At 44.8% G+C, this 406,006-nt stretch carries 384 protein-coding genes, 11 tRNA genes, 1 pseudogene, 6 riboswitches and 1 other annotated feature; of the genes and pseudogenes, 181 read left to right on the top strand and 215 right to left on the bottom strand.

The annotated features are described in order from the left end of the window. Positions 1 to 135 precede the first annotated feature (135 nt). Both RTR76_RS01975 and RTR76_RS01970 read right to left on the bottom strand, forming a co-directional pair. Positions 136 to 546, bottom strand: coding sequence for a DUF2000 domain-containing protein (locus RTR76_RS01975; protein WP_312516131.1), 411 nt, complete (start codon positions 544 to 546; stop codon positions 136 to 138). A 96-nt stretch (positions 547 to 642) separates the two neighbouring features. Continuing rightward, positions 643 to 1,461 carry an AraC family transcriptional regulator gene (locus tag RTR76_RS01970; RefSeq protein WP_312516128.1) on the bottom strand — a complete coding sequence of 273 codons (819 nt, stop codon included), beginning with the start codon at positions 1,459 to 1,461 and terminating at the stop codon, positions 643 to 645. Between the two features lie 135 nt (positions 1,462 to 1,596). Here RTR76_RS01970 and RTR76_RS01965 point away from each other — a divergent pair, with 135 nt between their 5' ends. Then, on the top strand, positions 1,597 to 3,612 hold the full coding sequence (locus tag RTR76_RS01965) for a Na+/H+ antiporter (RefSeq protein ID WP_312516127.1): 2,016 nt from the start codon (positions 1,597 to 1,599) through the stop codon (positions 3,610 to 3,612). On the opposite strand, the gene RTR76_RS01960 is transcribed toward RTR76_RS01965, so the two are convergent. Continuing rightward, entirely contained in the window at positions 3,602 to 4,213 is a 612-nt protein-coding gene (locus RTR76_RS01960; RefSeq protein WP_312516125.1) for a LysE family transporter, read from the bottom strand. The genes RTR76_RS01965 and RTR76_RS01960 overlap by 11 nt on opposite strands. A gap of 5 nt (positions 4,214 to 4,218) precedes the next feature. Next, positions 4,219 to 4,677 (bottom strand): Lrp/AsnC family transcriptional regulator, encoded by a 459-nt coding sequence (locus tag RTR76_RS01955; protein WP_312516122.1) that lies wholly within the window; start codon positions 4,675 to 4,677, stop codon positions 4,219 to 4,221. Between the two features lie 155 nt (positions 4,678 to 4,832). Between RTR76_RS01955 and RTR76_RS01950 the strand changes: the two genes are divergently transcribed. Next, positions 4,833 to 5,540: a GNAT family N-acetyltransferase gene (locus RTR76_RS01950; protein WP_312516119.1), complete on the top strand. Its 708-nt coding sequence runs from the start codon at positions 4,833 to 4,835 to the stop codon at positions 5,538 to 5,540. An 81-nt stretch (positions 5,541 to 5,621) separates the two neighbouring features. On the opposite strand, the gene RTR76_RS01945 is transcribed toward RTR76_RS01950, so the two are convergent. The 4 genes from RTR76_RS01945 to RTR76_RS01930 are packed head-to-tail and all read right to left on the bottom strand — an operon-like array spanning position 5,622 to position 8,340. Beyond that, positions 5,622 to 6,149, bottom strand: coding sequence for a 2-oxoacid:acceptor oxidoreductase family protein (locus RTR76_RS01945; protein ID WP_312516116.1), 528 nt, complete (start codon positions 6,147 to 6,149; stop codon positions 5,622 to 5,624). A 1-nt stretch (position 6,150) separates the two neighbouring features. Then, positions 6,151 to 6,972 (bottom strand): 2-oxoacid:ferredoxin oxidoreductase subunit beta, encoded by an 822-nt coding sequence (locus tag RTR76_RS01940; RefSeq protein WP_312516174.1) that lies wholly within the window; start codon positions 6,970 to 6,972, stop codon positions 6,151 to 6,153. A 32-nt stretch (positions 6,973 to 7,004) separates the two neighbouring features. Continuing rightward, positions 7,005 to 8,141: a 2-oxoacid:acceptor oxidoreductase subunit alpha gene (locus RTR76_RS01935; RefSeq protein WP_312516113.1), complete on the bottom strand. Its 1,137-nt coding sequence runs from the start codon at positions 8,139 to 8,141 to the stop codon at positions 7,005 to 7,007. Positions 8,142 to 8,157: 16 nt separating this feature from the next. Next, positions 8,158 to 8,340 (bottom strand): 4Fe-4S binding protein, encoded by a 183-nt coding sequence (locus tag RTR76_RS01930; RefSeq protein WP_312516110.1) that lies wholly within the window; start codon positions 8,338 to 8,340, stop codon positions 8,158 to 8,160. 461 nt (positions 8,341 to 8,801) lie between these two features. On the opposite strand from RTR76_RS01930, the gene RTR76_RS01925 reads away from it, so the two are divergent. After that, positions 8,802 to 9,665, top strand: coding sequence for a LysR family transcriptional regulator (locus RTR76_RS01925; RefSeq protein ID WP_312516107.1), 864 nt, complete (start codon positions 8,802 to 8,804; stop codon positions 9,663 to 9,665). A gap of 182 nt (positions 9,666 to 9,847) precedes the next feature. On the opposite strand, the gene RTR76_RS01920 is transcribed toward RTR76_RS01925, so the two are convergent. Then, positions 9,848 to 10,708: a DMT family transporter gene (locus RTR76_RS01920; protein ID WP_312516104.1), complete on the bottom strand. Its 861-nt coding sequence runs from the start codon at positions 10,706 to 10,708 to the stop codon at positions 9,848 to 9,850. A gap of 126 nt (positions 10,709 to 10,834) precedes the next feature. On the opposite strand from RTR76_RS01920, the gene RTR76_RS01915 reads away from it, so the two are divergent. The 3 genes from RTR76_RS01915 (at position 10,835) to RTR76_RS01905 (ending at position 13,167) form a co-directional block, all read left to right on the top strand. Continuing rightward, positions 10,835 to 11,725, top strand: coding sequence for a LysR family transcriptional regulator (locus RTR76_RS01915; protein WP_312516101.1), 891 nt, complete (start codon positions 10,835 to 10,837; stop codon positions 11,723 to 11,725). 178 nt (positions 11,726 to 11,903) lie between these two features. Beyond that, complete coding sequence (locus RTR76_RS01910; protein ID WP_312516098.1) at positions 11,904 to 12,641, top strand: 3D domain-containing protein; 738 nt, start codon at positions 11,904 to 11,906, stop codon at positions 12,639 to 12,641. Positions 12,642 to 12,711: 70 nt separating this feature from the next. Beyond that, positions 12,712 to 13,167, top strand: a complete 456-nt coding sequence (locus tag RTR76_RS01905) for a hypothetical protein (protein WP_312516095.1) — start codon at positions 12,712 to 12,714, stop codon at positions 13,165 to 13,167. 32 nt (positions 13,168 to 13,199) lie between these two features. On the opposite strand, the gene RTR76_RS01900 is transcribed toward RTR76_RS01905, so the two are convergent. Next, positions 13,200 to 15,125 (bottom strand): bifunctional diguanylate cyclase/phosphodiesterase, encoded by a 1,926-nt coding sequence (locus tag RTR76_RS01900; protein WP_312516093.1) that lies wholly within the window; start codon positions 15,123 to 15,125, stop codon positions 13,200 to 13,202. A gap of 395 nt (positions 15,126 to 15,520) precedes the next feature. Between RTR76_RS01900 and RTR76_RS01895 the strand changes: the two genes are divergently transcribed. Then, positions 15,521 to 16,987, top strand: coding sequence for a PAS domain S-box protein (locus RTR76_RS01895; RefSeq protein ID WP_312516090.1), 1,467 nt, complete (start codon positions 15,521 to 15,523; stop codon positions 16,985 to 16,987). A gap of 15 nt (positions 16,988 to 17,002) precedes the next feature. Here the strand turns inward: RTR76_RS01895 and RTR76_RS01890 are convergent, their stop codons facing one another. Then, positions 17,003 to 18,844 (bottom strand): tetratricopeptide repeat protein, encoded by a 1,842-nt coding sequence (locus RTR76_RS01890; RefSeq protein ID WP_312516087.1) that lies wholly within the window; start codon positions 18,842 to 18,844, stop codon positions 17,003 to 17,005. Positions 18,845 to 19,172: 328 nt separating this feature from the next. On the opposite strand from RTR76_RS01890, the gene RTR76_RS01885 reads away from it, so the two are divergent. Beyond that, a complete protein-coding gene (locus tag RTR76_RS01885) occupies positions 19,173 to 20,507 on the top strand; it encodes a Na+/H+ antiporter NhaC family protein (protein WP_312516084.1) in 1,335 nt (444 codons plus the stop codon). Between the two features lie 35 nt (positions 20,508 to 20,542). Here the strand turns inward: RTR76_RS01885 and RTR76_RS01880 are convergent, their stop codons facing one another. The 10 genes from RTR76_RS01880 to RTR76_RS01835 form a co-directional block, all read right to left on the bottom strand. After that, positions 20,543 to 21,040 (bottom strand): isochorismatase family cysteine hydrolase, encoded by a 498-nt coding sequence (locus tag RTR76_RS01880; RefSeq protein ID WP_312516081.1) that lies wholly within the window; start codon positions 21,038 to 21,040, stop codon positions 20,543 to 20,545. Between the two features lie 11 nt (positions 21,041 to 21,051). Then, positions 21,052 to 23,664: an ATP-binding protein gene (locus RTR76_RS01875; RefSeq protein ID WP_312516078.1), complete on the bottom strand. Its 2,613-nt coding sequence runs from the start codon at positions 23,662 to 23,664 to the stop codon at positions 21,052 to 21,054. A 186-nt stretch (positions 23,665 to 23,850) separates the two neighbouring features. Next, entirely contained in the window at positions 23,851 to 25,053 is a 1,203-nt protein-coding gene (locus RTR76_RS01870) for an MFS transporter (protein WP_312516075.1), read from the bottom strand. After that, positions 25,043 to 25,504, bottom strand: a complete 462-nt coding sequence (locus RTR76_RS01865) for a MarR family winged helix-turn-helix transcriptional regulator (protein WP_312516072.1) — start codon at positions 25,502 to 25,504, stop codon at positions 25,043 to 25,045. The genes RTR76_RS01870 and RTR76_RS01865 overlap by 11 nt, the downstream gene beginning before the upstream one ends. Positions 25,505 to 25,639: 135 nt before the next feature. After that, the gene (locus tag RTR76_RS01860; RefSeq protein ID WP_312516069.1) at positions 25,640 to 26,278 is read right to left on the bottom strand and encodes a hypothetical protein; all 639 of its coding nucleotides are present in this window, start codon (positions 26,276 to 26,278) and stop codon (positions 25,640 to 25,642) included. A gap of 3 nt (positions 26,279 to 26,281) precedes the next feature. Next, the gene (locus RTR76_RS01855; RefSeq protein WP_312516066.1) at positions 26,282 to 27,022 is read right to left on the bottom strand and encodes a ferredoxin family protein; all 741 of its coding nucleotides are present in this window, start codon (positions 27,020 to 27,022) and stop codon (positions 26,282 to 26,284) included. Between the two features lie 11 nt (positions 27,023 to 27,033). Continuing rightward, complete coding sequence (locus RTR76_RS01850) at positions 27,034 to 28,254, bottom strand: FAD-dependent oxidoreductase (RefSeq protein WP_312516063.1); 1,221 nt, start codon at positions 28,252 to 28,254, stop codon at positions 27,034 to 27,036. Then, on the bottom strand, positions 28,251 to 29,666 hold the full coding sequence (locus RTR76_RS01845; RefSeq protein WP_312516060.1) for a hypothetical protein: 1,416 nt from the start codon (positions 29,664 to 29,666) through the stop codon (positions 28,251 to 28,253). The genes RTR76_RS01850 and RTR76_RS01845 overlap by 4 nt, the downstream gene beginning before the upstream one ends. Beyond that, positions 29,663 to 30,214, bottom strand: a complete 552-nt coding sequence (locus RTR76_RS01840) for a 4Fe-4S dicluster domain-containing protein (RefSeq protein ID WP_312516057.1) — start codon at positions 30,212 to 30,214, stop codon at positions 29,663 to 29,665. The genes RTR76_RS01845 and RTR76_RS01840 overlap by 4 nt, the downstream gene beginning before the upstream one ends. A 115-nt stretch (positions 30,215 to 30,329) precedes the next feature. Continuing rightward, the gene (locus RTR76_RS01835; protein WP_312516054.1) at positions 30,330 to 31,136 is read right to left on the bottom strand and encodes a MetQ/NlpA family ABC transporter substrate-binding protein; all 807 of its coding nucleotides are present in this window, start codon (positions 31,134 to 31,136) and stop codon (positions 30,330 to 30,332) included. Positions 31,137 to 31,476: 340 nt separating this feature from the next. Between RTR76_RS01835 and RTR76_RS01830 the strand changes: the two genes are divergently transcribed. Beyond that, positions 31,477 to 32,037, top strand: coding sequence for a nitroreductase (locus RTR76_RS01830; RefSeq protein ID WP_312516051.1), 561 nt, complete (start codon positions 31,477 to 31,479; stop codon positions 32,035 to 32,037). Between the two features lie 66 nt (positions 32,038 to 32,103). Here RTR76_RS01830 and RTR76_RS01825 read toward each other — a convergent pair whose 3' ends face one another. From RTR76_RS01825 to RTR76_RS01805, 5 genes are all read right to left on the bottom strand, one after another. Next, a complete protein-coding gene (locus RTR76_RS01825; protein WP_312516048.1) occupies positions 32,104 to 33,276 on the bottom strand; it encodes a GGDEF domain-containing protein in 1,173 nt (390 codons plus the stop codon). A gap of 285 nt (positions 33,277 to 33,561) precedes the next feature. Continuing rightward, positions 33,562 to 34,380: a DUF169 domain-containing protein gene (locus tag RTR76_RS01820; protein WP_312516045.1), complete on the bottom strand. Its 819-nt coding sequence runs from the start codon at positions 34,378 to 34,380 to the stop codon at positions 33,562 to 33,564. 21 nt (positions 34,381 to 34,401) lie between these two features. Then, positions 34,402 to 35,220 carry a MetQ/NlpA family ABC transporter substrate-binding protein gene (locus RTR76_RS01815; RefSeq protein ID WP_312516042.1) on the bottom strand — a complete coding sequence of 273 codons (819 nt, stop codon included), beginning with the start codon at positions 35,218 to 35,220 and terminating at the stop codon, positions 34,402 to 34,404. After that, positions 35,217 to 35,915 carry a methionine ABC transporter permease gene (locus RTR76_RS01810; protein ID WP_312516039.1) on the bottom strand — a complete coding sequence of 233 codons (699 nt, stop codon included), beginning with the start codon at positions 35,913 to 35,915 and terminating at the stop codon, positions 35,217 to 35,219. The genes RTR76_RS01815 and RTR76_RS01810 overlap by 4 nt, the downstream gene beginning before the upstream one ends. After that, positions 35,905 to 36,903: an ATP-binding cassette domain-containing protein gene (locus RTR76_RS01805; protein ID WP_312516036.1), complete on the bottom strand. Its 999-nt coding sequence runs from the start codon at positions 36,901 to 36,903 to the stop codon at positions 35,905 to 35,907. The genes RTR76_RS01810 and RTR76_RS01805 overlap by 11 nt, the downstream gene beginning before the upstream one ends. Before the next feature lie 316 nt (positions 36,904 to 37,219). Between RTR76_RS01805 and RTR76_RS01800 the strand changes: the two genes are divergently transcribed. Beyond that, positions 37,220 to 38,065 carry an HD domain-containing phosphohydrolase gene (locus RTR76_RS01800; protein WP_312516033.1) on the top strand — a complete coding sequence of 282 codons (846 nt, stop codon included), beginning with the start codon at positions 37,220 to 37,222 and terminating at the stop codon, positions 38,063 to 38,065. A 507-nt stretch (positions 38,066 to 38,572) separates the two neighbouring features. On the opposite strand, the gene RTR76_RS01795 is transcribed toward RTR76_RS01800, so the two are convergent. From RTR76_RS01795 to RTR76_RS01745, 11 genes are all read right to left on the bottom strand, one after another. Continuing rightward, positions 38,573 to 39,175 (bottom strand): class I SAM-dependent methyltransferase, encoded by a 603-nt coding sequence (locus RTR76_RS01795; protein ID WP_312516030.1) that lies wholly within the window; start codon positions 39,173 to 39,175, stop codon positions 38,573 to 38,575. Between the two features lie 13 nt (positions 39,176 to 39,188). Further along, entirely contained in the window at positions 39,189 to 40,676 is a 1,488-nt protein-coding gene (locus RTR76_RS01790; RefSeq protein WP_312516027.1) for a TonB-dependent receptor domain-containing protein, read from the bottom strand. Continuing rightward, the gene (locus RTR76_RS01785) at positions 40,616 to 41,200 is read right to left on the bottom strand and encodes a TonB-dependent receptor plug domain-containing protein (protein ID WP_312516024.1); all 585 of its coding nucleotides are present in this window, start codon (positions 41,198 to 41,200) and stop codon (positions 40,616 to 40,618) included. Before RTR76_RS01785 ends, RTR76_RS01790 begins: the two co-directional genes overlap by 61 nt. 3 nt (positions 41,201 to 41,203) lie before the next feature. Continuing rightward, positions 41,204 to 41,737 (bottom strand): ECF transporter S component, encoded by a 534-nt coding sequence (locus RTR76_RS01780; RefSeq protein WP_312516021.1) that lies wholly within the window; start codon positions 41,735 to 41,737, stop codon positions 41,204 to 41,206. A 167-nt stretch (positions 41,738 to 41,904) separates the two neighbouring features. Continuing rightward, positions 41,905 to 42,699 carry a DUF4198 domain-containing protein gene (locus tag RTR76_RS01775; protein WP_312516019.1) on the bottom strand — a complete coding sequence of 265 codons (795 nt, stop codon included), beginning with the start codon at positions 42,697 to 42,699 and terminating at the stop codon, positions 41,905 to 41,907. 16 nt (positions 42,700 to 42,715) lie between these two features. After that, the gene (locus RTR76_RS01770) at positions 42,716 to 43,039 is read right to left on the bottom strand and encodes a hypothetical protein (protein WP_312516016.1); all 324 of its coding nucleotides are present in this window, start codon (positions 43,037 to 43,039) and stop codon (positions 42,716 to 42,718) included. Further along, positions 43,036 to 43,482, bottom strand: coding sequence for a hypothetical protein (locus tag RTR76_RS01765; protein WP_312516013.1), 447 nt, complete (start codon positions 43,480 to 43,482; stop codon positions 43,036 to 43,038). The genes RTR76_RS01770 and RTR76_RS01765 overlap by 4 nt, the downstream gene beginning before the upstream one ends. After that, positions 43,479 to 44,288 (bottom strand): ATP-binding cassette domain-containing protein, encoded by an 810-nt coding sequence (locus RTR76_RS01760; protein WP_312516010.1) that lies wholly within the window; start codon positions 44,286 to 44,288, stop codon positions 43,479 to 43,481. The genes RTR76_RS01765 and RTR76_RS01760 overlap by 4 nt, the downstream gene beginning before the upstream one ends. Before the next feature lie 19 nt (positions 44,289 to 44,307). Further along, entirely contained in the window at positions 44,308 to 45,036 is a 729-nt protein-coding gene (locus tag RTR76_RS01755) for an energy-coupling factor transporter transmembrane component T (RefSeq protein WP_312516007.1), read from the bottom strand. Beyond that, complete coding sequence (locus RTR76_RS01750) at positions 45,033 to 45,665, bottom strand: CbiM family transporter (protein WP_312516004.1); 633 nt, start codon at positions 45,663 to 45,665, stop codon at positions 45,033 to 45,035. Before RTR76_RS01750 ends, RTR76_RS01755 begins: the two co-directional genes overlap by 4 nt. Before the next feature lie 415 nt (positions 45,666 to 46,080). Then, complete coding sequence (locus tag RTR76_RS01745; RefSeq protein ID WP_312516001.1) at positions 46,081 to 46,404, bottom strand: hypothetical protein; 324 nt, start codon at positions 46,402 to 46,404, stop codon at positions 46,081 to 46,083. A gap of 417 nt (positions 46,405 to 46,821) precedes the next feature. On the opposite strand from RTR76_RS01745, the gene RTR76_RS01740 reads away from it, so the two are divergent. Further along, positions 46,822 to 47,337 carry a hypothetical protein gene (locus RTR76_RS01740; protein ID WP_312515998.1) on the top strand — a complete coding sequence of 172 codons (516 nt, stop codon included), beginning with the start codon at positions 46,822 to 46,824 and terminating at the stop codon, positions 47,335 to 47,337. Between the two features lie 28 nt (positions 47,338 to 47,365). Here the strand turns inward: RTR76_RS01740 and RTR76_RS01735 are convergent, their stop codons facing one another. Continuing rightward, on the bottom strand, positions 47,366 to 47,587 hold the full coding sequence (locus RTR76_RS01735) for a DUF551 domain-containing protein (RefSeq protein WP_312515995.1): 222 nt from the start codon (positions 47,585 to 47,587) through the stop codon (positions 47,366 to 47,368). A 239-nt stretch (positions 47,588 to 47,826) separates the two neighbouring features. On the opposite strand from RTR76_RS01735, the gene catA reads away from it, so the two are divergent. Beyond that, entirely contained in the window at positions 47,827 to 48,480 is a 654-nt protein-coding gene (catA, locus tag RTR76_RS01730; protein WP_312515992.1) for a type A chloramphenicol O-acetyltransferase, read from the top strand. A gap of 106 nt (positions 48,481 to 48,586) precedes the next feature. On the opposite strand, the gene RTR76_RS01725 is transcribed toward catA, so the two are convergent. From RTR76_RS01725 to RTR76_RS01700, 7 genes and pseudogenes are all read right to left on the bottom strand, one after another. Then, positions 48,587 to 49,231 (bottom strand): YIP1 family protein, encoded by a 645-nt coding sequence (locus RTR76_RS01725; RefSeq protein WP_312515989.1) that lies wholly within the window; start codon positions 49,229 to 49,231, stop codon positions 48,587 to 48,589. A 110-nt stretch (positions 49,232 to 49,341) separates the two neighbouring features. Continuing rightward, positions 49,342 to 49,647: a protein tyrosine phosphatase gene (locus tag RTR76_RS01720; protein WP_312515986.1), complete on the bottom strand. Its 306-nt coding sequence runs from the start codon at positions 49,645 to 49,647 to the stop codon at positions 49,342 to 49,344. Between the two features lie 274 nt (positions 49,648 to 49,921). Further along, complete coding sequence (locus RTR76_RS01715) at positions 49,922 to 50,713, bottom strand: hypothetical protein (RefSeq protein ID WP_312515983.1); 792 nt, start codon at positions 50,711 to 50,713, stop codon at positions 49,922 to 49,924. A gap of 347 nt (positions 50,714 to 51,060) precedes the next feature. Then, positions 51,061 to 51,615: a CBO0543 family protein gene (locus RTR76_RS01710; RefSeq protein WP_312515980.1), complete on the bottom strand. Its 555-nt coding sequence runs from the start codon at positions 51,613 to 51,615 to the stop codon at positions 51,061 to 51,063. 24 nt (positions 51,616 to 51,639) lie between these two features. Continuing rightward, positions 51,640 to 52,086: pseudogene (locus RTR76_RS20865) on the bottom strand (CBO0543 family protein); the annotation flags it as partial. A 208-nt stretch (positions 52,087 to 52,294) separates the two neighbouring features. Continuing rightward, positions 52,295 to 52,810 (bottom strand): GNAT family N-acetyltransferase, encoded by a 516-nt coding sequence (locus tag RTR76_RS01705; protein WP_312515977.1) that lies wholly within the window; start codon positions 52,808 to 52,810, stop codon positions 52,295 to 52,297. 271 nt (positions 52,811 to 53,081) lie between these two features. Beyond that, entirely contained in the window at positions 53,082 to 54,797 is a 1,716-nt protein-coding gene (locus RTR76_RS01700) for a methyl-accepting chemotaxis protein (RefSeq protein ID WP_312515974.1), read from the bottom strand. Positions 54,798 to 55,322: 525 nt separating this feature from the next. Here RTR76_RS01700 and RTR76_RS01695 point away from each other — a divergent pair. From RTR76_RS01695 to RTR76_RS01680, 4 genes are all read left to right on the top strand, one after another. Then, positions 55,323 to 58,229 carry a response regulator gene (locus RTR76_RS01695; protein ID WP_312515971.1) on the top strand — a complete coding sequence of 969 codons (2,907 nt, stop codon included), beginning with the start codon at positions 55,323 to 55,325 and terminating at the stop codon, positions 58,227 to 58,229. 73 nt (positions 58,230 to 58,302) lie between these two features. Beyond that, a complete protein-coding gene (locus RTR76_RS01690; RefSeq protein WP_312515968.1) occupies positions 58,303 to 59,157 on the top strand; it encodes a hypothetical protein in 855 nt (284 codons plus the stop codon). A 38-nt stretch (positions 59,158 to 59,195) separates the two neighbouring features. Continuing rightward, positions 59,196 to 60,095 (top strand): diguanylate cyclase, encoded by a 900-nt coding sequence (locus tag RTR76_RS01685; protein ID WP_312515965.1) that lies wholly within the window; start codon positions 59,196 to 59,198, stop codon positions 60,093 to 60,095. Between the two features lie 169 nt (positions 60,096 to 60,264). Continuing rightward, positions 60,265 to 60,498, top strand: a complete 234-nt coding sequence (locus tag RTR76_RS01680; RefSeq protein ID WP_312515962.1) for a hypothetical protein — start codon at positions 60,265 to 60,267, stop codon at positions 60,496 to 60,498. Positions 60,499 to 60,714: 216 nt separating this feature from the next. Here RTR76_RS01680 and RTR76_RS01675 read toward each other — a convergent pair whose 3' ends face one another. Next, the gene (locus tag RTR76_RS01675) at positions 60,715 to 61,512 is read right to left on the bottom strand and encodes a nitroreductase family protein (RefSeq protein WP_312515959.1); all 798 of its coding nucleotides are present in this window, start codon (positions 61,510 to 61,512) and stop codon (positions 60,715 to 60,717) included. A 168-nt stretch (positions 61,513 to 61,680) separates the two neighbouring features. Between RTR76_RS01675 and RTR76_RS01670 the strand changes: the two genes are divergently transcribed. Further along, positions 61,681 to 62,235, top strand: coding sequence for a TetR/AcrR family transcriptional regulator (locus RTR76_RS01670; RefSeq protein ID WP_312515956.1), 555 nt, complete (start codon positions 61,681 to 61,683; stop codon positions 62,233 to 62,235). An 83-nt stretch (positions 62,236 to 62,318) separates the two neighbouring features. Here RTR76_RS01670 and RTR76_RS01665 read toward each other — a convergent pair whose 3' ends face one another. After that, a complete protein-coding gene (locus tag RTR76_RS01665) occupies positions 62,319 to 63,203 on the bottom strand; it encodes a LysR family transcriptional regulator (protein WP_312515953.1) in 885 nt (294 codons plus the stop codon). Positions 63,204 to 63,352: 149 nt separating this feature from the next. On the opposite strand from RTR76_RS01665, the gene RTR76_RS01660 reads away from it, so the two are divergent. Both RTR76_RS01660 and fosX read left to right on the top strand, forming a co-directional pair. After that, positions 63,353 to 64,300 (top strand): NAD(P)-dependent oxidoreductase, encoded by a 948-nt coding sequence (locus RTR76_RS01660; RefSeq protein ID WP_312515950.1) that lies wholly within the window; start codon positions 63,353 to 63,355, stop codon positions 64,298 to 64,300. A gap of 16 nt (positions 64,301 to 64,316) precedes the next feature. Further along, positions 64,317 to 64,721, top strand: a complete 405-nt coding sequence (gene fosX, locus RTR76_RS01655) for a FosX/FosE/FosI family fosfomycin resistance hydrolase (RefSeq protein WP_312515947.1) — start codon at positions 64,317 to 64,319, stop codon at positions 64,719 to 64,721. Between the two features lie 19 nt (positions 64,722 to 64,740). Here fosX and RTR76_RS01650 read toward each other — a convergent pair whose 3' ends face one another. Further along, positions 64,741 to 65,688 (bottom strand): DMT family transporter, encoded by a 948-nt coding sequence (locus RTR76_RS01650; protein WP_312516171.1) that lies wholly within the window; start codon positions 65,686 to 65,688, stop codon positions 64,741 to 64,743. A gap of 132 nt (positions 65,689 to 65,820) precedes the next feature. Here RTR76_RS01650 and RTR76_RS01645 point away from each other — a divergent pair, with 132 nt between their 5' ends. Then, a complete protein-coding gene (locus tag RTR76_RS01645; RefSeq protein WP_312515944.1) occupies positions 65,821 to 66,690 on the top strand; it encodes a LysR family transcriptional regulator in 870 nt (289 codons plus the stop codon). 81 nt (positions 66,691 to 66,771) lie between these two features. Here the strand turns inward: RTR76_RS01645 and ileS are convergent, their stop codons facing one another. From ileS to RTR76_RS01620, 5 genes are all read right to left on the bottom strand, one after another. After that, positions 66,772 to 69,876, bottom strand: a complete 3,105-nt coding sequence (gene ileS / locus RTR76_RS01640) for an isoleucine--tRNA ligase (RefSeq protein ID WP_312515941.1) — start codon at positions 69,874 to 69,876, stop codon at positions 66,772 to 66,774. Positions 69,877 to 69,954: 78 nt separating this feature from the next. Beyond that, positions 69,955 to 70,166 (bottom strand) — a binding site (T-box leader). A gap of 95 nt (positions 70,167 to 70,261) precedes the next feature. Continuing rightward, the gene (locus RTR76_RS01635) at positions 70,262 to 70,837 is read right to left on the bottom strand and encodes a DUF1003 domain-containing protein (protein ID WP_312515938.1); all 576 of its coding nucleotides are present in this window, start codon (positions 70,835 to 70,837) and stop codon (positions 70,262 to 70,264) included. Between the two features lie 120 nt (positions 70,838 to 70,957). Further along, positions 70,958 to 72,181 carry an MFS transporter gene (locus RTR76_RS01630; RefSeq protein ID WP_312515935.1) on the bottom strand — a complete coding sequence of 408 codons (1,224 nt, stop codon included), beginning with the start codon at positions 72,179 to 72,181 and terminating at the stop codon, positions 70,958 to 70,960. Positions 72,182 to 72,331: 150 nt separating this feature from the next. Next, on the bottom strand, positions 72,332 to 72,805 hold the full coding sequence (locus RTR76_RS01625; RefSeq protein WP_312515932.1) for a MarR family transcriptional regulator: 474 nt from the start codon (positions 72,803 to 72,805) through the stop codon (positions 72,332 to 72,334). 196 nt (positions 72,806 to 73,001) lie between these two features. Next, positions 73,002 to 73,172 carry a hypothetical protein gene (locus RTR76_RS01620; protein WP_312515929.1) on the bottom strand — a complete coding sequence of 57 codons (171 nt, stop codon included), beginning with the start codon at positions 73,170 to 73,172 and terminating at the stop codon, positions 73,002 to 73,004. 257 nt (positions 73,173 to 73,429) lie between these two features. On the opposite strand from RTR76_RS01620, the gene RTR76_RS01615 reads away from it, so the two are divergent. From RTR76_RS01615 to RTR76_RS01605, 3 genes are all read left to right on the top strand, one after another. Next, entirely contained in the window at positions 73,430 to 74,011 is a 582-nt protein-coding gene (locus RTR76_RS01615; protein WP_312515926.1) for a helix-turn-helix domain-containing protein, read from the top strand. 179 nt (positions 74,012 to 74,190) lie between these two features. Beyond that, positions 74,191 to 74,748: an XRE family transcriptional regulator gene (locus RTR76_RS01610; RefSeq protein ID WP_312515923.1), complete on the top strand. Its 558-nt coding sequence runs from the start codon at positions 74,191 to 74,193 to the stop codon at positions 74,746 to 74,748. 14 nt (positions 74,749 to 74,762) lie between these two features. After that, positions 74,763 to 75,641 carry an MBL fold metallo-hydrolase gene (locus RTR76_RS01605; RefSeq protein WP_312515920.1) on the top strand — a complete coding sequence of 293 codons (879 nt, stop codon included), beginning with the start codon at positions 74,763 to 74,765 and terminating at the stop codon, positions 75,639 to 75,641. 118 nt (positions 75,642 to 75,759) lie between these two features. Here RTR76_RS01605 and RTR76_RS01600 read toward each other — a convergent pair whose 3' ends face one another. From RTR76_RS01600 to RTR76_RS01575, 6 genes are all read right to left on the bottom strand, one after another. After that, positions 75,760 to 76,764, bottom strand: a complete 1,005-nt coding sequence (locus tag RTR76_RS01600) for a tetratricopeptide repeat protein (RefSeq protein ID WP_312515917.1) — start codon at positions 76,762 to 76,764, stop codon at positions 75,760 to 75,762. Between the two features lie 488 nt (positions 76,765 to 77,252). Further along, a tRNA-Arg gene (locus RTR76_RS01595) sits at positions 77,253 to 77,329 on the bottom strand. 149 nt (positions 77,330 to 77,478) lie between these two features. Beyond that, on the bottom strand, positions 77,479 to 77,889 hold the full coding sequence (locus RTR76_RS01590) for a DUF2000 domain-containing protein (RefSeq protein WP_312515914.1): 411 nt from the start codon (positions 77,887 to 77,889) through the stop codon (positions 77,479 to 77,481). A gap of 25 nt (positions 77,890 to 77,914) precedes the next feature. Continuing rightward, the gene (locus tag RTR76_RS01585) at positions 77,915 to 78,739 is read right to left on the bottom strand and encodes an AraC family transcriptional regulator (RefSeq protein WP_312515911.1); all 825 of its coding nucleotides are present in this window, start codon (positions 78,737 to 78,739) and stop codon (positions 77,915 to 77,917) included. 109 nt (positions 78,740 to 78,848) lie between these two features. Continuing rightward, complete coding sequence (locus tag RTR76_RS01580) at positions 78,849 to 80,186, bottom strand: MATE family efflux transporter (RefSeq protein WP_312515908.1); 1,338 nt, start codon at positions 80,184 to 80,186, stop codon at positions 78,849 to 78,851. Positions 80,187 to 80,239: 53 nt separating this feature from the next. After that, positions 80,240 to 81,037, bottom strand: coding sequence for a MerR family DNA-binding transcriptional regulator (locus RTR76_RS01575; RefSeq protein ID WP_312515905.1), 798 nt, complete (start codon positions 81,035 to 81,037; stop codon positions 80,240 to 80,242). An 867-nt stretch (positions 81,038 to 81,904) separates the two neighbouring features. Between RTR76_RS01575 and RTR76_RS01570 the strand changes: the two genes are divergently transcribed. After that, complete coding sequence (locus RTR76_RS01570; protein WP_312515902.1) at positions 81,905 to 84,652, top strand: cation-translocating P-type ATPase; 2,748 nt, start codon at positions 81,905 to 81,907, stop codon at positions 84,650 to 84,652. Positions 84,653 to 84,982: 330 nt separating this feature from the next. Here the strand turns inward: RTR76_RS01570 and RTR76_RS01565 are convergent, their stop codons facing one another. The 6 genes from RTR76_RS01565 to RTR76_RS01540 form a co-directional block, all read right to left on the bottom strand. Beyond that, positions 84,983 to 85,273, bottom strand: coding sequence for a hypothetical protein (locus RTR76_RS01565; protein WP_312515899.1), 291 nt, complete (start codon positions 85,271 to 85,273; stop codon positions 84,983 to 84,985). Positions 85,274 to 85,398: 125 nt separating this feature from the next. Continuing rightward, entirely contained in the window at positions 85,399 to 86,262 is an 864-nt protein-coding gene (locus RTR76_RS01560) for a serine hydrolase (protein ID WP_312515897.1), read from the bottom strand. A gap of 63 nt (positions 86,263 to 86,325) precedes the next feature. After that, a complete protein-coding gene (gene larA, locus RTR76_RS01555) occupies positions 86,326 to 87,618 on the bottom strand; it encodes a nickel-dependent lactate racemase (protein WP_312515894.1) in 1,293 nt (430 codons plus the stop codon). A gap of 307 nt (positions 87,619 to 87,925) precedes the next feature. Beyond that, entirely contained in the window at positions 87,926 to 88,900 is a 975-nt protein-coding gene (locus tag RTR76_RS01550; protein ID WP_312515891.1) for a hypothetical protein, read from the bottom strand. Positions 88,901 to 88,913: 13 nt separating this feature from the next. Then, complete coding sequence (locus RTR76_RS01545; RefSeq protein WP_312515888.1) at positions 88,914 to 89,471, bottom strand: RNA polymerase sigma factor; 558 nt, start codon at positions 89,469 to 89,471, stop codon at positions 88,914 to 88,916. Positions 89,472 to 89,619: 148 nt separating this feature from the next. After that, the gene (locus RTR76_RS01540; RefSeq protein ID WP_312515884.1) at positions 89,620 to 90,096 is read right to left on the bottom strand and encodes a GNAT family N-acetyltransferase; all 477 of its coding nucleotides are present in this window, start codon (positions 90,094 to 90,096) and stop codon (positions 89,620 to 89,622) included. A 222-nt stretch (positions 90,097 to 90,318) separates the two neighbouring features. Here RTR76_RS01540 and RTR76_RS01535 point away from each other — a divergent pair, with 222 nt between their 5' ends. After that, a complete protein-coding gene (locus RTR76_RS01535; RefSeq protein WP_312515881.1) occupies positions 90,319 to 91,350 on the top strand; it encodes a tetraprenyl-beta-curcumene synthase family protein in 1,032 nt (343 codons plus the stop codon). A gap of 2 nt (positions 91,351 to 91,352) precedes the next feature. On the opposite strand, the gene RTR76_RS01530 is transcribed toward RTR76_RS01535, so the two are convergent. From RTR76_RS01530 to RTR76_RS01460, 15 genes are all read right to left on the bottom strand, one after another. Then, positions 91,353 to 92,846: an AAA family ATPase gene (locus tag RTR76_RS01530; protein WP_312515879.1), complete on the bottom strand. Its 1,494-nt coding sequence runs from the start codon at positions 92,844 to 92,846 to the stop codon at positions 91,353 to 91,355. 16 nt (positions 92,847 to 92,862) lie between these two features. After that, positions 92,863 to 93,375: a hypothetical protein gene (locus tag RTR76_RS01525; RefSeq protein ID WP_312515876.1), complete on the bottom strand. Its 513-nt coding sequence runs from the start codon at positions 93,373 to 93,375 to the stop codon at positions 92,863 to 92,865. 199 nt (positions 93,376 to 93,574) lie between these two features. Beyond that, positions 93,575 to 94,414 carry a homocitrate synthase gene (locus RTR76_RS01520; protein WP_312515873.1) on the bottom strand — a complete coding sequence of 280 codons (840 nt, stop codon included), beginning with the start codon at positions 94,412 to 94,414 and terminating at the stop codon, positions 93,575 to 93,577. Further along, on the bottom strand, positions 94,407 to 95,468 hold the full coding sequence (locus tag RTR76_RS01515) for a hypothetical protein (RefSeq protein WP_312515870.1): 1,062 nt from the start codon (positions 95,466 to 95,468) through the stop codon (positions 94,407 to 94,409). The genes RTR76_RS01520 and RTR76_RS01515 overlap by 8 nt, the downstream gene beginning before the upstream one ends. Before the next feature lie 31 nt (positions 95,469 to 95,499). Then, entirely contained in the window at positions 95,500 to 96,138 is a 639-nt protein-coding gene (locus tag RTR76_RS01510; protein ID WP_312515867.1) for a Fe-only nitrogenase accessory AnfO family protein, read from the bottom strand. Positions 96,139 to 96,156: 18 nt separating this feature from the next. Continuing rightward, positions 96,157 to 96,465: a 2Fe-2S ferredoxin gene (locus RTR76_RS01505; protein WP_312515864.1), complete on the bottom strand. Its 309-nt coding sequence runs from the start codon at positions 96,463 to 96,465 to the stop codon at positions 96,157 to 96,159. Positions 96,466 to 96,492: 27 nt separating this feature from the next. After that, positions 96,493 to 97,743, bottom strand: coding sequence for a nitrogenase cofactor biosynthesis protein NifB (gene nifB, locus RTR76_RS01500; RefSeq protein WP_312515861.1), 1,251 nt, complete (start codon positions 97,741 to 97,743; stop codon positions 96,493 to 96,495). Positions 97,744 to 97,763: 20 nt separating this feature from the next. Further along, positions 97,764 to 99,137: a nitrogenase component 1 gene (locus tag RTR76_RS01495; RefSeq protein ID WP_312515858.1), complete on the bottom strand. Its 1,374-nt coding sequence runs from the start codon at positions 99,135 to 99,137 to the stop codon at positions 97,764 to 97,766. Beyond that, a complete protein-coding gene (nifE, locus tag RTR76_RS01490; RefSeq protein ID WP_312515855.1) occupies positions 99,115 to 100,488 on the bottom strand; it encodes a nitrogenase iron-molybdenum cofactor biosynthesis protein NifE in 1,374 nt (457 codons plus the stop codon). The genes RTR76_RS01495 and nifE overlap by 23 nt, the downstream gene beginning before the upstream one ends. A 112-nt stretch (positions 100,489 to 100,600) precedes the next feature. After that, the gene (nifK, locus tag RTR76_RS01485; RefSeq protein ID WP_312515852.1) at positions 100,601 to 101,989 is read right to left on the bottom strand and encodes a nitrogenase molybdenum-iron protein subunit beta; all 1,389 of its coding nucleotides are present in this window, start codon (positions 101,987 to 101,989) and stop codon (positions 100,601 to 100,603) included. Next, positions 101,983 to 103,602: a nitrogenase molybdenum-iron protein alpha chain gene (nifD, locus tag RTR76_RS01480; protein ID WP_312515849.1), complete on the bottom strand. Its 1,620-nt coding sequence runs from the start codon at positions 103,600 to 103,602 to the stop codon at positions 101,983 to 101,985. Before nifD ends, nifK begins: the two co-directional genes overlap by 7 nt. Before the next feature lie 26 nt (positions 103,603 to 103,628). After that, on the bottom strand, positions 103,629 to 104,036 hold the full coding sequence (locus tag RTR76_RS01475) for a P-II family nitrogen regulator (protein ID WP_312515846.1): 408 nt from the start codon (positions 104,034 to 104,036) through the stop codon (positions 103,629 to 103,631). Positions 104,037 to 104,048: 12 nt separating this feature from the next. Then, positions 104,049 to 104,378 (bottom strand): P-II family nitrogen regulator, encoded by a 330-nt coding sequence (locus tag RTR76_RS01470; protein ID WP_132078864.1) that lies wholly within the window; start codon positions 104,376 to 104,378, stop codon positions 104,049 to 104,051. A gap of 46 nt (positions 104,379 to 104,424) precedes the next feature. Continuing rightward, the gene (gene nifH / locus RTR76_RS01465; protein WP_312515843.1) at positions 104,425 to 105,252 is read right to left on the bottom strand and encodes a nitrogenase iron protein; all 828 of its coding nucleotides are present in this window, start codon (positions 105,250 to 105,252) and stop codon (positions 104,425 to 104,427) included. Between the two features lie 653 nt (positions 105,253 to 105,905). After that, positions 105,906 to 107,027 (bottom strand): M20/M25/M40 family metallo-hydrolase, encoded by a 1,122-nt coding sequence (locus tag RTR76_RS01460; protein WP_312515841.1) that lies wholly within the window; start codon positions 107,025 to 107,027, stop codon positions 105,906 to 105,908. Positions 107,028 to 107,198: 171 nt separating this feature from the next. On the opposite strand from RTR76_RS01460, the gene RTR76_RS01455 reads away from it, so the two are divergent. Beyond that, complete coding sequence (locus RTR76_RS01455) at positions 107,199 to 107,513, top strand: YkuS family protein (protein WP_312515838.1); 315 nt, start codon at positions 107,199 to 107,201, stop codon at positions 107,511 to 107,513. A gap of 60 nt (positions 107,514 to 107,573) precedes the next feature. Here the strand turns inward: RTR76_RS01455 and moaA (RTR76_RS01450) are convergent, their stop codons facing one another. The 17 genes from moaA (RTR76_RS01450) to selA form a co-directional block, all read right to left on the bottom strand. Further along, entirely contained in the window at positions 107,574 to 108,545 is a 972-nt protein-coding gene (gene moaA / locus RTR76_RS01450) for a GTP 3',8-cyclase MoaA (protein ID WP_312515835.1), read from the bottom strand. Between the two features lie 161 nt (positions 108,546 to 108,706). Continuing rightward, positions 108,707 to 110,845, bottom strand: a complete 2,139-nt coding sequence (gene fdhF / locus RTR76_RS01445; protein ID WP_312515832.1) for a formate dehydrogenase subunit alpha — start codon at positions 110,843 to 110,845, stop codon at positions 108,707 to 108,709. Positions 110,846 to 111,057: 212 nt separating this feature from the next. Next, positions 111,058 to 113,196, bottom strand: a complete 2,139-nt coding sequence (gene fdhF / locus RTR76_RS01440) for a formate dehydrogenase subunit alpha (RefSeq protein ID WP_312515829.1) — start codon at positions 113,194 to 113,196, stop codon at positions 111,058 to 111,060. 23 nt (positions 113,197 to 113,219) lie between these two features. Then, the gene (locus RTR76_RS01435; RefSeq protein ID WP_312515826.1) at positions 113,220 to 113,798 is read right to left on the bottom strand and encodes a 4Fe-4S dicluster domain-containing protein; all 579 of its coding nucleotides are present in this window, start codon (positions 113,796 to 113,798) and stop codon (positions 113,220 to 113,222) included. 92 nt (positions 113,799 to 113,890) lie between these two features. Continuing rightward, a complete protein-coding gene (gene fdhD / locus RTR76_RS01430) occupies positions 113,891 to 114,691 on the bottom strand; it encodes a formate dehydrogenase accessory sulfurtransferase FdhD (RefSeq protein WP_312515823.1) in 801 nt (266 codons plus the stop codon). 43 nt (positions 114,692 to 114,734) lie between these two features. Beyond that, positions 114,735 to 115,463, bottom strand: coding sequence for an NADH-quinone oxidoreductase subunit NuoB (nuoB, locus tag RTR76_RS01425; protein ID WP_312515820.1), 729 nt, complete (start codon positions 115,461 to 115,463; stop codon positions 114,735 to 114,737). A gap of 11 nt (positions 115,464 to 115,474) precedes the next feature. Then, positions 115,475 to 116,977: an NADH-quinone oxidoreductase subunit C gene (locus RTR76_RS01420; RefSeq protein WP_312515817.1), complete on the bottom strand. Its 1,503-nt coding sequence runs from the start codon at positions 116,975 to 116,977 to the stop codon at positions 115,475 to 115,477. A 4-nt stretch (positions 116,978 to 116,981) separates the two neighbouring features. Beyond that, the gene (locus RTR76_RS01415; RefSeq protein ID WP_312515813.1) at positions 116,982 to 118,445 is read right to left on the bottom strand and encodes a hydrogenase 4 subunit F; all 1,464 of its coding nucleotides are present in this window, start codon (positions 118,443 to 118,445) and stop codon (positions 116,982 to 116,984) included. A 4-nt stretch (positions 118,446 to 118,449) separates the two neighbouring features. Beyond that, complete coding sequence (locus tag RTR76_RS01410; protein ID WP_312515810.1) at positions 118,450 to 119,082, bottom strand: hydrogenase; 633 nt, start codon at positions 119,080 to 119,082, stop codon at positions 118,450 to 118,452. A gap of 16 nt (positions 119,083 to 119,098) precedes the next feature. After that, on the bottom strand, positions 119,099 to 120,001 hold the full coding sequence (locus RTR76_RS01405; RefSeq protein WP_312515806.1) for an NADH-quinone oxidoreductase subunit H: 903 nt from the start codon (positions 119,999 to 120,001) through the stop codon (positions 119,099 to 119,101). A 4-nt stretch (positions 120,002 to 120,005) separates the two neighbouring features. After that, positions 120,006 to 122,030, bottom strand: a complete 2,025-nt coding sequence (hyfB, locus tag RTR76_RS01400) for a hydrogenase 4 subunit B (protein ID WP_312515802.1) — start codon at positions 122,028 to 122,030, stop codon at positions 120,006 to 120,008. Between the two features lie 31 nt (positions 122,031 to 122,061). Next, entirely contained in the window at positions 122,062 to 122,607 is a 546-nt protein-coding gene (locus RTR76_RS01395; protein ID WP_312515799.1) for a 4Fe-4S dicluster domain-containing protein, read from the bottom strand. Between the two features lie 25 nt (positions 122,608 to 122,632). After that, positions 122,633 to 124,009: a [FeFe] hydrogenase, group A gene (locus RTR76_RS01390; protein ID WP_312515796.1), complete on the bottom strand. Its 1,377-nt coding sequence runs from the start codon at positions 124,007 to 124,009 to the stop codon at positions 122,633 to 122,635. 36 nt (positions 124,010 to 124,045) lie between these two features. Beyond that, positions 124,046 to 124,633, bottom strand: coding sequence for a 4Fe-4S dicluster domain-containing protein (locus RTR76_RS01385; RefSeq protein WP_312515793.1), 588 nt, complete (start codon positions 124,631 to 124,633; stop codon positions 124,046 to 124,048). Between the two features lie 37 nt (positions 124,634 to 124,670). Then, positions 124,671 to 125,549 carry a formate/nitrite transporter family protein gene (locus tag RTR76_RS01380; protein WP_312515790.1) on the bottom strand — a complete coding sequence of 293 codons (879 nt, stop codon included), beginning with the start codon at positions 125,547 to 125,549 and terminating at the stop codon, positions 124,671 to 124,673. A gap of 350 nt (positions 125,550 to 125,899) precedes the next feature. Next, positions 125,900 to 127,783, bottom strand: coding sequence for a selenocysteine-specific translation elongation factor (gene selB / locus RTR76_RS01375; protein ID WP_312515787.1), 1,884 nt, complete (start codon positions 127,781 to 127,783; stop codon positions 125,900 to 125,902). Next, positions 127,780 to 129,177, bottom strand: a complete 1,398-nt coding sequence (gene selA, locus RTR76_RS01370; RefSeq protein WP_312515784.1) for an L-seryl-tRNA(Sec) selenium transferase — start codon at positions 129,175 to 129,177, stop codon at positions 127,780 to 127,782. The genes selB and selA overlap by 4 nt, the downstream gene beginning before the upstream one ends. A 97-nt stretch (positions 129,178 to 129,274) precedes the next feature. Between selA and RTR76_RS01365 the strand changes: the two genes are divergently transcribed. After that, positions 129,275 to 129,371, top strand: a tRNA-Sec gene (locus tag RTR76_RS01365). A 63-nt stretch (positions 129,372 to 129,434) separates the two neighbouring features. On the opposite strand, the gene RTR76_RS01360 is transcribed toward RTR76_RS01365, so the two are convergent. From RTR76_RS01360 to RTR76_RS01310, 11 genes are all read right to left on the bottom strand, one after another. Next, positions 129,435 to 130,583 carry a double-cubane-cluster-containing anaerobic reductase gene (locus RTR76_RS01360; protein WP_312515780.1) on the bottom strand — a complete coding sequence of 383 codons (1,149 nt, stop codon included), beginning with the start codon at positions 130,581 to 130,583 and terminating at the stop codon, positions 129,435 to 129,437. A gap of 21 nt (positions 130,584 to 130,604) precedes the next feature. Continuing rightward, a complete protein-coding gene (locus RTR76_RS01355; RefSeq protein WP_312515777.1) occupies positions 130,605 to 131,753 on the bottom strand; it encodes an aminotransferase class V-fold PLP-dependent enzyme in 1,149 nt (382 codons plus the stop codon). A gap of 16 nt (positions 131,754 to 131,769) precedes the next feature. Then, positions 131,770 to 132,000, bottom strand: a complete 231-nt coding sequence (locus tag RTR76_RS01350; RefSeq protein WP_312515774.1) for a DUF3343 domain-containing protein — start codon at positions 131,998 to 132,000, stop codon at positions 131,770 to 131,772. Continuing rightward, the gene (locus RTR76_RS01345; protein ID WP_312515771.1) at positions 132,000 to 132,770 is read right to left on the bottom strand and encodes an acyl-CoA dehydratase activase; all 771 of its coding nucleotides are present in this window, start codon (positions 132,768 to 132,770) and stop codon (positions 132,000 to 132,002) included. The genes RTR76_RS01350 and RTR76_RS01345 overlap by 1 nt, the downstream gene beginning before the upstream one ends. A gap of 19 nt (positions 132,771 to 132,789) precedes the next feature. Further along, positions 132,790 to 134,247 (bottom strand): sigma-54 dependent transcriptional regulator, encoded by a 1,458-nt coding sequence (locus RTR76_RS01340; RefSeq protein ID WP_312515769.1) that lies wholly within the window; start codon positions 134,245 to 134,247, stop codon positions 132,790 to 132,792. A gap of 23 nt (positions 134,248 to 134,270) precedes the next feature. Then, positions 134,271 to 135,911, bottom strand: a complete 1,641-nt coding sequence (locus RTR76_RS01335; protein WP_312515767.1) for a PAS domain S-box protein — start codon at positions 135,909 to 135,911, stop codon at positions 134,271 to 134,273. 296 nt (positions 135,912 to 136,207) lie between these two features. Then, positions 136,208 to 138,313 carry a cache domain-containing protein gene (locus RTR76_RS01330; protein WP_312515765.1) on the bottom strand — a complete coding sequence of 702 codons (2,106 nt, stop codon included), beginning with the start codon at positions 138,311 to 138,313 and terminating at the stop codon, positions 136,208 to 136,210. A gap of 140 nt (positions 138,314 to 138,453) precedes the next feature. Continuing rightward, positions 138,454 to 139,611, bottom strand: a complete 1,158-nt coding sequence (locus RTR76_RS01325; RefSeq protein ID WP_312515763.1) for a DNA polymerase IV — start codon at positions 139,609 to 139,611, stop codon at positions 138,454 to 138,456. Between the two features lie 116 nt (positions 139,612 to 139,727). Beyond that, on the bottom strand, positions 139,728 to 141,569 hold the full coding sequence (locus RTR76_RS01320; RefSeq protein WP_312515760.1) for an APC family permease: 1,842 nt from the start codon (positions 141,567 to 141,569) through the stop codon (positions 139,728 to 139,730). 303 nt (positions 141,570 to 141,872) lie between these two features. Continuing rightward, positions 141,873 to 141,963: transfer RNA gene (locus RTR76_RS01315), tRNA-Ser, on the bottom strand. 12 nt (positions 141,964 to 141,975) lie between these two features. Continuing rightward, positions 141,976 to 142,064: transfer RNA gene (locus RTR76_RS01310), tRNA-Ser, on the bottom strand. A 328-nt stretch (positions 142,065 to 142,392) separates the two neighbouring features. Between RTR76_RS01310 and RTR76_RS01305 the strand changes: the two genes are divergently transcribed. Beyond that, positions 142,393 to 143,343 carry a magnesium transporter CorA family protein gene (locus tag RTR76_RS01305; protein ID WP_312515757.1) on the top strand — a complete coding sequence of 317 codons (951 nt, stop codon included), beginning with the start codon at positions 142,393 to 142,395 and terminating at the stop codon, positions 143,341 to 143,343. A gap of 46 nt (positions 143,344 to 143,389) precedes the next feature. Here RTR76_RS01305 and RTR76_RS01300 read toward each other — a convergent pair whose 3' ends face one another. Next, positions 143,390 to 144,163 (bottom strand): polysaccharide deacetylase family protein, encoded by a 774-nt coding sequence (locus RTR76_RS01300; RefSeq protein ID WP_312515754.1) that lies wholly within the window; start codon positions 144,161 to 144,163, stop codon positions 143,390 to 143,392. Between the two features lie 156 nt (positions 144,164 to 144,319). On the opposite strand from RTR76_RS01300, the gene RTR76_RS01295 reads away from it, so the two are divergent. Together RTR76_RS01295 and RTR76_RS01290 are read left to right on the top strand one after the other, a co-directional pair. After that, positions 144,320 to 144,514 carry a DUF378 domain-containing protein gene (locus RTR76_RS01295; RefSeq protein ID WP_312515750.1) on the top strand — a complete coding sequence of 65 codons (195 nt, stop codon included), beginning with the start codon at positions 144,320 to 144,322 and terminating at the stop codon, positions 144,512 to 144,514. Between the two features lie 153 nt (positions 144,515 to 144,667). Next, positions 144,668 to 145,753, top strand: coding sequence for a M48 family metallopeptidase (locus RTR76_RS01290; RefSeq protein WP_312515747.1), 1,086 nt, complete (start codon positions 144,668 to 144,670; stop codon positions 145,751 to 145,753). Positions 145,754 to 145,817: 64 nt separating this feature from the next. On the opposite strand, the gene RTR76_RS01285 is transcribed toward RTR76_RS01290, so the two are convergent. The 5 genes from RTR76_RS01285 to RTR76_RS01265 all read right to left on the bottom strand — a co-directional run bounded on the left by RTR76_RS01285 (position 145,818) and on the right by RTR76_RS01265 (position 148,669). Next, entirely contained in the window at positions 145,818 to 146,420 is a 603-nt protein-coding gene (locus tag RTR76_RS01285; RefSeq protein WP_312515744.1) for a manganese catalase family protein, read from the bottom strand. A 24-nt stretch (positions 146,421 to 146,444) separates the two neighbouring features. Next, on the bottom strand, positions 146,445 to 146,702 hold the full coding sequence (locus RTR76_RS01280; RefSeq protein ID WP_312515741.1) for a spore coat protein CotJB: 258 nt from the start codon (positions 146,700 to 146,702) through the stop codon (positions 146,445 to 146,447). Between the two features lie 21 nt (positions 146,703 to 146,723). Then, positions 146,724 to 147,038 (bottom strand): spore coat associated protein CotJA, encoded by a 315-nt coding sequence (locus tag RTR76_RS01275; RefSeq protein ID WP_312515739.1) that lies wholly within the window; start codon positions 147,036 to 147,038, stop codon positions 146,724 to 146,726. A gap of 116 nt (positions 147,039 to 147,154) precedes the next feature. Continuing rightward, the gene (locus RTR76_RS01270; RefSeq protein ID WP_312515736.1) at positions 147,155 to 147,433 is read right to left on the bottom strand and encodes a PspC domain-containing protein; all 279 of its coding nucleotides are present in this window, start codon (positions 147,431 to 147,433) and stop codon (positions 147,155 to 147,157) included. Positions 147,434 to 147,496: 63 nt separating this feature from the next. Next, a complete protein-coding gene (locus RTR76_RS01265; RefSeq protein WP_312516168.1) occupies positions 147,497 to 148,669 on the bottom strand; it encodes a putative peptidoglycan glycosyltransferase FtsW in 1,173 nt (390 codons plus the stop codon). Between the two features lie 127 nt (positions 148,670 to 148,796). On the opposite strand from RTR76_RS01265, the gene RTR76_RS01260 reads away from it, so the two are divergent. After that, positions 148,797 to 149,726, top strand: coding sequence for a hypothetical protein (locus RTR76_RS01260; RefSeq protein ID WP_312515733.1), 930 nt, complete (start codon positions 148,797 to 148,799; stop codon positions 149,724 to 149,726). A gap of 53 nt (positions 149,727 to 149,779) precedes the next feature. Here the strand turns inward: RTR76_RS01260 and RTR76_RS01255 are convergent, their stop codons facing one another. From RTR76_RS01255 to RTR76_RS01245, 3 genes are all read right to left on the bottom strand, one after another. Then, a complete protein-coding gene (locus RTR76_RS01255; RefSeq protein ID WP_312515730.1) occupies positions 149,780 to 151,087 on the bottom strand; it encodes a DUF2935 domain-containing protein in 1,308 nt (435 codons plus the stop codon). 82 nt (positions 151,088 to 151,169) lie between these two features. Then, positions 151,170 to 151,823: a tRNA (guanosine(46)-N7)-methyltransferase TrmB gene (trmB, locus tag RTR76_RS01250; RefSeq protein WP_312515727.1), complete on the bottom strand. Its 654-nt coding sequence runs from the start codon at positions 151,821 to 151,823 to the stop codon at positions 151,170 to 151,172. Positions 151,824 to 151,858: 35 nt separating this feature from the next. Then, complete coding sequence (locus tag RTR76_RS01245) at positions 151,859 to 153,760, bottom strand: sigma 54-interacting transcriptional regulator (protein WP_312515724.1); 1,902 nt, start codon at positions 153,758 to 153,760, stop codon at positions 151,859 to 151,861. A 276-nt stretch (positions 153,761 to 154,036) separates the two neighbouring features. On the opposite strand from RTR76_RS01245, the gene nrdD reads away from it, so the two are divergent. Beyond that, a complete protein-coding gene (nrdD, locus tag RTR76_RS01240) occupies positions 154,037 to 154,324 on the top strand; it encodes an anaerobic ribonucleoside-triphosphate reductase (protein ID WP_312515721.1) in 288 nt (95 codons plus the stop codon). Positions 154,325 to 154,342: 18 nt separating this feature from the next. Here the strand turns inward: nrdD and RTR76_RS01235 are convergent, their stop codons facing one another. Both RTR76_RS01235 and RTR76_RS01230 read right to left on the bottom strand, forming a co-directional pair. Then, entirely contained in the window at positions 154,343 to 155,449 is a 1,107-nt protein-coding gene (locus RTR76_RS01235; protein WP_312515717.1) for an ATP-binding protein, read from the bottom strand. Positions 155,450 to 155,520: 71 nt separating this feature from the next. Next, positions 155,521 to 156,384, bottom strand: coding sequence for a MurR/RpiR family transcriptional regulator (locus RTR76_RS01230; protein WP_312515713.1), 864 nt, complete (start codon positions 156,382 to 156,384; stop codon positions 155,521 to 155,523). A gap of 163 nt (positions 156,385 to 156,547) precedes the next feature. Between RTR76_RS01230 and RTR76_RS01225 the strand changes: the two genes are divergently transcribed. Then, positions 156,548 to 158,089, top strand: a complete 1,542-nt coding sequence (locus RTR76_RS01225) for a gluconokinase (protein ID WP_312515710.1) — start codon at positions 156,548 to 156,550, stop codon at positions 158,087 to 158,089. Positions 158,090 to 158,139: 50 nt separating this feature from the next. Here the strand turns inward: RTR76_RS01225 and RTR76_RS01220 are convergent, their stop codons facing one another. The 4 genes from RTR76_RS01220 to RTR76_RS01205 form a co-directional block, all read right to left on the bottom strand. Next, positions 158,140 to 158,586 carry a hypothetical protein gene (locus RTR76_RS01220; RefSeq protein WP_312515707.1) on the bottom strand — a complete coding sequence of 149 codons (447 nt, stop codon included), beginning with the start codon at positions 158,584 to 158,586 and terminating at the stop codon, positions 158,140 to 158,142. A 413-nt stretch (positions 158,587 to 158,999) separates the two neighbouring features. Next, positions 159,000 to 160,796 (bottom strand): heme NO-binding domain-containing protein, encoded by a 1,797-nt coding sequence (locus RTR76_RS01215; RefSeq protein WP_312515702.1) that lies wholly within the window; start codon positions 160,794 to 160,796, stop codon positions 159,000 to 159,002. A 138-nt stretch (positions 160,797 to 160,934) separates the two neighbouring features. Continuing rightward, a complete protein-coding gene (locus RTR76_RS01210; protein WP_312515699.1) occupies positions 160,935 to 162,233 on the bottom strand; it encodes an FAD-dependent oxidoreductase in 1,299 nt (432 codons plus the stop codon). Between the two features lie 60 nt (positions 162,234 to 162,293). Further along, positions 162,294 to 162,755, bottom strand: a complete 462-nt coding sequence (locus RTR76_RS01205; protein ID WP_312515696.1) for a RidA family protein — start codon at positions 162,753 to 162,755, stop codon at positions 162,294 to 162,296. 240 nt (positions 162,756 to 162,995) lie between these two features. On the opposite strand from RTR76_RS01205, the gene RTR76_RS01200 reads away from it, so the two are divergent. Beyond that, entirely contained in the window at positions 162,996 to 163,211 is a 216-nt protein-coding gene (locus RTR76_RS01200; protein WP_312515693.1) for a hypothetical protein, read from the top strand. Positions 163,212 to 163,276: 65 nt separating this feature from the next. Here the strand turns inward: RTR76_RS01200 and RTR76_RS01195 are convergent, their stop codons facing one another. The 9 genes from RTR76_RS01195 to RTR76_RS01155 form a co-directional block, all read right to left on the bottom strand. Continuing rightward, on the bottom strand, positions 163,277 to 163,873 hold the full coding sequence (locus tag RTR76_RS01195) for a YqaA family protein (RefSeq protein ID WP_312515690.1): 597 nt from the start codon (positions 163,871 to 163,873) through the stop codon (positions 163,277 to 163,279). Between the two features lie 257 nt (positions 163,874 to 164,130). Beyond that, on the bottom strand, positions 164,131 to 166,287 hold the full coding sequence (locus RTR76_RS01190; RefSeq protein ID WP_312515686.1) for an ATP-binding protein: 2,157 nt from the start codon (positions 166,285 to 166,287) through the stop codon (positions 164,131 to 164,133). A 552-nt stretch (positions 166,288 to 166,839) separates the two neighbouring features. Continuing rightward, complete coding sequence (locus tag RTR76_RS01185; protein ID WP_312515683.1) at positions 166,840 to 168,516, bottom strand: AarF/ABC1/UbiB kinase family protein; 1,677 nt, start codon at positions 168,514 to 168,516, stop codon at positions 166,840 to 166,842. Between the two features lie 188 nt (positions 168,517 to 168,704). Next, entirely contained in the window at positions 168,705 to 170,048 is a 1,344-nt protein-coding gene (locus RTR76_RS01180; RefSeq protein WP_312515680.1) for a gluconate:H+ symporter, read from the bottom strand. A 48-nt stretch (positions 170,049 to 170,096) separates the two neighbouring features. After that, positions 170,097 to 171,377, bottom strand: coding sequence for a nickel-dependent lactate racemase (larA, locus tag RTR76_RS01175; protein WP_312515678.1), 1,281 nt, complete (start codon positions 171,375 to 171,377; stop codon positions 170,097 to 170,099). A gap of 57 nt (positions 171,378 to 171,434) precedes the next feature. Further along, complete coding sequence (gene pdxA, locus RTR76_RS01170) at positions 171,435 to 172,436, bottom strand: 4-hydroxythreonine-4-phosphate dehydrogenase PdxA (RefSeq protein WP_312515675.1); 1,002 nt, start codon at positions 172,434 to 172,436, stop codon at positions 171,435 to 171,437. Continuing rightward, positions 172,433 to 173,737, bottom strand: a complete 1,305-nt coding sequence (locus RTR76_RS01165; RefSeq protein ID WP_312515672.1) for a four-carbon acid sugar kinase family protein — start codon at positions 173,735 to 173,737, stop codon at positions 172,433 to 172,435. Before RTR76_RS01165 ends, pdxA begins: the two co-directional genes overlap by 4 nt. A gap of 165 nt (positions 173,738 to 173,902) precedes the next feature. Beyond that, a complete protein-coding gene (locus RTR76_RS01160; protein ID WP_312515669.1) occupies positions 173,903 to 175,795 on the bottom strand; it encodes a sigma 54-interacting transcriptional regulator in 1,893 nt (630 codons plus the stop codon). A 169-nt stretch (positions 175,796 to 175,964) separates the two neighbouring features. Next, a complete protein-coding gene (locus RTR76_RS01155; protein ID WP_312515666.1) occupies positions 175,965 to 176,624 on the bottom strand; it encodes an MgtC/SapB family protein in 660 nt (219 codons plus the stop codon). Between the two features lie 312 nt (positions 176,625 to 176,936). Here RTR76_RS01155 and RTR76_RS01150 point away from each other — a divergent pair, with 312 nt between their 5' ends. After that, positions 176,937 to 177,515 (top strand): CatB-related O-acetyltransferase, encoded by a 579-nt coding sequence (locus RTR76_RS01150; RefSeq protein WP_312515664.1) that lies wholly within the window; start codon positions 176,937 to 176,939, stop codon positions 177,513 to 177,515. 81 nt (positions 177,516 to 177,596) lie between these two features. On the opposite strand, the gene RTR76_RS01145 is transcribed toward RTR76_RS01150, so the two are convergent. From RTR76_RS01145 to RTR76_RS01095, 11 genes are all read right to left on the bottom strand, one after another. Next, positions 177,597 to 177,672 (bottom strand) — tRNA-Thr (locus RTR76_RS01145). A gap of 87 nt (positions 177,673 to 177,759) precedes the next feature. Then, positions 177,760 to 178,197, bottom strand: a complete 438-nt coding sequence (locus RTR76_RS01140; protein WP_312515661.1) for a PaaI family thioesterase — start codon at positions 178,195 to 178,197, stop codon at positions 177,760 to 177,762. Between the two features lie 19 nt (positions 178,198 to 178,216). Next, positions 178,217 to 179,458: an HD domain-containing phosphohydrolase gene (locus RTR76_RS01135; RefSeq protein ID WP_312515658.1), complete on the bottom strand. Its 1,242-nt coding sequence runs from the start codon at positions 179,456 to 179,458 to the stop codon at positions 178,217 to 178,219. Between the two features lie 118 nt (positions 179,459 to 179,576). After that, on the bottom strand, positions 179,577 to 179,957 hold the full coding sequence (locus RTR76_RS01130; protein WP_312515656.1) for a rhodanese-like domain-containing protein: 381 nt from the start codon (positions 179,955 to 179,957) through the stop codon (positions 179,577 to 179,579). Positions 179,958 to 180,054: 97 nt separating this feature from the next. After that, complete coding sequence (locus RTR76_RS01125; protein ID WP_312515653.1) at positions 180,055 to 180,987, bottom strand: ABC transporter permease; 933 nt, start codon at positions 180,985 to 180,987, stop codon at positions 180,055 to 180,057. Continuing rightward, entirely contained in the window at positions 180,987 to 182,072 is a 1,086-nt protein-coding gene (locus tag RTR76_RS01120; RefSeq protein WP_312515650.1) for an ABC transporter permease, read from the bottom strand. The genes RTR76_RS01125 and RTR76_RS01120 overlap by 1 nt, the downstream gene beginning before the upstream one ends. Beyond that, positions 182,062 to 183,579, bottom strand: coding sequence for an ABC transporter ATP-binding protein (locus RTR76_RS01115; protein ID WP_312515645.1), 1,518 nt, complete (start codon positions 183,577 to 183,579; stop codon positions 182,062 to 182,064). The genes RTR76_RS01120 and RTR76_RS01115 overlap by 11 nt, the downstream gene beginning before the upstream one ends. A gap of 167 nt (positions 183,580 to 183,746) precedes the next feature. After that, a complete protein-coding gene (locus RTR76_RS01110) occupies positions 183,747 to 184,868 on the bottom strand; it encodes a BMP family ABC transporter substrate-binding protein (protein ID WP_312515642.1) in 1,122 nt (373 codons plus the stop codon). A 208-nt stretch (positions 184,869 to 185,076) separates the two neighbouring features. Continuing rightward, a riboswitch (purine riboswitch) is annotated at positions 185,077 to 185,178 on the bottom strand. A gap of 79 nt (positions 185,179 to 185,257) precedes the next feature. Next, positions 185,258 to 188,428: an AAA family ATPase gene (locus RTR76_RS01105; RefSeq protein WP_312515639.1), complete on the bottom strand. Its 3,171-nt coding sequence runs from the start codon at positions 188,426 to 188,428 to the stop codon at positions 185,258 to 185,260. Further along, positions 188,425 to 189,714, bottom strand: coding sequence for a DNA repair exonuclease (locus tag RTR76_RS01100; RefSeq protein ID WP_312515636.1), 1,290 nt, complete (start codon positions 189,712 to 189,714; stop codon positions 188,425 to 188,427). Before RTR76_RS01100 ends, RTR76_RS01105 begins: the two co-directional genes overlap by 4 nt. Beyond that, positions 189,711 to 191,183, bottom strand: a complete 1,473-nt coding sequence (locus tag RTR76_RS01095; RefSeq protein ID WP_312515633.1) for a PLP-dependent aminotransferase family protein — start codon at positions 191,181 to 191,183, stop codon at positions 189,711 to 189,713. Before RTR76_RS01095 ends, RTR76_RS01100 begins: the two co-directional genes overlap by 4 nt. A 132-nt stretch (positions 191,184 to 191,315) precedes the next feature. Here RTR76_RS01095 and pdxK point away from each other — a divergent pair, with 132 nt between their 5' ends. Continuing rightward, complete coding sequence (gene pdxK / locus RTR76_RS01090) at positions 191,316 to 192,122, top strand: pyridoxine/pyridoxal/pyridoxamine kinase (protein WP_312515630.1); 807 nt, start codon at positions 191,316 to 191,318, stop codon at positions 192,120 to 192,122. 60 nt (positions 192,123 to 192,182) lie between these two features. Here the strand turns inward: pdxK and RTR76_RS01085 are convergent, their stop codons facing one another. The 3 genes from RTR76_RS01085 to RTR76_RS01075 form a co-directional block, all read right to left on the bottom strand. Beyond that, positions 192,183 to 192,611, bottom strand: a complete 429-nt coding sequence (locus RTR76_RS01085) for a flavodoxin (protein ID WP_312515627.1) — start codon at positions 192,609 to 192,611, stop codon at positions 192,183 to 192,185. 67 nt (positions 192,612 to 192,678) lie between these two features. After that, positions 192,679 to 192,951 carry a sulfate transporter gene (locus RTR76_RS01080; RefSeq protein WP_312515624.1) on the bottom strand — a complete coding sequence of 91 codons (273 nt, stop codon included), beginning with the start codon at positions 192,949 to 192,951 and terminating at the stop codon, positions 192,679 to 192,681. A 229-nt stretch (positions 192,952 to 193,180) separates the two neighbouring features. Next, complete coding sequence (locus RTR76_RS01075; protein WP_312515621.1) at positions 193,181 to 194,098, bottom strand: DMT family transporter; 918 nt, start codon at positions 194,096 to 194,098, stop codon at positions 193,181 to 193,183. Positions 194,099 to 194,210: 112 nt separating this feature from the next. On the opposite strand from RTR76_RS01075, the gene RTR76_RS01070 reads away from it, so the two are divergent. Continuing rightward, complete coding sequence (locus tag RTR76_RS01070; RefSeq protein ID WP_312515618.1) at positions 194,211 to 195,701, top strand: PLP-dependent aminotransferase family protein; 1,491 nt, start codon at positions 194,211 to 194,213, stop codon at positions 195,699 to 195,701. A 44-nt stretch (positions 195,702 to 195,745) separates the two neighbouring features. Here RTR76_RS01070 and RTR76_RS01065 read toward each other — a convergent pair whose 3' ends face one another. The 3 genes from RTR76_RS01065 to RTR76_RS01055 all read right to left on the bottom strand — a co-directional run bounded on the left by RTR76_RS01065 (position 195,746) and on the right by RTR76_RS01055 (position 198,367). After that, positions 195,746 to 195,979, bottom strand: coding sequence for a DUF2164 domain-containing protein (locus RTR76_RS01065; RefSeq protein WP_312515616.1), 234 nt, complete (start codon positions 195,977 to 195,979; stop codon positions 195,746 to 195,748). Continuing rightward, complete coding sequence (locus tag RTR76_RS01060) at positions 195,960 to 197,651, bottom strand: HD-GYP domain-containing protein (protein ID WP_312515613.1); 1,692 nt, start codon at positions 197,649 to 197,651, stop codon at positions 195,960 to 195,962. The genes RTR76_RS01065 and RTR76_RS01060 overlap by 20 nt, the downstream gene beginning before the upstream one ends. Before the next feature lie 158 nt (positions 197,652 to 197,809). Beyond that, a complete protein-coding gene (locus RTR76_RS01055) occupies positions 197,810 to 198,367 on the bottom strand; it encodes a GNAT family protein (protein WP_312515611.1) in 558 nt (185 codons plus the stop codon). Between the two features lie 391 nt (positions 198,368 to 198,758). On the opposite strand from RTR76_RS01055, the gene RTR76_RS01050 reads away from it, so the two are divergent. The 11 genes from RTR76_RS01050 (at position 198,759) to RTR76_RS01000 (ending at position 210,726) form a co-directional block, all read left to right on the top strand. After that, positions 198,759 to 198,908 (top strand): hypothetical protein, encoded by a 150-nt coding sequence (locus RTR76_RS01050; RefSeq protein ID WP_312515608.1) that lies wholly within the window; start codon positions 198,759 to 198,761, stop codon positions 198,906 to 198,908. A gap of 108 nt (positions 198,909 to 199,016) precedes the next feature. Continuing rightward, positions 199,017 to 199,538 (top strand): hypothetical protein, encoded by a 522-nt coding sequence (locus RTR76_RS01045; RefSeq protein ID WP_312515605.1) that lies wholly within the window; start codon positions 199,017 to 199,019, stop codon positions 199,536 to 199,538. A gap of 129 nt (positions 199,539 to 199,667) precedes the next feature. Further along, a complete protein-coding gene (locus RTR76_RS01040; protein WP_312515602.1) occupies positions 199,668 to 199,868 on the top strand; it encodes a hypothetical protein in 201 nt (66 codons plus the stop codon). 261 nt (positions 199,869 to 200,129) lie between these two features. After that, positions 200,130 to 202,580, top strand: a complete 2,451-nt coding sequence (locus tag RTR76_RS01035; RefSeq protein ID WP_312515599.1) for an EAL domain-containing protein — start codon at positions 200,130 to 200,132, stop codon at positions 202,578 to 202,580. A gap of 155 nt (positions 202,581 to 202,735) precedes the next feature. After that, on the top strand, positions 202,736 to 202,912 hold the full coding sequence (locus RTR76_RS01030; protein WP_312515596.1) for a hypothetical protein: 177 nt from the start codon (positions 202,736 to 202,738) through the stop codon (positions 202,910 to 202,912). 324 nt (positions 202,913 to 203,236) lie between these two features. After that, positions 203,237 to 205,165, top strand: a complete 1,929-nt coding sequence (locus tag RTR76_RS01025; RefSeq protein ID WP_312515593.1) for a TonB-dependent receptor — start codon at positions 203,237 to 203,239, stop codon at positions 205,163 to 205,165. Positions 205,166 to 205,311: 146 nt separating this feature from the next. After that, complete coding sequence (locus tag RTR76_RS01020; RefSeq protein ID WP_312515591.1) at positions 205,312 to 207,039, top strand: ABC transporter ATP-binding protein; 1,728 nt, start codon at positions 205,312 to 205,314, stop codon at positions 207,037 to 207,039. A 19-nt stretch (positions 207,040 to 207,058) separates the two neighbouring features. Beyond that, positions 207,059 to 208,150 (top strand): iron ABC transporter permease, encoded by a 1,092-nt coding sequence (locus tag RTR76_RS01015; protein ID WP_312515588.1) that lies wholly within the window; start codon positions 207,059 to 207,061, stop codon positions 208,148 to 208,150. A gap of 11 nt (positions 208,151 to 208,161) precedes the next feature. After that, entirely contained in the window at positions 208,162 to 208,938 is a 777-nt protein-coding gene (locus RTR76_RS01010; RefSeq protein ID WP_312515585.1) for an ABC transporter ATP-binding protein, read from the top strand. Between the two features lie 16 nt (positions 208,939 to 208,954). Then, positions 208,955 to 210,010 (top strand): ABC transporter substrate-binding protein, encoded by a 1,056-nt coding sequence (locus RTR76_RS01005; RefSeq protein ID WP_312515582.1) that lies wholly within the window; start codon positions 208,955 to 208,957, stop codon positions 210,008 to 210,010. 110 nt (positions 210,011 to 210,120) lie between these two features. Then, complete coding sequence (locus tag RTR76_RS01000) at positions 210,121 to 210,726, top strand: TetR/AcrR family transcriptional regulator (RefSeq protein WP_312515579.1); 606 nt, start codon at positions 210,121 to 210,123, stop codon at positions 210,724 to 210,726. A gap of 55 nt (positions 210,727 to 210,781) precedes the next feature. Here the strand turns inward: RTR76_RS01000 and RTR76_RS00995 are convergent, their stop codons facing one another. Next, positions 210,782 to 211,171 (bottom strand): (deoxy)nucleoside triphosphate pyrophosphohydrolase, encoded by a 390-nt coding sequence (locus tag RTR76_RS00995; RefSeq protein WP_312515577.1) that lies wholly within the window; start codon positions 211,169 to 211,171, stop codon positions 210,782 to 210,784. 91 nt (positions 211,172 to 211,262) lie between these two features. Between RTR76_RS00995 and RTR76_RS00990 the strand changes: the two genes are divergently transcribed. Beyond that, positions 211,263 to 211,652 carry a hypothetical protein gene (locus RTR76_RS00990; protein WP_312515574.1) on the top strand — a complete coding sequence of 130 codons (390 nt, stop codon included), beginning with the start codon at positions 211,263 to 211,265 and terminating at the stop codon, positions 211,650 to 211,652. 13 nt (positions 211,653 to 211,665) lie between these two features. Here RTR76_RS00990 and RTR76_RS00985 read toward each other — a convergent pair whose 3' ends face one another. Continuing rightward, on the bottom strand, positions 211,666 to 212,241 hold the full coding sequence (locus RTR76_RS00985; RefSeq protein ID WP_312515571.1) for a carbonic anhydrase: 576 nt from the start codon (positions 212,239 to 212,241) through the stop codon (positions 211,666 to 211,668). A gap of 233 nt (positions 212,242 to 212,474) precedes the next feature. After that, positions 212,475 to 214,433, bottom strand: a complete 1,959-nt coding sequence (locus tag RTR76_RS00980) for an ABC transporter substrate-binding protein (RefSeq protein WP_312515569.1) — start codon at positions 214,431 to 214,433, stop codon at positions 212,475 to 212,477. Between the two features lie 169 nt (positions 214,434 to 214,602). On the opposite strand from RTR76_RS00980, the gene RTR76_RS00975 reads away from it, so the two are divergent. The 3 genes from RTR76_RS00975 (at position 214,603) to RTR76_RS00965 (ending at position 215,927) form a co-directional block, all read left to right on the top strand. Beyond that, positions 214,603 to 215,190, top strand: coding sequence for a hypothetical protein (locus RTR76_RS00975; protein ID WP_312515567.1), 588 nt, complete (start codon positions 214,603 to 214,605; stop codon positions 215,188 to 215,190). A gap of 413 nt (positions 215,191 to 215,603) precedes the next feature. Next, on the top strand, positions 215,604 to 215,735 hold the full coding sequence (locus tag RTR76_RS00970; RefSeq protein ID WP_312515565.1) for a hypothetical protein: 132 nt from the start codon (positions 215,604 to 215,606) through the stop codon (positions 215,733 to 215,735). 18 nt (positions 215,736 to 215,753) lie between these two features. Further along, positions 215,754 to 215,927, top strand: a complete 174-nt coding sequence (locus RTR76_RS00965; RefSeq protein ID WP_312515563.1) for a hypothetical protein — start codon at positions 215,754 to 215,756, stop codon at positions 215,925 to 215,927. 63 nt (positions 215,928 to 215,990) lie between these two features. Here the strand turns inward: RTR76_RS00965 and RTR76_RS00960 are convergent, their stop codons facing one another. The 3 genes from RTR76_RS00960 to RTR76_RS00950 all read right to left on the bottom strand — a co-directional run bounded on the left by RTR76_RS00960 (position 215,991) and on the right by RTR76_RS00950 (position 218,824). Beyond that, the gene (locus RTR76_RS00960; protein ID WP_312515561.1) at positions 215,991 to 216,857 is read right to left on the bottom strand and encodes a PHP domain-containing protein; all 867 of its coding nucleotides are present in this window, start codon (positions 216,855 to 216,857) and stop codon (positions 215,991 to 215,993) included. Between the two features lie 33 nt (positions 216,858 to 216,890). Next, positions 216,891 to 217,769 carry a radical SAM/SPASM domain-containing protein gene (locus RTR76_RS00955; RefSeq protein WP_312515558.1) on the bottom strand — a complete coding sequence of 293 codons (879 nt, stop codon included), beginning with the start codon at positions 217,767 to 217,769 and terminating at the stop codon, positions 216,891 to 216,893. A 179-nt stretch (positions 217,770 to 217,948) separates the two neighbouring features. Then, positions 217,949 to 218,824, bottom strand: coding sequence for a LysR family transcriptional regulator (locus RTR76_RS00950; protein ID WP_312515555.1), 876 nt, complete (start codon positions 218,822 to 218,824; stop codon positions 217,949 to 217,951). A gap of 146 nt (positions 218,825 to 218,970) precedes the next feature. On the opposite strand from RTR76_RS00950, the gene RTR76_RS00945 reads away from it, so the two are divergent. After that, positions 218,971 to 219,432, top strand: coding sequence for a response regulator (locus RTR76_RS00945; RefSeq protein ID WP_312515552.1), 462 nt, complete (start codon positions 218,971 to 218,973; stop codon positions 219,430 to 219,432). 65 nt (positions 219,433 to 219,497) lie between these two features. Here the strand turns inward: RTR76_RS00945 and RTR76_RS00940 are convergent, their stop codons facing one another. The 13 genes from RTR76_RS00940 to RTR76_RS00880 all read right to left on the bottom strand — a co-directional run bounded on the left by RTR76_RS00940 (position 219,498) and on the right by RTR76_RS00880 (position 229,881). Beyond that, positions 219,498 to 219,866 carry a hypothetical protein gene (locus tag RTR76_RS00940; RefSeq protein ID WP_312515549.1) on the bottom strand — a complete coding sequence of 123 codons (369 nt, stop codon included), beginning with the start codon at positions 219,864 to 219,866 and terminating at the stop codon, positions 219,498 to 219,500. Positions 219,867 to 219,957: 91 nt separating this feature from the next. Continuing rightward, positions 219,958 to 220,998: a mannonate dehydratase gene (gene uxuA, locus RTR76_RS00935; RefSeq protein WP_312516163.1), complete on the bottom strand. Its 1,041-nt coding sequence runs from the start codon at positions 220,996 to 220,998 to the stop codon at positions 219,958 to 219,960. Positions 220,999 to 221,037: 39 nt separating this feature from the next. Next, positions 221,038 to 222,324 (bottom strand): TRAP transporter large permease subunit, encoded by a 1,287-nt coding sequence (locus RTR76_RS00930; protein ID WP_312515546.1) that lies wholly within the window; start codon positions 222,322 to 222,324, stop codon positions 221,038 to 221,040. Next, complete coding sequence (locus RTR76_RS00925; RefSeq protein ID WP_312515543.1) at positions 222,324 to 222,881, bottom strand: TRAP transporter small permease; 558 nt, start codon at positions 222,879 to 222,881, stop codon at positions 222,324 to 222,326. Before RTR76_RS00925 ends, RTR76_RS00930 begins: the two co-directional genes overlap by 1 nt. Before the next feature lie 56 nt (positions 222,882 to 222,937). Further along, complete coding sequence (locus RTR76_RS00920) at positions 222,938 to 223,969, bottom strand: TRAP transporter substrate-binding protein (protein WP_312515540.1); 1,032 nt, start codon at positions 223,967 to 223,969, stop codon at positions 222,938 to 222,940. Positions 223,970 to 224,011: 42 nt separating this feature from the next. Further along, the gene (locus RTR76_RS00915; RefSeq protein ID WP_312515537.1) at positions 224,012 to 225,028 is read right to left on the bottom strand and encodes a zinc-binding alcohol dehydrogenase family protein; all 1,017 of its coding nucleotides are present in this window, start codon (positions 225,026 to 225,028) and stop codon (positions 224,012 to 224,014) included. 233 nt (positions 225,029 to 225,261) lie between these two features. After that, a complete protein-coding gene (locus tag RTR76_RS00910; RefSeq protein WP_312515534.1) occupies positions 225,262 to 225,939 on the bottom strand; it encodes a FadR/GntR family transcriptional regulator in 678 nt (225 codons plus the stop codon). Between the two features lie 118 nt (positions 225,940 to 226,057). Then, positions 226,058 to 226,822 carry a hypothetical protein gene (locus RTR76_RS00905; RefSeq protein ID WP_312515530.1) on the bottom strand — a complete coding sequence of 255 codons (765 nt, stop codon included), beginning with the start codon at positions 226,820 to 226,822 and terminating at the stop codon, positions 226,058 to 226,060. Positions 226,823 to 226,933: 111 nt separating this feature from the next. Next, positions 226,934 to 227,101 (bottom strand): aspartyl-phosphate phosphatase Spo0E family protein, encoded by a 168-nt coding sequence (locus tag RTR76_RS00900; protein ID WP_312515527.1) that lies wholly within the window; start codon positions 227,099 to 227,101, stop codon positions 226,934 to 226,936. Between the two features lie 254 nt (positions 227,102 to 227,355). Continuing rightward, a complete protein-coding gene (locus tag RTR76_RS00895) occupies positions 227,356 to 228,159 on the bottom strand; it encodes a hypothetical protein (protein WP_312515524.1) in 804 nt (267 codons plus the stop codon). 163 nt (positions 228,160 to 228,322) lie between these two features. Further along, complete coding sequence (locus RTR76_RS00890; protein ID WP_312515521.1) at positions 228,323 to 228,748, bottom strand: hotdog domain-containing protein; 426 nt, start codon at positions 228,746 to 228,748, stop codon at positions 228,323 to 228,325. A 368-nt stretch (positions 228,749 to 229,116) separates the two neighbouring features. Further along, positions 229,117 to 229,191, bottom strand: a tRNA-Gly gene (locus RTR76_RS00885). Positions 229,192 to 229,248: 57 nt separating this feature from the next. After that, complete coding sequence (locus RTR76_RS00880; RefSeq protein WP_312515518.1) at positions 229,249 to 229,881, bottom strand: ribonuclease H family protein; 633 nt, start codon at positions 229,879 to 229,881, stop codon at positions 229,249 to 229,251. Between the two features lie 190 nt (positions 229,882 to 230,071). On the opposite strand from RTR76_RS00880, the gene RTR76_RS00875 reads away from it, so the two are divergent. After that, positions 230,072 to 230,302: a hypothetical protein gene (locus tag RTR76_RS00875; RefSeq protein ID WP_312515515.1), complete on the top strand. Its 231-nt coding sequence runs from the start codon at positions 230,072 to 230,074 to the stop codon at positions 230,300 to 230,302. Positions 230,303 to 230,347: 45 nt separating this feature from the next. Here RTR76_RS00875 and RTR76_RS00870 read toward each other — a convergent pair whose 3' ends face one another. Beyond that, positions 230,348 to 230,674 carry a helix-turn-helix transcriptional regulator gene (locus tag RTR76_RS00870; protein WP_312515512.1) on the bottom strand — a complete coding sequence of 109 codons (327 nt, stop codon included), beginning with the start codon at positions 230,672 to 230,674 and terminating at the stop codon, positions 230,348 to 230,350. Between the two features lie 146 nt (positions 230,675 to 230,820). Here RTR76_RS00870 and RTR76_RS00865 point away from each other — a divergent pair, with 146 nt between their 5' ends. Next, the gene (locus RTR76_RS00865; protein ID WP_312515509.1) at positions 230,821 to 231,024 is read left to right on the top strand and encodes a hypothetical protein; all 204 of its coding nucleotides are present in this window, start codon (positions 230,821 to 230,823) and stop codon (positions 231,022 to 231,024) included. Between the two features lie 339 nt (positions 231,025 to 231,363). On the opposite strand, the gene RTR76_RS00860 is transcribed toward RTR76_RS00865, so the two are convergent. Both RTR76_RS00860 and RTR76_RS00855 read right to left on the bottom strand, forming a co-directional pair. Further along, positions 231,364 to 231,753 carry a hypothetical protein gene (locus RTR76_RS00860; RefSeq protein ID WP_312515506.1) on the bottom strand — a complete coding sequence of 130 codons (390 nt, stop codon included), beginning with the start codon at positions 231,751 to 231,753 and terminating at the stop codon, positions 231,364 to 231,366. Between the two features lie 124 nt (positions 231,754 to 231,877). Then, positions 231,878 to 232,459: a DJ-1/PfpI family protein gene (locus RTR76_RS00855; RefSeq protein ID WP_312515503.1), complete on the bottom strand. Its 582-nt coding sequence runs from the start codon at positions 232,457 to 232,459 to the stop codon at positions 231,878 to 231,880. 109 nt (positions 232,460 to 232,568) lie between these two features. Between RTR76_RS00855 and RTR76_RS00850 the strand changes: the two genes are divergently transcribed. After that, positions 232,569 to 232,988: an EamA family transporter gene (locus RTR76_RS00850; RefSeq protein ID WP_312515500.1), complete on the top strand. Its 420-nt coding sequence runs from the start codon at positions 232,569 to 232,571 to the stop codon at positions 232,986 to 232,988. On the opposite strand, the gene RTR76_RS00845 is transcribed toward RTR76_RS00850, so the two are convergent. Beyond that, the gene (locus RTR76_RS00845; RefSeq protein WP_312515497.1) at positions 232,975 to 233,643 is read right to left on the bottom strand and encodes a uracil-DNA glycosylase; all 669 of its coding nucleotides are present in this window, start codon (positions 233,641 to 233,643) and stop codon (positions 232,975 to 232,977) included. The two genes, RTR76_RS00850 and RTR76_RS00845, sit on opposite strands and share 14 nt — an antisense overlap. A 282-nt stretch (positions 233,644 to 233,925) precedes the next feature. Here RTR76_RS00845 and RTR76_RS00840 point away from each other — a divergent pair, with 282 nt between their 5' ends. Both RTR76_RS00840 and RTR76_RS00835 read left to right on the top strand, forming a co-directional pair. Next, entirely contained in the window at positions 233,926 to 235,038 is a 1,113-nt protein-coding gene (locus RTR76_RS00840; RefSeq protein ID WP_312515494.1) for an HD domain-containing phosphohydrolase, read from the top strand. A gap of 46 nt (positions 235,039 to 235,084) precedes the next feature. After that, complete coding sequence (locus tag RTR76_RS00835) at positions 235,085 to 235,633, top strand: gamma carbonic anhydrase family protein (protein WP_312515492.1); 549 nt, start codon at positions 235,085 to 235,087, stop codon at positions 235,631 to 235,633. Positions 235,634 to 235,675: 42 nt separating this feature from the next. Here the strand turns inward: RTR76_RS00835 and RTR76_RS00830 are convergent, their stop codons facing one another. Beyond that, positions 235,676 to 236,155: a DUF1653 domain-containing protein gene (locus RTR76_RS00830; RefSeq protein ID WP_312515489.1), complete on the bottom strand. Its 480-nt coding sequence runs from the start codon at positions 236,153 to 236,155 to the stop codon at positions 235,676 to 235,678. A gap of 208 nt (positions 236,156 to 236,363) precedes the next feature. On the opposite strand from RTR76_RS00830, the gene RTR76_RS00825 reads away from it, so the two are divergent. Next, a complete protein-coding gene (locus RTR76_RS00825) occupies positions 236,364 to 238,091 on the top strand; it encodes a SulP family inorganic anion transporter (protein WP_312515486.1) in 1,728 nt (575 codons plus the stop codon). 36 nt (positions 238,092 to 238,127) lie between these two features. On the opposite strand, the gene RTR76_RS00820 is transcribed toward RTR76_RS00825, so the two are convergent. From RTR76_RS00820 to RTR76_RS00800, 5 genes are all read right to left on the bottom strand, one after another. Further along, positions 238,128 to 238,742, bottom strand: coding sequence for a hypothetical protein (locus tag RTR76_RS00820; RefSeq protein WP_312515483.1), 615 nt, complete (start codon positions 238,740 to 238,742; stop codon positions 238,128 to 238,130). Between the two features lie 74 nt (positions 238,743 to 238,816). Further along, positions 238,817 to 239,032 carry a KTSC domain-containing protein gene (locus tag RTR76_RS00815; RefSeq protein ID WP_312515480.1) on the bottom strand — a complete coding sequence of 72 codons (216 nt, stop codon included), beginning with the start codon at positions 239,030 to 239,032 and terminating at the stop codon, positions 238,817 to 238,819. A 20-nt stretch (positions 239,033 to 239,052) separates the two neighbouring features. Then, entirely contained in the window at positions 239,053 to 239,253 is a 201-nt protein-coding gene (locus RTR76_RS00810; protein WP_312515477.1) for a DUF4177 domain-containing protein, read from the bottom strand. Positions 239,254 to 239,407: 154 nt separating this feature from the next. After that, positions 239,408 to 240,610: an isocitrate dehydrogenase (NADP(+)) gene (gene icd / locus RTR76_RS00805; protein ID WP_312515474.1), complete on the bottom strand. Its 1,203-nt coding sequence runs from the start codon at positions 240,608 to 240,610 to the stop codon at positions 239,408 to 239,410. Between the two features lie 177 nt (positions 240,611 to 240,787). Then, positions 240,788 to 241,486 (bottom strand): GntR family transcriptional regulator, encoded by a 699-nt coding sequence (locus tag RTR76_RS00800; protein ID WP_312515471.1) that lies wholly within the window; start codon positions 241,484 to 241,486, stop codon positions 240,788 to 240,790. 177 nt (positions 241,487 to 241,663) lie between these two features. On the opposite strand from RTR76_RS00800, the gene RTR76_RS00795 reads away from it, so the two are divergent. After that, a complete protein-coding gene (locus tag RTR76_RS00795) occupies positions 241,664 to 243,007 on the top strand; it encodes a hemolysin family protein (protein WP_312515468.1) in 1,344 nt (447 codons plus the stop codon). A gap of 43 nt (positions 243,008 to 243,050) precedes the next feature. Here RTR76_RS00795 and garR read toward each other — a convergent pair whose 3' ends face one another. From garR to RTR76_RS00750, 9 genes are all read right to left on the bottom strand, one after another. Then, entirely contained in the window at positions 243,051 to 243,935 is an 885-nt protein-coding gene (garR, locus tag RTR76_RS00790; protein ID WP_396144031.1) for a 2-hydroxy-3-oxopropionate reductase, read from the bottom strand. Between the two features lie 51 nt (positions 243,936 to 243,986). Further along, complete coding sequence (gene gudD, locus RTR76_RS00785; protein WP_312515465.1) at positions 243,987 to 245,333, bottom strand: glucarate dehydratase; 1,347 nt, start codon at positions 245,331 to 245,333, stop codon at positions 243,987 to 243,989. A gap of 15 nt (positions 245,334 to 245,348) precedes the next feature. After that, positions 245,349 to 246,752: an enolase C-terminal domain-like protein gene (locus RTR76_RS00780; protein ID WP_312515460.1), complete on the bottom strand. Its 1,404-nt coding sequence runs from the start codon at positions 246,750 to 246,752 to the stop codon at positions 245,349 to 245,351. 26 nt (positions 246,753 to 246,778) lie between these two features. Next, positions 246,779 to 248,128: an MFS transporter gene (locus RTR76_RS00775; RefSeq protein ID WP_312515457.1), complete on the bottom strand. Its 1,350-nt coding sequence runs from the start codon at positions 248,126 to 248,128 to the stop codon at positions 246,779 to 246,781. Positions 248,129 to 248,216: 88 nt separating this feature from the next. Further along, a complete protein-coding gene (gene dapA / locus RTR76_RS00770; RefSeq protein WP_312515454.1) occupies positions 248,217 to 249,134 on the bottom strand; it encodes a 4-hydroxy-tetrahydrodipicolinate synthase in 918 nt (305 codons plus the stop codon). A 210-nt stretch (positions 249,135 to 249,344) separates the two neighbouring features. Further along, positions 249,345 to 250,109: an IclR family transcriptional regulator gene (locus tag RTR76_RS00765; RefSeq protein ID WP_312515451.1), complete on the bottom strand. Its 765-nt coding sequence runs from the start codon at positions 250,107 to 250,109 to the stop codon at positions 249,345 to 249,347. A gap of 288 nt (positions 250,110 to 250,397) precedes the next feature. After that, complete coding sequence (locus RTR76_RS00760; RefSeq protein ID WP_312515448.1) at positions 250,398 to 251,807, bottom strand: MFS transporter; 1,410 nt, start codon at positions 251,805 to 251,807, stop codon at positions 250,398 to 250,400. Positions 251,808 to 251,897: 90 nt separating this feature from the next. Continuing rightward, positions 251,898 to 253,526, bottom strand: a complete 1,629-nt coding sequence (locus tag RTR76_RS00755) for a polysaccharide biosynthesis protein (protein WP_312515445.1) — start codon at positions 253,524 to 253,526, stop codon at positions 251,898 to 251,900. Positions 253,527 to 253,573: 47 nt separating this feature from the next. Continuing rightward, a complete protein-coding gene (locus RTR76_RS00750) occupies positions 253,574 to 254,176 on the bottom strand; it encodes a DedA family protein (RefSeq protein WP_312515442.1) in 603 nt (200 codons plus the stop codon). A gap of 74 nt (positions 254,177 to 254,250) precedes the next feature. Between RTR76_RS00750 and RTR76_RS00745 the strand changes: the two genes are divergently transcribed. Next, complete coding sequence (locus RTR76_RS00745) at positions 254,251 to 254,928, top strand: N-acetylmuramoyl-L-alanine amidase (RefSeq protein WP_312515439.1); 678 nt, start codon at positions 254,251 to 254,253, stop codon at positions 254,926 to 254,928. A gap of 44 nt (positions 254,929 to 254,972) precedes the next feature. On the opposite strand, the gene gyrB is transcribed toward RTR76_RS00745, so the two are convergent. The 7 genes from gyrB to dnaA all read right to left on the bottom strand — a co-directional run bounded on the left by gyrB (position 254,973) and on the right by dnaA (position 262,205). After that, positions 254,973 to 256,892, bottom strand: a complete 1,920-nt coding sequence (gyrB, locus tag RTR76_RS00740) for a DNA topoisomerase (ATP-hydrolyzing) subunit B (RefSeq protein ID WP_312515436.1) — start codon at positions 256,890 to 256,892, stop codon at positions 254,973 to 254,975. 45 nt (positions 256,893 to 256,937) lie between these two features. Continuing rightward, complete coding sequence (remB, locus tag RTR76_RS00735; RefSeq protein ID WP_312515433.1) at positions 256,938 to 257,195, bottom strand: extracellular matrix regulator RemB; 258 nt, start codon at positions 257,193 to 257,195, stop codon at positions 256,938 to 256,940. Continuing rightward, the gene (locus RTR76_RS00730; RefSeq protein ID WP_312515431.1) at positions 257,173 to 258,030 is read right to left on the bottom strand and encodes a DUF721 domain-containing protein; all 858 of its coding nucleotides are present in this window, start codon (positions 258,028 to 258,030) and stop codon (positions 257,173 to 257,175) included. The genes remB and RTR76_RS00730 overlap by 23 nt, the downstream gene beginning before the upstream one ends. 5 nt (positions 258,031 to 258,035) lie before the next feature. Beyond that, a complete protein-coding gene (gene recF / locus RTR76_RS00725; protein WP_312515428.1) occupies positions 258,036 to 259,145 on the bottom strand; it encodes a DNA replication/repair protein RecF in 1,110 nt (369 codons plus the stop codon). A 10-nt stretch (positions 259,146 to 259,155) separates the two neighbouring features. Further along, a complete protein-coding gene (locus RTR76_RS00720; RefSeq protein WP_312515425.1) occupies positions 259,156 to 259,371 on the bottom strand; it encodes an RNA-binding S4 domain-containing protein in 216 nt (71 codons plus the stop codon). A 13-nt stretch (positions 259,372 to 259,384) separates the two neighbouring features. Beyond that, positions 259,385 to 260,494 (bottom strand): DNA polymerase III subunit beta, encoded by a 1,110-nt coding sequence (dnaN, locus tag RTR76_RS00715; protein ID WP_312515422.1) that lies wholly within the window; start codon positions 260,492 to 260,494, stop codon positions 259,385 to 259,387. A gap of 241 nt (positions 260,495 to 260,735) precedes the next feature. Then, the gene (dnaA, locus tag RTR76_RS00710) at positions 260,736 to 262,205 is read right to left on the bottom strand and encodes a chromosomal replication initiator protein DnaA (RefSeq protein ID WP_312515419.1); all 1,470 of its coding nucleotides are present in this window, start codon (positions 262,203 to 262,205) and stop codon (positions 260,736 to 260,738) included. A 502-nt stretch (positions 262,206 to 262,707) separates the two neighbouring features. On the opposite strand from dnaA, the gene rpmH reads away from it, so the two are divergent. From rpmH to noc, 9 genes are all read left to right on the top strand, one after another. Beyond that, positions 262,708 to 262,842, top strand: a complete 135-nt coding sequence (rpmH, locus tag RTR76_RS00705; protein WP_312515416.1) for a 50S ribosomal protein L34 — start codon at positions 262,708 to 262,710, stop codon at positions 262,840 to 262,842. A gap of 78 nt (positions 262,843 to 262,920) precedes the next feature. After that, a complete protein-coding gene (gene rnpA / locus RTR76_RS00700) occupies positions 262,921 to 263,277 on the top strand; it encodes a ribonuclease P protein component (protein WP_312515413.1) in 357 nt (118 codons plus the stop codon). Between the two features lie 10 nt (positions 263,278 to 263,287). Next, the gene (gene yidD / locus RTR76_RS00695) at positions 263,288 to 263,497 is read left to right on the top strand and encodes a membrane protein insertion efficiency factor YidD (RefSeq protein WP_396144025.1); all 210 of its coding nucleotides are present in this window, start codon (positions 263,288 to 263,290) and stop codon (positions 263,495 to 263,497) included. 61 nt (positions 263,498 to 263,558) lie between these two features. Further along, positions 263,559 to 264,185 carry a YidC/Oxa1 family membrane protein insertase gene (locus tag RTR76_RS00690; RefSeq protein ID WP_312516152.1) on the top strand — a complete coding sequence of 209 codons (627 nt, stop codon included), beginning with the start codon at positions 263,559 to 263,561 and terminating at the stop codon, positions 264,183 to 264,185. A 4-nt stretch (positions 264,186 to 264,189) separates the two neighbouring features. Further along, on the top strand, positions 264,190 to 264,813 hold the full coding sequence (gene jag / locus RTR76_RS00685; protein ID WP_312515410.1) for an RNA-binding cell elongation regulator Jag/EloR: 624 nt from the start codon (positions 264,190 to 264,192) through the stop codon (positions 264,811 to 264,813). A 115-nt stretch (positions 264,814 to 264,928) separates the two neighbouring features. Further along, the gene (mnmE, locus tag RTR76_RS00680; RefSeq protein WP_312515407.1) at positions 264,929 to 266,314 is read left to right on the top strand and encodes a tRNA uridine-5-carboxymethylaminomethyl(34) synthesis GTPase MnmE; all 1,386 of its coding nucleotides are present in this window, start codon (positions 264,929 to 264,931) and stop codon (positions 266,312 to 266,314) included. A 31-nt stretch (positions 266,315 to 266,345) separates the two neighbouring features. Continuing rightward, entirely contained in the window at positions 266,346 to 268,223 is a 1,878-nt protein-coding gene (gene mnmG / locus RTR76_RS00675) for a tRNA uridine-5-carboxymethylaminomethyl(34) synthesis enzyme MnmG (RefSeq protein ID WP_312515404.1), read from the top strand. After that, positions 268,223 to 268,936, top strand: coding sequence for a 16S rRNA (guanine(527)-N(7))-methyltransferase RsmG (gene rsmG, locus RTR76_RS00670; protein WP_312515401.1), 714 nt, complete (start codon positions 268,223 to 268,225; stop codon positions 268,934 to 268,936). The genes mnmG and rsmG overlap by 1 nt, the downstream gene beginning before the upstream one ends. 62 nt (positions 268,937 to 268,998) lie before the next feature. Continuing rightward, positions 268,999 to 269,913 carry a nucleoid occlusion protein gene (gene noc / locus RTR76_RS00665; protein ID WP_312515398.1) on the top strand — a complete coding sequence of 305 codons (915 nt, stop codon included), beginning with the start codon at positions 268,999 to 269,001 and terminating at the stop codon, positions 269,911 to 269,913. Positions 269,914 to 270,003: 90 nt separating this feature from the next. On the opposite strand, the gene RTR76_RS00660 is transcribed toward noc, so the two are convergent. The 3 genes from RTR76_RS00660 to RTR76_RS00650 are packed head-to-tail and all read right to left on the bottom strand — an operon-like array spanning position 270,004 to position 273,992. Further along, a complete protein-coding gene (locus RTR76_RS00660; protein WP_312515396.1) occupies positions 270,004 to 270,864 on the bottom strand; it encodes a methylenetetrahydrofolate reductase in 861 nt (286 codons plus the stop codon). After that, a complete protein-coding gene (locus tag RTR76_RS00655) occupies positions 270,861 to 273,245 on the bottom strand; it encodes a homocysteine S-methyltransferase family protein (protein WP_312515393.1) in 2,385 nt (794 codons plus the stop codon). The genes RTR76_RS00660 and RTR76_RS00655 overlap by 4 nt, the downstream gene beginning before the upstream one ends. Before the next feature lie 60 nt (positions 273,246 to 273,305). After that, positions 273,306 to 273,992: a vitamin B12 dependent-methionine synthase activation domain-containing protein gene (locus tag RTR76_RS00650; protein ID WP_312515390.1), complete on the bottom strand. Its 687-nt coding sequence runs from the start codon at positions 273,990 to 273,992 to the stop codon at positions 273,306 to 273,308. Positions 273,993 to 274,053: 61 nt separating this feature from the next. After that, positions 274,054 to 274,156, bottom strand: a riboswitch (SAM riboswitch). A gap of 254 nt (positions 274,157 to 274,410) precedes the next feature. Here RTR76_RS00650 and RTR76_RS00645 point away from each other — a divergent pair. From RTR76_RS00645 to RTR76_RS00600, 10 genes are all read left to right on the top strand, one after another. Next, positions 274,411 to 275,172, top strand: a complete 762-nt coding sequence (locus RTR76_RS00645) for an AAA family ATPase (RefSeq protein WP_312515386.1) — start codon at positions 274,411 to 274,413, stop codon at positions 275,170 to 275,172. Next, positions 275,165 to 276,067: a ParB/RepB/Spo0J family partition protein gene (locus tag RTR76_RS00640; protein WP_312515383.1), complete on the top strand. Its 903-nt coding sequence runs from the start codon at positions 275,165 to 275,167 to the stop codon at positions 276,065 to 276,067. Before RTR76_RS00645 ends, RTR76_RS00640 begins: the two co-directional genes overlap by 8 nt. Before the next feature lie 42 nt (positions 276,068 to 276,109). Continuing rightward, positions 276,110 to 277,516 (top strand): aspartate ammonia-lyase, encoded by a 1,407-nt coding sequence (locus RTR76_RS00635; RefSeq protein WP_312515380.1) that lies wholly within the window; start codon positions 276,110 to 276,112, stop codon positions 277,514 to 277,516. Positions 277,517 to 277,551: 35 nt separating this feature from the next. Next, positions 277,552 to 278,775: a [FeFe] hydrogenase H-cluster maturation GTPase HydF gene (gene hydF, locus RTR76_RS00630; RefSeq protein ID WP_312515377.1), complete on the top strand. Its 1,224-nt coding sequence runs from the start codon at positions 277,552 to 277,554 to the stop codon at positions 278,773 to 278,775. Between the two features lie 76 nt (positions 278,776 to 278,851). Next, positions 278,852 to 279,529, top strand: coding sequence for a DUF554 domain-containing protein (locus RTR76_RS00625; RefSeq protein ID WP_312515374.1), 678 nt, complete (start codon positions 278,852 to 278,854; stop codon positions 279,527 to 279,529). Between the two features lie 31 nt (positions 279,530 to 279,560). Then, the gene (locus RTR76_RS00620) at positions 279,561 to 280,076 is read left to right on the top strand and encodes a DUF4446 family protein (protein WP_312515371.1); all 516 of its coding nucleotides are present in this window, start codon (positions 279,561 to 279,563) and stop codon (positions 280,074 to 280,076) included. Between the two features lie 95 nt (positions 280,077 to 280,171). Next, positions 280,172 to 281,104: a M23 family metallopeptidase gene (locus RTR76_RS00615; protein WP_312515368.1), complete on the top strand. Its 933-nt coding sequence runs from the start codon at positions 280,172 to 280,174 to the stop codon at positions 281,102 to 281,104. A 19-nt stretch (positions 281,105 to 281,123) separates the two neighbouring features. Beyond that, positions 281,124 to 281,510, top strand: a complete 387-nt coding sequence (locus RTR76_RS00610; protein WP_312515365.1) for a polymer-forming cytoskeletal protein — start codon at positions 281,124 to 281,126, stop codon at positions 281,508 to 281,510. An 82-nt stretch (positions 281,511 to 281,592) separates the two neighbouring features. Further along, positions 281,593 to 281,829 (top strand): YkuS family protein, encoded by a 237-nt coding sequence (locus RTR76_RS00605; protein WP_312515362.1) that lies wholly within the window; start codon positions 281,593 to 281,595, stop codon positions 281,827 to 281,829. A 25-nt stretch (positions 281,830 to 281,854) separates the two neighbouring features. Further along, complete coding sequence (locus tag RTR76_RS00600; protein WP_312515359.1) at positions 281,855 to 282,091, top strand: YkuS family protein; 237 nt, start codon at positions 281,855 to 281,857, stop codon at positions 282,089 to 282,091. A gap of 80 nt (positions 282,092 to 282,171) precedes the next feature. Here RTR76_RS00600 and yyaC read toward each other — a convergent pair whose 3' ends face one another. After that, positions 282,172 to 282,756: a spore protease YyaC gene (gene yyaC / locus RTR76_RS00595; RefSeq protein WP_312515357.1), complete on the bottom strand. Its 585-nt coding sequence runs from the start codon at positions 282,754 to 282,756 to the stop codon at positions 282,172 to 282,174. A gap of 647 nt (positions 282,757 to 283,403) precedes the next feature. Here yyaC and RTR76_RS00590 point away from each other — a divergent pair. From RTR76_RS00590 to RTR76_RS00540, 11 genes are all read left to right on the top strand, one after another. Beyond that, positions 283,404 to 284,510 (top strand): glutamate synthase, encoded by a 1,107-nt coding sequence (locus tag RTR76_RS00590; RefSeq protein WP_312515354.1) that lies wholly within the window; start codon positions 283,404 to 283,406, stop codon positions 284,508 to 284,510. Further along, positions 284,498 to 286,132 (top strand): glutamate synthase-related protein, encoded by a 1,635-nt coding sequence (locus RTR76_RS00585; protein ID WP_312515351.1) that lies wholly within the window; start codon positions 284,498 to 284,500, stop codon positions 286,130 to 286,132. Before RTR76_RS00590 ends, RTR76_RS00585 begins: the two co-directional genes overlap by 13 nt. A 12-nt stretch (positions 286,133 to 286,144) precedes the next feature. Next, positions 286,145 to 288,469, top strand: coding sequence for an FAD-dependent oxidoreductase (locus RTR76_RS00580; protein WP_312515348.1), 2,325 nt, complete (start codon positions 286,145 to 286,147; stop codon positions 288,467 to 288,469). A gap of 433 nt (positions 288,470 to 288,902) precedes the next feature. Continuing rightward, positions 288,903 to 290,075, top strand: coding sequence for an ABC transporter substrate-binding protein (locus tag RTR76_RS00575; protein ID WP_312516149.1), 1,173 nt, complete (start codon positions 288,903 to 288,905; stop codon positions 290,073 to 290,075). Positions 290,076 to 290,343: 268 nt separating this feature from the next. Beyond that, positions 290,344 to 291,519, top strand: coding sequence for an ABC transporter substrate-binding protein (locus tag RTR76_RS00570; protein WP_396144018.1), 1,176 nt, complete (start codon positions 290,344 to 290,346; stop codon positions 291,517 to 291,519). Between the two features lie 58 nt (positions 291,520 to 291,577). Beyond that, the gene (locus tag RTR76_RS00565) at positions 291,578 to 292,474 is read left to right on the top strand and encodes a branched-chain amino acid ABC transporter permease (RefSeq protein ID WP_312515345.1); all 897 of its coding nucleotides are present in this window, start codon (positions 291,578 to 291,580) and stop codon (positions 292,472 to 292,474) included. 9 nt (positions 292,475 to 292,483) lie between these two features. Further along, positions 292,484 to 293,446 carry a branched-chain amino acid ABC transporter permease gene (locus RTR76_RS00560; RefSeq protein WP_312515342.1) on the top strand — a complete coding sequence of 321 codons (963 nt, stop codon included), beginning with the start codon at positions 292,484 to 292,486 and terminating at the stop codon, positions 293,444 to 293,446. Then, positions 293,424 to 294,191 carry an ABC transporter ATP-binding protein gene (locus RTR76_RS00555; protein WP_312515339.1) on the top strand — a complete coding sequence of 256 codons (768 nt, stop codon included), beginning with the start codon at positions 293,424 to 293,426 and terminating at the stop codon, positions 294,189 to 294,191. Before RTR76_RS00560 ends, RTR76_RS00555 begins: the two co-directional genes overlap by 23 nt. Continuing rightward, on the top strand, positions 294,191 to 294,895 hold the full coding sequence (locus RTR76_RS00550) for an ABC transporter ATP-binding protein (protein ID WP_312515336.1): 705 nt from the start codon (positions 294,191 to 294,193) through the stop codon (positions 294,893 to 294,895). The genes RTR76_RS00555 and RTR76_RS00550 overlap by 1 nt, the downstream gene beginning before the upstream one ends. A gap of 83 nt (positions 294,896 to 294,978) precedes the next feature. Further along, on the top strand, positions 294,979 to 295,626 hold the full coding sequence (locus tag RTR76_RS00545) for a CBS and ACT domain-containing protein (protein WP_312515333.1): 648 nt from the start codon (positions 294,979 to 294,981) through the stop codon (positions 295,624 to 295,626). Positions 295,627 to 295,663: 37 nt separating this feature from the next. After that, positions 295,664 to 295,740, top strand: a riboswitch (NiCo riboswitch). A gap of 121 nt (positions 295,741 to 295,861) precedes the next feature. Continuing rightward, positions 295,862 to 296,779, top strand: coding sequence for a cation diffusion facilitator family transporter (locus RTR76_RS00540; RefSeq protein ID WP_312515330.1), 918 nt, complete (start codon positions 295,862 to 295,864; stop codon positions 296,777 to 296,779). 21 nt (positions 296,780 to 296,800) lie between these two features. Here RTR76_RS00540 and RTR76_RS00535 read toward each other — a convergent pair whose 3' ends face one another. Then, positions 296,801 to 297,670, bottom strand: coding sequence for a hypothetical protein (locus tag RTR76_RS00535; protein WP_312515328.1), 870 nt, complete (start codon positions 297,668 to 297,670; stop codon positions 296,801 to 296,803). Positions 297,671 to 297,835: 165 nt separating this feature from the next. Between RTR76_RS00535 and selD the strand changes: the two genes are divergently transcribed. The 9 genes from selD to RTR76_RS00490 all read left to right on the top strand — a co-directional run bounded on the left by selD (position 297,836) and on the right by RTR76_RS00490 (position 305,247). Beyond that, the gene (gene selD / locus RTR76_RS00530; RefSeq protein ID WP_312515325.1) at positions 297,836 to 298,873 is read left to right on the top strand and encodes a selenide, water dikinase SelD; all 1,038 of its coding nucleotides are present in this window, start codon (positions 297,836 to 297,838) and stop codon (positions 298,871 to 298,873) included. Further along, the gene (gene yedF, locus RTR76_RS00525) at positions 298,863 to 299,459 is read left to right on the top strand and encodes a sulfurtransferase-like selenium metabolism protein YedF (RefSeq protein WP_312515322.1); all 597 of its coding nucleotides are present in this window, start codon (positions 298,863 to 298,865) and stop codon (positions 299,457 to 299,459) included. The genes selD and yedF overlap by 11 nt, the downstream gene beginning before the upstream one ends. Position 299,460: 1 nt before the next feature. Beyond that, entirely contained in the window at positions 299,461 to 299,748 is a 288-nt protein-coding gene (locus tag RTR76_RS00520; RefSeq protein WP_312515319.1) for a DUF3343 domain-containing protein, read from the top strand. A 12-nt stretch (positions 299,749 to 299,760) separates the two neighbouring features. After that, a complete protein-coding gene (locus RTR76_RS00515; protein WP_312515316.1) occupies positions 299,761 to 300,588 on the top strand; it encodes a mechanosensitive ion channel family protein in 828 nt (275 codons plus the stop codon). A gap of 16 nt (positions 300,589 to 300,604) precedes the next feature. Beyond that, the gene (locus RTR76_RS00510) at positions 300,605 to 300,808 is read left to right on the top strand and encodes a DUF951 domain-containing protein (RefSeq protein WP_312515313.1); all 204 of its coding nucleotides are present in this window, start codon (positions 300,605 to 300,607) and stop codon (positions 300,806 to 300,808) included. 216 nt (positions 300,809 to 301,024) lie between these two features. Next, on the top strand, positions 301,025 to 301,801 hold the full coding sequence (locus RTR76_RS00505) for a sugar phosphate isomerase/epimerase family protein (protein WP_312515310.1): 777 nt from the start codon (positions 301,025 to 301,027) through the stop codon (positions 301,799 to 301,801). A gap of 59 nt (positions 301,802 to 301,860) precedes the next feature. After that, a riboswitch (ZMP/ZTP riboswitch) is annotated at positions 301,861 to 301,940 on the top strand. A gap of 158 nt (positions 301,941 to 302,098) precedes the next feature. After that, on the top strand, positions 302,099 to 304,315 hold the full coding sequence (gene pflB, locus RTR76_RS00500; RefSeq protein WP_312515307.1) for a formate C-acetyltransferase: 2,217 nt from the start codon (positions 302,099 to 302,101) through the stop codon (positions 304,313 to 304,315). A gap of 20 nt (positions 304,316 to 304,335) precedes the next feature. Further along, positions 304,336 to 305,055, top strand: coding sequence for a pyruvate formate-lyase-activating protein (pflA, locus tag RTR76_RS00495; RefSeq protein WP_312515304.1), 720 nt, complete (start codon positions 304,336 to 304,338; stop codon positions 305,053 to 305,055). Between the two features lie 9 nt (positions 305,056 to 305,064). Next, a complete protein-coding gene (locus tag RTR76_RS00490; RefSeq protein ID WP_312515301.1) occupies positions 305,065 to 305,247 on the top strand; it encodes a hypothetical protein in 183 nt (60 codons plus the stop codon). A 41-nt stretch (positions 305,248 to 305,288) separates the two neighbouring features. On the opposite strand, the gene RTR76_RS00485 is transcribed toward RTR76_RS00490, so the two are convergent. Next, positions 305,289 to 306,125 (bottom strand): HAMP domain-containing sensor histidine kinase, encoded by an 837-nt coding sequence (locus RTR76_RS00485; RefSeq protein ID WP_312515298.1) that lies wholly within the window; start codon positions 306,123 to 306,125, stop codon positions 305,289 to 305,291. A gap of 185 nt (positions 306,126 to 306,310) precedes the next feature. On the opposite strand from RTR76_RS00485, the gene ychF reads away from it, so the two are divergent. After that, entirely contained in the window at positions 306,311 to 307,420 is a 1,110-nt protein-coding gene (gene ychF, locus RTR76_RS00480) for a redox-regulated ATPase YchF (RefSeq protein WP_312515295.1), read from the top strand. Positions 307,421 to 307,731: 311 nt separating this feature from the next. Here the strand turns inward: ychF and RTR76_RS00475 are convergent, their stop codons facing one another. After that, positions 307,732 to 308,964 carry an LL-diaminopimelate aminotransferase gene (locus RTR76_RS00475; RefSeq protein ID WP_312515292.1) on the bottom strand — a complete coding sequence of 411 codons (1,233 nt, stop codon included), beginning with the start codon at positions 308,962 to 308,964 and terminating at the stop codon, positions 307,732 to 307,734. Positions 308,965 to 309,183: 219 nt separating this feature from the next. Here RTR76_RS00475 and rpsF point away from each other — a divergent pair, with 219 nt between their 5' ends. The 10 genes from rpsF (at position 309,184) to dnaB (ending at position 319,838) form a co-directional block, all read left to right on the top strand. Beyond that, entirely contained in the window at positions 309,184 to 309,468 is a 285-nt protein-coding gene (gene rpsF / locus RTR76_RS00470) for a 30S ribosomal protein S6 (protein ID WP_312515288.1), read from the top strand. Between the two features lie 17 nt (positions 309,469 to 309,485). Beyond that, on the top strand, positions 309,486 to 309,911 hold the full coding sequence (locus RTR76_RS00465; protein ID WP_312515285.1) for a single-stranded DNA-binding protein: 426 nt from the start codon (positions 309,486 to 309,488) through the stop codon (positions 309,909 to 309,911). 3 nt (positions 309,912 to 309,914) lie between these two features. Then, positions 309,915 to 310,181, top strand: a complete 267-nt coding sequence (rpsR, locus tag RTR76_RS00460) for a 30S ribosomal protein S18 (protein ID WP_396144082.1) — start codon at positions 309,915 to 309,917, stop codon at positions 310,179 to 310,181. A 366-nt stretch (positions 310,182 to 310,547) separates the two neighbouring features. Next, positions 310,548 to 312,212 (top strand): ribonuclease J, encoded by a 1,665-nt coding sequence (locus RTR76_RS00455; RefSeq protein ID WP_312516143.1) that lies wholly within the window; start codon positions 310,548 to 310,550, stop codon positions 312,210 to 312,212. 471 nt (positions 312,213 to 312,683) lie between these two features. Further along, positions 312,684 to 312,992 carry a MazG-like family protein gene (locus tag RTR76_RS00450; RefSeq protein WP_312515281.1) on the top strand — a complete coding sequence of 103 codons (309 nt, stop codon included), beginning with the start codon at positions 312,684 to 312,686 and terminating at the stop codon, positions 312,990 to 312,992. 4 nt (positions 312,993 to 312,996) lie between these two features. Next, entirely contained in the window at positions 312,997 to 313,962 is a 966-nt protein-coding gene (locus tag RTR76_RS00445; RefSeq protein ID WP_312515278.1) for a YybS family protein, read from the top strand. Positions 313,963 to 313,973: 11 nt separating this feature from the next. After that, positions 313,974 to 315,992 (top strand): DHH family phosphoesterase, encoded by a 2,019-nt coding sequence (locus RTR76_RS00440; RefSeq protein ID WP_312515275.1) that lies wholly within the window; start codon positions 313,974 to 313,976, stop codon positions 315,990 to 315,992. Continuing rightward, entirely contained in the window at positions 315,952 to 316,398 is a 447-nt protein-coding gene (gene rplI / locus RTR76_RS00435) for a 50S ribosomal protein L9 (protein WP_312515272.1), read from the top strand. Before RTR76_RS00440 ends, rplI begins: the two co-directional genes overlap by 41 nt. Before the next feature lie 72 nt (positions 316,399 to 316,470). Continuing rightward, positions 316,471 to 318,396: a Lon family ATP-dependent protease gene (gene lonC, locus RTR76_RS00430; RefSeq protein ID WP_312515269.1), complete on the top strand. Its 1,926-nt coding sequence runs from the start codon at positions 316,471 to 316,473 to the stop codon at positions 318,394 to 318,396. Between the two features lie 110 nt (positions 318,397 to 318,506). Beyond that, complete coding sequence (gene dnaB, locus RTR76_RS00425; RefSeq protein ID WP_312515266.1) at positions 318,507 to 319,838, top strand: replicative DNA helicase; 1,332 nt, start codon at positions 318,507 to 318,509, stop codon at positions 319,836 to 319,838. Between the two features lie 120 nt (positions 319,839 to 319,958). Here the strand turns inward: dnaB and RTR76_RS00420 are convergent, their stop codons facing one another. Beyond that, positions 319,959 to 320,513 carry an XRE family transcriptional regulator gene (locus RTR76_RS00420; protein WP_312515263.1) on the bottom strand — a complete coding sequence of 185 codons (555 nt, stop codon included), beginning with the start codon at positions 320,511 to 320,513 and terminating at the stop codon, positions 319,959 to 319,961. Positions 320,514 to 320,790: 277 nt separating this feature from the next. Between RTR76_RS00420 and RTR76_RS00415 the strand changes: the two genes are divergently transcribed. The 7 genes from RTR76_RS00415 to RTR76_RS00385 all read left to right on the top strand — a co-directional run bounded on the left by RTR76_RS00415 (position 320,791) and on the right by RTR76_RS00385 (position 332,628). Continuing rightward, entirely contained in the window at positions 320,791 to 321,570 is a 780-nt protein-coding gene (locus RTR76_RS00415) for a 4Fe-4S cluster-binding domain-containing protein (RefSeq protein WP_312516140.1), read from the top strand. Positions 321,571 to 321,620: 50 nt separating this feature from the next. Beyond that, on the top strand, positions 321,621 to 324,008 hold the full coding sequence (gene hypD, locus RTR76_RS00410) for a trans-4-hydroxy-L-proline dehydratase (RefSeq protein ID WP_312515260.1): 2,388 nt from the start codon (positions 321,621 to 321,623) through the stop codon (positions 324,006 to 324,008). Positions 324,009 to 324,323: 315 nt separating this feature from the next. Then, positions 324,324 to 324,743, top strand: a complete 420-nt coding sequence (locus RTR76_RS00405; protein WP_312515257.1) for a MarR family transcriptional regulator — start codon at positions 324,324 to 324,326, stop codon at positions 324,741 to 324,743. 32 nt (positions 324,744 to 324,775) lie between these two features. Next, on the top strand, positions 324,776 to 326,683 hold the full coding sequence (locus tag RTR76_RS00400) for a heavy metal translocating P-type ATPase (RefSeq protein ID WP_312515254.1): 1,908 nt from the start codon (positions 324,776 to 324,778) through the stop codon (positions 326,681 to 326,683). A gap of 155 nt (positions 326,684 to 326,838) precedes the next feature. Continuing rightward, positions 326,839 to 328,137 carry a TolC family protein gene (locus RTR76_RS00395; protein WP_312515251.1) on the top strand — a complete coding sequence of 433 codons (1,299 nt, stop codon included), beginning with the start codon at positions 326,839 to 326,841 and terminating at the stop codon, positions 328,135 to 328,137. Between the two features lie 28 nt (positions 328,138 to 328,165). Next, a complete protein-coding gene (locus tag RTR76_RS00390) occupies positions 328,166 to 329,455 on the top strand; it encodes an efflux RND transporter periplasmic adaptor subunit (RefSeq protein ID WP_312515249.1) in 1,290 nt (429 codons plus the stop codon). 11 nt (positions 329,456 to 329,466) lie between these two features. Beyond that, positions 329,467 to 332,628: a CusA/CzcA family heavy metal efflux RND transporter gene (locus RTR76_RS00385; RefSeq protein WP_312515246.1), complete on the top strand. Its 3,162-nt coding sequence runs from the start codon at positions 329,467 to 329,469 to the stop codon at positions 332,626 to 332,628. A gap of 161 nt (positions 332,629 to 332,789) precedes the next feature. Here RTR76_RS00385 and RTR76_RS00380 read toward each other — a convergent pair whose 3' ends face one another. Beyond that, the gene (locus tag RTR76_RS00380) at positions 332,790 to 333,770 is read right to left on the bottom strand and encodes a LysR family transcriptional regulator (RefSeq protein ID WP_312515244.1); all 981 of its coding nucleotides are present in this window, start codon (positions 333,768 to 333,770) and stop codon (positions 332,790 to 332,792) included. 124 nt (positions 333,771 to 333,894) lie between these two features. Beyond that, a riboswitch (molybdenum cofactor riboswitch) is annotated at positions 333,895 to 334,014 on the bottom strand. A 239-nt stretch (positions 334,015 to 334,253) separates the two neighbouring features. Here RTR76_RS00380 and RTR76_RS00375 point away from each other — a divergent pair. The 6 genes from RTR76_RS00375 to RTR76_RS00350 all read left to right on the top strand — a co-directional run bounded on the left by RTR76_RS00375 (position 334,254) and on the right by RTR76_RS00350 (position 339,696). After that, positions 334,254 to 334,559, top strand: coding sequence for a hypothetical protein (locus tag RTR76_RS00375; protein ID WP_312515241.1), 306 nt, complete (start codon positions 334,254 to 334,256; stop codon positions 334,557 to 334,559). A gap of 333 nt (positions 334,560 to 334,892) precedes the next feature. Further along, positions 334,893 to 336,170 carry an ABC transporter substrate-binding protein gene (locus RTR76_RS00370; protein ID WP_312515238.1) on the top strand — a complete coding sequence of 426 codons (1,278 nt, stop codon included), beginning with the start codon at positions 334,893 to 334,895 and terminating at the stop codon, positions 336,168 to 336,170. Positions 336,171 to 336,307: 137 nt separating this feature from the next. Further along, a complete protein-coding gene (locus tag RTR76_RS00365; protein WP_312515235.1) occupies positions 336,308 to 337,024 on the top strand; it encodes an ATP-binding cassette domain-containing protein in 717 nt (238 codons plus the stop codon). After that, positions 337,021 to 337,758, top strand: coding sequence for an ABC transporter ATP-binding protein (locus RTR76_RS00360; protein WP_312515232.1), 738 nt, complete (start codon positions 337,021 to 337,023; stop codon positions 337,756 to 337,758). Before RTR76_RS00365 ends, RTR76_RS00360 begins: the two co-directional genes overlap by 4 nt. A gap of 34 nt (positions 337,759 to 337,792) precedes the next feature. Beyond that, positions 337,793 to 338,662 carry a branched-chain amino acid ABC transporter permease gene (locus tag RTR76_RS00355; protein WP_312515229.1) on the top strand — a complete coding sequence of 290 codons (870 nt, stop codon included), beginning with the start codon at positions 337,793 to 337,795 and terminating at the stop codon, positions 338,660 to 338,662. 29 nt (positions 338,663 to 338,691) lie between these two features. Further along, on the top strand, positions 338,692 to 339,696 hold the full coding sequence (locus RTR76_RS00350; protein WP_312515226.1) for a branched-chain amino acid ABC transporter permease: 1,005 nt from the start codon (positions 338,692 to 338,694) through the stop codon (positions 339,694 to 339,696). A gap of 106 nt (positions 339,697 to 339,802) precedes the next feature. Here the strand turns inward: RTR76_RS00350 and RTR76_RS00345 are convergent, their stop codons facing one another. Next, positions 339,803 to 340,699, bottom strand: coding sequence for a LysR family transcriptional regulator (locus tag RTR76_RS00345; protein WP_312515223.1), 897 nt, complete (start codon positions 340,697 to 340,699; stop codon positions 339,803 to 339,805). Between the two features lie 460 nt (positions 340,700 to 341,159). On the opposite strand from RTR76_RS00345, the gene RTR76_RS00340 reads away from it, so the two are divergent. The 14 genes from RTR76_RS00340 to mobB all read left to right on the top strand — a co-directional run bounded on the left by RTR76_RS00340 (position 341,160) and on the right by mobB (position 355,267). Further along, positions 341,160 to 343,739, top strand: a complete 2,580-nt coding sequence (locus tag RTR76_RS00340; protein ID WP_312515220.1) for a molybdopterin-dependent oxidoreductase — start codon at positions 341,160 to 341,162, stop codon at positions 343,737 to 343,739. Between the two features lie 4 nt (positions 343,740 to 343,743). After that, positions 343,744 to 344,595, top strand: a complete 852-nt coding sequence (locus tag RTR76_RS00335; RefSeq protein ID WP_312515217.1) for a 4Fe-4S dicluster domain-containing protein — start codon at positions 343,744 to 343,746, stop codon at positions 344,593 to 344,595. A gap of 246 nt (positions 344,596 to 344,841) precedes the next feature. Continuing rightward, positions 344,842 to 345,825, top strand: a complete 984-nt coding sequence (moaA, locus tag RTR76_RS00330; RefSeq protein WP_312515214.1) for a GTP 3',8-cyclase MoaA — start codon at positions 344,842 to 344,844, stop codon at positions 345,823 to 345,825. Positions 345,826 to 345,862: 37 nt separating this feature from the next. Continuing rightward, positions 345,863 to 346,336, top strand: coding sequence for a cyclic pyranopterin monophosphate synthase MoaC (gene moaC, locus RTR76_RS00325; protein WP_312515212.1), 474 nt, complete (start codon positions 345,863 to 345,865; stop codon positions 346,334 to 346,336). Positions 346,337 to 346,358: 22 nt separating this feature from the next. Continuing rightward, positions 346,359 to 346,790 (top strand): MOSC domain-containing protein, encoded by a 432-nt coding sequence (locus RTR76_RS00320; RefSeq protein ID WP_312515209.1) that lies wholly within the window; start codon positions 346,359 to 346,361, stop codon positions 346,788 to 346,790. Between the two features lie 261 nt (positions 346,791 to 347,051). Then, positions 347,052 to 348,401: an MFS transporter gene (locus RTR76_RS00315; RefSeq protein ID WP_312515206.1), complete on the top strand. Its 1,350-nt coding sequence runs from the start codon at positions 347,052 to 347,054 to the stop codon at positions 348,399 to 348,401. 63 nt (positions 348,402 to 348,464) lie between these two features. Continuing rightward, positions 348,465 to 349,958, top strand: coding sequence for a UbiD family decarboxylase (locus tag RTR76_RS00310; protein ID WP_312515204.1), 1,494 nt, complete (start codon positions 348,465 to 348,467; stop codon positions 349,956 to 349,958). A 183-nt stretch (positions 349,959 to 350,141) separates the two neighbouring features. Beyond that, entirely contained in the window at positions 350,142 to 350,720 is a 579-nt protein-coding gene (locus RTR76_RS00305; RefSeq protein ID WP_312515201.1) for a UbiX family flavin prenyltransferase, read from the top strand. Then, positions 350,707 to 351,108 (top strand): hypothetical protein, encoded by a 402-nt coding sequence (locus RTR76_RS00300; RefSeq protein WP_312515199.1) that lies wholly within the window; start codon positions 350,707 to 350,709, stop codon positions 351,106 to 351,108. The genes RTR76_RS00305 and RTR76_RS00300 overlap by 14 nt, the downstream gene beginning before the upstream one ends. A gap of 75 nt (positions 351,109 to 351,183) precedes the next feature. Then, on the top strand, positions 351,184 to 351,672 hold the full coding sequence (locus RTR76_RS00295) for a MogA/MoaB family molybdenum cofactor biosynthesis protein (RefSeq protein ID WP_312515196.1): 489 nt from the start codon (positions 351,184 to 351,186) through the stop codon (positions 351,670 to 351,672). Positions 351,673 to 351,847: 175 nt separating this feature from the next. Continuing rightward, positions 351,848 to 352,861: a molybdopterin-binding protein gene (locus RTR76_RS00290; protein ID WP_312516137.1), complete on the top strand. Its 1,014-nt coding sequence runs from the start codon at positions 351,848 to 351,850 to the stop codon at positions 352,859 to 352,861. 22 nt (positions 352,862 to 352,883) lie between these two features. Then, a complete protein-coding gene (gene glp / locus RTR76_RS00285; protein ID WP_312515193.1) occupies positions 352,884 to 354,119 on the top strand; it encodes a gephyrin-like molybdotransferase Glp in 1,236 nt (411 codons plus the stop codon). After that, on the top strand, positions 354,106 to 354,726 hold the full coding sequence (locus RTR76_RS00280; protein ID WP_312515190.1) for a molybdenum cofactor guanylyltransferase: 621 nt from the start codon (positions 354,106 to 354,108) through the stop codon (positions 354,724 to 354,726). Before glp ends, RTR76_RS00280 begins: the two co-directional genes overlap by 14 nt. A 13-nt stretch (positions 354,727 to 354,739) precedes the next feature. Then, positions 354,740 to 355,267, top strand: a complete 528-nt coding sequence (gene mobB, locus RTR76_RS00275; protein WP_312515187.1) for a molybdopterin-guanine dinucleotide biosynthesis protein B — start codon at positions 354,740 to 354,742, stop codon at positions 355,265 to 355,267. A 187-nt stretch (positions 355,268 to 355,454) separates the two neighbouring features. Here mobB and RTR76_RS00270 read toward each other — a convergent pair whose 3' ends face one another. Further along, complete coding sequence (locus tag RTR76_RS00270) at positions 355,455 to 356,222, bottom strand: SDR family NAD(P)-dependent oxidoreductase (protein WP_312516134.1); 768 nt, start codon at positions 356,220 to 356,222, stop codon at positions 355,455 to 355,457. Between the two features lie 206 nt (positions 356,223 to 356,428). Here RTR76_RS00270 and RTR76_RS00265 point away from each other — a divergent pair, with 206 nt between their 5' ends. Together RTR76_RS00265 and RTR76_RS00260 are read left to right on the top strand one after the other, a co-directional pair. After that, the gene (locus RTR76_RS00265; RefSeq protein WP_312515184.1) at positions 356,429 to 357,118 is read left to right on the top strand and encodes a DUF881 domain-containing protein; all 690 of its coding nucleotides are present in this window, start codon (positions 356,429 to 356,431) and stop codon (positions 357,116 to 357,118) included. 2 nt (positions 357,119 to 357,120) lie between these two features. Further along, entirely contained in the window at positions 357,121 to 357,450 is a 330-nt protein-coding gene (locus tag RTR76_RS00260) for a small basic family protein (RefSeq protein WP_312515181.1), read from the top strand. Positions 357,451 to 357,797: 347 nt separating this feature from the next. Here the strand turns inward: RTR76_RS00260 and RTR76_RS00255 are convergent, their stop codons facing one another. From RTR76_RS00255 to RTR76_RS00245, 3 genes are all read right to left on the bottom strand, one after another. Beyond that, on the bottom strand, positions 357,798 to 359,108 hold the full coding sequence (locus RTR76_RS00255; RefSeq protein ID WP_312515179.1) for a purine/pyrimidine permease: 1,311 nt from the start codon (positions 359,106 to 359,108) through the stop codon (positions 357,798 to 357,800). Between the two features lie 62 nt (positions 359,109 to 359,170). Beyond that, on the bottom strand, positions 359,171 to 360,115 hold the full coding sequence (locus RTR76_RS00250) for a 3-hydroxyacyl-CoA dehydrogenase NAD-binding domain-containing protein (protein ID WP_312515176.1): 945 nt from the start codon (positions 360,113 to 360,115) through the stop codon (positions 359,171 to 359,173). Positions 360,116 to 360,138: 23 nt separating this feature from the next. Beyond that, the gene (locus RTR76_RS00245; protein WP_312515173.1) at positions 360,139 to 360,960 is read right to left on the bottom strand and encodes a 3-keto-5-aminohexanoate cleavage protein; all 822 of its coding nucleotides are present in this window, start codon (positions 360,958 to 360,960) and stop codon (positions 360,139 to 360,141) included. 201 nt (positions 360,961 to 361,161) lie between these two features. Between RTR76_RS00245 and RTR76_RS00240 the strand changes: the two genes are divergently transcribed. From RTR76_RS00240 to gltA, 9 genes are all read left to right on the top strand, one after another. Continuing rightward, positions 361,162 to 362,688 (top strand): sigma 54-interacting transcriptional regulator, encoded by a 1,527-nt coding sequence (locus RTR76_RS00240; RefSeq protein ID WP_312515171.1) that lies wholly within the window; start codon positions 361,162 to 361,164, stop codon positions 362,686 to 362,688. 168 nt (positions 362,689 to 362,856) lie between these two features. Then, on the top strand, positions 362,857 to 363,525 hold the full coding sequence (locus RTR76_RS00235) for a 3-oxoacid CoA-transferase subunit A (RefSeq protein WP_312515168.1): 669 nt from the start codon (positions 362,857 to 362,859) through the stop codon (positions 363,523 to 363,525). Continuing rightward, the gene (locus RTR76_RS00230) at positions 363,515 to 364,162 is read left to right on the top strand and encodes a 3-oxoacid CoA-transferase subunit B (RefSeq protein WP_312515165.1); all 648 of its coding nucleotides are present in this window, start codon (positions 363,515 to 363,517) and stop codon (positions 364,160 to 364,162) included. Before RTR76_RS00235 ends, RTR76_RS00230 begins: the two co-directional genes overlap by 11 nt. A gap of 40 nt (positions 364,163 to 364,202) precedes the next feature. Then, positions 364,203 to 364,544: a cupin domain-containing protein gene (locus RTR76_RS00225; RefSeq protein WP_312515162.1), complete on the top strand. Its 342-nt coding sequence runs from the start codon at positions 364,203 to 364,205 to the stop codon at positions 364,542 to 364,544. Between the two features lie 25 nt (positions 364,545 to 364,569). Further along, on the top strand, positions 364,570 to 365,355 hold the full coding sequence (locus RTR76_RS00220; protein ID WP_312515160.1) for a glucose 1-dehydrogenase: 786 nt from the start codon (positions 364,570 to 364,572) through the stop codon (positions 365,353 to 365,355). A gap of 44 nt (positions 365,356 to 365,399) precedes the next feature. Beyond that, on the top strand, positions 365,400 to 366,338 hold the full coding sequence (locus tag RTR76_RS00215; protein ID WP_312515157.1) for a cyclase family protein: 939 nt from the start codon (positions 365,400 to 365,402) through the stop codon (positions 366,336 to 366,338). 111 nt (positions 366,339 to 366,449) lie between these two features. After that, positions 366,450 to 367,268, top strand: a complete 819-nt coding sequence (locus RTR76_RS00210; protein ID WP_312515154.1) for a methyl-accepting chemotaxis protein — start codon at positions 366,450 to 366,452, stop codon at positions 367,266 to 367,268. Between the two features lie 30 nt (positions 367,269 to 367,298). Further along, the gene (locus tag RTR76_RS00205; RefSeq protein ID WP_312515151.1) at positions 367,299 to 368,120 is read left to right on the top strand and encodes a sulfide/dihydroorotate dehydrogenase-like FAD/NAD-binding protein; all 822 of its coding nucleotides are present in this window, start codon (positions 367,299 to 367,301) and stop codon (positions 368,118 to 368,120) included. Further along, a complete protein-coding gene (gene gltA / locus RTR76_RS00200) occupies positions 368,105 to 369,523 on the top strand; it encodes an NADPH-dependent glutamate synthase (RefSeq protein ID WP_312515148.1) in 1,419 nt (472 codons plus the stop codon). Before RTR76_RS00205 ends, gltA begins: the two co-directional genes overlap by 16 nt. 46 nt (positions 369,524 to 369,569) lie before the next feature. Here the strand turns inward: gltA and RTR76_RS00195 are convergent, their stop codons facing one another. Further along, complete coding sequence (locus RTR76_RS00195; protein WP_312515146.1) at positions 369,570 to 370,496, bottom strand: helix-turn-helix transcriptional regulator; 927 nt, start codon at positions 370,494 to 370,496, stop codon at positions 369,570 to 369,572. A 254-nt stretch (positions 370,497 to 370,750) separates the two neighbouring features. Here RTR76_RS00195 and modA point away from each other — a divergent pair, with 254 nt between their 5' ends. The 3 genes from modA (at position 370,751) to RTR76_RS00180 (ending at position 373,019) form a co-directional block, all read left to right on the top strand. Continuing rightward, a complete protein-coding gene (modA, locus tag RTR76_RS00190) occupies positions 370,751 to 371,554 on the top strand; it encodes a molybdate ABC transporter substrate-binding protein (RefSeq protein ID WP_312515143.1) in 804 nt (267 codons plus the stop codon). A gap of 83 nt (positions 371,555 to 371,637) precedes the next feature. Then, on the top strand, positions 371,638 to 372,333 hold the full coding sequence (gene modB / locus RTR76_RS00185) for a molybdate ABC transporter permease subunit (protein ID WP_312515140.1): 696 nt from the start codon (positions 371,638 to 371,640) through the stop codon (positions 372,331 to 372,333). Then, complete coding sequence (locus RTR76_RS00180; RefSeq protein ID WP_312515137.1) at positions 372,333 to 373,019, top strand: ATP-binding cassette domain-containing protein; 687 nt, start codon at positions 372,333 to 372,335, stop codon at positions 373,017 to 373,019. The genes modB and RTR76_RS00180 overlap by 1 nt, the downstream gene beginning before the upstream one ends. Positions 373,020 to 373,099: 80 nt before the next feature. Here RTR76_RS00180 and RTR76_RS00175 read toward each other — a convergent pair whose 3' ends face one another. Further along, positions 373,100 to 374,089, bottom strand: coding sequence for a Gfo/Idh/MocA family oxidoreductase (locus RTR76_RS00175; RefSeq protein WP_312515134.1), 990 nt, complete (start codon positions 374,087 to 374,089; stop codon positions 373,100 to 373,102). A 222-nt stretch (positions 374,090 to 374,311) separates the two neighbouring features. On the opposite strand from RTR76_RS00175, the gene RTR76_RS00170 reads away from it, so the two are divergent. The 3 genes from RTR76_RS00170 to RTR76_RS00160 all read left to right on the top strand — a co-directional run bounded on the left by RTR76_RS00170 (position 374,312) and on the right by RTR76_RS00160 (position 377,743). Then, positions 374,312 to 375,421 (top strand): phosphotriesterase, encoded by a 1,110-nt coding sequence (locus RTR76_RS00170; protein ID WP_312515131.1) that lies wholly within the window; start codon positions 374,312 to 374,314, stop codon positions 375,419 to 375,421. 175 nt (positions 375,422 to 375,596) lie between these two features. Further along, complete coding sequence (fabF, locus tag RTR76_RS00165) at positions 375,597 to 376,829, top strand: beta-ketoacyl-ACP synthase II (protein ID WP_312515129.1); 1,233 nt, start codon at positions 375,597 to 375,599, stop codon at positions 376,827 to 376,829. 29 nt (positions 376,830 to 376,858) lie between these two features. Beyond that, positions 376,859 to 377,743 (top strand): helix-turn-helix domain-containing protein, encoded by an 885-nt coding sequence (locus tag RTR76_RS00160; RefSeq protein WP_312515126.1) that lies wholly within the window; start codon positions 376,859 to 376,861, stop codon positions 377,741 to 377,743. Between the two features lie 312 nt (positions 377,744 to 378,055). Here the strand turns inward: RTR76_RS00160 and RTR76_RS00155 are convergent, their stop codons facing one another. Then, positions 378,056 to 378,604, bottom strand: a complete 549-nt coding sequence (locus tag RTR76_RS00155; RefSeq protein ID WP_312515123.1) for a hypothetical protein — start codon at positions 378,602 to 378,604, stop codon at positions 378,056 to 378,058. A gap of 160 nt (positions 378,605 to 378,764) precedes the next feature. Here RTR76_RS00155 and RTR76_RS00150 point away from each other — a divergent pair, with 160 nt between their 5' ends. The 5 genes from RTR76_RS00150 (at position 378,765) to thiF (ending at position 383,122) form a co-directional block, all read left to right on the top strand. After that, a complete protein-coding gene (locus tag RTR76_RS00150; RefSeq protein ID WP_312515120.1) occupies positions 378,765 to 380,159 on the top strand; it encodes a protease complex subunit PrcB family protein in 1,395 nt (464 codons plus the stop codon). Positions 380,160 to 380,215: 56 nt separating this feature from the next. After that, positions 380,216 to 380,324: riboswitch (TPP riboswitch) on the top strand. 65 nt (positions 380,325 to 380,389) lie between these two features. Then, positions 380,390 to 380,590: a sulfur carrier protein ThiS gene (gene thiS, locus RTR76_RS00145; RefSeq protein WP_312515118.1), complete on the top strand. Its 201-nt coding sequence runs from the start codon at positions 380,390 to 380,392 to the stop codon at positions 380,588 to 380,590. Positions 380,591 to 380,594: 4 nt separating this feature from the next. Next, on the top strand, positions 380,595 to 381,365 hold the full coding sequence (locus RTR76_RS00140) for a thiazole synthase (RefSeq protein WP_312515115.1): 771 nt from the start codon (positions 380,595 to 380,597) through the stop codon (positions 381,363 to 381,365). A gap of 22 nt (positions 381,366 to 381,387) precedes the next feature. Continuing rightward, on the top strand, positions 381,388 to 382,488 hold the full coding sequence (thiH, locus tag RTR76_RS00135; protein WP_312515112.1) for a 2-iminoacetate synthase ThiH: 1,101 nt from the start codon (positions 381,388 to 381,390) through the stop codon (positions 382,486 to 382,488). A 25-nt stretch (positions 382,489 to 382,513) separates the two neighbouring features. Continuing rightward, entirely contained in the window at positions 382,514 to 383,122 is a 609-nt protein-coding gene (gene thiF / locus RTR76_RS00130; protein WP_312515109.1) for a sulfur carrier protein ThiS adenylyltransferase ThiF, read from the top strand. A gap of 91 nt (positions 383,123 to 383,213) precedes the next feature. Here the strand turns inward: thiF and RTR76_RS00125 are convergent, their stop codons facing one another. Then, complete coding sequence (locus RTR76_RS00125) at positions 383,214 to 384,047, bottom strand: methyl-accepting chemotaxis protein (RefSeq protein WP_312515106.1); 834 nt, start codon at positions 384,045 to 384,047, stop codon at positions 383,214 to 383,216. A 429-nt stretch (positions 384,048 to 384,476) separates the two neighbouring features. Here RTR76_RS00125 and RTR76_RS00120 point away from each other — a divergent pair, with 429 nt between their 5' ends. From RTR76_RS00120 to RTR76_RS00055, 14 genes are all read left to right on the top strand, one after another. After that, complete coding sequence (locus RTR76_RS00120; protein ID WP_312515104.1) at positions 384,477 to 385,862, top strand: NAD(P)/FAD-dependent oxidoreductase; 1,386 nt, start codon at positions 384,477 to 384,479, stop codon at positions 385,860 to 385,862. A 12-nt stretch (positions 385,863 to 385,874) separates the two neighbouring features. Beyond that, a complete protein-coding gene (gene purB / locus RTR76_RS00115; RefSeq protein ID WP_312515101.1) occupies positions 385,875 to 387,167 on the top strand; it encodes an adenylosuccinate lyase in 1,293 nt (430 codons plus the stop codon). A gap of 58 nt (positions 387,168 to 387,225) precedes the next feature. Then, entirely contained in the window at positions 387,226 to 388,512 is a 1,287-nt protein-coding gene (locus tag RTR76_RS00110; protein WP_312515099.1) for an adenylosuccinate synthase, read from the top strand. Between the two features lie 98 nt (positions 388,513 to 388,610). Next, positions 388,611 to 389,516 carry a DMT family transporter gene (locus tag RTR76_RS00105; RefSeq protein ID WP_312515096.1) on the top strand — a complete coding sequence of 302 codons (906 nt, stop codon included), beginning with the start codon at positions 388,611 to 388,613 and terminating at the stop codon, positions 389,514 to 389,516. A gap of 149 nt (positions 389,517 to 389,665) precedes the next feature. Next, positions 389,666 to 389,741, top strand: a tRNA-Lys gene (locus RTR76_RS00100). Between the two features lie 8 nt (positions 389,742 to 389,749). Continuing rightward, positions 389,750 to 389,824 (top strand) — tRNA-Glu (locus tag RTR76_RS00095). A gap of 5 nt (positions 389,825 to 389,829) precedes the next feature. Then, positions 389,830 to 389,905 (top strand) — tRNA-Val (locus tag RTR76_RS00090). 144 nt (positions 389,906 to 390,049) lie between these two features. Then, a tRNA-Asp gene (locus tag RTR76_RS00085) sits at positions 390,050 to 390,126 on the top strand. 4 nt (positions 390,127 to 390,130) lie between these two features. Further along, positions 390,131 to 390,206, top strand: a tRNA-Phe gene (locus tag RTR76_RS00080). Between the two features lie 254 nt (positions 390,207 to 390,460). Next, positions 390,461 to 391,123 carry a TMEM165/GDT1 family protein gene (locus RTR76_RS00075; protein ID WP_312515093.1) on the top strand — a complete coding sequence of 221 codons (663 nt, stop codon included), beginning with the start codon at positions 390,461 to 390,463 and terminating at the stop codon, positions 391,121 to 391,123. A 115-nt stretch (positions 391,124 to 391,238) separates the two neighbouring features. Continuing rightward, positions 391,239 to 392,387 carry a DNA/RNA nuclease SfsA gene (gene sfsA / locus RTR76_RS00070; protein ID WP_312515090.1) on the top strand — a complete coding sequence of 383 codons (1,149 nt, stop codon included), beginning with the start codon at positions 391,239 to 391,241 and terminating at the stop codon, positions 392,385 to 392,387. Positions 392,388 to 392,488: 101 nt separating this feature from the next. Beyond that, positions 392,489 to 393,235 carry a sulfite exporter TauE/SafE family protein gene (locus tag RTR76_RS00065; RefSeq protein ID WP_312515087.1) on the top strand — a complete coding sequence of 249 codons (747 nt, stop codon included), beginning with the start codon at positions 392,489 to 392,491 and terminating at the stop codon, positions 393,233 to 393,235. A 43-nt stretch (positions 393,236 to 393,278) separates the two neighbouring features. After that, entirely contained in the window at positions 393,279 to 393,632 is a 354-nt protein-coding gene (locus tag RTR76_RS00060) for a sulfite exporter TauE/SafE family protein (protein WP_312515084.1), read from the top strand. Next, positions 393,632 to 394,009, top strand: coding sequence for a sulfite exporter TauE/SafE family protein (locus tag RTR76_RS00055; RefSeq protein ID WP_312515081.1), 378 nt, complete (start codon positions 393,632 to 393,634; stop codon positions 394,007 to 394,009). The genes RTR76_RS00060 and RTR76_RS00055 overlap by 1 nt, the downstream gene beginning before the upstream one ends. Positions 394,010 to 394,158: 149 nt before the next feature. On the opposite strand, the gene ytaF (RTR76_RS00050) is transcribed toward RTR76_RS00055, so the two are convergent. Both ytaF (RTR76_RS00050) and ytaF (RTR76_RS00045) read right to left on the bottom strand, forming a co-directional pair. Further along, positions 394,159 to 394,803 carry a sporulation membrane protein YtaF gene (gene ytaF / locus RTR76_RS00050; protein ID WP_312515078.1) on the bottom strand — a complete coding sequence of 215 codons (645 nt, stop codon included), beginning with the start codon at positions 394,801 to 394,803 and terminating at the stop codon, positions 394,159 to 394,161. Between the two features lie 21 nt (positions 394,804 to 394,824). After that, on the bottom strand, positions 394,825 to 395,469 hold the full coding sequence (gene ytaF, locus RTR76_RS00045) for a sporulation membrane protein YtaF (protein ID WP_312515075.1): 645 nt from the start codon (positions 395,467 to 395,469) through the stop codon (positions 394,825 to 394,827). Between the two features lie 180 nt (positions 395,470 to 395,649). Here ytaF (RTR76_RS00045) and gyrA point away from each other — a divergent pair, with 180 nt between their 5' ends. Then, positions 395,650 to 398,085: a DNA gyrase subunit A gene (gene gyrA / locus RTR76_RS00040; protein ID WP_312515072.1), complete on the top strand. Its 2,436-nt coding sequence runs from the start codon at positions 395,650 to 395,652 to the stop codon at positions 398,083 to 398,085. Positions 398,086 to 398,121: 36 nt separating this feature from the next. Here the strand turns inward: gyrA and RTR76_RS00035 are convergent, their stop codons facing one another. Beyond that, complete coding sequence (locus RTR76_RS00035; RefSeq protein ID WP_312515070.1) at positions 398,122 to 399,039, bottom strand: LysR family transcriptional regulator; 918 nt, start codon at positions 399,037 to 399,039, stop codon at positions 398,122 to 398,124. Positions 399,040 to 399,221: 182 nt separating this feature from the next. On the opposite strand from RTR76_RS00035, the gene RTR76_RS00030 reads away from it, so the two are divergent. From RTR76_RS00030 to RTR76_RS00005, 6 genes are all read left to right on the top strand, one after another. After that, entirely contained in the window at positions 399,222 to 400,625 is a 1,404-nt protein-coding gene (locus RTR76_RS00030; protein WP_312515067.1) for an anion permease, read from the top strand. A 55-nt stretch (positions 400,626 to 400,680) separates the two neighbouring features. Further along, positions 400,681 to 401,526 carry a fumarate hydratase gene (locus RTR76_RS00025; RefSeq protein WP_312515064.1) on the top strand — a complete coding sequence of 282 codons (846 nt, stop codon included), beginning with the start codon at positions 400,681 to 400,683 and terminating at the stop codon, positions 401,524 to 401,526. A gap of 13 nt (positions 401,527 to 401,539) precedes the next feature. Beyond that, positions 401,540 to 402,097 carry a Fe-S-containing hydro-lyase gene (locus RTR76_RS00020; protein ID WP_312515061.1) on the top strand — a complete coding sequence of 186 codons (558 nt, stop codon included), beginning with the start codon at positions 401,540 to 401,542 and terminating at the stop codon, positions 402,095 to 402,097. Between the two features lie 78 nt (positions 402,098 to 402,175). Continuing rightward, positions 402,176 to 403,885: an FAD-binding protein gene (locus RTR76_RS00015; RefSeq protein WP_312515056.1), complete on the top strand. Its 1,710-nt coding sequence runs from the start codon at positions 402,176 to 402,178 to the stop codon at positions 403,883 to 403,885. Beyond that, positions 403,885 to 404,832 carry a succinate dehydrogenase/fumarate reductase iron-sulfur subunit gene (locus tag RTR76_RS00010; protein ID WP_312515053.1) on the top strand — a complete coding sequence of 316 codons (948 nt, stop codon included), beginning with the start codon at positions 403,885 to 403,887 and terminating at the stop codon, positions 404,830 to 404,832. Before RTR76_RS00015 ends, RTR76_RS00010 begins: the two co-directional genes overlap by 1 nt. After that, complete coding sequence (locus RTR76_RS00005; protein ID WP_312515051.1) at positions 404,832 to 405,698, top strand: CoB--CoM heterodisulfide reductase iron-sulfur subunit B family protein; 867 nt, start codon at positions 404,832 to 404,834, stop codon at positions 405,696 to 405,698. The genes RTR76_RS00010 and RTR76_RS00005 overlap by 1 nt, the downstream gene beginning before the upstream one ends. Positions 405,699 to 406,006: the final 308 nt, after the last annotated feature.

Raw genomic sequence — 406,006 nt, 5'->3', positions numbered from 1 at the left:
ACTGTTTTCCCCGGATTTTTGGTGAAATCCTCCATAACGAGGCTAATTTTCGTAACTTTTCAGATATTTCATCAGGAAACTGACTCTCGTATCCTGAGATAAATAAAACCCTGCCAAATGCCGGCAGGGTTTTATTTATCTCAGCAAGCTTAAGCTGCCAGTCAATTTACTCACTTTTTTAGCCGGACCGTAGAGACAGATTCCCAAATAGTAAAGCTGTGAAGTCCTACAGCTTGAAAGTATATCTACATAGCTTTCATAGTCCCGGCATTTTTGGGCAATTTCACTAAAATCAATGACTGTTACATCCGAATAATTGTCGGCAGCCATTATATCGCGCAGCCCTTTTATCTGCTCCTTCGTACCTGTAAGCAGCGGAATCGTTTTAGTTGTAATCCCTGCATGAACATTGCCATCGGCATCCTGAATATCGCAGCCGACAATATTGCCCTGAAACATTTTCCCCAGACTGATTCCTAAAACCGCAGCAGTATTAGCGATTAACCCTAACGGCAATTCTCTGTTTATGACCATAACAATTTTCATTTTGAAACTTACCACCTTTTTTGACCTAGCATAACAAATGCCGTTCTCACTGTATTGTAAAAAATTGCTGACACTTTTGAGATGTCAGCAACTAATTTATATATTCTTTTGATAACTATCAGGCGTTACTCCCGTATGAGCCTTGAAGACTTTTGTAAAATGACTTTGATCATAAAACCCGGCTGCAAGAGCAACTTCAATCAGCGGCCTATGTTTGCACAGTTCTTTTTTTGCATAATTTACCCGCAGCAAGGTCTGATACGTGTGGGGAGGAATCTTAAAGAAACCCTTAAACAGCCTGATAATGTGAAACTTATTCAAGCCCGAAGCTTCCTCCAATTGGTCAAGCGTAATCTTCTCTAAAAAGCAACTCTGCAAATACTCTCTTATCAGCTTAAGCTTAGGCTGCTCAAGACTGGCACCAGAATTGTGACTTGCCCGCCAACCTGTTAAATGCCGCTCAAAAAAGGCTGCTATTCTTGCTTCTTTCTCCAGGGGAATTGCATGTGTGCTCAGCACTTCTACCAGCTCGTTTGTTTCCGTAAAAGTCCCGTTTTCTGGAGCTTCTTTAACGATAGGCTCATCAAACAGATAGCTGCCATGACTATCCATGAATCCCTGAACCCATGCGGCATTAACGAAAAGCATCGAATAAGCCCACTGTCCGGGATCAAAAGGATTACAGGAATGAATGAAATCGGGAGGCAAAAAAACGACGGTCTTAGGAGAGAGTATTGCAGTCCTGCCACCATACCAAAAGAAGCTTTTTCCTTGTTCAACGATTCCAACGGAATATTCTTCATGGGTATGTTTGCGATAAGAAAGCTCGCCTGTATTGCATTGTTTTAACTCAAAAAACGGTAAATGCTTATCGCGATAAAACCGCACGTCTTCACTAGTTCCCTTACCCGTCATACTACCACCTCCCTGCTATTGTATCATATTGGCTATTTACCGGCACGATGCAAAAAGAGTGGAGGCATTCTCTAAACTAAATTTGTTAATACTAAGTACTATTACTGCTCTTTAGGGGAGGTCGAACGAATATTTATGGAATTATTTCTCATTGTATTAGTTCTCCTGGGATTGATCGGCCTGTCCATGATCTTAAACCGCTTTATTCCCTTTGTCCCTGTACCGTTGATTCAAATTGTATTAGGCGTTGGCATTGCCTATCTGCCTTCCGGTATACACTTGCCGTTAAATCCCGAACTATTTTTTGTATTATTTATTGCTCCCCTCTTATTCAATGACGGAAAGAGGATGCCAAGAGAACAACTATGGAATTTGCGGCTGCCAATTATTTTGCTGGCCTTAGGTCTGGTATTTGTTACGGTATTTATTATGGGCTATGTCATACATTGGATGATTCCTTCTATTCCACTTGCGGCAGCTTTTGCCTTAGCTGCTATTTTATCACCTACTGACGCCGTTGCTGTAGGCGCCTTGGCGGGACGAAGCGCCCTGCCGAAAAGCCTCATGCATCTTCTTGAGGGAGAAGCCTTGATGAATGATGCTTCCGGTCTGGTTGCTTTTAAATTTGCCGTTGCAGCAACTGTAACCGGCTTTTTTTCCTTGTTTCAGGCTGCAAGCAGTTTCACCGTAATCGCGCTGGGCGGGCTGGCATGCGGAGTAATACTTTCCTACCTTTTAATACGGCTGCGCATGTTTATTCGCCGGTCAGGTATGGAAGATGTAACCATGCATATGCTCATCTTGCTGCTAACCCCCTTTATCCTGTATATGGCTGCAGAAGAAATTGGCGTATCAGGAATTTTAGCTGTAGTTGCCGGCGGCATTACCCATGCCGTTGAGCGGGATCACTCTGAATCTGTAATGGCCAAATTGCAGGTAGTATCAACAAGCACCTGGTCGGTGGTTTTGTTCATTCTTAACGGTACTGTTTTTTTAATCCTAGGCTTGCAAATCCCCGCTGTTACTACCGTCATATTCCGTGATGCTACCATAAGCAATACGGATGTTATTGCTTATATTGTCGTCATTTCACTGTGTTTGCTTACACTGCGCTTTATCTGGAATTATGTATTCCTCAAAGAACGGTGGATATCTGAAGAGAAGGATGAACCACTGCCTCACATGCATTCAGTCATCTTAATCACCATATCCGGCGTGCGAGGCACACTGACACTTGCAGGTGCATTTTCTATTCCGTTTGTTTTGCAGGACGGCAGTGCCTTTCCAGAACGCTCTTTGATTATCTTTCTCGCAGCAGGCGTCATTCTGTTCACACTGATTGCTGCAAGCATTCTCCTGCCGCTTCTCGCAGCCAAGCACACAAAGCTGGATTCTCCCGATCATGCTTCAATCGAATACCTTGCCCACAAAAAGGTGATCGGATCAGTAATGAATGTATTAAAAGAAGAAATGAACTACGAAAACAAAACTGCTACGCTGTCAGTCATTTCCCGCTATGAAAAACTCTACCACATGCCGCTCCAAAAAGAGAACTCGTCTGCACTAAAGGCACGGGCAACGGAAGCAAACTTGCGTATGATCTGCCTCAGGGCAGAGCAAGCCGAAACGGAACACCTGCTGGAAACAGGACAAATTTCTGAGGATACGGCGTATCATCTGCAAAAGCATATTAAAGAAATAGAAGCTGCATTATCAAATCAGATGAAACTAAATCTTTTTCTAATCACTTCCTTACTAAAACGGCTTATGGCACAATTAACATCACACAAAAAGAAAAACCTTAAAACAAAAATCCAGGAGATGCGCTTTGCCAGAATTCGCATGTCCAAGGCTGCAATTGCAGCCATCCGCGAGCATATCAGCGAAGATACAAAGCAGGCTTCTACTGAGCTGATCAACAATTACTATAAGTCTATTGAGCGGTTAAGTATGCAAGCCCAGTATCCCCAAGGGAAAGAGCTGCTGGAAAAACAAAAAAAAGAACTGCAGCTAAAAGCCATTCAAATTGAACGGAATGAAGTGCAGGCTCTTTTTGAAAGCGGTGAAATCAACCGCGATATTGCCAATAACTTGCGCAGATCAATTAATTACTTCGAAGCAACCATTCTGGAAGAAGAAATCAGCAGTTAAAGAGACTCCACAAACCAAACCCGGCTATGCAAGCTCCGGACAACCGGTTAATCCAACCCATGCTTCTCTGGTCAAGCGACGTGCGAAGCATATTTACCATTCCACTCAGAAAAAGCCACCAAAGCAACGAGCCCACAAATACGCCGAACACTAACATGCCTGCCAATACATAGTTACCACCGGTTGTTCCGATTCCTAAGCCAGCAAAAATGGCCGCAAAAGAAAGAATGGTCATTGGATTGGTCACCGTTAAACAAAAAGCGGAAACATAAGCACCCGCAAGCCCCTTATTTCCGGTTGTCCCAGTTGTTTCAGCCGGAACTGAAAAAAATGTGCTGCAGCCTAAATACAGCAAGAATGCGCCGCCAAGCAACCGCAGATAAAATTGCTGTTCCAGGAGAAAGGCGGACACTGCCGTCACGCCAAAAGCGGCAATGCAGCCATATAAGGCATCGGCTGTTGCGGTTCCCAGACCGGACACAAAACCGTTAAGCATCCCCTTCGACAACGTGCGGCGAATGCAAAGTACCCCTATCGACCCTACGGGAGCCGCTATGGAAAGTCCCAGTACGATACCCTTGGCAAACATAGAAAGTTCCATAACGACTACCTTCCTTCAGTCTTGATTGGCAATATGGGAGTTTCCTTTACCGTAGATAAAATTACGGTTGTTCTTGTTTTTACTCCAGGCAGGGATTTTATTTCCTCACTGATTAAGCGCTCCAAATCGCGGGTACCGGAGCAGCGGACCTTGATTATATAGTCTTCTGCTCCCGCAATGTGATGGCACTCCAGTACCTCTGCCAAATTCATCATTAAGTGGATAAAATCAGGTTTCACTTCTGCCTGCTCTAAGGTTATCGCGATTATGGCAGCCAGGCCGCAGCCAATCTCTTCCGGATTGATCAATGCCGAATACCCTTTTATTACCCCGTTTTCTTCCAGCCTGTGCACGCGATCGGCTGCAGCAGGAGCTGACAAGCCTAGCAAAGCCCCTAATTCGGCCCAGGTGGTTCGCCCATGTGTCATCAAACGTTCAATTATTTTGATATCATTATTATTCATAGCAATTTTCCTTCATTTCCAATTTTTTAATATTATAATACACAACAATCGAAACAAGGTAAAGCTTTTTCTCTAGAACTGCATATACTCCGATCCACTGAAGCAGCGCCCGCATATGATATAAGAGACTAGATAGATGAACAGGCGGTGATTCAATGGCTGGGAGCAAATTGCTGACTGGTCAAGAGCTTTGTGAAATGACGGCGATTCCCGGTCAATTACTGGACTGTACCCAGATTCAAGCCATCTCCTCCTTCAGAACGAATAACGGCAGTACTAGTTTTCAAATACCGGACAATCCCGATTTTCTTTCTTATCCCATCCGCATAGACGCACTAAACCGGTCTATTGTGTTAACCTCTAAACCCTTATCCCGAAAATATGAAAAACAAATTGCTACGTTTCAATCGACCAATGCACAGCTATTACAATTTTTAAAATCAGATGCATTTACCTATGAAGAGACAGGCAATACTGCGACAACCATGTTTTTTGATAAACAAGACAATAACCTAGTCGCATATTGTTCAACTAAGTGCTCTGCCCTAAAAATGAAAGGCGAAAAAATATTCAGCCTTTGTCCGTGTGTCGAAATAGCTGTTTTATGCGTTGATGACCGCTATCGGTTTAAAGGCATCGGTCAGGCAATCATCAAACATACTCTTCAAGACATTATTAAAATAAGAAAAATAGCCGGTGTACAACTTGTTACGCTTTTCTCCCTGCCTGATGCCGTTGAGTTCTATGAAGCGCTTGATTTTCACAAACTGGAAAAAGACATGAAGATGTTGTCTGCTCCGGTTCACAAGATTTGTGTTCCCATGTATTTGATTCTGCCAGGCAGCGAGCTTATTTTGAAATAACATGCGGCAGGCGAAACAAAATTAAAGGCTGCAGAGCCATAAACTCTGCAGCCTTTAGTTTGCTTCACTATTGATTTGTTGTTACTTTACCATGTCCATGCCTAACTGCAGAGCTTTTTCATTAATCGCTTCTGTTCCCTTCGGCACTTTGGATAATACGGCCTTTGTCAGTGACTCAACAGTGACAACCCCCGTAATTTTAGCAATGGCGCCAAGCGCAATAATATTGGCAAACAAGGCTTTCCCCAGTTCCTCTTGGGCCGTATGGGTAATAGGCAGTTCATAGACTTTACTGTATTTCTTTTCAGGCAGCTTTTCTACGAACAAGCTGTCTGTAATCAGAATACCTTCTTCCGGCAAATCAACGGTGTATTTCTTACAGGCTTCCTGACTCATCGCCAATACAACGTTCGGTACAGTAATCTTAGGGTAACGAATCACCTTATCCGAAATCAACACTTCTGATTTACTTGATCCACCCCGGGCTTCAGGACCATACGATTGGGACTGGATCGCATTCTTACCGTCCATAAGCGCTGCTTCCGCAAGAATAATACCGCCGAGAATAAGACCCTGTCCGCCTGTTCCTGATAATCTTAGCTGTTGCATGCTATTTCGCTCCTTTCTGGGCACGGGCAATGACTTTTTCATATTCTGCCGTGTATTCAGGAGCAGTTTTCTTATAGAGAACGCCAATCGGGAATTTTCCCTCTTTTTGTTCGTCGCTCATTTTTTCATAGGCTGCCAGCATTACGCCGTTATCCTTTTGCCATTTCATCATATTCGGCGCAGCGCCCATTTTGTTCTGGCGCCCGTAAGAAATCGGACAAGCGGTGATTGCTTCAATAATGCTGAAGCCTTCATGCTGAATACCCTGGGTAATGACATCAACCAGCGTTGGCGTATGATAGGTGGTTGCTCGGGCAACAAATGTAGCTCCGGCTCCTTTCGCCAGTTCCGTTACATCAAAAGCGCGGTCAACTGTCCCAAAGGGAGCTGTCGTTGCTTTTGAGTTGGTAGGAGTAAGCGGCGAATATTGACCCCCGGTCATTCCGTAAATGTTATTGTTGTAGAGCACTACAGTTAGATCAATGTTGCGGCGGGCAGCATGGATAAAATGATTACCGCCGATAGCCGTAGCATCACCATCACCTGTTACTACGATAACTTTAAGCCGTGGTTCGGCCAGTTTTATGCCGGTTGCAACCGGCAGCGCACGGCCATGGGCCGAATGGACTGTATTAAAATCAAGGTAACCCGATGCACGGCTGGAGCACCCAATCCCCGATACAACGGCTATGCCGTCTTTATCCAGGGCAAGCTTATCGATTGCTTTGACGATGGCACCGGTTACAATTCCATTGCCACAGCCGGGACACCAGATATGAGGCAGCCGGCCCGCGCGAAAATATTTATCAATTATTTGTTCCATTTCCATATACTAAGCTTCCTCCTTACCGTTATTTATCTGCATTTTTCAATAGCAGCCAGCAGTTCGTTCGGTGTAATGGCCTCACTATTGTACTTTGCATGAAGTGTTACTGGAATTTTACCAGCTACAGCCCGTTCAACTTCAATCACATACTGACCGAAGTTCATTTCTGCAACAATAAGGTGCTTTACTTTCTCGGCAAGCGCCTTGACCTGTTTTTCAGGGAAAGGCCACATCGTAATAGGACGGAACAAGCCAACTTTTATCCCTTTCTCACGTGCAGCATCAACTGCGGCATAAGCCGTCCGGGCTGTTCCACCGTAAGCAAGAACAGCAACCTCAGCATCCTCCATCAGGTATTCCTCATAGAGAACGATGTCTTCCAGATTGTTATTGATTTTTGCATGGAGCCGATCCAGGCAGGCCTGCGTAGCAGCCGGTGAACCATCAGGGAAGCCGAATTCATCATGCACCAGTCCGGTTACATGCCAACGATAGCCTGTTCCGAATGGAGCCATTGGTGGAATAAGATCCGCATCAGGTTTGTATGCGCGGAACTCTTCAGGCGATACGGAAGGAAGCTTACGCTGGGGTTTTGCAATTTTATCATAAGACGTAGGAAGATCAATGCGTTCGCGCATGTGTCCAATAATCTCATCAAGTAATAAGATTACCGGAATGCGATATTTTTCAGAGAACTCATAAGCCTTGATAGTAAGATCAAAACATTCAGGAACACTGCCGGGAGTAAGGGCAATGATCGGATGATCACCATGTGTTCCCCAGCGGGCTTGCATCACATCACCCTGAGCAGGTGCAGTTGGTTGTCCGGTCGAAGGACCCACGCGCTGTACATTAACGATTACCATAGGAATTTCGGCAATACAGGCATACCCTAGCAGCTCTTGCTTTAAAGAAAAACCAGGACCGCTGGTTGCTGTCATAACCTTTTTCCCCGTAAGGGCAGCACCGATAATTACGCCGATACCGGCGATTTCGTCTTCCATCTGAATAAATTTACCACCAATAGCTGGTAATGCCTTGGCAAGAGATTCAGCCACTTCAGTAGAAGGAGTTATGGGATAGCCGCCAAAAAAAGTAACACCGGCAGCAATGGCACCTTCGGCTACCGCTTGGTTACCTTGCATAAGTTTTGTTTCGTAAGACATCGAATTCACTCCTTTGCTATTTTTGTACGAAGATGGCAAAATCAGGACAGCGCATCTCACACTGGCGGCATTTGATGCAGTCTTTTTCATTCACAATTTCTACTTTTTCCAGTTGATTTACGGTTAGAACCTTTTTAGGGCAGAACTCCACACAGATGCCACACCCTTTACAGCGATTCATGTGAATTTTTAAGCTCATTGAAATCACCTCTCTTTTTCTATAATAAAACCGAGGGCTAAATCGCCACCAGCCACCTAACAAGCTAGTCTTTTTTGTACGGCACAGCAACAAGTCGGAATATTTCAAAATAACTGAAATTTAAAACCCTTTTCAGACAATCTCTCTGTACCGCAGACGTTATGCACTTGTTTTTTCTTCCGTTACGATTATACCAAAAAATCCAACATATTAAAAATATCTATTTCGATTGCTATATATATTTTTTTCGACTAAATAAGAATAGTTAAAAGCAGCTCATCCTTCGATCGTTATTTATTGAAAATTATAAAATAACTGACAATTCATCTTCTAAACGGCTCCGTAATGATTGACACCTGCACTAGCTTTCATTAGAATTATATCAAGATCTTAATTATAATAAAAATATCATTTTTGTTTGTTATCTATATCTTTTTCGAATGATAGAAAGAAGGACTACTATGGATTTCCGTCAATTGAAGTATTTTCTGGCGGTTGCGGAAGAAGGCCAAATAACCAAAGCGGCGCAACGGCTGCATGTGACGCAGCCTCCGCTCAGCCAGCAGCTAATTCTACTCGAAAAAGAGCTAGGCGTTCAGCTCTTTGAACGCGGCAAAAAACATATCCGCTTAACAGAAGCTGGCAACATACTGCGTAACAGGGCCGAGCAAATGATGGAATTAAAAAAAGTAACTCTCAATGATTTGCAGGAATCAACAGCCGGAATCAGCGGCCGGTTAATGATTGGAACCATCCCGTCTTCGGCCGGATCGCTGCTGCCTGGACTCATTCAAAAATTTCATCAGCAATATCCTAAAGTTACTTTTCATGTTCGCCAGGGAGAAACGTTAAAAATCCTTGAACTGCTCAACGTGGGAATTATTGAAATTGGTATTGTTCGCACGCCCGTTGACTACGAGCAGTATGATTATATTTTATTGCCGGAAGAAGATATGGTAGCAGCAGCACTCCCGGCTATGCTGCCCGCCTGTACAGAGCCCCTGGAAATCAGCCAACTGGCCGACAAACCCCTGCTGGCTCACCACCGCCATGCCGCACCAACAATTGTCGAGCACTGCCGTCAGCAAGGCCTTGAGCCCTCCTTGCTCTGCACCAGCGATGATATTACCCTATTATTGCTATGGGCCAATCTGGGCTTAGGCGTTGCCATTGTTCCCGAATCAGCTGTGGATATTCTGCCGGGATCATCCTTAACTTTTCATAAATTACGAGGGCCTTACCTTAAAACAACAACTGCTGTTCTCTGGTCAAAAAAGCACCCCCTCTCTGCAGCAGGATCGCATTTTATTGAGTTCTTTAAATAGCTTTAGCTGATAGAAAAGAAAAACGCAGACTAAAAGTCTACGTTTTTTCATCTATTATTTTTCATTTGTCTTTGCCAAGAAAATTGCAACGATAAAAAAGAAAAGCATCTCCATTTCCAATCCTCCCTTCTCCAATTAGCTGAGAATCGAGAGAAAACAAGAAGCTATTTATTTTAAAATCATTAGCCAATAGCCAAGGCAACTAATCCAATCATCATGGTTCCTGCACCGGCCAGTCTGAGTTTAGCATCACTTTCTGACAACAGCTTGGCACCAAGAATAGCCCCGATCAATATGCTGACCTCCCGGGCAGGAGCAATATAACTCACAGGGCTGAAGACCATTGCTGTTAAGACAAGAATATAGGCTAATGGCGACAATATTGCCACTCCCAGCGCTTCTTTTTTATGAGCAGCCCACTGTTCTTTGACTTTCGCCCAGTTCTTTATAGAATACGGCGTGAGCAGCAGCACCCGGCCTAAATTTGTAGACCAATCCATCAATAACGGTGGCAGCAAATAGGTACTAACAGCAACTTTATCTACAACTGTATATCCGGCAATGGCAGCACCACAAAACAAGGCATAAATAATCGATTTTTGTGCACCTGAGGCTTTTTGACTGAAAGGATTACCTGTAATGACAAGTATGCCGATCCCGATAAAAGCAGCTCCTGCCAAAGCAAGCGGGGTCGGATGTTCTTCCAAAAAGAAAATCGCCGTCAAGATAGATAGGAGCGGACCGGTCCCTCTGGCCAGAGGATAGATGACCGAAAGATCCCCAAAGCGGTACCCTTTATCAAGTAAAATGAAATACACCGAATGGAGTGCAGCACTGCCTGCTATCAATGCAAGATGCATTGGGCTGATAGACGGTTTTTCCACCAGTACAATCCACAAAGCCAAAGGAAAATAGATGACTGCCGATAAACTGGCAAAAATCCAGATAAATGCCGTACCTCCGCAAACTTTTTTAGCTAACAGATTCCACGCTGCATGGCAAAATGCAGCTACCACTACAAGCAGAAGTGCAAAACCAGTCATCTTTTGTCCCCTCTCAAGAAAAGCGCTTCCTTCAAGCTAATTTTAATATACGAACGCCAGGTTAGTAAAACGCAAAGATTTGCAATAAAATAGCTAATAATTCGATATTTCAGGAGGTGATGACAAGTGGATGTATTGGGTATGGAAGCATTTCTCGCGATTGTACAAACCCGCAGCTTAACAAACGCAGCCGAACTACTGCATCTTTCTCAGTCAACGGTGAGTTATCGCTTACAGGTACTTGAACGTGAAATGGGCGCGACGCTCATTGAGCGCCGGAAGGGGATTCAAACCATTCACTTGACTCCGTTTGGCGAAAGCTTTGCTGTCTTAGCAGAACGCTGGAGCTTGCTAAAACAAGAAGTTGAGGTTTTACAGAGCCGTGGCCCCCAAACCAGTTTAGCAATAGGCGCTGCCGACAGCCTGAGTGTATATGTACTGCCACCATTGTATCGGATGATAAGCCAGCAGTGCCCTTCTATTCGCTTGAAGATTCGAACGCAGCATACGATGGAGTCTTATGAAAGCGTAGAGAAAAGGGAAGTCGATGTTGCCTTCGTAAAAGCAGAAAGAGTGGCTCCAGGCATGATAGTTGAGCCTTTCTATGTGGATGAAATGGTATTAGTCCGGCTTAATACCGCAGAACGCTCTCCCTCTGCGGTCATCTCGCCCTTGGAATTAGACTGCAGGAACCAGCTGTTTTTCAGTTGGGGGCCAGCGTATCAGCTATGGCATGACCGCTGGTGGAATGCTTTCACGCCAGCCAACTTGCAGATTGATTCGGCGGCACTGATCTTTTCTCTTATGTGGAATGCCCAGCAGTGGTCGATCGTTCCAAGATCAATCGCCAATTCCCTAGCCCAAACAGATAAATTTGTTATCCAGAGTTTAACTGATCCACCGCCCCCCAGAGTTTGCTACCAAGTAACTCACAAGCACCTTGATTCGGCAAAAAAGTCCGCTCTTGCCCTATTAAACCAATTCGTTACCTTAATCTACCGCAATAATTCAAATTAAGAAAACATACTCTTTCCACAAATTACCGGAGCAAAACAGCCTTGTTTTGCTCCGGTTTTATTTAATTTGACCGGCAGATCCTGCGATAACATAAATGTAGCCCGAGTTGTGGCTTACCAATCTGCTTCCAGCTTCTGCACTCAACTAAGCAACTTTATCAGTAAAGGAAGTAAGCCAGATGCTAAAAAAGACAGTTATTCTGATGCTCCTTATCTCCTATGTTTCCATTTCCCAGCCAACTCCCGCTCATGCCGGTTTTTTCTTAGTCAACATAATTAATGGTATTTTTAAGGGAAGCCCGAAGAATACTCCCGCACAGCCTAAACCGCCAAACAATCAAACGGTTACCTTAGTAAAGTTAGGAATGCAAAACAGCCAGGTCACTACAGTACAGCGATACCTGATTAAAGCCGAATACCTGACAGGAAAAGCGGATGGCATATTCGGCTACCAAACACTGCAGGCAGTCAAGCTGTTTCAGCAAGAAGCGGGGTTACTCGCCGACGGTATTGTCGGTGTAAAAACCTTGAGCGCACTAAAAAACTTCAAAGGAACCCGGCAGCAAAACAACCCCGTTCCCCGTAAGCCTGCTTACACTCCGCCAAAATCCAGCAATGACATTCCGGCTCATCTCTATGCTATCCCAATGATGGTCACCGGTTATACCCGTTATGACCCGGATTGTACCGATTATACATATCGCGGCACCTATCTGCGCAGAGGTTTGTGTGCTGTTGATCCAGATGTAATTCCGCTGGGTACCAGACTTTACGTCCCTGGCTATGGCGAAGCGTTAGCTGATGATATTGGTGGTGCAATCAATGGCAATCACATCGATCTTGCCATGGACACGCGCGCTGAAGCTTTTGATTGGGGAAGACGCCATGTGACCGTCTACATATTGCCCGAAAAATAAAACTGCTGCTTAGCACAATCAGCAAACACACCTCATATTATGTTATATACATTATAAACGAGGTGACTACATGATGAATGAAAATGATGAGTTCATAAACTTTAGTTTCTCTGTATTGCCAAGCAACACTTCCGGAAGTGTTGCAATCCCCTTGACACTCTCACCTACTCCTACAACATTAGCTACGCTTACTATGAGATCCGGCTGCGATTGTAATTGCGCTGTAGCGTTAAATGCAACGGTTGGCTGGCTGGCAGTAGCCAACGGCACCGGTCTGGAAAGAGTAGATGTCTTATTTAAAATCTGGCGGGGAGTACCATTAACTAATTTGGTCTTTAGTGCTCTTGACAGCGCAGAAAGCGGCTTTGACAGCAGAAAGCTTACCAGCTTTAATCATGTTGATACCCGTTTCGGTTCCTCCAGATTCTACACTTACTATCTCACCGCAGAGCTTCCTAATATCGGCAGCGCAGCTACCGTTATCGGACCAATCACCTTCACTGCAACCGAAATCGAAGGAGGTTAAAAACCTGCAACAAAAAGCCGTAAGCACCCTGCTTACGGCCTTTTCATACTTAACTGAATAACATCTTCCGCTCCAACGGGCTTGCTAATGTAATATCCCTGCGCATAGTCGCAGCCTAGCCCCTGGATTAGTTCCATTTGTTGTTGGGTCTCTACACCTTCGGCAACTACTTTGATACCGATGCCATGTGCCATTTGAATTAAGTTCCTGAATACTACCTGTGAACGTTCATTGCGATTCAGATCACGAACCAACGACTTATCCAGTTTTAAAATATCCAGCGGCAGACGTGTCAAATAATTAATAGAGCTATAGCCTGTACCAAAGTCATCGAGACAAATTTTAATTCCCATATCACGTAACAGCTTAATTTTTGTTTTGATCAAGGGGAACGATTCAACTAACACAGTTTCGGTTATCTCTATTTTGAGGCTGTTCAGGGCAATACCTTGTGTTGTTACGACTTTTTCAACAATATCAATGAAATCCTCCTGCATGAGTTGAATAACCGAAACGTTCACCGAGATAAAAATATCACGGGCACCGAGCTGCTCAAGCGTTTTAATCATAGCCGCAGCATGATTGAGTACCCAGCAGCCGATCGGGATAATGGTCCCTGTCGCTTCTGCCAAGGGGATAAACTCTACCGGTGAAACGTCACCCAGCTGCCCTGACTTCCAGCGCAGCAATGCTTCAAGTCCAATGATTTGATGAGTCTTCACGCAAATCAGCGGCTGATACACTAAAGAAAACTCATTCCTGTCCACTGCTTGTTTGAGACTTTGTTCCATCAGCTGGCGGGCCGTAATATCACTCAACAACTTGGCTTCATAAATAACATAGGCATTTTTTTTACTTTTAGCCTGATACATGGCGATATCTGCGTTTTTCAACAGCTCCACTACAGTATCTCCATGGTGCGGATAAAAAGCCACTCCAATACTGGGAGTTGGCGAAATCAACACTCCTTGCACCTGCACAGGCTCGGCAATGATCCCCCGCAACTCGCTAAGCAGCTTTTCAACCTGCTTTTCATCTGCCTTACGCAGAAAAAGGGCAAACTCATCACCACCAAAACGGGCTCCAAAAACATCCTCCCCAAATAAGGATCTGATTCTGTTAGCAATAATCACCAAAAACTGATCACCGGCATCATGTCCATAGTGATCGTTTATGATTTTAAAATTATCCATATCCAAGAATAATACGGCTCCATTGTCCGGCCGATCCGCTTTCTGCAATTCTTCTCTCATGGTCTGCTGAAAAGAAAACCGGTTGGGCAAGCCGGTAAGATCATCATGGTACGCTTGCTTTCTCAACTGTTTTTCCGTAGAAGTGATCTTACGAAAAGCAATGACCCCAATAAAAATAAATGTCAACAATGCCACCATAACAAGAATCATCATATTCTGCTTTGCCAGCACAATTATACGGACAATGCCGCCGGTCTTGTCTGCCACATCCCGCTCATGCAGGGCTACAAACATTTTCAGGCCGTCATTTACGCGTTCCAAGTAGAGAAGACTGTCTTCCATCCGGTCCCGCGCCTCAAAGATTTTATCACGCTGAAAGGCACTCATTACTTGTAAAACCGACGTCCTATAACCCTGCCAGTTCTTCCCTACATACGTATGCAGTGCCTCCTCATCCTCCCGATGATTGCGGTCATTCATATACTTTTTCTCAATTTCATCTATTTGAACAATAATTTGCTTTTCAATATATTGGCGTTTATCTTCGCCCTCAGAGATGATCAGCCGTGAAACCAGCCAGGGAACTTTATTGACCTCTCCCTGTACTTCCACGACTTTACTTAACTGTTTAACATTTTCGTCTTGAACCGTTTTTACGCTATATTCAATATTAGACAGCTCATCCGCAACAAAACTCCGAATATAAAATGTGAGCGCAAACATGGCAGTGAATAGTAGAGTAAGAGCAAGTTTGCTTGAATTCATAAAGCTTCTCCCCCAAGAATGGTGTTGCAGTATGCCGCCTTATTAAGGCTGCTGAGGTTTACATTGTTCTGCAACATTTTGCATTATCCTGCCTATTTTCCACAGTACTGACTTGACTTCTCCTAATGGCTGAAACTGCTTTGACAGCTAAATAGGGGTACTACTTCATTTCCTCAAGTTTTACAAGTAAATTCCATCACGAATAATATAAACTAGGCAAATATGGTCTATAAGTTAAGAAAGCGGCTTCACAAAAAATTAAAATGAAAAGATATCATAGCCAAAGCTATTTAATAATACTTGGCGATTTATCTTATCAACCATCATTCTTTGCAGGATAGCGCATAGTAAATTCCGAATATAACTAAAATTCAAGTTGAGAAGGTGGTGAAGTTTTGTTTCAAAACAATCATTGCAACTTAATTGAAAATGGAAACTTATTGCTTACTCTAAACTGTGTGCTTTTTCACCACCGTCCTGAAGCGCTCTTGATGTGTACAGGGCACGGTATCATACTTACAGCCAACCCTGCTGCTTGTACCATGTTCGGTCTTACAAAACAGGAACTTATCAAAGCCGGCCGGCAAGGCTTGATAGATCCTGCCGATCCCCGCTTAGGACGATCTTTACAGCAGTTAGAAAAAAACAACTGCACTACCATCGAACTTACGCTCGTGCGCAGTGACGGTTCAAAATTCCCTGCCATCCTTTCGTCTGCAAGATTTGAAGATAGAACAGGGCGCATAATAACGATTTTGTCAATCCTTGATATGACCAATCACTATAAGGTACAGGAAAACTATGGACTTGCTATTGAACAGTTGAGAGCAATCTTTGAAAACGCAACAGATGCAATTGCGATTTTTGATTTAGACGGAATCTTAGTACAAGCAAACAAAGGCTTCGAAGAGATTTTTGGCTGGCCGCTTGCCGAGGTTCTTGACCGGAGGCTGCCGGTCACGCCGCCAGATACAATGAACCATGCAGAATATATGGTCAAAATGGTCTCTGCCGGCGAAAGCATAAAGGACTTTGAGACAACGAAAATTCGCAAAGATGGAACGCGTGTCGATGTCAGCATTTCGATGTCGCCATTGAGAAACTCTTATGGAAAGATTCATGCATTAGTGTCTATCGTCCGTGATATTACCGACAGGAAAAAAATGCAGGCAATAGCTGAGCGAGCGGAAAAGCTGCACCTGGTTGGACAAATGGCGGCTGGCATTGCCCACGAAGTACGCAATCCAATGACAACTGTCCGGGGATATTTGCAGATGCTGCAACGCCGCCCCGAAAACGAATATATCGCAAGTCAATTGCATTTGATGATTGAAGAAATTGACCGCGCTAACTCCATTATTACTGAGTTCTTAAGCTTAGCGAAAGATAAACGCGTTCATCTTGAAACAAAAAATATTAATCAGCTAATAGAAACCATCTATCCCCTAATCGAGGCAAACGCATTAGAAAAAGACAGGGTCATTAAAATTGAGTTAGGCCATACTTCCTCTTTGCTGATTGATCAGCACGAAATTACCCAGCTCTTGCTGAACCTTTTACAAAACGCAATCGAGGCGACGGATAAAGGCGATACGATTAAAATCCTAACCTGGGAAGAACAGGATCAAGTATACCTGGCGATTGAAAATACCGGCCCCATCATACCGCCGGAAATTATTAATTCACTTGGCACACCGTTTTTCACTACCAAAGATTCCGGTACCGGTTTAGGCCTGGCAGTGTGCTACAGTATTGCCGAAAGGCATCACGCTAACTTAAGCGTCGAGTCACAAGAGAATCGCACGCGTTTCACCGTTAAATTTACGGTTCCAATGAACAACGGCAAGGCTCAGAAATCCTGAACCTTGCCGTTAACTTTACTCTCCGCTGCCAAAGCCAAACTGAACTACCTTGTTGCGCCCTGAGCGCTTAGCCTCATAAAGGGCTTTATCCGCTTGGGCTAACAACTCTTGAGGCATACCATGCTGAACAAAACAAGCTAAGCCGAAGCTGCAAGTTACCCGCCCAAAAGCAGAACGCAGATGAGGCAGGTTTAATTCTTCAATATAGAGCCTGGCCTTTTCGGCATATTGAAACGCCTGACTACAGTCGCCCCTAATCAATACAACAAACTCTTCTCCACCGTACCGGGCTAACAGACATTCCTCATTCAGAAATGTATCCTGTAAAACGGCCGCTACCTGCACCAGGCATTCGTCACCCTGCAGATGACCGTAGTGGTCGTTGTACTCTTTAAAAAAATCAATATCCATGATAATAACTGCCAGTGCATTTTTCTCTTTTGCCACCTGCCGGCATGCAGCTACAAACTCTTTATTAAAGCGCCGCCTGTTTGCCACCCGGGTCAAAAAGTCTGTATCGGCCAATTGGCTGAGACGTTGGTTAGCTGTTTCCAGACTAGCGGTGGCAGAGAGCAATTCTTTTTCTTTGTTTTTTCGCCATTTGTTCTGCCGATACATAAACAAGGCAAACACAATACTAGCAGCCAAAAAAGTAGCCACTACAGCCAATAACAGCCATTGAATGTTCAACTGCGCATTTTTGAGCGTAACATCTTTATGCAGTAATTCTATTTCTTTTGCTTTTCCTTCCAGCTCATGCTGATTTTGTAAAATCAGTATTTTTTGGTGCAAATCAGAATTGAGAATCGATTCTTGCAGGGATATATATTTATGCAGATATGACAGTGCCTGCGGTAAATCCAGAGAGGCTTCAAAAATTTTTGCTTTTTCCCAGGCTATGTCCCGTCGTAACCCTTTTTGCTTAATCTGCTCTGCCGTAAGCTCTGACCGGTCGTAATAATCAAGTGCTTTTGCACTCTCTCCTTGCTCGGCATAGATGACCCCGGCACGAAATAGCGTATAGGCAACACCATGGGTATATTGGATGGACTCGTAATGAGCCAACGCATTCAGCGTATAGCTTTCCGCAAGCGTGAGCTGCCCGGTCAGCTTGTACGTCTCGCCAAGGGACAGCATGGAATAAGCAATTCCCTGTACTGACTGAATGCTTTCAGCCAGCTGCAAGGCTTCTTGAAAAACAGCCATTGCCGACGGAATATCCCCTTTTGCCCTGTAAACAAGACCAAGATTATTTAAGGTATTTACCCGCCCACTTTGGTCGTTTTCGGGTTTTAGCAGCAATGCCTCGCGAAACAATTCTATTGCTTTATCGTAATTGCCCAGCTTGTGATGTACCCTGCCCATATTATTAATGGATTTGGACATTCCTACTTTATCTTCAATTGCTTTGCGAATCTCCAGGGCTTTCACATAATGCTGCAGCGCCCTGTCAAACTGACTTTGTTCAAAATAGACAGTGCCCAGATGATTTTCCGCATCGCCTTCTCCTTTAAGGCTGCCAATGTGCCGGGCAAGCTCCCGGCTTTGCTCCAGATAATCGCGAGCTTCAAGCGCATTACCAAGCCGCATATGTGCCAGACCGGCAGTAAGCAGAGCTGACGTTAAAACCTCTTGATTGTCCAGCTCTTTTGCCAGGAGCTGCGCCTCATTGCTAAGTTCAATTGCCTTTTCGGGCCGGGTATAAACACTTTCGGCAGCTTCCCGCTCGATCTCGGCTAACCGATTTTGAGCCTCATGCCCAATAGAAGCTGCTGCAACCTGAAGAGACACTCCTGCCAGTAATAGCAGAACAAAAAGCAGTACTTGTCTTGCTGCCGCCTTGTATAATACTTTCATAACAACTATCTTTTTGCCTCTCTTTTTAAGCTGCCTTCAAAAAACTAGTAGATACATTCGACAGCAATAGACCTACTCCTCTCGGCCAGGGTTGTATCACCATGCGGAATTTTAAGCGCACAGGGGCGACATCCGGCAGCAGGGGTACCTACAAAGCGCTATTGTGCATCCATCTGTCTTTATCGGCGTACGCGTTGATTTTTATACAAATAATCCATTTGTCTGATCTGGCATTTTATACTAACATAAAACCAGATCCGTATTTACTATTATTAACTTCCACTGTGGTTTTTCTTAAGTAAAGTGCTAGAGGCAACTGGGGGATAACATGGATATTATTATCGGCATGTTTGTTACATTCAGTATATTGCTTTTTTCTATTTATAAGGGGATTTTTGTGGGTATTCCTTTATTAATTGGTTTATGCATTTTTGCTCTTCTTTCTTGGAGAAGAGGATTCTCGTTAAAAGATATTTGTAGGATGTCTTTTAACGGAGGGAAAAAAGCATTTGTAGTTTTAAAGATATTTATATTAATAGGGGCTATAACTGCTATCTGGATGGCAGCAGGAACGGTCCCTGCAATTGTCTATTACGGAATCAAACTTATGAATCCTAACTACTTTATCCTATATGCGTTCCTAATAAGCTCATTAGTATCTGTTCTACTTGGCACATCATTAGGAACAGTCAGCACAGTAGGCATAGCTTTAATTGTCATGGCAAAAAGCGGTAATGTTGATCCAAATTTAGCAGCGGGAGCAATTATTGCCGGAGCCTACTTTGGAGATAGATGTTCTCCCATGTCTTCCAGCGCCAATTTAGTTGCAAATTTAACGGAAACAAATATTTTTACCAATATACGAAATATGGTTTCATCATCCGTCATCCCGTTTATTATCTCTATCATTCTATATACTTTTTTCTCCTTCACCCAGCCATTAAGCATTGTGGAAAGCAGCATTGATAGGGAAATCTTAAACAGCTTTCTTATCGATTGGTTAGCTTTATTACCAGCAATTCTTATCGTAGCTTTTTCAGTATTTAAAGTGAATGTCAAAAGCTCCATGCTCTGCAGCATTTTCATAGCAGTACTGCTTAGTATTTTTATTCAACATGATAGCATGAACGATATTATCCACTATTTGTTCTTTGGTTTTTATTTGCATCCCGACAATCCACTCTATTCCATAATTAAAGGCGGCGGCATTATTTCTATGTGGAAGGCTTCACTGGTTGTATATGTTTCTTGCGCTTTAGCCGGAATATTCGACGGGACAAATATGCTGAACAGCGTAGAAAAAGTCCTTGCCAGGGCAAGAACACGGGCTGAGCTTTTTGCTTATACCATTATCGTCAGTATTTTAACCGCTGCTTTTGGCTGCAATCAGTCGATGGCAATTGTTTTAACCAATCAGCTTGTGACTAGCACTTACCAAGAGAAAAACATCGATAAGTATACATTAGCGCTTGATTTAGAAAACACCGGAATTGTACTAGCGGCCCTTATCCCCTGGAATATTGCAGCTTTTGTCCCTACTACTACCATGGATGTGAGTCCCGTCGAATTCATTCCTTATGCTTTTTATTTATATCTGCTTCCGCTGGTATGTCTTATACGATTGAAACTCGCAGGAAATGAAAAGGAGAAAGCCTCAGCCTGAATGACAGGTTGAGGCTTTCTCCACTCTATCGGTTATTAAGATAATGCAGCTTTTAGAGCACCTAAGGATATGACTTCGTTTATGTTTTCCACAAAACGAATATGCTCCATATTGCCACTGGCAATTGCATTGCGCACGATAATAGGCGTTAAATCCATATCCTCTGCTCCTCGATATGTAGAGAGAACACAATACTCGGCACAATAACCGGTTAGGATGACCGTGTCAACAGCGAGCTCTTGTAGCTTCTCTGCAAGATTGGTTTTATTAAATGCATTGCCATAAGTCTTGATAATGTGAATATCATTGGCAGCAATTCCCAATTGTTCTATGTTTTGAAATTTGTCTGTCCCCGGAACAACGCCTTCTTCGCTATCCATATGCTGAATGCAGATAATGGGTAGTTTTTTGCTGCGAAATAGCGCAATAACGGAATTAATACAGGGGACCACTTTTAGGGCTATTTTCGTCTTTTCCTCACTGGCAAAAACATAATGTTTTTGCATATCGATCACTAATAAAGCAGCTCTCATTTCTTTCCCCCCTATAAAGAATTGCTGGACAAATACTGAACGGGAACCGTATTAAAAATGAAATAAAACAATGTTCCTTCCGGACCCGTCTCAATTTTAATCGACGCTTTATGACGCTGTGCAATCCGGTAGCAAACAGATAATCCAAGCCCGGTACCGTGCTCCTTAGTTGTAAAAAATGGTGTTCCTAACTTTTCTTTTATGTGGCTTGGTATACCCAAGCCCCTATCCCGGACGGTCAGTACCACGTGATTGCCTAATTGTGCTGTTCCAATGGTTACCTTACCACCTTTAGGCATAGCATCGAGGCCATTTCCAACCAGATTAAGAATGCATTGGCGAATTTCTTTATCATCCATTACTACTTCAGGAATCTCTTCAAGTTGCAGTTCAATAGTATTGCCTCTCCGAAAAGCATCGGCCTGAACTAATGGAAAAAGATTTCTAATTACCATATTAAGATCACATAGCTTCATTTGATTTGTCTTAGTTTTTGTCAACGACAAAAACTCTGTAATAATATTGTTTGCCCGGTCCAGCTCTTCAATCATCAACATTAATTGGGCTTGATATTCTTTAAATGCGGCTTTTTGAGTAAACCTCTGCAAATATCCCCTCACAGTAGTCATGGGGTTTCGAACCTCATGGCCGATGCTGGCTGCAATCTCTCCAACGGCATTCAGCCGTTCCAGCCTCGATAACTCTGTCTCATATTTCTTTTGTTCTGTAGCATCACGGAAGTATGCAAAAAGACCATTTTCATATGGATATAAATGGGCATCAAACAATTTTTGCCCATCTATACTTTGAAATACCAAATGCTTGGGTATTTCATTCGTACATGCCTCATAATAGCTTTCATATAATTCACTTCCAATTAATTCAGGGAATAATTCCCATATCTTCTGCCCGATATGCGCTTCGTTTAGTTTCAAATTAACTTGAGCAGCTTCTTTATTTATATAGGTTAATCGTCCATCCTTATCCAGGACATAGAAGGGGTCACTAATACTCTCAAATATTGCGGTCATTTCGGTATTTATTTCTCTTAACTTCTGCAATTGTTCCTCAACAAGCAGTTGAAGGTCATCGCGATGCTTTTTTAGTTCGTCTTCCATCGCTTTGCGATCAGTTATATCGCGGACGATGGATACCGCCCCTATAATATTGCCACTAATATCCCTTACGGGATTAGATCTGACCTCACGATAGCGTAGTTCACCAGTTGCAGGTGTCCGGACTATTTCCTGATAGTTACCACTTCTGCCTTGAAGCGCATACAAAGGAGGTGCTTCATCAAGAGGCCGTCGACTCCCATCCGCACGCATTATCTCCAGACTTAAAGCTAGTTCCATTAAATCCATTTCACCATCTTTAAGGCTAAACTCCTTAAGTGCAGTGGGATTTACCAATGTAACTCTTTTCTCCATATCAACAAACCATACCTCATCACTAATACTGCACACCAGCGATGATAGCCGCTCTTTTTCCGCCTGAACAGCTGCGCTTGTTTCAATTAATTCGCAATTGAGCTGGTAAAGTTCCTTATCTCTCTCTTGCAGCATTGCATACTGTTTTTGCAGCTCTTTTGTTCTTTCCTCGACAAGTATCTCCAATTCTCTGGTGAGTGCATTCTGCCTCGCAGCACAATTAATCAGCAAGCCCAAAAAAGCTACTATGAAAATACTGGCTAGCGAAGCTCCCAGTATATAATCCCATTTGCGCTTCTCATGATCAGCCAACGCTAGTTGAGTAGAAACTGCAATAGAAACGATTAGAGGATAATCCGGCATGACACGATAACTGGCTAATCGAGCATTCCCATCCACATAATTTTTTCCTATTATTGTTCCATAAGGACTGTTCTGTGCACTCTTCCAGAGATTGCTTTCACGGATATCCTGACCACTTCCTAATTTACCGTTGCTTCGCCTGGCCCGGATAACACCATCTTTACCAATAACCGACAATGAGTTGTTCTGTCTAATGTCTATCTTTTGATAGCACTCCAGAAAATAAGCTACTCTGAGGTTAATAACGGCAATTCCACCGAACGATCCATCCGGCTTATTAATACGGCGGGCTAAAGGGATCAGGGCCTCACCGCCATTTCCGTCTATTGGTTTTCCAATATACAGCTTATTAGGATCGCCAGTGAGGTGAACTTGGAAGTACTCCTGATCTGAAACATTTGAGATCAATCCATATTCGGAATAGGCAGCTACCACGTTTCCCCTCTCATTCATTACGATAGCTTTTTGTCCATCAGATCTGCTCACCGCTTCGCGAATATAAGCACTAAGTGCTGAATCGGAGAAATTACTACGTTCATAAACCTGTTTAATGCTAATAAGTTCTTTATCTATATCGGAAATAATTCTTCGGACATGTTCTTCAAAAGCTATACTTAAGTTCATCGTTTCCCGTGAGGCTTCTTTAATCGTCCTGTCATAGTCGTAATTGATTTGTCGATAAGCAAAAGACCATATCCCGCTTATTATAAGAGTTCCTAGGAAAATAATCAGCCACGAATACCGGGATAACCCCCTAAAATCTACTTTCAAGAATGGTCGTGCTATCACTTCTGTTCGCATACCATTACAACACTTGTGTAAGAATCCCATATATATCCTCCGAATATCTCCATTAAACTACTATATTTACCAGAATTTTCAATATTCCTCCCATATCGCTCGTGTATTTTATACGCTCATTCATCAATGGATCACATAACCCCTAAAATTGCCCAAAGAAATAAAAACGGCAAGGCTCCGAACTCTGAAGCCTTGCCGTTTGCCATATGAAACTACTCAAACGTTTACTTTATCTTCCCGTATCGGAAGATTAACCAGTGCAGCTAACGCTGCCAATCCAATGTCAGCATACCACATCCACAGGTAATTGCCATCATGGGCCATCGAAAGTCCGCCGAGCCAGGCACCTAAAAATCCGCCAATCTGATGGGAAAGCAGCGTCAAGCCGAATAGAGTCGCTAAATATCTGGTTCCGAATAGTTTTCCTACCAGACCGGCTGTTGGCGGTACTGTTGCCAGCCAGGTAAACCCAAGTGCCATGGCAAAAATATAAAAGGTCAGTTCCGTTTTAGGAGCCAGTAGATAGAGTCCAATCATTACCGCCCGGCTGCCGTACATGACTGCAAGGATATACTTCATGCGGAAGTGAGAGCCAAGCTTACCGGCAAACAAACTGCCCGCAATATTAAATAAACCAATGATTGCTAAGGCTGCAGCCGAGACATGTGCCGAATGCCCGCATAACGCAACTTCACCAGGTAAATGGGTCACCAAAAATGCAATATGAAAGCCGCAGGTAAAAAAACCGGCATGCAGGCAGAGGTAACTCTTGTCCTGCATCGCAATCCGGATTTGCTCCATCAGTCCTATTGAAGTCTTCGCTGTAGCAGCTACTGCTTCCTGAGATTGTTTACCGCTGAGCAATGAGGCAAGCGGAATAGTGAGGAGAGTGGTTGCCGCCATAGTGAACATGGCAGTAATCCAGCCAAAGCCACTAATGATTGCTTGTAACAGCGGTGCAAAAATGAATTGCCCTAACGAGCCTCCCGCATTAATAAAACCGCCGGCAAAAGACCGGTGTTCAGGCGGCAGTTGCTGAGACGTGGCACCAATTAAGATGGAGAAGCTTCCGGCACCTGCTCCGGCTGCACTTAGAATCCCCATCGTCAGCACAAGTGACCACTCCGAGTTGACGAAGGGAGTTAACGCTAATCCTCCGGCAAGCATAAAAGCTCCCACTACAAGTACACCGTAAGAGCCTTTTTTATCGGCAATTGCGCCAAAAATAGGCTGGGCTAACCCCCACATAAACTGCCCTACTGCGAGGGCAAAGCTGATAGAAATGATCCCTAAGCCTGTCGTCCTATCGATGGGTGAAACAAAAATTCCAACAGATTGTCTTGCCCCCATCGTTATTGCTAGTATTGCGGCTGAGCTTAGCATCATTAGCCATGCTGCCCTGGATAATTTAGTTGCCATACATATCTCCTTTATTAAGCGCCTCTAGCTTCGCAAGCAATTGCTTAAGTTTGGCCAAATCCTCTTCACCCAAATATTCCTTGATTGATTGCTGCGCCTCTCCCCACAGCCTCCATCCCAAGCCTACGGCAGCTTTTCCTTCTTCTGTAAGTATGATTACTTTGGTGCGGGTATCTTGGCCTGGATGACTTTCTATTAGTCCGGCATCGGCCAGCGGCTTCATATTGCGATTCAGCGTAGTTCTGTCGATTCGCATTGTTTTCGCTAACTGTCCAATAGTGGCCTGCTCTAACACTTCAAGATTTCTGAGTAACGCCAGCTGATTTACGGTGAGCCTGCTCGGTTCTAAAACTTCATCATAAAAATGAGTAAGCGCTCGCGAAGCGCGTCGCATGTTCATGCAAGTGCACGGACTAGAGCGTTTTGGGTAAACTTCATGAATGTGCTGCATACTACCACCTCTCTATCCTGGAAAACCCATTACGTGTATATACACATTTTATAATGAGTATACTGATTCTCTTACACTACGTCAATATTTATTAAGGTTATGTGGGACAAGGGGACAGGTCCCTTGTCCCATATTCTATTTCACCGAAACAGCAAACAATGCGCAATATTCCTCAATGAGCATTGCTGCCCGGGCCGGGTTGAAAATACCGCAGCGGCAGGGCTTTGCCAATTCAATACCGGCCTCTTCCGGTGTCATTTCCCTTTTCTTCACTTTGCGGATGAGGCGGCGCACCAGCCCCTGTGCCACCATGCCATGACCACACATCGTAGTTACCTGTGATATCTCTTCTTCAGGCATTTTTTCCGTTTTCCCCAATATTCCTAAAGAGTGCTCCACGGCATGGGGTTGAATCCCGGCCTGTGCGCAGCACTCAAAGAGTTTTTCAAATAAGCCCGATACCGTAAGGGACATGCCCAGATCGGCCTTTTTAACTTCCGCCAGCAACGCCGTCAAGTCCTCTTGATTTGCCAAAACAGCATGCGTGCTGCTTGTCGTCAATTTCTCATAAAGTTCCTCGTAATCCGTGACATACTGGTTGCCAAGCTTGACATCACCTAAGTTAACGGGGTTGTGTGCATGCGCAATTTTTAAGAACTGTTGTAATTTAGGTCCGGCCCCTTCATGATTAAAGCCCCTGGCCGGCATAGCATGCATAGGAAAGTCATTCTCCAGATTTTCCGGCGTACCTCGCCGGTGTAATGTATGCGACACGCTTTACTCCCCCTTTGCCAGCGGTCTGCCAAGACCTGTGTTCATTTTCCCGTTTGGCCGGTATGCCCACTGCAACTCATGTAGTACAGGCAGCGTTGGCACCAAATTATCCTCTTCCAGTATGGTAATCAGATCGACACAAAATACACAGTCCACTTCAGCGGCAACCTGGCGGATGGCCGTCAAAATAGCAGCCATTTTTTCGATAGGTACGATCATTTCAATAATCGCAGAAAGGACTTTTTCATCCCGGACCTCATCCTTATATATGCCGGTATGTGGATCAGCCATCAACCGGGTGCAGGGGTTATTCGGCTCAAACTCCGCCCCAAGTTTGGCGAGAGCAACAGCTACTTTCTCAATATCACGAAAGCGGGCCCCTACATTTGGGCGTCCCATTTCACAGGAGATGCCTACAAAGCCGCGCTTGATTCGTCCTGTAACCTCATTGGTTTTGATCTCTTCAGTCCCCCGCCCCGGTACCTTGGTCTCACGGTGCTCGACAGTCGGATCGCTAAAAGCTGAGCGCACTGTGCGGGGCCATTCATACTGCGGCATAAATAAAGCTCCAGTACAACAAACCGCCGCCCGCAGGCAAACCCCACAGTCCACACATTCATCCTCATCGATCTCATAATACAGCTTTCCCGTTCGGGAATCACGCCGCCGCGCCGCTATCTTGCCGAGGGTGCAAAACTCCGTGCATTGGCCGCATCCGGCACATTTATTTTTATCAATTCGCATAACAGCCCACCTCACAATTCCAGCAATTTAGCATAATGAAAAGAATTTCCCGGCACAATAGGCTGCTGCCTGGTAAGAACTCCAGCCAGTACTCCTGCCTGCCGGATGTCGCCCATCAGCAGAAAGCCTTTCAGCCGGTTATTGGTAAGCACGAGTTTTCTATAGGTATTTCCGTCCTGACGGGACAAAATCTCCTCCCCGTCACGAGCATAAATAGTACCGGCAGACACGAGCGGTATTCCGGCGATTTCAACGCTGTTTTGGGTAAGATAGCCGGGATATCGCATCTGCACACCTGCCATATTTCTGGCTGCGATGATCCCCTGTTCAACCGCAGCGGGCCAACCAGCCGACATCGTCTGCTGCCCAAATACATCAATCACTTCCGCTGCATCACCTGCGGCATAAATATCCGCCTGCGACGTCTGCAGAAATTGATCTGTAACAATGCCCGCTCCCAGCGACAAACCGGCTGTACGGGCAAGCTCCATGTCAGGCCTCACCCCAATAGCGCAAACAACTATATCACAGGCTATCAGCCGCGTACCAGCACGAACGCCAGTCACTCTACCGCCGCTTGTTTCCACTGCCTCCATGCGTGTACTTGTAAGCAGTTCCACGCCTCCCGCTCTGATGGCAGTCGCCAGAATTTCTGCTCCAGCCTCATCCAGCTGCTGCGGCAGCACCCGGTCCAGTTGTTCAAGGATGGTCACGCGCAAACCACGCTGATGAAGAGCCAGTGCAGTTTTTATCCCGATCAAGCCTGCCCCGATTACCACCGCTGCTTTGGCCCCGGCAGCCGCCAGCAAAATATCTTTTGCCTGTTCGATTGTCCACAATGAGAATACTCCCGTTGCTTCCATCCCTGGCAATCGCGGCAGCATCGGACGGGCGCCGGTGGCCAATAACAACTTGTCATAATACAACCGCCGGCCTGCTGTCAATTCGACGCTATGATCGTCCGGGCTGATCCAGATAACCTGCTCGCCAGTCAGGCAATGAATTCCTTTGTCCTGAAACTGGGCCGGTGTTTGGAGCAGCGCGTCCCGGGTTTCCCGTTTGCCGCTGATAATATCGGGTAGATCAATCCGGCTGTAGAAGCCTTCATGTTCATTGCTGATAATGGTAACTACCGCTTCATTTTCCAATTGTTTAATTTCGTTTGCCGCTGCTGCACCAGCGGCGCCCTGTCCGATGATAACATATTTAGGACTTGCAGTCGTTTTTTTCATTTTGTAGCGCCTTTGCTCAAAGTTTGCAGAAGCTCCGCGACCTCCGGTAACGGCAGAAGCTCCCCACCCCTGGAAACTTGATCAGGGATGGCGTCAAAACCCAGCCGGGAAGGGATTCCGGCTGCAGCGAAGCCAATCGCTGTTGCCAGCACTTTGTTATGATTGATTTCCGGGAAGAGAGCACTTACCGGAACATTGTTTTGTTGCAAAAAGGCAGCAATCCGGAGAAACTCGCCTGCATCATGGCAGGAACCGATATGAAGCACCGGCGGCACTTCGTTTTTCCAGTCAGCCCGGCACATGCCTGCTTTGGCTAGAGCCGTTCCAGCACAGCCGCCTGTTATCACCAAGTACCCCGCCTCAATAAGTGCAGCAGCGATTTGAACCGGCTGGGCATCCTGCGTATTGGCCACGCTCCCGCAGCCTCCCAAGTACACGACGCCCTGCAGGCTGCCCTGTCTAAATTGTTCTGCCACGCGCTGAAACAGCTCAACACTGTTATCGATCGTAAAGCCGATATAAGCTTCATTGCTGACCGCGGAAACAGCAGCCGCTTTGCTGCTCCTGTTCTTATAGGCCTGCCAGGCTGATTGAATAACTGCCGGATAGTCTACTGTCTTTGATGCCGTTTTCACTACCGGGATGTTCCGGATGTCAGCCAATTTGACCAGCGACGGCATGACACACTGATCACCAATGACGATTAGGTCGACCAGACCGGTCAACAGTGGCACTTCCTGCGAATCATAGTTCGTCAATAGTGGCAATGGCAAACTGCCATTGAGTTCATTACCACATAAGCCGCTAAGCTGAATAGGAATATCCGCGTCCTGTGCGGCAGCCTGAATTCCTAAGACGCACTGCCAGTCCACATGCCCATGAAACACAATGTTGACAACGTCAGAGCGCAGACTCTCCAAATTCACACCGACAACAGCAGGCACTCCGCTGCCGCCAACAGCACTCCGGCTCTGGCTAATCTGCTCCAACACGGAGTTGGTACAGCGCCCAATCATCGCCAGCCGTTCTGGGACATCCTCAAAAGCCAGCATTTCATCATCAGACATGACCACTTGTCTGATGACCTCATCATAAAAGTTGCATCCCGGTTCATACTGTACCGCCAGCTTAGTCAGTGCCAGAGTGCCGTCGCTTGCTTTACGCAAAAAGCTCCTGGCTGCCAGCTCCTGTTTATCCCGGCCACAGATGGTTTGCTGCTGTTCTGCCGAGAAAGGGTTTGTCCGGCAAGACCCTTCCTGGCAGTCGGTACAGCAGATCGCCAGCCGGCCAAAGCCGCATTGCGGCTGCATTGCCTCTGCCCGGTCCCAGATCAGCGCTATCCTGCTGCGATACGCGGCTGTCAGTACTTGATTGACTGCCAGATCCAGAGATTTCTTATGTACGTTTTTCATCGTTTGTCATCCTCTCCTGCGAACGCAAGACCGATTTTATTAGTCGTAGTATTTTCCAGCGCAAATAACGCAATATTGCCCCGTTTTTTCAGCAGTACTTTTTGAAATTCATCCGTGTCACCCTGGCTGAGCGCACCGGTGGGGCAGGCATTAACACAGGCTGGCTCTTCCATGTGAATACAGGCATCGCACTTAACGGCTACCTTATAGGCGCTGTTTGGCGTAATCACGCCAAACGGGCAAGCCATGACACACATCCAGCACCCCCGGCATTTTTCCTGCTCAACGAATACCGCCTCTGTTGCTTCATCCCGGCACATGGCACCCGAAGGACAAGCCCTGAGACAAGCGGCATCCTGGCAATGGCGGCACTGCAGGGGAAAGCTCCGGCCTGTAACGCCAAACACTCCCACCCGGGCAATTGGCAGCGGTGTTTCCTGCACAGCACCGAGCAGCGTTTTACTGACTGAATCACGTTCTATCGCACACTGCAGTTCACAGGATTTGCAGCCCAGGCACTTTTCCCGGTCAACCCAAATTTGTTTCATATTCTACTCCTCCCAGTCGTACTAATATTCTTAAGCTAATAATAGAAAAGTCCTTGATTGAGGAAACCAGATCCAGCGCTCAACCAAGGCTCTTTTTATTTATATTGCCGGTAACTTACCAGGCTGGCAAAATCGATCCGTTAAAATGTTCGATCAAATATTTTTTAATGTCTTCAGAATGATACGCTTTTATCAATTTTTGGAAGACAGGCTTCTCTTTGTCTTTTTCCCGGACCACCAACACGTTGGCATAAGGTGAGCTTGCGTTTTCCAGCGCCAGGCCGTCACGGGCTGGTACCAGCCCTGCCTTAATCGCATAACTGGTGTTGATTGCAGCAATATCCATGTCCGCAATCGCTCTCGGAATAAGCGCAGCCTCTAGTTCTTTAATTTTTAGTTTTTTGGGATTATCCACAATATCTAAAACGGTTGCGTCTGCACCTGCTCCCGGTTTCAACTTGATTAATCCAGCCTGATGTAAAAGCAGCAGCGCTCTCCCGGCATTGGATGGATCGTTGGGAATAGCGACAGAAGAGCCTTCTTTCAGCTCGTCCAGCTTTTTCACCTTGTCAGAATAAATTCCCATTGGCAATATAACTGTTTTCGCAATTGATGCTAGCTTGTAGCCTCGGTCCTTTACATGATTATCTAAAAACGGCTGGTGTTGGAAAGCATTAGCATCAATTTCACCCTGATCGAGAGCCGCATTAGGCTGCACATAGTCATTGAATTCAACAATCTCAATTTTTAGTCCATCACGTTCTGCCACTTTTTTAACTTGATCGAGAATTTCCGCATGAGGGCCGGAAGTAACCCCAACCTTAAGGACTTTCTCCTCTTGTTTAGGACTGCCGCCGGAACCACAACCAGCGGCGAACACTACAGCAATAATGGCTAGCGATAAGGCAAGTACCTTTTTCAATGAAATCCGCTCCCCCGTATATTAATAATAGTTGGAAAACCAGAGGTGAACAGCACGAATAGAGCTGTTCACCTCTGGTTTTCCAGTCAGTTAACTAGTTTACATTTTATAAGCTATATCCCAGTTTGTCAATCGCTTTACTCTCGGACATTTGTCCTTCCAATGCAACCATTTAAGGTATTCTCGTTCTCTCTCTGCAACGGTAAGGCTCACCTTGTGGTTAGTTATGCCGATATTTTCATAGTCCTCATTTATGACGTGTAAAGTTGACATTATAAAAAACTAAGGGCACAATAACTCTATAACAAGCAATAGACTTTATTGGTAAAAGGGGATCGCGATGAATATTCAAGAAGGTATCAAAAGCAGAAGAAGTGTCCGTAATTATGATGAAAGAGTCATTCCCGAAAGTACATTGACTGAGCTTATTACGCTGGGTACAAAAGCTCCCAACGGCTCAGCTAAGGAACCATGGGGCTTCGTAATGATTCAGGATAAAGCCGAAATTGACAGTTGGTCAGAAAAGATCAAAGCCTATCTGCTTGAAAATTTTGATCAGTATCCATACCTTCATCAATATGAAGGCTGGCTGAAAAACCCCAAATTCAGTGTGTTTAATCATGCCAATACTGTGCTGATTATCTATGGAAATACAGATTCTCATTGGTATCGTTACGACTGCTCGCTTGCTGCGGGAAACATCATGTTAGCAGCGCATGAAATGGGGATCGGCACTTGTTGGATCGGCTTTGCAGAATATATGTTAAATACAAAAGAGTTCAAAGAGCAATATGGCGTACCTCTCAACTATGAACTTGTATGCCCTATGTCCATGGGATATCCTAAAACAAGGCTAGCGTCCTCCAAGCGAAAAGCGCCTCTTATTTTTACCAAAGCCTAAATTGCAACTAGTAAACTGACTAACGGCACAAAAATGGCAAGACTCAGTAATCCTGAAGCCTTGCCGTTACTCATCTCCAGCAGAAGAAAACTGGACAATTTGATTGCGGCCATTTCGTTTCGCGCTCAGCAGAGCCTGGTCAGCCTGCACTATTAAGGTATCCATATCTGCCAAGTTCTCCGGAATCATCGTGGCAGTCCCGATACTCACCGTATACCAGGGAATAGACGTATCCTTATCCAGGCTCACCTCTAGCGCAGCTTTCATCTTGCACCCCATGGCATGTGCATCTTCAGCCGTAGTATTCGGTGCGAAAATGATAAACTCTTCACCGCCATATCTGCCAAATAAATCTTCCTTGCGGATAATGGACTGGACCTCCTGACTAAAATGAATCAATACGCGGTCTCCGGCATCATGACCATACGTATCATTGATAACCTTGAAAAAGTCAAAATCAATCATAAAAATCGTCGTCGACTTCTTTTGACGGATCATCAGAGAAAGCAGCTTTTCAGATAACTGGATAAATTGCATACGGTTATAAATGCCTGTCAAATAATCACGGGTAGCCGCCTTTTTCAGTTTGATATCCGTCACTTCACGACTGATAAGCAGATAGGCCATCGTGCTGATTAACGTGTGCATATAGATACTGATAAAGGATAGCATTTGTAAGGACGAAGCAGCGAACAAGGGATAATTCGCCCCCCGGGGCAAGGCATCCAGCGCCCGGACGATCTGACTAACGGCTAACACCACGAAAAAAACAGCCAGTGTTTTCCGTAAGTTCGTGGTATTCTTACACGCATACAGTCCTGCAGCAGCAGCCAGCGAATACACTGCTAAAATCATGGCACTGGCAAAAACCCGGGTACCCGTATCGGCACCAGCCAGATAAAGCAGCGTGAACCCTGCGGTAATCCCTGCTGCTGCTTGTATCCAGCGTTTCGTCACGCTCGCAATCGGCATTTTATCTACATAAACGATACAATAGACTTCCAATGCACCACCTAAATAAACAAGACTATTGCCGAGGATAATCGACAGATCAACCGGAATCAGCCACCGGAATAATCCCAGCGCGGCGCCTATAGTTTGCAGCAGTTTTCCATATATATAATATCGCATCAGGCCTTCAAAACCGGTAGTCTTTGCAAAGATCACCAGCATCAACAGCATAATTACATTGCCTAACAGCGTGAGAAAATAAATCGTAAAGGTATCCAGAAAGGTCAACCAGGATCACCTGCCTTCTCTTCGCATAATCGCTTGTGAGATGTTCTTTGTCTAAATAAGTCGTATAATGGCGAAGTTAGCAATTGTCTCATTATTCATTATATAGATATATAAACACAATTGCATTCCTTTTATTCAAATAAGCAAAAAAACCGGTAAAAAACAAAGGCTTCAGTGATGGTAAATACATCACTGAAGCCTTAACTATTCATAGATTGTGTCTGTGAGAAACATTTCATACATCACCAGATTGTGCCTGCAACAGCAAAAATCCGGCATATTTGCTTACTTTTTGCGGCGGGCAAGCTGTTCCGGCGTACCATAGGCACCGGTGAAATAGTTATGGCTAAAGACGATTTCCAGGGCATCGCTTTGACCTGCAGCCGCTAAGCGCTGGGCAATCCGCTGTTTATCTTCATTCGCCTCCATTGGATTGACGGTCTTCTTCAAACCGCTAATCACCTGTCCAAGCTGATGGTAAGGGATGCCTACCCCCAATTCATCCTTGGCCCACTGGGCAACACAGCGGGTACCCGAACAAAGCATTGAGATATTAGGCATATTCTTTTCAAAGGGATACGAAGTGCATTCCTGACAAACGGCACACATTCCAGCCATTTTAATTTCTTTGAGCTGGCCTCGATGGTAGGCATAGCCTTGGATGAGCCGCATAGCATTATGCGGCGTGGTAACAATTACAACAACATCCGGGTTATTAGCTTCATCATAAGCTTCCAGCGGCATGATTTCCACTCCATAACACTTATGAGCACAATACACCATGTCTTTGGCAATAGAGCGGCTGACACCCAGATTTTCATAAACCCCCAGCTTCGCATGCCTGCTGCCGGAATGAACCTCTTCACCGATCTCAGCCATGCCGAGCGCTCTGGACGCTGCAGAACAGGCACCATGCGCCGCATCCATCTTGCAGGAACGGCCTTCACCGGCCCATTTCACAGCCGTGCAGTAAGGCATGCCGCCTGTAAGCCCGGGTGCCTTACTTGACGCATAATCAGCCTCGGTCAGCAAAAAATGGATACCAACTGGCTTGCGCCCAAGATCCAATAAAATATCCAGCCACATGGCATCATGCTTGGACATTTCTATCACCTGCCGTTTCTATTACTGCTTGAAATATTCGTATAGGCCGCCGTAATGCTCTTGTGCGAATTTCCGAACTTTCTCATCGCGGAAGGCACTGACCAGATCATTTGCCCATTTCGCTTCGGCATTACCGGCTTTGACCACCACACCCTGCGGGTAGTTTTCCGGGTGTTGATCCCGGAGCAGGTATCCCTTGAAATCCTTATTGGCATTCTTCATATGGCTGAAGAACGAAATAGAAGCATCAACGTCAGGCAAGGCGCGGACAGTCTGTGTTTGGTCCATATCCTTGAACTTAAAGTTGTGCGGATTTTGAGCGATATCAAGCACCGAAGCCTTGGAAGTATTGTCTTTCAGGGTAATAAGGCCGCCATCACTAAGAATGCGCAGCGCCCGGTCCATGTTCATGGCATCATTCATGATGGCGATTGTCGCGCCGTTCGGAAGCTCACGAACGTTCTTATATTTTTCCGAATACAGTCCCATGCCTACTGCATAGAGATAAGGCTTTACCATTACCAAGTCGCCTTTGTTGGCTTCATTGAAGCTCTCCATGAAGGGTTTGTGAACAACCATAACGGCATCCACACTGCCATCATTGGCAGCAACCAGCGTATTTTTATTATTGTCAAACGTCTTATACGTAACCTTATAGCCTTTTTCGGCCATAACGGGAACAATAGCCGCCACCAAGTCCTGTGTCGTCTCCGCACAGGCAATTGTAATCTCCTTCTTATCCGCTGTTTTGGGAGCTTCGGCTTTTTTGCCGCCACAGCCTGCCGCAGCGAATACAGCTATGCTTAAGCATACTGCTAATCCAAGCTTTTTGTAGTTCATTTTCTTACTACCCCTTTTCCTGTTTTTACTCTTCTATATATCAGTTCTCCAAAACCTTGGATTGCTAATACCATAATAAATAGGATGACGACGATCGCATACATCATTACGTCATCAAAGCGCTGATAACCAAAGGTCAGCGCCACCGCCCCCAGTCCTCCGGCGCCTACCGCACCAGCTAACGTTGTACTGGCCAGAAACAAAATAGCCGTTGTGGTCAGTCCTGCCACAATTGATGGCAGCGCTTCTGAAAACAGGACCTTGAATAAAATCTGGCTGTTGCTTGCCCCAAAGGAGCGTGCCGCCAGGATAACATTGGTATCCACTTCCAACAAACTGGCTTCCATGTAACGGGCAATAACGGGAAAGGCCGCCAGTGTCAGCGGTACAATTGCCGCCTCTTCCCCAATGGAAGTACCGACGATCACCCTTGTCACCGGCGATATAGCAACAATAAGAATAATCACCGGAAAAGACCGGATCATATTCACCATAAAGCTAACGGTATTATAGACCTTCCGGTTCGGCTTTAGCCCGTACGGTGAAGTCATGACAAGTAAAATCGCAACACCGGTGCCGATAAGAAAACCAAGCACCATTGAACAAGCAAGCATGTATAAGGTAGAACCGATCGCCGGGATAATGATCCTGGGAAGGTATTCAAACAGTCTCGTGGTCGTTAAATCAAAGAACATCGTCATTCCCTCCCGGGCGACCACCTGCTGCCACTGCGGTACACGCCATTCCCTTACTCAGACAATACACTCTGGCCTGCTCAAGATTGGCAGCGTCAAGGCGCAAATACAAATGACCGGCGCTTGTGCCATAAAATTGCTCAACATCGGCTGCGATAATCGTAAAATCCAGCTTAAGCTCAGAAACAAAACCATGCAAAAAGGCTTGATCAATGCCCCCATCCCGCAAGGATAGCTTAAGGATTGCCTGGCCGGGCGGAACAACAAGCTCCTTTTTCCCGAGTAATGCAAGCAAACTAGGCGGCTCGTCCAAAAACGTATCCGCCACATCCCCCATAGCGGCAATCCGCTTATCACTGACAATGGCCATCCGGTTGCAGACCGCTTTAATAACCGCCATGTCGTGAGTCACGATAACAACGGTAATCCCCAGCTGACGGTTCACATCGGCGAGCAGCTCTAAAATTGACTTGGTAATCGCCGGGTCCAGCGCCGAAGTCGCCTCATCACACAGCAGAATATCCGGTTCCAGCGTCAGTGCTCTGGCAATCGCCACACGCTGCTTCTGTCCCCCTGACAGTTCATGAGGCATCGCCATGGTCTTATCTGCAAGCCCCACCAGTTCCAGCAATTCCTGCGCCTTTTTGCGCCTTGCCTCTTTCGGATAGTGCCAGCACTCCATTGGCAGCATGACATTATCGATCACCGTTCTCCTGTTGAGCAGCGCAAAATTTTGAAAGATCATGCCGATTTTCCGGCGAAAAGAACTCAGTTCCTTTTCCGACAATAACGAGATATTCGTACCGTTCACGACAATTTGGCCGTTGTCAAAGCTCTCCAAACCGTTGATACAGCGCAGCAAGGTCGACTTTCCTGCGCCGCTTTGTCCGACGATCCCAAATATCTCACTGCGGCGAATATTCAGATTGATGGTATCCAGTACAGGAACCCCATTGTAGGCTTTATATAAATTTTGAATTTGTATCATCGTAGTATCGCCTCATCATCAATTCTGCGTCATCTTGTTTATGTAGACATCGATACAATATATCCATTTAACTTGTTTATAATAGCTTTCACTGTTTTCGATAACAGTTCTCAGATTCCTCCCCACCCCGGCACAGGAAGCAACACTTAATGCCAGGAAATTGCTGGATTTCACCAAAATCATTATAAGAAGGACAGCCAGCCTGATCCACCTGCTTTGCGGTTTTTTCAAAGAAAAGGACTTATTCACTGTCAGCAGAACTATATAATCATTCATTATGATTTATCCTTCATTCGACTTTTAGGAGGGACAACTGTTGAATACTCTCTCTAATACGTCACTTACCATTCAAACCATGCAAACCGATCTTTATGACGAGAATGGAATCTTGCTGATTGCCAAGGGCATGCCGGTCACAAAGGATCTCTATGAGAAATTGCTGACGAGAAAAATTACCCGGCCCCCAAAACCGCCGGCTATGGACAAGCCGGCAGTCCCCGTGGAAACTGAAGCAGCACCTTCGGACCATCAAATTCACCACTATCTGATAAGTACCGATCTATTCGCAGCAGCCGCCCACATCACCCAGCAGGCGATCGACACCATAAAAACTAACTTTTATTTACAGACTCATATGGAAGACGTTTTCCTGAATCAACCCTGGGTATATGATCATTCGGTAAATGTCGCCCAGCTTGCCACACAAATTGCTTTAACACTTACTATGCCCGAAGACGAGGTTCTTCTGGTATCACAGGGAGCATTATTGCACGATATTGGCCGAAGCGTAACCGAAAATGCTACCACCTCCTTTGTTCTGACCAATGATGATCTCATTGGCTCTTCCGTTAAACATCATCCGACTATCGGAAGCAGCTTGCTAAAAAAGGCCGGTCTCCCGGAATCAGTATCCCTGGTCGCCCTGCAGCATCATGAACGTTATTCCGGCCGAGGATATCCCCGGGGCCTGACTCATGATGCAACCCATCTGCATGCACAAATCGTCATGCTGTCAGACGTATTTGAAGCGCTCACCACCAGAAGATTAAAGAACAAAACGTTTGAAATAGCCGAAGGGCTTGTTGTGATGAAGCGGGGACGCGGCACTGATTATAACCCGGTTATTTTCGATGCACTGCTGAAAATGCTGCAAGGTCACTAACAAAGTTAAAAAGCTCACCAATGCAAGAATTTCATTGCATTGGTGAGCTTATTTTGTAAATAAGACGATACTTTGTCTTTTTTCGAATACTGATCAGTTGGAGCATGCCCGCTCAGAAAAGCTGGAAATGAAACACCCGGCTTTCTGTAGACCTAAACAAATATTCCATTTTGGCCGACAGGGAAAACTCCAGTATGATTCCCTTTCAAATCAGCACTTGGGAAGTCGCCTTTTTGGAAAAGCGGAAGCCTTGGATAGCACTTGCTTTGCCCCTTTTGGGTCCCGGCCTGGGTCATCTGTGTATACTCGTAGAATCCTTACCATCTTCTATACACTGGCATGGTGGACGTTTATTGGTTACAAGGACCTGCTGCTACACCTCACTGCAGTTTACTAAGACCATAATTTTAGAGGCAATTAATCGTGTAGAACGCTTGGCTCACGATTTTCAAAAGTAACTCCAGATACAAAAACGGCAAGGCTTTCAAGCCTTGCCGTTACTATTTTTTATTGCTTTCCAATAACTTTTCCTTTAACAAAATAGATTTCTTCGTTATCAAAGGCCTCTTCGATAGCAAAACCAGATTGCTGCAGCATTTCAGCCACTATAAAGCTAGGCGGCAGGCGATCCTCTTTTACTGCCTCACTTGCTTTATGAATAGAATTGACAGCCTGGCGGGAAATATCATGCATGATGACCAGACTACCATTGGGAACAAGCAATCTCCGAACCTGCGACAGGAAGGCGGGCTTGTCTTTGACATGGGGAAAGAAATTCAGGCAAATCACTTTGCTGTAGCAATGCTTCGGCTGGTACTTCATAATATCAGCTGCTATGTAGCCTACTCCAGACAAATGGGCATTTTTTTGCGCAGCTTTGGCAACCATAGCTTCTGCAAAATCTAAAGCTGTAACACTACCACTTTCCCCAACGGCCTTTGCCAGGAACGGGATTAGTACTCCCGTTCCTGTTCCTGCATCCAATACGTTGTCACCTTCGCTAACTCCGGCAAGCTGAATAAGATAAGTTATTTTAACATGGTTGAGTGCCCGTAGTTCGTCCCACCGCTCGGCTAACTCATTAAAAAACTGCTGTTCATGACTATGCATGGTTTCACCCTTTCTAGAATTTTTGGGTTATAGACATGCCAAATGCCCGCCCCTGCATCGGATAATTGTACTGCTCTTGATAGTCCTTATCAAGGAGATTATCAATTGCAAGATGTAAGGTAGTCTCCTTGCCGATTTCCCGGCTGAAAGCAATATTGTGAACAGTGTAGCCGCCAAGGGTAATCGTACTGCTTGAGCCGTACGGATAATTCGCTGACTGCCGTCCGGTGTAATTAATCGTATAGCGGGCTTGCCAAGGCTTGGCGTCCAATTGATAGCCCAGCGCCACCTTATGAGCCGGACGATAATCGAGTTCTCCTGCTAAGCCAAGCTTATCTAAAGAGGTCACCCCAGCTTTCTTTGTATGCTGATTGGTATAGTTTAGCTGAAGCTTTGATTTGTCGCTAAGTTTATAGATGTTTTCCCATTCAAAACCCCATACTTTTGCATGTTCAATATTATAACAGGAGAAAGGGTACATATGAGTAAAATTGATATAGTCCTCAATATCCTGGTAAAACGCGGTTATTTTGGTTGTCCACTTGTTGGAGACCTTGTTATGCACACCAAGTTCATAACCCCAGCCTTTTTCCGGTTTCAATAATGTATTTGTGCCTAATTTCTCAGGAGGGGACGGCTGAGACCACCAATACAATTCCGCCATAGAAGGAGCCCTCCATATGCGATTCACAGAAATGAAAGTCGTTGTCTGATCGTTGTTTTGAAATGACAAATTAAGTTTAGGAGATAACGAGCTATAGTCCACATCTTTCATTGTTGCGGCATTTGCGTCATCCTTGCCACCAGTCATCTGGTCCCACCGCAGCCCCATATTGGCTGTCCACCGATCATCAAGCGACCACGTATCATCCAGGTATAGCCCCGCAAGATCAACTTTTTGCGACGGATATAGTTCTGTGGCACCTGCTGGCTTTACCGTATACCAGCCATAACCATAACGAAGCCGCTTATAATCGCCGCCAAAGCTGTAGGTGTGCTTGCCTACCTGTTTATCTCTGCTTAACGTCCATCCATCCGATTTGTCCGATATCACTGTTCGGTCCAATAACAATCCCCCGGCTGAATCGTAGTTGACCTCCTGCCGTTTTTCATCGTTATTCCAATAAATCATTTTAAGAAAACCGTCTTTTATCTTATGCGTCCATGCTACGTCATACGTATTGAGTTTTTTCTTCCAGTATGCTCCGGGATTGGGTGTTGTGCCTGCTCCCGCAGAGGGAGAAAGCGTCTCCCCATCAGCAATTGGGTAGTGCGGATCATAGTTCGCATTTCCGGGTTTATTTGCCATGATATAGCCGCGTTTTGATTCGACTTTCGCTACAGTTAAAGCAAGCTTGTCACTCTCGGTAAGAGCATAGCCCAGTTTTACCCCATATTGTTCACTGTCAAAATCGTTATTTCTTAGGAAGGCATCCTCGCTCAGCTTATTATAGTTGACGAACCAAGATAGCTTATCCTCGCCGGCACCATAATTGAACAAATACTCATGATGTCCGTTTTCGCCAAACCCAACACGAGCCGAACCTGTGGGCGTGCTAGGAGCTTTCGTAATAATATTGATAACGCCGCCCAGAGTGTTACCAAAGGCAGCCGCCTTTGCCCCTTTGATGATTTGACCACTGTATCTAACGGGATTGTTGTCCAGTCTACATAGCTGCCGCCCATTACTCCCGACATATTTACCGGACGTCCGTCGACCAATACCGTAAACCGGCGTGCATCAAAGCCTCTCAGCTTTACGGTACCATCCTGGCTATCGCCAGCTTTGGTTCGCATTTGGATATCCAAGCCGCTGGACTGACGTAAAAGCTCGGGAATACTGGCAGCCTTCCCCGGACTCGCAACCTTTACATTAATCGTATCTGCTGTAATAGGTGCCCGTTCGGCATTTGCAGTAACAATAATTTCTTCCAGGTCATAGCTTGGAGCTCCCGAGGCCGAAACATTCCCTGCAGATACTGCTAACGCAAGTAAAATACTAGCAAGTAATTGTTTTTTCTTCATACATTAACTCCTGCTTTCCTGTATTAGATTGTTTTTGCTAAAACTGCTCTCTAGTCTTTTCACTAAAAAGGGGATCACTATCAATTGAACAACAATCCCTGGGAGCCCCTTCGCAAAACCTGCAGCGTATACCAGCAAAGTTAGTTTTAATTGCAGCAAATTCGCCAGTCCCCAAACCCCTGCTAACGCAGCCACTCTTCCCGCAATCAATGCAGTAATAAGAGCCACGATCAACGGCAGACGATGCCCCCGGTAAAGATATCCACTCAACGCACCATAAACCGCGAGCTCCAGCGTCATTACTGCCAATACAGGCATAAGCGGCGGCATTCCGGTCAACATACTGCTTAGCATCGGAGTCATAACTCCCACCGTCAAACCGGATACAGGGCCCAGGAATAGGCCAGCCATTAAAACTGGAATATGCATCGGTAAAAATATGGACCCGATAGCTCCGACAAAATGAAACATAACGGGTAAGATAATGCCAAAAGCCACAAAGACTGCACTTGCTCCCATTTTGCCAACGCGTGTCATTGTTCTCACCCCCTCCACTAAAATGCAAATACGCCAAAAAGAACTTATCCTTATTCATAAGGATAGCCTTCTTGGCGTATCATTGTTCACATTACTTTTTACTATATTGTGCTAGTACAGATAACCTTCAGATTATCGTTAGCCAAAACCGGTCCATATAGGAGTTATTACATATCCCTGGCCTGAATCCAAATCACGGCATCCTGTTCCAGCTCTTGGCCATTGAGTTTTTTGTCCGGGCCGGAGCTGATTGCAGCGAAGCCCCACCAGCCTGCTTTCGGTATGCCAAAGGTAAATTCGCCGTTCGAATTGGCCTTGATCACCATGGTGACAAACACATCATGGGACGCTTTCACCGCCGCTTTTTCCTCAAATTTATTCAGCTCCATATTCGGCACATGATTCAAATACTCAACTTCGATCTCGGCATCAGGCACCGGTTTCCCTTTGCTCAGAACCACGCCGCGAAATACATTGCCGGTCAACAGGGCGTAAGGTTTGTCCAAGGGGACAATTTCGGTTTTCTGGCCAAGCTTCGCATCCCAATCGGTAGGCAGACCGCCGTTATTGACAATAATTTTAGTGTATTGCTGGATATACTTATCTTCCTCTTTATCAAAATAGGGAACAGGTTCCAGGCAGAAGACGTAATCGCCCATGCCTTTTACCTGGTATTCCGTTTCCCACCCTTTTGCGCTATTCTCCAGGCTCTGCCAGGTAATTGGCTTCAACGTGTCGAGGAGATCTGTTTTTTTGCCTTTGTTAACAACAAAGAAAGCAGTGGGTTTCTCCATATCCATCGTCACGCTGGCCTCAAACGGATGAGTGAACACATTCTTGATGGTCACTTTGCCGCCATTATCCAGCAGGGTCTGGGGCGTATACATCATGACAAAATGAGCTGAGCACGTCACCGCTGTGGCAAAAACAAGTACCAGTGCTAACAAAATTGTTTTTTTCATGTTCTAATCTCTCCCCCTATTTAATATCTTTTGAGCTGATAATGACACTATGTCCGGCGCCACCGTCTAACGTAACTGTGAAATCTCCGGACGGTTTATTGAATCTCAATTCGCCGGACTTATCCAGCTTGCCGGAAAAGAGCAGCGTTCCACTGTCATCGGTCACATTAACAGTTGCCCCTACGGCAGAGGAACCGTCCGTATACCCTCCCTCGCAAGAAAGAGTCCCATCGCCGTTGTTCCAGCATTGAAAGAATACCGCATGGGCGAAAGCAGTTCCAGCGAGCAACAAAACAGTCATGATCGCAATCAGAGCTGTAAAAACGATTCTTTTGTTCACTTAAATCCCCCTCTCATTTGCTCATTGCTTATTATTTTTTCAAGCCTTTTTCGCTGTGAACGCTCATAAAACGCAAACCCAACAGCGGACAAGGTACAGGCAATCAAACCCATGCGAATCCATCGCTCATTTCCGGTAACGTTGTGAACCGGCTCGCCAACTTTCCACATGACTCTGTGTCCCATACCGTCATCTGCGATAAGAGAGTCCACTCTCGAATACCGGCTGTAGTCAAATTCCCCTTTGTCGTCTACCTTTTTCATAAAGACCACCTGTCCAGTGGCATCAAACAGTGTAATGTTGATATCCTTTGAAGACGTTCCGCCCTCATAATACACTTTGATACGCTGCTGAGGCAGCGGTTCTATGACCATCTGATGAGCTAATACGACAGTTTGCATCAGAAACACAAGGAATAGAGAAAGAATGATCCCTTTTTTCATTTGCCGTTCCCTCCGATTCTTTTTACGTATTCTGCCGCATCGGCTGCACATACAGGCCGGTAGGATGTCGAGCAAAATATATTGTACAAGTCTGGTGTTTTGAGTTTGGCCTTCTCCATCAACAGCTTATCCTCTAACAACTCTCTTCCCCCTTGCGCCAGCACACACCCTTCCTGCAAAACAACAAACTCATTGGCCCAGCCATAGGCAATATCTACATCATGAGTTGTCATAATGATCGTATGGCCGCGATCAAAAAGGTCATCCAGTATCTTCAGGAACTGCCGGAGTGTGCAGGGATCAAGTCCCGAAAAGGGCTCGTCAAATACCATGATGGAAGGCTCCATTGCCAGGACACCGGCGATGGCAACCCGTTTCTTTTGTCCCAGGCTTAGATTAAAGGGCGGGCGATTTCGAAGCTGAGTAATATCGAGAAGAGTCATCACCTCTTCTACCTTTTGGGCAACCGTTTTTTCGTCATACCCCAAATTTCGCGGCCCAAAAGCAATGTCATCATAGACAAGCGTGGAAAAGAGCTGTTCATCAGGACTGTCAAAGACGATGCCGACCATTTTCCGGATGTCCCGCAGGTTTTCTTTACTAATTCGCTGGCCGAGCACGGCTACAAACCCCGACTGGGCTAACGTTAAACCATTCAAATGCTGCAGCAAGGTGGATTTCCCACTGCCGTTTGCTCCTAAAATTGCTACCTTGCTTTTTGCAGGTATCTGAAAGGAGATATCCTGTAAGGCAGGGGTCCGATCCGGGTAAATAAAGTTTAAGTTTGCTATTTCCAAAACTGACACTGTGAACATATCCCCTTATCTATATAAAATATAATGCCGCTGCGCTTACCAGCATAGCCATTGATTTAAACACATCTACGGCTGTAATCTTCTGAGCCTCAGCAACAACGCTTTTTCCGGCATACCCTCTGGAGATCATAGCCTTATACACCCGATCCGAGCCGTCGATGGATTTTACAAACAGTCCGCCGATAATTTCTCCATAAATCTGATACGTCCGCAGCTTCATACCACCCTGAAAGAGACGTGAATGCAGCGCCTTATGAGTTTGCGAAAGTTTCTCCCAAATTAAAAATGCATACCGCCAGGAAAGAAACAGCACAGAAACCAGCTTGTCAGGGAGGTGCATGCTGCCGATCCCATTAAACAGCAATTGGACCGGTTGGCTGTAAATCATCATCATCATCAGAAATACCGTACAAGCGGCCTTCAGCATAAGCAGCAGCATCACTTCCACGAGCGCTGGTGACGGTGGGAAGCCCCCGCCTAAAAGCAAGGGAGCAGCGAGAAAGGCAAGAAAGGGAAGCAGCAGCAGCAGCCTCTGTACTACTCTGCGCAATGGCAGCCGTGCCGACAGAAGGAGAGCAAACAAAAAGACTGTATATCCTCCAAGAGTAATTGGATTTTTCACCGGCACAAGCAAAAATGCAATGGCGATACAGGTTACAAGCTTCATCCTGACTTCCCATGCTGAGACCCACGTATGCTTCACCTGCCGGTCTTCCTTATCCAGTTCCCTTATTTTCATAGTGTCTTTTGCTCCGTCCTGGCGGAAAGCGCCAAAAGGCCGGGCCTTGTTTTGTGGATAAAACTGATCACTGTCATTGTCAGTATGCTCTCTAAAATAACAATCGGAATATGCGCCAGCAGCAGTAAGTTAATAATGGATAACATGCCGTCACTATAAACACTATTGGAAACATACAGCACCAGGGCAAAGGTGGTTACCCCCTGTATAACGGAGAAGGCTCCCAGCAGCCCGCTTATCATCGCTAAATGTTTGCCGTCGCGGACGAGCTTGCGAAATAAAAAAGACGATACAAAAGCCGGCAAAGTCATGATTACCGTATTGATGGCCAGCGTTGTGAGGCCTCCGCTTTGGAAAAACAACGTTTGTAAAAGCAGCCCGACAAATATGGCAATGGTGCTTCTACGCCCTAAGAGAATACCGATCAGCCCTCCTAAAAATGCATGCACCGAGCTTGGGCCAATAGGGACAGTAATTAGCGAAGCAGTGAAAAAAGCCGCCGTTGCTAAACTGACTTTCGGGATTTCCTCCTCCTTCATGCCTTTTAGTGAATAAAGCAGCATGCCCCCCGCAGCAGCAGCGGTCACCGCGACTGTTTGCATGTTTAAAATTCCATCAGACAAATGCACGTTTTCTCACACCTTTCTCTATCTCACTGATCTCGCGGTTAAAAAAAAGGACTACGAAAACAGCCTCCCCCATTTCATTGAGGAATGACCTTCGTAGCCACTTTCATCCGTTTTATCTAAAGCTTATCATCGACTCTTCGTGAGTCGTTACATTAAAGAATCTTATTCGGCATCTGGATAAAAAACCCTTTTTTTACCAAAAAAAATTATTAGCACTATCTACCCTCTTATTATTCTGTTGTTCTTTTGAGTCTCGCTCAGCCTTATACCCTAAAGCAGCTTCTCTGGCCTCCAACGCAGCACCCCAAACAAAGATACGGCAAACTTCTTTATCGCCTTATTCTTAATCTCATACACCGATTTCCTTGATGTCTGGCTATGCCCTATGTCCTCCGCAATCGCTTCCTTGTCCATCTTATCGACGTACCACATCACCAGCACATCCCGGTACCGCTCGTACCGGGTCCGCGCAGATTACACTTAGCGATTCTTCCACCTTATCTATCTCAACCTGCGTCCTCTCTCGCATCTCCTGCCACTTCTGCAGCTGATATATCTGGTTAAGCGTATTCACCAGCTTTGACGCTCTAACGCCAGCCACCACCATATCCACAGCACCGGCATCTCTGGGTGCACCTTGCCAAGTCAGTTTGACAATCATTCGGTCAGCATGGCGAATGCTTTGCTGCAGTTCTCGGTAGTATCGTAAATAGTTTTCAGCTTCTCTGATATAGTTCATGCTATCCCTCCCGACACTGGGTTATAGGGCGGTCTATGCCGCCCTTTTTCTATTTTTCTCTATAAAGTTGATAAAAGAAGGCAACGAGATTACATTGCTCATTTGTATGCATATAGCAAATATTGGCTATACTATTACTGGAGTGCGCAACTCCCTAAGCCAGAGCGACTGCATGAGCAGAGTTCTGGCTTTTTATTGTTCCCACTCCCAAAGCTGCTGCCGGCCCTTTGCTGGTACCGGATCAATCCGCCGCACATTAGCGAGTATCCAGGCATAGCGCCGGGCTCAAAGTGGACAAACGCGATCTCATCGTCCCCGTACTTGTCTCTCTGGCTTTCATTAAATACCTCCGTATACATAATTCCCATCAACAACGAAATACTTATAGCAATATGAATTATCAGGAGTTGATATATTTTGAGCAATCAAACAATTTTATGGGCAAGCGTAGTATTCGCTTGGTTATCTACTCTGTTTCTTAAGAAAGAAGAAATAAGACGTTATATGCCCGTTGCATTGTTTTGTTCGCTTTCTTTTGCCTTTATTTTTGAGACGGGGATTTCTTTACAGTGGTGGGCAGTCAAAGAATCTTCATTTCCCCTTATCAATATTCCTATATTTATTTACGGTCCTTATCTAATCGCAACTATTTGGATTTTCAAGTACACGTATGAACGCTTTTGGCTGTATCTTGTCACAAATATCGTACTGGATTACATTTTAATTTTTTTCCTGATAGATTGGTTTATCCAGCGTGGTGTCTGGGATGCTTATATATCCTATTTTCAAGTACTACTTATAACTACTTTACTTGCTACCCTTATCTATGGGTACCAGATGTGGCAGGAAGGTAAAGTTATATTCGCAACTGCACCAAACTTACAATCTGCTGCAAGCAAGCCATTGGATGAAGATCAAAGAGACAAACAATAAGTTATAAAGACTAGCTACTTCTCAGTAGTTAGTTTTTTATTTCCTGCTCTGGTAATGCCGGTAATGGCATCCAATGGGTTATTTTTGCGCCTAAAGCCCAATCAGTGTCCTCCGCTTCACTAACGCATTCATACCAGCCTTCAGACCAATATTCTTTTCCTGTCTCTTCATCGCAATCCGCATCGCCTTCATACCCCATGTCTTCGCAGTCTATTTGTCGGGACTCGCGGGGACGGTTCTTTTGATTCATTACCAATTCTCAGGGATACGGGCGCAGGTAGTCCCTTGTCCTTATTTAGCTAAAAGTCTATAATAATACTTTCAACACTAATTAGTTGGATATACTATATCGAATGGAGCCAAGCCCTTTCTTATACCATATTGAACAGCGAGCCAACTAAATCTTATATAATAAGGTGAGAACATGAAAAAGGCAGAGAAGTAACCTCCTAAAGAATACTTCATCTATTTTTTAGGAGGTCAGAAAAAATGAATTTTAACAAGATTGATACCGAGAACTGGAACCGCAAGCAGCATTTTGAGCATTATTTAAAGAATGTAAAATGCGGCTTTAGCATCACTTCCAATATAGACAGTACGGCCTTGGTGCCAGCGGTAAAGGTAAAGTCATTAAGATTTTATCCTGTCTTGCTCTATATGGTTACCACTGTAGTGAACATGCAGCAGGAATTGCGGACATGCTTCAACGATGATAAGCAATTGGGCTATTGGGAAGCGATGAATCCGTCTTATACGGTATTTCATAAGGATACCCATACCTTTTCAAGTCTTTGGACAGAGTATACGGATGATTTTAATGAGTTTTATCAAAACATCCAGGGTGATATGGAGAAATACGCCAATAACAATGATCTTTTCCCCAAACCGGATTGCCCACCTAATTGCGTCCCGATCTCCTGCATTCCCTGGACGAGCTTTACTGGTTTTAACTTAAATCTATTTGACGACAACCAGTTTCTTCTGCCTATCGTGACCATCGGCAAGTACTTTGCACAGGGTAATACCTTACAATTGCCGGTATGTTTACAAATTCATCATGCTGTAGCAGATGGCTATCACGCAGCGCAATTTATGAATCATCTGCAGCAGCTTGCTTCCATGCCGGAGAAGTGGCTGAAGTAAACGAGTAATCCTTTCATCATCCTAATAAAAGCAGTCAGCAAACGTATTGAGTATGCTGACTGCTTTTTATATTTTGCTTTTTAGCATTTAGGTTATCTAAAGACATTTAGAAAATCTTCATTACCAACCAAAAAATTAACCCCAGCGTGACTATAATACTAAGTATTCCGCCCAATATTACCAGATAAGGAGACACCCATACGACCCCGGCTCTCCCGATAGAAAGATTAGTAACTTCTCTGATACCGGCTATTGCAATCACGATACCCCATATAGCTCCTACGTTACTAACGATCATTACTAACAAATTCTCATTTCCTAATAATAGCATAAGTATTGTATCTACTGAGCTAAAAACTAGAAAAGGAATAGTAATTGACCATGCCAAAACAATTTTCATTTCGTGTTTTTCGCAGCATCCTCCGAGCCATATACTAGTTTTCCAAAAAAGATAACTTTCGTAGTAAAACAAAAGTAAATTAGTAATTACAATAAACGGTATCGCGAACAGCCACTCTATGAATTTAAGGTTCGGCACTCCCCAAAAAGCATTCTGCAAGTATCCGATTATCGGAGTTACCACAACTAAAACGATCGTAAAAGTTATCCACAAATTCCAAGCACTTTGGGCCGTTTCTTTCTCGAGTAATTCCCTCATCGTTAAGCGTGGCCGAACCAATAAAGCTACCCAAAGAAGCATTTTATTAGGATTATCATTTAATGTTGGAACTTGATTATTGTTGTCTGACAAGCTTCCTCCCCCCTTCTATAATTATAGCTATTTGAAACTTATCAGCCCTGCAGCTTTCGATATGGTCAGCAAGGATTCCGTTTACTGCTTGTACCATTTGAGGTTCGAGATTAAGATAGACGGTCAAAGACTATAGGTAATTCAATATGTTGCGATACAGATGCTATCAATATCTCAATTAGTTCATCATCCATAAACTGAAAGTCATCTGGAATATTTAGGCATACGATTTTCTTTTGACTAAGAAGGTCTCCGAAACGCTCTTGCAATCTTCTTACATGCTTCTTTTCCATTACGAAAATCAGGTCAGCCCATCCGATATGTCCGCTTGTCACTTTCACGCGAGCGTTGTTCTCTGTCCCTGCTGACCGTACCTCATAGTCGTAAATTCCCTGGAACACTTTTTCTGCAGTCAAGCTTCGCCATCTGTTTCTACTGCATATAAATAATAATTTAATTGGCTTATCCTCCGTTTATGGTTATTCAGGGTCCATTAAGCATTCTTGATACATTCACCATAAAAACAGGCTATTTCCTGCAAATCATAGAAGTTCCGCAGAAAACAGCCTATTTTTCATATTCCCTTTGTTATACTGACTACAAGTTTGCAATGGGACAAGGGGACAGGTCCCTTGTCCCCTGTTTATCAGGCTTGACTTATATTAAAATTGACTATTTTAAAATTAATTGTTATAGTCCGTCCCATTTCGCAAGATCAGTAGTTCCGTAACGCTTGTCAGCACTTTCCTGCCGGGAAAACATATTCGTGAAATAGGCAATGTCATCCCTGTTATCATCACGCTGGGACCACCTGACGATAACCCATGATCCATTTTCCAAGGCCAAGTCGACATCTGCACTCGCCGTAGAAATATTCCTACCGATCGTATTTGGATCTATTACTTCGAAAGAATAAACAGCCACGGCTCGCAGCCTGCTTCCATCGTAGCTGACCTCTTCAAGCCCGTGAAGAGTGTAATTCTTTACTGGGAGTGCGCGAAGTTCATCGTCAGATCGGCTCCGTAGCCCGAGGAAGAGTTTCTTCATGGTAATGGTATCTTTCGTATTTATAGCGGTAAAGTAAGGCACAAGAACGCGAATCATCTCCCGCTCGGCGGCAGAAATCGACTGACCATCTTTGGCAGTATAAGAGGTAGATTTTATAGTTGAGTTGCTTTTACCGGCATCGTACTCGGACAAGAAGATGCGCCGTAAATGTCGATAAAAGGCAACTTCCCCCCCATCGTCCAACGACATAACTAAATCTCCTGGTAGATATTCTACCTTCCCAATCATTGCTTTCCTTATGATGGCATTTACTCCCCAGAGTTCTTTCGAAGTTGTTTCGCCTGACTCGGTTACCGTCAAGAATCCATTACTAAAGGTAAACGTTGCTGCCTGGTTCGACGAGTCCCTCAAGAGTATATCGAGATCCTTGGGGGTTACCTTGCGAAAGGGATCACTCGTTTTTATCGACACCATCTTGCCGCTTTCGTAGAAGGCGAACCATTGAAAGGGCAAGGACCCTGGGTCGAGCTTAGGGTTGCCAGCAAAATCCGGATGAGGAGGAACAAGCTTCCAATAACCAATTACTTGCGGTCTTGAAGCAAACTGGCCAACAGGGCTCTCTTTAGCCATGACAGGGACACCAGCTAGGCTCAAGAGCAGCACTAGCAGGACGAGTCTTTTCCAGTTGAACATACGCAGAATCTCTCCTTTAAAGAGCACTTTGCTCTGCATTTCGACTGCTCCATTCTTTAATCCTCCTAATTTTGGTAAAAGCTACGGGTTAAGCTTGAGTTATATTAAAATTGACTTTAATGATATTCTTAGTCCTGCTCTTCGGCAGCGTAAAATACTTTTTCAACTGCTAATCTCATTATTATAGGCATGAGAATATAAAAAGGTAAGCCATAATAGTGCTCCCATCGTATAGGAATATACAAACCTAGCACTATCATAATAGTCTCAAAGCAAAAAGAAAACACGAAACCAGTAATAATTGATATCATAATAAAATTTCTCCATCGCGGAAAGTACTGGTATTCTAGCATATAGATAACAGGCAACGGGCTAATATCAATATAGGCAGTCAACGGGCCTATCGGTAGTAATTTAATTGGGTAATACCATAGTCCAATTTCAAAGCCAGTTAGATCTAGCGTAATAATTAAAAGTATTAGGAAAGTGCCATATAATAATAATTTAGGTAAGAGTTTCTTATTTACTATACGGCTAAATATGATCCAAGGAATAAGTAATGTAGCAAGTATAAACCACCATTGCCAGGTAAATAAATCTGTCTCTGTCCAGTTAACAAAGCGTGCATAAGTCAGTTCTTTTGTCATTTGCGCTAGTTGTTCATCCGTTGGAAATCCGCTCATGATTCCCCCTCATATTAGGATATTTTATTTAAAATCAGTAATCCGAAAATCGAATACTATTAAGACGAGAATGGAAAACAGAGCTCCCATTATCCATGCTAATAAGGGATTAGAAAAATGAACCCGAAGTCCAATAAATAATACAATATTCACCAATATTGACCACCATAACGTCCAATCGTTATAGTAACTTCCGATACCGGCAATTAGACTTACCGCCTCCATTGCAGAGTATACTGTAACCCAAAAGGCAATATAAACAGCCTGTTTTATATAAGATTCAGTTGGGTAACGTGACAAAAATAAAAGAACGGTTGCCGGGTATATCGTGAATGCGTAAAACAAAGCAACAGCAGTATGGTTGGGAAAGTTAGGGCTTGGGCAATAAAACCACAAAGAATGGTTGTACATGATAAAATCAGAAATAAAGCTGAGAGCCATCAGAAATAGGTATGTCGGATAATAAACTTTCCAGTTTTTCCAATCGGCCCATTTCCACGCCGCAAGAAGAAATCAATTGCAAAAATAAATCGCACATTAATCACCCCATATAGTATTTACGTTTACAGTAAAGATAATTATGCTCAAAATAAAAAGCCCGGACCGAAGTCCAGGGCAATACATTACTTTGTGATTGGGCTACGGGGTGAGGCTTGAGTTATATTAAAAGCATTTATGTTTATTTCCCACGGCTATAAATTAAATGTAACATTTCCTTGCCTTTGTAATGCTTTATATATTCGCCTTCGATTTCCATGCCAAGCTTTTCAGCAACTTTTCTGGAAGGCAGGTTGTTAGGCCTGATGTGAGCAATTACCCTGTCTGCATTTAAATATTGAAAAGCATAATCTAGCGACGCCCTTGCTCCCTCTACAGCGTATCCTTTTCCCCAATACTGTTTATTTAAAATATAGCCAATTCCAATCTGTTCCCCAGCTTCCGTTTGTTCGATCAAAGGTCCCATAACGCCAATAAAGTAATCTGTATCTTTTTCTATGACAGCAAAATATGAATATCCTTCATTGCTGTACCGTTCTAAATTTTTATCAATCCAACTATTTACTTCTTCATCAGTAAATGCGTGCTCCCAGGCGTACATAACTTCCTTGTCCTGTAAAACAGGGCATAGATTCTGAAAGTCACTCTTAACCATTTTTCGGAATAGCAATCTTTTAGATTCAAAAACTACGTCCAAAATTACCCCTCCAAGTTAATTGCCTAAATTCTGTGTGCTTCTTCCAAAAAACTGGATTTAGCAGTTGAATTGCAGGGACGGTTCCTTCGATTATAAAAGTTTAATTAGACACATGTAATAAATAAAAATTACCATAAAAATAGGCTAGTTCCTGCAAACGATAGAACATTCTGCAGAGACTAGCCATTTTTCATAGTTGCTTTATATTACTAATTGTTTTCGCCATTACCAGTGTGCAGACAAGAGCAATGAGTGTGACCTTAAGGCCTCACTAGACCCTAAATTTCCTAACAGCACTTTGCAGGTCTTCTGCCATTTTTGCCAGCGCCTGGCTCGCTGCCGCTATTTCTTCCATGGAAGCTGACTGTTCCTCAGTAGCAGCCGAGACAGTCTGTGTCTGCCCCGCAGCGTCCTTGCTGATTCGGTCAATGTCCCGTACTGCTGCAACAATCTGCTGACTGCCAGACGCCATCTGCTGAATAGCCGCCGAGATCTCCCTAATTTGCGTTGAAACCTCACTTATCAGAGAAACGATCTCCTTAAATGCTTTTCCAGCATTGTTCACGACATCGGCCCCAACTTTGACTTCACGAGCGCCCTCGTTCATCGCAACGACAGCATTATCCGTCTCCGACTGAATCTCCGAAATCAGGTTGGCGATTTGTTTAGCAGCCTCTTGCGACTGCTCAGCAAGCTTGCGCACTTCTTCCGCTACTACGGCAAAGCCTCTACCCTGTTCGCCTGCACGGGCTGCCTCGATAGCTGCATTCAGTGCCAGCAGATTAGTCTGACCTGCAATGCCCGAAATCGTAACAACAATTTGCCCGATCTCCTTGGAACGTTCTCCAAGCTTTGTAACTACCTCCGCGGAGCTGGAAACAGATTGCTCAATACTTACCATCTGGCTTATGGCAGCATCTACCGCCTTACCACCCTGCTTGGCTGCGCTCGTCGTTTTATCCGTCACACTTGAGACTTCATTTGCATTTGCAGCAACTTGTTGAATCCCTGCAGACATCTGCTCAACAATAGCGGAAGTATCGTCAACCGCTTTTGCTTGTTTTTCTGTTCCTTCTGCGACTTCACTAATTGTGGCTGCGACTTGGGTGGTAGCTTGGGCGGACTGCTCCGCACTGGCAGTAAGTTCCTCGCTAGAAGCTGCAACCTGCTCTGCCGATTCAGTGATCTTCTTCAAAAGAATCTGCATACTGCTTCGCATTTTAGCTAGAGCATCCGCCAATTGGCCGATTTCATCAGTTCTGGACAGTTTTTGCTGCCCCTCTGTGAAATCGCCTGCCGCCAAGCTTTCACATGCTTGTACCATGAACTGTAAGGGTTTTGTTATGGATTTGGTAATTAGCCAGCCGCTCAACCCCAATACAAAAAATGCAACCAGGATACTTCCAATTGATATGTTCGTAGCACTCTCGAACATCCTATCATTGTCTGCATTTGCTTGTTCCGACAGCTGGGTAAAATAGTCGGCAAGATTGCGTAAGTTGTCCGTATATTCGATGGTTAGCGAACTTAACTTATTGGCATATAGCGCATAGGCTTCCATGTTTTTATTTTGATTTGCTAAGTCTAAAACTTGAATTCGGACTGCACGATTGTTTTGCTGCGCAGCTTTTACTTTTCCCAATAACTCTGTCGCTTTTGCATCTAACGGTAACTTTTCAATTATGGCTAGATTCTCATTGTTTTTTTTCGAAAGGGAAGCGATTTCGTTTGTTAATTCTTGGTTCTTCTTCGCATCGGTTGCGAGCATCAATTCCAATACAGCTCCGTCAGTTGCATTAGCATTCGCGCGGCTATCATTTAACAGTTTAACAGGTATCAGCCTGTTGTCATACAGGTTGTCCATCGATTTATTCGCTTGGTGCAAATAATAATACCCCGTATATCCTACCGCACCTAAAGCTACTAGCGCGATAAGAATCAGCACACCTAACTTATAGACCATCTTAGCATTCGAAAGCCAATTCATCGTAACTCTCCTCTCAATCTTTCCAAAGCATGCTGTTTATAACTACTGAACTTACGGCAAGGTTTACACACTCCTTTTGTATGTAGTTAAAAAAAATAAGGAAAGCCCTCAGAAGCAGGGGCCTTCCTTATGTCTTCCTATCGTTCTATCTGGATTTAATAATTCCTTCAACAAAATATCTAATTTTTCGACATTTTTTTCATTTCTACTATTTATCATCCTATAGCCTGTAGAACAATCGTCTTACCTGGCATATAGTTGTGGTATATAAGGCTTTCATACGATAAGTCTGCGAAGCACATGGTAAGCATTTGGACGGTCTATTCATGAAAACCCAAAAGAAGGATACGAACTACGCCATGTGTTCGTATCCTTCTTTTGGCGGTTGTAACTAATCATTACCTCATACGCAAATAAATAGTAATTAATAGTCAGTAAACATAAAAGGTTTTTTCCTTTTTTATACAGAATATGACATAGTTATTGTTATTTTTTGCTATTTCCTGTTGGAGGGGAGTTATCGTAGTGCAGTTTCCTTCATTTCTTTGTATTGAACGTAATGTTCGCCTGCCAGCAATCTTAGCGATCATTGCCATCTGCTTTTTCCTATTTTCCATCGATATCCCCTCTTGGGATCTGCAGGAAGAAACTTCCTCACTCCCTGCTATTGAGACGACACAAAGCGAATTAACGACAAACTGGTATTACCGGTGGGGTGATAGCCCCAGAAGTTCGGACGGCACACTGTCTTGGCTGGCGGAGCCACCGGGAGGAACATCCAGCTGGCTGCCACAGCTTAGTTTTCAACAACCTCTTTCAGTTAGTGACGATCATTTTGCTTGGCTTGCAATATCGTTACCCACTGTTACTTCGGTATCCGATTCCCTTTACCTGCCAGGTATTGACCAACTTTTTGAAGCCTATGTGCAGGGAGAAAAAATTTATACCTTTGGTGACTTAGATCAATTAGAAGAACGCCGGTTTTTAGGCTGGAGCTGGCACTTACTGCCCCTGCACCCTGAGTGGAGCGGTCAGACTTTATTTTTACGGATTTATTCTGAAGATGAAACGATTGGTCTTATCGGCAAACCCGTATTGATTAATGGGCAATCCCTTAAGTTACAGATATTACAAAATGACCTCTTTGCCGCCTTTTGTGCCTTCTTTTTCCTGCTTGCCGGCGCCTTATATCTCGCCACTTACTTCTGGGGGCGAAAGCTGGCAGAATACCTGTATTTTAGTCTCTTTGCCCTTGCGATGGGCCTCTACACACTAACGCAAACGAAGATTAAGCTGCTCATATTGCCGCAGCCATTGTTCTGGACCTACTTAGACTTACTGTCACTATACAGCTTACCGTTATGGATAGTAGCCTTTCTCGCTAGCTTACTCAATGCAGAGCGCGAATATCTACTCCGCATTCTTTGGCTGATCAATGTTGTTTTTTTAAGCGGGGCAATACTGGCTGACCAGCTTTCTCTCTATCCGCTCATTCGCACAGTCACTTATTTTAACTACTTAGAACTCATCACTCTTGCCGGTCTGTTCTGGGTAACCGCACAACAGCTTCGGCAAAAAAATCAAGATGCTCGTTTGTTTGCTTTAGGCTTTGTGCTATTTTTCATTGCCGCTTTACTTGACGTTGTTGGCAGCATTCACTTTCGGTTACTGCCCTTCAAAGTGGTCCATATCGGCATGTTACTGTTCATCCTAACGCTCATCTTCCTGTTAATGCAGCGTTTTGCCCGCACCCACAGCAAACTGCTTGTATACTCTCACGAATTAGAAATGAAAGAGAATGAATTAATTAAGCATCGTACCCAGCTGGAACAAATGGTCAATGAACAGACTCAGCAGCTGAGTGAAGCCAAGACCGCCGCCGAAGATGCCAATCGCGCGAAGAGTGAGTTTCTGGCTGTCATGACTCATGAATTACGCACGCCGATGAATGGTATTATTGGCATTTCCGAATACTTGCTTGATACAAAATTAGCAGCTGAAGTACGAGAAAAGCTGGAATTAATTCATTCATCAGCGCAAATGCTGCTGTCTCTCATTAATAATATTTTAGATTACTCCAAACTCGAGGCTGAAAAAACATATTTAGAAGCGCTCCCCCTGCAAATTGCGAGCGTCATTCGCGATGCCACTACGATTTTAATACCACAAAGCAAGAAGAAAGGTCTCCAGCTTACTTGGAACGTAACCAAGGATGCGAGTCAATGGCTCATTGGTGATCCCTATCGCTTACGGCAGATCCTCTTGAACTTGATTGGCAATGGCATTAAATTCACCCAGCGGGGTGCGGTATCCGTCGATGTAACCATCGACGCCCAAACCAGTACCACCCTAACGCTGCGCATTAGCGTGAACGATTCGGGGATTGGCATCAGCCCCGAACAACAACGTCAGTTGTTTTCTTCCTTTACACAAGGAGACTCCTCTATTTCACGCCATTATGGCGGAACTGGCCTGGGGCTGGCCATTTCACAAAAATTAGTCCACCTAATGGGCGGAGACATTGGTGTTGTCAGTTCGCTTGATAAAGGCTCTACTTTTTGGTTCACCGCCACCTTAACGAAACCTCACGATTCCGTGGTAACCGCCAATGTTCTGACGGACATTTCCTCCCCGCCAAGTGCTAAGCTGCCCACCAATAAGTTTCATATTTTGGTCGTAGATGATCATGAAATAAACCGGAAATTAACAGTTGCCGTACTGCACAAAGGCGGCTACCAGGCGACTACCGCGGCTAGCGGAGCAGAAGCGCTCACTGCCTTGGCTGCCGTCCACTATGATGCCGTATTAATGGATGTTCAAATGCCTGGTATCAGCGGTCTGGATGTAACCAGGGCTATCCGCAGCGGTCAATCGCAGGTTCTAACCCCCGCCATTCCCATCATTGCGATGACGGCGCATATCCTGCCTGCCGATCAAAACAAATGTTTACTGGCCGGAATGAATGACTATATTCCCAAACCCTTTCATAAAGCTCAGCTTTACAATGCGATTGAAGCACAATTAGGTGCTGACGCCCAAACAGCCAGCGCCGCTGCAGTTCCATCCTCGATACTGGAAAATCAGTATCTCTCTCTGGATTACCAACATCTGCTGCAGGCTGTAGACCAGCGTATGGACTTAGCAGAAGAACTCATCACTGACTTTTTGCAAGACATGGCTCGCAGTCTGCAGAACCTCAGGCAAGCATTGGAGCTGAAGGACAGCCTACGCTTTTTTGACGAAATTCACGGCATCAAAAGTATCGCGGCGACGATCGGAGCCAACCACACGTATGAGTTAGCCAAGTATGCAGAAAGTTTATCAGAGCCTCAGGATATCCACCTTCTATTACGGATATTGGGCGAATTAGAGCAAGAACTCACGGTATTACAAGAAATCGTAGCATGCACTACGCACATAACAAAGGAGTAACAGTGTGACCTATCTTCTACTCTTTATTTTCTTCTTCTCTATGCAAAATTTTGCCCAAGCGCAGCAACTCGTCATGGAAGGAGAAGCCACGGCAAAATACGAATCCCTTACCTATAAAACAGATGGCATTCCCGACCAGGAGTTTGTAGAGAGAACCATACGACTTACTGTAAGATCGCCATTATCTGAGCAAACCTCCCTGTTCTTACGGTTAGGTCATCAAGCCTATAGCGGGAACTCCATCGATCCTGAAAGAACAGCTATTGATCAATATGGCCTAACGTGGAAAAGCCCTACTCAAACGATTACTATCGGCAGCCAGGAAACGTATTTGGGTGCTTATGGCGCCATGTTTGATAACAGCTCGAATGTGGGAGCGGGTATGTTCCGCGGCATCGACATCCGCGGTACCAGCGGCCTTGATCGCTATCATCTTGTCAGCGGACGGCTTGATTCACGACTATTTGAAGATGCGCAAGCCCGCAGCGTTTACGGAGCAGAATGGGCCCATTACGCAGGCGATACTCGTCTTTTAGCGAGTTATCTCCACATGCCCGATTTGCCAAAAGAAGCGGAACATTTCGTAGGATTTAGTATTAATTCACCAGCCGGTAAAGGGGAATGGCTTGCTGAATTTGTTCGTTCCTCAGCACCGGCTGCCAATCACGCTCTGCTCGTCGGCGTTAATTATCAACCTACAAACTACCAGGCTCTCAAATTGGTTGCGGGGCGGATAGCTGACAATGCCATTCCCGAAGGAATAGCCAGTCTGGGTGGTTACGATAACGACATCCGTGGAGGCCAGTTCACTGCCATCCAAGCACTAAACCCTTCTAATCGAATTGCGATAAAATATACTCGTGCCGAAACCATTACAAGCCATATTCCAATCCGAAAAACCGAGCTTGAATATACTTACTTATTTTAAAAACTGCCTCAGTTCCTAGCACTGAAAGGAGTTTTATCGTGACACGTATTTTAATTGCTGATGATAAAGCCGTCAATCGCCGCATGCTAAAAAGCATGGTTGAGGAAATGGGCATGGAAAGTATCGAGGCTCATGATGGAGAAGAAGCCTGCAACATATTAAAGCGTGAAGATGCTCCGCAAATCGTTCTGCTCGACTGGATTATGCCAAAGCTCAACGGACTTGAGGTTTGCCGGCGTATTGCACTAGAACGCTCTCAATCACAAAAGTATCGTTATATTATTTTGGTTACCAGTAAGGACAAAGACGATGAAATCAGCGAAGGCTTTCTTGCCGGAGCTGACGACTATATTACCCGCCCTTTTAATCGCAATGAATTGCGTATGCGCCTGAGCGTTGGCGTACGTATTGTCCAAATGCAGCGTGATCTCTTAAAACTGCTGCACTGGGACCCCCTCACCAATGCGCTTAACCGCCGCGCTGCCTTAGAACGCCTAGATGAAGAAATTAAACGTTCCACACACAGTCACTCGCCACTGTCGATCGCCATGCTAGATATTGATCACTTTAAACAAATTAATGATACACACGGTCATCTTGTCGGTGATATGGTATTGAAGGAAGTCGTTACCCGAATTTTTCATTCCGTAGCTTCCTATGATTTGATAGGACGTTATGGCGGTGATGAATTTATTCTGCTTTTCCCTAATACGAAACTCACTGACGCCACTCTCACTTGCAACCAGATCAAAAATTCCTTTAGTCACAATCCAATTACCTCCGCTGAACTCACGCTTTTTGTCACTGTCAGTATCGGAGTAACTTCACATAATAACCAAGCTGCCCTAGCCGATACCTTAATCCACCATGCAGATGATGCACTCTATAAGGCTAAGCGCCAAGGCCGCAATCAGGTTTACAAATTCCCCCTGATGTAGCCAGATGAAGGAATAATAAAAGCAGCCAGCACTGGCTGCTTTTTTGTATGGGACAGGGGACATGTGGCCAAATGGCCATACACGTTCTAAAATTCTGTCTTATTTCATATAAAAGTAATATCTTTGCTTTTTTCAAAAGCTAATTCGCACAACCGAAAGAGGTATTACTGTGAAAGAGATCATTTCCTGTGCCATGTGCAAGCACCCGCAATGCGCCGATCTTTATGAAATCCATTTAACGCAAGCAAAAGAGGCTAACACCACTTTTGATAAGAGTCGAATCTACCTGACTGACTACATCTGCCACCGCTGCCTAAGAACAGCAGAGTACAAAAACAAGTATCTCTTATGCCAACAGGAGCATTGCCCATTACCCGAAAAAGCGGAAGTCAGATATAATTAAAAAGCTGAAACGCCCTAATTTATGGGCGTTTCAGCATATAGATAAACGTACCTGAAAAGAGATTGCCCCGTCGTTTTACTCCTCGCAATGGCAGTAAAGCCAGGTGTCATCGCGAGCGCAGCGTGGCGATCTCCTTTGCTGAATTACTTTTGTCGATAGTCTCCAACGCCCTAGTAGAAGGGCGTTTTTTCTTTTTATACTCGCTAGCAGGACCAGTTAATTGATATATGTAACATCCAGAGGCTGACGATCTACTAATCTCTTATAGCTATACTTAGGATATCCAACCATAACTGCGCCAGCTATTATTTTGTCTTCTGGGATATTGAATAAAGCAGGCAGCGGTGAATTCTCGACAGCTGCAACATACTCAAAGATTCCCGCCCAACAGGTTCCAAGTCCCAATGAAGGGGCAAATAGCTCCAGATAGGTTAAACAGGAAATAGCGTTATTCCTAGCATAAGGAGAATTCTTATCTGCTATAGCGATAATCAAATTAGGAGCGCCGCGGAAAACGGAATCAATTCCTTGTTCCCGATAACCTACAACTGCTGCTTCTAATATATGCCTTACAGGAGAGTTTTCAATCATCTCAATCGTGGTTTCTATAGCCTTTTCAATCAGTTGTTTGTTTTCTACGATAACATAGGATATGCCTTGGCTATTAGCCGCAGTAGGAGCTAGCCTGGCTATATTCGCTAATTTTGTTAGAAGCTCTCTTGGTACCGGCTTATCCTGATAGGTCCTTATGGAACGACGGGATCGTAAAAAGTGCTCTGCCTGCTGCGGGTTTAACTTAGGAAAATCATGAGCATCCACCTGTAGTGCTAGTGGTGATTTTGCGTTATCAATTGCAGATGTAGGACAGATTGCAACACAATGTCCACAGGCAACGCAATGGGCGTTCTCCACTTCTTCCGGCCCTTTTTCTCCCATCTTCAGAACATATACGGGACATTCGTTGATGCAAAGCCCACATTTGATACACTGTTCATTAACCGTTACTAAGCTCATTGTAATCACTCCTTAATAAAAAATAACCAACAACTGTTGAGTTTTGGACATTTGTTTACTACAATAGTAGCAGTGCTGTTTCCTGAAAGCAATGAGTAAAACAGCCTCAACTGTTGCTTAATAAACAAAACAAATAAAAATGTTCATTTATACAAAGGAGATTTTTTAATGGACAGGCGTATTGAAAAATCAAGACAAGCCATTATGGATGCATTTACGAAGCTGATGTTGGAAAAAGACTTTGAGAAAATTACAATTAACGAAATTGCCGAACTGGCAAACGTAAATCGGGGAACGGTATATTCCCATTATGTCGACATATTTGATTTATTAAATCAATGCATCGAGAATCACATAAATAAATTATTTGAAACCTGTCAGTCGAGAGGAAATACTACTGATATTTCATGCAAAGATTCGCTGGGTAGAACCTTTACCTATTTAGAGAAACATGCTTTTTTCTATTCAAAAATGCTAACAAGTAAAAGTGCCACTGCTTTTAGAAACCGCTTACATGCTTTGATGGTGAAAAGTGTTGAAGAACAGCTTGCTCTGAGCAGCCTCACTAAAGATGTAAATCAAGAAATTATGGTCCAATACTTTGCTTCCGCAACCATCGGTGTCGTCGAATGGTGGGTTACCCATTCCATGCCCTATCCAGCTGAATATATGGCAGAACAATTATCATCACTGATGGAGCGATATCAAAATATGCGTGCGTAGGACTTAAACACAGCAAAAAACCGCTCCCTGCCCGACACAAGGCCCGACAATTCGCGGTTCACAAGAAGGCACCGGCAGCCAGCTTATTTTTTGCCAAATACAGCTTGCAGATAGGTATCAAGAATACGCAGGGGTTCGTGCAAAGCCTGGTTGGGAAACTTGTGAGTTACTTTATAGCATATCCTTGGCGGCACCGGGGCCGGTAATTTCTGAAGTACAAAATCTCCCATCCGCATCATATGCGCGCCAATAGAGGCGGGAACGATCGTCCATTGTCTGGCGTCCTTTAGAAAAGTAGCGATGAGTCCCGCCGAGTCCAGATGAACACGGGAAGGGCAAAGCGGGTCCCACCACTGATCATGCCTGAATTGAAACTCTCTGTTCCAATTGATAAAGACTTCGTGCTGCGCCGTCAATTCTTCCATATCAACAGGTTCTCCGGCTTGCCGCCCCGGCACAGCCAGCCGCAGCAGCACCATTTCTTCAGCAAAAAACGGTTTAACCGTGACACTCGGCGACACGATCTCGCGCACTACAAAGGCCACATCCATCTCGCGCCGCTCAATACTATCAAAAGCTTCCTGCGTATGCTGCGTACGAATTTGCAGCCGCATCGGCGGGGTATGCTGATTTAGCAAGTCATAGATAGGAGGCAAAACAAAGTGACTGATACTCTCAGCAGCGCTAATTGCCAGACTTAACTGTGAACCGCTGGCCTGTAGAATTTGGGTTTCCCTCCAGAGAGCATCCCATCTTTCCGCAATGCTGAAAAAGTTCTCCCCTTTTGGTGTCAGACGGATTTTGGATGCCCCTTTTCTCCGCTCAACCAACAGGCCACCCATTTCCTGCTCCAAAGTCTTCAGCCGATAGCTTACTGTCGCTTGTGACAAGTGCAGCCATTCGGCTGCCTTACTTAAACTCTCGGTCCGTACGATAGCTAAGAACGCCTCAATCCCAGGAAAATACATCAGGCACCTCACGAAATATAGAAATATTTAATATAATTTGCAAAATATTTGAGTTTTACAACATTATTCTTTATGTTTAAAATTATCATTACTAGAGACAACGGTCAAATGTTTTTTCTGCGAAGCATGACATGAAAGGCGGTTTAGTAATGAAGATTCTCCTAGTAGGCTATTTTACCGAGACCTCAAAAGCGACTATTACAAGGCATTTCCCGGAAGGCTGGGACATTGTCATTGTCCCGCCCGGTGAAGAAATACTGCGTCATATTGAAGACTGCCAGGTACTCATCCCTGAACATGTGAAAGTAGACCACAGCCTGCTTTCCAGAGCAGCAAAGTTAAAGTTGGTACAAACGGGTGCAGGCTATGACAATGTAGATATCGCTGCCTGTTCCGAGCTCGGCATTTGGGCGGCCAATGCTGCCGGAGTCAATGCCCTGGCAGTGGCCGAGCATGTAATGGCACTGCTCTTGTCTTATTATAAAAACATACCGTTTCTTGATGCTTTCATGAAAAACAAAATGGATCAACATCAATTGGACTATACCGGGAGCGAATTAGCGGGCAAAACGATTGGGATTATCGGCTTTGGCGCTATCGGTAAAAAAGTAGCGGAGTTTTGCAGAGTCTTTGAAATGAATGTGCTGGCTTATGCAAGAAATGCTGCTGTACAATCTGACGATTTTGTGAAAATGACGGATTTCGATACTCTTATAAGTACTTCGGACATCGTAAGTGTACATACACCCCTGAATCAGCAAACCAAACAGTTGATCAACAAAGCGGTATTCCAAAAAATGAAGCACACCAGCCTGTTTATCAATACAGCCCGTGGTGGAATTGTCAACGAAAGAGACTTAATTGATGCATTAAAAAACAGGGATATTGCAGGGGCATGCCTGGATGTGTTTGAATGTGAACCTCTCCCAACGGACAGTGAGCTCCGGAATCTTAGTAATGTGATCCTTACTCCTCATACGGCCGGCATGCCTGATGGTCTCAAATTCCATAAAAAAAGATACGATTTCTTTGTGAATAATATCAGACGTGTAGAGAATGGCGAAGAGCCTGCAAGCAAGCTCAATCAGATAGTATAGTTTGGGAGGAGATCATATGATAGAAGGCATCAGTCACATTACTTTTATTGTTAAGGACCTCGAACTTGCTACTCAGTTTTTCAAACAAATATTTGAAGCAGAAGAAGTTTACTCTAGCGGCGATGACACCTTCTCCCTATCGAGAGAGAAATTCTTTCTGATTGGCGGGCAATGGATTGCTATTATGGAAGGAGAGTCACTTCCTACCCGTACCTACAACCACATTGCATTTAAAATACCTGAAGCAGATTTTGAGACCTATCAAGCACGTATTGAGCAGCTGGGGGTAGATGTTAAACCACCCCGGCCACGTGTAGAAGGTGAAAGCAGATCTTTGTATTTTTATGACTTCGACAATCATTTGTTTGAACTGCATACCGGGACACTCTCTGAGCGGTTAGCAAGATATAAACTAAAGTGAAAAGCAAAAACGGCAAGGCTCAGATTTCTGAAGCCTTGCCGTTCTTACTGCCTCGCAGTTGAGGTGTTTTTTTGAGGGGCGCTCTGTGGTTCATTAACATAATTGATCCGATTACCAGCAAGATACCGATACCATTCACTAACCCTACCGGCTCTCTAAACATTGCAATACCAATCATTGCCGCAACGATTACTTCAACTGATGCAATGACAGGAACCTTGCTGCTCTCTGTGATTTTTTGCAGGCCCTGATAGTAAAAGATGTAGGCAATTGCAGTTGGTATCAAAGCATAGAAGAATCCCAATAGAAGCACATTCTCGTTCAAAGAGGCCGCTTGTTCCCAGGGATTGATAAAAAAGCCGAGAAAGACTGCAGCAAACAGATAGCTATAGGTGCTGATAACAAAGGCATTGCTTTTTTCTCCAGCCATTTTCCCGATAATTGCCGTCATACCATAACAGAAGCCCGACGCTATTCCACACATTGCCCCGGTCAGCGAGAACACCATACCATCGAACTTTCCGCCAGTTGCAGCCAAAGCACAACCCATAATATTGACAAGCATTGCAGCAGTTTTGATCCAGGTAATTTTTTCGCGAAACCACAGGTAAGAAAAGACAGTAGTAAAAACCGGAGCCGTATTCATCAAAACGGCACTCACCGTTACCCCCGTCAAAGTGACGGCTATGCTATAAACGACATTATTGAGTCCATGGCAAATAAGACCTAACAGTACGCAGAAAACCAGAGTCTTCTTGCTTACACGAAGAGAAGTTACCCCAAACTTTGTGATGGTAACTGTCGCGAGAATAAGGAAAGAAAAGCCCATCCTTAGGAAGCTCGTTAATGCAAACGAGGAACCCTGCTGCTCCATCAACTGAATAAAAGGACCGATACATCCCCACAATATACCGGCAATACATACTTGTACATATCCTTTAAACTCTTCGTTTTGACATACTTTCATCAACAGCTAGTCCTCCAATTATACGTATCACAGCATTGTATTTTCCCTGACCCTATTGTAGAATAAACGTACTATAAAGTAAAACTACAATTCATATATCATATATTTAGTATTACTTAAAAGGAGAGGATTATGGAAAGCGCAAGATGCAAGGCGTTTTTAGCCGCTGTTGAGGCTGGGAGTTTTTCAAAAGCAGCAGAGGTTTTAAATTACACTCCCTCCGGTGTAAGCCAACTTGTCAGTGCTCTTGAAAATGAACTGGGTTTTTCCCTGCTGCGCAGGAATAAAAAAGGGGTAATCCCCACTGAGAATGGCGAAAAAATCTTGCCTGCTGTGCGGGAATTCCTCTTGCAGGAAAACCGCATTTACCAACTGGCTGCTGAAATGAATGGCCTGCTGATCGGCAGCATTACAATCGCAGCATATTCCAGTATTGCCACCCACTGGCTGCCGGGTGTCATTCGGGCATTTCAAGCGGATTATCCGCAAATTCAGATCAAGTTGATGGAAGGGATTCGGCAGGAAGTAACGAAATGGCTGGATGAAAAAATTGCCGACGTGGCCTTTTTGAGCTTCAAAGATCCGATGCCCTATGAATGGATACCGCTTGCTAATGATCCAATGCTGGCCGTATTGCCGAAAACACACCCGCTTGCCGCAGCAGCATCGTATCCGCTGCAAAATTGTGAAGCTGAACGTTTTATCATGCCTGCCCTTGGACGCGATGTTGATGTAGTTGCACTGTTTCAAAACAACAATTTAAATCCGGACATCCAGTTTTCCACATTAGAAAACTTCGCTGCTATGGCTATGATTGAACAAGGCTTAGGCATGAGCATTATGAATGAGTTGATTACTCGCAAGTGGCAAGGTGATGTTGTAAAACTTCCCCTTGATCCGCCACAGCAAATCACCCTGGGTATCGCACTTCCCTCCTTGCAAAATTCATCTCCCTCTGTTAAGCGCTTTGTCAAATACGCTGTAGATCGTTTGACTTGTTAAAACAAGCGGCCTTAAATCTCTCAAAAACACAAAAACGGCAAGGCTTCAACTTTCTGAAGCCTTGCCGTTTCTATCTTTTATTTAGGAAACCCGTTCTACTGCCAGCTGCAGTTTTTCGCCGTTAATATTTACCTCAGTATAGTCACATTCAGCCTGAAAAACAATGTCCACAGCTAGTGTTTCGCTCATAATATACTCTTTATATTGCTGAACAATTGTTTCAAGTAGATCGTTGCCAGCCATATAAATTTTAATCTTATCTACCACTTCAAAGGAACTGTCTTTTCTCATGTTTTGCAGCTTGCTAATCATTTCTCTGGCGTAGCCTTCCCTTTTTAGCTCTTCCGAAATGTGGGTGTCCAATACTACGCCTACTTCGCCTTCGCTGGCAACCGCAAACCCTTCCAGGCCGTTCATCGTGACCAGGAGGTTATCACTGTTGAGTTCAATTGATGTTCCCTCAACCTGAATGGTCATGCTTTGTCCGGCAGATACCTGAAGCGCCAGTTCCATCTGGTTGGCTTCGGCAATTGCTTTTTTGATACCTGTCAGCAGTTTGCCATACGTCTTGCCCAGCACCGGCAGATTAGGTTTGACCGTGTAGCTTACATAATCGGACATATTGGCATTGACCACTACTTCCTTGATATTGAGTTCGTCTTTAATAATGTCGATATAGTAGTCTGCCAGTTCCTTGGTGCTGACAAGCATCTTGGGAAGCGGCTGTCTGTTCTTGATATTGGCGAGGTTTCTCGCGCTGCGGCCCAGTCCGCAAATCCGGTATGCCAGCTCCATTTCTTTTTCCAGCTTGGTATCAACCTGCGATTCATCATATTCCGGCCACAGGCATAAATGCACGCTTTCCGGCGCCTTGGCGTTGATTCCGACTACGAGATTGCGATAGATTTCCTCGGTGATGAACGGCACAAACGGAGCAGCTACAACCACTAGCTTTTTCAGTACGGTGTGCAAGGTGAAATACGCATCGATTTTGTCCTCGGTCATGTCCATGGACCAATATCTCACTCGATTGCGCCGCACATACCAGTTGGAAAGTTCATCCGTAAATTCTTCGATCAGCTGGGCAGCACCGGTAATTTTATAAGCATGTAAATATTCGTCGACCTTGTTGATCAGTGTATTCAGCTTGGAGATAATCCATCGGTCCATCACGTGGCTGCTCTGTCTTCCCTCGTATTGCTCCGGATTAAATTGGTCGATTTCGGCGTAGAGAACATAGAAGGAATACACATTCCACAACGTATTGATAAATTTGCGCTGCGCCTCAATGACGGCCTCTTCATAGAAACGGGAAGGCAGCCAGGGAGCACTGGTTGTGTAGAAGTACCAACGCAGGGCATCGGCCCCTTGATTGTCCAGCACGGTAAACGGACTCAGGACATTGCCTTTATGTTTAGACATTTTCAGGCCCTGTTTATCGAGTACATGCCCCAATACCACACAATTTTCAAAGGAGCTCTTGCCAAAAACAGCAGTGGAAATAGCAAGCAGGGTATAGAACCAGCCGCGGGTCTGGTCAACAGCCTCAGAGATAAACTGGGCCGGGAAGTTTTGCTCAAACAGTTCCTTGTTCTCGAAGGGATAGTGATACTGGGCAAATGGCATTGAGCCAGAGTCATACCAGCAGTCAATTACTTCACTGACTCGCTGCATCTTTTTGCCGCACTGCGCGCAATTCATCTCGAGTTTATCAATATACGGCTTATGCAGGTCAAGATCATCCGGTACGTTCAGGCCTTTTTCCTTAAGCTCTGCGATGCTGCCAATGCATTCCCGGTGTCCGCATTCGCATTCCCAGATTGGCAAAGGTGTGCCCCAGTACCGCTCACGGCTGAGACCCCAGTCGATTACATTTTCTAAGAAGTTGCCGAAACGTCCCTTTTTGATGTTATCGGGGTACCAGTTGATCTTGTCGTTATTCTCTAAAAGCTGATCCCTGAGTGAGGACATTCTGACGAACCAGGATACGCGCGGATAATATAAGAGCGGAGTATCGCAGCGCCAGCAGAAGGGATAGGAGTGAAGATATTTTTCCGCTTTGAACAGAATACCGTTTTCTTTTAAGAATGCCAGTATTTTTTCATCCGCTTTTTTGACAAACATGCCCTGCCAGGGAGTCACTTCTTCTACAAAGTTACCTTGTGCATCTACTAGATTAATGAGTGGCAAATCATACTTTTGGCCAAGGCGGTTATCATCTTCGCCATAAGCCGGAGCAATATGCACAATGCCGGTACCATCACTCAAGGTTACAAAGTCACCATGAACCACATAATAGGCTTTTTTGTCCGGTTGCGCGAAGCAAAACATGGGCTCATATTCTTTACCCAGCAGAGCTTCCCCTTTGAACTCGCGTACCAGCTCATATTCGCTCTCCAGGCAGCTCAGCCGCTCTTTTGCTACGATTACATGTTCTTCCTGATGGATGACTTCGACATAATCAAAGGTCTGGTTAACGGCCAAGGCCACGTTGCTAGGCAGCGTCCAGGGGGTAGTGGTCCATACGAGAATGGCGGTATTTTCCCCTTTGAGCCTAAATTTGACATAAGCCGAGTTGTCTTTCACGTCCTTATAGCCCTGGGCTACTTCATGAGAAGACAAAGCGGTACCACAGCGCGGGCAATAGGGAACAACTTTATGCCCCTTATATAGTAAATCTTTATCCCAAAGCTGCCTTAGTGACCACCAGACTGATTCAATATATTCATTATGGTAGGTAACATACGGATTCTCCATGTCAATCCAGAATGCTACCCTCTCCGACATTTCCTTCCACTGGGTAGCGTAGGTAAACACGCTTTCTTTGCATTGCTTCACGAATTCTTCCACGCCATATTTCTCAATTTCAGGCTTGCCGGAAATACCCAGCTTTTTCTCAACTTCCAGCTCAACCGGCAGACCATGTGTATCCCAGCCAGCTTTGCGCAGAACCCGGTATCCCTTCATGACTTTATACCGTGGAATGAGGTCTTTGATAACTCGGGTAACAACGTGACCGATGTGGGGACTGCCATTCGCAGTCGGCGGTCCGTCATAAAATGTAAAATACTCCTTGCCCTCGTTCATCTTAAAACTCTTGGCAATGATCTCTTGCTCTTCCCACGAGGCCAGGATGGATTTTTCCATCTCCACAAAATTATTCTTTGGACTTACTTTTTTATACATATACTGCCCCTCCATTTTCATGAACGCTTCAACGTCTTGCATACCCGAAAATACGGTAATAAAAAAGCCTCGTCCCTTAGTCAGGACGAAGCGTTACCTTCATTTATACCACCTTACTATTCTCAGGTACTGCATACCTTATCCTTTAACGCAGGAATACGGATTAACCTACTAAGCATTCAGTCATCAGCTCTCAGGTGATTTTCTTCCGGTACTTCCTGCAGGTTCTCAACACTCCCGCTCTCTGTAAGGTCTGTTTCCGCAATACTCTTCCTGTTCATCGCTTTTCAAGAAACTATATTAAAATATTACTCGTGATTATACTTCTCCGGCAGGGAAATGTCAAACAAACCTCACAAATACAACTCCTTGCTCCGCTTCCTACTCATTCTTTTTCTTTAAGCTGCTGTATTTTTAAATCCAACGCCTTTAAGCTCAAATGGATCTCTTTTATATGCTTCTCAAGCCTGTGGAGATGTCCTTGCATATCATCAATTTCTTGTTCTGCTTTATAATTTATTGCAAAATCAATGATCGACTCATCTTTATCTCTCGTTGCCTGACGGTTTTGACTCATCATAATAATGGGAGCCTGGAGTGCTGCCAAACAGGATAAGATTAAGTTCAATAATATAAACGGAGCTTCATCAAAGTGGTACGTAAACTGCAAGATATTCCATACCATCCAGAGGATTAAAAAGGAAAGGAACAATATAATGAACTTCCAACTCCCGCCAAATCTGGCGATAGTATCGGCCAACTGATCCGCCCGTGACGTGTTCAGCAAATAGGTTTCATTTACACGTGTAATGATCGTACGCTCGTAATTGTCCACTAATTTATCAATGCGTTTTCTATTGTCCTCATCAATTTGAATATCAAAGCCCTCTAATGCTCCTTCATCACTTACATACTTAAGTGTAGACTTCTTACCGTTCCCCATCTTCATGACTCGTTTCATTACTTATCACCTATCTGCTTTCATAATGGTGCTTACCTACACCAGTATTAGCAAATTACGGTATTTCATTCTTTGGTTGCCACTCTGGGACAAGGAACCTGTCCCCTTGTCCCACAAAATTTACGTACTCTCATACAAAACCAGGATTGCTGCTGATAGGAAGATCATACCCATAACAGCGGGTGCAGGAGACCCTAGCGATACATAGATCTGACCGCCAATGACAGGCCCAATGATTCTTGCTAAGGCCTGAATGGATTGGCTGCCGCCTTGAACCCGGCCTTGTTCACTGGCATTGACAGCTTTGGAAAGCATCCCATTGAACGAAGGCCCAAAGATGGAATCACCGAAACCGAATATAAACATGCCAGCGATAAACAGCGGATAGTAAGAGAACAACGCCGATGCTGCAATCAGACTGTAGCCGATAACCTCTGACCCCATCCCTAAAACCGCTATCTGTTTATCACTCATTTTTAGCAATAGCTTGGGCATGATGAACCCCTGCGAAACGATGTCCTGGAACCCGATAATAGAAAACATTAGTCCAATGAGTGCAGGCTGCCAATTGAATGTATCCATTGTAAATTGGGAAAACACTGCCTGCAGCGCTCCATTGGGTATCCAAAGCAAGAATGCTGAGACAAGCAGCCTTTTTAAGTTCTTCATAGAAAGTACGCTTGCAAGCTGAGTAAAGGGATTCAGCCTTACCAACGTAATCTCTTTCAGTCTGTTCTTCTTATCAAGGCTCTCAGGCATAAAAAAGTATCCATAAACCACATTCACTAAAGTGATGATTGCACCGAAATACATCGGCACAGCATAACCAAACTTGGCAAGTAAGCCGCCTACCGTTGGCCCAATGACAGTACCTACGCCTACAACCGCACTCATCCAGCCAAAGTATTTGGTTCTCTGGTCTCTAGGGATGATGTCGGCAAAATAGGCGAATATCGTACTTATGCTGCCACCGGTTATCCCTTCTATGATACGCCCGGCAAACAGTACCCACAGCGATCCGCCTATGCCAAAGACAAAGTATCCAATTGCCGACCCTAAAAGGCATAGTAAAAGCAATGGACGACGGCCATATTTGTCGCTCAAAGCGCCAAGTACAGGCGCCGCAAAAAACACGCAGACTGCATACACAGAGGTCAGAAGTGTAACAACGATCGCTTGTTCTCCCGGATTACTTGTATAAGGCTGCACTAGAAATGGGACAACAGGTGCTATAATACTGAAGCCTAACCCGCAAAGAAACACAGCGATAAGGCCGAATAGCAAAGCATGTTTATCTACGGGCTGCTCTATATTCTGTTCATTGTGTGCTCTAATTTTAGACATACTATATCCCTTTCTAAGGTTATAAATTTCACTTCCTAGGAAGCAAAATAATCATAGCATATCTTAACTGCCTTGTCAAAACTACCGTCAACAAAAAGGCAGCCTGTTCTCAATAGCGCCAGGCTGCCTGTGGTTGGTCACTATGAATTTTTATTTTGACTCCCTATCTGCATCCAGTTTCCTTATTTCTCCATCCAAATGCTTACTATATTTCTCTATGAAGCTAAGCATAGTGCCAAATTGTTCGTCGGTAACCTGCTCAAATATGGATTTATCCCGCTCTTGGAATTCTTGGTGCAGTTTCTCATGAATGTTATAAATGGCTTTCCCTTGATCCGTAAGCCTATAGTAAACTTCTTTCTTGTTCTCTGGCTTCTGGTAGCTTTCGATGACGCCTCTTTCGATGAGCTTCTTCGTCATTTTACTCATAGCACCGGTAGTCATAAAAAAGGACTCTGCAAGCTTTGCCACATTGGAATCTGCATTTCTGCCAATGTATTCGATGCAATGTACTTCAGACGGCTGATACCCCTTAAGGCTCTCTTTCATCTTAAGTCTATTAAGCCAACTCATCTTATTAAATAACTCCCTAAAACTCGTCATAACCTGTTCTTCTTTGTTCACGGCCTGTCCTCCGCCCATTAGTGCAGTTACTCCTAAGTATACATGAAAGCCTGCCCAATTGGCAAAACGCTGACAGTGGGACAAGGAACCTGTCCCCTTGTCCCACTTCAGCCCGCTAACTTCGAAACAGCAAGGCTCAGAAATTCTGAAGCCTTGCTGTTTCGAAGTTTTTTCATTGATTCATGTAGAATAAGCCTTATTGTTTAGCTCTAATCATATTAGTTTTATAAGCAGTATATTGGTCTATTGCTTTTTCCAGTTCTTCATGTAGATAAAAATAATCAAATAGATGCCCTTCTCTTTCGACTTCTAAAATCATCTCCGTTAATTCCGCAATCTTTTCTGCAAGATGCTTTTTGTGAGTCATTATCTTATTTCCCCCTGTCATATTGTACAAGCACGAGTTAAATTTCATTTTCACTATCAGCAATACATTTTGGGAAACGTTTTCCTCCGTTAAAGCTTCATATGAGAAGGGCCTTCTTGCAAACACCATCTAAAGCAAGTAAAATTTTATATAGAACTTCAATTTATTCACTTTAGCGAATTTATTCCATTTTAACGAACATCAAGATAACAGTCAATATTTTACTGAGTACATTTTAAAGAAGGTGTGGGTTTTACTTGAATATTGGTACAGTAATTAAAGACTATCGTTTAAAGAAAGGTTTAACGCTGCAAACTTTATCCAGCATGAGTTGTGTGAGTAAATCGATGTTGTCCGAGATTGAAAATAATAAAAAAATGCCCTCTATCGATATTGTTCAGCGTATTTCTCACGCTTTAAAAATAAGCATATTAACTCTATTAAATAACGATCAGCAAAAAGCAACTGCTTTACATACCAAATCAGATGACCACCTAACGCTACAAGATCCCCCCTCCGGTCTTTCCTTACAATTCATTTCTCCGCATGGGAGTATGAACGAACCGACTATTTCATTTGGAAAAATGCTTCCTAACAGTAGTACTAAAGAATATTTGCCAACCCCCTTTATTACATCGAATTACATTTTTATAGTCCAAGGGACACTAAATTTTCGTCTTGGCGAAACGACCTATAAACTAGCGAAAGGTGATTCCTTTTATTTCACTACTGAAACTGTTCAACAATTATTTACGGACTCCGACGAATGTCATTTCTTTTCTGTTAGGTACTACCCGAGCTACGATCAACATAACTCTAATGATCAAGGTTTAATATAAAAAAAGTCATGCGCAAACAAAAACGGGAAGGCTTCAACTCACTGAAGCCTTCCCGTTACACTATCAATTTGGTGCGACTGGGAGGATCTGTTGCCGCGGAGTGCCGCTGCGGTTTTTATGATCGTATGTTATAATACACTTAAAGAGTGCTATATTGTCCTAAGAGAAAGGGTGTGCCTATGCTTTCTACAGTTTCAACAATCGGAGAAAAATTAAAAGAAATCCGAACAAGGAAAAATTTAAGTCTGGATGAAGTCGCTCGTCTTACGGACGTTAGTAAGCCTATGCTGGGACAAATAGAACGGGGGCATTCTATTCCCACAATTACGACACTTTGGAAAATCGCAACCGGCTTGAAAACCCCGCTTTCCTCTTTTTTGGAGGACAGGCAAGTGGAATACAGCATCGTTACTATTGATGAAATAGACGTTATTTCAGAATATGATGGAAAAATGCGAGCTTATCCGTTATTTACTTATGACCCTCTTCGCAATGTCGAAACTTTTTTTATTGAATTTGCTCCCGGCTGTTTTCATCAATCGGGAAAACATGATGATGGTGTGGAAGAACATGTTTTCGTAATCACTGGAAAACTGCAACTTATTTTGAATGGAGTAGAGATAATTGTAAATGAGAAGCAAGCCATTCGCTTTTATGCGGACGTCCCACATTCTTATAACAATTTATTTGAAGGTGCTTGCTCAATTTATAACACGATATTTTATCCCAATCGTTAAAGGAGGAAAAGGGAATGTACGAATTAATACAAGTGGCAGAACAAAGTTACTATATTCAAACCCCCTCAAAAATCGGACTTGTCAAATTAAGCGATACCGATGTTTGTTTAATCGACAGCGGCAATGATAAAGACTCAGGGCGCAAGGTGCGTCAAATTTTGGATGCTCATAAATGGCGCTTGACCGCCATTTACAATACCCATTCCAATGCCGACCATATCGGCGGCAACCGGTATTTGCAGGGGCAGACGGGATGCAAAATCTATGCACCGGGTATCGAGTGCGAATTTACAAGACACCCTCTTTTAGAGCCGTCTTTTCTTTATGGTGCATTTCCGCCGCAAGATTTACGACATAAGTTTCTCATGGCCCAGGAAAGCGACGCTATATGTTTGACAAAAGATGTTTTACCAAAAGGCTTTGAAATCATTTCATTGCCAGGGCATTTTTTTGATATGGCAGGCTTTAGAACACCGGATGATGTCGTTTTTCTGGCTGACTGTCTGTTCAGCAAACAGATTCTCGATAAATACCAGATCAGCTTCATCTATGATGTTGCCGCTTACCTGAACACACTTGAGATGGTAAAATCCCTGACAGCTAAAATATTTGTTCCAGCCCATGCAGAAGCTACGGAAAATATCGCTCCGCTTGCACAGTATAACATTGACAAAGTGCAGGAGATTGCAGACAAAATCATTACTTTTTGCGATGAGCCTCTCTGCTTTGAGGTACTACTGCAAAAAATATTTACATCCTATGACCTTACAATGGACTTTGCACAATATGTTCTTGTAGGCAGTACCGTCCGTTCCTACCTTGCGTGGTTAAAGGATACCGGCCGACTCAATGTCACCTTCGAGCAAAATATGCTGCTTTGGAGGAAGGTGTAGTTTCAATTCCAGCAACACAAAAACGGCAAGGCTCAGAATCTCTGAAGCCTTGCCGTTACTCTATTCACTTTGGTGCGCCTGGGAGGACTCGAACCACCGGCCAACGGTTTATTAGGGGTTACTTAGCTTTTCTATACATTCTCTGTGCTTTATTCAAATAATCTTGAGCCATCATATTCTCCGAGACATTATACGGGCTGTTATATTCGAGAAATAGTGTTAATAATTCTATCTCTTTGTCATACTGGCCCAATTTTTCGCAAACAAGAGCTTTCCCAAAGTACCCTTTTATATGCTTAAGAGCTATCGACTTATCAAGATCTTTCAACGCTAAGTCGTACTTCTTCATTGCAAAATATATAATACCCCGCATATAATAGTTTGCGGCAACATCGTCTTTTATGCTAATTGCCGTTGAAAAGTCCTGAATTGCCAATTCATTTTTTCCTTTCTCATAATAAAGTACTCCTCGGTTATAATAGATACGCTCATCGGCTGGATTGACTTTGATGGCCATTGCATAATCTTTAAGAGCCAAATCTATCTTTCCTTTGCTTTGATAGCTCATTGCCCGGTTGTAAAATCCTCTTACATCATCTGGCTTTAGAGTGGTGTAAACATCGTAGTCCTTTATCGCTGAATCGTAATTGTGAAGGCATACATAAGCTAGTCCCCGTTCATAATAGGCGTCAGCATACCGGGGATCAAGTTGAATTACTTTACTCTGATCATCGACTTCCGAATAGTAATACATCGAATTATTTTCTGCTACTGCTTTAATGCCATAACAAAGTCCCCGCAAATAATATGCGATAGGAATATTCGGATTAATAGCAATTACTCGTGAGAAATCAGCAATCGCTAAATCCGTTGTTTTTGTTATGCTATAGCAATACCCACGCGCAAAAAGGGCCTCCAAATAGTTATTTCGAAGTTCGATCGCCCGGCTGTAAGCCTTAATCGCATTTTCAATATTATTGTTTTGCTGTTGTCGAAATCCTTCTTGCAGCCATCGATCTGCATCAAGCGCGCCATCTTCCGCCGATGCCCACGAACTAGCGGAAAACATTAGAAATACTATTCCTATCATGATAATATAAACATTTATTTTTCCAACCAACACAAAGCCCTCCTCTGTTTTTCCAAATGCTAAAATCTACGAATTTGCGGCGATATGTAATCTAATTCAGGTCGGCAGGCTTCCTAATCTCACTGGATGAAATATGAAAAATAGCGGTCCTTGCAATAGACATGGCAATAAGATATGTATAAGCCGGTTTTGCAAGCTCACACCCCCATTTTAATAGCATTTACGAATATATTAACATATCAAATTTACGAATACTACCATTTTATGGATACAAATTTTACATATGTATCTTAATATCACCGTAAAGGAGCACTTAATAGGTATCGTATTTTAAGCTCTACTACTTATTTTTCAGTCATAATTTCAATATTAATCACAGTAACTAGATACAGTCCTTTCTTCTACTCTCCCTAGCAACTCCCGTAGCATACATATAGCATACAAAACTGCCAAAACGCCCCCACAAACACAAAAACGGCAAGGCCCAGATATTCTGAAGCCTTGCCGTTACTTTATTTATTTGGTGCGCCTGGGAGGACTCGAACCACCGGCCAACGGTTTAGGAAACCGCTGCTCTATCCACCTGAGCTACAGACGCAAGCTGGTATAAGCGATGTCACTTCACTGTTTGTCAGCTTGTCAAAAACCGCGACAAAAGTAAAGATAACGCTCATTAGTATACCATTTTCCGCAGCTCAATGTCAATTGGAAGGTGTTGTCTGATAGCAGGGAGCAAGCGTTCCCCTATCAACTATGCAGCGATAGTCCCTTGGTTATTTTATCAACGATTTTTTTGTCCTCTCGCAACGCCAAACCGACTAGGTTAAGGTTATCACTGCTTGCCATTTTAACAGCAGCCCGGTTTTCCTCATCATGGGTAGTAGAAAACAGCTCTTCTGTAAAAATGGCAATGAGGACATTCCGTTCCATGGCCCGCTTATAGGCCTTTCTAATTTCTTCAGCGCTGCCGGCGAACATCAGCATGGGTTGACGTACCATCGGTAAATAGCTGTTGCCTGATGCGTCTTCGTAGTTTTCCCCTACTAGTCCTTCATTAGCAGCAACGATGCCGCTGACGGTAAAGGCCGTCACATTCAGCTTCTGCCACACCGGTAAGTCTTCCCGTATAATGACGGCAATCTTCGTATCAAATTTCACAACTTATCCTCCCAGTCTACCACTTTTATTGCACACCTTTTGCGTATAGGCCCGGTGTAATCCCCAGGTATTGCTTGAAGCGGTTGGTAAAGTGACTTTGATCACTAAAACCGGTAGCATAGGCAATGTCCCGTAAACCCAATCCCTGTTTGATGAGCACCTTTGCTTGCATCAGCCTGACACTTTCCAGATAGGTATGGGGCGACATTCCCATTACATGGGTGAATAGCCGCAGAAAGTAATAGCGGCTAAACCCGGTTGCATTCGCTAAATCTGTCAGTGTGATATTTTGGGCTAAATTCGCCTGCATATATGCTTTCGCTGTTTCAATCGCTTTATTTTCTTTCCCGAAATGCAGTTCTGTTAACCGGATGTCCGCATATCGTTTCACCATACTGCTTATCAGGCAAAACAGCATGCTTTCACTTTGCAACGGAGCCCGATCATTCCGTAAAGAAATGTGCAGCTCGCGCATCTGATTGGCTAGTGCGGCGTCATCGACCCGAACATTATTAAACAGGGGCAGTTCGTTGTCTCTGCCCGTAATATCCGACACGATTGCCCTCACCTGTGCTATCCGGGGGTAGAATGCGTAATACTCAAAGCCTTCTTCGTTAGCTGCTTCACCGGTATGAGCCTCTCCAGGATTTAGGAATAGTAAGCCGCCCGGTGGTGTTACATACCGTGTATTGCCGCGATACCGAAACGTCTGCAGCCCCTTGTGAATGAGGCCAATTACATAGTAGTCGTGCATATGCCTGGAGAATGCCTGTCCGACAAAATAGCCATGTAAGGTTTCGATATCAAGATGCGAGTCCCTATACATATTTACCCAATCCTGATTCCCCATATGACCACTCCTATCGTCCAGTCTAGCTAGGCTCGCTTTAGTACGTTTTTTCATTATACCTTTCCACTGATCAACTGTCTTGCAGAATATTGCCCAATATAGTTGCTTTTTACTTATCCGGCAGCGGCAGCCTAAAGTGATGATAGAGCAACTTTGCCGACAATAGTAAGGTCAGTATTTCCGCAAGCGGCACCGTCAGCCAAATTCCGCTTATCCCCCAGATTCTCGGGAGCAGGACAAGTCCGAGACCAATCCAGAGTATTCCTCTGCTCAAGGCAATCGCTACTGCCTGTACAGGGCTGCAAATAGCGGTAAAATAGCCGGCAGCTACAAGGTTAAGGCCATTGGCAAAAAAGGCAAACGCATACAGCTTTGCCCCGTTTTCCGCAAAGGCAAGCACCGGCCCGTGACTTGCATCAAGAAACAAGGCTATGATTTCCCGGGAATAAACCAGTATTACGCCAAAGAAGCTAATGCCCACGATCAGGGCAGAAAGACCGGCCAGCCGCAGCACTGCTTTTACCCGTGCTATGTTCCGGCTGCCATAGTTGTAGCTGATAATTGCACCCACACCGTCTGCTAAGCCCAGCAGCATATTGTTGCCAATAAACTGTAGGTAGCTAATGGTTGTAAAGGCAGCGACGCCAATTTCACCGGCATAGCGCATCAGCGTAATGTTAAATAAAAAGGTGGTAATACCCGTCCCAACCTCTGCCAGCCCTTCCGACATGCCGTTATAAAAAATGCTGCGTGCCAGTACTGGACTAAAGCGCCCTCCTGTTAGCTGCAAGACGGTCCTGCCTGTAATAAACGGCAGTATAGCCATAACAAAAGCAATTCCGTAACCCGCTCCGGTAGCTAAGGCCGCTCCCTTGATGCCCAGCGACCAGCGCACAACAAAGATATAGTTAAATATCATATGGGTGACCACCGCCATCACTAATACCAACATGGAGTACAGCGGTTTTCCCTGTACTTTCAGCACATAATCCAAAACAAACATGATTCCCAAAAACGGCAGAAACAAGCCTGTATAGGTAATATAGTTCGTCACAAGCGGCATCAATTGTTCACTTGCTCCCAGAAAGGCTGCTATCTCCTTCGTAAAGCCTATGGCAATGGCTGCCAGCAAAAGTGCCGTTCCCGTGATCAAAACAAGCGCAGTTGTAAAGGTATCATCCGCCGCTTTCTTATTACCCTCTCCCAGGCTGCGGCCAATCAAGCTTTGTGTACCAATGCCGATGATCACACCAAGGGCAATCATCAGGCTAAAAAACGGCATTGCTATATTGACACTTGCCAGGGCATTGACGCCAATATAATTGCCAACCAAAAAACCATCGACGATCGTATTTATTCCTAAGAACAGCATACCGGCGATGGCAGGAATACTGTACGAAAAAAACAGGGTAGTAATGTTTTGCGTACCTAATCGATTCTCCTTCATGCTTATCACCTCTTAAGAGATGATAAACCTTGGAGCGACTCTAAGGTCAAGGATTATTTCAATCCAATCCATATTTCGTAATAATCAAGACCATCTTTATGAGAGCTTGCCATATATCGGCCAATCAAAGCGGTCTCTACCTGCCTGCCATTTTTCTGGAGATAGTGCAGCGCCTTCGTCAGCACTGTATTTTCTTGTTCCAAATAATTCGTGGCTACAATGGTATAAAGATAGTCCCTTTCCGGAAGGGAGGTTAATTCTTGCTGCTCTTCTTCATCCAAGAGGCATAAGTGCTCTTCATCCAGACTGATGCCCGTCTCTACAGAAAGAAAGTTCGGTTGCTGCACAAGCTCTTCACCAGGTATCAGTAACGTATAGCGGATGTTATTCATCCAACTCCAGTCCGTTTTTTTATACTTTCGTATCATTCCTATCAGATCATCGGGCTGCATACCTAATAGTTTATATTTAAAAGAAGGTGCAGAGACAATTGACAGCACGCCTAAGCGCTCTTCACAGAGTTTATATTGGGCAGCGACCTGCGCAATTAGCTTCCTTAGTTCTATTAATACACGAATTCGCGCTTCAACGACTCGCTCATTTTCATACAGCATATTTTTAATCTCGCCAATATCCATTTGCGTCACCACTTGCCGGATATCCGCGACAGGCACTTCCATATTGCGAAAGAATAAGATATCTATCAGCAGCACAAGTTCATTATAGGAATAGTACCGGTAGCCATTCGTGCTGTTTTTATGTGCTGCAAGCAGTCCGGACTTCTCATAGTACCGCAGGGTATCAGTTGATATATCGAACAACTCTGCAACTTCTCCAATTGTCCATCTCACATTTATCCCCTCCTTATCTGCGCAGCTTAAGCTTTTATCTTTTTATCATACCATATAGAGCATTGCTGCATTCATAAGCAATGCTGCCCTTTACCTTTAGTCCATAAAAAATATACATTTTTTATAGGTGTCTTTTTCAAGCCCGAATGCCTTTCATTCCTTGTAAATTCCGGCTTTATCTGAATAAAAATCCCGGACATGGCTGCAATTGACTTTTAGTATTGCTGTCGATATAATGAAATTACAAGTGCATATTGCTCCAAGGGGAGTAACCTTTACAGCATAGTCGTCAAGTTCGGATTAAAACCCCGGCTGTGCTGGCAGCCTCATGAGTTGTTGGTAAGACCTTGCCTTTTTTATAAAAGGGCAAGGTCTTTTTATATATAAATAAATGAGAGAAAGGGTGAATCTAATGAACCTTTTACCGGATGTCCATAATGTTCGAGCTTTTTTCTGTTATGAACAAAAAGTAAGCAGGGGTGATAAACTTGGACTGGGCGCGAATAACAGGTTATGTCGGGCTGCTTTGCATCGCCATTTCAGTTTTAGCGTCAATCATTGCGGCCGTCGTCCCAGACTACCGTAACATGGAACGACCCGAGGAAATCGTTCGATGGGGTCGGTATCTCTGGGCCTACGCTGCCGTTACGATGGGCATGTTTTTGAAAAATAAAACGGGTAACATCCTGGAGCTTTTCGGGGGAGTCCTAGCGGGAGGGTTAAGTCTTCTTCCGTCTATTGCCCCATTTATTGTCTTGCTCTATTCTTTTCGCGCCTTTCGCATGCTAAGCAAGACAAAAGGCAGTCTCCCTTTCTAAGGAATTTCACTCGAAGATAGAGGATTTGATCGCTTATAGGAGGGATCATATGAAAAAACACTGGCATGAATTAGCCGCCGGAGAGGTTGAGCGCCTGCTCAGTTCAAATGCAAGCGCAGGCTTAACTTCGCTGGAGGCAGATAAACAACTTGCCGTTCACGGCTTCAATGAATTGAAAGAAAAGCCGCGGGAAACGCTGTGGCAAAAATTCGTGAATCAGTTTAAGGATTTTCTGGTGTTGATCCTGATTGCCGCCAGCTTAATCTCCGTTTTAGTCGGAGAAGTAACCGATTCTATCGTGATCATCGCCATCGTGCTGTTAAATGCGCTGCTTGGCGTTTTCCAGGAGGCAAAAGCGGAAAAAGCGCTTGCGGCCCTTAAGGAAATGACGGCACCTAACTCTAAGGTCCTTCGTGATGGAGAGATTACCATCATCCCCTCCAAGCTTCTCGTACCGGGAGATGTCGTACTGTTAGAAGCAGGGGATTACATTCCAGGTGATTTGCGTTTTATCGAATCCCATAATGTGAAGGTCCAGGAGGCTTCCCTAACCGGTGAATCAGTGCCTGTAGAAAAGAGTACCGATCCGGTTGGCAGTACGGCTTCACTGGCCGATCGCCACAATATGGGTTTTATGAGTACCGTTGTCACTTATGGCCGGGGCAAAGGAATTGTTGTCGGTACCGGCATGCAAACGGAAATTGGTAAAATTGCCGAGATGCTTCAGTCAGTGGAAGAGGATAGCTCTCCATTACAGAAGAAGCTGGCCGAATTCGGCAAAATGCTTGGTGTACTCTGCTTATTCGTCTGTGCTCTGGTCTTTGGCCTGGGAGTATACAGCGGCTACAGCGACGGCGTCCTGGAAATGGCCGAAGTACAGCTCATGCTTATGACGTCTATCAGTCTGGCAGTTGCCGCCATCCCCGAGGGCTTGCCAACTGTTGTTACCATTGTACTCGCACTGGGTATGCAGCGTATGGCTAAGAAAAATTCCATCATGAAGAAACTGCACGCCGTAGAGACACTGGGCAGCATTTCCGTTATCTGTTCGGATAAAACAGGTACCCTTACCCAGAACCAGATGACGGTGGTAAAAGCGTTCACGTTAGAGAGAATGATTGACTTAAGCGGCGAGGGGTATGATCCGAAAGGAGAGTTCTTCCGGGACGGCAGTACTGTCGACTTATCGGAAGAGCAGGATCTTGCTTTTCTCCTGAAAGGGTCCTCCCTGTGCAATGACGCACAGTTAAAACAAGCTTCCGATACGGGAGCCTGGCATATTGTCGGTGATCCTACCGAAGGCGCTCTGGTGGTTGCAGCCGCTAAAGGCGGCTATATCCAAAGTAAGCTGACTGCTGATTATCCCCGTATTCAGGAGCTGCCGTTTGACTCGACCAGGAAGATGATGACCACCTTTCACCATATGGAAGGTAGAGACCTTGCTTTCACCAAAGGTGCACCTGATATATTGCTAAGCCGCTGCACCCATATTGCTGTCAACGGTTCTATCCATCCCTTAACACCTCAGGAGCGGAACAGCATTGCCGTCGCCAACCAGGAAATGGCCTCTCATGCCCTGCGTGTGCTGGCAGTAGCCTATCGTGCCTGGGACAGTATTCCCGACGCACCAAACGCCGCTGAGGTTGAAGAACAGCTCATCTTCATCGGGCTGCTGGGCATGATTGATCCTCCCCGACTGGAAGTACGTGATGCAGTTGCCGTTTGCCGCTCAGCCGGGATTCGTCCTATTATGATTACTGGCGATCATCCCGATACGGCCTTGGCAATCGCCAAAGATCTCGGTATTGCCAGCCAAAGCAGCCTGGCGATTACCGGCAGTCAGCTCGATACCCTGTCTCCGGCCGAGCTGCAGCAGCTTGTACAGACTGCCAGCGTGTTTGCCCGCGTCTCACCGGAGCACAAGATGGCGATCATTGATGCCCTGCGCAGCAATGGACAGATCGTTGCTATGACCGGCGATGGCGTCAATGATGCCCCAGCGCTGAAGAAAGCGGATATCGGTGTGGCTATGGGCATTACAGGCACTGACGTTACGAAGGAAACGGCCGATATGGTTGTAGCCGATGATAACTTTGCCACCATTGTTTCCGCTGTTGAAGAAGGCCGGGTCATCTATGCGAACATCCGCAAATTTGTTTACTTCCTGTTATCCTGCAATGCTTCCGAAATTCTGGTTATTCTCTTTGCGATTCTGCTGGGCTGGCCTATTCCGCTGCTGCCGATTCAATTGTTATGGATCAATCTTGTAACAGATGCTTTCCCCGCACTGGCCTTGGGAGTAGAAAAGAAAGAACCAAATGTCATGAAGCTCAAACCCCGTAATCCGGCAGAGCCTCTCTTAACCTGGAAATTGCAAGTTATGATTGGCATTCAGAGTCTGGCCATGGCAGTAACAGTACTGGGCGCCTTTAAATACGGTCTTTACGCTTATGAGGGAGATCTCGGAGTCGCCCGGACTTTCGCCTTCATCACACTCATTACCACACAGGTAATTTGCGCCTTTGCTGCCCGCTCTGAGCATTATTCCGTTTTCCAGCTGGGATTTTTCAGCAACAAGTACTTGAATGCCGGAGCGGCCTTGTCGCTGTTCCTGCTGCTGCTTTCGGTGTACGGTCCACTGCATGTGATATTCAAAACTATTGAACCCGGTCTCAATGAGTGGCTGTTCCTCCTTGCCCTGTCCCCTTTACCGTTTTTGGCAACAGAGCTGACAAAACTTGTTCTACGGTTATCCACAAAAGAAGACTCACAGGTAACGAATTCCATAGCGAAATAACGAGCAAAAAGAGGCAGCCCATAAAAGGCTGCCTCTTTTTCACATATTTTACCAAATTTCTACTAGAAATTTACTTCTTTTACCTGCTTTTTCTATTCTTTCCAGAGGTAATCCACAAGGATCGATTACCTTATCAACACGTTATCCACAAACTGTTGATAATTGTTCGTGCCTAAAACTACGTTTTTTACCAAACTTTCGTGTTTTTGTTCGGCTCTTATCCACAATTGTAGGTATATTGTTAATAACTTTGTGGATAAGTCGGTGGTTTTATCCGGAAATTCACCTTGAATATGTGGATAACTACGATTACATCACTAGAATCAGCTGCTATGCTACCGGCCGACTCCAATCGACATGAACTCCGGTAGTTACCCACAAACGGGCAAGAGCAAGCTGCAGTGTTCTTACATCTTCATTTGGTTTTGCCTGCCATTCCATAAAATCCACAAGGGTATGCTGTGCGGCACGTATCACCTGTGTTGTGGATAAGTATGCTTCTACTTCCTGTCGCTTTGCCGCATCTTCGAGCTGCACTTTAATGGTTTTACTGGCACAGTCATACTCAATAAAACCATTATCATTATCATAGTGAATGGCCACTTGAAATAAGTTGTTCATGTCACACCTACTCCATTCAAATTTTCACTTCTCTATGAAAAGAAAAATACGGCTAAGAAAAGTAAATTCCTGCCGTACAATTGTTTGTTTTTCTATAGATATTAAGTTTATTTCAATCATTTACTTTACTGCTTTTTTCGGAGGGCATTATAGGCTTGCGCTGATATTTCGGCTAAGAAATTACTGGCATAGTCTTCCGAGCGATCCGAGGTTGTATAAGCACTGATCAGAATCTGATCGCGCCCATCATCGACAAGCCCTACATCACATAAGACTCCCGGCAAAGCGCCCACTTTATTCAGCACCCTGCTATGGTTCATAAACCGGGGAATTTCCTCGCGGTAAATCGTGTGCGCCAGTTCTTCTTTCAAAATGGTAGAAAACTCTTTTGCCACATAGTCTTCCCGGTAAATACGCTCAAAAACAATAGCCATTTCCCGGGGAGTCGTAACACTATGATACTTATACTGTTCAAAGGCCTCTTCGCTGTGAATGCGCGTTTTTACTAAGCCTAAATCCGTCAGCACCTGGGTCAGTGCTGCCGGCTTTTCCGCTTCAATTTCCTTTAGCAGCGTGTAGAAGGCCGGATTATCACTTACCACCAGCATATCCTTGATGTGCTGGTCATATTGCTTTTTCTTCTCCTTTGATGCCTCAGCATACATGTACTTATACACCGCTAAAGAAACAACCAGCTTATGGGTGGAGGCCGTGGGAAATACCTCATTCTCGTTATAGCTCACCGTTTGACCGGTCTGCAGGTTTTTAGCATAGATCCCGGCTTTTCCGTCAAATTGTTTGGCACTGCTATGCAGCTTATCGACTAACGGACCGGATATCTCATTCTCTGCAGGCCCCGGCACTGCAGGCTGACTGCCTTTTGTTTCAGCCTTTGGAGCGGAATCAACCGGATATTTCGGGGCCGGTTTGCTAAATCCACAGCCAGCTAGCAGCGCGAGCATCAGAACAAGAACTATCGCTTTTCTCATTTCATCTCTCCTAAGAAAAATAGATAGTCTTAACTTTTCCTGATCAGCCGAATTTTATGTTCGCTATTTTGTCAGCAGCGGAACAGTATTGGCAGCATGAGGCATCAATGTCACCCGGTAATCAGACCGCCCCAGTTTTTCTTCCGCTAACTGCATAGCCTCTTCAATTGTAGCTGCTGCATACATACCGGTTTTTTCAATGATTTCCTTATTCTCAGGCAGGGTAATGACAATATGAGGCCGCCGCTGAATCTGCTCGCCTAATTGGAGCGAGACAAAGCCAGGTACGGTAAACGCCTTGCGCAGCTCTATTTCACGGTCATAGAGCGATTCGTAGGCAAACCAGCCCATAAAATCAGGAGGCTCACTAATGTCACTGCATTCCAGCATCAAAATTACCACGCCATCTTCCTTACAGGCCATCGCAGCATTATCCTGTGCCTTTGTACCCTGATAAAAATTGATATCTTTAGGATAGCCGCCTGCTGTAGCAATTACAATATCCGCTTTCTCCTGGATAGGTACACCAAAGATCTCACTTACTGTCTCACAGCCCGACAGCCAGGCTTCGTGCCAGTGACCGGCTACAAACCGGGCAAATTCACCCTCTGCGGTAAGCACGACATTTAATAAAAATGCCGGATTCAGCATCTTAGCCATTTCCAACTGGTCCTCGTGCATATTGTTGCCTTCCAGTTTGCCGCTGGCGCAGGCCGAACTCGTCCCTTTGCCCACTTCCTCATCAAGACAAAATGTATGGTTTCCCTGGATGGTGGCATATCCGGCCACGCCAGGCATGATTGCCTTACGCCCGCCGCCGAAGCCAGCCATCAAATGATAAACAATTCCGCCAGTCAGGATCACTTTATCGGCATTGACAACATGTTTATTCAATTCGCAGCGAACACCCCGGCTGGTTGTGCCAAGATACACGAAATCTTCGGTCGTCATTGCACAGCTTTGCAGGATGCGAATGCGATTAACCACTTCACTGCCATAGACAGCACTGTTTTCTGCCTCCGTATGGTAACGGTGAGCTCCCAGCGCGACAACAAGCGAGATATCACTGTCCGGAATACCGGCACTATTTAGTTCATCCAAAAGAACCGGCAGAAATAAATCATGCCGTATCCATGCCCGTGTAATATCACTGGCAACGATCACGACTTTATCTCCGGACTGAACGGTTTGATTGAGTGGCAGTGTACCAATAGGGTTCGCCAGTGCCTCCCGAACGGCAGCCCGCACATCCTGAACCGGCTCAGTCTGTTTTCCTTCGATGATGTGAAGTATTTTATTATCAGGCACTTCTACTTGAATTGTGCCTTTACCATAACCCATTTCTACTGTAGCCATTTGCTCATCTCCTACGCAATTTGCGGCATAAGCCGACCTTTTGAGTTACCTCATTATAGCAACAGCGTCAAAGCATGGTCAAGTTAACAGGCCATGATAAAGCCCTAGGTGCGTCGTACCCGCACGAAGTACTAAGGCACTAAAGTGCCAAGAACTACGCATTCAGGCCTGCGGGAGATCGCCACGCTGCGCTCGCGATGACACTTGGCTCTACTGTCATTGCGAGGAGTAAAACGACGTGGCAATCTCCTTCCAGGCACGTTTGTCTACAGGAAAAAAAGGCCTGCCCCAAGGCAGACCTTTTTGTTTATTCTTGTGAGTGATCCGTTTTGTTTTCTTTTGTACTCTCTTCTTTTTTATCTTCGGCTTTTGCTTTGGACTCTTCCCGTTTCGAGGAAGCTTCTTCCGCTTTGTCCTCTTCCGCTAAAGACTGACCAATCTGGCGCAATTCCGCTTCTGACTTGCGTCCTTCCACGGTAACCTGTTTGCTGCCTACGTCCATAGTCACTTTATTAATGCCTTCTGCCGAAGGCTCTTCAACCGGAGCTGCCGCCTTGCGCATTGCTATGCTATACTGGGCCGGCTGCTCTTTTTGCGTGATAATAATCTCATCTCTTGTACCGGCGCCATAGACCTGCCGAGAGCTGCCTTGCTCTTCAACGGTAACGTCGGCTTTTCGTCCAGGCAGCATTAACGCTGCTACTTTCTGCTCTGTCTGTTTAGCTGCTTTTACCGGTACCTCAGGTTTTTCTGTTTTACTGGCGACAACGGGAGCCTCTTGCACTACAGGCGAACGCTCCGGTTTCGGCTCGGCCACCGGCTGGCTTTTTTCCACTGCCTGGGGCGCAGCAGGCTGGGCAGCAGGTGTTTCGGGCAGCGGCGTCACTACCATTGGCGGAACCAGAGGCGCCTGCTTGTCAATAACAGATGGAACGCTGGGGCTTTGGGCTAATTGTTTATCCTGTGTCTGACCGGGCAGTCGATCGGGATTCATCTGCGCTACCAGCAGAAATGCAGCTGCAGCCACACCTGCCGCTGCCATTTGCAGCCAGCGGCGCACACCACTGCCACGCTTGCCGCTGTCAGTAAGCAGTTTATCTACTGTTTGGGCCACTAAGTCAGCCGGCGGGTGCTCATTGCCCATTTTATGTCTTACAACTGCGGCAAAATGAGCCAGTTCCCGGGCTTCCTGATCCTCGTTATGGATTGATTCATTACGATGCATTGCATCAATTAATTGAGACAATTCTTCCGCTTGTTTGTCTGCTTTCATTGTAGTCATTCGTTCCACCTCCTTACTGTACGAAACCTTGATCTTGGCACATGCGGCGCAGGCTCTTCAATGCCCGCTGCTGCAGCATCTTGAGCGCTGCCTCTGTTTTCCCCATCATGTCTGCTGCTTCTTTTACCGATACTCCTGCAATGATTCTTAATTCGACGGCCCGGCGCTGATCATCAGGCAGCAGGCGAACCAACCGGGATATCTCTGCTTGCCGTTCATGATCCAACGCAGCTTCTTCAGGACGAATGCCGGTATCAACAATGGGCATTTGATACTCTGCAATATCAATTACCGGCGGTGTTCTGCCTTTTTTGCGCCAGTAGTCGGTGACTAAGTTGAGTGCAATTCGTCCTAAGTAGGTTTTGAAGGGTACATCTTTAATCTCATACCGTGATAACGACCGGAATGCCTTAAGAAAAGTTTCCTGTGTAAGCTCTTGTGCATCCTCGGTGTTGCCCATTTTATACAATACCAACCGGTAGATGGGCTGCCAATAACAGCTTACCAGCGCATTTAATGAATCGCGATCGCCGTTCTGCGCTTTTGTAATGACTTGCTGCTCGTTGATCATGCCCCACCTGCCCTTCCAGTTTCCAAAAGTTATTTACATTACATAAACGCTTATTTTTTAAAAAAGTAACGCTTGTTTTCAATTTGTCCAAGGAATGAAAAAAAATGCTTTTTATCTGACCAAATTTACATGTAAGATTTTCTGCGGACTATTGCTGCGGCAGCAGTAACACCATCGGTAAATAGCGAACCCCCTGCTGCATTTGCTCCTTATTACGGATAATAAAGCCAAGTTGTTCGTATACAGGAACGGCATATGCTGAAGAGTTTACCGTAATTGCTTTTAACTGCGGCCGCTTTTCCAGACAGCGTGCTATTGCCGCCCGCAGCAGCTTCTTAGCAATTCCCCGCCGCTGATAATGGCGGGCTGTAAACAACAAGGCGATGTGACTGTAAATGCGAACTTCTATTACGCCGACTACCTGACCGCCATGATAAGCAACAAACATACACGCCCCTGCCGTCAAACGCATCCTTATATTTGCAGGCCGAATAAACTCCAGAAATTTAGCCCGCCCCTCAGGAAGCATACTGGCAGCATTATACTCTACAAAGACTTTTCCAATCATTGCCGCGATCTGCTCACTTTCTTCAGCAGCCGCCGGTTTAATTATCAATTCTTCCATTTGCCTTCATCACTTACTTTCTTCAGGTGATTGCAATATTGTTCTAACATTAGGCATGGCCCTCCAAACTCCTGCTTATTACCTTCGACTCCTGTTTGTTAGCACTAAACTGGGTATACTAGGGTGTGTCTTCAAACTAGCGGAATGGTCAATGGCGAGTGATTTTTGTGCCAGACAAGGTAATTTTTTGCAGAACACGCCCTATGGAAAGGGGGAGTCATTTTGGTTATTCAATTCGTCACCCGCGTTTTTCCGTTAGTAAGCCGCGAGCTTGACCAGTGGCGCTGTCTTGCCAGTCAGATTCCGGATGAAATATTAGCTTCCCAGGCCCTGTCCAGCATCCGCGACAAAAAATTCCACTGCCAGGGAGGCTGCATATACAGTCTTTACCCCGGTGCCGATAGAGACACACTGATCCGGCTGATCGTTGCACTGCAGACCATCAGCGATTATCTTGACAATCTTTGTGACCGTTTGACGGTGTATGACGAAATAGCTTTCCGCCAGCTTCATCTCGCTATGACAGATGCACTGGAGCCGCAAGGAGTTCTTCATGATTACTACCAGTTCTATCCGCTGCGAAGCGATGGTGCTTATTTGCTAACGCTGGTCCAAGCCTGCCGCCGCGAACTAGCGCGGCTTCCCGGCTATGCAGCGGTGAAGCCAGCGGCCTTGGAGCTTGCCGCATTATATAGTCAGCTGCAAACCTATAAGCATCTGGCTCCTGATAAACGGGAAGAAAAAATGCTAAGCTGGATTTCCGTACATCTGCCTAACTACCCCGGCTTATCTCCGTGGGAATTCGCTGCGGCTACCGGCTCTACGCTGGGTTTATTCATGCTTTGTGCCGCCGCAGGCAGTCCCCGCACGAGTGCCGAAACGGCCCGCACCGTTTCCACCACCTATTTCCCCTTTATCACCGGCCTTCATATTTTACTCGACTATTTTATTGATGCCGCCGAAGACCGGGCGCAGGGCGATTTAAACTTTGTCGCTTATTATCGCAATTCCACACAAACGACCGAGCGCTTAGCTTACTTTATTGACCAGGCGCGGCAGCAGGCCCGCCTGCTGCCGGAACCACACTTTCACCAGACGATCATACAGGGCTTATTAGCGATGTATCTATCCGACCCTAAGACTAACCAGCAGCCTGAGCGGACAATAAAAACCACCCTGCTGTCACAAGCAGGGTGGTCCACTACGTTCTACTATACTTTCTGCCGCCTATTGCGGGCAAGAAAGCTGTTATAAGGTTATGCGCATTCATCCAGTTTTTCACCGGTCAATACTGCTCTAAAATCGTTTCCGGTAATGCTTTCCTGCTCCAGGAGAATGGCTACTACCGCTTCCAGCTTAGACCGCTGATCGGTAACGATACCGGTTACTCCGGCTTCCACATCCTGCAGGATGCTGGTAATGGTAGTATGGAGCAGGGCTTTCGGTACATCATCAGGTGATACAATGCCCAGCTCAGACATGCCCCCGAATATAATCTGCTTGGCCATATCCGTAGCTTGCTTAAAGTCATTGCCCGCTCCGGTACTGCGATTGCCGAAGATTAATTCTTCCGCCACCGCACCGGCTAGAGCAACGCCAATCCGGCCGCGAATATAATCAACCGTATAGAGGTACATATCATCCTGCTGCGTCTGCCGGACATAGCCAAGTGCATTACCCCGTGAAGCCACATTGACCGAGGCAACAGATCCGGCATTCACGAACTCGCTGACAATGGCATGCCCAGCTTCATGAACGGCAATCCGGTACTTTTCGGCCTGATTAGGCAGCCGGTCAAGCTTTTCACCCATTATTACTTTCTCAACTGCACTTTTTAGATGCTTGCTGCTGATTTTTTCAGCGTTTTCACGAAGGGCCATAATGGCTGCTTCATTTGCCACACTTTCTAAATGAGCTCCGGAAAAGCCAAAGGTGTCAGCGGCAAATTCATCTAATGTGACACCCTCTGCCAATGGTTTATTTCTGGTATGCAGTTCAAGAATAGCCAAACGGCCTTTTTTATCAGGCAGATCCACCTTCACCTGCCGGTCAAAACGGCCTGGGCGGATAATCGCCGGATCAAGAATATCCAGGCGGTTAGTAGCGCCAATTACTAAAATCCGCACATCATCTTCATTTGAGAGGCCATCCATTTGCACAAGCAGCTCATTTAACGTCTGATCGTATTCTAAGTTATTAGCTCCCTGACCACGCTTGCCGCACAGCACTTCCACTTCATCAATGAAGACGACTGCGCTTTCCTTGCCTTTGCGTTTAGCCAGATCACGGGCTTGCTTAAATAGCTGCCGTACCCGCTGAGCACCGACACCAACATACATTTCCACAAACTCGGAGCCACTGGCAGCAACGAAGGCAGAGTCAATATATTGAGCGGCTGCTTTTGCCAGCAGTGTTTTACCGGTCCCTGGAGGGCCGTTGAGCAGCAGCCCTTTTAACGGTCTGATGCCAAGACTTTTGATTTTTTCCACATCCCTGATAAACTCAAGGGCTTCGCACAGTTCTTTTTTCGCTACATCCTGACCACCGATGTCATCAAAGCTGATCATTTTTTCGTCACTCTTGCTGCCACCAATCACAGCAAAGGACTTACCGCCGCGGACATTCACCATATAATACATCGTACCTACCAGTGCGGCCAGGAAGAACAACGGCATGACATTAACGCCTTGCCAGATAAAAAAGATAACCGCACCAATCGCCACACCTACACCAATTTCTATGCGATTCATAGTTCAACCTCCGCTTCTAGCGCGGCACTACCACATACATTTGACCGTCGTCTTTAGCCAACTGCAAATAGACAACCTTGGCTTCTACGATGATTTTAGCTGTCACACCGGCCTCAGCTGCCTGCTTTTGCACGCGCTCAGCCATTACGGCAAAGTTTCCGGTCACTACAGCTTCCTGGATGTGATAATGCACATTATAATAAAACTGCTCCAACTCAGGAGTGCGCTTATCTTCAATCGTAATTTTAAAAGGTTTGGTTCCTAGAATGCGTTTGGCGCCATCATTAATGGCACTATACGTTTTTTGCAGGTTATTAACATTTTCTAATGATATATATATTTGGACAACGTCATCCTTTTTTCCTTCTTCCCAGCTAGCCTTGGCCACTCCATCAACGCCTTGAAACAGTTTATCAAGCGGCTGGGCGACGGCAAAACGCTGCCATACCATTTGTCCCCCGGCTAAAAGTGCCAATGTTGCTACAATAGCAATTGCACTTACCAGCCAGTTATATTGCTTTCCATTCATAGCGTCCCTCCTTTTGGCCTGATTGCAGAAGATATTCCTTTACCAGTCTGATTATTTATTATATCGCACTTACTGCTTTCAGCCAAGGAGCAAGAATAAGTGTATACGATCAAATAACTAATTGATATACGTTTTTCAGCAATTATATATATAACGCGTATAAAACGAAAAAAGCCGTACCCCTTTGTACGACTCTTTATCACCATTTCTGTTTTCTAAACGACGGACGATTACTTGCTCTGGTTACCAGCTCCTGCAAAGCAGGTAATTGTTCCTTGCAAATGCCTGTCCGGACACTCCCGAACCGCTCCACTGCCGGAACCACCATTGCCATATCTGCATTACCGGCTCGCTCTCCCAGTCCCAAAACAGTAGTGCTGACCAGCGAAACACCGGCATTCACCGCGGCAAGCGTATTAGCAACAGCCAGCCCAAAATCATTATGACCATGAAACTCGATCGGCAAAGGACTGCTTTTCACCAAAATCCTCAGCTTTTTGTGCAGTTCAAGCGGTTCCATACAGCCTACCGTGTCGGCATAGCGGATATATTGTGCGCCCATGTTCCCCGCCAGATCGGCAACAGTCAGAAAAAATTCATCATCGGCCCGGGAAGCATCTTCTGCTCCCACCGATATGCCGCAGCCATAGCCACGGGCGATATCCAGCGCCTGCTTAAGCTGATTGAGCACCCAATCGCGGGATCTGTTCATCTTATGAACAATGTGCAGGTCCGATACAGGGACCGAAATATGCAAAACAGAAAACCCGCACGCCGCCGAAGCATGAATGTCGTCCGCCACTGCCCGGTTCCACGCTGTAAGTGTTGCCCTCAGCGGCAGGGCTAACATACTGCGCAAGACTTCCTGCTCCTCTGTCCCCATAGCCGGTGTACCTGCTTCAATTCGTCCGACCCCTGCACGGTCAAGGGCCCTGGCAATCTCCAGCTTTTCTTCGGCGGAAAAAACGACACCTGCCGCCTGCTCGCCATCACGCAGCGTCGTATCCACCAGGTGCAGCTGCCTGCTGCCGCTATTCATAGTACTTTACCGCACACAATTCCAGTACTTCCGTTGAGCGCAGCGGCCTCTTCCAGACGAGTACGGCCTGGCGAATTTTTGTCAGCATTCCCTGCAAGGCGGCTGAGCTCACCTGTATTCCTTTTTCTGCTAGTACGATTTGCAGGGAAGTTGTCCCTGAATGCTTACCCACTATTAGATAGCGGTCCAAGCCTACTGCCTCAGGCGGGAAGGGTTCATATATCTGCGGATTCTTTTGAATGCCGAATACGTGCAGCCCTGATTCATGGGCAAAAATATTATCCCCAATAACAGCTTTATCTACTGCAGCAGCTTCGTCCATAGCGGACAATATAGCAGTACAGCGAGCTGCCAGCTGGTCGACAAGTTCGGTATCCTGGTGCAGCAAATATTTTGCAGACACCAGCACTTCTTCAAATGCCGCCTGACCAGGAATTCCTATCCCGGCTACCGCTGTTCCAACCCGCTCCACCCCCGCCTGAATTGCGCTTAAAGCATTGGCTGTTGCCAGCCCATACTGATTGCAGCCATGAAACTCCAGCAGAATAGAAATCCGATTTTTTAAGTCTCTGATAGCAGCATAGGTTGTAAATGGATCAAGCAGACTGCCGCTGTCACTATACAGCAGCGAATCCAGCGGGGAACCTTCGAGTTTTATTAACAAATCTATGATTTCTTCTACTGATAAGGCTGAGGCATTTTTTAGATTAAGCGACACTTTCAGCTTGAGCTGCAGTGCTTTGTTAATCGCATCCTGAAGCCCTATCGGCAGCGACTCCCCCGCCCGGTGTTCGTAGGTAATAGCCACTTTTGACAGACCGCAGCGGCAAACCGCCGTTGCTTCCTCTGGGGAAGCTTTTATTTGCACCCGTAATGACTGCTGATAAGCGCTCAAATTTTTACTTGTTTCTTGTAGCTGTGCAAAAGGAATATCCATAACGGAAACCGGGAGTTCACTCAGCTCTTGGGCCATAAGTACCAATGCTGCTGCCGGCAATTTTCTACGCAGCCCTTCTCTCAGTGTTTGATCCATATACTGTACACTGACACTCATGGTCGAGCCCCCTTTCTTCCCGCTATTATCTTTATTCTGTACAGACACGCTTCCTCAGGATAGCCTTAATTTCACTCGGTCCGATCTTTTCCGCCTCATATACCAGGCTTGAACCGGTCATAGCCTCCAGCTCCAGCCAGGGCGGAACATGATTGCAGATAATTTCGAGTTGATAAAAGCTTCCTCTCTTCAAAAAAGGCATTAAGATTTGCTTGGTTGTTACACCCGAATCCGCTTCCTGCACCGCTTTGATAGACAGGCGGTAATGACCGTTGCCAATATGTTCGGGAATGGGGATGATTACCGGTTTAGCCTGTGCCGTCAGTTGTTCCTGTACTGCTTCGTCTTCTTTTTCGATAATGTATTCCAGAAAGTCAACGGGTTTACCGGCAAACTCCCACACACTACAGCCAATTCGCTCCAGCTCATAATAAGGTACGCCGGTAATGGAGCTGGCAACAAAAATCTTGCAGTTTTCGAGAAACTCAATCACTTCAGCCATTTGACTGCGCATTTCCCTGAGTCCTTTATCCTGCTTCAAGGTAAAGACTAACTGCCGCTCAACTCCCCATATTCCCATTTGCCGACGGTATACAAGGATAGTGCCCGATTCATTAATAGCAGCAGTCTCGCCCCTGCGCGACGTATGGACAGCAATTTCTCTGGTCATAAGCCAAGCTCCTTTCCATTAGATCTCCAAGCGCGAAACCGGGCTGCCGCCTTCAATGTGACTTTCCATGATCTCTTCCACATCTTCTACCGTAACCATTCCATACCAAACATTTTCCGGATAGACAACAACAATCGGTCCTTTTTCACAAATTCCGAAACAGCCGGTATTGCTGATAAAGACTGAGCCGCCTAAATCCCGCTCTTCAATCTCTTCCATAAATTTCATCATAATGTCAACACCTTCTTTCGTGTGACACATGCCCTTTTGCTGTCCCGTCGGGCGGGAGCTGGTACAGACGAAAATATGTTTCTCCGGTTTATTCATTTTGTCATCTCCTTTGTTTATTTGCTGTTACATGACTTCTTTCATCTTCAATTCTTCTGCCGTGTAACGCAGCCCATTTTCCACACTGTCGCAAAACTCAATACTCTGAATGCCTTTTCTGCGCAAACGCTCCTTCGCACTATGTCCGATACGCATAGTCAACACTGCTGCACAATCCTTCAGCGACTCGACGATCACCTCACGGCGTTCTTCTTCGGTATCACACTCTTGCATACCGGCGCAGTATTTATCTACCTGCCTCGTTTCAAGCAGTTCAAAAGTATTATTTTCCCCTTGATAGATGCGGAATTCCGTTGCATGACCGAAATGCAAATCTACCAGCTTGCCATACTTACTAGCCACAGCAATTTTAATAGGCTTTGCAATGACTTCTTCAGCAGCTGGCTGCTTCTGTACAATTGATGATAAGCGAAATTCCTGCGAACGGTCTTCTCCCAGCAAGCCGATAGCATCTGCCCTGCATTGCTTACAGTGCCTCATCTGCTGCATATCTAGCTGACACAAGTTGCGCATTTCATTGATGTCTTTCATGCTGGTCTGCGGAAAGCTTTCAAAATTGCTGCCGGGCGCTGGGATGAGCGGCATAATATTCGTGATAAACGCACCCAGCTCTTTTACCTTTTTTACTACTTCCGGTATATGCTGATCATTTACTCCCGTTACCATAACAATATTAACTTTCACTAAAACACCGTGTTTTGCCAAAAATTCAATGCCTGCTAATTGGTTCTTGAGCAAAATTTGTGCAGCTGCCACTCCTGTCAGCGTCTCCCCTTGGTAACGGGCGTATTGATAGAGCTTAGCCCCGATTTGAGGATCAATTGCATTACAAGTGACAGTTACATGATTAACACCCAGATCAATAATCTCCTGGCCATATTCAGGCAGCATCAGGCCATTCGTAGAGAGGCAAAAAGTCATTTCCGAGTCAATTGCCTTAATTAATTCAATGGCTTTTTTGGTCTCCGGCCAGTTAGCAAGGGCATCGCCAGGTCCGGCAATACCAACAACACTTAATTGCTCGATCTGTTCTTTTACCCAAGAAAACTTAAGCAAGGCCTCGGCAGGTGTCAGAATTTCGCTGGTCACACCCGGACGGCTTTCATGGACACAATCAAATTTACGATTACAATAATTACATTGAATATTACAGGCAGGAGCTACCGGCAAATGCATCCGGGCATACTTCGTATGCGCCTCAGCTGAATAACAAGGATGTTTGCTCGTTTTTTCGGCAATATAGTCTGGTATTCCCATACACTCACCTCCAAGTTCTATCATTTCGCAGCTTTATAGTAAGCATCAAGCATAGTGCTTCGGTATTTACTGTACTTATTTTCCAGCAGCGTGTTTGTCATACGGTCCATTAGTGCTGCGGTCCCGGTATAGCCTACCGACAGCAATCGCTGTCCGCCTACCCGGTCATGGATGGGAAAGCCTACCCGTACCAGAGGAATGCCCTCTCGTTCGGTCAAATAGCGTCCATCAGAATGACCAAGCGCAATGTTCGCCCCCAATTCTACGCTTTTGCGCCGGATCTGAACAAAGTCAGACTCGGCTAAAATTGCAGCCTTGTGCTGGTATTTTTCAAATTCAGGAGCTAGCAAGACTGACAGCTGGTTCGTTCTGCTGCCTGAGGCTACTACTACGGGAAATATGCCATTTTCGATACACATTTGTGATAGTGCATACACGAGTTCAGGTTCACCAAAGATAACACTTCGTCCGGCAAAATTATATTTATGAGAATCTACCATTGCATCAAGCAGCCGCCCCCGTTCCCGGATAATACTCTCCGGAACCGCTTTACCGGTAATGGTAGACAGGGCCTGAAAGAAAAGATCCGTATTCTTAACGCCAATGGGAATCGGAACTGTATAAAGGGGGACACCGAAGGTTTCCTGCAAGAAGCGTCCTGCCGAGTTTTCCGCATCGGCGGTAATGCCAATTTCAATTGTAGCAGGAGCACCGGCCATCGCCCGGATGTCAGCAATTTTGGTGCCTCCGGCGGGAATCTTTGTATAAGGCCGGGCAATCGGCCGGTCAAGCGTATCAGAGAAATCCGGACACAATACATACTCGATTTGCATGATATCAAGCAGTCTTTTTATCTCCCGTAAATCAGCGGGACTGATATGACTGGTAATGATATTGAGCCTGTTGTGTGCGGGTGTCCGCTCTGCCAGGTACGAAACAATTTTCTTTACAGCTAGTTGATAGCCCTCGGCATGGGTCCCACCATAGCCCGGCGTAGGCACTGGAACGATGGGGAAGTCTTTTAACTGTTTATGGATTTTATATTCAGCTGCAATACGCTCAATATCTTCACCGATGGTTTCGGCCAGACAGGAAGTCAGCACGCCGACAAGCTGTGGCTGATAGACCCGGAGAATATTATCCAGTGCCTGATTGAGGTTCTTTTCTCCGCCGTAAATAGTCCCTTTTTCATTCAGTGAAGAAGATCCCACATCAATAGGCTCATTGAAATGTTCGGCTATATGCCGCCGCATATAAGTACTGCAGCCCTGGGAGCCATGAATGATGACCATTGATCCTTCAATGCCTTTAAAGGGGAGAATGGCCCCTAACGGCATACACATATGACAAGGGTTTTCATTTACATTTTTGCTATGCTTGACTGTCAGATCCATGTAAATCACCTCCAAAGTCATACATGTATTCCCATACGGGTGAGCAAAGGGTCGAATGAACTTCCTTGGCAAAATTGACAGCTCCCACAAAACCGCTGAGCGGATGCTTACGGTCGTGATTATGATCGACAAAGGCAATTCCCAGCTTATAGGCAAGCGGTCGTTCCTTAACGCCGCCCACTAAGAGATTAGCGCCTTGCTGGGTCATAAACCGTTCCAATTCAGAAGGGTTGGCATCATCCAAAATGACGGTACCGTCATCCGCTAATTCATGAATGGTATCATATTCATCTTGCTGGCCGGTCTGGGTGCCTACCATGACGACATCGATGCCAATTTCGCGAAACTGTTTGATAAGAGAGATTGCTTTAAAGCCTCCGCCTACATAAACGGCTGCTTTCTTGCCATTAAACTGTCCTTTATACGTATCAATGACCGGCTGAACCACTTGCTGTTCCCGGGCAATGAGCCGCTCTGTCCTCTCGATAATAGCGGTATCACCAAAAAACCGGGCAATGCGGCGAAGTGAATCGGCTGTATCTTCCATACCCAAAAAGGAAATCCGTAAATAGGGAATATCAAACTTCTCCTGCATCTTATTAGCCAGATACGTCATTGATCCGGCACACTGCATCACATTGAGCGACGCCATTGTCGCCTTCTTCAGTGTTTCATAGTTGGAGTCTCCCGTAAAAACGGCATTGACTTCTATTCCGATTTCCTCCAGGTAACCGCGAATGATCCACGCTTCACCGGCCAAATTAAAGTCGCCCAGATAGTTTAAGCTTGATTTCTTGCGCGGCAGTGGCTTCTGAGGAGTGATAATACGCAGCAGTGCATCACAGGCTGCCCGGTAACCGGCTGCCTTGTTGCCGATAAAGCCGCTTGATTGCACCGGTATCACTTCTATCCCGTGTTTAGCCGCTGCCTGCCTACAGACTGCTTCCAGATCATCACCGATGACTCCGACGATACAGGTAGAATAAATAAAAAATACTTTGGGCTGATATTTTTCCACTAATTCATCAATCGCCCGTTGTAATTTGGGCTCACCGCCGAAGATAACGTCATGTTCCTGCAGATCGGTGGAAAAGCTATTTCGATATAAATCGGAGTCACTTGAGAGGCTTCCCCGGATATCCCAGGTATAACTGGCACAACCGATCGGGCCGTGCACCAAATGCAGCGCATCTGTAATGGGGTTTAATACGACACGGGCACCGCAGTATACGCACGCCCGCTGGCTGACACAACCGGCAATGCTGTCAGCATCGCATTTCAGTGATGTTTTTTGTTTCCCTTTCGTTGCGATAAAAGGGTCGCGTTCATTAATAGCGGCAGCTGTATCCATGATGTCACTCCTTTCACAGGTTGTTACCGATTGATGGGAACCTTCTGGTTAGATAGGGAAAGAGGCAGCGTTGCTAATCGTAGTTAGGCAACGCTGCCTCTTTCCCTTGGTATTACATTACTAATTCAAAATCTTCATCTGCAGCATCACGGTCCTGGCGGTCCAGCAAAGCATTGCTGATCATTTCAATCAAGCGCATTGCGCCACGGTAACCGACGATGGGCAGATAAGAATGGACGCTGCGATCAAGCACTGGAAAGCCGACACGTACAAAGGGAATATCTTCGGCTCTTGCGATGTATTTGCCATACGTGTTGCCGATCAGGAGATCGACAGGATCATTTTTAATCCACTGATGGAGCGTAAATAAGTCGCCATTACCTTTTGCATTACCATTCACATTGGCTGCAGCCAGCATTTCACGAACATCGTCTTCAAAGCTGCCCATACCGGAACCGATAGCCCCACCTGGTGTGCCGGTCAATACATGTACCGGTACCATCCCAAGGCTGAGTACAAATTCGGTAAGGCCCGTCAAAATGTCTGGATCGCCAAAGATTGCTACCCGTTTGCCATGAAAGTGGAAATGAGTGTCTGTCATAATATCAACTAATTGACCGCGTTCTTCTTCCAATTCATAAGGCACTTCGGTTACTGCAAACCGACGCAGAGCCATAACAAAATCATCTGTTGCTTTTACGCCGATCGGTGTCTTTAGCGCCAGGGCAGGGACTTTGCATTTTTTCTGCAATAGCTCTGCCGCCTCACTGGAAGCAAACCGCCCCAGTGCAATGGATAGTTTTGAGTTTCCTGTATCCTTTAATTCTTCAATCGTTGTGCCGCCTTTGGGATACATATCAAACTTACCTGTCATGGGAGAATCAAGTACGCCCGTCGTATCAGGGAACATAATTGATTTAACTCCCATCAGCTTGGTGATGCGTTTGATTTCCCGCATATCGCCGGGATTAACAAAACCGGGGATGAGATTAATTTGTTCTTTTTTAATGGACGTAGTGCTTTCTGCCAAATAGCTGACCATGCCTTTTACCATGTTAGAGAAACCGGTAACATGAGAGCCTTGGTAGCTTGGCGTATTAGCATGTATGACAATTTTACCTTCAGGTACTTCAGAGGATCGAATAATCGTTGGCACATCATCGCCAATTGTTTCGGTAAGACAGGTAGTGTGAACAGCGATGACATCAGGGTTATAGATTGAAAATACATTTTTAATAGAGGTTTTTAAGTTTGCCGCTCCGCCAAATACGGATGACCCTTCTGTGAAAGAGCTGGTAGAAGCCATAACCGGATCACGGAAGTGACGGGTTAAATGCATACGATGGAAGGAGCAGCACCCTTGGGAACCATGGCTGTGTGGCAGGCATTTATGAATTCCCAGTGCCGCATACATAGCGCCAATTGGCTGGCACGTTTTAGCCGGATTGATAATTCCGCCACTTAAGCGCTCTTTTAAGTCTTTTGTTGTTGCGTCTAACATGCCTTACCCTCTCCTTCTGCCATTTTTCCTTCTAACAGCGGTTGATCCTGCCACGGTGGTACAATAAAGTTCCACGTAGGAGTAGCAAAACTCATTGCAATATCACGGGCAAAGTTTAACGCTCCATTAAAGCCAGCATACGGGCCGCTGTAATCATAAGAGTGCAATTGTTTTGCAGGAATGCCCATTTTTTGCACTACATACTTATCTTTAATACCTGAGGAAAAAATATCGGGCTTTAACAGCTTAATAAATTCATCTGTTTCGTAATGATTGAGATCATCTACGATGATATAGCCGTCTTGCATATCAAAATTCATGCCTTTATATTCACTGAGAGGTATTTTTTTCTTCAGCTCTTCTAACTTTTCAGGAGAAACTTTTACCCGGAAGCGTTTTTCATCGCGGTTAACATGCAGCTCAGGGATATTTTTGCTATCTGCATCTGTTTTAATAGTGGGAATCACGTGGCGGCCCTCATAGTCATCGCGATGAGCGAATTCATAGCCGGCAAGTACTGTTTCAATACCAAGCTCCCGGTACATCCCCTGGTAGTGATGTCCACGGGAACCACCAACGAAGCAGAACGCGGTTTTTCCTTCGCAAACTTTACGGTATTGATCAATCATGGGTTGAACACGGGCGACTTCACGGGCAATGACTTCTTCAGTTTTCCGGGTTAATTCTTCATCATCAAAGTAGGTGGCCATATCGCGCAGCGATTGAGACATCCCTTCTACCCCGATGAAGTTTACTTTTACCCAGGGAGTGCCATATTTGATTTCCAGCATTTCGGCAATGTAGTTAATGGAACGATGACATTGTACCAGGTTAAGATCTGCCGTATGAGCGTGACGCAGTTCTTCATACGAACCGTCTCCAGTCATGGTACTGACAATGGTATAACCGATATCTTTCAGCACCCGCTCAATTTCCCAGGCATCGCCGCCAATATTATATTCACCCAGAACATTGATTGCATAACGGCCGGGCGCCTCTTCCTTATCACTTGCCCCAATGACTTTATCCATGAGGATATTGTTGGCAATGTGATGACCTGCCGACTGACTTACCCCTTTATAACCTTCACAGCTAAATGCCAGTACCGGTACTCCATGACGCTCTTCAGCCGCCTTGGCAACTGCATTGATATCGTCACCGATTAAACCAACCGGACAAGTGGCATTGATACTAATTGCTTTGGGCTTAAAGATATCGACAACTTCATCAATTAGCTTCGCCAGCTTTTTTTCACCACCGAAAACGATATCCTTTTCCTGCATATCGGTAGTAACGCAATAGTTAATGAAATTCTGCGTAGGATCTTCCGATTTTGCCTTATTGCGGCGTGTTCCCCAGGTATAATAGCTGCAGCCTACCGGGCCATGAACAATATGAATCATATCCTTCAGTGGACCGACGACCACGCCTTTACAGCCGGCGTACGCACAGCCGCGATTCGTGATAATACCTGGTATAGTACGGGTATTCGCTTCAATAATCTGATCAGGCTGAGACGAATCCTTAACCAAAATGTGTTTTTTCCGGGCTTTCTTTACTTTATCGGGTAATGTATTCAAAAGCTCTTGCAGCTTTTCTTCTGTAAATGCCATTTTAAAAAACCTCCTTTGCTGTTTTCCTACAGAGCTTCATCACCGCGTTCACCTGTGCGGACTCGTACTGCTTCATAAAGCGGCAGGACAAATATTTTACCATCACCGACGTTATATTCGGTTTTATTGACCTTGATAAGTGATGCTACTACTGCAGGTACATCAGCATCATGAACTAGCACCGTAAACAACCTGCGGGGAAACAATCTGGTTCCATCCAAGAAGCCGGTAACCAATTCGACAACTTCCGGGTCTTCCGGATCGGACATCGCCAGCAGTTTCACTTTCCGGTCTTCTACCAATGCCGGATCAGTAACCAGTTTGCCCCGGCCCATTACTTTAAAGGTAGTAAACCCGGGATAGCCAACCTCGACCAGTGCCTTTTTTGTAGCATTTACCTTGTTCATGCGAATAACCGCAATAACTTCCTTCATTTCACTGCCCCCTTACAGGCTGCTTGCGCCGCTTGAAATTGTATAGGCCTCTTCTACTACACTGACAAATATTTTTCCGTCACCAAAAGCGCCTTTTTCACCTGTTTTGGCAGTCTTGAGCACGATGCTGATTACATCTTCTTTGTCTTTTTCTTCATCAACAACCATGAATAAGAGTGTCTTAGGTATTTCGTCATAGACGATATCGCCAATGCGAATTCCTTTTTGTTTGCCCCGGCCAACAACGTCGATTTTGGTTACCGCATGAAACCCCGCCCGGGACAGTTCATAGATTACTTCATCCGCTTTATCCGGTCTAACCATTGCACGCACAAGAAACATATGGTCAACTCCTCCACATAATCTTTTTATTTACCAGCAGCGAACATTAAGCTAGTGCATCTAAAAAGCCGTGCTGCATCATTAATTCTTCCAAGCGGTCTTGTGTCATTGGTTTAGGAACAACGAACATCTTGTTATTTTTGATGCTCATTGAAAGTTGACGGTATTCATCGGCCTGGCCGGAAGTTGGATCATAATCAATAACTGTCTTCTTATTAATTTCAGCCCGCTGTACCAGGTTATCCCGTGGAACAAAGTGAATGAGCTGTGAACCCAGCTCTTCAGCAAAGGCTTTTAAAAGCGGGTATTCATTGTCAACTTTACGGCTGTTGCAAATGATGCCGCCCAGACGTACACCGCCGGTTAGTGCATATTTGCTGACGCCTTTGGCAATGTTATTCGCAGCATAGAGAGCCATCAATTCACCGGAAGCTACGATATAAATTTCCTGGGCTTTGCCTTCACGGATCGGCATCGCAAAGCCGCCGCACACAACGTCACCCAGTACATCATAGAATACATAATCAAGATCACTCGTATAAGCGCCCAGCGACTCAAGCATGTTAATTGAGGTGATGATCCCGCGGCCTGCACAGCCAACACCTGGTTCAGGACCGCCTGATTCTACACACATGGTATTACCGAAGCCCGGTTTTAATATATCATCCAGATCAATGTCATCACCTTCATCACGCAAGGTATCCAGTACTGTTTTTTGGCACAAGCCATTCAGCAGCAAGCGTGTCGAATCCGCTTTGGGGTCACAACCAACAACCATTACCTTGTTACCTGCTTCCGCTAAAGCTGCCACCGTATTTTGAGTAGTAGTGGATTTACCGATACCGCCTTTACCATATATCGCAATTTGTCTCATTTGTATTCCCTCCTGTTTTTACTAGTTAAACCTTCTTGTAACCATAAGATTGTTAGGTTATAATGAAAATAGGTAAATTTAAGCCAGTGCCTCTGGATAATTTGCCACCTGCCTCACCGGTACTGCCATATCGGTGGGGCTTTCATTTGTGCTGAATTTGTTTTTATCACTCATGGACCACCCCCTTAGCTTAAGAAAAACGTAGGCTAATAATGAAAAATGGGTAAATTTAATAGCCAGTGCCCCTGGTTTATTTACCACCTGCTTAAGCAGTACTGCCATACCGTTAAAGCATCTATTACTACCTTCGTCGACCACCGTTTTTTCAGCTCACCTCCTTAACTAAAATAATAGTATTTAATAAACACAATGGGGCTTATAGACGTACAAAAGTACGTTTATAAGCCCCATTGCTTACCCTGTGACCATAATCTAAAATGCTTAGACCAACATTTCGTTGCCTGATTATCCGGGGTATACACATAGGAGCTTACAAACGGCAGAATCCGTTTGTAAGCTCCATTGCTTAATTGGTTTTTTAATTTAAACAGAGTGTAACACAACAGCATAATTAGCGCAATAGGTAGTTAAAATTTCGTAATATTAAATCCATTCAGTTAATACATAAGTATTCACCAAAAACACAAATAGGCTTAACAATCTACTGACTGGCGAATAATCGAGATAACAAGTTCACCTGTCTTATACAGATCAGCTTCTTTAATAAATTCATCAGTAGTGTGCACTTTGTTCATTCCCACTCCCAATACTACTGATGGAATCCCATAAATATTAAAGAAATTAGCATCACTGCCGCCGCCGGTCCCTTTCAGCACCGGTTCCAGACCGATTGCCTGGATGGCCTGTTTACTGAGCTTTACTACCGGCATTTCCTCTGTCAGCACAAACGGATCATACGCTTTAGTTACGGTGATCTGAGCCTTAGCCCCATTAGCAGCGGCAACACGTTCAAACGTTTCCACCATGTGCTGTGTCTGCGCAGCCAGCTTTTCCAGATTGCGGCTGCGGGCTTCTGCAACAATTGCCACCTTCTCCGGTACAATATTGGTTGCACCGCCACCTTTGATATTCCCCACGTTTGCCGTTGTTTCAAAATCAATCCGGCCATCTTTAAGCTCAGCCATTGCCTTAGCAGCAACAATAATGGCATTTACACCATCTTCGGGCGCAACACCAGCATGAGCCGTTTTACCCTGCACAACAATCTCCAGTTTATTTTGACCGGGAGCCATCATAATAATTTCACCCGGCGCTCCACTCGAGTCAAGTATAAAACCGATACTGGATTTTAGCAGCGATTTGTCAATATTTTTTGAGCCATTCAAGCCGCCTTCTTCAGCAATGGTAAAAACAACCTGAATATCGCCATGAGGAACATTTTGCTCTTTCATTACCCGCATGGCTTCCAGTATTGCCACTACACCGGCCTTATCATCAGCGCCCAGTATAGTATTGCCTGCCGAAGTAATTATTCCGTTCTCCAGTTTGGGCTCTACCCCTGCACAAGGCTCGACACAATCCATGTGGGCACTGAACATAATAGCAGGCGCACCACTGACGCTACCCTGCCAATTGGCAATTACGTTGCCGCAGTTGCCGCCGATTTTCTCACCGGCATTATCTTCACTTACCACCGCTCCCAGCTCAGCAAGCCGGGCCTTAAGCACATCGGCTACTTGCCGCTCGTCTTTCGTTGAACACTTAATCCGCACCAGTTCAAAAAATTCTTGCAGCATTCTTTCCTTGTTAATCATAAAAATCCCCTCCGTTCCCGATTAACAACCTATTCGGTTTTGCACCGTCATTGTCCTTCGTGCATGGACGAAGAAAAACCATTGTTCCTGATCCTTTTCGTAATATGTTAGCTATTATTCTAGATTATTCCTGCAGTGACCGGTATATACTAACCTCAAAAATAAGAGAAGGTGTGTACAATAGCTAAAATAGTTGCCCTCCAGTCACCTACTGGCGCTGTTGCCCAGCATTTGCAGAAGTGTGGGTACCAAATCATTACTCTCCAGCAGGCTGCCAGTCCAGGACAGCGCGTTGATGCCCTGTTGGTAGCGGGCTATCGACCGGATATGGACGATCTGAGCGGCTGCACTTATGCCGATATCACCGTCGGTACTGGCTGCAGTGTAGTGAATGAACGGCAGGCACTGACGGTCAACATTACCGGACAGCGGCCAGAGCAGGTACAAGCTGCACTGGAAGGTTACCTGCAGCGGCGTGAAATCTAAAACAGGATGATTCTCCTCGCGGGAATCATCCTGTTTTACATTTCTCTCGGCTCACCGGCCTTAACCGCCAATGCGCGACATGCCCCGGTCACCTTTTTGCCCTTTTAAAAAATACTGCTGCTGCGGCTTATTCCATACGACCTGCTTGATTTGCGCTAGCAGCTGCTGATCGGAAGCGCCTGAGCGTAATCGCTCGCGCAGGGAGTATTCTTCATTGGACAGCAGGCAGGGTTTCAGATAGCCGTCAGGAGTGAGGCGAATGCGGTTACAGGAGCTGCAGAAGTGCTGCGATACGGGCGTAATGAACCCAATAGACCCCCGCGATTCAGGCACATGATATATCTTCGCCGGACAGCTTACGCCCAGTTGGGGAACCAGCTTGGTAAAACCGGCAGCAACAAGCTGCTGCTTCATTTCTGCGGCAGTAAATAAATAATCCTGGCCCGTACTAAAAGGCATGTATTCAATAAATCGCACCTGGTAATCATTTTGGAGAGCAAAAGCGGCCATGTCGGCTATTTCATCAGAATTAACGCCTTTCATAACTACCATATTGATTTTAACCGGAGTCAGCGCTGCCTGGTGCGCCTTTTTGATGCCAGCCAGCACCCGATCCAGCCTGTCCTGGCCGGTCATCCGGATAAACCTTTCCCGCTGTAAGGTATCCAGACTGACATTGATGCGCCCGACTCCTGCTTGCTTTAAAGAAAGAGCGTATTCTTCCAATAGACTCCCGTTGGTGGTCAGCCCGACTTCTTTAATGCCGGGTATACGGGTAACTTGCCGCAAAAAAGGCAGCAAGCCTTTACGCACTAAAGGTTCACCACCGGTTATGCGTACTTTGTCTACTCCCAGACCGGCAAAGGCCTTAATAAGGCGCACCAATTCCTCATAACGTAAAATATCAGTATGCTCCAGCCACTCTACACCCTCAGGCGGCATACAGTATTGACAGCGAAAATTACACCGGTCGGTCACGGCTACCCGCAGATAATGAATATGACGGCCTAGGCGATCGTACAATCCAGTCATTTCTTCACCTCTCCCGGATTGTTCCTCCATTTTTTTAAAGCCTACCGCAGTACTTGGAGTAGTTGTTACTCCAATAAGCTTAATCTTCTCCTGTGAGAATCGCGGGTACGTACTTTGGTCATCGCAACAAAAGTACGTACCCTCAATCCCTTATTTACCTGCTATGAAGTTAAGCAGCCCATTTGTTTTTTAAGCTTAGCGTATTCATCCACAACATATTGTTCTGCCCAGCGTTGGTCGTCAATTCTTTCAATATTCACCGCACAATGCTTATATTCAGGCGTCTTGGAAACCGGGTCCAGATGATTGATCGTCAATTCGTTGCAGGCACCTATCCACCAGTGATATGTCATATATACGGCACCCTTGCTCACCCGTTCCGTCTCCATAACCCGTGATATGACACGGCCGCGACGGGAAACTACCCAAACAAGCTCCTGATCCTCCACTCCCAGTGCTTCTGCATCTTCCAGGCTCATTTGCACATAGCCCGGCTCATCAGCCAGCTGCTGGAGAGCTACACAATTGCCGGTCATTGTCCGGACTGAGTAATGTCCGATTTCCCGTACGGTGCACAAAACAAGGGGATATTCCTTATCCGGTATTTCCAGAGGTGACCGCCATTCGACGGCAAACAGTTTGCCTTTTCCACTCGGTGTATCAAAACGGTTTCCGGTATAGAGATAGGGCGTTCCGGGATGCTGCTCATCCGGACAAGGCCATTGTATGCCGCCAAGTTCCTCCAGACGTGGATAAGTGGCACCTGTATACAGCGGGCACAGGCCAATTAGTTCAGTCCAGATCTCTTTCGTGTCTTTATATTGCATCGGGTAACCCATTTCAGTGGCTATTAAGGAGATAATCTCCCAGTCCGGTTTCACATCGCCTTTTGGCTCTACAGCCTTACGAATACGCTGAAAACCGCGGTCAGCGGAAGAATATACACCGTCATGCTCGCCCCAGGACGTAGCCGGCAGTATGACATCAGCATGAAGTGCCGTCTTATTCATAAAGATATCCTGTACGATGACAAGCTCCAGACTGTCCAGAGCATGACGCATATGAGCGGCATCAGGATCACTTTGCACCGGATCTTCTCCCATGATGTAATAGGCCTTAATTTTGCCGTCATCTACCAGTTCAGGCACTTGGGTGATATGATGTCCGATCGTACCAGGCAGCTTTTCAACCCCCCAGGCCTGTTGGAATTTTTCTCTGGCTTTTGCATCCGTCACTGCCTGGTATCCAGGGAATACATTAGGCAGTACACCCATATCGCAGGTTCCCTGGACATTATTCTGTCCACGCACCGGGCCTACTCCCACATTTGGTCTTCCATAGTTACCGGTCAGCAGCGCCAGCCCGGACAGCCCTTTGACCACATCCACCGCCTGGCCGAACTGGGTCACACCCATCCCCCAGAGAATGAATGCACTGGGAGCGGCAGCGTAGATGCGCATCGCCTCCCGTACCTTGGCTGCAGGCACTCCGGTAATTTTCTCAGCATATTCGGGTGTATACTTTGCTATCATCGCCTTATATTCTTCAAAGCCTTCGGTATAATTAGCCACATACTGCTTATTGTACAACCCTTCGGTAATCAGCACGTTGGCGCAGGCATTTACCATGGCCATATTGGCGCCATTGTTGATGGGAAGCCACAGATCAGCGATTCGTGCAGCTTCTGTAAACCGGGGATCGGTAACAATGATTTTTGCGCCCTTTTCTTTCGCCTTGATAATGCGGCGGGCTACAACGGGATGAGAGTCGGCTGCATTATAACCAAAGATAAACAGACACTTTGTATCTTCAATTTCCGGAATGGAATTGGACATAGCGCCATTCCCCAGCGTATAAGCAAGACCTGCCACTGATGGCGCATGGCAGACGCGGGCACAGTGATCAATGTTATTGGTACCCAGCACCGCTCTCGTAAACTTTTGCAGCACATAGTTTGCTTCATTGCCGGGCCCACGGGCTGATCCAGCTACCATGATGGCATCGGCCCCATACTTATCCTTTACTTCCTGCAGCCGTTTGGCAGTAAATTGAATGGCTTCCTGCCAGGATGCCTCTACTAATTGGCCATTTTTCCTTAACAATGGCTTGGTTAAACGCTTAGTCAGCCGCTGTGTATCATTAAGAAAGTCCCACCCATAATGTCCTTTCAGACACAGAGTTCCTTCATTTGTACGGCCATTAGCCGGCTCGGCGCCAATAATCGTATTATTCTCCACAAGCAGATTGAGATGGCAGCCACCGCCGCAATAAGGACATACGGTCAACACTTTTTCAGCCATTTTCCCCAGCTCCTTATCTACCAATTATTGTTTTAGCAGAAATTACACTGGTCAGTGATGGCTACCCGAAAATAATGAATATGACACCTGAGCCGGGCCATACAATCCGGCCATTTTTGCTTTTTCCGACTTTCCCGTTCCTTATAGCAGCTTTGCTTTCCAAGTCAGGCCAACCTAGTTTCTGTTCACAGTTAACATTGTCTTCGGCTTTATCAACTGTGAACCTTAGCACCCATCTGTTGTTTTATCTTGTCATATTCGTCAACAACATATTGTTCGGCCCAACGCTGATCAGTAATTTTTTCTACTCTTGCTGCACAGAATTTATACTCGGGAGTTTTTGAAATCGGGTCCAGGTTGTCAATCGTCAATTCATTACAGGAGCCGACCCACCAGTGATACGTCATATAGATTGCGCCTTTGCGCACCCGTTCCGTTTCCATAACCCGTGATATTACCTTGCCGCGCCAGGTTGATATCCATACCAGTTCCTGATCTTCGACCCCCAGATCTGCAGCATCTTCCACACTCATTTGTACATAACCGGGCTCGTCAGCCAGCTGCTGAAGCGCTGCACAGTTCCCGGTCATGGTGCGAACGGAATAATGGCCGACTTCCCGTACGGTCGAAAGGATTAGTGGATACTTCTCGTCCGGCAATTCTTTCGGCGGGCGCCATTCTGTGGCAAATAGTTTGCCTTTGCCGCTCGGTGTGTCAAAGCGGAAGCCCTTGTACAAATAGGGTGTCCCTGGATGGTCTTTCGTTGGACAAGGCCATTGAATGCTGTCCAGTTCATCCAAATGCTGATAGGTCGCCCCGGTGTACAGAGGACATAGGTCAATCATTTCCTGCCATATTTCTTCCGTGTTGTTGTACTGCATGGGATACCCCATAGCAGTGGCTACCAGCGAAATAATTTCCCAGTCAGGCTTGACGTCCCCCTTGGGCTCCACTGCCTTGCGGAACCGCTGGAAGCCGCGGTCGGCACTGGAATATACCCCTTCATGCTCACCCCAGGAGGTAGCAGGCAGAACCACATCGGCATGCATTGCCGTTTTATTCATAAAGATATCCTGGACAACAACCAGATCGAGGTTATCCAGTGTGTGCCGCATATGAGCGGCATTCGGATCGCTCTGTACCGGGTCTTCACCAAAAATGTAGAAGGCTTTGATTTTTCCCTCATGGGCATGATGAGGCATTTCTGTCATCATAATGCCTGGGTTGGCCGGAAGACTGGTATTCCAGGCCTTTTCAAATTTTTCCCGGATTTTAGGATCTGCCACCGGCTGATAGCCAGGGAACAGATTTGGCAGACACCCTACGTCGCAGGTTCCCTGCACGTTATTCTGTCCACGTACGGGTCCGACGCCCACGTTGGGTTTTCCCAGATTTCCGGTCAGCAGGGCGAGACCGGACAGTCCCTTAACAACGTCCACCGCCTGACCGTATTGCGTAACGCCCATGCCCCACAATATAAAGGCAGTTGGCGCTGCGGCATACATGCGCATAGCTTGGCGAATATTCTGCGCCGGTATGCCGGTAATCTTTTCGACATATTCCGGTGTATAGCTTTTAACCAGGCTCCGGTATTCTTCAAAGCCTTCCGTATAGTCAGCTACATATTTTTTGTCATACAGCTCTTCTTCAATAAGGACGTTGGCAAAAGCATTGACCAAGGCCATGTTCGTGCCATTTTTTATTGGCAGCCATAGATCGGAAATTCTCGCGGCCTCGGTAAAACGCGGATCGGTAACTATGATCTTTGCCCCTTTTTCCTTGGCGCGAATAATGCGGCGTCCCACAATGGGATGGGAATCGGCAGCATTATAGCCAAAGATAAATAAGCACTTAGTATCTTCAATTTCGGGAATCGAGTTGGACATTGCTCCATTACCTAATGTGTAGGCCAGACCGGCCACAGAGGGAGCGTGTCAAACACGGGCACAATGGTCAATATTATTTGTGCCGATCACCGCCCTTGCAAATTTTTGCATAACATAGTTGGCCTCATTACCCGGTCCGCGAGCCGAACCGGTACACATAATGGAATCAGGACCATATTTTTCTTTTATTGCCTGTAATTTGTCCGCAACAAACCGGATTGCTTCCTCCCAGGCGACTTCTACCAATTCGCCATTCTTTCTTAGCAATGGTTTTGTCAGCCGTTTGGTCAGCCGCTTGGTATCATTCAGAAAATCCCAGCCATAATGCCCCTTCAGGCATAATGTTCCCTCATTTGTACGGCCCGGTGCAGGTTCAGCACCCAAAATAGCATTGTTTTCCACAATGAGATTGAGCCGGCAGCCTGCGCCGCAATAGGGACATACTGTCAATACTTTTTCGCTCATGTTGGACCTCCTCAACTCGATGATTACTTAAAAGCAATACGCGACAGTTCCTCAGCGCAAGCCGTCCTTCTTTTCCGGACATGCTTGGACATGGTCGCGCCTTCGATAGGCTTAAAGGCCTCAGTGGGGCATACACCGGCACACGCAGGTCCCTCTGGTCTCCCAATACACAAGTCACACTTCAGCGCTACAATCCGCTCCTTGCTTTGTGCCCCATCGTCATCAATAACTTTGAGACTTGCCTGCATCATTTTTTCACCCTTTAAAACATGAGGCACCAGCTCTATCACACCAAATGGGCATGCAATAATACAATTTTTACAGCCAATACAGGCATCCGGGTTGATCTGAATGGTGTTGTTTTTGTTTACAATGCCTTTGGACGGACACACATTTGCACAGGGAGCATCTTCACATTGACGGCACTGAACAGGCACACTGATGGTAGCAGTCTTGACCACCTTTAGCCGAGGGTGGAAATCCTGGTCCAAAGACCCGGTTACCAGTGCATCTGCCGGTGAATGAGCCAGTACGCAGGCAATTTCACAAGTGCGACAGCCAATGCATTTATTGGGGTCGGCCACTATAAATTTGTTCATCATAACAATCCCGCCTTTCGTCACTTTCCTTTTCCATTAGCAGGAGCAATCCCCACCGTTCACCTCCTCCGCCAGCTGAGAGATTCCTGCTGGCATCAATCTACCACCACCCGCTCTGCGTTTGTGTAGACATGGAACCAATCCCCTTTGGCTACGCCAATCAGTGTTATCCCTAGTTTTACAGCCATATCAATTGCCAGCGATGTTGGCACCGACCGGGCAACTACCACCGGTACGCCCATTTTGCTCACCTTTAGAATGATTTCCGACGAGACACGTCCGCTGAATACGAGGATTTTGTCAGCCAGAATCACTCCTCCTTCGAGGCATTTGCCGTACAATTTATCAAAGACATTGTGCCTGCCAATATCTTCGGCAAAGCATACCAGCCTGCCACCGGCAGCAAGCGCTCCGCTGTGCACACCGGAAGTAACCTGGTGTGTAGCCGAAGCGTGTTCCAGCAGGAGAGCATATTTATTAATATCTTGTGCTCTGACGCGCAGTTCACTGTTGATCTCTTTAGATACACGGGCATCGTTGGCAAAATAAAACTCTGCCCGGCCCCGCCCGCAGCAAGCGGTAAGGCAGCGCTTCAAATACATCCGCCCCGCATTATCCGGGACCTGATCGGCTTCCGCCCAAATCAAGCCGCGCTCTTCCTCTACTGTAAACTCCGTCAAATCAGCAATACTGCCAATCATGCCTTCTGATACGAGAAACCCTAAGGCTAAGTAGCGCTGTTCTACCGGCGAGCACAGCATTGTCACCAGTTCCTTGCCATTTAGGTACAGCGTTAACGGTTCTTCTTCAGACACCATATCCTGAACGGGAAGCAGTTTTTCATCTATTGCTTTTAGCGCAGGATACGCATGTACGCCCGAAATTGTTTCCTGCATTTTACCACCTACTTTTATTGTATTTTACTTCCTGTCCCGCCAGTTACAGACGGTCAAGAGCAAGCATAATGCCGTGAATCAGGGCCTGGGGCCGCGGCGGGCAGCCAGGCACATATACATCTACAGGAACGATAGTATCCACCGCGCCGCGAATGGCATAGCTGTCACCAAAGGTCTGACCGCTGCAAGCACAGCTGCCTACTGCCATGACCAGCTTAGGTGACGGAGCCGCTTCGTAGGTCATTTGCAAGGCTTGCGTGGAATTGCGGGTAACGACCCCGGTCACCATCAGCAGGTCAGCATGGCGGGGAGAAGCAACAAAGTCAATACCATACTGCTGAATATCGTAAATAGGATTGCATAAATGAGTCATTTCAAAGTCACAGGCATTGCAGGAGCCAATATCAACATGACGTACATGCAGTGAACGGCCCAGTGCCGAACGGATTTTCTTTTTAAGGCCATCAGCAGCATCTTCCGCCAGCGCTCCGCCTAACGTTGCCAGTTTAAAGTGACTGGTTTGTTCCAGGCAGCCAGCCGGACAGGTTTCAATGCAATGGCCGCAAAAGATGCATGCCTTCTGATCAATGACCGGCACCTCTTGCCGGAGTGCGATTGCCTGCGTGGGGCAGGCAGACAGACATTGCCGGCAATCCCCGCAGTTGGCAGGCTGTATCCGGACCTCACCTGAAGACCGCTCAGGCAGGGCCAGTGCATCCCAGTTCTTAGTTACAGTGCCGGTAGCCACAATTTTACGCATTAAATTCAACATATTTCCACCTCCTAGCGGTCCAGACAAGCATAAGATAATTCGTAGCTTTTATTGACAAGCGGAAAATCAGGGATAATATTGCCTGGCGCTGCCACGGTAAGTGCCGGCCAGTTGGGATACGCAGCAGCCCTGACAAACAGCCGGTAGATGGTGTTGTTCTCTCCCGTCATCAGCCAGTGCAGGTTACTACCCTGCGACGATTCACTCCAGCCAAAGCCATTGCTGTAGGCCGGTATCAGACCAATCTCTTCTTTTAACGGCCCCGGCGGCAGCTTATCCAGAATCTGCCGGATCAGGCGGATTGTCTGGTAAACCTCATCAACCCGTACCCATAACCGGGCTGCCACATCACCAGTGGTATATACGGGCACTTCAAATTTTAATTCGGAATAGCATTCATAGGGATAGTCGCGGCGCAAGTCGACGTCTATTCCGGAAGCTCTGGCGCCTACGCCTACAACACCCAGATCAAGTGCCGCCTGGCGGGGAACGACTCCGGTGGTATTTACCCGTTCCAGAAATTCATCATTGGGCCGCAGCAAACCGATTAGCCCGGTAAAATCAGGCTCCAGCTCATCCAGCATTCTTCGAATCTGACCGGCGATCCGGTCCGAAATGTCCTTCCGGACTCCGCCGGGAATGACTAGTCCCCGCAAAAACCGGTTGCCTGTTAAGGCTTCATTCACCGTCATAATTGCTTCTTTCATGCGGGCGCCAGCCATAATCGGCACGGCAAATCCCATACCGGCACAAAGATTGCCAATGTCGCCGACATGATTGTACAGACGTTCCAATTCGGCTGCCAACACTCTCAGATACCGGGCCCGTGGAGGTACCTTCACATTGGCCAGACCTTCTATTGCATGACAATAGGATAGGGAATGAGCAATCGTGCAAACACCCGAAATCCGTTCTACCTGGTAAAAAGCCTGTTCCAGCGGCCTGCCTTCCAGGGCCTTTTCAATGCCGCGGTGCAGAAAGAACATTTTTGCATCCAGACGAAGAATGCGCTCTCCCATTTGACTGAACCGGAAATGGCCGGGTTCGATAATTCCTGCGTGAATAGGGCCGACCGGTACTTCGAAGACGCCTTCTCCTTCTACTCCTGCCATGGGATATTCCCGGTTGGCAGTAGGTACTGCCACGTCTGTTCTAAAATCCTTGCGCAGCGGGTAGTGCTGCTCCGGCCAATTTTCATGCAGCACCAATGGCCTGAGATCAGGATGCCCTGCCGGTTTTAAGCCAAACAAATCGTGAATCTCCCGTTCATACCAGGCCGCTGCCGAAATTTTTGGAGTAATTGAAGGAAATTCCAAAGGCTCTTCAGCAGTAAGTCTCGCCTTTACCACTTGTATTCCACATCCCATTGCAAAGGCGCAATAGATAGCATAGTGTCCATTCAACAGCCGTTCATCATTGGCAAACATAGCAATTAGTCCATTTTGCCCCTCCTGATAGATAGAGTAGGCAACTGTGCGTAAATCTTCTGCCTCAATATTGAGTTGCTCAATCACCGGCTTAACCTCCTAAGACAATTTTTGCAGCCTGCAGCAATACACTGTTAGCCAATGGCGGCAGATAAATTCCACCTGCAATCAGGATAGCGGCCGATACACCCATCGCTGTCATCGCCGGTGCTGCCACTGTAACACGGCCCATTCCATCCGGGGCGATGCCAAAGCCCATTTTAAGCGAATACCGCATCATACCGGCAAAGATTGCCGCAAGCAATAACAGGGTTATCCCGCCAAGCACTCCTTGCTGGTTGGCAAACAACGACATAATGATCATGAACTCGGAAATAAAGATGCTAAACGGAGGAGAGCCGGTAATGGCCAGAATACTAATGATAAACAGGGTGGCTACCAAGGGCATCACGCTGACTACGCCACGAATTTGCCGGATATTTTTCGTTTTGTATTCCTGCGTAATCATGCCGGCCATATAGAACAAAGCCGATTTGGCAACCGCATGATTGACGATATGCAGCAGTGCGGCATAAATCGCCAGCGGTGTCCCCACGCCCAGACCTAATGTGATAATTCCCATATGCTCCACGCTGGAATAAGCTAACAGCCGTTTTACATCATGCTGGGCCAATACGAACGGGATGGCAATCACTACCGAAAGTCCGCCGACTCCCAACAGCAGATATTGCGGGTATTCAGCACCAATCACGGCCTGAACAATAATCACATTGCGTACAAGCACATACAGCGCACAGCTGAGCAATGCCCCCGACAGCAGTCCGCTGATTGGTGACGGTGCCTGACTATGGGCATCAGGCAGCCAGGTATGCATCGGCGCAAGACCGGCTTTGGTGCCATAGCCAATCAGAATAAAGATAAACGCGATTTTGACCACTGCCGGATCAAGCTGGGCAGCAATTCCCCGCAGTGCCAGCCAGTTAAGAGCATAGCCTGCACCGCCTGCCGTTGCCTGTGCATAATAGAGAATCATCGTCCCGAATAAAGCAAGGCAAATGCCGACAGTACAAATCATTACATATTTCCAGGCAGCCTCCAGGGCGTCCCGGTTGAAATAGAAAGCAACAAGCAATGCCGATGCCAGTGTTGTTCCTTCCACAGCTACCCACATAAGCCCCAGATTGCCGACAATCAGCACACTGATCATGGCAAAGCTAAACAGGTTGAACAAAGCATAATACCGTGACAGCATCAATTCGGAAATACTGCCGTCCCGGACTTCCTTTTCCATGTATGGCAGGGAAAACAAGGTAGCAGTAAAGGTAAGCAGCGCAACAACAAACAGCATAACCGCACTAAGGTGATCGACATAAAAGAATTCTGTGCTGTATACCGTTTCCTGGGTGATACGGTAGATCATGGTGAATAATACGCCGGTAACGGCTGTACTGCCCAGCAGATTGACGGTGCGCAGCGCCGCAGGCCTGGTCTGCAGCAGAGACAGCACGCCGGTGACAATAGGCAGAGCCAAAGCTAACAAGATCAATTCATGCATGATATCACCCCTTCAACTTCTTTAGCAGGCTCGTATCAGTCGACTCAAGCGACAGCTTCAGCCGGTAGGTAAGAATGACCAACACCACCACTGCCACCAACACGTCCAGGAAAATGCCCATTTCAATAATCAGCGGCAGCCCTTGCGTAATAGACAAGCCAAACAAATACAGGCCGTTTTCCATCGTAATCAACCCGATAATCTGCATGACAGCCTGACGTCGCATCATGATAAAAAAAAGGCCAATCAACGTCAGCGATACCGCTGCCGGCAGGGTGGATGCAACTGCTATTCCGGGAAGATTAGGACTGATCAGGCCGTAGGATAAGATAATTGACAACAGCGCCATAAACGTGGAAAAGTTCGCTTTAACAATTTCCCGACCCACAATTTCCCGCTCCTCACGCAGGTACGGCAGCAGCCGGTATAAGGCAAAGGGTATAATCCCGACCTTGATGGCTGACGTTAAGAGTGCTGCGATGAACATATGAACTTCATGGGTCTGAATGCCGATTATGACACAAGCCATCGCGACAATAACCGATTGGACCAGCACAATATTAATTGCCAGCCGTAGATTGGAAATACGGGTTTGTAAAATAGCTGCCAAGAGCAGCAATATCGTTAACAGTTCCATACTTACCCCCTCCCTCCTACTGCGCCACGAGTGCCAGCAGCGAAACTACACCTGCAGCAGCCATAAGCCCAGGCACACGAAATAAACGGATCTTATTGGTGCTGGTTTCCATCGCTGCAAGCAAAGCTGCCGCCAGCACTACTTTGAACAGCATCCAGGTGGCCGCAAACAGCCCGGAAGTAAAGCCTTCCGGCTGCCAGGGAACGAACAGATTGACTAGCAGCAGAATAAATATTAATTGCTTTATGGCCGATGCCCAGAAGATCAGTCCGACCGGACGTCCCGAATACTCCAGTACCATACCTTCGTGAACCATGGTCAGTTCCAGATGCGTATCAGGATTATCCACCGGAATGCGCCCCGTCTCAGCAATGGTAATCATGAGAAAGGAAACCGCCGCCAGCAAAGCGGAAAATGTGACCGGTGATGTCCCTGCCGCGGCAGCCATTGCTGATAAGCCCGTTGAATCAGCATTATAGGCTACGGTAAACAAGGCCAGCATCAGGGGGGGTTCTACCAGCACACTGATAAACATCTCACGGGACCCGCCCATACCGCCAAACGAACTGCCGGCATCTAAAGACGCCGCCGCAAGAAAAAATCGCCCCAGTGCAAAGAGGTATACCAGTGTAAACAGGTTGTCAAACTGGATCCCGCTATGTGTAAAGACGGTTGGGACCATCGCTGCAGCCCCAATGGTTGTAGCAAAATATATGTAGGGAGCAAAGTGAAATATCCAGGATACGGTTGGCGAGATGACACTATCTTTTTTGAGGTATTTGGCATAATCGTAGTACGGCTGGAAGTACGCAGGACCACGCCGGCTCTGCAGACGAGCCTTGGTATTTTTGACGATGCCCTGAATCAGGGGCGCCAGCAGTACGATGACTATCGATTGTAAGAGAATTGTTGTCGACATGTGGTCACCACCTCGTACTAATAATTAAAACGACTACCGTGACTGCCATGATATACCCGATGTAGAGCTGCAGGCTTCCGGCCTGAATACCGGTTAGATACTGAGCTAAATTTTGGACTCCATCCTTGAGCGGATTGTAGAGCAGTTCATTCACGTAATGAGTCACATGCACGTGGAGCCTGATCTTTACACCATGATAAGGATTGAGCGCTTTATCAGTAACAATTTCATCCACCGGATTAAGCACATTACCAAATGCACGGCGAATGGGTTGAGCAAAACCGGTAGCTGTATATTCCATTCGCGCTGTTGGAATAATGCCGCACGTCCAGGTTTCACCACTCACCCGGCGGGGACTTCCGTTCCATCGGGCAAAAATGATCGCTGTAAGCAGACCGGCTGCGATTAGCAGTACCACTACTGGCATGGTCAGAGCGCCGCCTGCCTGCCGGGTTTCAAAGGCAATCGCATACCACTGGCTGCTGTTAAACAGACCTGCCGTACTGATGCCTTCATGTCCGGCTGCCACCTGCTCCAGTATGCTAAGCATCCATTGGGGCCACACACCGGCAGCCACACAAGTCAGTGACAGCCCTGCCATACCTGCAAGCATCGTCCAGTGTACCTCTGCTGCCTGCTCAGCCTTGGCACTGCGCGGCTTAGCCAGAAATGTTATGCCGAAGGCCTTTACAAAGCAGGTAGCCGCCAATGCACCGGTCAGCCCCAGCAAGGCAATTAACATGACTGCCCAGAACTTCCCTACAATTCCCGCGACTGCCTTGGGCAGAAAGAACAGCGCCTGAAAGGTCAGCCATTCACTGACAAAGCCGTTAAGCGGCGGCAGTCCGGAAATCGCAGCGGCACCAATCAGGAAAAAGACCGCCGTATAGGGCATTTTTTTTATTAGTCCACCGAGCAGCTCCACATCTTTTGTATGGGTAGAGTGAAGCACTGCGCCTGCCCCCATGAACAACAGCGATTTAAAAACGGCATGATTGAAAACGTGATAAAAACCTGCTATCCAGGCCAGTCCTGCCAGCAAGGGCATTCCTTTGCTTGTAAAAACCATCCCTGCACCGACACCAAGCAAAATAATGCCGATATTCTCCACACTATGATAAGCAAGCAGCCGCTTCAGATCATGCTCCATCAAGGCATACAGCACTCCAAAGACTGAAGAAATGATAGCCAGTGCCAATATCAGCTGTCCCCACCACTCAGGGCCGCCGCTTAAGAACTCCAGGAAAAACCGGCTCATTCCATAAATCGCTGTCTTGATCATAATTCCCGACATCAGGGCAGAAATATGGCTGGGAGCAGCCGGGTGAGCTTCGGGCAGCCAAATATGCATCGGCATAACACCCGCTTTTGTTCCGAAGCCGAATAAGGCACATAAAAAGACCACACTGCGCAAGCTTTCCGACATCAACCCGTTTTTCAGCAGTTCAAAGTCCATGGTGTTTGCGGCAGAGGCGAGCAGCAAAAAGGCGATCGCAATAAATGCAGTTCCTACGTGAGTCATTAGAATATACAAATAAGCCGCTCCGGTATTTGCTGTTTTTTCATACTCGTGATTCACCAGAAAAAAGGACACAACCGTCATCAGTTCCCAGACAATAATAAAGGCTACAACCTGACTAATGGTCAAAACCAGCAGGATGGACAGCAGGAACAGGTTGTATAACGCTGCCAGCTGTGAATATCTGCGGTTATAGTACTCACGGGTATAGCCAATAGCATATATACTCGCAGCTGTTCCCACGATACCGAAGGCCAGCAAAAAGAAGGCAGCCAGCGAGTCGAGCCGGATCTTGATTAATCCCAGCGGAGCACCAAATTGAAAAGCTAGTGTTTGGCCACCTGAGATAAACACAGAAATTGCCAGGCTAATTGTGGCCAAGCAGCCTAGTGCAGCCAGCCCATGGGATAAAACATTCGTCATTTTGGGCCTTTCACTGGTAAGAAGGGCAGCTGCCACTCCCAGACAGAACAGGCCAAAAGCAAGGATATAGAGTTGATCTATCGGCACTACAATCACCGCCTCAATTTTGAATTACAAATTACCTACCCATTCGGTACAAGTATTGGCTGCTGTGAGCAGCCTGCCGGTTCTTCTCGCGCTTATCTGCTGCCAGATCTGCCAAGCGCAGCGCCTGATACGGACATGCCGCCACACAAACCGGCCCTTGCTCTCTGCCCAGGCAAAGATCGCACTTATTACCGACGAGACGTATTTCGCCCTCAGACGAACTCACACAGGGGTCCGCTGCTTTAGCCGGTGCCAGATTGATTACTTCAAACGGGCAAGCCTCGATACAATCGCGGCAGTTATTGCACTGGCCCGTATCGATCACAAGCCGCCCGTCCTCCATGTGGATGGCCTTGTGGGCACAGGCCCGGGCACAAGGAGCGCCCTCACATTGATGGCATTGTACGGGTACCATCGCGCCACTTTTTCTTGTGACAAACAGCTTTGGTATAATCGGACCAGTAACAGTTCCGATGGTTTTCCCCACATTATGATGATAGGAATGGCAGGCTATTTCACATACCCTGCAGCCTGTGCATTTCTCCTTATCGGCTATCACGAAGGGCAGCAGTTTCATACCTGATACCTCCTACAGCAAGCACTTATTTTCTCGCCACATAGTGGGTATGCAGTAAGTGATGCGATTCGTGGCCTAAAGGTTCACCCAAAAACGTATCATACAGTTTCTGAACATCGGGATTGTCATGGGATTTGCGGAGCTGAAGATTTTCATCATGAACATAGGTATTCGTCGTTCTGCTGACATAAGATTCGGGCTTATCGAATGGCAGAAGCACCTTAGGCTGACCGCCGCCACTCACACAGCCCACGGGACAGCACATAACCTCTATGAAATGATAATCCGCCTTCCCTGCTTTAATTTGCTCCATAATGACTTTGGCATTTTTAAGGCCCGATACAACGGCAACCTTTAAGGTCAGATCACCCGCTTTTACACTAGCCTTGCGAATTCCCTCGCCACCCCGGACATAATTTATACTAATTTCCGGTATTGCTTCCTGGGTGATTAATTCATACCCGGTACGCAGCGCCGCTTCCATTACCCCGCCGGTTACGCCGAAAATGGTAGCCGCTCCGGTATACGTCCCCAGTGGCTTGTCGAATTCTTCCTCTTCCAAGTGGACAAAATCAATCCCGGCATCTTTAATCATCTGGGCCAGCTCCCGCGTTGTAATCACTACATCCACATCGCGGTAACCGCTTGCATCCATTTCCGGCCGTTCACATTCGAATTTTTTACAGGTACAGGGCATAACAGAAACACTGAAAACTTTTTCGGCCGCAACTCCGTCGACTTTCGCTCCATAGGTTTTAAACAGCACGCCCGCCATCTGCTGCGGAGACTTGCAGCTCGAAAGATGAGCAATAAGCTCGGGATAGGTCTGCTCGACATATTTGACCCAGGCCGGACAACAGGAAGTAAACATGGGCAGCGTACCGCCGTTAGTTACCCGCTGAATAAGCTCGGAGCCTTCTTCCATGATTGTCACATCAGCCGCAAAGTTGGTATCATACACTCTGGCAAAACCGATTTTCCGCAGCGCTGCCGCCATTTGCCCCGGAGTCAGGCTGCCTAACGGCAAGCCGAATTCTTCCGCTATCGCCACCCGTACGGCAGGCGCGCATTGCACCATTGTAAACAAGTTCTTATTCGCTAAAGCGGCTTTAACTTTTAGAGCGTCACCGCGGTTATACGCTGCAAATAACGGCTCTTTTACCGATGGGAGCAAGCCCCGTTCGACCATTTTTTCTTCACGTGGTGTAATGTCTTCGTCAAAAATAGAAGCATAGGCACTACAAATCTGGATACACTGGCCACAGGCAACGCAGCGCTCCTGGATGACGGTCTGAGGGTGTCCCTTTTGTCCTTCAATGGCATCGACCGGGCAAATTGCCACACAGCGCTGGCAGCCGGTACACAGTTCCTGGTCAATTTGAATAATGGGATTTGTACGCATGCTAATCCTCCTGTCTTCTAAAACTTAGCCCTTTTCTTAACCAATGAATTTTTTCACAGCGTCCTGCAAGCTAAGCGCGGCCTCTATATTGCGTTTTTTCTTCTCTTGTTTGGGCACAACCATTTCCAGTGCATTTTCCGGACAGGCCCGGACACAGGCCGGACCGGCAGCATGGCCTGCGCACAAATCGCACTTGCTGGCCACTACCATTTCTTTTTCCATCAGGCCGTCTTCTGTTTCCACCTGCAAAGCACTTTGCATGACAACCTGGCCATTCCTATAGACCGGAGCAAAATCAATAGCACCAAAAGGACAAGCCATCAAACAGGTTTTACAGCCCATACAGCTACTTTCATCAATGATGATATTTCCTTTCGTCTGGGTAATTGCGCCCACCGGACACACTTGCGCACAAGGCGCATCTTCACAGTGGCGGCATTGGATCGGCATCGTTACCGTTGACGTCTTAACCAGATATAATTTAGCAATAAGCGGAGCGTCAAGCATTCCGGCAGTAACAGCCGCCCCCTCAGTGTGAGCCACAGAGCAAGCCACTTCACAAACTCTGCAGCCGATGCACTTATTGGGATCGGCAAGGATAAACGCATTCAGATTGGTACTCATTATAGTTGCCTCCTTCCTTTGTCAGATTGCTGCCCAGTTATATCCCGCTCTTATTTTGAATTACCGCACAGACCTCAGAAACTTCTTTCTCCTGGTCCTTGCGTACATAACTGTACCAGTAAAATCCAGCTACAAAAATTGTTCCCCCCACGATATTGCCAAGGGTTACGGGAATCCAGTTATTGAATACGATATTGGTCCAGTTCACTCCATCCAGAGCCGCTTGCGGCAGCTTAGCCGCTTCAATCACACCGGGAGTATATTTGGCAAATAAACCGGCTGGAAGGAAAAACATATTGGCGATACTATGCTCAAAGTTACTCATGACAAAGGTCATGACTCCTACATAAGCGGCGGCACATTTGCTGATAACATCCTTTGCCACAAAACACATCCAAACTGAGATACAGACCAGCCAGTTGCAGAAAATTCCCCTGACAAAAGCTTCCGACCAAGTCAGACTGACTTTGGTCGCAGCGATTTTCAAAGCATAGGCCCCTAGCAGCGCGTTATTAAATTTCCACAGGCCTGAATAGTACATTAGTCCTGCCATAAAAACAGAGCCTGCCAAATTAGCTAACAGCACCCAGAACCAATTGCGTAATAGCTCAGTCACCGAAATGCGCCCGTCAATACATGCAGTGGTCATAAGGGAATTGCCAGTGAATAATTCTGCGCCATTATTCACAACCATCATGAGGCCCATGGAAAAAACCGACCCGAACATAAAGCGTTGAAAGCCCGCCCCAAGGGAAGTCAAGTCATGGGTAGCCATTGTGGCACCATTGGCTCCAAAAGCAATGTAGCAGCCTGCGAGAAAACCCAGGGATAACATTTGGCCAATACCGAGTTTCACTCTGCCTACTTGCGCCTTACAGCAGTTTTCGGCTGCCTCTACCGGGGTAAAACAATTCATTTGTAATCCTCCTTCTTTTACACTACTCTTGCTGGTCCCTAGTTTCAGCATGGCCTGTAACTCATCACGCTCTTTTGGGAATTTTAGGTTGTGCCAAAACTTGTTTCACAGTGTAACTACCTATAAATGCAAAAAGCATGCCAAAATGGCATGCCTTTTTAGAACATCAGTAGCTCTAAGCTTTTGCACAGTGCGAGTTTTCGATGTTGAACCTATTTATACTTTTCATACTCCCGTTAGTTTGATCCCTCAATGGCAACATAACATCGTCGCAGAATTCACATTATTCTGCATTTGTTGCAGACTATGCAAATGCAGGGTCTGCAATATATGCAAGTGACTCCCTGCCATTAATTTTCTGAAGAAGCCATTAGTTTCAAGCCCGGCCGTCGTGCATCACCTACGCGAACGGTGTATTTGCACATATCAAAATACTCCAGCAGCGGCAATGCCACTTTGCGGGATGTATGAATCATGGTACGCAACTGGCTTACGGTAAGTTCTTCATTATTTCGGAAATATTGCTGAAGAATTTGAATGATCTTCTGTATGGTTTTTTGATAGATATAGGCTGTGTCTACCTGTATGATTAAGCCTTTACTCAGCAGGATATTAAAAGCTATATTGGCCTTTTCCGGCACTAACTTCAGCTTTTCGCCGAGAATAGCCGCATCAATTGTCAGAAAGTCAGGCTCTGCCAGCACTTGATCGCAATTATTAATCAACTCTTGAAACCAAGCCCTATATTTTATTGCATGTGACGGTAAGGCAATCTCTCCGTCATGACTGATCAGCGTACCTTCCGTATTCCAATAGGCGGCAACTTTATCGAAGCTCTTGTCTGCCAACTCCAGTTTATGCCTGATGATTTCTCTGGATAAACCTGCCCGCTCTGGCTGTTCCCTGTGAAAAACCTCCAATAGAGCTGCACACTGCTGTGTTAATGTCTGCAATGAACTTCTTGCAATAAACAGCCGGTCTAACATTACTATTTTTTGTTCTTCCTCCAATACTGCTAAACTTCTGTCAACCTGCCTGCTATTGATATAGCCCGCCTGCCTCTTAATTTCCCCATCCGCCATTGGCCCCTTATTTTCCGTTAAAATTTTATACACAATCGTTCTAGTATCCCGCTCCAGCAGGGCCTGAGCAAGCAAAGTCCGGTGTTCACCAATCCGGCGAGACTGCTTACCTGGTGCAATCAGCATAACGCCACCCAATAAAAGCTGCGGTGAATACAGTCTGATAATTCCTCTGTCACCAGCGCCGACTGCTAAGGGTTCTTCTGCAATCAGCCGCATGTAGTGGGGAAGCCCCTCCTTAAAGGAGTAAAGGCGACCTAAAAATTCACCTGTTCCTATATGCATTCTGACTCTTGTGCCACTCTCTAGCGGCTGCTGCAGCATCACCATAACATCCCAGACAGTGTCGATCTGCCCATACGCTTCATTGCTGAGAGACATACCACGAGTAATCTCACTTGCCGCCACACCTGCCAGATTAAGCGCGGCCCGCTGTCCGGCATAAACGGCGTCTACCTTTTGGCCATGACTTTCTGTGCCGCGTACTCTCACTTGCCGCCCCGATGGATACAGCGTCAACGCATCGCCAACAGCAGCTGTACCACTGAGCACCGAACCGGTAACAACGGCCCCATAGCCTTTTATTGTAAATATCCGGTCTATCCAGAGTCTAAAAGGTGCCAGACTGTCACGCAGCACTACTGCACATGCGGCTTTTAGCAGCTGCTCTTTCAAGCACGCAAGTCCCTTACCGGTAACAGCTGAAACACGGCACCGGGGAGCATCAGCTAAAAAAGTATCTGTGAGCAGCTCGCTCACTTCCTCGTCCACCAGCTCCAGCCACTCTTCATCGACTTTATCAACTTTATTAATAACGATTATCCCCTGCTTTATCCCCAAAAGGTGCAGCATAGCCAAATGCTCTCTGGTCTGAGGCATAACGCCTTCGTCGGCGGCAATGACAAGCAGCGCCAGATCAATACCGCCTGTACCTGCCAGCATATTTTTCAAGAAGCGTTCGTGTCCGGGGACATCAACAATACCTGCCATGATTTCAGAACTCAATTCCAGAGTAGCAAATCCCAGATCAATGGAAATCCCCCGGGCTTTTTCTTCCTTAAGCCTGTCAGTATCTGTACCGGTTAATGCCTTAATTAATGCCGACTTTCCATGATCAACATGACCTGCGGTCCCGATAATGACATATTTCATGGCATTACCCCTTTCGCCACCCTAGTACAAGCCGTCTCAATAATCGCCATATCCTCTGCTGCTAAACATCGCACATCCAGTAAAACTCTTGCTGCCTGTATGCGCACAATAATAGGAATACAGTGTGTTCTAAGCGCTTCTTCTACGAAAGCCGCACTATGCTTAGGTGTCACAATACTGACTCCGAAGCTTTCAAATTCTACCTCTGGCAACGTTCCGCCGCCTGCCTGAGAAAGGAGTGGTACAACTTCAATACGCCAGCCGTAGGCCGCAAGCGGCTGCAGTAGATCAGCCAGCTCATTGGCTTGCTCGCGTAGCTCATCCGCCGGCCTGTTCAGCATTCGCTGCACTGGAATATCCAGTCCACGGCCCAGCAAATAATCAATGAGTGTTCCCGCTAGTGCCGCTAATGATAATTTATCAATTCTGAGCGCCCGCATGAGGGGATGTTTCTTCATTCTTTCGATATACTGCTTTTTACCGGCAATAATGCCAGCCTGCCCTGCGCCCAATAACTTATCGCCGCTAAATGTTACAATATCAATTCCGGCTGCCAAGCATTCACTGACAGTCGGCTCTTGCCAGCCATTGACTTTGATCTTCCGAAAGGTACCACTGCCTAAATCTTCAACAAGCGGTATTCCATTTTGATGAGCAAGTGCAACCAGTGCTTTATCCTCTGGCTGCGCTGTAAAACCGACAATGCGGTAATTGCTAGTATGCACTTTTAAAATAACCGCCGTTTGTTCCGTAATGGCCTGTTGAAAATCTGATAAATGGGTTTTATTCGTAGTACCGACTTCCACAAGCCGCGCACCACTTTGTTTTAATACATCCGGAATGCGAAAGGAGCCGCCTATTTCTACGAGCTGCCCACGACTTACAATAACTTCACGATCTTTGGCTAATACCGATAATACCAGCAGCACCGCCGCCGCATTATTATTAACAATTATAGCGTCTTCGGCACCAGTTAACGCACACAATTTATCAACGACATGAGCATAGCGGCTCCCTCTCTCTCCGGTAGCCACACTATATTCCAAAGTACTATACCCGGACATCATTTCATTAACCATCCCGATTGCCCGTTTTCCAAGCGGCGCCCGGCCTAAATTAGTGTGCAGCACCACTCCGGTTGCATTAACAACTTTGCGCAGACTGCAGCTGCCTAATGCTGTCAATTCATTCTTCACACTATCCACTAAGCTGTCGGCGGAAATATCGATTAGCTGATCCTGCCTTATCTTGTCCCGGGCTTCATTCACTACTGCTCGCAGCTTGTCAACTATCAATTCCCGGGAGAAGCTGCCTAAATCAGGTTGATTCAGCGCTACTCCTAATAAGCGTTCTATTGCAGGTATCTCTCGCATTGTAAGCCAATTTCTTTTCATAATGCCTCCCTGCTGCCTCGATCGCACATGCCGGTTACATTGCACTCATCAAAATAGATTGTTCACTCATACGCTTTAGTGATATAATGAAATATATGGAAATGGATGAGGTCTGGTGGCCTCTGCGGTCTTCAAAACCGTTCGCGGGGTATTAATTTGTCCTGGGTGGGTTCGATTCCTACACATTTCCGCCACTGAGAGATAAGGCTTCACCGCATTTGTGCTGTGAAGCCTTTTTGCTATTGTTTTGCCGGTAATTACGCCTGAAGCATTTCAATAAAAGCTTCAATACGTACTCTGAGCTGTTCCGTATCGCTGCTTGAGTAGTCTGTTTCTACCTGTATATAGGGCAATCCAAATTGTTCATCAAGATATTTTTTAATTGAATAGGCTTCAACGTTATACGTATGACAGCCAATCCAGGTCAAATCCAGTACACCATTGACTTTAAATTCCTTTGCCAGGCGGCCCAGCAGCTCATAGCGGCCAGCATTCGGCGACATACAGGAACAGGCAATGGCTAAATATTTCTCGGCAATTGCCTGAAGCGGATCTTTATTTTCATCTTCGTCAACCAGCACATCTACCGGTTTATAGCCGGTACAGTTTTCCTGACAAACTACCGTTCCGCCCAGCTCTTCCACCAGCTTGATCACTTTTTCCGACCCCAGACCGACTGGTACTCCGGTGAGCAAAATACGGGGCCCCTCTTTTTGCTCATTTTTTCCTAAACCGGCTTTAACAGAAGCAGTCAATTCTTCCAGCATGGTGATAACCTTTTCTTTGTCCGGATAAAATCCCCGGTTATGTGCAACCGTCAGTATTTCTAAGCCGGTAAGCGGGGCAGGAACATGCCGGTTAAGCTCGTACAGGTCGCGCAGAGCTTTCCGCTCGCGGTTGGCAAGCTTGATCGCCGCCCGCAGTTTACTGGGAGTAAGCTCCACTCCAAAGTGCTGTTCCAGCCGCACCTTCAGCTTCTGCACTTCTTGAAGCCAAAGATCTTTGGACTCAGGCGCAGCCTGCTCTTGCGGCAATTGCAGCAGGTGCATCGGCTTATATTGAGCAAGAAGCTCATACATCTTCTTTTTACCGTCACAGGTAGTTTCCGCCACTAAAAGATCGGCAAAATTAAAAAACGGACAAGTATCGGTTGCAGCAAATCCATAGCTGGATTTAATCAACGGACACAGATTATGGGGCAGTACTTTCTCCGCTGCTGCAATTGGTTCCTGTTTCGTGCCGCATAAAGAAACAGGGTAAGCATCCGCTGCCATAATCAGCTCCTGCGGCGAATAGGTGCAATACATACCCACTACTTTTTTGCCCTGCTCTTTTTCCTCTTTAATCTTCATCATCCCTTGTTCACGCAGCTTAGCAAACTGTTCCATTAATACTGGATCAATCATTTTTCTCACTCCTATCGTTTTTTACGCTTTTCGGGCAATCGCTGCTATGGCTGTTATCACTGCTTTCATTTCCTGTTCAGTATTAAAGAAGCCCGGACTTAGACGACAAGTTCCTTGCTCCAGCGTACCGATAGTCTGATGAGCCAACGGAGTACAATGAAGTCCTCCCCGGGTCACAATCCCAAATTCTTTTTCCAGCAGAAGGCTTACCTCTTGAGAATCCATCCCATTAACAGAAATGGAGAGGATTGCCGTTCGATCTTTCATTGACGGCATTCCATATCGCTTTACCTTGTCTATCCCCGCTAAGTGATCCCATAAGAATTCCGTAAGTTTTTGTTCATGAAGCCGGATAGCATCTATCCCCTGCTCCAGTACAAAACGTACACCTGCTCCCAAGCCAACAATCCCCGGAGTATTCAAAGTCCCGCTTTCCAGACAATCTGGCATAAATTGCGGCTGCTTCGTATCCTGCGATTGCGAACCAGTGCCGCCTTCTTTCAAGGGAGTAATCGAAATACCCGACCGCACATAAATACCGCCCGTCCCTTGTGGACCATAAAGTCCTTTGTGGCCTGTAAATGTCAGAATATCAATTACCTGGCGCTGAACATCTATCGGCAGTACTCCTGCACCTTGTGCGGAATCAACTAAAAATAAGATCCCCCGCTCCCGGCATATTTGGCCTGCCTCGGCCACAGGCTGAATCGTTCCCGTTACGTTTGACGCAAGCTGCAGCCCCACCATTTTAGTGTTTTTCTTAATAGCGCTGACTAACTTCCTTGGATCAAGCAGCCCTTCGCTATTACAGGGAACTATGGTAATTTCCACGCCATGCTCCGCTAAGGTAAAGGCTGGCCGGACTAGGGCATTATGTTCCATGCTGCTAATGATCAGATGATCGCCTGGCACTAAAGTCCCTTTTAGCGCGAGGTTTAACGCTTCGGTGATATTCAAGGTAAAAGCAATGCGCAAAGGATCGTTTATATGAAACAATTGGGCCAAGAGCTCGCGGGTCTCTAACACTACGCTGGCAGAGGTTAGAGCAAAGCTGGTTGTTCCCCTCCCGGGATTGCCGCCAATGCTGCGATTAAAATGATCAATTGCCGTATAAACTGCTTCCGGCTTTGGCCAGGAAGTCGCTGCGTTATCCAGATAAATTCCCTTCATTCCCATACTCCCTTTATCACCTGCTCACTTTCACACCGCGGCGCACCATTTCAATTCCGTTCTGCTCCAAAAAGTATACTGCCTGCGCAACATCTTCTTCCTGGAGCTGAGCAGCCAGGCCTTCACAGGGCCCGCTCAGTTCGCGGGGAATCGGAATAAGCCTGCTACTGATCTTTTCATTCTTAAGAAGCTTTTCAGCCCGCAAAGCATGTGAGACAGACAAAAATGTTATTACCCACACGTCCATTATCGCACCTGCGCCATTTCTGCGGCGATCAGCATGGCTCCCATTGCCCCCGTAAACTGACAGTCCTCCGGTACAAGTACCGGCATATTGAGCTGAGCGGATAGACACTGGACTAAGCTCTTGTTGTAAGCGACTCCACCAGTGAAGATGATGGGCGCCTCAGGATTCATTCGCTCAACCATTGCACCAATCCGGCTGGCTATCGCCTTATGCAGCCCGGCAACAATGGACCCTTTTCCTTCTCCTTTGGCTAAGAGTCCGATTACTTCCGATTCAGCAAACACCGTGCACATACTGCTTAACTCAACAGGGACTTGCTCTTTTCCCAAATCGGATAATTCGGTAACATCCACACCCAGCCTTGCCGCAATGACTTCCATAAACCTTCCCGTACCGGCTGCACACTTATCATTCATCACAAAATCAAGAACCCGTCCCCGCGTCCCTATCTTGATTACCTTACTATCCTGTCCGCCTATATCAATGACGGCACGCGCCTGAGGCAGCAAATGTGCTGCTCCACGGGCATGACAAGTAATTTCCGTAACTGTTTTATCTGCTGTCGTCATTGCTATCCGGCCATAGCCGGTAACGACGACAAAATCAGCTGTACCGGCAACTCCTGCCTGATCCAGCGCTGCAGCTAACACCTGCTCTCCTGCCTGGCGAGGACTCCACCCGGTAGCGATAACAAGTTTATAAATTTCTTCATTAACAGCCAGTACTATCTTAGTGGATACTGAGCCGATATCAATGCCTGCAACAACCATAGCTCCTCCTACTTGTACATCATTCGTTTGTACGACGTTTTTGAATTCGCTCAAGCCGGTAATATAAGGTTCGCACGGAAATGCCCAGATAGCGCGCGGCCTGTGTTTTGTTCCCGCCGAACTTTTGCAGTACTTGCTCAATCAGCTCATCAATATGATCGCCTAAGACAAACAGCGGGGATGCTGAATCGGCTTGAAGGGGGTGCAGCTTAGGCTCAGGTATTTTTTCTTTTATAGTATCTTCGGGGTATCTTCCGGTTAGATTTTTCAGGTGTTCTTCCTGCAGCTCTGTTCCATCATACATGAACGAAACCCACTCCATGGCATTGCGCAGCTCCCGCACATTGCCCGGCCACGGACAGGCTAGCAGCTGCTGAGCCGCAGCTTCGCTGATGCGGCGAAACTGTTTGCCCCGCCGCCGGGAGAAATCCTGCAAGAACATCAGTGCCAGAGACAAAATATCGTCTTTTCGTTCCCGCAGCGGAGGAATAATAATCTGCCCGACCTTTAACCGGTAATATAAATCTTTGCGAAACAGCCCTTCGGCAATACGTTTTTCGAAATTTAAGTTCGTCGCGGTAATAATACGAATATCAGTTTTTATCTTTTTCAAACCGCCTACGCGGTAGAAATTTTTCTCTTCAATTACCCTTAGCAATTTAGCCTGGAGCTCGATAGGGATTTCGGCAATTTCGTCAAGGAACAGCGTTCCACCCATTGCCATATCAAGTTTCCCCTTTTGCCCCCGCGAAACGCCGCCGGTAAAGGACCCTGCCTCATAGCCGAATAATTCACTCTCAAATAAGCTGGGAGTGATGGCCGTACAATTAATATCAACAAACGGAGCTGATGTACGGGAAGTGCCATAATGAATGATCTTAGCGATAATCTCTTTGCCGACGCCCGTTTCGCCCTGAATTAACACAGGCAGAGACCGGTCGGTATGATATTGCTCTGCCTGACGGACCACCCGCCGCATTGCCTCGGAAAAAATGCCGATTTTACCAATATTCTCCTGCTCCGTTACTTTGGAGCGATCTTCTATATCAGTGCCGAATACCCCTACTTCCTCGTCACCAGTTTTATTCAGGGCCTGGCCTTTGGTCAGCAGCGCTTTATGCTCGCCTACCCGTTCTAAAATAGCTTTAAGCTCATCCATATTGATTGGTTTGGTCAGATAGTCATAGGCACCGGCCCGTAAGGCCCCAATCGCCAGTTCCAGATCAACAAACCCGGTATACAAAACCACATCAGCCTCGGGTTCGCGTTTAACCTGCTTGACTTTGCGCACCAGTTCAATACCCGACATCCCACCCATCTTAATGTCGGACAGAATCATGTCAAATACATTATTATGGTAGGCGATAAGCCCCTCTTCACCAGACACGCATTCGGTTACGGTATGCCCCAGCAGCCGCAGGTAATTGGCTAAAAATGACCGGCCTTCCTGCTCATCATCAACAAGTAATATTCGCATTCCAATTCACCCCCCACAGCCCATTATACATTAGGAATTCCTGGTAATGATACCTGTATCAGCGTACCGCCTCCGGTATTATTTTCTGCCTTGATGGAGCCATTGCAGGAGGCCACAATCACTTCTACAATGGATAAGCCTAATCCCATGGAATCGCCCAGTTTTTTGGTGCTGAAAAAGGGTTCAAATATCTTGCTGCAAATTTCAGGAGCAATCCCCGGACCGTTGTCGCTGACGGTAAGATGCACATCTCCATCGGCCCAGGTACGGATACTAATCTCTTTGACTTGCCCTTCCCTGCCTTCCAATGCCTGCATGGCATTCATCAGCAGATTGAGAACAACCTCCTCAAAACGGACAAATGATCCATTGACGGGCGGCAGCCCAGGTGCCAGCTCTTTATTAACCTTGATATGCTGCACAAACAACTGATTGGAAACATAGGACAATGAGCTTTCTACAACATCATTCAAATGACAGGGGACATATTCAACCATCTGGGTAGTACGCAAAAAGGAGCGCAGGTGATTAACAATGGAATCAATCCGGTCTACCTGGCCGGAAACATCCCGGATGCATTGTACAACCTTGCTCATCTCAGCATTTGTCCGGCATAAATGAAGACCTGTTTCTGCTAAAACCCGAATGGCGTTTAAGGGCTGATTGATTTCGTGAGCAATGCCGCCGCCGATGATGGCCAGCGTCGTCACTCGCGCAGCACGGGCAATCGCTTCCCTCGCTTCCGAGATCTTGATTTCGGCCTCCTTCTGAGAGGTAATGTCTCTCCCTACCGACTGGTACTCAATGATCTGGCCTGCTGCATCAAATATTGCCCGATTAATCCAGTGCTGCCACCGCACCTTGCCATCAGGGCCGATAAAGCGCCGCTCTGCCTGTGCTACCGGATCGGCCGGCGTCAGCCTGGCAATCTGCAGCCACACCGTCTTATGGTCCTCAGGGGGAATGAGATGAATAAAATTAAGTCCTAACAAATCATCTGGTGATTTATCAAAATAACGGCAAAAAGCCCGGTTAACAAAGGTCAGTGTTCCATCTGGCGTAAACCTCCGGATGAGTTCTTCCTGATCTTCAATAATTGCCCGGTAGCGTGCCTCGCTTTCCTGCAGCTTCTGCTCCACCTGCTTTTTGGCAGTAATATCCCGGCCAACGGACTGGTATTCAATAATTTGATTGGTTTCATCAAAAATTGCACGATTAATCCATTGCTGCCAGCGTACAGTGCCATCAATACTGATAAATCGCCGCTCTGCCTGTGCTACCGGTTCCGCGGGGGTCAGGGTAAGCATTTGCTCCCGCACAGTATCATGGTCTTCCGGCGGAATGAGCTGGATAAAATTCAGCCCTAGCAATTCATCTGCCGTTTTATTAAAATACCGGCAAAAAGCCCGGTTAACAAAAGTCAGCGTACCATCAGGCTTAAACCGGCGAATCAACTCTTCCTGATCCTCAATGATCGACCGGTAGCGGGCTTCGCTTTCCCGCAGACTATGATCAATTTGACGCTGCTCTGTGTCTGTCACCAATCCCTTAGCCTGGTTCTGTGCCGCGACCGTCTTTAGTGCTTCCCCGCCGTATCTTTGACCTGGCTCTGCTTCATGGCGGCGGTAGGTGAGACGAAAGCCCTTCCCTACTTGTCTCCTCAAATAGCCCAGCCCCTTTTTTCCCGCATCATTCCAGCTCCTGCCTCTTTTGCAGCTGTATATATGCAACCCCGCAGTTCTGCCATATTCGCGCAACTGCGGGGTTAAACAAGCACACTTACCATTCATTCACTAAGGCACAAGCTGGTTATTTGTTTCCTATGCAATAAATATGCCACTTTATTCCAGCTTGCTTCCCGGTAGGAAATAAGGCAAAAAAGTTGCAGCCCCGCTTACTAAGGTCTGCAAAAACAGCATGCAGCACCCTGCATTTTTGCAAAATTTGCACATGTATCCTTTTAAGTTTCTACTGGAGAAACCGGTTCAGGATTGACGATCGGAAAAGAAACCTGAATGGTTACGCCGCCATTGGGATTATTTTCTACCTTAAGCACTCCATGGCTGGCGGCAACAATTGACTGGACAATCGACATTCCCAGCCCCATTGATTCGGCACTTTTCTTCGTGGTAAAGAAGGGTTCCCAGATCCTGTCACGAATTGCAGGATCAATTCCCGGGCCGTTATCACTTACAGCCAAATGAATACGTTCGTCAGCCCACGTCTGTATCTGAATCGTTTTGTCTATTTCGTCCGTACTATCAAAGGCTTGAATCGTATTCACTAACAGATTGAGTACGACCTCCTCAAAGCGCACCAGCGAGCCATATACGGGCGGCAGCTCCGCAGCCAGCGCCAGCTGCAACCCAATCTGCTGTGAAACAAGTTGATGAGCTACAACCGTCAATGCTCTCTGTACAGCCAAGTTGAGATCACAGGGCAAATATTCAAAACTCTCACTGCTGCGCGGCAATGCGCGCAAATTGTTGACAATAGCATCTATCTTATCTACCTGCTGGGAGATATTGCGGACACTCTGTGTAATCTCCTCATCAGAACGGCGCTCTGCATCTTGCTGCAAAATAAAAATCGTTTCCACTAGAATTTTAATAGCGTTAAGGGGTTGTTTAATTTCATGGGCAATGCCCCCGCCAATCATTGCCAGCGTCATTACCCGCGACGCGCGGTCAATCGCCTCCCGCGCTTTCGAAATTGCCGACTCAGCTTCTTTCTGGACCGTAATCTCCCGCCCTACCGCTTGATATTCGGCAATATTGCCAGCATTGTCAAAAAAAGCCTGACTGACATACTCGATCCAGCGCACACTGCCGTCAGGCCGCACATAACGCATTTGCGAAGTCTCGATTGCATTATCCGGAATGGGCAGATATTCCTGTCCGGGAATCAGCCCCATTCCCTCCGGTCCAAGCAGTTCAGTCAGATTATGTCCGATAAGCGTTTCTTTTTGCATACCGTAAAAAAGGCAAAAAGCATCATTTACGAAAACCAGCTTTCCTTCCGGAGTGCAGCGGTAAATGCAGTCTGTCTGCGCTTCAACCACCGCCCGATACTGAGTCTCGCTTTTACGCAGCTCTTCTGTCCGGAACAGTACCACCTGTTCCAGTGCAAGTTTGGCATCCGCCAACTCACGGTGCAGACGGTTAGTTGTTACAAAAATTGCGCCAGTCAAAAAGCACAGAATAATAAAGCCTACAATCATAATTGATTTATTTCTCGCCACAAGAAAATCGGCTAGCGATTCTCCGGCAAACAGAACACCAACCGGCTTATTATCTACTCCCATAACCGGCAGGTAAGCTGTCATATACTCCGTTCCCAAAATCTCTGACCGGCCAAGGTGTGGTTTTCCTTCACGCAGCACGGTGGTGGCGATAGGCTCACTCAGTTTAGTGCCGACTACCCGCCTGCCATCCTTCATGATCGTTGTCGAAACTCGTTCATCTCTTGAGAACAGAGTAGCCTCTGTATGAAAGAGTTGTTTTACCCGGTCAACAATTTCATCCCTGGCAGCATCATAGCCAAGGGACACTACGCCCACTGTTTTCCCCTGTTCATTTTTCACCGGTGATCCGGCTCGAATTGCCAGTCTGACCACTGCTCCCGGCTCAACTACAGCCTGCACGACTCCAGCCAGGGCAGCCCTGATATCAGCTGCTTCAGCCATACTATCTCCTTGCCGTGGTTCATGCGTACGCATAATGACAATACCCCGGTCATCCGTAACTGTAATAAAATCGACGCCTGAATCTCCCTGCATCCGTTTCAGCAGCCGCAGCAATTCGCCGGCATCTTTATTCTCCAGTGCCATTATAAGTTTAGGATTCCTGCTGAATACGGCAGAGTAGTGCACAGCGTTTGCCTTGTATTCATCTATTATATTATGCAGCCCCTCAACACCCTGCGTTGCAGCCCGCTCCTGCTCTTGCTCCAGGATGTCGGAGAAAAAATATAGAGCCGGTATCAGCGCAGCAGAAACAGCAGTAATTACCAGCAAAATAACACAGACAATCAGTTTTGTTCCAGCATTTGTTGCTATTCTATCCACCTTATCCTCCTTGCCCGATGTAGTCGGCGAATCAGGAGAGCGCAGCTACATATTTAAAACCCTCGTTTTTATGGTATATTATACCATAAAAACGAGGGTTTTTGCTTGTGCAGCCCGCAGGTGGAATGATTATCCCCACCTTATTTATGAGGATCAATCAGCCGCCCCTTCGTGACTGCCGCCGAGCCAAAGCGCGCTTTTAATCCATCAACAACTTTATGCAGCACTTCCTGTTTTTCCTGGCCTGAGTCAAATAAGGCAATTGACTGTCCGGCTGGCTGCAGATTGCTTACCGTTAACCCTAACAAACGAATACCTTCGTTGGCCGGAATTGACTTGTACAGTTCTTTAGCCGTATGATAAAGGACTCCATCCAGGCCGGTAGCTTCATCGAGCGTACGGCTGCGGGTAACTGTCCGGAAAGAAGCAAAGCGCACTTTTACCGTCACTGTCCGCCCCGATAAATTGAGCCTGCGCAGCCGCCAGCCCACTTTGTCCGCAAAAAGCAGCAGCTGCTTTTCAATCTCTTCCCACTGATATAAATCTTCTTCGAAAGTCTCTTCATTACCGATCGATTTAACTTGCTGATCAGGCACTACCGGCCGGTCATCAATTCCGCGCGCAAGCTGCTGCAAATCAAAAACAGCTCTGCCGATATAACCTTCCAATAACTTAGGATCGGTTGCTGCAAATTGCCCAATCGTCCGGATACCTAGTTTGGCAATACTGGCTGCCGTTACTTCGCCTACTCCCCACAGCCGTCTTATCGGAAGCCCGGCCAGCACCTTTGCTTCTTCACCAGGCCTGATTACATATAAACCATCCGGTTTTTGCAGATCGGAGGCAAGCTTGGCTAGAAATTTATTTACTGCGACACCTGCCGATGCCGTTAATTGCAATTGTTCCTTTATATCCGCCTTTATGCTGCGGGCAATATCAGCGGGATCGGCATACAATCCATCCATACCGGTAACATCTAAAAATGCCTCATCAAGCGACAACGGTTCTACTAACGGGGAATACCGGTCAAGAATGTTACGAATCTGCGCTGAAACAAAACTGTATTTCCGGTGATCCGGCGTAATACATACAGCCTGAGGACATCGCCGTCTTGCTTCGACCATTGACATTGCTGAATGAACACCAAATTTGCGGGCTTCATAAGAAGCGGTAGCCACCACTCCCCGGTTACTGAGACCGCCTACAATAACCGGCACCCCCAATAGCTGCGGATTATCCCGCTGCTCTATAGATGCATAAAAAGCATCCATATCTACATGAATAATATAGCGCTGCATGTGCATCACCCAAATCAAGTATAACAAACATACGTTCCTTATACAATATATTGCGGAATAACTCGATTATTATACAAAGCTACTTCAATAAAAAAAGAGCCAAGCGGCTCTTTCTTTTATCGTTTTAAATGAAAGGGGACAGTAGTTACGGCAATATTTTCTTTGAGAACAAGTGTTGTGTGTAAAAACCAGCCAGTTTGATTATGGAGCAAACGATGCCACCATTTTTTTGTTTCAAACTCCGGTATGACGACGGTGATAAAATCATCCGGTCCCTTCTCACGCTGCTTTTTCTCAATAAAGTTGATAAGCGGCCTCATCAGCAGCCGATAGGGGGATCGAAGTACCACCAACTGAACTCCCGGGTCCCAGCATTGCCACTTCTGACGAACCCTTTGCTCCGATTCATCATCGCTGGCTACATGAACGGCAATGATGTTATCACCAATAAGCTTGGCATACTTAATTGTCTCATAGACAATGCGCGTCGGTGAAGCAACAGGAACAATAACCAAGTGCTTGCCTTGGGGAAAGTGGGCACTGCCTTCGGCATAACACGCTTCCGGCAAATGCAGCTGTTCAGCCATTGTATTATAATGACTGCGAATTCGTTTAAAAATGGTTACCATGATTGGAATAAATACCAGTACCATCCAGGCCCCATACACAAACTTTGTCACCGTAATCACAGCTACGACAATCCCAGTAGCTGCTGCGCCCAGTCCATTAAGAAGAGCTCTCAGCTGCCAGCCGTTACCTTTCTCACGCCGCCAGTGAACAACCATGCTCACCTGGGCAATCGTAAAGGATATGAAAACGCCAATTGCATACAAGGCAATGAGATTTTCAATCTTACCATCATAAATCACAATAAGCAATGCGGCAATAATCGTTAACAAAATAATGCCGTTGGAAAAGGTCAGCCTTTCGCCACGCTGGGCCAGATAACGCGGCATATATCCGTCACGGGCAATAATTGATAATAACACTGGCAAGCCGTTATATGCGGTGTTGGCTGCCAGATAAAGGACTAGCATGGTTGTAATCTGTATATAAAAATACATCGGTGTTCGCCCAAAAATTTGCTCCGCCAGCTGCGATAAAGCCGTCACTTCCAGTACCGGGAGAATGTGATGATGCAAAATTAATGCAGATATCCCCAGAAACATAAAGCCGAGGATGCCAGCCATCCAATACGTGGTAACAGCGGCATTGCGCGATTCGGGCGATTTGAACATGGGCACACTGTCTGCGATCGCTTCAATACCCGTCATAGAGCTGCAGCCATTTGCAAAAGCCCTGAGTGCAAGGAACAGCATGGACCAATCCAACTGCTGTCTTGCCAGTGAATCAGGCGGAATAAAATAAGGAGCCTGAGACATCCGGTATAAACCTACAAATAAGAGAACCAGTATTCCGGCCAAAAAAGCATAGGTAGGCAATACAAAGGCATTGGACGACTCTCGCACTCCCCTGAGGTTAACTAACATTAGTACACTAAACAGAACAATAACATCAATCGGCACTTCCCAGCCGCTAAGCTCGGGAAAAGCGGATATAATGGCAGCCGTACCTGCCGAAACACTGACCGCTGCTGTCAATATGTAGTCAGCAAAAACCGATCCGGCAGCAATCAGGGCTGGTCTTTCGCCCAGATTCTGTTTGGCGATTGCATAAGCACCGCCACCACCCGGATTGGCCTTAGCTACCTGAGCATAGGATAGAGTGACAATTGCCAATAGCACCAGGATGGAAATTGCCACAGGCGCCATATATCCGTAAGCAATCAAACCTGGTAAAGCAAGCGTAAGCATAATTTGCTCCGGCCCATACGCTACTGAGGATAAAGCATCAGAAGAAAAGATTGATAAAGCCTTCCATTTAGGCAACCGTTCATGGGCCAGCTCACGGTTGTGCAGCGGCCTGCCAATTAGCACCCGCCGTAATTCGCGCATCATACAAGTAGCGCCTCCGCTTCTTATTTTGTTAATAGGGCAATGAAGTTAATTATACTCTTCCCTACAAAAAAAGAAAGCGCCGATTTCGCCCGTTTCTACTCGCTTTAGACTCCTTTGGTTCATGGTAACCAATAGGATACCGCGGGCATTGCGCCGTCCTGATTATCTCGCTCAATCACCCTTCATCACCGTCTATTTTCTTATTAAATTGCACTTGCCCATCCTTTGCCGAATAGCCTAATAATAAAGCTTAAAAAAGAAAAACGACCATCGGACGTAACCGATAGTCGCATGTCTCTGTTGTGGCGGAGTGGCAGGGATTTGAACCCTGGCGGGGCTTACACCCCCTAACGATTTAGCAAACCGTCCTCTTCAGCCGCTTGAGTACCACTCCACGGGAAAAAAATGGCGGAGGGGGTGGGATTCGAACCCACGGTCCCTTTCAGGATCACTGGTTTTCAAGACCAGCTCCATAAACCGCTCGGACACCCCTCCGTGCCCGACACATTTAGTATTATAACAAATGGTTGCACGTTTTGTCAACTTCATAAACCTGGTATTTTATCACAATTTTTGCAGGTCTAATAAATTGAAAATAGCAAATTTCCTGGTTGTCTATTGACTAATATAGAATACAGGATTATATTTGAAATGTAAATACACATAATCCGATGGGTAGGTGAGAAAAATGGATGTAGACCGACCTAGACAACACAGACCTGCTAAATTAACTGAATATAGGGGAATATCCATCTTTCTAGCCCTTAGCAACTGCTAATGTAAGAGATATGGGTGTTGCCCAAGAGAGAGAGGGGGAGCACCAATGTTGAAAATATGGAAAAGTAATTGCGTCACTTTAATTGAACAGTCTCTCGAATCGATGGAGAAGGGCTCTTGGCTGAATCTTGTCAGTCCTACAGCCGAAGAGATAACGATTGTCTCCGCTTTGTCCAATGTACCGGTCGATGTATTAAAAACCGCCTTGGATGAAGAAGAACGGTCTCACGTTGAAATTGAGGATAACTATATTCTGGTTGTTACCAATATTCCGATGATGCGCGGCAAGGATAGCTATGACACATTGCCGCTTGGCATAATTATTACACCGGACTACTTTATTACGGTTTGTCTAGAACAAAATGAAATTTTAAAGGCCTTCAGCAATGATAATGCCCGCACGTTCAGCACCTTCAAAAAGACCCGTTTTCTCTTTCAAATACTCTATAAATCGGCAACGTTGTTCCTGCGATATCTCCAGCAGATTAATCGTCGTACCGATGATATTGAGAAACAGCTCCGCCAATCCATGAAAAACGAAGAATTCTTTCAACTGCTCGAGCTGCAAAAAGGTCTCACGTTCTTTACAGCGTCCTTGCGCTCAAATGGCATCGTGATGGAAAAAATGCTGCGTCTCCGAACTAACAGTCAATTGCAGCATCTTATTAAGATGTATGAAGAAGACGAAGACTTGCTGGAAGACGTTATCATTGAAAACAAACAGGCTATTGAAATGGTTGAAATGTATTCCAATATTCTCAGCAGTATGATGGATGCATTTGCTTCTATTATCTCTAACAATTTAAATATTGTCATGAAATTCTTAGCTTCTATGACCATTCTGCTATCCATTCCTACTATGCTTGCCAGTTTCTGGGGCATGAACGTAGGCGTTCCTTTTATGGGCAGCGAGTTCGGTTTCTGGTTTGTCATTACCGTTTCTATCACTTTTACCAGTGTCGCAGCTTATGCACTATGGAAGAAGCAATTATTTTAAGTCAAAAATAATACCCGCTTTGCAGCTGCAAAGCGGGTATTTGTATTTATGCCGGTTCTCCCCGTCCGCGTCTGGCGATTACCGCCAGTATATCCTGATCGTAGCTGAAGAGCGGTATCCGATTTAGTACAAAGTGGTCAGCCTGACGGGTACATTTGCCATTGCGGGTAGTGAGGCCGCCTACATAACCAAGCTCTTTTGCAATGCGCAAGGTTTCCTGATTATAGCTGCCCCGTGGATAAGCAATCGTTCGTATATCACTACTCAGTACGTTTTCGAGGATGTTTTTGGAGGTTTGCAGTTCATCCCTAATTTCACTTTCCGGCAGCTCGCCAAGCGCACGATGGGTCATTGTATGGGAACCAAACTGCATACCGCCGCCTGCCATTGCACGAATGTGCTCAGCGCTCACCCTATCCGGCTGTCCCAAAAGACCGGCTATGATATAAAAGACAGCCGTCATTTGCTGCTTTTGCAAAATCGGGAAAGCATACTCGTAATTGTCGGCATAGCCGTCATCAAAAGTGATGAGCATCGGCCTTTCCGGCAATTCCACATTGCCGTCAATTAGAAACTTCTCAAATAATGATAAAGGAATTGTATGATAGCCGTAGTCAGTGAGTATCTGCATGTCAGCTGCAAACTTCTCTGGAGTTATCGTTAGGTAGCCATTTGTATACCCAATGCGATGATACAACAATACCGGTATCTCCCGGTAGGAGGCTTCACTGATAGTCGACAAATCTTCCAGCAGCTCTGAAAATCCGGTGGCTATAACTGTACTCAAACATAATTTTACAAACTCACGCCGTGTTACCACGTTTACATCTCCCACTTATAGACTACATTTACTGCAAGATACGACATTAAACTTCGTTTTAGAACAGTAATTCCCCTGCCTTATTCTCGCAAAAGGGTTATTTTTTTTCAATTGGAAATACTAGTACTGTATTATCTCGCAAAAGGAGGCGCTGACATGTCTAAATTGGCCCTTACACTGGTTATTGTTGGAGCATTGAACTGGCTCCTTGTCGGTCTTTTCCAATTTGATCTGGTTGCTGCAATTTTGGGTGGCCAAAGTTCGTTTCTCAGCCGCGCCGTATACGCAATTGTTGGAATAGCGGGCTTAGCCTGCCTGCCACTATTGTTTGGCTCACGGTCCAGAATGTAACCTTTTATATTCACCAACGCTGATTCCCTCCATCACACGGCAACGCAGATGGAGGGATTCTCCTATTTTCCACAACTCAAAAAAGTTGTATAATTATTATCATTACCTGTATTCATTTTAAGAGTTTCCCGTCTGGGACTAGGAGGGAGCAGGATGGCAAAAAAAATTCTCCAATCCAAGGTTACCCTTTTGCTGTTTACCGTAACGTTTATCTTTAACACTTTTGTCTTAATGCCAGTGACCCATGCTTCCTTGCGCAACATACTAATCGGCGGCGTAGTTGAATATTTCTATCTGCGCGAATCCTTGCTATATGCCCATAATAAGCAAAGTAACCAAATCATGTCAGGTTACAAAAAAGAATACGGTGAGAATAGTGATGACCGAGCAAACGAAGTATTGGATTCGGTTATGCACCGCCTCTTAAAAAGCATTGATCCCGAGGAAAAAATAAAACCAAAGTTCTCCTGGTTTGTTAACAATCAAACTACATTTAATGCTTTCTGCGGCTTAGGACATAACGTCAGTGTCAACATCGGGCTTTTTCACTATCTGAATTATAATGAAGATGAAATCGCCTTCGTCCTCGCCCACGAGCTTGTCCACGGCATGAAGCTGCATTCGCTTAGTTCCTTACCTAAGCTGGTATCCTTCAATGTTGTGCAGGCGCTTTATCTGGAGAAAAACCCTGGTACCATTTCTTACATAACCTCGTACATCATTAACCGCAATCTGGTTGCAACTTATGCTACGCTGCCTCAGGAAAAAGAAGCGGATGCCAATTCATTTTCCTATGCCGTAGATGCAGGCTTTAACCCCGGTGCAGGCGCTGCAATCTGGTCCCGCGTAACCGCCAAAAGTGGTGATAATGGCCATAACAGCTTCGAGAATGTGATTAATCCTAATGACCATCCCACTAATAAGCAACGTGTAGAATACTTTGCCAAGCGATTAGAAGAGTACAGCAACAATAAAGTAAAGGTAAGCAAAGGAACGGTCTATATAAACGGAAAAGTCTGGGTGACTCCCGCAGCTGCCGGTGACCTGCTTGCTGAAGAACGGGCCTATTTCGTAGCAGGTAACCTCGCCACAATCCTAAGAACTGCACCGAGTGGGTACCAGGCAGAGCTGATAGACGGAGTCATCCGACTAAACGACAAAACGATTATGACGCCTACTGACAGTGATCAAAATGCCGATGAATTAGTCGCTGCTTTGAACAACCTGGTAAATTCGTAAAGACTATCATAAAGCCGCTTAAAACCTTTTTGGGTTTTAAGCGGCTTTATTCTTCCACTCAAACCTATTTACTCTTTTTCATATCACAGCCGCACCAGACATGCTTCGACTTGGACATCCATTCTTGTATTGTGTTCAGTGCTTCTCCAAAGCGTTGAAAGTGGACGACTTCCCTTTCCCACAAGAAACGCAATGTATCGATTACACAAGGATCATCCATTGCTGCAATTAAATGTTCATAGGTAGTACGCGCTTTCTGCTCAGCTGCCATGTTTTCCATCATGTCCGTAATTGGGTCACCCAGACAGGCAATGTATTTTGCCGACCAAGGTACACCATTTACATCAGTCCAAAATAGACCATGATCATGTTGTACCCATTGTCCTTCCCAGCCCGCTTCAATAAAAGCCTCCGGCGGAGCACCGTCCGTCAGCTTGTGTACAAGTGCCGCTATCATTTCCATATGAGCTAACTCTTCTGTTCCGATATCCGTTAGAACAGATTTAGCCATATCGGTCGGCATACTATACCGCTGATTAAGATAACGCAGCGATGCACTCAATTCACCGTCAGGACCGCCGTATTGGGAGATTATCATTTTTGCTGCCTTGAGGTCAGGACGGCTAACCCGCACAGGGCGTTCTAACGTTTTCTCATATATCCACATATTCACCCATCCTTTTGCCTTTACTTACATTTCCCAGGGCCACGGTCCCTCCGACCACTGCCACTCTCTTCCCCTAATAGGGCTCCAGCCGAAGTGAAATAAGGGTCCAAAGCATTCTTCATACTCCGCTCTTAGTTTCATCAGCAATTCTACCGCACAGTTATAATCATTTAATGCATCCTGGTCACAAGGATGAGTGTCCAGATACAGATTAAGCTCTATTGCAACAAATTGTATCTCCAGGACCTTCTCCAACATTGCCATCTGCTTATTGCGATCCACTATTGTTTCACCTCCGCGTTTCTATTCCGGAATTGGATAAACACCCCAAAGTTCTGGGAAAAGAGTCCCCTTCATCAGTGCTTCCCGGGGAGAAAAAGCTCTTTCGTACCTTTGCCATGGAACGTAAGCATGTGCCAGCAGCATGGGCCGTGGCATCATCATTTCTCCGTCATACATATTAAATTCGCACAGATCCGGTTCATCACAGCATTCTTTCATGTCCATGAAATCCTCATGACAGTCCTTTTCACATTGCATTTTCTTCTTGGGTATCCGCTCACTCTCATATCCATCATCAATTTTTTCATTATTAATTTTTTCACTTTCTGAAGCCAATTGGAACAACCTCCTTTCCATGCCTACTATAGCTTATGAAGTCAGATTACATATTGACACATTTGTAAATAAAAAAGGAGCTGTTCAGAACGAACAGCTCCTTTTATTACACCCGCTTAATTCATTGGCATCAACAAAAACGCCAATATATAAAGACCGATGCCTAACCCTTTATAAAACGCAGATACCACCCAGGCCAGCCGGATAATAGTAACATCTAAGCCCGTATAATTACTGATTCCTGCACATACGCCAAACACCATGCCCTGGCCTGAGTCAAGTGCTAAATGCTGATGGATTGCAGAAAGCCTTGATGAGTCCGCATCTCCCTGAAAAAAGCTCCAAATGGTAAGGCCGCTCAAACCATAAGCTGCGGCACGAATTAGCCATAGCAAAACAAACGCCCCCCGATGGTAATATATTGGAATTATTACCATCAGAGGGCTGTTTTAATCATTCTATTTGCGATTTACCAGCTGCAATCGCCGGCGGGCACGACGATTTGGATCTAACTGCGGCTCAGGCTTAAAGGGTTGACTGCCTTCAGCAGCCGCCTGACGGCCAATACTGACGAGAATCCCTACTGCAAGCATATTCACAATGAGCGAAGTACCACCAAAGCTGATAAACGGCAAAGGCACACCTGTAACCGGCAGGATACCGCAGACCATCGCAATATTACCTACCGCTTGTCCACCAAGCAGCGCTGTCAGTCCTCCGGCAAGCAGCATTCCATATCCATCTGGAGCTTTAATCGCAATTTTAGTTCCGTACCAGCTGATCGAAGCAAACAAAATTAAAATGACAACTACTCCCATGAAGCCCATTTCCTGGCTGAGTACGGCAAAAGCAAAGTCCGTATGCGCTTCAGGCAAATAAAAAAACTTGCTTGCTCCCAGCCCCAGCCCCGTACCGGTGAAGCCTCCCGAGCCAATAGCCAGCAAAGCCTGAACAGCCTGATAGCCGATATCCTGCTGAAAAGCCCAGGGATTAAACCAGGCAGCAATACGCACAACCCGGTACGGAGCAGCATAAACTGATGCAACAACCACTATTGCACCAATGCTGACTAATCCGAGCCATTCATGCCGGGGAATGCCGCTTAATAAATATACAACCATACATAAGGCAAAGATCACAACAGCAGTACCCATATCAGGCTGCTTGTACACCAATACCACCATAATGCCTGTGAGCCAGAAGGGCCAGGAAAAAATACTCGTCCTGCGGCCTTTATCGAGCAGCATTCCTAAATACGCGGCCGTCATCATCACCGCAGCCAGTTTAGCTAGTTCAGAAGGCTGGAAGGTCATGCCCAGCTTAAGCCAGCGCCTGGCACCATTCGCTTCTAACCCCATGACAGGAACTAGCGCCAAGGTAATCAAGGTCCCCAAAATAATGACAGGAACAAGCCATTTATACCGGCGATAATCAAACTTCGCTGTCAGCCACAACAAAATAATGCCAATACCGAAAGCCTGCAGGTGCCGTTTTAAGTAAAAGTAGCTGTCATTCCATTCCCTGCTTGCTGTAACGAAGCTGGCACTAAAAATATTCACAGTCCCAATTGCAAATAAAATAATAACAAGATATAAAACGGCTTGCGCCGGATTTGACCATAAGGCAGGCATTCTATTCACCTTGCATTCGCCCCCCATCTATGTATACTCGTCTTATTATACCAGAAACGCATGGTTGTCCCAATAAGAATGACTGACTTTCTTCCATTATTATCATTTATAAAATGAGGTGAACGCAATGAACACATGTTATCAATTGCTGATAGTGGATACTACTGCCCAAACCTTACTGGTTGTTGACGGTCTCACGAATGCAATCCTCGCTGAGGTTGCGCTTCCGGCAGCAGAAGCAATCACTGCCATTTATCCCGCTGACGACGGCAGTAAGGTATTTTTACCCGCTGCCGGCAATGGTGGCAGCGGCTCCATACATATCCTGAATTTAACGAATTACTCACTCTACCGGCTTCCTGTTGCCATTTCTCATCCGGAATACTTCACTCTGCAGCACACACTAGCCTATTTCGCCGATCCAGCAGGCACTCTCTATACGTTAGATACAGCAACGCTCGCAGTAACGCCGGGAAAAACCAATAATACCCGGCTATCCTGTATGTCTCTTGCCGCGACTTCTGAACATCTCTTTTCACTGTGGGAAGAGGGTGCGAGCGGTCTTCTTTCTGTTATGAATACAGCAGGCCAACTGCTTAGAGAATACCGGCTCCCCGGGGCACCGACCGCGATGACTCTTGATGCAGCTGGCCTGGCCTATGTCACCCTGGCAGGAGAAAATAATCAGCTCGGACTCGCTGTTATCGGCAAAGAACCCGGAGATCTACCACCAACTGCACTTAAACTTACCTGTCCTCACTGCAAAGTGCCACTTACCGGCTATCCGATTCACCTGGCTGTTTCAGAGACCACTATTTATTTGATTACAGAAGAGGGAGCACTTACCATGATTGATAAGATGACGCTTCAGCCAACGCAGCATATTCTTTTAGGGCAGCCTCTCGATACCATCCATCTTCTACCGAATGGACAGCAGGCTATCGGTCTTTCCGTAATGAAAGGGAACCTCGCCATGATTGACCTTAGTGCCGGGCGAATAACGGCACTAACCGCTACCAGCCATTACTTAGGGCCTATTGCCATAGTACGAAAATAATCAAAGCCCCTTTCCGCAACTGGAAAGGGGCCTTAACTTTATCAGCATCAATGCTACTCCTCCGCTTTCCCCAGAGGACGAGGCCACTTGCCTGACCACTTGAATTTGCCGTCCGTTTTCTCCTGCTCAGCCGGTTTCGGACTCTCGGATACTGGCTCAGACTGGATGACCGGCTCCTCATCACGCGGGTAAAACTTAGGTTTCATGTAATTTGCTTTACTCTGACTGCTAGAGCTAAAATCATCGTCACAATCATCATCAAACTCATCTATGTCTGTATCACAATCGTCGTCATCGTCATCACAATCATCATCATCGTCGTCGTCATCGCAGTCATCGTCGCAATCGTCATCACAGTCATCGTCATCATCATTTGCCGAGCTGCTATACTGGCTTGTCAGCGAAGCCGTGTCACTGTCATCATTATTGCAGAAGCTGTCTACCAGGCTCTCGTCCAGATCAGGCTGCAGGTAATCACCTTCTGTCCCAATCAGACCTTTTTCCATCATTGTTAATATCATCAGGAAATGATCTGCTTCCCTGCGTACATGATCTGCCAGTAACGCCGGCAGAATACTGGCTATTCTGCAATTCTCTACCATAGTATAGAGCGCTTTTTTGAAATCCCGCAGTCTGAGAGTTGCTGAACGGACATCATGAATAAATCTGCCATATACTGGCGGATTAAGATGAGGTAGACAAGTGGTCGTCGAATATTGATGCTTCTTTTTGCTTTTCTTCTTGGAAGAGACCGTCACCAGCGGCAATTGGCTTGGATGCTGCAGCATGCTGTAAAAATCATTTGCCTGCAGGAATAAGTTGTCAAACTCAGTAGAAAAATCCCCTACCATATTCATTATAATCCGTTCGGAAGGATCAATATGTCCTTCACTGAATTTGGTATGATCAGCCATTATTCTCAGCCAAAAAACATTCTCCCGTGCTTTGGACAGATGATAATTCTTACTGTGACACTCTTTGATTTTTCCGAATAAGGCCAGCACATATTCCGCTTCCCGGGCCATATGATCCAAAAAGAGCGGCGGGTTATTGCCGATTAATTTGCACAGCAAAACCTGTTGCAGTAAATGACGCTTGAAACGGAGAAATTCAGCAACTGTATCAAGGGCATTATCAACCAGTTCCGCAAACTTCTTCTCACTGGCAACTTTCTCCGCTCGATTATACAAAGCTCCGAACTCTTTGTAAAAACACTCCGCTTCACTAATTAAACTCGTACTTTCGCAAGGCAATCCCATTTTAATGAACAAAGCATGCTCCCGCATGATTTCCAGCCAGAATTTAACCTCTTCCATGTTTAAAGGCGGAACCGGGGCTCCCATGGTAATAGGGCGCGACATAGCAACACTCTCCCATTTACAGATTACAGTGTTACTACAGTGTATGCCGAGCTTGGCGTTTATGTGATGTTTATTTTATTAATTAGCAAAGAATCTTTGGCGGTTTCGCTTCACAACGGTAAATAGGGCCACCCTTTGAGCTGAACTTTATCTCATATTCGGTCATCACATTACCTGTAAAATCACTATTATGCAAATCATAGGATACATGTTCCAGCGGCCACTGATAATTAGCAAATTCCTCTAAAGAAAAGCGGAACAATTGCTCATTGTCTGTCTTAAAATGAATATCTCCGCCAGGAGAAAGTAACTGGCGATACATGTCCAAAAAGCGATGGTGCGTAAGGCGCCGCTTGTCGTGACGCGCTTTAGGCCAAGGATCACAAAAATTAATATAAAACCGATTGACTTCTGCCGGTGCAAAAAGATTCATTACATGATTAATATCAAACACCAATAACCTTACGTTTGTTAACTGCTTCTCAGCTATTTTTTGCGCAGCATAATACAAAACATCTTGCTGTGCTTCAATGCCAATAAAATTAATATGCGGATACATTTCGGCCATGCCACAAATGAACCGGCCTTTGCCGGTACCCAGCTCGACATGCAATGGTGCCGTCCGTCCAAAAATACTTTGCCACTGGCCTTGCAATATTTCCTCAGCAGGCCGCAAAACAAAGCTTTCATATTTCTCTAAAGCCTGGCTCACCCACGGCTTCTTTCGTAAACGCACATCAATCGCTCCCAGTCTATATTCTTATTAGCAGATTAATCCCGCTCTAAACCATATTTCTTTAAATAACGGTACAATGTTACGCGGCTGACGTCAAGCATATTTGCCAGGCGGCTAATATTGCCTCCAGCTGCTTTCCAGGCCTCAACAAATATGTCCTTATCTTCCTTCCAGGCTTTCCCCGGGGTAGATTCACCAGGCAGGACAATATCCTCATCTGTTATATGCTCGCCGCTTGTATTGAAAAAGGCCTGCTCTACAACACCCTGAAGCTGCTTAATATTGCCTGGCCACTCATAGGACATCAATAGTTCAGCCGCAGCTTCGGTCAGCTCTTTTTTAGCGAGATTGTGCTGTTCAGCCAGTTCACTGATAATATGTTCCGCCAGCAGGGGAATATCTTCTCTGCGGGACCGCAATGAAGGCATCCGCAATACAACTTTACTTATGATGTCATGAAGCTGACTAGCAAAAACGCCTTTTTCCGTCAATCTCTTAACATCGCTGTCGCAGGCAGCAATAATCCGCGCATCAAAAGAACGTAATACATCTTCACCTACGCGGTAAGTTTTACCTGACGACAGAGCAGACGCCAGGCGGATCTGTAAATGATAAGGAATTTTCTCAACTTCATCAAGGAAAAGGGTTCCGCCATTCGCCAGTTCTAATTTACCGGGACGGCTTTCTTCTCCAAAGATATTGCCAAACAATTCGCCTTCCAGGAGTTCAGCCGGCATATCGCCGCAGCGAACAGAGATCAGCGGCCCTGCTGCCCGGTTGCTTGCCTGATGAATACCGTGGGCCAACCGCTGCTTGCCAGTCCCCGGCTCCCCTTGAAGCAGCGTATGATTGCCACTTTTGGCTGCACGGGCAGCCTTGTCCTTCATGGAAGCAAAAGCAGTATCTTGTCCTACCATTGACCCCATGCTGTAACGGGCTGTATAGCCTACGGCATGAGCTACCAGTGTTCGCAGATCTTCAATCGGCTGAGATATAGCCACAATGCCGCCGACTTCATTATCGCGGTACAAAGGAACAACAGTCGTAATGTCTTCGTAGGTTTTCTGTGCTGTGATCCAAGTAACTTCCTTATTGTAGGAAGGGATTCCTAAGAAGCCTTTATATAGAGGCGTATGGCGATAATTAAGTACTACATCGCTTAAATTAGGATACGTATCTCCCTTATTATAAGAGGCAATGCCGGATAAACGGCTTTGGCCCAGCTTATTCGTATAGGCCACTTCCCCACCAGGTAAAATATGATAAACAGCATGCGGCACAGCGTCTAAGATAGCCTGCTTGGCATCCAGTCTCGCCTGCAGCTGCAGATAGGTTTCCAGAGCATGCGTCATACTCAGCATTAATGCCGCAATAGAGCTGTAAGGCAGTTCTTGCTGTTGCACGGAAACCAATGTAAGGATATATTGCAGTTCACCGTTCAAAAACACTGGTGCAGAGCAGGCATCCCCGCTTTGGCACTCTTTAATCCACATTTCCGGTCCAAAAAGCAAAAATGGCGTCTTATGTCTAGCCACAATAGCAATACTGGATGTACCAATATCTGTCTCAGCCAGTCTCGCGCCTTCCACTTCTCCAGCCACTCTCTGAAAAAAGGGCAGTGCATAGTTCTTTAATACATGGCATTCATTATCAAGCAAAAGTAAACTAAGATTGTACAAGTTAAAATGCTCGTCAATCTCACGGTACAGCCCGTCCAAATAAGTAAGGGCTGTTTTGTGCCGGTCCCTGAGTTCCATTAATTCGGCTTTAGGCAGCCGGTAAAGCTCCGGCATGGCTTCTGAAACGATTCCGGCTTCATGACTGATTTGCCAGGATTCAGCCACCCAGGGGTGAACATTGGGATCAAGGATACCATCAACTATGTATTTCGTATAATAGGTTTGCAGCTTTTCTTTACTACGTCGTTCGCGAATCATAATTAACCTCCACCAACGCACAATTTTTAAAGAAATCATAACATAAAATCAAATTAATCGAAAGTGTATTCACTATTTACCTTACAAAACAAGCGTGATTTATTGCAGCTTACAAAAATATATGCTCCAGCGACCTTCGTTACCTGATAAGACGAGCCAGTGACTTATTAACGGTTTTCGTCACTTTACGGCTTAAAAAGCCCTTCTTTTCCCCTCGCATATCTTGGCAAAATTTTGTTATAATCGATATATATTCTTAATTTGGAGGTAATATCCATGACAACCACCATGGTCCATCATGTTGCAGTTGAATATGATCCTCTGTTGTCCGTTACCGAAATGACTGCTATTGTCGAGGAAGAGATTGCCTTATGGAAAGCCCGGCATAAAGAGCTGGCCCGTGTCCTCTTAACACTTGACGAAGAGAACGTCGTAATAAAAGCAACTGAAAAATCACCTGTTCGCCGGGTTCGTCGCATTACAGGTTATCTTTCTAATATGGAAAACTTTAACGATGCCAAGCAAGACGAACTGCAGGCACGCTACAAGCATTGCTGCAGTTAAGCTAATCCCCTCAAGCCGCTAGGTTTGAGGGGATTGATTTTTCCGGGAAAAACGAATAAAGAAGGTCGTTCCCGCCTCATCAGTTGTTACCTGGATAGTTGCATTGTGCCTGGCAGCAATACTATAACAGATGGCTAAGCCTAGACCGGTACCGTTATCTTTCGTCGTAAGAAAAGGCGTTCCCAGTCTATTTAGGATTGTCGGTGAAATGCCACTGCCCTGATCTTCAACCGCGAGTGTTACTTCTTCACCATCGGCAAAAGTTCGTATTTTTATTTGACCGTTTGGCTGCATAGCTTCTAAGCCATTGCGCACTAAGTTCAAAATTAACTGCCGCATTTCACTTTCATCCAGAATCAGCTCGGGAATTGGCTCCAATTCAAGGAGTATGCTTTTTTCGGCAATTAAAGCATCAGCCCGGAGAAGCGGATAAATGACCTCAATAATAGCATTTAAATTATGCGGTTTTTTATCCATTTTTTTATTGCGGGCTAATGCGAGAAATTCTGATAAAATGGAATTGGCCCGATCCAGTTCTTCAATCATCAGATCCAGATATCCCTTAAACGGCTGACACTCCTCTTTTTTACTAAGCAGTTGCAAGAACCCCCGTACAGTCGTCATAGGATTACGAATTTCATGACTAATTCCCGCAGCCATTTGACCAATTAAGTTAAGCTGCTCATAATGGGCAAGGTCCTTTTCCAGCTGTCTTTGCCGCGTAATATCTCGTCCGACCGCTTGCACTTCCACCAAACAGCCCTGATTATCGAAAAATGCCCGATTAGTCCACTGAACCCAGCGTACTTCACCAGCCCCATCCGTAATCCCATATTCGGAGATACAGGAAGGGGCTGCGGGAGTCAGCGAGGCAATAGTCGCGAGAATATTCTGTACATCCACTTCTAGTACTCCCAATTTGTCAGGAGTCTGCCCGTACACTTCATGATGCTTTTTATGGAGGAAACGGCAATAGGCCCGATTGGCAAACGTTATTGACAAGTCGGGCGCATACCGGCAAATAAATTCTGTCTGATCTTCAACGATGGCTCGGTAGCGAGCTTCACTGGCAGCTAAGTCATCCTGCAGGCGACGATTAGTGGTCATTTTCAATTCTTTGGCCATAATTCACCCCCGCAGCAAATAACATATAGCACATTAATTCGACACGAATCGTCAAAGCCCTTCCCTATTTCCTACAATCTGCGAACAGCAATCGCTTCCCTAACTTTTTGCATATTGGATACCAACCGTTCTTTATGCTGCAGCATAACACCGATGTATAAAACATCAATGATTGCTAGATGAGCAAGGCGAGAGGCCATTGCTTCAGAACGGTATTTTGTTTCCCGTGCGGAAGCAACAAGAGAAATATCTGCAAGCTCAGACAGAGGGGACTTCATATAGCTCGTTAAGGCAATAATGGTAGTGCCGCTCTTTTTGGCCATTGCTACCGAATCAAGAAGTTCCCGATTGGAGCCGGTATGAGAAACTGCAACAACAACATCTCCCGGTGCCAGCAGCGCCGCCGAGGCGATTTGCATGTGGGAGTCGCCGTAAGCCCGCACGCAAACGCCAAAGCGCATAAAGCGATGCTCAATATCTGCTGCTATAATTGCTGATCCACCGGAACCATAAGCTTCAATTCGCTTGGCTTTCGCCAATGCGGCTACAGCTTCTTCCACTGCCTGCGGGTTCAACAGCTTCAGCGTATCCTGCAGTCCTTCATTAATACTATGAAATACCTTACCTGCAATGAGAGCAATCGAGTCCGCTGAATCAACTTCCTCATAAACTGATTCCATTGGTGTATATAAATCACCGGCTAAGGCAATTTTAAAGGCTTGATAGCCTTTGAATCCGATCTTTTGACACAGGCGAAAAATAGTAGCCTCAGCACTGCCTGCCCCTTCTGCCAATTCAGTAATAGAGAGATGAACAACGGCTGCCGGATTGTCCAGCATATAGGTGGCCACTTTTTGCTCCGCTTTTGTCAGCGAACTGAAAACACTGCGAATGCGCGGCAAACAGCCACTTATCTGTGACGTGGTCGGTTGCATGACTATTCCCCCTTATGAGTCTGATATTATTGTAACAAGATCCGTCTGTTTCGTCCAAATATTTTATAATAATCTGTCCTACTTACCTGATCAGAGGTTTACTTTTTCCTGCCATCATGGTATGAATAAGGAAGCCCCACACCATACACAGGAGGATTTACTCATGCATAAAGAAGCAATTTTCGGAGTTGATATTGGCACTACCGGCTGCCGGGCAGTACTCTATCGTGTAGATGGCACAATACTGGCAAGCCAATCCATAGATTACCCGCTCTATACGCCCGAGTCCGATTGGGCAGAGCAAGACCCGGACGAAATATATAATGCCTTCATTACTGTTGTCAGTAAAGCAATGCTCCAATCAGGACTTGCCGCCAAAGATATAGCGGGCATGTCCTTTAGTTCCGCACTGCACAGTCTGATACCGGTGGATACATCAGGTAATCCGCTTTACCGGATGCTTACCTGGGCTGATAACCGGGCACAGGCTTATAAAGAAAAAGTAGCCTCCGGGGATGATGGCAAAGCGATTTATTCCCGCACTGCCTGCCCGCCTCATCCGATGTTTCCGCTCTATAAGATTCTCTGGTTTCGCTATGAGCGTCCCGACATGTTCCAAAACATTGCTAAATTTATTGGTATTAAAGAATATATTATTTACCGGCTTACCGGTAAGTATATCATCGATAAATCCATTGCTTCAGGTTCCGGCTTATATAACAACCAGACCCTGAGCTGGGATGAGCAGCTGCTGGAGTTGACCGGTTTACGGCAGGATCAATTATCAGAGGTTGTGCCAACCACGCACATTGAACGCCAGATAGACCCGGAAATAGCACGGATTCTGGGACTAGCTCCGGATACACCGCTAATTATGGGCGCTGGCGACGGTATGATGAATTGTATTGGTTCGGGCGCCATCAATCCTGGCCAGTTAACGCTTACCATTGGCACTAGCGGTGCTGTGCGGGTCATCACTACAAAGCCTTATAATGATCCTAAAGGCAGGACCTGGTGTTACAACCTCAGCGAGGATTACTGGGTTCTGGGCGGAGCCATTACCAACGGGGGCATTGCCTTACGGTGGGCCAAGGAAAAATTTGCATCAACAGAACAAAAAGTGGCCGAGCGGCTTGGTCTGGATACCTACGATATTCTCAGCCGTTATGCCGAACAAAAGCCGGCAGGCTCAGATGGTTTAATTATGCTGCCGTTCTTTGCCGGTGAGCGGGCACCTTACTGGAATGCCAATGCCCGGGGTGTACTGTTTGGATTAAATCTCAATCACGGCAAACGCCACCTGGTTCGCGCTACGATGGAAGGGATCTGTTACCGGATGTACAGCATTCTCCAGGCGCTGGAGGAAGTATCGGGTCAGGTGACTGAGATCCGGGTAAGCGGCAGCTTTACCCATTCCCGCTTATGGGTGCAAATATTAGCCGACGTATTCGGCCGGGTCATTACAGTTCCCGGCGAACCGGAGGGTGCTGCTTATGGCGCTGCCGTACTCGGTTTGTATGCATTAGGGGTCCTCCATGACATCAAAGAGGTCGGTAATTTCATCAACATCAAAGAGCGTTATTATCCATCAGAAGAGAATCATGAGCGCTATCAGCAGCTTTTTAAAATTTATGAACGAGTCTACTGGAACTTACAGCAGGAATTTGAAGAGATCGCCAAAATACAGCGTACCTGGAAAGACTAAAAAAACCCAGCAGTGAAATCTTCCGTTGATTCCACTGCTGGGTTTTTCTATTACTTTGCCAGCCTCAAATATTCCAATTCTGCTTCCTGCTGCATAGAACGTGCAGACAACAAGCTCAGCATTTTTGACTGTTCAGCCTGCGTTTTCACAATGTAGTCCACGTCTTCTTGCGCAGCCATCTCTTCATGAATAATTTCAAGGAGCTTCATTAAATCATTTTGTTGAATAGCAATACATTCTTCAATTTTAGCATTAACGATACTGTATTGAGCTCCCATATACTGCGTAAGGTTGGATTCCAGATCGTCAACGCGGGAACCAAGCTTGTCCATTTGAAATTCAAGCTTATTGACCCGGGAATCGAGACTACCCATTCGCGAGTCCAGGCTTCCCATCTGCGAATTCAGGTGATCCAGCCGCGAATCAATGTTCGCAATATTTTGCTGCAAACCTTGCAATTGGTGCAGTACTAAAGTTTGAAATTCTTCCGCCGTCACTGCCGTAACACCTTCCATATTTTTACAAATTAGTCATTCCGTTGCTATTATCAGACAAATTTAGTATACCATAGAATGCGGTGAGGGGAAAGAAAAAAGAGGGTGTCGCAAAGCTTTTTGAAAGCAATTACGACACCCTCTTTTTCTTTGTATGTGCAGGCAAAGAGCTATGTTAAAAAAGCCCGGTTCTCTACTTTTGTCATCGAAACAAAAGTAGCAAAAATTCTAGGCCTGTCTTCCAAAATGCTTGGAAAATGCTCAGCTTACTAAAATTCGTAAAACTCGCTGCGCTCAAACAACACGAATTTCTTAACGTAAGCTAAGCATTTCCCATCCCGCGGACCACATTTTTCCAGAAGGGCCGAAAGGAAACGAAGATAACAGCTTCACACGTTAGTGCAACAGCCTCTCTGCTACATACGGTATTGGTTCATGTCTTCGCCAAAATGCTGGATGACCGTTTTAAATTCGCGAATTTTATCCATCATGTCCTGAAGCTTATCGTTATATATGCTGACTGCAGCGCTGACTTCTTCACTAGCTGCTGAATTCTCCTCAGAAATAGCCGCTAACGATTCAATCTTGCTATAAACGGTATTAATTCCTCGCATCTCGTTTTCTAATTTATTGATCATATCGACAATGTTATCAGATACGAGATGAATATTTTCAACATGGCGGGTGTTGCCAGTGACAACAGCTGTTAATTGCCGGCTTTCCGTAGCTAAGATATCATATTCTTCGTCAATAAGCTGCACTACGCCGCTGATAATATCCATCAATATTTTAAGATCACTCGAGATACTTTCCGAGTGATGATGAGATTGTTCTGCCAGTTTACGCACTTCTTCAGCCACAACTGCAAAGCCGCGTCCCTGCTCACCTGCCCGGGCAGCTTCAATGGCTGCATTCAAGGCAAGAAGGTTAGTTTGTCCCGCAATTGCAGCTACCAAGCCGGTAATTTCGGTTATTTTTGCGGCCTGGGATTGCAGATTGTCAGCTGACTTCTTTACAGTAGCAAACATATCCAGACTTTGCGTTAATTTGCTGCTTGATGCATGCACTTCCTGAAACCCTTTGTTGATTTGCGCTACTGCCGCTTCAAGTTGCTGCTTATTCCGGTTTTGTTCGGCAACTACCGTTGTCAGCGTTTCCATGTTGCCACTCAGGATATGTACGGCACCTTCCGTTTCCTCCGCCTGGTTAGTAGCGGCATGTGCAACATCGTTAACAACACCGGAAATTTCATTCGAGGTGCTGCGCATTCGATCAGCAAGCGTGTTGAAGGTACCGGCGTATTTATCCATTTCATCTGTTATGCCTTTGAAGCCTACAAAATCAGTCTTAACTCGCTCCCGGTATTGATCCAGCTGCCGTGCCAGCTCCTCCAGCTCATCAGAAGACTGCAGATGAGTTTCTTCAAAATATCTACGGTCAAGCAATGCACCGACCATCTCTTTGATCGAAGATAAGGGACGCAGTAATAATGCTGCACTGGCACCGGCTGTTATTCCGCCAACCAATGCACCCCACAACAGATTGGTAACTCCCGCTAATTGAAGCGCTTCGTTAACAACCAATGATCCCAGCGTCACACTTATAGCAATTTTTGCAGGTATACTTTTAAAGCCAATTACTGACAGCAGCCGGTTAAAGCGATATACAATGGTCCTAGAGATTGGCTGAGGAAAGCGGATTTTAACTTTAATATGTTCTCCCGAGGATTCCAAAACCTCTGTTTTAATATCTTCTTTAAAAAACTCAGCAGCTCCGGCCAGTAAGCCATACATGTAACCAAACATTCCCCGCTTAGAGCGGTAAGACAGCACAGCTTCGTGTTCGGAGACAGGATTGATCAATAATTCGGGAGGCTTAGCTCCCGGTATTCGTTTAACCATAACAACATGAACATCATACATAGATCGCAAAAAAGAGTAGAGACTCTGTTGACGAAAAAAAGCCGGATAGGCCTGCGAAAAGGTCGTGATATTATCTTTGCCGATTACCCGCCAAACTTCATCATCTGTTTTTCCAGTCTGTTTGGCCAAATACCCGACAAAATTTCTGGTTTTTTGGTCTTCGACATCCTCAGTCATGGAAAATAATTTTTCACTGGTCCAACCGGCATGCTCCATTGCCGCAGCAGTCAGACTTTCCCCCCAGATGCGGCGAGCTGTATTTACCCAAGTACTGACAACGGTACCTTTCATTTCTTATCATCTCCATCTAGTCGCTTGACTCACTTGTTCAATTCGCTTCCAGTAGAGATTTTCCTGTATATTGAATGAAATTCTCTCCGCTAACAATGTTTTTCCTTTTGATTAAGATTTCTTCAAATAACCAGTCAATTATGTTACTGGTTTGGCAAAAACGTTCTCCCTACCGGACTCTGCCACCCGCTTCTTAATAACAGTTATATCCGTGGTGTACAGGCCAGCTTCCTTCATATGTTCAAAGTAAACTGAACCTGAAAAAGTATACTTTTGAGTGAGCCCTTGCTTTTCCTGCATACTCCTCCGAACAAATGCAATGGCATCGCCAACAGCCAGACTAGCCGGTAATTCAATTGGAGCTTGTCCTAAAGCAACCCTGGCAGCATTATGCCCTGCCAATGTTCCTGTCACAATGGCTTCTGTATGCCCTACCAGCAGTCCGGCTTTTTCCCCACCTGCAAAGACGTTGCTCAGCCCGTCTACTTTCAGTGTATTGTCACGTGGCAGCATACCTATGTAACGCATGGAGTTACCAATACCGCCGGCGTAAGGATCTTCAAAGCGTGCATTCTCAAAGCCAGGCACTTGCCGCAGCATTTGGAGCGGATAATAAGCTGACATCAGTTTTGCATGTCCTGTATCGAGGAGAATAATATTTTCGTTAAACTCTTTCATGGCATATTGCTGACAGGCCTTCTGACCAAGAGCAGCGGCGCCTTTCTGCAGCTTTTCAGGAACGGGCACAATAACTACACCTGTCTGGTCAAGCTGATGTAAAATTTCCCGTGACAGCGAATCTTTATGTAGTTTACAGGAGCCACTCATCGCTCCAATAGAGCCATCCGGTTTTGTTCCGATAATCTCGTCAATACCAGCTTTAGCACCAATGCTTAGCCTCGGCCCAAAAGTAGGGCACCGGTAGATACACATTACACAGCCGTTACCGTACTTAGTACAATTTCCTATCGGACCTGCGGTGCCGGCAGCATCAACAAAAGCATCTCCACTAGCGGCTATATCTTTTTCGCCGTGATAGGTATCAGCCGCAACTCCGCTGAGTGCTTCCCCTTTTTGTTCAATCTCTTTAACCCGGGTCTGCATATGCAGTTTAACGCCTGCCTTTTGCAAGGCCTGACGGACTGCAGGCTCAATTGTGGCCACATCGTAGAGAATAGCGTGTTTATGTCCAGGAAATTCAACATTCGTATGACGAGCATGCTGATCGGCAATTTCAAATAAACTACCGCCCCCTAGCAAAATCATTTCTTCCGTAGCGGTAAAGCGTCCATTGTTGCGCATAATACCACCTACCAACCCGGTACCCAGCAGCATATCGGTACGTTCAAACAGTTCAACCTCACAGCCGACCTTTCTCGCTGCCAGTGCTGCACCGCAGCCTGCCCAGCCTCCACCAACTACTATAACTTTTGCCACGATTATACCTCCTGTTCATTAGTATTAAACCGCGCCCGGCTAAGCCAGGCGCGGCCAACACTACTGTTTAACTTTAACGATTAACTCTACCTGAACAGCCGAATTAACCGGCAGTTCAGCCACACCTACTGCTGAGCAGGCGGCTTCACCGGCACTTCCAAATACTTTATCAACTAGATCAGAAGCACCTGAGACAACTTTGGTCTGCTCAACAAATCCAGGAGCACTATTGACATAGCCAACCACTTTGACCACTTGTTCAACGCTTTCTAGACTCCCAAGAACGCTTTTAATAGCTGCCAAACAATTGATCGCACTAACTTTAGCGGCTTCATAGCCCTCTTCAAATGGCACTTCTCTGCCCAATTTTCCTTGAAATTTAACCTCCCCGCCAGCCAAAGGCAGATGTCCTGTGGCATATACGTAACTGCCGACCCGCATAGCGGGCAGCGAAGTCCCTTCCGGTTTGGGCGGATCTGGCAGCGTAATGCCCAGTTCTGTTAATTTGTCTTCAAAACTCATGCAAATCCCTCCAGATTCCCTTACGGCTTGAGCCGCAGTGAGTTGCTACTGAATTAAGTGTTCCAATTATTACGATATTCATCACATCGCTCATGTGTGTTTTTTAGCATTTTGTTTGCTTGGTGCATCTTTAGTGTGGCAAGCAGACAGAATTGTATGTAAAATGTTAAAAATTCCTATCAGTTCAGATGCTTTTTCTGGACACACTAACCGTAGTCTGCTGCAAAGGTGTTGGTAGAAATGGAATTTCAAAATCAAATCTGCGGCTATATTCAACAAATGCGACGCATCGGCTACAGCCAGGCTGCTATTACTCAAATTATTTCTCATTATTCCGGCTACCCCGACTGGGCTGAGCTACCCGACCATAAACAGCGACGACTGGTTGCTGACCTGCGCCGCCATGTCCATATTGCCCGCAGATGGCAGTACTCGGTTACCGGATATCTGCAATAAATTTCCAAGTATAAAAATAAAAGCAGTGGAATTTATGTTAAATTCCACTGCTTTTATTTTTATACTCAACTACCTGTATCAACCTCAACTATTATGGTCTTTTTTTTTGATCGTTTAACCAAATATATTATTCCGATAACGGCTAAAATCGCCAACACAGATAAAATCATCATCTTTTCGGAATATTGATTAAAAAGATCAATGGCTGCAGGCCCAAAATAAAAAATCAAAATTCCTTCTAAAAGAAACCGTTTCGCCCGCCCCAGAAAGGAAACTACCATAAACAATGGCCACTGGATTCGCAGCGCTCCGGCTGTAATACATACAAACTTATAAGGAATGGGTGATAAAGCAGCTAGAAAAATCGCCCAGACAGCATTATTCGTAACATGATGCTGTACAGAGTGAATATATTTGTCCGGTATCATCCGCCGTGCAGCCTTAACACCAACTTTTTGTCCGATCCAATAACCGATTCCACCTCCTGCAACAGAAGCGGTTGTGGCAATCAAACCATAGACAATGGCTTTCTCGTGCTGGGCCAGAGCAAGTGGAATCAAAATCAAATCAGGCAAAATAGGAGATATAAACGATTCGGTAAAGGAAGCGATAATCAGCCCCAGCAGGCCCCATTCCAGTAACACATTTGTTAATTCTTCCATAGGTCTCCTCTTGATCTAATCTCTATCCTAAGTATTGCGAGATCGCTAAAATATATACTCCCGATCAATAGGTCTGTTTATTAAATAAAAAAGACCTTAGTACGAAATAGTCCATACCTGAGGTCTTCGCTTAAGCTGCTAACTGGCGATGTGCCAAGTGCATTACGCTCCCCGGCTGACTACTGCTCACAAGTTATCTATTATCGTTTACTAATCATTTTAGCTAATAACTATAGCAGTGTCAAGGCGGAGATATATTATAAAGTGGTATCTGTGAACATTACTGACACTGTCGTTCCCCGCCGTGATGTTTGCACATCAATGATTGCGCCGTGCCTTTCGGCAATCCGGTAACAAACCGGCAGACCCAAGCCAGTGCCATTATCTTTTGTAGTCACGAAAGGAGATCCAAGTCTTTCAAGGATTTCTTCAGGAATTCCTGTACCTGAATCCTGCACTGCCAATACAGTATGATTACCCTTACGGAATGTCTTAATCATAACAACACCGCTTTCATTCATAGCTTCCAGCCCGTTCCGGACAAGGTTTAATAGTAACTGCCGGATTTCTTTTTCATCAAAACAAGTATCGGGAATGTCTCCGATAACGGTCTCAATAGAATGCCCTGAACGGAGAGCATCTGCCTGCAGCAATGGATACAATCGCTGAATGACATGATTTAAATTATCCATTTTCATTTCTACTGCCTTATTTTTGGCTAAAGAAAGAAATTCTGTAATAATAGAATTAGCTCTGTCCAACTCCTCAATCATTGTGTCAAGTTGCCCACCATAGGATGCGAAAGCTTCTTTTCGTTTAAATAGCTGTAAATAGCCTCGAACCGTTGTCATCGGATTGCGAACCTCGTGTCCGATTCCTGCAGCCATTTCTCCAATAATATTTAACCGCTCAAATCTTGCCAATTCATTTTCGAGTTGTTTCTTATCTGTAATATCTGTCATGACACTTAAATAACATTCAACAGAGCCTAGCGTTATTGAATCAGAGCTGATTAAAGCAATACGTGTCTCGCCATGTTTGGTGCAATATTTTATTTCACAGTTAATCAGCTTACAGGTTGTTGCCATATGCTCTCTAATCTTTTCGGCTTCTCCAGCTTGCAAAAACTTAATCTCATCAACATTGCGACCAATGATTTCTTCACGGCAAATTCCTACAATTTGAGAAAAGCTTTCATTTACATCAATATATGTTTTATCCTTCTGAGAGACAATCGCTACCATACTGGGATTCATATGAAAAGCCTTAAAAAAACGTTCTTCACTCTGTATTTTTTCAGTAACATCGCGAGAAATGACCAAGGCAGTCTGAACTCGCCCCATTTCATCTTTTTCCGGCGTTACCCGGTTACGGTAATGCCTGCATACACCTAGTTCATCAATATAGCAAGAGTCATATTCATATTCTTTTCCTGTGCAAAAAACCTTTTCAAGCTCCTCCCCTAACGGCAGGTTAATTAACTCCGAATAAGCAGCTTGTTCATTGCTTTGTTTATAAAAAGACTTAATTGAAGTTCCCCATAGAGTATGAAATGCCTGATTAATATAAATCCGGCGCAGTTTTTTATCAATTCTGGCAATTGCGTAGGGACAATTATCCAGTAATGTTTTATATTCTGCTTCCCGTTGTTTTAATGTTTCTCTGAGATCATGCACCGCACTGCTAATCATATCCAGCTCTGGAAAGGACCCGGTGTCACGATCCGGTACTTTCCCACTGATTACTTGCTGGATCAACGCTTTTATCGCTTCTTTAAATTTATTATAGACAAACCAGACAAGCGCAAAAACGCCACTCCAAAGGAGGAATATGGTAAGAAAGCTTGGAAGCAATTCCCCGATTGCACTTGCAAGATACTGCTTATGTCTAATAGTTGCAAAGGTATGTGCTATCACCTCACCCTTGTAAAAAACAGGATACGTTACGCCGATCACATCATCTCCCGTCCAGCTAATTGAGCTATTGATGGACATAAAACAGTAATTTCCTGTTTCATAGGTCGATTTATCGTTGGGAGTAATCCCTTTTCCCATTTTATCCACGGTAAAGTTGGGAGAAAGCGCTACAAGTCCGTTAAACAGCGGTGACGAAATGCCTATTGCATAGCCCGGATACTGAGATTGGATTTTTTCCACAACCGGCTGAAAAGCATTGTGCCAGTTCATAATTTCTTCCGGCCTTAAGCTGTTTTTATCGTTATCCAGCATCTTAATCAGTATCGGTTTTAGCTGATGCTCCGTCTTTGCCGAAATATAAATCAGCTTTTGCTTTTCTTGCTCAAGAATCAGATCATCGCGCACATCAACATAATAATAAGACAGAAACAAGGGGGGCATTGTAACGATAAAGAGCAGTACCAAAAATATTCTTTTGAGTTCATTTGATGGCCGCATCTCATATTCCTCCTAGGAAAGAGCTGGGAACCTGCAGCAAAAAAAAATCGATATAATCTCTAGGTAAGATACTGGAGCGAGTATGGTTTCCCCTCTTTTTATCCATAGCATTTTATAATTTTCAAAAAAAATAAGCAGGTGCCCGCTGCACCTACTCTTAACTGTTACCCGCTGCTCAGCTTACATTATTAACGGCCTGCAAGCCACCAGGGAACACCGTTCCAGGTATTCTTAACACTTTTATATACATTTATCATTCTGATTGTCGTCCAAAACAAACAGAATCCTGAAATTCCAATTTGTACAGCAAATGAAAAATCACTTCTCCAAACTTTGGACAATAACCACACTACAAAATATAACTCGCCGGCTTCCAGCAATACCGGCAAAAGCATTTTAGCATAGAATTTAATTATATTTATTGTGATCACCCCTTTGTTTGCTATTTTAATTTCCATATTTTGTTATTTATTTCGTTTTGCCTACCTATAATCCTTCTTTTTATCAGGAATTATCTGCAAAACGTTCCGTACAAAGCTTTCGTCAGGGCTCCTATGATTTGCCCGAGCGGATAATCGCGTACAAAAGCCCAAACAACATGACCATTGCAATCACAAAACCGATTTCAACTACCGGAATTCTCCACAATAAGGACGATTGACCGGCAATTGTCAGGCTGACAATAATGCTGGCCATAATAATACTAAAGGCCAATAGAATAATACAGAAGGATAATTGATTACTGATCCGGTCCTGGTTGTCCAAAATCGGCTTAAGCTCTGCAATAGATATATCGAGCCGCAAACGCCCCCGTTTAGCAATGGCACTCAGCTCTCTCAGGCTCTCGGGAAAGCTGCCAAGAGCTTCTCCAAAATTATTTACATTTTTCCATAACCGTTTTGCCAGATCTTTGGGGTGCATCCGGTCCTTAACTAATTTTTGACCGAAAGGTTCAGCAATATCGAGAATACTCACATTGGGATCCAAGTTTTCAACAATGCCTTCCATTGTAAGCAGCGCTTTTCCTACCAGCACAAAATCAGCAGGCATTTTAATTTTGTATTTTAACGTAATAGCAAATATATTAGTAACTGCTTCGCCTAAGCTAACTTTGCTTAGCGGAACGCCATAGTATTTTTCCTGAAGCAAGGCAATATCATCTCTCAATTGAAGGCGGTTGACCTGCTCCGGAACTATGCCCATACGAAAAATACTTTTCACCAGTTCATCAGGATTTTGGCGCATCAAAGCAATTACCAGCGATGCCAGGTTATACTTTAATTCCTCATTAAGGCGGCCCACCATGCCAAAATCCAGAAAAGCAATCACTTCTCCCGGCAAAACGACTACATTGCCAGGATGGGGATCACCATGGAAAAATCCGCCGATAAAAATCTGCTGAAAAATACCTTTTACAAATTGACCAGCCAAACGGGAAAGATCATAGCCTTGCTGTTCCAAGCTTTCTCTTTCGCTGATTTTTATACCATCAATATATTCTGCAGTTAGTACCTTTTTAGTAGAATGAGCCCAATAAACCTTGGGAATATAGATTGCAGCGTTGTTTATAAACTGCTTGGCAATTTTTTCGGCGTTGCGGGCCTCAAATGTATAATCAAGCTCATTCTGAAGAGATTTAGAGAACTCTTCAACCATATCTACAGGCTGATATGATTCTATCCACGAGAAGCGGCTCTCGGCGAGTCTGGCCAATTCATAGAGAATTTCTAAATCCGTACCGATATCAACAGCAATTCCGGGCCGCTGGATTTTAACTGCAACCTTTTCGCCGGTTTGCAAAACAGCCTGATGCACCTGCCCAATCGAAGCTGCTGCTAACGGCTCCTGACTAAACTCCAAGTATACCTCTTCCAGTTCAGTGCCAAGCTCTTGCCTGATAATCTTCCGTACCTCGGTATAAGAAAATGGCGGAACTTTATCTTGCAGCTTCTCCAGTTCGACAATCACTTCAGGTGGAAGAATATCCGGCCTGGTACTAGCGATTTGGCCCAGCTTAATATAGGTTGGTCCTAACTGCTGAAGCACTAGTCTTATCCGTTCGCCTATCCCTTTGGAGTTTTTGTCTAAAGAATTTGGGCGACTGCGCCGATAATAAGGAACTTTTTCGCCTAAACCCATTTCTTCTACAATATAATAAAAGCCCTGGCTAATTAAAGCAGCTGCAATTTCACGATAGCGATTAATATGGCGAATCTTCTTGCCAAACATAATGTGTCCTCCCAAAGGGCTCCGGATAGCTTCGAATCTGTTGTAAATATTCCCGCTTCAGATCCTGTATATACCCAGGCTATCTACTGCTTAAAAAAGGGGACAGTCCTCTTTTATTGATACAATAAAGGGAGCCTGCATTTCATTTCGCAGACTCCCTTTTTGCAAAAAGTATATCGTTGTATGAATTATTGTCCTAAAATTGCTGCTAGAACCAGGACACCGATCAGGGCGACAACCGAGGCAATAGTAGTTGCGGCAGTATAAATACCGAACATTTTATTCATAGGGATACCCATCGATTCTTTTACGAACCAGAAACCAGGATCAGTTACGTGCGAAGCACCGATGGCTCCGGCACCAATGGCTACGGCTACTAAAGCAGGGTCAAGAGCAGGATAGGCAATCAAAACCGGTGTGATAAACCCTGCCGATGTCATCATGGCAACCGTGGCGCTGCCAATCGCAAAACGCATCACAATGGCGATGACCCAAGCCATGATTAACGGACTGATGTGAATAGCAGTAAGCACACTTTTCAGAATGTCGCCAATTCCACTGTCCAGAATTATGCGGTTAAAGGCACCGGCTGCACCAATGACCAGGATAATGGTTGCCATTGGCCCCATGGCTGATTCCGTGCGTTTTGCCAGGTATGCCAGGGAATGACCGCGTTTATAACCCATAAGATAGTAGGAAAGGATGGCTGCCAGAAAAAGTGCAGTAATAGGGCTGCCCACGAAGCTTACCCATGGCATATAGGGAGCATTTTTATCAGCAACTAGTTCAATAATGGTTTTACCAATCATCAGCAGTAAGGGCAGCAGAATGGTAAACAGCGTAATACCGAAAGGAGGCAGCTTTTCATCCGGCGTTGGTTCCATTTTGCAATAAGCGTCCGGCGGCTGGAAGTCGTACTTTTTGGCAATTAAACCGCCAAAAAGCGGACCAGCAATGACGGAAGCAGGAATACCAACTAACAAACCATAAAAAATCACTTTACCCACATCTGCTTTTAGCGCCAGAGTGATGGCCATGGCGGCAGGATGGGGCGGTACGATGCAGTGCACAACGGTGAGCGAGGTAAGCATGCCGAGAGCTACCTTGACTAAAGGCTGCTTGGATTCGAGTACTACACAGAACAGAATTGGAGTTAACAGTACAATCCCAACCTGCAGAAATACGGGGATACCGCAGATATAGGCAACAATCATCATAGCCCATGCCGCTTTGCTTTGGCCCATCAGTTTAAGGAGTGTCCGGGATAGCTTCTCTGCTCCCCCGGAGATTTCCATCATCTTGCCAATGATAGCACCAAGGGCAAGGATCGGTGCAAGAAAGCCTAATGTACCACCCATCCCGGTTTCAATAGATGCACCAATTTTATTTAAAGGCATACCGGTGGCAAAGGCAATCAGAAAACACGCAGCTGTCAGGGATATGAAGGCGTGAATCCGGAATTTAATGCTGAGAATAATAATAAATAAAATAGCGATACCTAGTACGGAAAGCATTGCTACTGAATGATCCATTTTTGAGGATAACCTCCTTGTATTCTTTATGTAATCCGCAATCCTCGCTTAACGATTACCAGGTACGATGGGCAGCATGTCGGGTGCATGAGTGAGCACAGTAACGCGGGCAGCAGTTCCATGTTTGGCCATAGCAGCATCAAACGCTTGCTGTACCGTGGCAAAAGGCGTAAATCCAAGCTTGCTGACATCTGCATCCTGAATACCATTGGAGACAAAGTATACAGCTTCCCGCTCCTTCACCTGGGCCCAGGCAATAGCAAGCGCAGCAGCTACCTCATCATGAACTTCACCGTTGTCTACCATCTTCCGTAAATGCTGTGAGGAATGGCAAGTCATGTCTGCCATCTCACCATGAGTTACAGCAATCCCTTCATAGCACGGTGTAGCGATGATAATTGTACCACCGGCTTTCACCGCCAAATCAGAAGGATATAAGGTTTTGTGAGCTTGCCAAAATTCAAGATCGCAGGGATGGGAACTGGAGATTACGATATCTGCAGCCTCAGGTATTTCGGTGGCATATACGTGGCGGGACAATTCCACGCCAGCATTAAAGGCTGTTTTTGTATCACCAAAAAAGGCGCCAACCACTTCTCCATGACGATTGAGCACAGTATTGAAAATAGTGTGCATGTTGATCTTATCGGCGATCATATTTAATTCCTGGCGAACCGGATTATCCTCGATACCGAGATAGGACCGCGGCGCCCTTACACTTAGCAAATGAGTCTCAGCAGTTGTTTTCTCACCAGAAATCCCGGGCTGAACTATTTTGGCCCCTCCGGCAAAACCCGGAATGTGATGCGGCACGATACTGCCAACACCAATTTTAAAATCTGCTTCATAAGCCTCTTTATTGACCAGTATATTTGTGCCATTCGCCGTAGTTCCCAGACTAATCAGCGCTTCAGGGTTCTTAAAATCATGATTTTTAATGGTTACCCTCTCTACAACCGCTTTCCCAAACTTGATTTCAATTTCTTCTTCTGTCATAAAGCGGTGGGTACCAAGAGCAATAATAATAGTAATCTGTTCATCCTTTATACCGGCCGCATTCATTTCATCGAGAAGTACCGGAATAATTTTATCGGTAGGCGTCAGCCGCGTGTTGTCGTCGGCTATAATAACCACGTTTTTGACTCCCTGTACCAACTGACGCAATGGTCTAGAATCAATTGGCTCTTCCAGGCAGCGAACTATTTCCTCTGTCAGATTGGCGACTGGCGCCACATCTTTGGGTGAATACACGCCAATCAGATTTTGTTGCGGTATAGCTACTGTAATTTCTTCCCGTCCATAGGGAAGGGTCACTTTAATATTTGACATTTGACCTACATCCTTTCCACTTTTTATATTACGAACTCCAGGATAATCCAAACTTTTTCAATTATCTTTAGCGCTCGCCTCAGCCATCAGTGCCGCCAGCCGGATAGACTCAAGCATGCTCATATGGTTAGCCACACCTTTTCCAGCAATATCAAAGGCAGTGCCATGATCCACTGAGGTCCGGATAAACGGCAGGCCTACCGTAATATTGACACCTTCCTCAAAGCCCAATACTTTAAGTGGTATATGCCCCTGATCATGATACATTACGACCACGATATCAAAATCTTTTTTAACGGCAGCACGGTAAAACACCGTATCAGGCGCAACGGGTCCTGTGACGTTAAGTCCCAAGGTCTTGGCCGATTCAATGGCCGGAATAATTTCTTCAATTTCTTCCGTTCCAAACAGACCGCCCTCTCCCGAATGGGGATTTAGTCCGGCTACTGCAATACGCGGTTCTTTTATCCCGATCTTTTTCATTGCTTGATCTGCTAATTCAATGACCTTCAATACACGATCTTTCTTTACTTTCTCACAAGCCTGACGAAGAGATAAGTGAGTAGAAACATGGATAACCCGGAGAGATCCACCGGTCAGCATCATGGCATAATTCTTTGTGTTCGATAAATGAGCCAAAATTTCCGTATGTCCCGGAAAATGACAACCGCCCTGGTTCATAGCATCCTTGTTAAGCGGTGCAGTAGCAATAGCAGCAATTTTGCCTGCCAGCGCCATATTCACCGCAGTTTCCACATATGTATATGCTGCTTTACCGGCTCGCGGATCAACTTGGGCAAAGGGCAAATCCTCAGGCAGATTGTTCAAGTCAAGCACATCAATCCGACCAAATTCATGCCCACCGCTCAGGACGTCATCAATTGCCCGGCAGGTTAAGTTCTTGCCCACTATCGACACAGCCCGTTTCATAATGCCAAGATCGCCGATCACAACGGGGCGGCAAATATTATATACTTCTTTTTCAGCCAAGGCTTTAACAATAATCTCGGGTCCCACGCCGGCAGCATCGCCAATAGTAATTCCAATTACTGGTTTCATAAGTTCACTCCCTGTTGATTTAGCATTACATCCAGTGATTGCATGATCACCTCCTCATGCCCAAAAGCGCCTGCTTTTGTCACTACCTTCAAGCCTGCAAAAGGCCCGGTATGCAAATACCCAAAAGGTATTCCCGGTGCCACTTCCCCTTGTACTCTCATGCTAGAAGTACCTAAAGCCCGACAGACACTTACGGCTGTGTCACCTCCAGTCAAGAATAGCCCTTCTACGCCGACCCTTACCAAATCAGCAGCAATCAATCCCAAATGACGTGCAATATGATCACTAACCTCAATCGAATTCATACCCAGCACCTCACCTGCCTGCCGGGACTCAGCTACAGCGTCTGCCCGGTTTGAGGATACAACCGCCACATGTCTGCCTTGCCGTAAGGCAATCGCCGCCGCATCGATACACCGTTTTATTTCTTTCGCGGAATGATTCAGCAACTCCTGACCATTAACTTCGACAAGCTGCGTATTGGGTTGTTTTACAAAAGCATTAACTTGACTTGCAGTAACGCTGCTGACACTGCCCGAAACAATCAGTGCCGGTTTTCCCTGTACTTTTACCTCACTGTTTTCATTACAAGCAGGCATATTATAGATTTGCGGCAAAACCTCAGCTAGCCCGGCTGAACCAACCATTACTATTTTTTTGCCGCATTCTTTAATCGCCTGGGCAATCGTTACCAAATGAATCTGCTCGGTAGCATCAAAAGCAATTAAACGGTGACCTTGTGATATCGCCTGCCCTATGGCCTGGCAAACAGCATCACTACCCGTTATAATCTCCTGCAGGCCAATATGCCCAACCGCATACTTTGATTGCTGTTTTAATACCTCAACAAGTCGCGAATCTGTTACCGGGGCTTTGGGATCCCGCGCAATTTCCGAACAAGCAAGCGGTATTTGATTCAGCAAATGATAACCGCCAGCCGTAATCCGGCCGATAGCAGGAAAAGCCGGTACAACCGCTGCACATTCGTAATCCAGCACATCAAGCACTGCATCAATTTCGCTGCCTAAATTACCACGTAAGGTAGAGTCGACCTTTTTATATACCATTGGCACTTGTTTGTTCCTTAGTACTTCCGCAACAACTGCCACTTTGTCAAAGGCTTGGCTAGCAGTACTGGCTCGACTATCCGTATCAAACACTACGACATCTGCTTCTTCCGGCAAAATTGGATTTTGAAGAGCATCCAGAACAACATACGTCCTGAGTCCATATTTAGCAAACTGCACACCTGTATCATTTGCGCCTGTTAAATCATCTGCTATTATCGCAAGACGAGGCATATTCATCACCTGCATTTTGTCATCTTTTTTGCTGTCTTAACCAAGAGCAAGAATCATGCCAGATTATAAGCTGGCTAACTTGTTGCCCTTGCGATCAATCAAAACGCAAAACGCGATGCAAAATACAACTTTTATAGTTGCATTTTGCATCGCGTTTCTATTTCTTTATTTGCTGCTTTGTTGGCTACGCAGTTTTCGCCAAAGAGTCGTTCTATTAATCCCCAACCGTTCAGCTGTACGGCAGTAATTATAATTTTCTTCCTGAAGAACTGTATAAATGGTTTCCATCTCCTGAACTTTCAGCAGCTTTTTTTCTGTATCAGGATGAGAACCTCTTCCTGCCGTTTCTCGCAAGACGGTGCCGATAATCTCTTCTGTGATAATCGGTCCCTCAAATAATAAAAGCGTCCGTTCCATAATATTAGCCAATTCCCGGATGTTGCCGGGCCACTGGTATTGCTTCAATCTATCAATAGCAGCTTCACTAAAAGCAACGCCAGACTTTAACATCGTATGTTTATGGAGAAAATAGTCAACCAACATAGGTATGTCTTCTTTTCTCTCCCGCAAAGACGGTACATGAAGCCGCAAAATATCCAGCCGGTAGTACAAATCATTGCGGAATCGCCGCTCTTGAATTAATTGAAGCAAATCCTGGTTGGTAGCAGCAATAATGCGGATATCAACCGGTATCACTCCGTCGCCGCCTAATCGCATAACCTCTTTTTCCTGCAACACTCGCAGCAATCGCGCCTGCAAAGTTAACGGCATTTCACCCACTTCATCCAGAAGCAGCGTCCCGCCATGGGCTAATTCACATAAGCCAGCTTTCCCCCCTTTCTTAGCACCAGTAAAGGCTCCTTCCTCATAACCAAAAAGCTCGCTTTCTAATAGATTTTCCGGCAATGCTGCACAATTAACTGCCACAAAGGGCCCGCTTGAGCGCTGTCCCAGATTATGAATACTCTGAGCCAGAAGCTCTTTTCCCGTTCCTGACTCACCCGTGATAAGTACAGTCGAATCAGCAGCAGCATATTGAATAGCACGTTTTTTTATATCTGCCATTACTGCTGACCCACCGATTACCTGCTCTAAAGTAAACTTAGCAACTAAGCCCTTGTCATACAACTTTTGACGAACACGTTGTTCATACCGCTGCAGCTGAGTTACATCCTGGAAATTGGCAATTGCGCCTACCACTTGCCCACTGAGTTTAATAGGCACTCGTTTGGTGGCAATCACCCGATTGCCTATTTTTTGTATATCACCAATCTCAGCATCACCGCATGCAACAATTGCAGGAAGCCGCGTATTGGGAATAACGTCACCAACATTTCGTCCTAGCACTTCCTCTGCCCGAAGATGAAATACATCTTCAGCAACAGGATTTAAAATAGTAATGCGGGACTGTTCGTCTACGGCAAGGATGCCATCGGTTGAAGAGTTGATAATAGTATGCAGTAATTCCGATCGCGCCTGTTCTTTACTGCGTACGCGACTAATCTGCTGAGCCTGCTTAATGGCCTTATAAATAGCATCTTTACCTGACTGAATCAATATACCCTGCAATCCATACTGACCGGCAAGCTTAATGGAAATAGCATCACCAATAATGACATTAATCCCTTGGTCCTTAGCTGCCATTATCTTTTCCAGAGCTCCCTGTTCATTTTCAAGGGTTATTTCCTGTAAAGCAATTCCCCATATCTCACCAAAATCTTCGCAGCCATAAATCACATTGCGAAAACCAGCTACTCCGACTTTCTTCGTCTGCCCGCTTACTTGTTTTAACGCCCGCAAAATATCAAAGGCGGTAACTTGTATCTCTACCACCGGCAATTCAATTTGACTGCTGATTAGGGATGCTGTCCCGCCTCGGCTGATAATGACTTCTGCCCCTTGGGCTATTGCTTGATAGGCTTGCTGCAGGCCATCTCCCAAATCACCCATTACCACCTGAATTCCTTCAGGCCACTCATCACTTCGCTCATTTACCACGTCCTGTGCAATCTGCCGCATAGCCGCAAAAGGGGTAATAATCGCTATCTTAGTATCCACTTAGGTTCCTCGCTTTCCCTTGGCCCACAACAACTCACTGTCATTAAAACGCCGTTCATTTTATTTACATAGTTCTCAATATATAGAGAAATCCCTGTTACACTCAAAGAGATTCTTCTTTCCCCCGACCTTATAGCATTTGTACATTAACAAACTCCACTCATGCTGCCTATTTACTTTTAACAGATAATACTCCCTCAATTGCGATAAGATTTCCGGTAATCTTAATGATACTGCTTTGATCAACGCAGCAAAGTGATAAACTGAGCGTCATTGTTGCATCGTCCTGGGCATCCATCCTTATATCACAGATTCGCACGCCGTATGCGCCGATACAATCGCCAATCTGTCCAATCTGCCCCGGCTCATTGCCTGTCGTAATCAGTAGTGTTGTTGTTTGCCCGGTATTATGGAGCTTATCAATTCTAAGCAATAGTGCCAGTGTGAGCAAAATAAGAAATGTTGTATAAAGGGCCCCGCTGTAGTAACCGCAGCCTACTGCCAGCCCTACACCAGAAACTACCCACAGGCTGGCGGCTGTCGTTAGTCCTGTAACTGTAGCCCCTTCCTTCATAATAGTACCGGCTCCTAAGAAACCGACACCGCTCACAACCTGCGCCGCCAACCGGGCAGGATCAGCATTGGTAAGCCCCTGAACAGACTGATAAATATCCAGTGATAAGATCATCACTAAACAAGAACCCAGACAGACGAGGACATGCGTGCGCAAGCCTGCGGCTTTGCTTTGCGACTGACGTTCATAGCCAATAAGTCCCCCTAGCACAAAAGCAACGGACAATCGCATCAAGGTGTCAACTTCTGAAACCACAGGTAATCCCCCTTTCGCCGGAAAAGTAAAAGACATCCTATATACTGGCGGCAGCGCCACTATATGGGACATCTCTTAATATCGGTTTCATTTTTTTGCATTATCATACTTATGCGGAGGGGGTGGATAAATATGACGCAGATTAGATTTTCTATAAAAGCATTGTGAAGTTGGCATAATTAATAGAAGTTCTAGATTAATCATTCACTTAATAGTATCACATAGATATTGTAAAGTTCAGGCGAAAGACTTATTAGCAGTATGTAATTTCTGTTGCTCATTTCTTATGAGAATATGAAAGGATGATGATCGATGTCTTTACATCCTACAAGAGAATATCTATCTCAAAGCGCTGTAGCAAGCCAGGTGAAAGTTGGAGATTTTACTTATGGTCAGCCGCAGGTCTTTTGGTGGGGCGAAAATACGTATTTAACGATCGGGAAGTATTGCTCAATAGCAGTTGGAGTCTCCATTTTTTTAGGTGGAAATCACCGTTCCGATTGGGTTACGGTCTTTCCGTTTTCCGCATGGCCAAACGTTTGGCCTCAAGCTGCTGGAATCAAAGGTCATCCTGCTTCAAAGGGGAATGTAACGATAGGTAACGATGTATGGTTAGGCAACCAATGTACTGTTTTATCAGGAGTCACTATTGGTGACGGTGCTGTTGTTGGCTCTCATTGTGTAGTTACCAAAGACATCCCCCCTTATTCAATTGTTGTTGGAAATCCATGCCATATCATTCGCAAACGGTTTAGTGATCCACAGATTGAAGCTTTATTAAAAATACAATGGTGGAACTTTCCGGCAGAAAAGATAAACAGCCTGATGCCGCTATTGTTAAACAGCGATATCGATGCTTTTATCAAAAAATTCGATCTGGAATTTACCTGATAAACGTTGTTGTTCACAATTTCAACCATATTATTGAAAAATAAAAAAGACCTTCCGAAATAACGGAAGGTCTTTTTTCACTGGAGCCGATAATAGGATTCGAACCTACGACCCCCTCATTACGAATGAGGTGCTCTACCAGCTGAGCTATACCGGCAAATGAACACTATCATTTTATCTCACTGTCACAGTGTTGTCAAGGAAACCACCTGGAAGCTGATTGACTAACTTTTTCAACAGTTTCTTATAATACGAGACTTTCCGTTTTGCCTACAATAAAGAATGTTCCTCGCGCTTTTGCAGCAAGCTCGCCATTATCACTGTACACTTCCGCTTCGGCAACAAGCGTACTTTGCCCGTGATGAAGGACATTAGCAATGACCCGAATAAAGCGGCTGCCTTTAATGCTAATACTTTTAATAAAATTTATGTTCATGTCAATTGTCGTCGGTAAACTACCCGCGTTAGCACAAGCAAATCCCATCGCAGTATCTGCAAGCGACATGAGCACACCACCGTGTACTACTCCCAGTAGGTTGGCGTGATGTTCAGCAATTACCGGCATTTCCAAAACTACCTTATCCTGCTTTATTTCTTTCACTTCCATCCCCAGCCTTTGGGCAAAAGACATTTGGCGAACGGCCTGAGCAAAGTACGCATTTTTATCTTTTTCAGTAAGCATTATTGTCTCCTTATGTCGCTCAAACAGCCGCGTAAGCAGCGGCTCTTTGCTGCATGATCGTGTATAGTTCGGTACTGTTCAGAAAAAGATCACTTACGACGGCGCCATCCAGCTTACGATTGCCGACCATGCCTCTCATAATCTTTTCAATTTCCTTAAGATCAAGCGTTTGACGATAAGGACGGTTCTCGCTGAGAGCAGTAAATACGTCAGCTACGGCCACAATCCGGGAACCAAGCTGCAGGGAATTATCAGCCACCCGGAAAGGATACCCTGCACCATCCAGTGTCTCGTGATGCAAAGCAGCCCACTCGGCAATCATTTGAAAGCCGTCAATTTTCTCTAGAATGCGGTATGTATAGTAGGGGTGCTGCTTAATGATAGCGAATTCCCGCTCAGTCAGCTTGCCTGGCTTTTCCAAAATAGTGTTCGGAATGGCCAGCTTACCGATATCATGAAACAAGCCTGCCACCCGCATCAGCTTAACTTCAGCCTGACTATAACCCCGGGCCTGAGCGAGATAAGCAGCTACTGTCGCCACACTTCGCGAGTGCGCACCTGTAAAGCGGCTCGTGCGGTCAATGATAGTCGCAAAAATTTCGGCAACATCGATAATGTCATCGATTTGAAAGGGCAACCTTCCATAGTCATCCATGTTTTGAAAAAGTTCCTGATAGTAGTGAGGGTTTGTTAAGTCCAGCCAAAAGCTCTCCTGCCGTCCAAAATCGTGCAGTGCCTTTACTAACTCAGGGTCAAAAACGCTGCCGCTTTGTTTGCGAATAAGCGTCAATATAGCGGGACAGTGCTCCAATATATTATCTTCCGGCAAATGAGCTTCTACCTTGTCTGCCAGATTAATAATGCGGGAAAATAGCGGAATTGCTTCTCCTGCCAGCTGATATGGACTTGATCCGTCCCAATGATCGTGATGATGACGGATAATGGGAGCCAGCGGTCCCAGCTGCTTTGAGTCCTTAAGCAGAAGATATCCGGTCTCGGCATGCTCATAAATATTTGGTTGAACCAAATCCACGTTGCGGATACGATGCTTCTCTTCCCAATTGGACACCGCTCCCAAATCATGCAGCAACCCCGCATACACCAGCAGATTCCGCTGCCGTTTCTCGATCCCAATGTATTCGGCAATACGATTAGAAATCATTGCGGTTCGCCAATGATGACGGCCTAAGCCGCCGGTAGAAAGCTCCAGAGCCTGAGACAGCGCCTTGATTAAATTCATAGGGTGAATATTAAACAACATGTCTTGCCCCCCTTAAAAGAGCAAAAAATGCAGATATAAACCTGCATTTTACTTAAATCGACAAAATTTTAGGTTTTATTAACTAAATAATAGTATAACTGGGAAATATTTTCAACTGTTACTTTTCTACCGGACCCTGCCATTTCAGCATTCCACCAGATATATTATAAACGTTGTCAAAGCCCTTTTTCAACAGCCATACTGTAGCTTCCGCACTGCGGGTACCGCTGCGGCACATCACATATACATCGCGGTCCCGGGGAATTTCATTATACCGGCGTCCCAGCTGATTTAAAGGAATCAGCGTAGCTCCCGGAATGTGCCCTTCCTTATACTCATCGGTGGTACGTACATCCAGAATGTATTCCTTGCTTTCCCATTTTCCCAGCGCTTCCACTTCCTTAAGCTCGTGGCCTCTTAGAGCCATCTTCCGGCTTACCAGCTTATAAGCAATTATGCCGGATAAAATCAGTAATGCCACCACTAGCAGCGATGCCATTCAAACACCCCTTTCACTTGTCGACAAGGAGCAAAAATGCCAAGTCTGCTTTCTATTATACTGCAAACAGGCCTGATATGCCAATCCTTGAAGAACATTACCGCTCTTCCCGGTTATAGGGAATACCCAGTGCCTCAGGAGCAGCTACACGGCGAGTTTTCGTTTCCCGGGTTACTACTATTAATACAGCAATGGTAATTGCATAGGGAAGCATTTTTAGGAAGAACGAGGGGATCATAATGCCGAAGTTCTGCATATGAAAACCCAGGACATCAATTGTCCCGAATAGGAAGCTCCCTAACAACGCTTTGCCCGGATGCCATGTGGCAAAGATGACTAACGCTACGGCTATCCAGCCACGTCCTGCCGTCATATTCTCCAGCCACGAAGGAGCATAGGCTAGCGATAAATAAGCACCCGCCATGCCTGCAAGCATACCACCGGCAACAACAAAGACGTAGCGCATGATAAATACATTGATTCCGGCAAGATCTGCCGCACTGGGATTCTCACCTACCGAGCGCAATTCCAGCCCCTTTTTCATCCGGAACAGAAAAAACCAAAGCAGGGCAACCAGTCCATAACTGATATACACCAGGACATCGTGTTGAAACAAAATCGGCCCCAGCACCGGTATATCACTGAGCACCGGCAGCGATACCGGTTTAAAGGTGACAGGCAAGGGCAGACCGATCAAGGACTTACCGATATACCCACTAAGCCCTGTGCCAAAAATAGTTAGGGCCAACCCGCTCACGACTTGATTAGCTCTCAGGGTAATCGTCAAAAATGCATGTATCAGTGCCATCAGTCCGCCTGCAATAATCGCCGTTACCAGTCCCCACCAAGGCTCGCCGGTATGTAAGGCTGCCATAAAGCCGGTTACCGCACCTACGAGCATCATGCCTTCCACTCCCAGATTCAGTACACCTGATAATTCCGTAAGCATCTCACCAAGAGCGGCAAGTAAAATCGGCGTTCCCGCTATCATGCCTGATGCTAAAATAGCGATCCAAATCGATTGTTCCATCAGGCACTCCTCCCTTTTCCTACCCATTTTAAGCGATACTGCATGAAGAGTTCTCCACCCACAACAAAAAAGAGAATTGCCCCCTGCAGCATGGAAACAGTCGCTGCCGGAAACCCGCTTGTTTGAATGCTGAAACCACCGACCAACAGCCCGCCGAATACAACCGAGACCAGCACGATTGCCACCGGATGAAGACGGGCCAGCCAGGCAATAATGATCGCCGAGTAGCCATACCCGGGAGATATTCCGTGCTGCAGCCGCAGGGTAATTCCCGAAACCTCTGTCATACCAGCTATACCGGCTAAACCACCGCTGATAAACATGACAAGCATAATATTTTTCATATAGTTCATACCGGCATAATTCGCGGCAGCAGCACTCTCACCACTGACACGGATCTCAAAGCCCCAGCGGGTGTATTTTAAAACAACATACAGGACCAGTACCGCCGCAAGTGCCAGGATGATTCCCCAATGGATGCGTGTCACACCAAAAGCGGGTAAAATTGCTGCTTCTGAAAACGGTGCCGATATCGGAAAGCCCATCCCCTTCGGATCTTTCCAAGGACCATAAACCAAGTAGTCCACCCACAGAATTCCAATATAATTCATTAACAGCGTTGTTATCGTCTCATTCACCTTAAGGAAAGCCCGGGGTATTGCTGGCAGCAAGCCCCATATCCCTCCTGCAATAAAGCCTGCTGCGGTCATAGCAGGAAGCATCAAAACAGCAGGCCATTCGGGAAAGCTCAACGCAACCCAGGCAGCACCAAAAGCCCCCATGTAGAGCTGACCCTCGGCCCCAATATTCCATAGCTGCATGCGAAAGGCCAGCGCTACTGCCAGACTGCACAACATAAGCGGCACTGCTTTCACTACAGTCTCTGACAAGCCATAGGCAGAACCAAAAGCACCTTCCAGCATTAGCAGGTAAACATCGAGTGGATTCTTATCGGTTAGGGCAATAAAAACCCCAGCAAAAGCCAGCCCCACTACAATGGATAGAAGCGGTATAACAATCATCATTACTTGAGAAACTGCACCGCGCCTTTCTAAACGCCAGCCAGACAATAACTTATACAGCATGCTGTTCCAACATCCTTTTCCCGGCCATCATCATCCCTACTTCTTCCACTGTTGCGGTATGGGGATGAACAACACCCATAATTTCCCCTCTATGCAAAACGGCAATCGTATCGCTTAATGCAAAGAGCTCATCTAATTCTTCCGATATGAGCAATATGGCCTTGCCTGCTTCCCGCTGGGCCAGCAGCAATTCCCGCACTGCTGCCATTGCACCCACATCAAGACCGCGCATGGGATAGACCACGACCAACAGACGAGGATCAGCATGTATCTCCCTGGCCAGCAACAGCTTTTGCAGATTGCCGCCTGACATCATTTTTACGGGATTAAAAACATCGGCCATTTTTATATCAAAGCTGGCAATGGCCTCCCGGGTCTCCTGTAAAGCTCGCTGCCAGTTAATAAACCAGCCATTTTTTGCGTAGCTTTTCAAAATGTAGTTGTCGACGGCATTGAGACCGGGTACAAGTCCCGTTCCCAACCGGTCCTCCGGTACATAGCTTACTCCTGCACGGATCATGTCCTTAGAACTGCTGCCCGTATGATCGACTCCACTCACAACCTTCGTGCCGCTCTCTATTTGCCTTAGTCCGGCCACAATTTCCGCTAGCTCGGTTTGCCCATTGCCTGCCACTCCGGCAATCCCCAGTATCTCACCGGCACGAATACAAAGAGAAGCTTCATGCAGCGCCATTTGGCCCCGGTTATTCAAGCACGATACCTTATCAAGCTCCAGCACTACCGATCCCGGCAGTTTCTCCGCTCTGTCATTATGAGCAGTCACGTTCCGCCCCACCATCCAGCGGGTCAGTTCCTGCTCGCTGGCCAGCTCCGTCTTTGTGCTGCCTGCTGGTTTACCATTCCGCAGGACACTGATCATATCAGTGCCTTCCAGTACTTCACTCAGTTTATGAGAAATCACAATAATAGCCTTCCCCTGATTGGCCATCAGACGCAAGGTCTTATATAGCTCCTTTGCTTCCTGAGGCGTCAGTACGGCAGTAGGTTCATCGAGAATTAGAATTTCGGCACCCCTAAACAGGGCTTTGATGATTTCTACCCGCTGCTGCTCTCCTACTGTTAACTGCCAAACCTTTGCCGACGGATCAATACACATGCCATACTGCGTGCAAAACTGTTCTACCTGCGCTTGCACCCCGGTTTTATCATATAGCAGTCCCATATCCTGCAGCCCAAGAATAATGTTTTCCGCCACCGTAAAGGACTTGACCAGCTTGAAATGCTGGTGAACCATACCAATTCCCCGGACAACGGCATCCTTGGGAGAAAGCATTTCCACCTGCTTTCCTTTAATATATATTTCCCCTTCATCAGGCCGGTACAGGCCCGTAAGAATGCTCATGAGCGTACTTTTCCCTGCTCCATTCTCACCAAGCAAACCATGAATCTGGCCGGCTTCAATTGTCAAACTCACATGATCATTGGCGACTACGCCGGGGAAACGCTTCGTTACTTTCACCATTTCAACCATAGGTATCACGCTCATCTCTCTATTCCCCTCTCCTAGCGTTTCTTGGTAATTGACACTTGGCGTTCTATATAAATGCAAACTGCCAACGATCAAGAAAAAGGCCGTTGATAAGGCTCCTTCTGAACGGCCTTAAAAAAATTTCATAAATTGAGGCCGTTTCTTGCAAAACGGCCTCAATTTCTTTACTTAGCAATAGTACCCTCTACCCCTTGGACAAACCAATTAAATTCAAGCATATCTTTATCAGACATCTTTTGACCACTCTCAACTTTTACGCTGCCCTGTTGATCTTTAATTGGTCCGGTAAACACATCCCACGAGCCTTTACTAATTTCATCTTTTTTCTTGGCAATCAGTGTTTTGGTGTCTTCGGCAACCATCGGGCCATAGGGTCCAAGATCGACGATATTCTCTGCCATGGATCCCCAATATTGTTCTGATTTCCAGGATTTATCCAGAACAGCTTTAACTGTTTTTACGTAATAAGGTCCCCAGTTCCAAACAGGGCCGGTCAACACAGCTTTAGGCGCAAAGCTGCGCATATCGGAATTATAGGAAACGGCGAATTTCCCCTTTTCCTCAGCAGCCTGCATGGGAGCAGGAGTGTCCTGGTGCATGGCGATAACATCGGCACCGGCATCAAGAAGACTCTTAGCTGCGTCTTTTTCGGTTGCAGGATTATACCAGGTATTGCTCCAGACAACTTTTACTTTCACATCAGGATTCACGGACTGTGCTCCCAGAGTAAAGGCATTAATACCACGAATGACTTCCGGAATCGGGAAGGCAGCTACATACCCAATGGTGTTGCTCTGTGTCTGCTTGCCGGCAGCGATACCGGACAAATAACGGGCCTGATACATTCTTCCAAAATATGTACCTACGTTATTAGCAGTTTTAAAGCCTGAGCAATGCAGGAAGGTAACGTCAGGAAACTTCTGTGCCACTTTTTGTACATAATCCATATAACCAAAGCTAGTGGCAAAAATAATCTTATTGCCTTTCATGGCAAGCTCGGTAAGTACCCGTTCCGCATCTGCCCCTTCCGGAACAGATTCAACATAGGTAGTTTCCACATTGGGCATTTCTTTTTCCAAATACTTACGGCCTTGGTCATGAGCGGTGGACCAGCCCGCATCTCCAACAGGCCCTACATAAACAAACGCAACTTTCACTTTGTCCGCTTTCGCCGGTGCCTTTTCTGCCGGTGCCGGACTTTTACCGCATCCAGTTACCAGCAACGCCGCAATCATCACCATCGCCAGCAGCAGGATACCAATTTTACGTTTACCTTGTTTCTTCACCGTATCTCCTCCTTACGAATAATGCCTCGCTCTATATCAGGGAATAACCCCAGAGCAGCCATAAAAAGCGCACAAAAGCCCGAGCAAAGGTAGGCTAGCTTGCAACACTGCTCACTAACTCACCCGCCCGGGCTTTTAATCCCTTTGGCGTGTCCCATTAAATGGGTATATACCTTTAATCCATACGCAAATAAAACGACCTATGAATCGTCAGGTACATTCCACTCATAGTAAGGTATTTATCGGTCACCTTGTAGAGACTCTCGGACCTTATTTCCAAGATTATACGAGTGTAAGCTTTTTATTTAATTATAGTCCTCTTGTAGAAAACATTAGTACTTTGTATTTAAGTATAGCTGAATTTTGCGTGAAAGTCTAGGGGTTTTTAATCAGCGGCTAGGGCAAATCGTGCCATTATTTACGTCATAATAAACCACTGGCGTGCTTGTGTCCTCTCCACAAGCATGCACATTCCGTATCAGCTGACGAGTATGTTTATGGCAGGAGAACAAAAAGACTTGCTGCGTTTTGGCTACTTCCAGCAGCACTTTGGCTGTTCCCTGCTGTCGTGGGGCATCGAAGCGAACGAGTACATCATCAAGAATAAGCGGCAATGGTTCAAGCAGGCGGCCAAACTCCAGAGCCAAGCCCAGCCTTACAGCCAGGTATACCTGGTCACCCAAACCACTGCTCCAGGCATTCTCGCCCTTGCTGTTACGGGCTTTGTCCACCAGTTGAACGTCGCTGCCACCGATAGCAGACACCATCTGATACCGGTTATCTGTCATAATCCGGAGAAATTTATCCGCCTCTAAAATAACACTGGGCTGCCGTTCCTGTTCATAAATATTGCGGGCCTGTTCCAGTAGATGGCGGGTAAGAGCCAGTTTTGCCCACTGTCTGCCTGCATCACTTAGCTGATAATCCACAGCATTACGCTCAGCCAGAAGTAAATTCATTTTATCATCCTGCCCCAGCTGCTTTAATTGGTTAGCAATGGCTCCCACTTCCTGTGGCTTTTGTGCACCATCCCTTTCCAGTGCGCTTTTTTCGCTTTGCAGATTATTCTTCTCCTGAGTAATCTTTGCGAAACTAGTATCCTGTAAGGCCTCCTCCAGATAGACTTGTTTAGCTGCCGTACCGGCAACAACGCGCAATGCTGCTGCCAGCTTATCAAGTGTATCCCGGCTAGAACGCCATTGGTTATGCCGTTCCGCTAACGCGCGAAACTCTTCTTCACCGTCTGTTCCGGCCTCCCGGAACAGCTCTGTTAATGCAGCTTCCACAGCTGCAGCTTGCTCCCGGCTCTGCTCCAGACTTGCTTGAAGCTTACTTACAGTCTGTTGTAAATAGGCCTTCTCTTTGGTAAGTACTCTCCCTTGCGCCAGCTCCTGGTACAGCGTCTCCAGATTATGGACAGTAAGCGCCATCTGGGAGTGGCGTCCTGCCTTTTTTAAAATATCGAGGAAATCCGCTTGGAGGTTCTCCAAATACTCACCGGCAGCAGCCGTTCGCGCTTTCGCCTGAGCATACTGACGCTGCAATGAGCGGGCAGTTTCTACGGCCTTCAGTACAATTTCAAAGGCTTCGGGGCTGCTCTCCTGTGAAAAATGACGTTCTGAGAGCCAGCTTCGCCACTCTTCCTCCAGCACTTGTTTTTGCCGGAAACATTCCTGACACTCAATCAATGCGACTTCTGTCAGCTGAGAGGCAGATTTCTGCCTCCCAGCCAGTATTTCAAGCTGTTTGGTCAGCAGCAGCCAATTTTCAAACGCTTTACGGATGGTAACCACTTGTTTCTCCAGTTCATCTGCTTCCTCAAGCGTGTCCGGTTTGCCAAGGCCCATGGCCTGCGTAGCAGCGTCCAGCCGCGACTCACATATCTGCTCCTGCCTGTCTAAATCAACAATAGCACCGGCTATTTTGGCCTTATGCTGCTGTAGCAGCTGCTCTTCTGTTGTTGTATGCTGTGTCCATGCGCTTCGTTCTTTTAGCTGCAGCTGCCGCTGCCTTAGAACAACAAAGGCTGTGAACACCCCGCCAATAGCAGTAACAACAGCAGCAGCCATGGATACTTGCCACAAAAACCATGCTCCGGCCAGGCAACCTGCTCCAAATACCGGTCCTGCCCACCCCGGCAGCAGCGAGTGCCGGAGATTACGCCCGTAATGCAATTGCGCCAGCTGCCTGTCAAGTCCTGCAGCCACCTCAACAGCAGCAGTCCGTGCTTGTCTTATTTGTTCCCCCTTGATTAACTCGCTCCGTGTTATCCGGAGCCCTTCCTCAAGCAGCTCCATTTCCCTTTCATCGGCAACAGCAGGCACTGGCATTTGTTCCAGCCTCTGCCGCAGACCGGCGACTTCCTTATTAAGCTCTTCCAGGGCCTGAACAGTCTGTCTTTCACTTAGCTTTGCTTGACCAATTTTTTGCTCTGCCTGCAGAAAACGGGCTGCATAATCCTGCACCCTTTGCCGGACAGCAACAGAGATATCCACTTCATCCAGCATCGTATCGTGCCATTCGGGGCCGATCTCCCTTAACGAGCGCTCATATTGTTCCTTAAGACTCTGCTGTTCCGCCAGCTGCAGCGGCTGCTGCTTACTCTCTATGGCAAGCCTGCCTTTTTCACTGTATATGCGTTCAATATCACTTTCTACCCTAATAATAGCATCATCAACCAGCAATGCCGTAAGCTGCTCGGTCGCTTCCCTGCAGCTTGCGTTTTTTTCCTGTACGTCTTGCCGATTATCCTGGCGTTTGTGCAGCAACTGCTCCAGTCTTGCCAACCCATTGGCAGGAAAATTGCGGGTATTTTGCAGCTCCTCTTCCTTTTCTTTTTCAAGCTGCATTCTGGTCCACGGTTCCCAGGCTTGTTCCAGCTGGGCCAGCTGAGCTAACCGGCCATTGATCTCTTCCAGGCGCCTCGCTTGCTGCTGTATTTCACTGACAAGACTTGTCCGCTTGGCAACAAGAGCGGCATAAAGAGCCTCATCTTTTTTGGCCTCCCGGCTTTTAACAGCCAGCCCATCCTGTTCTTTGAGGAGTCTGTTAATCAGCTTTTTTCCCTGAGCGGCGGCAATCAGCAGTTCTTCCCGCTGCTCATCTACCTTTTTTATGGCCTCCACAAGCACTGTCCCGCCCGCTCCTGCTGCAAAAAAGCGGGACCGGACAGTGTTTTCAGCAAGCAGCTTCAGACCTTGCAAATCTTCGAGACTGATAGCAAATATCTTCTGATAAGTATTGCGATCAAGCCCGCTCAGCCACTTCATTGCCGGGTCAAAGGGCATTCTCTGTCCATTGCCGTCAGTTACAATCACAGTCTTACCACTGCGGCTAATGAGATACTCCTGGCCGTCCTGGTCTTCAATAAGCAGCTTCCCACTACAATTGGCCTCGCTGTTTCGCGGGAATCCGAAGAAAATGGAGCGCATAAAATTAAGCAACGTAGTCTTACCACTTTCGTTATCGCCCACAAGTACAACTAAACCCTTTGGCAAATCAGCAACACTGTGCTGCTGATAAATGCCAAAATTGTCAATATAGATCGCCTTGATTCTCACTCTTGTTCCTCCCCTGCAAGCAAGAGATCCAGTCCGATAATTTCAGCATCCTCCAGCAGATCGCTCAAGTCCTGATCGGAGAAGGCCATAATGATATGCTTAATTTTATTGCTTTCCGGGCGGCTTAATAAAATATCCCGGATTACTTCTGCGTTGGACTTAACAGCCGCTTCCTGCCGGAGAGCATCGGCAGAGCGGAGAAAATCGCCGACCAGATCAGGTACTTGCCTGCGCTTGTCAATATCCAATTCGGGTCTCGTCTTAATCACAATAGAGTCAATCCAGGCAAAATCTCTGCGCTGCTCTTCACCGTCATTTAAATCAGCTGCCAGATCCCGTATGATGGACCTTTGCTGCAACATTCCATGCAGGGTTCCCCTTCCGGTAATTGTCAACCGGCTGATACTGCCGCGCTCCTCTGCTGCCGCCCGCAGTTCCTGCTGCTTGGCAAACAGCTTCTGCCTGAGGCTGTCAATTGTCTCTGTTTTATCTATCGAGATAGCAGCCTGGTACCACCGCAGTACATCGGTAGGATGAAAATTAATTTCTGTTCCGCCATCAGCCTGCACCCGGACAAGATAACAGCCCTTTTCACCGATTTCCTTGCTGCTCCGGCCTTGCGTATTGCCCGGATAAACAATAACCGGCGAGCTGTCAGACAGGATTGTCCGGTTATGGATGTGTCCCAGTGCCCAATAATCCATATTGCCATTGCGCAAATCGGCTATCGTACAGGGAGCATAATCGTCATGGTCCTCACAGGCGCCTACATTGCAATGCAGTAAGCCAATTGCATATTCATCCGCTTCATGACGGATAAACTTTGCTGCCAGATTCTGTTTAAGCCGGTAATCGTTATGACTGACTCCATACACATGGGCAATTACCTGCCCCTGCCGTACTACCGGAATGCGCTCTACCCGGTCGGCACTAAATACATGAACTTCTTCAGGCAAGGCAATATTCGCCTTCCAGGCCTTTACCGGATCGTGATTGCCATGAACAGCAAAACATTGGATTCCGTGCCTTGCTGCCCTCGCCAGCGTATCGGCATACCGGATTTGCGCTCTGAGACTATTATCGGCACCGTCATATATATCTCCGCCAATCAGGACAAAATCGGCATTATTTTCAATAGCAATGGTAATAACATTATCAAAAGCCTGAAACGTTGCTTCTCTGAGCAGACTCGCTACTCTTTCATTTTTGCCGGACAGACCCTCAAAAGGACTGTCCAGATGCAAATCTGCGCAATGGACAAACGTAAACGGTGTTCTTGTCTTCATCTTTTTCGCTCCCTGCGGCCTGCAGACGTTATCCTTGTTCCACTGTTTCCTGCTCCTAATTCACCGGCCGGAAACCAGGCTTCTTTTAGCAATTGAACGGCCTGCAGCATATTACCTGCTGGTATCTTTGAAAAATACAGGATCATCCGAGGCTGCTTTTCAGGCGTGTTTTCCCAATAATAATCCTGCACCGAGGCAACCCGGCAGCCCTTGGCCATCGCCCGGTCAACCAGCTCCTGTGCCGTAAGCTCAGAATGAACGGTGATCAGTGTATGCAGACCTGATTCCGTCTCATTTACTTCTACCAGTCTGCCGAAGACTCGCTTGAGCGCATCAAAAAACAACAGGCTTTTTTCATAGTACAATTTTCGCAGCCGCCGTATTTGCCGTTCAAGATGACCATCGCCCATAAACTTGGCTAACGCGAGCTGTTCAATCGTAGATGCCGCCTGATTGTACAAAGAGGAGTTCTTGTGATAAACAGGCAATAAACGATCAGGCAGCACCATATAGCTGATTCGCATCGACGGTGGCATAACCTTGGAAAACGAGCCTAAATATACAACATTTTCACCGTAATCCAGCCCTTTCAGAGCCGGTATCGGACGGCCGAAATAGCGGAACTCACTATCATAGTCATCTTCAATAATCGTAGCCTCAACTTCTTCAGCCCACCTGAGCAGCCGGTTCCGTTTACCGATAGGCATAATGTAACCGGTCGGGAACTGATGCGAAGGGCTGACATAAACCAGACGGGTTTTACTAGCAACCAGCTCCTCCATATCAATACCGTCCGTTTTCATTTTAATGGGGATAATCTGAAAGCCGTGATCGGCAAAAATATGACGGCCGTTTTTAAACCCCGGTTCTTCAAAGGCGATACTGCTAGTATCCGCTTTCAATATACTGCAAAGCGTATTCAGCAGGCTTTGTACCCCAGGACCGATAATAATTTGCTCTTTAGAAACCTTCCCGCCCCGGGAGTTGTGTACATACTTGGCAATCTCACTGCGCAATTCTTCCTCGCCCTGAATATTTCCGTACCCGACTAACCGCTCTTTATTGGCAAAAACCTTACTGACATACCGCTTCCATAAGGAAAAATTAAAGCCATCAATGTCCATTTCCCCACTGGCAAAATCGTAAAACACCGTACCCTCTTCTATTTCTACTGTACTTGCGGCAGCTTGGGTGTCTGCCGGCCACGCTGCTTTAAACGCAATACCCTCATAGTTATTAACGCGATAACGCGAGCGGTCACAGTTTTCAATATAGCCTTCGCTCATTAATTGTTGATAAGCCTTTTCAACCGTAATTTTACTAACAGCCAGACTTTTTGCTAAGCCGCGAATAGATGGCAGCTTTTCCCCCTCGCTTAACCTGCTGTTTTCAATTTCTCCTTTAAAATGTTTATAAAGCTGTATATATAAAGGTTCTTTACTATCCGGGCTGAGCATAATTAACTCCATCTCTTTCTCCTCCCAAAACTGTACCTATTAAAAATATCGATTCTGTATATTTTAAAAGCATCATTTATATTTTATAATACAACTACCATTTTGGAAACGACTAATTGATACCGATTATGGGAGGCACAGAACATGAAAGTATATAAAGCTCTTACGGTAGCTGGTTCCGATACCAGCGGCGGCGCTGGCCTGCAGGCAGATTTAAAGACCTTTCAGGAATTAGGAGTCTATGGCATGACGGCCATTACGGTCATTGTGGCACAAAATCCGAAAAATGAATGGGCTCATGACGTTTATCCCCTGCCGCTGGAAGTACTGGAAGCCCAGCTGGAAACCGTTCTGGCAGGCATTGGCGTTGATGCCTTAAAGACAGGCATGCTTGCCACCAGCGAAGTAATCTCATTAGTAGCAAAAAAAATTGACCAGTACGGTGTCAAAAATGTTGTCATCGATCCGGTAATGGTCTGCAAAGGCACCGATGAGGTGCTGCATCCCGAGTCAGCGATCAGCATTCGTCAGGAACTTGCTCCTCGCGCAACTATTATAACACCCAACCTGTTTGAAGCGGCCCAGTTGAGCGGCCTTGCTCCCATTCGCTCCGTTGAGGATATGAAAGCAGCAGCAGAAAAAATCTATGCCCTTGGCCCTAAAAATGTTTTAATTAAGGGCGGCTCCAAGCTTGGTACGGCAACAGCAGTTGATGTGCTGTACGACGGCAAGGAATTTGAAATATTGGAATCTGCTAAAATTGACACTAAATACACTCATGGTGCCGGCTGCACCTACGCCGCGGCAATAACTGCCGGCCTGGCGCAAGGCTTATCTGTCCGCGAAGCGGTTAAACAGGCAAAAGCCTTCATTACTGCTGCAATCGGACATTCCTTCCCCCTTAACTCATACGTGGGCCCCACTTATCACGCTGCACACCGCTTAAAATAACTAAGTTTCTCAATAATTTTACAAAAAAACGGTCTGGCTAAAATGCCAGACCGTTTTGTATTATGCATTACTTAATTCTTTACCCAATGTCCGGCAAGCTTCCAAGCCGTCTTCATCAGGCGCATTTTGGATAATCAAGCCCTCGCCTATTACCTTCGCACCGCAGCCTTGCATTCTGGCAACCCAGTCCTGCATCCATTCACCATTACCCCAGCCGTAGGAACCAAAAAGAGCAATTGGCTTGCCGGTAACAAGGGATTCTATAGAGCTGATAAATGGCTCCATTTCCGCTTCTTCCAGCACTTCTGCTCCCATCGAGGGGCAGCCGATTGCCAATGCATCAGCATGCAGCACCGTATCTTTATCTGCCTCACCAACATGAAGCAATCTTACTTCTGCCCCCTGGGCTTTAGCGCCTGCTACAACAGCCTCAGCCATTGCTTCCGTATTGCCTGAGCCACTCCAATAAATAACCGTAATTTTACTCATCACTCTTCCCCCTATATATGTGTATTGCTTAACCCGCTAAAAAAACAAACAAGCGCCGCCTTGTGCATCAGACTTGCGCCAGGTCTTCCATAATTCCCTGCTGATCTTCAATGATTAATTCACCATCGCAGGTCAACATCCGGTACTGAACATAACTCAGCATCGCTAATGCATGACCATGACAATTGCCTACCGCATCAAGATTAACAACAATCCGACGGTAACCATAATGCAAATGATCTAGCAGCTTATTTTTCAAAAAGTCGATATGCTCTGCGCATACGTCGCCACCAATATTGATATAGACTTGATCGAAATCACTTTTCACCAGAATTGACATTAGCCACCCCTCCTGTTTTCACATTGGAAGTTATGCTGTCATTTATATAGTAGGCTGATCACCTCGCGCAATGCGATTATCAGCCCCAGTAAAACAATCAATAGTCCGATTCCTTTTTTTAGTAGATACATCTTCCCCTCCTCATACTGATATTGATAATCATTTTCATTTATATGATAATCAATTTTTGCTGTTCTTGTCAAGCTATTTGGACAAAAAATAGCCGCCCTTATGGGCGGCTGCCAGATTCACCTGCATTTCGGATATAGGCTGAAAGCCTGTATGCAATTTGCGTATTTTGCAATTGAACACCCGCCAAAACGAGCAACAGACCTAATGCAGATAGTACCGTTATCGGCTCGTTAAGCCACCAATACCCCACTCCCTGAGCAATAATTGGTGAAACATATGTCCATGTTGATGAAAATACAGGCCCGCTCTTCTTCACCAGCCAGTAATAAATGCCATGACCGACCATGGACCCCAGCACGGTAAGATGCAGCCATGCATACATTACCGTTTCGTTTATCTGTACTGCACCAGGCGATTCAAAAATCAAGGAAAGCAGCAACAATCCAACTCCGCCGAAAACCATTTGATAAGCATTAAACAAAAAAACATCAGAAGTCTTTTGCAATGCTTGTTTTGAGCGTACCGCTCCCATTGCCGCACATAATTCACCTGCAAGAATCGCAATGATTGCCCAGACAGCCCAGGCATTATCTGCCACTACTACTGATGGAAATATCGCTAGCGCTACCCCGGTGAAGCCAATAACTAACCCGGCTTTTTGCACAGCCGCTAGTTCATTTTCTTTTTTATACCATTGAATAAGTGCAATCAGTGCTGGTGTAGCTGCAGCAAATAAAGCTGCCAACCCGGAAGAAATATACTGTTCTCCCCAATATAACGCCGCAAACAGGGCTGTCGTCATCATTACACCCACATATAAGGCATCTATCACTTGCGTCCTGGGAAGCCGGACAGGCTTCTTCCGGCAATACATAAATAAGCCAACAGCTATTCCAGCTGCCAAAAAGCGTGTTCCACCAAAGAAGAATGGTGGTATGCCGGCATCTACGCCTACTTTTATTGCTAAAAAGGTGGTTCCAAAAATCAAACACATAACCCCGTACGCTAAGTACAAAAACCTCTCCCCCTCTTGCAGTTATATATAACACTCGCTATTATGTACTTATATAACACCAGTTAGACTATAACAGTCAACAGCAACATATAACAGTCGAGGAGGGACCCCTGTGAATATACATATTGAACGCCCTTCTACTATCCCGATCAAAGAACAAATTTATTTAGCAATTGCCCAGCGTATCCGTACAGAGCTTTTCAAGCCCGGTCAGCAGCTCCCTTCGGTGAGGCAATTCGCCCTTCAGCTTGCCGTCAGTCCCTTGACAGTTGTCGCTGCCTACCGCCTGCTGGAGCAAGCCGGTCTTGTCCGGACAGTACACGGAAGCGGCACCTTCGTCTCTGAGCAAAGCCGGGGATTATTTGATCCTCCGCCACAGTCTGGAGTAGCTGAAGCCAACCCGTGGGACTGGCAGCTATCTCTTAAGGATTACTTGCCGCGGGCAAGTATGTGGAGTCAAAGTGCGATCCGATTGCCTCCAACTATTCTTGATATGGCTACTGCCTCTATTCACAGCAGCTTATTGCCAAGCAATTTGATTACTGACTCTATTCAAAAAGCATTGACGCTTTACTCCGATGCGGTCGGTAAATTATCGCCGTTTAGTGGTGATCCTGAATTCATTGCGGTCATTGCCGATTATCTTCGTACCTACCATGTTGCACTTGAACCTCATCAAATGCTGATTACAAACGGTACCCAGCAAGGCATCGATTTGTTTTGCCGCACTTTTTTAGGCCCTGGCGACACAATAGCCGTAGAAACGCCTTGTTTTTCCGGTGCAATTGATGCGTTTCGCTTAAGTCAGGCTACCATCCAGCCTATACCGGTAGACGGTCAGGGCATTCGTCTGGATGTACTGGAGGAATTAGTTGAAAAGACTACCATTAAAGCGATTTACACCGTCCCCACTTACCACAATCCAACCGGAACAGTTATGCCCCTAAGCCGTCGCCGCGAGCTGCTTGATTTTGCGGTTGCCCATAATATTCTCATTTTAGAGGATGAGCCTCACCGGGAGCTCGGCTTTAGCGATAATGTAAAAAAACTGCCGCCCCCTCTAAAAATGCTCGATGCCAGTGGCAGAGTCATCTACTTAAAAGGGTTCAGCAAGTTCTTATTTCCCGGTATACGCCTGGGGCTGCTTGCTGCTGACGGTACTATTTATAAGCGCCTGCTTGCAGCTAAATCTATTGTCGATCTCGGTTCACCACTTTGGCTGCAAAAGTCACTCATCCCTTTTTTCCGCAGTTCTCAGGCAGAAAAATATCTAACCCGCCTTAATCAGATTTTACGCAAACGCAGTCAATTGGTTACCGAAACGCTCATTTCCTCTCTGTCTCCTGCAATTAAGTGGCAAAAGCCGGCAAGGGGATTGTATCTATGGCTTACGCTGCCTCCATCAGTCAACGCCGACAATCTTATTCCTGAAGCGCATCACCGAGGCATTCATTTCCTGCCCAGTTCTATCTTCTACCCAGGCGAACCGGCTTCCAATCACCTCAGAATCTGCTGGACTAATCTATCCGATAAGGACCTGCCAGTCAGCCTTACGATTCTTTGCGAACTGTTAAACAGTGCTGTACGGAATGAAGGCCGATAACGAAGAAACCACTGATCGCCATATTGGTATCAGTAGTTTTTTCGTTATCGGGCTCTTTTTTCCAGCCCGTACAAATCTTCTATACTATTGCTAAGCAACGCATGTGCATCCCTTATGGCCTGATTATATATATGGGGCCCAATATCTGCAGCAATAAACTCAAGCACTTTTGCCGCCTGAAACTCGCTGAGTTCTTCCTCTCTTTCCTGCAGGAAGAACTCTTGAATATTTCTGATTAAATCTTGCCGGATTTCCTTGCTAAACTCCACCTGCTTCATCTAATTTCCTCACTTCACCTGATGATTTGCCGGGAAACTGACTGCAAAAAATCTTCACCAACTGAGGATCAAATTGCGAGCCCGCACTGCGCTTTAATTCAGTAATTGCAGCTTGATGACTCATGGCCTCGCGGTAAGGCCGGGGGCTTGTCATTGCATCATAGGCATCTACAACAGCCATTACACGGCATTCAAAGGGTATTTGTTCGCCAACTAACCCTAATGGATAGCCTGCTCCATTCCACCACTCATGATGCTTTAATATCCAATCAGAAATGGGCAGCAAATCCGTTGAGGCCTGGGCAATACGATAACCGATTTCACAGTGACGCTGAATCTCTAGACGCTCCTCATCATTTAGCGTTCCCTGTTTAATTAAAATATGGTCAGGAATACCGATTTTACCAACATCATGAAATTCCGCGAACAATTGAATGCCTGTTATTTCCGATTCAGGAATGCCGGCTGCCAGCGCAAAATCAGCAATCAGTGTCTGCATACGATCACTATGAGCTTCGTTATTATAATCACGAGCTACCAGCATTTGTTTAAGCGTTTGTATGATGGAACCCTGAATTCCCGCTTTGCGGTATAATTTTTCCCGGTACATTTTATTATCCGCTTCCCGCAGTAAGTCGGATATGATGAGATCACGCTCTGTCGAATAGGCAAAGCCGATTGACATCTGCACTGAAATAGCACTTTCAGATAGTTTTTCGTTTTCAAGCCGGTTATTATCGCGAATCCGTTTATATAACGTCTCCATATCTTCTAAAGAACTGCCACGGACCAAAATAGAGAACTCGTCGCCGCCCGTTCTGGCAATCACATCCTGAGGACGAAAGGAAAGCTGAAAAATTGTTGCAGCCTGGGTCAGCAAGACATCGCCCTGGGCATGACCAAATGTATCATTAACAAATTTCAAGCCGTCTATATCAATCATAAACACGCCAACACCCTCTGCAGTGCTGCCGGAAAACTCCGTAATTTCCTTTTCAAAATAAGTGCGGTTATAAAGGCCGGTCAACGAATCATGATAAATCAAATACAGCAAATGCTCCTGCGCCTGTTCACTCTGAGCCAGGTATCGCTGTGCCTTGTCCTGTTCTGCTTTGTAATGCTTGAGAATAACCATGAAAACCCATACATTAAATATAATTGTCGTCATCAAGCCAATTGAAATATCAATAAATCGATCAAACCTGCCGGCATAAGCTACAATGATTGACGGATAATAGTACTCTAAGAACAAAAGGGCATTTACGGCTACCAAAAAACCTGCTATCACAGCAATTCTACGAATGCCAAACAGCATTGTAGCGCCCATTGAGGAAAATAGAATTACATAAAAAGGGATACTTCCGGAGATACCACCGTTCAATATCCATGAAGCAGGAATAATAATGAAAACTACTATTACTAAGATCCAAACAACGGTCTGATAGCGGTGCTTTACCACTGATGTATAATAAAGGGCCGCTAATACAACTGCATAAATAATGCATGACAGTACCAGCAATGAATCTAAATCTAAAATATAATTTGTGACGGCGCTCCATATTGCTAAGCAAAAACCGAAAATCAGGATTATATTTAAAAGCCGATGCTCCAAAGAGAATTCTAATTCATTGCCAATCAAATCATAGAAATTAAAGCCCATTTCGGCTAACACACCTTCCTAGTCTGCTCATCTCTTTGCCGAATCATTTATTGCAATAGACTAGTTTATAATGAATGTTACATGATCCTCTTTATATAAGTTTTGTTTATTTTCGACATAATTGTAAAAATTCCCTGTTGAACTTGTACAAAAGCAGCTGAACCACTGTATCAATATTTATACGCAATGCTCTCACTTTTGAGCAATGCAACCATCGTTAAATCGACAAATTCATCCTTTACCCGTTCATACTTTCTGAGTACCCCTTCTTCTTTGAATCCTAGTTTTTCCAACAAACCAAGTGAGGAGCGATTGGCAGGCTCGACCAGGGCTTGTATCCGATTTAATTCCATCTTGCAAAAGCCAAAATCAAGTAATGCTGTCAAGGTTTCAGCCATAATTCCCTGCCTCCAGAACTGCTGACCCAATTCATAACCTATCTCTGCACGACAATTTTCCTTATCCCAATTATTGAACCCGCAAGTACCCAGAACCAAGTTATCTCTTTTTCGCACTATCGCCCAGCGAAATGCTTGTTCCTGCTGAGCAAGATTATTTAGCAGACTAATCATTTCCTCTACCTGCTCTAAATTAGTAAAAGGCTTAATATTCATGTGTCTTACCACCTCTTGATCGGACCAATAGGCAAATAAAACAGGGGCATCTGCAAGCTCTATCTTACGAAGCAGCATTGATGAAGTTTCAAATTGCTCAAATACAGTATTCATTGAAGTTCTTTTCTCCTTATCCATACATGGTTGTCCATCTATTCTTGATCAACTAGTATTTCTCCTCATTCAATTCCCTATGAAACTTTTTAACACCTGCCCAAAATAGGAAGAAAGAACTTCATCCACTAGTCTGCATATTATGTAATAAATACACATAGGAGGTTCCTTTATGTCTAATTGGCAGTTTCCAGAGTTAATTGATTGGGAAGAAGTCACGCTAGAAGCAAAGCAATCCTGTTATCCAACCTATTTTTGTGTACCACGCTTATGCAGCCCCTCTTGGTGTTACCCAAATTCGTGTGCACCAGTTATCTTTAAATAATTTGGCTTAATTTACTTTGCATCATTATAGTGCGATTCGGTTTAAACTAAGCAAGGAGGTGATCATATGTTTCATATGCATCGCAAACGCAAACTGATGAATATGGAAATGCCGGATGTCAACATGCCGGACATGTCTACGACCACAAAGGTTTTAGTGGCGGGTGCCATGGTTTACTTCGGTGCTAAAATGTTGATGGAAGAAATGATGGATTAGCCTCCGTAAAAAGGCCCTGGTTTATTCCAGGGCCTTTTTCATATCCGTATGAATATAATCAGCAGGAGAATACTATTGGCAATATCCAAATGTATGGAGGACCTTACCATGAGTAATGAAGTAATATTATGGGGTTCACTCATTCTTCCCTGGTCAACTATTCTCTTTATGCCAAAAGAAGATATCAAACGTTACATGCCCGTTGGCCTGTTTACAGTGGTACTTAGTGTGCTGATTTTGGAAATAGGTATTTCATTCGGTATGTGGAATATAAAGGAAACAGTTTTCCCTTTCGCACTACTTCCTCCCTTAGTTTACGGATTACCAATATTCACTATGTGGGTTTTTAAGCTTACATACGGCCGGTTCTGGCTGTTTGTTGCAACTAATGCAATTATGGATCTTTTCTTTGATTACTTAATTATACCCTGGTTAGCAAGCAGCGGTATTCTCGATTACAATGTAAGTATCTTGGACTTTTTTATTACCACATTGCAGGCTTGGCTGCTCTATGGATATCAGATGTGGCAGGAAACCATATTTGTCTATTCATCTAGCACCAGTTCTGCATCTGACTTGCGGCCAGCGGCAGCCAAACCAATTCCAAAAGAAGATGAACCTCACGAATAGTTGTTTTAGTTAGCACCAAGCAAGCCAGAGCGACCGCATAAAACGGAGCTCTGGCTTTTTATTATCAAATCACCTTTTATCTTTTTGTTACATATTATGTAAAAGAAATCAAAAAGGAGGTTTTGCTATATGGCTTCCTATGAAAAAATAATTAAAACCATTATTGAAAAATTTCAAAATGCACTGTCACCTCTCAGTGAACTTAGTCAGATAACGCATAACCAGGAACTTCTTATTGCCCAAACACAACAAATCATTGATCTTTTGAAGCGAGAATACTCTGGGCGCGAAGAACCTAGTTCACCGGAAATTACGAATGAAACAAAATAACACATTTCCGTAAGTATTTGTGTTTAAAAACAAAGAATTTGGGAAAGCTAGCAATATAGTTCATATCTCCTCTCCCATCAACTGGCTTTCGGGCCAGTTATTTTTTTTGCGGCATTTGCCGCTTTTTTTACTTTTATCCACCTATTTATGCAATCACTTTTTCCGGGAAGGAACAAAACTAAATATGGCGAACTTATAACGACATAAATCTACATATTTCTTCATTTACCCCTTATTTACCGGCATTAAGGAGGAACCTTGGTGAGCCTACGCTTTACTCAGTTACCGAAAATTATTGCGCTAGCAGCTATAGCCGCTTTTTTTAGTAGCCCTCTCAGTGCATCTGCTGAAACAGTCTCACTGCAATTAAAATGGAGTCATCAATTCCAATTTGCCGGTTATTACGCTGCCATTGAAAAAGGGTTTTACCGTGATGAGGGATTAGATGTTATTTTACGGGAAGGCCTTCCAGCAACAAAAATGGTTGATGAGGTTATCAGCGGTAATGCCGATTTTGGTATCGATAATACCTCGTTATTAATAGAGCGGGATCGTGGCAAAAGCGTAGTAATCCTTGCTGCTATTTTTCAACATTCTCCCCAAGCACTTATTGCCCGGAAAGTCACGGGAATTTTCTCTCCCCATGAGCTAAATTCTCGAAAAATAATGATGGAAAAAGCACAAAGCACTGATATCCTGGCAATGTTAAACAATGAGGGCATCTTTGTTGAGGACGCCAATATTGTCCCCCATACCTGGAATGTTCAAGATTTAATTGAAGGCAAAGTGGATGCAATGACAGGATACACGACTGCAGAGCCATTCCTGCTGCATACTAAAGACATTCCTTTTACGATAATACATCCCATCAGCTATGGAATTGACTATTACGGCGATTGCCTTTTCACTTCTGAACAGCAGCTCGCTGCTAACCCTGAGCTTGTCGCCCGCTTTGTCCGGGCAAGCCTAAAGGGTTGGGAATATGCAATGAGCCATCAGGAAGAAATCATTGATTTGATCCTCACCAGCTACAAGCCATCTCTTTCCCGGGAAAAATTACGCTTTGAAGCCGCTGAAATGCAAAAAGTCATTCTTCCCGATTATGTCGAAATCGGCCATATGAATACCGGACGGTGGGCTAAAATAGCGGAAACCCATCAAAAGTTCGGTCTAATTAGTCCCACTTTTTCGCTCGACAAATTTATTTATAAACCCAACTATTCCAGCAATACAATTTATCAGAAATTGCTTGTGCCTTTGGTCACTATTATCGGCCTTTTACTAGTAGGATTAGTGACCTTCGTGTCTTTCAATGTCCGATTAAAGCATATTGTTAAGGAGCGAACTGCTACCTTAGAAGAAAATCTCATTCAATTGCGCGAAAAAGAAGAGACAATCCGCCTTATTGCCTATCACGACGGTTTAACCAATCTCCCCAATCGTTTAATGTTCATTGAGCAGCTTAGCAAGAACACAAAAGCAGGCCGCTCTAACGATAACCATTTTGCTGTCGTATTTCTTGACCTCGATGACTTCAAAAGAATAAACGATGCCATGGGACATGCAGCAGGAGATGAGTTTCTGCGCATAGTTGCATACCGCTTGCAGCATTGTCTCCAAGAACGGGGAACGGTCTACCGCATTGGCGGCGATGAATTCATTTTGCTTTTCTCCGACACCAGCGACTATGCACATACGGTTGAAATCGTTGAACTAGTGATTGCGGCAATCAGACTGCCCTGGAACTTTCAAGGGAGCGACTTTTATCTATCTGCCAGCATCGGTATTGCCATGTACCCGAAAAACGGGCAAGATCCGGAGTTTCTCATAAAAGCCGCTGATATGGCAATGTATGAAGCTAAACGGCAGGGTAAAAACCGGTATCAGTTTTTCAGTGAAGCCATGCATTCCCAGTCTATTGAAAAGCTTACATTAGAATCAGAACTTCATCAGGCACTTGCCAATTCAGAGCTAGTTTTGCACTATCAGCCACAAGTAGATAGCGATACCAATGTAATAGGTGTTGAAGCTCTAATTCGCTGGCGCCATCCCACAAAAGGCTTACTACCACCAGGTGTTTTTATCCCTATTGCCGAAGAAACAGGCCTTATTGTACCAATTGGTGATTGGGCCATACGCACGGCCTGCCAGCAGTGCATGGAGTGGCAGCACGATGGTCAGCCACCTCTTCGCGTATCGGTAAACCTGTCAGTCCGGCAGTTGCAGCATGCAGATCTCCTGGAAAAAATTCGACATGTACTGATAGAAACACAACTGCCGCCGCACTTGCTTGAACTGGAAATAACCGAAACAGTAGCCGTAACGCACGCAGATCTCGTTGTCCCGCTTATGGATTCCTTGCGGGCCCTGGGCGTCAGACTTGCATTGGATGACTTCGGAACAGGTTACTCATCGCTCATGTATTTAAAGAAATTTCCTATCGACATATTAAAAATTGATAAATCATTTATTCAGGACATAACCACCAACCGCGATAACGAAGCGATTATCCAGACAATCCTTGCCTTAGCGGAAATCTTTAAGATTGAAACTGTAGCTGAAGGAGTCGAGACGAAAGAACAATACCATCGCCTCAAGGCCCTCTCCTGTCCGATTATGCAGGGCTATTTATTCAGCCGTCCGATTCCTGCTGAAGATCTCCAAACGTTTCTTGAAAATTATCAGACTTCCTTAAACTCTAGTCAACTTTAGCAATTACTGTCTCCAAGACGGGCAGAAACTTTTACTTATAACGTTATAAAATATGGAAAAGACGGGAATAATGATATTGTACGTACTTTTCTCCTCTCCTAAACTGGCTTAACAGCCAGTTATTTTTTTAACGTCATTTCTAGGAGGTTTTTTCCATGCCAACCTACCGAGTACTAATCAACCAAAAGGCTACCGGCGATTATGTAACAAGTGCAACACGAGAAGACGCTTACTTTGAGATTGCCAGTTCTATGGCACTCACTTATGAGGACACCGTCCAGTTCGAAGAAGTTAACGCTCCGGCACAATCTATGGCAGATCAGCATATGTAAAAATAGAGGAAGCCCCAAAACAGATTTTTACCGTTTTGGGGCTTCTCTTATTTTTAATTAAAATTTTTCTCTTTTTATTGCTTACCATATTGACCTAACGAAAAAGTGCAGTTATAATTCTTATTGATAATGATTTTCACTCCTGTACATATTTTTTTATTTATTGACTGTTGTCAGTCAATAAGCGTTTTACATTCCAATGATCCTGCATGGGAGAGTTTATGCTGAATACATATCGGACTTTTATTATCATCTACTGACTGTTATCAGTCAACTATTTATTTAGTAGCCTTGTTGCTACAAAAAATTATAAGGAGATGTCTCATGAATAAGCTTCAAAAACAGGTCTTATGCTCTCTAGTAGGCAGCGCAATCTTATTTGGTCTCCCGTCAGTCTCATCTGCTGAAGAAACCAGCAGCCAGGAATTCTCGTTAGATGAATACGTTGTTACCGCTAGTCGGGTTCCGGTAAAGAAAAGTGAAATAGCTGCCAACGTCACTGTTATTACACGTGACGAGATAGAAAAAGGTGGCTATACCAGCGTCCCTGATATATTAAAGAAAAACAACATCCACTTAGAGCAAAGCCGGAGTGCTGCCGTCCCTGTCCTCAATGGGGACGACCGGGTTCTTATCTTAGTCGATGGACGAAAAATGGGCTGGAGCCATCTGGTCATCTCTGGGAATGACCATGCCGGCTTTAACCCTAATTTGGTAGGCGTAGACAATATTGAACGCATTGAAATTGTCCGCGGTCCTGCTTCCTCCTTATATGGCAGCGAAGCTGTCGGCGGCGTAATTAATATTATTACCCGCAAAGCAACTTCAACACAAACTACCGCTTCTACCGAATTTGGCAGCTGGGGATCACGCCGCTACAGCTTTACTACACAAGGGAAAAATGATGATATTAGCTATATGGTTACCGCTGAAAAGAAAAAACAGGACGACCTCGAGTATAAAGATCCAAAAACAGGTCAAGTGAAAACTCTTGATCAAACCTACTTTGATCAAGAATTAGTAACCATGCGCTTGGACAAGGACTTATCAAGCGACCGCTCACTCTCCATGCAGTTTGAACACACAAATGGTGAATATGGATTTGGTGGCATTCTACAAAGCTCTGGTCAAATTCAACATCCAGACGGCTATACAACCTCCAAAAGCAACAATATTGCCCTTACCTATCAATGGGGAAAAGATCGTGGTGCCAATGATTTATTCCGATTTTATCATAATGAATACCAATCCGACTCGTATAGCTCACTTGTTGATAATTCCGATCTCACTGCAAATGGCGTAAATTGGCAGCAAAGCTGGAATGTAAATGAGAATAACAGCTTAGTTAGTGGTGTTGACTGGCGTCAGGAAAAGTTAGAAGACCACCAAACGATTAATAAAGCTGTTACAACCAGTGCAGTCTTTCTTGAAGACCGCTGGACATTACCGCACTCTTGGACCCTCTCGGTAGGCACGCGGTACGACAACCACAGCCACTTCGGCGGTAAGTTCACTTCACGGGTAACTGCCAATCGGGAGATTAACTCTGCTACCAATGTTTACGCCTCCTGGGGTCAATACGTTAAAAACCCAACAATCTTTCAAATGTACACCAATACCGAATATATGAAAGGCAATCCTGACCTGCAGCCCGAAAGTGGAGAAACGACAATGGTCGGTATAAACTCAGAGTTAGGAAGTGGAGTCAAACTGCAGGCCAGTGCTTACCACAGCAAAATAAAAGATGCTCTTGACTGGGATTGGAAAGACTGGAATGGAACCGGGATCGGCACTGAGTATACAAAATATATTAATATCGATAACGAAGAACGTAATGGCTTGGATATTAACCTATCAAAACAATTATCGCCTCAATGGAATATATCGGGCGGTTACTCATATGTAAAAATTGAATCTACAAATAAAAATAATAGAGAGGCAACAGTAGCTAATCGTAACAGCCAGCCAAACGGCTATCGCCTTAATGTAGAGTACGACCAGGATAAATGGAATTCCAATCTTACCGTACGGCGGGTTACCGGGCGGGATCTTGCCCGCTTCACCAGCAAATCCTACACCACTTTGGATATGATGGTTAATTACAAGATCAATGCTGATACACGTATTTATCTCAAGGGTAATAACCTGACTAATGAAGCCTATGAAACAATTGGCGGTTACTGGCAAAGTGCTCCCGGTGAATACCCGATGCCATCACGCAGCTTCTATGTGGGCGTAGAACACAAAATGTAATACATGTTAGCAAAGGAGATTGCCGAAAAGACAATCTCCTTTTCCCCTGCTTTTACCTAAATCGCTACTTATGTTATAGTAATATATGAAAATGAGTTTCATTATCATATATTACTCGCAAAACTTCAGAGGAGAACACCCCTACTATGAGATGTATCCTTCGTTTACTATATGAAGCTAAGAAATACTACTGGCAGTTAGCCGGCGCTGTCGCCGGTATTGTCGCTTATACAGCAATCAACCTGCTTGGTCCCGCCTTAATCAGCCAGTTGATTGATCTACTGACAAGCAACTTTAGTAAAGCCGATATCCCCAAAGTGCAGCACCTTGCCTTGCTGCTGCTGGGTACATACATGATCCGGGCTATTTTTCGCCTGGCCAGCGACTACTGGGCTCATTATGCAGCCTGGAATATAGTCGCCGAAATGCGGGTCAAATTATATAATCACCTGCAAAACCTATCGCTGCGCTTTTACAGTGATAAACAAACAGGCCAGCTCATGAGCCAGGTCGTCAATGACACCGCTCAGTTTGAATTGCTGATTGCCCATGCAATTCCTAATATGTTAAGCAGCTTGTTTATTGTCATTGGCGTTGCGGTGTTACTTTTGTTTATCAACCCCTGGCTGGCGCTGCTTACCTTTATCCCGGTACCGTTTGTTCTGCTTTTCAGTCTCTACTATGCCAGGCGAATCTATCCAGCCTACGGTATTCACCAAGCCCGTTTAGGTGATATGAATGCTGTGCTGCAGGATAATCTGTCAGGCTTAAAAGAAATTCAGCTTTTCGGACGACAAGACTGTGCGTCCCAGCTATTCAGCACTCAGACCTATCAGTGGCGCGATGCCGTCATGAAGGTTGTCTGGCTTGGTGGCGTTTACCATCCCGCCGTAGAAAGTATTTTGGCCATGGGAACCGTCATTGTTGTCGGCTTTGGCGGCATAATGGCACTTGACGGACTGCTCAGCCTCGGTGACATCGTCCGTTTCTTACTGTATCTCAGCCTCTTTTACGCTCCACTGACTACCCTGGTGGCTTCTGTTGACAGCCTGCTCCAGTCCGTGGCTGGAGCGGAGCGGGTATTTTCCCTGCTCGATGCCCAGCCGGATATTCAAGATAAACCAGATGCCGTTGCCCTCGACTCTGCCCAAGGACACCTCGTTTTTCAAAACGTCACCTTTCACTATGATCAGCAAACACCGGTATTGGAGGATATCTCGTTTGCTATTCCCGCCGGCAGCATGGTAGCCATCGTCGGTCCCACCGGTGTAGGCAAGACGACGACGGCGGCACTGCTTACCCGCTTTTATGATCCGCTGTCCGGCCATGTTACGCTAGACGGAATTAACCTAAGGGATATCTCACTTACCTCACTGCGCAACCAGATCAGCGTTGTTCCCCAGGATGTTTTTTTGTTCAACGGCTCCATTGCCGATAACATTGCCTACGGCAAGCCAACAGCCAAACGGGACGAAATTATCCAGGCCGCCAAACAAGCCTATATTCATGATTTCATTACCACTCTTCCGCAAGGCTACGATGCGCTGGTTGGTGAAAGAGGCGTACTACTGTCGGGAGGGCAAAAACAGCGTCTGGCAATTGCCCGGGCCTTGCTGAGAAATACCCCTATTCTCATCTTTGACGAGGCCACCGCCTCCGTCGATATGGAAGCAGAAACAAAAATCCAGCAGGCGATACAGGAGCTCGCCGGTAACCGTACACTGGTAGTCATTGCTCACCGCCTTTCTACCGTGCGCCGGGCTGACAAGATTGTCGTCTTAGATAACGCAGGAGTGGCAGAACAGGGTCGTCACGAAGACTTACTAGCCAAGGGCGGACTCTATGCACGCCTATGTGCCACACAGATAAACTAAATGGGAGATTTTACAGATCATGATGCAATTACGTAATGCAACCAAGGGAACTGCTGACGCTGTTATCCAGAAAAAACGGAACTTCCTCCTCTCTCTGGCAGCACTGGGAACAGCAGCGCTCCTTTCTATCGTACTGGCGGCTTGTCTGGGAACTGTGAAAATCGCCCCATTGGAAGCCCTGCAAATTCTCCTATATAAAATATTCCAGCTAAACTTGGGCGAAACTATTTCCCAAATTTCTGCTGCCCATATGGATATTATTTGGAAGATTCGCTTTCCCCGGATACTAATGGCAGCAATCGTTGGTGCAGGCCTGGCAGTATGCGGTACGGCAATGCAATCCTCTGTACAGAACCCTCTGGCAGACCCATATATCCTCGGTATTTCCGCCGGTGCCTCCCTTGGCGCCACTTTCGCCATTCTAATCCATGCAGCTGCCGGAGGAATGGGAGTGGCCTTCTGGGCATTTGCCGGCGCTCTGACCGCCTGTGTATTGGTTATGGCGCTCTCCACCATCGGCGGTCAAATGTCTACTATTAAAATGATTTTAGCTGGTACAATTGCCAATGCCCTGTTTATTGCTCTTTCCAATTGTATCATCTACCTTGCCGGCAATGCCGAAGGCATCCGTACGGTAACCTTTTGGACTATGGGCTCGCTTGCTGCAGCCAAGTGGCATAATCTGGCCCTGCCCGCTGCAGGTGTACTGGCAGGCTGCCTGTTCTTTCTCGCTCAATCCCGTAACCTGAACACCATGCTGCTGGGAGAAGAGGCGGCGATTACGCTCGGTATTGACTTGGCAAAGGTGCGCCGCAATAATCTCATCATGACCGCTCTCGTAACAGGACTGATTGTTGCCAATTGCGGAGTCATCGCCTTTGTAGGATTAATCATTCCCCACATTGTGCGGGGCTTTGTCGGTTCTGACCACCGGCGCCTGCTCCCCTCGGTAATACTCACCGGAATACTCTTCCTGATTTGGGCGGATGTGCTGGCCCGCTCTATTCTGCCAAGCGGAGAACTTCCCATCGGTATCATTACTGCTATGATTGGCGCTCCATTTTTTCTGTATATCCTATATAAAAATTCGCTCGGCTTTGCCGGTAAATAGGAGGGATCAGCATGGATTTATCCTTACGTGACATCAGCGTAACCTTATACAAAAAGCAAATTATCAGTAACGTTTCCCTTGATGCCAAAAACGGTGAATTCGTAGGCATTATTGGCCCTAACGGCAGCGGCAAGTCAACGCTGCTCCGCACTGTTTACCGGGTCATCAAACCGGATCATGGTGCTATTTTCTTAGGTGGTAAGGATCTTAGCAATATAAAACTAGCCGATTCTGCCAAGCAGATGGGAGTGGTGGGGCAGTTTAACCATTTGAATTTTGATCTCACCGTTTTTGAGATGGTCATGATGGGCCGGTCTCCGCACAAACGCTCGCTGGGCGGTGATACTGAAGAGGACTATCAGATTGCTCTGGAAGCACTGCGCAAAGTTGGTATGGAAAAATACAGCGAACACAACTTTCTAACCCTCTCGGGCGGTGAAAAGCAGCGCGTTATTCTGGCCAGAGCATTGACACAGCAACCTAAAATCCTAGTGCTCGACGAACCGACAAATCACCTGGATATTAAGTACCAGCTAGAACTGCTATCACTGGTGAAATCGCTGGGCATCGGCGTGCTGGCAGCCTTGCATGATCTCAGTCTGTCGGCGATGTTCTGCGACAAACTATATGTCATGAAAGAGGGCAAAGTGATTGCCTGCGGTAAGCCGAAGCAAATCCTCACACCTGAACTAATCCGTGAGGTCTATGAAATTGATTGCACCATTCAGGAAAATGCCAATACCGGCTACCTGTCCATTATTTATTATCCTACTACCCGGTATGCATAACCCAAAGGAGCTATATATGCCTGCATGTACAAAAAAACTAATCCTGAGCTGTCTGACTTTACTATTTGTCCTGCTTGCAGCAGGCTGTGCCCCGTCAGCAGCGCTGTCTCCTGCTGTACCTCCCGCCGATCTTGCAAACACAGCCTATACGCCGGTCACCATTCACAATTTTGATGCTGCCGGAAACCATCTGGACTATACGTACCGGCATTCTCCCACTCGTGTGGCAATCACACATCCCGGCGCGACTGAGCTTCTGTTAGAATTAGGTCTTGAAGACCGCATTCTGGCAACGCTGGCTCCTTATGGGCCTCCACTCAAAAGAGTAGCCGAACGATATTCGAAGCTGACGATTATGGCTGCCCAATTTGTTCCCTCTCAGGAAGAAATGCTGGAAATGGACCCTGATATGATTATTGGCTGGTCCCATAATTTTAGTGAAAGCGCTTTGAGTAATGTACAGTTCTGGCAGGAGCGAAACATAGCCACCTATATTATGCCTAGCTCCCTAAGCAAGACGAAGCCCACACTTGAAGACTCCGTATATTCTCTTGTGAATGATATGGGTCAAATCTTCGGTGTCCGTGATAAAGCAGCCGGCCTGATTAAGAATTACCAGGACCGGGTTGCTTATATTGAACAGCGTACCTCCCCTATTCAACACAAAAAGACCGTTATGGTATTGCAAAACCAGTCAAACGGCCAATTCTCGCTTTATGACAGCAGTTATGTGATTAACTTGATGATAAAAACCGCTGGCGGTATCCCTGTGGCTGACGATATTGCTTTCATCGTCGGTGCCGAAAAAGTACTGGCCTATGATCCCGACTACATTTTATATGTATCGTTCAGTAAGAACGGTACCGAAGACCTGAGTGATGAAGATGCAACGGCCCAGCTAAAGCAGCTCGATGAACTGTCCAGTATGCGGGCTATCCGGGAAAATCATATCATTAATATGCCCTTTTTCACCGTCAATAACGGTGGGATTCGTACCGTTGATGCCATAGAAAAAATTGCTCGCCAGCTATATCCTGAGCACATGCAGGTACCGGCAAGACCAATCCGTTGACAACAGAATTGTTTTATTTTACAATTTAAACTGACGTCAGTCAGAAAACGAGAGAGGTGTTTCCTATTCCAAGAATCTCGAAGGACCCACAGGTACGTCAGGCTGAACTAATGGATACCGCATTGGAATTATTCCTGTCAGCAGGCTATGAGAAAACTACTGTGCAGGATATTGTAAGAAAAGTAAATGTTGCCCAAGGCACTTTTTACTACTATTTCCCCTCAAAAGAAGCGATCCTTGAATCCATATTTGCCCGTCATGTTAAAAACATGCTGCATGAAGTACAGGTCTCTCATCAACAGAGTAGTACTGTTTTAGAAAAGCTGCAGCTCTTAATTAAGCATTTCTATAGATTCTGCTATCACGATGAGCCCAGTCTGATTGCCAAAGTCTTGTATAAAGAGAAGCAAGGCGAACTCATCAATAAAGTCTGGCGGCAAATGCATCTTGTTACTGCCCCGGTGTTCAGAAGCCTGCTTGAGCAGGGTAACCGGGAAGGAACAACAAAGGTGGCCCATATGGAGGAAACGCTCTCTTTTTTTGCCGGCATTATGGCCTCTCTGCTGGAAGCCAGTTCTCCCAACGAATTCGGTCATGAATCAAACCCCGAGATGGTAAAAAACAAGCTTCAAATTGCCGGACACCTGATCGAAACGTTGTTTGGCGCACCGCCCGGCAGTATTTACTTAGAGGAACAGATGCAAAAACATGCATAAGCAAAGCCGACGTGAACGTTCCGTTCACATCGGCTTTTTACATTATCGCCCTTACTCACTTTACCGCACTTTCAATCAATTTTGTAACAATCGGTCGATCGGCCGGAGCAAAGGTATATTCGCGCAACTCTGCAGCCGAAGACCAGACTACATCATCGTGAGCGCAGGCCTTTATCTCCCCTTCAGTCCAAACAGCCCAAAACGCCATTAAATGAACTACCTTACTGGGATATTCATAAATCGAATCAGCAAAAAATTCACCTACGGAAATTGTGATTGCCAGCTCTTCCAGTATTTCTCTTGCCAGGCATTCTTCCGGGCTTTCACCTTCTTCTAATTTCCCTCCGGGAAATTCCCAAAGTCCAGCAAGTTCATCACGGCCGGGGCGACGGGCAATCAGTATTTTGTCGGCCCTTCGAATTAACGCTGCTGTTACCTCTATCATAAAATCTCTCCTTGCCGTGCCTTTTCCTTTGGGTGTACACTTTAGATAGTATTCAATAGTATTTTCTCTGTTATGAAAGGAATGATGCAGAATGGTTCTAGGATTTGTACTTGGAGTTGCGATTGCCTATCTTCTTACCTTTTTTCATATTGATCAGACCATAATCTCCGGAGTAAAAGACTTAATCAAAATGGATATTGGTCAAAGTGGGTATTATTTCCTGTTCGGTGTCATCGGCGGTGTCTCGCGGGTCATGATTGGTGGTTTTATTTCCGGGCTTATTGTCGCCTTCCTGTTTACACTGTTAAATCTAGATCATATCGTCATTGACGGTTTGAAGGAATGGTTCAAATATGACATGACCACTGGCGGCTATTATCTCGTTTTTGCCCTTCTTGGAGCAGCACTGAGTTTTCTCAAGATCATAAGAATGTGTTTAAAACCATTGTTTTTCCTGACGAAGAAAAGCAGCGCAAAATAGAAAAAAAAAGCAGCTACACAGTCTCGCTGCCATAGCCGCTAACAAGTACCGACACCTCTCCGGTGTGGGGATCAAACATTAATCCGTGAATTGGCACATCCTTTGGAATAAGAGGATTATTTCTTATCTTAGCGACAACCTGACATACATTGTCATGGGGATGGTGAAACGTATCCAGCCAAACTGCCAGCTCATCTTTGATCATTTTAATTGCATCGGGAGAAATGCCCCTCGCCAGCATTTTATCGATTACAGTATCGGCGCTGGAATGGGCCACACCGCAATCCTCATGACCAATCACAATGATTTCCTGTACCCCCAGTTCATAGATTGCAATAACCAGGCTGCGAATGGTTGCCTCAAAGGGACCGGTGACCGAATTTCCGGCATTCTTTATTACAACAGCATCTTCGCGTCTAAGGCCAAGGGCAGGCTCAAGAAAATCGACCAATCTCGTATCCATACAGGTAAATACGGCTAGCTTTCGCTTTGGCAGTTTGCCGACATTGTTACTGCTCTGCTCATCAATTAATGCAGTACTATTAACAAAACATTTATTCTTTAACAGCATTTGTTCTAAAATAGTCATGTAGTCCCCTGTCTAATAGTAGGCTTGACCAAATCCTTGCGGTCTTGGGTCAGAATAAACTTGTTCGACACTGCAGTGTGTTAACTCCTTCTAAAATAAAAAAAATACTGCCATTTTATTATCAATCAGTACACCTGAATATATACACCAGATACATTTGTTTATTAATTATAGGATGCAAAAGGCCCTATCTGCTGATAGGGCCTAACCATTTTACTAGGAAGAAACTGCGCTTACGGGTCTACCCTCTCCAGTAACACCTGTTCGCCATTAACCATTTCGATGACTACCATAGACTTTATCGGATTATGATAGCGATTAAAGTAAATCGGACCAGTAACGCCTTCCAGCCTGGTTCTCTCAAGAGCATAGCGGATCATGTTCGGTTCCGAACTGTCGGCACTTTTGATCGCAGCGATCAGAATGGTTGCTGCTTCATATCCCAAAGCACTAAATACATCCGGCTCGCTGTTAAACTCTTTTTTATAGGCAGCAACAAAGCGCTGATTTACCGACGATTGCAGCTGCGTGGAATAGTGATTACTAAAAAACGTATTATTTAATGCCTCTACACCGGCATATTCAACTAATCTGGACGAATCCCAGTCATCTGTTCCTAATAGGGGAGCAGTGATTGACATATCCCGCGCTTGATGGATCAGCGGGCCCACTTCATCAACATATCCGGGAATGAATATAACATCAGGATCAGCCTGTTGAATGCGTGCCAGCTGCTCACTAAAATCCCGATCCTTATGTAAATAGCCTTCTTCCGCTACAATGGTACCCCCGTCGGCCGTAAACGTCATTTTAAAAATTGCGGCAATATATTTTGAGTAATCGGAGGTTTTATCCACCAGCATGGCCGCCGTCCTTGCTCCCAGCTTACCGGCAGCAAACTTACTCATCATTTTGCCCTGATAGGGATCGGTAAAGGCGCTGCGGAAGACATATTTTTTGACCTGACCATTCTCCGCAGTAATTGCCGGGTTCGTTGCAGAAGAACTGATAATCGGCAGCCCCGAGTCCTCTGCTATTGCCGCTGCCGCTCTCATATTGGCATTGGTTACCGGACCGAGCACTGCTGCAACTTTTTTTTCAGTAACAAAGGCTGCCATCACATTAGCGGCGCCGCTTACTTCTGATCCGTTATCTGACGTAACTAGTTCAATTTTGCGGTCTAATACCCCGCCCTCATCATTTGCCTCTTTAACAGCCAACCGCATACCGTTAAGCGTTTCATTGGCGTATTGAGAAGCGCTGCCTGTCAATTCAAGATTAGCCCCGATTTTAATTGAATCAGCATTTTCACCGGAGTCTGAAGTTGGCAGTGCTGGGATCGAAGGCAACGTGATCGCTGATTGCTTTACTTCCGGTGGAATTTGCAAGTTCTCTATCTGATTGATTTGTGAAAAAGTAATCGAAGCAGAAGCCTTCACGGTAGAAAGCATTTCGTTAATAACGGATTTCTTTTCCTCCGGCAAATTTAGTGAGCCAACAATATTTTTCCCCAGGTTAACTAATATCCCCGATAAATCCATATTCACCTGAGTAATTGCATCTGTCTTCTTATCAATTGTAACCGTATAGGAAAGATCTCCAATGTTCTTGAAAATGCCTTCAGGCAGCTGCACCTTTTGCATTCCCAGCGCATTCATCATGCGGGCCATCTCTTTAGACATATAACTGGACTCTATTACGACCTCAAAGTCTCTTGCCTCAGGAGTTTCTTGTAACAGGGCCACATGTTTTATTGCTTTAAAATAATCATCATATGCAGCCAGTGGATTGAATTCGGCCAAGACCTGCCTGGTCCAATGATCATTAAGGAGCGAGTAGGCAACAATCTTTCCCTCGTCCTCTTCTATGTATTGAACTGTCTTCTGTTCTTTCTTCTCCCACTTACTATCCATCGTAAACGTCATATTATTCTTGACTAACAATGGCTTAGCCTGTGCATCAGATTCACTTTTGACACTAAGGCCAAAATTTTCTCCCTGATAAACAAGGGTATACTTATTTTCCATCATCATGTGATAGTTGTTCACTGCATTTAATTTAGCAAAAGCAGCAGTAACAATTTTCTTCGGGTCCTTAGCCGCTGCTGTAGATTTGCCTGCACTACAGACGGAAACCACTAACATTGTGATACATACGAAGACAATTATCGGTAAGCACTTCAGTCTGTTCATTGCTAATCAACTCATTTCTTTGTTTTATATCCTTTTTATGTTATATTCGCCTGCAGCCCTGCCTACTCCTCCAGAATTACCCAAGGCAATTTTACTCCCTTAAAGACACATAAAAGTTACTCTTTAACCATAACTATATTGGAGTTGGAATTAATAGAGGGGGATGAGCATGAGATTGCTATTTCTGTGCCTTGTGGCCGGAGAAATCGGACTTGCTTTATTTTGTTATTACAGACAGATTACATATAACAGCACCGCTTATGTATGGACGGGACTTATCTTTGCTTTGCTGCCCTTACTATTAACGTATATAGAGCCTGAAGAAAATGGACCATTTCAGGAATTAGTGATAAAAGAGCTTAACAAAGCTGCCATATCTTATCAGGAGCTTCGCTTCTCCGGAGATTATGTTGCTTTTGCATCCTGTCTGGAAACAAAAAGAATAACCATCATTACTCCCGATGCTCAGAATCAAACTGCAATCGCTCGCCAGAGCATTCCGATTAATGAAATTAGTAAAATTGCTTTTAGCGAAACTATTGATGGCTGGAAAATTAAAATCAATGATGAATTCACATATATACTCAAACAAACCCGGCTGATTACAAATGCAATGGCATGCTGGGAAGATTTTTTCAAACAGGCCAATATACCGATAACTGTCACTTATGAAGATACTACGGATTATTGGCTTAGTCGTTTACTTGGGATTACCATTTCTATTCCCGCTGTATTGCTTATTTTACTTTCCTTTTAGCTCTGCTATGGAATAAATATAAAAAAGCTGCCTTTGGTATCAAAGGCAGCTTTTTACATCCATTTTATTTTCAAGGAACAACCTTCTCAATCAATTCACAGTGTTCTGGGCAACTGGTGTCTTCACTGTCACAACGTGACTCGCAAGCCAGAACCTGATTGATTTCACGCTCATCAGCTTCTTTGTACACTGGACCCACCCCCTCCACTATTTAATGCTATTGATTAGTGATAATGTTCATAGCACATATCCCCTAAAACCATTATTTTTACTATTTAATATTTATTGTTATTTACTAATTAAAATATACACCTAATGGGAGTAATTGTCAATGTTTTTTTATCAATTAATTCTCGCTTTTCTATTTTGGTTATTTGAAATTATTTTCGCACAGAATAAAGGAGGGTGATAAAATGGACGATAAGCTTCGTAATCCATCCTCATATGCAGAAGAACTACTTACCAGCCAAAATGATGAAGATAAAACCCAGCAGAAACCGCCTAAAGTGAATATCCTTGAAGGTGATGACTGGCTTCCCAGTTAAAAAAGAGAGGTGCAGCTTTTGTCAGAAACAAATGATACCGGTGCAATACTTCATGCCGAGTTTAACAAAGAGACCGCGAAGTATCAGACCAATTATACAAATCCTATAACTGGCGGAGAATTACAGGATATCCTGCGGGAAAAGGAAGCAGCGTTAGAAAGCAAGACCAATCTTCCTGCTAAGAATCAGTAGCATTATGAAAGCAAAAAAGCCCTTTGCAGCGGGCTTTTTTGCTTTCATAATGCTTTTCTTTTGTCACTGCCTGCTTCTTAATTCCTTTAAACGCCGGACTATATCATAACTGTTATTTCTTGCCTGACCAATGCGAATATGGGGCTTACTTTTGCCATGGAAGTCACTGCCGCTGGTAGCAAGGATGCCTTTTTCCTGACAGAACTGAAAATAATAGTCTTCTTGCTCCTTAGTGTGCCATGTAGTAAAAGCCTCCACTCCTACGATACCAAGTTCGAGCAGTTCGTTGAGCAGTATCGTATCAGTTAGGGAAAGCGTAGCAGCCGGATGTGCCAGAACAGGTACGCCGCCGCACTGGACAATACAGTCAACTGCCTCATTCACACCGGGAATATATTGCGGAGAATTATAGGGACGGCCGGTAACGATCCAGTCTAAGCAGAATCTGAGTACAGGATTATCCAATAACCGGTATGGCTTCAGCAGTTGGTTATGATCATTGCGGGAATCTGCAAAAATAGCGCCGCCATAGCAAATTGGCATCGGCTGAGAGCCAAATTCCAACACTTTGTCTTTATCTAGATAAAATCCGCCCTCACGGAGCTTGGCAATCTGAGCATCTACGTTATCCTGGCGAGCCTTATCTATCCTACGGCACCACTCCAGAATGCCCGGATGACGATCATCAATAAAATACCCCAATATGTGAAACCATTTATCTTTATAACTAGCAGAAAACTCACAGCCAGGTATGACCTCGATACCAGCTTTTTCACCCCAGTGAATCGCTTCTTCAAGGCTAGCTACCGAATCGTGATCGGTTATAGCAATAGCATGAAGCTTTGCTTCCTTAGCACGCTCGATAATCTCCCTTGGAGCAAACTCACCATCACCGCTTGCCACAGTATGTATATGTAAATCGACTGTCATGTTCCTCTCCTTTGCGCTCATTCTCGCCAGCCTTTATTTGGTAAACCGTTTACGAAAGCCGCATTTCCGGCATAATTCTTCCACGACATACTGCCTGGAGAATCCTTGTCTTATGCGCTCCGCTCTCGCACCTTGAAGGATCTTAGCAAGGCTTTCCTGATGAATGCTGCCAAGGTTAATCACGCCTTCACCATCAAGACAGCAGGGAATTACCGTACCATCCACCAAAATTGCAATTTGCTGTCTAAGTCCATAGCACGTACCGGGAGCAGTATCCTCCGCTTGCTGTAAATCAGGCCATTTAAATTCGTAATCCTGGTTTAAGTAAACTCGATCACTTATTTTCAAGGCTTTATCCTGCGATAGGTTCCCCCGTATTTGATAGGACAGCTTAAAGTTATCTTCAATTCTATTCAGGATATCGGCATTTCGCTTGCGTTGATCTTCCGTTAATAAGGCTTCCTCTAAATTCCACAGCCGCAAAGAAATGATAATACCAGACTCCGCAATAGCCCTATTGGTAAAGCTGAGAATCCGGTCAATATAGGTGTCTTTGAAAAGATTGTTCTCGTTACCATCAAAGCTGTGCAGAGAAAAATTAATTTGTCGTACAGCCGGCTTTGCAAGCAACACATCTGCAGCCTTGTCAATCAAAGTGCCATTCGTCGTGATATTGACTTTAAGGGCGTTGTCAAAACTGATATCCAATATCCTCCCCAGGTTTGGATGTAATAGGGGCTCTCCTTTTACATGGAGATAGATATAATCGGCAAATGGTTTAACCTGCGAAGCGATATTTTGAAAATCGTCCTCTGACATGAATTGCGCCGTTCGTTTCGTTTCCGGACAGAAATCACATCGCAAATTACAGGCATTTGTTATTTCTATATATACCTTTTTATATTTTTTCATACCAGTAGCTCCCGTTCTTGTGAATGATGTTATTTATATTGCCTATCATACTATTAAAAATACCACTATCTACACCCTCGAACAAGAGCCACAGCTTCAATTAAAAGAAAAGCCTTCCGCCAGTACAAGCGAAAGACTAAACTATACCTAATGCTATTCCAACCACTTATCCTCGCTTTTTACATTAAATCTAAAAGCAAGGTGTTGATAAAATGCTTGGCAGCAGTGGACAGATACCTATTTTTCATCCATATTACCGATTTTCTAATTTTCAAGGGCTCATCCAATATTTCTCTATAGGAAATATTGTTACTTGGGACTAAACCTAACACTGACTTTGGAACAATTGCCAATCCTATTCCCTCATTTGCAAGAACAATTAAAGTTCGAACATCATCACCTTTGCAGACAATATCGGGTTGAAATCCCATCTTATGACAATAGTCTATTATCATCGCTTCGTTACTTCGATGTAATAATAACGGTCTTCCCCGAAGTTCATCTATCGTTATATATTGTGATTGCTGTCCACTCAACCACTCTTTAGACATGGCAATTACCATCGGGTCAGCAGGCAGCTCCACCGCGTGATAAAGCTCTTCATTAAATGCTGATCTTGTGATTCCCAATTCAATTAAACCGCTATTCAATAAATCTAAGATTTTAGGGGTAGTATCCTCTAAAAGCTGAAATTTAATATTGGGATACTTTGCATGGAATTCTCGAATAACCCCCGGCAAAATAGCCACTCCGAATGAAGTAATCGTACCTATAGATAACGTTCCTGTATAGCCGTTATGCAGTTCCCTAACTTCCGCAGCAGTGGTATTTAGCAGCTCAAGTATTTGTCCTGCGCGGATATTAAGTAATTGCCCTGCCTCAGTAAGAGTAATTTTGCGATTGCCTCTGTCTATTAATTTTACTTCTAATTCACTTTCAAGAAGATGAAGTTGTTGACTTAACGAGGGCTGAGTCATAAACAACTGCTTTGCAGCTCCAGAAATCGTACCCGCTAGCACAATACTGCGAAAATATTTAAGTTGTTTAATATCCATACCTATCCTCTTCCCATCATTTTTTCCTATATATGATAAAGTTCTTTAGTATTATTTTTATAGTTTGGATACTGCTATAATGATACCTAAAGACACTGCTAACCGTCAAGGTATAGAACGAGGGCTTGGTCTTAGGAGCAAAATATATGGATACCATCAGTGTGCTTATTGTAGAAGACAATCCAGTGATTGCTAAAATTCATAGAGAGCTAGTTGAGTCTGTTGAAGGCTTTACTGTCGTTTCGATAGCAGCAACTCGAAAAAAAATTGTTGATTTACTAGTTAATAAGCGTCCAAATTTGGTCATTATTGATAACCATTTGCCTGATTTCAGCGGGCTTGAAATTATATCCTTTGCCCGTAACAGCGGATTACCCATTGATTTTATAATGGCCACTGCCGTCAATGACGGAACATCTTTGACCCTGGCTCTACGGTATGGAGTTATGGATTATATTATTAAACCTTTTAGCGCGGAGCGATTAAAAGCGTCATTAGCCTCTTATCGATTATTTTTTATGCAGCTAACAGAAGAGAGAATTCTACTGCAAAAACAAATTGATGAGTGGTATAAAACAAAAACCTTTTTCTCTCCAGCTGACAACTGAGTCGAAACCGTTACGCTATGGCCGCGAACAAAAAGTAAAGCCTCCTGGCAATACACCAAGAGGCTTTACTTGTAAAGTTTCAACTCATCAATTTGTTTTTGCAGTTTTCGTATTTGCTGCTTGAGCTCGGTCACTTCCCGCTTCATGCTCTCAGCAGAGGCCGCTGCCGCTTCCTCATCTTTCTTATCTAGCTGAGCTTGCAGCGCATCATTCAGCATTTGCCTGTGAGAAGCTATGATAAACATGACCTGGGCTGTCTCAAATAAGCCATTAGCCAGCAGGTTCAATTCATCAATCGTTAATTTCTCAGAAATAACCAGTCCAAGAAAGTAAAAAAGTATCGACGATTCCTCGGGAGTAATTTCATAAAATATAGATTCTGACGGAACTTCCTTGAATTGTTCTGCCGGATCTTCTTTAAATAATTCTGCCATATTTGACTCCATCAAATTGCAATTTTACGTATCCCTATACCATATGAATCATTCGTTAGGGCTATGATTCTTGCAAGCAATGGAGCTCTTATTATTTTCTGTTTTTTTCTAATGCTTCCCATAATCCCAGCAAATACTCGACGCCCAAGGCCCGATCATAAAGTCCATAGCCGGGCCGACCGGTTTCACCCCAAATCATTCTCCCATGATCAGGACGCATATAGCCCGTATAGCCAACGTCATGATAAGCTTTCATGATTTCGTACATATCCAGCGATCCTGCAGAACTAAGATGGGCAGACTCTTCGAAGCATTTTCTGCCGGTAATCTTCACATTACGTACATGCGCAAAATGAATTTTGCCCTTGCTGCCAAATTGGCGGATTAGAGCAGGGATGTTATTGTCGGGAGAAACACCGAGCGAGCCGGAGCACAAGGCAAGACCGCTGTAAGGACTATCCACGAGGTTAACAAACCGCTCCAGGTTTTCCTTGTGTGTAATAATCCTGGGCAGTCCGAATATGGACCAAGGTGGATCATCAGGATGAATAGCCATCTTGATTTTTACCTCTTCGGCAGTTTGAATAACACTTGTCAGGAAGTAATGCAGGTTCTCCCATAAGGTTTCTTCAGAGACCGATTTGTATGCCTCCAGTAATGCCTTCATATCTTCCTGCGTATAGCTGGTGTCCCAGCCGGGCAGCTTCAAATCTCCGGTGGCAGGATTCATTTGTGCCACAACTTCCGCATTATAAATAAGTGCAGTCGATTGATCAGGCAGCACATAGTCAAGTTGTGACCTCGTCCAATCAAAGACTGGCATGAAGTTGTAACAGACTACTTTAATACCTGCCTGCGCCAGATTGCGAAGCGTCCGGCAATAGTTCGCAATATATTTATCGCGTGTCGGAAGTCCCAGCTTAATATCTTCATGGACAGGAACGCTTTCAATGACCTCCAGCTCAAGGCCCCGGCTTTCCACTTTTTCCTTCAACGCCAGGATTTTATCTACCGGCCATACCTCACCGACCGGTACATCATAGATTGCAGATACCACCCCCGTCATTCCGGGAATTTGCCGTATGTACTCCAAGGGTATTTTGTCATCGACTCCGTACCATCTAAAGATCATTTTCACAGGCAAATCACTCCTAATTTTATTTTATATTCCTTATTTTAAGGTCAGCCATTTTAAAGGCACTAATACCAAGTCAGGGAATAAGGTTAACAGGAGCAGGAGTATGATCTCGACCCACATAAAGGGCATCACTCTTTTTATAATATCATCCATCGCGATTTTACCGACACCGGCTGCTACGTTAAGCACAGTACCCACCGGCGGGGTCAGCAAACCAATACAGTTGTTGAATACGAACATAAAACCGAAGTATACCGGATCAATACCAGCCTGCTGCACAATCGGCATCAGCACAGGGGTCAAAATCAGGATGGTCGGCATTACATCCATTGCTGTACCAACAATTAAAACAATAATATTAATCAGGAACATCAGCAGGATCTTGTTATCCATAAAATCAGCCAGCATTGCTGTTATCATTCCAGGAATGTTGGCTACTGTAATCAGCCACGACGATACCATTGCAGCAGCTGCCAGCAGCATAATAATACTGGTCGTCTTCGCTGCAGTTGTCAGCACTTTGTGCAGCTCGCTGATTTTAAGTTCCTTATAAATAAATACCCCTACGAACAAGGCATACCATGCGGCAATTGCCGCTGCTTCCGTCGGTGTAAAAACACCACCCCTAAGTCCGAAAATAATAATTCCAGGGAGTACGAAAGCCCACGCAGCTTCCTTTGTCGCCTGCCATAATTCTTGGACTGTTTGGCGGCGCTGAACCACAAACTTTTCTTTGCGAACCATCCAGGCCCAGGTAACGGCCAGAAAGATAGCTAGCAGCATTCCCGGTACAACACCGGACATAAATAATTTGGGAATCGACACATTAGCCGTAACACCAAACACAATCATGGGAATACTCAACGGCATTATGGGGGCAATGATACCGGCCGAGGCAATCAGTGCCCCTGATTTGGCACGGTCATAACCGGCTTCTGCCATCATCGGAATTAATATGGCTCCCAAGGCCGCTGTATCGGCGACAGCCGAACCAGACAAACCGGCAAAAATAACACTGGCAATAATCGCAACATAACCAAATCCGCCGCGAATATGTCCTACCAGGGCCATTGCAAAAGCAATAATCCGCTTGGATATTCCCCCCGCGTTCATCAGCTCGCCGGCAAGAATAAAAAAGGGAATAGCCATCAATGGAAAATTATCGGCACCATCGAGAAGGTTGGAGGCTAATATCTGCGTATCAAACATGTCCAATTGAAGCATAAGCGCAATCCCACTCATTAGCAGCGCCAGTGCGATTGGAATGCCCATTGCCATGACAATCAAGAGTGAGGCAATAAAAACAATAGTTACTTCCACTATTTTTCGCCTCCCGTGATTGACCTTGTGCCCTGCTCAAAATCAGCCTTTTCTTCTGAATCCGTTGTCATAACCAAATCGTTTTCATCAAGCTTATTGGTTATGACACGATATAATTTTCCGATGACAATGGCAATCATACCAATGCTCATAACCGCTCCCGATACATAAACATATGCATATGGAAGTCCAATAGCCGGAGATGACTGATCGATATTAAGCATGGTCAGCTTCCAGCTGCCATCCAATACCAGTAACAGGGTAATTAGTATAATAGCATTATTAATAACAAAAAGGATCTTCTTACCTTTTAGCGACAGTTTCCTTACTAAAGTGTCAACGCCCAAATGCTCATTGTCGCGCAATGCCAGAATAGCTCCTAAAAAAATCAGCCAAATAAACAGAAACCTTGAAACCTCTTCGGCCCAGGTAAGACCAGAGTTAAAGAAATACCGCAAAATTACATTGCCGAAAACAAAAATTGCCATTAAAGACAAAGCAGCGGCTATAAGATAATTAATTAGCCTTGTTGTCAATTCCGCAAACTTGCCCACCATGCTGCCCCTTTCAGAAAATGTAGTGGAGTTCTAGGGAACCCCACTACATTTTTAACTTATTTCGCCTGTTTATTAATTTTTTCTACCATATCTTTAGCCCAAGGATATTTGCCATAATAATCTTCATAGATAGGCTGTACGGCTGCTTCCATTTGCTGTTTAAACTGCTCATTAGGGGTAATAAATTTCATACCTTTGTCGGTAAGGAACTTCTTGTCTTCTTCATAGCTCTTCTCAGACAGTTCCCATTGGTAGTCAGCATAAGCTTTGGCTGCTTCCTCAACTACTTTCTTCTGATCAGCGGTTAACTTTTCCCAGAACTTATTGCTGACAATTAATACATTCGGTGTAAAGCCGTGGCGTGATTCTAAAATATTGGACTGTACTTCATAAAAACCGGACGATCTTACAACTCCGATCGGATTATCCTGACCATCAACTACCTTTTGCTCCAGAGCGGTAAATACTTCAGACAACGGCATTGGGGATACATTAGCTCCTAAAGATTGTCCAAGTTTTACAAATACCGGGGTATTCGGCATTCTCAGGCGTAATCCTTTGAAGTCCTCCATGCTGGCAACAGGACGGCTTGTTGAAAACATTCTAAACCCGTTTACTGACCAGGCCAATACTTTTACACCATGCGCCTTTTCCAGTTCGTCGCCCATCTCTTTGCCGATCGGACCATTCAGTACCGCTTTGGCATGTTTAAAATCCTTTAACAAAAAAGGCCACTCGGGAACGCCCATCTTAGGTACATCGGCCTGCATGATCATACCGGGAATACCCATTTCAATCGTACCATTACGAACACCCGTGTAGAATTGCTGTTCGCCACCAAGCTTATTGTTCTCAAAGATTTCCACTTTTAAGGTTCCGTTTGACTTTTGTTCCACCAGCGGTTTGAACTTTTCCCGCAAGGCCACATTCTGCGGATGCTCTGACGCATAGTAGTTAGCCACCTTAATTGTATATGTTTTGGCTTCCGTTGGAGTGCTGCTAGTACCAGTCTTTGAGCCGCCGCAGCCGGCCATCAGGATTGAGGATGCGAGAAGACATGTCAGGGCTACCTTAATCTGCTTTTTCATTTTTCTCCCCCTATTTATATGTATGATACATTGGAAACTACCTTATAGCACTGCCACTACTTTCATAAACTGGTCAGGATGTTTTGCAATCTGCTGTACAGCCGATGGAACCTCCTCCAGCGTAACGACCTGACTGATCAGTGCATCTACATTAATCTTCTTTTGATAGATAAGTTCCGTTGCTTCTGCGAATTCCCCTGCACTTGTACGGGAGCCAACTATATCCAGTTCTTTCTTGGTTATCATAGCTGTAGGCAGCGGAATCTCGGCATTGGGCCATCCTACAAGCGCAATTCTGCCGGCAAACGACACATACTCAATTGCTCCTTGTATTGCCGCCTTTGCACCAGATGCCTCGATAACAACTTCAGCCATTCTGCCATTCGTAATTGCGCTTATTTTGGATATAGCATCTTCTTTCGTGATATTAATTGTATATTTTACGCCTAAACTTTGGGCCAGATCCAGTCTTTCATCAACCAGGTCCATTACAATCGGTGTTGCACCATAGACATTCGCCACCTGTGCTGCCAATAAGCCGATCGGTCCTGCGCCGATAATGAGAACATGCTCACCGGCTTTAACTTTTGGTCTATGTATAGAATGCAAAGCAATTGTTAAAGGCTCAATCATGGCGACATGCTTCCATTCCATATCGGCAGGTACTTTGCTTACCAGTCGAAGCGGATGAGCGAAGTATTCTGTCATTCCACCATCTATATGAACGCCCAGCACTTTTAAATCTACACAGCAGTTGGTTCTCCCTAAGCTGCATGGATAACAATTATTGCACGGAATATAGGGCTCAACGATGACTTTATCGCCAACTTTGATATCCCGGTCATTATCGCCGACTTCCACCACTTCGCCGCCTATTTCATGACCAATGATCCGTGGATAGGATACCAGTGGATTTGTTCCTTTAAATGCGCCGATATCAGAACCGCAAATTCCCAAAGCTTTTACCTTAATTAATACATCATTAGTTTTTTCTCTAACGGCTGCAGGTGCATCTTGCACATAAATTGAATTGGGCTCATTCAGATTTACCACTTTCATTTTTGCTACGAACTCCTTCCAAAAGCCGAACTTGTAATACAACTACGTTTATGCGTCTATTATATTTTAAATATTTCCATGAGTCAACACGGAAACGTTGTGAATTTTTTAACAATTTACAGTATTGTTTTAATTCCCACAAACAATAGTTGTAATACACATCTATGCATCAAATCAAAAATAGCAGCCCCCTATACTCAAATAAAGGCTGCCATTTTAAATAACATATATTATTATAACGTTACCGATTCCATTTCGTTTATGGTTCGCTGAATATGCTTTTCCATAAAATGAGCAGCAAGTTCAGGATTGCATTCTTCTATTGCCGTGTAAATATTGCGATGCTCTTTAATACTGCTCGATATACCTAGCATTACATTTATATTGATTTGATTTTTTCTAATAATATGGCGCAGCATTTCATAAACCTTTACATTAAGAGGATTTTTACTGCCTCTGGCTATTTCCATATGAAATTCGAGGTCAGCCTCATTGAACTTTACCCGGTCTTCTGAAGCCAGGCTGTGCTCCATTTCTTCCAGGCACAGTTTCAATTGTTTCAGATTATCATCATCCCGGTTAGCAGCACAACCTTTTACAATTCCTACATCAATGACTTTACGAAATATGAGAATATCCCGTATGCTTTCATCGCGGAATATAGCAAAAGCCAGCAGCGGGCTTAATGAATAGGGAGAATCAGAAGCACTGACATAGGTTCCGCCGCCGCGAACCTTCTTCAAAATACCTAAGGCCATCATTCGTTCCAGGGCTGGTCGTACGGATACCCTGCTGGTATTCCAGATTTTACAAAGCTCATTTTCGGACGGCAATTTATCACCGGCTTTTAATTCACCATTAATGATCTTTAATTCTATGCTTTTAAAAATTTCATCGCTTATGCTTCTCATTTTCCATTCTTCCCTTTAAGAAATTATTCATTTAATATTACCATATAACATCCCTCCTTCAAAACAAAAAAGCCCTCCGTTAATTGCGGAAAGGCTCATTTTTTTCTACTTAACTCTTTCATTCCGTCTCTTCAGGATCACTCTCGCATACTATCCGTTTATTGCTGCAATCCTCTAACTCCATACCTGCATAACAAAGATCGAGTCTGAGCTTTACAATATACGGATACCTGCAATGCTTGGCTGCCAACGCATAAATATAGTAATTCTCCTCTTCCTCGTCCCAGCAGGAATAGAACACAAGTCCCTCAATTATATATTTACGCGGGAATTTGCAGCGTTTAATCTCCTGTCCGTCACAATCGTAAATACCAATAAACTGATGGCATCTTCCCCTATAGGCGGCTACATAATAAGGCGGGATCATTAATACAGCGCGGGTGCTCGTTCTGCGGGGTGTCTCAATTAAGCGTATACCGCAGCCTTTTTTGGTTATTTCAATAATCATTTTAGGAAATGCCACAACTAAAATATCTCTTTTACAGTCATAGGCTATACTTACTACATTGCTACAATTATCAGGCAGGTCCTCTATGTAGATGCAGCCAACTTCACAAAAGCAGCGATCCAATTTAAAAATTTTTCCAGCCTCTTCTGCAGAAACTGCCCAAAAACACCGTTCTCTCTCGTCGTAACAAATCGAAGTATAACCCCGGCAAGTTTCTATGGTCTCTACACTCTCAAAACAAGCATCCAACTTATCAATTAAGCAGCTTTGGGGCGAGGTTAAGTAAAAGAAGCACCCATCAAAGGCAATCCCAGTGTATTTACGGCAGTCATCTGTCTTTATCGGCAGTAAAGAACAAGTAGTCAATATACTCATTGATACTCTCCCTCCCTGTATGATCTGTTATCTATCGGTCTAAAACCCTTATGCCATTATATGAATGAAAAGGCAAAACGTTACAGAAAAATGAGTCCCTCTATGAGGGACTCATTTGCATTTTTGCTTAATCAGAAGCTCATACCTATTAAGCACTTCATTTAATTCCTGGCTTACCTTGACAACCTCTGGATCGAGAAAGCATTTTCCATGGGAGGTTTCATGCAGCCGCATACGCAGCTTTTCAATAATTTCTCGCAATTCTTCAATCTGATCCACGCTTACCACCCCAACATAAGAATATCTTTCATTTATTATTGGTTATCATCTATTACATTATCAGCTGTCTATTAAAAATCACCTACCATAAGATAGGCGAGATCCTCAGTGGATAATCACCGCCGTTATACTTTTCTTAACGCTGGCAGGCAACCTGGGTTCTACACCCTGTTTGTAATACAGCTAAATAAAAAAGCTGTTCAACTAAACGTGAACAGCTAGACCATTTTGCGTAAACTATGCATTTTGTCTTCTTATTCTGGTTTAGGCATCATTTCAGCCTTGATTACAACACCCTTTTCGTCGAATTCTACTATAGTACCAGCTTCATAAAGCTTTGTACTACTGCCATCCGCCGCTGCCAGCAGCTGGGCTTTGTTATTTAATGTACCTTTCATAACTTCCCCCTTCTCGTTTAGCTCAAGCGGCTGCTTACCTTTGAATTCAACGAGACCGGAACAGGCTGTATTATTGGTAAAGTTAGCAGTTAAAAGCTGCTGCCAGCCGACTGGGCGTAGATAGGTATTTTTACCCAGCGTACAGGTTGCCACCATTCCGCTGTCATGAAAACTGATTTCACCGCTTGTTATTTGCATATGATTAACTGAATTAAATTCAATACTATCATTAGTGTTGGTTATGGTACCCCTGGTAACCTCACCCTTGGCATTGAATATAACCTTGTTGCCTTCTTTGAATGTGAGAAGGCGATATTTAGGCTTCGTATCGGTCACATAATACGGGATAAACATCATTGGCGGAGCTACTGATGTTTTTCTGAGAGTAGCTGCAGCTGTACCAGATTCATACGGCAAATTTATCGTGTCAGCCAAAATCCCTTCAAGCACATTACCATACTCGTCAAGCGTAACAACAGTTCCTTTTTTAAACATTGGTATTTCACCCTGCGTTGCCATGATAATCCCTGGCGGCGTTATTCTGGTATTGGCATCTAATGTTTTGGTAATTAACGCTGCATTAACACTCGAATTAGGATAAAAAGAAAATAAGGCCGCAACTACCATTCCAGTTATTACTCTCAGCAAAAAACTCTTCACTAAAACCCCTCCTTTATATCTTCACTCTTTATCTTCGGTAACAAATTACCATTACCTTCCATATCGTACTCAGATAAAGAACTACTTAACAAGATCGGCGACCGTTGAAGCAGCTTCTAAATGAAAATAGCCTTTCAAGCAAATGCTTGAAAGGCTACTTTATTTATAGATTATTAAACTTTTCCAGTATTTCTTTTTCTTCCTCTGTTGTTGGCTCATCAAGCACGATGTTGTGAGGTATTTTTTGCTTGTTGCCATCGATGCAAACAAAGGTCGAAAAACCCTCTGCAACTTTAATCTCTGTATTATTTCTAAGAGCTTTCGTATAAACTGTAAGACTTGTCTTTCCAGCTTTTACTCCTGTTGATACAAATCTAATCATATCTCCATTAAAAGAAGGTTTCAAGAATTTCATCGAATGAATTTCAACTGCAACTAAATGATCCTTCTCACCATATTTGCCATATAAGTTGGAGGCTCCTAGAAAAGTTGCTTCAGTAAACCACTCTGCCAATCTGGCTGCAAATAAAGTATCGTGATGATTCATATCTTGACCTGTCACTAATCTGGATGTTTCGAAACTTTTCATCTTTTTCTTTTTTCCTCCCGTCTTATGTTCGACTCTACTACTTGCTGCTTTTCAGTTAGCACTATACATTTATTATACCATAACCCTTCTTTTGAAAAAAATATAAAGACGGGGGGTAAAATACTCTAACATCAAGTGTCTATCGTATCAAGATGGTGTCTAACCACCCCTCTGCAAATAGTAATGTCGCGTAATTATACAACACAACTCATGGAACTCAACTCCAACATGTCAGAAATACTTCTGATACCTATCTTAAACCTGACACTCTGTAATATTATAATTCTTCTCTCTAGCTATTGTAGAAAGCGCCATAGCATACAAACATAACAAAAAAGCTCCAGGCAAGCCTGGAGCCTTGATATACTTGGAGCGGGCAACGAGATTCGAACTCGCGACCCACGGCTTGGGAAGCCGGTACTCTACCACTGAGCTACGCCCGCCCGAATGAAGACGTCAAATTTGACGCCTTTTCATTATAGCGCAAGAAGTCTGAAAAATCAAGGCAGCTTCTTTAATGCTTCCCCTGCAAGCTTGTCGGCCAGTTCATTTCCCTCAACACCGGTATGACCGGCAACTTTGTTAAACTTAACCCATTGCAAATAGTTTCTGATAAAAGCGGCATAGCTTTGCGTAATAGGATTATTGGTTTTCCATTTGCCGGTAGCCCATTCTGAAATACCGATATAATCATGGTGGATGGTAATCACATCCACCTCCTGCTGCTCAGCCCATTGTACAGCCTCAATCGTGGCTTCCAATTCACCGGCTACATTGCGGATAACAACGGCATTTTCATCTTTGCCTACCCCACTGGCGGTGTGGATGACATTGGGACCTTCATAGACGGCGAAACCCCAGCTGTATTGTTTCTTATTATTATCATAACTGCCATCAACATATATATCGTAATGCTTTCCTTCAGGAGTAGCTGCTGTATGCGCAAGCTGACCGGTACCAGTGGCTGCTGCCGGAACTGTACCGGATACATATTCCTTGGCTTCTTCTTCTGTGGGAAAACTTTTAAAAAGTGCACCTTTATAGCCAATAACCTGCTTCTGGCAATCAGCCCAAGTTGTATATATACCTATCACTCTGCCTGCTTTGACACCATAATACTTTTTTGCTGCCATGAAAATTCTCCTCTGTAATGACTTGTACTATATAGTTCTGTTGAACTGGCAAAACTCCTTGAAATCCTGCGGAAATATTGCAATAACGGCACACTTAAAAATGTTGCTTGCTTCTATCCCGCCGAGAGGATATTATGAATAAATATGGTTCTACTGAAAAGGCTATAACTAGGAAAAGGAGGTTGCAATCATGAGACTAACTCGCAAACAGACTGCTGCCAGAGAGCAGGCCGATACATCCCGTATGGAAGAGGCGGAAAAATTCGTTATTGAGTTTATTGGCAAAAAGCCCTCAGAAAGCCCGAAGGCCAAACATATTTATACCAAGCTTTTGGCAGCCAAAAACTTTGAGGCTACGAAGAAATGGTTTCTTGCCAATAAGGAAGAGGACTGGAAACAGGAAAAGCGCTTTAGAAATTAATAGTACTACATACTCCTCTGAGCAATACGCAAGTATAGCTCTTTTTTATTTGTAGTTAGCAATTAATTTAGCAACATCAAATATAAGCTGGCGTTTCTCCGGTGGGCAAATTTGCAGAAGTGTAACCAATTCCGTTTTGAGGTAATCTTGCGTATGATAGGACACGCCAGTTATGAAGAAGCCTGGATTTATATTGAGTATATTGGCTATACGGATTAGCATTTCCAAATTAATTTTTGTTTTTCCATTCTCTATTTGACTAATATAGACTGTAGAAACATCTAATTTTTCACCAAGTCTTTCTTGCGTTAAGCCCTTTTGTTTACGGACTTTCTTAATTCTTTGCCCTATGGCATTATAATCAATATGCATGCAATATCACCCAGTTGTACTATATCAATATCAGAAAATCATCAACATATATCTATTGCTTAATATTAAGTTATCTATTAACATTAATTTGTAGATTAATATTGCGCCCGGTATTTAATCGGAATCCAGTTTCAGGGAATGGTGTAATGAGAAGATTAACAAAAGAAGAGCAACAGGAATACAACAAATTATGTGCCAAAGTTCGCGAATTAAGCGAAACCTTTGACCGCTTGGATGAGGCCAACTTAGATACAGACGAAGTAGCCATGGAGCTTGAAAAAATATTGGATCAATGCTCTTCGTTAATCCAGCGGAAAACAAAAATCCTCTCCTATGTAAAAAACATATGACAGGATTCTGGCTGTAGCTCACTAAATGTCTTGTAATTATATCACTAAAAGTTAAATATTACTATTGATAAATCGGTATAAATATAAGAAATGGAGCAGGTCATGCCTGCTCCATTTCACTATTTTGCAGTATTGATTGCTCTCAGACAATACACGAGATTTTCCTGTTCACGATGAAAGTTAATACACTGGCAGCACTTACCGTGTCTAGGACATGCACTCTTAGGGCACGTACAGTTTTCCTCGTTGCAGTTAGCCATTGTCAGCACCTCCACTATTATAGTACCTTTAATTATAGCATGGCTTATCCTATTGGAATATTAAAATATCGCGCTCTCTTCAACGCTTACGGCGTATATCAATAATATAATAATGGCTATTGCTCACACGGTCATATAGGCCTGCCCAAAAGCCGATGAAACACCCGACTGCAATTACCAGTCCGATTATGAGATAACTATTCCATAAAGAGACATCTATGTGATGATCCACCTTCAGGATAATGCTCACGGTAGTAGCAAAAGCATCATATTGTTCCTCAAGCATTTGGATAGTATTAAGGGATTGATCGGTTATCGGTTCACCGGCAATGACAGAAGAGCTTATAACCCCTGCCCATATCACGAAGAGTACTAATAGCAGCAATGGAATACCAAAGTATCCCCTGGCAGGTTTCTTCTTAACCTGATACAAAGCAGGCATTAACATTACCGGTACAGTACGCATCACAAAACAACACACTCCCTACCCAATGTTATGAGTATAGTTGCTTTATCAATATGCCTTTTGTCCATACTTTAGAACAAATAAAAAAGAGATCATTGCAACTGCAACGACCTCTTTTTTATTATTTCTAGTTATTGTCCGTTCCCCAGTTATATTCGATTCGCCGCGCTACATCCTGCGCAATCAAGCGGCCAAACAACAGTTGTACAACATGAAATGCCAGCTCCAAGCCGGAGCTTACGCCACCGCCGGTAATCATCTTGCCATCCTGCACTACCTTCGCATTGACTAACGTCACCTCAGAAAAAGCAGATAGCTCAGCAAAAGCCGTATGATAGGTAGTTGCTTTTCTTCCAGTTAGCAGCCCCGCCTCAGCGAGTAGAAAAGCCCCTGTACAAACTGAACAAGTATACTGACTGCCCTCATGCTGACGCTTGATAAAGTCCAGCAGCACCGTATTCTGGGCAGCTGATTTACGTCCCTGGCCTCCAGGTATAACCAGAATATCCAGCTGAGGGCACTCTTCGACTGTTTTATCCGGTAAAACCCTTAGCCCATTAAAACATCTCACCGGTTCCAGCGTTTCAGCAATAATTTTGACCTCGACGCTGGCCGGAATCACCTTATTAACATAACTCAGAACTTCAAACGGCCCGGCAAAATCCAGTTCCTCCACATCGGGAAAGAGTAGTACACCAATGGTTATCATATTCATCCCCCTTCCATGTTATCCCAATTGCTGATTATAAGCTTATTGGGTTATTTTTTAGATCAAATTCACATAGTTTTACTATGCAGTTCGAGAGAAGGGATACCAAATGGTCTTTTTCTATGCTCTGGTCGGTGCCTTTTGTCTAGGGCTGGCCCCTTTGTTCGGTAAATCGGCTTTAAACGGTGTTAATCCCATTACAGCCTTTGCATTGCGCACCGTTATTGCCGCAGCCCTGGTAACAACCTGGTTTGTCAGTACCCGCGGCGTTCAGGAGTTTACCTCGCTGCCGGTATCATTTTGGGTCGTGATTACAATTGAAGCTGTACTAGCTGCTTTACTTGGCGATCTGGCTTATTTTTATGCTCTAAAGCAGGGCAATATTAATGAAGTTGCTCTGATTATGGCCTGTGCACCGCTAATCACCATTTCTCTCAGCTATTTCTGGTTAGGCGAAATAGTGAGCAAAAACCAGCTGGTTGGCGCATTATTTATTACAATCGGCTTAGTATTTATCAGTTGGGATTGACTAAACGCTGCTTTTTTCTTGGACTATATATTTCCAGAAGATTTGCTGGAGCTTCTGCTTTCAATACATAGTCAGGCATTAGCTCATTACACTTTTCTGCAGCAGCTTTCAAATCATAGTATACTTCCCATTTGGCTTTAACAAGGTCCTGGCCGGTTAAGCGCAGCAAATAGGCAGGATGATATGTGGCTATAGCAGGCAGTCCGTATTTAGTGTCAAACCAGCGGCCCCGGTCTTTCGTAATGCGGCCATTGTCACCATACAGATATTTCAGCGCCACACTGCCTAGCGCGATGATAACTTTCGGGCGGACAAGCGCAATTTCCTCATCCAGCCAGTGCCCGGCACAGAATCGCCCTTCTTCCACTGTCGGGGTCCGGTTCCCTTTAGGGCGGCACTTGACGATGTTCGTTGTATATATGGAATCGCGGGTAATTCCGACGCTCCACAGCGCCTTATCCAGCAGTTGTCCCGACGGACCTACGAGTGGCACTCCATACTCATCCTCGACGCCCCCAGGGCCTTCGCCAACGATTATCAGTGGACTGTCAGCGATGCCATTATAGGAGGTAGGCCCGCGGTTTCCTTCACGGCACAGGGCACATTGCCGGCAAAGTGCCAGCTCTTTTTCCATTTCTGCAATGTTAGTATACAAGCTATCACCTCAAGAAAATTGCTTATCGGGTCCCTTAACATGAGCAAATTATCTACAAACAGGCTGCCTGCCAAGTCTTAGCCTATTGATCCAGACACTGAGAGAAGATGCCATCAGTCTTGTAGAAATGTTTATTTAGTTCCGTACCGGATAGCAAACCTCCTGCTAAATTAAGCAACTGCTCTGGGACGTTTTTTGCTCTATCTGGGTCTTTTGTCGCCTATTTACACATTTTCTGGTATGCTATAATACAGAGATGGATTATTAATTGGAGTGAAGTGAATGCAAAAGCTATCTGTCAAGTTACTGGAACCCGGTATGCTGACACATGGCAGGGTGCTCACAGCTGACGGCGCTGTATTATTAGGCAGTGAAGTTGTGCTAAATGCCAATTACATAAAAGGCGTTAAGCGGTTGGGTGTATCTGCCATTTTTGTACAAAACTCAATTCTTGACAGCGTTGGTCTGCAATATGAAGAAACACTTTCAGAGGATACCAAGCTTCAGGCCATTGCAATCGTAAAAGATTGTTTTACTGAAGCTAAGGCGGGCAGAATGCTGGACGTTTATAAAATTTCCACACTGGCCAAGACGATCATTGAATCGGTTAAACATAATCAATTAATCCGGCTTGATAACAGCTTTACACCGGATAATTATCTGTATATCCATTGTGTCAATGTAGCTGCCCTAGTCACAGTTATTGCTCATGACCTGGGCTATAACGAAAGCCGCCTTCATGAATTAGTCATGGGTGCATTGCTGCATGATATTGGTATCGCTATTTTGGATCAGGAAAAGGATTTTGCTTTTCAGGAAAACGATGAAGAGCACCCGGGAGCCGGCTTCGAATATGTACGCAAACTACGGGGCTACTCAACCGTTTCCTCCCATATTGTTTTTCAACATCACGAATGCTATGATGGCAGCGGTTATCCACGCCGTCTGAAGCAAAATGCCATTCATGAGTATGCCCGTATTACGACTATCGCCGATACCTACGACTTGCTGATCAGTGACTGGTCAGGCAAGCATCCGCTTTTACCTCATGAAGCATATGAAGCACTCATGTCAATGAGTTTGCATGCTTTTGATAAAGAAATTGCTGATCTCTTTTTAGCTAAAATCCCGCTCTATCCGGTAGGAACTTTTGTCAAATTGGATACAGGCCATATTGGTGTTGTGACGGAGGCGCTTCCAAAGCTACAATCCCGGCCAACGCTCGCAGTTATTCGTGATGGCAACGGAACATTCTTTGCCCAGCCTCAGACGATTGACCTGACACAGCTGCTGACCACTTTTATTACGTATGTATTAACTGAAAAAGAAGTCGTCGAGCTGACAAAAGAATATGATGCGGCTGCCATTGGCGGTACCGGCCTGGCTATCGAATAGTGGTTATGGTAAAATATAACTACCTTACGCGAAAGACGGTGATTTCATGTTAATTGAATTTGAAGGCCGCCTCCCCGATGTAGACCCAAAGACCTTTATTGCTGATGGAGCAAAGGTTATCGGCAATGTTACAATGAAGGAATATAGCAGTATTTGGTTTAATTCAACTGTCCGCGGCGATGGAGCGACTATCGATATCGGCCGGTATTCTAATATCCAAGATAACAGCATCGTCCATCTTGATGTTGGCAGACCTTGTTCTATTGGTGACTATGTCACAGTCGGACATAATGCCATCATTCATGGCTGTATCGTAGAAGACCATTGTCTTATTGGCATGGGCGCGGTTATTCTGAATAATGCCCGGGTTGGCCGGGGCAGCATTATTGCTGCGGGTACAGTCGTCAAAGAGAATATGATTATACCGCCTCACTCCTTAGTCGCTGGCATACCAGCTAAAGTGCTGCGGCAAATACCGGAAAAATGGGACAGCATTCATGCTCAAGCTGTAAAATATAAGACATTATGGTCCGAACGCTATGGAGTATTACCGGATGCCGGCGGCGAACGGTATAACGGTGAAAATATCATTTAAAAACAAAGTCCTTATCTCATAGTTGCGAGATAAGGACTTTATCTATTTTTTACTTTGAGAAGGTACAATACTAACAGTTTCACCAGGATTTACAAGTTTCTCACTGTCAACTATCTCCTGACCATTTACCTTCACCAGATATGAGCCCCCTTTTTCTTTGAAGCAAGTGGAAGGAAGATACGCATATGCTTCATCCTGTTCATGAACTTTATCTAATAATGTCATCACTGACAGTGGTTCACGGCTCGGTATTTCAAACTGCTGAAAATTTCCTTGCTGCTTGTCACCTGTTTCACAGCATATTTGAATGACAATCATTGGTTCAAAACGGAACACCGTTTTTTCTCCTACTATTACAGGTTCTAGAAACATTGCCTTAGGACGCACCCATAGTCCGTATGCACCATACAAAGCCCGGTATACTACCAATTCTTCCATCGTCTCACTATGAGCAGCCTCACCAATCACTTCATAATTATTCCCTTTGTAATGGCGGTAACGCCCCGGATAGAGAATCTCCATAGCTACTCCTTTCATGCTGTTTATCTTTAATCTTACGTTAAAATGAGATTGTCTTGGTATTATTATAAAGGTTATCACGTCTCAAGTATAATTAAACGAATCTTCGAATGATTTTTTCTTTCTGCTTTTTATTTTTATCGGCCCAAGAATGTCAAAAATTAATGTATAATGTATTCTATATGAGTTTCCTGTCAGAAAGGAGTCTTCCATGAATATACCCCGTTCCGTTTCGGTGCCTCTGCGACGGTTTTCTACCTATTACCGTCTGCGTAAAGATACAATAGCCGGTATTACAGTTGGCATTATTGCAATTCCTTTAGGGCTGGCCTTTGCTATCGCCTCCGGCGTTAAGCCCGAGTACGGTATATATACGACTATCATAGCTGCCGTTTTAGTTGCCGTCTTCGGCGGAAGCCGCTATCAGGTAACCGGTCCAACCGGTGCATTTATCCCGGTATTACTCTCTATCGTACTCACCCATGGTTATGAAGATTTGCTGATCGCCGGGTTTCTAGCTGGAGTCATGCTGGTATTAATGGGCATATTTAAACTTGGCTCACTCATTAAATATATTCCCCGCCCTGTAACTATTGGTTTTACAGCCGGCATTGCCGTTAATATTTTCGCGACCCAGATTCCTGCCTTTCTCGGTTTAACCGGATTGGCAAGACATGAAGCATTCTTGGCCAATATGCATGAAATAGCATTGCATCTCGGCAGTATGAATGCCTACAGTATTTTAACCGCACTGCTATGCCTGCTGATTATTCTCGTCACGCCCCGCCACTTTCCCAAAGTTCCTGGTGCGTTAATTGGTATCATTGTGTCCGGATCTACTGCCTATCTATTGTTTCCCGGACAAGTAAGCACTATTGGTTCTGCTTTTGGTGGCATTCCCACCAGCTTACCTACTCCACACCTGCCGCAAATTGACGGCGATAAAATTGCTGAGTTGCTGCGTCCAGCCTTCGCAATTGCCACACTGGGTGCTATTGAATCTCTGCTCTCGGCAGTTGTAGCTGATGGTATGACCGGTCAGCGCCACAATAGCAACAAGGAATTAGTTGGACAAGGCATCGCTAATATGGTTGTTCCCCTGTTTGGCGGCATTCCCGCTACCGGTGCAATTGCCCGGACAGCTACTAATATTAAGAGCGGCGCTGTCTCTCCTTTATCCATTATCATCTCAGCGGTTTTTGTTCTGCTTACCATGCTGTTTCTGGCACCGCTGGCCGCCCATATTCCGCTCGCTTCAATGGCCGCCATCCTTATGGTTGTATCCTATAATATGAGTGAGCATAAGCACTTTCACGAAATTCTCAAAACGCACTCTAACGATGCCAAGATACTGATTGCTACCTTTCTCTTTACCGTATTCACCAATTTGACAACAGCAATTGAAGTCGGTCTTTTGTTGTCCGTTGTCATGTTTACTAAGCGCATGAGCGATATTATGGCTGTAAACAAGGTACTGCCTGATGAGACTGATCACTTTGAAGCAATTTCTGCACAAGAAGCACTGGGAATTCATGACTGCCGCCAAGTAAGTATTTTCAATATTGAAGGTCCGCTCTTCTTCGGTGCTGCCCAAACCTTCTCGCAAACAGTTATGGACATTATCGATTTTACTCCGAAGGTGCTAATTTTAAGAATGAGTAAAGTGCCCTTTATGGATCTTACAGGTGAAAACCGGCTGCGCAGTATTATTGAACAATTTATGAAGCGTGGTGGTATCATATTTATTTCCGGTTTAAATGCGCAGCCGGAAAAGATCTTGCGCTCAACCGGTCTTTACGATCAAATTGGTGCAGATCGCATGTTCCGCCATACCAGTGAAGCAATCAGCCAAGCATTTTTGTATGTTGATCTTACTGCCTGCACAAAATGCGACAGCTGGGTTTTCAAAGAATGTCCTCATATGAAGCAGCCTGAATAAAAATAGAAAGACCGCAAAATGCGGTCTTTCTATTTTTTATTGCAGCATATATTGCTGCTGGCTCTTGGGCTGGTCAATTCGCACGGCTTTAGCTGTATGCTCCCAGGCCGCTATGATTGACTCTCCCTTGATGATTGTCCCCGCTGGCATAAAATAATCAAAGGAACCAAAAACTGAAAGAATGACCTTTTCTCCTGGTTTTATTGCTAAATCAAGCTTCTCAAAATTAATGAGCATCCGATTGGTTTCGCTCTTTATTTTTCCCTCTTTTACTAGCCGGTAAGTACTTGCAGGATAATAGACACACGTATACTCGCCTTGCTGCTGCCGCTCAACCCAAAGCCATATTTTATCAATGTTTTGAGATGATATTTGAGCAGCTTTCCAATTTAGCCGGGGTTGATCATGGGCCTCAACGGCTATCTCAAGCGAATTTAAAACTATGACAGACTCATCAGCAGTTAGTATTTTACTGTAAATGCAAAGCTTATTTAACTCATTACGCTCTATTATAATTGTTTCTGCCGGTTTGCTATCGTTTGGCGTGACCCATAGATAGCCTGCCGGCAAGTTTTTTACCATATTAGAACATAAGCCGGTTGCAGGAATAATCAGCAGTAATCCTAGCAGAAATAACGTTATTTTTTTCATAAAAAAACCACCTCTAATAGCAGTATTGACATTTGTTTGTCCATACCATACCCGAGGCAGCATTTATTCTTTAATCAAACAGTTAATATTTTTACTGCCTGATAGTTTGGTTTTATTTGCTTTTCTATATAGCTGTCCTGAGAAAAGTCTTTAAGTAACTCTTCATATACCACAAGCGGGACTTTTTGATACCGGTATATACCATTATACAAAAATTGAATCTCCAACTCTTGCTTAATCGAATCATAGCGAATAGAGCGAATGCTGCCGGATTGAAGAATTTTATCCATGCAAATCACCCCTACCGATATTACCGTGGCAGTTCGCGGTAAAAAACCATCATAATTGTATCTTTATCAAGATACAAGGTCTCTCCTGATATGGTTTTATCAAAGTACCATCCTTGTCGCCCATAATCATTTAGCAGATCTTCCAGTTTTTCTCCATCTAATCGCGAGAATCCAAAGGTACTCTTCTTTTTAACTTCAACTACCTTATATTCCCGTGTCACCAGCACTCCTCCTTATACTATTCTATTGCCAAATTAATTCTTTAAAGCAGCTTATTTTCCTTCTTATGGAAAAACATTCTCACAACTCTCTTTATAAAAAAGAGTTATCACTATATTTCCTGGAAATTATTATGGAGCAGTAGCAGTATTTTGTTTACAGATTAGCTATTATTGCCGCTGCAAACTGTGATGTGCTAAGCTCTTCAGCCTTGTCAATCCCACGCGCCAAATCATAGGTCACTTTTTTCTGCTGAATGGTTTTTGTCAATGCTTCAGTAATTGCATCAGCCGCCTCGTGCCAGCTCATGTATGTAAGCATCATAGCTGCTGAAAGAAGAACCGAACCGGGATTGACTTTATCCATACCAGCATATTTAGGAGCATTGCCATGCGTCGCTTCAAAAATAGCAACATAATCACCTACGTTGCCGCCTGGAGCCATCCCCAGACCGCCAACCTGCGCAGCAATTGCATCTGACAAATAATCTCCGTTTAGATTAGGGCAGACTAATACATCATAGTCCGCGCTTCGCAGCAGTATCTGTTGAAACATATTGTCGGCAATACGATCATTCAGTAGTATTTTTCCCTCGGGCAGCTTATTACCTGCTAATTCCTCCTCTGTTATCACTACATGGCCGAATTCACTTTTTGCCAGTTCATAACACCACGTTTTAAAAGCACCTTCTGTATATTTCATGATATTGCCTTTGTGAACAATTGTCACTGTACTGCGTTCATTGTCTACTGCATATTGAAGTGCCTTGCGCATGATTCTTTCTGTTCCGTGCTTACTGAGAAACTTAATGCCAATTCCTGCGCCATCTGGTATCTGGCAATTCATTTCAGAATTCAGGTAATGGGTGACTTTCATTGCATTTTCACTGTCTGCAGGCCACTCAATACCTGCATATACATCCTCAATATTCTCCCGGAAGATGACTATATCTACTAATTCGGGACGTACAACAGGACTTGGTGTACCTGGTACCCATTTTACCGGTCGAATGCAAGCATACAAATCTAGTTCCTTCCGCAATGTAACATTGATACTACGGAAACCGCCGCCAATGGGAGTTCCCAACGGACCCTTAATGGCAACAATGCACTCTTTGATAGTCGCCAGTGTTTCTGCAGGCAAGTAACTCCCTGTCTCATGGTAGGCGTTCTCACCGGCTGACAGCGGGCACCACTCGATCTTGCGGACACCATGATATACCTTGGCAATAGCTGCATCAATCACACTGCTGGCAGCTGACCAAATTTCCGGTCCTGTTCCATCTCCTGCAATATAAGGAATTACAGGATTATCCGGTATTAGCAGTTTTCCATTATGAATTGTTATTTTTTTACTCATTTTATTCTCCTTATAATACGTTTATTTATAAACGCAATAATCCCAAAACAGTCACCTAAGCCACTATCTTACTTGGATCATTACGTTTTACCGAAATGGTATACGGTATACCAAAAAAGACTGTATTTGCCGCGCAAGCGTTGCTAAGTTTAGCCACGCCTGCACCACTGCCGGCAACTACTCCAATGGGCTCGAAAATTCCTCGGAAAGTACTACTTTTTTCATCAGTTCATTACGAGAATGTTCAATATGCTGACAAACCAACTTTTCTGCCCGCTCTACATCGCGGTCAATAACAGCTTGTAATATTTCTTTATGCTCCCGAACAGCACTTTGCCGCCGAGGTAAGCTAGACAAATTGATCTTGCGGTACCGTTGCAGCGATTCTTTTAAGATATACAAGAAGTTCTTTAATAGTGGCATATTTGCCGTATTTACAAGGACATCATCAAACTCGTGCAAGCCTGTATAGGTAGTCTGAACGGCACTACCATTTTCCACTTGTTCTAACTGCTCCACAATAGCCTGTAAATCGTTAATCTGTTCTGACGTAATTTTATGAATGGCGCTGCGAATCGCCAAACACTCCAAAGATTTACGGATGTTATAAATTTCTTCAATTTCCTCGATATTAAAACCACGCACGATTACACCTTTACGAGGCAAATATTCAATAAAACCCTCAGTTTCCAATTTGCGCAAGGCTTCACGGACAGGTGTCCTGCTGGCATTAAATTTGGCTGCAATATCTCGCTCTACCAGGCGCTGTCCCGGTTTAATCAACCCATCTAGAATGGCTTGTCTAACATGATCATAAATTATTTCACGTATTGGTTTGACATCAGTCAATCCCTCAGGAAAAATTAGTCCATCCATTATATCCTCCACGCTGATAAACTTATCCAAATGGAATACGGTATACCAAATTTTATTGACTATTTCTTCGTTTATTAGTAATATCCTGTTTTATAATCCTTAAAAGTTTAACATTAATTTTAATACCAGCATTTTTCTGTTTTTTCTTTGGGTATGCTATAATACTGACATAGGAGCGTGAGAAAAACATTGGATTCTCAGTCGATCATTTTTGAAATCAGTATTATTTTTGCCCTGATCATTGCTAATGGTCTTTTTTCTATGACTGAAATGGCTATTGTTTCATCTAGAAAATCCCGTCTGGAAAAGAAAGCTGATGAGGGCGATAAAGGTGCCCGGGTCGCTTTAGAGCTAGCAGAAGATCCCAATCAAATGTTATCTACCATACAAATTGGCATTACTTTAATCGGTATCCTCACAGGAACATTTGGTGGCGCTAATTTAGCCGGTATATTGTCAGAGCAGCTAAAGATCTTTCCGTTATTAACTCCATATAGTTATAGTATAAGTTTATTTATTGTTATATCCGCAATTACCTATTTTACATTAATCATTGGTGAACTTGTTCCCAAACGCCTGGCAATGAACAATCCTGAACCGATTGCTTCTATTATGTCTGTGCCAATGCGAACCTTTGCTAAGCTATCTTTACCGGTTGTTGCCTTCTTAAGCGCTTCAACTAATGCCGTGTTGCGATTTGCCGGTATTAAACCTACTGAAGAGCCCGCCGTTACCGAAGATGAAATTAAGATTTTGCTGGAACAAGGTGCAGAAGCAGGTACGTTTGAAAAAGAAGAACCAGAATTAGTGGACCGGATATTCCGTCTAGCCGACCTGAGAGCTGGCGCAGTTATGACACCTAGGACACAAATGCAATGGCTTGACCTGGAACAGCCTGCGGAAAGCCTGCTCCAAGTTATAACCGAGAGCAGCCATTCCCGTTTTCCAGTTGCTCGCGGCAGTTTAGACAACTTTATCGGTATGATCTATACCAATGATATACTGGCCGACCATTTACGAGGCAAAAAACTGGATGTCGAGAAAGCCATCCGTACGCCGGTATATATTCCCGAATCCATGAAAATTATGAAGGTACTGGAGATATTAAAGTCAGCAGTTACTCATGAGGCAATTGTCCTTGATGAATACGGGGGAATTGAAGGCTTTATTACCCTTCACGATATTTTAGAAGAAATCCTTGGTGTTATGCCTATGGGTCTTGAAGAAATTGAAGAATCCCGGATTATAAAGAGAGATGATACTTCTTGGCTAGTTGACGGTTTAGTTGGTATTGAAGAGTTCAAAGATTACTTTGACATCGATGAACTACCAGGTGAAGAAAAAGAGCTGTTTAAAACTGTAGGCGGCTTTGTGACATATTTCTTTGGCTATATACCAGCCGCCGCCGAACAGTTTAACTGGAACGTTTTTCAGTTTGAAATACTAGATATGGATCGCGTCCGCGTAGATAAAATATTAGTAACAAAAAAAGAAATAGATGCAAATGCTGATTTTTGGTAAGAAAAACTCCCGTACTTTTTGTACGGGAGTTTTTCTTACCATTTTATCTTTTTACTTCTACTTTAGCCATTTTTTCATAATAACGGATGAGACCGCCATGGTCATCATCTCCCATTCCATCTACTTTTAATGCCTGCATCATTTCCATGACTGCTGCCGTCAATGGTAAAGGTACTCCCATTTCATGGGATGTCTCCAATACATTGTTTAAATCCTTAATATGCAGATTAATGCGGAAACCGGGGTCGAATTTACGATCCATTACCAATGGCGCTTTAGCCTCCAATACGGTACTGCCCGCTAAGCCACCCCGGATAGCCTTGTATACCAGCTCCGGCTCCACTCCTGCTTTACTAGCCAGTACTAGCGCCTCTGACATCGCGGCAATATTAATAGCCACAATAATTTGATTGGCTAGTTTGGTAACGTTACCTGCACCAATATCACCGGTAAGCACAACCGACCCAGCCATAGACTTCATTACAGGATAGCATTTATCAAATATCTCCTGGTTTCCTCCTACCATAACCGATAGACTGCCATCGATGGCTTTGGGCTCACCACCGCTTACCGGTGCATCTAAAAAAGCAACTCCTTTTTCAGCTAACCTCGCACCTACTTCCCGGCTGACCAGCGGTGCAATAGAACTCATATCTATTACCACTGCGCCTTGCTTAGCACCTTCGATAATGCCATTTTCACCTAACACGACTTCTTTTACATGAGGAGAGTTGGGCAGCATTGTGATCACAATATCAGACTGAGCTGCAACGTCTTTGGGAGTAGCGGCGCTTATTGCACCGGCGGCAGCCACTTCACCTACCGCCTCCTGGTTCCGATCCATAACAATCAGCTCATAACCAGCCTTCAGCAAATTTTTGCTCATTGGTTTGCCCATAATTCCTAGTCCAATAAATCCTATTTTCATTTTTCTAAACTCCTTGCTTTTTAGTGTTATTTATAGCGTGTAACTAAATAACTAACGCACCAGGCAGGGCCGTTTGTTGTCAAACTTCCAGTTAGGAATTAAGTATTGCATGGCCGTGGCATCATTTCGGGCACCTAATCCCATTTTATGATAAACCTGATGGGCTTTCTCCACTTGGTCCATATCGATTTCCACGCCTAAACCAGGCTTGTCAGGAACAGTCACCATACCGCCGATAATTTTAAAAGGCTCTCTCGTCAGTCGTTCCTGGCCTTCCTGCCATATCCAATGGGTATCTAAGGCCGCAATTTTGCCTGGTGCTGCAGCCCCAACGTGAGTAAACATTGCCAAAGAAATATCAAAGTGATTGTTAGAATGCGATCCCCACGTCAAACCCCATTCGTGACACATTTGAGCAACACGTACCGAACCTTGCATTGTCCAGAAGTGAGGATCAGCCAATGGAATATCTACAGAATGCAGCTGAATGGTATGACCCATCTGGCGCCAGTCAGTAGCAATCATATTAGTAGCTGTAGGAAGGCCGGTTGCCCGTCTAAACTCAGCCATCACTTCTCTTCCTGAGTAGCCATTCTCTGCCCCGCAGGGATCTTCCGCATAAGCCAGCACATGATGCTGATTGCGGCAAAGACTGATAGCCTCTTCCAGAGACCACGCACCATTAGGATCAATGGTAATCCGGGCATCGGGGAAACGCTTGGCTAAAGCTGTAACTGCAGCTATTTCCGCCTCACCGCTTAACACGCCGCCCTTCAATTTAAAGTCATTAAAGCCGTAACGGTCATGAGCTGCTTCTGCAAGCCTCACAACTTCCTGAGAAGTTAGCGCCTCTTCGTGGCGAAGACGCAGCCAGCCATCCTTAGCATCGGAAGCGCTCAAATAAGGCAGATCTGTTTTCTTACGATCTCCCACATAAAACAGATATCCCAGCATTTCTACTTCTTTACGCTGCTGCCCTGTACCAAGTAATGCAGCTACTGGCACGCCTAGGAATTGTCCTAACAAATCCAGCAAAGCAGCTTCCAAAGCCGTTACAGCATGAATAGTGATGCGTAAATCGAAAGTTTGCAGGCCCCGTCCACCAGAGTCCCGGTCAGCAAAACGCTGCCTCACTGTATTAAGAATATTATTATACGTACCAATACTTTGGCTAACAACCAACATCTTTGCGTCTTCCAGCGTCTGGCGAATCATCTCACCGCCAGGTACTTCGCCAACACCGGTATGACCGGAATTATCTTTCATAATCACAATATTTCTTGTAAAGAAGGGACTATGGGCACCACTGAGATTAAGCAGCATGCTATCATATCCTGCAACAGGAATGACAAGCATTTCTGTAATAATTGGTGTACTCACTGAATTTGTCCGGCTCATTTACTCTCCTCCTCCTTAACGTACAAAGCACGGAGCTTTACTGTCATACTTCCATCCCGGAAGCAAGCACTGCATAGCCATGGCGTCATCACGGGCACCTGTTCCGACCTTATTATACAGTTGATGGGCCTTTTCAATTTGGTCCATATCAATTTCCACCCCAAGACCTGGTTTCTGAGGAACTTCTACCATGCCGCCGACAATTTTAAAAGGTTCTTTTGTTAAATGTTCCTGGTCCTCCTGCCATATCCAATGGGTATCAATAGCGGTGATATTGCCTGGAGCGGCAGCCGCGACGTGCGTAAACATAGCAAGAGAGATGTCAAAATGATTATTAGAATGGGATCCCCAGGTTAATCCCCATTCGTGACACAGCTGGGCAACCCGTACCGATCCCTGCATCGTCCAGAAATGCGGATCAGCCAGAGGAATATCTACCGAGTGAAGGTTTACTGAATGGCCCAATTGGCGCCAATCGGTTGCAATCATATTAGTTGCTGTAGGTATTCCTGTTGCCCGCCGGAATTCTGCCATAATTTCACGTCCTGAGTAGCCATTCTCCGGACCGCAGGGATCTTCCGCATAAGCCAATACATGTCCCTGATTGCGGCATAGCTTAATAGCTTCTTCTAATGACCAGGCACCATTAGGATCAATGGTAATACGGGCATCAGGAAAACGGTTGGCAAGTGCAGTAACCGCTTCCATTTCTTCAGTACCATTCATCACTCCTCCTTTCAGTTTGAAGTCCTTAAAACCGTATCGTTCACTTGCCGCCTCGGCAAGGCGGACAATGGCTGCAGGAGTAACGGCTTCTTCGTGACGCAGACGCAGCCAGTCATCTTTGGCAGTAAGGTTACGAAGATACGGTAGATCAGTTTTACGCTGGTCTCCAATATAGAATAGATACCCTAACATTCTAACAGCATCACGCTGCTGCCCACTGCCCAGCAGAGCAGCAACAGGTACTCCCAGAAACTGGCCTAAGAGATCAAGCAGGGCTGCTTCAATTGCCGTAAGAACATTATCTGTACGCAGATTAATTTCATGGGGCTGTTTTAAGACTGCTGCTTCTGCTTCTGACGTTACTTTATGAACAGTGGCTTGGGGACCGTTTGTATTGGGGCTTAATAATTGCTTTCTAATGGTATTCAAGATGTTATTGTACAGGCCTATCGATTGGCCAATAACTAAGGTTTGCGCTTTTACCAGCGTCTGCCTTATACCTTCACCTCCCGGCACCTCGCCAACACCGGTACGGCCTGCATTATCTTTTAATATGACGATATTACGGGTGAAATAGGGAGCATGAGCTCCACACAGATTAAATAACATGCTGTCATGTCCCGCTACGGGAATGACTTGCATTTGGACAACAACCGGTGTTCCTGATGGTGTACTAACTTCTTGTTTACTCATATGCTGGAAACCTCCTTACCCTGTTATTATTTAAGCTCAACCCGTTTAATCTCTCCCACAATAAATAGATAACTCGCCATTGCCAGGAAAGCATGAATACCGACATAGATTAATGCTCCGTTGAAGGAGCCAGTTGTTCCAACAATATACCCAATGGCAATTGGTGTGGTAATGCTGGATAAATTGCCGCAAGTGTTTAATAAGCCGCCACTTAAGCCTGCAATTTGCTTCGGAGCCGTATCAGAGTTAACTGCCCAGCCCAGAGCACCAATTCCCTTTCCAAAGAAGGACATCGCCATAATTGCAACAATCATCCACTGCGTATCTACATAGTTACAAATGATCATGCTCATGGATAACAACATGCCCAGTACAATAGGTACCTTTCTGGCAACTGATAAGGAATAGCCTTTTTTTAGCAGATAATCAGAGATAATTCCACCTAAAACTCCACCGGCAAAGCCAAATATAGCTGGTACTGATGCAGCAAAACCGGCTTTGAGAATGGTCATACCTCTGGCTTGTACGAGATAAACAGGAAACCAGGTAATAAAAAAGTACGTAAGCGCATTGATGCAATATTGGGCAACATAAATACCTACCATCATGCGATTGCGAAGCAGCTCTTTTATATAGTGCAGGTTAGGTCCTTCCTGCTTGCTGCCTGCTTTGTTGTCCTGATCCATATTGACCAAAGCGCCGCCTTGCTCAATATACTGTACTTCGGCCTCATTAATCATAGGATGTTCTTTGGGGTTATGAATGTACTTCTGCCAAACCAGTACGAAAAGAATCCCCAGTACACCCATGACAGTAAAAACATGATGCCAGCCAAAATTATGGACAAGCCAGCCCATAATCGGTGCAAAAATTACTGTAGCCGCATATTGGGCAGAGTTGAAAATCGCTGATGCAGTACCGCGCTCCGAAGCAGGAAACCAGGCAGCAACAATCCTGCTATTAGCCGGGAAGGAAGGGGCCTCGGCAGCTCCGACCAAAAACCGTAAACAAAATAACGTTATAATAGCTGTAGCGCCCGTTAAAAATCCGACAAGCCCCTGGAATAATGTGAAAACTGACCATAGGAAAATACTGAGGGCATATACTTTTTTGGAACCGAACTTATCTAGTAACCAACCGCCCGGCAGCTGGCAAATAACATAGGCCCAGCCGAAAGCAGAAAAAATATACCCCATTGCTATGGCGTCCATTTTCAATTCTTTCGCAATTGCCGGACCAGCAATGGAAATAGTGGCACGATCAGCGTAATTAATCACAGTAATAAAGAATAATACAGCTACGACGATCCAACGGACATTTGTCTTTTTTTCTAGGGGAATGGCAGAATTCGTGACGGCCAAATTTTTATTATCCATGTAAATCACCTTATGGAATGGTCAATAACCACTCCACTTTTATCCTTTCTTTATTCTTCTCTTGCCAACTGATCTCACTATGAAATTGTTATTTCAGTAATCCCATCTCCAGCAAAACCTGACGAACCTTATCGCGCTCCTCATTAGTCATTGGCCCTACCGGATCCATGCACGGTCCTGCTTCAATCCCTAATTGTTCAAGTGCCTCTTTAATAACAGCCGGGAAAGTACCGATTGTGAAAGCAAGACGCAAGGGCGCTAAAGTAAGCTGGGCTTCAAGAGCCCCCTTAAGATCACCAGCCATATATTTGTCATAAATATCAGCACACAGCCTTGGTGCCACATTACCACAAGATGCTATAGAGCCTGCTGCACCATAGCAAAGTGCTCCGTAGATAAGCGTATCCCGTCCAACAAGTACAGAAAAATCATCTCTCTCTTTGGTTAAACGAATATATTCAGCCGTTAATGTTAAATCTCCACTAGAGTCTTTAATACTGACGATATTTGAAATCTCAGCCAGTTTGGCTACTGTCGGCGCCGTCAGATTAACTCCGGTCTTGGGGGGATTATTATAAAGTACAATTGGCAAGGAAGTACTGGCAGCAATACTTTTAAAATGTCCAATCAGCTGATCCTGGTTTGGCGTGATAAACATCGGCGTCAGCACGGAGACGGCATCTACACCGCATGTTTCCGCCATTTGCGTAAGCAGGACACTTTCACGGGTAGTAATACCGTTTGTTCCTGCATAAACCGGTACCCTCCCTTTGGTTTCATCCATTGTAACCTGAAATATTTCCCGCTTTTCTTCAGCAGACAATCCATAAAACTCACCGGTAGTACCTACAACAAATAATCCATGAGTACCACCATCAATTAAATAATTAATCAACTTTCTCATGGCTTTTTCATTGAACTTTCCCTCTCCGGTTAGAGGCGTAATTACTGCCGGAATTATGCCATAAGGCTTAAAACCGTTCTTTTTACCTGTAGCTGTTTTCAAAGCATCCTTCTCCTTTTTCATTTTTGATTATATTATTTCATATATTGAAATGATATTTTATATATTGATAATTATTCTTTATTTTTTAAAATATTCCTTCATATTTATATTTTTATTTTAATTATTCTGATAACTATTGAGCGAACTAAAAAAGGACTTGACCAAATTAAAAGGTCAAGTCCTTATAAGTTTACATCTTATGTTTTCTCTTTAAAAAGTACCATTACTTGAGCCTAACCGCGTTGATAGACGATTAGCACATTCCAATAAAAAAGGAATCATTTCTTTAAGCTCTTCTACACTATGGTGACTTGTTGGCCCGGAAATACTAATACCAGCTACAATTTCCTCCGCCGGACCATATACAGGCACTGCAATGCAATTTACGCCATTTGCCCATTCTTCAAGATCTAGTGCATAGCCCTGCAGTCTGACATTCTCAAGCTCTTTATCATACTCGGCAGCGCTTGTAATCGTATTAAGAGTATAACGGCGGACACCACGTTTAAAAATATCCTGCACTTTTTCCGGCTGCCTGCTGATTAAAACCTTTCCTAATGCCGTACAATAAATAGGCCTTCTCATGCCAATATGAAAATACCCGTACATACAGTAAGGCGTCTCAGCACGAGCAACATACACTACTTCATTTTCATCAAGCACAGCAAGATTAACATTGACTTTTAAATTCGTTGATAATTCTTCAATAAACGGAAGGCAAACCTGCCTGATAGTCATAGAATTAATGACTATTCCCTGGTATTTAAGAAAAGCTCTTCCCAAAGAGTAAATGCTGTCATTTTGCTCAATGAGATTAAATTCTTTCATTGTCGTAAGAAGACGATAAGCCGTAGGTTGGTTAATTCCCGTTAAACTACTGATATCTTTTAAACGCAGCCGGGGTTTTTCATTTGAAAAACAATTTATGATAGTTATTGCCTTAACAATACTATTATTCAGTAGCTCTTTATTCATAAATTATCACCTTAATTTTACATAGTGAAATTTTATTTTTAATTATAGATTATTGCTATGTAAAATTCAACCTCTAATCCTGCTCTTCTTTTCCCTCTGTTCTGATAGGGTGTACTACCGACACTTCTTCCCTTATACCGTCAATTGCATCAGGATAGACGCTATACTCCCGAATACGATTGGAGGAGTAAGACTTTCTTAATTTACTACAAATTCGTCTTTTTATATGATTTATGCGTAATTTTACACGACGGCAGCTTCTTCCATCATTTTTTAGAAATGACATAGTTACTTATTTCCGCCTTTAACTGTTTCTTTTTCCTTGACTCTCATTCCTAAAGCGGTTATTACGCCGAAGCTTGCAAAGATCATGGCCAGAATATATACATCATGGAATGATTCAGTCATCACAATTTGCTGCATACCTGGCAAAGATAGATCACTTCCTACACTATGATAGCTAATTCTATTTTGCAGATATACACCAAAAATCGTCGATCCAACTACACCACCTAAAAAGCGCATCATGTTAAAAATACCCGAAGCGACTCCTGTTTGCTCGCGGGATACCAAATTAATCACACTCGTCGACAGCGGAGTGCCCGATATACCAAGGCCGATGCCAGTCGTCACCAGAGCGGCTGCCAATATTAGATACCGGCTCTCAAACTTTAGTGTTGAAAATATACCTAACCCAACTACTAATACGATCATGCCTTTAAAAGCATAGTTTTGCCTCTTCTTTTCTGTCGATACATTTCCCATCAAAGGGGCCATAACCATCATCGCCAGTGACATTGGCAGAATAAGTATCCCCGAATAGGTAGGCGAAAAATCATGCACCTTTTGTAAATACATCGGAATAAGCAGCAAGCCGCCAAACATGGCCATACTCTGAATAAAGCTTGTAGTAATAGTAGCTGAAAAAGGGATGTTGCGAAAAAGCTCAATTGACACAAGAGGATATTTTTGTTTTTTCTCCCACCATATGAAGAAAACTAAAAAACATAAGAATACCCCCAGAAGCAGCAAAATCTGACTAAAATAAAGACTAATTTCCTTCATCAATGTAATTGCCAGCATGAGGGATACCATAGATACAATTAAGAACACGGCGCCAAGTTTATCAAATTCCGGTTTTTCTTCAACAGTTTTTATGACAGGAATGTATTTTATCCCTAGTAAAATTACAGCTACTGCAAACGGCACATTGACATAAAATATACTATGCCAGCCTACGTGTTCGGTCAGCACGCCGCCTAGCGTCGGCCCAATCAAGGATCCTGTTGATGAAACCATTCCCCACCAACCTAATACTTTAGCCCGCATCGTTACATCAAAAGGGCTGGTAATCAAGACCATTGCATTCGGCATAATTGCCGCCGCTCCTATTGCCTGAACAGCTCGAAAGGCTAGCAGCAGCCAAAACCCTGCTGCCAGCGAACACAGCAAGGAACCGATTGAGAAGATCAATACACCGATTAAAAATATTCTTTTCTGTCCATATATATCTCCAAGCCGGCCAAAAACGGGCATCGCTACCGCATATGGCAGCATATAGCCCGAATAAAGCCAGGTAGAATACTGAAAATCCACACCAAATTCATTCATAATAGTCGGTAATGCTACATTGACCATTCCGGAGTTTAAAATGGAAAAAAAGCTGGCAGTAAAAACAATCCCAATGATTAGTTTCATTATGTTCTCCCAATAACGTATTAACTTCCTCTCTTAAGGTTTTGCTTTACCTCAAATTCTATACGTTAAGGGATTTCATCTTTTAATTGGCTATGACGATCTTTTTAAGAGACCGCACAATAAAAACATTCTCGCCAGTCCTGTTCCAACAAGTGGTATCCTAAGTATATCCTGCTCAGTTAGTTCTCCTACCAGCAATAAAATTACCCCGTAGACAAAAATAGCTATACTAATATCGGCGCAAATTGCCAGCAGAGCACTCATATGCTGAATCAAATATTCATTTGCTGCGTAGAGCGTAATTCCCATTACAGCAGTCGCAGTAACAATTTTTACTAGGCTGGTGATTGTAATAGTAAATTGACTATACCGGTAAACAAAGAATAAATTAAGCATAGCTGCCACGCCAAAATCGGCATTTGTAGCCCAGCCTGCCCCTAAAATGCCGAGAGAAGGAATCGCTACCAGATTCCAATTTAATGCTACTTTTACAATTGCAGCAATTCCCATATTAATAAGCGGCAAGGCCGTATATCCCATTCCCTGTAATATACCGGTAGTTACTTGATGAATTCCCAGCATATATACACCGACTGCTACAACCTCAATGACTGCACCTGCCTGCGGCGCATGGTAGACGGCAGTGGCAAGCGGCGTAGCCACAATTGCCAGGCCGGCTGCAGCCGGTATGGTTACTAAATTCGTCAACCGGATAGCAGAGCCTATTTTTTGTTTGATCATTTGTTTATTTTCGGACGTTCCTGCTGTTGCCATAGCAGGAACCAAAGCTGTTGCTAAAGCGGCCGTAATGAGAGTGGCAAGATTAACAAGAGGTACTGCCATACCGGTTAAATAACCAAAATGCTCTGTGGCTTCCTTTACCGTATATCCTGCCTCTTCCAGTCGAAGCGGTACAATAAAGAGATCAAGATTAGAAACCAAAGGCAGCATAAGACTTGACAACGATACCGGCAATGCCAGATACACCATACGGCGAATCAGGCTTGTATTACTCTCCAAAGGTTTCCTATTTTTGTTTAACTTATCAACGGAGACGCTGCGTTGCAGCCGGACATAATAATAAATCAGCACAAGCAGCCCTGCAGCAGCTCCAAATCCCGCACCCAGGCTTGCACCACCCGCTGCATATTCAATTCCTTTAGGCAGTAATAGTGCAGCAAACAATACCATTGTTGCCACACGGAATATTTGTTCCACAATTTGTGATACTGCCGTCGGTGTCATCATCTGCCAGCCCTGTAAATACCCTCGGAAGCTTGATAATAATGTGACAAGAAAAATGGCCGGTGCAAGTGCAAGAATAGCCGGATAAGCCCTGGCGTCCCTTATAACTCCCTCTTCGATCAGCCAGCCAGCTCCGAAATATACTGCTATACTCAGTACTAATCCTGATAATGTCAATAATGCCAGCGAAGCTGTAAATACACGGTTAGCTCCCCGGTAATCCTGCAAAGCAATTTTTTCAGCTGTAATAATAGAAATTGCCACCGGTATGCCGGCTGAAGATAAACTCAACGCAAGCAAATAAATGGGAAAGGCCATTTGATATAAGCCAATCCCTTCTCCTCCCAATACACGGGAAAGAATAATCCAATTCAAAGAACCAATTACTTTAACAACCATTCCGGCAATGGTTAATACCAGCGTTCCTTTTAGAAAGCTGCCCGTATTATTATTATTATTTCTTTGATTAACCATAAACCACCGCTACTCATCCCTTCACATAAATACTACATTACGGATTATCAGGAATTAGTCTGGTTATATCTTTTTCGATAGTAATAAAGAAAGACTCCTATAAGGCAGATAAGTACAATGAGTCCCGCTCTGTGACCGATTGTATTGACTAGCTGCCAATTCTCACCGAGTAATTGGCCGGCATAAAGTAAACCTATTGTCCAGGGTATGGACCCCAATACCGTATAAATAATAAACCGACTAAAGTTAACACCGGCAAAGCCTGCTGGTAAAGAAATAAATGTCCTCACTACCGGCAGCAGACGACTAAAAAAAACTGCTCTTAACCCATATTTGTCAAACCAATTTTGTGCAAGGCTTACATGGCTGGCAGATAATAATATATATTTCCCGTAAGCCGATACAAAAGGCTGTCCACCCCAAAAACCAACCAAATAAGCAATAACAGAGCCAATTAACCCCCCGGCAACACCGGCAACAGCCGCTGTTGTAAAATCTAGCTTTCCAAGATAGACCATATAACCCGCAAAACCAAATATGATTTCACTTGGTACCGGAATACAGGCACTTTCTAAGGCCATGCCAATACAAATAGCTAAATAGCCCCACTGCTCAATATAATCAACAATTATTTGAAAGAATTGCTCCAAGGTAGCAGCCTCCAAGAAATTCAATAGTTATCTTAGTTCACCATGCATATATTTATCTATGCGAGGTGTGCTATATGCGAATGATTTACATCGGAAGACGTTATTTTAGTTTCTTTTTAGTACCGTTTGTCCTCTTAGCAAATTTATTATTTGCAAATGAGTCATCTCCACAGCTGGCAGATAAAGTTATTATTGTTGATGCCGGTCATGGTGGAGTTGATACAGGAGCAAACCGACCTGGTATTGTGGAAAAGGATATCAATCTTGCAGTAACCTTACAGCTAAAAACGATATTGAATCACAACGGCGCCAAGGTCATTCTATCACGCCAAACAGATATTGAGCTGAGCACAGAATGTGACGATGAAAAAGTAAAGGGACGCTACCATCGTGATTTGGCTGCTCGCGTTGAACTAGCGGAAGAATCGGATGCCGATATTTTTATCAGTATTCATGCGAATGCGGTTGGCAATGCCAAACGACATGGGGCTGAAGTATTCTATTATGCTAAATCGGAACAGGGAAAGCTCTTGGCAAATGCTATTCAAACCGAGCTTCATACTATCACACATACACCTGAAGCAGCTAATCCCGGTAATTACTTTGTATTGCGACGTAATAAAATACCGGCTGTACTGATTGAAATCGGCTATATTACTAATCCGGATGAGCGACGGTTATTACAGACCGAAGCTTATCAACATAAACTTGCAGAAACCATTGCCTTAGGTATTTGTAAATATTATCAGTAACAAAAATGATGGCACTACAAAAGTGCCACCATTTCTATATAAAATTAAATATCCAAATTCCTGACTTCTTTAGCATGATCTTCAATAAAGCGGCGCCGCGGTTCTACTTTATCTCCCATGAGCGTAGAAAAGATTTTATCTGCTTCTACTGCTTCCTCTAATTCAACCCTAAGAATCGTACGGGCTTCCGGATTCATGGTAGTTTCCCATAATTGTTCAGGATTCATTTCACCCAGTCCTTTGTAACGCTGTACATTTACATTATCACGACCGATACGGGTGAGCAGCTGATCCAATTCGGTATCACTATACAAATACCAGCTTTCGCGGCCCTTTTTGACTAAATACAGTGGCGGTTGAGCAATATATACTCGACCTGCAGTGATAAGAGGCTGCATATAACGATAGAAAAAGGTCAGCAAAAGAGTACGGATATGAGCACCATCTACATCGGCATCAGTCATGATAATAATCTTCCAGTACCGGCCTTTTTCCAAGTCAAAATCTTCACCGATGCCGCTGCCAAAAGCAGTGACCATTGATCTGATTTCTTCGTTATTCAAGATTTTATCAAGACGAGCCTTTTCAACATTTAAAATTTTACCACGCAGCGGTAAAATAGCCTGAAAGCGGCGATCACGGCCTTGCTTAGCACTGCCGCCGGCACTGTCACCTTCGACTAAATAGATTTCTGCCTGCTCCGGATCTTTTACTGAGCAGTCCGCTAATTTACCCGGCAGTGAGCTAATTTCAAGGGCATTTTTACGTCGGGTCAGCTCCCGTGCTTTGCGGGCTGCTTCACGGGCACGAGATGCCATAACCGCTTTTTCAATTATTTTTTTTGTAACAGCAGGATTTTCTTCAAAAAACTCATTAAGCCCCTCTGATACAATGGTATCAATAATTCCCCGGACTTCACTGTTACCTAATTTTGTTTTGGTCTGTCCTTCAAATTGCGGCTCTCTAAGTTTAACGCTGATAACGGCAGTCAAACCCTCCCGCACATCGTCACCACTTAAATTTTCGTCATTTTCCTTAATGACGTTATATTTACGTCCAAAATCATTAATTGCACGGGTTACTGCAGTTTTAAAACCGCTTAAGTGAGTACCGCCTTCCTGGGTATTAATATTGTTGACAAAAGAATAGACGTTTTCACTGTACCCATCGTTATATTGCAAAGCAACTTCAGCGACAGTCGTATCTTTTGAACCTTCCAGGTAGATAGGTTTAGCATGTACAGCCTCTTTTGTTTCATTTAAAAATTCAACAAAAGAGATAATACCACCTTCATAATGAAACTCTTCCCGCTCACTGTCACGTTCGTCAGTTAGACTGATAAATATTCCTTTATTTAAGAAAGCTAACTCTCTAATACGATTTTTCAAGGTTTCAAAATGATAAACAGTTTCTTCAAATATTTCAGCATCCGGTTTAAAAGTTATTTTAGTCCCGGTTTCATTGCTAGGTACTTGTCCTATTTCTTGCAGCTGTTTTACTGTTATGCCTCTTTCAAAACGCATATGATAAATTTTACCATTGAGCTTTACTTCCGCTTCCAGCCACTCGCTAAGGGCATTTACAACTGATACGCCTACACCATGCAGACCGCCGGATACTTTATAGCCTTCGCCGCCAAACTTTCCTCCGGCATGAAGAATTGTCAATACAACTTCAAGCGCCGGTTTGCCTGTTTCATGCATCCCTACCGGAATGCCGCGTCCATTATCAATGACCGTGATACTATTATCTTGATGAATGATCACATCCACCTGGGTGCAATATCCGGCCAAAGCCTCGTCAATGCTGTTGTCGACGACTTCATAGACCAAATGGTGAAGCCCTCGGGCCGATGTGCTTCCAATATACATCCCAGGACGCTTGCGAACGGCCTCCAAACCTTCCAGAACTTGTATTTGCTGGGCACCATAATTGCCATTTACAGTAGTATCATTCTCGCTCATTCAGTAACCTCCAAAAAAAAATACAACAAAAAGTTTCCATCAAGCTTACTCTTCATCATCCAGTTCTGCTATATATCCTGATCTTTTCTTCAGTGTGGGTGATGATATGGCAGAAAGATAGACAATCTTGTCAGTAATCACAAAGCTTTTTGCATTACCTTCCGATACATCTACAATCATACTCTCTTCCTGCATCGTATGAATAAATTCATCGTTAATTTTAGAAGGGCTGCTTTTAAGATCAGTTATCGCAATAACATCTCTAAGGGGAATGACTTTATCAGCCCCGAGGTGTAGAAACATGGCTCTTCCTCCTGAATTTAGCAGTCTGGTTTTTAATCATATCATCAGTTAGATCAACTGGAGACAAACCGGTTGTTAGCATTGCTAACGCCGCTTCATCATTTTCATCTGCCTGTCCTAAGCGAATATCCTGAATCAGGTTATTCATTAAATATTGTTTAGCAGTTAAATAGTCGGAGAAAGAGCAGGGCAGACACTGATTAAACTCATTGTAATTCTGCCAGGGAGCTTGTCTGAGCATTTTGCGAACAGCCGAAAGGTTTTCTTTTTTCTGCTCAATTAAACAAGCTGCGCAATAAAGATCATCTGGTGGACAAAGTACCCCACAATGACGGCACTCCTTCCAGCCTTCGTTTTTTCTTAGCTTCTTCAATGCTGCATTTTTATACATCATTGTAAGTAGTTTTTTTTGCAATACCGGATCTGTAACATCTTCTACCAGCTTACGTGCTTCGGTTACTTCCGCCTTTTCCAGGCGAATTGCTCTTAGTTTCACGTATAGAGGTGGAGATTCAGCAGTACCGGTATTTTCTTCATTCGTTCCTCTATGTGAATTTCCTGCGACAAACCGAATATCTGTAATAACATTTTGCCCTATATATGTATTAATTTTACCAATTAAGTCCTGTTTTAGCAAAAATAAATGATGGGTCCATACGGAATTACTGACAGTTACGGTCAATACTCCTCTTTCAAGCCGCTGCGCCTTAGAATGACTGGCAATTTCATCACCAACAATAGTTCGCCAGAATAAGATGGCGCATTGTGCCTGATACTTTTTCATAAGCCCCAAACTGGCAATGGTTTGCGGTACAACCACTCCGACAGAGTTCATAGCTGTCACCTCATTACTTGACCCTGATTAATCCGGAAAAATGCTGCAAACTTAGGCTGATGAAACAACTCTTCATCAGTTGCTGTTATAAACGTTTGAATGCGATCTTTTATAAAATTGAGCAATTGATCTCTTCGGTGGCCATCAAGCTCACTCATTACATCGTCGAGCAGCAGGATTGGATACTCACCAGACTCGGATTTAATAAACTCAAGTTCAGCCAGCTTAAGTGCCAAGACACCGGTACGCTGCTGTCCTTGAGATCCATATGTCCTAAGATTAATTCCATTCACAGCTAAAACAAGATCATCCCGGTGAGGACCAATCGTAGTAATCCCCCGGGCAAAATCAATAGTCCTGGCCTGTTGAAGCTTCTGTAAATACCATTCCTCTGAAAAAATATCCTTTTCATTATCTGATTTTTCATTGAAATAAGGCTGGTAATAAACTATTGATAAGTTTTCCTGACTATCTGTTATTTTACGGTGCATCAAACTGGCTAGCATTGCCACTTTCTTTAGAGCAGCTTTGCGTTTTATGACGAGAGCAGCGGCTCCTGCTGCCAACTGCTTATCCCACGTTTCAAGCAAATCAGCTTGAGCCCTGCGTTCACGGATTTGTTTCAGTAAGTTGTTGCGCTGTTGTAAAATGCGGTTGTACTGAAGCAACTGCTGATAATAAGAGCGGCTGGTTTGCGATATCTCTATGTCAAGAAACCGACGCCTAAGCGCCGGAGCTCCTTTTACTAAAGTTAGATCTTCTGGTGAAAACAGAACAGCTGTTAAATTACCTATTAAGTCTCTTGTTTTAATAGGATGGCTGTTTAGGGATATAGACTTATTTTGGTTGCGTGTAAAGCGGATTGATACAGAATTTTCGACGTCCTTCCGTACAAAAACGATTCCTACATTAGCACCGTCCTGCTGCCAGTTAATTAATTCCGCATCTACTGAAGTACGGTGTGATCGCCCTACTGCAGCAATATAGATAGCTTCAAGCAAATTAGTTTTACCTTGGGCATTATTACCGCTGAATATTGTAATGTTGTTTTCAAAAGATAAATCCAAATGCTGATAATTTCGAAAGTGCCTGAGACTAATTGCGGTTACTCTCATGGAAACACCATCATTCGGCGACTATCTTCCATATCCCCACACCTTTAATTTCCACCGTATCGCCAGGGTGGATTTTTTTTCGCCGTTCCGTCGCAAGCTGTCCGTTTACTAAAATTAAACCGTCATCAAGCATAGGACGTACCTGTCCGCCAGTTTCAATTATCCCTTCCCATTTTAGTAGTTGGTCTAATTGAATGAGTTGTGTATTAATAATTATTTCTTGCATAATTATGCACTCCTTAACTTGTGCGTACAGGTGTTATTACATACGTATAGTTCTGATCATCAATTGGTTTTATGCAAGCTGGGCTTAGGGGAGTATTTAACGAAAAAACCAATTTCTCACTGTTAATATTTTTTAGAATATCTGCAACATATTTTGCATTAAAGGCAATATCCAGCTCATTACCATCCATGTGGGAAGGAACAGTTTCAGTTGCCTTACCGATATCGGGATTATTCGACGTAATTGTTACTGAATCTTCTTTAAAGCTAAATTTAATAACATTGTAGTCCGAATCGCGAGCTAAAAGGGAAACACGTTCGACAGCATCCATAAATTCAGAGGATTTTACCGTTATGTTAGTAGCGAAGCTTGCCGGAATAACCTTATTATAGTCCGGAAACTGGCCTTCAATCAGCCTCGAAATGATATAAACATGTTCAAACTCAAAAGCTACTTGATTGCGATGCCAATAAATATTAACATCAACCGGTATTTCAGAGGTTAGCAGTCTGGCAAGCTCGGATAGTATTTTAGATGGAATGATCATACGGATATTCTTATCATTATTGTCCAAATTATCTCTTTTTAATGCCAGCCGGTGAGTATTTGTCGCTACCATACGGATTCCGTCCGTGTCAGCCTCTAGTAAGCCTCCTGTAAAAATAGGGCGGGCTTCATCAGCTGCGCAGGCAAAAACAGTTTTTTTGATGAGATCTTTTAGGACATTATCTTTTACAGTAAGAACATTTTCATCAGAGAGTGGTTTTAGTACAGGGAATTCTTCAGCTGGTAAGCTTAGCAGATTAAATTGAGCAAAGTTAGAGGTGATTTTGATTGTCCGGTCTTCCTGACTTGTAGCAATTTGTATATGATCGCCAGGCAGACGGCGTACCATTTCCTGAAAATAACGACCTGACAAAACAATCGAGCCTGGCTCTTCCACCTGTGCGTCAATCGTACATTTAATGCCTATTTCATAATCAGTTGCCTGTAGCTGCAATTGATTACCTTCGGCACAGAGAAAGATTCCAGTTAAGATGGGGGATGGAGTTTTAGTGGCAACAGCTTTTTGAACAATTTGAACTGCATGGTGTAATTGTTCTTTTGTGCAGGTTATTTTCATTTTTTTTCCTCCTAACGGTTATATGATTACGAGAAGTTGCATATAGTAATAAGATAGTCGTAATAGTAGTAGGGCCTGTCGATATGTGTAAAAGTGGATAAATCACTTGTCGAATGCTGGACGAGCCTGTTGATAACCTGTCAATAAGCATAGTAGTAGTTATACACATATTAACAGGATATTTTGGGTATAAAGTTATACACAGTTGGTTGACAAGTTTCAAGGGTAGTTATTAACAGCTTTATGCACCGTTGTTTTCGATGCGCTTAATTAATTCCTTGATGGTATTGCTTAATTTGGCATCTTCATTTCGTTCTTTGGCAATTTTGTCATGAGCATGAATAACGGTGGTGTGATCACGGCCTCCAAAGACTTCACCGATGCGAGGGAGTGAGGATTCTGTCATCTCGCGGCATAAATACATGGCAATTTGTCGTGGATAGGCAACATTGCGGGTTCTCTTTTTTGCGAGAAGCTCATCCATTTTTAATTTAAAGTAGGAGCATACAACTTCTTGAACCGTTTCAAGGGTAATTTGGCGGGGTTTGCCATTGGGGAAAATGTCTTTTAATGCTTCTGTTGCTAAATTCATATCAATGGGCATGTTGTTAAGAGAGGCATAGGCCATAACTCTGATTAATGCGCCTTCTAATTCACGAATGTTATTATCGATACGGCTGGCAATATAAACCATCACATCATTGGGGACATTTAATTGCTCAACCATTGCTTTTTTTCGTAGAATTGCAATTCTTGTTTCCAGGTCAGGAGGTTTAACGTCGGTAATTAAGCCCCACTCAAAGCGGGAGCGCAGCCGGTCTTCCAATGTTTGAATTTCCTTCGGTGGACGGTCACTAGAAATAATAATTTGCTTATTTGCCTCATGGAGGGTATTGAAGGTATGGAAGAATTCTTCCTGAGTTCGTTCTTTTTTTGTTAAGAATTGGATGTCATCCACCAGTAATACATCAATATTACGGTATTTTTGACGGAAACTTTCTGGATTTCCATCGCGGATGGCATTAATAAGGTCGTTTGTAAATTTCTCACTGGAAATATATAAAACTTTTAAATGAGGATGAGTCTGCACAATCCGGTGACCAATGGCATGCATAAGATGGGTTTTACCAAGACCAACGCCGCCATACAAAAAGAAGGGATTATAAACTTTGGCTGGCACTTCGGCTACCGCCAAGGAAGCTGCGTGAGCAAAGCGGTTAGAGTTGCCGATAACAAAGCTTTCAAAGGTATATTTGGGGTTAAGAATTGTGGAGAACTCTTCATTATTGGTAACTGGCTTTAAGTGATTGGCCGTATTTGGGGTAATGATGGCGGAAGAGTCATTAATAATGTCAGATTCGGTGTCATAAGGAGCAGGTTCCGCTTTAACGGGCATAGGAGCAGGCGGAATAAACTCCTGCTTAATGTCAGGAGCATTATCAACAGCATCAGGGATATTCAAATTGACTACTACAACTACAACCTGTTTGTTCAAAATGGAGAAAAGAGCATTCTGAATAAGCGGGGCATAGGTTTTTTCAATCCATGTTTTTACAAACTCTTTAGGAACACCAATTTCCATTGTCGTTTCCGTCAGCGACAATGGCATAATAGAAGACTTGATCCAAGTCTCCCATAAGCTATGGTTGATTTCTTTTTGTGTTAAATGTAAAACCTGTTCCCAAACGGCTGCTAAATGAGAAGTTTTCATCCGTCATCCCTTTCCATGGAGGTCATTATTTATAAAAAGTTGCAATAACAAGAAAACATAAGTTATCCACATTGTTATTAACAGGTGTGCATAACTTTGATCTTAATTGAGGTGTTTAGGCGAAAAAAAAATACAACAGTGAGGCGGAAGTACCGCACACTTGTATTCTCCAGACCTCTTAATTATGTAGAATTGTGGATAAGTCTGTGTATAACAATTGATTTTTGTGGATATCCTTTGCATTACCTGTAAATAACATTGAGGTTATTATCGTATCTGTGGATATGTCGGTACTTTTTATATTAACAAATGTACTCCAAGTTATCAACAGATATTTTCGAAATATGACAGATTACCAACAGGAACAGACAAAATTATCCACAAGGGCAAGCCTCAATTTTCTTGACACTCTACGGCATCTCGTCTATAATTTTAGTAGTTAAAATGAAAATCTCATTAAGATGGGAAAATACGCGTTTTACCCGCAAGGAGGTGTAAATAGATGAAACGTACTTATCAACCGAATAATCTTTGGAAAAAAAGAACCCATGGTTTCCGTGAACGCATGAAAACTATAGGTGGCCGCCTGGTCCTTAAAAAAAGACGTGCCAGAGGCAGAAAAAAACTGTCCGCATAGTAGGCCGCCCGGTGTGGCCTATTTTTTCCATTTGGCGCAAGAAGTTCTTGCTATCTTATAGGGCAGGATGATTGTTGCATGTACAAATTTTCGAAACAAAGTGTGTTACGAAAGAATAGAAATTTTCAAACTGTCTACCGGTCTGGTAAATCGTATGCTAATCGGCTGGCAGTACTTTATGTGCTGTCGCAGCCTAAAAATACTGCTGGCCGTCGGCGTGCAGGTTTCGTTGCCGGTAAGAAGCTCGGCGGCGCAGTAGTGCGCAACCGGGTTAAGCGACTAATGAAAGAAGTTTATCGTCATAATCAGGATCAGCTTGCTGAAGGAGTTGATCTGGTTTTTGTTGGCCGGCAGGGAATGGTAGCCGCCAATTACCAGGCGGCGCATAAAGCGTTGCTTGATTTGTTTGGCAAGGCGCGTGTACTCAGTAAGTAGAGGAAGACATATGATTAAAAAGTGTATTCTAATAATGATCGTTTTTTATCGTAAGTTTATTTCTCCTCTCAAACCACCGTCCTGCCGCTTTGTTCCTACTTGTTCCGAGTATGCATTATTGGCAGTGGAAAAGCACGGGGCCGCCAGGGGAACTGTACTGGCAATCAAGAGGATTCTCCGTTGCCATCCTTTTCATCCCGGAGGTTATGACCCTGTTTAATATAGTAAGTTGTCTCTACCTTTAAGAGGAGTGATATTTTTTGGATTTTTTAAGCGGAATAATGCAGTCGGCCTTGACCTTTTTTTATGGGTTAACTAAGTCGGTCGGTGTGCCAAGCTATGGTATTGCCATAATTCTTTTGACTATTGCGATAAAGATGATTCTCTATCCGCTAACAGTAAAACAAGTTAAGTCTATGAAGGCGATGCAGGATCTGCAGCCTAAAATGAAAGAGATGCAGGAGAAATACAAAGGTAATCCTGAAAAGCTGCAAAAAGAAATGGCTGCACTTTATAAGGATGCTGGCGTTAATCCACTCTCAGGCTGTTTGCCGCTTATCGTTCAAATGCCTTTCTTAATTGCTATATTTTTTGCTATTCGTGACTTTCATTATGAAGAACAGTTTCAAAGCTTCTTGTGGATGTCAAATTTAGCTCAACCTGATCCGACGTACATATTACCTGTCCTGTCTGCTGCAACTACCTATGTGCAACAGAAACAAACTATGACCGATAACTCGCAGCAGAATAAAATGATGATGATTTTTATGCCGCTGTTTATTGGCTATATTAGTTTGACTTTCCCAGGTGGATTAGTATTGTACTGGGTTATTTCAAACTTATTCCAAATTGCCCAACAGTGGTGGATGTACCGTAAACCGGCTGAAACTGTAGGGGAGGCTCGCTAAATCCATGAATGTCGTGGAAAAATCAGCAAAATCGATTGATGAAGCGGTAGAGCAGGCATTAAAGGAATTAGGATTAAAACCGGAACAGGTTGATGTAGAAGTTTTAGAACAGCCTGCTAAAGCATTATTTGGTTTTATCGGTGGCCGTCAGGCTAAGGTGCGTGTTACTGCCAGAAAAATTGATCCGGTAGAAGTAGCCAATGATTTTTTAAAGCAAATTTTTACTACCATGAAGATTTCTGTCTCAGTAGAAAAAATAACTACTGATGATCATGTGCTGTTCAATTTGCGCGGTAATGATTTGGGCGTGCTGATTGGCAAACATGGACAGACGCTGGACGCTCTTCAGTATTTGGTTAATTTAGCAGCAAACCGGGACTCTTTGGAAAGGGTTCGCGTTTTGCTTGATGTTGAGGATTATCGTAAACGTCGTGCTGATACATTAACTCAATTGGCTCTCCGTTTAGCTGATAAGGTAAAACGGCGGGGTGAAAAAGTAATTCTTGAGCCCATGAGCTCTCATGAGCGTAAGATCATTCACATGGCTTTGCAAAATGATCAACGCATCGCTACTTTTAGTGAAGGGGAAGATCCTTTCCGTAAAGTTGTTATTGCGTTAAAAAGATGATTTCTGCGCATGCTAAAGACTAGAATAGTCTGATAGTAAAACCCAGTAATGAAAATTACTGGGTTTTTGATCTTACCAAATAAAGTTTGTGGGAATGTATAAATGAGGTGGTCAAATGTTTCAGGATGATACGATCAGTGCAGTAGCAACTGCTATCGGTGAAGGTGGTATCGGGATTATTCGCTTAAGTGGCCCTGAGTCAGTAGCTATTGCGGATAAATTGTTTCTTGGCAGTAATGGCTTAAAAGCCACCATGGTAGACAGCCACCGTATTTATTATGGATCTATTATCGATCCTGATGCAGGGTTTACAGTTGATGAAGTACTATTGCTTGTCATGAAAGCTCCCCGGTCATATACAAGAGAAGATGTTGTGGAAATTCACTGTCATGGTGGACCGGTACCTCTTAGAAAAATACTGGAGCTTACTCTTAAGCTTGGGGCTCGCCTGGCTGAGCCGGGTGAATTTACCAAAAGAGCGTTTTTAAATGGCCGTCTCGATTTGACACAAGCGGAAGCTGTTATTGATATCATTAGGGCAAAAACAGATGCTTCCTTAAAGTTGGCAGTGAATCATTTATCAGGTCAGTTATCAGAGGTAATTCACACTATTCGTGATTCTGCCTTGGAAATGATTGCTCATCTGGAAGCGGCAATTGATTTTCCGGAAGATGACATTGAAGAGGTTACTTCACAGCAGGTAGATGATCAGATTATTCCGCTGTTAGCTAAGCTTGACCATTTGCTGGCGACAGCTCAAACAGGACGAATTTTACGAGAAGGCCTGCAAACGGTTATTATCGGCAAACCTAATGTGGGCAAGTCTAGTCTGTTAAATGCACTGCTTCGTGAGAAAAGAGCGATCGTCACCGATATCCCTGGTACTACCCGTGATATTATTGAAGAGTATGTGAATATCCGGGGCATCCCGCTCAAAATTGTTGATACTGCCGGTATCCGCGAAACAGAAGATATCGTAGAACAGCTGGGAGTTCAGCGAGCCCGTGAGTTTGTTGATAAAGCAGATCTTATTTTGCTGCTGCTCGATAGCTCGTCTCCTTTGTCGGAAGAGGATAAACAGGTATTGGAACTGCTTGCCGGCCGTCAAGCATTGGTATTAATCAATAAAACTGATTTACCACAAAAACTGGATATGTCTGCAATTTTGCAGTATAGTAAGGAATATCAGTTGTTGCGTATATCTGTTCAGGACGGCTCAGGTATGGATGCGCTGGAAGAGGCTATTGTTGAGCGTGTATACAGTGGACAAGTAACCCAGAGTGAAGGGGCTTATGTCACGAATGTCCGGCACGTCGCTTTATTGAGGCAAGCATATCAGCACCTGGAAGAAGCAAGAAGTACAATTGCTATGAATATGCCGCCAGATTGTATCGTGGTTGATTTACGGGCTGCCTGGGAAAAACTCGGTGAAATTACTGGTGATACGGCAGGGGAAGATTTGCTTGATCAAATATTTTCCCGCTTTTGTATTGGCAAGTAACTGAATATGTTCATGAATGTAGGTGGATGTCATGTTTACTGTAGATACGTATGATGTTATTGTTGTGGGCGCTGGTCATTCCGGCTGTGAGGCTGCATTGGCACCAGCCCGCATGGGTTGTAAGACACTCTTGATTACGCTGAATATGGACAATATTGCTTTAATGCCTTGCAATCCTGCTGTCGGAGGACCGGCTAAAGGTCATTTGGTACGTGAGATTGATGCATTAGGCGGGCAGATGGGGATTAACACCGATCAGACCTGTATACAAGTACGGATGCTGAATACGGGTAAGGGACCAGCTGTTCATGCCTTACGGGCACAGGCAGATAAATGGTTCTATCAGCATTTAATGAAAGAAACGCTGGAAAACCAGGATAATTTGGATGTTAAGCAATTAATGGTCGAGAAAATTCTGGTTGAGGATAATTGTGTTATCGGGATTGCAACGGAACTGGGCGAAATATATCGCTGCAAGAGTGTTATTTTGGCAACGGGAACTTATTTACGGGGTAAAATTATTATCGGTGAGGCTGTATATACCGGAGGCCCTAATGGACAAAGGGCTGCTGAAAAATTATCAGAGTCACTCAAAGAGCTGGGGATAACCTTAATGCGGTTTAAGACAGGTACTCCTGCCCGCGTTGACCAGCGTACAGTCGATTTTACCAAAATGAGTATTCAACCAGGTGATAAGGAAGTCCACAATTTTTCTTTTATGTCTGAAATTGCTACAAGGGAACAGATTCCCTGCTGGCTTACTTATACGAATGAAGACACTCATGAGATTATCAGGGCTAATTTGCACAGGGCGCCAATGTATACTGGAATTATTGAAGGTACCGGTCCTCGCTATTGCCCGTCAATCGAAGATAAAGTCGTTCGTTTTGCCGATAAAAAGAATCATCAGCTCTTTATTGAGCCTGAAGGTCGGCATACAAATGAAATGTACGTACAAGGCATGTCTACCAGCCTTCCTATTGATGTACAATATGCGTTTCTCAGAACCATACCAGGGCTGGAGAATGTAAAAATTATGCGACCTGGTTATGCGATTGAATATGATTGCATTGATCCGACTCAATTGAAGTCAACACTGGAATTTAAGGCTGTTAAGGGATTGTTTTCTGCAGGCCAGGCCAACGGGACTTCCGGGTATGAAGAAGCAGCTGCTCAGGGACTGGTAGCTGGTATTAATGCTGCTTTAGTTGTAGCTGATAGAGAGCCGTTTGTATTATCACGTGCAGATGCGTATATTGGCGTGCTAATTGATGACCTTGTTACGAAGGGCACGACTGAACCTTATCGTATCATGACTTCCCGTGCTGAATACAGGTTAATTCTCAGGCAGGATAATGCTGATCTGCGTCTTACGGAAATGGGCCGCAATGTTGGGCTGGTCAATGATGAAAGATATCAGTGTTTTAGTGACAAGAAGAAAGCTATTGATGAAACACTTGTTTATTTAAAAGAAAAAATGATTACACCCACAGTTGAGAATCAGAGCAAATTATCGGAACTGGGTTCGTCTGAACTCAGGACTGGAATGAATTTATATGATTTACTGCGACGTACCGAGCTATCTTATGACTTGCTGCAGAGTAAGTTTGAAATGCCCGATTTACCGGCAGCTGTAAAAGAACAGATTGAAATTGTTATTAAGTATGAAGGTTATATAAAAAAACAAATTGATCAAGTAGACCGGGCGCAAAAACTGGAGACGAAGCTGCTGCCTGAAGATATTGATTATATGCAGATTCAGGGACTTGCACTGGAAGCACGTCAAAAGCTCACTAAGATTAAGCCCCGTTCTATCGGTCAGGCCGGTCGTATTTCAGGTGTATCACCGGCAGACGTATCGATACTAATGATTTTTCTTGAGCAGCACCGGCGAAAGGAGAACAGCTAGTGTTCACTCCATATTTACGTCAGGCAGCCATTGATTATGGCATCGAATTGAGTGAAGAGCAATTGAGTGCTTTTAACCGGTATTACCAGCTTTTAGTCGAGTGGAATGAAAAAATGAATTTAACAGCTATTACTGAACCTCAGGAAGTTGCGGTTAAGCATATGATTGATTCTTTATCTTGCTATGACACCGCTTTTTTTGCTCAGAATGCTAAGATGGTGGATGTAGGTACAGGTGCCGGATTCCCAGGCATCCCGCTAAAGATTTTTCGCCCTGATTTGCAGCTTACCCTAGTTGACTCTTTAAATAAACGGTTAACGTTTTTGCAGTGTGTGATAGCAGAGTTAGGCTTAACTGATGTAACTGTTGTACATGCACGGGCAGAAGAGGGAGCTCGTAAAAGAGAACTGCGTGATAAGTTTGATGTGGCTTTGTCACGTGCTGTAGCAAGACTAAACGTATTGAGTGAGTTATGTTTGCCTTTTGTTGCTCCTGGCGGCTGCTTTATTGCTTTAAAAGGGGCGCAATATGAAGAAGAAGTAAAAGAAGCTCAACAGGCAATTCGTGTATTAGGCGGCAAATTAATCAAGACCCAGCCGGTCAAACTGCCTGGTCTTGATGATAAAAGGGCAGTGATTTATATTCGTAAAGAGAAACCTACACCTGGCGTATATCCCCGTAAGCCGGGAACTCCAGAAAAAAAGCCGCTTTAATTAGAGGAAATTCCCAATTTTATGCCGAATAGGAAGATAGATTGTGGTAAGGCGGTGTTCTCATGAAAAAATTAGCCCGGTTTCTGGGTTTGGGGAATGAGAAAATGGAACAGGACAAGCCGGTGTTAACGCATTTAGAACATATAGCCGAGACAGCTGCTGTTATTGAGAGTTGCGTAGAAAATGCGGTAGAAATTCAAACTGTTGCCATCGAAACAATTGTTCCTAATCCATTTCAGCCTCGAAAGATATTTAATGATGAAGCGTTGCAAGAACTATCCAGTTCAATACGGGAGTATGGAATTATTCAGCCTTTGCTTGTCCGGCGTACTGATGCTGGATTTGAGCTGATTGCCGGAGAACGTCGTTTGCGGGCTTCTAAGCTTGCCGGATTAACGGAAGTACCGGTTATTATTCGCGTTTTGGATGATAAGGAAATGGCTGAACTAGCCATGATCGAGAATCTTCAGCGCGAAGATTTGCATTTTTTAGAGGAAGCATTGGGTTATCAAACCTTATTGTTTAATTTTGGCTTAACGCAGGATGAATTAGCTCGCCGGCTGGGAAAAAGTCAGTCTACTATAGCGAATAAGCTTCGTCTATTGAAACTTCCCGGTGATGTACAAACGATTCTCGTTGATGATAATCTGACTGAGCGTCATGCCCGTTCATTGCTTAAAATTGAAGATCCTGCTATGCAAATGGAGATTTTAAACAGCGTCCGGCAAAAAGGAATGAATGTAAGGGAAACGGAGAATTACATTGAGGAAGTTCTTGAAGACATTTCCCGGGAAATGGCAAAAAAGAATGCTCCTAAGCAAAATGTTATTAAAATTATCCGTGATGCTCGCATTTTTATTAATACAATTAATAAAGTGGTAACTGATATAAAGAAAACAGGTTTAAATGTAATGGTTAAACAAGATCAGGATGATGATTATGTTACCATTAATCTCAGGATACCAAAACGAAAATGATCATAAATAAGAGGCACGCTGCATAAAAGCAACGTGCCTCTTTACTGTATCAGAGCTTATAAGTTTTAAGAGGATAGGAAGCATGAAGCTTTATAGTTGGTCAGTCAGTGCCACTACTGTTTGAATATCATTTAATGGCATGATATGAACACCATGAGCTATATTTTTGGTGCCTCTGACCAGCTCGGCTGCTATCTCAAGTCCGGCTGCTTTTCCACCTGCTGCCATACGGTCCATAATTGTCTGAGGAATAGTAATTCCTGGGACCTTTTCGTGGAGATAAAGCGCCATTTTGTGGCTCTTAAGCGGTAAAATGCCCATCAAAACGTAAATTGGCAGGTCTTTTACTTTCTCCATAAATCGCTTGGCTATTTCCAGGTCATATACTGGCTGTGTTTGAACGAAGCGGGCACCTGCAGCTATTTTTGCTGATAACTTTTCCAGTTCTTTATCTAAATCATCGGCTCCGGGATTGACTGCGGTGCCGATAAAGAAAGAAGTACCTTTCCCTAGTTCATTTCCCATAGTATCGCGCCCGTTATTTAGCTTTGCCGATAATTCAATTAATCCCGTTGAATCAGTTTCAAAAACAGCTTTTGCCTGGGGATGATCTCCTTGCTGAGGATGATCTCCTGTGAGCGCTAGTATATTATGAACCCCAAGAGCGGCAGCTCCCAGTAATTCTGCTTGCAATCCAATGATATTGCGGTCACGGCAGGTAAGATGAAAGATTGTCTCTAAACCCACATCAGCCTGAATCACATGGGATAGGGCAATGGGACTCATACGCAGATTAGCCATAGGGCAGTCTGCAATATTGACAGCATCGATACGGCTCTTGAGCTGCTGTGCTTCTGAAATAGTTTTTGACGCATCAGCACTTTTAGGAGGATCTAACTCTACCGTTAAGGTAAATTGGCCATTAGCGAGCTTGGTTTGTAATGTACTCATATGGTCGTTTCCTCCATTAATTGTTTGGCAATATTGACTGCAGCGACTCCGTCAGATGCATAGGTATCGGCACCGGCTCTGTCTGCATATTCCTGTGTGAGGACAGCACCGCCAACGATTGTTTTTACTGAGAGTCCGGCATTCTTTAATGCTATTATTGTTGCATCAATTTGTGGCATCGTTGTCGTCATTAATGCACAAAGGCCTACAATATGAGCTTGATGGCTGTAAACCGCTTCAACAATTGTCGCTGTATCTACGTCTTTGCCAAGATCAATAACGGTAAAACCATTATTCTCTAATAGAGCGGCAACGATATTTTTACCAAGATCATGAATATCACCCTTGACTGTTGCCAGTACTACTTTTCCGCGGCTGGTGGTACTGTGAGAGGGAAGGATTTCTTTAATGGTGAGAAACGCTGACCGCATTGTTTCGGCAGCCAACATAACCTGCGGCAGGTAGCAGTGGCCTGCTCCATAGGCAGCGCCAATGTTGTTCATCGCTGCAGTTAAGCCGTTATCAGTAATATCAAGTGCTGTATGACCATCATTCAGAGCTTGGCGTACCAGCGGAATGACAGCTTCTTTCTCGCCGTCTTCAACAGCAATGCGTATTTGGTCAAGCAGACTGCCTGTTCGGTCTGCGGCTCTAGCTGGAGCACTCGGCGGTGCTGCCCCATAAACGGTACTATAGTATTTGCCGTTTTTATCATGACCTAAGAGGGGCTGTGAAGATGCTATTATATCCTGCATTAATGGGTCATAAGGATTTAAAATCGGTGCATCAAGACCTGCAGCCAGGCTCATAGCGCAGAAGGTGGCATTCATCAGATCACGGCGGGGCAGGCCGAAGGAGATATTGCTTAAGCCCATTACGGCCGGATAACCAAAGTGCTGACGATATTGCCGGAGGGTGTCCAGTGTTTCCAGAGCTGCTTGTTTCTCTGCTGCCACAGTGAGAACTAATGCATCCAGCAGCAGGTCATTGGGCCGTAATCCGGCGGCAAAGGCAGCGTCTACGATCGTGTGAATGACATCAACCCTCTCTTGGGCAGTTTGTGGCACTCCTCCGGGGGCTATCGGCAAGCATAGTACGGCTGCACCGTATTTTTTCGCTAAGGGTAAAAAGCTTTCCAGTCTTTCCGGTTCTGCACTTACTGAATTGATTAAGGCTCTTCCGGGATAAGCTTTTAAACCTGCTTCTAATGCCTCCGGATCAGTCGTATCGATTGCTAATGGTACATCTACCAGCATAGATAATTCCCGTATAGCCTGAGTCATAGCAGCTGCCTGGTCAATACCGGGGACACCCATATTTACGTCAAGTATTTTCGCGCCTGCCCGAACCTGGCCGAGAGCTTCTTTCTTTACTGCGATAAACTGGCCTTCCTTTATATCTGCAGCCAATGCTTTTCGCCCGGTAGGATTAATCCTTTCGCCAATGATGGCAGTAGGAAAGGAGGGTCCGAGAAAGACTGTTTTGCTGCGGCTGGTTAAAGCTGTATATGCCGGTACTTGACGATGCGGCACCAGATTTTGGTCGAAATGATCTACTACGTTTCGAATCTCCTTAATATGATCAGGTGTTGTACCGCAACAACCACCAATGTAAGAAACACCTGCAGAAAGCAATTTAGGTATCCACTCGGCCATTTGCGCAGCACTCATCGGAAATACAGTCTGACCATTGATTAGTTCCGGCATACCGGCGTTGGCCTGAATACTGATAGGCAAGCTGGTTGCTTTGGCGAGGCTTTCTGCAATTGGCAGCAGTTGAGCCGGACCAAGCGAGCAATTAGCGCCGATAACAGAGGCACCCATTGCCTCAAGAATGATAGCTGCCGTCTGTGGGTCTGTTCCTGTGACTGTCCGGCCATCTGCTCCGTAGGAGAGCTGACAAATAACAGGCTTAGTTGTGGCTGCTTTAGCAGCTAATAAAGCTGCACGCATCTCCTGGATATCAATTACTGTTTCTATCAGGATATAATCAACACCCGCTTCAGCGAGAGCACAAATTTGCTCATAGAAAACATCGTAGGCTTCATCAAAGCCTAAATTGCCGATTGGTGTAATAAATTTACCTGTTGGTCCTACAGAGCCGGCAATCTTAGTTTGTGGGCCGCAAGCCTGGCGTGCAGCATTAACAGCGCATTTATTGAGCTCTGCCACTTTATTGCTCAAACCATAGTGCTGAAGTTTGATACGGTTGGCACCGAATGTATTTGTTTCAATGATCGTAGCACCGCTGGCAATGTACTGCTGATGGATTGCGGTAATGATATGAGGCTGTTCAATATTATACAATTCCGGACAATAGCCAAGTGGTAACCCTGCTTGCTGCAGCATGGTACCCATAGCACCGTCAAATACATGAATCATAGTAGGTTAGGCTCCTTTCTTTATAAAAAGGGATTGTTTTTATTTGTATGTAAGAGACTGTTATTTTGTTTTCTTGCTGTGGCAATCGACTTGGCTACAATTTGCACATGTGTTCTTGATCTCTGAATCTGCAGCTGTAACCATAGTAGATGAGCGGGGAATAAAACCAATGACGGCGGATACTGATTTTCTAGGTGACATCATAGACGTTTCAGTTACTGTAATACCGATTTGTTCGGCTCCGGCAAGTTTAATGATTGCGGTCTGAGCTGTGATGTCCCAGTTGCCATAGCCAGGGCTGAAGCGCCAGGTGGTTTTATACCCAAGACGGGCTGCCTGCTGGTCAATTAACTCATTCAGTTGATCAGCTACCATTTCGACAGCAGTAGTAGCTGCTGCATCCAGTAGTAATGCCGAGGTGTATTCACCTTTTTCAAAATGACCGGTTATTGCTTGCTCTAATTGCTTGCCGATTGTTACAGCTAATATAGCTACTTTTTCAGCACCAGCAAGATGTTTTTTGATAACTTCACCGGTGAGTTTTAATGGTTCAAGGGCTGCAATGAGTGCCTGCTCTGATTGGTAGGGGTATATCTCATAAATCCCCGCAGGTTTTGCCAGGCTTTGTACCTCTAAGCAAGCTTCACTTATTAGTTTAGTCGGGAAATCCTCACTTCGTGCCAGTCCGGCATAACGGCGAGTTTCCTTTTCATCAACTTTTTGTAATGTGGCATTATAAACCGGCACTGATTTCCCTCCTTATAATACATAAGCCCCCAATCCGTAAGGAAAGGGGGCAATACCTTTCCTCTCATCTTTCAGGAATACTTTCCTGCTGGATTTGGCACCACTGCATTGCTGCCGGTTGCCGGGTGTCATCGGGCCAGTCCCTCGACCTCTCTGGATAAGAGATATTAGTATGTAGTTATCGTAATGGAATTACTATATCGTATTAGACGAGAAGTTGTCAACTAAAGGTTAATATTTATCGTTATGTTAACCATAATGATAAATATTAACCTGTTTCATTTTATTATTATTATGTTAATAAGAATAAAGTTTTGTCGGGCAATGGCTTTTCTGGTATTAAGATGTATTTTTTGCAGGAGAAAGATGGTTTTATGTGGAAGTTCAGCAAGACTTACATTAGATGAGGTGAATTATTTTGGTTAAAGTGATCGCCATTGCCAATCAGAAGGGAGGCGTTGGTAAAACAACAACTTCTGTTAATCTGAGCGCCTGTTTGGCCGCGCTTGGCAAAAAGGTACTGCTTGTTGATATAGATCCGCAAGGAAATTCTACGAGTGGCCTGGGAGTAAACAAATCAACTATTAAGCGGTGTGTATATGATGCTTTGGTTAATGATGTGCCAATCGAGTCGCTAACGCTGCAAACAGAAGTCCCCAATTTATCATTATTGCCTGCTACTATTCAGCTAGCAGGTGCAGAAATCGAATTAGTATCCATTATGTCCCGTGAAACAAAAGTAAAGCGTGCACTAGATAAAATTAAGTACAATTATGATTTTGTGATTATTGATTGCCCTCCTTCATTAGGTCTTTTAACGATTAACTCTTTAACTGCTGCCAATTCTGTTCTTGTCCCTATTCAGTGCGAGTTCTATGCGCTGGAAGGATTAACACAATTGATGAATACCATACAGCTCGTTCAAAAAAACTTAAATCCTTCTCTTACCTTGGAAGGGGTAGTTCTTACAATGTTTGATGCCAGAACAAACCTCTCTATTCAGGTTGTAGATGAAGTGAAAAATCATTTTCGTAATAAGGTATATCAAACAATTATTCCCCGTAATGTCCGCTTAAGTGAAGCGCCCAGCCATGGTCAGCCTGTTATGATTTATGATCCAAAATCCAAAGGGGCAGAAGTTTATTTTGATTTAGCTAGAGAGGTGATTGGTGATGAGTAAACGTGGATTAGGTCGTGGCTTAGACGCTCTTATACAAACCGCGTCAACAACCAATAGCGAACAACTTGGACCAACTACAGATATTCCTGTAACGATTATTACACCTAATAAATTTCAGCCTAGACGAGTATTTGATTCAGAGGCTTTAGCGGATTTAGCACAATCAATTAAGCAATATGGTGTTGTTCAACCAATAGTTGTGCGTAAGACGCTCAATGGTTATGAGTTGGTTGCAGGCGAGCGGCGCTGGCGGGCATCACAATTAGCAGGTTTAAAAACCATTCCCGCTGTTATTAGAGAGTATACTGATGCAGAAATGACGGAAATTGCATTAATTGAGAATCTGCAGCGGGAAGATTTAAATCCGATTGAGGAAGCTTTTGCTTATAAAAAGCTGATGGAAGAATTCGGACTTACGCAAGAAGAAGTAGCTCGTAAGATTGGTCGTAGTCGATCTCACATCGCGAATATGGTCCGATTGCTTAATTTAACGCTTGTTGTACAAGAACATGTTTCACGTGGAACATTATCGATGGGACAAGCAAGACCAATTTTATCATTAGAAAGTGAAGAATTACAGATTGAAGCTGCAGATATTATTATCGAAGAAGATCTGTCTGCCCGTGATGCAGAGGAGTTAGTGAAACGTTTAGCTACAACACCGCGAGTAAGAAAACAGGTGCAACCTGAGAAAAGAGAATTTTTTCTAGTTGAAGCTGAGGATCGTCTCAAAATGATTCTCGGGACGCAGGTGAAAATTAAACCAGGCAAAATTAAAAGCAAAATAGAAATTGAATTTTATTCTGGAGATGATTTAGAACGAATCATTGAGACTCTTGGCGCGCCACAGGCGGAAGCGGCAGCTAGTAAGCTTCAAGGACCTTTAGTTGTGTAATGTTTCACGTGAAACAAAAAAACATAGCAATAGGTGATTGCAATGGATAATGCTTTTCGTGTAGAAAAAGACCTCATCGGTGAACGGAACGTTCCAGCTGAAGCCTACTATGGCATACACACAGTGAGAGCAGTAGAAAATTTCTCGATGAGCGGATTTCCGGTAGACTTAACACTTATCAAGGCTATTGCATTAATTAAAAAGGCCGCTGCTATGACTAATAGTGAATTAGGATGGTTAGAACCTGCAATTGGCAATGCAATTATCAAAGCAGCTGAAGAAGTAATAGATGGACGGTGGAATGAACAATTTGTCGTGGATGCCTTACAAGGGGGAGCAGGAACTTCGACCAATATGAATGTCAATGAAGTACTCGCTAACCGGGCAATCGAGTTATTAGGCGGCAATCGCGGTGAATATGGCCTGGTACATCCGCTTAATCATGTTAACCTCCATCAGTCAACAAACGATGTTTATCCGACAGCACTTAGAATAGCAGCAATATGGCTGTTGCAACCGTTAAGTGAAGCCTGTGCAGCTTTACAGCAGCAATTACAAGAAAAAGAGGCGCAGTTTGCTGCGGTTGTTAAGGTTGGTCGAACTCAGCTGCAAGATGCAGTTCCTATATTGCTCGGTCAGGAGTTTAGTGCTTTTGCTCAGGCAATTTCTCGTGACCGGTGGCGGCTATATAAAGTGGAAGAGCGACTCCGCCAGACCAATTTAGGTGGTACTGCAGTGGGGACAGGATTAAATGCGGATCGAAAATACATTTATATGGTCAATGAACGGGTACGCGGTTTAGCGAAACTTGGCCTAGCCAGAGCAGAGAATATGGTCGACATAACGCAAAATGCCGATGTTTTTGTTGAAGTATCGGGATTAATAAAAACTCTTGCAGTTAATTTAAATAAAATAGCAAATGATTTGCGCTTATTATCATCCGGACCGATAGCCGGTTTAGGAGAAATATGCCTGCCTGAAAGACAGGCTGGTTCTTCCTTAATGCCGGGAAAAGTAAATCCGGTTATTCCAGAAGCGGTGAATCAAATTGCTTATCATGTAATTGCTGGTGATGCTGCGATTACAATGGCAGCGCAGGGTGGCCAGTTAGAATTAAATGCTTTTTTACCGCTGATAGCTCACCATTTGTTAGGCAATATTCAAATGCTGAATCGCTGCGTCATAGCGTTTGGGGATCTGTGTATCTGTGGTATAGAAGCTAATGAAGAGCGGTGTAAGCAGCTGCTGGATAAAAGCTTAGCAGCTGCAGCAGCCCTGGTTCCTTATGTCGGGTATGACCGGGCAACACAAGCTGCCCGTTATGCTCATCATAAAAAAATGGCGATTGATCAGGCAGCTATGGAATTAGGGATAGTCACAAGTGAAGAATGCAAAGTGATTTTTGATATACAAAGAATGACTCAGCCTCTTCAGCGTGCAAAAATATAAGATTAGATCGATAATGGAGAAGTGAGGAATATAGCATGCAAGATACACCGAAAGGATCGAGACTGCATATTGCTATTTTTGGCCGCCGTAATGCCGGAAAGTCCAGTCTAATTAATGCTTTAACGAATCAGGATATTGCACTTGTATCAGATGTACCGGGGACTACGACTGATCCTGTATATAAGGCAATGGAGATCTTACCACTGGGACCGGTTATGATGATTGATACAGCCGGTATTGATGATGTTGGTGATTTGGGAGCACTTAGGGTCGAACGAACAATGCAGGTATTGAATAAGGCTGATCTGGCGGTTATTGTGCTTGACCCTGGCGAGGGAGTAACTGAGTTTGAAATTAGCCTGAAGGAAAATATTGATAAGCGTAATATTCCAGCCTTAGCAGTAGTGAATAAAATCGATATACTGAAGCCTGATAAAGAGGTTGTGGCAGTTTGGGAAAAAGAATTAGACCTAAGAATTCATCTGTTGAGCGCTCAAACTAAGCTAGGAATAGAGGAATTAAAACGGCTGCTAATAGAAAAGGCTCCTGCTGACTGGGAAGGAACGCCGGTTATTGGAGACCTGCTGAATGGCGGAGATACGGTTGTTCTTGTTGTTCCTATTGATACAGCTGCACCAAAAGGCAGGCTGATCCTGCCTCAAGTTCAAACGATTCGCGATATATTAGATCATGATGCCTCATGTATTGTGGTAAAAGAAAGAGAATTAAAAGATGCCTTGGCGAATTTGCGCCAGCCTCCCCGGATGGTGGTGACGGATTCGCAAGAATTTCTAAAGGTAGCTGCCGATACGCCTGATGACGTATTGTTAACCTCCTTCTCTATTCTTATGGCACGCCATAAGGGTGACTTAGAAACACTCGTAGCAGGTGCAAAGGCTATTGATACGCTGCAGCCGGGTGATAAAGTGCTAATAGCAGAGGGCTGTACGCATCACCGGCAGGCTGATGATATTGGCAAAGTGAAAATCCCTCGCTGGCTCAGGCAGGCAGTAGGTGGAGATCTACAGTTTGACTGGGTCTCAGGTATGCAGTTTCCACAAGATATCAGTCAATACAGTCTGATTGTTCATTGCGGATCATGTATGCTTAACCGGCGGGAAATGCTGTATCGCCTGGCAGTTGCCAGGGAACAGCAAGTGCCAATTGTTAATTATGGAGTATTAATTGCTAAAATCCATGGTATTTTATATCGAACCCTCGGACCTTTTCCGCTAGCGCAAATGATATTGGATGAGTAGTACTGGTTGGAGAAAGATGATAGTGATATGTAGCATAGGCAGCAAATGAACTTGTTAGCAGCCAGAGGAGGGTTGAATGAAAGGGACGATAGCAAATGTAGTATCAATTTTGGCTGGTTCAGTCGTGGGATTATTAATAAAAAGCGGTATCCCGGAAAAAAGTCAAAATACGATTATGCAGGGCCTAGGAATGGCAACTTTTATTATTGGAGTACAAATGGCAATAAAATCGCAAAATATCTTGATTGTCATTTTGAGTATTGTAAGTGGGGCCCTTGTAGGAGAAACCCTGAAAATTGATGAAAGATTGCAGTGCCTTGGTGACTGGATGACAAAAAAAGTTGGCAGTCGCTATGGAAATGTAGGTGAAGGTTTTATTACAGCTAGTCTGATTTATTGCGTCGGTGCAATGGCTATTGTTGGTGCCATCCAGGATGGTCTTACTGGTGATGCTTCCACTTTATATGCTAAATCGATACTGGATGGGGTTTTGTCAATTGTTCTTACATCCAGTATGGGAATTGGCGTTGCGCTTTCCAGCTTCTCCATTTTAGTCTATCAGGGTGGGATTACATTGTTGGCGGGACAAATCAGCAGTGTATTTTCTGAAGCTGTTGTTAGAGAGATGACGGCAGTAGGCGGAGTACTGATTTTAGGAATTGCAATGATTATAATGGACGTAAAAAAAATCAATGTTGCTAATTTACTACCTGCTATTCCCTTAGCAGCAGTTATTACAATATTATGGGCATAAGTTTAGCTCGCTAGGAAGGATGTTTTGAAGCGTGGATTTTACACAAATAAATAATTTTATTATGGTTAACTTGCAATATGTACTGCTTGGAATGACCGCTATTATATTTGCAGCATTATTGATTTTTATTAACATAAACTTGAAACTGTCTCGAATGAACCGCCGTTATCAAAAACTCATGCAGGGAGTTGAAGGTGCAAACCTCGAGCGTTTACTGCATGCTCACATTGAAGAAGTAAGGGAGGTTGTAACAAAAGTAAACAACTTATCCCATCAATGCAAAGAACTTGACATAATATGTAATAATTCAATTCAAAAAGTTGGTGTTGTCCGCTTTAATGCTTTTGAAGATACAGGCAGTGATCTAAGTTTTGCTATTGCTCTCCTTGATGGCCACCGAAATGGACTGGTTCTCTCAAGCTTATTTGGAAGAAGTGAATCACGCATATATACAAAACCGATAGTGAATGGGCAATCTACCTATTTACTGACAACAGAGGAAAAGGAAGCAATTGCTAAAGCCATTAGTGCACAAGACAGCAAATAAAAAAACAATACAAGCAGGCAGGAAAATCATACCATAGGGCGAATCTATAACTAGATATATATGAGCGTCGCATTTTGTAATATGGTGGTGGTTCGGTGACTGTAACAGGATCAAAAGCGAAAAAACCTGAACGTCGTGAATATACGCTAATGGTAGTTCCTCATCGGGGACAGGCAGTATACAGTATACGTGTACCCATGCTCTTGCTGAAATATGCTGGGATAGCACTGGCAATAGTGATTGTTTGTCTTTCCGGAGTATTTTTGCATTATCGGTATGAAGTTCATGTGGCACAGAGTGATAAAGTTGAATTGGATAAGCTGCGGCAGGTAAACGGAGTACAAGTACAGCAGATAGAACAACTGGCAAAAGCAACAGCCGCATTACAGGAAGATATGAACCGCTTAAATACCTTAGATGGAGAGCTGAGACGCATGGTTAACAGTGATGATGCTGCTCAAACCTCCCGTTCCGGTGTGGTCCGGCCATCTTCCGGCCAAGGCGGTAAAGGCGGACCAGTGGTAAAGCCACAGCCTGACCAATTGCTTTTGCTCGTGAAAGAGTTACAGGAAAGCGCTAAAGTACGTGAACAAAGCCTGTTGAATTTGAAAGATGCAATTAATGATAAAAATTCCCGGTTGGCAGCGACACCTTCTATTTGGCCGGCGAGTGGTGAAGTAACTTCCCGGTTTGGCTGGAGAGGTTCTCCCTGGGGGGGCGGAAGTGACTGGCATCCTGGTATTGATATTGCTGATGACTATGGTACTCCGATTTACGCAACTGCTGATGGAATAGTAGTTTTCAGCGGCTGGTATGCGGGCTATGGAAAACTGGTGCAAATTGACCATGGTAATGGGATTCACACCTTGTATGGACATAATTCGGAAAACTTGGTTGAGGTTGGACAGTCTATTAAAAAAGGAACGCATATTGCCAGAATGGGAAGCACAGGTTACAGTACTGGTACCCATGTCCACTATGAAGTTCGGGTTAATGATAATGCTGTAAATCCAGCCAATTTTTTGTAGCAAGGAAGGGGAATTTTACATGTTTGGTACAAAAAGAGTCACAGTAAATTCCGGCGATCATGTAGGTACGTTAATTGGGCAGGGTACGCAGCTTAAAGGAAGTATTACCGCTACTGGTGCGCTGAGAATAGATGGAGAAGTGGAAGGGGATATTGTAACTTCCAGTGAAATTGTTATCGGAGAAACGGGTAATGTAAAAGCCCAAATAAAGGCCAAAAACGCCACAATCGGCGGAACTGTTACCGGTAATATGGAAATAAGCGAAAGACTGGAATTGCTTGCTTCTGCTAAACTGATAGGGGATATTAAAGCAGGTACGCTTATTATCGGTGAAGGGGCAATCTTTAAAGGCGCATGTGAAATGCGCTCCGTTGACGAAAAGAAAGGTAAAGAAAGTAAAAATTAGGCTGAGCAAAAACTTAACAGTTATGAAAATTAGCACCGATGTAAACACTACAATGTAGATGAATACAGGAGGTGCTTTTATTATGCGTCTAGTTTCCATTGAAACTGGTCTCGATGATATCAAAGCACATTTAAACACTTGCGGCTGCGAAGTAATTGATATGGCCGACTGTGTCCGTCCTGTACAGGCAGTAATTTTTTCCGGCCTGGTTGCATCGTCTGCGACAAGCAGCCGTTTAGCAGGGAGCACCGTTCTGGTGAATGCTGCCGGCAAAACTCCGCAGCAAGTGGCAGATACCTTAAATGAGCAGCTTTGCTAAACAGATGAGAAGGTGAGGTGCAAAGATGAATGGTTTGATTGCTGTAGAAAAGAATTTATCCCGGTTAGCTGATTTTCTGGAGAATGAGGGATATGAAGTCATTGATCTGGATGAGAGTAGTCTGGATACGGTAGATGCTGTAGTAGTTAGTGGTGCAGATAATAATTTAATGAATATCGAGACAGCATTGACAGATGTGCCGGTAATTGATGCGACAGGTAAAAGTGCTGCTGATATTTTAGCTGAACTGCAGAAACTGTAACAGCAAAGAAAAGAGGGGGATTCCGGCTAACACCGGAATCCCCCTCTTTTAGTAATAAGATTGACAAGAGTACAAAGTAATTAATGGCGAACTGAGCTTAATCCAAAAGACAGGCCGTGTGCAATGGTATCAGCCATTTTAACAACTAGATTAAGGCGAGTACTTTGCAGTACCATATGCTCCATAAAACCGCCGACATTCACAATACCCGTAATATACGCATCACCGACCGATGGAAGATCCTTATTGACGGCAGCTCCGGGCTTTACTGGTCCATAACCCAACGAGACATAGCCGACGCTTTCGAGTTTTCCGAGGCAGGCATCAACAGCAATTATAAAAGGGCTATTATAGTTTAACTGAATATAACTAATCATAGTAGCCAAGTTAGTGGCATGAACAGGATCATCAAGAGTCCCAAAAATGTGAGGATGCTGGTTGAGCGTTTTTAACTTGCTGCCGGTTAACGGACCTAAAGAATCACCTGTTGAACGATCGGTACCAATGCAAAGAATAACAATATCTTTGCTTTCAGCAGCAGCCTGGCGGGTAATGTCCCGAACGGAATTAGCAATATCATACATGGTGGTAGGCTGGTGAACGCTAAACTTTTGCTCGTTTTTCACAGGCGAAGTTTTAGGGAAATTAAATATAGTAGTGAGCATTAGTGAAACTCCTTGCTGTATTTTATTACCAGTATTAACGGTTTACCCTGTTGCTATACAAAGTCCACAAATAAGATCAAATAAATTGCAGGAATGGAATAAATTTTTTTACAGTCATTCACTCCTTACGGACAAAGATATTTTGTATACAGAAAAACAATTCAAAACATTGTTAACAGTATGCAATGTCAACATGTAGACAAATTATTACCCTTAACAGCCGAATTATTTGAGAAAGTTAACACATTTGATTAGCAAAATCAGCTGATTTTGCAAGCAACTAAATGCATAAATATTCACATGTAAAATAGTAATGCAGGTATCCAATGCTGTATTTGAAGGATTTATCAGAATAAACTTAATAAATAAATGCATATTGACACATTGGATCAACCTTCTTATAATGAAGTAAGCAGTTACATATTTACGTAGAAATGTTGCGTAGGTATACTGTGAAAAAACAAATATCCAGTGGGAGTGTGCCTAGGGTTCCGCGCAAAGGCGGGCTGGACCGAGCGGCACTAGACGTGCCAGCACGTTACACCGTGGGAAGAAAAAGCCCTAGCGGAAAGTCCCGGATTTGTCCGGAGCTTCCCCCTAGGGCTTTTATTATTTTAAAAATTATGTAGGCAGGAGAGGTGAGAACTGTGTGCAGGATAGGTGCGATTAAAAGCAAACACTACTTTCATCCGTCGCAGGCCCTAAAGCTGATGATTCCGCAGCAGGAGGGACATGACAATTCGGGTTTCGCCATGGTAATTCAGGATTTAGGTGGCGTTTTTGCCGATTATAAGGATAAACCGTTAATGTCACTGGCTTGTACGCAAAAAGGCGCAAATCTGGTAGAAAACTATATGGAAACTCGCGGCTTTATTGCAATATACGAGTGGGTACCTAACATGAACAAGGTACCGGGCCTAGATATTCAGGCTATGCCACATTATATTTTTAAGGTATATGATTACCCTGAATATTTTAAGAAAGCAAGCAAAGAAGCAAAAGAAGATTTGCTGACCGAAACCCGTTTAGCTGTAAGAGCATTGCTGGAAAAGGATGATCAAGGATATGTTTATTCATTTTGGCCTGATGTTCTTACATTAAAAGAGATTGGTGATCCTCGCGATATTGCCACTTATTTCCGGTTGTGGGATGATTCGGGAGATATGGTTGCCAAGAATATCGTCGTACAGTGCCGTCAGAATACAAATTATGATATTGTCAGATATGCGGCGCATCCATTCTTTATTCAAGGATACACACTGTGTGCGAATGGCGAAAATACGTTTTACACTAAAAATAAAGAATATCAGCGATCTTTGAATAAAGGATATATTGGTTTTGAATCCGATTCCCAAAATTTCCTTTATACATTGCATTATGTACTTAGGACACTGAAGTGGCCTATTAAATACTATAAGCATGTTATTACGCCCTTATCCTTTCAGGAAATTGACTCTCGCCCTGATAAAGCAGTATTGCATTTAATTCGTCAGACTTTGGGCCATTTGGAGATCAATGGACCTAATACGATTATTGGCATGCTGCCTGATGGGAGTATGATCTCGTGTTGCGACTCTAAGAAACTGCGCCCCGTTATTATTGGGGGCGACGGAGATACGATGGCGATCTCTTCGGAAGTATGCGGGCTTAATACGATTCTACCGCATCGCAACCGTGATTTGGATATCTATCCAAACGAACGAGAAGTGGTTATGATTACGCCTGAAATGGAGGTGCAACGATGGAAACAGTAAAAATACAAGACATAACATGCAATGATTTGCCTTGGAAAATTGAGTATCGTCCTGAACGCTGTACGATGTGCGGCAGCTGCGTTGCTGCCTGTACCTTTCAGGCAATTGAAGCTGTTATGGAGAGACGCTCTGTTACTGTTTCAACCGGTCATCAGCCTGAACCCTCGCAGCGGCACACGGCAAGTCCGGTGATTAAACAAAAGAAATCATTAGCTAATGCTTGTGTTGGTTGTGGAATGTGTGAGAAAGTATGCCCTAATCAGGCTATTAATCCTGTTAGAAACCAGGACACACGCTTTAATCTGCTTGCCCGTAGCGGTGGTTCGCCGATTAAACGCGGCGGCCGCACTAATGTTATGGCGGACCGAGTCCTGGATAAAATTGTTGTTGGCCGCATTTCCCAAATGACCGACCCTTCTTTGGATGCAGAACGGCACAGCTTTGATATTTTAGCTCCCTTTGGGCGTGTTCTACTGCCGCAGGAGCTGCCGTTCTCAATTCAGGACGGGAACTTGGAGATTAATGCTAAAACACCACCGGTAAGCTGGATTTATCCGCTGATTTTTAGTGATATGTCAGTTGGGGCTTTGTCAACCCGGGCGTGGGAAGCAGTATGTCTGGCAACTGCTTATTTAAATGAAAAGCATAATTTACCGGTGAGGATGTCCTCCGGTGAAGGCGGCATGCCTGTTAAATTATTAAAATCAAAGTATTTGAAGTACACCATTATCCAGATCGCATCGGGACATTTTGGCTGGAACCGGATTATAAAGGCAATGCCCCATATGGTTACCGATCCTGCAGGTATCCTAATTAAAATCGGGCAGGGAGCAAAACCGGGGGATGGCGGCTTGCTGCCTGCTGCAAAAGTAGCAGAACATATTCAGGCTATCAGAGGTGTTCCGAAAGCCGATCTGCTGTCACCTCCTAATCATCAGGGGCTTTATTCAATTGAAGAATCAGTACAAAAGATGCACATGTCACTCAATGCGGCATTCAAATTTCGTGTGCCTGTAGCGATTAAATGTGCTGCTTCAGCAACGTCTGTCTCGGTTTACAATAATCTACTGAGGGATCCCTACTATATTTGCGGTGGATTTTTTATCGATGGAATTCAAGGGGGAACAGGCGCAGCAAACGAAGTCTCCCTTGATCATACTGGTCATCCGATCGTATCCAAGACCCGTGAATGCTATCTGGCAGCTGTTAAGCAAGGCCGTCAGGGCCAAATTCCTTTGTGGGCAGGCGGCGGTGTAGGACTGACCGGCAATGCTGCTGCCGATGCTTTTAAATTGATCTGTTTAGGAGCAAACGGCGTATTCATTGGAAAAATTCTTGCGCAGCTCATGGGTTGCATTGCGAATGAACAAGGACGCTGCAATGCGTGTAATACCGGCCTTTGCCCGACAGGTATCTGTACACAGGATCCGCGGCTGGTTAAACGGCTGGATATTGATAAGGCCGCTCAGAGCATCGTAGAATATACGCTGGCCTTTGATCAGGAATTACGTAAATTAATGGCCCCTATCGGCAACAGTTCACTTCCGGTAGGCCGGTCAGATGCCTTAGTAAGTACAGATAAGGCAGTGGCAGATAAGTTGGCTATTCAATATTCATGTTAGGAGGGAAGCGTTATGTTTAAAATAAACACTACGAATGGTAATGAACGTATGTCAACGCAGGATCTCCTGCAAGCAATTAATGAAGCGCTGGCTGCTGGCGAAACAGATTATTATATAGAAGCTTCCGGACAGCATGATATTGGTGGCCCGTTATGGCATCCGGAAGGCAAGACGCTGCGATTCTATGTGTCCAATCCAGGGCAACGTGTAGGGTCGATGTGTCTTGCAGGAACGGAAATTATTGTCGAGGGATCTGCTTCCGCCGATGTTGGCTGGCTGAATGCAGGCGGCAAGATTGTCGTTCGCGGTGATGGCGGTGATACGACAGGGCATTGCGCTGCTTCGGGTAAAATATATGTAGGCGGTCGTGCCGGTACTCGTACAGGTTCACTCATGAAGCACGATCCCAGCGATACTCCACCGGAAATGTGGATTCTAAAAAACTGCGGCAGCTTTTCTTTTGAATTTATGTCAGGCGGTATTGTCGTAGTATGCGGCTATGACAGTGAACAATTTGAATCGGTTTTAGGAGACCGGTCCTGCATGGGAATGGTAGGGGGTAAGCTGTACGTCCGCGGTACCATGAAGGGGTTGTCGGCTAAAGATGTCAAGGTTGAGTCATTGGCAGCTGCCGATATCGAATATCTCTCTAATAATATGGAGGACTTTCTAACGTCAATAGAACAGCTAGCGCTGAAGGAGCAGTTGACCAATTGGCAGGAATGGAAGAAAGTAACCGCTCTGTCCTATGATGAGCGTCCTAAAAAAGCAAATACCGATATGAAAGCGTTCCGCACCGGCAATTGGGTAGAAGGCGGTATATTCAGTGATGTCTGCAATGATGATTTTGTTACTGTAGGACTGGTAAATACCGGATTGTATCGCCAGCGGATTCCGCTTTGGGAAAACGCCAGGTATAATGCGCCCTGTCAGTTTCACTGCACGGCGTCTATTCCTTCTCAGCAGCGTTTTAATTTGCTGAGGGAGGGAAAGGTGGAGGAAGCCTACCGGCTAGTACTTGAATATACACCATTTCCCGGATCAGTTTGCGGAGCTGTATGCCCTAATCCCTGTATGGAAGGCTGCTCCCGTACCGATATTGATGTGTCAGCTCAAATCAGCGCACTTGGCAATTATTCTATTGAGGTAAACCTTTCTGCACCGACTGTTTCAACCGGTAAAAAGGTTGCCGTTATTGGTGGTGGTGTTGCTGGTCTGACAGCGGCTTGGCAATTGAGAAGACAGGGGCATGATGTAACCGTGTATGATGCAGGTGAGGTAATGGGCGGCAAGCTGGAACAAGCGATACCGCGCAGCAGGCTGGCCCATGAAACATTGCTTAGGGAATTAAAACGAATAGAAGATATAGGTATACGTTTTGAAAACAGTATCAATGTAGATAAGGTGAAATTTACAAGCATTTCAGAGGAGCATGATGCTGTAGTAGTAGCAACCGGTGCCCATATTCCCCGCGTATTTCCCTGGCCTGGCCATGAACGGATTGTCAAAGGTCTAGATTTCCTGAAGGCAATCAATCGCGGTGAGAAACCTGCAGTTGGCAGAAGAGTCATTGTAATCGGCTGTGGCAATTCGGGTATGGATGCGGCTGTCGGTGCTTATCAGATGGGCGCTGAGCAAGTAATCTGTATTGATGTGCAGAAACCGGCTGCTTTTGAAAAGGAAATAGATCACGTTGAGGCGCTAGGTGGTCAATTAATGTGGCCGGTAGCCACGCAAGAGGTTACAAATGAAGGAATTATTACAACTACAGGAGAGTTGATACCGGGTGATACGGTCATTATAACCGTCGGTGAAAGTCCGGATCTGGCGTTTCTTCCTGAAGGAATCCCGATGGAGCGGGGTTGTTTGAAACCTGACAAAGAGTACCGTATTGCCGATAAAATTTTTACAGCAGGCGATACGATCCGCCCCGGCAGGCTGGTTGATGCTATAGGGGCAGGCCGGGAAGCTGCTTTGTCGGTGGATGCTTACCTATCGGGAGTCGATTTTGTGCCGACAGCAAAAACGGTAATACCGACTGGAAAATTAAGTACGGCCTACTTTAAAAAGTGCAGTGCAAGCGATGTCCCTGCAGCAAATGAGGATTATTTGCGGTGCATCAGCTGTGGAACGTGCCGTGATTGTCATATGTGTCAAAAATCCTGTCCAGAAAATGCAATTAGCAGAGTTGCCAAAGATGGGACATTTGAATACGTGTCAGATGAAAAAAAATGTATTGGGTGCGGTATTTGCGCTGGCATATGTCCGTGCGGTATTTGGACGATGACTAATAATGCGCAGCCGATAAATATGTACAAAACTGAAAAAGCACATTAAAATACTCCGGATACTTTTGCTAAAAGTATCCGGAGTATTTAATTTTCAGACTCATTGACACAAGATGTAAACAAATGTCTCCAATTAAAGAACATAGGATAAAATTAGGGCATAAACTTTACAAAAATTCTATTGACACTTCATTAAGTGTCCTCGTATAATGTGTATATAAACACAAATATCTCTGAGTGACGCACCAAAGATGTTGAAAAGATGTAAACTTTACGAGATTTAAGGATCGTTTCAGGGTAGTGGAGGCATGTCCGAGGGTGAAACGACCCCGGCGGAATAAACCCTTGTGCAAGGGCCTGCTGGGGATTTTTTATGTTAGAACTCGGACACAAACTGAAGGGGGGAGGGTAAACCGTTATCCCGATAAGCATAAAAGGTATTATTATTGTTTTTTAAACAGGGTAGAGGGGGACTTGTAATGATAAAAAAGAAATGGTGGTCTTTAACTAGTCTGGCACTTGGTGTTACCATGGTAGCCGGTCTGGTAGCCGGGTGCGGCGGCTCTCCATCAGCAACTGAATCCAAGGATATTAAAATAGGCGGAAATTTTGAGTTAACCGGCGGGGTAGCCACCTTCGGCCAGTCAGCTGCTAATGGCATTAAGCTGGCATTTAAAGAAATCAATGCAGGCGGTGGAGTGTTAGGCAAGCAGCTGGTTTTTGTGGCTGCTGATAATAAGTCGGAACCGTCGGAGTCCACGAATGCAACAACAAAACTAATTACCCAGGATAAAGTAGTGGCCATTCTAGGGGCAGTTGCAAGTACCAATACACTGGCAGCAGTACAAGTCGCTTCCGATAATAAAATCCCACTGATTACTCCAACTTCTACGAACCCGAAAGTTACCGTGGATAACGGTAAAGTAAGGGATTGGGTCTTCCGCTCCTGTTTTATTGATCCTTTCCAAGGTACTGTAATGGCATCGTTTGCCAGCAAGAGCCTCAAGGCAAAAACAGCAGCTATCCTGACCGATAATAGCTCCGACTACTCCAAAGGGCTTACACAGGTTTTTGAAGATAGCTTTGCGAAGGCAGGCGGAAAGGTAGTATCTAAAGAGGCCTTCCTTCAAAAAGATCAAGATTTCAAAGCCACGTTAACAAAGATTAAAGCAGCTAACCCGGATGTAATATTTATCCCTGCTTACTATGAAGAAGTAGGCCGCATCGTAAAGCAAGCCCGTGAATTGGGGATTACCACTCCTTTGATTGGCACCGATGGCTGGGATTCACCTAAACTGGTAGAAATTGCTGGTGCTCAGCCGCTGGAAAATACCTACTTTAGCAATCACTATTCCCCCGAAGATAAAGATCCTAAAGTCGTTAAGTTTGTAGAAACCTATAAAAAAGAATACGGCCAAACTCCTGATGCCCTTGCCGCTCTTGGTTACGATGCAGCTCTAATGGTAGCTGACGCAATTAAACGCGCTGGTGCAGCTGATCCGGCTAAAATTAAAGATGCTCTTGCTCAAACAAAGAACCTTCAGTTAGTTAGCGGCATTATCACTCTAGATGCAGATCATAATCCCATCAAGAGTGCAGCGATCATTGAAATGAAAGACGGTAAACAAGTATTCAAGGAAAAAGTAAATCCCTAGGCAATGTAGCCTATATAATGTACACAAGAGGGATAAAGCGTAAGCGTTATCCCTCTTGTGGATTTTATTCTGCGACAAAACCTCTTGAATGTATTTGTGGAAAGGACACCGACTGTTCATGTCTCCCCTGAAAACATTGACAGTCACCAAAAGTCCATCTATAATATACACCATGACTATGCGATATGGCAGGCTGAAACTTTCTTATCTGAGGGACAGCTTCAAGAAATGTTCCTGCCAAGTCAGCAAGTATCGGGAGGAAGAAAACATGAAACTAAGACAATGGAAAAAAGCTGCCAGTTTAGTAATTGCTTCTGTAATGGCTACGGCGATGCTGGCGGGATGCGGCTCCGGGCAAAGCGGATCTGACACGATTCGCCTGGGCGCAAATCTGGAAATGACAGGCGGAAATGCCACATTTGGCGGATCAGCTGCCAACGGAGCTAAATTAGCGATTAAAGAAGTTAACAGCAAGGGCGGAGTTTTGGGTAAGCAATTGTCACTGGTTATTGCAGATAACCGCAGCGAAGCTTCAGAAGCCGCTAATGCCATGCAAAAGCTGGCAACCCAAGATAAGGTCAGCGCAATTATTGCTCCGATTGCTTCATCTAGTGTCATAGCAGGTGCACAGGTAAATCAGGATAACAAAATCCTGGCTATCAGCCCGACAGCTTCTAATCCAAAGGTAACTGTTGATCCAGCAACCGGAAAAGTAAGGGACTTTATCTTCCGTGCAGCATTTATTGATCCATTTCAAGGATCGGTAATGGCAAACTTTGCTGCCAAATCCCTTCAGGCAAAGACTGCAGCACTTTACATTGACAATTCCAGTGATTATGCTAAAGGACTGGGCCTGTTTTTCAAAGAAACTTTTGTGAAAAATGGCGGCGTCATTGTAAGTGAAGAAGGCTATTTGCAAAAGGATACAGATTTTAAAGCTACTTTAACCAAAATAAAATCGAAGAACCCTGATGTAATTTTTGCACCTGGCTATTATCAAGAAGTGGGCATGATTATTAAGCAATCCCGTGAATTGGGAATTACTGTACCATTCCTGGGCGGAGACGGCTGGGATTCAGCTAAACTGCCTGAGATTGCCGGTGCCCAGGCATTGAACAATAGTTTCTTCAGCAATCATTATTCACCTGATGATAACAGTGCAGCTGTAAAAAGCTTTGTAGAGGCCTATAAAAAAGAATACGGCCAAACTCCGGATGCCTTTGCCGCACTCAGCTATGATGCCACTATGATGATCATTGAAGCAATGAAGCGTGCTAACTCGGCAGACCCGGTGAAAGTAAAAGACGAATTATCTAAAACTAAGGATTATGCTGCAGTTTCCGGACAAATCACGTTAAATGCTACTCATGATGCTGTAAAAAGTGCCGTTATTGTTGAAATGAAAGACGGCAAACAGACATTCCGCGAAAAAGTTAATCCTTAAACGATGATTTCCCGGCTGCATACAATTAATTTATTACTTTGAAGAGGAGGGATCTCCCATGGATTTTGCATCGTTTGGCTCGCAGTTTGTGCAACAATTGGTTAATGGTGTATCTCTCGGCAGTATTTATGCATTAATTGCCCTTGGCTACACCATGGTATATGGTATTATCCGACTGATTAATTTTGCACATGGCGATATTTATATGTTAGGCGCCTATGTCGGCTTTTATGCCACCACCATGGGAAAACTTCCCTTTTTACCAGCACTAATTATTGCCATGGTTGTCGCAGCCATAGTAGGTGTTGTTATTGAACGGCTGGCCTATCGGCCGCTGCGTAATCATCCCAAGATAGCGGTATTAATTACTGCGATTGGCGTATCATTATTGCTGGAATATGGCGGTATGCTGCTTGTATCGCCTCAGCCTCGTACATTCCCACCTGTTTTCGGTAATGAAATCTATAATGTTGCCGGTATTATTGTCAACCTTCAGCAAATTGTTATTCTTGCTATTTCAGTAGCATTAATGATCATATTGACGTATGTCGTTAATCACACAAAAGTAGGTAAAGCAATGCGGGCAGTATCTTTTGATACAGACGCTGCTAAGCTGATGGGAATTGATGTTGACCGCATTATCTCTTTTACTTTTGCTATTGGCTCGGGACTGGCCGCTGCCGCTGGTGTACTAGTCGGTATTTACTATAATTCCATTGATCCCTTAATGGGCATCATGCCGGGCTTGAAGGCATTTGTTGCTGCTGTTCTAGGCGGGATCGGAATTATTCCTGGTGCCATGTTGGGCGGAGTGCTTTTGGGAGTAGTTGAGTCTATGGTCAGTGGTTTTATTTCTTCTACTTTCCGCGATGCAGCAGCCTTTGGCATATTAATCATCATCTTGCTTTTCAAACCCTCGGGCTTGTTAGGTAAGAATGTGCGCGAGAAAGTGTAGGTGACGAACATGAACGGAATAATAAAGAAAGATCTGCTAATGTTTGGCGCCTGTCTAGTTATGTATGCTGTTGTGCAAGGCTTAATCGAAATGGATGTTATTGGCCCCTTCTGGGTGCTTAATATTATCCTTATCTGTATTAATATTATTCTAGTTACCAGCCTGAATTTAATTAATGGATTTACCGGACAGTTCTCTATCGGGCATGCGGGTTTTATGGCAGTTGGTGCCTATTTGGCTGCTGTTTGTACAGTTAAATTGCAGCTGCCGTTTATTGTTGCTATATTGGCAGGTGCCGTGGCAGCAGGTATTCTTGGCTTTGTCATTGGTCTGCCGACGCTGCGTCTAAGCGGTGACTATCTGGCTATTGCAACACTGGGGCTAGGTGAAATCATCCGCATCACTATTTTGAACATCCCTTATGTAGGTGGAGCATCAGGTCTTATGGGTATTCCACGGTTTACTAATTTTACCTGGGTGTTTTTTGCTACAGTTTTTACCGTATTTTTTATTAAGAATCTAATAAACTCTACTCATGGGCGGGCTTGCATTTCCATTCGTGAGAATGAAATTGCCGCTGAAGCCATGGGTATTGATACCACTCGTTATAAAGTGCTTGCCTTTACAATTGGGGCCGCTTTCGCCGGTGTCGCAGGAGCATTGTTCTCCCATTATTTCTATATTGCCCATCCTGCTTCATTTACTTTTATGAAGTCTTTTGATATATTGACGATGGTAGTATTAGGCGGCTTAGGCAGTCTAACCGGCTCGATTACAGCATCAATTCTGCTTACATTCGTATCGGCTGCACTAGCCAGCTATCCCGAATGGCGGATGGTTATTTACTCGCTAATGCTGATTATTCTCATGCTTTACCGGCCACAAGGCTTGTTCGGCAATAAGGAATTAAGCCTCAAAATGTTTGGCCGGCTGATGGGAGGTGGCAAAAATGGCTCTGCTAACGGCAACTAAACTATCTAAAGTCTTCGGCGGCCTGCGGGCGGTGTCGAATTTTTCCATCGATATTAATCAAGGCGAGCTAATTGGTCTTATTGGCCCTAATGGTGCCGGTAAAACAACAGCTTTCAATTTGCTTACCGGAGTATATGAACCAACAGATGGGCAGATCGATTTTGACGGCAAAAGCCTGATTGGGATGAAGCCATATCAGATCACGCAACGCGGGATAGCCCGGACGTTTCAAAATATCCGTCTTTTTTCTAATTTAACTGTACTGGATAATGTTAAAATTGCTTATCACTTTCATGTGAAATATGGCTTGGTTGAGTCAGTACTACGCTTTGGCCGCTATTTCCGGGAAGAAGAAGAATTGGAACAAAAAGCGATTCGCTTTTTAGAAATTTTTCAACTGGATCATAAAAAGGATGAGATTGCCCGCAATCTGCCTTATGGTGAGCAACGTCGATTGGAGATTGCCCGTGCGCTGGCTGCTCAGCCGCAGCTGCTGCTGCTTGATGAACCAGCTGCAGGTATGAATCCGCAGGAAACTCAGCAGTTAATGGAGATGATCCGCTGGATTCGTAAAGAATTCAATTTGACGATCCTCTTGATTGAACATGATATGAGCCTGGTTATGGGTGTATGCGAGCGTATTTACGTACTTGAGTACGGCAGTATTATTGCTCATGGCACTCCGAATGAAATTAAAAATAATCCGAGAGTCATCGAGGCCTACCTCGGCGAGGAGGTACACTGATGCTAATAATTAAAGATATTAATGTATATTACGGTGCTATTCATGCTCTGAAAGGTATCAGCGTAGAAGTAAAAGAAGGGCAGATTGTTACTCTTATTGGTGCCAATGGTGCTGGTAAAAGTACTACACTAAGGACAATATCGGGATTGTTAAGGCCTAAAAGCGGTGAGATATCATTTGAAGGTAAGAATATTGCCGCTATGCCTGCACAAGATATTGTTAAACAAGGTCTGTCACAAGTGCCGGAAGGCCGGCGTGTTTTTGCTAATATGACGGTATTGGAAAACTTGGAGCTGGGTGCCTACACTCGTTCTGACTCCACTGGAATTGCTGAAGATATGGAGACCGTATTTAAGCGGTTTCCCCGCTTGCGTGAGCGCAAGTCTCAGCTGGCAGGTACTTTGTCCGGTGGCGAGCAGCAAATGCTGGCGATGGGACGTGCATTGATGAGCCGGCCGCGGTTGTTGTTGTTAGATGAGCCCTCAATGGGCTTGGCGCCACTCTTGGTAAAAGAAATTTTTTCTATTATTAAAGAGATTAATCTAACAGGAACTACCATCCTGTTGGTCGAACAGAATGCACATATGGCTTTATCTATTGCAAACTATGCTTATGTACTGGAAACCGGTCGTATTACCATTGAGGGATCAGCGGCTGAACTTGCACAAAGCGAGGAAATCCGCAAGGCATATCTTGGTGGATAATGCTGGTCTGGCTTAAGCATCGACTTGCTATTGCAAAAATGCCTGTGAGTAGGAGCGAGCAATTTTAAAGGAGGAGACTTACCATGTTTGTTAGCAATCGCATGACAGCCAACCCTTTTACGCTTACTGCCAATGCCACAGTAGCCGATGCTTCGGAAACGATGCGGACTCACAAATTCCGCAGGCTGCCAATTGTAGAGAATGGTAAATTGGTAGGAATCATTACAGACCGTGATTTACGGGAAGTATCTCCATCGCCGGCCACCACATTGTCGATTTTTGAGTTGAATTATTTGTTGGCGAAAATGATGGTTAAAGACATTATGAAGAAAGATGTTTTAACCATTCAGGCGAATTCTACTATTGAAGAAGCTGCTTTGCTGATGTACAAGAATAAAATCGGCGGATTAGTAGTTGTGGATGACCAAGATTCAGTTATTGGTGTAATTACGGAAACTGATATTTTTAAGACATTTGTTGATGTAATGGGTATTACACAAGGAAAAACGACCCGGGTTACCATTGATGTAACCGATAAAGTCGGTATACTGTGTGATATTACGGGTATATTTAAAGACCTCAGTATGAATATCAGCAGTTTGGTCAGCTATCCTCTGGAAGATGGATCTTATGAACTGGTAATTCGTGCACAAGTAAATAATAGTGACGCCTTGGTAGAACACCTTTCTTCTGCCGGCTATCCCGTAAAACATATTACGCAAATTAGTTAAGGCATTTAATTTTACACATTTTCCCCGCTGTGGTAATATAATATAACAGGATCAGGCAACCGAACTTTTCGGTGTAGCCGGGCTGAATGCAGCAGGAAAACCTGCGGGACCTTAGGGGACCGCAGGTTTATTTTGCTTGTCCGGCGGCTGAAAATGCAGTTTGGCTGCTTGCAGTAACGGTTATACTGATACTGATGAAAAGTCAGTTTCAATTTTTTATGGGGGGACTATTTGCTTGGAATCATATAATCAATTGAAACAGAGTACAGCTCGGTTATCGGTTATTTCTAATTCCCTGCTGGTTATTTTAAAGCTGGCCGTTGGGTTATTAACTGGTGCGGTGAGTATAGTGTCTGAAGCCGCTCATTCGGGTGTTGATCTGATTGCAGCGCTAATTGCTTTCTATGCAGTCAAAAAATCCAGTAAGCCACCGGATGAGGATCATGCCTATGGACATGGTAAATATGAGAATTTGTCGGCAGCAATTGAAGCATTCTTGATTATTCTAGCTGCACTGTGGATTGTCTATGAGGCTGTTTCTAAGTTACAGTCACCACAGGCACCGGAAATGCTCGAGTATGGTATTGCCGTAATGATTGTCTCAATTGCTGTTAACTACTATGTGTCAGGTAAGCTGTTGGCAGTAGCGAAAGAGACTGAATCGCATGCTCTGGAAGCAGATGCTTTGCATTTGCGAGCCGACATTTGGACTTCAGTGGGAGTATTAGCAGGGTTAAGTATTATTAAGGTAACCGGGCTAGTTTGGCTCGATCCGATCATTGCCATAGCAGTTTCTGTTATTGTTTTCAAAGCCGGCTATGAAATGACAAGGAAAAGCTTATATGAGTTAACGGATGTAAGCTTGCCTGAAGAAGAAGAAGAATTAATTAGAGAGATACTGAATAGCCATCCTGATGTTATTAACTTTCACCAGCTGCGCACTCGCCGTTCAGGCAGCCGTCGTTTAATTGACGTTCATTTGGTGCTTAACAAAAATATGCATCTTAATAAGGCTCATGCTATTTGCGATCAATTGGAGGAAATAATAATAGTTGAATTAGGAAACTGCGATGTGGTTATTCATATTGAGCCGTGTGACTATCATGAGGACATGGGATATTGCCCTTTTGATGGCAGCGAGGCAAATAAATAAGCACGAGCGTTATGCTCATGCTTATTTTTTCTTTTTATCCCGGTTATTTTTTGGGGGCTGCCCATATGGATCATCAATGTGCTTTAACCGAACGCGGCTGGGTCGCGGCATATGAGTTTCGGTCTTTAATTCATTTAATACGCTTTCATTTTCCTGGGAGGCTTTTGCTGCAATAGCGGCCGCGATCGCTGCTGTAGAAGGCTGGATTGTTTGGTCATTCTGCGCAAGAACATCGTTGGGAAGAGGATTGGATAAAAAGCCGGTTTGGGTAAGATTACTGATGATCTTTGTTTCTACTACTTCGGCGATATCGCTGTCGACTGGCAGCGCGGTCTCATCTGATGGTGGGGCTGTTGATGACGGTGAAGATGATGGGCTAGGAGGGACAGGGGGCTTAGGGCATACTACAGGGCGATCAGGCAGGCAGTATTGGTCGCCACAAAAACAGCCCTGGAGACGTCTAAGAGCTGCCAGACCGACGACTTCTTCAGCGGTACGGCAAGGGACATCCTGACCATCTAAGCAGGTAATAAGATAGCGGACCAAGTCGACAGGGCCACAGGTTACGCGAAGCAATTCAGAACTAAATACAATTTTACAGCACAATAATTCCAGTAATACGTCAAGCAGCATGCCGGCGTTATCGTAGCGCCGCACTGCTCGCTCAAACACATCAGGACAAACATTCGGTGTACGGTTAATTTCCTCTGCTGCTCCTACAAGCAAACGGTAAGAGCTGACGAGGCTGTTAAAATTGGGAAGAACGGCGTTAACGTCAGCAAGGATTAAATCAATGATTGCCAGTGGTGCGAGGTCTGTAGTGGTAGTCGAGGTTGTCGTAGCGGTTGTATCGGTATTAACAGTCTGAGAAGTAGTAGTACTAATGGGCATGTCAAACACCTCGCTTGTTTGCTACGCTATTATATGCAGACCTGCCGCTTTTGGCTTATGATAAAAAGTAGTATTCAGAAAAGGATTTTTATATCAGGAAGTATAAATTAAAGAACAGCAAGGTAATAACTAGTACTGCTAACTATGCCGTTTTCATAAGGAGGTATGACGATGGACGTAAAATTAACCCAGTATGCAGCTAATGGCGGTTGTGCCTGCAAAATTGGCCCCAATGCCCTATCGGGGGTACTCCACCAATTGAAGCTTCCCCGTGATCCAAGATTACTTGTAGGTATAGATACGTCTGATGATGCCGGAGTATATAAGCTGAATGAAACAACAGCGCTTATTCAGACACTGGATTTTTTTAGTCCTGTCGTTGATGATCCTTATTTGTTTGGCCAAATAGCAGCAGCAAACAGTCTAAGTGATGTATACGCAATGGGTGGCAAACCGCTGACTGCTATGAATATTGTGGCTTTTCCCCTTACTATCCTTGACGGAAGTATATTGCTTGAAATTTTAAAAGGCGGACTTGATAAAGTCACTGAGGCAGGCGCAATTATTGTCGGTGGACACAGTATATACGATAAAGAACCTAAATATGGACTAAGTGTTACGGGGACGGTGCACCCTGATGCCGTTTTGACAAATGCAGCGGCAGTTCCCGGGGATGTGCTTATTTTATCGAAGTCTTTGGGGACAGGCATACTGGCAACAGCCGCCAGGGCGGAGCTGTTTTCAACAGGTGTGGAAGCAGCTAAGCAAAGTATGATCACGCTGAATAAAAAAGCAGCAGAATGTATGAAGCATTTCCGGATACACGCCTGTACGGATGTGACTGGCTTTGGCCTATTAGGCCATTTATATGAGATGGCTTCTGGCAGCGGAGTACAGGCGGAAATTAATAGTTTAGCCTTGCCTCTATTACCAGAGGCATTAGAGGCAGCTGCTATGGGATTAGTGCCGGCAGGTGCCTACAGCAATCGCGATTATTTAAAGTCAGTGAGATTTTCCTCTTCCGTACCCGAAAACATGCAGGATCTATGCTTTGATCCGCAGACATCGGGAGGGTTGCTGATGAGTGTTCCGGAAAACCAGGCAGCGCAGTTATTGGCGGCGCTCCATGCAGCCGGAGTGGAAGCAGCTGCAATTATTGGCAAAATGACAGCAGAAGGAAAGGGTGAGATATATGTCTATTAATGTAGATGCCCGTGGGCTGAACTGCCCTCAGCCGGTTATTGCGACAAAGAAAGCATTAGATACGATTGCGGAAGGTGTAATTACTACAATTGTCGATAATGCTGTCAGTAAGGAAAATGTTGTGAAGTTTGCCAAAGCAAACTCGTGTGATGTTACTGTAGCCGAAAAAGGTGACCATTTTTATATTACCATTACTAAAGGAGCAGCTAATGGACTTTCGCTGCCGGTTGTGACTTTTCCGGAAGACCTGGGGGGGACCCATGTTTTCCTCATAACCCAGAATACTTTTGGACATGGCAGCAGTGAATTGGGTACAATTCTAATAAAATCATTCTTTTTTACCATGGTAGAAAAGGAGCCGCTGCCGAAAACTGTGCTTTTTGCCAATAGCGGAGTGAAGCTGACAGTAGAGGGATCTCCCGTGCTTGACCATTTACAGGCACTTGCAGCGCGGGGCGTAGAGATTCTCTCCTGTGGCACTTGTTTGGATTATTATCAGTTAAAGGAGCAGCTCGCGGTAGGCGGCATAACCAATATGTATACGATCATGGATGAAATTACTGCTCATAAGGCTGTTACATTGTGAGATGATGGTTATTTATCCACAATATGATCGGCTATTGTCTTTTGCGTCCATCCATCATGCGATTCGAGCTGAGAAGGTTCTTAATGAGGGCTGCATACCGGTGGCGGCTGCTCCGACTCCGCGGGAAGTGGATATTAGCTGTGGACAATGCCTGCTCTTTTCAGCTGTAAACGAGCAAATTATCATGGATGTGTTAAATGGCAATTCTATCTGCTGGTCAAAACTGTTTCAAAGGGATGTACAGTCGAAAAGCTATCAACTAATAATGGAATACAATCATACAAAATAGTGAAGATGGTGTATGGAGGTTAAAGTGGGGTTGACGGAATTTCTGACACCAGAGTTCTGGTTTTATGCTGCCGGTAAAATAATGCGCATTTTATTTATTCTTACGGCAGCAGTAGTGGTACAGCGCATACTGGGCGCTGTAGTAGAGCGGTTTTTCTTTGTTGGCGGTGGTATAGCTGCACTTCATTTTGAAGAAAAACGGGCAAGAACGCTTACGGAATTATTAAAGACATTAATTCGATATTTACTGTATTTCATTGCATTAGTGCTTGTGCTATCCGAGTTTCAGGTTGATACAACCTCGCTCATTGCCGGTGCCGGTGTTGTAGGCTTAGCGTTGGGTGTTGGTGCACAAAGCTTAATTAAAGACTTTATTACCGGCTTCTTTATCATACTAGAGGATCAGTATGCTATGGGTGATTATATTGTTAGCGGCGATCAGGCCGGTACCGTCGAAGAAATTGGGTTTCGTGTTACCAAGCTGCGTGACGCCAAAGGGGTACTGCATATTATCCCCAACGGCAGTATCGTTAAGGTAAGTAATCATACGCGCGGTCCTATGCAGGCAGTAGTTAATATTCCCGTAGCGCAGGAAGCCGACATTGATCAGGTGCTGATGTTGTTGGAACAGGCTTGCAGCGAAGTACAAGGTATGTTGGAAATAGTGGAAGGGCCCAAAGTGGTAGGAATTGTGGAATTGCGGGCTGCAGAAGTGGTTGTCCGAATTACGGCTAAAACGATACCATTAGAGCAGGCTAAGGTTGAGACGGCCCTTCGCTATCAAGTTAAGAGGTTGTTTACAGAGGCTCATATTCCAATTCCGGCAGCGGTACGAGCTTAAATAGGAGGTTGCTCATATGGTTATTCGCTATCAAATCGGTGATATTGTAAAAATGAAGAAACCTCATCCCTGCGGATCGGATCGCTGGGAAATTACGCGCACTGGAATGGATTTCGGACTTAAATGTCTGGGCTGTGGACGGCGGGTAATGGTTCCACGGCCTAAATTTGAAAAAGGGGTTAAAACGATTTTAGAAAGCAAGGAAGTCCAGTCTGAGTAGTTGCTATTTATAAGTGATGAGAGCCAATCCTTTAAATCTGGGATTGGTTCTTTCTTTGCAACGGAGAGGAATCAAAACAACGCTGTCGAAATATTCATATATCAATAGTGAGTTTGCACCTATACATGGCTATTCGATTTAAGAAAAAGTTTTTTGGTTAATGTGAAAAAAGTAACAATGTTAATGGAATTGATGAAGTATATCTTGAGGTGAAGTATGAAACTGATTATTAGTGCGATAACCTGGGAGTCGCTGCTCCAATCGGGTATGAAGCAGTGGGAACTGATTGAACTGGCTAAAAAACTTGGCTGTCAAGGTGTGGAGTTCCGTCAATACTGGAAGGATATTGAGGTTGAAGTTCCCCATATCCGGGCTCTGCTTGCTGAAGAGCAAATGGTTTGTACTTATGCCTGTAATGAGGGATTACTGGCACCAACCCGTGAGTCTACGGAGCAATCTTTAAGATTGATTACTAATCACATTGGAGTAGCCTGCAGCCTGGGTGCCAAAGTGCTGCGTATTAATATTGCAGCAGGGCTTTTTAATGAAGATTTTATTAATGCTTCCTGGTGGCGCCAAGCGGTAACAGGAGTTATGGCCGAGGCTTCTGCCAAAAAAATGCTGATAGTAGTCGAAAATGGTCCTGATCAGCATAAAAGTAAAATTCAACTAGTACAAAAATTGCTAAAAGCGGTAAACTCACCTTGGCTAAAGCTTACCTACGATACAGGTAACTGGATCTATGCAGGTGAGGTACCGGAAGAGGCGCTTACAGTCCTGGAAAATGAAATTGGTTATGTCCATTTAAAAGATATTGTAGAAAAACCTGACGGCAGCCGCGGTCACAGTTATTTAGGAACCGGACTGGTCGATGTGCGCGGTTTAGCCCGCAAGATCATCGCAGGCGGCTACCAGGGACTATTGGCACTTGAGTTTCCTGGTGGTGAGGACCCAATTTTCAGGGTAAAGCATAGCATACAATATTTAGCATAAGGTTGCTATTGACTAGTCACAGGAGCTCCTTTTATAATAGGAGAAGAACAACTGCATTTCAACCGGTACAGGACTGGCGGATCAGTGGATTAACCACGTGGACTGTATTCGGTAAAAGCCGACCGCCTGGGCAAAGCTAATTACTTTACCCAGGCGGTTTTCTATTTGTAAAAACACTATACATAATAATGATAATCAATATCGTTATTATGTATTTTACTTATAGTTTACTCCTGCGTAATATGAAAGGTAGAAGATCCAGCAGATAAGTACTACACATTTTGGAGGGATAATACGATGAATTTTAATACAGGCGACTGGGTAAATACTATAAATGTGCGGGATTTTATTCAACGCAATTACAGCAGCTATGCGGGAGATGCTTCGTTTTTAGTGAAAGCCACACCACGCACCAGTAATCTCTGGGGAAAATGCGCCATGCTGTTGGCTGCCGAGCGACAAGCAGGAGGAGTACTGGATATTGATACCACCAGGGTCTCAACAATTACTGCTCATGATGCGGGTTATATTGACAAACCGCTGGAGGTGATTGTTGGCCTGCAGACAGAGGCCCCGCTTAAACGCAGTGTTATTGTTAATGGTGGTATCCGCATGGCGGAACAAGCCTGCGAGGCCTACGGTTTTAAACTAGATTCAACTATCAGTGATATTTATTATAAGCACCGGACTACTCATAATGCTGCAGTGTTCAATGCTTATACAGAAGAGATGAAACAAGCACGGCGTGTAGGCATTATCACCGGACTGCCTGATGCTTATGGCAGAGGCAGAATTATTGGCGATTACCGCCGTGTTGCTTTATACGGCATAGACCGGCTAATTGCAGCTAAGATCGAGGATTTGCAGCAACTCAGTGGACAAGCGGCAACTGAAGAGGTTATACGTTTACGGGAAGAAGTAGCGCAGCAAATAGCAGCCTTACACGATATGGCTGCTATGGCCAAACAGTACGGCTATGATATAACCGTACCCGCTCAAAATGCAAAGGAAGCTGTTCAATGGGTTTACTTTGCCTATTTGGCAGGGTTAAAAGAACAAAATGGAGCGGCCATGTCATTGGGACGAGTTTCCACTTTCCTGGATATTTATCTGGAGCACGATTTGCAGCACGGCATTATTGATGAAGCGCAGGCACAGGAGCTGATTGATCAGCTGGTTATCAAGCTGCGGCTGGCTCGCCACCTGCGCACGCCTGACTATAACGAACTTTTTGCCGGCGATCCGTTATGGGTAACCGAAGCAATTGGCGGAATGGGAATAGATGGACGTACGCTGGTAACGCGAACTTCGTTTAGGATGCTAAATACTCTCTATAACCTGGGGCCGGCGCCGGAACCGAATATGACTATTCTCTGGTCTCCACAGCTGCCTGAAGGGTTTAAAAAGTTCTGCGCCCGTGTATCTATTGATACCAGCGCCATCCAATATGAAAATGACGAAGTGATGCGTCCCATATATGGCGATGATTATTCCATAGCCTGCTGCGTATCGGCTATGAAGACCGGTGAGCAGATGCAGTTCTTTGGTGCCCGGGCCAACCTGGCGAAGGCGCTTCTTTATGCAATTAACGGCGGCAGGGATGAAATAAGCGGTGAGCAAGTTGCGCCTGTGCTGCCGCTTCCCGCGGGAGAATATTTGACTTATGACGAAGTACGGCATAATTACAGCATTGTCATGAAGTGGCTGGCCGGATTGTATGTCAATACACTGAACCTAATTCACTTTATGCATGATAAATACGCTTATGAACGAGCTCAAATGGCACTGCACAATACCCAGGTTGGACGTTTAATGGCGTTGGGCATTGCTGGCTTATCAGTTGCAGCTGACTCGTTAAGTGCTATTAAGTCGGGCAATGTGAAAGTAATACGTGATCAACGCGGCATTGCTACCGGATTTTCAACAAATGAGGAATATCCTTGCTTCGGAAATGACGATGACCGGGTAGACTCGATTGCAGCAGCTATTTGCTCGGAGTTTTCCGCAAATATTAAACAGCATGAAACCTATCGTAATGCTGATACAACGTTATCGGTATTGACCATTACTTCGAATGTAATGTATGGGAAAAAAACCGGCGCTACACCGGATGGACGTTTGCGCGGCGAAGCTTTTGCTCCCGGCGCAAACCCTATGCATGGGCGGGATAAAAAAGGAGCATTAGCTGCTTTTAACTCCATTACTAAGCTGCCATATGACGATTGCCGGGACGGGATATCCTATACTTTTTCCATTGTGCCCCGTACTTTAGGTAAGAGTCAGGACACGCAGGCTGCTAATCTTGTAGCCTTACTAGATGGTCATGCTGTGCAAGGCGGTCATCAAGTCAATGTAAATGTAATGGATCAATCTATTCTGGAAGAAGCTATGAAACATCCGGAAAAGTATCCGCAATTAACGATACGCGTATCGGGATATGCCGTTAACTTTATTAAATTATCTCCTGAACATCAGCGTGAAGTTATCAGCCGTACTTTTTACGAGGCTATCTAAAGAAAGGTGGTGGACCCCGTATGCAGGCATATTACCACTCAACTGAAACGTTTGGGACGGTAGACGGCAGGGGTATCCGCTATGTACTGTTTTTAAGCGGCTGTGGGCTGGCCTGCAAGTTTTGTCACAACCGGGACAGCTGGCAAACTACGGAAGCGACGATTTCAATTGAACAGGTACTAACTCATTACAACCGCTACCGAGCTTATTATGAAGCGGCAAAGGGCGGAATTACTGTCAGTGGTGGTGAACCACTGCTCCAGGCAGAGTTTGTTACTGAACTGTTTCGCAGATGCCGCCTGGATGGTATTCATACCACACTGGACACAGCAGGACACGCTGCCGCAGAAAGTCTGGCAAAGGTTAGCAGTTATGCTGATGCAATATTATATGGACTGAAAGCAATTAATAATTCCGTGCACAGGCAGTTAACCGGAGCTTCAAACCGGGCGATACTGGACAATTTACGCTGGCTGGCGGATAAGACGGCTGTGACAGTGCGGTATATTATTATTCCGGATATCAATGACAGTAAACGGGATATTGGCAAATTGGCGCTGTACCTGCAGTCGCTGACTGTTACTCCGAAAGTTGAACTACTGCCCTATCATAACGCAGGGCAGTATAAATGGCAGCAAATGGGGCATGCCTATCCTCTAGAGGGAATTCGGGAGGCCGGTGTCGAAGATATCAATCATGCCCGGCTGGAATTAACGCAGAGGGGAATTGTTGTATTGTAGGAGGCATGTATGAGACTGCAATTTATTGTAGGTACAATGACGTTATTGACAGGAATTGTACTAATTCTTGTTGGAACGGATTATGGTAGAATTATAAATGTTACAGTCGGCGTAATTGCAGGAGCAGTATTTGTTTTGCTCGGAATAAGCAGACTAAAACAGGCATGGCTTAACCGGGATAAAGAAGAGTAAAAAAGCATCTGCTGTAAGCCACATGGCCAGCAGATGCTTTTCTACATCAGCGGGAGTACCAGAGTAATCGTAGTCCCTACATCTTTTTTTGATTGAACGGACATAGTGCCGTCATGTCCTTCTACAATATTCATGCATATAGGAAGTCCTAGGCCGTTACCTGTTTTTTTTGTGGTATAAAAAGGGGTAAACATCTTATTCTGTTCGCAGTCCGTTAAACCGGTACCGGAGTCAGATATACGAATAATGACGGAATGATTTTGATAATGCGTGGTTATGCCCAATATGCCGCCTTGTTCAGTGGCATCCATTGCGTTTTGGAGAAGATCAACGATAGCCTGTGATAACTCCTCAGGTGCAATGTGGCAAGACGGGATGGAATCATCAAGCATAAAATACAATAAAATTCCCCGTTCACAAGTCTGGGCGGAGAATTGCTCCCATAAACTGGTGATAATCCGGTTTATGCTGTCGGGACGCTTTATGATAGCTCGCTTCCTGTCTAATGCCAGCAGACGGGTAACCACCTGGTTGATTTGCTTAAGGCTTTCATTAATTTCATGATAATAAACGGTATTTGCCGGGGATAATCCCTTCTTCATCAGTTGAAGATACCCGGTTGCCACTGTTAATGGATTTCTTATTTCATGAGAAACAACAGAAGCAAAGCGTCCGAGCGCTTCCGTATGATCAGTGCCTTTTGGCCTATGATTAAAGTCGGCAGCAGCACCTAAGAGTGAGGCAGGTATAAAACTAAATTTTCCACGCTTAATAGTGAGGATTTTTGTTATTTTGTAGCGTTTTGGGGCTTTCCAAATCGGTGATACTAGACGGATAGCTCCTTGTGGCCGGTGGAAGCTTGTCCTAGCGGGTAACACGCAAATCAACCCCTTCTTAGTTATATAAGTAAAGCCTTCGACTAAATTCTGAAAATTCCTCTTGCCTTTTTTAGAAGATGTAAATTTGTAATACCATGTTTTGGCTGCAACTATCCAAATGCAGTGAAAACAGGTATAATGTCATTGCACTGTTAGAACGATTATACTTGAAAGGTGGAAAATAAATGAGCACAAATCTAGAAGTTGGAATAGTGGGGCTTCCTAATGTCGGCAAAAGTACTCTATTTAATGCGATAACCAAGGCTGGTGCTGAGGCGGCTAATTATCCCTTCTGTACAATTGAACCTAACGTAGGCGTTGTAGATGTACCTGATGAGCGTCTGTGGAAATTAACTGAGATGTATAAACCCAAAAGCAGAACTATCCCGGCAGCTATGCGCTTTGTGGATATTGCTGGCTTGGTAAAGGGCGCTTCTAAAGGAGAAGGGTTAGGAAATAAATTCTTATCCCATATTCGCCAGGTGGACGCCGTAGCGCAAGTTGTTCGGTGCTTTGAAGATGAAAATATTACGCACGTAGAGGGCGGCTTGGATCCCCTTAGAGACATTGAAATTATTAATACAGAATTATGTTTAGCCGACTTAGAAGCAGTGGACAAGCGTATTGAACGTGGACAAAAACTGCTCAAAAGCGGCGACAAAAAGATTCAGGCAGAATTGGCTGTACTGGCTCAGGTGCGGGCAGCTTTAGAAGAAGTTAATCCGGCCAGGCGTATTGGCTTGAGTGAAGATGAAATAGTATTAGTAAAAGATCTCAATTTGCTTACCATGAAGCCAATCTTATTTGTCGCCAATGTCAGTGAAGAAGAGGTTGCAAATCCTGACGATAATCTCCATGTACAGGCAGTGAGAGCATATGCTGCCAAAGAAAAAGCTGAAGTTATTGCTGTCTCTGCAAAATTAGAATCGGAAATTGCCGAGCTGGCAGATGATGAGGCCAAAGTATTTTTAGCCGATCTTGGACTTAATGAATCGGGACTGGATAAGCTTATTAAGGCTGGCTACACATTGTTAGGCTTACTTAACTTTTTCACAGCCGGAGAGCAGGAAGTTCGGGCCTGGACAATTACCCGTGGGACAAAAGCACCCCAGGCGGCCGGAAAAATACATACTGATATCGAGCGCGGCTTTATCCGGGCTGAGATTGTAGCTTATGAGGATCTAATGAATGCCGGCAGCTATAATGCGGCTCGCGAAAAAGGACTGGTACGCTTAGAGGGTAAAGAGTATGTGATGAAGGATGGGGACGTAACGTACTTCCGCTTCAACGTCTAGTCTGGGGCGGCCGCCGATAAGGCACCATCTGCGTTGTTGTCGGGGCAGACGCAATCCTCACCGTACGCCCCATGTACGCCTCCGGTTGCGTCTACCCCTCCGCCTAGCAGCTGGTACCTTCTCGACGGCCTGAGCTTTGCGGCAGTGGGGACGAGGAGACGGGGAACGGGCTTATTGCCGTTAGTGGTGGATGGCTCCCCTGCGGGGTGCACGAAGAAAAACGAGGAATGTGTCATGGGGACGGTTCCGGTGACACACTTTTAAGAACAAAAAAGGTCAGCTTCCATTGCTGGAGGCTGACCTTTTACTCTTTACAGGCTTAGTTTTGTTTTGATTCTTTCGATGGCTTGCTCGGTATTTTCGCGGCTGCCGAAGGCGGTTAGGCGGAAGTAGCCTGCGCCGGAGGGGCCGAAGCCTGTGCCGGGGGTACCGACGATATGTACTTCGGTGAGCAGTTTATCGAAGAAGTCCCACGAGTCCATATTGTTTGGCGTTTTCAGCCAGATGTAAGGAGCATTTACGCCGCCAAATACCTCAAGGCCAATGCTTTGCAGGCCTTCGCGGATAATCTTGGCATTAGCCATGTAGTATTGAATCGTTTCTTTAATTTGCTTTTGCCCTTCGGGGGTATAGACTGCTTGCGCACCGCGTTGAATGATATAAGGTACGCCGTTAAATTTTGTAGTTTGGCGGCGGTTCCACATTTTATTGAGTGAGTGGGCTTCGCCGGAGGCAGTGCGTCCCATGACTGTTTTGGGAACAACGGTATAAGCGCAGCGGGTTCCGGTAAACCCGGCAGTTTTGGAGAAAGAGCGGAATTCAATAGCCACTTCTTTAGCTCCGTCAATTTCATAAATGCTGTGCGGAATATCCGGTTCCTGGATATAGGATTCGTAGGCAGCATCAAAGAGAATAATGGCTTCGTTTGCTTTTGCAAACTGGACCCATTTAGTTAATTCTGCTTTAGAAAGAGTAGTGCCTGTGGGATTATTAGGGACGCAGAGATAAATCATGTCTACTTTTTCTGTTGGCAGCTCCGGTATGAACTGATTCTCTGCATTGCAGGGCATGTAGACAATTTTTTCAAAGCGGCCATTATCTAAGGCACCTGTACGACCAGCCATGACATTGCTGTCCAAATATACCGGGTATACAGGATCGGTAATTGCGACTATATTATCAAGGCCAAAGATCTCCTGAATATTACCGACGTCGCTCTTGGAGCCGTCGCTGACGAAGACCTCATCAATATCAAGGGTAACGCCGCGGGGAGTAAAGTCATGATCAATGATGGTTTGGATAAGAAAGTCATAGCCTTGCTCCGGACCGTACCCGCGAAAGGTCGTCGGTTGCGCCATTTCATCAATGGCAGTATGCAGGCCGTTAATAACTGCTGGTACCAGCGGCTGGGTAACATCACCAATACCTAAACGGATAATGTTTGCAGAAGGGTTTTCATTTTTATAAGCAGTTACTCTTCGTGCTATTTCTGCGAACAGATAGCTTCCTGGTAGTTTCAAATAGTTTTCATTAATGCTCGCCATTGTCAGACTCCTTTTCCCAAAATATGCTATAGTATATTATACAATAGTTTGCCCGCAAATGGCGAGTTTAGTTGCATAAAAAAACTTAGAGCATTTCTTGCATTTTCTAAAGGGGTAAGGTATAATTAATCAGTCTGGGACAGCCAGGCGGAAAGTTTATTTATAAACCTTCCCTGCCCCTTTTGCAAGGGGCCATAGTCCATAGGAGGAGGTGATTTCGTGAAAAAGTACGAAGTCATGTTTATTGTGAAGCCCGCTGAAGAAGAGGCTCTTAACAACGTAGTTGCTAAGTTCGAAAATCTTCTGCAAGCAAATGGCGGCACGGTGGAAAAAGTTGACCGTTGGGGTAAGAGACGTTTGGCCTATGAAGTAAAAGAACACGCAGAAGGCCACTACTATCTTATGTTCTTCAGCGCTGAGCCTAAGGTTATTGCCGAGCTCGACCGCGTTATGAAGATTACCGACGAGATCTTAAAACACATGATCATTAAAGAAGACGAATAGACCAGGGGGAAAGTGGCATGAACTCAGTTAAACTTATCGGTCGTCTAGCCCAAGACCCTGAAGTGCGATATACCAAAACCGGCAAAGCAGTAGCTTCGTTTACCGTGGCCGTGTCCCGTAGTTTTGGAGCGCCTGGACAAGAACAACGGGAATCAACGGACTTTATTCCTATTGTGGCATGGGGAAACTTAGCTGAGATGTGCGGCAATAACCTGGCGAAAGGACACCGGGTATTTGTGGAAGGTCGTCTGCAAGTTCGTTCGTATGAAACTACGGATGGACAAAAAAGACGGGTAACTGAGATAGTCGCCAATTTTGTCGCCCAAAGCATGGAATCGGATAAGGGAATGGGAAGCGGAACGGCCGTTTCAACTAACGCCAGTAAGCCAGTTGATTTTGGCCAATTCGGGCGTGATGTGATCGACGAGGAAATCCCGTTCTAAATGATGGATCCCTCAAATTCTGAAGGGAGGTATAGACGAGTGAAACGCGAAAGAGGCAGAAAACCAAAGAAAAAGGTTTGTAGTTTCTGCGTTGATAAAATAGTGGCAATTGACTACAAAGATGTCCCTAAATTGCGTCGTTACACCACCGAGCGCGGCAAAATTCTGCCCCGCCGGATTTCTGGAAACTGCGCAAAACATCAACGTCAATTAACTCTTGCTATCAAACGGGCTCGCAATATTGCATTGCTCCCGTTCACAGCAGAATAGAAGCGCAACCAAACGCCGGGTATATCCCGGCGTTTTTTATTTACCGAGAGGGTTTCTTGCTCTTGTATGAAGTTGGAAAATTTTTTTGTTTAAAAGTGTACTAAAAACATCGTATAGCTGGAAAAACTATAATTGTCACCAGAAAGGTGGCTTTTTCTTTTTATTTTGACAACGTGGCCTTGTTTAAGAGCACTGGTATAGGGTATACTAGTAGTACTATAGTTGAGCGGCTTATAAATCATTTTCGATGAGCGGATTGTGGACGAGATTATTTTTGGCTAGAGGGTCTCGAAATTTGGGGCGAGACCTTTCTTTAGCTGTACCTATAGTAAGTATTTTATAAGAGAGATTTTATGGAGGTATATTATTTTGGAGCAAAAAGATAAGTTATTAATTATTCCTTTAGGTGGTTTGGGAGAAGTCGGCAAAAATATGACGGTTTTTCAATATGGTGACGATATTGTCATACTGGATGCCGGACTCGCTTTTCCGGAAGACGATATGCTGGGAATTGACCTGGTCATCCCGGATATAACCTATTTGCAGGAGAATAAAGACAAAGTCCGGGCAGTTGTATTAACGCACGGACATGAAGACCATATTGGAGCATTATCCTATTTATTGAAGCAAATTAATGTGCCAGTCTATGGCACCCGTTTGGCGTTAGGATTAGTAGAGGGCCGCTTAAAAGAAAATCGCGTGCCCGAGTATTCTTTAAACCCTGTAAAACATGGTGATGAAATAACGGCCGGTGCTTTTACAATTGGCTTTATTCGGGTGAGTCATTCTATTCCTGATGCCTGCGGTTTGTATTTTAAGACGCCAGTGGGCACTGTTGTGCACACGGGTGATTTTAAGATTGATCAGACCCCGGTAGATGGAAAAGTAATGGATATTCACAAGTTTGCTGAACTGGGAGATCGCGGCGTTTTAGCGCTGATGTCGGATAGTACAAATGCGGAGCGTCCCGGTTATACCGAGTCGGAGCGTTCAGTGGGTATTGCCCTGGATACTGCTTTCCGGGCTGCTAACGGGCGGGTTATTTTAGCAACTTTCGCCTCAAATGTATCACGTATTCAACAGGCAGTTAATGCAGCTTGCAAATATGACCGCAAAGTGGCAGTGCTTGGCCGCAGTATGATCAATGTAGTGTCTATCGCCACTGAACTGGGCTATTTGCAGGTTCCTGAAGGCGTCATTATTGACACAGATGAAATCAACCGCTATCGTGACAATCAAATGCTGATTCTGACGACAGGCAGCCAGGGTGAACCAATGGCTGGTTTAAGCCGTATGGCAACAAGCAATCACCGCAGTATTTCCATCATCCCTGGTGATACGGTCATTATTTCTGCAACACCGATACCGGGTAATGAAAAATCAGTAGGTAAAACAATTGACAGCCTGATGCGGTTAGGCGCTCATGTTGTATATGAAAGGTCGGCAGGCATCCATGTATCTGGTCATGCCAGCCAGGAAGAATTAAAATTAATGCTGAACCTGGTTCGGCCTAAATATTTCATTCCGGTTCATGGTGAATACCGCATGCTTAGACAGCACGGTCAAATTGCTGAAAACATGGGTGTTGCCAAGGATAATATTCTGATTGGTGATAATGGACAGGTATTTGAGTTCACAAAAACCAGCGGACGTAAAGCCGGTCGAGTAACTGCCGGGAAAGTTTTCGTAGATGGTTTGGGAGTTGGCGATGTAGGTAATATTGTTATCCGTGATCGTCAGCAGTTGTCAAAAGAAGGCGTGCTGATTGTTGTCTTAACCCTGGATAAACAACGCTGCTCGGTGCTCTCCGGCCCTGACCTGGTATCACGTGGATTCGTGTATGTCAGAGATTCAGAAGCGTTGATGAATGAAGCCCAAAACCGTGTAAAAGCAGTGCTTGAACGGTGCGAGGCAGGCAGCATAACGGAGTGGTCAGTGATTAAATCCCAGGTACGGGAAGCTCTTGGTAAATTCTTGTACGAGAAGACGGGAAGGCGGCCGATGATACTCCCCATCATTATGGAGGTTTAGCAGAGGGACGGCTGGCGATAAAGGCTCATCTGCGTTGTCAGGCCTGTGGGAGCTCGCTTGCCGTACCGTCGCTGTACTGTCTTCGCTCGCTTCCTCGGCCTTCCTAGCAGCTGAACCTTTCTCACCAGCCTGAACTTAGTGGCACATGTTAGCAGCTAAGAGCGGCCTGAGCTTGTAGGCAAAGAGGGACGACGGGGAACGAGGGCTTGCTGCACAGCTGGTGGTAGATTGCTCCCCTGTGGGGTGCACAGCGAGATCGGATTACAGGCTCCACTGTCATTGCGAGGAGCGCAGCGACGTGGCAATCTCATGTTTTACTTCTGCAGCTTTATCAGCTTTTAGCGGGTAGATTGAACTAATTTACGCAGTAAACCAGGGTTCGTTTATACCCTGGTTTTTCTATATTTGTCAGGCAGGAAAGAACCCTGCCCCTTGGCGAATACTATACTGTAAGTAAGGAGGGGTTGGCTGTTGTTTTCCCATGAATCCGATATATTGCGCAAGCTTCGTTTAATAGAATGGCTGAAGGCAGAATTAGTCACGAATGTGGGCCAGGTGTATCAAGCCGTCGCCAAAAATAGTGAACAGGCGATCAGTGATGCTTTAGCAGCGGTAATCGTATCCTGCTATGTGCTGGGCAAACGAATGGGTATCGACTTTGCCGCTCTGGATCAGGCTGTTTCACATAAGGTTACCCACCATATCAAACAAGAACAGGAAGCGGAAAAATGGTTTGGCGACTATAGTGAGCTACAGCGTCATTTCCGCCGGAAAGGGTGAATTCATGCAGCGTCAGACTCAAATAAAACCAATGGTAGAAGCGGGAATTTTAGCTTCCATTGCGATTATGTTTGCTTTTATGAGCGCTTATCTGCCCGTAATAGGGGCGTTTATTCATTTAGTTTGGCCTGTGCCGATCATGCTGCTGGGAGTGAGGCATGGTGTCAAGTGGAGTACTCTGGCTACCGTGGTTGCCGGTATTTTGATTGCCGTACTGCTCCACCCTCTTCACGCCGTCTCGGTAGTAGTGGGCTTTGGACTTACCGGTATTGTGCTCGGACATGGACTCAGGGAAAAATTTAACCCCGCTAAAACATTACTATGGGGTTCTGCTGCATCCCTGATTTCATCAGCTGCAGTTGTTGCTATCAGTATGGTGGTAATGGGAGCTAACCCATTCACTATCCAGCAGGAAGCAATGACAAAAGCCCTGGAACAGGCGATAGACTTTTACCGGCAGATGGGTATGAAAGAAGAAGAACTGCAGCAAATGACCACGACTATGGGCGCTGTGATGGAGCTTCTGAAGATTATTTTGCCGGCAGGCTTTGCTTTGGCTGCGGTGGTAACCGCATACCTCAATTTTACAGTTGCTAAAATAGTGCTCAAGAAACTAGGCTACTATGTAGAGCCTTTTCCACCTTTCCGGGAATGGCAGATGCCTAAAATTGCCCTGTATACCTTTGTTGTAGCCGTGCTTTGCATGTATTGGGGACATTCCCGTGAAATTACCTGGCTCTATACAGTCGGCGTTAATGTGCAGATGATATCCATGATTTTCCTGATCGTACAAGGATTGGCGTTATTTTACTACCTTGCCGATAAATACAAATTGTCAAGGCTGATTCGGGGTATTATACTGTTCTTAGTATTTACTAATGGTATTATGCTGCAAGTCATTATCTTTGCCGGTGCGTTTGACATGGCAATGAACTATCGCCAAATGCGCAGTCGGGACATGTCCGATTAGGGGGTATCACTATGCCGCAAGGTCCTTCCTTCTGGTTTGATACGCGAATTTATCTTGCCGTTGTTGCAGCACTGCTGCTGATTGTAGCATTTTACAATCAGTATGTGGCTGTATTGGGAATCGTTTTGCTTTATGCTCTCTATTTATATGGCCGTGACCGCCATTGGGAACGGCGCAAGGCATTGACGCAATATATTGAGTCAATGGCGTACACCCTTGATCAGGCTTCAACATACGCTTTGCAAAATCTGCCCTTAGCAATTGCTATCGTAGATGAGGAGGGGCAGCTTTACTGGTCCAACAGCGTCTTAGCCGAATGGTTTGGCGACGTTCATACCGGGCAATCCCTGTTTGATGCACTGCCCACACTGGAAGCAGAGAAAATCTGGGGAAAATACGGTATTGTTACTGAAAGAAGCGGCCTCAAACACTACCAAATCATTCATAAGCCTCTTGAAGCCGAGGAAATGGGTGGCCGGCCGTTCTTGATCCTTTACATCAGCGATATAACACGCACGGAGACGATCAAAGCGGAATGCCAGGGTGCTATGCCTGCCTTTGCTTATATTCAGATTGATAATTACGATGACGTACTAAAGGGTCTTACCGATACGCAGCGAACCGCTATTCTTGCGGAAGTAAACCGTCAACTGGTGGATTTGTTTGCCGGACTAGCCGGATTCGTCAGGCAGTTTGGCGAAGATACGTATGTTGCTATTATCAGCAGGCAGGGCTTGATTAAGTTAATGGAAACCCGTTTTGAGATTCTGGATAAAATACGGGCTATTCATGGTGGTAATAAAATCCCGGTTACGCTTAGTCTGGGAGTGGCTGCTGACGAACCTACCATAGCAACTTTGACACAGCGTGCCCAAGCGGGATTGGATTTAGCCCTTGGCCGCGGTGGAGATCAGGCTGCCGTTCATGTAGACGGCAAAATGCAGTTTTATGGTGGGAAAGCAAAAGCGGTGGAAAAAAACACTCGTGTCAAAGCCAGGATTGTTTCGCAGGCTATCCGCGAGCTAGTAGAAGATACCGAGCTCGTGCTGGTTATGGGGCATGGAGGAGAAGATTTCGATAGTCTTGGAGCGGCGTTAGGCGTAGCAAAGATGGCTCGCCATGACGGACGTCGCATACATGTGGTGGTCAGTCAGCCAGGAGTAGCTGTTAATAAATTACAAGAACTATTGCCGGATTACGAAGGCTATGAACATGTTTTTATTACTCCTTCTCAGGCTGTCGCTCTTGCAGATGAACAAACACTACTCTTTATAGTGGACACACACCGTCCGGAGATGACTGCTTCGCCTGAGTTGTTAACATTAACGGAGCGCACTGTGGTTATCGATCATCACCGGCGTTCAGAGGTCTTCATCAATAATCCGCTGCTGGTTTATCTGGAGCCTTCCGCTTCATCGGCAAGCGAATTAGTGACTGAGCTGATTCAGTATTATGATGATAATATTGATCTTACGCGGCTTGAAGCTTCCGCTTTGTATGCCGGCATTGTAGTAGATACGAAAAACTTTGCAGTGCAGACCGGTGTCCGCACTTTTGAAGCAGCTTCTTATTTACGGCGGGCCGGTGCAGACCCCACCCTGGTGAGACATTTGTTCCGCGTTGACTTTGATACATTGCGCGCCAGGGCAGAAATTTTGACTAATACAGAGATGCTGCCTGGCGGTGTAGTCGTGGCTTCTTGTCCAGAAGAAGCCAAAAATGCTCAAATTGTAGCAGCCCAAGTCGCCGATATGCTGCTGACGATTGAAGGTGCCCGTGTCAGCTTCGTTCTTTTCCATCTGGAGGACAACGGGGTGGGAGTAAGCGCCCGCTCCCAGGGAGATGTCAATGTCCAGGTAATTATGGAGCAAATGGGCGGCGGCGGTCACCAGACGGTAGCTGGCGCACAACTTAAAAATATCAGTTTTACAGAAGCAAGAAATCAGATTGTAGAACTGATTAACAACTATATACAGGAGAGTGATATTCATGAAAGTAATTCTGCAGCAAGAAGTAAAAAAACTTGGTAAAAAAGGCGATGTTTTAGAAGTATCAGAAGGTTATGGCCGCAATTATCTGCTGCCACAAAAATTGGCTATTGAAGCTACTGCCGCTAATATTAATTCCATCAGCCAGCAAAAAGCAGCAGAAGCACATAAACAACAGCGGGCTAATGATGAAGCACATGTATTGGCCAGCCAGCTGTCAAAAGTTTCAGTGAAGATTCTTGTTAAAACTGGTGAAGGCGGTAAAGTTTTTGGTTCTGTCACTGCCAAGGACATCAGTGATGCATTGGAAAAACAATACGGTATCGATATAGATAAGCGTAAAATTGAATTAAAAGACGCGATTAAGTCAGTAGGCACTTATCCGGTTGTGATTCGCATCCATCCGGAAATCACTACAAAAATTGAAGTACAGGTTGCAGGAAATTAATAACCAGCTCAATCTATGGAGCTTTGAGCCATGCCTTCTATTTAATCGGCCTTATTAGAAAGGGTAATAAACATGAAAGATTTCTTCAATAAACTTGTCCGCCGCGAAACACGGGTAGTGCGCGCGGCCGATGACGAATTAAAACGCCAGGTTTCCGCACTTTATGGACTTTATGCGGGATTGATTGGTGCCGAGAAGGTAGTGCTCAAAGCAGGCAAACTGGATGCATTGGATCTTATGCGCTCGGAAGATGTGGGTGAGCGCGTTTTGGCGCTGCAGAAGCTTGTATTTGAAGACCCTACCGTTGATAAGGTTCCTACCGCGCAGGAAATTCCGGATCTCTTGGATGAAATTGAAGATGAATTGGCAGACCTCATGGCCCGCCGGACAGTAGAAGACAAGATTGAAAAGAAAATTGCTGAAAAGATGGAAGAACGCCATCAGGAGTATATTAAAGAAATTAAAATGCAGGTGTTGAAGGAAGACAATAATGTCGAAAACCCACAGACACTGAAGAAATATGCTATGCTGGAAATGCTTGATCAGAAGAAATTGACCAAATCGGCAATGGAATTGCTCCGGCCAGGCACATTAAGTGAAATTGTCGGCCAAGAGCGGGCTGTTGAAGCACTTCGGGCCAAGCTGGCCTCTCCGTATCCGCAGCATCTTATTCTCTACGGACCGCCAGGGATTGGTAAGACGACAGCGGCGCGGCTGGTGCTGGAAGAAGCTAAGAAATTGAAGTTCACACCTTTTGCTCAGGAAGCAGCTTTTGTAGAAGCAGATGGGACGACACTGCGCTGGGATTCGCGGGATATGACCAATCCGCTGCTTGGTTCTGTGCATGACCCGATTTACCAAGGGGCGCGAAAGGACCTGGCTGATACGGGTATTCCTGAGCCTAAGCCTGGCCTGGTAACGGATGCTCATGGCGGGATATTATTTATTGATGAGATCGGTGAAATGGACCCGATGCTGCAAAATAAACTGTTAAAAGTGCTGGAAGATAAGCGAGTGTTCTTTGATTCAGCCTACTATGACCCGTCTGACCCCAATGTACCGAAATATATTAAAAAATTATTCGAAGAAGGCGCGCCGGCTGATTTTATTTTAATTGGGGCCACCACGCGTGATTCATCCGATATTAATCCGGCAATCCGTTCGCGGTGTGCTGAAATTTATTTTGAACCGCTTACTCCCAAGCACATTGAAGAAATTATCTTTAATGCGGCAAGTAAGCTGGAAGTCAGCATCGATCCTGATGTACCCCGCCTAATCAGCGACTACACGATTGAAGGCCGGAAAGCGATTAATATTTTGGCTGACGCTTATGGCATTGCATTGTATCGTGTCGAGGAAGACGAAACGGTAACAATAACTTGTGACGATGTATACCGGGTCGTACAGGTAAGCCGCCTGACGCCATTTGTCAGTCATAAAGCGTCTGCCAAACCAGAAATCGGACGGGTGTTTGGCCTGGGGGTTTCCGGCTATCTAGGATCAGTAATTGAGATTGAAGCGGTAGCGTTTCCTTCCACTGATAAAGGTAAAGGTTCTATGCGGTTTAATGATACTGCCGGCTCAATGGCAAAAGACTCTGTATTTAATGCCGCAGCTGTTGTGAGAAAAATTACCGGCGAAGATCTGGCTAACTATGATATTCACGTTAATATTATTGGTGGTGGACGCATTGATGGTCCGTCAGCAGGTACCGCCATTCTAACAGCTATTATTTCGGCAATTACCGGAAAAACAATCCGGCAGGATGTGGCTGTTACCGGTGAGATTTCCATTCAAGGAAAAGTAAAGGCTGTTGGCGGTGTTTTCGAAAAGGCATATGGCGCCAAACAGGCAGGTATTAAAACAGTCATTATTCCCAAAGAGAATGAAAAAGATATACCTGCTGGTCACTTAGGCTTGGAAATTTGTCCGGTGGAACAAGTAGAGGATGCATTAACGATATTATTCGGTGAAGAGAGACAGGAAGCCAGCGCTTAAGAGCAGCAGGCCACAGTAATAAATTAGTAACGTTATGTTGAAGAACTTGGCAAAAAGGTTCAGCTGCAAAGCAGATGAACCTTTTGCCAGTTTGCTTGGGAGAGATAGTAGTGTTAGATCGTGTACCACCGCAGAGCGTAGAGGCGGAGCAATCTGTTCTAGGCGCCATGCTTATTGAAAAAGAAGCTATATCTAAAGTAGCGGAAATGCTTCAAGATGAGGACTTCTACCGTGAAGCCCATCGTTTGGTGTATCAGGCTATTCAAAGCCTATATAACCGCAATGAGGCAGTCGATATTATTACCGTTACAGAACAATTGCGTAAAGATGACAAACTGGAGGCTGCCGGTGGGATTGCTTATGTGACATCCTTGGCTAATGCCATGCCGACAGCAGCTAATGTTATGTACCATGCCCGGATTGTGGAAGAGAAGGCTCTCCTCAGAGGTCTTATAACCACTGCCACTCACATAGCTGGTATGGGGTATGATGCGAACGAAGAAGTAGAGCATATTCTTGATCAGGCCGAAAAGATGATGCTTGGCGTAGCCGGACGGAAGGTTGGACAAGCATTTTCTCCAATTAAAGACATTGTCAGCAAGGCGATGGAAAAGATTGAAATGCTGTACCAATCCAAAGGTGGCATTACCGGTGTAGCAACAGGCTTTAAAGATTTGGATCGCCTTACTTCAGGGCTGCAGCCGTCCGACCTCATCTTAGTCGCTGCTCGTCCTAGTATGGGTAAAACTGCGTTTACGCTCAATATTGCCTCTAATATTGCGCTAAGAGAAAAACAATCGGTAGCGTTTTTTTCGCTGGAAATGTCCAAAGAGCAATTGGTCCAGCGTATGATTTGTGCCGAGGCGGCGATAGATGCATCGCGTCTGCGGATTGGCGATTTGTCAGATGCTGATTGGCCGAAGCTGATTAACGCCTGCACCAGGCTCTATGAAGCGCCGATTTTTATTGATGATACTGCTGGTATCACTGTTGTTGAAATGCGCTCTAAAGCAAGACGTTTAAAAATCGAACATGACCTCAAGCTGATCATCATTGACTATTTGCAGCTTATGCAGGGCAGCGGCAGCAAAGGCGGTGAGAATCGCCAGCAGGAAATTTCGGAAATTTCCCGGTCTTTAAAAGCACTGGCAAGAGAATTGAATGTGCCGATCATTGCACTGTCTCAGCTTAGCCGCAGTGTTGAGTCCCGGCAAGTCAAGAAACCAATGCTCAGTGACTTGCGTGAATCAGGGTCTTTGGAGCAGGACGCCGACCTTGTTGCCTTTTTATATCGTGAGGACTATTATGATCCTGACACTGATAAGAAGAATATTACCGAGATTATCATCGCTAAGCATCGTAATGGTCCGGTTGATTCGGTGCAGCTGTTCTTCCATAAACAGTTTACTAAGTTCAGTGATTTATCCAAAATGCCTGGGTAAAACGACAAATCAGAGCTCCTATTAATTGAAGTAAACCCGAATAGGGCAGATAAAAGAAAAGGCCTCCTATAGTAGGATAAGAATATCTACTATAGGAGGTCTTACTATGTTTGTACGCCGCTATTCTTTAGTATTGGGAAAATGGACAACAATAAATTTCACAATCGAATCAGAGTTATTTCCCCAATTATGTTCGCGGGTAGACAAGTAATGAACAGCATCTCCTGGATATAGTTTATAAATAGTATCCTCTAAGTATAAAGTCAATGTTCCTTCAAGGACAAAGATAAATTCTTCACCTGGATGACCATAGGAAGCTGGAGCCTCTTTCGTTTCAGCAGGCAAGAGTTCAACGTATTTTGGCGCCATTTGTTTGTCCTGGAAATTTGAGCTCAGCCCGAAATAGAGGGCCTGATTTAGTGTACGTATTATTGGTCTCTCGTACCTGCGAACAACGACCGACTCAGCTTCTTCTTGTTTTTCACATAGAAAAAAATAGGAAATATCGACATCTAATATTGAGGCTATAGTATGTAAATGGTCTACATCTATGGTAGTTATACCTCTTTCAAATTGTGATATAAAGCCGGTGGACAGGCTAGTCATTTCCGCCATTTCCTTTATGGTTATCTTTTTTTCTTTTCGAAGATTTTTGACTTTAGCCCCTAGACTCATGATGATTTCATCTCCTGTTTAAAACTTAATACCAATTGTAAACTAATCTAATAATGCTTTCAACTGGGACAGAGTAATAAATCAAATCATCAAAGGCAACGAGTCTTTGTGATATTAGAATAACAATTTAAATTCATAAATGATGGCCTTTCAACAGTTAAATAAACTATAATCTCATCTATATGAAATAAACTATAAAAAATGTTGATTATTTTCAAATTGATGAATATAATGTGGAGTATAATGATTTTTGAAACAGAAGGAGGTATACTTCTTCATGCAAAGTCCGTATATTTTTAATATCCAAAAGTTTTCCACTCATGATGGACCGGGAATACGTACAACATTTTTCTTTAAAGGCTGCCCGCTTCAGTGTATGTGGTGCCATAATCCTGAGAGTCAAAAATACGAGCCCGAGTACATGAACGAAAAAGACGGAAGAAATCAATTGGTTGGTAAACAATATTCAATAAAAGAGCTGGTCAAACAAGCTCAGTCAGACCAGATATTCTTTGACCGCTCCGGTGGTGGTGTCACCTTTTCCGGCGGCGAGGTGATGACGCAAGATATAAGTTACCTGGAAGAATTGACAAAACAACTTAAGCGAACAGGTATTTCCGTGTTGATTGATACCTGCGGAGCAGCTCCGGAAAGCAGCTTTAAAAAGTTGCTCCCTTACGTTGATGGATTTCTTTACGACCTTAAATTTTTAGATACGCAGAAGCACTATAAGTTCACTGGCGTGCAAAACCAGTTAGTACTAAAAAATCTTCAACTGATTTCCGACAGCGGTGGCGTAATATATCTGCGCTTGATCCTCCTGAAAGGAATTAATGATGATGTCCCCACGATGCTAAATACGATTGCTTGGCTCAAAAACAATTGCATCAATATTAAGCGCGTTGATCTGATTCCTTATCACGATTTTGGAAGAGATAAATATACAAAACTAGGAAGAACGTGCACTCAGAAATTCGAAATACCAGAAAAAGACCGTCTGGAGGATTTAAAGAACTTGCTGGAAGCAGCAGGCTATTTCGTAAAAATAGGTGGCTAAGCCGTTAGGCTTTTAAATATAAAAAATATAAAAAAGTGAGAGTAATTGTAATGAATAAAATGCACAGAGGCTCAACGGAAAGAATCAGACACCTTAGGGAAATTAGTGATAAATTATCCATCCCATGTGTGTCAATGGAACGAGCAGTCTTGTTAACGGAGGCCTACAAAACATACGAAGGCAAGGTTTCACCACCTATCCTACGTGGACTATCCTTTAAACACATTATGGAAAATCGAGCATTATATATAGAAAAAGGTGCATTGATTGTTGGTGAGAAAGGTCATAAACCTTGGGCTGCACCTACATTTCCAGAGTTATGCTGCCATTCCTTAGAAGATTTCGACAATATGGACAATCGGGAAAAAGTATTTTTTAAAGTTACAGACACAGACAAAAAGATTCAAGAGGACGTGATCATTCCCTATTGGAAAGACCGTGCTTTGATGACAAGAATGAATGTTATTTTGCCGCAAGCATGGCATAATCTTTTTCAGGCTGGATTGTTTACCGAATTCTTGATGCAGCGAGGCCCGGGACATACTGTAGCAGACGGAAAGATATATCAAAAAGGCTACAGTGATTTTCTCAAAGACATTGAAGCTGCGCTTGAGAGCTTGGATTACAATAACGACTTGGATGCGCTAAACAAACGTGAAGAGCTGGAAGGCATGAAGCTTGTCTGCGAAGGCATGATTATTTTTGGAGAACGGTATGCCGCCAAAGCCCGCGCATTGGCAGAAACCGAAACAGATCCGGTATGGAAAAAAGAATTGCTGGAGCTTGCTGAAATTTGCGATGCCGTTCCCAAACATGCGCCCAAAACCTTTCGCCAAGCTGTTCAAATGTATTGGTTTACACATATTGGCGTAACCATTGAAATGAACAATTGGGATGCGTATTCTCCAGGCAAGCTTGATCAGCACCTGGAACCTTTCTACAATACAGATATTGAGGAAGGCCGGATTACCCGTGAAAACGCAAAAGAGATACTGGAAAATTTATGGATTCAATTTAACAATCAGCCTGCCCCTCCCAAAGTTGGCATTACGCTAAAAGAAAGTGCAACTTACACAGACTTTTGCAATATCAATACAGGAGCGCTGCGCCCTGATGGAACTTGTGGCGTTAGTGATGTCAGTTACTTGATCCTGGAAGTAATGGATGAAATGAAATTGTTACAGCCAAGCTCAAACGTGCAAATTTCTCAGAAAACGCCTGAATACTTCTTGCGTGAAGCATTAAAGATTTCCCGTAAAGGCTGGGGACAGCCTGCATTTTACAACTCAGAAGCCATCATTCAGGAGCTGCTCTATTTGGGGAAATCACTGGATGATGCGCGCGATAGCGGTATTGCCAGCGGCTGTGTTGAAACAGGCACTGCCGGAAAAGAAGCTTATGTTTTGACAGGCTATCTAAACATACCAAAGATTTTTGAACTTGTGCTGAACCGTGGTTTTGATTCGTACACTAAAACGCAGGTCGGGATAGATTTAGGTGACCCTAGAGACTTTACAACTTATGGAGAAGTTTATGATGCCTTCTATAAACAACTGAAGTATGTTGTTGACGTAAAAGTTGCTGGGAATAATGTAATTGAGCGCATGTATATGGACCATATGCCTGTACCTTTGCTTTCCGTCATAACCGACGACTGCATCAAGTCGGGTGTTGATTACAATGCTGGCGGTGCACGCTATAACACTAGCTATATTCAGTGTGTAGGAATCGCAACACTTACTGATTCATTAGCAGTTATTAAGAAAAATGTGTTTGAAGACTGTAAGCTGGAAATGGATCAGTTGCTGGCAGCTTGTAAGGCAAATTTTGCTGGCTATGACGAGATTTATCATACCGTTCATAACGAAACACCGAAATATGGAAATGATGATGATTATGCTGATAGTATCTTAAAAAGAGTGGCAGACTCGCTGCAAAATACCATTGCCGGAAGAAAAACGCCAAAAGGGTCAAAGACTGTTGTTGAATTTTTGCCAACAACTTGCCATGTTTACTTCGGTCAGGTAATGGAAGCTTCGCCAAATGGTCGCTATGCGGGTACACCATTGCCGGATGGAATATCACCTGAAAAAGGGGCTGACCGCAACGGACCGACAGCAGTTATCAAATCAGCGTCTAAACTTGATCAGTTAAAAACAGGCGGCGCTTTGTTAAATCAAAAATTTTCACCTGCTGTTGTGGCCGGTGAAGACGGTATTACACATATGGCAAACCTGATCCGTTCCTATTTCGCATTAGATGGCCACCATCTCCAGTTCAATGTCATTGAGCGTGAAACACTGATAAAGGCGCAGCAAAATCCCAAGGGGTATGAAAATCTGATTGTACGTGTAGCAGGCTATAGCGACTACTTTAATAACCTGGATCGCGCTTTACAAGATGAAATTATCAATCGGACAGAGCAAGTTTTCTCGTAATTTAAATCAAATGCTGCCGCAGGGGATAAGACCAAATGTGGCAGCATTTGTAATAGTAATAGAATTTTTTAACGGTATGCCCTGTATTAGGGCCGCCTATGGGTGGTTATGTAGGAAAGAAAAAAAAGCCCTAAAGCTAAGCGGGAACAGGCTTAGCTTTAGGGCTTTGTTAAATTTACTCGTCTAACATATAAGGATAACTGAGAATGATCGCATTGACTTGACAGTGAGAATTACTTCCATTACAATTAGTTTGATTATCAAACAATAAGTTAATAATATGGTTTGAATAATAAAATAAATGGAGGTCTTACTATGGATGATATTGATGAACTGACACATGAATTGTTTACATTCTTCAACTGCTTCTCTTCGTGGGAAAACTCGGTTATCCGGTCAAGTGATTTAACGGTAGCTGAAGCGCATGCAATTGAAATTCTGGGAACCTATGGCCAGATGAATATGCGGACCTTAGCTCAAAAGACCGGAGTAACTACGGGGACAACGACTGTTACAGTTGACCGATTAGAGAAGAAGGAATACGCCACAAGAGAACCTCATAAGGAAGATCGCCGCGTCTATTTAATTACGCTTACACCGAAAGGTCAAAAGGCTTTTGAAGAACATCATCAATACCATACAAAACTGACAGAGCAAGTGGTGGCAGCCTTGACTGAGGAAGAAAGCGAACAGTTAGTGAAGCTGCTGCGCAAAATTAATCATGAGGCGTTCTAGTCTGTTATCGTGTAGAAAGGAGGCGTAAGGTAATGAATGGGGCAACTGTGGCTGAGGGAAGAAGCAGCGTAGCTTTCAGTAATATGTGGGAAAGGCATGGTGAAGTCCTGACAACCATCCTGAGTGCAGTATTGGCATTAGCAGCCTGGCAGGCGGGAATAAACGGCTGGCAAGGAATAGAAATTCCGCTATACATAGCAGCCTATGTGGCCGGAGGATACCGGAAGGCCCGGGAAGGGATTAAAACCCTTATTTTTGAGCGCGATTTGGATGTTGATCTGCTCATGGTAATCGCGGCAATTGGCGCAGCTAGTATCGGCTATTGGCAGGATGGAGCAATCTTAATTTTTATTTTTGCACTAAGTGGTGCTCTTGAAGGCTATACGATGGAAAAAACCAACCGCGATATTCGCTCTATTATGAAACTGCGGCCGGAGCAAGCTCTCGTTCTGCGGGGGCAAACAGAAACGCAGGTAAAAGTGGAAGAGCTTAAGGCAGGTGATTTGGTATTAACTAAACCAGGTGAGCGCATTCCCGCTGACGGGAGAATTAGGGAAGGCTATTCTGCTGTTGATCAGGCTTCTATAACCGGCGAATCTATCCCGGTAGATAAAGGAATTGGAGATGAAGTGTTTGCCGGAACCATCAATGGACAAGGAGCTTTAGTGATTGAAGTGATGAAGCCGGCAGAAGCTACATTACTTGCTAAAATAATCCGGTTAGTTCAGGAAGCGCAAAGCGAAATGCCGCCTAGCCAGCTGTTCGTGGAACGCTTTGAAGGAATGTATGCTAAGGTTATTATTGCAGCTGCTGTTTTACTGCTGCTTGTACCACCCTATGTATTAGGGTGGACATGGGAAGCAACGATATACCGGGCTATGATTTTTCTGGTAGTGGCTTCACCCTGTGCATTAGTTTCTTCGATAATGCCAGCGATCTTGTCTGCAATTTCTAACGGTGCCCGGAAAGGAATTCTCTTTAAGGGAGGTATTCACTTAGAGAATAGTGGCGAAATTAAAGTTGTGGCTTTTGATAAGACGGGTACGCTTACTGAGGGAAAACCACTAGTCACGGATATCATTGCCTTTGCATCAAACGGAAAAGATGAATTGTTACGTCTTACGGCAGCACTGGAAACCTTGTCGGAACACCCTATCGCTAAAGCCATTGTGCAAGCTGCGAAGGACAGGGGATTAGTACTGCCTAAAGCATCCAAGCTGCAGGCTGTTCCCGGCGCAGGGATTCACGGCTTAGTTCAGGATAAAGAGTTCCGCATTGGCAATTTGGACTGTCTGAATAAACCCGTTTTATCCGAAGAACAAGAAATGATCATTAAACAGCTGGAGGGCCAGGGTAAAACAATTATTTACGTCCAATCCTCAGAAACACTGCAAGGGCTGCTGGCGATTCAGGACATTCTGCGGCCCCAGGCTAAAGCCGCTGTCAGGGCACTGCGGCAAATGCAGATAAAAGTGGTTATGCTTACCGGTGATAAGCTGGCCACAGCACGGGCACTTGGCATGGAGGCGGGTGTGGATGAAGTATATGCGGGCCTCTATCCTGAGGAAAAGGTTGAGATTATTAAGCGGCTTTCTTCCCAGTACGGGAAAGTTGCGATGGTTGGGGACGGCGTGAATGATGCCCCGGCTCTAGCTGCCGCTTCTGTCGGGATTGCTATGGGAGCCGCCGGCACGGATGTTGCTCTGGAGACGGCAAATGTTGTACTTATGGCAGACGATATTACAAAGGTATCTTATGCTATTGCTCTCGGGCGGCGTACCGGTAAAGTTGTAAAACAAAACCTGGTGTTCGCCATGACCGTAGTAGTGTCTCTGGTAATAGGAACATTTTTGGATGGTGTTACTTTGCCGCTGGGGGTGATTGGCCACGAAGGAAGTACTTTATTGGTAATTGCAAGCGGCTTGCGCTTGCTGCGGTAAGTGAATAGTTTCATTAAGCTGCTTAGATTCCGGCATTTTCTTATGCCGGGATTTTTTTGTCCTCAAAATTCATAATTTCTTCAAAATGTCTTCACAACTTATTCATACCTGGTCTGTATAGTTAGCTATTATCGAGGGAGTAAGAAGGAGGCATTATGGATACAGGAAAATGGATTAAAGGGAAGACAATGGTGCTGACAGGAATTATGACGCTGCTGTCAGCTGTTCCTGGCCTGGCAGCAGGGAATCAGGAGCAGCTGACATTAAAACAAGTGGTGGATGATGCTGTCAAGAATAATCCTGCTGTGATCGAGAGTCAAAAACGCTGGGAAGAGAAGCAAGCCCGTATTCCGCTGGCCAAAGCCTGGCCCAATCCGCAGCTTGCCATTATGAAAGATGACATTCCTGATAGCAGTTTAAACCCTTTTGACGCAATGATGACGGAATATACCTTTACTCAGGATATGATGAATCCGGCAAAGCTGAAAGCAATGGGGAAAATGGCTGATAGTGATGCCCAAATGGCCAGAGCCAGCTATCAGGATAAACAAATGGAGGTCTATACAGCAGCCAAAACAGCCTATTATGATCTGCTTTATAGTGATAAAGCGCTCGAAATCGGTAAGGAAAATCAAGTGCTTATGGGACAATTGGTTCAGATTGCGCAGGTTAATTATTCAACTGGTATGGTACCGCTGCAAGACACGCTAAAGGCGCAGACCGAGTATTCCAAAATGACAGCTGATCTTGTAAGTATGGCGTCAATGGCAGAAGTAGCGAAAGCAAAACTAAATACAGTCCTTGGCCGTCCAGCTGATATGCCGCTCGCGGTGAAAGAAGAATTCAGCGCACCGCCGCCTAACTTTGACGTAGTCAAGCTCCAGCAAGCAGCTCAAGCTGCTAAACCTGCCGTTGTAGGCATGGAAAAGCAAGTGGATATGGCCCAAAACAGTGTGGAGCTGGCTAAAAAGCAGCGATTGCCAGACTATCAGTTCAGTATTGGCTATAAGGATAGAAAGCAGACGATGATGGATACGCAGCCTGATACCTGGAAAATGGAAGTTATGGTCATGCTGCCGCTATGGCAGGGTAAAAACAAAGCAGAAATTAATGCAGCGGCGGCAAACCTCACGGCAGCTCAGGCATCATTGATCAATATGCAAAATATGACCAGCCTGGATTTGCAGATGGCAATGACTGATGCCCAGTCGGCCTGGCGGCAGATTAACCTGTATAAGAATACCGTCATTCCACAAGCGGAACAAACCTATCAGGCAGGTGTGGTAAGCTACACCAATGGAAAAGTGGATTTCATGGCTGTCCTGGATAGCCTTAATGCTCTCCGTAATGTCAGACTGGATTACTATAAAGCCCGCATTGATTATGAAAAAGCAGCAGCCAATCTGGAAAAGGCGGTAGGAAAACCCTTATTTACCAGTAGTGCGCTGCAATAATGGAAGAGGTGGAAAAGGAGAGGACAGCATGATCGAAAAGCTACAGGCCAAAAAGAAGCTTATCCTTGGTGTGACTGCCGGGGTTCTGGTGATTGGCGGTACCGGCTACTACTATACAGGGCAGCACAACCAACCGGCGGCAGTAAGTCATACGGGACATCAAATGTCCGGTCCGGTCATGGCAATGGGTGATACGGTTACGCTTGATGCCAAGGCCCGGCAATTGGCTGGAGTACAGACTGCCCAGGCAATCGTTAAGTCCCTCACAAAGGAAATAAAAACTACCGGTAAGATTGCCATGAATGAAAGCGGCCGGACTTACATCACGTCCCGGGTTGAAGGACGCGTTGATGAGCTGTATGTTACTGCCGATGGAGAAACTATTTATCCCGGACAGGCGATCGCCGCCGTGTACAGCCCAACCTATATTGCCGCTCAGGAAGAATATTTATTGACGCTGGAAAATGTGGAGAAGCTGAAAAATGCCGGCAAAGATGTAGTTCAGATCAACAATCGTCTAAGAGAGGCGGCGCGGCGTAAGCTGCAGCTCTTAAATGTGCCTGACAATGAAATTGCTCATTTGGAGCATACCAGGCAAGCTAAAGATCATATGACAATTTATGCCCAATTCGGTGGAACTGTGCTAGAGAAACAAGTATTGCCAGGAGCATTTATCATGCCTGGCGACAAGCTCTACAGCCTATCGGACTTATCTACGGTCTGGCTGTATGCCGATATTTACGAAAAGGACATTGCCGGTATTACTCCCGGTCAGCCGGTACTAGTGACCAGCGGCGCTTATCCGGGAGAAACTTTTAGCGGTCAGGTGACATTTATTAACCCTATCCTTGATGATGCCACTCGTACGGTTAAGGTGCGGGTCGAAATGGCTAATCCTACGGGTAAACTGAAGCCCAATATGTTTGTGAATGCCAGCGTGCAAATTCCACTGGGGGAAAGAGTGGTTATACCCGAATCGGGTTTACTGGACACAGGCAGCAGAAAGATCGTTTTTGTGTCCCAGAGTGACGACACTTTTGTCAAGCGAGACGTTGTTACAGGGCAACATGCCGAGGGCTATGTTCAAATCCTGTCCGGCATTGAAAGCGGTGATACAGTGGTAACAACTGCGACCTTTCTTATTGATTCGCAGACAAAATTAGGCAGCTTTGGCAGTCATGCCGGTCATGGCAGCTCAGGAGCAGCTGAGAGGACTGCCCCACCTGCTGCCAGCAGCGTGACTGCTCCGGTCAAAGTACCAGCTATTCCAGATGCACCTGCTGCCGGGGGCGAACACAGCGGCCATAGCGGACATTAAGGAGGATCACTATGCTCAATACATTATTAGAGTTTTCTTTGAAAAATCGTGTGATTATCCTGGTGTTGTTTGCACTGGTCATTGTCTGGGGAGTTTTTACTGTACGGGACACCCCCATTGACGCTTTCCCTGACCTGAGTGAAAACCAGGTGTTAGTCTCAGCTGACTGGATGGGCCGGGGACCTCAGGAAATTCAGGATCAGGTAACGTACCCACTGGAAACTGCGCTCAGAGGACTGCCCAATGTTAAAGAAGTGCGCTCGGCTTCGTCTTTCGGAATGTCGCTCATCACGGTTATTTTTGAAGATGGAATAGATCCCTACTTTGCCCGCCAAGTGGTAAATGAAAAAGTGCAACAAGCTATTCCCCGCCTGCCGAGTGGTGTTCAGCCAGCTTTAGGGCCGGTCAGCACGCCGATGGGACAGGTTTTTATGTATACGGTGGAAAGTGATCGCCACAACCTGGCGGAGCTGCGTACAGTTGAGGATTTTACTATTAAGCAGCAGCTAAGTGCTGTGCCCGGTGTAGCCGAAGTGGCCAGCATTGGTGGTTATGTGCTGCAGTATCAAATCAATCTTGACCCAAGCCTCCTGCAAAGCTACCGGGTAACGTTCAACCAGGTATTTGGGGCACTTAGCGCCAACAATGCCAACATTGGAGCGAAGGTTGTCGAGCAAAACGGCCAGGAATTTATCATTCGTGGGCTGGGGTTAATTCAGTCGATTGAAGATATAAAAAATATTGCAATTACCCAAAACAACAATGTGCCTCTTTATATCAAAGATGTGGCCGTTGTTACTGCAGGACCTGATTTTCGGCGGGGTGTGCTGACCAAATCGGGTTATGAGGCAGCCGGTGGTATTGTCATTCAGCGTATGGGCGAAAACACGCTGAATGTAATTGACCAGGTAAAAGAAAAGATTGCCGAGATTCAGCCATCCTTACCGGAAGGGATGCGGATTGTACCTTTTTACGACCAGACTGATCTGGTGAAAAAGGCGGTTAATACGCTGACTAGGGCATTGCTTGAAGAATTTATTTTAGTATCCATTATTGTCGTTGCTTTTTTAGGCAATATCCGGTCTAGTCTGATTGTCACCAGTGCCATCCCCATTGGTATTCTGATTGCACTGATTGCCATGAAACAAATTCACCTGTCGGCAAATTTAATGTCACTTGGAGGAATTGCTATTGGCATTGGCGTTATGACTGATGCGGCCATCGTTATGGTGGAAAATATCTTCCGTCATTTAGCCGAAGACCGCGGCCAGCGCAGCATTATCGACGTGACTCTGGAAGCAGCTAAAGAAGTGGCCGCCCCCATATTCTTTTCCATAACGATTATCATTGTTACCTTCCTGCCGGTATTTACCATGACCGGTACTGAAGGCAAGATGTATACGCCCATGGCCTGGGCGAAATCCTTTGCCATGAGTGGTTCATTACTGCTGGCATTCACACTGGTACCGGTGTTGTGCACCTTTTTGCTCAGAGGCAGGATCGAGGAAAAGGATACCTGGATAGTTGCCAAACTGCATAAATTGTATATGCCTACGCTAAGATCTGTATTACAGCACAGCAAGATAACCATTATTATCGCAGTCGTCGTAATGATTGCCGGGTTCTCCCTGCTGCCGTTTATCGGCACTACCTTTATGCCGGCTTTAGATGAGGGCACTTTTCTGGTAATGCCTACAATGCTGCCTAACGTATCACTGACGGAGGCACTGGAAGCAGCCAAGAAAATGGATAGACTGATTATGGAAATTCCAGAAGTAGAACTGTCTGTAGGAAAAGTAGGCCGGGCTGAGTCTGCTATGGACCCTGCGCCAGTCAGCATGATTGAAACAATTGTAACGTTAAAACCTAAGGACCAATGGCGGCAGGGAATAACCAAGGCGGCTATCGAACAAGAAATGATGGTCAAGCTGGCGACTCTTCCGGGACTTAATTTAGCTTTTACCCAGCCCATCGCCGGCCGGTTATCTATGCTGACCACCGGAGTCCGAACGGAATTGGGTATTAAGCTTTATGGCGAAGATCTGCAGGTGTTGCAGCAAAAAGCGTTTGAGATAGAAAAGGCATTATCAACAGTGACGGGAGTCAGCGATTTGCTAGCTGAACGGGTTTTCGGTGCATCTTATCTGGAAATACAGGTTGACCGGGACAAATCAGCCCGCTATGGCCTCAATATAGCAGATGTTGAAGATGCCATTGAACTGGCGGTAGGCGGAAAAACTGCCACAACTACTATCGAAGGACGCAAGCGCTTTGATGTTTTGGTCCGGTATAACCGGGAGAACCGGGAGACTATTGATGCCATGCAGAACATTCTCATTCCGGTAACGGCCGGTGGTGCCGGTGCTGCTGCAAATGCCGGGAGCGGTATGACCGGAATGGGAGGCGGTGCCGCTCCAACAGCCAAGCCGGCTACCGGTGCATATGTACCACTAGGGGAAGTTGCCCGGTTTCAGGTGGTAGACGGTCCATCGATGATCAGCAGTGAAAACGGCATCTACCGGATGATTGTACAGATGAATACGAGAGGGCGGGATGTGGTGAGCTTTGTTAATGAAGCTAATCAAGTCATCAAGGAGAAGGTTGATTTGCCAGTGGGCTATTCTTTAAAATGGACCGGCCAGTATGAAAATCAGCAGCGGGCGAAAGACCGTCTCTCGTTAGTGGTTCCGGCAGTTATTGTCCTGACGTTCTTCTTACTCTTTGTGACTTTTAACTCAGCCAGTGATGCTTTTCTTATCCTGATGAATATTCCTTTTTCCTTAGTGGGCGGTATTGTCGCTATGTATCTCACTGGTACCTATATGACGGTTGCAGCTGCTGTCGGCTTTATTGCGCTCTTTGGGATTGCCGTACAGAACGGTGTCATTATGGTAACCTATATTAAACATCTGCGCGACCACCGCACGCTGGAAGAAGCTATTATCGAAGGGGCTCATACCCGGCTGCGACCTGTCCTAATCACCGCAGTGGTCGCCAGCCTGGGCTTGCTTCCACTTATCTTTGCCACCGGTACGGGCGCTGAAGTACAGCGGCCGATGGCTACTGTCGTTGTAGGCGGGCTGGTCACTTCCACTATTTTGACACTCATCGTGCTGCCCTGCATTTATCTGGTTTGGAATAAGTGGCGCGATAGCAGTCTTAAGGAAACTTAGATCTAGGCATATAAAAACCCCCTTAGTAACAAGTTGTACGTTTTAATCATACTTCCTGTCTACTAAGGGGTGGCATACCAAGGCAGTACTTTTTATCTGGTCTACTTACAGGGGCCCTTTGGCAGAGGGGCCCTTTTTTACAGTTGGTAGCAAGCGTTAAATCAGGCTGAATGGGATCTTGGCGTCCGCGCGTTGACCTTAAGTAATCGAATAGAATTCAAGGATTCTAGTTTGTCTACGAAAGCAGGAATGGATGCATTGGAATTATTCTTTTTCCAAGTAACCATAATCTCCAGATGCTGTGCGAGGGGACCAGCTTCAATCATACGCAGGCCGCGTCCGGCGGCTTCACGGATAGAGCCGGGTAGAATGGCCACTCCTAACCCAGATTCTATCGTGAGTAAAATAGTCGCTAAGTCATGGCAGAGGATTGGGTTCTGCGGTATGAACCCATTTTCAGCACAAAGCTGGAGGGTGTGATCGTGTGAGAGATAGTCTGCCTGTGGATGGAATGTAACAAACTGTTCGTTTGCCAGGTCGGCGATATTGATGTAACTTTCTGAAGCCAAGCGGTGGCTGCGATGGATAACGATGCACATAGAATCGGTGAAGAGTGTTTTTGCAGCTAGTTCAGGAAAATGATCGAATCCATAGCTTGTGGAAAACCCAATATCGATATCTTCGCGCATTAAAGCTTTGTTGAGTTCTTCGCAATTATATTGGTGTAAGCTAAAGTGAACTTCGGGATTCACTGAGCGGAAGTCATAAATGGCCTGCGGTAAAAAAGTTTTCTCTATGCCGCCCCAATAGCCAATCCGCAGTTGTCCGGTAACTCCCTTTGCGGCTAAATGAACCTTCTTGAAGGCTTCATCTGATTTCGCTACTAGAAAGAAAGCCTCCTTTAGTAATACCTTACCGACATGAGTTAACTGACATTGACGGTTGCTGCGGATGAATAAGGGTGCTTCTATCAGTCGTTCAAGTTCGGCCATCTGTTGGCTAACCGCACTTTGTGAAATGCCTAGTTGCGCGGCTGCTTCCGTAAAGCTTGAACACTCTGCAAGTGCAATAAAGTATCTTAATTTCTGGATGTCTTCCAATCCGCCGGAAATTTTAAGTCGGTTTTTTGACTCAGTGCTCATATGTGTCATACCCTCCAATCATAATATTGTCCTCGGATCATAGGCTGATGAAAAATAAAATGCCAAGCCCATACTGTTGGAAGGGCCTGGCAATGACTTCAAACAGGTGCAAAATAATTGCACCCTTATTTGAAATATTGCTCCTTTCCAATGGGAGACATAGCCGTTTCCCGCTATGCCGATCGGCTTAAGCACCATATCTCTGTAAGGGTTAGGTGAGTCAGCTAAGGAGCGACGCTATTTAGTTGAGAAACTGACTTATAGTGAAACAAACATTAACCAACAAAAATGAACAATGGAACACTATTTATATTATATTGTTAGTTTTAGTATAAATGCAAGAGCTTAAATAGATTTTATAAGAAAATGTTATAGAGAAAGAAGGATAAGTTCTATTGTGGTTGAATTATTAGAATTGTAAAATTAATTTTGCTATATGCCGCCTTATTGGCAGGCATAAAATAAAGTAAGGAGGCTATAAAAATGAATGAAGAATTGATACAGGAAGAGAAAATTAGTTTAGATGCGCAACTAGAATTAATGAGTAGAGAAGAGTTGGTATTGGCAATTAAAGAACTGACGAAAAGGGCTGAGGAAATTTCATCAGGAGCAAGATTGCTGATGACACATTTAAAAGTTCTATGCCACAAAAATGGAGGCAAGCTTACGTATACAAAAGATGAATATGAGGCTACAATTAAAGCGGAACCTGATTTAGGCGAGACATATGGTATTGAAGATGGAAAAGAAGTATGCATTGTGCGTGTACAGACTTCAAACCAGGAGTGATACTTATAAATTTCCCCTAATACACCTCTAATGTTTATGATGGGAGGTGTATTTTTATTTGTATTATAGTTTTTGCTTCAGTGGTAATGTAGTCAGACTGGGCAGAATAGGCGGTATTGAGCTGCTAAAAATAAAAAATTCAAACTATTAAAAAAGTTCTTGTATCTTTGTTTTTTAAAGAATATAATAGAAGAAGATCTAATGTAAGTAGAAGATATTCTTATTTTATATTAAAGATAAACTGCTGACCGTATAAGCAACTTTAGTGTTTTTTTATCTTATAAACTCTGTTTATGAGATGGGAAAAATAAAACAGGAAAAGAGGGGAAAAAAGTGATTCATTTTAAAATGGCTAAGCTAACAACAACACTGCTCATCATTATGATGGTGGTTGTTGTTATGCTAGCCGGATGTGGAAAAAGTGACGTACCGGTAAAAGCGCAAAAGGATTACATCTTAATTGGGAGGGTGAATCCGGTTACCGGGCCATTAGCATCGTTTGGAACTGGAACACCGCAAATTGAGGAAAAGGCAATTGAGGCAATTAATAAGGAAGGTGGGATCTATATTGCAGAATATGGCAAGAAGTTACCCATTAAAATCATAGTTGCCGATTCTGAGAGTAACCCTACCAAAGCTGCCGAAGCAGCTAATAAATTAATTCTGCAGGATAAAGTAGATTTGCTAATGGCTGCTCATACCCCTGATACGGTTAATCCCGTTGCTGCAGCAGCTGAACGTCACAAAATTCCTTGTATAACTGTCGATGCATTATCAGATGCCTGGCTTTCAGGTGGTCCTTATACTTGGAATTACCATGCTTTTTGGAAAGTACACTCCTTAGTTGATGTTTATTTGGATATGTGGGATCAATTGTCTACGAATAAGAAGATTGGACTTATTGCCCCCAATGATCCTGATGGAATGGCTATTGCAGACATGTTAAAGAAAAAGGCTCCGGAAAGAGGGTATTCGCTGGTTGATCCAGGCAGATTCCCTCCAAATACGAAAGATTATACTGCGATGATTAACCAATTTAAGCAGGCTGATGTAGATATTGTTCTTGCAATGCAAATACCTCCTGATTTTGCGACGGCCTGGAAACAAATGAAGCAGCAAGGATTAGTTCCCAAAGTTATGAGTGCTGCAAAAGCTATTTTATTTCCCGCAGATATTGCTGCGTTAGGAGATGACTTAGGGGAAGGTCTGACCACTGAGGTTTGGTGGAGCCCGGTATCTGGCAACAAGTCGTCTTTAACAGGGCAGACATCATTAGAATTAGCTAAAATGTGGACTGATCTGTCAGGCAGGCAGCCGATGGCTACGCTGGGGTATAAACATGCCAGCATGGAAATAGTAGTTGACGCTTTAAAACGGGCTCAATCACTTGACAGAAATAAGCTCAGAGAAGCCATTAAGTCTACAAATATTGACACCGTGGTAGGGCATATTCAGTATAATGATCAAAATTTGGCCGAGACCTTACTTGTAGGTGGTCAATGGGTAAAAGGTAAAACCTGGCCATGGGAAATGAATATTATCAGCAATAAAAAAATGCCAATTGTACCTTTATCGGCAGAGGCTATGAAGGATATGCCAAGTTCGCGATAATAAGGTATTAGAGTCTTTTCTAATGCCATGATGGAAGTGAATGACGTAAGTAACTGCAAACTCTATAGGGCTTTGCAGTTACTTAGTCTTTAGTGCAAGAATTTTAGCAATGAACGGAGGTGAAGGCGGTGGATTCAGTGTTGAATGTTGAAGATATTGGGATATCTTTTGGCAATCATCATGTTCTTAAGTCACTTACATTTAGTGTAGAGAAGAATGAGGTCCTAGGGGTAATAGGACCAAATGGATCAGGAAAAACCGTGATGCTCAATATCTTAACCGGAATCTTACGGCCCACTAAGGGAAAGATCTTTTTTTGCGGGCAAGATATAACAACAAAAAATATAACTGAGCGATGTAGAATGGGACTTGGCCGTACCTTCCAGGTGCCTCGCCCGTTTGAAAAGATGACGGTATTTGAAAACATTGTTGTAGGAGGAGTTTATAGCAGCCAGATCAGCGAAAAAGAAGCGAAGACTAGAGCTATGAAAATAATGCAGATGACTGATTTGAGTAACAAGGGGGATTGGTATGCCGGAAAATTAGGGCTCTTAGACCGTAAGAGGCTCGAAATTGCCCGTGCTTTGGCTGGAAATCCCAAGATACTATTGCTTGATGAGGTTGCTGGAGGGCTGACTGATTCAGAGATCACGGACATTCTTACTATGGTTAAAGGTATTAAGGAAAAAGGTATCAGTATTATCTGGATAGAGCATGTGCTAAGAACAATGTCTCAAGGCACGGATAGAGTGTTGTGTGTATCAGAAGGAGAAAATGTGATCTGTGATTTGCCTGGGCTTGTCATGCAATCAAAAAAAGTACATGAAGTATATTTAGGGGCGATTGAAGAATGACCAGCAAAGATTTTTTATTAGAAATAAATAATTTAAATGTGCATTATGGGGAACTTCAAGCTTTGCATGAAATTTCATTAAAGATTAGAAGAAATTCTATTGTTTCTATTATTGGCTCTAATGGCGCTGGAAAGTCGACATTGCTTAATACAATATTAGGTATTAATAAGCCTACCAGCGGTTCAATTTTGTTTCTTGGAGATAAGATTGATGGAATGCAGACAAATAGAATTGTAGCAAAGGGTGTATCCCTGTCTCCGGAAGGCAGCAGTATTTTTCAAAAAATGACAGTGAAGGAAAATCTGCTAATGGGTGCTTATTTGCCGCATAACAGGGTAAATACTGCAGCTAAGTTGGAAAAAGTATATAGGCTCTTTCCAGTTCTTAAAGAGAAAGCTGGGCAGCAAGCCTCTTATTTAAGCGGTGGACAGCGTCAGATGCTGGCTATTGCCAGAGCAATCATGTCTGAACCTAAACTCCTGTTTTGTGATGAAATTTCCTTGGGCTTAGCCCCAATAATTATACAGGATATATATTCGACGATAAAAGAAATTAATGAAGAAGGGCTAACCATTGTTTTAGTAGAGCAGGATGTTAGGCGAAGCCTGAAATATTCCCATTATAGTTATGTAATGTTAAAAGGCAGGATTGTATTGGAAGGGAAGTCATCTGAACTTCTTGAGGGAGATGTTCAGGATGCTTATTTTGGTCTTAATAAGTACATAAATTGCTGATAAGCTAAAAAACCGGTTTAAGGAGAAATTGCATATGGAAATCATACAATCCGTGCTTAATGGACTCTTATTAGGTGGATTATATGCGGTAATTGGGATTGGAATGTCCCTGATATTCGGAGTTATGGGATTAACCAATTTGGCTCACGGTGATTTAATTATAGTTGGTGCATTTGTATGTATGACCTTGCTTGCTCAGCTTGTTGGCAGTGTATGGGCTGCCATAGTGATGACAGTTGTAATCATGGCGGCAATTGGTTTTTTTATCCAAGGATTTTTGATCAATAGGGTACTGGATAAAGGGGCCGAGCCAGCACTGCTCACAACATTTGGCGTTTCTATTTGTCTCTCAAATACGTTATTGTTGTTCTTTGGGGCTGACGCTCGCTCGATTTCTAGTTCGTTTGCAACAGCAAATGTTTTTTCTACTAATCTTTTCTCAGTATCTGCTGTATATCTGCTGAATTTCGTTATCGCGATCTGTGTTATTATTGTGCTGCATTGTATACTTCAATATACTTATTTTGGCAGATCGGTAAGGGCTGCTTCTGACAATATTCACGCTGCCGAACTTATGGGTGTAGATACGAAAAAAGTTTTTAGCTACGCTATGGCTCTGGCAATGGCATCAGCTGCAATTGCCGGGCTGTTGGTAGGAATGACCTTCATTTTTTACCCGTCTACCGGTACCCAGTATTTAATTATTGCTTTTGGCGTTGTAGTCATTGGCGGGATGGGGAGCCTGCTTGGCACTTTGTTAGGAGGAGTAATACTAGGGCTTGCTCAGCTGCTTGGCGCTTACTTTTTTGGTTCCGGTTATCAATTGCTAGCTGGGTATCTGGTTTTGTTGCTTATACTAACAGTTAAACCTGAAGGGCTTCTTTCAACAGCATCAAGAAAATAGAATGTTAGATCCTTAGGGAGGTTATGTGATTGTTTAGAGTTATAACAATGCAAATCCTGTCAACGGAACGCTTTAAGAGCAACGCTCGCTTATGTGTTCCTATAATACTACTAGCGGCACTTGGTATTTTGCCGTTAGGGGTCAATGAAAACATAGTGATGATTATGGTTCAAATTTTTTTATACATGGCTCTAGGTCAGATGTGGAATTTACTTGGTGGATATGCCGGCTTAGTTTCACTTGGACAACAAATGTTTATTGGTTTAGGAGGCTATGCCCTGGCAGTCATTACAGAAAATTATCATCTGCCGATGATAATAGGTCTGTTGGTAGGTGGGATTGTTTCCGTTATCTTTGCTTTGGTTATTTCCCAGCCAATATTTAAAATGCGTGGTGTTTATTTTTCAATAGGCACGTGGATTGCAGCCGAAGCATTGGCTGTGTATTTTAGTAACTGGACGTATGTTAGGTCTGGTCAAGGATTCAACATAACCGTTTCTTACGATTTGACAACAACTGATATGTATTATATTGCTGCAGTCGTAGGTTTGGGAGCTGTCGGTTTGGTACATGCTCTTTTACGCTCTAAACTGGGTCTTGCATTAATGGCTATGAGAGATAATGAATCGGCCGCTGAGACTATCGGTATTGAAATATATAATACAAAATTAAAGTGTTTTTTGATATCGGCTTTTGTTACCGGCATTACCGGTGGTGCATTATATTTGTCTATTGCGTATGTTCAGCCATATGCCGCGTTCGGGATCGACTGGACGGTCGCTATGGTTTTTATGGTTATTATTGGTGGAATCGGTACGGTAGAAGGGCCGATACTAGGCGCAGTATTTTATGTGTTATTGAAGCAATATCTTTACGATTATCCGGGAATTAGCATGATTATATTAGGGATTATTGCAATTATCATTATTCTGTTAGCGCCTAGGGGTATTATGGGAGCAGTTCATGACTATTGGGGATTTGAAATTTTTTCCACAAGAAGATGGGTAAAAAGATCAGATAAAACCATCTTCTAATCTCAGTTATCTGAATGTTGTGCTTATTGGCGAACAAAAAACGGGGCTACATTTGTAGTCCCGAATACGTATGACAAACAATCCTGTCATTTATATGTATTGGATTTTAATTTCTCGGTACGGGATAACTGGATAGATGGTTAGCGAAGACCGGGATAGACGCATTTAAGTTATTTTGATTCCAGACAACCATAACATTAAATTCGCTGTGTGGGTTAGTCAGCTCAATAAGGCGAAGATCTGGACTGGCTACTTCCCGTACAGGTCCGGGAACGACCATTATTCCTAAACCAGCTTCGACCATAAACAATAGAGCTGATAAATCACGGCTCTGATTTACTACATTTGGTGTAAATCCGTTTGCTGAACATATTTTATAAGTTAAATCGTTCAGTAGGTAGTCCGCTTTCCGGGTAAATGTAACAAATGATTCGTTAATTAAATCCGAAACATTAATCGTTTCTTGCGAAGCCAAAGGATGGCTGCAATGAATTGCTACACAAAGAAAGTCACTTCGTAGTTCTTTGCCGACCAAATTGGGGAATTTATCAAGATTGTGGGATAGGGTAAAGCCTATGTCTAATTCTTCTCTCATTAGCGCTTCATTAATTTCAGCCCAGTTATATTGATGCATACTTACATAGATATTGGGATAGTTTTGCCGGAATTCTCTGACTGCTTGCGGTAAAAAAACCTTTTCAATTCCTCCTAAAAAACCTATCTTTAAATATCCAGTCATTCCCGTGGAAGCTAGCTGTATTTTTTTTAATGCCTCATTAGAAGCAGCGATTAAGGTGTGTGATTCTTCTAAGAGTATCTTACCAGCCCAGGTTAACTGTAAGGGGCGTTTATTACGGACAATGAGCGGGGTATCTAATTGTCTTTCCAATTCAGAAATCTGTTGGCTTATCGCTGACTGCGATATGTTGTGTTGTACAGCCGCTTCGGTAAAACTTAGTGATTCTGCAACTGAGACAAAGTATTTTAATTTTTGAATATCCACTTTTTCCTCCAGAATATAGCATTTCCACTATAATTATACATTTTTACATGACAATCGGCAAATTTTGAATACTAGCTTATATAATGTTTAGATATTAAAGCAATGTAATATTAGAAAAAATAATTCTATAATAATATTTACTTATCGAAATAAAAGATGTAAAATTATGATAATTAAAAAATTTTAGTATTGTGTGCAGTGAGCTCGAAAATTTAACCATTAGTATGAATATTTTCATTAGAATAAGTAATGCTTAAATAATATTTACTTATTATGTGATTTTGTGCAAAACACTCATGTTATTATTTTAATTATTTAAAAATTCTATTTATTGAGGGGGGGTGAATGATTATGTTTGCTTAACGAGATTTTGATATTGCCTAAGAAACGATTGGTATAGTTAAACGCCTGAATATCAATGTGCCAAACTGTTGAATTATTTAATTGGAGGAGGAACAAAATGGGAGAGACAAAAAGATTCACAAACAGCAGTACTGGTGGGCCGGTATTTGTTGATGTAGATGTTGAATCCGGCAAAATTGTGCGCATGTATCCAATGGAATTGACTGATGAAGATGCTCCGTCTTGGGAAATTGAAGCTAGAGGCAGAACATTTACACCGCCGCGTAAAACTACGATTACTCCGGTTACTGCAGCTTGGAAATCTCAAATCTATTCACCTAAACGCCTGCTTTACCCAATGAAGAGGGTGGACTTCGATGTAAATGGTGAGAGAAATGAAGAAAATCGTGGTGTTTCGGGTTATGAAAGAATTAGTTGGGAAGAAGCCTTGGATATAGTTGCAGGCGAAATGATACGCATCAAACAAGATTACGGTCCTGCTGCCATTCTAAGTACATCCGGCTCTCATCACCTGTGGGGCAATATTGGTTATCGTTTCAGTGCTTATATGCGGTTCATGAATTTGGTTGGATTTACTTATGCTGATCATAATCCGGATAGCTGGGAAGGCTGGCACTGGGGCGGTATGCATAACTGGGGCTTCAGCTGGCGCCTTGGCAATCCTCCGCAGTATGATCTGCTGGAGGATGGATTGCAGAATACGGAAATGGTGGTCTTCTGGTCTTCAGATCCGGAAACGAACAACGGCATTTACTCGGCGTTCGAAAGCACTCCACGCCGTTTCTGGTTAAAGGAACTTGGCGTTAAAATGGTGTTTATTGATCCTTACCACAACCATAGCGCACGCATTTTCGGGGACAAATGGATGGCACCGCGCATTGGCACAGATGCTGCTCTGGCAGCAAGTATTGCCTATGTATGGATTACGGAAGGAACTTATGACAAAGAATATGTGGCTACCAGAACGCACGGTTTTGAAAAGTGGTCAGAATATATTCTGGGCATAGAAGACGGTATTCCTAAAGATCCGCAGTGGGGAGAGAACGAAACTGGAATTCCAGCTAGGGAAATAAAAGCATTGGCTCGCGAATGGGCTTCTAAGACGACTACACTTGCGGCAGGCGGTCTTGGTGGCTGGGGCGGTGCGTGTAGAGCGACTACCGGCAACGAATGGGCGCGGATGATGATTTGTCTTATTGGTATGCAAGGTATGGGAAAACCGGGCATCAACATCTGGTCAACTACACAAGGCGCTCCTTGCGACGAAAGCTTCTTCTTCCCTGGTTATGCTGAAGGCGGGATTGCCTGTGATACCGACAATTCTGCAGCAGGCTATGAGTTTGCTACCCGGATGTTTGCAAATGGCAGACCGGTCGGCAGTGTAATCAATCACCCTCAAGGTCAGCACATTCCGCGCCTCAGAATTCCAGAAGCGATTTTGGAAGGCAAGCTGGAATGGCGGGGGAAAGGCTTCTGCGGTTCAAGTGTAGAGGCTCAGTTCCAGAAATATGAGTATCCGGCCCCCGGTTATTCGCCGATCCAGATGTATTATAAATACGGCGGTTCTTTCATCGGTACAATGACGGAAACTAACCGTTATGTGAAGATGTATAGGACCAAGAAACTACCGTTTGTTGTCAATCAAGGCATTTGGCTTGAAGGTGAAGCTAAATTTGCTGATATCATACTACCGGCCTGCACGAACTTCGAGCGCTGGGACATCAGTGAATTTGCCAATTGCTCCGGCTACATACCTCATACTTACAGCCAATGTAACCACCGGGTTATTACCTTGCAGATGAAATGCATTGAGCCTCTTGGTGAGTCTAAGTCTGACTATCAGATTTTTGCGGAGCTAGCTAAGCGGCTGGGTATCTGGGATATCTTTACCGAGGGCGGCAAAACCGAGATGGACTGGATTAAGCAGTACTTCCATGCGACTGACCTGCCGAAGGGCATTACCTGGGAACGGTTCTTGGAAAAAGGCTATTATATTGTTCCTAATAAGCCAAAGAGTGTAAAACCGACTCCGGCACTGCGCTGGTTTGCCGAAGATCGTGAAATTGACACTCCTGACTGGGGGCCAAGGCCCAACCAACAGGTTGCACGTAAAGGGCTGCAGACACCAACAGGCAAACTGGAATTCGTCAGTAAGAGTTTAGAGAGATTTGATCCTAACGATATGGAGAGACACCCGGTAACCCGTTATATTGAATCCTGGGAAGGCCATCATTCGGCTCATGCAGGCAAATATCCATTGCAGGCTATCGCTCCCCATCCTCGTTTCAGCTTCCACACGATGGGTGACTGCAAAGAAAGCCATTTGAATGAGCTGAGAGACCATAGAGTGTTGAAAGAAGATGGGTACCGCTACTGGATCTGGCGTATCAATCCTAAGGATGCAGCTGCCAGGGGAATTAAACAACATGATTTGATTAAGGTCTACAACGATAGAGGAGCAGTCATTTGTGCCGCTCAGCTTACTGAGCGAGTTGCCCCCGGTACGTGCCATACTTATGAATCTTGCGCCGATTACGATTCCTTGGGCGAGCCCGGTAATTCACCAGATCGGTCCGGCTGCATTAACATCTTGAATTCGAAACGGTTCATGACTAAGAATTCTTGTGGTATGGCGGCAAACTCTTATCTCGTGGAAGTTGAAAAATGGGAGGCATAAAACAATGAAAAAAGTCAATATGATCGTAGATGTTGCAAGATGTCATGATTGCAACAATTGCTTTCTCAGCTGCAAAGACGAGCATTGGGATAATAATCATCTGCCCTTTGCCGAGGCCCAGCCGCGGCTTGGACAGAAATGGCGGGATGTTCTGTATGTAGAAAGAGGGCAATATCCCCTGCAGGATGTATGTTCCCTATCTTATGCCTGCATGCATTGTGACGAACCTACCTGCATGAAGGCCGCCCAAGACGGCGCTATTTATAAAAGAGAAGATGGTATTGTTATTATTGATCCAATTAAAGCTAAGGGTCAAAAGCAGATTGTTGATGCTTGTCCCTACAAAGTGATTTACTGGAACGAAGAGAGTCAATTGCCGCAAAAATGTACCATGTGTGCCCATTTGCTGGATAGCGGCGAATGGAAAGAACCTAGATGTTCCTTTGCTTGTCCCACTGGTTCACTGAGCTTTTTCTATGCTACGGATAAAGAGATGGTGGAAAAGGTGGATGCTGAGGGTCTTGAATATCTCCATCCGGAGTTCGGCACGAAGCCTCGTGTTTGGTACAAAAATTTGTTCCGCTTTACCAAGTGTCATGTTGCTGGCAGCGTAGAATTGCATGATAAAAAGGAATGTGCTGACAATGCAAGAGTGATCTTGACGAATGTAGCTTCTCAACAAACCTGGATAGTTACTACTAACAACTACAGTGACTTTAAAATCGATAAACTGGAACCTAACAGTGGGGATTATACAGTAACTGTCGAGTATCCTGGTTATGTTAGTCAAACTAAAGCGGTTAGATTGCAAGACAGCATAAACATAGGAGTATTTTATCTAAATCCTTGTTCTTAACCGACTATTCAATGTGATTAGATAAACGGCTTGCTGCTCAACATGGTCTGCTGAGGCAAATGATGCTAATGCTTTCAGTAGATCATGAGTCAGAAGCCGCAGTATATGAAATATTAATCTCTTTATCAATAGAACTGTTTTGTATTTTTGCAAAGATAGGTTTTATTGATAAGGTGGTTAGCACTTTATTTCCAGATTGTAATGATGGTCTTATTACAGTGCTATTTGTTCGTTGGGGAGGATGTCATGATAGATAATCATAACAGGGTTGTAAACTATCTGCGGATTTCAGTTACTGATCGTTGTAATTTTCGCTGCGTATACTGTATGCCTCCTAATGGGGTTCACTGGCTAGACCACAGTGAAGTTCTTACCTATGAAGAAATACTGCGGTTAATCGCTGTTTTTAGTCGGGAAGGAATCAGCAAGATTCGACTTACAGGCGGGGAACCGCTTGTAAGAAGCGGTCTTACAAACTTTATCCACGAGATTAAGGCCATGGGAGTTATTGATGATATATCGCTTACAACCAATGGCAGCCTGCTGCCACAGATGGCTTATAACTTGAAAAATGCTGGCTTAGACCGGGTAAATATTAGTTTAGATACAGTCAATCCTGCCAGATTTCTACGGATTACTACTTGTGGCCGCCTTGATGACACTTTGCGCGGGATTGAAAGTGCCTTAGATGCTGGTCTGACTCCGCTGAAGATCAATGTAGTATTGACGGAATCACTGCTTGAAGCTGACTTAGCATATTTTATTCAACAAGTTTACCGTCATCCTATTTCTGTACGGTTTATTGAATACATGCCGATAGGCGGTACTGGAGTTGGCAGCGGACCGGATATTGGGACTATAAAAAAAATGTTGAGTATGGCTGTTGGCCGCCAGGCATTGCGGCCAGTCATTAATGTTCAGGGGAATGGACCGGCAAAATACTACCAATTCCCTAAGGCTAGAGGTACATTTGGGTTTATTACGCCTATTTCCGATCATTTTTGTGGTGAATGCAATCGTCTGCGACTGACTGCGGATGGCAAACTTAGGCCCTGCTTACTATCAAATAAGGAGATTGATGTTAAAACTCCCTTACGCAACGGTGCAAGTGATAGCGAACTTGCCCGGTTATTTCATGAGGCTGTCAGCGAAAAACCGAATGGCCATTCCCTTTGCCGGTCAAGCGGCTATCCTGATTTTAAGCGGCGAATGTCTCAAATTGGCGGGTAGAAAAGTCCAGCTATCCTTTGAAGGAGGATTATTACTAGTGTTTACACATTTTAATGAAGCAGGCAGAGCGCATATGGTGGACGTTTCTTTGAAGGTTGATAGTCACAGAGAGGCAGTTGCAGAAGGCAGAATAAAGGTATTGCCCGAGACGATGTCATTAATCAAGCGCGGCTTAATCGGGAAAGGTGATGTCCTGGGGGTGGCGCAGGTTGCAGGCATTATGGGAGCAAAGAGTACCTGGCAAATCATTCCGATGTGTCATCCGTTGATGCTAACAGGTGTCAATCTTGAATTTGAATTGGATGAGGCCGTTAGCCGTGTGATCATTACTGCATCAGTAAAGACTGCAGGCAAGACTGGAGTGGAGATGGAGGCACTAACTGCGGTATCCGTAGCTGCATTAACAATCTATGATATGTGCAAAGCAGTAGAGAAAGGCATGATTATCGAATATGTTCGGCTCAATTCAAAAGCCGGTGGTAAGAGCGGCGATTATCAACGCGAAGCGTAACGTTAAAAAGGGGACATAAGATATGAAGAGCAAGATTGTAGCCGTATGTACAAGCCTGAATAAGGGTGAACGTAAAAAAAATATTTATAGTGGGAATTTGCTAGTTAATTTAGGGTTAGAGGGAGATGCTCATGCTGGGTTTGCTCACAGGCAGGTAAGTTTATTGGCGTTAGAGAGTATTGAAAAAATGAGACAAGCCGGCTTGGACGTAAATCCTGGTGATTTTGCAGAAAACATCACAACTATTAATATAAATTTACCCCAATTACCTGTGGGCACTCATCTAAGGATAGGAGAAGCACTTTTAGAAGTAAGCCAAATAGGTAAGGAATGTCATAATCGCTGTGCTATTTACTATCAGGCCGGCGATTGTGTTATGCCAAAAGAAGGGATTTTTGCTACTGTTTTGCAAGGCGGAATTATCAATGTGGGAGATGCTCTTGAAGTTATTTAGTCCAAATTGTCCTTCAAGATAAGCAATTCATTGAAAATAGCGCATCGAAAGGAGGATTGATGAAGGGTAGTAGTTAGTTTAGGAGGTGGTATGTGATATAAAAGCAGGTAAATATTTAGTTTTATGTGTGAAGAGGATCGCAAGAAGGGAATAGAGTTAATTAACAGAATTATGTAAATAATTGCAATTATATGGGTAAATGTGCAGCGATGCATAGGAAAATATTAGGCCAGTGAAATTATAATTGGGGGAATGAAAAGAATGCGTCCAATATTAGTTTCTGAAGTAATTGCTAATAGCAAGTTTAATAATTTCTTCATTTTTATATTTACTGTTTGTTGGCTAACTGTTATTAATGAAGGATTTAATATCAATGTTTTTGGATTGGTTATTCCTTCGCTGATTAAAGACTGGGGCTTAAACCCTGCCCAAATCGGTGCACTAGGCAGTTTTGGTATGGCTGGTATGATCTTTGGTTCTCTCGTATTTGGACCATTGTCTGACAAAATCGGCAAGGGTAAAGCGTTGATGCTTGCGACAGCGGTTTATTGTATCTTTACGATAGCCGTAGGTTTTTCAAGTGGTTTTAATGAATTTGCCATGTATCGGTTTATTGCCGGTATTGGTTTGGCAGGCGCTTTCCCCATTGTGGTTGCGTTCACGTCGGAATATTCTCCGAAGGCGATCCGGAGCCGTTTGGTGGTTTGGGTTACTTCCGGTATGGCTCTTGGTACTGTTATTGCTGTATTAGTAAGTTTGGTTGTTTTGAATGATTACGGCTGGAGAATGATGTTCTTTGTCACTGCAATTCCTTTACTGCTTTTGGTTGCACAGTATTTCCTGCCAGAATCGATGTCGTTCTTAATAGCCAAAGGACAAAAAGATAAAATTGCAAAAATATTAGAGTCAGCTGATCCTGGCTTTAAGGCGCAAGCTGACGATGAGTATCAATTGGCAGCCTCTGAAAAAGGAACTGTTAGTTTGGCTAGTTTGTTTGGACCTGGTATGGCCAGAAACACAATTATATTTTGGCTGGTTTTCTTTTTAAACTACATCTTCATTTATGGTGTACTTACCTGGTTAACACAACTAATGAAAATGCAAGGCTGGTCATTAGAGTGGAGTCTGGGGTTCACGATGATCTGGAATCTTGGCTTTATACTAGGGATACCTCTTTGTGGCTGGCTGCAAGATAAATATGGCGGCAAAATTACGTTAACTGTTGGGTTGCTTATTTTAGCAATACTTACCTTTATTGATAGCGCAGTAGGCAGCAGTAAGGATGCGTTAACGCTCGGTATTGCATTGTTCCTGACAGGTGCGGCGCAGCATGGTCTAAACGGTGTGGCCGGCTCCTATATGACACAAAATTATCCATTGGCATTTCGCGGCTTCGGCACAGGCTGGGGTTATGGAATTGGTCGTATTGGCGGGACGGTAGGTCCAATGCTTGGCGGCTTGTTGTTGACTTTTGGCATTTCCGGTCCAACCGCTTTAGCAATATTTGCTTGTATCCCGGTTATAACAGCAATTTTAATCTGCTTCACGACGGACCATACCAGAGCAATTCCGATTGCACAGCCGAGCAACAAAACACCGACATCTATTTAGTTTACAGCAAAAATTCCAGTTGTGAATGAATGGTGCCAGTTAAAATTGAGGAGGTTATAGATCATGTCTTCAGAAATAAAAATCACTGATTTGCGTTCGGCATTAGAGATGTTAAAAACGGTGCCAGGGCAGTTAATTGAAACAGATGAACAGGTAGATCCTCATGCCGAGATATCGGGTGTTTATCGCTATGTTGGTGCTGGTGGAACAGTACAGCGTCCGACTCAGATTGGGCCAGCTATGGTCTTTAATAATGTTAAAGGACATGACGATGCCAAAGTAGTAATCGGTCTTCTAGCCAGCCGTGAAAGAGTGGCTTTGATGCTGGGAACAAAACCGGAGCGGCTTGGTTTTCTGCTAAAAAATGCAGTGAAAAATGCGATTGCGCCGGTACTTGTCTCCCCGGAAAAGGCTCAATGCCGGGAAGTCGTTCACTATGCATCTGATGAAGGCTTTGATATCAGAAAGCTGGTGCCCGCTCCCACCAATACGGAGGAGGATGCTGGTCCTTATATTACGCTGGGGATGTGCTATGCCTCAGATCCGGAAACCGGCAAGTCAGACGTAACTATTCACCGGTTATGCCTGCAAAGTAAGGATGAAATGTCTATTTGGATAACCCCCGGAGCGCGTCACATTGGTGACTTCTATCAGAAGGCAGAAAAAGCAGGTAAACCGCTGCCTATTTCTATTAGTATCGGTGTAGATCCAGCCGTTGCTATTGGCTCTTGCTTTGAACCACCGACAACACCACTTGGCTTTGATGAATTAAGTATTGCAGGGGCAATTCGCAATCAAGCCGTTGAAATGGTGCAATGCTTAACAATTAACGAAAAAGCGATTGCTAATGCGGAATATGTTATTGAAGGCGAACTTTTGCCGGTAGTACGTGTCCGGGAGGACCAAAACACGAATACAGGAAAAGCTATGCCTGAATTCCCCGGTTACACCGGCCCAGCTGTTCCCTCTATGCCGATTATTAAAGTAAAGGCTGTCACTCATCGTCGCAATCCAATTATGCAAACCTGTATAGGAGCTAGTGAAGAGCATGTCAATATGGCCGGTATTCCTACAGAAGCTAGTATCCTGGAGATGGTGGAAAGAGCCATGCCGGGGCGGTTGTTGAATGTTTATGCTCATTCTTCAGGCGGCGGCAAGTATATGGCAATTATGCAGTTTAAAAAAGGTGTTCCCAGTGATGAGGGACGTCAAAGACAAGCTGCCTTACTTGCTTTTTCAGCATTCTCAGAGCTAAAGCATGTGATTCTGGTTGACGAAGATGTAGACCCTTTTGATAGTAATGATGTAATGTGGGCTCTTAATACCCGCTATCAGGGAGATATTGATACAATCTTCATACCGGGCGTACGCTGCCATCCACTAGATCCCTCAGAAAACCCTGAATTTAATCCAATGATTCGGGATCGCGGCATTTCTTGCAAGGTTATTTTTGATTGCACAGTACCATTTAAATTAAAAGATCATTTTCAAAGGGCAAAGTTCAAAGAAGTAGATCCTAGCCGTTTTGCGCCGGAGTTATTTAATAAAAGTAAATAAAGGATGCTGCTCTGCTAAGGCAGCTGCTTAAAGTGATGTAAAAATGAAAGGGAAGAGGCAACCGTCCGAAAACGAGATTGCATTTTTCCTGCGCTCATTCTTTTTTTCGGACGAGCTCTTTCATTTTAAACCCCTATTATTTCTGAACTCTTATTTAACCAAGTACTGCAGGAGGAGAGTCGCATGCGAATCATTGTAGGAATTACCGGAGCAAGTGGTGTTATTTTAGGAGTCAATTTACTAAAAGTGTTAGCAGAGCTGCCAGATTGTGAGACTCATCTGGTTATTACTGAAGGTGCAAAACGAACACTACAGTATGAAACCGATATACATGTGGAAGATGTTATTGCTTTAGCGGACTATTATCATGATAATAACGATCTTGCCGCACCGATTTCCAGCGGATCATTTAAAACAGACGGAATGATTATTATTCCTTGCAGTATGAAGACATTATCGGGAGTTGTCACTGGTTACACAGATAATCTTTTACTACGTGCGGCAGATGTTTGTTTAAAGGAAAGGCGTCAGGTAGTGCTTGTTCCTCGAGAACTCCCCTTAAGCTCCATTCATCTAAAGAACATGGCGAAGGCTGCCCGGCATGGCTGTGTAATTCTTCCGCCTATGTTGACGTTTTACAATAATCCGAATTCGATTCAAGATATGATTAACCATCTCATTGGTAAGATTTTAATGATGTTCAATCTATCTTTTAGTGAGTTTGTTCCCTGGAAAGGAGTAAAAGAAAATGGACGCAAGTAGAAGCCAAACGGAAAAACTCCAGGAAAGCTGGGGAGAGGGAGTACATAGAGTTGAAGCCTCGGCCCTTATATGCGGCAAAGATATAGTTGTCGTTATAGAAGGTGGGACCAGATATCATATAGGAGCGGTAGCTTTGGCTGTACCTCGTCCGAGTTTGGCTGATCCTGAACGGATTTCTGCAAGTGCTTCTGTTTTGTGCGTTACAGGTCATAAAGAGGATGACTTAGCCCGAATGATCTCGCTGCAAATTGCTTCTGCATTGAATTGTGCAGTAACGGTAATCGCAGGAATTCATATCGATGATGCCAAAGCAACAGACCTTAGTAAAATGACGGATAACTGCACAAAGGCAATAAGCAATTTAGTGGAACGGCTTAAAAGTAGATAATACGGGCTGTGTTACGGTTTGTGATGTAAATGGCGGCAGTCTTATTTGCATAGTGGTCTGCAGGGAGGAAATCAAATGTACAAATTCGGCATTCTTATTATGAGCGATAAAGGGGCAAGAGGAGAAAGAGAAGACAGGAGCGGCCAACAGATAAGGGAGTCTCTTGGATTAACATATAGTATCGAATATTACAATATGATACCCGATGAAAAAGAACAAATTAAGCAAGCAATCAGCCATGTATGCGATGAGTTATCGTTAGCGCTGCTGCTTACATCAGGCGGTACCGGTTTTTCTGAGCGTGATGTAACACCGGAGGCCACAATGGACATGATTGAAAAGCCTGCGCCGGGAATCGCGGAGGCTATGCGGTATTATGGACTGCAGAAGACCCCAAAAGCCATGCTTTCACGAGCGGCAGCTGGAATTAGAGGAAAGACGTTAATTGTTAATTTACCTGGCAGTGTCAAAGGTGTACAAGAGTCACTGGAAGCTATTTTACCAGTGTTAGATCACGCTCTTGGTATCATTAAAGGAACTGCAGTCGAATGCGGACAAGGATAGATTAGCGTATTACCAGTACATGGGCTTTACTATCAAACTAGGCAATAAACCTTAACGGTATTGCCTAGTTAAGTAGTTTACAATATAAAACAAGTTGTTCTAATGGTGAAAAAAGAAAAACTTATAAACTCTGCTTATAAACAAAAAGCAAAAGGAGTTGTCTTGTGTGCAGGTAATGAGAGTAGAAGATGCAGTAGGCTGTGTGCTGTGTCACGATATTACAAAGATTGTTCCTGGAGAATATAAGGGGCGGGCATTCAAGAAAGGGCATATCGTCACAAGGGAAGATATTCCTCATCTTTTAAAATTAGGAAAAGAGCATATCTATATTTGGGAAGTCAGGCCGGGCTTTGTTCATGAAAATGAGGCCGGCTTGCGTATCGGGCAGGCATTAAAGGGGCAGGGAATCGTACTTACGGAACCCAATGAAGGTAAGGTCGGCATGATTGCCGAGTATGATGGATTATGCTCGATAAAAGAAGAGATATTGCTTGCAATCAACTCAATTGAAGAAGTAGTAGTTGCAACCCGTAATAACAGCAGGCCGGTTAAAGAAGGCGATAAAATTGCAGGCGTTCGTGTTGTGCCGTTAGTCATTGATGAACAGAAACTGGACATGGTAGATAACCTCGCTCATGGCAGTGAGGTTGTATCCATAAAAAAATATACTTCCTACAACGTAGGGATTATAACAACAGGCAGTGAGGTTTTTCATGGACGTATTGAAGATAGGTTTGGACCAGTAGTTAGGGAAAAAGTCGAAGCCTATGGCAGCCACGTCATTCAACACATTATTGTTCCCGATGATGCAGAACTGATAGCTAACGCTGTCAAAACACTAATCAATAACGGCGCAGAGCTGATCCTGACTACCGGCGGAATGTCAGTTGATCCTGATGATGTGACTCCCAGTGGCATTAAAAAAGCAGGAGCTGAAATCGTTACTTATGGTGCTCCTGTATTGCCGGGAGCGATGCTGATGGTGGCGTATCTGGGGAGAATACCTATTCTGGGTCTTCCGGGCTGTGTTATGTACCATCGAACCACTATTTTCGATTTGGTTCTTCCACTCGTTTTGACAGAACAAGTGATTACCAGACCGCTTATTGTGAAATTAGGCATGGGAGGTTTATGTCTGGAGTGTGATGTGTGCCTGTATCCGGCTTGTTCATTTGGGACGGGAGCATAAATGCGAATGGGAGGGAAAAAAGATGAAGACGAATATTTTCCTGGAAGAAGCGCAAGCTTTGGTGCTGGATCGGGTCTACCCAGGCCAAGAGTGCTATATTTCGTTAGATGATGCAATGGGGCGTGTGTTAAGCCAGGACATACAGGCTGGTGAAAACTCTCCTCCGTTTGACAAATCACCATTGGATGGCTATGCCTTGCAGGCAAAAGATACAGAGACGGCTGGGCAGCCGGGTGGTGTAAAGCTTCACGTGATCGAAGAGGTTCGCGCGGGATACACGCCAACAAGAAAAGTAACTTCAGGTACTGTAATTAAAGTAATGACAGGTGCTCCTCTGCCCGAAGGCGCTGACGTGGTTGTTAAGTACGAGGTTGTTGACCGGACGGGAGATTACATCAGGATTGGCTACACCTTACAAGCCGGCAGTAATATGATTCAAGCGGGAGAAGATATTGTAAAGGGAGAAACCGTTGCAGTTAAAGGTACTTTGCTCACTCCCCCGCTCATTGGATTATTAGCCAGTATTGGGATAGCAAAGGTTCCGGTTTTTAAGGAAGTCAAGATCGCGATTCTTAGTACCGGCGATGAACTGGTAGATCCAGCTCAGGAATTACAGCCAGGTAAAATTTTTAATAGTAATCTGCATAGTTTACGAGCGTCCTGTCTGAAATTAGGCGCTCAGCCGGTTAGTTTTGGGATAGTACCTGACAACGAGGCAGCTACCGCAGAGCGAATAACCGAAGCTTTACAGAAGACAGATATGGTAATTACCACAGGGGGAGTTTCTGCTGGTGACTATGACGTGGTTTTAGATGCTCTTCATAAAATCGGTGCAAACATTATTTTCTGGAAGGTCGATATGAAGCCGGGGTCACCTATTGTCGCAGCTGAAAAAGATAACAAGCTGATCATTGCTCTGTCAGGAAATCCTGCAGCAGCGTTTATCACCTTCGATTTGATAGCTGTGCCGTCAATCAAGAAAATGATGGGGCTTGGCAGTCAATTGCCATTAAAGGTTTCGGCAACCTTTGTCGGTCACTTTGATAAAGAAAGTCCTCAGCGCAGATTTTTACGTGCGCAAATTTATAGGAAAAGTGATAAAAATTATATTAAGCTTACAGGTAAACAAAGTAATGGTATATTAAAGTCGCTGCTATCCTGCAATGCCTTAATTGATGTTCCTGCTGGAAGCGGCCGCCTAATTTCGGGGCAGAAGGTTTCAGCCGTATTAATTGGGAGCATTGATGAATATTCATAAGGACAAAAATACGGATGTGAGTGGCATCATTTTAGCCGGTGGCCGCAGTACACGGATGGGTAGGGATAAAACACTGTTAATGCTTAATCATGAAACGCTGATGGAGAGAACTGTTAATGAGCTGCGAGGCGTTGTAGATGAAATTATTATTGCCAGCAACCATACAGAGAAATATAACATACCTGGTACGGTAGAAGTTTTAGATACCTATGCTGATGTTGGGCCGTTGGGCGGCATACATGCAGGCCTTATTGCAGCAAAACATAAACATGCCTTTATTATTTCAGGAGATCTGCCTCTTTTCAAAGGACATTTGGCAACGGTTCTGCTCAAGAGCAGGGCTGATTATGATGCTGTTGTGCCAGTGATAAAGGGGAGACTGGAACCATTATGCGCAGTCTATTCCCAGAACTGCATTGAACCGATAGCCAATTGCCTGGAAGCCAATATAAAGAAAGTAGTGCACGTTTATTCGCAGATAAGAGTATTGACAATTGATGAGGAAGAATTGGACATTGCTGGAGAAGCAGAAAAAATATTTTACAATTTAAATACACCGCAAGACCTGCAACGACTGCTTAGTACACACAAAGAAGTGCTTGACTGAGGAGAGGAATGCGATGAATCATCACTGTATCCCAGTAATATCGTTTGTAGCCGGAAAATCAGGATCGGGAAAAACGACGCTGCTGGAAAAGGTTATTAAACGGCTTAAAGAAGATGGGATCAGGGTTGCCAGTATCAAACATGACGCCCATGATTTTGATATGGATAAGCCGGGAAAAGACACATGGCGGCTTGCCCGGGCGGGTTCTGATATTGTTGCGATATCGTCTCCCCGTAAGGTTGCCATTATTGAGAAGGTTGATCACGAGAAAACATTAGATGAAATTTGTGCGATGATTTCCGGTGTTGATCTTATCGTAACAGAAGGGTTTAAACTTGGCAGTAAACTCAAAATAGAAGTTCATCGCTCGGCAGTTCATGGTGAGTTGGTATGTAAGACAAGTGAATTATTGGCGATAGCCAGCGATGTGGCATGGGATGTAGGCGTGCCCTGCTTTCCTATTAATGATATAGAAGGAATAGCAGGGCATATTAAATGGTATATGGATAAGTTTTCAACTGTTGCAGAAAAGATTAATTAACTTATACGTTGTACCAAATCGAAAAATGATGCATTTTCAAGTTCTACTTTTCTTGACTTAAATGCATGGCAAAGCAGACCGGCAGTGAAAGTTGTCGGTCTGCTTTGCTATGCATTTATCTGTTATTCTCTTTTTTCTCTTGACTTGAGTTAGCAGGTCTTTTACGTATTATTGAGTTAAAGCTCCCTCAACACGCCGTCAAACCGCCATCTACTGTCCAGATGGCACCTGTAACAAAGGCTGCTGCCGGTGAAGCCAGGAAGCAGATAACCTGGGCCACTTCTTCCGCAGTCCCAATCCGGCCTAACGGATACAATTGTTCCATTTCTTTCAGGCATTGATTCTGATCAGCAGCTGCTGCTAATTGTTTATCTAAGAGAGGTGTGGCCACATCACCAGGACATACACAATTGACGCGAATGCCGTACGGAGCCGCCTCAAGGGAAAGGGCTTTGGTAAAAGCTACGACTGCTCCTTTTGCTGCACAATAAGCAGTGCATAAAAGATTACCTCTCAGCCCGGCGTCAGAGGCAATATTTACGATTGCGCCGCCTCCTGCTTTACGCATTTCGGGTACAGCAAACTTAGAGATAAAGTATGTTCCTTTCATATTGATATCAAGAACAGACTGAAAGTCTGTTTCTGTTGTCTCGGCTAACAGCTTTTCCAGGTAAATGCCGGCTGAGTTAACCACCACATCAAGCCGTCCAAAGTGTTCTACCGTGTGCCGGACAATTTGCCGGCACTCGTCATGAACTGCCACATCACCTTGAATAAAGAAAAGCTCTTTATCTGCTTTCTGCCATGTCTCTATCAGTTGTTGTCCCTTAGCAGCATCACGACCATTAATTGCAACTTTCGCTCCCGCTTTCAAAAATAACTCGGCCGCTGCCAATCCAATACCGGAAGTTCCTCCAGTTATGAGAATAACTTTTCCGTTCCATTCTGCCACTATAAAACCCCCGGTTTTCGATTTTCATTTTAGGTACTACCCGTCTGTTGGCATGTTTTGCTAGCAATATTATAGCATGCGTTGCACCTTGGACAAAATGCAATAGCTCTTGTTTGACTATATGTTCATATGTATAATAACAATTAACGGCACATGGCTTTCAGGTCAGCCGCTTGCATCCAATCAAACCAGTAACAGGAGCGTGATCTATGCAAAAGCAAGGACAATTCTCGATCACTTTGGTTTGTGTCATTTTAGGAATTATGCTGGCCGTACAGTTTCGTACCACTCAGGATATCCAGTCTTCCGTACAATATCAACGGGCCGAAGACCTAACGCAGCGCTTAATGCAAGTTGAAAAAGAGCGTACCGCTCTCGAAAATCAGGTTCGTGACCTGCGCAAAATCTCCACTAGCGATGCAGCCACAAAAGATCTGGAAAACACTAAAATGGGATCAGGTGTAGTGCCCCTGCAGGGTGCGGGCGTTATTGTTACGGTAGATGATACCAAGCCCGTTGCACCATCTGGCAGTAAAAACCCCACTTTATATCTGATAAAAGATGAAGACATCTTGAAAATTCTCAACGAACTGCGGGCTGCAGGCGCCGAAGCCATTGCCATCAATAGCCAGCGCCTCATTGTCTCGACCGAAATTAGAACCGCAGGGTCGTTCCTATCGGTCAACAATACGAACTTATCCGCTCCCTTTGAAATTAAAGCGATTGGTAACCCGGTAACATTGGAAAATGCACTGAAGATGCGCGGTGGTGTAATAGAAACGCTTCAATTCTGGGGCATACAGGTTGTTGTAAAGCAGTCTGCCTCAGTGGAGCTTCCGGCCTTTAAGGGTACATTCCGCTTCCAATATGCTAAGCCGATTCAGGACGGAGGTAAATAACAATGGCTTTACCTATTCTCGGACTCCTAATTGGTCTTCTCATTGGTACTTTTTTGCCTGTTAGTATGCCAATCGAGTATGCCAAATATTTGTCGGTAGCCTTACTTGCTTCCCTGGACTCGGTGTTTGGCGGATTGCGGGCAGGATCAGAGCAAAAGTTTGATAACCTAGTATTTATGACTGGCTTCTTCACCAATGCGCTTTTGGCCGCCGGCCTCGTCTACATCGGGGAACGGATTGGTATTGATTTGTACTATGTAGCCCTTTTAACATTTGGTCTTAGAATTTTTCAGAATCTAGCCATCATTCGCCACTATTTCCTAAAACGGTAATCTCTACTACCATGACAAATACTACAACCTAATACTCGCTGGCGACAACCGCTTACCCTATGAACTGAAAAGAGCTTCCGCAAAGCAAGCACCATCTTCCAGACTCAAAAAACTACCCGGCCGTTGATTAAATTGCACCCCTTAAGTAGACAGGAAGTATGATTAAAAACGTACAACTTGTTACTAAAGGGGTTTTTATGTGCCTAGAGCTATTTACAAAGAGTTTAAAATTTGATTTCATTAAGCAGCATTCTCAGCAATTTAGTGTATTGCTGATGTGCAGAATACCACACGCTAGACGTGTGAACGGTTTTATTATTTCAACTGTCTAGTGCAAGGGGCGTATACTACTTCACTCTTTTTGAGTCTTGTTGTTTTAACAAGACCTGCTCAAGTAGTATACAGACCATAACACCGTCAACAAGCCCATTCAGTAACAGGTAGCGAAATGCTGCCGGAACATTATCAAAGACCTGTTGAGGTAAGAACATGACACCGATACCGATTAATAGAGAGATGCCCATAATAAATAAATCGCGGTTAGCTAACGGTGTTTTGGCGAATTCTTTGATGCCCAGGCCCAGAATCATGGTATAGACAACAAACATAACAGAATAGCCCACGCTAGGAGGTAAAGCGGCAAAAAAAGCACTCACTGGCGGAAATGCACCTAAAAGTGTTAATATTGCGGCACCTAAGTAGAAGGGTTTTCGTGCGGCAACTCCGGTCATAGCCGTATAACCGACTGCAGATGCATAAGGAATGAAGCCGATAATCGAGCCAATACCGGCTAGAACATCGGCAATTCCGGTGAAGGCAGCACCACGGTTAAAGAGCTTGGTGCTAGGTGGTTCACCGGTCAAATTGCAGAGGCCTAAAATACTGGCAACTAAATTGGAGAATATGATAATAGCAGCTAGTATACAGGTTAGTACCACTCCTGCATCAAAGGTGGGAACACCCCAGGGAAAAAGCCCAGGCAGTGCATTAGTATGATGATGAATAGCGGGAGAAAGACCAAGCAGCGCAGCGATTAACCAGCCAATACCTGCGCCCAGTAAAATCGCAATACTCTGCCAGAACCCTTTTTTTGTTAAGGATATCCAGATAATTAGCGCGGTAGTAGTAAAACTTGACAGTAAGGACCATACGTCAAGCATCTGATTGGCAGCATTGATTCCTAATGCGCCTTTTATCATGGTTGGGCTCAGTTGGAGTGACATAAGACAAAGAAAAACACCGTTGACAAGCGGCGAAAAAAGCCGGATGGTTTTTCCCACTAAACCTGTTATTCCTAAAATGATACAACAGAGACCGGCAATAATCAGACCAAGTTCAATATCCGTTCGCAAAATTGCAAGCGGTTTACCTAATGCTGGTGCCGTAGTGGCAAGGGTAATGAAAATCCCATACCACATTCCTGCCGGCCCTTCAAATATAGGAAAGCCATGACCCCATTTGCACTGCAAAAAAGACGCAATCCCGCATAGAATGAAGGTTCGCTGCACAAGTTCAGCTATGTCGCTCTGCTCCAAACCTAAATAGCTGCCGACAATGACAGGAAGAATAGCAGCATTTGCTAAGAAGAAAGTTAAATGCTGCAGGCTATAAGAAATTAATTCAGAAATGGTTGTCTGGTCATTCAGATTGTATCGCAAATATATCATCTCCTATATGAGAAGAACCCGCACGTGCGGGTTCTCTTAAAAACAGGATAAAATTAGATATAATATTCGGAAGCTTTTAGCTGGTGAATCAGCTTTCTCATAAAGTCGTTTTTTATAGCGCTTATTTTTTCAGGTGAATATTTATAAAAGCCTTCGCCTGATTTTATTCCCAGCTTACCTTGCTGCACTTTTTCCCGAAGCAGCTTATTGGCGCATTCGGAACTATCCATTTCTTTTAGCAAATTATCGCCTACAACACACCAGATATCCAGCCCACCGAAGTCTGCGACTTCTAGCTGTCCTGTTGTGGCATAACGAAAGGCCGGACCGAATTTTAGGGCTTTATCAATGTCGGCAGGAGCAGCGATTCCCATTTCAATAAGAGAAAATACTTCCCGGGCGACGCCTTGTTGAATCCGGTTAGCAACAAGGCCGGGAACATCTTTTAATACTTTAACGGTTTGCTTTTTTATCGCAAGATGCAGCGCCTCTACTTGGGTGTATAGATCTTCTGGCATATTGCCAAAATACGATAGTTCAATAATGGGAATAAGATGGGCCGGGTTATACCAGTGGGTTACTAAAATCCGCTCTTTTCTGCTGGGACTGACAAGTGCCATCATATCATTAAGCTTTAAACTGGATGTATTGCTTGCCAAAATAGTATGTGGCGGACATAGATTATCAAGCTGCTTGAAGAGATTTTGTTTAAGTTCTAAAATTTCGGGTGTGGCTTCTAGGACGTAATCTCTGTCAATGACAGTTTGCTTTAAGTCTGTAAAATAAGCAATTTTATCGAGAGTTGCCTGTATGGCAGGTTGTGGAATAAAATCCTCCGCTGCCAGTAAGGAGAGTTCTGCGCGGATTTCTTCTTTTGCTGCTTGTAGTCGATTGGAATCGGTGTCAAATAGATTGACCTCAAACCCATGCATGGCGAAGGCCTCCGCAATGGAATGCCCCATTGTCCCCGCGCCCAAAACGGCGATTTTTCTGATCATCTTTTTAGCCCCCCGTAATTGTTCTATTTTTTTAGATTAAGGATATCTCTTGCCTCGGCAGGGGATGCAACTTCTTTATTTGCTTCTTTTATGAGGCGGGCCGCTCTGGCAACAAACTCTGCATTAGATTTGGCCAATCTATTTTTAGCATAGTAAACATTATCCTCCATACCAACTCGGATATGACCGCCCAGAGCAATCGCAGCATACATGAGTGGAATGTGTCCTTTGCCGATGCCCAGTGCCGACCAGGTAGCGTCTTTAGGTATTAAGCCTTTAAGATAAACCAGGTTTTCTACGGTAGCTGCCGAACCGCCATCGGCACCCAGAACGAATTGATAGTGAGCTGGAGTACGGAGAATACCCTTTTTTACATAGTAGAAGGAATTATAAATCATTCCTGCATCGAAGATTTCGATTTCCGGTTTTACATTGTTATCAAGCATTGTTTTTCCGAGTTTTTCCAAAAATTGAGGAGTATTTAAAAATAAACTGTTGTGCATCCAATTCATGGAGCCACAATCATAAGAAGCCATTTCCGGCTGTAATTCAATCAGGTGAGCCATGCGGGTTTCATCTGTTGCATTTAGGTCTCCTGAGGTAGTGCAGTTAATGATGATATCGCATTTGCTGCGGATTAGTTGAACCGTTTCCCGGAATTTGTCTTTGCTCATGGTACCTTTTCCCTGATCGTCCCGCATATGCAAATGCGCTATGGCAGCCCCCTCTTTCCAGCACTCATAGACATCAGCTGCAATTTCTTGCGGCGTTAATGGAATGTTAGGATTGTGCTCCTTTTGGGGCCAGGCTCCGGTAGTTGCCACAGTAATGATAACTTTTTCCATATTATTCACCTCTTTACATAGTCGCAAATTAGGATTGCATTTTAGTAATTATGCAAATTACGTGCCAAGTACAAAAAAAGAGCACTTTGAGTAGGAGAAGCAGGAGGTAGTCTATCAAATGCCTAAATAGTACAATGATTAAGATAATTTGGTCATTTTTATGCCAATAATAGCTATTGAACATGCGGAAAGGGTAACTGTATGGATAAAGAATTCTCATCGCTGGCTTTTCTGGATGAGCTGCTCAGTACCAATTGGCAGCTTTCCAATCAGATTAAAGAGGGTATAAAGCAGGTAAAAAAAGAATTGGAAGATGCCAAGGAATTTGATTTTCGGCAGCTAGGCGACCATTTATATGATGGTATTTATTTATCCGACGGCAATGGGACGACCCTGTATGTTAATAAGTCTTATACCCGGATAACCGGTATCAAAGCAGAGGAAGTAATTGGAAGAAATGTTAAAGACCTATTAGCCGAAGGCGTGTACAAGAATGCAGTAACATTAGAGGTTATTAAGCAAAAGAAGCAAGTCAACTCCATGGGAGAGAGCACAAGGAACGGCAAAAAGATGCTTATAACCGGCAATCCTATTTTTGATGAAAATGGAGAGGTCAAACAGGTCGTTATCATAGATCGGGAAATAACGGATTTGCTTGCAATGAAAGCAGAAATCGAAAATTCACAGAAACAGATTATGGCCGTAGAAGAAGATAAAAATAAGAAAAAACGAGAACTCGAACATCTTCGCAAGCAACAGTTGAATCACAATTTTATTGGACAAAGCCTGGATATGCAAAAAATGAAAAAGTTAATTCAGCAAGTGTCTAACCTGGATGTTACGATTTTGATTACTGGTGAAACAGGCACTGGCAAAGAAGTTGTTGCTAATGAAATATATAGCAACAGTCTGCGAAAGAACGGACCTTTTATCAAAGTAAACTGTGCGGCAATTCCTGCCAATTTGCTGGAAGCTGAGCTTTTTGGCTATGAGAAAGGGGCCTTTACAGGCGCTACAAGCTCTGGAAAGATTGGGCTATTTGAGCTGGCAGATAAAGGGACAATATTATTAGACGAAATAGGCGATATGCCTATGGAACTGCAGTCTAAGCTGCTTCGCGTAATTCAGCATAAGGAAGTAACCCGCATTGGCGGCTCGAAACCATTACTTTTAGATGTCAGAATTATTGCCGCTACTAACTGTGACTTAAAAGAACTGGCTGATAAAGGCAAGTTCCGGGAAGATCTGTATTATAGGCTCAATGTAGTTCCCGTTCATCTGCCCCCGCTGCGTCAACGTGCCAGCGATATTGAACTTCTGGCCCGTCATTTTCTGGCCTCTTATAATACGAAATATGCAAAGCAAACTACTATTGAAGAGTCTGCCATTGAACTCTTAAAGCAGTATTCCTGGCCGGGAAATATAAGAGAGCTGCAAAACATTAGTGAAAGGCTTGTTATTATTTCTGAGCCGGGATCAACTATTAGTGAGCAGCAGATCGTCAGTATGATTAATGTTGGGGCTGTGTACGGCAACATCATTAATAAAGAAATGAGTTTAAAGGAAATAGTAGAAAATATTGAGAAAAAGACAATTGAGCAGGCTTTACTACACTATGGAAGTACCCGCAAAGCCGCGAAAATACTGAAGGTGGATCAATCGACTATTGTTAAGAAGGCAAAAAAATTAGGAATACGATTTACTGATGAAAAACAGCATCAAATTTGATGCCGTCTTTCATCAGTTGTTAATATTAGAAAATACAGGCTTTTTTGTGTTTTCAATTAAACGCCTGATGAATTAATTCATCAGGCGTTTTTGATTACTGGGGAAAAACATAAATTTGGATCTTGGCACGGTACTTGCATTATAGAACAAGTAAATAGGAGGGGTACTGTGAACAAGGTAATAAACCTTAATGAGGCTGCAGAACACATAAACGACGCAGCTGTTATCATGATTGGCGGATTTTTAAGTGTCGGTACGCCAGAAGCAATTATTGATACAATTCTTAAAAAGAATTGTAAAAATCTTACAATAATCGCTAATGACAGCGGATTCCCTGACCGTGGCATTGGTAAATTAGTCGTTAATCGCCAGGTGAAAAAACTGGTAGTATCCCATATCGGTACGAATCCCGAAACGGGACGGCAAATGAGAGAGAATGAACTGGAAGTAGAACTTGTGCCACAAGGAACCTTAGTTGAGCGAATTCGTTCTGGTGGCGCCGGTCTAGGCGGAGTGCTCACTCCTACCGGCTTGGGAACAATGGTAGCTGACGGAAAGCAGATCATAACGGTTGACGACGAGGAATTTTTGCTGGAAAAGCCGATTAGAGCAGAGATCGCTCTGATTAAAGCTGCCAGAGCGGATGCTGCCGGAAATCTTATTTTTAGAAAATCTGCCCGGAATTTTAATCCTGTAATCGCAACAGCAGCCAATATCGTTATTGCTGAGGTGCAGGACGTAGTGCCGGTAGGGCAGATAGAACCAGATGAGGTTATGCTGCCAGGTATTCTGGTTGATTATTTAGTAATGGTCAGGGAGGAGCATCATGGAAAGTAGGTGCTTAATTGCCAAGCGAGTGGCTCAGGAGTTCAAAGATGGTGATTTAGTTAACCTTGGTATTGGCATACCCACATTGGCCGCCAATTACATTCCGAAAAATATAAGTGTTACCTTGCATTCTGAAAATGGTTTTGTCGGCCTGGGACCGGTTGGGGCATTGGTGGACAGGGACTTAACAAATGCTGGAGGTCAACCGGCAAGTATTTCTCCGGGAGGTGCAACCTTTGACAGTGCCATGTCTTTTGCCATTATTCGCGGCGGTCATGTGACTGCAACTGTCTTGGGGGCCCTAGAGGTAGATCAGGAAGGCAATTTAGCCAATTGGATGGTTCCGGGAAAACTTGTGCCGGGCATGGGCGGAGCTATGGATCTGGTAGTCGGTGCAAAGCGGGTTATTGTAGCGATGGAACATGCTGGTAAGGACGGTGCACCTAAAATCGTAAAAAAATGTACACTGCCTTTAACGGCCAAACAAGAAGTGGATTTAATTATTACCGAGCTAGGTGTTTTTGAGGTAATCGAGACAGGTCTGATATTAACAGAAATTGCTCCACAAGTTGATTTACAAACAATAAAACAGTGCACTGGTGCTGAATTCGCGGTTTCACCTACTCTCAAAGTGATGCAGGTTTAAAATAGAATAGATAAGTTTCATTGAAAGGAGGTGAGTGAGTGTGAAAAAAGTTGAGTTAAAGGATGTAAAGCCTTATCAGGCACCTAAGCACTTCAACATGACAGCGTTAAGACTGCATGGAAAAGAGGAGACCGGCGCACAAAAATTCTGGATGGGCTTATCTCATTTCTTGCCTGGCGGCGGCGCAGAATATGATGCCTCACCTACAGAGAAGATTTATTTCGTTCTCGAAGGAGAAGTAACTGTTATTAATCAGGAAGAACGAATTACGCTGAAAGCGTGGGATTCCATTCACATTGGAGCGAATGAAGGCAGAGAAATTATTAACGAAAGCAATCGCCCTGCCAGTATGCTTGTTGTTATCAATTATCCTGAAGCCTAAATGCAGGTAATGAAAGGTGATGCAAATGGAATTTAATGCAGCTAAAATTAAAAATATGTTTAATTTGGAAGGCAAAGTTGCACTGATAACCGGGGGTGCCGGAGCGCTGGGTGAAAGTATTGCTGCCGGGCTGGCTGTTTATGGGGCCGATGTGGTTGTTACCGGTAGAACGCTGAGTACTCTTGAAAAAGCGGTTCAGGGTGTAGCGCAGCTTGGGAGAAAAGCGCTGGCAGTTACCTGTGACGTCAGTAAAGAAGATGATGTCATCAAGATGGTCGAAAAGGTGAAAGAAGCATTCGGCAAAATTGATATTCTAGTAACGGTTGCCGGCATTGCTAAGCGGTCACCGGCTGAGGATTTCCCTATTGATGACTGGCAGCAGGTTATGGATATTAATGTAAGAGGGACTTTTCTAAGCTGCAAGCATGTGGGAAAAGTTATGAAAGAGCAAGGCTATGGTAAAATTATCACTATTTCTTCTGTCCGCGGGTTTGCAGGTCATCCCGGAGGCTATGCCGCTTATGGTCCCAGTAAAGCGGCTATTGATGGATTAACTAAACAGTTGGCCGCTGAATGGGCAAAGTATAACATCAATGTAAATGCCATTGCACCAACCATATTTTGGACTCCTTTAACGCAGCAGGTGTTAGAGGATGAAAAACTTAAGCAGATATTTATGTCCCGAATTCCGCTGGGGCGCGCCGCTGTAACTGAGGATATGGTTGGGGCGTCGGTTTATCTGGCTTCAGCAGCAGCAGATTTTATTACCGGACAAATATTATATGTCGATGGCGGCTGCACTGCTGGCTGACCATACAATGCTTGAAATTTTTCTTACATTAGAACGGAGGAAAGATGATGGGGAAAAAAGTTTTAGTAGATTTAACTCATCCGTTTCATGCGGACATACCTGTATGGCCTTATTTTGCAAAACCTAAAATTGATACTATGCATAGCCTTGCGAAAAGTGGAGTACTAACTCAGAAGATTGACGTTGTTATGCACTGTGGTACTCATGCAGATGCACCACGTCATGTTATGGAATATGAGTTTGACGGTAAGCGTGCCCGGTATACACATGAGCTTCCGCTCGATGCTTACTATGGAGAAGCGGTTTGTTTAGATATACAAGTAGATAAATGGGGGCTTATCACGGCAAAACATCTTGACGATGCTTTGGCACGCGCAGGAGTAACGCATGAAGAAGTCAATGGGTTGGTACTTGTATTAAGAACTGGCATGCACCTGAAATTTGATGATACTAAGGAATACTATCATTATTCCTGCGGCTGCGGCAGAGAAGCAGGCCAATGGTTTGAAAAATACAAACCAAAGTGTGTAGCAATGGACATGCAGGCTCTTGACCATCCTCTTCATACCACAATGGGCAAAAACGGCCCGCCTAAAATGAACCTTATTGGTGATTCAGGCAAACCGATTACAGAAGAATTTATTGATAAATTTGGCATTGAAGCTTATGCAGAGTTTGAAAAAGATGTTTTTATTAAAACATTTGGCTTGGAAAAATATATGGAAGCCTACGGCAAGCTTGAGAAACATGGCCTGGAGGGAACATGGGAGCCTTGCCACAAATTCATGATGGGTAACGGAATAGTCGGTGTTGAAAACATTGGCGGCGATTTGGAAAAGGTAGTAGGCAAGCGGTTTAAATTCATGTCATTCCCGATTCGCTGGTGGCTGGGCGATGGTGCCATGGTTCGGTGTGTTGCAGAAATAGATGAAGATGACCTAAATCCAGTACCGGACAGAGTATACAGATATGGTGGATTTTAATCCAGTGACGGAGAGAATCTAGCAGAAAGTGAAAAGCGCATCGATTTGATGCGCTTTTCATCTTGGCGCAGCTGGTATACATGAGAGTTTAACGGAGTAAAGGAGGCTTGTATGGATACTGTAGTAACTTCACTTATTATCTCACTGCCTATTGTCCGGTCAGTTATACCTTTTGATGTAATGGTTGCCGTGGCTGACACGGAAAAGTTCCTTTATTATTTGCCGGGTGAAAAAATGCGTCATCAATCACCTGTTGGCAAATCTATCAGTCAAGGCGATGGCTTATGGGATGCAATTATAGAAAAAAAGACGATATCAAAGATTATTGCAAAGGAGGTGTGGGGATTTCCTTTTAAAAATACCAGTGCCCCCATTTTTAATGAAAAACAGGAAATTGTCGGGGCGGTCGGTCTAGCGTTTAGCCTGGAAACGCAGGAGATACTGCATGATGCTGCGCAGCTGATTGCCGCATCATCCCAGCAGGTAGTAGCATCAAGTCAGGAAATGGCTGCAAATTCAGCCAGTCTTCATGATAAATTAGGTAACCTTAAAAAATCCAGCCAAACAACTATGCATAGCTTGCAAAAAACAGATGAAATTCTTACTTTTATTAGAAATATTGCAGCCAATACAAACCTGCTGGGATTGAATGCCAGCATTGAAGCTGCACGGGCTGGAGAGAGTGGCCGCGGTTTTTCGGTTGTAGCGGAAGAGATCCGGAAACTATCCTATACCAGTTCAGCTTCGGTACAAGAAATTAAGAGCGTGCTTGATCAAATTAAAATAGAAATTGTAAGTATTGAACAAGGAATTGCTCATGCCGATGAAGTTAGTGCCAATCAAAAGTCTTCCAGCTATGAAATCAGCAAAGCAATTGAGGAACTTACCGTATTGGCAGAGAGAATCCGGGACGTAGCCTATCGGGTGTAAGCAGAAGATCATCAGCTGAGGAGAGATACTGTGTATAAGATACTTGTAAAACAAGAGCTGGCGCCAGATGTAAAATTATTTGAGGTAGAAGCTCCGCAAATTGCCAAAAAGGCACAGGCTGGTCAATTTGTTATTTTACGAATTGATGAACAGGGTGAGCGAATCCCTTTAACAATTGCCGACTACAGCAGAGAAAAAGGAACTATCACCATTATTTTTCAGGAAGTTGGTGCATCAACCCGTAAGCTGGGAATGTTGGAAGAGAGTGATTGCCTGTTGGATTTTGCAGGCCCATTAGGAAAACCAACTCATGTGGACAAAAAGGGAGTGGTTGTCTGCATTGGCGGGGGAATCGGCATAGCACCGGTTTATCCCATTGCCCGGGCGATGAAGGGAGCAGGCAATCAAGTAATCTCTATTATTGGAGCCCGCTCCAAAGGAATCCTCATCTATGAAAAAGAAATGGCTGTTGTCAGTGATAAGCTATATATTACTACAGATGACGGTTCGAAAGGCCAGCAGGGCTTTGTCACTGACCCGCTAAAAGCGTTGATTCAATCGGGCATAGAAATTAAAGAAGTTATTGCTATCGGCCCGGTAGTAATGATGCGCAGTGTGGCGGAAGTAACAAGGCCGTATGGTATATATACCGTTGTTAGCCTAAATCCCATAATGGTAGATGGGACAGGCATGTGCGGCGGCTGCCGGGTCTCGGTGGCGAACGAAAATAAATTTGCCTGCGTTGACGGCCCTGAATTTGATGCTCATCAAGTTGATTTTGCGGGGCTTATGGTCCGTCAACAGATGTATAAAGATAAAGAGCAAGGAGGCTGCCAATGTCATTCGCGTTAAAGAAGACCAAAATGCCTGAACAAAGTCCGGAGGTCAGAAATAAAAACTTCTGCGAAGTGGCCTTAGGGTATAGTGATGATGATGCTATCCTGGAAGCGCGCCGCTGCCTGCAGTGCAAAACAGCTCCTTGCCGCAAGGGGTGTCCCGTTGAAGTAGATATACCGGCATTTATCAATCAAATAAAACAAGGCGATATAGAAAGCTCCAATCTTATTATTAAAAGTACTAACGCTTTGCCCGCTGTTTGTGGCCGAGTTTGTCCACAGGAAGAACAATGCGAAAAATACTGCGTTTTGGCAAAGAAAGGAGAAGCGGTTGGCATTGGCAGACTGGAACGTTTTGTAGCTGATTATGCTCGCGTTCACGGTGAAGTACTAAATGCAGTAGAATTTGCTGCTAATGCTCAGCGAGTGGCTGTTATCGGTTCCGGACCGGCAAGTCTTACCGTTGCCGGCGAATTGGCGAAACGGAGTTATAAGGTTACCGTATTTGAAGCGCTGCACCTTCCGGGCGGCGTGCTGATGTATGGGATTCCCGAATTTCGCCTTCCTAAGGATATCGTTCAGGCAGAAATTGCTAATCTGGGCAAGCTAGGCGTTGAGATGGTGGTTAATTCTGTAATTGGACAGACTTTTACTGTTGATGAGCTGCTAGATGAGGAAGGCTTTCATGCAGTCTTCATTGGCACAGGTGCGGGCCTGCCTCATTTTATGGGCATGGAAGGTGAAAATCTAAACGGAGTTTATTCGGCTAATGAATTTTTGACACGCTGCAATCTGATGAAGGCGTATCAGTTTCCTGCATATAAAACACCAATACATGTAGGAAAAAATGTAGCAGTAATCGGAGGCGGTAATGTAGCATTGGATGCTGCTAGAACAGCGCTGCGCCTGGGTGCTCAAAAGGTATATATCGTCTACCGCCGATCAGAAGAAGAAATGCCGGCCAGGCGGGAAGAGGTTCATCACGCAGAAGAAGAAGGTGTTGATTTTCGGCTGTTAACCAGTCCGCTTAGTATAGCTAGTGATACTAAGGGCTGGGTAACTGGTCTCAAAACCCTGCGGATGGAATTAGGGGAACAAGATTCTTCCGGGCGGCGCCGGCCAGTCGAAGTAGTAGGTTCGGAAGCCGAATTGGCAGTGGATACAGTCATTATTGCTATCGGACAAGGGCCTAATCCATTAGTACAAGCAACAACAACAGGCCTTGCGGTAGATAAAAGAGGCAATATAGTTGCGGATGCAGAGACTGGTGAGACAAGTCGAATGGGAGTTTTTGCGGGGGGCGATATAGTTACCGGTGCAGCTACTGTAATTTTAGCAATGGGGGCCGGGAAGAAAGCTGCAACGGCTATTGATGCTTATTTGCAAAAGTTAAAGACAGCACAAGCCTGTTCTGTTTAAAGAAGAGAACCCGTACCGCTGAATAACGGTACGGGTTCGTATCAAATTAGACCTCATCAACTATTTGACCGGTTTTGGATAAATCGTATCCGCCGATTCCTTGCACTTCATTGATAAAGGCTTTAGAACGCAAGGCCGTAAGTAGTGCCTGAAATAAAGGCTTATCCGCATCATCTTTGCGGATGACAATGTCATAACGCTCCACCTGGAGGGGAATGAAATCAACACCTTGCACTTGCTGAGCAGCTTTTTCAATACCTATCCCTACATCGGCATCGCCTCTGGCTACTGTGCTGGCAACTGCTAAATGGCTCATCTCAATATGGGAGTAACCTTGCAAGTCTTTTGTACTGAGGGAGAGTTTTCTTAGCTGCTCATCAAGCAGCACTCTTGCACCTGAACCGCATTCGCGATTGATGATGCGTACGTCAGGCCGGGTTAGATCTTTCCAGGAGAAAATGCCTTTGGGATTTCCCTTGGCGACATAGAAGCCTGCATTGCGGTGAACAAGATTAATAAGCAAAGCCTTGTGTCCAGGCAAAATGCGTCGAATATAGGGGCTGTTATAGTTTCCTGTATCACTGTCCCATAAATGGGCAGTGGCAACGTTCGCGGTGCCGCGATACAGGGCAAGGAGGCCGTCCATGCTGCCAACATAATTGCGCAGAAACTTGATTTGAGGAAACTCTCTCTCCAGATGTCGCGTTAAGATATCAAGAACGACATCCTGACCGCAAATGATCAGGGAATCCTGGCTGGCCGGAGGAGAATCCACTTGCTTTGATACCGCCGTGGAGGAGGCTCCTTTGGATTTTTGTATATAATGGTCAAGATCTGAAGCTTGTACACGAACTTTGCGTCCAATGTGATAGGCGGCAAGGTCACCACGCTTGATCATTTCATAAACGGTATACTTGGAAATCTTTAAAATATTGGAGACTTCTTCCGGAGTATAGGAATTAGTATCACTCATAGTGGGCACCTCAAAAATAAAAATCTTCTTGCCAATATCATACAACAAGTATTATAATTAAGCCAACATAGTTTATGTTAGTTTATGTTTGTTTTTGTGACAACTGAATCAGCAATGGAGCTGCTAGACTTAGCTATTTGTAGGCGGAGTTTAGCTTTTTTTATATATTTTATACCAAAAACGGCAAATCCCCCCTTTTTTGTTCAGTTATGTTTGGTATGTTTATTTTGATAATATAAAGGAGGAAGATCAAAGTGAAAAGAACTCTTTCGTTATTTCTGTTGGTGTTAGTTACATTGGCCCTTGTTGCAGCCGGGTGTGGCAGCAGTACGCCACCTGCCCAAAATGCTCCTGCTTCCAAGCAAGCTGAACTCAATGTCTCTGCGGCTGTCAGTATGAAAGATGCATTAGCTGAAATCCAGAAAATCTATCAGGAAAAAAATCCAAATGTAAAGATAATTTATAACCTAGGTGCTTCAGGCGCGCTGCAAAAGCAGATTGAGCAGGGTGCTCCAGCAGATCTTTTTATATCGGCAGCTCCCAAACAGATGAATGATCTGGCAGAAAAGAATTTGGTGAATACAGCTACCCGCAAGAATCTGGTAGAAAATAAACTGGTCGTTGTTGTGCCAAAGGACTCGAAGCTCGAAATTGCAAAATATGAAGATTTAACCAAAGAGGGGATACAGAAACTTGCTTTGGGCGAAACGGCAACTGTGCCAGCCGGGCAATATGCTCAGGAAGTTCTAAAGAAGCTCTCCCTTTGGGACAAAGTACAAGATAAGGTTGTGTTTGCCAAAGATGTCCGTACCGTACTCGCTTATGTAGAAACAGGCAATGTTGAAGCAGGTATCGTATATAAGACAGATGCTGCTTCCAGCGATAAAATAAAAATAGCAGCTACTGCGCCTGAAGGTTCTCATCAGCCAATCGTTTATCCGGCAGCAGTGCTGTCCGGTGCGAAACAATCTAAAGATGCCGAGGCCTTTTTAACATACTTATTTAGCCCGGAAAGCAAAGCTATCTTCGAGAAATATGGCTTTGTAATGAGTAAATAATATTCTACGCAAATGGGAGCGGTACTATAAGCTAGGAAGGTTTAACTGATAACGGATTTAGTCCGGTCAGTGAGAAATAAACTATGGAAACAATGATAGAATGGCAGCCTGTAGTGCTGTCGTTAAAAGTCGCTTTTGCGTCAATTGCATTTGTATTTGTATTTGGGATGCTTGCAGCATATTTAATGAAGACGCTGCATTTTCCGGGAAAGGCGGCGGTTGAGGCTTTATTTATTCTGCCAATGGTATTACCACCAGTGGTGACAGGGTTTCTGCTGCTGCTGTTAATTGGCAAAAATGGTCCGGTAGGGAAATTCCTGGGTCAGCATTTTGCCACTCAGATTATTTTTACTCCTTATGCGGCCATCCTGGCGGGAGCGGTAGTGGCTTTTCCGCTTATGTACCAAAGTGCCAAGGCTGCTTTTCAGAGTGTAGACAGCAAGCTGGAGGATGCGGCCCGTACCTTGGGGGCGGACGAATGGCGGGTTTTCTGGACCGTTACCGTACCGCTGTCCTGGCCGGGCTTGGTTGCCGGACTTGTGTTATCATTTTCCCGGGCATTAGGTGAGTTTGGCGCTACTATAATGGTGGCAGGAAATATTCCGGGGAAAACACAAACCTTGCCGCTAGCCATTTATTTTGCCGCTGAATCAAATGACTTAACGCTGGCGGGCCTGTATGTACTGATCATCAGCGCTCTGACATTTTCAATGATTTACTGGCTGAATATCTGGTCAAAGACCAAAGACAGGAATGCTGCCGGAAGGGGGTTGTTTTAATGCTCCATATTGACATTACTAAACAATTGTCAGACTTTGAGCTGAAGGTTAATTTCTCAGTTGAAAATAGTATTTTAGTCCTGTTTGGTCCGTCGGGCTGTGGAAAGACAACTACTCTTAGGTGTATTGCCGGTCTGGAAAAGCCTGATTCAGGCGTAATTGCTAACCGGGAATTAAAACTTTATGCTTCAGGGACCAATGAGTTCATACCGCCTAATAAGCGTCGTGTCGGGTATATGTTCCAGGATTATGCATTATTTCCGCATATGAATGTGCACAAGAATATTTGGTACGGTGTATCTAAAAGTGATGCAAAGGCGCAGGATTTATATAAAAAGCTGCTCCGGCTGCTTAAAATTGAACAGCTTACTGAGCGCTTCACCGATAAGCTGTCAGGTGGTGAAAAGCAGCGCGTTGCTTTAGCCAGAGCCTTAATGGCAGAACCGGAAATTCTGCTCTTGGATGAGCCTCTTTCGGCACTGGATCATGATACCCGCCTGGAACTACAGGCTGAATTGAAAAATATGCAGCAGCTTTGGAATATACCTTTCATTTTAGTTACCCATGATCCTCAGGAAGCGAAGGCCATAGGACATGAAGTGCTTTTTCTGGAGCGCGGCAGGCAGGTTACGGCTCCAACTAACTGGGAATGTTCCTGCCCGGGGCGCTTGCAGGCTGTTAATTAAACAGGGAAATATATTGAAAAATAAAAGACTCCTTACTAAGCAGCTCGTACAAGAAGTACGCTGATAGCAAGGAGTCTTTATTATATTTCGCAGGGAAAGCTAAGTCCCCAGCTTGAACGGGCTTTGTCCATCAGTGCCAGGACATCAATTGTATTCTGATGAGTCATAATGGTACTTTCCCGCACTCCTGCCAGCAAGCAGCGTTCAGTTTCTTTTATTTGGTATTCAAAACCGTTAACTAAGAAAGGTGAGTCTACATTGTAGGGGGTCTCGTTGTCAATTGTCACTTGAAAGGACGTTAATGCTGTAAAATTTGGTAAGGATATATGTCCTTTTGTGCCGTAAATCACGGCAAGCGGGTCAATTATTGAACCGATAGTCGTAACTAAATGGGCAGTAGGACCATTTTCATAGGTGAGCATAATGCTATTAAAGGTATCTGTACCATATTCGCCAATCAGGGCACTCGTATACAGCTCTTTTGGCTTATAGCCCAACAACATAGCAGCGACGCCAATTGCATAAACTCCGATATCCAGTAAAGCACCACCTGCCAACAAGGGATCAAATTTCCTGATGTACCTGGCGCCTGTTGGGGCAAAGCCATATTCTGCTCTAAAATGTGTAATATTTCCAATTGTTTTTTCGGCAAGTGTTTTATACAGTAACTGATAAGCGGGGAGAAATTTTGTCCAGAAGGCTTCCATGATAAAGCGATTCTTCTCTCGGGCAAGTTCGAAAAGTTCGGCCGCCTGGACTGCATTGACTGTAAAGGATTTCTCGCATAAAACATGTTTGCCATTTTCTAAGCAAAGCTTTGCGTTTTCGTAATGTAAGGAATGGGGTGTGGCGATGTATACAACGTCGATATCAGGATCACGGGCTAAGTCTGAGTAAGAGCCATATGCTTTTGGGACGATATATTCACTTGCAAATTGATTTGCTCCATCCGTATTGCGTGATGCGACGGCGGCAAGCTCTCCACAATCGGATAACTGATTAAGCGTGGCTGCAAATTTTCTGGCAATCGTACCTGTTGAAAGAATTCCCCATTTAATTGGTGGTGTCATGCTCAAAAATCCTCCTGCTAGCATCGTTATAGTCATATAGTACCATGATAGGTATATTTTGTATCTAGGCAATGAAGCGCTCAGGTCGGAACAACAGCCATCTGTGTAGTTGGTGCTGTTCTTTGATTGTTTGTCGGCGCATATGATAAAGCGAATGTACAGCCGCTCAAAGGATAAAGCACTGTTGAATAGCTGTAAGCTGGCAACGAGAGAGGAAGGATTATGATGACATCAAAAATTATGACGGTCTGCGGTCCTATCGCACCGGAACAGCTTGGATTCACCTCCATGCATGAGCATATATTCTCCGACTGCTCCATGTTTCGAAACCGCATTCGAAAAATAGGAATTGTGAAGGACCGGGGACTTGTAAAGCCGGATGAAAAAATAACTTTAGAAAATCGCTCGTTTCTGCGCCATAATATTGCGTTATCTGCTGACAATATGAAATTGGATGATGAGCAGATGATGATTGCTGAAATTATTGATTTTAGGCTTAGTGGCGGCAATGCGATTCTTGAAGTCAGTGCACCCGGTATTAGGAGTACGGCTGACGATTTGTTTGTTCTCCGCCGGATCAGCGAGGCGGCAGGGGTTCATATTGTGGCCTCTACCGGGCTGTATGCTCAGTATACCTGGCCGGAGCTATATCACACGATGAATTACCACGAGTATGTTGCGTTTCTGCGCCGTGAAATTGCACAGGGCATTGGCAATACAGGGATTCTTCCAGGGCACATTAAAGCAGCTTATGAGGTGTATACAGAGCAGCTTGAGATATACTTGCGGGCAGCCGCGTTTGTCTCCGGCGAAACAGGACTGTCTCTGCAAATACATCTCGGTCTTGATGTTTCGCCCGAAGAAGTGCGGGACAATGTAGTGCGTCCGCTGCTCGAAGGTGGCTGCATACCGGAACGCACAATTCTTTGCCACATTCAGTTGTTATTGGGTTTTCTGTCTTTGGAAGAGCTGGTAAACAATCCGGGGCGGGTTCCTTTTAATCTTAGTCTGCACAGGGAACTGCTTAAACAAGGTTTTGTGCTTTCCTTCACGCCTTTTGGATTCGAGGCAGATGATGAACCGCTGGGAATGGTATTGTATCCCGACTGGTATGCATTATCTGGATTAGTTACTCTTATTAAGGAAGGGTATGCAGCGCAGCTGGTTATCGGCAATGACGTTTTCACCAAACTTGCCACTCGCCGCGGCGGAGGGGAAGGGTATCGCCGTCTTGCTGATTTCGTTGTACCGGCTTTGAAACAATGTGGAGTGAGCGATCAGGATATCTATCAGATAACAGTAGCAAACCCTGCCCGGCTGCTGGCTTTTTGAACAGCCAGGACTGAAAGAGGCGTAGAGCAGCTTCCCATCTTGTTAAGTGGAGGGGGGCTGCTTTCCCTATTTTCTTCAAGAACAGAAAAGCAATAGTTGTTCATTGTTAGAAAAATAGATGTGTTACAGTTAGTGCATGACATTAGACTACCAAAATCGAAGGGAGATTTATATTATGCAAAGACGTGTGGTCATCACCGGCATGGGAGCGGTAACTTCTCTGGGAGTGGGTGCCGAGAATTTTTGGAAAGCGATCAAAGCAGGTCAATCAGGAATAACACCAATTGAACGCATTGATGTAGCGGATCTCCCTACCCGGATAGGGGCAGAAATAAAGGACTTTAATGCAAGCCAATTTATTGAAAAAAAAGAAATGAAAAGAATGGACCGCTTTGCTCAATATGCAGTGGCGGCAACTGCTTTGGCGGTTGACCATGCGTATTTGGATGTAACGGCCATTAACCGTAAGAGAACGGGAGTCATTATTGGTACCGGTATCGGTGGGGTTGAAACAATCGAGAATCAGCATGCGGTACTGATGGAGAGAGGTGCAGACCGGATTAGCCCATTCTTTGTCCCGATGATGCTGCCTAACATGGCAGCAGGCCTTATTGCTATTAAATATAAATTAACCGGGTTTTCTGAATGTATTGTTGCCGCCTGCGCATCATCAAACAATGCTATCGGTGATGCCTATAAGGTTATACAGCGAAATGGAGCGGATGTTATGATTGCCGGTGGAGCTGAAGCAGCGAATACCCGGCTTGCTCTGGCAGGTTTTTGTGCAATGAAAGCCATGACAACTAATAATGATACGGCAACAGCCAGCCGCCCCTTTGACCAGAATCGAGATGGCTTTGTACTAGGAGAAGGTGCCGGCGTTTTGATTCTGGAAGAGCTTAATCACGCCGTAAACCGTGGTGCCACTATCATAGCAGAGGTTACCGGTTATGGCTGTACGAACGACGCCTATCATATTACCGCAGTTGCCGAAGGGGGAGAGGGAGCTGCCGAGTGTATGCGTCTGGCGATCGAGGATGCTTGCATAAAGCCTGCCGCTATTGGGTATATCAATGCTCACGGGACGTCAACACCGGTGAATGACCGCAATGAGACAGCAGCAATAAAGGCAGTATTTGGTGAATATGCCTATCGATTGCCTGTGAGCTCAACTAAATCAATGACTGGGCATTTGCTGGGAGCAGCAGGCGCAATTGAAGCTATTATCACTGCATATGCGCTAAAAGAAGGATATTTGCCGCCTACGATTAATTATCAAACACCAGATCCTGAATGTGACTTAGACTATATACCTAATGTAGGCAGAGAAGCAAACATTGAATACGCTCTGTCAAATTCATTTGGTTTTGGGGGACAAAATGCAACGCTGGTTTTAAAACGTTTTTAGTGGTTTGAACCGATTAGAGGAGGCGTGCTATGATCGATATCAAAGAAACGATCTCCACGTGTGTTGATTTCACGGAGGCCAATCTGGGTAACAAAATAAACCTCGATGATATTGCGCTGCACTGCAAGATTTCCAAATACCATTTGCACAGAATGTTTAAAGCTTTAACCGGTGAATCGTTAATGGATTATGTTCAATCCCGTAAGCTGTCTGCTAGTATTAATGATTTGGTTCATACGAACAGGCGGGTAATCGATATTGCTTTCGACTATGGCTTTGAGTATGAACAGTCGTACATTAGAGCTTTTCGTAAAAGGTTTGGTTACACTCCGCAGAAAGTCAGGTCGGAGCAAATGTCGCTGCATATTCAGGAAAAGCTCAATAGCAGCGACATATATTCTGTTGCTAATTCTGCGGTGTATAAGCCTGAGTTTGTCTTTAGACAACGATTTTTCCTCATCGGTATTCAGCACAAAATTATGAGCAAGTCCGGTGACAAAACTGCGAATGCCTATGGGAGGGACTTTTTTTATCATCATAAGCAGCAGGTTGCCCATCCCGTTAATCCTCATATTTATTACGGGTATACCGATTGGAGTGCGAGCGACCAAGGATACATTTACTATATGCCTTCTGTTCAGGCTGCAGAATTGACTGCAATTCCTCCTGGGATGCATGGAGTCGAGATACCTGCCCATAAATATGTGGTTTTCCGTTTTGTTGGTTTTTTTCGCCCTGATGACATTAATGGCCGGCAAGTAGGAAGACTGTTAGTCCATATGTACTCAAAATGGATATTCAATTCCGGTTTCAAATTTGCCGATACTTTCCGGTTTGAGTATATAGATAGCTCGCTATCAAAGGACAATTATTGCGAACTCGATATATATCAACCTATTACGGCAATTGAATGATCAGATAATAGAAAGAGGGTGTCGCAAAACGCTTTTGAAAGCAAATACGACATCCTCTTTTTCTTTGTATATACAGGCATAGAGATGAGCGGAAAAGCACGGCTTATACTTTTGTCATCGAAACAAAAGTATCAAAAATTCTAGGCCTGTCTTCCAAAATGCTTGGGTAATACTCATCTTACTAAAATTCGTAAACTCGCTGCGCTCAAACAGCACGAATTTCTTAACGTAAGCTAAGGATTACCCATCCTGCGGACCGCATTTTTCCAGAAGGGCCGGAAGGAAACGGGGCAACGAAACTTTTAGCGGGCTTTAGTTTTGGGCAGATGCAACACTTGCTGCCGAATTGCGAATGAGTTCTAATGCGTCAGTTACTTCGTTTCCGATCATAGCGGATAACGTATCCAGGGTAGACATGGCCGCTGTCCCATCAGGCCGGCATATCGTTTTATCCACGAGATAGCTGCTGGAGGAGGTTGAGTAGGCTTTGACATCCAGTGCGACATCCAGAGGACGTACGGAGAGCAGGAGTATGTAATTAACATGGCGGGCGTCGCTGTAGGCGGATAATGCTTGCGGTGTAGCATCGTTCGCTGTGTTGATCTGACAACGGCTTAGATCGCGTAATACCTCATTGCCTGACTGTACCTCGCTTCCCAAAAGCAGCGCATTTACTTTGAAGCGGATGACTTCATTCAGTGCTTTGTTCAGCAGGTCTATTCCCGGAACATAGTGGCCCGAAGTATCAATATATAAGGCGATAGCTGCAGTGGCATTGCTATCTACTGCAGCAGCTGAGCCGATTGAACAAGTCAATAGTAATAGGAGCAAAACACAAAGAACGCGGGTTGTTGATTTCACCTTGATACCCTCTTTCCAATGGATTTTGAGGCTTTTAGCCAACGAAATATATTATAGCACTATTTGCTGAGTCTGATGGCATTTTTTTCATCCGTTACTTTCCTATCGGAGGCAGCGTTATTATAAGTGACTGACCAGTCGAAGAGAAGGGGGAGCAATTATGAAGAAAAAATATACAAAAATCGCTGCTGCTATGGCTGGTGTTTCGCTAATGGCCGCTATGCTGCTGCCGCTTGCGGCAACAGAGGTAACTGCTGCTAAGTGGTTTGGCGGTAAAGAACAAAAAGAGTTGGCTGCTAAGCCTCAGAATGAATCGACTGAAGAAGCGGCGATACCTGCATATAAAGTGCTGGATGATGAAAAAAGTGAAGCTCAAGCTGTTGAAGAAGCCGTTGTCGTAAAAGCTAATGGCGAAATGGAGCAGGTTGCTGTAGTGGAGGCAGCCGATCAACCAGTTAATGTCGATATGGTGCCGGCTGAAGAATTGAAAAGCTTACAGAAGCAGGTTGAGGCCGATCAAAAGGTGTGGCTGCTTGATCCGGTACTTGTACTGAAAAATTCTGCTGACCGTTATGGTTTTAATGATAAAGAAGATACCTTTACCCTGCTGTCAGCTGACAGAACAGCAGGTATTGCCAAGGTATTGGTAGGGCACGGTGAGAAGTATTATCTTGTTCAACTGAAGCAGCCTGGTGGAGCTGGCAGTAGAAAAATATGGCAGGTTGTATCAATTCAGCAAGTTAAAACAGTAATTAAGAATCCTCCGTCACACGGCGATAAGGTTGATATTGGTCCCGGCGTAGCAGGGCTTGATTATAATAAGTTAATTAAATGGCAGCAAGACGTTGATGCTGGTCGTGACCGCTGGCGGCTGAATCCGCTGGAAGTGGCCCGCCAGGAAGGGAAAGCCTATGGGTTTTCTGACAAGGATGAATTTACGATTGTTCGCCAATACAGCGGTACAAGCCTGGCCCGGCATGGACAAATTGATATAGATGTGAAACATGACGGCAGGGTATATGCGATGATTCTCGTTAAGCCTTTTGGCGGCGGTGATGCTATCTGGACGATCTATAAAGTAACGGGACCTGTGAACCCGGTATCGCAGCCAGAGAAACCTGTTTCCGGTGAAAAGGTACTTTACTCTACTAATAAGTATACATCCTGGAAATGGTATGATGACCGCTATTTAAAGGATATGTCGTTTAAAGCTATTGTTGCCTCAGCGGACGTAAAAGAGAATGATGTGTTGGCTGAAAAATTAAAAGCGATTGATTATCAGAGTAAGCTTGTACTAGCTGCCTATCTGGGGACGGCTGGCGGCGGCTATGATATTGGCATTGAAAGAATACTGCTCAACGGCAATCAATTAACGGTACGGGTTCACACTAAGAGTCCTGGACCGGGTGAAATGACTACAAAAAATATTACCTTCCCGGCGGACTATGTCGTGCTTGACCGTCAGATTGCTGATGTCTGGGGTGGTTTGAATGTAAGCTTTGTTGATCAAAATGGTAAAGTCCTTCAAAAAATGAAAATTACGATTCGACATTAAACAAGAAGGCTTGACTGGTAAATAAAGGTAGAGTAGAATAAAGCTGTAATTTAATAGTTTACAACCAAGGGAGTCCATGTTATGGGCTGAGAGTGAGGCTGTGAGTCTCTGACCTTATGACCTGATCGAGATAATGCTCGCGGAGGGAGGTGTTTTGTGCATACTACGTGCCTATCCTTTGGGGAGGCACGTTTTTTTATTTTATTTCACTATGAAAGGAAGGGGATTTGATGAAGTTGACGCTCAATGGTAAAGAAGAGGAATTTGTAGACGGAGCAACGGTAGCAGCATTGATAAAAGCCAGAGGTCTAAATGGAGCCTGTATTGTTGTTGAATACAATCATGCGATCCTAAAGCAGGATGAGTGGGAGACGGTAGTCCTTAAGCCGCATGATATGCTGGAAATTGTTTCATTTGTGGGAGGGGGCTGATAATATGGGAGACCAGCTGATTATTGGCGGTCAGCCAGTGGCTAGCAGGCTGTTTTTGGGTACTGGCAAGTTTTCTTCGCATACAATTATACCTGAAGTGATCCGAGCTGCAGGAGCGCAGGTGATAACAGTGGCATTAAGGCGGATAGAGCCCAATAATGCCCAGGAAAATATTGTGAATTATATCCCTGAGGGGTCGATCCTGATGCCGAATACTTCGGGTGCAAGGACGGCAGAGGAGGCAATACGCATAGCGCGTTTAGCAAGGGCTGCCGGTTGTGGCAACTGGATTAAAATCGAGGTTATTTCTGATGCCAAATACTTGTTGCCTGATAATCTAGAGACAATTAAGGCAACGCAAGTGCTGGCGGCAGAAGGATTTATTGTTCTTCCTTATATGAGTCCCGATTTGATGGCTGCTAAAAAAATGGCAGAAGCAGGAGCGGCTGCAGTTATGCCGTTAGGATCGCCGATTGGCAGTAACCGCGGTTTAAAAACAAAAGAATTAATTCGCATATTAATTGAGGAAATTTCTGTACCAGTTATTGTTGATGCAGGGATTGGGCGGCCTTCGGAGGCTGCCGAAGCTATGGAAATGGGCGCCGCAGCGGTGCTGGTCAATACCGCAGTAGCAACAGCCGGTGACCCTGTTGCTATGGCGCGCTCTTTCGGGCTGGCAGTAGGTGCCGGACGCATGGCTTATTTGGCGGAACCGGAAAACAGAAAGGGTTATGCAAGCGCATCATCGCCATTAACCGGTTTTCTACATAGTTAATAGGATGGAAAGCAGGGATAATATGAGTGTTCAGAGTGTGATTGAGCAGTACCGGAATTTTAACATAGATACATTCTTTGAAAGTATTACAGACCGGCAGATTGCAGGCGTGATTGCCAAGGATGAAATGAATTTGCTGGATTACCTGACACTGCTCTCGCCGAAAGCTGAGGCTTATTTAGAAGAAATGGCATGCAAAGCCCACTGGTTGACGACAAAGCGTTTTGGCCGGACCATTCTGCTGTATACGCCGCTGTATTTGGCTAATTATTGCGTTAATCAATGTGTATATTGTGGTTTTCATGCGGGGAACAGTATTACCCGAAAAAAACTGACGCTGGAGGAAGTTGCTGACGAAGCGCAAGTAATAGCACAAACCGGGCTTAAGCATCTTATTATTTTAACAGGAGAGTCAAGACGACACTCGCCTGTCAGTTACATTAAAGACTGTGTAAATGTCCTGCGTAGTTTCTTCACCTCAATCAGTATTGAAATTTATCCGCTGGAGCAAGAAGAGTATGCCGATTTAGTAGCGTGCGGTGTCGACGGGGTGACTGTTTACCAGGAAGTATATGATCAGACAATCTATGAGCAGCTGCATCTTGCCGGTCCCAAACGCAACTATTCTTATCGGCTGGATGCGCCCGAGCGGGCTTGCCTGGCAGGAGTCCGAACTGTGAATGTTGGCGCTCTTCTAGGTCTCCATGACTGGCGCCGGGAAGCATTTATGACTGGTATTCATGCTAACTATTTGCAGCAAAAATTTCCGGAAGTAGAAGTCAGTATGTCGCCGCCTCGCATGCGGCCCCATGCTGGGGGATATTTGCCTAATGTCGAAGTCAGCGATAAGAATCTGGTGCAGTATTTATTAGCTTATCGCCTGTACATGCCATGCAGCGGAATTACACTGTCGACGAGGGAGCCGGCAAAGCTGCGCGATCATTTGTTAAAGCTTGGCGTCACAAAAATGTCAGCTGGATCCTGTACTGCGGTGGGCGGTCACATTGAACAAAATGCAACGAGTCAATTTGAAATTTCTGATGACCGCAATGTGGCAGAAGTAGCTGCCATGCTTTCGAGAGCGGGTTATCAACCTGTTTATAAGGATTGGCAATTATGGTAACGCAGGTTGGAAAGGAGGCAGTGGTATGAGTGTACTTGAACAAGGGTTGCTGCGCTATTTAAAGCCGGAAGTGATTGCAAAATTACATTCCGTGAAAATTGGTATAGCCGGAGCAGGCGGACTTGGATCAAACTGCGCACAAATGTTGGTTCGTACCGGTTTTATAAATTTTAAAATTGTAGACTTTGATTGCATCGAGAGCAGTAATCTGAACCGACAGTTTTTCTTTAGTCATCAGGTTGGATTGCCTAAGGTCGAAGCACTACGGGATAATCTTAGGCTGATTAATGAAGCGGTAGCGGTAGAGGCACTGCAGTTGAAGGTGGACCATGATAATGCAGCAGGATTGTTTGCAGACTGCAATGTGGTTGTCGAAGCTTTTGACCGGCCTGAATATAAGAAGTTGATTGTTGAAACCTATCTCCACTCAGCAGAGCTACTTGTCGCCGTATCTGGTCTTGCGGGCTGGGGGAAAAGTGAAGATATCCGGATACACCGACGAAAAGAAAATTTTTATGTCGTTGGCGACTGGGTATCCGCAATTAGTGACGACTGCCCACCGTTGGCGCCACAGGTGCATGTAGCTGCGGCCAAGCAGGCGGATATTATAGTGGCTCATTATTTAGGGAAATAATAATGTATAAAGGAGGGTGACGCAAATCGCTTTTTGATAAGCAAATGCGACACCCTCCTTTTCTTTGTATATCAGGCAAAAGAACCGAAGGTTAATTATTTAATTCATTTGCCAGAGAGTCAAGACGGTTGGTCATAGAGTTAGTCTGCTGAATGGCAGCTGTTACCTGGATGATGGAGTCTGTTATTTGTCCGATGGCATCGCCGATTAGCTGCATTTGGTTGGCAGTATAGTCGCTATCGTGTTGGATGCTTCTGATGATATCCTCGATCTGCTTGATCGAATCAGCGCTTGTGCCGGCTAATTTACGAATTTCCTGGGCAACCACGCCAAAGCCGCGGCCCTGGTCTCCGACGCGGGCAGCCTCTATTGCTGCATTAAGGCCTAACAAGTTTGTCTGAGAAGCAATCATCTTGATTAAACTTAGGACTTGATCAGATTCGCGCACGCGATCCTTTGACTGAAAAGTTGTTGTGGCAAGTTCGCGGCTAATAGCAGTAATCTCTTGCGATTGAGCAGAAATTTTTTCGGCGCTGGCAGCCAATACAGTGACGCTTTCGTTAAGGTGCTGAGACATTTCTTTCAGTGTTTCCTGTCTGGAGATGCTTTCTTGTACACTTGCGGCGCCAATAACTTTTCCGGAATCATCCAGCAGAGGAATGGCGACAGCGATATAAGGAATGCCAAATAATGATTTATCCGCTCTGATGGTTGCCCGCTTTTTTTCGTGTATTGCACGGTACACGGAGCTTCCAGGCTTTAACGGCATTCCAGGGGAAACCTTTAGGTCCAGGTCTTTGCCTGCTTTGTAGTACAGATAGTTCTCTCTGTCGGTAATACTGACGCCTACATCGCTTGTCAACAACTCGTTTAGGTAGGGCATAACAGTTAAAAAACTGGCAAGAATATCGGGTTTTCTTTCCATATGCGTAAACCTCGCTTCGTAAGATTGTTCTTGGAATAAAACATGCAATACTTATGCCAAGCATAAAAACAGGCAAAAAGCGGCTCGGAAATGATCGAATTGTCTAATAAATGACACATATTGTATGTCTTTGTAGACAAAATAACGCTTAACAAGAGATGGAGTTCCCAAAAGTTAATGGATGTATATTGGGATTATGCAATTTTAAAAAGGGATACAATCATGTCTGCATTGAGGTTTTTCCGAACATTATTCACATAAAACAAAATATCATTCGATAAAAGTGTTGACACGTCATTGTCCTTAATGCTATGATAATCAAGGGAAAAAACGCGTACATTCTCCAAACAACTCAAATGGCGGTCGTATAGGGCCGGTTTGAGTTATTTTTGTGGCCTTCGGACAGAATAAATATTCGAGGTGAATTACGTGAAACAATATGATGTAATTGTTATAGGTGCCGGTCCGGCTGGGATTTTTACAGGCTTGGAATTGGCTGATAAAGGACTGAATGTTCTTATACTAGAAAAGGGCAGGGATATTACTTCCCGCAGCTGCCCAAAAGAAACCCATAAAACGCCCTGTGTTAACTGTAAGCCCTGTGATATTGTCTGTGGCTGGGGTGGTGCAGGCGCTTTCAGTGACGGAAAACTTACCTTAACTACTGACTACGGCGGTATTTTAGATGAGTATATGGATAAAGTTGAGCTGCTGAGGCTCATCGAGTATATAGATACTGTGTACGGTAAGTTTGGCGGTAATGTGCGTAAGGTATATGGCGACGATCATAAAGACGAGATTCGCCGACTCCAACGTGTCTCAGCTTCGGCAGATTTAAATCTTATTCCCGCGAGAATTCGTCACTTAGGTACTGATGTAAACTTGCAGATATTAACCCGTATGCGGGAATATCTTGATGATAAAGTTGAAATTCGCTCCAACACGACTGTCGAAAAAATTGTTGTTGAAAATGGTCAATATGTGGGTGTTGAAGTCAAGGGCGAAATTATCAAAAGTAAATATTTAGTTGCTGCTCCTGGCAGAGAAGGGTCGGAATGGTTTGTTGACCAAGCGGCCAAACTGGGAATGGGCATGATGACAAATCCGGTAGATATTGGCGTCCGTGTTGAACTGCCAGCAGCTGTGATGGAACATATTACAGATGTAGTATACGAATCTAAGCTGGTCTACTTTACAAAATCCTTTGATGACCGCGTGCGTACCTTCTGTATGAATCCGTATGGCTTTGTCGTTACAGAAAATAACGGTGGCTTAATTACCGTTAACGGACACAGCTATGCAGATAAGAAGAGCAACAATACTAACTTTGCATTGCTTGTTTCTAAGAGCTTTACTGAGCCTTTTAAAGAACCAATTGCCTATGGGAAGTCCATTGCCCGCCTGGCTAACATGCTCGGAGGCGGCGTAATTGTCCAACGGCTGGGTGATCTTTTGGACGGACGGCGGTCGACTCCGGAGCGTATCAAGCGGGGGCTGGTAGAGCCTACGATGAAAGATGCTACACCGGGCGATTTGAGTCTGGTCCTACCTTATCGTCACCTTGTGGCAATTAAAGAAATGTTTGAAGCGCTTGATAAAGTGGCACCTGGCGCAAATTCCCGTCATACCTTACTCTATGGTGTGGAAGTCAAGTTTTACTCATCTCGTCTCACGTTGACGAATAAGCTGGAAAGCGAGATTCCTAACTTTTTTGCGATTGGCGACGGTGCCGGAGTGACCCGCGGATTAGCGCAAGCTTCAGTAGCGGGTGTTGTTGTAGCAAAAGAAATACTGGCCCGCGAAGGCGGCAAATAAGGAGCGAGATTCATGATCAGAAGATACACCAAACCGGAAATGGGCCGAATCTGGACAGACGAAAATGAATTTCAGACCATGCTGGATATTGAAATATATGCATGCGAAATTATGGCCGAGTTAGGGCAAATTCCGGAAGAAGCAGTACCTGTTATTAAAGAAAAAGCTAAGTTTTCAGTTGATCGAATTCGTGAAATTGAGCGCGAAATTCATCATGACATTATTGCGTTTTTGACGGCTGTTGCTGAGCATGTTGGTGATGAGGCTAAATATATTCATATGGGCCTTACTTCCAGCGATGTAAAAGATACAGCATTAGGCTTCATGATGAAGCAGGCTGCTGATCTTATCATTCGTGATCTGGAGAAATTCCGCGACGTATTGAAACGGCGGGCAGCTGAGCACAAATATACGGCTATGATCGGGCGGACGCATGGGATACACGCTGAGCCAATTACACTGGGTTTAAAATTTGCCTTATGGCTTGATGAGACAGAGCGAAACATTGAACGTATGAAGCGCGCCCGCGAAACGGTAGCGGTTGGCAAATTATCCGGTGCAGTGGGTACGTATGCCAATATTGACCCTAAAGTGGAAGCTTATGTCTGTGAAAAAATGGGGCTGAAAGCGGCAAAGCTGGCTACGCAGGTCATTCAACGGGACCGTCACGCTGAATTTATGTCGACCTTGGCGATTATTGCAAGTTCATTAGATAAATTTGCTACGGAAATTCGCAATCTCCAGAGAACGGATATTCGCGAAGCCGAAGAATATTTTCATCCTAACCAAAAAGGTTCATCCGCAATGCCTCACAAGCGCAACCCAATTACTTGTGAGAGGGTAAGCGGTTTGGCCCGGGTAGTGAGAGGGAATGCTCTCGCAGCATTTGAGGATGTGGCGCTCTGGCACGAAAGGGATATCAGCCATTCTTCTGTAGAACGGGTTATCTTGCCTGATAGTACAATACTGGTAGATTATATGCTGCACATTTTTACGAATGTTGTAGATAAGCTGCTTGTCTATCCGGATGCCATGAATGCAAATATGAATAAGACTGGCGGGCTCATCTTCAGTCAGCGTGTACTTTTAGCGCTTGTCGATAAGGGTGCCGTCCGGGAAGACGCCTACCGGTGGGTGCAGCGCAATGCGATGGCCCGTTGGCTGGAAGGGCAGGATTTCAGAACGAATCTGAAAAATGATCCTGATATTCGTCAATATTTGACGGATGAAGAACTGGAAGTGTGTTTTGATCCTAGTTACATGTTACAACATGTGGATACCATTATGGCCCGTTTCGGATTATAACAGGTTTACGCTTTTGCTTTAAGCGAATCGTGAACGATATGGAAGGGAAGATGTGTATATGTCATCATCAGTAGTTGTTATTGGTACTCAATGGGGCGATGAAGGAAAAGGTAAGATTGTTGACTTCTTAGCGGAGAAGGCAGATGTGGTTGTTCGCTATCAGGGCGGAAATAATGCAGGTCATACAGTTGTTGTCGGTGGCGACGAATTTAAGCTTCAGCTGTTGCCTTCAGGGATATTATATAAAGGGAAAACGTGCGTTGTCGGTAATGGTGTCGTTGTAGACCCGGCTGTTATGTTGAAAGAAATTAAAGGCATGCATGCTAAGGGAATTGACGCATCGGGGCTGAAAGTGTCTAACCGGGCGCATGTTATTATGCCGTACCACCGGCTGCTTGATGAGCTGGAGGAAGTAGCCCGTGGAGATCATAAAATTGGAACTACCAAACGTGGTATCGGTCCTTGCTACGGCGATAAAATCGATCGCGTTGGTATCCGGATGGTAGATCTCTTAGATGAAGAAGAATTTAGTGAAAAATTAAAACGCAATTTGGAAGCCAAAAACCATCTCCTAAAGAACGTTTATGGGGCGGAAGGCTTTGATTATGAGCAAGTTAGAGCGGAATACCTGGGATATGCCGAAGAATTGAGACAATACGTAACAGATACGTCTACTGTACTGAATGAAGCTATAAAAGCCGGACAAAAGGTTCTGTTTGAGGGCGCTCAGGCAACTTTATTGGATCTGGATCATGGTACGTATCCCTATGTTACCTCATCTCATCCTATTGCTGGTGGCGCTTGCGTCGGTGCCGGTGTGGGGCCCAAACAGATTGGTAAGATAATCGGTGTGGTTAAAGCGTACAGTACCCGTGTGGGTGAAGGCCCCTTCCCGACGGAATTGCTTGACGAAACAGGCGATATGATCCGCGAACGGGGACGTGAATTTGGTACGGTTACCGGACGGCCTCGTCGTTGCGGCTGGCTTGATGCGGCTGTAGTACGGTATGCCGGTATTGTAAGCAGTATTGAATACATGGCGATTACCCGTCTGGATATTCTTGACGGTCTGAAAACCTTGAAAATCTGCACCGGTTATAAATATAAAGGTGAAATTATTAATGAATTCCCTGCTAGTCTTAAAGTACTGGGACAAGTGGAGCCAGTATATGAAGAATTGCCAGGCTGGGAAGAAACAATCAGCGGCATACGCACTTATGACGAATTACCTGCTAATTGCCGCCGGTATGTGGAACGCTTGAGCGAAGTAACTGGCATTGCGGTCGGGATTGTTTCGGTTGGTCCACGTCGTGATCAGACGATGATATTACACGATATGTTTTAGTTCTTAATTGATGAATAAGTAAGTAGGCTTGCAATAAAGACTGTTGCAGGCCTGCTTATATTTTTATTTGGATTAAGGGGTGAAAGGGGAGGGGGACTATGAATACCGTTATACGGCCTGAACTGGTATTGCTGGCAGTGGCCTTCTTATGGGGCATTAATCCTCCGATCATGAAGGTTGGCTTAATAAGTCTGCCGCCGCTGTCATATAATGCAGTCCGCATGATGATCGCGCTTGTTTGTGCTATAGTGGTTCTGCTGATATCTAAACAGTACCGCCCGGTTGAAAAACGGGATATTTTTAAAATTCTAAAGGTCAGTATATTTGGTTTTTTTGTATTTCAATTCTTTTTTACATTAGGGATTCAACGGACTTCAGCAGGAAATGCTTCCCTTATATTGGGAATGCTGCCGGTTTGGGTGGCAATTCTCAATCGGGTTTTCAAGCTGGAAGAGGTGCTGAGCAAGTCTGTGATCATCGGGATTGGAATGTCCTTTGCCGGAATTCTGCTCATTGTTTTGGGATCAGACAGAGAGATGAGCTTTTCCTCGGAACATATGATGGGAGTGCTGCTACTATCGGCAGCTCAAATTGGCTATGCTTACTATACCATCTTTTCTAAAGAATTAACGGCTCACTATTCGTATTATCAAACAACGACTTTGATAGTTCTTGTTAATATGATCCTGTTTGCGCTGATCGCAATGCCTGAACTGATAGAAGTTGACTGGCGCAAAACATCGGAGGGGGCATGGCTGAGTGCTGCCTATTCCGGCATCTTTGCCATGTGTATCGGTAATTTTTTATGGATTTGGGGAGTGAGTCTGCTCGGTAGTGCTACGGCATCACTGTATAATAATCTGTCGCCTGTCTTTGCAATTGTCGTGGGATATCTTTTGCTTGACGAACCTTTTGGCCTGTTGCAGCTTGTTGGAGCAGCTATTGTCTTTTGGGGGTTATGTTTAACCCGCAAGCCTAACAAGAATAGTAAAGAGATTCTATAAATTCCCTGCAGCTTGCCCTATTGACCATTGGGAGCAGTTCTGCTATACTAAATAAGTTCCCGAATGGTTGGACATGCGAGCAGGAGATTAGTAAAAAAGAAGTTGACAATAATGTCAGCATATTGTATACTAAAAACCTCATCAGACATGACCTACTAGCTCAGTTGGTAGAGCACCTGACTTTTAATCAGGGTGTCGATGGTTCGAGTCCATCGTGGGTCACCATTTTTTCTGGCCCGTTGGTCAAGCGGTTAAGACACCGCCCTTTCACGGCGGTATCAAGGGTTCGATTCCCTTACGGGTCACCAATCCCGGGCGATTAGCTCAGCCGGGAGAGCGCCTGCCTTACAAGCAGGATGTCGGCGGTTCGATCCCGTCATCGCCCACCAATGTTTCAAGCCAGCGACGGATTAGAAATGTCCAGATGCTAGGCATCCCGATCACGCGAGCGCAGACAGTACATGTTGGTACGGCCAGCGAAGCGTGCGTAGGGGTAACAACGCAGATGGGCGTTTATAATCTGGCGCATTCGCGGCCCTGTGGTGTAGCGGTCTAACATGCCGCCCTGTCACGGCGGAGATCGACGGTTCAAATCCGTTCAGGGTCGCCATTTTGCCTCGGTAGCTCAGTCGGTAGAGCAGAGGACTGAAAATCCTCGTGTCGGCAGTTCGATTCTGCCCTGAGGCACCATTTGTCCATAACCTTACAAGCTGTTGCTTGTAAGGTTTTTTATTTGCTTGACAAATGATAATTACAGAGTATAATGGTAATATTAAATCCCTAAAGGGGAGTAGCTTATTGATCACGTCAACATACTGCCGCAATTTTTTGCGTCTGGCGTGAACGTTGGATTAATTCGTCCAATTAGCGAGACCTTTAGTATGACTTTTTGGTCATACTAAAAGTGTCTCGCTTTTTATTATTTTTAAGGAGGATTCTAAAAGATGGAAGCATTTATTACGTCATTTGTTTTTGTTGTCTTAGCTGAGATGGGGGATAAAACGCAGCTGCTGGGAATGTGTTTTGCCACACGATACCGCTGGCAGACGGTGCTGGGGGGAGTGTTTGTTGCCACTATTCTTAATCATTACCTGGCCGTAGAGGTCGGCAGTTATTTAACCCGCTTTATTCCAATGAGTTACATACAAATTGCAGCAGCAGTGTCATTTATTGTATTCGGTTTATGGACAATCAGGGGAGACGAAATGGGAGACTGTGATGCGTCTAATAAGTATAGTCCTTTTTGGACTGTCGTTATTGCGTTCTTTATTGCTGAAATGGGAGATAAGACACAGCTGGCTACAGTTGCGCTAGCTGCCAAATACAACCAGCTTATACCTGTGTGGATGGGAACCACGGCAGGAATGATGGTAGCAAATGCGATTGGTATTATTATTGGTGTAACGCTGGGTAAGCAAATTCCCGAGAGACTGGTGAAATGGGTATCAGCAATCATATTTATCTTCTTTGGTTTTGCCGGGTTGTATCAAACCTTGCCTGCATACCTGCTTTCAGCTCCCAATATTATTGGGGCCGTTCTGCTTGTACTGGTTCTTATCTATGTCGTAAATCGAATGGGTAAAGATGGTCAGCCTGTGGAAGAATAAAAATAAAAGCCGCCGATAGGCGGTTTTTTATTTGGCAAGGATTGTGAGCAGAAAAAAGGGATGCTGCAGAGAGTCTTGAATAGCAGAAAATATAGAGCGATTGGAGGGTGGGTATATGAGTACGGACGAAGCCTTTTATTCGGAGTTATATTGTGCTGAGTATCTACGGCGCCTTAACCGGTTTGTTGTAGAGTGCCGGCTGGCAAATGAAGTAGTGGAGGCTCATCTGCCCAATCCCGGCCGGATGTGGGAATTGCTTTTCCCGGGGCGAAGGATGTACTTGGCCGCGAACGATGGTATTGGGAAAAAGACACGTTTTAAGGTAATTGGTATTGAGCGTGAGGGGATACCGGTTATGCTCGATACTCATTATAGCAACCGGGTTGCTGAAATGCTTATTCAGCAAAAGCGTATTCCGGGGTGGGAAGAATGGAGTATAGCAGGCCGGGAAGTAACTTTTGGCGATAGCCGGATTGATCTGTTGCTCAGCCGGGGAGAAGAACGATTTGTTGTGGAAGTTAAGTCGTGTACATTATTTGGTCATGCAATTGCGATGTTTCCTGATGCAGTTACCGAGCGGGGGCGCAAACACATAAGCAGGCTTGTGAAGCTTGCTGGTGAGGGATATAGGGCGGGAATATTATTTTTGGTTCAATGGCCCCGCTCTTCTTGGTTTTTACCGGATTATCATACCGACCTGGCTTTCGCGCAAACCTTATATGCCGCTAGAGACAAGCTGGATATTAAAGCGGTAACGCTGGAGTGGCAAGAGGATTTCCGATTAGGTGAACGTGTTGCGGAAGCGACGATTCCCTGGGAACTTATTGGCCGAGAAATGAATGACAGCGGCAACTATATTGTCGTGCTGCGACTTGATCAGGGGAAAAAACTATCCATCGGCAGTAAGGGTGAAATAAACTTTCCAGGTGGATATTATCTGTATGTAGGTTCAGCAAAGCAGCATCTTTCGAAGCGCCTTGAGCGGCATAGGCGGAAACGCAAACGATTTCACTGGCATATTGATTATCTGCGTCAAGCTGCAGAGTTCCATGCAGCTATCGCAATTCGAACGACTGCTTCCCTGGAACATGATATTGCCCGCGCAATAGGGCAAATTGCTGATTGGGAAATTGCTCAATTTGGCTCGTCCGATTGCAGCTGCTTGACCCATCTTTTTGGTATGGATACCGATCCACTGCATACGCCGGCTTTTATAGAGGTTTTGCAGCACTTTCGGATGGATATTCTGGAAGAAGAAATATAGACAAGTACGCGGTCTGGTACTATGATAAGTGGTATGGATTTATAGAGATTGTCACAGTAACTGTGTGACTATATAGAATGTTGATAAAAGAGGGCATAGAGATGATTACACTAACAACTGCCTATGTTTTTTGTGTGGTTTTATTTGCCAGCTTCTTGCAAACTCTTACCGGATTCGGTTATGCCCTTGCGGCGGCCCCTCTCCTTGCTCTAGCGATAAATCCCAAAGATGTAGTTATGCTGGTTTTGTTTACGGGGTTGCTTGTAAAAGCGGTTATGGCCTGGCATACTCGGCGCGAAGGATGCTTTTCCAATGTTTTTCTCATGTTTATGGCCAGTATCACCGGCGCTTTGCCGGGAGCTTTTGTTATGGCCTATATCAGTAATGATATGTTAAAAATATTTATTGGTATTGTGCTGGTGGCAGTAACGGTGATGATGTATCGTCAAGTAACCCTGAGAATTCAGAATCACCGTATTGCTCAAGCTGTTGTCGGCTTGAACAGCGGCTTTCTGGCTTCAACTACCAGCCTGAATGGACCTCCTATTGTCTTGTACTATATGAATGAGGAAGTTGAAAAAGAAACCATACGTGCCAACCTTGCCCGTTATTTTGTCTTGGGAAACACTGCTTCTTTGGTCCTGTCTTACTTGCTGGGTACATTGAATGTGTCTAATCTCGCATCCAATGTTGCTATTAGCATTCCGGCATTGTTAATCGGCTTTTGGGTGGGGGAAAAGGCGTTTTCGAAAGTAGATAGCCAAATGTTTCGTAAGCTGGCATTAGGAGTTATTTCGGTTAGCGGTATGATATCTCTGGGGTCTGGATTATGGAACTGGCTCCATTGAATTCGGGTAATGAATGTAGGCGCTTTCAAGCGGAGGTTCAAAGATGAAGTTAATTAAAACGACGCTGATTGGCTTTGGAGCAGGTATTGCCAGCGGCTTGCTCGGTATTGGCGGCGCAATTATTATGGTGCCGGGTATGGTATATACTCTCGGACTCAGTCAGCATATGGCAAATGCCACTTCTCTGGCAGTAGTGATTCCAAGTGCATTTGTGAGTGCTGCCGTATATCAATCTTTTGGTCAGCTTGATACCGGGCTGGCTGCTTTGTTCGCGATAGGCGGGATGGCTGGCGCTTATCTTGGCTCGACATTGCTGCCCAAAGTGCAGCCTGAGCACTTGCGGCGTATTTTTGGCATACTTACTTTTGCCTTAGCAGTAAGGATGTGGTTTTCGTAATGGTTGTACTTATTTCAATTTTAACTGGTGTCGTTACCGGGGTGTTAAGTGGATTGCTGGGGATTGGAGGAGGCGCAATTCTCGTAGTGTCGGCAGTATTCTTAATGGGGCTTAATCAGCATATGGCTCAGGCCGCTGCAATTGTGGCAATGATACCAACCGCATTGGTAGGAGTCTGGAGGCACCACAAAAACGGGTTAATACATTATCCTGTTGCCGCAGTGCTGGCATTAGGGGCGTTAGCGGGAAGCGTTTGTGGTGCGTATATTGCTAACTTATTGCCAGAGGCAATATTGCGGAAAGTATTTAGCATCTTTTTTGTTATAATGAGTATTCAATTGTTCTGGAGTTCGAGAAAGAGCCGGCAAAAAGGATAAAGGAAGAGGGCGTCGCAAAATGCTTTTTGAAAAGCATTTTGTGACACCCTCTTTTTCTTTGTCTATTAAGGCAAAGAGACGAGCGGAAAAAGCGGAAGGAAACGAAGATAACAGCGTCACACCTTTTTAGTGCAACAGTCTCGTTCTTTTTATTTTAATCTGAATAGGCCGATTAATATTAAAATAGCACCAGGTAAATAAGGAAAGCGACTTTTCAACTCTTCAGTGAAAAAACGGTTAGAGGCATATATGCCGCTGATAATTAAAACCATCTGGATGATTGCCATGATAAGCGGAGTATAAAGGGGGAGCAAGCCCATTAGGGCTGCTGCAAAAGTAGCAACCATATTGTCAACCCCGAGGGCTAAGCCGAGAAAAAAGGCTTCGACTTTGCTGATGCTTTGGGATTCGTCGAAGTCGGCCGACTCGGGACGAGCCATAATGCTGATGACTAGTTTTCCCACTGCGAAGGTAAGCTTGCGGGCGGTGACCTCGCCTTCGATATGATAATGTTTTACATCGCGAGTAAAATATTCTTGAAACAGACTAAAAGCTCCGATGGCGATAAGCAAGAGCGAGCCGCCAATAATGGCAAAATGGGTGTCTATCCAATTGCTGAGCATTGTGGCAGCAATCATGGATAAAGCAGTGCAAAAGCAGGTAACGGCACCGACAATACATAAAGAAGAAAAGGGTATTTTAATGTTCTTTATACCGTATGCCATGCCAGCGGCTAACGCATCTAAGCTTACTGCCAGCCCCAGCGACAGGGCATAAAAAAAGCTCGAGAACATAATAACCTCCTATAAAAGTAATTAGGCAAGCCGGATTAGGCCTAGAAAGATAAGCAGTGCTCCCGGCAGATAGGGAAAGCGCCGTTTTAAGTTTTCAGGAATAAATCGGCTGGCGGCATAGCAGCCATAACTAATGCAAATCATGTGCGTAATGCCAACCGCGGGTGGTGTGTAGATTGGTAATACGCCCATAAGAGCTGCTGCAAAAGTACCAACCATGGCATCTAAGCCGACCGCAAGACCTAAAAAAACTGCCTCTAATGAACTAATGCAGCCTAAACGATCCACATCGGCGGTCTCTGGTTTGGCTACAATGCTGATTACGAGCTGCCCGATGGAAATGCTGAGCTTACGGGCTGTCACTTCCCCGTCCAGCTCGTATGAAGGGACGTTCCTGGTTAGATATTGTTGAAAAAGACTCCAGGTGCCCAATAGAATTAATAGCAGCGCACCAATTACAATGGCGGTATTGGTGTTAATAAACTTCCCTAGTACATAAGCGCAGAACATCGCTATTGCCGTTAGGACAGTGGCAACTATGCCTACGATGACCAGCGAGGCAAAAGGCATGCGGATATTTTTCAATCCGTAAGCCACACCGGCTACAAAACCATCAATACTAACGGCTATGGCCAGCAGGATCACGTAGAAAAACCCGATATCCAAAATAGTCAGCTCCTTGGCATAAGTAATAATTAACTTTCCTCTTACTATATGGTGGAGGCTGCAAATTGGTTACAAGTAACATTCTTTGGGTATGCTTATAGTAAAAGCAGGAATTTCTGGTATCGATAGGGAAAATGTATATGTTTAAAGCGCCTATGTTTATATGGTTGAGGTGAGATAGTGGATTTTGGATTAGGTAAGGTATTGCCCATTCGGATAGAAGACGAAATGAAGAACTCCTATATTGATTACGCTATGAGTGTAATTGTCATGAGAGCGCTTCCAGACGTACGCGACGGATTGAAACCGGTTCATCGTCGTATTCTTTATGCTATGCATGAAGCGGGAATGACTCCTAATAAACCGTACAAAAAGTCGGCGCGTATTGTCGGTGAAGTATTAGGTAAATATCACCCTCATGGTGATAGCTCAGTCTATGATGCTAGTGTGCGTCTGGCTCAAGATTTTTCCACCCGTTATCTGCTGGTTGATGGTCATGGCAATTTTGGTTCCGTAGACGGTGACTCTGCTGCTGCGATGCGGTACACGGAAGTCCGTATGTCCCGTGTTGCTGCTGAAATGCTAGCTGATATTGAGAAAGATACCGTAGATTTTGTACCTAACTATGATGAATCATTAAAAGAACCGACCGTTTTGCCTGCAAAGATTCCTAATTTGCTAGTAAACGGCTCGTCAGGTATTGCAGTCGGCATGGCTACTAATATTCCGCCTCACAACCTGGGTGAAGTAGTAGATGGCCTGGTTATGATGATTGATGACCCTGAAGTATCCATTCAACAATTAATGATGGCAATCAAAGGGCCTGACTTCCCGACGGGAGGACTTATTCTTGGCCGCGAAGGCATCAAGTCGGCTTATCTTACCGGCAGGGGCAGTGTGAAAATGCGGGCGCAGGCACGCGTGGAACGCATGTCTAACGGCAAGAACCGGATCATTGTTACCGAGATTCCCTACCAGGTCAATAAAGCAAAACTCGTCGAAACCATTGCCAATTTGGTTCGCGATAAAATTATTGACGGTATCACCGATCTCAGAGATGAAAGTGATCGCACCGGTATGCGCGTAGTTATTGAGCTGCGTCGTGATGTTAATGCCGATGTCATTTTAAATCAGCTGTACAAGCACACTCAATTGCAGGATTCTTTTGGTGTGAATATGCTGGCATTGGTAGACGGGCGTCCTCGCGTACTGAATCTGCAGGAAGTGCTGCGTTTTTACCTGGCACATCAAAAAGAAGTTATCACTCGTCGGACTCAGTTTGAACTGGAAAAGGCCAGAGCAAGAGCGCATATTTTAGAAGGCTTAAAAATAGCTCTTGATAATTTGGATGCCGTTATTGCTGCTATCCGTCGGTCGCAAACCGTTGATATAGCAAGAACGGCCTTGATGGATGGCTTCCATTTAAGCGAAAAGCAGTCTCAGGCAATTTTGGACATGCGTTTACAACGTCTGACTGGTTTGGAACGGGCTAAAATTGAACAAGAGTATAAAGATATAATGGAAACTATCGAGCTGTTGGAGTCGATACTGGCAGACGAGCACAAGATTATGAATATCATTAAAGAAGAATTGCTTGATGTGAAGAAACGCTTTGGTGATGAGCGCCGTACGGTTATAACCAGTGATGTTTCCAAACTGGAAGTGGAAGATCTAATTGCTGTTGAAGATGTGGTTATTACCATTACTCATCAGGGGTATATCAAGCGGCTAAATATTGATACCTATCGCAGTCAAAAACGTGGTGGCCGGGGCGTTACCGGAATGGGTACGAAAGAAGAAGATTTTGTAGTGCATTTGTTTGTAGCTACTACTCATCATAACATTCTCTTCTTTACTAACCGGGGCCGCGTATACAGGCTGAAAGCATATGAAATTGCTGAAGCCAGCCGGACGGCTAAGGGGACGGCTGTTGTCAATCTGCTGCCGCTTGAGCAGAATGAAAAAATTACTGCCGTAATTCCGATAAAAGAATTCGCTGAGAGACGGTTCCTCTTCATGGCAACCCGCAAGGGGATAGTCAAGAAAACGGAACTGACCGAATTTGATACAGCCCGCAAAGGCGGCTTGATTGCGATCAATCTCGATGAAGACGATGATTTGATTGATGTTAAGCTCACCAATGGCGAGCAGCATATCATATTGGGCACTCGTGACGGCATGGCCATTCACTTCGCTGAAAAAGAAGTTCGTAATATGGGAAGAACTGCTCACGGCGTAAAAGGCATCAGTCTGGAAGAGGGTGATGTGGTCGTTGGCGTGGACGTAGTCAAACCGGACAATGAGGTGCTGACTGTCAGTGAGGAAGGCTATGGCAAGCGTACACTGGTTCGTGAATACCGTACTCAGTCCAGAGGCGGTAAAGGCGTCATTAATCTCAAAGTAACGGAGAAAACCGGCAAGGTAGTAGGCCTCAAGCTGGTACGTCCCGGACAAGAGTTAATGATGATTACCAGTGATGGTATTGTCATCCGGATTGAGATCGACGAAATATCGGTTATCAGCCGGAATACGCAAGGCGTTACGCTCATGAGAACGGGCGTAGAAGACAAAGTAGTAGCTTTGGCTACTGTTGAAAAGAAGACGGATAGTGATTAAAAACAATGAACCCGGGCCGCTTAAGCGGTCCGGGTTTTATTTTGTTTTAGAGTCATGAAAATTAGCTGCTTCTATAGGAAGGCGGCGGGCGTAAGTGGTTAAAAAATCAATAAAGGCCTGTGATGCTTTAGAGAGATACCGGTCCTTCTTCCAGGCGAGTCCGATTGTAATAAAAATCGGCTTAGACAAGGGAATGCTGATAATATTCGGGTGTTTGCGTACGACCATATTCATTAAGAAGGAGATCCCCACATTACTTGCCACAAGTGCTTTGATTGTTTCTATCTGGTTTGAGGAAAATACGATGTGCGGGTTGAAGTCATGTTTGGCGCATTCTTCAAGGATCAACTGCCGGTGAAGAAACTCTTCTTTCAGCATAATGAAGGACTCATTCTTTAAGCTTTTAAAATCTATGCTGGCTGCATCACTCATGGCGTGCTCGGGTGAAACGCACAGCATAATCTGTTCTCTGGTAATGGGAATGGTGTTTAAGGACTGGTTGTTTTCAGGTAAAATGATAATGCCCAAATCCAATTCTTCTTTTTCCAGCATTGTTCTTGCAGCTAGAGAGCCTGCTTCAAATACAGCGAGATCGAGAGTTGGATAGGTGTTTTTGAAATGAGTGAAGATATTAGGGAACAGGTAAGCCCCGATCATAGGCGGAGCAGCAAACTTAATTGTTCCTTTGTGCAAATTCTTAAAATCATTCATTTCTGACAGAGCCTGCTGTACCTCATACAGGATTTTTTCAGCTCGCAAATGAAAGGCCTGTCCTTCCGGAGTGAGAATGACTTTTTTTTGGCTCCGGTCAAAAAGCTGCAGACCCAGCTCATCTTCCAGCTTGTGAATCGCGTTGGTGATAGAGGGTTGGGCAATATGAAGCACCTCGGCTGCCCGGGTAAAATTTCGCAAGCTGCTTACTTTGTAAAAATACTCTAACTGCCTAAATTCCACCTAATTACCCTCCTTGTCAATAGCTTGCTGACGCCTGATAGCCACAAGCTATTATACCATAGCTTATGAATATTTTAAATATTGCGTCAGAAATGCTACAGTAATTATGAGTTATTACTTGTATTTCAATAGCTCATTAGAACTCAGTAGTTTAGTAAGCTAAATGAGGAGGAGTGTATGTCATGAACGGTAAGATTGTACGGGCATTGGCCACTGTCGCTCTCGGCGCAATTATTTGGTTTATTCCTGTTCCCCAGGGGGTAACTCCCCAAGCCTGGCACCTCATGGCCATTTTTGTGGCAACTATTTTCGGCTTTATTCTTCAACCAATGCCTATCGGTGCTGTGGCATTAACGAGCATAACCTTCACAGCCCTTGTAGGAGTACTTAAACCAGCTGAAGCACTTAGTGGATTCTCTAATACCACCATTTGGCTGATTGTGTCAGCCTTTCTATTCGCCAAAGGGTTCATTAAAACCGGTCTAGGTCGTCGGATTGCCTATGTGCTGATTCGTGCTATTGGAGACAGTACCTTAAAATTAGGCTATACACTGGTCCTAAGTGATTTAATCATCAGCCCTGCTACGCCTTCGAATACAGCCCGTGCCGGCGGCATTATATTTCCGATCGTGCGCAGTCTTTGTACGGCATTTGATTCGGAGCCTGGTGTTTCCTCCCGTAAGGTAGGGAGTTATCTTATGCAGACCGCCTATCAAGGCAATACAATTACCTCCGCTATGTTTCTTACCTCCATGGCTGGTAATCCTTTGATTGCATTATTAGCTGCTCAAGCATTACACATTCAAATTACCTGGGGCCAATGGGCTCTTGCAGCAGCCGTTCCCGGTCTTATTTCTATTCTGGTTGTTCCTTACTTTTTGTATAAGTTTTACCCGCCAGAAATCACCAAAACTCCTGAGGCTAAAGCGCTTGCAGCATCAGAACTGAAAAAAATGGGCGCTATGAGCCGGGGTGAAAAAATTGTTACCATGGTATTTGTGGGAGCTTTAGTATTATGGAGTACTTCACAATATACCAAATTGGATGCGACTGTCGTTGCTATGTTGGCTGTCGTTGTTATGCTGGCAACTGAAGTACTGGAATGGAAAGATGTGTTGGAGGAAAAAGGGGCCTGGGATACGTTGATCTGGATGGGCAGCTTGGTTGGTTTGGCAGATTTTCTGTCTAAGCTTGGTTTTATTCCGTGGTTTGCTAAAGCGGTTGCAGCTAGCATTGCTGGTATTCCCTGGGTCCCGGCCTTTGTTATCCTTACAGTTGTGTATTTATATGCCCATTATGCATTTGCCAGTTTGACGGCGCATATTACCGCCATGTATTCTGCATTTGTTGCTGTAGCGGTGGCAGCAGGTGCGCCGCCTTATTTAGCTGCTCTGGCAATAGGCTTTATGTCTAATTTGTGTATGTCTCTTACTCACTATGCCGCCGGCCCATCGCCTATTTACTTTGGAGCAGGTTTTGTTGATCAAAACACCTGGTGGCGGTTAGGATTTATCATATCTGTTATTAATCTAATCATTTGGGTAGGATTTGGATCAATTTGGTGGAAAGTGCTTGGGTTGTGGTAGGAATGGCGGCAAAAGGCGAGAATTAATTACTACACAAATGAAAGGAGTCTACGAAATGCGAACAATTACTGCGCAAGCAATTACGGATGCTGTAGCAAAGCTAGCCATTGATGCTAATTATTATTTATCTGAAGATGTTTATAATGCTCTGGTAGAAGGCCAGCAAAAAGAGGAATCGCCTCTTGGTAAGGATATTATTGGTCAGATTCTGCAAAATGCCTGTATTGCAAGAGACGAAGATAAACCTATGTGTCAAGATACAGGACTGGCGGTCGTCTTTGTAGAGTTAGGTCAGGATGCTCATATCGAAGGCGGCACACTGGAAGCGGCTATTAATGCCGGAGTGGCGAAGGGATATATTGAGGGGTATCTGCGTAAATCAGCGGTAGCTGAACCGCTTTTTAACCGGAAAAATACAGGCGACAATACACCGGCCATTATTCATCTCGAAAGTGTGCCGGGAGATCAGATCAAAATATTGCTTGCGCCCAAAGGTGCAGGCAGTGAAAACAAAAGTGGCCTGAAAATGCTTGTACCTGCAGACGGTATTGCAGGAGTGAAAAAATTTGTATTAGATACGATTATTAGTGCTGGTTCCAGTACCTGTCCTCCGATTGTTGTTGGTGTCGGTATTGGCGGTACTATGGATAAAGCTGCTTATCTTGCCAAGAAAGCGCTTATTCGCCCACTGACAGAGCGCAATGCGCATCCCGAGTACGCTAAACTGGAGGCTGAATTATTAGACCTCATCAATAAAACGGGAATAGGACCTCAAGGGCTTGGCGGCTGTACTACGGCATTAGCTGTTAATATTGAGTGGTTTCCCACACACATCGCCTCATTGCCAGTAGCCGTTAATATTAACTGCCATGCAACAAGACATGCCGAGATAACGCTGTAAGGAGGAAGAGAAGATGGCTGAACAAAAAAAGATTACTGCACCGCTTACTAATGAAACTATAAAAAGTTTAAATGCCGGCGACAGCGTTCTTATTTCCGGCGTCATTTATGCTGCACGTGATGCCGCGCACCAACGGATGATTGAAGCTTTAGATAGGGGGGAAGACTTGCCGGTTGATCTTACCGGTCAGGTTGTTTATTATGTGGGACCATCACCGGCCAAACCAGGTGAGCCGATTGGCTCTGCCGGACCAACTACCGCCGGACGCTGTGACGCTTATACTCCCCAACTGCTTGATAAAGGGCTCAAAGGCATGATCGGGAAGGGGTACAGGTCCGATGCTGTTGTTGACAGCATGAAAAAGAATGGCGCAGTTTATTTTGTTTGTGTTGGCGGTGCTGCTGCATTGATTTCGCGAACAATCAAAGCCTACGATGTTGTCGCCTATGGTGACTTAGGTCCGGAAGCGCTGGCAAGGATGGAAGTTGTTGACTTCCCGGCAATAGTCGCTATTGACTGTGAGGGTCGCAACTATTATGAGGAAGGGCAAAAACCCTACAAAAAGTTGTAAAGATCTATAATCATTGCATCAAGGAGATTGACCGGCTGGCCAATCTCCTTGATTATAAAAAACGATTGAGGTGAACTCATGCTTACGTTTGATGTACTTGTTATCGGCAGCGGCGGCTCCGGTATGAGGGCAGCTTTGGAGGCTGGCAGTCAAGAAGGGCTTAGTGTCGGTCTGATGACAAAAATGTTTCCTACCCGCTCGGCTACCGGTATGGCTCAGGGGGGAATAAACGGTGCTGTAAAAAATGCCGATCCTAATGATACGCTGGAGAAGCATTTCTTTGATACTGTAAAAGGCAGTGATTATTTGGGGGATCAGGATGCCATTGAGTATTTTGTTTCTCAAGCGCCTGAAACAATTTTAGAAATAGATTATTTGGGTGTTCCGTTTTCCCGTGATGGGCAAGGGCGTATCTCGCAGCGAAACTTCGGTGGTCAATCCTCTCCGCGCACCTGTTATTCGGCGGATAAAACCGGACATGCGTTGCTGCATACCATGTATGAACAATGCCTGAAAGCTGGTGTGAAGATTCTCAGTGAATGTCAGCTTCTGGATATTGTAACAGAAAATGATCAACTGCAGGGAGTTGTTGCTCTCTCGGTGAAAGACGGCGAAATCATTCCAATTAAAACCAAAGCGATTGTTATTGCTACTGGTGGTGCAGGCCGGATGTATTGGCTGCGCACTACTAATCCGTTTACTTCTACCGGTGACGGAATGGCAGCAGCCTTCCGGGCAGGTATACCATTGAAAGATCCGGAAATGATTCAGTTTCATCCTACTGGTCTGGCAAGCACAGGGATTTTGATGTCGGAAGCGGTACGCGGTGAAGGCGGGTACCTCTTGAATAAAGATGGCGAACGGTTTATGAAACGCTATGCGCCAGAAAAAATGGAGCTTGCCACGCGTGATGTTGTAGCGAAGGCGATTGAGGACGAGATAAAGGCAGGACGAGGCTTTGGCGAAGGAATGAATGCCTATGTCGTAGTGGACATCACACATTTGGATAAAAGTGTAATTCTCGAAAAGCTTCATGGGATTCGGGATTTAGCAATCGCATTTGAACGGGTTGATCCGCTTAAAGAACCTATTCCTATCCGTCCAACTTGTCACTATACCATGGGAGGCATCGATGTTATCGATCATCGTACCTGTGCGACGGCTGTGCAAGGTGTTTTTGCAGCAGGGGAAGCCTCGTGTTTATCTATCCATGGCGCTAACCGGCTGGGAGGCAATTCCCTTGCGGATATTATGGTCTTTGGCAAAATTGCCGGGCAGGGAGCAAGTCAATGCGCACGGGAACGGGGCTTTGGAGGCGAAGAGAGTTTAACTAAGGCAGCAAACTCGTGGCGCGATAAATTTGAAAAAACCGTGGCCCGTAAAAATGGACCTACCGTGCCTGCCATACGAGACCGTATGGCAGAGACCATGTGGTACGATGTTGGCATATTCCGCAACGCAGCTGATTTGGCGAAAGCAAGCCTGGAGATTGACAAACTGATTGCTGAATACCAGCAATGTGTTGTAGGCGATAGCAGTAAGCTATTCAATACAGCTTTTGTCAACTACATTGAGCTGGGAAATATGCTGACAATGGCGAAGGCTGTAGTAATGGGGGCTATATATCGCGAGGAAAGCAGAGGCTGCCATTTGCGGGACGATTATCCTCAGCGTGATGATGAGAATTTCTTAAAGCATACGATTGTTGCACTTGAAGGACAGCAGTACAAATTGACCAGTCGGCCAGTTGTAGTAACAAAATATCAACCGGCAGAAAGGAGATATTAATGAACCATATCACGTATAAGGTTAGACGGTTTGATGGGAAAAAATCGTATATGCAGGAATACTCCTTTGAACATCAACCCGGAAAGACGATATTATGGGGTTTAATTAAGATCAAAGAAGAGCTTGATCCGACTCTGACTTTCACAGCAGCATGCCGTTCAGCTGTTTGCGGTGCCTGCTCAGTCCGCGTTAACGGCCAAGCGATGCTGGCCTGTGAGACTCCGCTGGATGATGTAATTCGGCGGTTTGGTTTTGAGCTAACAATTGAACCATTGGGTAATTTCACTGTTGTTCGCGATTTAGTTATAGATTGGGAGCCCAAAACAGAGCGGATGACTGCTGCTAAAACCTGGCTTATTCCCAAAGATGAATTTACGGCAGCAACAGGCTGTCGGCAGCAAGCTGCCGATTTCAAAAAAATTGATGTGCAGGCAGGCTGCATCCTTTGCGGCTCCTGTGCTTCTGAATGCAATAAGCTGAGCGCAAATAATCAGGATTTTCTTGAACCTTTCACCTATGCAAAAGTATGGAAGTTCGTCGCCGACACAAGAGATAAAGCAGATGAAGAACGCATTAAGGCAATCCTTGATAAAGGTTTATGGAAATGCCTGCACTGCGTTGAATGTACAACTCAGTGCCCCAAAGGGCTTTCTCCTGGAGAGGATATAGCTAGGCTCCGGCAGGCCTCGATCAAGATGGGGTACAGGAATAATCCAGGTGCCCGCCATGCTTTTGCCTTTCTAAAAGATATTGAAGATACCGGTCGCCTGAATGAAATGAAACTGTCTTTGCGCAGTGATGGTATCATCGGCTCTTTGCAAAAGTTCCCTCTGGCACTTCGGCTTTTACGGCGGGGTAAATTAAATCCCTTCCATTTCCCCGGAAAAGTCAAAGGGCATGATCAAATCAGAACCATCCTTAAAGCAGTAAGGGAGAGTGAAAAATAATGAAATATGCTTTTTTCCCCGGCTGCGTTTTGGAAGGGGCCTCAAAGGAAAACTATATTGCTACTACTGCCGTAGCTAAAATTCTGGGAATTGAACTTGTAGAAATTCCGGGCTGGACATGCTGCGGGGCCTCGCATCTGCAAGATATTGATGATTTGACCAGTACGGCAGTTAACGCCCGCAATATTGCTCTTGCCGAGAAAATGGAATTGCCGCTTCTCACCGTTTGTAACACCTGTACGCTTATGCTGCGCAAAGCAAAGGCAAAACTCGATGATGGGCAGAAAGATAAAGTAAATGCAATCCTGTCAAAAGCCGGAATTGCATATCGGGGATCGAGTGAGATTACTCATCTTTTATGGGCAATTATTCGCGATTACGGGCTGGAAAGACTAAAAGAAAAAGTAAAGAAACCACTCACAGGACTAAAGGTTGCTGCATATTATGGCTGTCACATCTTAAGACCGCCTGCAATTATGAACTTCGAAGATCATGCAAATCCGGAGTCATTGGAAAATGTTATTCGTGCAGTAGGGGCAGAACCTGTTGATTTTGACTTTAAGTTAAAATGCTGTGGCTTTCATTCCACTTATACAGCAAATGAAGATATGCTCAAAATTACTGGAGAGACCTGTCAAAGTGCAGTTAAAGCAGGGGCAGACTGTATTGTTACACCTTGTCCGTTATGCCAAATGTCGCTTGATATGAACCAGCCTGAAGGCCAGGCTGCTGTTGGATACCGTCAAGAAATGCCGGTGCTGCACTTAGCTCAGCTCATAGGCCTGGCACTAGGATTAAAGCCGGAGGATCTGGCGCTGAATATGCATATCGCCGGAATTAACCAGTTGAAAATCAAAGTATCCTAATATAGAGTCTGGCCGGTATGGACACCGGCCAGACTCTTGACATTTACATGCTGCTATAGTAGTATAAGCAAGCCGCAGATAACGGCAGAAAGTTTTTTGTAAATAGTGTTGACATAGTGTATGAGGCTGTGTTACTATAAGTAAGCCGTCAACAAGCGGCCTAGCCCTAACGGGTAAGAAAAACAAAAAAAGATGTTGACAAAACAAATTGGTTGTGTTAACATAAATAAGCTGTCACCGCGACAAGCGATAACAGCAAACACAAAACGTGTTCCTTGAAAACTAAACAATGTAAGAAGTAATAACGC

Source organism: Anaerospora sp., from assembly GCF_032013335.1.
GTDB lineage: Bacteria > Bacillota > Negativicutes > Sporomusales > DSM-15969 > Anaerospora.
Note: the sequence above shows the minus strand (reverse complement) of the source record. Positions and strands in the feature narration are given on the sequence as shown.

Bases quoted from the DNA above. Each gene is read 5' to 3' on its own strand.
- RTR76_RS01975 (WP_312516131.1), bottom strand. From the start codon at position 546: ATGAAAATTGTTATGGTCATAAACAGAGAATTGCCGTTAGGGTTAATC.
- RTR76_RS01970 (WP_312516128.1), bottom strand. From the start codon at position 1,461: ATGACGGGTAAGGGAACTAGTGAAGACGTGCGGTTTTATCGCGATAAG.
- RTR76_RS01965 (WP_312516127.1), top strand. From the start codon at position 1,597: ATGGAATTATTTCTCATTGTATTAGTTCTCCTGGGATTGATCGGCCTG.
- RTR76_RS01960 (WP_312516125.1), bottom strand. From the start codon at position 4,213: ATGGAACTTTCTATGTTTGCCAAGGGTATCGTACTGGGACTTTCCATA.
- RTR76_RS01955 (WP_312516122.1), bottom strand. From the start codon at position 4,677: ATGAATAATAATGATATCAAAATAATTGAACGTTTGATGACACATGGG.
- RTR76_RS01950 (WP_312516119.1), top strand. From the start codon at position 4,833: ATGGCTGGGAGCAAATTGCTGACTGGTCAAGAGCTTTGTGAAATGACG.
- RTR76_RS01945 (WP_312516116.1), bottom strand. From the start codon at position 6,149: ATGCAACAGCTAAGATTATCAGGAACAGGCGGACAGGGTCTTATTCTC.
- RTR76_RS01940 (WP_312516174.1), bottom strand. From the start codon at position 6,972: ATGGAACAAATAATTGATAAATATTTTCGCGCGGGCCGGCTGCCTCAT.
- RTR76_RS01935 (WP_312516113.1), bottom strand. From the start codon at position 8,141: ATGTCTTACGAAACAAAACTTATGCAAGGTAACCAAGCGGTAGCCGAA.
- RTR76_RS01930 (WP_312516110.1), bottom strand. From the start codon at position 8,340: ATGAGCTTAAAAATTCACATGAATCGCTGTAAAGGGTGTGGCATCTGT.
- RTR76_RS01925 (WP_312516107.1), top strand. From the start codon at position 8,802: ATGGATTTCCGTCAATTGAAGTATTTTCTGGCGGTTGCGGAAGAAGGC.
- RTR76_RS01920 (WP_312516104.1), bottom strand. From the start codon at position 10,708: ATGACTGGTTTTGCACTTCTGCTTGTAGTGGTAGCTGCATTTTGCCAT.
- RTR76_RS01910 (WP_312516098.1), top strand. From the start codon at position 11,904: ATGCTAAAAAAGACAGTTATTCTGATGCTCCTTATCTCCTATGTTTCC.
- RTR76_RS01905 (WP_312516095.1), top strand. From the start codon at position 12,712: ATGATGAATGAAAATGATGAGTTCATAAACTTTAGTTTCTCTGTATTG.
- RTR76_RS01900 (WP_312516093.1), bottom strand. From the start codon at position 15,125: ATGAATTCAAGCAAACTTGCTCTTACTCTACTATTCACTGCCATGTTT.
- RTR76_RS01890 (WP_312516087.1), bottom strand. From the start codon at position 18,844: ATGAAAGTATTATACAAGGCGGCAGCAAGACAAGTACTGCTTTTTGTT.
- RTR76_RS01885 (WP_312516084.1), top strand. From the start codon at position 19,173: ATGGATATTATTATCGGCATGTTTGTTACATTCAGTATATTGCTTTTT.
- RTR76_RS01880 (WP_312516081.1), bottom strand. From the start codon at position 21,040: ATGAGAGCTGCTTTATTAGTGATCGATATGCAAAAACATTATGTTTTT.
- RTR76_RS01875 (WP_312516078.1), bottom strand. From the start codon at position 23,664: ATGGGATTCTTACACAAGTGTTGTAATGGTATGCGAACAGAAGTGATA.
- RTR76_RS01870 (WP_312516075.1), bottom strand. From the start codon at position 25,053: ATGGCAACTAAATTATCCAGGGCAGCATGGCTAATGATGCTAAGCTCA.
- RTR76_RS01865 (WP_312516072.1), bottom strand. From the start codon at position 25,504: ATGCAGCACATTCATGAAGTTTACCCAAAACGCTCTAGTCCGTGCACT.
- RTR76_RS01855 (WP_312516066.1), bottom strand. From the start codon at position 27,022: ATGCGAATTGATAAAAATAAATGTGCCGGATGCGGCCAATGCACGGAG.
- RTR76_RS01850 (WP_312516063.1), bottom strand. From the start codon at position 28,254: ATGAAAAAAACGACTGCAAGTCCTAAATATGTTATCATCGGACAGGGC.
- RTR76_RS01845 (WP_312516060.1), bottom strand. From the start codon at position 29,666: ATGAAAAACGTACATAAGAAATCTCTGGATCTGGCAGTCAATCAAGTA.
- RTR76_RS01840 (WP_312516057.1), bottom strand. From the start codon at position 30,214: ATGAAACAAATTTGGGTTGACCGGGAAAAGTGCCTGGGCTGCAAATCC.
- RTR76_RS01830 (WP_312516051.1), top strand. From the start codon at position 31,477: ATGAATATTCAAGAAGGTATCAAAAGCAGAAGAAGTGTCCGTAATTAT.
- RTR76_RS01820 (WP_312516045.1), bottom strand. From the start codon at position 34,380: ATGTCCAAGCATGATGCCATGTGGCTGGATATTTTATTGGATCTTGGG.
- RTR76_RS01815 (WP_312516042.1), bottom strand. From the start codon at position 35,220: ATGAACTACAAAAAGCTTGGATTAGCAGTATGCTTAAGCATAGCTGTA.
- RTR76_RS01810 (WP_312516039.1), bottom strand. From the start codon at position 35,915: ATGTTCTTTGATTTAACGACCACGAGACTGTTTGAATACCTTCCCAGG.
- RTR76_RS01805 (WP_312516036.1), bottom strand. From the start codon at position 36,903: ATGATACAAATTCAAAATTTATATAAAGCCTACAATGGGGTTCCTGTA.
- RTR76_RS01795 (WP_312516030.1), bottom strand. From the start codon at position 39,175: ATGCATAGTCATGAACAGCAGTTTTTTAATGAGTTAGCCGAGCGGTGG.
- RTR76_RS01785 (WP_312516024.1), bottom strand. From the start codon at position 41,200: ATGAAGAAAAAACAATTACTTGCTAGTATTTTACTTGCGTTAGCAGTA.
- RTR76_RS01780 (WP_312516021.1), bottom strand. From the start codon at position 41,737: ATGACACGCGTTGGCAAAATGGGAGCAAGTGCAGTCTTTGTGGCTTTT.
- RTR76_RS01775 (WP_312516019.1), bottom strand. From the start codon at position 42,699: ATGAAAAAAACAATTTTGTTAGCACTGGTACTTGTTTTTGCCACAGCG.
- RTR76_RS01765 (WP_312516013.1), bottom strand. From the start codon at position 43,482: ATGAAAAAAGGGATCATTCTTTCTCTATTCCTTGTGTTTCTGATGCAA.
- RTR76_RS01755 (WP_312516007.1), bottom strand. From the start codon at position 45,036: ATGAAAATAAGGGAACTGGATAAGGAAGACCGGCAGGTGAAGCATACG.
- RTR76_RS01745 (WP_312516001.1), bottom strand. From the start codon at position 46,404: ATGAACTATATCAGAGAAGCTGAAAACTATTTACGATACTACCGAGAA.
- RTR76_RS01735 (WP_312515995.1), bottom strand. From the start codon at position 47,587: ATGAATCAAAAGAACCGTCCCCGCGAGTCCCGACAAATAGACTGCGAA.
- catA (WP_312515992.1), top strand. From the start codon at position 47,827: ATGAATTTTAACAAGATTGATACCGAGAACTGGAACCGCAAGCAGCAT.
- RTR76_RS01715 (WP_312515983.1), bottom strand. From the start codon at position 50,713: ATGGTGTCGATAAAAACGAGTGATCCCTTTCGCAAGGTAACCCCCAAG.
- RTR76_RS01710 (WP_312515980.1), bottom strand. From the start codon at position 51,615: ATGAGCGGATTTCCAACGGATGAACAACTAGCGCAAATGACAAAAGAA.
- RTR76_RS01700 (WP_312515974.1), bottom strand. From the start codon at position 54,797: ATGAATTGGCTTTCGAATGCTAAGATGGTCTATAAGTTAGGTGTGCTG.
- RTR76_RS01690 (WP_312515968.1), top strand. From the start codon at position 58,303: ATGGAAGGAGAAGCCACGGCAAAATACGAATCCCTTACCTATAAAACA.
- RTR76_RS01675 (WP_312515959.1), bottom strand. From the start codon at position 61,512: ATGAGCTTAGTAACGGTTAATGAACAGTGTATCAAATGTGGGCTTTGC.
- RTR76_RS01670 (WP_312515956.1), top strand. From the start codon at position 61,681: ATGGACAGGCGTATTGAAAAATCAAGACAAGCCATTATGGATGCATTT.
- RTR76_RS01665 (WP_312515953.1), bottom strand. From the start codon at position 63,203: ATGTATTTTCCTGGGATTGAGGCGTTCTTAGCTATCGTACGGACCGAG.
- RTR76_RS01660 (WP_312515950.1), top strand. From the start codon at position 63,353: ATGAAGATTCTCCTAGTAGGCTATTTTACCGAGACCTCAAAAGCGACT.
- fosX (WP_312515947.1), top strand. From the start codon at position 64,317: ATGATAGAAGGCATCAGTCACATTACTTTTATTGTTAAGGACCTCGAA.
- RTR76_RS01650 (WP_312516171.1), bottom strand. From the start codon at position 65,688: ATGAAAGTATGTCAAAACGAAGAGTTTAAAGGATATGTACAAGTATGT.
- RTR76_RS01645 (WP_312515944.1), top strand. From the start codon at position 65,821: ATGGAAAGCGCAAGATGCAAGGCGTTTTTAGCCGCTGTTGAGGCTGGG.
- ileS (WP_312515941.1), bottom strand. From the start codon at position 69,876: ATGTATAAAAAAGTAAGTCCAAAGAATAATTTTGTGGAGATGGAAAAA.
- RTR76_RS01635 (WP_312515938.1), bottom strand. From the start codon at position 70,837: ATGAAACGAGTCATGAAGATGGGGAACGGTAAGAAGTCTACACTTAAG.
- RTR76_RS01630 (WP_312515935.1), bottom strand. From the start codon at position 72,181: ATGTCTAAAATTAGAGCACACAATGAACAGAATATAGAGCAGCCCGTA.
- RTR76_RS01620 (WP_312515929.1), bottom strand. From the start codon at position 73,172: ATGACTCACAAAAAGCATCTTGCAGAAAAGATTGCGGAATTAACGGAG.
- RTR76_RS01610 (WP_312515923.1), top strand. From the start codon at position 74,191: ATGCTTTCTACAGTTTCAACAATCGGAGAAAAATTAAAAGAAATCCGA.
- RTR76_RS01605 (WP_312515920.1), top strand. From the start codon at position 74,763: ATGTACGAATTAATACAAGTGGCAGAACAAAGTTACTATATTCAAACC.
- RTR76_RS01585 (WP_312515911.1), bottom strand. From the start codon at position 78,739: ATGGGGAATCAGGATTGGGTAAATATGTATAGGGACTCGCATCTTGAT.
- RTR76_RS01580 (WP_312515908.1), bottom strand. From the start codon at position 80,186: ATGAAGGAGAATCGATTAGGTACGCAAAACATTACTACCCTGTTTTTT.
- RTR76_RS01570 (WP_312515902.1), top strand. From the start codon at position 81,905: ATGAAAAAACACTGGCATGAATTAGCCGCCGGAGAGGTTGAGCGCCTG.
- RTR76_RS01565 (WP_312515899.1), bottom strand. From the start codon at position 85,273: ATGAACAACTTATTTCAAGTGGCCATTCACTATGATAATGATAATGGT.
- RTR76_RS01560 (WP_312515897.1), bottom strand. From the start codon at position 86,262: ATGAGAAAAGCGATAGTTCTTGTTCTGATGCTCGCGCTGCTAGCTGGC.
- larA (WP_312515894.1), bottom strand. From the start codon at position 87,618: ATGGCTACAGTAGAAATGGGTTATGGTAAAGGCACAATTCAAGTAGAA.
- RTR76_RS01550 (WP_312515891.1), bottom strand. From the start codon at position 88,900: ATGACTACAATGAAAGCAGACAAACAAGCGGAAGAATTGTCTCAATTA.
- RTR76_RS01545 (WP_312515888.1), bottom strand. From the start codon at position 89,471: ATGATCAACGAGCAGCAAGTCATTACAAAAGCGCAGAACGGCGATCGC.
- RTR76_RS01540 (WP_312515884.1), bottom strand. From the start codon at position 90,096: ATGGAAGAATTGATAATTAAACCGGCGGCTGCTGAAGAAAGTGAGCAG.
- RTR76_RS01530 (WP_312515879.1), bottom strand. From the start codon at position 92,846: ATGAATCGCATAGAAATTGGTGTAGGTGTGGCGATTGGTGCGGTTATC.
- RTR76_RS01525 (WP_312515876.1), bottom strand. From the start codon at position 93,375: ATGAATGGAAAGCAATATAACTGGCTGGTAAGTGCAATTGCTATTGTA.
- RTR76_RS01520 (WP_312515873.1), bottom strand. From the start codon at position 94,414: ATGAATAGCGGCAGCAGGCAGCTGCACCTGGTGGATACGACGCTGCGT.
- RTR76_RS01515 (WP_312515870.1), bottom strand. From the start codon at position 95,468: ATGAGTGTCAGTGTACAGTATATGGATCAAACACTGAGAGAAGGGCTG.
- RTR76_RS01510 (WP_312515867.1), bottom strand. From the start codon at position 96,138: ATGACCAGAGAAATTGCTGTCCATACGTCGCGCAGGGGCGAGACTGCT.
- RTR76_RS01505 (WP_312515864.1), bottom strand. From the start codon at position 96,465: ATGAATAAACCGGAGAAACATATTTTCGTCTGTACCAGCTCCCGCCCG.
- nifB (WP_312515861.1), bottom strand. From the start codon at position 97,743: ATGGGAATACCAGACTATATTGCCGAAAAAACGAGCAAACATCCTTGT.
- RTR76_RS01495 (WP_312515858.1), bottom strand. From the start codon at position 99,137: ATGGATCTGACAGTCAAGCATAGCAAAAATGTAAATGAAAACCCTTGT.
- nifE (WP_312515855.1), bottom strand. From the start codon at position 100,488: ATGGATACAGCTGCCGCTATTAATGAACGCGACCCTTTTATCGCAACG.
- nifK (WP_312515852.1), bottom strand. From the start codon at position 101,989: ATGTTAGACGCAACAACAAAAGACTTAAAAGAGCGCTTAAGTGGCGGA.
- nifD (WP_312515849.1), bottom strand. From the start codon at position 103,602: ATGGCATTTACAGAAGAAAAGCTGCAAGAGCTTTTGAATACATTACCC.
- RTR76_RS01475 (WP_312515846.1), bottom strand. From the start codon at position 104,036: ATGAAGGAAGTTATTGCGGTTATTCGCATGAACAAGGTAAATGCTACA.
- RTR76_RS01470 (WP_132078864.1), bottom strand. From the start codon at position 104,378: ATGTTTCTTGTGCGTGCAATGGTTAGACCGGATAAAGCGGATGAAGTA.
- nifH (WP_312515843.1), bottom strand. From the start codon at position 105,252: ATGAGACAAATTGCGATATATGGTAAAGGCGGTATCGGTAAATCCACT.
- RTR76_RS01460 (WP_312515841.1), bottom strand. From the start codon at position 107,027: ATGATTAACAAGGAAAGAATGCTGCAAGAATTTTTTGAACTGGTGCGG.
- moaA (WP_312515835.1), bottom strand. From the start codon at position 108,545: ATGACTGGATTGTACGATCGCCTAGGCCGTCATATTCATTATCTGCGG.
- fdhF (WP_312515832.1), bottom strand. From the start codon at position 110,845: ATGGCTGAAAAAGTGTTGACCGTATGTCCTTATTGCGGCGGTGGCTGC.
- RTR76_RS01435 (WP_312515826.1), bottom strand. From the start codon at position 113,798: ATGATGAACAAATTTATAGTGGCCGACCCCAATAAATGCATTGGCTGT.
- fdhD (WP_312515823.1), bottom strand. From the start codon at position 114,691: ATGCAGGAAACAATTTCGGGCGTACATGCGTATCCTGCGCTAAAAGCA.
- nuoB (WP_312515820.1), bottom strand. From the start codon at position 115,463: ATGTTGAATTTAATGCGTAAAATTGTGGCTACCGGCACTGTAACTAAG.
- RTR76_RS01415 (WP_312515813.1), bottom strand. From the start codon at position 118,445: ATGCATGAATTGATCTTGTTAGCTTTGGCTCTGCCTATTGTCACCGGC.
- RTR76_RS01410 (WP_312515810.1), bottom strand. From the start codon at position 119,082: ATGGAACTGTTAACGATATTGCTGCTCTTGGCAGCTATTTTACAAACC.
- RTR76_RS01405 (WP_312515806.1), bottom strand. From the start codon at position 120,001: ATGTCGACAACAATTCTCTTACAATCGATAGTCATCGTACTGCTGGCG.
- RTR76_RS01395 (WP_312515799.1), bottom strand. From the start codon at position 122,607: ATGAAACTGCTGCCCTTCGTGATAGCCGATAAGGAGAAATGCACAGGC.
- RTR76_RS01390 (WP_312515796.1), bottom strand. From the start codon at position 124,009: ATGCGTACAAATCCCATTATTCAAATTGACCAGGAACTGTGTACCGGC.
- RTR76_RS01385 (WP_312515793.1), bottom strand. From the start codon at position 124,633: ATGAGTACCAATCTGAATGCGTTTATCCTTGCCGATCCCAATAAGTGC.
- RTR76_RS01380 (WP_312515790.1), bottom strand. From the start codon at position 125,549: ATGAATTGTTTTACCCCGGTAGAGGCAGCCGAAAACTGCTGTAAGGCG.
- selB (WP_312515787.1), bottom strand. From the start codon at position 127,783: ATGAAATATGTCATTATCGGGACCGCAGGTCATGTTGATCATGGAAAG.
- selA (WP_312515784.1), bottom strand. From the start codon at position 129,177: ATGAAAAGAAATTGGCTTACAATGCGAGAGATACCTGCAATAGAACGC.
- RTR76_RS01360 (WP_312515780.1), bottom strand. From the start codon at position 130,583: ATGATTGATCCAGTATTAATGGAACAGTTTGCTAAGCTGCGTGAACAA.
- RTR76_RS01355 (WP_312515777.1), bottom strand. From the start codon at position 131,753: ATGAAGGGAATTTATCTGGATAACGCAGCGACTTCCTGGCCAAAGCCG.
- RTR76_RS01350 (WP_312515774.1), bottom strand. From the start codon at position 132,000: ATGGACGTGTGGGTAATAACATTTTTGTCTGTCTCACATGCTTTGCGG.
- RTR76_RS01345 (WP_312515771.1), bottom strand. From the start codon at position 132,770: ATGGTTGTTGCAGGCATTGATATCGGCTCAGTATCCACTAAGATAGTA.
- RTR76_RS01340 (WP_312515769.1), bottom strand. From the start codon at position 134,247: ATGCGAATATTACTTGTTGATGATGAGCAGGAAGGCCGGTCATTTTTA.
- RTR76_RS01325 (WP_312515763.1), bottom strand. From the start codon at position 139,611: ATGCAGCGCTATATTATTCATGTAGATATGGATGCTTTTTATGCATCT.
- RTR76_RS01320 (WP_312515760.1), bottom strand. From the start codon at position 141,569: ATGATGCGCGAATTACGGCGGGTGCTAATTGGCAGGCCGCTGCACAAC.
- RTR76_RS01305 (WP_312515757.1), top strand. From the start codon at position 142,393: ATGTTGAAAATATGGAAAAGTAATTGCGTCACTTTAATTGAACAGTCT.
- RTR76_RS01295 (WP_312515750.1), top strand. From the start codon at position 144,320: ATGTCTAAATTGGCCCTTACACTGGTTATTGTTGGAGCATTGAACTGG.
- RTR76_RS01290 (WP_312515747.1), top strand. From the start codon at position 144,668: ATGGCAAAAAAAATTCTCCAATCCAAGGTTACCCTTTTGCTGTTTACC.
- RTR76_RS01285 (WP_312515744.1), bottom strand. From the start codon at position 146,420: ATGTGGATATATGAGAAAACGTTAGAACGCCCTGTGCGGGTTAGCCGT.
- RTR76_RS01265 (WP_312516168.1), bottom strand. From the start codon at position 148,669: ATGCCTGCCTTATGGTCAAATCCGGCGCAAGCCGTTTTATATCTTGTT.
- RTR76_RS01260 (WP_312515733.1), top strand. From the start codon at position 148,797: ATGAACACATGTTATCAATTGCTGATAGTGGATACTACTGCCCAAACC.
- RTR76_RS01255 (WP_312515730.1), bottom strand. From the start codon at position 151,087: ATGTCGCGCCCTATTACCATGGGAGCCCCGGTTCCGCCTTTAAACATG.
- RTR76_RS01245 (WP_312515724.1), bottom strand. From the start codon at position 153,760: ATGATTCGCGAACGACGTAGTAAAGAAAAGCTGCAAACCTATTATACG.
- nrdD (WP_312515721.1), top strand. From the start codon at position 154,037: ATGACAACCACCATGGTCCATCATGTTGCAGTTGAATATGATCCTCTG.
- RTR76_RS01235 (WP_312515717.1), bottom strand. From the start codon at position 155,449: ATGGCCAAAGAATTGAAAATGACCACTAATCGTCGCCTGCAGGATGAC.
- RTR76_RS01230 (WP_312515713.1), bottom strand. From the start codon at position 156,384: ATGCAACCGACCACGTCACAGATAAGTGGCTGTTTGCCGCGCATTCGC.
- RTR76_RS01225 (WP_312515710.1), top strand. From the start codon at position 156,548: ATGCATAAAGAAGCAATTTTCGGAGTTGATATTGGCACTACCGGCTGC.
- RTR76_RS01215 (WP_312515702.1), bottom strand. From the start codon at position 160,796: ATGAAAGGTACCGTTGTCAGTACTTGGGTAAATACAGCTCGCCGCATC.
- RTR76_RS01205 (WP_312515696.1), bottom strand. From the start codon at position 162,755: ATGAGTTTTGAAGACAAATTAACAGAACTGGGCATTACGCTGCCAGAT.
- RTR76_RS01200 (WP_312515693.1), top strand. From the start codon at position 162,996: ATGGAATTTCAAAATCAAATCTGCGGCTATATTCAACAAATGCGACGC.
- RTR76_RS01195 (WP_312515690.1), bottom strand. From the start codon at position 163,873: ATGGAAGAATTAACAAATGTGTTACTGGAATGGGGCCTGCTGGGGCTG.
- RTR76_RS01190 (WP_312515686.1), bottom strand. From the start codon at position 166,287: ATGCGGCCATCAAATGAACTCAAAAGAATATTTTTGGTACTGCTCTTT.
- RTR76_RS01185 (WP_312515683.1), bottom strand. From the start codon at position 168,516: ATGTTTGGCAAGAAGATTCGCCATATTAATCGCTATCGTGAAATTGCA.
- RTR76_RS01180 (WP_312515680.1), bottom strand. From the start codon at position 170,048: ATGGATCATTCAGTAGCAATGCTTTCCGTACTAGGTATCGCTATTTTA.
- larA (WP_312515678.1), bottom strand. From the start codon at position 171,377: ATGTCAAATATTAAAGTGACCCTTCCCTATGGACGGGAAGAAATTACA.
- pdxA (WP_312515675.1), bottom strand. From the start codon at position 172,436: ATGAAACCAGTAATTGGAATTACTATTGGCGATGCTGCCGGCGTGGGA.
- RTR76_RS01165 (WP_312515672.1), bottom strand. From the start codon at position 173,737: ATGCCTCGTCTTGCGATAATAGCAGATGATTTAACAGGCGCAAATGAT.
- RTR76_RS01150 (WP_312515664.1), top strand. From the start codon at position 176,937: ATGTCTTTACATCCTACAAGAGAATATCTATCTCAAAGCGCTGTAGCA.
- RTR76_RS01140 (WP_312515661.1), bottom strand. From the start codon at position 178,197: ATGCTTACTGAAAAAGATAAAAATGCGTACTTTGCTCAGGCCGTTCGC.
- RTR76_RS01135 (WP_312515658.1), bottom strand. From the start codon at position 179,458: ATGTTGTTTAATATTCACCCTATGAATTTAATCAAGGCGCTGTCTCAG.
- RTR76_RS01130 (WP_312515656.1), bottom strand. From the start codon at position 179,957: ATGGCATCGCTGCTAGTGGTGGCATTACTGATTTTATCCGGCATAATT.
- RTR76_RS01125 (WP_312515653.1), bottom strand. From the start codon at position 180,987: ATGGAACAATCGATTTGGATCGCTATTTTAGCATCAGGCATGATAGCG.
- RTR76_RS01120 (WP_312515650.1), bottom strand. From the start codon at position 182,072: ATGCTGTATAAGTTATTGTCTGGCTGGCGTTTAGAAAGGCGCGGTGCA.
- RTR76_RS01115 (WP_312515645.1), bottom strand. From the start codon at position 183,579: ATGAGCGTGATACCTATGGTTGAAATGGTGAAAGTAACGAAGCGTTTC.
- RTR76_RS01100 (WP_312515636.1), bottom strand. From the start codon at position 189,714: ATGAAGACAAGAACACCGTTTACGTTTGTCCATTGCGCAGATTTGCAT.
- RTR76_RS01095 (WP_312515633.1), bottom strand. From the start codon at position 191,183: ATGGAGTTAATTATGCTCAGCCCGGATAGTAAAGAACCTTTATATATA.
- pdxK (WP_312515630.1), top strand. From the start codon at position 191,316: ATGAAAGTATATAAAGCTCTTACGGTAGCTGGTTCCGATACCAGCGGC.
- RTR76_RS01085 (WP_312515627.1), bottom strand. From the start codon at position 192,611: ATGAGTAAAATTACGGTTATTTATTGGAGTGGCTCAGGCAATACGGAA.
- RTR76_RS01080 (WP_312515624.1), bottom strand. From the start codon at position 192,951: ATGTCAATTCTGGTGAAAAGTGATTTCGATCAAGTCTATATCAATATT.
- RTR76_RS01065 (WP_312515616.1), bottom strand. From the start codon at position 195,979: ATGAAGCAGGTGGAGTTTAGCAAGGAAATCCGGCAAGATTTAATCAGA.
- RTR76_RS01055 (WP_312515611.1), bottom strand. From the start codon at position 198,367: ATGAATACTGTATTTGAGCAATTTGAAACTTCATCAATGCTGCTTCGT.
- RTR76_RS01050 (WP_312515608.1), top strand. From the start codon at position 198,759: ATGTTTCATATGCATCGCAAACGCAAACTGATGAATATGGAAATGCCG.
- RTR76_RS01045 (WP_312515605.1), top strand. From the start codon at position 199,017: ATGAGTAATGAAGTAATATTATGGGGTTCACTCATTCTTCCCTGGTCA.
- RTR76_RS01040 (WP_312515602.1), top strand. From the start codon at position 199,668: ATGGCTTCCTATGAAAAAATAATTAAAACCATTATTGAAAAATTTCAA.
- RTR76_RS01030 (WP_312515596.1), top strand. From the start codon at position 202,736: ATGCCAACCTACCGAGTACTAATCAACCAAAAGGCTACCGGCGATTAT.
- RTR76_RS01025 (WP_312515593.1), top strand. From the start codon at position 203,237: ATGAATAAGCTTCAAAAACAGGTCTTATGCTCTCTAGTAGGCAGCGCA.
- RTR76_RS01020 (WP_312515591.1), top strand. From the start codon at position 205,312: ATGAGATGTATCCTTCGTTTACTATATGAAGCTAAGAAATACTACTGG.
- RTR76_RS01015 (WP_312515588.1), top strand. From the start codon at position 207,059: ATGATGCAATTACGTAATGCAACCAAGGGAACTGCTGACGCTGTTATC.
- RTR76_RS01010 (WP_312515585.1), top strand. From the start codon at position 208,162: ATGGATTTATCCTTACGTGACATCAGCGTAACCTTATACAAAAAGCAA.
- RTR76_RS01005 (WP_312515582.1), top strand. From the start codon at position 208,955: ATGCCTGCATGTACAAAAAAACTAATCCTGAGCTGTCTGACTTTACTA.
- RTR76_RS01000 (WP_312515579.1), top strand. From the start codon at position 210,121: ATGGATACCGCATTGGAATTATTCCTGTCAGCAGGCTATGAGAAAACT.
- RTR76_RS00995 (WP_312515577.1), bottom strand. From the start codon at position 211,171: ATGATAGAGGTAACAGCAGCGTTAATTCGAAGGGCCGACAAAATACTG.
- RTR76_RS00990 (WP_312515574.1), top strand. From the start codon at position 211,263: ATGGTTCTAGGATTTGTACTTGGAGTTGCGATTGCCTATCTTCTTACC.
- RTR76_RS00985 (WP_312515571.1), bottom strand. From the start codon at position 212,241: ATGACTATTTTAGAACAAATGCTGTTAAAGAATAAATGTTTTGTTAAT.
- RTR76_RS00980 (WP_312515569.1), bottom strand. From the start codon at position 214,433: ATGAACAGACTGAAGTGCTTACCGATAATTGTCTTCGTATGTATCACA.
- RTR76_RS00975 (WP_312515567.1), top strand. From the start codon at position 214,603: ATGAGATTGCTATTTCTGTGCCTTGTGGCCGGAGAAATCGGACTTGCT.
- RTR76_RS00970 (WP_312515565.1), top strand. From the start codon at position 215,604: ATGGACGATAAGCTTCGTAATCCATCCTCATATGCAGAAGAACTACTT.
- RTR76_RS00960 (WP_312515561.1), bottom strand. From the start codon at position 216,857: ATGACAGTCGATTTACATATACATACTGTGGCAAGCGGTGATGGTGAG.
- RTR76_RS00955 (WP_312515558.1), bottom strand. From the start codon at position 217,769: ATGAAAAAATATAAAAAGGTATATATAGAAATAACAAATGCCTGTAAT.
- RTR76_RS00950 (WP_312515555.1), bottom strand. From the start codon at position 218,824: ATGGATATTAAACAACTTAAATATTTTCGCAGTATTGTGCTAGCGGGT.
- RTR76_RS00945 (WP_312515552.1), top strand. From the start codon at position 218,971: ATGGATACCATCAGTGTGCTTATTGTAGAAGACAATCCAGTGATTGCT.
- RTR76_RS00940 (WP_312515549.1), bottom strand. From the start codon at position 219,866: ATGGCAGAATTATTTAAAGAAGATCCGGCAGAACAATTCAAGGAAGTT.
- uxuA (WP_312516163.1), bottom strand. From the start codon at position 220,998: ATGATCTTTAGATGGTACGGAGTCGATGACAAAATACCCTTGGAGTAC.
- RTR76_RS00925 (WP_312515543.1), bottom strand. From the start codon at position 222,881: ATGGTGGGCAAGTTTGCGGAATTGACAACAAGGCTAATTAATTATCTT.
- RTR76_RS00920 (WP_312515540.1), bottom strand. From the start codon at position 223,969: ATGAAAAAGCAGATTAAGGTAGCCCTGACATGTCTTCTCGCATCCTCA.
- RTR76_RS00915 (WP_312515537.1), bottom strand. From the start codon at position 225,028: ATGAAAGTGGTAAATCTGAATGAGCCCAATTCAATTTATGTGCAAGAT.
- RTR76_RS00910 (WP_312515534.1), bottom strand. From the start codon at position 225,939: ATGAGAAGCATAAGCGATGAAATTTTTAAAAGCATAGAATTAAAGATC.
- RTR76_RS00905 (WP_312515530.1), bottom strand. From the start codon at position 226,822: ATGAGTATATTGACTACTTGTTCTTTACTGCCGATAAAGACAGATGAC.
- RTR76_RS00890 (WP_312515521.1), bottom strand. From the start codon at position 228,748: ATGAAAAGTTTCGAAACATCCAGATTAGTGACAGGTCAAGATATGAAT.
- RTR76_RS00880 (WP_312515518.1), bottom strand. From the start codon at position 229,881: ATGGCAGCAAAAAAGTATTATGGTGTCAAAGCAGGCAGAGTGATAGGT.
- RTR76_RS00875 (WP_312515515.1), top strand. From the start codon at position 230,072: ATGAGACTAACTCGCAAACAGACTGCTGCCAGAGAGCAGGCCGATACA.
- RTR76_RS00870 (WP_312515512.1), bottom strand. From the start codon at position 230,674: ATGCATATTGATTATAATGCCATAGGGCAAAGAATTAAGAAAGTCCGT.
- RTR76_RS00865 (WP_312515509.1), top strand. From the start codon at position 230,821: ATGAGAAGATTAACAAAAGAAGAGCAACAGGAATACAACAAATTATGT.
- RTR76_RS00855 (WP_312515503.1), bottom strand. From the start codon at position 232,459: ATGATAACCATTGGTGTACTACTCTTTCCCGATGTGGAGGAACTGGAT.
- RTR76_RS00850 (WP_312515500.1), top strand. From the start codon at position 232,569: ATGGTCTTTTTCTATGCTCTGGTCGGTGCCTTTTGTCTAGGGCTGGCC.
- RTR76_RS00840 (WP_312515494.1), top strand. From the start codon at position 233,926: ATGCAAAAGCTATCTGTCAAGTTACTGGAACCCGGTATGCTGACACAT.
- RTR76_RS00835 (WP_312515492.1), top strand. From the start codon at position 235,085: ATGTTAATTGAATTTGAAGGCCGCCTCCCCGATGTAGACCCAAAGACC.
- RTR76_RS00830 (WP_312515489.1), bottom strand. From the start codon at position 236,155: ATGGAGATTCTCTATCCGGGGCGTTACCGCCATTACAAAGGGAATAAT.
- RTR76_RS00825 (WP_312515486.1), top strand. From the start codon at position 236,364: ATGAATATACCCCGTTCCGTTTCGGTGCCTCTGCGACGGTTTTCTACC.
- RTR76_RS00820 (WP_312515483.1), bottom strand. From the start codon at position 238,742: ATGAAAAAAATAACGTTATTTCTGCTAGGATTACTGCTGATTATTCCT.
- RTR76_RS00815 (WP_312515480.1), bottom strand. From the start codon at position 239,032: ATGGATAAAATTCTTCAATCCGGCAGCATTCGCTCTATTCGCTATGAT.
- icd (WP_312515474.1), bottom strand. From the start codon at position 240,610: ATGAGTAAAAAAATAACAATTCATAATGGAAAACTGCTAATACCGGAT.
- RTR76_RS00800 (WP_312515471.1), bottom strand. From the start codon at position 241,486: ATGGATGGACTAATTTTTCCTGAGGGATTGACTGATGTCAAACCAATA.
- garR (WP_396144031.1), bottom strand. From the start codon at position 243,935: ATGAAAATAGGATTTATTGGACTAGGAATTATGGGCAAACCAATGAGC.
- gudD (WP_312515465.1), bottom strand. From the start codon at position 245,333: ATGAGCCGGACAAATTCAGTGAGTACACCAATTATTACAGAAATGCTT.
- RTR76_RS00780 (WP_312515460.1), bottom strand. From the start codon at position 246,752: ATGAGTAAACAAGAAGTTAGTACACCATCAGGAACACCGGTTGTTGTC.
- RTR76_RS00775 (WP_312515457.1), bottom strand. From the start codon at position 248,128: ATGGATAATAAAAATTTGGCCGTCACGAATTCTGCCATTCCCCTAGAA.
- RTR76_RS00765 (WP_312515451.1), bottom strand. From the start codon at position 250,109: ATGAATAAAGAGCTACTGAATAATAGTATTGTTAAGGCAATAACTATC.
- RTR76_RS00760 (WP_312515448.1), bottom strand. From the start codon at position 251,807: ATGAAACTAATCATTGGGATTGTTTTTACTGCCAGCTTTTTTTCCATT.
- RTR76_RS00755 (WP_312515445.1), bottom strand. From the start codon at position 253,526: ATGGTTAATCAAAGAAATAATAATAATAATACGGGCAGCTTTCTAAAA.
- RTR76_RS00745 (WP_312515439.1), top strand. From the start codon at position 254,251: ATGCGAATGATTTACATCGGAAGACGTTATTTTAGTTTCTTTTTAGTA.
- gyrB (WP_312515436.1), bottom strand. From the start codon at position 256,892: ATGAGCGAGAATGATACTACTGTAAATGGCAATTATGGTGCCCAGCAA.
- remB (WP_312515433.1), bottom strand. From the start codon at position 257,195: ATGTTTCTACACCTCGGGGCTGATAAAGTCATTCCCCTTAGAGATGTT.
- RTR76_RS00730 (WP_312515431.1), bottom strand. From the start codon at position 258,030: ATGAACTCTGTCGGAGTGGTTGTACCGCAAACCATTGCCAGTTTGGGG.
- recF (WP_312515428.1), bottom strand. From the start codon at position 259,145: ATGAGAGTAACCGCAATTAGTCTCAGGCACTTTCGAAATTATCAGCAT.
- RTR76_RS00720 (WP_312515425.1), bottom strand. From the start codon at position 259,371: ATGCAAGAAATAATTATTAATACACAACTCATTCAATTAGACCAACTA.
- dnaN (WP_312515422.1), bottom strand. From the start codon at position 260,494: ATGAAAATAACCTGCACAAAAGAACAATTACACCATGCAGTTCAAATT.
- dnaA (WP_312515419.1), bottom strand. From the start codon at position 262,205: ATGAAAACTTCTCATTTAGCAGCCGTTTGGGAACAGGTTTTACATTTA.
- rpmH (WP_312515416.1), top strand. From the start codon at position 262,708: ATGAAACGTACTTATCAACCGAATAATCTTTGGAAAAAAAGAACCCAT.
- rnpA (WP_312515413.1), top strand. From the start codon at position 262,921: ATGTACAAATTTTCGAAACAAAGTGTGTTACGAAAGAATAGAAATTTT.
- yidD (WP_396144025.1), top strand. From the start codon at position 263,288: ATGATTAAAAAGTGTATTCTAATAATGATCGTTTTTTATCGTAAGTTT.
- RTR76_RS00690 (WP_312516152.1), top strand. From the start codon at position 263,559: ATGCAGTCGGCCTTGACCTTTTTTTATGGGTTAACTAAGTCGGTCGGT.
- jag (WP_312515410.1), top strand. From the start codon at position 264,190: ATGAATGTCGTGGAAAAATCAGCAAAATCGATTGATGAAGCGGTAGAG.
- mnmE (WP_312515407.1), top strand. From the start codon at position 264,929: ATGTTTCAGGATGATACGATCAGTGCAGTAGCAACTGCTATCGGTGAA.
- mnmG (WP_312515404.1), top strand. From the start codon at position 266,346: ATGTTTACTGTAGATACGTATGATGTTATTGTTGTGGGCGCTGGTCAT.
- noc (WP_312515398.1), top strand. From the start codon at position 268,999: ATGAAAAAATTAGCCCGGTTTCTGGGTTTGGGGAATGAGAAAATGGAA.
- RTR76_RS00660 (WP_312515396.1), bottom strand. From the start codon at position 270,864: ATGAGTACATTACAAACCAAGCTCGCTAATGGCCAATTTACCTTAACG.
- RTR76_RS00655 (WP_312515393.1), bottom strand. From the start codon at position 273,245: ATGATTCATGTATTTGACGGTGCTATGGGTACCATGCTGCAGCAAGCA.
- RTR76_RS00640 (WP_312515383.1), top strand. From the start codon at position 275,165: ATGAGTAAACGTGGATTAGGTCGTGGCTTAGACGCTCTTATACAAACC.
- RTR76_RS00635 (WP_312515380.1), top strand. From the start codon at position 276,110: ATGGATAATGCTTTTCGTGTAGAAAAAGACCTCATCGGTGAACGGAAC.
- hydF (WP_312515377.1), top strand. From the start codon at position 277,552: ATGCAAGATACACCGAAAGGATCGAGACTGCATATTGCTATTTTTGGC.
- RTR76_RS00625 (WP_312515374.1), top strand. From the start codon at position 278,852: ATGAAAGGGACGATAGCAAATGTAGTATCAATTTTGGCTGGTTCAGTC.
- RTR76_RS00610 (WP_312515365.1), top strand. From the start codon at position 281,124: ATGTTTGGTACAAAAAGAGTCACAGTAAATTCCGGCGATCATGTAGGT.
- RTR76_RS00605 (WP_312515362.1), top strand. From the start codon at position 281,593: ATGCGTCTAGTTTCCATTGAAACTGGTCTCGATGATATCAAAGCACAT.
- RTR76_RS00600 (WP_312515359.1), top strand. From the start codon at position 281,855: ATGAATGGTTTGATTGCTGTAGAAAAGAATTTATCCCGGTTAGCTGAT.
- yyaC (WP_312515357.1), bottom strand. From the start codon at position 282,756: ATGCTCACTACTATATTTAATTTCCCTAAAACTTCGCCTGTGAAAAAC.
- RTR76_RS00585 (WP_312515351.1), top strand. From the start codon at position 284,498: ATGGAAACAGTAAAAATACAAGACATAACATGCAATGATTTGCCTTGG.
- RTR76_RS00580 (WP_312515348.1), top strand. From the start codon at position 286,145: ATGTTTAAAATAAACACTACGAATGGTAATGAACGTATGTCAACGCAG.
- RTR76_RS00570 (WP_396144018.1), top strand. From the start codon at position 290,344: ATGAAACTAAGACAATGGAAAAAAGCTGCCAGTTTAGTAATTGCTTCT.
- RTR76_RS00565 (WP_312515345.1), top strand. From the start codon at position 291,578: ATGGATTTTGCATCGTTTGGCTCGCAGTTTGTGCAACAATTGGTTAAT.
- RTR76_RS00560 (WP_312515342.1), top strand. From the start codon at position 292,484: ATGAACGGAATAATAAAGAAAGATCTGCTAATGTTTGGCGCCTGTCTA.
- RTR76_RS00555 (WP_312515339.1), top strand. From the start codon at position 293,424: ATGGCTCTGCTAACGGCAACTAAACTATCTAAAGTCTTCGGCGGCCTG.
- RTR76_RS00550 (WP_312515336.1), top strand. From the start codon at position 294,191: ATGCTAATAATTAAAGATATTAATGTATATTACGGTGCTATTCATGCT.
- RTR76_RS00545 (WP_312515333.1), top strand. From the start codon at position 294,979: ATGTTTGTTAGCAATCGCATGACAGCCAACCCTTTTACGCTTACTGCC.
- RTR76_RS00535 (WP_312515328.1), bottom strand. From the start codon at position 297,670: ATGCCCATTAGTACTACTACTTCTCAGACTGTTAATACCGATACAACC.
- selD (WP_312515325.1), top strand. From the start codon at position 297,836: ATGACGATGGACGTAAAATTAACCCAGTATGCAGCTAATGGCGGTTGT.
- yedF (WP_312515322.1), top strand. From the start codon at position 298,863: ATGTCTATTAATGTAGATGCCCGTGGGCTGAACTGCCCTCAGCCGGTT.
- RTR76_RS00520 (WP_312515319.1), top strand. From the start codon at position 299,461: ATGATGGTTATTTATCCACAATATGATCGGCTATTGTCTTTTGCGTCC.
- RTR76_RS00515 (WP_312515316.1), top strand. From the start codon at position 299,761: ATGGAGGTTAAAGTGGGGTTGACGGAATTTCTGACACCAGAGTTCTGG.
- RTR76_RS00510 (WP_312515313.1), top strand. From the start codon at position 300,605: ATGGTTATTCGCTATCAAATCGGTGATATTGTAAAAATGAAGAAACCT.
- RTR76_RS00505 (WP_312515310.1), top strand. From the start codon at position 301,025: ATGAAACTGATTATTAGTGCGATAACCTGGGAGTCGCTGCTCCAATCG.
- pflB (WP_312515307.1), top strand. From the start codon at position 302,099: ATGAATTTTAATACAGGCGACTGGGTAAATACTATAAATGTGCGGGAT.
- pflA (WP_312515304.1), top strand. From the start codon at position 304,336: ATGCAGGCATATTACCACTCAACTGAAACGTTTGGGACGGTAGACGGC.
- RTR76_RS00490 (WP_312515301.1), top strand. From the start codon at position 305,065: ATGAGACTGCAATTTATTGTAGGTACAATGACGTTATTGACAGGAATT.
- ychF (WP_312515295.1), top strand. From the start codon at position 306,311: ATGAGCACAAATCTAGAAGTTGGAATAGTGGGGCTTCCTAATGTCGGC.
- RTR76_RS00475 (WP_312515292.1), bottom strand. From the start codon at position 308,964: ATGGCGAGCATTAATGAAAACTATTTGAAACTACCAGGAAGCTATCTG.
- RTR76_RS00465 (WP_312515285.1), top strand. From the start codon at position 309,486: ATGAACTCAGTTAAACTTATCGGTCGTCTAGCCCAAGACCCTGAAGTG.
- rpsR (WP_396144082.1), top strand. From the start codon at position 309,915: ATGGATCCCTCAAATTCTGAAGGGAGGTATAGACGAGTGAAACGCGAA.
- RTR76_RS00445 (WP_312515278.1), top strand. From the start codon at position 312,997: ATGCAGCGTCAGACTCAAATAAAACCAATGGTAGAAGCGGGAATTTTA.
- RTR76_RS00440 (WP_312515275.1), top strand. From the start codon at position 313,974: ATGCCGCAAGGTCCTTCCTTCTGGTTTGATACGCGAATTTATCTTGCC.
- rplI (WP_312515272.1), top strand. From the start codon at position 315,952: ATGAAAGTAATTCTGCAGCAAGAAGTAAAAAAACTTGGTAAAAAAGGC.
- lonC (WP_312515269.1), top strand. From the start codon at position 316,471: ATGAAAGATTTCTTCAATAAACTTGTCCGCCGCGAAACACGGGTAGTG.
- RTR76_RS00420 (WP_312515263.1), bottom strand. From the start codon at position 320,513: ATGAGTCTAGGGGCTAAAGTCAAAAATCTTCGAAAAGAAAAAAAGATA.
- RTR76_RS00415 (WP_312516140.1), top strand. From the start codon at position 320,791: ATGCAAAGTCCGTATATTTTTAATATCCAAAAGTTTTCCACTCATGAT.
- hypD (WP_312515260.1), top strand. From the start codon at position 321,621: ATGAATAAAATGCACAGAGGCTCAACGGAAAGAATCAGACACCTTAGG.
- RTR76_RS00405 (WP_312515257.1), top strand. From the start codon at position 324,324: ATGGATGATATTGATGAACTGACACATGAATTGTTTACATTCTTCAAC.
- RTR76_RS00400 (WP_312515254.1), top strand. From the start codon at position 324,776: ATGAATGGGGCAACTGTGGCTGAGGGAAGAAGCAGCGTAGCTTTCAGT.
- RTR76_RS00395 (WP_312515251.1), top strand. From the start codon at position 326,839: ATGGATACAGGAAAATGGATTAAAGGGAAGACAATGGTGCTGACAGGA.
- RTR76_RS00390 (WP_312515249.1), top strand. From the start codon at position 328,166: ATGATCGAAAAGCTACAGGCCAAAAAGAAGCTTATCCTTGGTGTGACT.
- RTR76_RS00385 (WP_312515246.1), top strand. From the start codon at position 329,467: ATGCTCAATACATTATTAGAGTTTTCTTTGAAAAATCGTGTGATTATC.
- RTR76_RS00380 (WP_312515244.1), bottom strand. From the start codon at position 333,770: ATGAGCACTGAGTCAAAAAACCGACTTAAAATTTCCGGCGGATTGGAA.
- RTR76_RS00375 (WP_312515241.1), top strand. From the start codon at position 334,254: ATGAATGAAGAATTGATACAGGAAGAGAAAATTAGTTTAGATGCGCAA.
- RTR76_RS00360 (WP_312515232.1), top strand. From the start codon at position 337,021: ATGACCAGCAAAGATTTTTTATTAGAAATAAATAATTTAAATGTGCAT.
- RTR76_RS00355 (WP_312515229.1), top strand. From the start codon at position 337,793: ATGGAAATCATACAATCCGTGCTTAATGGACTCTTATTAGGTGGATTA.
- RTR76_RS00340 (WP_312515220.1), top strand. From the start codon at position 341,160: ATGGGAGAGACAAAAAGATTCACAAACAGCAGTACTGGTGGGCCGGTA.
- RTR76_RS00335 (WP_312515217.1), top strand. From the start codon at position 343,744: ATGAAAAAAGTCAATATGATCGTAGATGTTGCAAGATGTCATGATTGC.
- moaA (WP_312515214.1), top strand. From the start codon at position 344,842: ATGATAGATAATCATAACAGGGTTGTAAACTATCTGCGGATTTCAGTT.
- RTR76_RS00320 (WP_312515209.1), top strand. From the start codon at position 346,359: ATGAAGAGCAAGATTGTAGCCGTATGTACAAGCCTGAATAAGGGTGAA.
- RTR76_RS00315 (WP_312515206.1), top strand. From the start codon at position 347,052: ATGCGTCCAATATTAGTTTCTGAAGTAATTGCTAATAGCAAGTTTAAT.
- RTR76_RS00310 (WP_312515204.1), top strand. From the start codon at position 348,465: ATGTCTTCAGAAATAAAAATCACTGATTTGCGTTCGGCATTAGAGATG.
- RTR76_RS00305 (WP_312515201.1), top strand. From the start codon at position 350,142: ATGCGAATCATTGTAGGAATTACCGGAGCAAGTGGTGTTATTTTAGGA.
- RTR76_RS00300 (WP_312515199.1), top strand. From the start codon at position 350,707: ATGGACGCAAGTAGAAGCCAAACGGAAAAACTCCAGGAAAGCTGGGGA.
- RTR76_RS00295 (WP_312515196.1), top strand. From the start codon at position 351,184: ATGTACAAATTCGGCATTCTTATTATGAGCGATAAAGGGGCAAGAGGA.
- RTR76_RS00290 (WP_312516137.1), top strand. From the start codon at position 351,848: ATGAGAGTAGAAGATGCAGTAGGCTGTGTGCTGTGTCACGATATTACA.
- glp (WP_312515193.1), top strand. From the start codon at position 352,884: ATGAAGACGAATATTTTCCTGGAAGAAGCGCAAGCTTTGGTGCTGGAT.
- RTR76_RS00280 (WP_312515190.1), top strand. From the start codon at position 354,106: ATGAATATTCATAAGGACAAAAATACGGATGTGAGTGGCATCATTTTA.
- mobB (WP_312515187.1), top strand. From the start codon at position 354,740: ATGAATCATCACTGTATCCCAGTAATATCGTTTGTAGCCGGAAAATCA.
- RTR76_RS00265 (WP_312515184.1), top strand. From the start codon at position 356,429: ATGCAAAAGCAAGGACAATTCTCGATCACTTTGGTTTGTGTCATTTTA.
- RTR76_RS00260 (WP_312515181.1), top strand. From the start codon at position 357,121: ATGGCTTTACCTATTCTCGGACTCCTAATTGGTCTTCTCATTGGTACT.
- RTR76_RS00250 (WP_312515176.1), bottom strand. From the start codon at position 360,115: ATGATCAGAAAAATCGCCGTTTTGGGCGCGGGGACAATGGGGCATTCC.
- RTR76_RS00245 (WP_312515173.1), bottom strand. From the start codon at position 360,960: ATGGAAAAAGTTATCATTACTGTGGCAACTACCGGAGCCTGGCCCCAA.
- RTR76_RS00240 (WP_312515171.1), top strand. From the start codon at position 361,162: ATGGATAAAGAATTCTCATCGCTGGCTTTTCTGGATGAGCTGCTCAGT.
- RTR76_RS00230 (WP_312515165.1), top strand. From the start codon at position 363,515: ATGGAAAGTAGGTGCTTAATTGCCAAGCGAGTGGCTCAGGAGTTCAAA.
- RTR76_RS00220 (WP_312515160.1), top strand. From the start codon at position 364,570: ATGGAATTTAATGCAGCTAAAATTAAAAATATGTTTAATTTGGAAGGC.
- RTR76_RS00215 (WP_312515157.1), top strand. From the start codon at position 365,400: ATGATGGGGAAAAAAGTTTTAGTAGATTTAACTCATCCGTTTCATGCG.
- RTR76_RS00210 (WP_312515154.1), top strand. From the start codon at position 366,450: ATGGATACTGTAGTAACTTCACTTATTATCTCACTGCCTATTGTCCGG.
- gltA (WP_312515148.1), top strand. From the start codon at position 368,105: ATGTCATTCGCGTTAAAGAAGACCAAAATGCCTGAACAAAGTCCGGAG.
- RTR76_RS00195 (WP_312515146.1), bottom strand. From the start codon at position 370,496: ATGAGTGATACTAATTCCTATACTCCGGAAGAAGTCTCCAATATTTTA.
- modB (WP_312515140.1), top strand. From the start codon at position 371,638: ATGGAAACAATGATAGAATGGCAGCCTGTAGTGCTGTCGTTAAAAGTC.
- RTR76_RS00180 (WP_312515137.1), top strand. From the start codon at position 372,333: ATGCTCCATATTGACATTACTAAACAATTGTCAGACTTTGAGCTGAAG.
- RTR76_RS00175 (WP_312515134.1), bottom strand. From the start codon at position 374,089: ATGACACCACCAATTAAATGGGGAATTCTTTCAACAGGTACGATTGCC.
- RTR76_RS00170 (WP_312515131.1), top strand. From the start codon at position 374,312: ATGATGACATCAAAAATTATGACGGTCTGCGGTCCTATCGCACCGGAA.
- fabF (WP_312515129.1), top strand. From the start codon at position 375,597: ATGCAAAGACGTGTGGTCATCACCGGCATGGGAGCGGTAACTTCTCTG.
- RTR76_RS00160 (WP_312515126.1), top strand. From the start codon at position 376,859: ATGATCGATATCAAAGAAACGATCTCCACGTGTGTTGATTTCACGGAG.
- RTR76_RS00150 (WP_312515120.1), top strand. From the start codon at position 378,765: ATGAAGAAAAAATATACAAAAATCGCTGCTGCTATGGCTGGTGTTTCG.
- thiS (WP_312515118.1), top strand. From the start codon at position 380,390: ATGAAGTTGACGCTCAATGGTAAAGAAGAGGAATTTGTAGACGGAGCA.
- RTR76_RS00140 (WP_312515115.1), top strand. From the start codon at position 380,595: ATGGGAGACCAGCTGATTATTGGCGGTCAGCCAGTGGCTAGCAGGCTG.
- thiH (WP_312515112.1), top strand. From the start codon at position 381,388: ATGAGTGTTCAGAGTGTGATTGAGCAGTACCGGAATTTTAACATAGAT.
- thiF (WP_312515109.1), top strand. From the start codon at position 382,514: ATGAGTGTACTTGAACAAGGGTTGCTGCGCTATTTAAAGCCGGAAGTG.
- RTR76_RS00125 (WP_312515106.1), bottom strand. From the start codon at position 384,047: ATGGAAAGAAAACCCGATATTCTTGCCAGTTTTTTAACTGTTATGCCC.
- purB (WP_312515101.1), top strand. From the start codon at position 385,875: ATGATCAGAAGATACACCAAACCGGAAATGGGCCGAATCTGGACAGAC.
- RTR76_RS00110 (WP_312515099.1), top strand. From the start codon at position 387,226: ATGTCATCATCAGTAGTTGTTATTGGTACTCAATGGGGCGATGAAGGA.
- RTR76_RS00105 (WP_312515096.1), top strand. From the start codon at position 388,611: ATGAATACCGTTATACGGCCTGAACTGGTATTGCTGGCAGTGGCCTTC.
- RTR76_RS00075 (WP_312515093.1), top strand. From the start codon at position 390,461: ATGGAAGCATTTATTACGTCATTTGTTTTTGTTGTCTTAGCTGAGATG.
- sfsA (WP_312515090.1), top strand. From the start codon at position 391,239: ATGAGTACGGACGAAGCCTTTTATTCGGAGTTATATTGTGCTGAGTAT.
- RTR76_RS00065 (WP_312515087.1), top strand. From the start codon at position 392,489: ATGATTACACTAACAACTGCCTATGTTTTTTGTGTGGTTTTATTTGCC.
- RTR76_RS00060 (WP_312515084.1), top strand. From the start codon at position 393,279: ATGAAGTTAATTAAAACGACGCTGATTGGCTTTGGAGCAGGTATTGCC.
- RTR76_RS00055 (WP_312515081.1), top strand. From the start codon at position 393,632: ATGGTTGTACTTATTTCAATTTTAACTGGTGTCGTTACCGGGGTGTTA.
- ytaF (WP_312515078.1), bottom strand. From the start codon at position 394,803: ATGTTCTCGAGCTTTTTTTATGCCCTGTCGCTGGGGCTGGCAGTAAGC.
- RTR76_RS00030 (WP_312515067.1), top strand. From the start codon at position 399,222: ATGAACGGTAAGATTGTACGGGCATTGGCCACTGTCGCTCTCGGCGCA.
- RTR76_RS00025 (WP_312515064.1), top strand. From the start codon at position 400,681: ATGCGAACAATTACTGCGCAAGCAATTACGGATGCTGTAGCAAAGCTA.
- RTR76_RS00020 (WP_312515061.1), top strand. From the start codon at position 401,540: ATGGCTGAACAAAAAAAGATTACTGCACCGCTTACTAATGAAACTATA.
- RTR76_RS00015 (WP_312515056.1), top strand. From the start codon at position 402,176: ATGCTTACGTTTGATGTACTTGTTATCGGCAGCGGCGGCTCCGGTATG.
- RTR76_RS00010 (WP_312515053.1), top strand. From the start codon at position 403,885: ATGAACCATATCACGTATAAGGTTAGACGGTTTGATGGGAAAAAATCG.
- RTR76_RS00005 (WP_312515051.1), top strand. From the start codon at position 404,832: ATGAAATATGCTTTTTTCCCCGGCTGCGTTTTGGAAGGGGCCTCAAAG.